The organism is Microbacterium atlanticum (assembly GCF_015277815.1).
In the GTDB taxonomy this organism is placed as follows: Bacteria; Actinomycetota; Actinomycetes; order Actinomycetales; family Microbacteriaceae; genus Microbacterium; species Microbacterium atlanticum.
In genome coordinates this window covers 1896284-2357656 of the sequence record NZ_CP063813.1, presented here as the reverse complement: position 1 = coordinate 2357656, position 461373 = coordinate 1896284, and the positions used below count along the sequence as shown (strand labels likewise).

436 protein-coding genes, 4 tRNA genes, 3 rRNA genes and 2 riboswitches (2 of these 445 only partly in view) are annotated in these 461373 nt (G+C 71.0%); of the genes, 279 read left to right on the top strand and 164 right to left on the bottom strand.

Annotated features, from left to right (window positions below; genetic code table 11):
- Both IR212_RS10755 and pntB read left to right on the top strand, forming a co-directional pair.
- On the top strand, positions 1-417 hold the final stretch of the coding sequence (locus IR212_RS10755) for a Re/Si-specific NAD(P)(+) transhydrogenase subunit alpha (RefSeq protein WP_194395919.1). 1131 nt of this gene lie to the left of the window's left edge; 417 of the gene's 1548 nt are visible here — the last part of the coding sequence; the start codon falls outside the window, past its left edge; its stop codon occupies positions 415-417.
- A complete protein-coding gene (pntB, locus tag IR212_RS10750) occupies positions 414-1829 on the top strand; it encodes a Re/Si-specific NAD(P)(+) transhydrogenase subunit beta (RefSeq protein WP_194395918.1) in 1416 nt (471 codons plus the stop codon). Before IR212_RS10755 ends, pntB begins: the two co-directional genes overlap by 4 nt.
- A gap of 43 nt (positions 1830-1872) precedes the next feature.
- On the opposite strand, the gene IR212_RS10745 is transcribed toward pntB, so the two are convergent.
- Positions 1873-2229, bottom strand: coding sequence for a histone-like nucleoid-structuring protein Lsr2 (locus IR212_RS10745; RefSeq protein WP_194395917.1), 357 nt, complete (start codon positions 2227-2229; stop codon positions 1873-1875).
- Positions 2230-2382: 153 nt separating this feature from the next.
- A complete protein-coding gene (locus IR212_RS10740) occupies positions 2383-3270 on the bottom strand; it encodes a LuxR C-terminal-related transcriptional regulator (protein ID WP_228479273.1) in 888 nt (295 codons plus the stop codon).
- Between the two features lie 167 nt (positions 3271-3437).
- Between IR212_RS10740 and IR212_RS10735 the strand changes: the two genes are divergently transcribed.
- Both IR212_RS10735 and IR212_RS10730 read left to right on the top strand, forming a co-directional pair.
- Positions 3438-3794, top strand: coding sequence for a DUF485 domain-containing protein (locus IR212_RS10735; protein ID WP_194395915.1), 357 nt, complete (start codon positions 3438-3440; stop codon positions 3792-3794).
- Positions 3791-5404, top strand: coding sequence for a solute symporter family protein (locus IR212_RS10730; protein WP_194395914.1), 1614 nt, complete (start codon positions 3791-3793; stop codon positions 5402-5404). The genes IR212_RS10735 and IR212_RS10730 overlap by 4 nt, the downstream gene beginning before the upstream one ends.
- Before the next feature lie 162 nt (positions 5405-5566).
- Here the strand turns inward: IR212_RS10730 and IR212_RS10725 are convergent, their stop codons facing one another.
- Positions 5567-6130 carry a methylated-DNA--[protein]-cysteine S-methyltransferase gene (locus IR212_RS10725; RefSeq protein WP_194395913.1) on the bottom strand — a complete coding sequence of 188 codons (564 nt, stop codon included), beginning with the start codon at positions 6128-6130 and terminating at the stop codon, positions 5567-5569.
- A gap of 200 nt (positions 6131-6330) precedes the next feature.
- Between IR212_RS10725 and IR212_RS10720 the strand changes: the two genes are divergently transcribed.
- Both IR212_RS10720 and IR212_RS10715 read left to right on the top strand, forming a co-directional pair.
- A complete protein-coding gene (locus IR212_RS10720; protein WP_194398642.1) occupies positions 6331-10080 on the top strand; it encodes an AAA family ATPase in 3750 nt (1249 codons plus the stop codon).
- Positions 10067-10267, top strand: coding sequence for a hypothetical protein (locus tag IR212_RS10715; RefSeq protein ID WP_194395912.1), 201 nt, complete (start codon positions 10067-10069; stop codon positions 10265-10267). Before IR212_RS10720 ends, IR212_RS10715 begins: the two co-directional genes overlap by 14 nt.
- 18 nt (positions 10268-10285) lie before the next feature.
- Here the strand turns inward: IR212_RS10715 and mscL are convergent, their stop codons facing one another.
- The 3 genes from mscL to IR212_RS10700 are packed head-to-tail and all read right to left on the bottom strand — an operon-like array spanning position 10286 to position 11650.
- Positions 10286-10708 carry a large conductance mechanosensitive channel protein MscL gene (mscL, locus tag IR212_RS10710; protein ID WP_194395911.1) on the bottom strand — a complete coding sequence of 141 codons (423 nt, stop codon included), beginning with the start codon at positions 10706-10708 and terminating at the stop codon, positions 10286-10288.
- Between the two features lie 44 nt (positions 10709-10752).
- Positions 10753-11034: an FmdB family zinc ribbon protein gene (locus IR212_RS10705; RefSeq protein WP_194395910.1), complete on the bottom strand. Its 282-nt coding sequence runs from the start codon at positions 11032-11034 to the stop codon at positions 10753-10755.
- Positions 11035-11053: 19 nt separating this feature from the next.
- Positions 11054-11650 carry a 5-formyltetrahydrofolate cyclo-ligase gene (locus IR212_RS10700; protein ID WP_194395909.1) on the bottom strand — a complete coding sequence of 199 codons (597 nt, stop codon included), beginning with the start codon at positions 11648-11650 and terminating at the stop codon, positions 11054-11056.
- An 81-nt stretch (positions 11651-11731) separates the two neighbouring features.
- On the opposite strand from IR212_RS10700, the gene galU reads away from it, so the two are divergent.
- The 4 genes from galU (at position 11732) to IR212_RS10680 (ending at position 14558) form a co-directional block, all read left to right on the top strand.
- On the top strand, positions 11732-12619 hold the full coding sequence (gene galU, locus IR212_RS10695; protein WP_194395908.1) for a UTP--glucose-1-phosphate uridylyltransferase GalU: 888 nt from the start codon (positions 11732-11734) through the stop codon (positions 12617-12619).
- A gap of 23 nt (positions 12620-12642) precedes the next feature.
- Positions 12643-13272, top strand: coding sequence for a GNAT family N-acetyltransferase (locus IR212_RS10690; protein WP_194395907.1), 630 nt, complete (start codon positions 12643-12645; stop codon positions 13270-13272).
- Positions 13273-13392: 120 nt separating this feature from the next.
- Complete coding sequence (locus IR212_RS10685; RefSeq protein ID WP_194395906.1) at positions 13393-14418, top strand: large exoprotein; 1026 nt, start codon at positions 13393-13395, stop codon at positions 14416-14418.
- Positions 14419-14485: 67 nt separating this feature from the next.
- Positions 14486-14558, top strand: a tRNA-Ala gene (locus IR212_RS10680).
- A 61-nt stretch (positions 14559-14619) separates the two neighbouring features.
- Here IR212_RS10680 and IR212_RS17280 read toward each other — a convergent pair.
- The 7 genes from IR212_RS17280 to hemE form a co-directional block, all read right to left on the bottom strand.
- Entirely contained in the window at positions 14620-15534 is a 915-nt protein-coding gene (locus IR212_RS17280; protein WP_194395905.1) for a macro domain-containing protein, read from the bottom strand.
- A 32-nt stretch (positions 15535-15566) separates the two neighbouring features.
- Positions 15567-16907, bottom strand: coding sequence for a glutamate-1-semialdehyde 2,1-aminomutase (hemL, locus tag IR212_RS10670; RefSeq protein WP_194395904.1), 1341 nt, complete (start codon positions 16905-16907; stop codon positions 15567-15569).
- A complete protein-coding gene (hemB, locus tag IR212_RS10665; protein ID WP_237684562.1) occupies positions 16904-17830 on the bottom strand; it encodes a porphobilinogen synthase in 927 nt (308 codons plus the stop codon). The genes hemL and hemB overlap by 4 nt, the downstream gene beginning before the upstream one ends.
- Positions 17831-17877: 47 nt before the next feature.
- Positions 17878-18795 (bottom strand): hydroxymethylbilane synthase, encoded by a 918-nt coding sequence (hemC, locus tag IR212_RS10660; protein WP_194395902.1) that lies wholly within the window; start codon positions 18793-18795, stop codon positions 17878-17880.
- Positions 18792-19475: a hydrogen peroxide-dependent heme synthase gene (gene hemQ, locus IR212_RS10655; protein WP_194395901.1), complete on the bottom strand. Its 684-nt coding sequence runs from the start codon at positions 19473-19475 to the stop codon at positions 18792-18794. The genes hemC and hemQ overlap by 4 nt, the downstream gene beginning before the upstream one ends.
- 75 nt (positions 19476-19550) lie before the next feature.
- Complete coding sequence (locus IR212_RS10650; protein ID WP_194395900.1) at positions 19551-20753, bottom strand: protoporphyrinogen/coproporphyrinogen oxidase; 1203 nt, start codon at positions 20751-20753, stop codon at positions 19551-19553.
- Entirely contained in the window at positions 20746-21804 is a 1059-nt protein-coding gene (gene hemE / locus IR212_RS10645) for a uroporphyrinogen decarboxylase (protein ID WP_194395899.1), read from the bottom strand. The genes IR212_RS10650 and hemE overlap by 8 nt, the downstream gene beginning before the upstream one ends.
- 59 nt (positions 21805-21863) lie before the next feature.
- Between hemE and IR212_RS10640 the strand changes: the two genes are divergently transcribed.
- Positions 21864-23114 (top strand): glutamyl-tRNA reductase, encoded by a 1251-nt coding sequence (locus IR212_RS10640; protein WP_194395898.1) that lies wholly within the window; start codon positions 21864-21866, stop codon positions 23112-23114.
- A gap of 256 nt (positions 23115-23370) precedes the next feature.
- Positions 23371-24672: an HNH endonuclease gene (locus tag IR212_RS10635; RefSeq protein ID WP_194395897.1), complete on the top strand. Its 1302-nt coding sequence runs from the start codon at positions 23371-23373 to the stop codon at positions 24670-24672.
- Between the two features lie 79 nt (positions 24673-24751).
- Here the strand turns inward: IR212_RS10635 and IR212_RS10630 are convergent, their stop codons facing one another.
- Together IR212_RS10630 and IR212_RS10625 are read right to left on the bottom strand one after the other, a co-directional pair.
- On the bottom strand, positions 24752-25588 hold the full coding sequence (locus IR212_RS10630; RefSeq protein ID WP_194395896.1) for a ZIP family metal transporter: 837 nt from the start codon (positions 25586-25588) through the stop codon (positions 24752-24754).
- Positions 25589-25665: 77 nt separating this feature from the next.
- A complete protein-coding gene (locus IR212_RS10625; protein WP_194395895.1) occupies positions 25666-26751 on the bottom strand; it encodes a Glu/Leu/Phe/Val dehydrogenase family protein in 1086 nt (361 codons plus the stop codon).
- Positions 26752-27025: 274 nt separating this feature from the next.
- Between IR212_RS10625 and IR212_RS10620 the strand changes: the two genes are divergently transcribed.
- Positions 27026-27502, top strand: coding sequence for a YbaK/EbsC family protein (locus IR212_RS10620; RefSeq protein WP_194398641.1), 477 nt, complete (start codon positions 27026-27028; stop codon positions 27500-27502).
- A 115-nt stretch (positions 27503-27617) separates the two neighbouring features.
- Here the strand turns inward: IR212_RS10620 and IR212_RS10615 are convergent, their stop codons facing one another.
- Positions 27618-28415, bottom strand: coding sequence for an IclR family transcriptional regulator (locus IR212_RS10615; RefSeq protein ID WP_228479271.1), 798 nt, complete (start codon positions 28413-28415; stop codon positions 27618-27620).
- A gap of 61 nt (positions 28416-28476) precedes the next feature.
- On the opposite strand from IR212_RS10615, the gene hutH reads away from it, so the two are divergent.
- The 3 genes from hutH to hutI are packed head-to-tail and all read left to right on the top strand — an operon-like array spanning position 28477 to position 32911.
- A complete protein-coding gene (hutH, locus tag IR212_RS10610; protein WP_194395893.1) occupies positions 28477-30030 on the top strand; it encodes a histidine ammonia-lyase in 1554 nt (517 codons plus the stop codon).
- Between the two features lies 1 nt (position 30031).
- A complete protein-coding gene (gene hutU, locus IR212_RS10605; protein WP_194395892.1) occupies positions 30032-31708 on the top strand; it encodes a urocanate hydratase in 1677 nt (558 codons plus the stop codon).
- 12 nt (positions 31709-31720) lie between these two features.
- A complete protein-coding gene (gene hutI / locus IR212_RS10600) occupies positions 31721-32911 on the top strand; it encodes an imidazolonepropionase (protein ID WP_194395891.1) in 1191 nt (396 codons plus the stop codon).
- Here hutI and IR212_RS10595 read toward each other — a convergent pair.
- From IR212_RS10595 to IR212_RS10560, 8 genes are all read right to left on the bottom strand, one after another.
- Complete coding sequence (locus IR212_RS10595) at positions 32900-33370, bottom strand: SixA phosphatase family protein (protein WP_194395890.1); 471 nt, start codon at positions 33368-33370, stop codon at positions 32900-32902. The genes hutI and IR212_RS10595 overlap by 12 nt on opposite strands.
- Positions 33367-34254: an arginase family protein gene (locus IR212_RS10590; RefSeq protein ID WP_194395889.1), complete on the bottom strand. Its 888-nt coding sequence runs from the start codon at positions 34252-34254 to the stop codon at positions 33367-33369. Before IR212_RS10590 ends, IR212_RS10595 begins: the two co-directional genes overlap by 4 nt.
- Before the next feature lie 76 nt (positions 34255-34330).
- Positions 34331-34681: a gamma-glutamylcyclotransferase family protein gene (locus IR212_RS10585; protein ID WP_228479270.1), complete on the bottom strand. Its 351-nt coding sequence runs from the start codon at positions 34679-34681 to the stop codon at positions 34331-34333.
- 91 nt (positions 34682-34772) lie between these two features.
- Complete coding sequence (locus IR212_RS10580; protein WP_194395887.1) at positions 34773-36044, bottom strand: DUF445 domain-containing protein; 1272 nt, start codon at positions 36042-36044, stop codon at positions 34773-34775.
- 119 nt (positions 36045-36163) lie between these two features.
- Positions 36164-37474, bottom strand: a complete 1311-nt coding sequence (locus IR212_RS10575; protein WP_194395886.1) for a hypothetical protein — start codon at positions 37472-37474, stop codon at positions 36164-36166.
- A 204-nt stretch (positions 37475-37678) separates the two neighbouring features.
- Positions 37679-38851, bottom strand: coding sequence for an acyl-CoA dehydrogenase family protein (locus IR212_RS10570; RefSeq protein ID WP_194395885.1), 1173 nt, complete (start codon positions 38849-38851; stop codon positions 37679-37681).
- Between the two features lie 78 nt (positions 38852-38929).
- Positions 38930-39685 carry an alpha/beta fold hydrolase gene (locus IR212_RS10565; protein ID WP_194395884.1) on the bottom strand — a complete coding sequence of 252 codons (756 nt, stop codon included), beginning with the start codon at positions 39683-39685 and terminating at the stop codon, positions 38930-38932.
- Positions 39686-39810: 125 nt separating this feature from the next.
- The gene (locus IR212_RS10560) at positions 39811-40035 is read right to left on the bottom strand and encodes a hypothetical protein (RefSeq protein ID WP_228479269.1); all 225 of its coding nucleotides are present in this window, start codon (positions 40033-40035) and stop codon (positions 39811-39813) included.
- A 131-nt stretch (positions 40036-40166) separates the two neighbouring features.
- Here IR212_RS10560 and IR212_RS10555 point away from each other — a divergent pair, with 131 nt between their 5' ends.
- Together IR212_RS10555 and IR212_RS10550 are read left to right on the top strand one after the other, a co-directional pair.
- Positions 40167-40532, top strand: coding sequence for a DUF7882 family protein (locus tag IR212_RS10555; RefSeq protein WP_228479268.1), 366 nt, complete (start codon positions 40167-40169; stop codon positions 40530-40532).
- Positions 40533-40557: 25 nt separating this feature from the next.
- Positions 40558-40962 carry a pilus assembly protein CpaE gene (locus tag IR212_RS10550; RefSeq protein ID WP_194395882.1) on the top strand — a complete coding sequence of 135 codons (405 nt, stop codon included), beginning with the start codon at positions 40558-40560 and terminating at the stop codon, positions 40960-40962.
- 323 nt (positions 40963-41285) lie between these two features.
- Here IR212_RS10550 and IR212_RS10545 read toward each other — a convergent pair whose 3' ends face one another.
- The gene (locus IR212_RS10545) at positions 41286-42281 is read right to left on the bottom strand and encodes an IS481 family transposase (RefSeq protein ID WP_194395881.1); all 996 of its coding nucleotides are present in this window, start codon (positions 42279-42281) and stop codon (positions 41286-41288) included.
- Between the two features lie 231 nt (positions 42282-42512).
- Positions 42513-43721 (bottom strand): MFS transporter, encoded by a 1209-nt coding sequence (locus tag IR212_RS10540; protein WP_194395880.1) that lies wholly within the window; start codon positions 43719-43721, stop codon positions 42513-42515.
- A gap of 397 nt (positions 43722-44118) precedes the next feature.
- Between IR212_RS10540 and nrdH the strand changes: the two genes are divergently transcribed.
- From nrdH to IR212_RS10505, 7 genes are all read left to right on the top strand, one after another.
- Positions 44119-44352 (top strand): glutaredoxin-like protein NrdH, encoded by a 234-nt coding sequence (gene nrdH / locus IR212_RS10535; RefSeq protein ID WP_116196298.1) that lies wholly within the window; start codon positions 44119-44121, stop codon positions 44350-44352.
- A 3-nt stretch (positions 44353-44355) separates the two neighbouring features.
- The gene (gene nrdI, locus IR212_RS10530; RefSeq protein ID WP_194395879.1) at positions 44356-44799 is read left to right on the top strand and encodes a class Ib ribonucleoside-diphosphate reductase assembly flavoprotein NrdI; all 444 of its coding nucleotides are present in this window, start codon (positions 44356-44358) and stop codon (positions 44797-44799) included.
- Positions 44784-46937, top strand: coding sequence for a class 1b ribonucleoside-diphosphate reductase subunit alpha (nrdE, locus tag IR212_RS10525; protein ID WP_194395878.1), 2154 nt, complete (start codon positions 44784-44786; stop codon positions 46935-46937). Before nrdI ends, nrdE begins: the two co-directional genes overlap by 16 nt.
- A 46-nt stretch (positions 46938-46983) precedes the next feature.
- On the top strand, positions 46984-47958 hold the full coding sequence (gene nrdF, locus IR212_RS10520) for a class 1b ribonucleoside-diphosphate reductase subunit beta (RefSeq protein WP_194395877.1): 975 nt from the start codon (positions 46984-46986) through the stop codon (positions 47956-47958).
- A 422-nt stretch (positions 47959-48380) separates the two neighbouring features.
- Positions 48381-49322, top strand: a complete 942-nt coding sequence (locus tag IR212_RS10515; RefSeq protein ID WP_194395876.1) for a VOC family protein — start codon at positions 48381-48383, stop codon at positions 49320-49322.
- Positions 49319-49951: an alpha/beta hydrolase gene (locus tag IR212_RS10510; protein ID WP_194395875.1), complete on the top strand. Its 633-nt coding sequence runs from the start codon at positions 49319-49321 to the stop codon at positions 49949-49951. The genes IR212_RS10515 and IR212_RS10510 overlap by 4 nt, the downstream gene beginning before the upstream one ends.
- Complete coding sequence (locus IR212_RS10505; protein WP_194395874.1) at positions 49948-51009, top strand: LLM class flavin-dependent oxidoreductase; 1062 nt, start codon at positions 49948-49950, stop codon at positions 51007-51009. Before IR212_RS10510 ends, IR212_RS10505 begins: the two co-directional genes overlap by 4 nt.
- Positions 51010-51520: 511 nt before the next feature.
- Here IR212_RS10505 and IR212_RS10500 read toward each other — a convergent pair.
- On the bottom strand, positions 51521-52021 hold the full coding sequence (locus IR212_RS10500) for a MarR family winged helix-turn-helix transcriptional regulator (RefSeq protein ID WP_228479267.1): 501 nt from the start codon (positions 52019-52021) through the stop codon (positions 51521-51523).
- A 921-nt stretch (positions 52022-52942) separates the two neighbouring features.
- Between IR212_RS10500 and IR212_RS10495 the strand changes: the two genes are divergently transcribed.
- Positions 52943-55006 (top strand): elongation factor G, encoded by a 2064-nt coding sequence (locus IR212_RS10495; RefSeq protein ID WP_194395873.1) that lies wholly within the window; start codon positions 52943-52945, stop codon positions 55004-55006.
- Between the two features lie 178 nt (positions 55007-55184).
- Positions 55185-55847 carry a collagen-like protein gene (locus IR212_RS10490; RefSeq protein ID WP_194395872.1) on the top strand — a complete coding sequence of 221 codons (663 nt, stop codon included), beginning with the start codon at positions 55185-55187 and terminating at the stop codon, positions 55845-55847.
- Between the two features lies 1 nt (position 55848).
- On the opposite strand, the gene IR212_RS10485 is transcribed toward IR212_RS10490, so the two are convergent.
- A complete protein-coding gene (locus tag IR212_RS10485) occupies positions 55849-56958 on the bottom strand; it encodes a class I SAM-dependent methyltransferase (protein ID WP_194395871.1) in 1110 nt (369 codons plus the stop codon).
- A 92-nt stretch (positions 56959-57050) separates the two neighbouring features.
- Between IR212_RS10485 and IR212_RS10480 the strand changes: the two genes are divergently transcribed.
- Together IR212_RS10480 and IR212_RS10475 are read left to right on the top strand one after the other, a co-directional pair.
- Entirely contained in the window at positions 57051-57488 is a 438-nt protein-coding gene (locus IR212_RS10480; protein ID WP_228479266.1) for a MarR family winged helix-turn-helix transcriptional regulator, read from the top strand.
- Between the two features lie 203 nt (positions 57489-57691).
- Positions 57692-60316 (top strand): ATP-dependent Clp protease ATP-binding subunit, encoded by a 2625-nt coding sequence (locus IR212_RS10475; protein WP_194395869.1) that lies wholly within the window; start codon positions 57692-57694, stop codon positions 60314-60316.
- A 56-nt stretch (positions 60317-60372) separates the two neighbouring features.
- Here IR212_RS10475 and IR212_RS10470 read toward each other — a convergent pair whose 3' ends face one another.
- Positions 60373-61092 carry a DUF72 domain-containing protein gene (locus IR212_RS10470; RefSeq protein ID WP_194395868.1) on the bottom strand — a complete coding sequence of 240 codons (720 nt, stop codon included), beginning with the start codon at positions 61090-61092 and terminating at the stop codon, positions 60373-60375.
- A 130-nt stretch (positions 61093-61222) separates the two neighbouring features.
- Between IR212_RS10470 and IR212_RS10465 the strand changes: the two genes are divergently transcribed.
- The 6 genes from IR212_RS10465 to IR212_RS10440 all read left to right on the top strand — a co-directional run bounded on the left by IR212_RS10465 (position 61223) and on the right by IR212_RS10440 (position 66243).
- Complete coding sequence (locus IR212_RS10465) at positions 61223-62098, top strand: LLM class flavin-dependent oxidoreductase (RefSeq protein ID WP_194395867.1); 876 nt, start codon at positions 61223-61225, stop codon at positions 62096-62098.
- Positions 62095-62859, top strand: coding sequence for an LLM class flavin-dependent oxidoreductase (locus tag IR212_RS10460; RefSeq protein WP_194395866.1), 765 nt, complete (start codon positions 62095-62097; stop codon positions 62857-62859). Before IR212_RS10465 ends, IR212_RS10460 begins: the two co-directional genes overlap by 4 nt.
- Positions 62856-63251: a DoxX family protein gene (locus IR212_RS10455; RefSeq protein WP_194395865.1), complete on the top strand. Its 396-nt coding sequence runs from the start codon at positions 62856-62858 to the stop codon at positions 63249-63251. The genes IR212_RS10460 and IR212_RS10455 overlap by 4 nt, the downstream gene beginning before the upstream one ends.
- A gap of 40 nt (positions 63252-63291) precedes the next feature.
- Positions 63292-64818 (top strand): ATP-dependent DNA ligase, encoded by a 1527-nt coding sequence (locus IR212_RS10450; protein ID WP_194395864.1) that lies wholly within the window; start codon positions 63292-63294, stop codon positions 64816-64818.
- 97 nt (positions 64819-64915) lie between these two features.
- Entirely contained in the window at positions 64916-65536 is a 621-nt protein-coding gene (locus IR212_RS10445) for an alpha/beta fold hydrolase (RefSeq protein ID WP_194395863.1), read from the top strand.
- Positions 65533-66243, top strand: a complete 711-nt coding sequence (locus tag IR212_RS10440; RefSeq protein ID WP_228479265.1) for an NAD-dependent deacylase — start codon at positions 65533-65535, stop codon at positions 66241-66243. The genes IR212_RS10445 and IR212_RS10440 overlap by 4 nt, the downstream gene beginning before the upstream one ends.
- A 54-nt stretch (positions 66244-66297) precedes the next feature.
- Here IR212_RS10440 and IR212_RS10435 read toward each other — a convergent pair whose 3' ends face one another.
- The 12 genes from IR212_RS10435 to hrpA all read right to left on the bottom strand — a co-directional run bounded on the left by IR212_RS10435 (position 66298) and on the right by hrpA (position 82702).
- Positions 66298-67566 carry a sugar ABC transporter permease gene (locus IR212_RS10435; protein ID WP_194395861.1) on the bottom strand — a complete coding sequence of 423 codons (1269 nt, stop codon included), beginning with the start codon at positions 67564-67566 and terminating at the stop codon, positions 66298-66300.
- Positions 67563-68372 (bottom strand): ATP-binding cassette domain-containing protein, encoded by an 810-nt coding sequence (locus tag IR212_RS10430; protein WP_194395860.1) that lies wholly within the window; start codon positions 68370-68372, stop codon positions 67563-67565. Before IR212_RS10430 ends, IR212_RS10435 begins: the two co-directional genes overlap by 4 nt.
- A 92-nt stretch (positions 68373-68464) precedes the next feature.
- Positions 68465-69553, bottom strand: a complete 1089-nt coding sequence (locus IR212_RS10425; protein ID WP_194395859.1) for a sugar ABC transporter substrate-binding protein — start codon at positions 69551-69553, stop codon at positions 68465-68467.
- 299 nt (positions 69554-69852) lie between these two features.
- On the bottom strand, positions 69853-71100 hold the full coding sequence (locus IR212_RS10420; RefSeq protein ID WP_194395858.1) for a sugar ABC transporter permease: 1248 nt from the start codon (positions 71098-71100) through the stop codon (positions 69853-69855).
- Positions 71097-72014 (bottom strand): ATP-binding cassette domain-containing protein, encoded by a 918-nt coding sequence (locus tag IR212_RS10415; RefSeq protein ID WP_194395857.1) that lies wholly within the window; start codon positions 72012-72014, stop codon positions 71097-71099. Before IR212_RS10415 ends, IR212_RS10420 begins: the two co-directional genes overlap by 4 nt.
- Positions 72015-72024: 10 nt before the next feature.
- The gene (locus IR212_RS10410) at positions 72025-73119 is read right to left on the bottom strand and encodes a sugar ABC transporter substrate-binding protein (protein WP_194395856.1); all 1095 of its coding nucleotides are present in this window, start codon (positions 73117-73119) and stop codon (positions 72025-72027) included.
- Positions 73120-73127: 8 nt separating this feature from the next.
- Positions 73128-74330 (bottom strand): ROK family transcriptional regulator, encoded by a 1203-nt coding sequence (locus tag IR212_RS10405; RefSeq protein ID WP_194395855.1) that lies wholly within the window; start codon positions 74328-74330, stop codon positions 73128-73130.
- A 74-nt stretch (positions 74331-74404) separates the two neighbouring features.
- Complete coding sequence (locus tag IR212_RS10400; RefSeq protein WP_194395854.1) at positions 74405-75265, bottom strand: NYN domain-containing protein; 861 nt, start codon at positions 75263-75265, stop codon at positions 74405-74407.
- Between the two features lies 1 nt (position 75266).
- On the bottom strand, positions 75267-76256 hold the full coding sequence (locus IR212_RS10395) for a Gfo/Idh/MocA family protein (protein WP_194395853.1): 990 nt from the start codon (positions 76254-76256) through the stop codon (positions 75267-75269).
- A 28-nt stretch (positions 76257-76284) separates the two neighbouring features.
- Positions 76285-77673, bottom strand: coding sequence for an O-acetylhomoserine aminocarboxypropyltransferase/cysteine synthase family protein (locus tag IR212_RS10390; RefSeq protein WP_194395852.1), 1389 nt, complete (start codon positions 77671-77673; stop codon positions 76285-76287).
- A 65-nt stretch (positions 77674-77738) separates the two neighbouring features.
- Entirely contained in the window at positions 77739-78680 is a 942-nt protein-coding gene (locus tag IR212_RS10385) for a quinone oxidoreductase family protein (RefSeq protein WP_194395851.1), read from the bottom strand.
- Between the two features lie 53 nt (positions 78681-78733).
- Positions 78734-82702 carry an ATP-dependent RNA helicase HrpA gene (gene hrpA / locus IR212_RS10380; protein ID WP_194395850.1) on the bottom strand — a complete coding sequence of 1323 codons (3969 nt, stop codon included), beginning with the start codon at positions 82700-82702 and terminating at the stop codon, positions 78734-78736.
- 512 nt (positions 82703-83214) lie between these two features.
- Between hrpA and IR212_RS10375 the strand changes: the two genes are divergently transcribed.
- From IR212_RS10375 to IR212_RS10365, 3 genes are read left to right on the top strand one after another with little or no spacing between them, the layout of a single operon-like run.
- Positions 83215-83727 carry an ArsR/SmtB family transcription factor gene (locus IR212_RS10375; RefSeq protein WP_194395849.1) on the top strand — a complete coding sequence of 171 codons (513 nt, stop codon included), beginning with the start codon at positions 83215-83217 and terminating at the stop codon, positions 83725-83727.
- Entirely contained in the window at positions 83724-84560 is an 837-nt protein-coding gene (locus IR212_RS10370; protein ID WP_194395848.1) for an aldo/keto reductase, read from the top strand. The genes IR212_RS10375 and IR212_RS10370 overlap by 4 nt, the downstream gene beginning before the upstream one ends.
- Before the next feature lie 26 nt (positions 84561-84586).
- Complete coding sequence (locus IR212_RS10365; protein WP_194395847.1) at positions 84587-86437, top strand: thioredoxin domain-containing protein; 1851 nt, start codon at positions 84587-84589, stop codon at positions 86435-86437.
- A gap of 9 nt (positions 86438-86446) precedes the next feature.
- Here the strand turns inward: IR212_RS10365 and IR212_RS10360 are convergent, their stop codons facing one another.
- Positions 86447-88030, bottom strand: a complete 1584-nt coding sequence (locus tag IR212_RS10360) for a dolichyl-phosphate-mannose--protein mannosyltransferase (RefSeq protein WP_194395846.1) — start codon at positions 88028-88030, stop codon at positions 86447-86449.
- Positions 88031-88053: 23 nt separating this feature from the next.
- Between IR212_RS10360 and rsmI the strand changes: the two genes are divergently transcribed.
- Entirely contained in the window at positions 88054-88872 is an 819-nt protein-coding gene (rsmI, locus tag IR212_RS10355; RefSeq protein ID WP_194395845.1) for a 16S rRNA (cytidine(1402)-2'-O)-methyltransferase, read from the top strand.
- A 20-nt stretch (positions 88873-88892) separates the two neighbouring features.
- On the opposite strand, the gene IR212_RS10350 is transcribed toward rsmI, so the two are convergent.
- The 5 genes from IR212_RS10350 to IR212_RS10330 all read right to left on the bottom strand — a co-directional run bounded on the left by IR212_RS10350 (position 88893) and on the right by IR212_RS10330 (position 97104).
- Positions 88893-91091: a glycosyl hydrolase 53 family protein gene (locus tag IR212_RS10350; protein WP_194395844.1), complete on the bottom strand. Its 2199-nt coding sequence runs from the start codon at positions 91089-91091 to the stop codon at positions 88893-88895.
- Positions 91092-91132: 41 nt separating this feature from the next.
- Entirely contained in the window at positions 91133-92047 is a 915-nt protein-coding gene (locus tag IR212_RS10345; RefSeq protein ID WP_194395843.1) for a sugar ABC transporter permease, read from the bottom strand.
- Positions 92047-93660, bottom strand: a complete 1614-nt coding sequence (locus IR212_RS10340; RefSeq protein WP_194395842.1) for an ABC transporter permease subunit — start codon at positions 93658-93660, stop codon at positions 92047-92049. The genes IR212_RS10345 and IR212_RS10340 overlap by 1 nt, the downstream gene beginning before the upstream one ends.
- Positions 93661-93802: 142 nt before the next feature.
- Positions 93803-95032 carry a sugar ABC transporter substrate-binding protein gene (locus tag IR212_RS10335; RefSeq protein WP_194395841.1) on the bottom strand — a complete coding sequence of 410 codons (1230 nt, stop codon included), beginning with the start codon at positions 95030-95032 and terminating at the stop codon, positions 93803-93805.
- 35 nt (positions 95033-95067) lie between these two features.
- Entirely contained in the window at positions 95068-97104 is a 2037-nt protein-coding gene (locus IR212_RS10330) for a beta-galactosidase (RefSeq protein ID WP_194395840.1), read from the bottom strand.
- A gap of 191 nt (positions 97105-97295) precedes the next feature.
- Here IR212_RS10330 and IR212_RS10325 point away from each other — a divergent pair, with 191 nt between their 5' ends.
- The 5 genes from IR212_RS10325 to IR212_RS10305 all read left to right on the top strand — a co-directional run bounded on the left by IR212_RS10325 (position 97296) and on the right by IR212_RS10305 (position 102780).
- Entirely contained in the window at positions 97296-98312 is a 1017-nt protein-coding gene (locus IR212_RS10325; protein ID WP_194395839.1) for a LacI family DNA-binding transcriptional regulator, read from the top strand.
- A gap of 121 nt (positions 98313-98433) precedes the next feature.
- On the top strand, positions 98434-100008 hold the full coding sequence (gene metG / locus IR212_RS10320) for a methionine--tRNA ligase (RefSeq protein ID WP_194395838.1): 1575 nt from the start codon (positions 98434-98436) through the stop codon (positions 100006-100008).
- Positions 100008-100931 carry a TatD family hydrolase gene (locus IR212_RS10315; RefSeq protein WP_194395837.1) on the top strand — a complete coding sequence of 308 codons (924 nt, stop codon included), beginning with the start codon at positions 100008-100010 and terminating at the stop codon, positions 100929-100931. Before metG ends, IR212_RS10315 begins: the two co-directional genes overlap by 1 nt.
- 98 nt (positions 100932-101029) lie before the next feature.
- Positions 101030-102385, top strand: coding sequence for an RNA polymerase sigma factor (locus tag IR212_RS10310; protein WP_194395836.1), 1356 nt, complete (start codon positions 101030-101032; stop codon positions 102383-102385).
- 35 nt (positions 102386-102420) lie between these two features.
- Positions 102421-102780, top strand: a complete 360-nt coding sequence (locus IR212_RS10305; RefSeq protein ID WP_194395835.1) for a YciI family protein — start codon at positions 102421-102423, stop codon at positions 102778-102780.
- A 27-nt stretch (positions 102781-102807) separates the two neighbouring features.
- Here IR212_RS10305 and IR212_RS10300 read toward each other — a convergent pair whose 3' ends face one another.
- Both IR212_RS10300 and IR212_RS10295 read right to left on the bottom strand, forming a co-directional pair.
- On the bottom strand, positions 102808-104112 hold the full coding sequence (locus IR212_RS10300; RefSeq protein ID WP_194395834.1) for an MFS transporter: 1305 nt from the start codon (positions 104110-104112) through the stop codon (positions 102808-102810).
- A gap of 60 nt (positions 104113-104172) precedes the next feature.
- Positions 104173-105606 (bottom strand): sugar porter family MFS transporter, encoded by a 1434-nt coding sequence (locus IR212_RS10295; protein WP_194395833.1) that lies wholly within the window; start codon positions 105604-105606, stop codon positions 104173-104175.
- Between the two features lie 142 nt (positions 105607-105748).
- Here IR212_RS10295 and rsmA point away from each other — a divergent pair, with 142 nt between their 5' ends.
- Together rsmA and IR212_RS10285 are read left to right on the top strand one after the other, a co-directional pair.
- Positions 105749-106609, top strand: coding sequence for a 16S rRNA (adenine(1518)-N(6)/adenine(1519)-N(6))-dimethyltransferase RsmA (rsmA, locus tag IR212_RS10290; protein ID WP_194395832.1), 861 nt, complete (start codon positions 105749-105751; stop codon positions 106607-106609).
- A gap of 120 nt (positions 106610-106729) precedes the next feature.
- Positions 106730-107650, top strand: a complete 921-nt coding sequence (locus tag IR212_RS10285; protein WP_194395831.1) for a phosphodiesterase — start codon at positions 106730-106732, stop codon at positions 107648-107650.
- On the opposite strand, the gene IR212_RS10280 is transcribed toward IR212_RS10285, so the two are convergent.
- Positions 107598-109184, bottom strand: a complete 1587-nt coding sequence (locus IR212_RS10280; RefSeq protein ID WP_194395830.1) for a stealth conserved region 3 domain-containing protein — start codon at positions 109182-109184, stop codon at positions 107598-107600. The genes IR212_RS10285 and IR212_RS10280 overlap by 53 nt on opposite strands.
- Before the next feature lie 183 nt (positions 109185-109367).
- Here IR212_RS10280 and IR212_RS10275 point away from each other — a divergent pair, with 183 nt between their 5' ends.
- From IR212_RS10275 to IR212_RS10265, 3 genes are read left to right on the top strand one after another with little or no spacing between them, the layout of a single operon-like run.
- Positions 109368-110435, top strand: coding sequence for an aldo/keto reductase (locus tag IR212_RS10275; protein ID WP_194395829.1), 1068 nt, complete (start codon positions 109368-109370; stop codon positions 110433-110435).
- Entirely contained in the window at positions 110432-111358 is a 927-nt protein-coding gene (locus IR212_RS10270) for a 4-(cytidine 5'-diphospho)-2-C-methyl-D-erythritol kinase (RefSeq protein WP_194395828.1), read from the top strand. The genes IR212_RS10275 and IR212_RS10270 overlap by 4 nt, the downstream gene beginning before the upstream one ends.
- Before the next feature lie 49 nt (positions 111359-111407).
- The gene (locus IR212_RS10265; protein ID WP_194395827.1) at positions 111408-112790 is read left to right on the top strand and encodes a GNAT family N-acetyltransferase; all 1383 of its coding nucleotides are present in this window, start codon (positions 111408-111410) and stop codon (positions 112788-112790) included.
- A gap of 63 nt (positions 112791-112853) precedes the next feature.
- Here the strand turns inward: IR212_RS10265 and IR212_RS10260 are convergent, their stop codons facing one another.
- From IR212_RS10260 to IR212_RS10250, 3 genes are read right to left on the bottom strand one after another with little or no spacing between them, the layout of a single operon-like run.
- Positions 112854-114296, bottom strand: a complete 1443-nt coding sequence (locus IR212_RS10260) for an MBL fold metallo-hydrolase (RefSeq protein ID WP_194395826.1) — start codon at positions 114294-114296, stop codon at positions 112854-112856.
- Between the two features lie 19 nt (positions 114297-114315).
- Entirely contained in the window at positions 114316-114696 is a 381-nt protein-coding gene (gene trxA / locus IR212_RS10255; RefSeq protein ID WP_194395825.1) for a thioredoxin, read from the bottom strand.
- Positions 114697-114707: 11 nt separating this feature from the next.
- Positions 114708-114893: a hypothetical protein gene (locus IR212_RS10250; RefSeq protein ID WP_194395824.1), complete on the bottom strand. Its 186-nt coding sequence runs from the start codon at positions 114891-114893 to the stop codon at positions 114708-114710.
- A 104-nt stretch (positions 114894-114997) separates the two neighbouring features.
- Here IR212_RS10250 and IR212_RS10245 point away from each other — a divergent pair, with 104 nt between their 5' ends.
- Together IR212_RS10245 and IR212_RS10240 are read left to right on the top strand one after the other, a co-directional pair.
- Positions 114998-115282: a metal-sensitive transcriptional regulator gene (locus IR212_RS10245; protein WP_194395823.1), complete on the top strand. Its 285-nt coding sequence runs from the start codon at positions 114998-115000 to the stop codon at positions 115280-115282.
- A 12-nt stretch (positions 115283-115294) separates the two neighbouring features.
- Positions 115295-117100, top strand: a complete 1806-nt coding sequence (locus tag IR212_RS10240) for an ABC-F family ATP-binding cassette domain-containing protein (protein WP_194395822.1) — start codon at positions 115295-115297, stop codon at positions 117098-117100.
- Positions 117101-117109: 9 nt separating this feature from the next.
- Here IR212_RS10240 and IR212_RS10235 read toward each other — a convergent pair whose 3' ends face one another.
- Positions 117110-117619: a MarR family winged helix-turn-helix transcriptional regulator gene (locus IR212_RS10235; RefSeq protein WP_194395821.1), complete on the bottom strand. Its 510-nt coding sequence runs from the start codon at positions 117617-117619 to the stop codon at positions 117110-117112.
- 78 nt (positions 117620-117697) lie between these two features.
- On the opposite strand from IR212_RS10235, the gene IR212_RS10230 reads away from it, so the two are divergent.
- The 8 genes from IR212_RS10230 (at position 117698) to IR212_RS10195 (ending at position 126237) form a co-directional block, all read left to right on the top strand.
- Positions 117698-117769: transfer RNA gene (locus IR212_RS10230), tRNA-Gln, on the top strand.
- Position 117770: 1 nt separating this feature from the next.
- Positions 117771-119243 carry a bifunctional UDP-N-acetylglucosamine diphosphorylase/glucosamine-1-phosphate N-acetyltransferase GlmU gene (gene glmU, locus IR212_RS10225; RefSeq protein WP_194395820.1) on the top strand — a complete coding sequence of 491 codons (1473 nt, stop codon included), beginning with the start codon at positions 117771-117773 and terminating at the stop codon, positions 119241-119243.
- Entirely contained in the window at positions 119218-120252 is a 1035-nt protein-coding gene (locus IR212_RS10220; RefSeq protein ID WP_194395819.1) for a ribose-phosphate diphosphokinase, read from the top strand. Before glmU ends, IR212_RS10220 begins: the two co-directional genes overlap by 26 nt.
- A 73-nt stretch (positions 120253-120325) precedes the next feature.
- Positions 120326-123088, top strand: coding sequence for an HAD-IC family P-type ATPase (locus IR212_RS10215; protein ID WP_194395818.1), 2763 nt, complete (start codon positions 120326-120328; stop codon positions 123086-123088).
- A 63-nt stretch (positions 123089-123151) separates the two neighbouring features.
- Complete coding sequence (locus tag IR212_RS10210; RefSeq protein ID WP_194395817.1) at positions 123152-123619, top strand: FMN-binding protein; 468 nt, start codon at positions 123152-123154, stop codon at positions 123617-123619.
- 2 nt (positions 123620-123621) lie between these two features.
- Positions 123622-124521 (top strand): FAD:protein FMN transferase, encoded by a 900-nt coding sequence (locus tag IR212_RS10205; RefSeq protein ID WP_194395816.1) that lies wholly within the window; start codon positions 123622-123624, stop codon positions 124519-124521.
- Complete coding sequence (locus IR212_RS10200) at positions 124518-124673, top strand: hypothetical protein (RefSeq protein ID WP_228479264.1); 156 nt, start codon at positions 124518-124520, stop codon at positions 124671-124673. The genes IR212_RS10205 and IR212_RS10200 overlap by 4 nt, the downstream gene beginning before the upstream one ends.
- A 1-nt stretch (position 124674) precedes the next feature.
- Positions 124675-126237 carry an FAD-dependent oxidoreductase gene (locus IR212_RS10195; protein ID WP_194395815.1) on the top strand — a complete coding sequence of 521 codons (1563 nt, stop codon included), beginning with the start codon at positions 124675-124677 and terminating at the stop codon, positions 126235-126237.
- Here the strand turns inward: IR212_RS10195 and IR212_RS10190 are convergent.
- The 3 genes from IR212_RS10190 to IR212_RS10180 form a co-directional block, all read right to left on the bottom strand.
- A complete protein-coding gene (locus IR212_RS10190; protein ID WP_194398639.1) occupies positions 126231-127832 on the bottom strand; it encodes a sensor histidine kinase in 1602 nt (533 codons plus the stop codon). The genes IR212_RS10195 and IR212_RS10190 overlap by 7 nt on opposite strands.
- 26 nt (positions 127833-127858) lie before the next feature.
- Positions 127859-128587, bottom strand: a complete 729-nt coding sequence (locus IR212_RS10185) for a response regulator transcription factor (RefSeq protein ID WP_194395814.1) — start codon at positions 128585-128587, stop codon at positions 127859-127861.
- 181 nt (positions 128588-128768) lie between these two features.
- Positions 128769-129758: an SDR family oxidoreductase gene (locus IR212_RS10180; protein WP_194395813.1), complete on the bottom strand. Its 990-nt coding sequence runs from the start codon at positions 129756-129758 to the stop codon at positions 128769-128771.
- Positions 129759-129853: 95 nt separating this feature from the next.
- Here IR212_RS10180 and IR212_RS10175 point away from each other — a divergent pair, with 95 nt between their 5' ends.
- Positions 129854-131203 (top strand): FAD-binding oxidoreductase, encoded by a 1350-nt coding sequence (locus tag IR212_RS10175; RefSeq protein ID WP_194395812.1) that lies wholly within the window; start codon positions 129854-129856, stop codon positions 131201-131203.
- 72 nt (positions 131204-131275) lie between these two features.
- Here the strand turns inward: IR212_RS10175 and gndA are convergent, their stop codons facing one another.
- Positions 131276-132883 carry an NADP-dependent phosphogluconate dehydrogenase gene (gndA, locus tag IR212_RS10170; RefSeq protein ID WP_194395811.1) on the bottom strand — a complete coding sequence of 536 codons (1608 nt, stop codon included), beginning with the start codon at positions 132881-132883 and terminating at the stop codon, positions 131276-131278.
- Between the two features lie 190 nt (positions 132884-133073).
- Here gndA and IR212_RS10165 point away from each other — a divergent pair, with 190 nt between their 5' ends.
- Positions 133074-133553, top strand: coding sequence for a gluconokinase (locus tag IR212_RS10165; protein ID WP_194398638.1), 480 nt, complete (start codon positions 133074-133076; stop codon positions 133551-133553).
- 22 nt (positions 133554-133575) lie between these two features.
- Here the strand turns inward: IR212_RS10165 and IR212_RS17240 are convergent, their stop codons facing one another.
- Positions 133576-133701, bottom strand: a complete 126-nt coding sequence (locus tag IR212_RS17240) for a hypothetical protein (protein ID WP_273542092.1) — start codon at positions 133699-133701, stop codon at positions 133576-133578.
- A gap of 256 nt (positions 133702-133957) precedes the next feature.
- On the opposite strand from IR212_RS17240, the gene IR212_RS10160 reads away from it, so the two are divergent.
- Positions 133958-134605: a 50S ribosomal protein L25/general stress protein Ctc gene (locus tag IR212_RS10160; RefSeq protein WP_194395810.1), complete on the top strand. Its 648-nt coding sequence runs from the start codon at positions 133958-133960 to the stop codon at positions 134603-134605.
- Between the two features lie 107 nt (positions 134606-134712).
- Positions 134713-135297 carry an aminoacyl-tRNA hydrolase gene (gene pth, locus IR212_RS10155; protein ID WP_194395809.1) on the top strand — a complete coding sequence of 195 codons (585 nt, stop codon included), beginning with the start codon at positions 134713-134715 and terminating at the stop codon, positions 135295-135297.
- A gap of 7 nt (positions 135298-135304) precedes the next feature.
- Here the strand turns inward: pth and IR212_RS10150 are convergent, their stop codons facing one another.
- A complete protein-coding gene (locus IR212_RS10150; protein WP_420488597.1) occupies positions 135305-135895 on the bottom strand; it encodes a hypothetical protein in 591 nt (196 codons plus the stop codon).
- A gap of 75 nt (positions 135896-135970) precedes the next feature.
- Between IR212_RS10150 and mfd the strand changes: the two genes are divergently transcribed.
- A complete protein-coding gene (gene mfd / locus IR212_RS10145; protein WP_194395807.1) occupies positions 135971-139609 on the top strand; it encodes a transcription-repair coupling factor in 3639 nt (1212 codons plus the stop codon).
- A gap of 28 nt (positions 139610-139637) precedes the next feature.
- Here the strand turns inward: mfd and gdhA are convergent, their stop codons facing one another.
- Positions 139638-141020, bottom strand: coding sequence for an NADP-specific glutamate dehydrogenase (gene gdhA, locus IR212_RS10140; protein WP_194395806.1), 1383 nt, complete (start codon positions 141018-141020; stop codon positions 139638-139640).
- A gap of 190 nt (positions 141021-141210) precedes the next feature.
- Here gdhA and IR212_RS10135 point away from each other — a divergent pair, with 190 nt between their 5' ends.
- The 3 genes from IR212_RS10135 (at position 141211) to IR212_RS10125 (ending at position 144310) form a co-directional block, all read left to right on the top strand.
- The gene (locus IR212_RS10135) at positions 141211-141810 is read left to right on the top strand and encodes a gamma carbonic anhydrase family protein (RefSeq protein WP_194398637.1); all 600 of its coding nucleotides are present in this window, start codon (positions 141211-141213) and stop codon (positions 141808-141810) included.
- 63 nt (positions 141811-141873) lie between these two features.
- Positions 141874-143574: an MFS transporter gene (locus IR212_RS10130; protein ID WP_194395805.1), complete on the top strand. Its 1701-nt coding sequence runs from the start codon at positions 141874-141876 to the stop codon at positions 143572-143574.
- Between the two features lie 28 nt (positions 143575-143602).
- Complete coding sequence (locus IR212_RS10125; RefSeq protein WP_194395804.1) at positions 143603-144310, top strand: DUF2652 domain-containing protein; 708 nt, start codon at positions 143603-143605, stop codon at positions 144308-144310.
- Positions 144311-144368: 58 nt separating this feature from the next.
- Here the strand turns inward: IR212_RS10125 and IR212_RS10120 are convergent, their stop codons facing one another.
- Together IR212_RS10120 and IR212_RS10115 are read right to left on the bottom strand one after the other, a co-directional pair.
- On the bottom strand, positions 144369-144539 hold the full coding sequence (locus IR212_RS10120; RefSeq protein ID WP_194395803.1) for a hypothetical protein: 171 nt from the start codon (positions 144537-144539) through the stop codon (positions 144369-144371).
- A 67-nt stretch (positions 144540-144606) separates the two neighbouring features.
- The gene (locus IR212_RS10115; protein ID WP_194395802.1) at positions 144607-147279 is read right to left on the bottom strand and encodes a phosphoenolpyruvate carboxylase; all 2673 of its coding nucleotides are present in this window, start codon (positions 147277-147279) and stop codon (positions 144607-144609) included.
- A gap of 162 nt (positions 147280-147441) precedes the next feature.
- On the opposite strand from IR212_RS10115, the gene nhaA reads away from it, so the two are divergent.
- Genes nhaA through hisS form a run of 3 tightly spaced genes read left to right on the top strand, consistent with a single transcriptional unit; the run spans position 147442 to position 150705 of the window.
- Positions 147442-148638 (top strand): Na+/H+ antiporter NhaA, encoded by a 1197-nt coding sequence (nhaA, locus tag IR212_RS10110; protein ID WP_194395801.1) that lies wholly within the window; start codon positions 147442-147444, stop codon positions 148636-148638.
- On the top strand, positions 148635-149393 hold the full coding sequence (locus IR212_RS10105) for a MazG nucleotide pyrophosphohydrolase domain-containing protein (RefSeq protein WP_194395800.1): 759 nt from the start codon (positions 148635-148637) through the stop codon (positions 149391-149393). Before nhaA ends, IR212_RS10105 begins: the two co-directional genes overlap by 4 nt.
- Positions 149394-149424: 31 nt before the next feature.
- Positions 149425-150705, top strand: coding sequence for a histidine--tRNA ligase (gene hisS / locus IR212_RS10100; RefSeq protein ID WP_228479561.1), 1281 nt, complete (start codon positions 149425-149427; stop codon positions 150703-150705).
- A 71-nt stretch (positions 150706-150776) separates the two neighbouring features.
- Here hisS and IR212_RS10095 read toward each other — a convergent pair whose 3' ends face one another.
- Positions 150777-152063, bottom strand: a complete 1287-nt coding sequence (locus IR212_RS10095) for an APC family permease (RefSeq protein WP_194395798.1) — start codon at positions 152061-152063, stop codon at positions 150777-150779.
- 181 nt (positions 152064-152244) lie between these two features.
- Between IR212_RS10095 and IR212_RS10090 the strand changes: the two genes are divergently transcribed.
- The 11 genes from IR212_RS10090 (at position 152245) to IR212_RS10040 (ending at position 162776) form a co-directional block, all read left to right on the top strand.
- Entirely contained in the window at positions 152245-152913 is a 669-nt protein-coding gene (locus IR212_RS10090) for an O-methyltransferase (protein WP_194395797.1), read from the top strand.
- Between the two features lie 95 nt (positions 152914-153008).
- Entirely contained in the window at positions 153009-154289 is a 1281-nt protein-coding gene (gene eno, locus IR212_RS10085; protein ID WP_194395796.1) for a phosphopyruvate hydratase, read from the top strand.
- 32 nt (positions 154290-154321) lie between these two features.
- The gene (locus IR212_RS10080) at positions 154322-154867 is read left to right on the top strand and encodes an FtsB family cell division protein (RefSeq protein ID WP_228479263.1); all 546 of its coding nucleotides are present in this window, start codon (positions 154322-154324) and stop codon (positions 154865-154867) included.
- A gap of 78 nt (positions 154868-154945) precedes the next feature.
- The gene (locus tag IR212_RS10075) at positions 154946-155464 is read left to right on the top strand and encodes a DUF501 domain-containing protein (protein WP_194395795.1); all 519 of its coding nucleotides are present in this window, start codon (positions 154946-154948) and stop codon (positions 155462-155464) included.
- Positions 155461-156726 (top strand): S8 family serine peptidase, encoded by a 1266-nt coding sequence (locus IR212_RS10070; RefSeq protein WP_194395794.1) that lies wholly within the window; start codon positions 155461-155463, stop codon positions 156724-156726. The genes IR212_RS10075 and IR212_RS10070 overlap by 4 nt, the downstream gene beginning before the upstream one ends.
- 21 nt (positions 156727-156747) lie before the next feature.
- Positions 156748-158193 carry an NAD(P)/FAD-dependent oxidoreductase gene (locus IR212_RS10065; RefSeq protein WP_420488596.1) on the top strand — a complete coding sequence of 482 codons (1446 nt, stop codon included), beginning with the start codon at positions 156748-156750 and terminating at the stop codon, positions 158191-158193.
- Positions 158194-158257: 64 nt separating this feature from the next.
- Positions 158258-158331 (top strand) — tRNA-Leu (locus tag IR212_RS10060).
- Between the two features lie 106 nt (positions 158332-158437).
- A complete protein-coding gene (locus tag IR212_RS10055) occupies positions 158438-159670 on the top strand; it encodes an alanine racemase (RefSeq protein ID WP_194395793.1) in 1233 nt (410 codons plus the stop codon).
- On the top strand, positions 159667-160980 hold the full coding sequence (locus IR212_RS10050; RefSeq protein WP_194395792.1) for a D-arabinono-1,4-lactone oxidase: 1314 nt from the start codon (positions 159667-159669) through the stop codon (positions 160978-160980). Before IR212_RS10055 ends, IR212_RS10050 begins: the two co-directional genes overlap by 4 nt.
- Positions 160981-161062: 82 nt before the next feature.
- Positions 161063-161629, top strand: coding sequence for a LemA family protein (locus IR212_RS10045; RefSeq protein ID WP_194395791.1), 567 nt, complete (start codon positions 161063-161065; stop codon positions 161627-161629).
- A 49-nt stretch (positions 161630-161678) separates the two neighbouring features.
- Positions 161679-162776, top strand: a complete 1098-nt coding sequence (locus IR212_RS10040) for a DNA glycosylase AlkZ-like family protein (protein ID WP_194395790.1) — start codon at positions 161679-161681, stop codon at positions 162774-162776.
- 49 nt (positions 162777-162825) lie between these two features.
- Here IR212_RS10040 and IR212_RS10035 read toward each other — a convergent pair whose 3' ends face one another.
- Positions 162826-164136 (bottom strand): winged helix-turn-helix domain-containing protein, encoded by a 1311-nt coding sequence (locus tag IR212_RS10035; protein WP_228479262.1) that lies wholly within the window; start codon positions 164134-164136, stop codon positions 162826-162828.
- 77 nt (positions 164137-164213) lie between these two features.
- On the opposite strand from IR212_RS10035, the gene IR212_RS10030 reads away from it, so the two are divergent.
- Positions 164214-165404 (top strand): AI-2E family transporter, encoded by a 1191-nt coding sequence (locus IR212_RS10030; protein WP_194395789.1) that lies wholly within the window; start codon positions 164214-164216, stop codon positions 165402-165404.
- An 83-nt stretch (positions 165405-165487) separates the two neighbouring features.
- Positions 165488-166699: a threonine ammonia-lyase gene (gene ilvA, locus IR212_RS10025; protein WP_194398633.1), complete on the top strand. Its 1212-nt coding sequence runs from the start codon at positions 165488-165490 to the stop codon at positions 166697-166699.
- A gap of 30 nt (positions 166700-166729) precedes the next feature.
- On the opposite strand, the gene greA is transcribed toward ilvA, so the two are convergent.
- Together greA and IR212_RS10015 are read right to left on the bottom strand one after the other, a co-directional pair.
- Positions 166730-167221, bottom strand: a complete 492-nt coding sequence (gene greA / locus IR212_RS10020; RefSeq protein ID WP_194395788.1) for a transcription elongation factor GreA — start codon at positions 167219-167221, stop codon at positions 166730-166732.
- A 117-nt stretch (positions 167222-167338) separates the two neighbouring features.
- Positions 167339-167734 carry a DUF4307 domain-containing protein gene (locus IR212_RS10015; RefSeq protein ID WP_194395787.1) on the bottom strand — a complete coding sequence of 132 codons (396 nt, stop codon included), beginning with the start codon at positions 167732-167734 and terminating at the stop codon, positions 167339-167341.
- A gap of 113 nt (positions 167735-167847) precedes the next feature.
- On the opposite strand from IR212_RS10015, the gene IR212_RS10010 reads away from it, so the two are divergent.
- Entirely contained in the window at positions 167848-168180 is a 333-nt protein-coding gene (locus IR212_RS10010) for a hypothetical protein (protein ID WP_194395786.1), read from the top strand.
- 56 nt (positions 168181-168236) lie between these two features.
- Here IR212_RS10010 and trhA read toward each other — a convergent pair whose 3' ends face one another.
- Positions 168237-168980: a PAQR family membrane homeostasis protein TrhA gene (gene trhA, locus IR212_RS10005; protein ID WP_228479261.1), complete on the bottom strand. Its 744-nt coding sequence runs from the start codon at positions 168978-168980 to the stop codon at positions 168237-168239.
- Between the two features lie 108 nt (positions 168981-169088).
- Between trhA and IR212_RS10000 the strand changes: the two genes are divergently transcribed.
- The 4 genes from IR212_RS10000 (at position 169089) to IR212_RS09985 (ending at position 173611) form a co-directional block, all read left to right on the top strand.
- Positions 169089-169874, top strand: a complete 786-nt coding sequence (locus IR212_RS10000) for an isoprenyl transferase (protein WP_194395785.1) — start codon at positions 169089-169091, stop codon at positions 169872-169874.
- A 79-nt stretch (positions 169875-169953) separates the two neighbouring features.
- Positions 169954-171075, top strand: coding sequence for an aminotransferase class V-fold PLP-dependent enzyme (locus tag IR212_RS09995; protein WP_420488595.1), 1122 nt, complete (start codon positions 169954-169956; stop codon positions 171073-171075).
- Between the two features lie 199 nt (positions 171076-171274).
- Positions 171275-172630 carry a PhoH family protein gene (locus tag IR212_RS09990; RefSeq protein WP_194395783.1) on the top strand — a complete coding sequence of 452 codons (1356 nt, stop codon included), beginning with the start codon at positions 171275-171277 and terminating at the stop codon, positions 172628-172630.
- A gap of 183 nt (positions 172631-172813) precedes the next feature.
- Positions 172814-173611, top strand: a complete 798-nt coding sequence (locus IR212_RS09985) for a hypothetical protein (protein ID WP_194395782.1) — start codon at positions 172814-172816, stop codon at positions 173609-173611.
- 84 nt (positions 173612-173695) lie between these two features.
- Here the strand turns inward: IR212_RS09985 and IR212_RS09980 are convergent, their stop codons facing one another.
- Genes IR212_RS09980 through xseA form a run of 7 tightly spaced genes read right to left on the bottom strand, consistent with a single transcriptional unit; the run spans position 173696 to position 180260 of the window.
- Positions 173696-174352, bottom strand: a complete 657-nt coding sequence (locus tag IR212_RS09980) for a response regulator transcription factor (RefSeq protein ID WP_194395781.1) — start codon at positions 174350-174352, stop codon at positions 173696-173698.
- Positions 174349-175857: a sensor histidine kinase gene (locus IR212_RS09975; RefSeq protein WP_194395780.1), complete on the bottom strand. Its 1509-nt coding sequence runs from the start codon at positions 175855-175857 to the stop codon at positions 174349-174351. Before IR212_RS09975 ends, IR212_RS09980 begins: the two co-directional genes overlap by 4 nt.
- A 47-nt stretch (positions 175858-175904) precedes the next feature.
- The gene (locus tag IR212_RS09970; protein ID WP_194395779.1) at positions 175905-177299 is read right to left on the bottom strand and encodes a class II fumarate hydratase; all 1395 of its coding nucleotides are present in this window, start codon (positions 177297-177299) and stop codon (positions 175905-175907) included.
- Positions 177300-177345: 46 nt separating this feature from the next.
- Positions 177346-177957 carry a carbonic anhydrase gene (locus IR212_RS09965; protein ID WP_194398631.1) on the bottom strand — a complete coding sequence of 204 codons (612 nt, stop codon included), beginning with the start codon at positions 177955-177957 and terminating at the stop codon, positions 177346-177348.
- Positions 177958-177992: 35 nt separating this feature from the next.
- On the bottom strand, positions 177993-178643 hold the full coding sequence (locus IR212_RS09960) for a DUF4245 family protein (RefSeq protein ID WP_228479260.1): 651 nt from the start codon (positions 178641-178643) through the stop codon (positions 177993-177995).
- On the bottom strand, positions 178640-178897 hold the full coding sequence (locus IR212_RS09955; protein WP_194395778.1) for an exodeoxyribonuclease VII small subunit: 258 nt from the start codon (positions 178895-178897) through the stop codon (positions 178640-178642). Before IR212_RS09955 ends, IR212_RS09960 begins: the two co-directional genes overlap by 4 nt.
- Before the next feature lie 10 nt (positions 178898-178907).
- Positions 178908-180260, bottom strand: coding sequence for an exodeoxyribonuclease VII large subunit (xseA, locus tag IR212_RS09950; RefSeq protein ID WP_194395777.1), 1353 nt, complete (start codon positions 180258-180260; stop codon positions 178908-178910).
- A 153-nt stretch (positions 180261-180413) separates the two neighbouring features.
- Between xseA and IR212_RS09945 the strand changes: the two genes are divergently transcribed.
- From IR212_RS09945 to IR212_RS09925, 5 genes are all read left to right on the top strand, one after another.
- A complete protein-coding gene (locus tag IR212_RS09945) occupies positions 180414-181454 on the top strand; it encodes a 4-hydroxy-3-methylbut-2-enyl diphosphate reductase (RefSeq protein WP_194398629.1) in 1041 nt (346 codons plus the stop codon).
- Complete coding sequence (locus tag IR212_RS09940) at positions 181451-182011, top strand: DUF6264 family protein (RefSeq protein WP_194395776.1); 561 nt, start codon at positions 181451-181453, stop codon at positions 182009-182011. The genes IR212_RS09945 and IR212_RS09940 overlap by 4 nt, the downstream gene beginning before the upstream one ends.
- A 132-nt stretch (positions 182012-182143) precedes the next feature.
- Positions 182144-182683: a sigma-70 family RNA polymerase sigma factor gene (locus tag IR212_RS09935; protein WP_194395775.1), complete on the top strand. Its 540-nt coding sequence runs from the start codon at positions 182144-182146 to the stop codon at positions 182681-182683.
- Complete coding sequence (locus tag IR212_RS09930) at positions 182680-183393, top strand: anti-sigma factor (RefSeq protein WP_194395774.1); 714 nt, start codon at positions 182680-182682, stop codon at positions 183391-183393. The genes IR212_RS09935 and IR212_RS09930 overlap by 4 nt, the downstream gene beginning before the upstream one ends.
- Before the next feature lie 41 nt (positions 183394-183434).
- Positions 183435-183986, top strand: coding sequence for an MOSC domain-containing protein (locus IR212_RS09925; protein ID WP_194395773.1), 552 nt, complete (start codon positions 183435-183437; stop codon positions 183984-183986).
- A 72-nt stretch (positions 183987-184058) separates the two neighbouring features.
- Here IR212_RS09925 and fbaA read toward each other — a convergent pair whose 3' ends face one another.
- Positions 184059-185090, bottom strand: coding sequence for a class II fructose-bisphosphate aldolase (fbaA, locus tag IR212_RS09920; protein WP_194395772.1), 1032 nt, complete (start codon positions 185088-185090; stop codon positions 184059-184061).
- 192 nt (positions 185091-185282) lie between these two features.
- On the opposite strand from fbaA, the gene glpX reads away from it, so the two are divergent.
- Together glpX and IR212_RS09910 are read left to right on the top strand one after the other, a co-directional pair.
- Positions 185283-186272: a class II fructose-bisphosphatase gene (gene glpX / locus IR212_RS09915; RefSeq protein ID WP_194395771.1), complete on the top strand. Its 990-nt coding sequence runs from the start codon at positions 185283-185285 to the stop codon at positions 186270-186272.
- Positions 186273-186418: 146 nt separating this feature from the next.
- Positions 186419-186634 (top strand): UDP-N-acetylmuramyl pentapeptide phosphotransferase, encoded by a 216-nt coding sequence (locus IR212_RS09910; RefSeq protein WP_194395770.1) that lies wholly within the window; start codon positions 186419-186421, stop codon positions 186632-186634.
- Between the two features lie 57 nt (positions 186635-186691).
- On the opposite strand, the gene IR212_RS09905 is transcribed toward IR212_RS09910, so the two are convergent.
- On the bottom strand, positions 186692-188011 hold the full coding sequence (locus tag IR212_RS09905; protein WP_194395769.1) for a DNA recombination protein RmuC: 1320 nt from the start codon (positions 188009-188011) through the stop codon (positions 186692-186694).
- Positions 188012-188067: 56 nt separating this feature from the next.
- Positions 188068-188670 carry a 3'-5' exonuclease gene (locus IR212_RS09900; protein ID WP_194395768.1) on the bottom strand — a complete coding sequence of 201 codons (603 nt, stop codon included), beginning with the start codon at positions 188668-188670 and terminating at the stop codon, positions 188068-188070.
- Between the two features lie 261 nt (positions 188671-188931).
- On the opposite strand from IR212_RS09900, the gene IR212_RS09895 reads away from it, so the two are divergent.
- A complete protein-coding gene (locus IR212_RS09895; protein ID WP_194395767.1) occupies positions 188932-189099 on the top strand; it encodes a hypothetical protein in 168 nt (55 codons plus the stop codon).
- Between the two features lie 30 nt (positions 189100-189129).
- On the opposite strand, the gene IR212_RS09890 is transcribed toward IR212_RS09895, so the two are convergent.
- On the bottom strand, positions 189130-189786 hold the full coding sequence (locus tag IR212_RS09890) for an SAM-dependent methyltransferase (RefSeq protein WP_194395766.1): 657 nt from the start codon (positions 189784-189786) through the stop codon (positions 189130-189132).
- 93 nt (positions 189787-189879) lie between these two features.
- On the opposite strand from IR212_RS09890, the gene ychF reads away from it, so the two are divergent.
- From ychF to IR212_RS09875, 3 genes are all read left to right on the top strand, one after another.
- Positions 189880-190953 (top strand): redox-regulated ATPase YchF, encoded by a 1074-nt coding sequence (gene ychF / locus IR212_RS09885; protein ID WP_194395765.1) that lies wholly within the window; start codon positions 189880-189882, stop codon positions 190951-190953.
- Positions 190954-191005: 52 nt separating this feature from the next.
- Positions 191006-191689 (top strand): alpha/beta fold hydrolase, encoded by a 684-nt coding sequence (locus IR212_RS09880; protein ID WP_194395764.1) that lies wholly within the window; start codon positions 191006-191008, stop codon positions 191687-191689.
- Between the two features lie 61 nt (positions 191690-191750).
- Positions 191751-192341 carry a class I SAM-dependent methyltransferase gene (locus IR212_RS09875; protein ID WP_194395763.1) on the top strand — a complete coding sequence of 197 codons (591 nt, stop codon included), beginning with the start codon at positions 191751-191753 and terminating at the stop codon, positions 192339-192341.
- 6 nt (positions 192342-192347) lie between these two features.
- On the opposite strand, the gene IR212_RS09870 is transcribed toward IR212_RS09875, so the two are convergent.
- Positions 192348-193718 carry an NAD(P)-binding protein gene (locus IR212_RS09870; protein ID WP_194395762.1) on the bottom strand — a complete coding sequence of 457 codons (1371 nt, stop codon included), beginning with the start codon at positions 193716-193718 and terminating at the stop codon, positions 192348-192350.
- A gap of 129 nt (positions 193719-193847) precedes the next feature.
- On the opposite strand from IR212_RS09870, the gene IR212_RS09865 reads away from it, so the two are divergent.
- From IR212_RS09865 to IR212_RS09855, 3 genes are all read left to right on the top strand, one after another.
- Positions 193848-194552, top strand: a complete 705-nt coding sequence (locus tag IR212_RS09865; protein ID WP_228479259.1) for a phosphatase PAP2 family protein — start codon at positions 193848-193850, stop codon at positions 194550-194552.
- Between the two features lie 61 nt (positions 194553-194613).
- Positions 194614-195414, top strand: a complete 801-nt coding sequence (locus IR212_RS09860; RefSeq protein ID WP_194395761.1) for a DUF1206 domain-containing protein — start codon at positions 194614-194616, stop codon at positions 195412-195414.
- Between the two features lie 296 nt (positions 195415-195710).
- The gene (locus IR212_RS09855; RefSeq protein ID WP_194395760.1) at positions 195711-196895 is read left to right on the top strand and encodes an aminotransferase class I/II-fold pyridoxal phosphate-dependent enzyme; all 1185 of its coding nucleotides are present in this window, start codon (positions 195711-195713) and stop codon (positions 196893-196895) included.
- 25 nt (positions 196896-196920) lie between these two features.
- Here IR212_RS09855 and IR212_RS09850 read toward each other — a convergent pair whose 3' ends face one another.
- Positions 196921-197685 carry an EI24 domain-containing protein gene (locus IR212_RS09850; RefSeq protein ID WP_194395759.1) on the bottom strand — a complete coding sequence of 255 codons (765 nt, stop codon included), beginning with the start codon at positions 197683-197685 and terminating at the stop codon, positions 196921-196923.
- A 142-nt stretch (positions 197686-197827) separates the two neighbouring features.
- Here IR212_RS09850 and IR212_RS09845 point away from each other — a divergent pair, with 142 nt between their 5' ends.
- A complete protein-coding gene (locus IR212_RS09845; RefSeq protein ID WP_194395758.1) occupies positions 197828-198022 on the top strand; it encodes a hypothetical protein in 195 nt (64 codons plus the stop codon).
- Positions 198023-198146: 124 nt separating this feature from the next.
- Positions 198147-198404, top strand: coding sequence for a hypothetical protein (locus IR212_RS09840; protein ID WP_194395757.1), 258 nt, complete (start codon positions 198147-198149; stop codon positions 198402-198404).
- A 6-nt stretch (positions 198405-198410) separates the two neighbouring features.
- Here the strand turns inward: IR212_RS09840 and IR212_RS09835 are convergent, their stop codons facing one another.
- On the bottom strand, positions 198411-198764 hold the full coding sequence (locus IR212_RS09835) for a MarR family winged helix-turn-helix transcriptional regulator (protein ID WP_194395756.1): 354 nt from the start codon (positions 198762-198764) through the stop codon (positions 198411-198413).
- Between the two features lie 232 nt (positions 198765-198996).
- On the opposite strand from IR212_RS09835, the gene IR212_RS09830 reads away from it, so the two are divergent.
- The gene (locus IR212_RS09830; RefSeq protein WP_194395755.1) at positions 198997-199377 is read left to right on the top strand and encodes a DUF7882 family protein; all 381 of its coding nucleotides are present in this window, start codon (positions 198997-198999) and stop codon (positions 199375-199377) included.
- 66 nt (positions 199378-199443) lie between these two features.
- On the opposite strand, the gene IR212_RS09825 is transcribed toward IR212_RS09830, so the two are convergent.
- Positions 199444-199857 carry a CBS domain-containing protein gene (locus IR212_RS09825; protein ID WP_194395754.1) on the bottom strand — a complete coding sequence of 138 codons (414 nt, stop codon included), beginning with the start codon at positions 199855-199857 and terminating at the stop codon, positions 199444-199446.
- Positions 199858-200049: 192 nt separating this feature from the next.
- Between IR212_RS09825 and IR212_RS09820 the strand changes: the two genes are divergently transcribed.
- The 4 genes from IR212_RS09820 to IR212_RS09810 are packed head-to-tail and all read left to right on the top strand — an operon-like array spanning position 200050 to position 202013.
- Positions 200050-200406 carry a hypothetical protein gene (locus IR212_RS09820; protein WP_228479258.1) on the top strand — a complete coding sequence of 119 codons (357 nt, stop codon included), beginning with the start codon at positions 200050-200052 and terminating at the stop codon, positions 200404-200406.
- 46 nt (positions 200407-200452) lie between these two features.
- Positions 200453-201286: an Fpg/Nei family DNA glycosylase gene (locus IR212_RS09815; protein ID WP_194395753.1), complete on the top strand. Its 834-nt coding sequence runs from the start codon at positions 200453-200455 to the stop codon at positions 201284-201286.
- A gap of 60 nt (positions 201287-201346) precedes the next feature.
- Positions 201347-201469: a hypothetical protein gene (locus IR212_RS17235; RefSeq protein ID WP_273542090.1), complete on the top strand. Its 123-nt coding sequence runs from the start codon at positions 201347-201349 to the stop codon at positions 201467-201469.
- A 34-nt stretch (positions 201470-201503) separates the two neighbouring features.
- Positions 201504-202013 (top strand): hypothetical protein, encoded by a 510-nt coding sequence (locus tag IR212_RS09810; RefSeq protein ID WP_194395752.1) that lies wholly within the window; start codon positions 201504-201506, stop codon positions 202011-202013.
- Here IR212_RS09810 and IR212_RS09805 read toward each other — a convergent pair.
- From IR212_RS09805 to IR212_RS09795, 3 genes are all read right to left on the bottom strand, one after another.
- Complete coding sequence (locus tag IR212_RS09805) at positions 202000-202596, bottom strand: carboxymuconolactone decarboxylase family protein (RefSeq protein WP_194395751.1); 597 nt, start codon at positions 202594-202596, stop codon at positions 202000-202002. The two genes, IR212_RS09810 and IR212_RS09805, sit on opposite strands and share 14 nt — an antisense overlap.
- Before the next feature lie 92 nt (positions 202597-202688).
- On the bottom strand, positions 202689-204218 hold the full coding sequence (locus tag IR212_RS09800) for a DHA2 family efflux MFS transporter permease subunit (RefSeq protein ID WP_194395750.1): 1530 nt from the start codon (positions 204216-204218) through the stop codon (positions 202689-202691).
- 119 nt (positions 204219-204337) lie between these two features.
- Positions 204338-204541, bottom strand: a complete 204-nt coding sequence (locus IR212_RS09795; RefSeq protein WP_194395749.1) for a hypothetical protein — start codon at positions 204539-204541, stop codon at positions 204338-204340.
- Positions 204542-204588: 47 nt separating this feature from the next.
- On the opposite strand from IR212_RS09795, the gene IR212_RS09790 reads away from it, so the two are divergent.
- Positions 204589-206607 carry an ABC transporter ATP-binding protein gene (locus tag IR212_RS09790; RefSeq protein WP_228479560.1) on the top strand — a complete coding sequence of 673 codons (2019 nt, stop codon included), beginning with the start codon at positions 204589-204591 and terminating at the stop codon, positions 206605-206607.
- Between the two features lie 15 nt (positions 206608-206622).
- On the opposite strand, the gene IR212_RS09785 is transcribed toward IR212_RS09790, so the two are convergent.
- The 6 genes from IR212_RS09785 to IR212_RS09760 form a co-directional block, all read right to left on the bottom strand.
- A complete protein-coding gene (locus tag IR212_RS09785; RefSeq protein ID WP_194395748.1) occupies positions 206623-207576 on the bottom strand; it encodes a glycosyltransferase family 2 protein in 954 nt (317 codons plus the stop codon).
- A 65-nt stretch (positions 207577-207641) separates the two neighbouring features.
- The gene (locus tag IR212_RS09780; RefSeq protein WP_194398626.1) at positions 207642-208796 is read right to left on the bottom strand and encodes a cysteine desulfurase family protein; all 1155 of its coding nucleotides are present in this window, start codon (positions 208794-208796) and stop codon (positions 207642-207644) included.
- 22 nt (positions 208797-208818) lie between these two features.
- The gene (gene nadC / locus IR212_RS09775; protein ID WP_194395747.1) at positions 208819-209676 is read right to left on the bottom strand and encodes a carboxylating nicotinate-nucleotide diphosphorylase; all 858 of its coding nucleotides are present in this window, start codon (positions 209674-209676) and stop codon (positions 208819-208821) included.
- Positions 209670-211487, bottom strand: a complete 1818-nt coding sequence (gene nadB / locus IR212_RS09770) for an L-aspartate oxidase (protein WP_194395746.1) — start codon at positions 211485-211487, stop codon at positions 209670-209672. The genes nadC and nadB overlap by 7 nt, the downstream gene beginning before the upstream one ends.
- Positions 211484-212836: a quinolinate synthase NadA gene (nadA, locus tag IR212_RS09765; protein ID WP_194395745.1), complete on the bottom strand. Its 1353-nt coding sequence runs from the start codon at positions 212834-212836 to the stop codon at positions 211484-211486. Before nadA ends, nadB begins: the two co-directional genes overlap by 4 nt.
- A 22-nt stretch (positions 212837-212858) precedes the next feature.
- Positions 212859-213578 carry an NUDIX hydrolase gene (locus tag IR212_RS09760; protein ID WP_194398625.1) on the bottom strand — a complete coding sequence of 240 codons (720 nt, stop codon included), beginning with the start codon at positions 213576-213578 and terminating at the stop codon, positions 212859-212861.
- 150 nt (positions 213579-213728) lie between these two features.
- Here IR212_RS09760 and IR212_RS09755 point away from each other — a divergent pair, with 150 nt between their 5' ends.
- The 4 genes from IR212_RS09755 (at position 213729) to gcvP (ending at position 219791) form a co-directional block, all read left to right on the top strand.
- Positions 213729-214901, top strand: a complete 1173-nt coding sequence (locus IR212_RS09755) for a MarP family serine protease (protein ID WP_194395744.1) — start codon at positions 213729-213731, stop codon at positions 214899-214901.
- Between the two features lie 81 nt (positions 214902-214982).
- Positions 214983-215079, top strand: a riboswitch (glycine riboswitch).
- Between the two features lie 65 nt (positions 215080-215144).
- Positions 215145-215266, top strand: a riboswitch (glycine riboswitch).
- Between the two features lie 45 nt (positions 215267-215311).
- Positions 215312-216523 (top strand): glycine cleavage system aminomethyltransferase GcvT, encoded by a 1212-nt coding sequence (locus tag IR212_RS09750; protein ID WP_194395743.1) that lies wholly within the window; start codon positions 215312-215314, stop codon positions 216521-216523.
- Entirely contained in the window at positions 216520-216903 is a 384-nt protein-coding gene (gene gcvH / locus IR212_RS09745) for a glycine cleavage system protein GcvH (protein ID WP_194395742.1), read from the top strand. Before IR212_RS09750 ends, gcvH begins: the two co-directional genes overlap by 4 nt.
- Positions 216900-219791 (top strand): aminomethyl-transferring glycine dehydrogenase, encoded by a 2892-nt coding sequence (gene gcvP / locus IR212_RS09740; protein ID WP_194395741.1) that lies wholly within the window; start codon positions 216900-216902, stop codon positions 219789-219791. Before gcvH ends, gcvP begins: the two co-directional genes overlap by 4 nt.
- A 126-nt stretch (positions 219792-219917) precedes the next feature.
- Here gcvP and IR212_RS09735 read toward each other — a convergent pair whose 3' ends face one another.
- Positions 219918-220907 (bottom strand): hypothetical protein, encoded by a 990-nt coding sequence (locus tag IR212_RS09735; RefSeq protein WP_194395740.1) that lies wholly within the window; start codon positions 220905-220907, stop codon positions 219918-219920.
- Between the two features lie 219 nt (positions 220908-221126).
- Entirely contained in the window at positions 221127-221990 is an 864-nt protein-coding gene (locus IR212_RS09730; protein ID WP_194395739.1) for a CPBP family intramembrane glutamic endopeptidase, read from the bottom strand.
- 160 nt (positions 221991-222150) lie between these two features.
- Here IR212_RS09730 and IR212_RS09725 point away from each other — a divergent pair, with 160 nt between their 5' ends.
- The 3 genes from IR212_RS09725 (at position 222151) to IR212_RS09715 (ending at position 226891) form a co-directional block, all read left to right on the top strand.
- Positions 222151-224004 (top strand): ABC transporter family substrate-binding protein, encoded by a 1854-nt coding sequence (locus IR212_RS09725; protein WP_228479256.1) that lies wholly within the window; start codon positions 222151-222153, stop codon positions 224002-224004.
- Positions 224005-224178: 174 nt separating this feature from the next.
- The gene (locus IR212_RS09720; RefSeq protein WP_194395738.1) at positions 224179-225696 is read left to right on the top strand and encodes an ABC transporter permease; all 1518 of its coding nucleotides are present in this window, start codon (positions 224179-224181) and stop codon (positions 225694-225696) included.
- 1 nt (position 225697) lies between these two features.
- Positions 225698-226891 carry an ABC transporter permease gene (locus IR212_RS09715; protein WP_194395737.1) on the top strand — a complete coding sequence of 398 codons (1194 nt, stop codon included), beginning with the start codon at positions 225698-225700 and terminating at the stop codon, positions 226889-226891.
- A 7-nt stretch (positions 226892-226898) separates the two neighbouring features.
- Here the strand turns inward: IR212_RS09715 and IR212_RS09710 are convergent, their stop codons facing one another.
- The gene (locus IR212_RS09710; RefSeq protein ID WP_194395736.1) at positions 226899-227507 is read right to left on the bottom strand and encodes a PH domain-containing protein; all 609 of its coding nucleotides are present in this window, start codon (positions 227505-227507) and stop codon (positions 226899-226901) included.
- A 32-nt stretch (positions 227508-227539) separates the two neighbouring features.
- Between IR212_RS09710 and IR212_RS09705 the strand changes: the two genes are divergently transcribed.
- From IR212_RS09705 to IR212_RS09670, 8 genes are all read left to right on the top strand, one after another.
- Positions 227540-229345 carry a dipeptide ABC transporter ATP-binding protein gene (locus IR212_RS09705; protein WP_194395735.1) on the top strand — a complete coding sequence of 602 codons (1806 nt, stop codon included), beginning with the start codon at positions 227540-227542 and terminating at the stop codon, positions 229343-229345.
- Positions 229346-229524: 179 nt separating this feature from the next.
- A complete protein-coding gene (gene typA, locus IR212_RS09700) occupies positions 229525-231438 on the top strand; it encodes a translational GTPase TypA (RefSeq protein ID WP_194395734.1) in 1914 nt (637 codons plus the stop codon).
- Positions 231439-231523: 85 nt separating this feature from the next.
- Entirely contained in the window at positions 231524-232288 is a 765-nt protein-coding gene (locus tag IR212_RS09695) for an AzlC family ABC transporter permease (protein ID WP_228479255.1), read from the top strand.
- Complete coding sequence (locus tag IR212_RS09690) at positions 232285-232599, top strand: AzlD domain-containing protein (protein WP_194395733.1); 315 nt, start codon at positions 232285-232287, stop codon at positions 232597-232599. The genes IR212_RS09695 and IR212_RS09690 overlap by 4 nt, the downstream gene beginning before the upstream one ends.
- Before the next feature lie 65 nt (positions 232600-232664).
- Complete coding sequence (locus tag IR212_RS09685; RefSeq protein WP_194395732.1) at positions 232665-233057, top strand: DUF6113 family protein; 393 nt, start codon at positions 232665-232667, stop codon at positions 233055-233057.
- Positions 233058-233103: 46 nt separating this feature from the next.
- Entirely contained in the window at positions 233104-233424 is a 321-nt protein-coding gene (gene fdxA, locus IR212_RS09680) for a ferredoxin (RefSeq protein WP_194395731.1), read from the top strand.
- Between the two features lies 1 nt (position 233425).
- The gene (dapC, locus tag IR212_RS09675) at positions 233426-234547 is read left to right on the top strand and encodes a succinyldiaminopimelate transaminase (RefSeq protein WP_194395730.1); all 1122 of its coding nucleotides are present in this window, start codon (positions 233426-233428) and stop codon (positions 234545-234547) included.
- Between the two features lie 187 nt (positions 234548-234734).
- A complete protein-coding gene (locus IR212_RS09670) occupies positions 234735-236033 on the top strand; it encodes a citrate synthase (RefSeq protein WP_194395729.1) in 1299 nt (432 codons plus the stop codon).
- 67 nt (positions 236034-236100) lie between these two features.
- On the opposite strand, the gene dapD is transcribed toward IR212_RS09670, so the two are convergent.
- Positions 236101-237057, bottom strand: a complete 957-nt coding sequence (gene dapD / locus IR212_RS09665; RefSeq protein WP_194395728.1) for a 2,3,4,5-tetrahydropyridine-2,6-dicarboxylate N-succinyltransferase — start codon at positions 237055-237057, stop codon at positions 236101-236103.
- 564 nt (positions 237058-237621) lie between these two features.
- Here dapD and IR212_RS09660 point away from each other — a divergent pair.
- The 20 genes from IR212_RS09660 (at position 237622) to der (ending at position 259942) form a co-directional block, all read left to right on the top strand.
- Positions 237622-239145: ribosomal RNA gene (locus IR212_RS09660) — 16S ribosomal RNA — on the top strand.
- A gap of 431 nt (positions 239146-239576) precedes the next feature.
- Positions 239577-242685: ribosomal RNA gene (locus IR212_RS09655) — 23S ribosomal RNA — on the top strand.
- A 110-nt stretch (positions 242686-242795) separates the two neighbouring features.
- Positions 242796-242912: ribosomal RNA gene (gene rrf / locus IR212_RS09650) — 5S ribosomal RNA — on the top strand.
- The 16S, 23S and 5S rRNA genes sit together here, the layout of an rRNA operon.
- Before the next feature lie 94 nt (positions 242913-243006).
- Complete coding sequence (locus IR212_RS17090; RefSeq protein WP_228479254.1) at positions 243007-244566, top strand: primosomal protein; 1560 nt, start codon at positions 243007-243009, stop codon at positions 244564-244566.
- Positions 244566-245603 (top strand): HAD-IIA family hydrolase, encoded by a 1038-nt coding sequence (locus IR212_RS09640; protein ID WP_194395727.1) that lies wholly within the window; start codon positions 244566-244568, stop codon positions 245601-245603. Before IR212_RS17090 ends, IR212_RS09640 begins: the two co-directional genes overlap by 1 nt.
- Positions 245604-245682: 79 nt before the next feature.
- Entirely contained in the window at positions 245683-245841 is a 159-nt protein-coding gene (locus IR212_RS09635) for a hypothetical protein (RefSeq protein WP_194395726.1), read from the top strand.
- Positions 245838-246638 carry a TlyA family RNA methyltransferase gene (locus tag IR212_RS09630; protein ID WP_194395725.1) on the top strand — a complete coding sequence of 267 codons (801 nt, stop codon included), beginning with the start codon at positions 245838-245840 and terminating at the stop codon, positions 246636-246638. Before IR212_RS09635 ends, IR212_RS09630 begins: the two co-directional genes overlap by 4 nt.
- Positions 246635-247633 (top strand): NAD kinase, encoded by a 999-nt coding sequence (locus tag IR212_RS09625; protein WP_194395724.1) that lies wholly within the window; start codon positions 246635-246637, stop codon positions 247631-247633. The genes IR212_RS09630 and IR212_RS09625 overlap by 4 nt, the downstream gene beginning before the upstream one ends.
- Positions 247630-249321: a DNA repair protein RecN gene (recN, locus tag IR212_RS09620; protein ID WP_194395723.1), complete on the top strand. Its 1692-nt coding sequence runs from the start codon at positions 247630-247632 to the stop codon at positions 249319-249321. The genes IR212_RS09625 and recN overlap by 4 nt, the downstream gene beginning before the upstream one ends.
- A gap of 17 nt (positions 249322-249338) precedes the next feature.
- Complete coding sequence (locus IR212_RS09615; protein ID WP_194395722.1) at positions 249339-251054, top strand: CTP synthase; 1716 nt, start codon at positions 249339-249341, stop codon at positions 251052-251054.
- Between the two features lies 1 nt (position 251055).
- Positions 251056-251682, top strand: a complete 627-nt coding sequence (locus IR212_RS09610) for an NUDIX domain-containing protein (protein ID WP_228479253.1) — start codon at positions 251056-251058, stop codon at positions 251680-251682.
- Between the two features lie 51 nt (positions 251683-251733).
- A complete protein-coding gene (gene xerD, locus IR212_RS09605; RefSeq protein WP_194395721.1) occupies positions 251734-252690 on the top strand; it encodes a site-specific tyrosine recombinase XerD in 957 nt (318 codons plus the stop codon).
- A gap of 88 nt (positions 252691-252778) precedes the next feature.
- On the top strand, positions 252779-253297 hold the full coding sequence (locus IR212_RS09600) for a septum formation family protein (protein ID WP_194395720.1): 519 nt from the start codon (positions 252779-252781) through the stop codon (positions 253295-253297).
- 126 nt (positions 253298-253423) lie between these two features.
- Entirely contained in the window at positions 253424-254314 is an 891-nt protein-coding gene (locus IR212_RS09595; protein ID WP_194395719.1) for a ParA family protein, read from the top strand.
- Positions 254298-255143, top strand: a complete 846-nt coding sequence (locus tag IR212_RS09590; protein ID WP_194395718.1) for a segregation and condensation protein A — start codon at positions 254298-254300, stop codon at positions 255141-255143. Before IR212_RS09595 ends, IR212_RS09590 begins: the two co-directional genes overlap by 17 nt.
- A complete protein-coding gene (gene scpB / locus IR212_RS09585) occupies positions 255133-255774 on the top strand; it encodes an SMC-Scp complex subunit ScpB (RefSeq protein ID WP_228479252.1) in 642 nt (213 codons plus the stop codon). Before IR212_RS09590 ends, scpB begins: the two co-directional genes overlap by 11 nt.
- Positions 255771-256538, top strand: coding sequence for a pseudouridine synthase (locus IR212_RS09580; protein ID WP_194395716.1), 768 nt, complete (start codon positions 255771-255773; stop codon positions 256536-256538). Before scpB ends, IR212_RS09580 begins: the two co-directional genes overlap by 4 nt.
- Positions 256539-257645, top strand: a complete 1107-nt coding sequence (locus IR212_RS09575; RefSeq protein WP_194395715.1) for a prephenate dehydrogenase — start codon at positions 256539-256541, stop codon at positions 257643-257645.
- The gene (cmk, locus tag IR212_RS09570) at positions 257638-258402 is read left to right on the top strand and encodes a (d)CMP kinase (RefSeq protein ID WP_194395714.1); all 765 of its coding nucleotides are present in this window, start codon (positions 257638-257640) and stop codon (positions 258400-258402) included. Before IR212_RS09575 ends, cmk begins: the two co-directional genes overlap by 8 nt.
- Before the next feature lies 1 nt (position 258403).
- On the top strand, positions 258404-259942 hold the full coding sequence (gene der, locus IR212_RS09565; protein ID WP_194395713.1) for a ribosome biogenesis GTPase Der: 1539 nt from the start codon (positions 258404-258406) through the stop codon (positions 259940-259942).
- Between the two features lie 6 nt (positions 259943-259948).
- On the opposite strand, the gene IR212_RS09560 is transcribed toward der, so the two are convergent.
- Entirely contained in the window at positions 259949-260374 is a 426-nt protein-coding gene (locus IR212_RS09560) for a GNAT family N-acetyltransferase (RefSeq protein WP_194395712.1), read from the bottom strand.
- Positions 260375-260448: 74 nt separating this feature from the next.
- Here IR212_RS09560 and IR212_RS09555 point away from each other — a divergent pair, with 74 nt between their 5' ends.
- The 3 genes from IR212_RS09555 (at position 260449) to IR212_RS09545 (ending at position 263642) form a co-directional block, all read left to right on the top strand.
- Positions 260449-261351 carry an NUDIX domain-containing protein gene (locus IR212_RS09555; RefSeq protein WP_194395711.1) on the top strand — a complete coding sequence of 301 codons (903 nt, stop codon included), beginning with the start codon at positions 260449-260451 and terminating at the stop codon, positions 261349-261351.
- Positions 261352-261501: 150 nt separating this feature from the next.
- Complete coding sequence (locus IR212_RS09550; protein ID WP_194395710.1) at positions 261502-263124, top strand: helix-turn-helix transcriptional regulator; 1623 nt, start codon at positions 261502-261504, stop codon at positions 263122-263124.
- A gap of 113 nt (positions 263125-263237) precedes the next feature.
- Positions 263238-263642 carry a hypothetical protein gene (locus tag IR212_RS09545; protein WP_194395709.1) on the top strand — a complete coding sequence of 135 codons (405 nt, stop codon included), beginning with the start codon at positions 263238-263240 and terminating at the stop codon, positions 263640-263642.
- Here IR212_RS09545 and IR212_RS09540 read toward each other — a convergent pair.
- The gene (locus IR212_RS09540; protein WP_194395708.1) at positions 263560-263928 is read right to left on the bottom strand and encodes an RNA-binding S4 domain-containing protein; all 369 of its coding nucleotides are present in this window, start codon (positions 263926-263928) and stop codon (positions 263560-263562) included. The genes IR212_RS09545 and IR212_RS09540 overlap by 83 nt on opposite strands.
- Positions 263925-264536, bottom strand: coding sequence for a GNAT family N-acetyltransferase (locus IR212_RS09535; RefSeq protein ID WP_194395707.1), 612 nt, complete (start codon positions 264534-264536; stop codon positions 263925-263927). The genes IR212_RS09540 and IR212_RS09535 overlap by 4 nt, the downstream gene beginning before the upstream one ends.
- A 127-nt stretch (positions 264537-264663) precedes the next feature.
- Here IR212_RS09535 and IR212_RS09530 point away from each other — a divergent pair.
- A tRNA-Pro gene (locus IR212_RS09530) sits at positions 264664-264737 on the top strand.
- A 196-nt stretch (positions 264738-264933) separates the two neighbouring features.
- On the top strand, positions 264934-265917 hold the full coding sequence (locus tag IR212_RS09525; protein WP_194395706.1) for a calcium/sodium antiporter: 984 nt from the start codon (positions 264934-264936) through the stop codon (positions 265915-265917).
- A gap of 23 nt (positions 265918-265940) precedes the next feature.
- Here the strand turns inward: IR212_RS09525 and IR212_RS09520 are convergent, their stop codons facing one another.
- Positions 265941-267266: a flavin monoamine oxidase family protein gene (locus tag IR212_RS09520; protein WP_194395705.1), complete on the bottom strand. Its 1326-nt coding sequence runs from the start codon at positions 267264-267266 to the stop codon at positions 265941-265943.
- Positions 267267-267363: 97 nt separating this feature from the next.
- Here IR212_RS09520 and IR212_RS09515 point away from each other — a divergent pair, with 97 nt between their 5' ends.
- The 4 genes from IR212_RS09515 to IR212_RS09500 all read left to right on the top strand — a co-directional run bounded on the left by IR212_RS09515 (position 267364) and on the right by IR212_RS09500 (position 269908).
- Positions 267364-268062 carry a hypothetical protein gene (locus IR212_RS09515; protein WP_194395704.1) on the top strand — a complete coding sequence of 233 codons (699 nt, stop codon included), beginning with the start codon at positions 267364-267366 and terminating at the stop codon, positions 268060-268062.
- 51 nt (positions 268063-268113) lie between these two features.
- The gene (locus IR212_RS09510) at positions 268114-268815 is read left to right on the top strand and encodes a lipoate--protein ligase family protein (protein ID WP_194395703.1); all 702 of its coding nucleotides are present in this window, start codon (positions 268114-268116) and stop codon (positions 268813-268815) included.
- A gap of 82 nt (positions 268816-268897) precedes the next feature.
- The gene (locus IR212_RS09505) at positions 268898-269290 is read left to right on the top strand and encodes a hypothetical protein (protein WP_228479251.1); all 393 of its coding nucleotides are present in this window, start codon (positions 268898-268900) and stop codon (positions 269288-269290) included.
- 48 nt (positions 269291-269338) lie between these two features.
- Positions 269339-269908 carry a mismatch-specific DNA-glycosylase gene (locus tag IR212_RS09500; RefSeq protein ID WP_194395702.1) on the top strand — a complete coding sequence of 190 codons (570 nt, stop codon included), beginning with the start codon at positions 269339-269341 and terminating at the stop codon, positions 269906-269908.
- A gap of 9 nt (positions 269909-269917) precedes the next feature.
- Here IR212_RS09500 and IR212_RS09495 read toward each other — a convergent pair whose 3' ends face one another.
- Entirely contained in the window at positions 269918-270658 is a 741-nt protein-coding gene (locus IR212_RS09495; protein WP_194395701.1) for an NADPH-dependent F420 reductase, read from the bottom strand.
- Between the two features lie 92 nt (positions 270659-270750).
- On the opposite strand from IR212_RS09495, the gene IR212_RS09490 reads away from it, so the two are divergent.
- Positions 270751-271689 (top strand): L,D-transpeptidase, encoded by a 939-nt coding sequence (locus IR212_RS09490; protein WP_194395700.1) that lies wholly within the window; start codon positions 270751-270753, stop codon positions 271687-271689.
- A gap of 48 nt (positions 271690-271737) precedes the next feature.
- Here the strand turns inward: IR212_RS09490 and IR212_RS09485 are convergent, their stop codons facing one another.
- Complete coding sequence (locus tag IR212_RS09485; protein WP_194398618.1) at positions 271738-272820, bottom strand: aromatic acid exporter family protein; 1083 nt, start codon at positions 272818-272820, stop codon at positions 271738-271740.
- Positions 272821-272989: 169 nt separating this feature from the next.
- Here IR212_RS09485 and IR212_RS09480 point away from each other — a divergent pair, with 169 nt between their 5' ends.
- Positions 272990-273982, top strand: coding sequence for an aldo/keto reductase (locus IR212_RS09480; protein WP_194395699.1), 993 nt, complete (start codon positions 272990-272992; stop codon positions 273980-273982).
- Positions 273983-274054: 72 nt separating this feature from the next.
- Here IR212_RS09480 and IR212_RS09475 read toward each other — a convergent pair whose 3' ends face one another.
- A complete protein-coding gene (locus IR212_RS09475; RefSeq protein ID WP_194395698.1) occupies positions 274055-274642 on the bottom strand; it encodes a GNAT family N-acetyltransferase in 588 nt (195 codons plus the stop codon).
- A gap of 75 nt (positions 274643-274717) precedes the next feature.
- Here IR212_RS09475 and IR212_RS09470 point away from each other — a divergent pair, with 75 nt between their 5' ends.
- Entirely contained in the window at positions 274718-275146 is a 429-nt protein-coding gene (locus tag IR212_RS09470) for an SRPBCC family protein (protein WP_194395697.1), read from the top strand.
- Positions 275147-275168: 22 nt separating this feature from the next.
- Here IR212_RS09470 and IR212_RS09465 read toward each other — a convergent pair whose 3' ends face one another.
- Positions 275169-275951, bottom strand: a complete 783-nt coding sequence (locus IR212_RS09465; RefSeq protein WP_194395696.1) for an alpha/beta fold hydrolase — start codon at positions 275949-275951, stop codon at positions 275169-275171.
- Between the two features lie 53 nt (positions 275952-276004).
- On the opposite strand from IR212_RS09465, the gene IR212_RS09460 reads away from it, so the two are divergent.
- A complete protein-coding gene (locus IR212_RS09460; RefSeq protein ID WP_194395695.1) occupies positions 276005-276304 on the top strand; it encodes a DUF1905 domain-containing protein in 300 nt (99 codons plus the stop codon).
- Positions 276305-276423: 119 nt separating this feature from the next.
- The gene (locus tag IR212_RS09455) at positions 276424-278130 is read left to right on the top strand and encodes a PxKF domain-containing protein (RefSeq protein WP_194395694.1); all 1707 of its coding nucleotides are present in this window, start codon (positions 276424-276426) and stop codon (positions 278128-278130) included.
- 190 nt (positions 278131-278320) lie between these two features.
- On the opposite strand, the gene IR212_RS09450 is transcribed toward IR212_RS09455, so the two are convergent.
- Positions 278321-279709, bottom strand: a complete 1389-nt coding sequence (locus tag IR212_RS09450; protein WP_194395693.1) for an HNH endonuclease signature motif containing protein — start codon at positions 279707-279709, stop codon at positions 278321-278323.
- A gap of 272 nt (positions 279710-279981) precedes the next feature.
- Between IR212_RS09450 and IR212_RS09445 the strand changes: the two genes are divergently transcribed.
- The 11 genes from IR212_RS09445 (at position 279982) to IR212_RS09395 (ending at position 289272) form a co-directional block, all read left to right on the top strand.
- Positions 279982-280422, top strand: a complete 441-nt coding sequence (locus tag IR212_RS09445; protein WP_194395692.1) for a hypothetical protein — start codon at positions 279982-279984, stop codon at positions 280420-280422.
- A 302-nt stretch (positions 280423-280724) separates the two neighbouring features.
- Positions 280725-281159, top strand: a complete 435-nt coding sequence (locus tag IR212_RS09440; protein WP_194395691.1) for a prepilin-type N-terminal cleavage/methylation domain-containing protein — start codon at positions 280725-280727, stop codon at positions 281157-281159.
- A gap of 36 nt (positions 281160-281195) precedes the next feature.
- Complete coding sequence (locus tag IR212_RS09435) at positions 281196-281570, top strand: type IV pilus modification PilV family protein (RefSeq protein WP_194395690.1); 375 nt, start codon at positions 281196-281198, stop codon at positions 281568-281570.
- On the top strand, positions 281567-282106 hold the full coding sequence (locus tag IR212_RS09430) for a PilW family protein (RefSeq protein ID WP_194395689.1): 540 nt from the start codon (positions 281567-281569) through the stop codon (positions 282104-282106). The genes IR212_RS09435 and IR212_RS09430 overlap by 4 nt, the downstream gene beginning before the upstream one ends.
- Positions 282094-283689 (top strand): bactofilin family protein, encoded by a 1596-nt coding sequence (locus IR212_RS09425; RefSeq protein ID WP_194395688.1) that lies wholly within the window; start codon positions 282094-282096, stop codon positions 283687-283689. Before IR212_RS09430 ends, IR212_RS09425 begins: the two co-directional genes overlap by 13 nt.
- A 3-nt stretch (positions 283690-283692) precedes the next feature.
- Positions 283693-284511, top strand: coding sequence for a prepilin peptidase (locus IR212_RS09420; RefSeq protein WP_194395687.1), 819 nt, complete (start codon positions 283693-283695; stop codon positions 284509-284511).
- A gap of 21 nt (positions 284512-284532) precedes the next feature.
- The gene (gene pilM / locus IR212_RS09415; RefSeq protein ID WP_194395686.1) at positions 284533-285576 is read left to right on the top strand and encodes a pilus assembly protein PilM; all 1044 of its coding nucleotides are present in this window, start codon (positions 284533-284535) and stop codon (positions 285574-285576) included.
- Entirely contained in the window at positions 285573-286217 is a 645-nt protein-coding gene (locus IR212_RS09410; protein WP_194395685.1) for a hypothetical protein, read from the top strand. Before pilM ends, IR212_RS09410 begins: the two co-directional genes overlap by 4 nt.
- Positions 286217-286894 carry a hypothetical protein gene (locus IR212_RS09405; RefSeq protein ID WP_194395684.1) on the top strand — a complete coding sequence of 226 codons (678 nt, stop codon included), beginning with the start codon at positions 286217-286219 and terminating at the stop codon, positions 286892-286894. The genes IR212_RS09410 and IR212_RS09405 overlap by 1 nt, the downstream gene beginning before the upstream one ends.
- Position 286895: 1 nt before the next feature.
- On the top strand, positions 286896-288035 hold the full coding sequence (locus tag IR212_RS09400) for a type IV pilus twitching motility protein PilT (RefSeq protein WP_194395683.1): 1140 nt from the start codon (positions 286896-286898) through the stop codon (positions 288033-288035).
- A gap of 1 nt (position 288036) precedes the next feature.
- Positions 288037-289272 carry a type II secretion system F family protein gene (locus IR212_RS09395; RefSeq protein WP_194395682.1) on the top strand — a complete coding sequence of 412 codons (1236 nt, stop codon included), beginning with the start codon at positions 288037-288039 and terminating at the stop codon, positions 289270-289272.
- 44 nt (positions 289273-289316) lie between these two features.
- On the opposite strand, the gene IR212_RS09390 is transcribed toward IR212_RS09395, so the two are convergent.
- Positions 289317-290984 (bottom strand): GspE/PulE family protein, encoded by a 1668-nt coding sequence (locus tag IR212_RS09390; protein WP_194395681.1) that lies wholly within the window; start codon positions 290982-290984, stop codon positions 289317-289319.
- Positions 290985-291222: 238 nt separating this feature from the next.
- On the opposite strand from IR212_RS09390, the gene IR212_RS09385 reads away from it, so the two are divergent.
- Both IR212_RS09385 and IR212_RS09380 read left to right on the top strand, forming a co-directional pair.
- Complete coding sequence (locus IR212_RS09385; RefSeq protein ID WP_194395680.1) at positions 291223-292392, top strand: YihY/virulence factor BrkB family protein; 1170 nt, start codon at positions 291223-291225, stop codon at positions 292390-292392.
- Entirely contained in the window at positions 292389-293156 is a 768-nt protein-coding gene (locus IR212_RS09380; protein ID WP_194395679.1) for an NAD(P)H-hydrate epimerase, read from the top strand. The genes IR212_RS09385 and IR212_RS09380 overlap by 4 nt, the downstream gene beginning before the upstream one ends.
- A gap of 26 nt (positions 293157-293182) precedes the next feature.
- Here the strand turns inward: IR212_RS09380 and IR212_RS09375 are convergent, their stop codons facing one another.
- From IR212_RS09375 to glgP, 3 genes are all read right to left on the bottom strand, one after another.
- A complete protein-coding gene (locus IR212_RS09375; RefSeq protein ID WP_194395678.1) occupies positions 293183-293914 on the bottom strand; it encodes a glutamine amidotransferase in 732 nt (243 codons plus the stop codon).
- 77 nt (positions 293915-293991) lie between these two features.
- A complete protein-coding gene (locus tag IR212_RS09370) occupies positions 293992-296514 on the bottom strand; it encodes a rhamnogalacturonan lyase (RefSeq protein ID WP_194395677.1) in 2523 nt (840 codons plus the stop codon).
- A gap of 204 nt (positions 296515-296718) precedes the next feature.
- Positions 296719-299274 (bottom strand): alpha-glucan family phosphorylase, encoded by a 2556-nt coding sequence (glgP, locus tag IR212_RS09365; RefSeq protein WP_194395676.1) that lies wholly within the window; start codon positions 299272-299274, stop codon positions 296719-296721.
- Positions 299275-299424: 150 nt separating this feature from the next.
- Here glgP and IR212_RS09360 point away from each other — a divergent pair, with 150 nt between their 5' ends.
- Positions 299425-299658, top strand: coding sequence for a response regulator (locus tag IR212_RS09360; protein WP_194395675.1), 234 nt, complete (start codon positions 299425-299427; stop codon positions 299656-299658).
- Positions 299645-300295, top strand: a complete 651-nt coding sequence (locus IR212_RS09355; RefSeq protein WP_194395674.1) for a CYTH domain-containing protein — start codon at positions 299645-299647, stop codon at positions 300293-300295. The genes IR212_RS09360 and IR212_RS09355 overlap by 14 nt, the downstream gene beginning before the upstream one ends.
- Positions 300296-300504: 209 nt before the next feature.
- Here the strand turns inward: IR212_RS09355 and lpdA are convergent, their stop codons facing one another.
- From lpdA to IR212_RS17085, 3 genes are read right to left on the bottom strand one after another with little or no spacing between them, the layout of a single operon-like run.
- Positions 300505-301905: a dihydrolipoyl dehydrogenase gene (gene lpdA, locus IR212_RS09350; RefSeq protein WP_194395673.1), complete on the bottom strand. Its 1401-nt coding sequence runs from the start codon at positions 301903-301905 to the stop codon at positions 300505-300507.
- A gap of 9 nt (positions 301906-301914) precedes the next feature.
- Positions 301915-302610, bottom strand: coding sequence for a copper resistance CopC family protein (locus tag IR212_RS09345; RefSeq protein ID WP_194395672.1), 696 nt, complete (start codon positions 302608-302610; stop codon positions 301915-301917).
- 46 nt (positions 302611-302656) lie between these two features.
- On the bottom strand, positions 302657-302920 hold the full coding sequence (locus tag IR212_RS17085) for a hypothetical protein (protein WP_228479250.1): 264 nt from the start codon (positions 302918-302920) through the stop codon (positions 302657-302659).
- Between IR212_RS17085 and IR212_RS17355 the strand changes: the two genes are divergently transcribed.
- On the top strand, positions 302805-303116 hold the full coding sequence (locus tag IR212_RS17355) for a four-helix bundle copper-binding protein (RefSeq protein WP_475591208.1): 312 nt from the start codon (positions 302805-302807) through the stop codon (positions 303114-303116). The genes IR212_RS17085 and IR212_RS17355 overlap by 116 nt on opposite strands.
- Positions 303117-303168: 52 nt before the next feature.
- On the opposite strand, the gene IR212_RS09335 is transcribed toward IR212_RS17355, so the two are convergent.
- On the bottom strand, positions 303169-303519 hold the full coding sequence (locus IR212_RS09335) for a hypothetical protein (protein ID WP_228479248.1): 351 nt from the start codon (positions 303517-303519) through the stop codon (positions 303169-303171).
- 205 nt (positions 303520-303724) lie between these two features.
- Here IR212_RS09335 and IR212_RS09330 point away from each other — a divergent pair, with 205 nt between their 5' ends.
- From IR212_RS09330 to IR212_RS09320, 3 genes are all read left to right on the top strand, one after another.
- Positions 303725-304228, top strand: a complete 504-nt coding sequence (locus IR212_RS09330; protein ID WP_194395670.1) for an FHA domain-containing protein — start codon at positions 303725-303727, stop codon at positions 304226-304228.
- Positions 304228-304920: a transcriptional regulator FtsR gene (gene ftsR, locus IR212_RS09325; protein ID WP_194395669.1), complete on the top strand. Its 693-nt coding sequence runs from the start codon at positions 304228-304230 to the stop codon at positions 304918-304920. The genes IR212_RS09330 and ftsR overlap by 1 nt, the downstream gene beginning before the upstream one ends.
- A gap of 156 nt (positions 304921-305076) precedes the next feature.
- Positions 305077-305619, top strand: coding sequence for a MerR family transcriptional regulator (locus IR212_RS09320; RefSeq protein ID WP_194395668.1), 543 nt, complete (start codon positions 305077-305079; stop codon positions 305617-305619).
- Between the two features lie 53 nt (positions 305620-305672).
- Here the strand turns inward: IR212_RS09320 and IR212_RS09315 are convergent, their stop codons facing one another.
- Both IR212_RS09315 and IR212_RS09310 read right to left on the bottom strand, forming a co-directional pair.
- Positions 305673-306902 (bottom strand): trans-sulfuration enzyme family protein, encoded by a 1230-nt coding sequence (locus tag IR212_RS09315; protein WP_420488594.1) that lies wholly within the window; start codon positions 306900-306902, stop codon positions 305673-305675.
- Positions 306903-307026: 124 nt separating this feature from the next.
- Positions 307027-307836: a ParA family protein gene (locus tag IR212_RS09310; protein WP_194395667.1), complete on the bottom strand. Its 810-nt coding sequence runs from the start codon at positions 307834-307836 to the stop codon at positions 307027-307029.
- An 85-nt stretch (positions 307837-307921) separates the two neighbouring features.
- On the opposite strand from IR212_RS09310, the gene IR212_RS09305 reads away from it, so the two are divergent.
- Genes IR212_RS09305 through IR212_RS09295 form a run of 3 tightly spaced genes read left to right on the top strand, consistent with a single transcriptional unit; the run spans position 307922 to position 314092 of the window.
- Positions 307922-311329, top strand: coding sequence for a pyruvate carboxylase (locus IR212_RS09305; protein ID WP_194395666.1), 3408 nt, complete (start codon positions 307922-307924; stop codon positions 311327-311329).
- A 60-nt stretch (positions 311330-311389) separates the two neighbouring features.
- A complete protein-coding gene (locus tag IR212_RS17275; RefSeq protein WP_337907593.1) occupies positions 311390-313594 on the top strand; it encodes a MinD/ParA family ATP-binding protein in 2205 nt (734 codons plus the stop codon).
- A 6-nt stretch (positions 313595-313600) separates the two neighbouring features.
- The gene (locus IR212_RS09295; protein WP_194395665.1) at positions 313601-314092 is read left to right on the top strand and encodes a peptide deformylase; all 492 of its coding nucleotides are present in this window, start codon (positions 313601-313603) and stop codon (positions 314090-314092) included.
- 58 nt (positions 314093-314150) lie between these two features.
- On the opposite strand, the gene IR212_RS09290 is transcribed toward IR212_RS09295, so the two are convergent.
- Positions 314151-315977, bottom strand: coding sequence for an AMP-dependent synthetase/ligase (locus IR212_RS09290; RefSeq protein WP_194395664.1), 1827 nt, complete (start codon positions 315975-315977; stop codon positions 314151-314153).
- Between the two features lie 153 nt (positions 315978-316130).
- On the opposite strand from IR212_RS09290, the gene IR212_RS09285 reads away from it, so the two are divergent.
- From IR212_RS09285 to IR212_RS09275, 3 genes are all read left to right on the top strand, one after another.
- Positions 316131-317066, top strand: a complete 936-nt coding sequence (locus tag IR212_RS09285) for an ROK family glucokinase (RefSeq protein WP_194395663.1) — start codon at positions 316131-316133, stop codon at positions 317064-317066.
- 7 nt (positions 317067-317073) lie between these two features.
- Entirely contained in the window at positions 317074-317763 is a 690-nt protein-coding gene (locus IR212_RS09280) for a lysophospholipid acyltransferase family protein (RefSeq protein WP_194395662.1), read from the top strand.
- 77 nt (positions 317764-317840) lie between these two features.
- The gene (locus IR212_RS09275) at positions 317841-319178 is read left to right on the top strand and encodes a class II 3-deoxy-7-phosphoheptulonate synthase (protein WP_194395661.1); all 1338 of its coding nucleotides are present in this window, start codon (positions 317841-317843) and stop codon (positions 319176-319178) included.
- Positions 319179-319279: 101 nt separating this feature from the next.
- Here the strand turns inward: IR212_RS09275 and pknB are convergent, their stop codons facing one another.
- A complete protein-coding gene (gene pknB, locus IR212_RS09270) occupies positions 319280-321235 on the bottom strand; it encodes a Stk1 family PASTA domain-containing Ser/Thr kinase (RefSeq protein WP_194395660.1) in 1956 nt (651 codons plus the stop codon).
- A gap of 96 nt (positions 321236-321331) precedes the next feature.
- A complete protein-coding gene (locus IR212_RS09265) occupies positions 321332-322513 on the bottom strand; it encodes a muramidase family protein (protein WP_228479247.1) in 1182 nt (393 codons plus the stop codon).
- A gap of 189 nt (positions 322514-322702) precedes the next feature.
- On the opposite strand from IR212_RS09265, the gene IR212_RS09260 reads away from it, so the two are divergent.
- Positions 322703-323050, top strand: a complete 348-nt coding sequence (locus tag IR212_RS09260; RefSeq protein WP_194395659.1) for an Rv2175c family DNA-binding protein — start codon at positions 322703-322705, stop codon at positions 323048-323050.
- 53 nt (positions 323051-323103) lie between these two features.
- On the opposite strand, the gene IR212_RS09255 is transcribed toward IR212_RS09260, so the two are convergent.
- Positions 323104-324198 carry a polyprenyl synthetase family protein gene (locus IR212_RS09255; protein ID WP_228479246.1) on the bottom strand — a complete coding sequence of 365 codons (1095 nt, stop codon included), beginning with the start codon at positions 324196-324198 and terminating at the stop codon, positions 323104-323106.
- Positions 324199-324261: 63 nt separating this feature from the next.
- Between IR212_RS09255 and IR212_RS09250 the strand changes: the two genes are divergently transcribed.
- From IR212_RS09250 to IR212_RS09160, 19 genes are all read left to right on the top strand, one after another.
- Positions 324262-324627, top strand: a complete 366-nt coding sequence (locus IR212_RS09250) for a DUF3040 domain-containing protein (protein WP_194395658.1) — start codon at positions 324262-324264, stop codon at positions 324625-324627.
- 176 nt (positions 324628-324803) lie between these two features.
- On the top strand, positions 324804-325235 hold the full coding sequence (gene mraZ / locus IR212_RS09245; RefSeq protein WP_194395657.1) for a division/cell wall cluster transcriptional repressor MraZ: 432 nt from the start codon (positions 324804-324806) through the stop codon (positions 325233-325235).
- Positions 325236-325356: 121 nt separating this feature from the next.
- A complete protein-coding gene (rsmH, locus tag IR212_RS09240) occupies positions 325357-326310 on the top strand; it encodes a 16S rRNA (cytosine(1402)-N(4))-methyltransferase RsmH (RefSeq protein ID WP_194395656.1) in 954 nt (317 codons plus the stop codon).
- Positions 326307-326912, top strand: coding sequence for a cell division protein FtsL (ftsL, locus tag IR212_RS09235; protein WP_194395655.1), 606 nt, complete (start codon positions 326307-326309; stop codon positions 326910-326912). The genes rsmH and ftsL overlap by 4 nt, the downstream gene beginning before the upstream one ends.
- 43 nt (positions 326913-326955) lie before the next feature.
- Complete coding sequence (locus IR212_RS09230) at positions 326956-328743, top strand: peptidoglycan D,D-transpeptidase FtsI family protein (RefSeq protein WP_194395654.1); 1788 nt, start codon at positions 326956-326958, stop codon at positions 328741-328743.
- Between the two features lie 40 nt (positions 328744-328783).
- Complete coding sequence (locus IR212_RS09225; RefSeq protein WP_194395653.1) at positions 328784-330199, top strand: UDP-N-acetylmuramoyl-tripeptide--D-alanyl-D-alanine ligase; 1416 nt, start codon at positions 328784-328786, stop codon at positions 330197-330199.
- Positions 330196-331308, top strand: coding sequence for a phospho-N-acetylmuramoyl-pentapeptide-transferase (mraY, locus tag IR212_RS09220; protein WP_194395652.1), 1113 nt, complete (start codon positions 330196-330198; stop codon positions 331306-331308). Before IR212_RS09225 ends, mraY begins: the two co-directional genes overlap by 4 nt.
- A complete protein-coding gene (gene murD, locus IR212_RS09215; protein WP_194395651.1) occupies positions 331305-332876 on the top strand; it encodes a UDP-N-acetylmuramoyl-L-alanine--D-glutamate ligase in 1572 nt (523 codons plus the stop codon). The genes mraY and murD overlap by 4 nt, the downstream gene beginning before the upstream one ends.
- Entirely contained in the window at positions 332809-334101 is a 1293-nt protein-coding gene (gene ftsW, locus IR212_RS09210; protein WP_194395650.1) for a putative lipid II flippase FtsW, read from the top strand. Before murD ends, ftsW begins: the two co-directional genes overlap by 68 nt.
- Before the next feature lie 60 nt (positions 334102-334161).
- Positions 334162-335247 (top strand): UDP-N-acetylglucosamine--N-acetylmuramyl-(pentapeptide) pyrophosphoryl-undecaprenol N-acetylglucosamine transferase, encoded by a 1086-nt coding sequence (locus tag IR212_RS09205; protein ID WP_194395649.1) that lies wholly within the window; start codon positions 334162-334164, stop codon positions 335245-335247.
- A 75-nt stretch (positions 335248-335322) separates the two neighbouring features.
- The gene (murC, locus tag IR212_RS09200; protein ID WP_194395648.1) at positions 335323-336729 is read left to right on the top strand and encodes a UDP-N-acetylmuramate--L-alanine ligase; all 1407 of its coding nucleotides are present in this window, start codon (positions 335323-335325) and stop codon (positions 336727-336729) included.
- A gap of 6 nt (positions 336730-336735) precedes the next feature.
- Positions 336736-337779 carry an FtsQ-type POTRA domain-containing protein gene (locus tag IR212_RS09195; protein ID WP_194395647.1) on the top strand — a complete coding sequence of 348 codons (1044 nt, stop codon included), beginning with the start codon at positions 336736-336738 and terminating at the stop codon, positions 337777-337779.
- A gap of 171 nt (positions 337780-337950) precedes the next feature.
- Complete coding sequence (gene ftsZ, locus IR212_RS09190; RefSeq protein ID WP_194395646.1) at positions 337951-339105, top strand: cell division protein FtsZ; 1155 nt, start codon at positions 337951-337953, stop codon at positions 339103-339105.
- 25 nt (positions 339106-339130) lie between these two features.
- Positions 339131-339817, top strand: coding sequence for a YggS family pyridoxal phosphate-dependent enzyme (locus tag IR212_RS09185; RefSeq protein ID WP_194395645.1), 687 nt, complete (start codon positions 339131-339133; stop codon positions 339815-339817).
- A gap of 32 nt (positions 339818-339849) precedes the next feature.
- Positions 339850-340314 (top strand): cell division protein SepF, encoded by a 465-nt coding sequence (locus tag IR212_RS09180; RefSeq protein ID WP_194398612.1) that lies wholly within the window; start codon positions 339850-339852, stop codon positions 340312-340314.
- Between the two features lie 9 nt (positions 340315-340323).
- The gene (locus IR212_RS09175; RefSeq protein ID WP_194395644.1) at positions 340324-340623 is read left to right on the top strand and encodes a YggT family protein; all 300 of its coding nucleotides are present in this window, start codon (positions 340324-340326) and stop codon (positions 340621-340623) included.
- A 131-nt stretch (positions 340624-340754) separates the two neighbouring features.
- On the top strand, positions 340755-341327 hold the full coding sequence (locus tag IR212_RS09170; protein WP_194395643.1) for a DivIVA domain-containing protein: 573 nt from the start codon (positions 340755-340757) through the stop codon (positions 341325-341327).
- Positions 341328-341336: 9 nt separating this feature from the next.
- Complete coding sequence (gene lspA, locus IR212_RS09165; RefSeq protein WP_194395642.1) at positions 341337-341939, top strand: signal peptidase II; 603 nt, start codon at positions 341337-341339, stop codon at positions 341937-341939.
- 1 nt (position 341940) lies between these two features.
- Complete coding sequence (locus tag IR212_RS09160; RefSeq protein ID WP_194395641.1) at positions 341941-342861, top strand: RluA family pseudouridine synthase; 921 nt, start codon at positions 341941-341943, stop codon at positions 342859-342861.
- Positions 342862-342886: 25 nt separating this feature from the next.
- Here IR212_RS09160 and IR212_RS09155 read toward each other — a convergent pair whose 3' ends face one another.
- Positions 342887-343363 carry an NUDIX hydrolase gene (locus IR212_RS09155; RefSeq protein WP_194395640.1) on the bottom strand — a complete coding sequence of 159 codons (477 nt, stop codon included), beginning with the start codon at positions 343361-343363 and terminating at the stop codon, positions 342887-342889.
- 48 nt (positions 343364-343411) lie between these two features.
- Between IR212_RS09155 and IR212_RS09150 the strand changes: the two genes are divergently transcribed.
- From IR212_RS09150 to IR212_RS09125, 6 genes are all read left to right on the top strand, one after another.
- Entirely contained in the window at positions 343412-343981 is a 570-nt protein-coding gene (locus tag IR212_RS09150; RefSeq protein ID WP_194395639.1) for a GNAT family N-acetyltransferase, read from the top strand.
- Positions 343982-344205: 224 nt separating this feature from the next.
- Positions 344206-347676, top strand: coding sequence for a DNA polymerase III subunit alpha (dnaE, locus tag IR212_RS09145; protein ID WP_237684560.1), 3471 nt, complete (start codon positions 344206-344208; stop codon positions 347674-347676).
- Positions 347677-347798: 122 nt separating this feature from the next.
- Positions 347799-348908, top strand: a complete 1110-nt coding sequence (locus IR212_RS17075) for a hypothetical protein (protein WP_228479245.1) — start codon at positions 347799-347801, stop codon at positions 348906-348908.
- Positions 348909-349019: 111 nt separating this feature from the next.
- Entirely contained in the window at positions 349020-350357 is a 1338-nt protein-coding gene (hisD, locus tag IR212_RS09135; protein ID WP_194395637.1) for a histidinol dehydrogenase, read from the top strand.
- A gap of 12 nt (positions 350358-350369) precedes the next feature.
- Positions 350370-350858: a transcriptional regulator NrdR gene (gene nrdR / locus IR212_RS09130; protein ID WP_194395636.1), complete on the top strand. Its 489-nt coding sequence runs from the start codon at positions 350370-350372 to the stop codon at positions 350856-350858.
- A gap of 97 nt (positions 350859-350955) precedes the next feature.
- The gene (locus IR212_RS09125) at positions 350956-351984 is read left to right on the top strand and encodes a quinone-dependent dihydroorotate dehydrogenase (protein WP_194395635.1); all 1029 of its coding nucleotides are present in this window, start codon (positions 350956-350958) and stop codon (positions 351982-351984) included.
- 9 nt (positions 351985-351993) lie between these two features.
- Here the strand turns inward: IR212_RS09125 and IR212_RS09120 are convergent, their stop codons facing one another.
- Positions 351994-352575: a DUF3043 domain-containing protein gene (locus IR212_RS09120; RefSeq protein ID WP_194395634.1), complete on the bottom strand. Its 582-nt coding sequence runs from the start codon at positions 352573-352575 to the stop codon at positions 351994-351996.
- 48 nt (positions 352576-352623) lie between these two features.
- Between IR212_RS09120 and IR212_RS09115 the strand changes: the two genes are divergently transcribed.
- The 5 genes from IR212_RS09115 to IR212_RS09095 all read left to right on the top strand — a co-directional run bounded on the left by IR212_RS09115 (position 352624) and on the right by IR212_RS09095 (position 357809).
- On the top strand, positions 352624-354027 hold the full coding sequence (locus IR212_RS09115) for a dipeptidase (RefSeq protein WP_194395633.1): 1404 nt from the start codon (positions 352624-352626) through the stop codon (positions 354025-354027).
- Between the two features lie 106 nt (positions 354028-354133).
- Complete coding sequence (gene erpA, locus IR212_RS09110) at positions 354134-354499, top strand: iron-sulfur cluster insertion protein ErpA (protein ID WP_194395632.1); 366 nt, start codon at positions 354134-354136, stop codon at positions 354497-354499.
- A 182-nt stretch (positions 354500-354681) separates the two neighbouring features.
- Positions 354682-355578 carry an aa3-type cytochrome oxidase subunit II gene (gene ctaC, locus IR212_RS09105; RefSeq protein ID WP_194395631.1) on the top strand — a complete coding sequence of 299 codons (897 nt, stop codon included), beginning with the start codon at positions 354682-354684 and terminating at the stop codon, positions 355576-355578.
- A gap of 2 nt (positions 355579-355580) precedes the next feature.
- A complete protein-coding gene (gene ctaD, locus IR212_RS09100; protein WP_194395630.1) occupies positions 355581-357344 on the top strand; it encodes an aa3-type cytochrome oxidase subunit I in 1764 nt (587 codons plus the stop codon).
- Complete coding sequence (locus IR212_RS09095) at positions 357345-357809, top strand: cytochrome c oxidase subunit 4 (RefSeq protein WP_194395629.1); 465 nt, start codon at positions 357345-357347, stop codon at positions 357807-357809.
- A gap of 91 nt (positions 357810-357900) precedes the next feature.
- On the opposite strand, the gene IR212_RS09090 is transcribed toward IR212_RS09095, so the two are convergent.
- The 5 genes from IR212_RS09090 to ctaE all read right to left on the bottom strand — a co-directional run bounded on the left by IR212_RS09090 (position 357901) and on the right by ctaE (position 362963).
- Positions 357901-358320, bottom strand: coding sequence for a rhodanese-like domain-containing protein (locus tag IR212_RS09090; protein WP_194395628.1), 420 nt, complete (start codon positions 358318-358320; stop codon positions 357901-357903).
- Positions 358321-358524: 204 nt separating this feature from the next.
- Positions 358525-360324 carry a cytochrome bc1 complex cytochrome b subunit gene (gene qcrB / locus IR212_RS09085; RefSeq protein ID WP_194398611.1) on the bottom strand — a complete coding sequence of 600 codons (1800 nt, stop codon included), beginning with the start codon at positions 360322-360324 and terminating at the stop codon, positions 358525-358527.
- A gap of 56 nt (positions 360325-360380) precedes the next feature.
- The gene (gene qcrA, locus IR212_RS09080) at positions 360381-361460 is read right to left on the bottom strand and encodes a cytochrome bc1 complex Rieske iron-sulfur subunit (RefSeq protein ID WP_194395627.1); all 1080 of its coding nucleotides are present in this window, start codon (positions 361458-361460) and stop codon (positions 360381-360383) included.
- A gap of 37 nt (positions 361461-361497) precedes the next feature.
- Positions 361498-362301 (bottom strand): cytochrome bc1 complex diheme cytochrome c subunit, encoded by an 804-nt coding sequence (qcrC, locus tag IR212_RS09075; RefSeq protein WP_194398610.1) that lies wholly within the window; start codon positions 362299-362301, stop codon positions 361498-361500.
- Positions 362302-362321: 20 nt separating this feature from the next.
- Positions 362322-362963: an aa3-type cytochrome oxidase subunit III gene (gene ctaE, locus IR212_RS09070; protein ID WP_194395626.1), complete on the bottom strand. Its 642-nt coding sequence runs from the start codon at positions 362961-362963 to the stop codon at positions 362322-362324.
- Between the two features lie 187 nt (positions 362964-363150).
- Here ctaE and trpD point away from each other — a divergent pair, with 187 nt between their 5' ends.
- From trpD to IR212_RS09055, 3 genes are all read left to right on the top strand, one after another.
- On the top strand, positions 363151-364212 hold the full coding sequence (trpD, locus tag IR212_RS09065) for an anthranilate phosphoribosyltransferase (RefSeq protein WP_194395625.1): 1062 nt from the start codon (positions 363151-363153) through the stop codon (positions 364210-364212).
- A gap of 96 nt (positions 364213-364308) precedes the next feature.
- Complete coding sequence (locus IR212_RS09060; RefSeq protein ID WP_194395624.1) at positions 364309-364797, top strand: aromatic ring-opening dioxygenase LigA; 489 nt, start codon at positions 364309-364311, stop codon at positions 364795-364797.
- Positions 364798-364812: 15 nt separating this feature from the next.
- On the top strand, positions 364813-365808 hold the full coding sequence (locus IR212_RS09055; RefSeq protein ID WP_194395623.1) for a PHP domain-containing protein: 996 nt from the start codon (positions 364813-364815) through the stop codon (positions 365806-365808).
- Here the strand turns inward: IR212_RS09055 and IR212_RS09050 are convergent, their stop codons facing one another.
- From IR212_RS09050 to IR212_RS09040, 3 genes are all read right to left on the bottom strand, one after another.
- Positions 365809-366732 carry a 5'-3' exonuclease gene (locus tag IR212_RS09050; protein WP_194395622.1) on the bottom strand — a complete coding sequence of 308 codons (924 nt, stop codon included), beginning with the start codon at positions 366730-366732 and terminating at the stop codon, positions 365809-365811. It lies immediately after the preceding gene.
- 50 nt (positions 366733-366782) lie between these two features.
- Positions 366783-367262, bottom strand: a complete 480-nt coding sequence (locus tag IR212_RS09045; RefSeq protein ID WP_194395621.1) for a PKD domain-containing protein — start codon at positions 367260-367262, stop codon at positions 366783-366785.
- Positions 367263-367534: 272 nt separating this feature from the next.
- Entirely contained in the window at positions 367535-368068 is a 534-nt protein-coding gene (locus IR212_RS09040; protein ID WP_194395620.1) for a hypothetical protein, read from the bottom strand.
- A 335-nt stretch (positions 368069-368403) separates the two neighbouring features.
- Here IR212_RS09040 and IR212_RS09035 point away from each other — a divergent pair, with 335 nt between their 5' ends.
- From IR212_RS09035 to IR212_RS09025, 3 genes are read left to right on the top strand one after another with little or no spacing between them, the layout of a single operon-like run.
- Positions 368404-368769: a TraR/DksA family transcriptional regulator gene (locus tag IR212_RS09035; RefSeq protein ID WP_194395619.1), complete on the top strand. Its 366-nt coding sequence runs from the start codon at positions 368404-368406 to the stop codon at positions 368767-368769.
- Position 368770: 1 nt separating this feature from the next.
- On the top strand, positions 368771-369187 hold the full coding sequence (locus IR212_RS09030; protein ID WP_228479244.1) for a YchJ family protein: 417 nt from the start codon (positions 368771-368773) through the stop codon (positions 369185-369187).
- A 40-nt stretch (positions 369188-369227) separates the two neighbouring features.
- A complete protein-coding gene (locus tag IR212_RS09025; protein ID WP_194395618.1) occupies positions 369228-370004 on the top strand; it encodes an isocitrate lyase/PEP mutase family protein in 777 nt (258 codons plus the stop codon).
- A 35-nt stretch (positions 370005-370039) separates the two neighbouring features.
- Here the strand turns inward: IR212_RS09025 and IR212_RS09020 are convergent, their stop codons facing one another.
- The 3 genes from IR212_RS09020 to IR212_RS09010 form a co-directional block, all read right to left on the bottom strand.
- Positions 370040-370213: a methionine/alanine import family NSS transporter small subunit gene (locus tag IR212_RS09020; RefSeq protein ID WP_194395617.1), complete on the bottom strand. Its 174-nt coding sequence runs from the start codon at positions 370211-370213 to the stop codon at positions 370040-370042.
- On the bottom strand, positions 370210-371817 hold the full coding sequence (locus IR212_RS09015) for a sodium-dependent transporter (protein WP_194395616.1): 1608 nt from the start codon (positions 371815-371817) through the stop codon (positions 370210-370212). Before IR212_RS09015 ends, IR212_RS09020 begins: the two co-directional genes overlap by 4 nt.
- A 102-nt stretch (positions 371818-371919) precedes the next feature.
- On the bottom strand, positions 371920-372501 hold the full coding sequence (locus IR212_RS09010; protein WP_194395615.1) for a TetR/AcrR family transcriptional regulator: 582 nt from the start codon (positions 372499-372501) through the stop codon (positions 371920-371922).
- Positions 372502-372569: 68 nt separating this feature from the next.
- On the opposite strand from IR212_RS09010, the gene IR212_RS09005 reads away from it, so the two are divergent.
- A complete protein-coding gene (locus tag IR212_RS09005) occupies positions 372570-372974 on the top strand; it encodes a VOC family protein (protein WP_194395614.1) in 405 nt (134 codons plus the stop codon).
- Between the two features lie 64 nt (positions 372975-373038).
- Complete coding sequence (locus tag IR212_RS09000) at positions 373039-374511, top strand: APC family permease (protein WP_194395613.1); 1473 nt, start codon at positions 373039-373041, stop codon at positions 374509-374511.
- Here the strand turns inward: IR212_RS09000 and IR212_RS08995 are convergent.
- Positions 374508-375503: an IS481 family transposase gene (locus tag IR212_RS08995; protein WP_194395612.1), complete on the bottom strand. Its 996-nt coding sequence runs from the start codon at positions 375501-375503 to the stop codon at positions 374508-374510. The two genes, IR212_RS09000 and IR212_RS08995, sit on opposite strands and share 4 nt — an antisense overlap.
- Before the next feature lie 183 nt (positions 375504-375686).
- Between IR212_RS08995 and IR212_RS08990 the strand changes: the two genes are divergently transcribed.
- Positions 375687-376331 (top strand): SDR family oxidoreductase, encoded by a 645-nt coding sequence (locus IR212_RS08990; RefSeq protein WP_194395611.1) that lies wholly within the window; start codon positions 375687-375689, stop codon positions 376329-376331.
- Between the two features lies 1 nt (position 376332).
- Here the strand turns inward: IR212_RS08990 and IR212_RS08985 are convergent, their stop codons facing one another.
- Positions 376333-376626 carry a DUF503 domain-containing protein gene (locus IR212_RS08985; protein WP_194395610.1) on the bottom strand — a complete coding sequence of 98 codons (294 nt, stop codon included), beginning with the start codon at positions 376624-376626 and terminating at the stop codon, positions 376333-376335.
- Between the two features lie 105 nt (positions 376627-376731).
- On the opposite strand from IR212_RS08985, the gene IR212_RS08980 reads away from it, so the two are divergent.
- From IR212_RS08980 to IR212_RS08945, 8 genes are all read left to right on the top strand, one after another.
- The gene (locus tag IR212_RS08980; RefSeq protein WP_194395609.1) at positions 376732-377781 is read left to right on the top strand and encodes a zinc-dependent alcohol dehydrogenase family protein; all 1050 of its coding nucleotides are present in this window, start codon (positions 376732-376734) and stop codon (positions 377779-377781) included.
- A gap of 114 nt (positions 377782-377895) precedes the next feature.
- A complete protein-coding gene (locus IR212_RS08975) occupies positions 377896-378063 on the top strand; it encodes a hypothetical protein (RefSeq protein ID WP_194395608.1) in 168 nt (55 codons plus the stop codon).
- 2 nt (positions 378064-378065) lie between these two features.
- On the top strand, positions 378066-378842 hold the full coding sequence (locus tag IR212_RS08970) for a PH domain-containing protein (protein WP_194395607.1): 777 nt from the start codon (positions 378066-378068) through the stop codon (positions 378840-378842).
- Positions 378843-379107: 265 nt separating this feature from the next.
- On the top strand, positions 379108-380556 hold the full coding sequence (rpsA, locus tag IR212_RS08965) for a 30S ribosomal protein S1 (RefSeq protein ID WP_194395606.1): 1449 nt from the start codon (positions 379108-379110) through the stop codon (positions 380554-380556).
- Between the two features lie 130 nt (positions 380557-380686).
- Positions 380687-381256 (top strand): GIY-YIG nuclease family protein, encoded by a 570-nt coding sequence (locus tag IR212_RS08960; protein ID WP_228479243.1) that lies wholly within the window; start codon positions 380687-380689, stop codon positions 381254-381256.
- Positions 381257-381352: 96 nt separating this feature from the next.
- Entirely contained in the window at positions 381353-382018 is a 666-nt protein-coding gene (locus IR212_RS08955; protein WP_194395605.1) for a hypothetical protein, read from the top strand.
- 93 nt (positions 382019-382111) lie between these two features.
- Positions 382112-383782 (top strand): sensor histidine kinase, encoded by a 1671-nt coding sequence (locus IR212_RS08950; RefSeq protein WP_228479242.1) that lies wholly within the window; start codon positions 382112-382114, stop codon positions 383780-383782.
- The gene (locus tag IR212_RS08945; RefSeq protein ID WP_194395604.1) at positions 383779-384945 is read left to right on the top strand and encodes a hypothetical protein; all 1167 of its coding nucleotides are present in this window, start codon (positions 383779-383781) and stop codon (positions 384943-384945) included. The genes IR212_RS08950 and IR212_RS08945 overlap by 4 nt, the downstream gene beginning before the upstream one ends.
- 22 nt (positions 384946-384967) lie before the next feature.
- Here IR212_RS08945 and IR212_RS08940 read toward each other — a convergent pair whose 3' ends face one another.
- On the bottom strand, positions 384968-385714 hold the full coding sequence (locus IR212_RS08940) for a response regulator transcription factor (protein WP_228479241.1): 747 nt from the start codon (positions 385712-385714) through the stop codon (positions 384968-384970).
- Between the two features lie 534 nt (positions 385715-386248).
- On the opposite strand from IR212_RS08940, the gene coaE reads away from it, so the two are divergent.
- On the top strand, positions 386249-386872 hold the full coding sequence (coaE, locus tag IR212_RS08935) for a dephospho-CoA kinase (protein WP_194395602.1): 624 nt from the start codon (positions 386249-386251) through the stop codon (positions 386870-386872).
- Here the strand turns inward: coaE and IR212_RS08930 are convergent.
- Positions 386869-387507, bottom strand: a complete 639-nt coding sequence (locus IR212_RS08930; RefSeq protein ID WP_194395601.1) for a DUF4126 domain-containing protein — start codon at positions 387505-387507, stop codon at positions 386869-386871. The two genes, coaE and IR212_RS08930, sit on opposite strands and share 4 nt — an antisense overlap.
- Positions 387508-387610: 103 nt before the next feature.
- Here IR212_RS08930 and IR212_RS08925 point away from each other — a divergent pair, with 103 nt between their 5' ends.
- Both IR212_RS08925 and uvrB read left to right on the top strand, forming a co-directional pair.
- A complete protein-coding gene (locus IR212_RS08925) occupies positions 387611-388267 on the top strand; it encodes a hypothetical protein (protein ID WP_194395600.1) in 657 nt (218 codons plus the stop codon).
- Positions 388268-388372: 105 nt separating this feature from the next.
- A complete protein-coding gene (uvrB, locus tag IR212_RS08920) occupies positions 388373-390454 on the top strand; it encodes an excinuclease ABC subunit UvrB (RefSeq protein WP_194395599.1) in 2082 nt (693 codons plus the stop codon).
- 84 nt (positions 390455-390538) lie between these two features.
- On the opposite strand, the gene IR212_RS08915 is transcribed toward uvrB, so the two are convergent.
- Positions 390539-390793, bottom strand: a complete 255-nt coding sequence (locus IR212_RS08915; protein ID WP_194395598.1) for a hypothetical protein — start codon at positions 390791-390793, stop codon at positions 390539-390541.
- A 40-nt stretch (positions 390794-390833) separates the two neighbouring features.
- On the opposite strand from IR212_RS08915, the gene IR212_RS08910 reads away from it, so the two are divergent.
- The 11 genes from IR212_RS08910 to IR212_RS08860 all read left to right on the top strand — a co-directional run bounded on the left by IR212_RS08910 (position 390834) and on the right by IR212_RS08860 (position 402907).
- A complete protein-coding gene (locus IR212_RS08910) occupies positions 390834-391307 on the top strand; it encodes a MarR family winged helix-turn-helix transcriptional regulator (protein WP_228479240.1) in 474 nt (157 codons plus the stop codon).
- 65 nt (positions 391308-391372) lie between these two features.
- On the top strand, positions 391373-394366 hold the full coding sequence (gene uvrA, locus IR212_RS08905; RefSeq protein ID WP_420488593.1) for an excinuclease ABC subunit UvrA: 2994 nt from the start codon (positions 391373-391375) through the stop codon (positions 394364-394366).
- A 5-nt stretch (positions 394367-394371) separates the two neighbouring features.
- Complete coding sequence (gene uvrC, locus IR212_RS08900; protein WP_228479239.1) at positions 394372-396354, top strand: excinuclease ABC subunit UvrC; 1983 nt, start codon at positions 394372-394374, stop codon at positions 396352-396354.
- A gap of 21 nt (positions 396355-396375) precedes the next feature.
- The gene (gene rapZ / locus IR212_RS08895; RefSeq protein WP_194395597.1) at positions 396376-397257 is read left to right on the top strand and encodes an RNase adapter RapZ; all 882 of its coding nucleotides are present in this window, start codon (positions 396376-396378) and stop codon (positions 397255-397257) included.
- A 71-nt stretch (positions 397258-397328) separates the two neighbouring features.
- On the top strand, positions 397329-398306 hold the full coding sequence (whiA, locus tag IR212_RS08890; RefSeq protein ID WP_194395596.1) for a DNA-binding protein WhiA: 978 nt from the start codon (positions 397329-397331) through the stop codon (positions 398304-398306).
- Between the two features lie 141 nt (positions 398307-398447).
- On the top strand, positions 398448-399074 hold the full coding sequence (locus IR212_RS08885) for a superoxide dismutase (protein WP_194395595.1): 627 nt from the start codon (positions 398448-398450) through the stop codon (positions 399072-399074).
- Between the two features lie 104 nt (positions 399075-399178).
- Positions 399179-400183 (top strand): type I glyceraldehyde-3-phosphate dehydrogenase, encoded by a 1005-nt coding sequence (gap, locus tag IR212_RS08880; RefSeq protein WP_194395594.1) that lies wholly within the window; start codon positions 399179-399181, stop codon positions 400181-400183.
- A gap of 4 nt (positions 400184-400187) precedes the next feature.
- Positions 400188-401402, top strand: a complete 1215-nt coding sequence (locus IR212_RS08875; protein ID WP_194395593.1) for a phosphoglycerate kinase — start codon at positions 400188-400190, stop codon at positions 401400-401402.
- A complete protein-coding gene (tpiA, locus tag IR212_RS08870; RefSeq protein ID WP_194395592.1) occupies positions 401393-402184 on the top strand; it encodes a triose-phosphate isomerase in 792 nt (263 codons plus the stop codon). Before IR212_RS08875 ends, tpiA begins: the two co-directional genes overlap by 10 nt.
- Positions 402185-402302: 118 nt before the next feature.
- Positions 402303-402551 (top strand): preprotein translocase subunit SecG, encoded by a 249-nt coding sequence (secG, locus tag IR212_RS08865; protein WP_194395591.1) that lies wholly within the window; start codon positions 402303-402305, stop codon positions 402549-402551.
- Positions 402551-402907 carry an RNA polymerase-binding protein RbpA gene (locus IR212_RS08860; protein WP_194395590.1) on the top strand — a complete coding sequence of 119 codons (357 nt, stop codon included), beginning with the start codon at positions 402551-402553 and terminating at the stop codon, positions 402905-402907. Before secG ends, IR212_RS08860 begins: the two co-directional genes overlap by 1 nt.
- A gap of 73 nt (positions 402908-402980) precedes the next feature.
- Here IR212_RS08860 and pgl read toward each other — a convergent pair whose 3' ends face one another.
- Genes pgl through tkt form a run of 6 tightly spaced genes read right to left on the bottom strand, consistent with a single transcriptional unit; the run spans position 402981 to position 411192 of the window.
- Positions 402981-403760, bottom strand: coding sequence for a 6-phosphogluconolactonase (pgl, locus tag IR212_RS08855; protein ID WP_194395589.1), 780 nt, complete (start codon positions 403758-403760; stop codon positions 402981-402983).
- A 30-nt stretch (positions 403761-403790) separates the two neighbouring features.
- Positions 403791-404750: a glucose-6-phosphate dehydrogenase assembly protein OpcA gene (locus IR212_RS08850; RefSeq protein WP_194395588.1), complete on the bottom strand. Its 960-nt coding sequence runs from the start codon at positions 404748-404750 to the stop codon at positions 403791-403793.
- The gene (gene zwf, locus IR212_RS08845; RefSeq protein WP_194395587.1) at positions 404747-406297 is read right to left on the bottom strand and encodes a glucose-6-phosphate dehydrogenase; all 1551 of its coding nucleotides are present in this window, start codon (positions 406295-406297) and stop codon (positions 404747-404749) included. The genes IR212_RS08850 and zwf overlap by 4 nt, the downstream gene beginning before the upstream one ends.
- 15 nt (positions 406298-406312) lie before the next feature.
- Positions 406313-407935 (bottom strand): glucose-6-phosphate isomerase, encoded by a 1623-nt coding sequence (locus tag IR212_RS08840; RefSeq protein ID WP_194395586.1) that lies wholly within the window; start codon positions 407933-407935, stop codon positions 406313-406315.
- Positions 407932-409053 (bottom strand): transaldolase, encoded by a 1122-nt coding sequence (tal, locus tag IR212_RS08835; RefSeq protein WP_194395585.1) that lies wholly within the window; start codon positions 409051-409053, stop codon positions 407932-407934. Before tal ends, IR212_RS08840 begins: the two co-directional genes overlap by 4 nt.
- Positions 409054-409071: 18 nt before the next feature.
- Positions 409072-411192 carry a transketolase gene (gene tkt / locus IR212_RS08830; protein ID WP_194395584.1) on the bottom strand — a complete coding sequence of 707 codons (2121 nt, stop codon included), beginning with the start codon at positions 411190-411192 and terminating at the stop codon, positions 409072-409074.
- A 337-nt stretch (positions 411193-411529) separates the two neighbouring features.
- Between tkt and IR212_RS08825 the strand changes: the two genes are divergently transcribed.
- Positions 411530-412471: a heme o synthase gene (locus IR212_RS08825; RefSeq protein WP_194395583.1), complete on the top strand. Its 942-nt coding sequence runs from the start codon at positions 411530-411532 to the stop codon at positions 412469-412471.
- Between the two features lie 904 nt (positions 412472-413375).
- Positions 413376-413588: a DUF559 domain-containing protein gene (locus IR212_RS17070; protein ID WP_228479238.1), complete on the top strand. Its 213-nt coding sequence runs from the start codon at positions 413376-413378 to the stop codon at positions 413586-413588.
- Between the two features lie 120 nt (positions 413589-413708).
- Here the strand turns inward: IR212_RS17070 and IR212_RS08815 are convergent, their stop codons facing one another.
- Positions 413709-414266 carry a dinucleotide-utilizing enzyme gene (locus IR212_RS08815; RefSeq protein WP_194395582.1) on the bottom strand — a complete coding sequence of 186 codons (558 nt, stop codon included), beginning with the start codon at positions 414264-414266 and terminating at the stop codon, positions 413709-413711.
- A gap of 94 nt (positions 414267-414360) precedes the next feature.
- Positions 414361-415332 carry a COX15/CtaA family protein gene (locus IR212_RS08810; RefSeq protein WP_194395581.1) on the bottom strand — a complete coding sequence of 324 codons (972 nt, stop codon included), beginning with the start codon at positions 415330-415332 and terminating at the stop codon, positions 414361-414363.
- A 255-nt stretch (positions 415333-415587) separates the two neighbouring features.
- Between IR212_RS08810 and sufB the strand changes: the two genes are divergently transcribed.
- From sufB to IR212_RS08750, 12 genes are all read left to right on the top strand, one after another.
- Entirely contained in the window at positions 415588-417006 is a 1419-nt protein-coding gene (gene sufB / locus IR212_RS08805; RefSeq protein ID WP_194395580.1) for a Fe-S cluster assembly protein SufB, read from the top strand.
- Positions 417007-418194, top strand: a complete 1188-nt coding sequence (sufD, locus tag IR212_RS08800; RefSeq protein ID WP_194395579.1) for a Fe-S cluster assembly protein SufD — start codon at positions 417007-417009, stop codon at positions 418192-418194.
- Positions 418191-418520: a non-heme iron oxygenase ferredoxin subunit gene (locus IR212_RS08795; protein ID WP_194395578.1), complete on the top strand. Its 330-nt coding sequence runs from the start codon at positions 418191-418193 to the stop codon at positions 418518-418520. Before sufD ends, IR212_RS08795 begins: the two co-directional genes overlap by 4 nt.
- A gap of 15 nt (positions 418521-418535) precedes the next feature.
- Positions 418536-419330 (top strand): Fe-S cluster assembly ATPase SufC, encoded by a 795-nt coding sequence (sufC, locus tag IR212_RS08790; RefSeq protein WP_194395577.1) that lies wholly within the window; start codon positions 418536-418538, stop codon positions 419328-419330.
- Positions 419331-419339: 9 nt separating this feature from the next.
- Positions 419340-419669 carry a metal-sulfur cluster assembly factor gene (locus tag IR212_RS08785; protein ID WP_194395576.1) on the top strand — a complete coding sequence of 110 codons (330 nt, stop codon included), beginning with the start codon at positions 419340-419342 and terminating at the stop codon, positions 419667-419669.
- A gap of 67 nt (positions 419670-419736) precedes the next feature.
- Positions 419737-420900: a MalY/PatB family protein gene (locus IR212_RS08780; protein ID WP_420488592.1), complete on the top strand. Its 1164-nt coding sequence runs from the start codon at positions 419737-419739 to the stop codon at positions 420898-420900.
- On the top strand, positions 420897-422255 hold the full coding sequence (locus IR212_RS08775) for an MFS transporter (protein ID WP_228479237.1): 1359 nt from the start codon (positions 420897-420899) through the stop codon (positions 422253-422255). Before IR212_RS08780 ends, IR212_RS08775 begins: the two co-directional genes overlap by 4 nt.
- 53 nt (positions 422256-422308) lie before the next feature.
- Complete coding sequence (locus IR212_RS08770; protein ID WP_228479236.1) at positions 422309-423253, top strand: siderophore-interacting protein; 945 nt, start codon at positions 422309-422311, stop codon at positions 423251-423253.
- The gene (locus IR212_RS08765; RefSeq protein ID WP_194395574.1) at positions 423250-424260 is read left to right on the top strand and encodes a FecCD family ABC transporter permease; all 1011 of its coding nucleotides are present in this window, start codon (positions 423250-423252) and stop codon (positions 424258-424260) included. Before IR212_RS08770 ends, IR212_RS08765 begins: the two co-directional genes overlap by 4 nt.
- Positions 424257-425273 (top strand): FecCD family ABC transporter permease, encoded by a 1017-nt coding sequence (locus IR212_RS08760; protein WP_194395573.1) that lies wholly within the window; start codon positions 424257-424259, stop codon positions 425271-425273. Before IR212_RS08765 ends, IR212_RS08760 begins: the two co-directional genes overlap by 4 nt.
- The gene (locus IR212_RS08755) at positions 425270-426094 is read left to right on the top strand and encodes an ABC transporter ATP-binding protein (RefSeq protein WP_194395572.1); all 825 of its coding nucleotides are present in this window, start codon (positions 425270-425272) and stop codon (positions 426092-426094) included. Before IR212_RS08760 ends, IR212_RS08755 begins: the two co-directional genes overlap by 4 nt.
- Positions 426095-426114: 20 nt before the next feature.
- Positions 426115-427146, top strand: coding sequence for an ABC transporter substrate-binding protein (locus IR212_RS08750; RefSeq protein ID WP_194395571.1), 1032 nt, complete (start codon positions 426115-426117; stop codon positions 427144-427146).
- Between the two features lie 80 nt (positions 427147-427226).
- Here the strand turns inward: IR212_RS08750 and IR212_RS08745 are convergent, their stop codons facing one another.
- On the bottom strand, positions 427227-427874 hold the full coding sequence (locus IR212_RS08745; protein WP_194395570.1) for a biotin transporter BioY: 648 nt from the start codon (positions 427872-427874) through the stop codon (positions 427227-427229).
- Between the two features lie 201 nt (positions 427875-428075).
- Here IR212_RS08745 and IR212_RS08740 point away from each other — a divergent pair, with 201 nt between their 5' ends.
- On the top strand, positions 428076-429674 hold the full coding sequence (locus tag IR212_RS08740) for an ABC-F family ATP-binding cassette domain-containing protein (RefSeq protein WP_194395569.1): 1599 nt from the start codon (positions 428076-428078) through the stop codon (positions 429672-429674).
- Positions 429675-429720: 46 nt separating this feature from the next.
- Here the strand turns inward: IR212_RS08740 and IR212_RS08735 are convergent, their stop codons facing one another.
- From IR212_RS08735 to IR212_RS08720, 4 genes are all read right to left on the bottom strand, one after another.
- Positions 429721-430608 carry an SURF1 family cytochrome oxidase biogenesis protein gene (locus tag IR212_RS08735; protein WP_194395568.1) on the bottom strand — a complete coding sequence of 296 codons (888 nt, stop codon included), beginning with the start codon at positions 430606-430608 and terminating at the stop codon, positions 429721-429723.
- Entirely contained in the window at positions 430605-430829 is a 225-nt protein-coding gene (locus IR212_RS08730; RefSeq protein WP_194395567.1) for a hypothetical protein, read from the bottom strand. The genes IR212_RS08735 and IR212_RS08730 overlap by 4 nt, the downstream gene beginning before the upstream one ends.
- Complete coding sequence (locus IR212_RS08725) at positions 430826-431194, bottom strand: DUF3099 domain-containing protein (protein ID WP_194395566.1); 369 nt, start codon at positions 431192-431194, stop codon at positions 430826-430828. The genes IR212_RS08730 and IR212_RS08725 overlap by 4 nt, the downstream gene beginning before the upstream one ends.
- A gap of 66 nt (positions 431195-431260) precedes the next feature.
- Complete coding sequence (locus IR212_RS08720) at positions 431261-431770, bottom strand: DUF4190 domain-containing protein (protein ID WP_194395565.1); 510 nt, start codon at positions 431768-431770, stop codon at positions 431261-431263.
- A gap of 130 nt (positions 431771-431900) precedes the next feature.
- On the opposite strand from IR212_RS08720, the gene fabG reads away from it, so the two are divergent.
- The gene (fabG, locus tag IR212_RS08715) at positions 431901-432611 is read left to right on the top strand and encodes a 3-oxoacyl-ACP reductase FabG (protein WP_194395564.1); all 711 of its coding nucleotides are present in this window, start codon (positions 431901-431903) and stop codon (positions 432609-432611) included.
- A gap of 54 nt (positions 432612-432665) precedes the next feature.
- On the opposite strand, the gene IR212_RS08710 is transcribed toward fabG, so the two are convergent.
- From IR212_RS08710 to IR212_RS08700, 3 genes are read right to left on the bottom strand one after another with little or no spacing between them, the layout of a single operon-like run.
- A complete protein-coding gene (locus IR212_RS08710) occupies positions 432666-433373 on the bottom strand; it encodes an alpha/beta fold hydrolase (protein ID WP_194395563.1) in 708 nt (235 codons plus the stop codon).
- 38 nt (positions 433374-433411) lie between these two features.
- Positions 433412-434053, bottom strand: coding sequence for a phosphoserine phosphatase SerB (serB, locus tag IR212_RS08705; protein ID WP_194395562.1), 642 nt, complete (start codon positions 434051-434053; stop codon positions 433412-433414).
- A 43-nt stretch (positions 434054-434096) separates the two neighbouring features.
- Positions 434097-435341 (bottom strand): glucose-1-phosphate adenylyltransferase, encoded by a 1245-nt coding sequence (locus IR212_RS08700; protein ID WP_194395561.1) that lies wholly within the window; start codon positions 435339-435341, stop codon positions 434097-434099.
- Between the two features lie 78 nt (positions 435342-435419).
- Here IR212_RS08700 and glgA point away from each other — a divergent pair, with 78 nt between their 5' ends.
- From glgA to IR212_RS08685, 3 genes are all read left to right on the top strand, one after another.
- A complete protein-coding gene (glgA, locus tag IR212_RS08695) occupies positions 435420-436613 on the top strand; it encodes a glycogen synthase (RefSeq protein WP_194395560.1) in 1194 nt (397 codons plus the stop codon).
- A gap of 9 nt (positions 436614-436622) precedes the next feature.
- Positions 436623-437408 (top strand): ABC transporter ATP-binding protein, encoded by a 786-nt coding sequence (locus IR212_RS08690; protein WP_194395559.1) that lies wholly within the window; start codon positions 436623-436625, stop codon positions 437406-437408.
- 139 nt (positions 437409-437547) lie between these two features.
- Positions 437548-437799 carry a type B 50S ribosomal protein L31 gene (locus IR212_RS08685; protein ID WP_106813808.1) on the top strand — a complete coding sequence of 84 codons (252 nt, stop codon included), beginning with the start codon at positions 437548-437550 and terminating at the stop codon, positions 437797-437799.
- A 72-nt stretch (positions 437800-437871) separates the two neighbouring features.
- Here IR212_RS08685 and IR212_RS08680 read toward each other — a convergent pair whose 3' ends face one another.
- Complete coding sequence (locus tag IR212_RS08680; RefSeq protein WP_228479235.1) at positions 437872-438603, bottom strand: exonuclease domain-containing protein; 732 nt, start codon at positions 438601-438603, stop codon at positions 437872-437874.
- A gap of 88 nt (positions 438604-438691) precedes the next feature.
- Between IR212_RS08680 and IR212_RS08675 the strand changes: the two genes are divergently transcribed.
- Complete coding sequence (locus tag IR212_RS08675) at positions 438692-439591, top strand: alpha/beta fold hydrolase (protein ID WP_194395557.1); 900 nt, start codon at positions 438692-438694, stop codon at positions 439589-439591.
- Here the strand turns inward: IR212_RS08675 and IR212_RS08670 are convergent.
- Positions 439551-440105: a CGNR zinc finger domain-containing protein gene (locus IR212_RS08670; protein ID WP_194395556.1), complete on the bottom strand. Its 555-nt coding sequence runs from the start codon at positions 440103-440105 to the stop codon at positions 439551-439553. The two genes, IR212_RS08675 and IR212_RS08670, sit on opposite strands and share 41 nt — an antisense overlap.
- 75 nt (positions 440106-440180) lie before the next feature.
- On the opposite strand from IR212_RS08670, the gene IR212_RS08665 reads away from it, so the two are divergent.
- A complete protein-coding gene (locus IR212_RS08665) occupies positions 440181-441176 on the top strand; it encodes an EamA family transporter (RefSeq protein ID WP_194395555.1) in 996 nt (331 codons plus the stop codon).
- A 14-nt stretch (positions 441177-441190) separates the two neighbouring features.
- Here the strand turns inward: IR212_RS08665 and IR212_RS08660 are convergent, their stop codons facing one another.
- Positions 441191-441661, bottom strand: coding sequence for an Lrp/AsnC family transcriptional regulator (locus IR212_RS08660; RefSeq protein ID WP_194395554.1), 471 nt, complete (start codon positions 441659-441661; stop codon positions 441191-441193).
- Positions 441662-441826: 165 nt separating this feature from the next.
- On the opposite strand from IR212_RS08660, the gene pdhA reads away from it, so the two are divergent.
- The 3 genes from pdhA to IR212_RS08645 are packed head-to-tail and all read left to right on the top strand — an operon-like array spanning position 441827 to position 445393.
- Positions 441827-442954: a pyruvate dehydrogenase (acetyl-transferring) E1 component subunit alpha gene (gene pdhA / locus IR212_RS08655; protein ID WP_194395553.1), complete on the top strand. Its 1128-nt coding sequence runs from the start codon at positions 441827-441829 to the stop codon at positions 442952-442954.
- A 1-nt stretch (position 442955) separates the two neighbouring features.
- Positions 442956-443966: an alpha-ketoacid dehydrogenase subunit beta gene (locus IR212_RS08650; protein WP_194395552.1), complete on the top strand. Its 1011-nt coding sequence runs from the start codon at positions 442956-442958 to the stop codon at positions 443964-443966.
- A complete protein-coding gene (locus tag IR212_RS08645; protein ID WP_194395551.1) occupies positions 443966-445393 on the top strand; it encodes a dihydrolipoamide acetyltransferase family protein in 1428 nt (475 codons plus the stop codon). Before IR212_RS08650 ends, IR212_RS08645 begins: the two co-directional genes overlap by 1 nt.
- 64 nt (positions 445394-445457) lie before the next feature.
- On the opposite strand, the gene IR212_RS08640 is transcribed toward IR212_RS08645, so the two are convergent.
- The 3 genes from IR212_RS08640 to IR212_RS08635 are packed head-to-tail and all read right to left on the bottom strand — an operon-like array spanning position 445458 to position 447521.
- The gene (locus IR212_RS08640; protein ID WP_228479234.1) at positions 445458-446591 is read right to left on the bottom strand and encodes an alkaline phosphatase family protein; all 1134 of its coding nucleotides are present in this window, start codon (positions 446589-446591) and stop codon (positions 445458-445460) included.
- Between the two features lie 50 nt (positions 446592-446641).
- Entirely contained in the window at positions 446642-446896 is a 255-nt protein-coding gene (locus IR212_RS17065) for a twin-arginine translocation signal domain-containing protein (RefSeq protein WP_228479233.1), read from the bottom strand.
- A gap of 28 nt (positions 446897-446924) precedes the next feature.
- Positions 446925-447521 carry an SACE_7040 family transcriptional regulator gene (locus tag IR212_RS08635; RefSeq protein ID WP_194398603.1) on the bottom strand — a complete coding sequence of 199 codons (597 nt, stop codon included), beginning with the start codon at positions 447519-447521 and terminating at the stop codon, positions 446925-446927.
- A 135-nt stretch (positions 447522-447656) separates the two neighbouring features.
- Here IR212_RS08635 and IR212_RS08630 point away from each other — a divergent pair, with 135 nt between their 5' ends.
- The 5 genes from IR212_RS08630 to IR212_RS08610 are packed head-to-tail and all read left to right on the top strand — an operon-like array spanning position 447657 to position 453942.
- On the top strand, positions 447657-449261 hold the full coding sequence (locus IR212_RS08630; protein WP_194395550.1) for a carboxyl transferase domain-containing protein: 1605 nt from the start codon (positions 447657-447659) through the stop codon (positions 449259-449261).
- A 5-nt stretch (positions 449262-449266) separates the two neighbouring features.
- On the top strand, positions 449267-451402 hold the full coding sequence (locus IR212_RS08625; RefSeq protein ID WP_194395549.1) for an acetyl/propionyl/methylcrotonyl-CoA carboxylase subunit alpha: 2136 nt from the start codon (positions 449267-449269) through the stop codon (positions 451400-451402).
- Between the two features lie 17 nt (positions 451403-451419).
- Positions 451420-452580 (top strand): acyl-CoA dehydrogenase family protein, encoded by a 1161-nt coding sequence (locus IR212_RS08620; RefSeq protein WP_194395548.1) that lies wholly within the window; start codon positions 451420-451422, stop codon positions 452578-452580.
- Between the two features lie 16 nt (positions 452581-452596).
- Positions 452597-453136 carry a MaoC family dehydratase gene (locus tag IR212_RS08615; RefSeq protein WP_194395547.1) on the top strand — a complete coding sequence of 180 codons (540 nt, stop codon included), beginning with the start codon at positions 452597-452599 and terminating at the stop codon, positions 453134-453136.
- Positions 453133-453942, top strand: coding sequence for an HpcH/HpaI aldolase/citrate lyase family protein (locus tag IR212_RS08610; protein ID WP_194395546.1), 810 nt, complete (start codon positions 453133-453135; stop codon positions 453940-453942). The genes IR212_RS08615 and IR212_RS08610 overlap by 4 nt, the downstream gene beginning before the upstream one ends.
- Positions 453943-453949: 7 nt before the next feature.
- Here IR212_RS08610 and IR212_RS08605 read toward each other — a convergent pair whose 3' ends face one another.
- Genes IR212_RS08605 through IR212_RS08595 form a run of 3 tightly spaced genes read right to left on the bottom strand, consistent with a single transcriptional unit; the run spans position 453950 to position 455824 of the window.
- Positions 453950-454330 carry an iron chaperone gene (locus IR212_RS08605; RefSeq protein WP_194395545.1) on the bottom strand — a complete coding sequence of 127 codons (381 nt, stop codon included), beginning with the start codon at positions 454328-454330 and terminating at the stop codon, positions 453950-453952.
- A gap of 10 nt (positions 454331-454340) precedes the next feature.
- Positions 454341-454946: a histidine phosphatase family protein gene (locus IR212_RS08600; protein ID WP_194395544.1), complete on the bottom strand. Its 606-nt coding sequence runs from the start codon at positions 454944-454946 to the stop codon at positions 454341-454343.
- Between the two features lie 23 nt (positions 454947-454969).
- Positions 454970-455824, bottom strand: coding sequence for a Sir2 family NAD-dependent protein deacetylase (locus IR212_RS08595; RefSeq protein WP_194395543.1), 855 nt, complete (start codon positions 455822-455824; stop codon positions 454970-454972).
- Between the two features lie 139 nt (positions 455825-455963).
- Between IR212_RS08595 and IR212_RS08590 the strand changes: the two genes are divergently transcribed.
- The gene (locus tag IR212_RS08590; protein WP_194395542.1) at positions 455964-456767 is read left to right on the top strand and encodes a TrmH family RNA methyltransferase; all 804 of its coding nucleotides are present in this window, start codon (positions 455964-455966) and stop codon (positions 456765-456767) included.
- Positions 456768-456802: 35 nt separating this feature from the next.
- Here the strand turns inward: IR212_RS08590 and IR212_RS08585 are convergent, their stop codons facing one another.
- Positions 456803-457492 (bottom strand): SDR family oxidoreductase, encoded by a 690-nt coding sequence (locus IR212_RS08585; protein WP_194395541.1) that lies wholly within the window; start codon positions 457490-457492, stop codon positions 456803-456805.
- 1 nt (position 457493) lies between these two features.
- Positions 457494-458375, bottom strand: coding sequence for an SGNH/GDSL hydrolase family protein (locus IR212_RS08580; RefSeq protein ID WP_194395540.1), 882 nt, complete (start codon positions 458373-458375; stop codon positions 457494-457496).
- A gap of 180 nt (positions 458376-458555) precedes the next feature.
- Here IR212_RS08580 and IR212_RS08575 point away from each other — a divergent pair, with 180 nt between their 5' ends.
- The 3 genes from IR212_RS08575 to IR212_RS08565 all read left to right on the top strand — a co-directional run.
- Entirely contained in the window at positions 458556-460442 is a 1887-nt protein-coding gene (locus tag IR212_RS08575; protein ID WP_194395539.1) for a DEAD/DEAH box helicase, read from the top strand.
- A 25-nt stretch (positions 460443-460467) separates the two neighbouring features.
- Entirely contained in the window at positions 460468-461001 is a 534-nt protein-coding gene (locus tag IR212_RS08570) for an SRPBCC family protein (RefSeq protein ID WP_194395538.1), read from the top strand.
- A 68-nt stretch (positions 461002-461069) separates the two neighbouring features.
- Positions 461070-461373: the beginning of a VIT1/CCC1 transporter family protein gene (locus tag IR212_RS08565; protein WP_194395537.1), read on the top strand. 785 nt of this gene lie beyond the right edge of the window; only the first 304 of its 1089 coding nucleotides appear in the window; the start codon lies at positions 461070-461072; its stop codon lies off the right edge, out of view.

Sequence of the window (461373 nt, the reverse complement as noted above, 5' to 3'; positions counted from 1 at the left end):
TCGGCGGCGCCCGCCGCCACGACCGACGCGGCCACCCCGGCTGTCGCACCGAAGCCGCCGATGTCGCGCGCGCGGCGGACGGGTCTCATCGCCGCGGGGATCGCGGCGCTGTTCGCCGTCTGCGCGATCGCGCCGCCGCCTCTGCCACAGCACTTCCTGGTGCTCACGCTCGCGGTCGTCGTCGGGTTCTACGTCATCGGCCACGTGGCGCACGCCCTGCACACGCCGCTCATGAGCGTGACGAACGCGATCTCGGGCATCATCGTCGTCGGCGCCATGGTGCAGATCACCGTCCCCGATCTCACCGTGCAGATCCTGGCCGCGGTGGCCGTGCTGCTGGCGAGCATCAACATCTTCGGCGGCTTCGCCGTGACCCGTCGCATGCTCGCGATGTTCCAGAAGGGTGAGGCCCGATGACCGTCGACGCCGGCCAGATCTCCGGCGCCGCCTACATCGTCGCCGCCCTGCTGTTCATCCTCAGCCTCGCCGGACTCAGCAAGCACGAGACCAGCCGCCGCGGCGTCACCTACGGCATCGCCGGAATGACGATCGCCCTCCTCGCGACGGTGTGGGCGGTCGCCGCCGACGCGTGGGCCGACCCGGCGGCGACCCTCGGACTGGTCCTGCTCGTCGTGGCTGTGCTCATCGGAGGCGCCATCGGACTGTGGCGGGCACGCATCGTCGAGATGACGGGGATGCCGGAGCTCATCGCGCTGCTGCACTCGTTCGTCGGCCTCGCGGCCGTCCTGGTCGGGTGGAACGGCGCGCTGTACGACACCGGCCTGGAGGGCGCGCTCGCCGACATCCATCACGCCGAGGTGTTCATCGGCGTCTTCATCGGCGGCGTGACCTTCACCGGCTCGATCGTCGCGTTCCTGAAGCTCTCGGCGCGCATCTCGTCGAAGCCGCTGATGCTCCCGGGCAAGAACATCCTCAACGTCGGGGCGCTCGTCCTCTTCATCGTGCTCACGGTCTGGTACGTCATCACACCGGAACTGTGGCTGCTCGTGGCCGTCACTGCACTCGCGCTGGCTCTGGGCTGGCACCTCGTGGCGTCGATCGGCGGCGGCGACATGCCCGTCGTCGTCTCGATGCTCAACAGCTACTCGGGCTGGGCGGCCGCCGCGGCCGGATTCCTGCTCAACAACGACCTGCTCATCGTGACCGGTGCGCTCGTCGGCTCGTCGGGTGCGTACCTCAGCTACATCATGTGCAAGGCGATGAACCGCTCGTTCCTGTCGGTCATCGCCGGCGGCTTCGGCATCGAGGCGCCGAGCGGCCCCGAGACCGAGTACGGCGATCACCGCGAGATCGACGCCGAGAGCGCAGCCGATCTCCTCGCGGGCGCGTCGTCGGTGGTCATCACGCCCGGCTACGGCATGGCCGTCGCGCAGGCGCAGCACGGCGTCGCCGACCTCGTGCACCGGCTGCGCGAGCGCGGCGTCGACGTGCGGTTCGGCATCCACCCCGTCGCCGGTCGCCTGCCGGGACACATGAACGTGCTGCTGGCGGAGGCGAAGGTGCCCTACGACATCGTGCTCGAAATGGACGAGATCAACGACGACCTCGCGCAGGTCGACGTCGTGCTCGTCATCGGCGCGAACGACACCGTGAACCCCGCCGCCGCAGAAGACCCGGGCAGCCCGATCGCCGGCATGCCGGTGCTCCGGGTCTGGGAGGCCGGGAACGTCATCGTCTTCAAACGTTCGATGGCATCCGGCTATGCGGGCGTGCAGAATCCGCTGTTCTATCGTGAGAACGCGCAGATGCTGTTCGGCGACGCGAAAGAGAAAGTCGACGAGATCCTCGTGCAGCTTTCTCGGTCGTGAAAGCGACGCAGATCAGACGGTGAATTCCGCTGTGTCGAATGCGTCAGTGCGCCGCTTCATACGCTTCGAGGACGGATGCCGGAACCCGGCCGCGATCCGAGACCTGATAGCCGTTCTTCTTGGCCCATTCCCGCACGTCGCTGTAGTCCTGCTGCCCGCTGCGGCGGCGCTTGCGCCCGCCCCCGGACGTCGCGCCGGACGCGCCGCGCGCCGAGGAGACGGTCCTTGCGGCATTGATATAGCGCTCGAGCGCGCCGCGCAATGCGGCGGCGTTCTCGTCGGTGAGGTCGATCTCATATGCGGTGCCGTCCAGCGAGAAAAGGACGGTCTCGCCTTCGCCGACTTCCAGAAGACTCCCGTCGATGTCGTCGACGAGCTGATGCACGATTCTGCGGGCCATGGGAAGGACAATACGCGCATTTCCGGGCGGCGACTATCGCGCGAGCGCATTGCGTGGATAAGCCGCTCTATTCACCTGTCACAATCCGCAATTCCGGACCGTTCTGCTGGTCTCGGGTGCGAACCCTGGACAAGGGGCGCGAGGATGGTCGCGTCAGGGAAGAAGTCCGGCGCGCCGCGCCGTCACGACCGCGGCGTGCCGCGTGGAGGCGTCCAGTTTCGCCATCGCCGACTGCAGGTACGACTTGACGGTGCCCTCCTTGAGCTCGAGGGTGTCGGCGATCTCGGCGTTCGTCGCGCCGAGCGCCGCGCACGCCAGCACATCGACCTCGCGCGGCGACAGGCGCACGTCGAGCTCGATCGCCGGCTCGGTCGCGTCGTGGGAGAGAGCAGCCAGGCGCTTCTCGAGGCGGGCGAGGCGATCGCGCAGCTGCGGATCGTCCACGACCGACGCGATGCTGCGCAGCTCGGCGTAGGTCTCGCGCAGCCCTTCACGGGTTGCTGCCGGCATGGCGACCGGTTCGGTGCGACCCGGTGACAGGGCGAGGCGTCGCTGAACCTCCTCGCGGATGCGCAGTTCGCTGGAGAGCTCCCCGGCGACGGCGAAGGCGGGGCGGGCGACGACATCACTGACGGGCGACTCGGCCCAGGAACCGCAGTAGATCACGCCCCGCGCGCGGTCGCCGACCATGACCGGCACGGCGAAGAGGGTGGCGATTCCCTCGCCGAGCACGGCGCGGTCGTAGTCGTGGGTGATGCTCCGCGAGGTGCCGTAGTCCAGCGCCAGCCGCGGGCGCTTCTCGACCAGGGCGCGCCCGCCGAGACCGCGCTCCGCCTGCACCACGAGGCCCTGCAGGCTCGACGTGCGTGCTCCGTGGATCGACGTGATGTGGATCGCATCTCCGACGGCCAGGCCGCCGAAAGCCACGGGGAAGCGAGTGCGGCGCACGAGCTCCGCGACGGCGTGGTCGAGGGCGGTCGCATCGCCGGCGGCCTCCTCGACGCGCGTACCGCGCAACCCCGTGCGCGAGCGATCGGGCACGGATGCGCGATGTGGAAGAGACGCGCCCACGACTACCTACTTCCGGGGGTGACGGCGTCCTCGCCGTTTTTCGTAGCGTCGACCCTACCACCCAGCACCCGCGCCCCCGTGGGGCGGTGATCCGGAACAGGCGCGACGCTGCGCGCATCATGAGGCAAGGAGGCCACATGTCAGAACCGACGACCGAGACCGCTCCGCCGGGCGGCATCGACTACGTCGCGGTGGAGGAGTCGCCGCGGTTCGTCGAGTTGAAGAGGCGCCAGCGGGGGTTCGTCTTCCCGCTCGCGATCGCCTTCCTCGTCTGGTACTTCGCGTACGTTCTGCTGTCGTCCTTCGCGCCGGAATTCATGGCGCAGCGCGTGTGGGGCGACATCACCGTCGGGCTGGTGTTCGGGCTCGGCCAGTTCGTGACGACGTTCGCCATCACCATGACCTACGTCTGGTACGCGAACCGCAAGCTCGACCCGATCGCCGAGGAGATCCGCGAGGACCTCGAGCGGCAGGAGCAGGGAGCCCGCGCATGAATCAGGTCTTCGGCGCCGTGCACGCCGCCGTCCAGACGGTGGAGAACAACCCCGTCCTCAACATCTCGATCTTCGGCGCGTTCGTCGCGGTGACGCTGTTCATCGTCATCCGCGCCAGCCGCAACAACCGCACGGCCGCGGACTACTATGCGGCCGGCCGCTCCTTCACGGGACCGCAGAACGGCTTCGCGATCTCGGGCGACTACCTCTCGGCGGCGTCGTTCCTCGGGATCTGCGGCGCGATCGCCATCAACGGCTACGACGGCTTCCTGTACTCCATCGGCTTCCTCGTGGCCTGGCTCGTGGCGCTGCTGCTCGTCGCCGAGCTGATGCGCAACACGGGCAAGTTCACGATGGCCGATGTGCTGTCGTTCCGGCTGAAGCAGGGTCCGGTGCGGATGGCGGCCGCGGTCACCACCCTGGCGGTGTGCTTCTTCTACCTGTTGGCCCAGATGGCCGGCGCCGGCGGCCTGGTCTCGCTGCTCCTGGGCATCACCGAGCAGCTCGGTCAATCCATCGTCGTCGCGGTCGTCGGTGTGCTCATGATCGTCTACGTGCTCGTGGGCGGCATGAAGGGCACGACGTGGGTGCAGATCGTCAAGGCGTTCCTGCTGATCGGCGGCGCGCTGGTCATGACCATCTGGGTACTGGCGATCAACGGCTTCAGCCTCAACGCGCTGTTGGAGAGCGCGGTCGCCGCGTCGCCCAAGGGGGAGGCGATCCTCGGACCGGGTCTGCAGTACGGCGCGAACCCGTGGGACTTCATCTCGCTCGCCATCGCGCTGGTGCTCGGCACCGCGGGGCTGCCGCACGTGCTGATGCGCTTCTACACCGTGCCGACGGCCAAGGAGGCACGTCGTTCCGTCGTCTGGGCGATCTGGCTGATCGGCCTGTTCTACCTGCTGACGCTCGTCCTCGGCTACGGCGCCGGTGCGCTGGTCGGTGCCGAGCAGATCGCCGCCGCACCGGGCGGTGTCAACTCGGCCGCCCCGCTGCTCGCTCTGCAGCTCGGAGGCCCGATCCTGCTCGGCTTCATCTCGGCGGTCGCCTTCGCGACGATCCTCGCGGTGGTCGCCGGCCTGACGATCACCGCCGCGGCGTCGTTCGCGCACGACATCTACGCCAACGTGGTGAAGAAGGGCAAGGTTCCTCCGGACGGCGAGGTGAAGGTGGCCCGTCGCACGGTGATCGTCATCGGCGTGCTCGCGATCCTCGGCGGCATCGGCGTGCAGGGGCAGAACGTGGCGTTCCTGGTGGCGCTCGCGTTCGCGGTCGCCGCATCGGCGAACCTGCCGACGATTCTGTACTCGCTGTTCTGGAGAGGCTTCACGACGCGGGGCGCGGTATGGAGCATGTACGGCGGCCTGGCCGCCGCCGTGATCCTCATCTTCCTGTCCCCAGTGTTCTGGGGCGGCGAGACCAGCGTCTTCAAGACGGGCACCCCCATCTGGCCGCTGAACAACCCGGGCATCGTGTCGATCCCGCTCGGATTCTTCCTCGGCTGGCTCGGCTCGGTCACCTCGCGGACGGCTGAGAGCCGCGAGAAGGCCGCCGAGATGGAGGTGCGTTCGCTGACCGGCTTCGGCGCGGAGAAAGCGACGCATCACTGACGGCGCGGTGTGACGCGAGGCCCGAGCGGATCCCGCTCGGGCCTCGCGGCGTGCGGGCGGCCTACACGCCCGCCGCCGGGGAGCGGCTCGGCTGCACGGGCAGCCGTTCTGCGCTCCCGTGCCGCCGCGCCGGAGGGGTGCCGGGCGCGGCGAGGCGTCGCCTCATCCCGCGTCGCCGGAATCGTCCGCCCCTGCGGGAGCGGCGGCGATCGTGAGACCCTGCTCGAGCTCGACGAGGTAGCGCTTGACCTCCGGGTGCCCGCCGTACTCGCCCAGCGAGCCGTCGGCGCGCACCACGCGGTGGACAGGGACCACGATCGAGAACGGCGTGGTCGCACACGCCGTTCCCACAGCCCTCGCTGCGCGCGCGACGCCGGCAGCGATCGCGACCTCGCCGTAGCTGGCCGTCTCGCCGTACGGGATGTCGCACACCGCCTGGAGCGCCGCCCGCGTGAAGCCGCGCACCAGCTGCCAGTCGAGCGCGAGGTCGAACTCCCGCCGCCGACCCTCGAAGTACTCGTCGAGCTGGAGTGCGGCGTCCTCCAGCACAGGACCCTCGTCGGGGACCGGAAGCGCTCGCAGCCCCAGCGCCACACGCTCGAGCTCAGCTCCCAGCGGACCGTCGAAGGGGTGGAGCGTGACGATGCCGTCGTCGGTGGCGACGATGAGGATGTCGCTGACGGGGGAGGGGTGGACACGGTAGCGCGGGGGGTCAGCCGGGGTCATGTCCTCATCCTGGCTCGGCTCGCGGACCCGGTCGCGAGGCGATCGCCCGAATGTGGGCAATCCGCGCCGGTCGAAACCCTGGGGAGGAGCCGCCGCAGACGTGTCCCGGTCCAATACCGCGAAACTCAGATCCATTGCAAGTGGCGCGGGAACCGCGCACTTAGGGTGGCCGTGTGTGGCGAGGAGAACGGAGCGCCGTGCTGGGCGCGGAAGACGCCGAGCACGGGTATGACGTGACCCCCGGCGACCTCGGCCTCGCCGAGCCGGGCGTCACGGTCGCCCATGTCGCCGACCCCGAGCGGGACCGCCTGCGCCTGCAGGCGGCGACCTTGGGGGGCAGATCCACCCTCCTGCACTTCACCGACGGGCACGACGCGGCGATCGAGATCACCAAAGCGCACCCCGGCAGCCTGCCCCAGTTCATCACCGGCCGCTCGACGCTGCTGTCGAACCTCTTCCGCGACGAGGTGGCCCTGCGCAACGCGCGCCTCGCGGCGGAGCGGATCACCGCGAAGGACCAGGAGCTGCGCACGACGCGCGGCCTGGACGCCGTGCGCCTGGCCGTCGGCCTCGCCCACTGGCGGATCGGCGGCCTCGCGTGCAGCGCGCCCGTGCTCGTGCGTCCCCTCGCCATCCGGCGCCACCACGGCGACTTCGAGCTCAAGCTGCACGGTTCGATCACGGTCAACCCCGAGCTCGTCCGCGCCCTCCGCACGCACTTCGGGATCACCGTCGACGCGGCCGGCCTCGCCGCGCTCGCGTACGACGGGGGCGTCTTCAAGCCGCAGCCCGTGATCGACCACCTCCGCGCGCTGACCGCGGGCATCGACAGCTACGCGGTGAAGCCGCGCCTGCTCGTGTCGACCTTCGCCGATGTGGGCGGGGCGATGGCCGCCGATGCCGCCGACCTCGACCATCGCGTCCTGAACGCCCTGGCCGGGCACGTCGCCGACCGCGAGGCGCTCACCGTGCGCCGGGCGGGCCCCGCACCGACGAACCCCGACGATCGTCCTCCCGCCGCCGACACCCTGCTCCTGGACGCCGACTCCGAGCAGGAGCGCGTGCTGGCGCGCATCGCCGACGGCCAATCGCTCGTGGTCCACACCCTGCCGGGCACCGGCGGCACGCAGACGGTGATCAACGCCGTCGGCGCGCTCGTCCGCGACGGCAAGCGCGTCCTCGTGGTGAGCGCCCGACGGTCGACGCTCGACGGCGTGCGCCACCGGCTCGCGGGGATCGGACTCACCGGGCTCGCCGTCTCGCCCGACCGGCTGCAGCGCGACCTCATCCGCGCGATCGGCCGCAATGAGAAGGCGCAGGCACCGAAGGTCTCTGACATCGACGACGCCCTCGTGCGGCTGCGGGGCGTGCTGCGCGACTACCGCGCGGCCGTGACCACGCCGCATCCGTCGTTCGGCGTGTCGGTCCTGGAGATCCTGCGCGAGCTGGCGGCCCTCGCCGCGCGCGGCGTCGCCCCGGCGACCGAGACCCGGTTCGACGCGGCAACGCTGGCGAACCTCGCGGACAAGCGAGCCGACGCCGCGGCGAAGCTGGCCACGGCAGCGCGACTCGGCGAGTTCCGGTTCGGGCCCGACGACTCGCCCTGGTACGGCGTGAGCTTCGAGACCGTGGAGCAGGCCAGGGCCACCCACGCCCTCGCCGGGAAGCTGCACCGCAGCGATGTGCCGACCCTGCTGGAGCGCGGCTACGAGATGATCGGCCAGACGCGCATGCGGCCGTTCCACACGATCGCCGAGCTGGGCGTGTACCTCCGGCTGCTCAGCGGCATCCGCGACTCCCTCGACAAGTTCAGCCTCACCGTGTTCGAGCGGCCGCTGGGCGAGCTGATCAAGGCCCATGCGCCCCGCCGCGACACCCCCGACATGAGCGGCGCCAACCGGCGTCGCCTGCGCCGGCTCTCGCGGGAGTACCTGCGCCCCGGGGTGCACGTCCCCGACATGTACGAGGCGCTGGTGCGCATCCAGCAGCAGCGCACCGAATGGCAGCGCTACGTCGATCCCGGCATCACCCCGGAGGTGCCGCTGGGTCTGGGCGACGTGCAGGTGGCGTGGCAGCGCGTCGACGCCGAGCTGGGCGAGCTCGACGCGGCCCTCGGCCGCGAGGGCGCCGACCGGCTCCCGACCATTCCGGTCACCCAGCTCGTCCGCACGCTCGCCGGCCTTGCCGCAGAGTCCGACGTCTTCGACAACCTCAAGGAGCGGGCGACGCTGCGCTCCGAGCTGGCCGCGCTCGGCCTGGAGCCGCTCCTGCTCGAGCTCTCGGTGCGCCACGTGCCGGAGGAGCAGGTGGCGGTTGAGCTCGAGTACGCCTGGTGGCAGTCGGCGCTGGAGGTGCTGCTGCGCACCGACAAGGCCGTCCTCGGCGCGAACACGGCCGTCGTGGACCGGCTGGAGCGGGACTTCCGGCTCGTCGACGAGGCCCACGCGGCGGCATCCGGCCCCCTCCTCGCCGCGCACCTCGCCAAGCAATGGCGCATCGGCATCGTGGACCACGCCGCCGAGGCAGATGCCCTGAAGCGAGCGCTGAAGCGCGGCGCGATCACGCCCGCCGAGCTCGTCAGCGTCGCGCCGTCGCTCTCGCGGACGCTCGCGCCGGTCTGGCTGGCCTCCCCGTACGAGGTCCCGCGGATCCCCGAGGCCGCCGGGTTCGACGTCGTGGTGGTCGCGGATGCCGCGGCCCTCTGTCTCGCCGAGGCCGCTCCCGCACTCCGCCGCGCGCGGCAGGTCGTCGCGTTCGGCGACCCGGTCACCCAGCGCCCCACGCCGTTCGCCGTCGCGTCGGTGTACGCCGGGCAGACCACCGCGGGCGCCCCGCCGATCACCGGTGCGGGGCCGCTGGTCGAGGCGATCGAGCCGGAGGACGTGCCCTTCGACCGCGCGAGCGTCTTCGAGCGCCTCGCAGAGCTCTTCCCGGTCGAGACGCTCACCCGCAGCTACCGCGCGGGCGGGGAGGATCTCGCCGCCCTCGTGAACGAGGCGTTCTACGGCGGCGAGCTCGTCTCGCTGCCGTGGGCGGGCTCGTACCTCGGCCGGGGGAGCATCGCCGTCGACTACGTCGAGGGGGGCAACGGCACGCCCGATCCGGTCACCGGAGCCGTCGAGAGTCCCGACGCCGAGGTTGCTCGCGTGGTCACGCTCGCCGTCGAGCATGCCGTGAACCGCGGCAGCGAGTCGCTCATGGTGGTGACCGCCAGCGTGCGGCACGCCGAGCGCATCCGCGCCGCCGTCGAAGCGGCCTTCGCCGGACGCTCCGACGTCGCGGACTTCGTGTCGCGCGACACCGCCGAGCCGTTCGCGGTGCTCACGCTCGAGGAATCGGTCGCCGAGAGCCGCGATCGCGTGATCTTCTCCCTGGGATTCGGCCTGACCAAGCACGGCCGCGTGCTGAGCGACTTCGGCGACCTGTCGACTCCCGACGGCGAGCGGCTGCTCACCGTCGGGATGACCCGCGCCCGCCGCTCGATGGTGATCGTGTCATCGATCCGCCCGTCGGCATTCGACGACGGACGCCTGGAGTACGGCGCCGCCACGCTCATGTCGATCCTGGGCGGACTGGCCGCCCGCTCGCGGGAAGCCCGTCTCGAGGATCTCGCCGATCCGCTCACCCGCGCCCTGGCCCGCGAGCTGCGGCGCACCGGGCTGTCCGTCGACGTGCATTACCGCGGCCTGCTGCCGCTGGTCGCCCAGTACGGCGGAAAGGCGGTCGTCGTCGAGAGCGACCCCGAGACGATCGGCGAGTCGCTGCGCGAGTCGCTGCGGCTGCGTCCGCAGATCCTCCGGCGCCTGGGCTGGCACTACGTGCGCGTGCACTCCTTCGACCTGTACCGCGATCCGGCCGACGTCGCTCAGCGGATCGCCGCCATGCTCGGCGTCCCGCCGGATGCGCCGCGGGTCGACAACGAGACCCAGCCGCTCGATGTCGTCGAATGAGCGTCAGCGGATCGAGCGCGTCGCCGGCGCACGTCGGGCGAAGCTGACGCCCGCCCCCGGCTCCACCGCCGAGCCCGTCCCCGCGGACGAGGAGACGGATGCCGCGCCCCGGCCGGACGCGGCATCCGAGAAGTCCTCAGGGCCCAACGACGAGCGACTGCGTCGGGACGTCCCGCCGCACTGGTGACGCGTCGCGCCGGCCCGGTCAGCGGCGCTGGGTCGGACCCTGGCTCTGCAGCAGGTCGCGGATCTGCGCCAGGAGCTCCTGCTCGGTCGGCAGCGGCTCGGCGTCGGGCTGGCCGGCGCCGGCCTTCGCGGCCTGCCTCTCCTTCCAGTGGTTCATCGGCATGACGAACACGAAGTAGACGATCACGGCGACGGCGAGGAAGTTGATGAGCGCGCCGATGATGGCGCCGATGGCGAAGGTCGAGGTGCCGCCGGAGAGCGTGGGCACCTCGAACACCCAGCTGCTCAGGTCGCCGACCTGGAAGATGACGCCGATCAGCGGATTGATGAAGCCCTCGACGAGCGCGTTGACGATCGCGGTGAACGCAGCGCCGATGACGACCGCGACAGCCAGGTCGATGACGTTGCCGCGGAGGATGAACTCCTTGAAGCCTTTGATCACGATGAAACCCCCGGGGTGTCGTTCCCGCGACGGGCTCCGCAGGCTCAGGCTCCGGACGACGCGGGCGAGGCCTTCGCCTCGGACTTCGATGATGTCTCAGTCGCCGACGACGCGCCACCCGCGGCATCCGAAGCGGAGGTCTTGGCCCCGGCGCGCGAGTCGGTGCGGTAGAAGCCCGAGCCGTTGAACGTGACGCCGATCGAGCCGTACTCCTTGCGCAGCGGCCCCCCGCACTCGGGGCACTCGGTGAGGGTGGGGTCGGCGAAGGACTGCACGGCGTCGAAGCGGTGGCCGCACTGCTTGCAGGCGTAGGCGTAGGTGGGCATGTGTCTCTCGGTGGTTCTGTCAGCGCCGGGTCGGCGCGAGGGTGATGGTGCGTGTGGGGGTCACCACGCCGGTGACCGGCTGGTCGTGGACGTCGCTGGGAAGCTCGTCGAGGACCTCGGTGTCGTAGACCACGGCGTACACCGGCGGGCACCGCTCCATCGAGCCGAGCGTCTTGTCGTAGAAGCCGCGCCCCCAGCCGAGCCGCATCCCCGCCCTGTCGACCGCGGCGGCCGGGATGATGAGCAGGTCGACGTGGTTGACGGCGATGGGGCCGAGCAGCTCGCCGACCGGCTCCGGCAGTCCGTACATGCCCTCGGTGATGTCGCCTTCGGTCGTGGCGACGGCCCAGTCGAGCAGGCCGTCGGCGCGGGTGACCGGAAGCAGGACGCGGATGCCGCGGGCCACGGCATCCGCCACGAAGGACCGGGTGCCGGGCTCGGCCATCGTCGACAGGAAGCAGGAGATCGACCGCGCTCCGTGTTCGGCGACGAGTGCGTCGAGCTGGGCGTGGATGCCGGCCTCGGCCGCCTCCCGGGCGTGCTCGGAGAGCAGCTGCCGGCGCTCTCGCAGTTCGGCGCGCAGTGCGCGCTTCGCATCGGCGATCGCGTCGGACATGCCGTCGATTCTACGGGGCGGTCATCGTAACGGGTCTCCCGGCGGCCGGGCTCGTGTCGGCTCGCCCCCTAGACTCGGGGCATGCCCCACACTCCGATCAAGGCCGTCATCCCGGCCGCCGGTCTCGGCACCCGATTCCTGCCCGCCACCAAGGCGATGCCGAAGGAGATGCTCCCGGTCGTCGACAAGCCGGCGATCCAGTACGTCGTCGAGGAGGCCGCGCAGGCGGGGATCGACGACATCCTCGTGATCATCGGGCGCAACAAGAACGCCATCTCCAACCACTTCGACTCAGTTCCCGAACTGGAGGAGAAGCTGAAGGACAAGGGCGACGTCGACCGCCTGCACCGCGTGCTGGAGTCGAGTGATCTCGCCGACATCCACTTCGTCCGGCAGGGCGAGCCGAAGGGGCTGGGCCACGCGGTGCTGCGGGCGAAGGCGCACGTCGGCGACGCGTCGTTCGCGGTCATGCTCGGCGACGACCTCATCGACGAGCGCGACGAGCTGCTGACGAAGATGATCGCCGAGCACGAGCGCACCGGGGCAGCGATCATCGCGCTCATGGAGGTCGACCCCGCGCACATCCACATGTACGGCGTCGCGTCCGTCGAGTCCACCGACGGCGACGGCGTCGTCAAGGTGAGCGGCCTCGTCGAGAAGCCGAAGGCCGAGGACGCCCCGTCGAACCTCGCGGTGATCGGGCGGTACGTGCTCTCGCCCGGCGTGTTCGAGATCCTCGAGCGCACCGAGCCCGGCAAGGGCGGCGAGATCCAGCTCACCGATGCGCTCCAGGAGCTCGCGGCCGACCCCGACGGGCCCGGCGTGTACGGCGTCGTCTTCCGTGGCCGCCGGTACGACACCGGCGATAGGGTGGACTACATCAAGGCCATCGTGCAGCTCGCGGCCGATCGAGACGACCTCGGTCCCGCACTGCGTCCCTGGTTCAAGGACTTCGCGGCGAACCTCTGACGCCGCCCGTACGAGGGGGTCACATGGATCTGACGGCTCCCCGCGGCTACGGGCCGGTGGCGATCCGGCTGGTCCGCCAGCGCGACGCCCGGGTGCTGCAGAACGAGCTGCTGTCGAACCGCGGCTGGCTGCGCCCGTGGGAGGCCACGAGTCCTGACGGCCCGGTGTCGTTCGACATGCGGGTGGGCGTGCGGCGGCTGCTGCAGCAGTACCGGGACGGCGCCGGGGTTCCGTTCGTCATGGAGTACGCCGGCGAGGTCGCCGGGCAGCTGAACGTGTGGGGCATCGCACGCGGCTCGCTCGCGTCCGCGACGATCGGCTACTGGGTCAGCGAGCGATTCGCAGGTCGCGGGATCACGCCGACCTCCGTGGCGCTGGCGACCGACGTGTGCTTCTCCGAGCTGCGCCTGCACCGCATGGAGATCTGCATCCGGCCCGAGAACCAGGCGAGCCTGCGGGTCGTCGAGAAGCTCGGCTTCCGTTACGAAGGGCTGCGGCGGCGGTACATCCACATCGACGGCGACTGGCGCGACCACTACGCGTTCGGCCTGGTGCGCGAAGAGGTGCCCGAGGGCGTGCTGCAGCGGTGGGTCTCCGGCCGCGCACCCCAGGACGCCGCGAGCATCCCGCCCGCCGACCGCCTGCACGCGTAGCACCGGCGGCCTCCGGCTGCCCGCGTCCGCGGATCCAGACCCTGACCCGGCGAAAACTGCTTGCGTGACACGCGACCGGATGCCGCGGTCATCGGCACTCGGTCCCTTACCGTGGTCAGCATGGATGGGCAGGTGCTGGGTGGGGGCGTCATCGTCCTCGTGGCGGCCGGCCTGTGGCTGATCTATCTGCTGCCGAGCTGGCACAGCCGGCGCCAGTACGACGCCGCGGAGCGCAACGCCGTGCGGCTCAATCAGGCGCTGCGCGTGCTCGCCGAGACCAGTGAGACGCCGGAAGAGGTGCGACTCGAGCTCACCGCGCGCACGGCCGCGGCGCAGCAGCGGCTGGCCAAGCGCGCCCTCGCCGAACGCGAGCAGGCGGCGCTCGAGTCGGCGCGCGTCGAGCTCGAGCGTGCCCGCGCGGAGCGCGAGGCCGCAGAGGTCGCGGCGCGGCTCGACCGCGAGCGCACCCGCGCAGAGCGTGTGGCCGCGGAGGCGGCCGCCCGCGTCCGTCTGGAGCAGGCCCGCGCCGAGCGCGAGGCGGCCGCGGCGGCCGCACGTGCGCAGGTCGCCGCCGCGCGTGCCCTGCCCGACGCTCGCCGGGCCCGTGCCCGGCGCCGCTTCCGTCTCGCTGCGACGCTCATCGGTCTGGCAGGCGTCGCCCTGGCAGTCTGGGGCGTGTACGAGACCCTGACCGTCGGCGCGCAGACCCTCCTGTGGACAGGCGTCGGGGTGACCACGGTCTGCGGGCTCACGCTGCAGCGCCTCGCTCGGGTGGCCGCGCGCGCGGAGTCGAGGTCGGCGGATGCCGAACCCCGTCGCCCTGCCGTGCTGCAGGACGTCGAGCTCGAACGGGCGCAGCGCGCGTGGGAGCCGCGCGACCTGCCTCGACCGCTCACCGCTTCTGTCGGCTCGCGCGCCGCCGCCGTCCTGGATGCCGAGGCCGCTCGCGCAGCGCTGCGGCAGGCGGCCCTGGAGGAGGCGATGGTGGCGCGTTCGGCGGCGCCTCAGCCGGCTGCCATCGAGGTCGCGCGCACGGCCCGCGCCGCCTCGGACGGCGAGGCGTACGGCCGTATGGGGTATGTCGACGACGCCGAGATCGAGGCGCACGTGCGGCAGCTGCTGACCCGTCGCGCGGCCGGCCAGTAGCCCGGTCGCGGAGGGCTCCGCGGGTTCGGAGCGGACGGTGAAGCGTGATAGTGTTTTCGAGGTTCACGGGCCTGTGGCGCAGTTGGTAGCGCGCTTCGTTCGCAATGAAGAGGTCAGGGGTTCGAATCCCCTCAGGTCCACCGATCGAACCCCCGGCGCAGCCGGGGGCTCTCGGCTTTCTGGACGCCCGACGCCATCCGCTCACGCCGGCGGCGCCGGGTACCGCACGCCGCTGCCCCAGCCGATCTCCCAGCCCTCGCTGTCGTCGAAGTAGTCGGCGAACGACACCGGGAGGCGGTGCTCCGGCTCGACGCGGGCCAGCAGGCCCTCGTACCACTGGGCGTAGCCCGGCGCATCTCCGGTGGGCGCGAGACCGGGCATGGCGCGCAGGATCAGCTCGGCGACGTCGTGCGCGGGCGTCGTGGCCTCGACTGCATCTCCGGCGAAGGCCGTCTCCGTGCCCGAGGTGTAGTGGATGCCGGACGCCGGGTCGGCGGCATCCCACAGCGACACCCGCCAGTACATCCCGGACGGCGCGACACCCGGTCGCACGCGCACCCCGTGGAACCCGCGGCGGTGCAGCTCGCGCACGCCCTGCAGGATCCGCAGCGACGTGGCCATGACCAGGGCCGAGGCGATCTCCTGGTGCGCTCCCCGGTCGACCGCGACGAGCGAGACCTCCTCCACCCGCGTCGACGCGGCGGCGATCGTGTCGATGGCGGCGGCGACCGCCTCGCGCCGCGGCCACGCGTAGACGCCGGCGCTGATGAGCGGGAACGCGACGGTGCGGGCGTCGAGCTCGTCGGCCACCTCGAGGGCGCGCCGGTAGCAGGATTCGAGCAGGGCGCGGTCGCGCTGCCCGGCGGCGTAATTCGGTCCCACGGTGTGCACCACCCAGCGCGCGGGAAGTGCGCCGGCCCGCGTCCATCCTGCGTCGCCGGTGGCCAGCCCGTAGGGAAAGCGCTCGACGCACTCGCGGAGGATCTCGGGGCCGCCGGCGCGGTGGATCGCGCCGTCGACGCCGCCGCCCCCGCGCATGGCGTTGTTGGCGGCGTTGACTATGGCGTCGGCCCTCTGGGCGGTGATGTCGCCATGCACGGCGACGAGCTTGGTCATGCTCCCATCATGCGCGCGCAGTGGCGCCCGCGTCAGGCGGGAGTCGCCTCCGCCGCGGCGCGCGCGGCCGCGGGAAGCGCGTCGATGATGCGGCCGACCGCGGCGTCGTCGTGGGCGGCCGAGACGAACCATGCCTCGAAGACCGATGGGGGGAGCGAGACCCCCTGCGCGAGCATGGACCGGAAGAACGGCGGATAGCGCAAGGCGTCCTGCGCCTTGACGGTGTCGTAGTCCGTGGGCGCGGTCTCGGCGAACTGGATCGAGAACAGGTTGCCCGAGCGCTGCACGACGTGCACCACGCCGGCGTCGGAGAGAGCGGATGCCGCGGCGTCGGCGATCCTCGTCGCCGCGGCGTCGATGCGGGCGTAGGCGTCGGCGTCGAGGTGGTCCAGCGTCGCGCGGCCCGCGGCGACGGCGAGCGGGTTGCCGCTGAGGGTGCCCGCCTGGTAGACCGGGCCGAGCGGAGCGAGAAGCTCGAGGAGCGCGGCCGGTCCGCCGAGTGCGGCGAGCGGGAGGCCGCCGCCGACGACCTTGCCGAACGTGATCAGGTCGGGGGAGAAGGGCACCGGGTCGACGCCGTACCAGCCGGCCGGCCCCACGCGGAAGCCGGTGAGCACCTCGTCGAGGATGAGCAGCGCACCGTGGGCGTGCGCGGTGTCGGCGAGTGCGGCGTTGAACCCGTGAGCCGGGGGAACGATGCCCATGTTCGCCGGCGCTGCTTCGACGATGACGGCTGCGATGTCGTCGCCGCGGGCGGCGAACACCTCGCGGACGGCGTCGAGGTCGTTGTAGGGGATCACGAGAGTCTGCGCGGCGATGGCGGCGGGGACCCCGGCCGAGCCGGGCAGTGCGAGCGTCGCGACGCCGGAGCCGGCATCGGCCAGCAGACCGTCGGAGTGCCCGTGGTAGTGCCCGGCGAACTTCACGACGAGGTCGCGTCCGGTCGCGCCGCGCGCGAGCCGGATCGCGGTCATCGTCGCCTCGGTGCCCGTCGACACCAGGCGCACGCGCTCGACCGGTGCTTCGACAGGCTCAGCAACCGAGGAAGGGCGCGTCACGCGCGCGGCGATGAGCTCGGCGAGCTCGGTCTCGCCGGGGGTGCTCGCACCGAAGCCGAGGCCCCGGGCCGCGGCATCCTGCACCGCCTTCACGACGGCGGGGTGGGCGTGCCCGAGGATCGCGGGGCCCCACGAGCCGACGAGGTCGACGTACTCGCGGCCCTCGACGTCGGTCACGTACGGTCCCGACGCCGACACGAAGAAGCGGGGCGTCTCGTGCACCGAGCCGAACGCACGCACGGGCGAGTTCACACCCCCGGGCATGACGCCGCGGGCGCGGGCGAACTCCTGCTCGTTGGTCGACAGCGCGTTCATCGGATCCACTCCGCAAGCTCCAGGGCCCAGTAGGTCAGCACGGCGTCGGCGCCGGCACGGCGGATGCCGATCACGGACTCCTCGATCGCGCGGCGCCGGTCGATCCAGCCGTGGGCGGCGGCCGCCTCGATCATGGCGTACTCGCCCGACACCTGGTACGCCCACACCGGCACCGGGCTCGTGGCGGCGGCGTCTGCCAGGACATCGAGGTAGCTCATGGCGGGCTTGACCATGACGATGTCGGCGCCCTCGGCGATGTCGAGGTCGAGCTCGCGCGCACCCTCGCGGCGATTGGCGGGATCCTGCTGGTACGTGCGGCGGTCGCCCTCGAGCGAGGACTGCACGGCCTCGCGGAACGGGCCGTAGAACGCCGACGCGTACTTCGCGGCGTACGCGAGGATCGGGGTGTTGCCGAAGCCGTTGTCGTCGAGCGCATCGCGCACGGCGGCGACCTGGCCGTCCATCATGCCGCTGAGCCCGAGGAGCTGCGAGCCGGCCTCGGCCTGCGCCACCCCCATCTCGCGGTAGCGCTCGAGGGTCGCGTCGTTGTCCACGTAGCCGCGGGCATCGAGCACGCCGCAGTGGCCGTGGTCGGTGAACTCGTCGAGGCACAGATCCGTCTGCACGACGAGCGCGTCACCCGCCTCGGCTGCCGCGATGCGCGTCGCGACGTTGAGGATGCCGTCCGGGTCGGTGGCACCGGAGCCGACCGCATCCTTGTGCTCGGGCACCCCGAACAGCATGATGCCGCCGATGCCCGCGGTGGCGGCATCCGTCACCGCCTTCTTGAGGCTCTCGGTCGTGTGCTGGACGACGCCGGGCATCGACGAGATCGGCACGGGCTCGCCGGCGCCCTCGCGCACGAACATCGGCAGGATGAGCTCGGCCGGATGCAGGCGGGTCTCGGCGACCAGGCGGCGCATGGCAGGGGACTGCCGCAGCCGGCGCGGGCGGTCTGCAGGCGTGTACGTCACGGGCGTTCTCCCGTCAGGCCGGCGGCGCCGGCGTCGAGCAGCTCACGGGCGACCGAAGCGGCGACCTCGCGCGACGGGTCGCCCTCGTCCTCGGGCCAGGTCGTGGCGTGCGACGACGTGAGCCGGGTGGCGCCGTCGAGGCTGTAGACGCTCGCCGACAGCAGCAGGAGGCCGGCGTCCACGACGGCGCGCGCGCCGAGCGGCGCGGAGCAGCCTGCCTCGAGCAGGGCGAGCACCTCGCGCTCGGCCTCGACGGCGGCGCGGGTCTCGCGGTGGTCCAGGGCGTCGACCAGGTGCTCCTGGCCGCGCCGCACCTCGATCGCGAGGGCACCTTGGCCCGGTGCGGTGGGCCAGGCGTCGGCGTCGAGGTACTCGGTCACGGCCTCGGTGCGGCCGACGCGCCGCAGGCCCGCGGCGGCGAGGACCACGGCATCCAGCTCGCCGCCGGCGACCTTGCCGAGGCGGGTGTCGACGTTGCCGCGGATGTCGACGACGACGAGGTCAGGGCGGCGCGCGCGCAGCTGCGCCATGCGCCGAGGGGAGCCGGTGCCGACCCGGGCGCCGGCGGGAAGCTTGTCGAGCGTGAGCCCGTCGCGGGCGCACAGCACGTCGCGCGGGTCCTCGCGCGCGGGGATCGCCGCGATGACGAGCTCGTCGTGCGGGGCCGTGGGAAGGTCCTTCAGCGAGTGGACGATGAGGTCGCACCGGTCGGCGAGCAGCGCGTCGCGCAGCGCCCCGGTGAAGAGGCCCGTGCCGCCCGCGCGTGAGAGCGGCTCGTTGGAGCGGTCACCGTCGGTCGTGATGCTGACGAGCTCGGTGGTGACGCCGGTCGCGTCGGCCAGGTCGTCGGCGACCATGCCGGTCTGGGCGAGCGCGAGCGCGCTGCCGCGCGTGCCGATCCGCAGGGTCGTCACGCCAGCACCTCGGCGACCTCGTGGGCGGCGATGCGGCGGCCGGTGTAGAACGGCACCTCTTCACGCACGTGGCGCCGCGCCTCGGTCTGCCGGAGGTCCCGCATCAGGTCGACCAGCTCGACGAGCTCGGGGGCCTCGAGCGCGAGGATCCACTCGTAGTCGCCCAACGCAAACGAGGCGACCGTGTTGCTCAGCACGGACCGGTGGGCGGCGCCCTTGCGGCCGTGGTCGGCGAGCATCTGCCGACGCTCGTCGTCGGGGAGGATGTACCAGTCGTACGAGCGCACGAACGGGTACACCGTCAGCCAGGCCTCGGGATCCTTGTCGCGCATGAACGCGGGCAGGTGGCTGGCGGTGAATTCCGCGTCGCGGTGCACCCCCATCGCGTTCCACACCGGCAGGAGCGATGCGAGCGGCTCGGCGCGGCGCAGGGTGCGCAGGGCCGACTGGAGGGTCTCGGGCGCCACCCCGACCCCGGTGAGCCAGATCATGATGTCGGCGTCGGCGCGCAGTCCCGAGACGTCGTAGAACCCGCGGACGGTGACTCCGGATGCCTCCACCGCGGCCACCGCGTCGGCGATGTCGCCGGCCGGGGCGGGGCGGGCGGGGTCCCGGCGCAGGACGGCCCAGAGGGTGTAGCCGAGGGTTTCCGTGGCGGGGTTCGCCGAGACATCCGTCATGTCCCTATCCTTTCATCCCGCGCGGGACGAGTTCCCGGTGCGGGGGTTTCCGCCGGGTCGGCTGTCTGCGCCCGGTCAGCGCGCGATCAGCTCGGCCGCGGTGCGCTCGGCGTGGGCGACGATGCCGGCCAGGCCGGAGCCCGCGACGGTCTCGCCGACGATCACCATGCCGGCGGGGACGGATGCCGCGGCCGGCCGCACCCACGAAACCTGCGCCGCGTCGACCGCGTCCGGCAGCGGCACGCTGAGGAGGAACGCGGCGTCGGCGCGGGCAGCATCGACCGGGTGGGCGGGCGTCTCGTCGTACGACAGGCGCAGCACGTGGCGACCGGCGGCGGCCTCTCGCAGCCACTCCCATTTCGCCGTCGCGTGGGTGAGCGCGCGGGCGGCGACCGGTGCCCCGGCGGCGACGAGGAGTCCGGTGCCGCGAGGGGCGGCATCCAGCTCCTCCTGCTCCACCACGAGCGTCACGAGGTCGATCCGGCGGCCCGGGTCCGCGGGGCCTGCCACACCGGGAGCGGCCACGACAACCGTGCCGCCGAGGGCGCCGAGGTCGTCGACGCGGGTTCCGAGGCGGATGCGGCCGCCATGGCGCTCCAGGTCGTCGGCGAGGGCGGGGACGAGCCGGTGCACCCCGCCACGGATCCCCGCGACGGCAGCACCCGGCGGTGCGTCCGCACGCAGCCGGGCAACGGCGACGGCGAGCGATCCGGCAGCGGCCACGGCCGCCGGGAGTGCGGGGTGGGCGCGGGCCACCGGAACGTCGTCGGGGTGCTGCGAGTGCACCCCGTGCACCACGGGCGCGACGAGCCGATCGAGGACCTCGTCGCCGAGGCGCTCCCGCACCAATGCGCCCAAGGTCTCGGGCACGGCGGCGAGCGGTTGCGCGTCGAGCTCGGCGGCGCGCTCCGCGGCGGAGCGTCCGACGACCCGCACGACGTCGGCGGCGAGCGGATCCGCCGGGATGCCGAGCAGCGCCGTCGCCGGGAGGGGCGCGGCGTCGCCGGTCGCCGGTTGCAGCCACGCCGGGCGCGGTGACGGCGCGACCACGTCGCCGGCGAGCCCGAGCTCATCGAGGAGGGACGTCACGGCACCGTCGCGGACGGCGAAGCTCTCGGCACCTGCGTCGAGGCCGATGCCCGCGACGTCGATGCGGGCGACGGTGCCGCCGAGTCGATCGGATGCCTCGAACACCGTGACGCTCGCCCCCGAGGACGCAAGGCGTCGGGCGACGACGAGGCCGGCGACGCCCCCGCCGACGACGGAGAAGTCAGTCATGCGCGTGGACGAACTCCACGATGCGCGTCAGCACGTCCGGGTCGGTGTCGGGCGGAACGCCGTGGCCGAGGTTCACGACGTGAGCGCGGGCGGACCGCCCCCGCTCCAGCACGTCGACGATGTGCGCCTCGAGCACCGGCCAGGGCGCCTGCAGCAGCGCGGGGTCGATGTTGCCCTGCACCGAGACGTCGGTGCCGAGCCGGCGCACGGCCTCATCGAGGGGCAGGCGCCAGTCGACGCCGACCGTGTCGACTCCGACGTCGCGCATCGCGGCGAGGAGTTCCCCGGTGCCGACGCCGAAGTGCACGAGCGGCACGTCGAGGCCCCGCACGGCGTCGAGGGCGCGGGCCGAGAACGGGGCGACATGCTGCGTGTAGTCGGCGAGGCTGAGCGATCCCGCCCACGAGTCGAACAGCTGCCCGGCCGAGGCGCCGGCTTCGATCTGCGCGGCGAGGAACGCGCCGGTGATCTGCGCGCACCAGCCGAGCAGCGCGGCCCAGGTCTCGGGGTCGGAGTGCATGAGGGCCCGGGTCTTCAGCTGCTCCTTGGAAGGGCCGCCCTCGACGAGGTACGACGCGAGCGTGTACGGAGCTCCGGCGAAGCCGATGAGCGGGGTCGCCCCGAGTTCGGCGACGGTCAGCGCGACGGCCTGGCGGATCGGTTCGAGGGCCGCAGGGTCGAGGGGCGGCAGGGCCGCGACATCCGCCGCCGTTCTGACCGGGGTCTCGAGCACCGGCCCGCGCCCGGGGACGATGCGCACGTCGACGCCCGCCAGGCGCACCGGGATGACGATGTCGCTGAAGAAGATGCCGGCGTCGACGCCGTGGCGGCGCACCGGTTGAAGCGTGATCTCACTGGCCAGCTCGGGGTGCAGGCACGCGTCGAGCATGTCGGTGCCGACCCGCAGCTCGCGATACTCGGGAAGCGACCGGCCCGCCTGCCGCATGAACCACACCGGCGGTCGGGCCGGCCGGTCGCCGCGATAGGCGCGGACGAGAGCGGGAGGAGTGTACCCAGCTGCCAGGGTCGGATGCGTCGGGTGAAGCGGCACGCGTCCAACCTTAGGCTCCCGCTTCGGAGATCATGAGGATCGTGCCTTAACATTGGACGGTGCTCCTCTGTCTGACCGCGAACCATCGGAACGCGAGCCTCGACGTGCTGGAGCGCCTTTCGGTGGGTGCGCCCACAGCCACGCGGGCACTGGTCGAGGACGGCTTCTTCGTGTCCGGCGCGGTCGTGCTCGCGACCTGCAACCGCTTCGAGGCGTACCTCGACATCGATGAGCCGCTCACCGGCGGCGAGGTGGTCGCCGTCGAATCGGTGGTCGAGGCCATGGCCGAGGCATCCGGTGTCTCCGCCGATGTGCTGCGGTCGTCGGTGGCCGTGCACCAGGGTGCGGATGCCGCCGCCCACCTGTTCGCGGTCACCAGCGGGCTCGAATCCGTCGTCGTCGGCGAAGATGAGATCTCCGGTCAGGTGCGCCGGGCGCTCGACGCCGCGCGAGCCGACGGACTGACCAGCGGCGAGCTCGAGCGTCTCTTCCAGAAGGCCACCCACACCAGCCGCGGTGTGCGCAACCGCACGCAGCTGCGCGGGGCTCATCGGTCGCTCGTGCGCCTGGCGCTCGACCTCGCCTCGAGCCGCATCGCCGACTGGGGGGCCGCCCGGGTCCTGCTCGTCGGCACCGGCCGGTACGCCGCCCGCACCGTCGACGCGCTGCGAGCCCGCGGCGCCGGCGACATCCACGTCTTCTCCCCGTCGGGGCGCGCGGAGTCCTTCGCCGCGCAGCGGGGCCTTGTTCCCGCGACCGACTTCGCGGCGGCGGTCGCTGAGGCCGACGTCGTCATCACGTGCACCGCCGACGCGGTCGTGCACGCGGACGCCTTCGTGCCCGGGCACCGCGTGCTCGTGATCGACCTGGGTCTTCCTCGCAACGTCGATCCCGCGGTCGGCGCCGTGCAGGCCGTCGAGCTGCTCGACCTCGAGACGATCCGCCTCCACGCGCCGCTCGAGCAGTTCACCGCGCACGCCGACGCCCGTGCGATCGTGGGCGATGCCGCGACCGAGTTCCATGCCGACCGCGAGGCGGGTCCCGCGATCACGGCCCTCCGCGGCGACGTGCTGAAGATCGTCGAGGACGAGATCGCCCGCGCCCGTGCCCGCGGAGCCGGCGACGACGTCGAGGCCGCGCTTCGGCATCTCGCCGGGGTGCTGCTGCACCGTCCGTCGGTGCGCATCAAGGAGCTCGCGGTCGAGGGCCGCATCGACGAGGCGCGCGCCGCGCTCGAGCTGCTGCACGGGCTGTCGGTCGACCCGCCCGCCGCGGTGGGCGACGCGGACGGCCTCTGGGCCACGGCCTGAGCGCCGGTCGCTGAGTGTTGCGGCTGTTCCGGCCGCTGCTGCATCGGCGGAGGGGCCGGCTGATGTCGGGTGAGAGCCGCGGGCGCCCGCCGACGGGACGGCACGGCCCCGCTCTCCGGCCGTGGGTCCCGATATGCGCGACGACAGCCCCGGGCGTGAGCGCGCTTCCCTCCCCGCGAGCGGTGACTGCCTGAGATCCGCCGAGCGGGATGCCCTGGCCATGGACAGCGTCGAACATATGTTCTACACTGGATGCATGATCGACGACGCGCCGCCCGACCCCACGGGTGCAGAGTGGGATGCCGTCGATCACGTGCCGCCAGTGCCCGACGCGGTCGACCTCGTACTCGAGACGGCCGCCATGATGGCCACCTTCGCCGCGGAGCGGCTCGTCCGCGTGGACGCGATGCGACGCGAGATGCTGACCGACGCCGCCGCTCGCGGTGTCGGTCTGCGTGAGGTCGTCGAGCGATCGATCCGACTGGAGCTCGCTGCGGGCATGCGGATCACAGAGTACGCCGCGGGGCGACTGATCCTTCAGGCCGAAGCGCTCGTGAACCGATATCCGACCGCGCTGGATGCGCTGTGGGGCGGGCGCATCACCGAGCGGCACGCCGAGATCCTGGTCGATCTGGTCGACCAGACCGATGGTGACCTGCGTCCTGTCGTCATCGAGAGGGCTGTCGCACTGGCCGAGGCCGAGCCCGTGGGCACGTTCCGGCGGGGCCTGCGCGACCTCATCGCACGGCTCGAGTCCCGGACGCTCGAGCAGCGTCACGCTGCCGCGGCGGCGGATCGGAGGATCAGCGTCGAAGCGGGCGCGGATGGGATGGGATCGCTGCTCCTCTACGCGCCGATCGTCGAGCTGCACGCGATCCATGGCCGTGTGACCGCTATGGCTAAGGCCATCACCGCGGGTGACGGCGAGACGCGGACGCTCGATCAGGTCCGGGCCGACATCGTCGCGGACCTCCTGATCGACGGTTCGACGGACCACACGCCGGCCTCGGCATCCGGGATTCGTGCGTCGGTCGTCGTGACCGTTCCGGTGCTGTCCCTCTTCGATGACGAAGCCGCGTCGCCCGGCGACCCGCCCGTCGTCGAAGGGGTGGGCCCGATTCCGCTCTCGCGTGCACGGGAGCTCTGCGGCGGCGATGCGAAGTGGATGCGGGTGCTGACCCACCCCGAGACGGGCATGGTGCTGTCGGTCGGTCGAGACCGGTACGAGCCACCCGCGGCGCTGCGTCGACTCGTGAGGTGGCGGGCCGACCGCTGCATGGGACCGGGTTGCGGCATGCCGGCGTCACGGTGCGAGGTCGATCACCAGATCCGCTGGGTCGATCAGGGCGAGACGGCTCTGGAGAACACTGCCCCCTTGTGCAAAGGGCATCACCTCGTCAAGGACAACGGCCAGTGGAAGGTCACCCAGATCCCGGGTTCGGGCGGTGCGCTGGAGTGGATCTCGCCGACCGGTCGAAGATACGTGGTGCAGCCGGAACGCAGGGTTCCGGTCTTCGCGAGTTCGAGGAGCTTCGACGGGAGCGACGCGCCGTTCTGAGTGTGGAGTCGGGCGTCGGGGCGTCCCGAAGCTCTCTGTCGCACGGCACGTCCGGCACGCAACAGCGGACCTGCTGTCGTCACCCGGCGAGTTCGTGCAGCAGGAACGCGCCGAGGAAGCCGATCGTCGCCCACAGCCCCGTGAGCGCGTGCTGCTGGTCGAACGCCTCGGGGATCATCGTGTTGCACACCATGGCGAGCAGGCCGCCCGCGGCGACCGTCGTGATGAGGGCGATGAGGCTGGGCGACGCGGACTGGAATGCCACATAGCCGAGCACCGAGGCCACGACGGTGACCAGGGCGATCCCGCTCCACAGCAGGGCGACGTACCGTCCGCTCGAACCGCCGCGCTTGAGCGCCGCGGTCGAGCCCAGACCCTCGGGGAAGTTGCTGATCGCGATCGCGGCGACGATGGGGATGCTGATCCCGCCCTGCAGCACCGACAGGCCCATCACGAGCGACTCCGGGATGCCGTCGATCAGCGCACCCACCGCGATCACGAGGCCGGCTCCGCTCACCGCCTGCGCGCCGGCGCGGCGGGCGACGATGTTCGCCGCACCCCCGGCCGGCGACGGCGAGAGCTGGGCAGCTCGCGGGAGCTGCCCGGACGGCGCCGCCGGGGCGGCCACCCGTTGCTCGTCCCGCTGCGTGCTCCGCCGAGAGATCAGCTGATCGGCGACGATGTAGATGATCGCACCGCCGAGGAACCCGACGGTCGTGGGGACGAGGCCGCCGTCCTCGGCCGCTTCCTCCACCAGCTCGAACGCGAGCGTCGAGATGAGGACGCCGGCGCCGGCCGCCATGATTCCGGCCACAACCAGCCGCGGGATGTCGACGAACCAGGCCACCGCGGCGCCGACCAGGAGGGTTCCGCCACCGATGAGTCCACTGAGCGCTGCGAGCCAGAGACCTTCCATGCGGTCAACCTAGTGGTCACGACGACGGATGCCTCGGCGAAACGCGTTCGCCGAGGCATCCGTCCGGCCGGCCTCGGTCAGTGAGCGAGCGCGGGCTGTCGGCCGCCGGAGGCGAGTCGTTCGGCGGCGAGGCCTTCGGCGGCCTCGAGCGGCGTCACGCCGCGCGCCTCGGCCTCGTCGAAGATGCGCCGCACGGTGTCGCCGATGTGGGCGACGCGCTCCATGATCTCGGTGCGGGTGCCCAGCTTCTTCGCCTCGAGGTCGAGGTAGATGACGCCGCCGGCGTTCACGACGAAGTCCGGGGCGTACAGGATGCCGCGCGCGGCGAGCCGGTCGGCGCCGCTGTGCTCGGCGAGCGGGTTGTTCGCGGGCCCGCAGACGGCCTTCGCGTCGAGGGCGTCGATGACCTCGTCGGTGAGGAGTCCGCCGATGCCGGCAGGGACGAAGACATCGGCGGGGATGAGGTGCTCCTCGCCCGCCGGCGTCCAGCGTGCGCCCAGCTCGGTCGCGAGGTCGCGCTTGGCGGGGTTCACGTCGGTCACGGTCAGGCGGGCGCCCTCGGCGGCGAGCCGCACGGCCAGGCGGCTGCCGACCTGGCCGAGGCCCGAGATCGTGAGGCGGCGTCCTTCGACGTCGGATGACCCGGTCACGCGCTCGAGGGTCGCGCGGATCGACTCGTAGACGCCCAGGCTGGTCGGGCCGGCGGGCTCGCCCGAACCCCCGACGGCGTCAGGCAGGCCGACCACGTGCTCGGTGCGCTCGCTGACGACCAGCATGTCGTCGGTCGTCGATCCGACGTCCTCGGCCGTGCGGTACAGGCCGTGCAGCGACTCCACGGCGTCGCCGAGGTCGAGGAACGCCGCCCGCCGCCGCTCGTCGTCGAGCGTCACGCCCGGCGGAAGGGCGAGCACGGACTTGCCGCCGCCCGCGTCGAGGCCCGCCGCGGCGTTCTTGAGGGTCATCGCCGCCGAAAGCCGCAGGGCGTCGCCGAGCGCGTCGCTCCAGTGCGGGTAGGACCACAGTCGCGCACCGCCCAGGGCCGAGCCGAGCACCGAGGAGTGCAGCGCCACGACGATGAACAGGCCGCTGCGCCGCCCGGTGATCACCTCCACCCGTTCGTGCGTGAAATCGGGCAGGGGCAGGGAGGGCAGGGTGTGCGTCATCGCGATACTTCCTTCGGCGGCCTTGTGGGCAGTGCGCTGCGGACGCCGCGGCGTTGCGGCATCCTTTCTCATTGCACACCGGTTCTGCGGATTGTTCAACCGTCTCAGCGGCGATTGGGCACAATGCGTCTCGTGACCGCCAGCCGGTGCGCGCCGGTGCGCAGACTGCGCGTTGCGGCCGGCCGATGACCGTCTCCCGCCGGCGGCCTGCGGCGTGCGGCGGGATCCGCGACCGCGGTCGGCGCCGGGCCCTGGATAAGCTGAGGCGGTGACCATCCCCGATTCCCTTCCCGCCCGGAGCCGTCTGGTCCACGAGTCGCTCCGCGCCGCGGGGATCCTGGGCGACATCGTGGTGCTTCCGGATGCCGCCTCCACCGCGGTCCTCGCCGCCGAGGCGCTCGGGGTCGAGGTCGGAGCGATCGCCAACAGTCTCGTGTTCTTCAGCGACGGTGCGCCGCTGCTGGTCATGACCAGCGGTGCCCACCGCGTCGACACGGCGGCGCTCGCCGAGCGGCTCGGCCGCACGAGCATCCGGCGTGCGGCGCCGGATCAGGTGCGCCAGGCGACCGGCCAGGTGATCGGGGGCGTCGCGCCCACCGGCCACCCGGCCCCGCTCCTGACCATCGTCGACGAGGATCTCGCCGCGTACCCCGAGATCTGGGCGGCCGGCGGCACACCGCACACGGTCTTCCCCCTGACCTTCGACGAGCTCGTGCGGCTCACCGACGGCACGGTGGCCAAGGTCGACTGAGCGCACGGCTCCTCACCGGACCGTCCCGTCCGGGGCCCGAGCTTCCGGCGATCAGCCGCCCGCGTGGCACCGCCTCATCGAGCCCGAGCTGATCGTGCGCCGCCCCGAGCATCCGTCATAGCGAGGGCGGCCTCGAGCCTCGCACGCGACGCTCCAGCTCTCGCGCCGCCGGAGCGAGCAGCGCCGCGACCCCCGCCGGATCGCGGGCGCCCTCGGTCGGATAGGTGACGGCGATCGCGGCGATCGGCCAGCCCACGTGGTCGCGGACGGCGACCCCCACCGATCCCAGCCCGAGCGTCACCTCGCCGTCCTCGAATGCCCACCCGCGCACCCGCGCCTCGCGCAGCAGCTCGCGCAGCTCGCCGGGTCGGGCAGGCCCCCGGCCCGTGCGGTCCGAGAACGACGCCGCGTCGGGGAACAGCGCGCGCACCTGCTCCCTGGGGAGCGCCGCGAGCATCGCGCGGCCGGTCGCCGTGAGGTGCGCGGGCAGCCGCACGCCGACATCCGTCACCAGGGCCGGCCTCCGGGCCGCCCGCTCCTCGACGATGTACAGGACGTCGCGCCCGTGCATCACCGCGAGATGCGCGCTTTCCCCTGCCCTGTCGACGAGATCGGCGAGCACGGGACGCCCGAGGCGTGCGAGGGGCTGCTGGCGCGAGTAGCCCCCGGCGAGCTCGAACGCGGCGATCCCGAGTCCCCAGCGCTGCTCCTCCGGCAGGTGCACGACGAACTGATGCTCCTGCAGCGTCGCGAGCAGGTGGTAGACGCTGGATCGGGGGATCCCGAGCCCCATGGCGATCGTGCGTGCGGGCACCGGTCCGCGCTGCCGCGCCAGGAACGACAGGATGCGAAGGGTCTGATCCGCCGCCGGCACCTGCGGACGGAGGGGCGAAGAGGCGGACGTGTCTGACATGACAGACACAGGATGCCACGGCTCGCCCTCGCCGGGAACACCGCGGGTGTGCAATCGAAGCATGACCGTATCGACCGAGCAGCTGGTCACCGTCGGCGCCGCACCGCTGGCCCCCGAACACGTGGTCGCCGTCGCGCGCCACGGTGCGCAGGTGCGGATCGATCCCGGAGCGCTGGAGCGCGTGACCGCGACGCGCGCGCTCGTCGAGGACCTCGCCGGCGATCCCGAGCCGCACTACGGCATCTCGACGGGATTCGGCGCGCTGGCGACGACCTTCATCGCGCCGGAGCGCCGCCGGCAGCTGCAGGCGAGCCTCATCCGCTCCCATGCGGCCGGCACCGGTCCCGAGGTCGAGCGCGAGGTCGTCCGGGCTCTCATGCTGCTGCGACTGCAGACGCTCGCGACAGGGCGGACCGGCGTGCGCCCCGAGGTGGTGGAGACCTACGCGGCCATGCTCAACGCCGGCATCACGCCGATCGTCCGCGAGTACGGCTCCCTCGGATGCTCGGGAGATCTCGCCCCGCTGTCGCACGTCGCGCTCGCGGCGATGGGCGAGGGGCGGGTGCGCACCGCCGACGGCGACGAGGTCGATGCCGCCGACGCGCTGGCCGCGGCATCCGTCCCCCCGCTCGTGCTGCGCGAGAAAGAGGGGCTGGCGCTCATCAACGGCACCGACGGCATGCTCGGGATGCTGCTGCTGGCGCTTCACGACCTCGCGGTGCTGCTCGACACCGCCGACATCGCCGCGGCGATGTCCGTCGAGTCCCAGCTCGGCACCGACGCGGTGCTCGCGGCGGACCTGCAGGCCCTGCGCCCGCAGACCGGCCAGGCGGTGTCGGCCGCGAACCTGCGCGCCGTGCTCGCCGAGTCGCCGATCGTCGCCTCGCACCGGGACCCCGCCGTGTGCACGCGCGTGCAGGACGCCTACTCGCTGCGCTGCGCACCCCAGGTGCACGGCGCCGCGCGCGACACGGCGGAGCACGCACGGCTGATCGCGTCGCGCGAGCTCGCCGCGGCCGTGGACAACCCCGTCATCACCCCCGACGGGCGCGTCGAGTCCAACGGGAACTTCCACGGCGCGCCGGTCGCGTACGTGCTCGACTTCCTGGCGATCGCCGTCGCCGATGTGGCGTCCATCTCCGAGCGGCGCATCGACCGCGCCCTCGACCCGGCGCGCAGCAACGGCCTCCCGCCGTTCCTCGCGCACGAGGTCGGGGTGGACTCCGGCCTCATGATCGCCCAGTATGCGGCGGCCGGGATCGTCTCCGAGCTCAAGCGACTGGCCGTCCCGGCATCCGTCGACTCCATTCCGTCGTCGGCGATGCAGGAGGACCATGTGTCCATGGGGTGGGCGGCGGGGCGCAAGCTGCGCCGCGCGATCGACGGACTGGCGCGCGTGCTGGCGGTGGAGGTGCTCACCGCATCCCGCGCGCTCGACCTGCGTGCGCCGCTCGAGCCGGCGCACGCGACTGCCGGGGTCCGCGACCTCGTGCGGACCGTCGCCGCCGGGCCCGGGCCCGACCGTTTCCTCAGCCCCGACATGGAGGCCGTCACCGCGCTCATCGCCTCGGGCGCCGTCGCGCGGACCGGCTTCGCCACCATCACGAAGGAGTGACATGACAACGCCCACTGAGACCCGCACCGTCCGGGCACCCCGCGAGCCCGAGCGCACCGCGAAGAGCTGGGGCGCCGAAGCGGCCAAGCGCATGCTCATGAACAACCTCGACCCCGAGGTGGCCGAGCACCCCGAGGACCTCGTGGTCTACGGCGGCACCGGCCGGGCGGCGCGCTCGTGGGAGGCGTTCGACGCGATCGTCCGCACCCTCGACGAGCTCGAACCCGACGAGACCCTGCTCGTGCAGTCGGGCAAGCCGGTCGGCGTCTTCCGCACCCACGAGTGGGCCCCGCGCGTGCTGATCGCGAACTCCAACCTCGTCGGCGACTGGGCGACGTGGCCCGAGTTCCGCCGCCTCGAGCAGCTCGGCCTCACGATGTACGGCCAGATGACGGCCGGCTCGTGGATCTACATCGGCACGCAGGGCATCCTGCAGGGCACCTATGAGACCTTCGCCGCGGTGGCGCGCTCGCTCGGGCGCGACGACCTGTCGGGCACGCTGACCCTCACCGGAGGGGCCGGCGGAATGGGCGGTGCCCAGCCGCTCGCCGTCACCCTCAACGGCGGCGCCGTGCTCATCGTCGACGTGGACGAGTCGCGGCTCGCCCGCCGCGTCGAGCACGGCTATCTGGACGAGTACACCACCGATCTCGAAGCCGCCGTGGCCCGGGTGGCGGCGGCCAAGGAGGAAGGCCGGGCCCTCTCGGTCGGCGTCGTCGGCAACGCCGCCGAGGTCTTCCCCGACATGCTGCGTCGCCACCGCGCCGGCGAGGTGATCGTCGACATCGTCACGGACCAGACCAGCGCCCACGACCCGCTGGCCTACCTGCCCGTGGGCGTCGCGTTCGAGGACTGGAAGGTTGAGGCGTCCCGCGACCCCGACGGGTTCACGGCCCAGGCGCGCCGCAGCATGGCCGCGCACGTGGCGGCGATGGTGGGATTCCAGGATGCCGGTGCCGAGGTCTTCGACTACGGCAACTCGATCCGCGCCGAGGCGCAGCTGGGCGGCTTCGACCGCGCCTTCGCCTTCCCCGGATTCGTGCCGGCATACATCCGTCCGCAGTTCGCCGAAGGACGCGGACCGTTCCGCTGGGTCGCCCTCTCCGGCGACCCGGACGACATCCGCAAGACGGATGAGGCGGTCAAGGCGCTGTTCCCCGACAACGCGGGGCTGGTGCGCTGGCTCGACAAGGCGGGCGACGCGGTGCACTTCGAGGGCCTGCCGGCCCGCATCTGCTGGCTGGGCTACCGGGAGCGGCATCTCGCCGGACTGAAGTTCAACGAGATGGTCGCGTCGGGCGAACTGTCCGGGCCGATCGTGATCGGCCGGGACCACCTGGACGCGGGCTCCGTAGCCTCTCCGTACCGCGAGACCGAGGCCATGGCCGACGGCTCCGACGCGATCGCCGACTGGCCGCTGCTCAACGCGCTGCTGAACACGGCGAGCGGTGCGGCGTGGGTGTCGATCCACCACGGCGGCGGGGTGGGCATCGGGCGCAGCATCCATGCCGGCCAGGTCACCGTCGCCGACGGCAGCGCGCTGGCCGCAGAGAAGCTCGAGCGCGTGCTCACGAACGACCCCGGCACCGGCGTCATGCGCCACGTCGACGCCGGGTACGACCGGGCCAAGGAGGTCGCCCGCGAGCGCGGCCTGCAGGTCCCGATGCTCGATGGATGACGGGCGGATGCCGTGACCACGACGCTCCTGACGAACATCGGCGAGCTGACGACCAACGTCGCCGCCGGCGGAGATCCCCTGGGCACCGTCCACGACGCGGCGCTGCTGATGGCGGACGGGCGCATCGCCTGGATCGGGCAGGCGGCGGACGCGCCGGCTCGAGGCCAGGACGCGACGATCGACGCCGGCGGCCGGGCGGTCATCCCGGGCTTCGTCGACAGCCACACCCACCTCGTGTTCGGCGGAGACCGTGCCGATGAGTTCGAGGCGCGCATGGCGGGCACGCCGTATGCCGCGGGCGGCATACGGCGCACGGTCGCGGCCACGCGCGCGGCGAGCGACGAGGAGCTGCGGCTGCGTCTGCAGCGCTTCACGACGGAGCTGCACGGGCAGGGCACCACGACGTTCGAGATCAAGACCGGGTACGGTCTCACGGTCGCCGACGAGGAGCGGCTCGCGCGACTCGCGGCCGAGGTCTCGGGCGAGGTGACGTTCCTGGGCGCCCACGTCGTCCCGGCCGAGTACGCCGAGCGGCGCGACGAGTACGTCGAGCTCGTGTGCGGCGAGATGCTGCGCGCGTGCGCGCCGCACGCCCGGTGGATCGACGTGTTCTGCGAGCGCGGCGCCTTCACGCCGGAGGAGGCCCGCCGGATCCTCGCCGCGGGCGCCGAGCGGGGCCTCGGCCTGCGGGTGCACGGCAACCAGCTCGGCCCGGGGGAGGGGGTGCGGCTGGCGGTCGCGGCGGGCGCGGCATCCGTCGACCACTGCACCTATCTCGACGATGCCGATGTGGCCGCGCTGGCAGGGTCGCAGACGGTCGCCACGCTGCTGCCCGGGGTCGAGTTCTCCACCCGCCAGCCGTACCCCGACGCCCGCCGCCTGATCGACGCGGGGGTCACCGTCGCGCTCGCGAGCGACTGCAACCCCGGCTCGAGCTTCACCAGCTCCCTGCCGCTCATGATCGCCCTGGCGGTGCGGGAGATGGGGATGACCCCGGCCGAGGCGGTGTGGGCTGCGACGGCAGGCGGTGCGCGTGCGCTGCGGCGCGACGACGTCGGCGCGCTGGCGCCCGGCATGCGCGCGGATGTGGTGATGCTCGACGCCCCGACGCGCGTGCACCTCGCCTACCGCCCCGGGGTGCCGATCGTGCAGACGGTGTGGGTCGGCGGCCGCGCCGTCACACCCGAGCCGTCAGCGCGGTGAGTCGAACGTCCACTCGTCCGGGTCGAGCGAGGTCGCGACGTCCCAGTCGTCCGCGTACCACCTGAACGTCGCGACGGCGCAGGTCGGCATGTGGCCGATCGCGTCGCCCGAGAGCCGTGCCGCCAGCACGCTCATCCCGGGGTCGTGCGCGACGACGAGCACCGACCTCCCGCGGCTGCCGGCCGCCCGGGTCAGCAGCACGCCGGCGGGCGCCCCGTAGAGCTCGGGGTCGACCGAGACCCGCACGTCGAGCGCCTCTGCGAACGCACGAGCTGTGCTGCGGGCGCGCACCGCGGAGCTGGAGAGGATGATCTCGGGGCGGAAGCCGGTGTCGGCGAGCGCGCGGGCCATGCGGGGCGCATCGCGCCGCCCGCGGTCGTTGAGCGGGCGCTCGTGGTCGTCGAGCTCCGGGTCGCCCCAGTCGGACTTGGCGTGTCGCACCAGCGCCAGCGTGATCATGCGAGAACCGCCTTCCCGGCGAGGAGCTCCAGGACGCATAGCGCCGCGAGTCTGACGGTCCTGCCGTCGGGCGCGTCGGCGGTCGCGTCGACCTCGGCGATGTCGGCGCTGTGCACGCGGGCGTCCGCCGCGATCGCCCGCACGAGCGCGCGGAGCTCCCACGCCGCGAGTCCACCGGGAACGGAGGCCGGGCACCCCGGCGCCACCGCCCGGTCGCACACGTCCACGTCGATGTCGAGGTGGACCGGCCCGTCGCCTGCGCCGGCGATCTCGAGCGCCTCGGCGACGACATCGGCCGCGCCGCGGCGGCGCAGATCGTCCATCGTCACCACGGTGATGCCGAGGTCGGCCGCCCGGCGGGCGTACGCGACCGAGTTGGCGAAGTCGGCGATCCCGAGCTGCACGATCCGCCGGGGGTCGAGGCCGTCCTCGATGAGGCGGCGCACCGGCGAGCCGTTGGAGACGCCGTCGCGGAGGTCGAAGTGCGCGTCGATCGTGACGAGACCCGTGGCGCCCGCACCCTGGGTGACGGCGTACGTGAGGGAGTTGTCGCCGCCGAGTGCGATCACGAGATCCGCGCGTCGGCGGAGGGCCGCGACGGCGGCGCGGACGGATGCCTCGCCGACGGGGCCGTCCGGCTCGTCGACGTCGCCGACGTCGGCGATGCGCAGCCGCTCGTTCAGATCCACCGGGGGCGGACCGAGGAGGGCGGGACTGTAACGCCGCAGCGCCTCGCGGATGGCGGCGGGCGTCGCATGCGCGCCGGTGGGGGACAGCGACGTGCGGAAGGCGGGCACGCCGAGGAGCGCGGCATCCCACTCGCCCTCGTCGATCGTGGGCCACGCACCCGCGCGCGGCCACAGGGCGTCATGCGGAAGCGTCACGATCCGACGCTACCGGGCGGCAGGGGGCGGGCACAGTCCCGAGGCGTTCCCGAGCTGAGGCGGTGTGCCCACGCGCTCAGATCCCCACGTACACCCACGCCCGCCGGCCGCTCGCGAGCACCACCGAGATGCGCCGGTACAGCGCGACCTCGTACTCGTCGGCCGCCTCGATCTCCTCGTCAGTGACCCGCAGCGCCCTGCCGACGACCTTGTCGAGGGGATTGCCCGTCTCGCGCACGACCGGGTGCACCGAGAGTCCCGACAGGTCCACGACGCGGCGGTCCTCGATCTCGGCGTAGTCGACGGTGTAACCAGGCAGCGCGTCGTCGTCGCCGTCGAGCAGCCTGCCGAAGGTGTCGAGCTGCACGTCGGGGTGCTGCAGGGTGCCGTAGGTGAAGAGGAGCTGGCTGCGCAGGTCGTCGGACACGACTCCAGTCAACCCGCTGCGCAGCGCCCCGCGCCGTTCTGTCATCGAGTGTTTACACGGCGACCGGATCACCCGGCGCCCCTCCCGCTCGTCAGCCCAGCAGCGCGTGGGCCACCGTGAAGATCGCCAGGCCGGCGAGTGAGCCCACGATCGTGCCGTTGAGCCGGATGTACTGCAGGTCGCGGCCGACCATGAGCTCGATCTTCTCCGTGGTCTCGACCGGGTCCCAGCGCTCGACGGTGTCGGTGATGATCGAGGCGATGTCGTGGCGGTAGCGGTCGACGAGGAACACCGCGGCGTCGGTCACCCAGCCGTCCACGCGACGCTGGAGGGCGGCATCCGTCGTCAATCGCCCGCCGATCTCGGCCAGCGCCTCCGCGGCCCGGCGGCGCAGTCCGCTTTCCGGGTCTGCGAGCGAGCTCAGCAGCCCGGCCTTCGCGGTGGTCCATGCTTCCGAGGCGAGCTCGCGCACGCGGGGACTGTCGAAGACGGCGAGCTTGGCGTCCTCGAAGCGCCCGATCGTCGCCGGATCGTGCTGCAGGTTCTCGGCGAGGCGAGTGAAATAGCCGTCGAGGGCGACGCGCGCGGGATGCTGCGGATCGGCGCGGATCGCCGCCACGAGCTTCACCGCCTCGTTGTAGACCGTGTCGTCGACGAAGCGATGCGCGACCGAGGGCACCCACGACGGCAGGCGCCGGGACACCAGGCCGCCGAACGCAGCCCGGTTGGCGGCGAGCCAGGCCGACACCGTGTCTGCGGCGAGGTCCACCGCGGCGTGGTGGCCGCCGGCGTCGATGATCCGCCCGAGCCACGCGCCCACCGGGGGACCCCACTCCGGAGCGATCAGATGCTCGCGGGCGAGCTCCTCCAGCAGGTCGCCGACCTCCTCGTCGCTGAGCGCCCGCACGACGCTGCCGGCCATGACCGATGCCTCCGCCGCCACGCGCTCGGCATGCTCGGGCTCGCTCAGCCACTCGCCGAGGCGCGCCGAGATCGCGGTCTGCTCGAGCTTGGCCCGCACCACGTCGCCCCGAAGGAACTCGGTCTCGACGAACTCGCCCAGGGTGTGGCCGATCTCGTCCTTGCGGCTCGGGATGATCGCGGTGTGGGGGATCGGGATCCCGAGCGGGTGCCGGAACAGCGCGGTCACCGCGAACCAGTCCGCCAGCGCCCCGACCATGCCTCCCTCGGCGGCCGCGCGGACGTAGGCGAGGGCCGGCACATCCTGCTGGAAGGCGAACGAGAACGCGAACAGCACGGCCATGAAGACGAGTGCTCCCAGCGCCACACCCTTCATCGTGCGCAGCCCCCGGCGCCGCTCCTGGTCGGCGGGGCTCAGCAGATGCGTCGGGGTCCTCGCCATGGGGTCATCCTCGCACGCGACCGGTCGCGCGGGGGAGGTGGGCCCAGGTGGTTGCGGCGGTGGCCGTCGCGAGGTAGGCGACGGGGAGCCGGCGCCCGCCGCCCATGCGTCGGGAGCCGTTACCGCACGGTGCGGGTGTGCGTCTCGATCACGTCTATGACCCCGTCTCCGTCCTGATCCGTCTCGGTGACGGAGGAGACCACCTCGCCGCGGTCGTCGTAGACCGTGGTCGCGCGGAGGAGGTAGTCGACGATGCCGTCCCCACCCTCGTCGTTCGCGTAGGTGAGCTCGACGACGCGCCCGTCGGAGATGACCCAGGTCCGTCGTTCGATGTTCTCCGGCACCCCGTCGATGAACCGGTCCAGCGTGATGGTCTCGTCCACGAGGAAGTCGCCGTCGTAGACGGACGTCGTGGTCTCCCGGTAGGGATCGCCGTTTCCGAAGGTGTCCACCTGGCGGACCACTGGTCGACCCTGATCGTCCGATTCGACGGTCTCGATGATCTCCTCGTCCACGACACCGTCACCGTTCCCGTCTGTGAGGCGCGTGGAGCCGGTGAAGACGCCCCTCGCGTCGAAGGAGAACGTCGTGACAATCGAGTACCCCGACGGCTCGAAGGTCTCCGTCACGCCGGTCAACTGACCCTTGCGGTCGTACGTGTACGTCGTGAGGGACGACGACGAGAAGGGACGGATCTCCTCGTCGAGCTCGCTGATCAGCGTGTTCTTGTCGAAGGTGCGCGTCACGCGCCGCTCGACCTCGATGGATCCGTCGGCGCGGTTGTCGGTGGTGCTCGTCTCCAGCACGGCGTTCCCCCGCTGATCGAACGTGGTCGTCTCGACAGTTCGCTCGTCGGGCACGCCGTCGCCGTCGTAGTCGGACTCCGTCGTCGAGGAGATCTCCGGCTTCTTGGCCGAGGTCACCGTGTATGTCGTCGTGAGGACATCGACGCCGTCCGCGCCGTTGTCGTACGTCTGAACGACCTGCACCAGCCGGCCCGAGCGGTCGTACGCGAAACGGACCTGCTGACGGGCATCGAGCACCTGGTCGCCCTCGTAGTCCGTGTCGGTCGTGTAGGCGAGCGTCTTCCCCTGGCGGTCGTACTCCCATGTGGTGGTCACCACCAGCGACACCGTTCCATCGGGGCGCCGATCCTCCGAGAGATGCGACAGCACGCGTCCCTTTCGGTCGAAGGTCTTCGTGACGGTCGTCGACTGATCGATGGTGCCGTCGTTGCCGAAGTCGACCTCGTTCACGTCCTCGACCGTGTACGTGCCGGCACCGGGGACCGGCGGCGGCGCTGCGCCGGCGGGGGCGGCCAGCAGTGCGGTCGCGGTCAACCCGACGATTGCGCCCACGGTGGCGGGCAGGGCGGTCAGCCGGCGGCGGCGCGACGCTCGTCGCTCGCTCGGATCAGCGGAGGTGGTCATCGCAGTCGGTCCTCTCGGAAGCCTCCGCGATTGCCCCGGGAGACGGGATCGGATGCACGAGCAACTCGGCACCGTCGAGAGCGGATGCCGACCTGCGGTCCACGTCATCGGGGACTCGCCGGGGCGAGGGTGGGTAGTTGATACCGGGCTGGTCCGGTTCGGGCGAACTCTATCGCCCCAGCCGCGTCGGCGGAAGCGGTGCGCTCACTCCTCGAGGGGCCCGAGCCACGCGGACGCGACGGCCGAGTGGGCCGATTCGGGGTCGGAGGGGTGGAAGAGGCCCGCGAGCACGTCGCGGTAGAGCCGGCTGAGCTCGTTCCGGTTGAAGTACGACGAGCCGCCCGCGACCAGGACCGCGTCGTCGACGATCGCCTTCGCCGCCGTCACCGCCCGGTGCTTGACGCCCGCCAGCAGCGAGAACCAGCGCGCGCCGTGGTCCGTGAGTCCGTCGACATCCCGCGCCAGCGATTCGAGCTGCGGCGGAAGGGCTTCGTACGCGAGCGCCATCTCGGCGATCCGCCATCGGATGTCGGGGTCCTGACTGTAGGCGCGGCCGGTCTTCTTCGATGTGCGGGACTGCGAGGCGGCGACCGCGAGGTCGAGGGCGCGACGGGCGATGCCGGTGTAGACCGAGGCGAGCAGCAGCTCGAAGGTGCTGAAGATGCCGAAGACGAGTGGATCGGGCTGGGGACCGGGAGGGAGCCGGCGCACCACCCGGTCGGCGGGTGCCACCGCGTCGCGGAGCACCGTCGTGCGGGACTGCGTGCCGCGCATGCCGAGCGTGTCCCAGTCGTCGCGCACCGTGACACGGCCCGCCTGCACCTCGGACCGGGGCACGAACGCGTAGACCAGCTGCGGCGCGTCCTCCGATGAGGTGTCCAGCCCGTGCAGGCCCAGCTGGGTCCAGACCGGGGCGAGCGAGGTGAAGATCTTCGTGCCGGTGAACGCGTAGCCGCCGTCCGGCAGGGGCGCGGCATCCGTGTCGCTGCCGAACAGCACCAGGTCGTTGCCTGCCTCGCTGATGCCGAAGGCGAACACGTCGCCCGCGACGGCGCCCTCGAGCACGAACCGCAGCGCATCGTCGCCGCGGTCAGCCAGCACCTTGGCGACACCGGTCCACACCAGGTGCATGTTGACCGCGAGCGCGGTGGCGGGCGCCGCGCCGGCGAGGCGCTGCTGGAGGACGGATGCCTCGGCCAGGCCCAGGCCGGCTCCACCGAGCTCACGCGGGGCGAGGATCGACAGGTAGCCGATGCGCTTCAGTTCGGCGAGGTCATCGCCGGGGAACGTGTTCTCCCGGTCGTGGACGGCAGCGCGGGTGCGGAAGCGCTCGAGCAGATCGTCGTCGAGGATCTCGCGCGGATCGAAGGAGGTCACCCCGCCATTCTTCCGCGAGGATGTGCCGATGGCGACGCCGTCCGAGGTTCTCGTCGCGCGGCCGATCCTGGGTGAGCTCTACCCGATCGCTGCCCGCAGCGCCGCCATCGTCTCCTCCGGACGGTCCCGGTGGGGCGAGTGCCCGGCGCCCGGCACGAAGGACACCGTGATGTGCGGGTTCGCCGCGACGGCGGACTCGGCGGGCTTCCCTCGGAAGATCGAGTACACATGCGGGTCGGAGGCGATCACGTGCGTCGGCACTCCGATGCACAGCGCCGCCTCGGTCACATCCCAGCGCGGGTTCTGCGCGCTGGTCTGCTCGACCGCCCATCGGCTCGCCTGCTGAGCTGAAAGCGCCTTCAGCTCGATGTCCTGCGGGTGCCAGTCCGGATGCTCCGCGCGCACCGCCGTCTGCGACGGGTCGTCGAAGGACCGGGTCTGGCTGTCGCGGACGATGTCCCGGTCGCGCTCGGTCAGCGAGATGGCCGGATCGATGAGCACGAGCCTTCGCGTCCAGTCCGGGTCGGCCGCGGTGGCGAGGACGGATGCCGCGCCGCCGAGCGAGTGCCCGATCACGAGGTCCCACGGGCCGCCGCCGGGGCGTGCGGCCAGCACGTCGGCACCGTAGGCCTCGAGACGGTAGTCCAGGACACGCGGTGCGGATCCGTGGCCGCGCAGGTCGACGGCATCCGCCCGCCATCCCGCGTCGGCCAGCGTGACGCCGTATCGCCACATGAGCGCGCCGTTCGAGCCCAGGCCGTGCACGAGGAGCGCGCGGCGCGGGGCTGCGGCCTCACCCCACGACAGGCGGGGCAGCGTCACGGGAGAAGGCATGCGCTCAGCCTAGGAGCGCGCGCCGCAGCGCGCGAAGTGGGAACCGGGACGTGCGCACGCCGATCGCGCGGATACTGCACGCGGGGGACGTCTCGCTCTGCGGCATTCGGCCTCCCCGGTGACGGCTACGGGTGTCGCGCGACGATGGCGTTCCGCGCGTGGCGCAGCCCGACGAACTCGCCCAGCGCTCGGCTGACCTCGTCGCGTGCGACGTATCGTGCCCGCCCCAGACGCTCGACGGACCCGACGAATTCGCCGGCGGCGCTCCCCACCCAGAAGCCGCTGTCGACCTCGTGCCAGGTGGTGATCGAGCGATCCTCCTGGTAGCGCGCTGCGACGCTCTGCGCCATCGTCATTTCGTCTCCGTGGGGGTACTGGGTCAAGGGGCATGACGTCAAGTGAATTACACAGCAGCAGTGATCATGTTCACTGGTATTGACAGACGGTGGCCCGATGTGCGCACCCCGGAGGAGGAGGAGAGATGGCACAGCTGTACTACGGAGCCGAGACTTGTCCGGCCGAGATCCCGGACCACGTGCTCGCACACGTCAAGGTCCTCGCGGCGACCAAGCTGCGTCGCGGCGAGTCGTTCATGCTGACGTGGCGGCACGGAGAGGACCCGGCGCGGGGCCGCACGTCGGTGTGGATTCAGCCGTCGATCCCGCTTCGATTCGTCTTCGACGGGCCCGAGCCCGAGACGCTCGACCGCGAGTACCTGCGCACGCTCGCGGAGGAGGCCTTGTCGAGCCGCGGCGTGGTCCTGGAATGGGACGACGAGACGGCGGGCGCCGCCGGCGTCGGGTCGCCGCCCGAGAAGGCGCGACCCGTGCCTTCCGTCGCCGCGTGACGCCCGGCGCGCGGAGAATGGTCTGGTGATCTCGACCGAACTGGCGATGGCCCTCCGCGACGCCGGCCTGATCTGGCACCCGCGGTCGGGCGATCGGTTCCAGCTCGACGAGCCCGAGTTCGAGGCCGATGTCTTCACGGTCAGCGAGATGACGATCGAGCCACGGGAGTACGCCACCGGCAAGCTGCTGGCCTTCAACGGCACCACCGAGTGGGCGCTGGATTCCGTCGCCCTCGAGGACGCACTGTGGCTGCCCCACGAGCACCAGCTGCGGGAGCTGCTGCGCGGAGCCTTCCGCGCCCTCAGGCGACTTCCCGACACCCATGAGGTCGAGATCGTGCTGGGCGGACAGCGGCGGGTCTTCGAGCATCCCGAGCCGGCCGACGCGTATGCGCTCGCCGTGCTGGAGCTCCTGCGCCGCCTGGCGTGACCTCGAGTCGCCGAACACGCTGGGCCCTGCGCCGGGGCGTTGCCTCGAGTCGCCAGGACACGCCGGCGGCGAGGCATCCGTTCGGCGTGTCTTGGCGAGTCGCGGGACCGTGACCCGGCCCAGGGGCGTTGCCTCGAGTAGCCAGAACACGCCGGGGGCGTTGATTCGAGTCGCCAGAACACGCCGGGGACGAGGCCTCCGTCCGGCGTGTATTGGCGAGTCGCGGGACCGTGCCCGGCGGTGTTACCTCGAGTCGCCAGAACACGCCGGCGGCGAGGCATCCGTTCGGCGTGTATTGGCGAGTCGCGGGACCGTGACCCGGCCTAGGTGTGATGTCCAGGCAGGTTGTTGAGTCTGCTGAAGGGTGGGGCTCCGATGGCGGAGTGGCGCCTGTGCTGATTGTAGAAGTGCAGCCAGCCGGGCAGCGCGGCGCGACGCTCGGTGTCTGAGGGGTAGAAGCGGGCATAGGCCCAGCCGTCGGCGAGGGTGCGATGGAAGCGTTCTATCTTCCCGTTCGTCTGCGGGCGGTAGGGGCGGGTCCGTTTGTGTCGGATGCCGAGCATGGCGCAGGCGTCTTTCCAGGCGTGGGAGCGATAGGCCGATCCGTTGTCGGACAAGACTCGCTCGACGGTGACGCCGCGGTCAGCGAACCATGCGACCGCGCGTTCGAGCACGCCGATCGCGGTGACGGCGCGCTCATCGCTGCAGATCTCGACGTAGGCGACGCGGGAGTGGTCGTCGATGACGGTGTGCAGGAACGCGGTGCCGATGTTGGGATGCCCTTTCTCGGTGTATCCGGCGCCGGCGCGGGCGGCGCGCTGCTTGTTCTTCTTGCCTTGCTGCTTGCCGACGTAGCGCCAGCCGCCGCCGTCGGGGATGTTGCCGAACTTGGTGACGTCGACGTGGATCAGGGATCCGGGATGGTCGTGTTCGTAGCGGCGGATCGGCTCGCCGGTGACCCGGTCGATGTGGCTGAGCCGGTTGATCCGGGCCCGCACCAGCACCGCATGCACCGTTGAGGCGGGAACGCCGAGCTCGCCGGCGATCTGCACCGGCCCCAGCCGCCGACGCCACCGCAACCGCACGATCCGTTTCACTGTCGCGGGCGGCGTCTTGGCCGGCATCGAGCGCGGCCGGCTGGACCGGTCAATCATTCCCGCGGGCCCTTCGGCCCGGAACCGGGCCGCCCACTTGCGCGCCGTCGGCGGTGAGGTCATGAACATCTTCGCCGCGACGGCGACCGGCCAATGCTCCTCGACGATGAGCTTGGCCAGCCGCAGACGAGCGCGCGGGGTCAGAGCAGCGTTAGCGTGGGACAACGAAGGCCTCCTGTGATGCGTGAGCGGTTCCTAGACAGCTCCACTCTCGCAACGGGAGGCCTTCGCCCGTCAGCAGATCACACGCGATTCACGCAACAACGTCCCTGGACATCACACCTAGGGGCGTTGCCTTGAGTAGCCAGAACACGCCGGGCGGGAGGCATCCGTTCGGCGTGTCTTGGCGAGTCGCGCGCGGGGACTGTTGTCGCGGGGACCGAAGGGCGCGAGGGGTCAGCCGATCGTCGGCACCGGCTCGGTGTCGGGGATCGGGCTCGCCCCCCGCGTCCGCAGATCCGGAAGGCCGCGGACGAAGGCGACGGCCACGACGAGCCCGAGACCGCAGAACGCCGCCGCTGCGACGTAGGCCGCGGTCACGCCGCCGGGGCCGTCGATGAGGAAGCCCGTGACCGCCGAGCCCACCGCCGCGCCGATGAGCTGGCCGGTGCCGACCCACCCGAAGGCCTCCGCCGTGTCGCTGAACTTGACGCTCGCCGTGGTCACCGCCGAGAGCACCGCGAGCGCCGGCGCGATGCCGATCCCCGCGACGAACAGCGTGGCGCCGATCCACCACACGTTGAGCCAGAGCGAGGTCAGCGCCAGCCCGAGGGCGACCACGCTCAGCCGGCGGGCCATCGCCCACGGACCCATCGGCAGGTGCCCGAACGCGAAGCCGCCGATGAGGCTGCCGACCGAGAAGACCGCCAGCACCAGCCCGGCCTCGAGCCCCCCGTGGTCGAAGGTCGCGACGACCGCGGCCTCCACCGCGGCGAACGACCCGATGAGGAGGAAGCCGATCACCGTCGCGATGAGGATCGCCGGGCGGGTGAGCACCGTGCCGAACGACCGCTTGCTGCGGGGGATACGGACCCGTCCCACCTCGGGCGACAGGATGAACCACGTCCCGCCCGACACCAGGATCAGCACCACCAGCACCAGCCCGGCCACCGTGCCCGCCTGCGTAGCGACGAAGGTGATGAGGACGGGGGCGAGGATCCAGATGACCTCCTGCAGCGACGCATCCAGCGAGTAGAGCGCGGTCAGCTGCATCGAGTTGACCATCTTCGCGTAGATCGTCCGCACGGCGGCCACGATCGGCGGCGTCGAGGCGCCGGCGAGGAACCCGAGCACGATGTAGACCGGGACGGGGACGATCAGGAAGGCGATGGCGGTGAGGGATGCCGCGCACACGGCCGTCGTCAGAGTCAGCACGCGCCGCATGCCCCAGCGGCCCATCCACCGGCTGGTGACGGGTCCGGCGAGGGCCTGGCCGATCGAGACGGCCGCCAGCACCACTCCCGCAGCACCGTACGAACCGGTGATCCCCTCGATGTGCAGGAGGATCACCAGGCTGATCATGCCGTTGGGGAAGCGGGCGGTCAGCTGGGCGGCGATGATGCGGGCGACGCCAGGGGTGCGCAGGAGTTCCCGGTAGCCGGCCACCTGTCAACGCTACGTCATGCGATGGTGTCCGGCGGAACCGCCGACGTCCTGCCCGGGGTGGGGCGGCGACACGCCGGCGACACGCCGAAGCGGCTCTCCACAGCCGAATCCGATGTCCGAGCCCGGCGATACGTTCGCGCTGTGGAGGAAGCCGGTCGCCGCAGCGCCGGACCGGCATGAATCAGGTGTTTTCCAGGCTTCGCCGGCTGTGGATGAATCGGTGGACAACCTGTGTTGTACGTGGGGAGAGCGGTGGAAAATCACACGGATGTAACTACTAGCCCTTGTGGTGCTATCGGATGTCGGTACCCATATGTAGTATTGGACTCCCGGCGGGGGGACTGCCGGAGAATCGCACCGGATGCCACCGGGGGAGCACTGAGGAGACGGAATCGACATGGCGATCACGGTTTACACCAAGCCCGCGTGCGTGCAGTGCACGGCGACCTATCGGGCGCTCGATTCCAAGGGGATCGAGTACGAGATCCACGACCTCTCGGAGGACCCCGCGGCCCTCGAGCAGGTCAAGGCGCTGGGCTATCTCCAGGCGCCGGTCGTCATCACCGATGAGGACCACTGGTCGGGCTTCCGTCCCGACAAGATCGACGAACTCGCGTCGCGACTGGCCTGATCGATGTCTGTCGTGACGCAGCGCGTCGCGACAGACGCGCCCCTGCTGGTCTACTTCTCGAGCGTGTCGGGGAACACCGCGCGTTTCATCGAGAAGCTGGGCGCCCGGGCGGTCCGGATCCCTCTTCTCACGTCGGATCCGCCGCTCGTGGTCGACGAGCCGTTCGTCCTCGTGACGCCCACCTATGGCGGAGGCCAGGGTCGGGGCGTCGAGAAGGGCGCCGTTCCGAAGCAGGTGATCCGGTTCCTCAACGATGAGCGGAACCGGCGCCTCATCCGCGGAGTCATCTCCGCGGGGAACACCAACTTCGGCGAGCACTTCTGCCTCGCCGGCGACATCATCAGCCGGAAGTGCCACGTGCCGCACTTGTACCGGCTGGAAGTATTCGGCACGCCTGAAGATGTGGAACGCGTGAACGCGGGATTGGAACGATGGTGGGAACTCTGACCGAGAGCGACTTCAAGACGCAGGCGCGGTTCGAGGGCATGGACTATCACGCCCTCAATGCGATGCTCAACCTGTACGACGCGGACGGGAAGATCCAGTTCGACGCGGACAAGCGCGCCGCGCGGGAGTACTTCCTGCAGCACGTGAACCAGAACACGGTGTTCTTCCACTCGCTCAAGGAGCGCCTGGACTACCTCGTCGAGAAGGAGTACTACGAGCCGGCCGTGCTCGAGAAGTACCCGTTCGAGTTCATCCAGCAGCTGAACGACTTCGCCTACGGCAAGAAGTTCCGTTTCGAGACGTTCCTCGGGGCGTTCAAGTACTACACCAGCTACACGCTGAAGACCTTCGACGGCAAGCGGTACCTCGAGCGCTTCGAAGACCGGGTCGTCATGACCGCGCTGGCGCTGGCCGACGGCGACCAGAAGCTCGCCACCGATCTCGTCGAGGAGATCATCTCCGGCCGCTTCCAGCCCGCCACCCCCACGTTCCTGAACGCCGGCAAGGCGCAGCGCGGCGAGCTCGTGTCGTGCTTCCTGCTGCGCATCGAAGACAACATGGAGTCGATCTCCCGCGGCATCAACTCCTCGCTGCAGCTGTCCAAGCGCGGCGGCGGCGTCGCCCTGCTCCTGTCGAACATCCGAGAGTCGGGTGCCCCGATCAAGCAGATCGAGAACCAGTCCTCGGGCATCATCCCGGTGATGAAGCTTCTCGAAGACAGCTTCAGCTACGCCAACCAGCTGGGCGCCCGTCAGGGCGCGGGGGCGGTGTACCTCAGCGCACACCACCCCGACATCATGCGGTTCCTCGACACCAAGCGTGAGAACGCCGACGAGAAGATCCGCATCAAGACCCTGTCGCTCGGGGTGGTGGTGCCCGACATCACCTTCGAGCTGGCCAAGAACGACGAGGACATGTACCTCTTCTCGCCGTACGACGTCGAGCGCGTCTACGGCGTGCCCTTCGGCGACATCTCGGTGACGGAGAAGTACCGCGAGATGGTCGATGACCCGCGCATCAAGAAGACGAAGATCAACGCGCGCGAGTTCTTCCAGACCCTCGCCGAGATCCAGTTCGAGTCGGGCTACCCGTACATCATGTTCGAGGACACGGTGAACCGGGCGAACCCGATCAAGGGCCGGATCAACATGTCCAACCTGTGCTCCGAGATCCTGCAGGTGAACACGCCGACGACGTTCCACGAAGACCTGTCATACGACCAGATCGGCAAAGACATCTCGTGCAACCTCGGCTCGCTCAACATCGCCCTGGCGATGGACGGCGGGAATCTCGCGCAGACTGTGGAGACCAGCATCCGTGCGCTCACCGCCGTGAGCGACCAGAGCCACATCCGCTCGGTCCGCTCGATCGAGGACGGCAACGACCGCTCCCACGCCATCGGTCTGGGGCAGATGAACCTCCACGGCTACCTCGCCCGTGAGCACGTCCACTACGGCTCCGAAGCGGGCGTCGACTTCACGAACATCTACTTCTACTCGGTGCTCTTCCACGCGCTGCGCGCCTCCAACCGGATCGCCATCGAGCGCGGCGAGGTGTTCGACGGGTTCTGGGACTCGAAGTACGCGTCGGGAGAGTTCTTCGACAAGTACATCGACCGAGCCTGGGTGCCCGAGACCGAGAAGGTCAAGGAGATGTTCGCCGGCCACCACATCCCCACGCAGGACGACTGGCGCGAGCTGAAGGCATCCATCCAGCAGCACGGCATCTACAACCAGAACCTGCAGGCGGTGCCGCCGACCGGCTCGATCTCGTACATCAACAACTCGACGTCGTCGATCCACCCGATCGCCGCCAAGATCGAGATCCGCAAGGAAGGCAAGCTCGGCCGCGTCTACTACCCGGCGGCGTTCATGACGAACGACAACCTCGAGTACTACCAGGACGCGTACGAGATCGGCTACGAGAAGGTCATCGACACCTACGCCGCCGCCACCCAGCACGTCGACCAGGGGCTGTCGCTGACGCTGTTCTTCAAGGACACCGCCACCACGCGCGACATCAACAAGGCGCAGATCTACGCCTGGCGCAAGGGCATCAAGACGATCTACTACATCCGTCTGCGGCAGATGGCGCTCGAGGGCACCGACATGTCCGAGTGCGTCTCCTGCACACTGTGACGCTCTGCCCTTCGACAAGCTCAGGGACCGAAAAGGACGAACGACGATGAGCGAGAAGCTCCAGCTCCTGGACCACGTCCAGGCCATCAACTGGAACCGGATCCAGGACGACAAGGACCTCGAGGTGTGGAACCGCCTCGTGAACAACTTCTGGCTGCCCGAGAAGGTGCCGCTCTCCAACGACATCCAGTCGTGGAACACGCTCACCCCCGAGGAGCAGACCCTCACCATGCGGGTGTTCACCGGGCTCACGCTCCTGGACACGATCCAGGGCACGGTCGGCGCGGTGTCGCTGATCCCCGACGCCCTCACCCCGCACGAGGAGGCCGTCTACACGAACATCGCGTTCATGGAGTCGGTGCACGCCAAGTCGTACTCATCGATCTTCTCCACGCTGTGCTCCACGAAGGAGATCGACGAGGCGTTCCGCTGGTCGGTCGAGAACGAGAACCTTCAGAAGAAGGCGCGGATCGTCATGGAGTACTATCGCGGCGACGAGCCCCTCAAGCGCAAGGTCGCCTCGACGCTGCTCGAGTCGTTCCTCTTCTACTCGGGCTTCTACCTGCCGATGCACTGGTCGAGCCGCGCGAAGCTCACCAACACCGCCGACCTCATCCGCCTCATCATCCGCGACGAGGCTGTGCACGGCTACTACATCGGCTACAAGTTCCAGCGCGGCCTCGAGACGGTCGACGAGGCCACCCGCAACGACCTCAAGGACTACACCTTCTCGCTGCTGTACGAGCTGTACGACAACGAGGTGCAGTACACGCAGGACCTCTACGACGAGGTCGGCCTGACCGAGGACGTCAAGAAGTTCCTGCACTACAACGCCAACAAGGCGCTCATGAACCTCGGTTACGAGGCGATGTTCCCTGCCACGGTGACGAATGTGAACCCGGCGATCCTGTCGGCCCTGTCGCCGAACGCCGACGAGAACCACGACTTCTTCTCGGGATCGGGCTCGTCGTACGTCATCGGCAAGGCGGAGGCGACCGAAGACGAGGACTGGGACTTCTAGGAGTTCCAGATCACGCTTCGCCCGCATAGGGCGGCTGAGAGGCCCGGACCCGCAGGATTCTGCGGGTCCGGGCCTCTTTCGTGCCTTCTCTCGACAGACAGAGGAGGACTCGGATGGACATCGATGGCCGTGGGTGAGTCCCATAGCGTGGTGTCACTTGGGCGTGACCGTCGCGATGCCGTCCACAGGAGCTCCTTTCGAGACGTTCCTGGACGCGAACATCACGGGCGAAGGCGGCGACGCGTCCGACGTGCAAGTCGTCATCGTGGCAGGCGCGGGGGTTCATTCCCAAATCCAGTGCCTTCACCGCCCCAGTTGTGCAGAACAACCCGAATCCAGTGGCGTCAGGATCGAGGCGGAATAGACCGCGAAGTGAGTTGGTTGTACATGCAACCGAATCCACTTCGCTCACCGGAGACATCATGAACCGCATCGAATCCTTCTCGCAGCCGGCGCCGGCTTCCGACCGGATCCTGAACCCGCAGACGGGGATGGATGCCGTCACCCTCCGCGTCGGAGACCTCGAGCTGATGTCGTCGTACTACGCCGGCGCCCTCGCTCTCGAGCCGCTCGAGGAGCGGACCCGAGGCCGGGAGGTGCACCGTGTGCTCGGCCGCGGCCGGACGCCGATGGTGCGTCTGATCGGCACGCCGGGACTGCCGGCGGTGGACCCGCGACAGGCGGGACTCTTCCACACCGCATTCCTCTTCGACGACCAGCCGTCGCTGGCAGCAACGGTGCTGCGGGCCGCGCAGGATCCGCGCAGCCGCTTCACCGGCTCCAGTGACCACCTGGTCAGCGAGGCGTTCTACTTCACCGACCCCGAGGGCAACGGGATCGAGCTGTACGTCGACCGGGACCGGTCGCAGTGGCGCTACGAGAACGGCGAGCTGCAGATGTCGACGCTGTACCTCGACCCCAACGCGTACTTGCAGCGCCACCTCCTCGACGAGGCCGCCGCCGGGTCGGTCGCGCAGACGGCCGGCAAGGTCGGGCACGTCCACCTGCAGGTGGGTGACATCGCCACGGCTCGCGCGTTCTACGTCGACGCGCTCGGCTTCGAGACCACGGTCGCCACGTATCCCGGTGCGCTCTTCGCCTCGGCCGGCGGCTATCACCACCACGTCGCCATGAACACGTGGAACAGCGGCGGCGCCGGCCCTCGTGGCGCGAGCCTCGGGCTCGGCGACGTCGCGATCACCGTGCCCAGCCGCGACGATCTCGACGCGCTCGCCGCCCGGCTGACCAACCGCAAGTTGCCGTTCGCTGACGACGGGCGTTCCATCGTCGTCGCGGACCCGTGGAACACGCAGGTCACCGTCGCCCTTCCCGGCGCCGACGTCGACGAGGTGCTCGCCCGATGACCCTCCACGCCGTCACCTCTCAGGATCTGCGAGCGGATGCTGCGCCCGCCGTCGCCGTCTTCCTCCACGGCTACGGCTCGAACGAGCACGACTTGGTCACGCTCGCGTCCGCGTTGCCGGAGGGCATGCCGTGGGCTTCGCTCCGCGGTCCGATCGCCCTCGCGCCGGCCACGCACGCGTGGTTCCGTATCGGAGAGCCGGGCAATCCCGACCCCATCGCTGTGGCAGCGGCCACCGCTGCGATCTGGACTTGGGCGGACGCGGCCCTTCCGGCGGACACACGCCTGGTGCCGATCGGCTTCTCACAGGGCGGGCTGATGGCGTCGCAGCTGCTCCGCACCGACCCGTCCCGGGTCCTCGCGCCTGTGATGCTGGGCGCATTCGTGCAGGCGGGGGAGCAGCCGGGCGATGCGCAGCTGCGCGAAACGCGTCCTGCCGCGTTCTCGGGGCGGGGCTCCGAGGACCGCGTCATCGCCGCCGCCGCGGTGGCACGGACCGACGCGTGGCTTCCCGCGCACACGTCCGCAGTCGCGCGAACCTATGCGGACCTTGCCCACGGCATCAACGCGCAGGAGCTGGCGGATGTGCATGCGTTCCTCGCGGCGGAGACGGCCATGGTGAACCTATGACCCGCAGTGTTGACGATCCCGCCACGCGGTTCGAGATCGGCATCTTCACGTTCGGTGAGCTGACCGCGGACGACACCGGCGCCCCGATCGCCCCACACGCTCGGCTCGCTCAGATCTTGGAGTGGGCCCGGGTGGCCGACGGGGCGGGCCTCGACGTGTTCGGCGTGGGCGAGCATCACCGAGCCGACTTCGCGGTGTCGTCACCGCAGATGGTGCTCGCCGCCGCCGCGACCCAGACCGAGCGGATCCGCCTGACAAGCGCGGTGAGCGTCCTGTCGAGCGCCGATCCGGTGCGGCTGTTCGAAGAGTTCGCGACCCTCGACCTGCTCAGCGGCGGACGTGCGGAGATCGCGGCCGGCCGCGGTGCGTACGTCGAGTCGTTCCCGCTGTTCGGGCAGGAGCTCGGGCGCTACGACGAGTACTTCGACGACCGACTCGGCCTCTTGCTGCAGGTGAGGGAGCGCGACCTCGTCACCTGGCAGGGCACGACGCGGACATCGCTGCGGGACGCCGGCGTCTGGCCACGTCCTCTCCAGGAGCGCCTGCCGGTGTGGATCGCCGTCGGCGGCACACCGGAATCAGCCGCTCGTGCGGGTTCCCTGGGACTGCCGATGTACCTTGCCATCCTCGGTGCACCCGCCCGCTTTCAGGCGCTCGCGGCGCTGCATCGGGATGCGGCGGCGCAGGCCGGGCACAGCATCCCTCGACTCGGGGTCACCTCTCACTTCCACGTCGCCGCGACCACCCAGGCTGCCCGCGACACGTTCTTCCCACATTACGCCCGCTACTTCGCGCAGAACATGCCGCGTGGTGGCCGATTGGACCGCGAGACGCTCGATGCCTGGGCGGGGCCGGGTGGCGCCCTCTTCGCAGGCAGTCCGGCCGAGATCGTCGACAAGATCCTGTGGGAGCACGAGATGCTCGGCCACACGCGATTCCTCGCTCAGGTCGGCCTCGGGGGGCTCAGCCAGCGAGACACGCTGCGCTCGATCGAACTCCTCGCGACCGAGGTGCTGCCGCAGGTGCGCGCCGCTACCGCGGGGCCGGCCGCCGCCTGACATGCGTTCGGAGCGGGCCACGGTTCTCGGTCTGGCCGTCGCTGTCTTCCGGGCCGAGTCGCGCGGGTCTGGTCAAGCGGCGACGCGCGCCGACTCGAGCCTTGCACGTGTCGCAGGGGAGATACGGTGCTCTTCGGTCGCGTCGAGGGTCAGCCGGCGCACCGTCTCTGCTCCGACGCCGCTGATGCGCGCGATGGCGCGGAGCGACATGCCTCGCGACTGCAGTTCGTCGACGATCTGAGCCGCCGCGTAGTCGGATCGACGTCGGGTCGCCGCCTCAACACAGGTCAGGTAATCCGCGGAGCCGGCGTGAGCACAACCCCCGCGTGAGCGGCACCCGGCGTCATGTCCCGCCATGCTCCCGTGCATCGGATCATCCGTCAGTGGGTGTCTTCGGCTTCGATCTCGGTCCGGTCCGCGGCGACCTGGCTGGCGACGCACGCGACCTTGCCCAACTGACTTCAGGGGGCGTCATCCTCAAGGGGCGGCGTCCCGCTGATCCCGTTCTGGGTCAGGGGACTGCGCGCTGCGCGGCGGCGAACCCCACCCGGCTCTGAGGGTCCAGCCGGCCGACGAGCGGCTCTAGGATTTCGACCAGGGCGTGGAGCTCCGCAGCCGATAGGCGATCGATGACGAGTTCCTTGACCAAGTCGATGTGCGCGGGCACCGCGCGGACCAGCTCCCGCCGGCCGGCTTTGGTGAGGCGGACGTTGACTACACGGGCGTCGTCCGCCCCACCGGCGCGCTCGACGAGCCCTCGCTCGGCGAGCTTTCCGACCACCCGGGACAGCCGCGGCATGGTGGCATTGACCGCTGCGGCGAGATCCTTTGTGCGCAGGGAGGACCTCTCCGCCTGCTGCAGGGTGCTCAGCACCATGAACTCGAAATGCGTCATGCCCGCATCGGATTGCAGCTGGGCATCCAAGGCTGCCGGCAGCAACTCCGCCGACCACACGAGGGCAAGCCAGGCTCGCGACTGGAGCTCATCCATGCGGGGAACCTGGTATGCCATGTCGCGGCGAGTCTATCGAGAGGACGAGCCGTATCCGCAGTGGCGACAGCCCGAGAGTCGATCGAAGTCGTGAATAGATGCAGCTACAACGAAGTTGGTGTAGTCAGTTGCAGATTCCGGGCCCGGAGACGTCCGCCGACGAGAACTGGGACTTCAAGGCCCCCACGGCCAGGCGCCCCCGCATCCCCCACCACTGGAAGGGGATGCCGGGGCGTTCGTCGTCACACCGTTGTCCGACGAATCGGGAACGGGGTAGCGTTGCGCTCGAGCTGGGGCGGGGTTCTGGGAACGGCCTCGCGCCAGCCGACTGGGGAATTCTGGGGCTACGCCACCGACCTTCCCCTCGCGCACCCCCCGGCGCAGTGGGGTCCCTCGGACGCTGCAGATAGCGCCTGTAGCGGCCGAGGGACCTGGGTCGCCCCGCAGCGGTGTCACACGCCCATTGGGGAGGGGCTCGGCACTGGGGATGCCTTCATGACGCGGCCGAACATGTGCGGGGGGAATCGACCCGGAGCCACAATACCGAGTCGGGGTCGGAATCGCCGGATCGGCGTGTGGGCGCGCCGCGCGGGGTGCCGCCCGTGGGTGGTGGCATCACGGTGAACTGGGCGTACTCGCGTAATAGATGCCGCCTCCCGCTGTCTCTACAGCGGGGGATGACGCCGGAGCCCCGGTCCGGCACCCCGGCCGCGAGTCCCGAGCCCGCGGCTACCGGGGGCGCCGACTTCTCGCGTCGGTCCCCCGGTCCTCACCCCGGTCGCTGCTCCGGCGCGTTCGCGGCATCCGTGTCACGATCGAGGTCACGACCGTCGGTCGGCTACCGGGTCGTGATGCTTCTCGGTTCCGCATCTGGCGCGTTCGCGGCATCACCGACACGATGGAGATCAGAACCGTCGATCCGCACCGTCGCGGGAGGTCTTCGTGAGTGCCGCGTCTGCTGTCACCCATCGCACCGTCGCGCTCATCGGAGGCAGCGGCGCCGGCAAGACCACCCTCGCCGAGGCCATGCTGCACCGCGCGGGGGCCATTCCGCGGATGGGGAGCGTCGAGAACGGGACGACGGTCTGCGACTTCGAGCCCGAGGAGACCGCCCGGAAGGTGTCGCTGGGACTGTCCCTGGCCTATCTCGAGTGGACGTCCGACGACGGGGTGATCACCGCGCTGACACTCGCCGACACACCCGGGCATCCCGATTTCGCCGGCGCGGTCGATGCGGCGCTGTCGATCGCCGATGTCGCGATGGTGGCGGTCAGCGCCGTGGACGGCGTGACCGCCGGTACCAAGGCGGCGTGGTCCGCCGCTTCGGCGGCCGGCGTTCCGTGCATCGTCGTCGTGACGCAGGAGGACCGCGCCCGCGCCGACTTCCGCCGCGTGCTGGCCGACCTGCGCAGCGCGTTCGACGCCAGACTGGTGCCGCTGGAGCTCCCGGTGGGCGAGGAGCAGGGTTTCCACGCCATCGCTGACGTGCTCGGCGAACACCTCCTGGTCTACGACGAGGTCGGGCGCCATCATGAGGAGCCGATCCCCGCCGACATGGCCGATGAGGAGCACCGGCTGCACCAGGACGCCACCGAGGAGATCGTCTCGCACGACGACGCCCAGCTCGAGGCCTACCTCGAGGGCGATGAGCCCTCTGCGCACGAGCTCGCACGCACCCTCGCAAGAGAGGTCGCCACCGGCGAGGCCGTGCCGGTGCTGCTGTGCTCCGCGGGCTCGGAGACGGGCGTCGATCGGGTCCTGGATCTGCTGTGCGCGCTGGCTCCGGCCCCGGGGACGAGAGACGGCTGGATCCGCATCGGCGTCGATCACGAGGGAGAGGGCGGAACCTCGCAGGCGGTGTCGATCGACGCCTCGGGCGAGCCGCTGGTGCACGTCTTCCGCACCCTCGCCGATCCGTTCGTCGGGCAGATCGCCATGCTCAAGGTGCTCTCCGGGGTGCTGCGCCCGGGAGATCGCCTGCACAACGCCACGACCGGCGCGGACGAGCGGATGCCGGCACTCTTCCGGCTCCGCGGAGCGGAGCACCTCCCCGCCGACGCCCTGCGGGCCGGTGAGGTCGGGGCGGTCGCCAAGCTCGCCGGAACACCCTCCGGCTCGCTGCTGTGGACCAGGCCGCGCACGGGCGCGCGGCCGGGGCGGCTGCCCGCCCGCCACCCGGTGTACGCGGTGAGCCTGCAACCGGTGTCGCAGTCCGACGATGCGAAGCTGACGACCGCGCTCGCGCGACTCGTGGCGGACGACCCGACGCTCGTGGTCGATCGCGCCGGCGGCGCCACGATCCTGCGCGGACTCGGCGACACCCACGTCGCCGTGGCCGTGGAGCGTCTGGCGCGGGTGCTGGGCGTGCATGTGACGACCTCGCCGGCGCCCGTCGCGTACCGCGAGACCATCGCGGGGACGGTGAGCGCCGAGGGAAAGCTGAAGAAGCAGTCCGGAGGTCATGGGCAGTTCGCCGTCGTGCAGCTGCGCGTCTCGCCTCTTGAGCCCGGGGGCGGGTTCGAGTTCCAGGACTCCGTCGTGGGCGGCTCGGTTCCCCGCTCCTACATCCCGGCGGTCGAGAAGGGGGCGCGCGACGCCCTGGCGACCGGTGGCCCGCAGGGCCATCCCGTCGTCGATGTGCGCGTCGAGCTGTACGACGGCAAAGCGCACTCGGTCGACTCGTCCGAGATGGCGTTTCGAACCGCCGCCTCGCTCGGGGTGAAGGCGGCGCTGGCGCAGGCGGGCACCGTGCTGCTGGAACCGGTGTCGAGCGTAACCGTCACCGTCCCCGCGACGCTGCAGGGCCCGGTTCTGACCGATCTCGCCAGTCGCCGGGCCCGCGTCGGATCGACCGAGCGCAGCGACGACGGCCGCGCGCGCATCCGGGCCACGGTGCCCGACGCCGAGCTGCATCGTTACGTGCTCGATCTGCGCTCGCTGACCGCGGGTCAGGGTGAGCTCGAAATCGTGCCGGACCGCTACGAGCCGACGAACGGCATGCGCTGAGCGAACCCCACCGCTGACCTCCTCCTCATCGTCCGATGGCGGGCACCGCCACGACGACACGACACGATCGGCCGAATGCGTGACAGCGGGCCGTCGGATTCCTACAGTGGTCACAGCGACGTCGACTGGGGGAGCGACGGGGCGAAGTCCCACGCGGTGGAAGGGGAGCGGGCCGGAGATGCACTCGGAGTCGAAGGGCGCCGCGACGACCGCCGCGCCGGTCACCCGCACCACGCTGATCTGGTTCGGCTTGGCGTTCGTGCTGCTGTCGTTCTTCGCCGCCTTCCTGGGGTCGTGGCTTGCGAGATCGGTCGACACCGCGGCGCCCGCGCCCACGCCCACCACGACCGCGACGGCAGTCACCCCCGATTACGAGGAGGTGATCGCCGACATTCTGCCTGCGGGGTCGGCGGTCCGTGCAGGATCCGGAGCCCCGGAGCCGGGGAAGGGGTATGAGGGGGATGTGTACATCGACATCCTCACCTCCGACCTCTACCTCTTTCAGGAGGACTGGACGCTGGTGGCGAACCTGCGCGCCGAAGCGGCGGAGAACCTCACCGGCGCCCAGGGGCCTCAGGGCGAGCAGGGCGCTCAGGGCGAGCAGGGCGCGCAGGGGGAGCAGGGAGCCCAGGGCGAGCAGGGAGCCCAGGGCGAGCAAGGGGCTCCCGGCGAGCCCGGAACCCAGGTGCTGCTGGGCACATCGGAGCCGGAGCCCGACACCTGCACGACGGACGGCGACGTCTTCATCGACACCGCGACGGTGCAGTTCTACCAGTGCACGGCGGGCGCGTGGGTGCTGTTCGGACCGACGCCGGCTCCCCAGGCATCGGAAGAGGGGTAGCTCAGCGCCTGGTCGACGCGGTGACGGTGAACTTGCTGTTCCGTGCGACCTGCGCCGTCGCGCCGACGATGCGCTCAAGGGCCGGACGGTAGCGCAGGCCGGAGTTCCAGACCGCCCACAGCTCCCCGCCCGGTTGGAGGACGCGCGCCGCCTCCGCGAACATCGCCGGGGCGATGCCCTCGTGCACGGCGGACCCGGAGTGGAAGGGCGGGTTCAGTGCGATGAACGTCGCACTCCGGTCCGGGCGTGAGCGGAGCATGTCGTCGCGGACCACCGCGACCCGCTCGGCGACGCCGTTGGCCGCCGCCGTGGCGGCGGCGGACGCCACCGCGACCGCCGACTGGTCGGTGGCGATGACGCGCAGTCCCGGGTTCCTCCGGGCGAGGGTCGCTGCCACGACACCGGTGCCGCAGGCGAAGTCGATGGCCTCGAGGAGGCTCGCTTCCACGCGCGGAAGGTGCGCGAGGAGGAGCCGGGTGCCGATGTCGATCGAGGCGCCGGCGAAGACGCCGCCGAAGGCGCAGACGACGAGGTCGTCGTGCACCTCCACGCGCGGCTGCGGGAGCCCGCCGGCCCTCGGCTCGCGCGCCGCGAGCACCCGGGACTTCTGGCGTGCCCGACTGACGTCGAGCCGGCCGAACCGCTCGCGCAGGACGTCGTTCATCGCGAGCGTCATGTGCTTCACGCGCCCACCCGCGAAGACCCCTACATCGGGTGCGGCGTACGCCGCGATGAGACCGGCGATGTCGCGCAGGGCGTCGAGCGAGCGCGGCAGGCGCAGCAGCACCACCCGCGCACCGCGCACGAGGCGCGGCTCCAGCGGGAGAGACGTGAACGCGTCCGTCCACCCCCATCGCGCGGCGTTGGCGGCGAGAGCCAGCTCTCCGGTGAGGGGATCCTGATGGACACGGATGCCACGCCCGCCCTGGTCGACCGCGCCGAGCGTGAGAGCGCCGTAGCCGTCGCCGATGACGACGATCTCGCCGTCTGCCGCCCGGCGGCGGGCGGCGGCGGACTCGTCGAGGATCAGCCGGTCTGCGGCATCCGCGGCCACGAGATCGGGCGCCTCGACGTCGGGCCAGCGTCGCAGGCCGTCGAGCGAGAACGTCACGGTCCCACGGTAGCGGTCGCTCGTCGAGCGGATCCGCCGCCCGGCCTGGGATGAGCGGCGGTCGGGCGGCGTCGCGGACTAGCATTCAACACGTGCCCGAGCGCCCGTTCAGCCCCGTCATCGCCCTGCTGACGGTGGCGGGCGTCTGGGACCATCACCTCGGCTCGCAGCTGCGCGACCTGGGGCTCACCACCAGGAAGTACGGGCTGCTCGCGCACATCGACGTGACGCCGGGGATCTCGTTCAGCGAGCTCGCCCGCCGCTCGCACATCACGGTGCAGTCCGCGCACACCGCGTTGCAGACGCTCGTCGACGCCGGCCTGGTCGCCGATGCCACCGCCCACGCCGGCGCCGCCTCCGATCTGCGCGTCACCGAGAGCGGCGCACGCGTGCTGCGAGCCGCGGAGGAGCGCCTGGCGGCCCTGGATGCAGGTCTCGCGGACGAGGCACCCGCGCTTGTTTCCGCGCTGCGCGGGCTGCATTCCGAGCCGCACGCCGCGGACCCGGCGTCCAACCTTCAGGAACGCTGAAGAACATTCAGCGGCGCTCATCGCGATCGCGGTGGTCGTGCTCCTCGGGTGCCGCTGATCCTCGGTCCGCCCGGCGGGCGGAGCTGAGCGCCCGCGGACCCGTTGCGCACCGGGGAATAGAGACCGGGCCTGCGCGTTGAACTTGACATTGCGCATATCAAGTTCGAAACTTGATGCCGCTTCGCTCAAGTTCAGGAGACGGAATGCCCGAAGACTTCACCCCACAGGCCGGCGACGACGGAAGCTCGTTCGACGAGTTCCTGGCGCGCTACCTCGCGGGGGAGCGCGCGCGTGCCGAGCGCTCGATCGACCTCAGCCGGTACCTCGGCGCCCGCACGCAGGAACTGCTCCAGCGCGCCGGGAGGTTCGCGCTCGCCCGCGGTCAGCATGAGCTCGATGCGCTCCACGTGCTGCGCGTCCTCGTCGCCGAGGCTCCCGCGCGCGACGCCGTCCGCCGCATCGGCGCGGACGCCGACGCGATCGTGCGCGCCACGGAGGAGCGACTTCCCGCCGCGACCGCCGCGGCGGACGTGGACGGTGCGGTGGTGACCTCGTCGGTGCAGCGTGCGCTCTTCCACGCCTTCCAGGTCGCGCGCTCGTCCGGCTCCACCTACGTCGATCCCGAGCACCTGTTCTTCGCGCTCGTGCTCGCCCACGACACCCCCGCGGGACAGGTGCTGGCGCGGGCCGGTGTGACGGCGGAGGCGCTCACCCAGGGCGCCCGCGAGACGGTGACGCCCGGCGCGGCGCCCACCACGGATCAGGAGACGGATGCCGCGGCATCCGGCACCCCGATGCTCGACACGTACGGCACCGACCTCACCGCTCGCGCGGTGGACGGCGAGCTCGACCCCGTGATCGGTCGCGCCGACGAGATCGAGCAGACCATCGAGATCCTCAGCCGCCGCACCAAGAACAACCCGGTGCTGGTCGGTGAGGCGGGCGTCGGCAAGACGGCGATCGTGGAGGGCCTGGCCCAGGCGATCGTCGCCGGGGACGTGCCCGAGCAGCTGCTCGGAAAGCGCGTCATCGCACTCGATCTCCCGGCGATGCTCGCCGGCACGCGCTACCGCGGCGACTTCGAGGAGCGGCTGACCAGGACCATGGACGAGATCGCCGCCCACCAGGGCGAGCTGATCGTCGTCATCGACGAGGTCCACACCGTGGTCGGCGCCGGCGGAGCCGGTGACGGCGGCATGGACGCGGGCAACATCCTCAAGCCGAGGCTCGCGCGCGGCGAGCTGCACCTCGTGGGCGCGACGACGCTGAAGGAGTACCGGGTCATCGAGAAAGACCCGGCGCTCGAGCGCCGTTTCCAGCCGGTGCGCGTGGGGGAGCCCTCGATCGAGGATGCCGTGCTGATCCTGCACGGCCTGAAGCCGGCGTACGAGGAGCACCACGGCATCGTCTACACCGACGAGGCGCTCCGCGCCGCCGTCGAGCTCAGCGACCGCTACCTCACCGAGCGCGTGCTGCCCGACAAGGCGATCGACCTCATCGACCAAGCCGGCGCGCGGCTGCGTCTGCGGCTCGGCGCGCAGATCGACGTGTCGGAACTCCTCGAGCGCCTCGCCGCCCTGGAGGCCGACAAGAACGCCGCGGTCTCGGCGGAGCGCTACGAGGAGGCATCCCGGATCCGCGATCAGATCGCCGAGGTGCAGGAGCGCCTCGAGCGCGCGACGGCACCGAACCAGGCCGTTTCGCGCGAGACCGAGGGCGAGGTCCCCGGTCTCGGCGTGAACGCTCGGTCTCGGGGCCTCGCGACCAGCGAGCCCCCCGTCGTCGATGAGGCACAGATCGCAGCGGTGATCAGCAGGGCCACCGGCATCCCGGTGAACCGTCTGACCGAGACCGAGCGCGAGCGCCTGGCCGCCCTCGAGGACGAGCTGCACGATCGCGTGATCGGTCAGGACGACGCGGTCACCGCCGTCGCCAAGGCCGTTCGCCGCAACCGCACCGGTATGGGAGACCCGCGACGGCCGGTCGGATCGTTCCTGTTCCTCGGCCCGACGGGCGTGGGCAAGACGGAGCTCGCCAAGGCGCTGGCCGCGAGCCTGTTCGACGATGAGCAAGCGGTGATCCGCTTCGACATGAGCGAGTTCGGGGAGCGGCACACGGTGTCGCGCCTCGTCGGCGCCCCTCCCGGCTACGTCGGGTACGACGAGGCCGGCCAGCTCACGGAGCGCGTGCGGCGCAACCCGTACTCGATCGTGCTGTTCGACGAGATCGAGAAGGCGCATCCCGACGTGTTCAACCTGCTGCTGCAGGTGCTCGACGACGGTCGCCTCACCGACGGCCAGGGTCGCACGGTGGACTTCCGCAACACGGTCGTCGTGATGACCTCCAACCTCGGCTCGGAGTTCCTGGCCTCGCGCGGCGGCGCCATCGGCTTCCTCGCCGACGGCGGCGGTGCGACCGGCTTCGGCTCGGAGAAGGACCTGCGCGACCGCGTGTTCGCCAAGCTCCGCGAGGCGATGCGGCCGGAGTTCCTCAACCGCATCGATGAGATCGTGCTGTTCCGCAAGCTCGAGAAGCCGCAGCTGCAGAGCATCGTGCGGCTGCTCCTCGCGGCATCCGACGCCCGCCTCGCCCGGCACGAGGTGAACCTCGTCGTCACCGACGGCGCCGTCGCCTGGCTCGCCGACAACGGGTACGAGCCCGAGTACGGCGCGCGGCCGCTGCGCCGCCTCATCCAGCGCGAGGTGGACGACCGCATCGCCGACCTGTTCGTCACGGGGGCGCTCGACGACGGCGGGACGGTGACGGTGGATGCCGCAGCCGGCGCGCTGTCGGTGGTCGCGGGCTCCCCGCTCGCAGCCGCCGCGTGAGCTGACCGCGCCGCACGAGGGGCGCCGTGCCGTCGGGCACGGCGCCCCTCGTCGACTCAGGTCTGCAGCATCCTCTTCAGGGTTCTCGCGTTGCGCACCGCATGGCCCTCGCCGTCGTTGTTGAAGTACGCCTGCACCTCGTGACCGGCGTCCTCCCATTCGCGGATCCTCTCCGCCCACCACGCGAGGTCGTCGTCGGAGTACGAGCCGCGGTAGAGGTGCTCGTGGTCGGGGCCGTGCAGGCGCACGTACACGAGGGGTGCGGTGGCGCGCAGGACGCACGGCAGGTGCGCGCCGCTCATCACGCAGTAGGCGGCACCGTGTCGTTGGAGGATGCCGAACACGGCGTCGTCCACCCAGGAGTCGTGGCGGAACTCCACCACGGGCCGCGTCCAGGCAGGAAGCGCGGAGAGGAAGTAGTCCAGCCGCGCGTCGTCGCGCTCCATGGCGGGGTGCAGCTGGACCAGCAGCGGACCGCGCCTGCCGGCGAGGGCATGGAGGCCTCGTTCGACACGTCCGATCCACACTTCGGGCTCCAGCAGCCGCCGGGCGTGCGTGAGGCCGCGCGGAGCCTTGACCGCCATCTCGAAGCCGTCCGGCAGACGGTCGCGCCAGGCCGCGAAACGCGCATCCGTGGGCCAGCGGTAGAAGCTGCCGTTGAGCTCGACGACGTCGAATTCGGCCGCGTACCGGTCCAGCCACCCCCGCTGGTCGCCGTGGTACAGCACGCCGCGCCAGTGGGGGTAGACCCAGCCCGATGTCCCGATCCGTGCCATGGGCTCAGCATGCGCAGGATGCGGCGGCCCTGGGAGCGGGGTTGCGGACCGGCGCCGTTGTCGGTATGCGCCGCGACCCGGCGCCGCCCGATGCTCGCGCAGTGTCGGCGGCGCCTGCCAGAGTGGGGGGATGCCCCGCATCGGCGCGATCTTCAACCCGTACACCCACAGCCCCGACGAGTTCCGCGGCGCCGTGCTGGCCGCCGAGGAGGCGGGCCTGCCCGAGCTGTGGGTGTGGGAGGACTGCTTCCGGCAGTCGGCGTTCGCGACGGTCGGCGCCGCCCTCGCGTGGACCGAGGCCGTGCGCATCGGGATCGGCATCGCGCCGATGCCGCTGCGCAACGTGGCCGCCACGGCGATGGAGATCGCGACGATCGAGCGGCTGTTCCCCGGGCGGCTGCTGCCGGGAGTCGGCCACGGGGTGCTCGACTGGATGGGGCAGGTCGGGGCACGCGTCGCGTCGCCGCTCACGCTGATGCGCGAGTACGTCCCCGCACTGCGGGGCCTCCTCGCCGGGGAGCAGGTCGAGGTCGACGGACGGTACGTCACACTCGACGCCGTGAGCCTGGACTATCCGCCGCAGACGCCGCCTCTCGTCTACGCCGCCGCCGAAGGGCCGAAGACGCTGCGCCTGAGCGGTGAGGTCGCCGACGGCACCGTGCTCGACAGCGGGCACACCGCCGCGGAGTACGCCGTCGCCACGACCGCCATCCGCGAGGGGCGCGCGGGCGCGGGCCGCGAGGGCGGGCACGATGTCGTCGCGTACGTCGTCACGGCGTTCGGCGCCGACGCCGAGGCGCGCGCCGTCGCCGACGTCGGCGACAAGCCCGACCCCGCACTGCGCGCGCTGTGGGGCGACGCGGCCCAGGTCGCCGCGGGCGCGGAACGGTTCTTCGACGCCGGGGTCGATGACGTGGTGCTGCTGCCCGCCTCGCGGGGCGACATCGGCGAGTTCTACCGAGAAGCCGGCGAGGTGGCCCGACGCGTCGCGAGTGCCACGCGATGACCGGCGCGCTCTCGCTCGGAATAGCTGCGGCTGGCGGCGCCGGGCTCGCCGCTCGTCTCGCACCGGCCGCCGAGGCGGCAGGGTTCCACGCGCTGTGGGTCAACGACACGCCGGGGCACGACGCGCTGAGGGTGCTCGAAGCCGCGGCCGGGGTCACCGGCGGCCTGGGCCTTGCCACGGGCGTGCTGCCGGTGGACCGCCGTTCGCCCGGCGAGATCCTCGCCGGGGCGGTCGCACTCCCGGCCGATCGCCTGACGCTGGGCATCGGGTCGGGTCAGCTGCGCACCGGCGCGGTGAAGCGCGTGACGGATGCCTCCGCCGCGCTGCGCGAGCGCACTCCGGCGCGCGTCGTGGTCGGCGCGCTCGGCCCGAGGATGCGGCGTGCCGGAGCGACGGCATCCGACGGCGTCCTCCTCAGCTGGCTGACCCCCGAGATCGCGGCGGCGCAGGCCCGCGACGCCCACCGGCTGGAAGTCACGGCGCACGTGGCGCTGTATGTGCGTACGGCGACCGACGCCGCCGCGACGTCGGTTCTCGACGAGGAGGCGCGGCGCTACGCCACGTACCCGGCGTACGCCGCGAACTTCTCGAGACTCGGGGTGGACGCCCGTGACACCGTGATCCGTCCGGGCGAGCTGCGCGACCGGATCGCCGCGTACCGCGAGGCCGTCGACGAAGTGGTCCTGCGCGCGATCACGCCCTCGGGAAGCGCCGACGAGCACCTCCGCTTCATTGACGCCGTCGCCGAGGCCGTCGCGTGACGCGGGTCGTCGCCCGCTGGGCGCTCGCCGCGCTGCTCGTGGCGGCCGGCGCGTCGCACCTGACGTGGGGCCGCCGCGGCTACCGCGTCGTGGTCCCGGATTGGGCGCCCCGCCTGCTCGGAACCGATGAGGACACGATCGTCGTCGGATCGGGCGTGGTCGAGCTGATGCTCGGAGGTGCGCTCGTCGCGTTTCCCCGGGAGCGGCGGCGCATCGGCTGGGCAGTGGCCGCGTTCTTCGTCGCGGTCTTCCCTGGGAACGTCCATCAGTGGCGGACAGGTCGCCCGGCACCGTTGCTGCGCACCGATCGCGCACGCTTCGTGCGGCTGCTGCTCCAGCCGGCGCTCGTCGCGTGGGCGCTGTGGAGCACCGGCGGCGGGCGCGGCGGCTGAGCGCGACGGCGGTGTCGGGGCCGGATGCGAGAATGCGGGCATGCTGCTCCACGAGCTCGTGACGGTGACGGATGCCGTGGCCTCGACGTCGTCCCGCCTGGCCAAGGTCGCCGCGCTCGCCGACGCGCTGCGTGTGCTCGAACCTGACGAGATCGGCCCGGCGATCGGGTTCCTGACCGCGAGCCCGCGGCAGGGACGCCTCGGGGTCGGGTGGCGGAGCCTGTCGAACCTGACGGCCGCGCATGCCGCCGAGCCGACGCTGTCCATCCGCGACGTGGACGAGGCGCTCGATCGCCTCGCGGGCGCCGACGGCGCCGGTTCCGTGGCGACGCGCTCGGCGATCCTCACCGCGCTGGCCGGTGCCGCGACCGCGGAGGAGTGGGACTTCCTCGCGCGCGTGATGCTGGGCGAGCTGCGCACCGGCGCGCTGGAGGGGGTGCTCCTCGACGCCGTCGCGAAGGCGTCCGGTCGTGAGGCCCCGACCGTCCGCCGCGCCGCGATGCTGTCGGGCGACCTGGGCACGACCGCGCTCATCGCGCTCACCGGCACCGGCGACGAGCTCGCCGCCGTCGGACTCGAGGTGGGCCGAGGCGTGCTCCCGATGCTCGCCTCGACCGCGTCCTCCACCACCGAGGCGCTCGCGACGCTCGGGGGAGCGGCATCGGTCGAGTACAAGCTCGACGGCGCGCGCATCCAGGTGCACCGCGACGGCGACGAGGTGCGCGTGTTCACCCGCAGCCTCGCCGACATCACGCACCGGGTGCCCGAGATCGTCGAGGCGGCGCGGGGCCTGCCGGCCCGACGGGTGATCCTCGACGGCGAGACGCTCTCCCTCGACGAGGACGGCGCTCCGCGTCCCTTCCAAGACACGATGGCGCGATTCGGGTCCGAGACGGCCCCCGAGGTGGCGCTGCGGCCGTGGTTCTTCGACATCCTCCATCTCGACGGACGCGATCTCATCGACGAGCCGCTCACCACGCGCCTCGACCTCCTCGACCGCGTCGCAGGCGACGCGCGCATGCCCGGCATCGTCACCGACGATCCGGTCCGCGCCGAGGAGTTCTCGCGCGAGGCGCTCGCCGCCGGGCACGAGGGCGTGATGGTCAAGGGCGTCGACGCGGTCTACGCCGCGGGGCGACGCGGCAAGAGCTGGCTGAAGGTGAAGCCGGTGCTGACCTACGACTTGGTGGTGCTCGCCGTCGAGTGGGGCTCGGGACGCCGAACCGGACAGCTGTCGAACCTGCACCTGGGGGCTCTCGACCCCGACGGCGCCTTCGGTGAACGTGGCGGGTTCGTGATGGTGGGGAAGACCTTCAAAGGCCTCACCGACGCGACGCTGCGATGGCAGACCGAGTTCTTCCCGACCATCCAGACGCACCGCACCGCCTCCGCGGTGCACGTGCGGCCCGAGACCGTCGTCGAGATCGCGATCGACGGCGTACAGCGCTCGCCGCGGTACCCGGGCGGCGTGGCCCTCCGCTTCGCGCGCGTGAAGGGCTACCGGGCCGACAAGCGCCCCCAGGACGCCGACACGATCCATGCGCTGCGGGCACTCCTGCGCGGGTGAGGCGCGGGCTCATCGCCTCACTCCGTGCGACGCCGTGCCGGTGCGGTCCGACCTCCGTGCCGCATCCTCCCCAGCTGCGCGCTCGTAGGATGCCGACATGACCAAGGGACCCGCGCCCAGCGCATCGTACGAGCACCGCAGCTTCGGCGCGCCGGGCGCGCAGCGCACCGTCTTCCTCCTCCGAGCGGGCATCTCCACGCTGTCCGACCCGCGGCCCGACGTCACCGCACGGCGGGACGCGCGCATCGTGGCGGTGGGCCTCACGGTCGACGACATCGACGATCCGGCCGCGTATCGCGGGGCGACCGCGGCAGAGATGACCGCCGCCACGCTCGCGCGGTTCGTCGCGCAGGAGCGCCATGACCGCTCCGTCGGCCTCGTCGGCGTCGGTGACGCCGGAGACCTCGCGATCCTCGTCGCCGCGCACCTCGGGGACGTGGTCGACCGCCTCGCGCTCGTCGCCGTGCCGCGACCCGATTCCGCGCTCGAGGGCAGCGAGGTCGCCGAGCTCCTCGCCCGCGTGACCGCCCGGACGCTGATCCTCAACGGACGGGATGATCCGGATGCCGCAGCCGCCGCCGCCCGCTGGTACCGCGAGCACCTCGCGGCGGCGCGGGTCGAGCTGGTGCCCGAGACGTCCGACCCCCAGTCGCGGCTCATCCTGGCGGACGTATGGGAGCGCGTGCTCTCGCACGTCGCACCCGGGAGCATCCGGTGACCCGCATCGTGGTGCTCACCGGCGCCGGCATCTCCGCCGAGAGCGGCGTGCCCACGTTCCGTGATGCCGACGGCCTGTGGGAGGGCCACGATGTCGAGGACGTCGCGACTCCCGAGGCGTTCGAGCGCGACCCCGACACCGTGCTCGCCTTCTACGACGAAAGGCGACGGGCGCTCGCATCCGTCGTCCCCCACGCCGCGCACCGCGCGCTCGCCCGGCTCGAGAAGGCGATCGGAGCGGACCTGCTGGTCGTGACGCAGAACGTCGACGACCTGCACGAGCGCGCCGGCAGTCGCCGCCTCGTGCACATGCACGGCGAGCTCCGCCGCGCGCTGTGCGTCGCGTGCGGTGCCCGCCCGGCGTGGAAGGGCGACCTCATCGACCGGCCCGCGTGCCCGGCGTGCGGCGAGCGGATGCTGCGGCCCGACGTGGTGTGGTTCGGCGAGATGCCGTACGAGCTGGATCGCATCGAGCAGTCCGTGGTGGCCTGCGACGTGTTCGTCTCGATCGGCACTTCGGGGGCGGTGTACCCGGCGGCGGGCTACGCCGCGCTGGCCTCGGCGTTCGGCGCGCGCACCGTCGAGCTGAACCTCGAGCCGAGCGACGCGCTCATCCCGTTCGACGATGCCCGGACCGGCCTGGCGAGCGAGCTGGTGCCGCAGTGGGTGGAGGAGATCATCGGGGCCGGCCTGAGCGCGGGGCGCTGACACGCGAAGGTGCCGGACGGCTGGACCGCCCGGCACCCTCGCGATGACGACTCGCTACGTTCTCGTCCCGCCCGAGCGCAGGCGCGAGAGCGCGTCGACGGTGGCGGCGAGGATCAGCACGCCGCCGGTGACGAGCAGGTTCACGCCCGCCGGCAGGTTGAGCAGGCCCAGGCCGTTGGTGATGGTCGCGATCACCAGCGCGCCGATCGCGGCGTGCATGAGACGCCCCTTGCCGCCGAACAGGCTGACGCCGCCGACGACCGCTGCCGCGACGCCGGAGAGGACGATGTCGCGGCCGACCGTCGCATCCACCGAGCCGACGCGCGCCACGCTGAGCAGCGCCGAGAACACGGCGAGGCTCGAGCAGATGACGAAGGCCCACCACTTGATCCACCGCACCTTCACGCCCGAGCGGCGCGCCGCCTCGGCGTTTCCGCCGATCGCATAGATGTAGCGGCCGAACTTCGTGCGGTCCAGGAGGAAGGTGCCGATCCAGAGGATGGCGAGCACCACCGGCACGACGATCGGGACGCCGGCGACCTCCACCACCGACTGCCCCCGGTTCTGGTTGAGCACGAACACGACGATGCCTCCGATGACGGCGATCGTGGCGAGCTTGACCCACACCAGCGACAGTGTGCGGTTGGGCACGCCGGCGCGGGTGCGGCGTGCGCGGTCCCAGAACGACGTGCCGGCCGAGATGAGCAGCATGATCGCCAGCATCGCCCAGCCGCCCCACACCGGCAGGTTGCCGTTCTGCAGCGCGATCAGTTCGGGCACCTGCAGCCGGAAGAGTCCTCCCGGGCCGATGATCACCAGTGCCAGCCCCTGGAATCCGAGGAACAGGCCCAGCGTCACGACGAAGGACGGGATGCCGACCCGGGCGACGAAGAAACCTATCAGCGCGCCGGTGAGGAAGCCGAAGCCGAACCCGATCAGCAGCGCGAGCGGCCACGGGACGCCCTGCGAAGCCAGCACGACGAACAGCGCCATGCCGACGCCGCCGGTGACGCCGGCCGACAGATCGATCTCGCCGAGCAGCAGCACGAACACCAGCGCCATGCCGAGGACGACGAGCGTCGCCGCCTGGTTCAGCAGGTTGGCGAAGTTGCGCTCGGTCAGGAAGAAGGGGCTGAGGGCCGAGAAGAGGATGAACAGGACGACCAGCCCGCCGATGGCCGGGAGGGCGCCCATGTCGCCGCCGCGCACGCGCTGCCACCAGGCGCGCACCTGGTCGCCGACGCCGCCCTCGACCCCGCTGCCGATGAGATCGCTCGCGAGGGGATCGGGCGCCGCCTCGGTCCGGGTCACGTTCGCGGTCATGCCACGCCTCCTTCGGTGCGGACGGTCGAGGTGTCGAGGATCGTGACGCCCTGGGGTGCCTTCGTGCCGGTGATGTAGCCGACGACGTCGTCGCGCGTGGTCTCGGAGGTCGGTATCTGCGCCACCATCTGCCCGAGGTACAGCACCGCGATGTCGTCGGCGACCTGGAAGACGTCGGCGAGGTTGTGGCTGATGAGGATCACGGCGACGCCCTGCTCGGACAGACGCGTGACCAGATTCAGCACCTGCTCCGTCTGCGCGACGCCGAGGGCAGCGGTCGGCTCGTCGAGGATGACGACCCGGGCCTTCTTGAGCACGGCGCGCGCGATGGCGACGGTCTGGCGCTGACCGCCGGAAAGGCTCGACACCTTCTGGCGCACGGACTTCACGGTGCGCACTGACAGCGAGCGCAGGGTGTCGGATGCCTCCTTCTCCATGCGGCCCTCGTCGAACGTGCCGAACGACAGCTCCTCGCGGCCGAGGAACATGTTCTGCACGATGTCGAGGTTGTCGCACAGTGCGAGGTCCTGGTACACGACCTCGATGCCGAGATTGGAGGCATCCCGGGGCGCGTGCAGATCGCGGTGCCGGCCGTCGATGAGGACCTCGCCCTCGTCGTACGGCTGCACGCCCGCAAGGCCCTTGATGAGCGTGGACTTGCCGGCGCCGTTGTCGCCGACGAGCGCCGTGACCTTGCCGGGGTGGACTTCGAGGTCGACGCCCTTGAGGACGCTGACGGGACCGAAGGATTTCTTGACGCCGACCAGCTTGATGATCGGCTCGGTGGCGGTGAGTGTGTCTGACATGCTCGCTTCCTTGCGATGACGGTTTGCGGCGAGAGGGGGCGTCGCGCCGAGCGGCGCGACGCCCCCTGCGGCTGAGCGCGCAGGCCCGCCGACTACTGGGCGGTGACTCCGTACTGCTCGCAGGCCGCCATCACGTCCGGGGTGCAGACGTCGTCGTACTCGGCGTCGCCGGCCGCGATGACGTCCTTGACCTCCTCCGGACCCACCAGGACCGGGGTGACCTGGATGTAGGGCGTGCCGTCATCGAGCTCGGCCTCGGTCGAGACCTCTTCGCCGTTGAGGAGCGCCACCGCGGTCTCGACCGCGGCGTCGGCCTCGTCCTTCACCGGCTTGTAGACCGTTGCGGTCTGCCAGCCGAGGAGGATGTTCTGCAGGCCCGCGACGTTCGCGTCCTGGCCCGACACCGCGACACCCTGCAGGTTGTTGTCCTGCAGCACCTTGATGACGCCCGCGGCGTTGGTGTCGTTGGCGACCCAGACGCCGTCGACCTGTCCGCCCAGCGAGGTGAGCGCCTGCTCGAAGTTCGTCTGCGACTTCGCCTGGTCCCACACCCCCGGAGGCTCCGCCGCCGGGGTGATGCCGGCGGCCTCCATCACCTCGACGGCGCCGTCCTTGAACATCTTGGCGTTGCCGTCGGTGGGGTCGCCGCCCATGTACACGACGGTCGCGTCAGCCGGCGCGACACCCTTCGCCTCGAGGCCGTCGAGGACCGTCTGGCCCTGCAGCCGGCCGACTTCCTCATTGTCGAACGACACGTAGTAGTCGGCACCCTCGAACGGGCGATCGTAGGCGATGACCGGGATTCCCTCGCCCTTCGCCTTGGCGGCCACGGCTTCGGCGGCTCCCTGGTAGTCGACGAGGAGCATCACGCCGCAGCCCTGCGTGAGCTGCTGGTCGGCGATCGTCGAGTACTTGTTGACGTCGCCCTGCGCGTTCTGGATGTCGACCTCGAAGCCGGCGCCCTCCAGACCTTCCTGGAGGTACTTGCGGTCGAAGTTCTCCCAGCGGGGGGAGGACGCCGCGTCGGGAAGGATCACACAGGCACGGCCCGCGGCGTCGCCGCCGCCGTCACCGGTGTCTCCGCCATCCCCGGTGCCGCCGTTGCCGCCGGCACAGCCGGACAGCACGACCGCGGCGGCGCCGGTGAGGGCGGCCACGGCCAGCAGTGAAGACTTCTTCATCTTTCGCCTTTCGTCATTGAAGCGGGCGAAGCCCCGGGCTGGAGTGCCGTGGCGTTCGCGCTGATAGCGATCATGGCGATGTTCGATTCTTGTCGTCAAGTCTTGAACATAACGCTTTGGCAACGCCGTACGTCAGGCTGGCACTGCGAGGTCTCCCTTGTGCAACCGACGTCCGATAGCGGGCAGATTGTTAGGCATGAGTGCGCTCGACGGGCACAATGCTCAGTTGGTTGCGGCCGGCGCACGATACGCCGGTACAGAGCGTTCGTCAAGTGAAGACAGTGCGGGTGTTCGCTGGGTCAGGCGCGGCCTGTGGCCGCCCGCGTGCGGCGCGAGATCGCGTCGACCATCACGGCGAGGACGAGGACGACTCCGGTGACCATGAACTGCACGGAGGAGTCGAGACTGAGCAACGTCAGACCCGACGAGATCGACTGGATCACCACGATGCCGATGAGGGCCGCGAAGGCCGATCCGCGTCCGCCGAACAGGCTCGTGCCGCCGATCACGGCCGCAGCGATCGCGTTGAGGTTGACGTCGCCGGTGCCGGAGCTCTGGTTCGCCGAGGCGAGCCGGGCAGCCGCCAGGATGCCGCCGACGGCGGCGAGGGTCGTGCACATCGCGAACACCGACAGGTAGATGCGGTCCACGCGGATCCCGGCGCGCCTCGCGGCTTCGACCGAGCCGCCCACGGCGTACACCGCGCGTCCCCACCGCGTGCGTGTGAGCAGGAAGTTCATCGCCACCACGAGCGCGAGGAAGAACAGGAACATCACGCCCACCCCGCGATCGAGGTTGAGATACCAGGTGGCCGCGAGGAGGAACGCCAGCAGGACGGCGCTGCGCACGGCGATGTCGGCATAGCTCTGGCTCACGAGGTCGGCGGCGGTGCGGCGGCGGGCCCGACGCAGCTTCGACCAGGCGAAGCCGGCAGCCGCCAGCACGGCCACGACGTACGAGGCCCACGGCGGGAGGAAGAGCTGCTGCGCGAAGTGCACGAGCCACGAGTCGAACGGGATCGCGATCGACCCCGTCTCTCCCAGCACCCACAGCTGCAGCCCCAGGAACCCCAGCAGACCGGCCAGCGTGATCACGAAGCTCGGAAGCCCGAACCTCGTGAAGAGGTAGCCGTACAGCAGGCCCACCAGCAGGCCGACGGCCATGGCCGCGACCACCGCGACGATCAGGGGCCACTGCGATTGGACGAAGGAGACCGCCAGCACCGCCGCGGCAAGACCCGACACCGAGCCGACCGACAGGTCGATCTCGCCGACGAGCAGCACCACCACGACGCCGAGCGCGATCGTTCCGATGGCCGCGCACTGCATCGTGAGATTGACGAGGTTCTCGCTGGAGAGGAAGACCGGGTTCAGCGCCTGGAAGACCGTCCAGATCACCGCGATCCCGAGCACCACCGGCAGCGCGCCCAGCTCGCCCTCGCGCACCCTCCCGGCGAACGCCTCCCAGGCGTGACGGAGGCCCGCTCCGCTCAGCAGGCTCTCCGAGGTGCGCGGCTCCATCAGCCGCTCCTCGCCCGGCGCGCTCATCCCGATCCCTTCCCGCGGGGCCGCGGCCGCCGCGGTCCGCCGCGCGGCATGCGGATGACGGTTCCGCCCGCGGTCTCGGGCGCCGACGCCGAGGGGTCGCGAGGCGACGGGTCCGCGGCATCCGCTCGATCCGGCGCCCGGCGCAGCGCCGAGTGGTCGGCGGCGCCGGTGATGGCCGCGATGAGGATCTCGGTGGTGACATCGGCGACGTTGTAGACGCCGTTGTTGCGCCCCAGCCGCAGCACCACGACGCGGTCGGCGACCGCCATCACGTCGGCCATGTTGTGGCTGATGAGGACGACGCCGTGGCCGCGCTCGCGCAGCCGCTCGATGAGGTTCAGCACCTCGGCTGTCTGCGCGACGCCGAGCGCGGCGGTCGGCTCGTCCAGGATCACCACGCGAGGCTCGCCGATCAGGGATCGCGCGATCGCGACGGTCTGCCGCTGACCTCCCGACAGCGAGGCCACCGGCACCCGCACCGACGGGATCTTCGCCGACAGCTCGCGCAGCAGCGTCCAGGTGCGCTGCTCCATCTGCACCTCGTCCAGCGTGGCGCCCTCGCGCAGCTCGCGGCCGAGCCAGAGGTTGGCCACGACGTCGAGGTTGTCGCACAGCGCCAGGTCCTGGAAGATCGTCTCGATGCCGAGCGCCTGTGCATCGGCGGGGGAGTGGATCTCGACGGGCTCGCCGTCGAACTCGATCGTCCCCGCATCCGGCGGATGCACCCCGGCGAGCACCTTGACCAGCGTCGACTTGCCTGCGCCGTTGTCGCCGACGAGGGCGACGACCTCGCCCTCGTTCACCCAGAAGTCCACATCGGTGAGCGCCTTGACGGCGCCGAAGTGCTTGGCGATCCCGCGCATGGTGAGCACGCGATCGCGCGGCCTTCCCGTCCTCGGGTGCGTCACCGGCATCCTCCGGACCTTACCCGATGCCCGCGGCTTCGCAGGCATCGGCGTAGGCCGGGGTGCAGATGTCCTCGACCGACCAGAAGCCGTCGGCCACCACCGTGGACATGATGTCGTCGACGGTGACCGCGACCGGGTCCAGCAGCGTGGCCGGCGTGCCCTCGATCTCCAGCGGCGCCGTCACCTCCTCGCCCTCCAGCAGCTGCACGGCGACCTCGGCGGCCAGCTCGGCCTGCGGCTTGATCGCCTTGTACACGGTCATGTGCTGGTCGCCGGTGAGGATCCGCTGGATCGCCGAGAGCTCGGCATCCTGTCCCGTGACGACGGGGAGGGGATCGACGCCGGCCACCCGGAGCGCCGCGATCGCGCCCCCCGCCGTGGCGTCGTTGGCGGCGTACACGCCCGCGATCGCGTCGCCGTGCTGGGCGATCTGGCCGGCGACCCACTCCTGGGCCTTCTCGGGATTCCAGCCCGGCGTGTCGTACTCCGCCAGCACTCGCAGCCCGCTCTCGTCGATGATGCTGTGCGCGCCCTCCTTGAACAGCGCGGCGTTGCTGTCGGTGGGGGAGCCGTTCACCATCAGGATGCCCCCCTCGCCCCGCCGGTCGCGCAGGGCCTTGACGAACGCCTCCGCCTGCAGCACCCCGACCTTCTCGTTGTCGAACGAGATGTAGTACGCCAGGTCGCCGCCCGCGACGAGGCGGTCGTACGAGATCACCGGCACCCCCTTCGCGTTCGCCGAGGTCACGATGCTGATCGCGGCATTCGCGTCGACCGGGTCGAGCACCAGCACGCCCGCGCCCGCGGTCATGGCCGACTCGGCCTGCTGCTGCTGCTTCGCGGCGTCCTGGTCGGCGTTGGCGTACAGCACCCGGTAGTCGCCGAGCTCGGCGATCCGCGCCTCGAACAGCGGGCGGTCGAACGTCTCGTACCGGGCGGTCTTCGCATCGGGGAGCAGCAGCGCGACCGTGTCGTCGGAGGGTGTGCGTCCGGCGGGCGGCGACGCCGCGCAACCCGCCAGCAGCAGAACGAGCAGGAGGAGGGCGGATGCCCCCACCGCCGTGCGGCGCCGGAGCGGCCGCCGCGGCCCGTGAGGGTGCGTGCCGGACATCGGTCTGCTCACGCGGTGATGGGCAGCGAGGGTGCGCTCGGCAGCTGTGCGTCGACGGTGACGTGGTCCAGCGCGATCGCGATCGCCCCCCGCGTCTCGGCCCACTCCCCGAACGACGCCCCGACGATCTCGGGCAGCCCCTCGGCGGAGGCCAGTGCGGTGCGCTCGAGGGCGTGCCGCATGGGCGCCATGAGGATCTCGCCGGCTTGGCCGAGCTCGCCGCCGACCACGATGAGTCCGGGATCGACGAGGTTGCAGAGGCTCGCCGCGGCGATGCCGATGTGGCGCCCGGCGTCGGCGATGACCCGCCGTGCCGCGCCGTCGCCCGCTTCGGCGGCGTGAAGCAGGTCGCCGAGACGGTGCATCCCCTCGCTCGGGGGGAAGAGCGAGAGGAGAGCAGGTCCGCCGGCGTAGGTCTCGAGGCAGCCGCGGTTGCTGCACCGGCAGATCGGGCCGTTCTCGTCGAGGGTCACGTGGCCGATCTGGCCGGCCTTGCCGTTGACTCCCCGGAAGAGGTCACCGTCGACGATCAGCCCCGCGCTGATGGTGTGACCCACGCGGAGGAAGACGCTCGAGGCGGCGGCGCGGCCGTTGCCCTCCCGTGCCTCGGCCAGCCCGCCCAGGTTGGCCTCGCTGTCGACGTAGACCGGGCGTCCGATGCGTACCGAGAGGCTCTCGGCCACATCGACCCCCTCCCAGCCGCGCAGCAGTCCGGGGGTCGAGACCATGCCGGTGCGGGAATCGATCGGCGCCGGCAGGGCCAGGCCCACCGCCAGCAGGTCGGTGGGGCTGCTGCCGAGCGACTCCATCATGTCGCCCAGCAGAAGCGCCAGCCGGTCCAGCTCGGCGTCGTGCCGGTGGTCCAGGGGCAGCGGAAGCGACGACTGCGTGACGATCGTGCGCGCGGTGTCGGCGATCGCGATGTGCAGGTGACGCGAGCTGTAGTGCACGCCGGCGACGAGCCCCAGTCGTCGGGCGAGCGACACCAGGGTGGCCCGCCGGCCGCTGCTGGTGGTGAAGGAGGTGTGGAGGAGGCCGGAGGCGGTCAGCTCCTTGACGATGTTGGACACGGTCGCCGGTGAGAGCCCGGTGCTGCCGGCGAGCTCGATCTGCGTGAGGCGGCCGTGGCGCTTGAGTGACTCGACGACACGCGCGCGGTTGGCCTCGCGGAGCGAGGTCTGCGAGCCCGGTGGGGCGTTACGGCGTGCCACAGCATCACTGTAGCGGACGGGTGATTCCGCAGATCGGACGGGAATCGTCTGCCCGCGACCCGTCGTGGGGGTCGTCAGCGGCGACCCTCGGCGAGGCGGATGAGGACGATGTTGCCGGACTCGTCGACCTCGGCGACATCGGCGTGCGCCTTGACGAACTCGGAGAAGCTCTTATGGCCGAGCGCCTTCTCGCTGAACGACGGGTCGAGCCTCTTGATCAGGCTCTTCACCGCCGACGCGTGCTGCCACTCCACGTCGTCCTTGTCGCTCTCGAGCCGGAGCGCCCGCTCCAGCAGTGACCCCGTCGGGTCGGCGGTCTTGCGGCTCCGGCGCCGCTGCGGGGCGGCATCCTTCTTCCCCTCCGGCGGAGCCGCGACTCCCGGGAGCGCGTCGTACGAGTCGAACTGGTCGCACGCGGCGGCCAGCGACTTGGCCGTCGAGCCGGCGACGCCGACGCCGATCACGAATCGACCCAGCCGCTTGCACCGCTGCGCGAGCGGCACGTAGTCGGAGTCGCCCGCGACGATGACCACGTGGGTCAGGTCGGGAAGGCGGAACATGTCCTCGACGGCGTCGACGGCGAGCCGGATGTCGGCACCGTTCTTGGCGTAGGCGGCGGCGGGGAAGAGCTGCACGAGGTCGACGGCGCGCGCGACGAGCTGGGAGCGGTACTCGGCGTTGACCGGTGCCGACCAGTCGGCGTAGGCGCGGGTGAGCACGAGCGTCCCGAACGACGTCGCGTAGTCGATGATCGCGCCCACGTCGATCGTGGCCGCCGTCAGGCGCTCGACGATCTCGGGGTCCGACCCGCCTGCGGAGATCTTCTGGCGGTCGCGCGAGTACGAGTTCTTGCCGTGCACGCGGTCGTACCACGACATCACGATGTTGTCGAAGTCGAGATAGACGGCTACGCGGGCGTTCTGCAGATCGGCCACGTCATTCCTCTCCGGGGTAGCGGACGCCGACGAGCTCGCGGATCTCGTCGAGGGTGCCCATGATCGCGACCGTCTCGTCGATCGGCAGGACATCTGAATCGGTGCGTCCCTCGCTGATGAGCCGCTCCGCCGCGAGGGCCTGATACTGCATGCCCCGCCCGTCGAGATCCGAGCGGTACTCCTCGCGGACCACGCCATCGGGGCCCACCACCCGGAACGAGGTGGGGGAGTACCAGACGCGATCGACCTCGACGCGGGCGTCGGTGCCGATCACGGTCGCCGTGTTGGGTCCGGCGGCGCGCGATGCCGACAGCGACGTCGAGAGCGCGCCCGAGGCGTGCGCCATGACGGTGGCGACCTCGGTGTCCGAGCCCGTGTCGCCCAGGCGCGCCGACGCCGCGATCGACAGCGGGGCGCCGAGGATGTCCCACGCGAACGAGATCGGGTAGATGCCCAGATCCAGTAGCGCGCCCCCGCCGAGTTCGAGCGCGTTGATCCGGTGCGCCGGGTCGGCGGGGAGGCGCTGCGTGTGGTCGGCCATGACGGCGCGCACCTCGCCGAGGGCGCCCGACGCCACGAGCTCCCGGATGCGCACCATGTGCGGCAGGTAGCGCGTCCACATCGCCTCCATCGCCAGCACCCCCCGCGCAGCGGCCGCGTCGCGGACGGCGGCCGCCTCGGCGGCGTTGAGCGTGAACGGTTTCTCGACGAGCACGTGCTTGCCGGCCTCGATCGCCAGCAGCGCATTCGCCGCGTGCATCGGATGGGGCGTGGCGACGTACACGATGTCGACGTCGGGATCGGCGACGAGCTCCTCGTAGGAGCCGTGCGCGCGGGGGATGCCGAAATCCGCCGCGAACGCATCGGCGGTCTGCTGCCGGCGCGACCCGACTGCCGTCACATCCAGCCCGGCGGTCCGGAGGTCGCTCGTGAAGGCACGGGCGATGCCGCCCGGGCCGAGGATGCCCCAGCGCGGGGACGACGAAGTCATGGGTCGAGGCTATCGCCCCGGCGACCGCCTACCGCGACCGGCTCTCGGCCAGCTCCTGCCGGACGGAGGCCTCGACGAGCGGGTCGAGCGCGCGCGCGAGGTCGTCGACGAGGTCGCGCGCGTCCTCGAGGCCGATCGACAGCCGCACCGTCGTGCTGCCGATGTGCGCGTCGGCCAGCTGCGTCGGGGTCATGTGGCTGTGCGTCATCGACGCCGGGTGAGCGACCAGGCTGCGCGCATCGCCGATGTTGGCGACGAGCTTGATCACCTGCAGGCGCGCGATGACGTCCTCGACGAGCCGGAAGTCGGCCTCGTCGTCGCCCGAGGAGGGCAGATCGAAGGCGAACACCGAGCCGGCGCCGTGCGGCAGATACGCCTGCGCGCGGCGATGCCACGGGCTCGACTCCAGTCCGGGGTGGTGGACACGGGCCACTGCGGGGTGCGACTCCAAGAACCGGGCGACGGTCAGCGCGCTGGCGGTGTGGCGCTGCACCCGCAGGTCGAGGGTCTCGATTCCCTGGAGCAGCTGGAACGCGTTGAAGGCCGAGAGCGACGGGCCGAGGTCGTGGACGTACTTGGTCTTGACCAGCGCGATGTAGGGCGACCCGGTGGCGCCGAATCGCTCCACGAGGCTGCCGTCCGGAACCCGCGCATAGGTGCGGGTGAGCTGCGGCCACCGATCCGGGTCGGCGGTGAAGTCGAAGGTGCCGAGGTCCACGACGACACCTCCCAGCGACGTGCCGTGACCGCCCAGGAACTTCGTCGCGGAGTGCACCACGATGTCGGCGCCGAAGTCCTTCGCGCGCTGGAGGTAGGGCGTCGCGACCGTGTTGTCGATGACCAGGGGCACGCCCGCGCGTCGCGCGACCGCCGCGACGGCGCCGAGATCGAGCACCTGGGCGATCGGGTTCGAGATCGACTCGGCGAACAGGGCCCGTGTGGTCGGCCGGACGGCGGCCTCCCAGGCTGCGAGGTCGTCCTGATCGACGAAGGTGACCTCGATGCCCCAGTCGGCGAAGGTGTCGCCCAGGAGGTCGATGGTGCCGCCGTACAGCTGGCGAGCGGCGACGATGTGCTCGCCCTGCTTGGCCAGCGCCAGCAGAGCGACGGCGACGGCCGCCTGGCCGGACGCCACGCCCGCCGCGGCGATGCCGCCCTCGAGCTCGGCCACGCGGCGCTCGAAGACGAGCACCGTCGGATTGGCCGCACGGCTGTAGATGTTGCCGTCCCGGCGGAGCGCGAAGAGGTCCCGGGCCTCGCTGAGCGAGCGGAACTCGAACGCGTTGGACTGGTGGATCGACGGCACGGCGGTGTTCTCCGCGAGACCGGGGACGAACCCCGCCTGCACCTGCGCCGTCGCGAACGAACGCGGGGCGCCGCGGTGGGGCGTGGCGGAGCCGTTGACCGATTCGGGCATACAGAGATTGTCGAGGCCGGGCGCCCGCGACGCGCGACGTGTGTCGAACTGTTGCGACCCCGCTGTCAGGGGACGAGCACGATCTTGCCGTCGACACCGGCCTCGACGGCCCGGTGCGCCTCGGCGGCGTCCGCCAGCGCAAAGGCGGGCCCGAGCTCGACCGAGAAGGAGCGGGCCGCCAGGAGTGCGAGCGTCACCGGGACCGCTTCGGTGCGCCACGCCTGCTGCTGCGCCGTGAGCGGGACGGGCGAGCCGCCCGAGAATGCGCGGATGCCGAGGGCCGAGGCATCCCGTCCCCGCACGAGCGTCGCGACCCGCTCGCGATCGGGCACCAGCTCGGTGGACGTGTGCAGCGCCTCGTCGGTCCCGGCGGCGTCGATCGCCGCGGTCACGCCCCGCGGCGCCGACGCCCGCACGCGGTCCGACAGTCCTTCGCCGTACGCGACGGGGATGCCGCCCAGCGCCCGGACGCGGTCGAACCGGCGCTCGGACGACGTGGCGATCACCATGGCCCCCCACAGCACCGCGTACTGGATGAGCGCCTGGCCGACCGCGCCCGATCCGCCGTGCACGAGCACCGTGTCGCCCGCGCCGATGCGGAGCGAGCGCAGCGTCTGGTACGCCGTGCCGACCGGAATGCCCAGCGCCGCTCCCTCTGCGGCGCTCACCTGCGACGGGCGGGGGAAGACGCGACCGGCGTCGACGACCACGTCGCTCGCGTAGGCGCCCGAGGCGCCGGCGAACACGACGGGGTCGCCGGCGCGGAAGCCGTCGACACCCTCTCCCACGGCCGTCACCACCCCGGCGCCGTCGATGCCCAGCCGGCGCGGTTCGGTGATCGGCGCGGACGAGCGTGCGCCGCTGCGGAGCTTGGCGTCGATCGGGTTGACGCCCGCCGCCGTCACCTGGACGGCGACCTCGCCCGGGCCGGGCACCGGGTCGGGGACCTCCATCGCGTGGAGGACGTCGGGGGCTCCGAACTCGGTGTAGACGATCGCGACGGTCATGTGGTGCGCAACTCCTGTCCTGCGGACGCCTATTCCCGGCTCGGTGCCCGGCGTCAGCCGCGCAGCGCCTTCTGGATGCGCTGCAGCGACACCGGCTCGGCGGTACCGAGCGTCTGGGCGAAGAGGCTCACCCGGTACTCCTCGAGCAGCCACCGCGCATGCACGAGGGGAGCCGGCGCGTCCTCCGCCGGCGGAATCGTGCCGCCGGCATCGGCGAACACCGCGGCCGCGCGCTCGAACTCCGTCATCCGCTGCCGGTCCCGCCCCGGGTTGTCGGACAGCGCGCGCAGCCGGTCGAGGGCGCCGCGCAGGTAGCGCGGCAGGTGCGCGAGGCGCTCGGTGCCCGTCCGCGCCACGAAGCCCGGGAAGACCAGTCCGGAGAGCTGGGACTTCACGTCGCCCAGCGCCCCCAGCAGCGTCAGCGAGTTCGCATCGCGGAGCGCCCGCTCCACCTCGCGGGTCGCAACGAGGATGCGGGCGGCCAGCGACACCGTCCGGAAGAGCTCGTCGACCACGACCATCGACAGTGCGTCGCGCACGGTCTCGAACCCCGCGCGGGTGCGCACCGCGCCGCCCGCTGCGGTCCGCGCGATCACCGCGTCGGCCACCGCCACTCGGCAGTCCTCGATGAGCGACTTGGCAGACGGATACGGGGATGCCGCCAGCGCGAGCTTCTCGGCGGACGTGAGGTGTTCGAGCACGTACGCCGCGGGGGACGGCACCGACAGCAGCACGAGCCGGCGCACTCCCTGCCGCGTGGCGCGGGCCGCCGCCTCGGGGGTCGCCTCGATGCGGAGCGCGACGGTCGAGCCCTCGTCGACGATGGCGGGATAGCCGCGGACCACGCCCCCGGCCACCCTGGTGTCGACGACGTCGGGAAGGTCGCCGAAGGTCCAGTCGGTGAGTCCGGCGCGCTCGGTGAAGCCCGTCGCCGCCCCGCTGCCCTCCCTCTCACCGGCCGTCGCACCCGCGGGGCCGCCAGACGCCGCGCCGGGGGACGGCGGACCGGGGCGCTTGCCCGCAGGTCGGGCCGTCAGCGACTTCGAGACGGACGCGCGCACCCGGTCGGAGAGGCGCTCCTGGAGCGCGCGGAGGTCGCGATCGGAGCCGACGGTGCGTCCGCGCTCGTCGACGGCCCGGAACGAGATCTGCAGATGCGCCGGGACGCGGTCGAGTTCGAAGTCCGCGCCCGTCACGGGCTGGTTCGCGACCCGCTGGATGCGTGCGGCGAGGGCGTCGCGGAGGCCGAGCGGAGGCATCCCGTCGTGGGCCTCCGGACCCTGTCCCTCGAGGTCGGCGGCGAAGGTCGCCGCCCAATCGGCAGCAGGCACGACGTGCCGCCGGATGGACTTCGGCAGCGCGCGCAGGAGCGCGGTGATGAGCTCGTCGCGCATGCCCGGCACCTGCCAGTCGAAGCCGTCCGGCCGCAGCTGAGCCAGCAGTGCGAGCGGCACCACGGCGGTGACGCCGTCATCGGGCGCACCGGGCTCGAACCGGTAGGCGAGCGAGAGCACCTGGTCGCCCTGGGACCAGCGCGCCGGGAAGTCCCTCTCGTCGCCGCGCGACGCCTCGTCGACCAGGTCGGCCTCCGTCATGTCGAGCAGGCGCGGCGTCCGGGTCGAGGCATCCTTCCACCACGCCTCGAACGACCGGGCGTCGAACACGTCGCGCGGGATGCGCGCATCGTAGAACCGGTAGACGGCCTCGTCGCCGACGAGGATGTCGCGCCGGCGCTCGCGCTCCTCGATCTTCTCGAGCCGCCGGCGCAGCTCGAGGTTGCGCCGCTCGAAGGCCGTCAGCCGCTTGTCGAGGTGGGTCGAGTCCCACTCGCCCTCGACGAGCGCATGGCGGAGGAAGAGCTCGCGGGCGAACGGCCGGTCGAAGCGGGCGAGCTGCACGCGGCGCTTCGGGATGATCTCGAGGCCGAAGAGCGTGACCTTCTCGTACGCGGATGCCGCGCCCGACGCCTTGGACCAGTGCGGCTCGCTCAGCGACCGCTTCGCGAGGTCGCCGGCGAGCGGCTCGGCCCACGCGGGGTCGATGGCCGCGACCGTGCGCGCGAAGAGGCGGCTGGTCTCGACCACTTCGGCGGCCATGACCGCGCTCGGGCGCTTCTTGCGCAGCGCCGAGCCGGGGAAGATCGCGAAGCGCGTGCCGCGCGAGCCGAGGTACTCGGCCCCACCCGGTCGGCCGCCGCCGGCAGGCCGCCGGTCTCGCGGGGGGCTCACCGTGCGCTCGTCGAGGATGCCGAGCTGAGACAGCAGGCCGGCGAGGATCGCCTTGTGGATCTCGTCGGGATCGGCGGTGCGTTGGCCATCGGTCCCGGGGCGCGTCGAGGGTCGGGGCGCCTTCACGAGCGAGCTCAGCTGCCGGTGCACGTCGGCCCACTCGCGGACGCGCACGTAGTTGAGATGCTCGGCGCGGCAGAGCCGCCGGAACGCGCTGGAGCCCAGTTCGGCCTGCTTCTCCTGCAGGTGGTTCCACAGATTCAGCAGGCTCAGGAAGTCGCTCGACGGATCGGTGAACCGCGCGTGCAGGCGGTCGGCCTCCTCCCGGCGGTCCTCGGGGCGCTCTCGGACGTCCTGGATCGACATCCCCGAAACGATCGCCAGCACGTCGCGCAGCACGCCGGTGCGACGGGCCTCGACGAGCATGCGCGCGAAGCGGGGGTCGATCGGAAGCCGCGAGATCTCCCGGCCCATCTCGGTGAGGGCGGGCTGGTCGCGGCCTCCTGACGCCGGGCGCACCGCGCCGAGCTCGATCAGCAGGTCGAGGGCGGCTTTGACGCCGCGGGAGTCCGGCGGGGTCAGGAACGGGAACGACGAGATGTCGCCGAACCCGAGCGCCAGCATCTGCAGGATGACCGAGGCGAGGCTCGTGCGCAGGATCTCAGGCTCGGTGAACTCCGGTCTGGCCTGGAAGTCCTCTTCGGCGTAGAGGCGGATGGCGACACCGGGACTCGTGCGCCCCGCGCGTCCGGAGCGCTGCTGGGCCGACGCCTGCGACACCGGCTCGATCGGCAGACGCTGCACCTTGCTGCGGTTGCTGTACCGCGAGATGCGCGCGGTTCCGGTGTCGACGACGTACCGGATCCCCGGCACCGTGAGGCTCGTCTCGGCCACGTTGGTGGCGAGGATCACGCGCCGGCGGACGCCGGCCACCCGCGACGGCTCGAAGACCCGGTGCTGCTCGGCCGCCGAGAGTCGCCCGTACAGCGGCAGCACCTCGGTCGGGGCGGCGTCCTTCGCGTACAGCCCGCGCACCGCGTCGGCGGCATCGCGGATCTCGGCCTCGCCGGGGAGGAACACCAGCACGTCGCCGGCCGGTTCCCGGTCGAGCTCGCGCAGCGCCGACGTGATGCCGTCGACGTCGTCGGACTCGTCCTCGCCGGATGCCGCCGGCGGGCGGTAGCGCACCTCCACCGGGTAGGTGCGGCCGGACACCTCGATGATCGGCGCCGGCTGCGGCTCCGTCGCCGCCGCTGTCGAACGGGTCGCGAAGTGCTTCGCGAAGCTCTCGGGGTCGATCGTCGCGCTGGTGATGATCACCTTCAGGTCGGGGCGCTTCGGCAGGATGCGGTGCAGGTAGCCGAGCAGGAAGTCGACGTTGAGGGAGCGCTCGTGGGCCTCGTCGATGATGATCGTGTCGTAGCGGCGCAGCAGCCGGTCGCGGTGGATCTCGTTGAGCAGGATGCCGTCGGTCATGAGGGCGATCCGGGTGTCCTCCGACACCTTGTCGGTGAAGCGCACCTTATAGCCGACGGTGGTGCCGAGCGCCACCCCCAGCTCCTCCGCGACGCGCTCGGCGATCGTCCGCGCCGCGAGGCGGCGGGGCTGGGTGTGCGCGATGCGCGTGCGGCCGAGCTCCAGCGCGATCTTGGGCAGCTGCGTGGTCTTCCCCGACCCGGTGGCCCCGGCGACGATCACCACCTGGTGGTCGCGGATCGCGCGCGCGATCTCGTCCCGCGCCGCGCTGACGGGCAGCTCGGGGGGATACGAGATGACGGGCGCGGGCGCAGACATAGCCTTCGATCGTAACCGGTCGGCGGGTCGCGGCCCTTCTCGGAACGCACCTTCTCGCCAACGCATTGAACTTCCTGCTCACACAACGATCTCAAGGTCCCGCGACGTGTGTGAGGAGGAGGTTGCGCGGGGTTCGGGAGCGGGGCTGTGTGAGGAGGAGGTTGCGCGGGGTTCGGAGCGGGGCTGTGTGAGGAGGAGGTTGCGCGGGAACCCTGGAGCGGCGCTGTGTGAGCGGGAGGTTGCGCGGGGTTCGGAGCGGGGCTGTGTGAGCGGGAGGTTGCGCGGGGTTCGGGAGCAGGGGTGTGTGAGGGGGCCGGGCGCGTCGGGGAGGGCGCGGAGAGCCGCACAGTCCGTGTGAACCGGAAGTTCAACGCCCTCTGCAGAACACCCTCGCCGGCAGAGCACGCTTCCCGGCGCCGGCGACTCCTCCACACCGCCGCGGTCTCCCCAGGAGTGCGCAGATGCAGCCCACAGCGACAGAGCCGCGCGCCCGTCCGCCTACATTCGAGCCCATGCACCCGTTCGAGGCTCTGGCCGACCCGGTCCGCCGTCGGATCGTCGACATCCTCGCGAGCGGCGAGCACACGGCCGGGCAGCTTGCGGACGTCGTCGGCCGCGAGTTCCGCATCAGCCGCACGGCGGTCTCAAAGCACGTCAGGCTCCTGCGCGACGCCGGCTACGTCGATGGCCGGGCGGAGGAGAACTGGCGTTGGTATCGCCTCACCGCCGAAGGCCTGGAAAGCCTCGAGCATGCGGTCTCGGACATCCGCGCGAAGTACGCGAGCGCCATCGGGTGGGATGCCGACGCCCGCCGGTTCCGCGATCCGCTCGCGCACCTGCCGCAGTACCCGTCTGTGCCGTTCCGTGGCCCGGGGCGACCGAGCCAGCGAGGACGACGGGGAATCCAGACGTCCTTCGTGGACCGGGGCTCGCCCGACGACGAGGCACCGGTCCCGCCGCCGATCTACGTCCCGTATTCGCCGCCCCGGCCGTGGCGCGCGGACGCACCTAGGCTGAATGCATGACAGTCCCCAGCGTGACCCTCAACGACGGCAACTCGATCCCCCAGCTGGGCTACGGCGTCTTCAAGGTGCCGCCCGCAGACACCGAGCGTGCCGTCGCCGAGGCGCTCGAGATCGGCTACCGCCACATCGACACGGCCGCGATCTACGGCAACGAAGAGGGCGTCGGCAAGGCGATCGCCGGCAGCGGCATCGACCGGGACGAGCTGTTCGTGACCACCAAGCTCTGGAACGACCGGCACCACGACGATGAGCCGCGCGCCGCCATCGGCGAGAGCCTCGACCGCCTCGGGCTCGAGCGGGTCGACCTCTACCTGGTGCACTGGCCGACCCCCGCCAAGGACGACTACGTCCACGCGTGGGAGAAGATGGTCGAGCTGCGCGACGCCGGCATGACGCGCAGCATCGGCGTATCCAACCACCTCGTCCCGCACCTGGAGCGGATCGTCGCCGCCACCGGCGTCGTCCCCGCTGTCAACCAGATCGAGCTGCACCCGGCATACCAGCAGCGTGAGATCACCGACTGGGCGGCGGCGCACGACGTCCTCATCGAGTCGTGGGGTCCGCTCGGCCAAGGCAAGTACGACCTCTTCGCCGCCGAGCCGGTCGCCGCGGCGGCCGCCGCGCACGGCAAGACGCCGGCACAGGCGGTGCTGCGCTGGCACCTGCAGAAGGGGTTCATCGTCTTCCCGAAGTCGGTGCGCCGGGAGCGCCTCGAAGAGAACCTCGACGTGTTCGACTTCGAGCTCAGTGCGGACGAGGTCGCGGCGATCGACGCCATGGATCCCGGCGACGGCTCCGGTCGCGTGAGCGCCCACCCCGACGAGGTCAACTGACCTCGCGCGACGAGGGAGCGGATGTCGTGAACCCGCGTCTCGCCGAGGCGACCAGCCCCTACCTGCGGGCACACGCCGGCAACCCTGTGCCGTGGTACCCGTGGGGCGAGGAGGCGTTCGCCGAGGCGCGACGGCGGGATGTCCCGGTGATGGTGTCGATCGGCTACTCGACCTGCCACTGGTGCCACGTCATGGCGCGGGAGTCGTTCGCCGACGAGCGAACCGCGGCCGACCTCGCCGCGGGCTTCGTGTCCGTCAAGGTCGACCGGGAGGAGCACCCGGAAGTGGACGCGGCCTACATGGCCGCAGCCGCCGCCTTCACGCGGAGTCTCGGCTGGCCCTTGACGGTGTTCACCACGCCGGAGGGGCGTCCGTTCTACGCCGGCACCTACTTCCCGCCCGAGCCGAGGGCGGGCATGCCGTCGTTCCGGCAGGTCCTGGCCGCGGTGCGTGAGGCCTGGACCGAGCGCCGGGATCAGATCGACTCCACCGCGGATGCCGTCGCCGACGCGCTAGCCGAGGTCCAGGTCGCCGCGCCCGCTTCCGGCGCCTCGCTGCCGACCTCCGAGGAGCTGGCGGCGGCCGCGAGGATCCTCGCGGCCCGTGAGGACCCGCGGCACGGCGGATTCGGCGACCCGACGACGCCCGCGCCGAAGTTCCCGGTCGCGACGGCCCTGCGGTTCCTGCAGACCCGCGTCGTCCGGGAGGGCGCGCCCGAGGCGTCGGCCGTCGCGGATCGCGCGCTGGACGCGATGGCGGCCTCCGAGCTGCGCGATGCGGTCGAGGGCGGCTTCTTCCGCTACGCCACCCGGCCCGACTGGACGGTGCCGCACTACGAGCGCATGCTCACCGACAACGCGCAGCTGCTGGACGTCGCGGTGGACGCGGCATCCGCCCGCTCCGACATCGTCCGCGGCGTCGCCGGGTTCCTCACCCAGGTGCTCCAGCAGCCCAGCGGGGGCTTCGGCGCGGCGCAGGATTCGGAGTCGTGGATCGACGGTGCGCGCAGCGAGGGCGGCTACTACCTCCTCGACGCGTCCGCGCGGGCAGGCCTGGAGCCGCCCGCCGTCGACGGCAAGGTCGTGACGGCGTGGAACGGCCTCGCGATCGGCGCGCTGGCCCGCGCCGGCGCGCGGCTCGGCGAGGCGGCGTGGATCGAGGCGGCGCGCTGGGCCGCCGATGCCGTGCTCGAGGCCAACGTGGACGCCGATGGGCGTCTCCTGCGCGCCTCCCTGGACGAGATCCCCTCCCGTGCCCACGCGACGCTCGCCGACCACGGCCAGCTGGCCGCCGGCCTCGTCGCTCTCGCCGTCGCGACCGGCGAAGTGGCCTACGCCGTCCGCGCGCGGGAGCTCGTGGACGCGTGCATGGGGGAGGACGGCGCCGTGTCGGTGCCGGGCGGCGGCGATCCGGTGCTGACCCGGCAGGGCATCGGGGCGCCGGACACGGCATCCGACGCCGACGAGCCGTCGGGCACCGCGTCGCTGGCAGAGGCGGCCGCCGCGCTCTGCACGCTCGGCGCGGGCGACGGCTACCGCGTCCTGGCCGAGCGGCTCGTCGGCACCCACGTCCGGGCCGCGCTCTCGCAGCCGCTCGCGTACGGGGCGCTCCTGCGGGTCGCGACGACCCTCGCGGCGCCGCCGCGCCAGGTGGTCGTCGTGACGGGCGACCCCGGCGCCGAGCTGGCGGACCGGGCCCGCGGCATCCGTGCCGAGGTCGTGGCAGTGGTGTCGCCGGGGCAGGCGGCGGCGTGGGCCGATGCCGGCTTCGCGCTGTTCGCCGACAAGGCGATGCGCGACGGGGTCCCGACCGCCTACGACTGCCGCGACTTCGCGTGCCGGCTGCCGCTCACCGAACCCCGCCGGCTCGACGGCTGACGGCAGGCCTCACACCCAGCTCGGCATCCACATGTGCAGGTGCCAGAAGTCGTAGGGCACGGTCATGGCCGAGATGATCGGGTACCAGAACGCCGACAGCGCCAGCGCGACGCCGAGGAAGACCAGCACGAGACGCTGACCGGTCAGACGTCGGTACGCGTCGGTCGACTGACCGCCTGCGATGTCGCGCAGGGCGAAGGTCAGCGCGAGGAGCACGAACGGCAGGATGGCCACCGTGTAGAAGTGGAACACCGTGCGCTCCGGCAGGAACAGCCACGGCACGTAGGTCACCGCGACCCCCGTGAGCACGAGCGCGTGACGCCAGTCGCGGGCCACCACGAACCGGTAGGCGAGGTACAGGACGGCGATGACGCCCGCGTACCAGACCAGCGGGTTCGGCATCGACGAGATCACCTCGGAGCACCCGTTCGCCGCCTGGCAGCCGTCGACGCCGAACGCATCCTGACGGTAGTAGATGCCGGTCGGACGCAGCAGCAGCGGCCACTGCCACGCGGGGCTCTCATACGCGTGGTGCGCGACGATCCCCGACGTCGACTCGTACATCGCGACGTGGTAGCGCCACAGGCTCTCCATCGCGCTGCCGCCCGACTGGCGGTCGTACCCGTTGTCGGTCACCAGCCACCCCGTCCAGGAGGCGACGTAGACGAGGACGGCGACCGGGACGAACAGCAGGAACGTCGCAAGGCCCTGGCGCACGGCATCCGTCGGCCAGAGCAGCACGCCGGCGCGGCGTCGTGCCAGCGCGTCGGTCACGACGAGGTAGACCCCCAGGCCGGCGAGCACCCAGGCGCCCGACCACTTCACGGCGCTCGCGGCACCGAGAGCGGCGCCCGCCGCGACGATCCACGGGCGGTTCCAGAGCACCGGGCCCCACGACGGCGGCACGTCCCCCTCGTGCCGTGCCGCGACGGTCCCTGCGATGCGCGTCATCGTCCGCTCGCGGTCGAGGAGGACGAAGAGGAACCCCAGCAGCACGAAGAAGGTGAGCGGCGTGTCCAGGAGCGCGACGCGGCTCATCGAGATCGCCAGGCCGTCGACGGCCATGAGGAGGCCGGCCACGACGGCGAAGGTGGTGGAGCGCGTGAGTCGCTTCGCGATCAGCATCAGCAGCAGCACCGCCGCTGTGCCCAGCAGGGCGACGGTGATGCGCCATCCCCACCCGGACCCCGGGCCGAGCGCCATCATGCCGAGCGCGATGATCCACTTTCCGAGCGGCGGGTGCACGACGAACGACGGCTCGTCGGTGAAGGCGTCGACATCGCCCGACAGGAATCGGTCGTTGGCGTCGGCCGGCCACGAGCCCTCGTAGCCCAGGTTCAGCAGGGTCCAGGCGTCCTTGACGTAGTACGTCTCGTCGAACTGGTTCATCAGGTCATGCGCGGCGGCGAGATTCCACAGGCGCAGGACGGCGGCGATGAGGAGGACGATGGCGGGGCCCAGCCAGGCGTAGAGGCGGGCCGCCCGTGGGTCCTCGCCGAGGCGGCGGGTGAACCGGTCGTAGAGGCTCGGCCGGGCCGGGGGGAGGAGCGGCGCGGCGGTCTCGTCGGTCTCGAGCCGCGGGGCATCCGTCACCCGGTCAAGTCTAGGCTGAGGGCGTGATCATCCTCGCGGCGACCCCGATCGGAAACCTCGGGGACGCCTCCCGCCGGCTGGTCGAGGCGCTGGAGAGCGCCACGGTCGTCGCCGCCGAGGACACCCGCACCACGCAGCGCCTGCTCGCCGCGCTCGGCGTCGGCAACCGCCCGCGCCTGATCGCCCTGCACGACCACAACGAGAAGGAGCGGGCGCCCGAGCTCGTCGCCCTCGCCCGCGACGGGGACGTGCTCGTCCTGAGCGACGCCGGCATGCCGACGGTGAGCGATCCCGGCTACGGGCTCGTCGCCGCGGCCGCCGCGGCGGGCGTGCAGGTCACGGCGATCCCCGGCCCGAGCGCCGTCCTGACCGCGCTCGCCGTGTCGGGCCTGCCGACAGACAGATTCACATTCGAGGGATTCGTCGGGCGCAAGCAGGGCGAGCGACTCGCGGCCTTCCGTGCCCTCGCCGGCGAACCTCGCACGATGGTGTTCTTCGAGGCGCCGTCGCGCGTGGCCGCGACCCTGGCCGACATGGCCGCCGAGTTCGGAGCGGATCGGCGGGCGGCCGTGTGCCGCGAGCTGACGAAGCTGCACGAGGAAGTCGCGCGGGGGACCCTCTCCGAGCTCGTCGAGTGGGCCGACGGCGGCGTGCGCGGCGAGGTGGTCATCGTGGTGGCGGGGGCCGCCGCGCGCGCCGTCGCCTTCCCGGATGCGGTCGCCCAAGTGGTCGCCCTCGTCGCCGGCGGCGTGCGGCGCAAGGACGCCGCGGCCGAAGTGTCCCAGGTGACGGGACACTCCAGCCGCGAGCTCTATCAGGCGTCTCTGTCCGCGCGGGACTGAGCGCCGCCGGTGGGCGGTCCCTACCGCTTGGCCTTCTTCAGGCGGTGGATCGCCTTGTCGACCTGCTTCGTGGCGGCCTTCACGTCCGCAGCGGTCGCCTTCGATCCGGCGAGGACGACCTCGCCGACGGCGATCGCGTCGTCGAGGACGGCGAGCGAGTCGACCGAGTAGCGGTCGCGGTCGACGGATGCCGCATCGGCGAGGGCCTGCTCGAGCGCCGTCGTGTCGGGCTGCGACCCGCCGCCCACCGATGCCGCGTCGACGAGTCGCACCTCGTCCAGAACGCCCCACGCTCCGGCCGACAGCGAGAACTCGGCCGAGATCGAGACGACGCCGTCCTCTCCCACCACGATGCCGGGCACCGTCGCCGTGTGGAAGTCGTTCCACACGGTGAACTCCAGCGGCGCGGTCCAGGTGCCCGCCGAGGTCGTCGCCTCGAGCGTCCGGGTGTCGGTGGCGGGGCTGTTGGTGCCCTGCGTCGTCGCCTGCAGCACGTACGTTCCGGCGGGCACGCCGGTGACGGTCTGCGACGCCGACGTCTCGTACGCGGACCCGTTCCAGAAGGTGACGGCGTAGTCGCCCGCGAAGCCGTCGGCCGTCTCCTGCCTGGCCGCCGGTCCGGTGAGCGTCCACGCGCTCATGTCGGCGCTCTCGAAGCCGGGGTTCACGACGAGGTTCGGCGCCTCGACCGTGACGTCCGCGGTCACGTCGAGCCCGGAGTCGGTCTTCCCTGGGATCGAGTACGCGCCGGGTCCGCGGATCCACGCGACGGCGTCGCTCCAGTGCACCGCGTGCTGCTCGGTGGTGCGGTCGTTGTAGGCGACCTCGACGGTGTCGGGCAGCGCGATCGGGGCGCCGTCGACGACGAGGAGCGACACCTCCTCGACCGACACGATCTCGCGCGGCGCGACGGCGCCGGTCCGCACGTAGGAGAAGGTGCGCAGCGACTCGAGCGGCGTGCCGTCCCACGCGAAGAGGGCCTGGTTGTCCCACGCCGAACCGCCGTAGTACTCGCCGACGTGGACGGGATCGTAGTCGCCGGCCGCGCTCGTCGCCCAGCCCGAGCCGAACTGCTCCCAGAGCAGTCGGTTCGCCTCGACCTCGGACGGCGGCCCGACCGGAAGCCACGCGGGCTCCCAGTAGTAGACGCCGATGCCGGCATCGCCGACCGCGGCGACCGCGGCGATCACGTCGCGCAGCTCCCACGCCTGCCCCTGCACGCTCACCGGGTACTGGCCGGTGATGCCGCCCGCCCCGATGACGTTCGGGTAGCCGTCGCCGTCCTCGAGCGTGTGCGCCCAGCTCGTCTCGGCGACGATGACCTGCTTGCCGTAGGTCGTGGCGACCTCCGTCAGCACGGCCGTGAGGTTGTCGATCGCGCCGTGCCAGTACGGGTAGTAGGAGCTCGCGAAGACGTCGTAGTCGACGTCGAAGGCGTCGAGCCCCGCCGCATAGGTCGCGTAGCGGCCCGGCGTCTCGGGGTTCGTGAAGTGCACGGCGACGAGGGCGTCGGGAAGCACCTCGCGCACGGCGGCGCTGCCCGCCGAGACGAGCGCCGCGAACTGCGCGTCGATCTCGCGCCCCGGACGCGTGTGCCCCGCGATGGCGTTGTTGGTCTCGTTGCCGACCTGCACCATCCGCACATCCACGCCCGCGTCCTCGAAGCGCTGCAGCGCATCGGCGGTGAAGTCGTGCAGCGCGGTGACCGTGTCGGCGTCGCTGAGCCCCTGCCACGCCTTCGGCGCCAGCTGGCGGGCGGGGTCGGCCCAGAAGTCGGAGTAGTGGAAGTCGACGAGCACGTCCAGGCCGGCGGCGGTCGCGCGCTGCCCGATCCGGACGGCCCGGTCCACGTCCACCGTGCCGCCGCCGTAGCCGCGGCCCGACGCGTCGTACGGGTCGTTCCAGACGCGGATGCGCACCGAGTTCACGCCGTTGTCGGCGAGCACCGCGAACAGGTCGGCCGGCTCGCCCGCGGCGTCGCGGAACACCACGCCGCTCTCCTCGAGCGACAGCACGGTCGACACGTCGACCCCCATCGCGAAGTCCTCGGCGAGGCCGTCGACCCTGTCGACGAAGACGCCGGCGTCGACCGGCCCGTCATCGACCGTTGCCGCCGAGGCGGTGGGCACGGCGAGCGCACCCGCGCAGACGACGGCGACGGATGCCGCGACCGCGCTGAGCACGGTCCGGATGCGGCGGGGGCGGGAGGGGTGGGACATGCGATTCTCCGATCGACGGTGATCAGTGTCAGGTGGAGGGGTCAGCCCTTGACGGACCCCGCGGTGAGGCCGCCGACGATGTAGCGCTGCAGCGACAGGAAGAGGACGAGCACGGGGACCGCCGCGATGACGGCGCCGGCCGCGAACAGCCCCCAGTTGGAGGCGAGCTGGTTGGACACCCACTGGTACATGCCCACCGCGAGGGTCCAGTTCTCCTCGGAGACGAGCACGATCTTGGCGATGATGTAGTCGCCGAACGCGGCGATGAACGCCAGCAGCGCGACCACGGCGAGAATCGGCGTCACGAGCGGCATGATGAGCCGCCAGAAGATCTGCGCGTGCGTCGCGCCGTCGATCTTCGCGGACTCGTCGATCTCGATCGGCACGGTGTTGAAGAAGCCGTACATCAGGAACGTGTTCACGCCGAGCGCGCCGCCGAGGTACACGCAGATGAGGGCGATCTTGGAGTTGAGCCCCAGCGCGGGCACGACCTCGCCCAGCGCGAGCAGCATCAGGAAGATGGCCACGAAGGCCAGTGCCTGCGGGAACATCTGGATGATGAGCAGGCCGGTGAGGCCGGGGCGCCGGCCGGCGAAGCGGAACCGCGAGAAGGCGTACGCGGCGGCGGCTCCCATGAGCACGGCGCCCACGGCGGCGATGCCGCCGATGAGCAGCGTGTTGCCCGCCCACGTCCAGAACCGCGTCTCGCCCAGGGCCGCGTAGTTCGACAGGTCGATCACGCTGAACAGGGCGTTGCTGGCGGCGAGCGTGCCGTTCGGGTTGAGGGATGCCGACAGCACGTACACGAGCGGGAACACCGCGTAGAAGATCACGACGACGGCGAGCAGGTACTTCCAGCCGACCTCGAGCAGCCAGCGGCGACGGCGCGCGGAGCGGCGGTCACCCGTGGCGCGCGCGGTCGTCGAGGCGGCGGGCGCAGCGGTTGTCGTGGACATCACTGGAACTCCTCGAGCTTGCGGGTCTGGCGGAAGGCGATCGCCGAGATGCCCCCGACGACGGCGAACACGAGGATCGACAGGGCGCTCGCGAGGCCGTAGTCGGCGGCGCCGCCGGACACCCCCGAGATGTCGTAGATGGCGGAGATCAGGATGTCGGTGGCGCCCAGCGCATAGGGCGCGCCGGGGATCGCCGGACCGCCGTTGTTGAACATGTAGATCACGGTGAAGTTGTTGAAGCTGAACGCGAACGACGAGATCAGCAGCGGGGCGGTCGCCACCAGCACGAGCGGCAGGATGATCGACCGCAGCTGGCGCGAGCGGCCGGCGCCGTCGATCGATGCCGCCTCCAGCGTGTCCTGCGGGAGCGCCTGCAGCGCGCCGGTGCACACCAGGAAGTAGTACGGGTAGGTGAGCCACAGGTTCACCCAGACCACCGCGGCACGGGCCAGCCACGGATCGCCCAGCCAGTTGATGTCGGCGCCGAAGAAGAACAGGTCGTTGATGACGCCGAACTCCGCGTTGAACATTCCGCGGAACAGCAGCGCCGACATGAACGCGGGGAAGGCGTAGGGGAGGATGTACAGCGTCCGCAGGAACCGCCGGCCCTTCAAGCGCGCGTCGTTGTAGATGAGCGCGAGCAGCAGGCCCAGCGCGAACGGCAGCACGACCGAGAGCGTCGCGAAGACGAAGGTCCACACCGTGACCATCGCGAGCGTCTGGGCGAGCGCGGGATCGGTGAACAGCCGCAGGAAGTTCTCGAATCCGACGTTCACGAACCAGCCGGCGGGGAGCGCCGAGCCGTCCCCGGCGACGAACGAGCCGCTGTCGGTGGCGCTGTAGACCGTGCCGGTCGTGGTGTCGGTGATCGTCTGGGCGTCGGCATCCCACACCAGCGTCGACTCGTAGACGGCGCCCGACGAGCCGTCGCGCGTGCGGACCGAGCCGTCGTTCGGATCCTCCGACACGGGCACGCGAAGGCTCGCGATCTGCTCCTGCAGGGCGGTATCGGTGATGACGGTCGCCCGCGGGACGACCTCCCAGCCGGGCACCTCGGCCGGGGTTCCGGCGCTGCCGATCTCGGCGTCCCGCGCGTCTTCCAGCGGCTGCGTCGCCGAGCCGACGAGCACGTCGCCGTCCTCGTCGACGATCGCGAAGCCGAGCTCACCGACACGCTCGACGACCGACAGCGGGTAGGTGGGGGAGTCCTCGACGCGACGCTCGCCCTGGATCAGGGCCGCCTCGACGGCCTGCTCCTGTGTGCCGGCGTGACCGGTGCCGTAGTTGGTGAAGGCGATGTAGGCGGTGTAGGCGAAGATGAAGATCTGGAAGACCAGCAGGAACACCAGCCCCGGCAGCAGGTACTTCAGCGGCAGCGCGCGCTTGGTGAAGTACACGATGTCGGCCGCCAGCAGCAGCACGAGCGTGGCCGAGAAGACGAGCCAGGACTCGGCGCGGAAGGCGCTCAGCAGGGTCATGACCCCGAACGCGTTGACGAGCGCCATCAGGGCGAGCTTCGCCAGGAAGCCCCAGCCGGGGCCGCGCCAGCGACGGCCGTGCGGCTCGCTCGGTCGCGGCGCGGCGGCCGTCGTCGTCTGAGGGGGTGCGTCCACCGTCGGCTCCTGTCGCGGGATGTGCTCCGGCGGCCTGTGCGCGGAGCGGGGTTGGGGTCCGGGAGGCGGGGAGAGGCACTCACCCGCCTCCCGGAGTCTGTCGGCCGCGATCGCCCGCGGCCTCGTCGTCAGGCGGCCGGGCTCAGCCCGCGACCGCCGCCTGGACGTCGGCGACCATGGTGTTCCACGTCGAGACGGGGTCGGCGCCGTTGATGATCTGCGACTGCGCGGCGTTCCAGAGGTCCCACACCGAGCCCATCTCGGGGATGCTCGGCATCGGCACGCCGTTCTGCGCCGAGGCGAGGAATCCGGCGATGATCGGGTCGGAGGCGACCTCGGCGGCGAGGGTCGACCAGGCCGGGATGCGCGGGTCGGCCTCGTAGAGCGCGCGCTGGGCCTCCTCGGTGCCGAGGTGGTTCACCAGGAACTCCTGCGCGAGCAGCGCGTTCTCGGACTGCGAGCTCAGGTAGAAGCCCTGCACGCCCACGAACGGCGCGGCCGTCTGGCCGCCCGCCGACGGGATCGGGTTCACCGTGATGTTCTCGACGTCGGTGTAGGCGCTGATCGCCCAGGGGCCCTGGATCGTGTAGGGAGCCTTGCCCGTGTTGAACAGCTCGTTGTTGATGTCGTAGTCCACGGTCGTCGAGATGTAGCCGGTGCCGGCCGAGCCGTTGGCGCCCAGCCAGGTTGCGAACGCCTCGCCCGCGGGACCGCCCATCCCGACCTCGGTCGTGTACGAGCCGGAGTCGTCCTGGACGAACACCGGGGCGCCGAAGGAGGTCTGGAACCCGTACATGGTGTAGCCGTCGCCGGTCTCGCCGTTGGTGTTGATGACGAAGGGACGCTCGGCGCCGGAGGCCAGGCCGCGCTGGATCATGTCATCCCACGTCGCCGGCGCCTCCTCGCCGACGAGGTCGGCGTTCTGCACGAGCGCGATGGTCTCGAGCGAATAGGGGAGGGCGTAGAGCTGGCCGTCGTAGGTCATCGCCTCGAGGGCGACGGGCTCGAACTCCGACGCCTTGTCGCCGAGGTCGATGGTGTCGACCACGCCGGCGGCGACGAGCGCCCCCAGCCAGTCGTGTGCGCCGACGGTGATGTCGGGGCCCTCGCCTGTCGGCACCTGGGCGATGAAGTCGTTGCGCAGGTCCTCGAAGTTCTTCTGCACGAGCGTGACCGTCGCGCCGGTCTCCTCTTCGAACGCCGCTGCGGCGTCGGAGATGGCCTGCTCGCGCTCCTCGTCGGTCCAGATGACGAGCTCGGCGCCGCTGCCTTCGGCCTCATCGCCGTCGTCGGACGAGCCGCCGCCGGCGCAGCCGGCGAGGACGACCGCTGCCGTGAGCGCCAGCGCTCCGAGTGCGATCTGCTTTCGCATGGTTTCCCTTTCGGTGGTGGATGGATCTTGCAGGGTCAGGACGATGCGGCCGTGCCGGCACGGTCGGTGCGGACGACCGCGACCCCTCCGGCCGGCACGACGAGCTCGCCGTCGACGGCGGCCTCGCTGAGCAGCTCGACGCCCGTGGCGGCGAACGCGGCGGGCTCGTCGCGATGGTTGATGGCGACCGCGAAGTCGGCGGCGTGGCCGCGCCGGACGACGACCTCCAGTCCTTCCGGGTGCGCCGCGGGGGCGACCCCCGCGTCGGCGTAGACGTCGGTCATCACCGTGCGCAGGCCGGCGGCGTCCAGTCGCGTGCTGATGTACCAGCCGTGTCCCGCTCCGTGCGCGTTGCGGGTGATGGCGGGCTTGCCGGCGCCGGGTCCGTCGACGTAGGTCCCCTTGACCTCGGCGGAGGCGATGACGAGATCCTCCTGCCACGCGTCGGCGGAGAGGGTCGTGGCCGATGCCGCCCCCGACCACTGCACGGCGTGCCGCGCGTCCTCTCGCAGCGGCAGGAACTCCTCGACGACCAGCCCGAGAGCGTCACGCAGCGGGGCCGCGAAGCCGCCGGGGTGGACCGCGTCGTTCTCGTCGACGATCGCCGAGAAGAACGAGACGACGAGGGTCCCGCCCGCCTCGACGTACCGCGTGAGGTTCGCGGCGTCGGCTGCGCCGAGCAGGTACTGCGCCGGGGCGACCACGAGCTTGTAGCGCGACAGGTCGTGGCCGGGCAGTGCGAAGTCGACCGTGATGCCGTCGCGCCACAGCCGCTCGTAGAAGGCGCGGACCCGCTCGGCGTGGGAGACGTCGACCGACGGGCGCCATTCGAGGTCCTGCGCCCAGAACGACTCGAAGTCCCACAGGATCGCGACGTCGGCGTCCACGCGGGAGCCGCGGACCTCGTCGAGGCGTCCGAGCGCGTCGCCGAGTCCAACGACCTCCCGCCACACCCGCGACGACGTGCCGGCGTGCGGGATCATCGCCGAGTGGAACTTCTCGGCCCCCGAGCGGGAGGCGCGCCACTGGAAGAAGAGGATCGCGTCGGCCCCGCGCGCGAGGTGGCTGAGCGAGTTGCGCGCCATCTCTCCGGGGCGCTTGGCGACGTTGCGGGGCTGCCAGTTGACCGCAGATGTCGAGTGCTCCATGAGGATCCACGGCTTTCCGCCGCCGACCGAGCGGGAGAGGTCGGCGGCGATCGCGAGGCCGATCTCGCCCTCGGGATCGGCTGCCCACAGGTAGTGGTCGTCCGAGACGATGTCGACCTCGCGCGCCCACGCCCACATGTCGGTGGTCCAGCTCTGGTTGGCCATGAAGTTGGTGGTGACCGGCTGCGAGGCGTGCGCCCGGATGGCGTCGCGCTCGGCGATGAAGCACGCGCGCAGCTGGTGGTCGGTGAACCGCGCGAAGTCCAGGCGCTGCGCCGGATTGACCACCGACGGTGCCGCGGCGGGGGCGCCGACGTGCTCCCACTCGCCGTAGCGCTGGCCCCAGAAGGCCGTGCCCCACGCCGCGTTGAGCGCGTCGAGCGAGCCGTACCTCTCACGCAGCCACTCGCGGAACGCGCGCACCGACTGGGCGGAGTAGTCCTCGCCGACCGGGACGCCGTACTCGTTGTGGACGTGCCACATCACGACCGCGGGGTGCGAGCCGTAGCGCTCTGCCAGGGCCGACGCGATGCGGACGATCGCCGCCAGGTACGCGGGTGAGGCGTGCGAGGCCATGCCGCGCGCGCCGAACCCCATCGTGACGCCGTCGCGGGAGACGACCCGCGCGTCGGGGTGCTCGGCGAAGAACCACGCCGGCGGCGACGCGGTGGGGGTTCCCAGATCGACGGAGATGCCGTTCTCGTGCAGCAGGTCCAGCAGCTCGTCGAGCCACCCGAAGTCGAAGACGCCCTCGCTCGTCTCGATGAGGGCCCACGCGAAGATCCCGACGCTGACGAGGTTTACCCCGGCCTCGCGCATGAGGGCGGCGTCCTCGCGCCACACCTCTCTCGGCCACTGCTCGGGGGTGTAATCGCCGCCGTAGGCGATGCCCCGGATCTCGGGCCAGCGGTCGGGCGAGGTCATGGACGCTCCATCGGGTCAGGTGTGGAATCGGCGGTCACGCGGCTGTGCCGACTGGGACCGGTCACAGTCTTACCCGCGCCGACGTCGTGCGGCAGGGGTGCGCCCGCAACCGTTACCGAACTGTGACCGGTCACAGGTTCTCTTCGTGTCGGCACCGGCGAAGCCTCCCGACGGGAGTAGAGTCGCTCGTCGTGGGGGAGTCGACGACCGTGCGGCGCAAGCCGACGATCCGGGATGTGGCCGCGGCGGCGGGCGTGTCGCGGGGCACGGTGTCGCGCGTCATCAACGGAGGTCATTGGGTCTCGCCCGACGCGCGCGCCGCGGTCGAGGAGGCCATCCGCCGCACGGGCTACACCGCCAATCACGCCGCGCGCAGCCTCGCGACCGGACGCGCCGGCTCGCTGGCGTTCCTGCTCACCGAGCCGCAGCACCTGCTGTTCGACGACCCGACGTTCGCGCTCCTGCTGCGCGGCGCGGCCGAGGCGCTGGCGCAGCGGTCGATGACCCTCGTCCTCCTCGTCGCCGGCACGCCCGCCGAGCGGGCCAACGTCGCCCACTTCGTCAGCGCCGGTCACGTCGACGGCGTGCTGCTCATCTCGTCGCACGAGGCCGACCCGCTCGTCGAGGAGCTGCTCGAGGCCGGCGTGCCCACCGTGTGCTGCGGCATCCCGCTGGGCCACGAGGCGCAGGTGCCCACCGTCTCGGTCGACGAGATCGGCTCGGCTCGCGAGATGACCCGCTACCTGCGAGGGCGCGGGCATCGCCGCATCGCGATGATCGCCGGCCCCCACGACACCCCCGGCGGACGCTTCCGGCTCGTGGGGTTCGAACAGGAGATGGGTGAGGACTTCGATCCCACCCTGGTCGAAGAGGGTGACTACAGCCAGGACTCCGGAGCCGCCGCCATGTCCCGGCTCCTCGAGCGCACGCGCGACATCGACGCCGTGTTCGCGGCCAGCGACCGCATGGCGGCAGGCGCCGTGACGGTCCTGCGCGCGGCGGGACTGCGCGTGCCCGATGACATCGCGGTCGCCGGCTTCGACGACTCGGGGCTCGCCGCCACGCACATGCCGCCGCTGACCACCATGCGCCAGCCGTGGGAGCGCCTGAGCAACGAGATGGTCTCGCTGCTCCTCGACGTCATCGCCGGCGGGGCGCCTGGGCCGATCACCCTGCCGACGACGCTCATCGTGCGCGAGAGCGCCTGACCCGCGGATGCGCGGAGGGCGCGCGGCGCGTGCGTGTTACGAGTGCCCCCGCTGCGGGCGGCCCACGACGCCGCCTTGTCACGACGGCGGGCGCGGCATCCGCTCGAACTAGACTCTCCTGGTGACTTCCGGCCGCCAGTCCTTCTACATCACGACGCCGATCTACTACCCGAGCGACGTGCCGCACATCGGCCACGGCTACACCACCGTGGCGGTCGACACCCTTGCCCGCTGGCACCGCCAGGCGGGCGACGACACCTGGATGCTGACGGGCACCGACGAGCACGGCCAGAAGATGCTCCGCGCGGCCAGCGCGAACGGCGTCACGCCGCAGCAGTGGGTCGACAAGCTCGTGACCGAGTCGTGGTTTCCGCTGCTGCAGACGCTCGACGTCGCCAATGACGACTTCATCCGCACCACGCAGGAGCGCCACGAGGAGCGCGTCAAGGCCTTCGTGCAGGCCATCTACGACCGCGGCTACATCTACGCCGGCGAGTACGAGGCGCTGTACTGCGTCGGCTGCGAGGAGTTCAAGCCGGAGTCCGAGATCGTCGACGGCACCGGCCCGTTCGAGGGCCTCAAGGTGTGCGCGATCCACTCCAAGCCGCTGGAGCTCCTGCAGGAGAAGAACTACTTCTTCAAGCTCAGCGAGTTCCAGGACCGCCTGCTCGAGCTGTACCAGTCCGACTTCGTGCAGCCCGAGAGCGCCCGCAACGAGGTGGTCTCGTTCGTGCGGTCGGGGCTGAAGGACCTGTCGATCTCGCGCTCGGCGTTCGACTGGGGCATCCCGCTGCCGTGGGACGAGTCGCACGTCATCTACGTGTGGGTGGACGCGCTGCTCAACTACGCCACCGCGGTGGGCTACGGCTCCGACCCCGAGCAGTTCGCGCGCCGCTGGCCGGCGTACCACGTGGTCGGCAAGGACATCCTGCGCTTCCACGCGGTGATCTGGCCGGCCATGCTGATGGCCGCGGGCGTCGACGTGCCCAAGGGCGTGTTCGCGCACGGCTGGCTGCTCGTCGGCGGCGAGAAGATGTCCAAGTCCAAGCTCACCGGCATCGCGCCCACCGAGATCACCGACGTCTTCGGCTCCGACGCGTACCGCTTCTACTTCCTCTCGGCGATCGCGTTCGGCCAGGACGGCTCGTTCTCGTGGGAGGACCTCTCGGCCCGCTACCAGGCCGAGCTCGCCAACGGCTTCGGCAACCTCGCCTCGCGGACGACCGCGATGGTCGAGCGCTACTTCGAGGGCATCGTGCCCCCGCCCGCCGCCTACACCGACGCCGACCTGCAGATCCAGCGGACGGTGGCGGATGCCGCGACCGCCGCCGACGCCGCGATCGAGCGCTTCCGCATCGACGAGGCCATCTCGTCGGTGTGGACGATCGTCGACGCGCTGAACCTCTACATCACCGAGAACGAGCCGTGGGCGCTCGCGAAGGACGAGACGCAGCGCGAGCGGCTGGGGACGGTGCTCTACACCGCCGCCGACGGCCTGCGCGCGCTCGCGGTGCTGCTGTCGCCGGTGATGCCGGCGTCGACCGAGAAGCTGTGGATCGCGCTCGGCGCCGCGGAGACGCTGGGCCGACTGCAGGACCAGCCGATCCGGGAGGCCGGCACGTGGGGCCTGCTGAAGCCGGGCACCTCGGTGAACGGCCTCGCGCCGCTGTTCCCCCGCGTCGAGCAGACGGTCTGATGACACCCGTCCCTGAGCCCCGGGTGCCGTACCCGGGCGCCGCGAGCGATCCGTCGCAGTACGTCCGCACGCGCGAGAAGGGTTCTCGCGACGTCACCTATCCCGCGTCCCCCGAGCCGCTCGCCGTTCCGGTGTACGACAACCACGCGCACCTCGAGATCGAAGACGGTGAGGCGGGACTGTCGCTGGACGAGCAGCTCGAGCGCGCCGGCGCGGTCGGCGTCGCCGGCGTCGTGCAGGCCGGTGGCGACATCGAGTCGAGCCGGTGGTCGGCCTGGGCCGCAGCAACCCACCCCCGTGTCCTCGCGGCGGTCGCGATCCACCCGAACGAGGCTCCCGCGTACGCCGCCGCCGGCCGCCTGGACGAGGCGATCGCCGCGATCGACGAGCTCGCCGCGCAGCCGCGGGTGCGGGCGATCGGCGAGTCGGGCCTGGACTTCTTCCGCACCGGCGCCGACGGCCTGCCCGCTCAGTTCGAGAGCTTCGAGGCGCACATCGCGCTGGCCAAGAAGCACGCGGTCGCGATGCAGATCCACGATCGCGACGCGCACGAGGCCGTGCTCGAGACGCTCGCACGCGTGGGCGCGCCCGAGCGCACGGTGTTCCACTGCTTCTCGGGCGACGCCGGCATGGCCCGGATCGCCGGGGAGCAGGGGTACTACCTCTCGTTCGCGGGCAATGTCACCTTCAAGAACGCGCAGAACCTCCGCGACGCGCTCGCGGTGATCCCGCGTGAGCTGATCCTGGTGGAGACGGATGCCCCGTTCCTGACGCCGGTTCCGCACCGCGGGCGGCCGAACGCGCCCTATCTCGTGCCGGTGACGGTGCGCTTCATGGCTGCCGAGCTCGGGGTGGACGTCGACGAGCTGTGCGCGCAGCTCGCCGCCAACACCGTCGAGGTCTACGGGGCGTTCGAAGACTGACCCGTGGATGGCGAGCTGCTCTGTCGAATCCAGGGGGCGCTGTTCGTAGCTGTCATGGAGGGAGTCGCACGGCGACCTCGGCAGAGGAAGGTGGGCCGATGGGTCACGACGTCGACGCGACGATCACCCGCGTTTACCGCGACGAGTGGTCGCGGGTGGTTGCGGGGCTCGCACGCCGATTCGGCGACCTCGACATCGCCGAGGAGTCGGCGGCCGAGGCTTTCGCAACGGCGATCGCGCGGTGGCCGGCCGACGGGATCCCGCCGAACCCCGGCGCTTGGATCACGACGACGGCGAACCGCAAGGCGATCGACCGGCTGCGGCGCGAGGCCCGGCGCGACGAGCTGCAGCAGGAGGCGCTCATGCTGACGGACGACTCGCCCGCCGAGCCCGTCGGTGCGGTCGACGACGATCGGCTGCGGCTGGTGTTCACGTGCTGCCACCCCGCCTTGTCGATGGAGGCGCGCGTGGCCCTCACGCTGCGAATCGTGGGCGGCCTCACGGTTGCGGAGATCGCGCACGCGTTCCTTGTGCAGGAGACCACGATGGGTCAGCGGATCACGCGCGCGAAGGCCAAGATCAAGGCCGCGAAGATCCCGTACCGCCTGCCCGAGGGCGAGGAGCTGCCGGCCCGCGTCGAGGGTGTGCTCGCCGTGCTGTACCTCGTCTTCAACGAGGGATACCTCGCATCCGGCGCGGCGGACGATCCGGTGCGGCGCGACCTCACCGGCGAGGCGATCCGGCTCACGCGGCTCGTGCGCGCCCTGCTGCGTGCGGGCTCGCCCGAGCACGGCGCGGCCACGGGACTGCTCGCGCTCATGCTGCTGACCGAGGCGCGCACCGACGCGCGGGTCTCGGGCGACGGCGAGCTCGTACGGCTCGACGAGCAGGATCGCGCCCGCTGGGACCGCGCGCTCATCGACGAAGGTCTCGCCCTGGTGGGCGAGCGAATCGATGCTCCCGATATGCCCCGTTCCCCGGCACTCGATCCGGCTGCGGCTCGCGGTGACGGCGCGCTCGGCAGGTACGAGATCCTGGCGCGGATCAATGCGGTGCATGTTCGTGCAGCACACGCGCGCGACACCGACTGGTCGCAGATCGTGGCGCTCTACGGGCTTCTGGAACGGGTCGAGCCCAGCCCGATCGTGACCCTCAACAAGGCCGTCGCGGTGTCCGAGTTCGACTCGCCCGAGGTGGCGCTCGCCATGGTCGAGCGCCTCGGCGATCCCCTCGACGGCTATCACGCGTTCCACGCGACGCGCGCCGAGCTGCTGCGCCGCGTCGGGCGACCCGGCGACGCCGCCGCTGCGTACGACCGGGCCATCGCGCTCGCCGGCAACACCGCCGAGGTCACGCACCTCACTCGCCGACGGGCCGAGGTCGCGGCCGCCGGATCGAGTGCCGAGCAACGAGACGTATCGAGATCATCCGTCTCGTCCCCATCCCATCCCTGAGTCTCGTCCCCATCCCATCCCTGAGGAGAACCATCGTGACCCAGCAGTACCTCGTGATCCACATGACCGACGCGTCGGGGTCGACCCTCGCGCAGGACGACGACCGGCGCATGCTCGAGTCGTGGGCGAAGGAGGGGGAGGATGCCGGCCGCCTGGGCTCTGGCGCGCCGGTCGCGGCCGCCGAGCACGCGAAGTCGGTCGTCGTGCGCGACGGCAGCGTGCTCGTCACGGACGGACCGTTCCCCGAGTTCAAGGAGTGGTTCGCCGGCTACGACCTCGTCGAGGCGGATTCCATCGACGAGGCGGCGGCCTACATGGCGAAGCACCCCAGCGCGGTGCTCGGGCGGATCCTGATCCTGCCCCTCGTCAGCCTCCCCTGGGACGAAGGCGCGTAGGCGTCGCGGGTCCAGCGGGCGGGGCGGTCAGTCGATCAGCGGAAGGCCGCCGGCCCCGGGCTCGTCCTCACGACGGGCCTGATCGGCTTCGTCGGCATCGAGCACCGGCTTCGCCGCCGCGATGTGCGAGATCGAGCGCCATACCAGCAGCAGCGTCACCGCCGAGCCGCCGAACGCGAACCACCACGGCGCGGTGAGCCCGAAGAGCTGGGCGAGAACACCGCCGAGGAACTGGCCGATGACGAGCCCGGCGAAGACGCCCACCATGTTCACCGACGCGATGCGGCCCTGCAGCTCCATGGGCACCAGGCGCTGGCGGACCGTCGTGGAGATCGTGCCCCACACGAAGGCGTACAGCCCGAAGCCGAACATGATCGCGAAGGCGACGATCGGCGACGTGGTGAGCGCGAAGCCCAGGTGCATCAGCACTTCCAGCGAGAGGCACACGCGCATCAGCGTGGAGAACGACACATGCTTCTCGAGCCAGCCGAAGCTGAAGATGGCGATGAAGCCGCCCAGCGCGGACGCGGTCGTGAGCGCGCCGTAGCCCACGGGTCCCATGCCGAGGTGTTCGGTGGCGTACAGCACGAGCACGCCCCAGGGGGCGGCCCAGGTGACGTTGAAGACCAGGATGATGATGACGAGGGTGCGTACCGGGGCATTGAAGCGCAGCCACCGCAGCCCTTCGCGGATGGCATGCGCCTTGGTGCCCGGAGCGGCCTCCGGGTGCTCGGGCACAGGGGTGCGCGCGATGCGCGAGACGAGCAGCACCGCCAGCGTCACGCACAGCACCTGGAGCAGGAACGGCCAGAAGGAGCCCAGCGCGAAGAGGAAGGCGCCCAGTGGCGGGCCGGCGAGCTGGTTGGCGACGAGGAAGCCGGCCTGCATGCGGGCGTTGCCGATGCCGAGGTCGGCGGGCTTCACGAGCATCGGCAGGAGGGTGCTTCCCGCCGAGTCGGCGAACACCTCCGCGGTGCCGTAGAGGAACGCCGTCGCGAGCACCAGCCACACCGTCGCCTGCCCGGTCACGAGGAACACGACGAGCACGAGCACGATCACCGCCCGGATGCCGTTGGCCAGCATCACCAGCCGCCGCCGGTCGTGGTGGTCGGCGACGGCGCCGGCGAGCAGGCCGAAGAGCAGCCAGGGCAGGAACTGCATCATGGCGCCCGCGGCAACCAGGATGGGCGATGAGGTGAGCGAGGCGATGAGCAGCGGGGCGGCGGCGAGGGCGATGCCGTCGCCGAGGTTGCTCGTCCAGGACGATGCCAGCAGCCACCGGAAGTCCCGTCCCAGCCGGCGGGGCGCGATCAGGTCGCCGAGGGAGGGCATCCCTCGATCCTAGGCCGGAACGAGGGGATCCGAGCCGCGGTTCCGGCCCGCAGCGACCTCCTAGCGCGGTGCGCGGGCGGGGGCATCCTGCATCGACTCGAGGGTCTGCCCCTTCGTCTCGCGGACGTACCGGATGACGAAGAAGATCGCGACGAACGCGAAGAAGGTGTAGACGCCGTACGCGAGGCCGAGCCCGACCGCGGCGAGGGCGGGGAAGGTCGTCGAGATGACGAAGTTGGCCGCCCACTGCGCGGCCGCCGCGACCGAGAGGGCCACCGCGCGGATCCGGTTGCTGAACATCTCGCCCAGCAGCACCCACACGACCGGGCCCCACGACGCGCCGAAGAACACGACGTAGAGATTCGCCGCGAGGAGCGCGATCGTGCCGGCGGCCCCCTCCAGCACCGGCTCGCCGTCGACGATCGGAGCCGAGGCGAACATCACCGTCAGCACGGCCAGGCAGGCGAACTGGCCCATCGCCCCGATGAGCAGCAGCGGCTTGCGCCCCACGCGGTCGATCAGCAGGATCGCGATGATCGTCGTGACGATGTTGGTCACCGAGGTGATCACCGTGATGGTGAGCGAGTCCTGCTCGGTGAACCCGACAGCCTGCCACAGCGTCGTGGAGTAGTAGAAGATGACGTTGATGCCCGTGAACTGCTGGAGCACCGACAGGCCGATGCCGATCCAGACGATGGGGAGCAGGCCGAAACTCCTGCCGCGCAGGATGCGGAACCGCGGCCGATCCTCCTTGCCCTCGACCGTCTTGAGGATGTCGGTCGAGGTCTTCTCGACGTCGCCGCCGACGTAGCGCGCGAGCACGTCCTTCGCCCGCGTCATCTCACCGCGTGCGATGAGGTAGCGGGGGGACTCGGGGATGGTGAGGGCCAGCACGCCGTAGATCACTGCGGGGATGAGCTCCGACAGGAACATCCAACGCCACGCCTCGAGGCCGAGCAGCCAGGGGGCGGTGGCCGTGCCCGCGGCGGCGACGATGCCGGCGTCCGTGAGGAGCGCGACGAAGATGCCCGTGACGATCGCCATCTGCTGGAGCGATCCCAGCCGGCCCCGGTAGGCGGGCGGTGACACCTCTGCGATGTAGGCGGGGGCGATGACGGATGCCGCCCCGACTCCGAGCCCGCCGACGATGCGCCAGAACGAGAGGTCCCACACGCTGAAGGCCAGGCCGCAGCCGAGGGCGCTCGCGACGAAGAGGATCGCGGCGATGATCATGACGCGGATGCGCCCGTACCGATCCGCGATGCGGCCGGCGAACCACGCGCCGATCGCGCAGCCGATGAGAGCTGAGGCGACCGCGAAGCCCAGCAGGAACGGCCCGGTCTGGAACTGCTCTCCGATCGCGCTCACCGCGCCGTTGATCACGGCGGTGTCGAAGCCGAACAGGAACCCGCCGAGGGCGGCGGTCGACGCGACGAGCACCACCCGCGCGAGGGGGACCGAGACGTCGTGGCCGGGTGTGTGCGCCGAGCTCATGGCTGGACCTCCTCGTTCGCCCCCGGCACGCGCCGTCGCCCGTACCCTGGGCTCACCCTGGCGCGCCGCCCCCGACGGTGTCAAGGAGTTGCGCGCGGTCGAGGGGACGGGACCGAGCACGGCACGCGGCTACAGTGAACGCATGCCCGTGACACTCCTCGGTGCGGCCGAAATCCGCGCGCTGGCCGCCGAGCTCGACGTGACGCCGACGAAGAAGCTCGGGCAGAACTTCGTCGTGGACGCCAACACGGTCCGCAAGATCGTGGCCGTGGCGGAGGTCGCCGCCGGCGACCGGGTGGTGGAGGTCGGGCCGGGGCTGGGGTCGCTGACCCTCGCGATCCTCGAGGCCGGGGCATCCGTCACCGCCGTCGAGATCGATCACCGTCTGGCCGCGCGGCTGCCGTCGACCGCGGCCGCCCACGGCGTCGGGGACGGCGCGCTCACCGTGGTGGACGCCGACGCGCTGCGCGTCACGGCGCTGCCGGGGGATCCCGCTGTGCTGGTGGCGAACCTGCCCTACAACGTCAGCGTGCCGGTCCTGCTGCACTTCCTCGAGACGTTCCCGGGTCTTCAGCGCGGTGTGGTGATGGTGCAGGCCGAGGTGGGTGAGCGTCTCGCGGCGGCGCCGGGATCGAAGGTGTACGGCGCGCCCAGCGCGAAGGCCGCGTGGTACGGGCCGTGGCGGCTGGCCGGCACGGTCTCGCGTCAGGTCTTCTGGCCGGTGCCCAACGTCGACTCGGTGCTCGTGGGCTTCCGCCGCGACCCCGAGCCGCGCGGCGACGAGCTGCTCCGCCGTCGCACCTTCGGCATCGTCGACGCGGCGTTCCAGCAGCGCCGCAAGATGCTGCGCCAGGCGCTCTCGCAGGTGCTCGGCGGATCGGCGGCCGCGGCATCCGGCGTCCTGGAATCGGCCGGGGTGGCGCCTACGGCGCGCGGCGAGGACCTCTCCATCGACGAGTACGTGCGCATCGCCCGCGCTGCCGCAGATCCGGGGGACAGCTGATATTCAGCGGATCTTCACCGCGTCGTCGGGGTCCTCCGGAAACAAGCCGGTAACATTCCGAGCGTCCGCCGTCCGGTTACACTGGCAGATCGCCATCCGGCGGACCGGAGTGAACCCGACATGCGCACCGCCGAGTACCCGGCCCCCGAACGCATCCTGCTGCACCTGAGCGACACCCACCTCCGGGATGCCGCCACCCCGCGCCTCTTCGACGCCGTCGACGGCGCCGAGCGCCTGGCGCAGACCATCGCCGCCATCGAGTCCAGCGCCGTCAGGCCCGACGCGATCGTCGTCACCGGCGATCTCGCCGATCTCGGCGAGCCCGGCGCGTACGCCACCCTGAGGGCGCTCATCGAGCCGTTCGCCGCGCGCCTGGGTGCGCGCGTGCTGTGGGTGATGGGCAACCACGACGACCGCGGCGCCTTCCGAGCGGGCCTCCTGGACGAGGCATCCGACGTGGATCCGGTGGACCGGGTCGACGAGCTCGACGGCCTGCGTGTCATCACGCTCGACACCACGGTCCCCGGCCGGCACCACGGCGAGGTGAGCGACGCACAGCTCGCGTGGCTGGCCGGCGTGCTCGCGACGCCGGCGCCGCTCGGAACCGTCCTCGCGATGCACCACCCCCCGGTCCCGAGCGTGCTGCCCCTCGCGGCCACCGTCGAGTTGCGCGACCAGCGGCGCCTGGGCCATGTGCTGCGGGGCACCGACGTGCGCGCGATCATCGCCGGGCACCTGCACTACTCGACCTTCGCGACGTTCGCGGGCATCCCCGTCTCGGTGGCCTCGTCGACCTGCTACGCGCAGGATCTCACCGTGCCGGCCGGCGGCACCCGGCCGCAGGACGGCGCCCAGGCGTTCAACATCGTGCACGTCTACGACGACACGGTGGTGCACTCGGTCGTGCCGGTCGACGCGCCCCGCGCGCTGGAGCACATCGACGCCGACGAGGCCGCGCGCCGGCTGTCGTCGGCGGGCGTGGCGCCCTTCAGCGCCGCGCGGCGGGATGCGCCGACCGAGCCGATTCCCGTGCTGCGCTGACGTCGTCCCGCTCCCACGGCGCGCGGACCGGGAACATGCGCTCGAGTGCGTCGCGGATCGCCCGCACGCGGATCTCCTCGGGCACCTCGGCCTCGCCGCCGTCGTTGAGGCAGAACATGTCGGCGTCCGCGCGCTCGGTGAGCCGCTCCATCCGGCGCAGTCCCGAGGCCACCGTCGTCTGCACGTAGCGCACGCGGGGGGCACGCGTCGCGATCGCCCGCCCCGTGAGCAGCGCGTAGTAGTGGTACAGGCTGTTGGTCACCGAGATGTCGGTGGCGGAGCGGAAGCGGGATGCCGCGGTCCGGGCGAAGTCCTCGGGGAACGCCGCCTCGAGCTCAGCCATCACGCTCTTGCGCAGCGGCGCCGCGCAGTGCTCGAGGTCGCGCACGATCGTGCGGCCGAACCGCTCCCGCAGGAGCGCGCGATTGACCCGCAGCCCGTTGTCGTGACCGCTGCGATGCGGTGCCGGGGCGCCGGGGCCGATGCGCACCTCGCACTCGACGAACTTCGTCACCCCGCCGGGCGTGAAGAACATCTCGGGCTCGACGGGCCGGCCGAAGAACATGTCGTCGTTCGAATACAGGAAGTGCTCGGCCAGCCCCGGGATGCGGTGCAGCTGCGCTTCGACCGCGTGGGAGTTGTGCGTCGGGAGCACCGACGGGTCGGCGAAGAACTCCTCGCTGCGCACGACGGTGACCTTCGGGTGGTCGGCCAGCCATGCGGGCACCGGGGAGTCGGTCGCGATGAAGATGCGCCGCACCCACGGCGCGTACATGTGCACGCTGCGCAGGGCGTAGCGCAGCTCGTCGACGTGCCGGTAGCGCGCCGGCCCGTCGTCGCCTTCGCCCACGACGTACTCGGCCATCTGGGCGGCCCGCTGTCGCTGGAACTCGCTGGCGGAGCCGTCCACCCACGAGAAGACGATGTCGATGTCGTCGGTCACTTCGAGCGGCTGCGGGTCGAACATGCCGGCGATCGTGCGCCACCGGCGGCCGTGGCGCTCGACGGTCTCGTAGGCGATGTCGCCTAAGGCGGTGGTGCGGCGGGTCAGCGCGTTGTCGCGCGGCGCATCGACGGTGTCGGCGCCGAAGCGCCAGAACTCCAGGTGCACACCCCAGGCCGCCCCGTAGCGGTGGTCGCCCGACCGGGTCAGGCGCGGCCGGTACACGCGCACGACCGACGGGGTCTCGGCGACGGCGGTCGCATCGCTCGCGAGCACCGGCGCGCGACCCTTGGCCTTGACGTACAGCGGCTCGCGGTCGCAGACGGCCGCGAGCGCCGCCTGCGCGGCGTCGCGGCGGCTCAGGTCGACGACCAGGGCGGGGAGGCGCCGGTCGTGGCGGACGAGGAGGACCTCGATGCCCGCCTCCTCGAGCGCGGACGCGACCAGCAGCAGGTCGGCCTCGCGCGCCTCGTGCGGTGCGAGATCGTCGTGGACGAGATGGAGGATGCCGCGGTCGACGACCACGTCGGGACGCTCGATGAGCGCGGTCGACGGGTCGGTGGCACGGGGCAGCGCAGACAGCATGGTCATGCGGTCCTCCTTCTGGGCGAGGCGGGTGGGCGGTGACGCGGGGGCGGGGCTCACGCCCGGTGACGTCACCATAGGCAGATTCCGTTACGAGGACGTTTCGGGGCGAGGCCCTTGACACGGGGTCCGATGATATGTCCTCGGCGGCCTCCTGCGCGCACCGGTCCACGCCGATAGCCTGGACCGGTGACCGAAGACGCGCGCTACCTCTCCCGTGGAGGAGACCTCCACCGCCCCTACACCGCCGCTGCCGACCGCTACTCGGGATCGGCCTACCGCCGCGTCGGCACCTCCGGGCTCACGCTGCCGCCGGTCTCGCTGGGGCTGTGGTGGAACTTCGGCGACAACATCCCCTTCGACAACCAGCGCGCGCTGCTGCGGCATGCGTTCGACCGCGGCATCACCCACTTCGATCTCGCGAACAACTACGGACCGCCGTACGGCACGGCCGAGACGAACTTCGGCCGGATGATTCGTGAGGACTTCGCGCCGTATCGCGACGAGCTGATCATCTCGTCCAAGGCCGGCTACGACATGTGGCACGGACCCTACGGGGACGGCGGGTCGCGCAAGTACATCATCGCCAGCGCCGAGCAGTCGCTGAAGCGGATGGGCATCGACTACGTCGACATCTTCTACTCGCACCGCGTCGATCCCGAGGTGCCGATCGAGGAGACCGTGGGCGCCCTCGACACGCTCGTGCGCCAGGGCAAGGCGCTCTACGTCGGCATCTCGTCGTACAGTGCCGAGCGCACGGCGGTCGCGGCATCCGTCGCCCGTTCCCTCGGCACCCCGCTGGTCATCCACCAGCCGGCGTATTCGATCCTGAACCGCTGGGTCGAGGACGGCCTGACCGGCGTGCTGAAGAAGGAGGGGATGGGTGCGATCGCGTTCACGCCTCTCGCGCAGGGCCTTCTCACCGACAAGTACCTCGCCGGCGGCACCGCCGACCGCGCGCAGCAGCGGGCATCGCTTCCCGGCGGCCCCCTCAGCGACAAGGGCCTGTCGACGCTGCGCTCGCTGGACGTCGTGGCCAGGGAGCGCGGGCAGACGCTCGCGCAGATGGCGATCCAGTGGGTGCTGCGGGACCCCGTGGTCGCCTCGGCGCTCATCGGCGCCTCCCGTCCCGCTCAGCTGGACGAGAACCTGAAGGCGCTGGAGGGCCCGGCCTTCACCATGGAGGAGGAGGAGCGCATCGACGCACTCTCGGACGGGATCGACGTCGACCTCTGGGCGGAATCGGCGAACCGGTGAGCCAGGCCCTCGCCGCCGACGGCGTCAGGGTCCGGGCGCCGGGCAAGCTCAACCTGTTCTTCCAGGTGGGCGGCGTGCAGCCGGACGGGTATCACGACGTCGCGTCGGCGTACCAGGCGGTCTCGCTGTATGAGGACGTGTGGGCCACGCCTTCCGACGAGTTCACGGTCGCCGTCACGGGCACCGTCGACGTCTCCGGAGTGCCCGCCGACGACCGCAACCTCGCCGTCCGGGCAGCCCGCCTCGTCGCGCAGCGGATCGACCACGCCGGCGGGGTGCACCTCGACATCGTCAAGCACGTGCCCGTCGCCGGGGGAATGGGCGGAGGGTCGGCGGATGCCGCCGCCGCCCTGGTCGCGTGCGATGCGCTGTGGGGCGCGGAGCTCGGCACGGCGGAGCTGCTGAAGCTCGCGTCGCGCCTCGGCGCCGATGTGCCCTTCGCCCTGCTGGGCGGCACCGCGATCGGAACCGGGAGAGGCGACCAGCTCAGTCCGGCTCTCGCCAAGGGCCGTTTCGACTGGGTCGTGGTCCCTTCGGACGCCGGGCTGTCGACGCCCGAGGTCTATGCGCACCTCGACGAGCTGCGCGATCGCCCCGACATCGCCGGCGGCCCCCGGGTGCCGGCGGTCGACCCGGGCGTGCTCCAGGCGCTGCGCGCCGGCGACCCGGTCGCGCTGGCCGAGCATGCCCGCAACGACCTGCAGATCGCCGCGCTGTCGCTGCGCCCCGACCTGCGCGCGGTGCTGGAGCTGGGCGAGGCGTCCGGCGCGCTGACCGGCATGGTCTCGGGATCCGGCCCGACGCTCGCCTTCCTCGCCGCCGACCCCGAGTCGGCGCTCGAGGTGCAGATCACGCTGTCAGCGGCGGGCTATGAGGCCCTCCACGTGCACGGGCCCGTCACCGGCGCCCGCGTGCTGCCGTAGGAACGACCGAATCGACCCAGCCGCGCACCGCGGCGGAGAGGGAAGACCCATGAACGCGTCCGATGCCCACGCCCTCGTCGGCGAGACCGACCGCGCCGCCTTCCGCGCGGGCGACGTCGACCCCCGGTCGCGCGAGCGGCTCGCCGAAAGCGGCCTGGTCTACCGCCGCGTCGCCGTCGACGGCGACGAGTTCGCGCCCTGGCAGCAGTCGGTCGCACGCGGGTTCCAGGACGGGGAGCGCAGCGACGAGCAGATCGCGGCGTCGCGCGAACGCAGCGCATACCGCCGGCTCACGGGTGTGTACGACGGCGCCACGCCGGTGCCGGAGGCTCCCGTGGCGACGATCGCGTCGTGGATCGGCGAGCTGACGGTCCCCGGCGGACGCGCCATCCCGTCGTGCGCGATCTCGGCCGTCACCGTCGCGCCGACGCACCGCCGGCGGGGCGTCGCGCGGGCGATGCTCGAGGGCGAGCTGCGCGCCGCCCGGGACGCCGGGCTTCCGATGGCGATGCTCACGGTGAGCGAGTCGACGCTGTACGGACGCTACGGGTTCTCGCCGGCCGCGGCAGGCGCCTCGTGGCGCATCGAGACCAAGCGGGCCGGGTGGGTGGGGCCACGCCCCGACGGGCGCATCGACTTCGTGAGCCGCGAGAGGGTGCGCGAGCTGATGCCGGTGCTGCATGACCGCGTGCGCCGGCGCACCGCGGGCGAGATCGATGTGCCCGGCAGCCACTGGGACAACTTCGCCGGCACCAACCCGACCGCCGAGAAGGCCACCGAGCGCCGCGCCGTGCAGTACGCCGACGCGGACGGAGAGGTGCGGGGCGCGGCGGTGTACACGGTGCGCGAGAACCACGACGACTTCACCAAGGCCACGGTCAACGTCCACTACCTGCTGGCGGAGACGGATGCCGCGTACGCCGCGCTGTGGCGGTTCCTGCTGGAGCTCGACCTGGTCAGCGAGGTGCACGCCGGCGAGCTGTCGGTCGACGAGCCGCTGCTGTGGATGATCGCCGACCAGCGGGCGGCGACGGTCACGGTGCGCGACCACCAGTACGTGCGGATCGTCGACGTGGTCGCGGCCCTCGACACCCGCCGCTACGGCGCCCCCGGTCGTCTCGTGCTCGAGGTCTCGGACGTGCTCGACCTCGCCGGCGGCCGCTACCTGCTCGAGGTCGACGACACGGGCGCCGGACGGGTCAGGGCACTGGCCGACGATGAGGCGCCGGCCGGTGCCGTCGTGGTGAGGCTGGGCATCGCCGAGCTGTCGGCGACGTACCTCGGCGGTGTCTCGCTCGCCACTCTCGCCGCGGCGGGCCGGGTGAGCGTGGCGGATGCCGCGGACGAGGCCGCCGACGGCACCGGACCGCTCGCGCTCGCGACGCGCGTGCTGTCGTGGCACGCCGCGCCGAGGCTCAGCATCTGGTACTGATCGCCGGTCAGCGTGGGGTCCACTGCGGATCTCCGGGTGGCGGTGGGCTGCGCTCAGGGCGCGTTATGCCGCGAGCGTGGTGCCGGACGCGGTCTCGTCGGTCACCGGCACATTGCCCGGGACGGCCAGCCAGCCGAGGTACGACCCGTCGAGCTCGACGACGTCGAACCCGCCGCGACGCAGGGCGCTGGCCGTGACGCTGTTGCGCACGCCGCTCTGGCAGTACGTGACGATCGTGCCCGCGCCCGCGAGCCGGGCCCGCTCCCACAGGGCGCGTCCGCCGCTGAGCTGCTGCGCGCCGGGCAGGTGCCCCGCCGCGTACTCCGTCCTGTTGCGCACGTCCAGCAGGAGCGAGTGCGGGAATCCTCCGAGGGCGTCCGGCGCCACCGTGGCGGGCGTGACGAGGTCGAGGCCCGCGAGAGACGTCGCGAAGCCGGCGACCGCGTCGATCCCGACGCGGACCAGATGATCACGCAGCTCGTCGGCGTGTTCGCGGTCCTCCCCCAGGACGACCAGCGGGCGGCTCTCGCGCTCGGGGTCGTACACCCACGCGCCGTAGGTGGCGGCCTTCGCCGCACCCGGGATGTTGAGCGAACGGGCGACCGTCCCCTCGTGCACCTGGCGGTGGTGGCGGGTGTCGACGAAGATCACCTCATCGGCGGACAGCGCCGCCCGCAGGCGGTCGGGTGCGTACTCGACCAGGGGGGGCCGGGGACCGAGAACGGCGGGGCCGCTCTTGTTCTGCGCCTTCATCCGCGCGAAGTACGCGTGGGCGTCGGGCTGGCCGCTGAGCAGTTCGTCGACGAAGCCCTGCTCGTCGTCGTCGCGGAGATAGCGGCTCCACCACGCGAAGGCGCGCTCGTAGCCGACGGTCGACGTGGGCACCGCGCCGAGCGCCTTGCCGCACGCGCTTCCCGAGCCGTGCGCGGGGAGCACCTGCACGTAGTCCGGCAGCGTGAGGAACTTCTCGCGCAGACTCGCGAAGAGGTCCCGGGCTCCGGAGAAACGTGTGCCGACGCCGCCCGCCGCTTCGTCGAGCAGATCGGGGCGCCCGATGTCGCCGACGAACACGAAGTCGCCGGTCAGCATGAAGCCGGGGGCGTCGGCATGGGCGCCGTCGGTGACGAGGAACGACAGATGCTCGGGGGTGTGGCCCGGGGTGTGCACCGCCGTGACGGTGATGTTGCCGATCCGGATCTCGTGACCGTCCTTCATCCTCACCGCGTCGGCGAAGCCGCTGCCGTACGTCCAGTCGGGGCCGCCCTCGTCGGAGACGTGCATCGTCGCGCCGGTCCTGGCCGCGAGCTCGCGCGTGCCGGACAGGTAGTCCGCGTGGATGTGGGTCTCGGTCACCGCAGTGATCGTCATCCCGTTCTTGCGGGCGATCTCGAGATAGACGTCGACGTCGCGGCGCGGGTCGACGACGATCGCCACGCCCTCGGCCTGACATCCGATCACGTAGCTCGCCTGGGCGAGGTCCTCGTCGTAGATGTGCTCGAGCAGCATGTCGGTCTCCGTCGTCTGGTCAGGCGGCGTCCGCGCCGCGGGGTTCGTGTGCGGCGATCTGTCGCCGGACGTCGTCCATGTCGAGGGCGCGGGCGCCCGCGACGAGCTGCTCGAGCTGGGGCGCGGCGAGGGCGCCCGGCTGCGAGAAGACGAGGATGCCGTCGCGGAAGACCATCAGGGTGGGGATGGAGGTGATGCGCATCGCCGCGGCGAGCTGCTGCTCCGCTTCGGTGTCGACCTTCGCGAACACGATGTCGGGGTGCCGGGCGGCGGCCTGCTCGAACACCGGTGCGAACGCCCGGCAGGGACCGCACCAGGCGGCCCAGAAGTCGACGAGGACGATGCCCTCGCCGGTCACGGTGGTCTCGAAGTCGGCGGCGGTGAGTGCTGTCGTAGTCATGGGTTCCGGTCCTATCGGCTGAAGAGGCGTGCGAAGAAGCCGCCGCGGGTCGCGGTCGCGGCGTCGCGCTGCACCGCGGTGTGGTTGCCGTCGCACCATTGCGAGGCCGGCACGGTCCGCTTCACGGACTGCACGTGCTCTCCGCACCCGGCCCACGTCGTCTTCCCGCAGATGCGGCATGTCGTTGCCCTGCACATGAATCCACTCGCTTCCGTTTGATCGCATCAATACTCTGGGGGGTATAACACCACTATACCCCACGGGGTATTATCGATGTCAAATCCGATCGGAAGGATCCGCCATGACGGACCGCAGTGGGGCCATCTCGGCCTACGACCCCGAGGCTCAGCGCAAGATCGCCAACCGGCTGCGACGGGCGCACGGCCAGCTCGCCGCCGTCATCGCGGCGGTGGAGGGCGACGCGCACTGCCGGGACGTCGTCCAGCAGCTCTCGGCCGTCTCCAAGGCCATCGACCGGGCGGGCTTCCTCGTCATCTCGACAGCGCTGAAGGGGTGCCTGTCGGACCCCGACGCCGACGGCACCCAGCCCGACGAACTGGAGAAGCTCTTCCTCTCCCTCGCCTAGCCTGGAAGGGACATGGCACATCTTCTGGGGGCCGAGGCCCTTCACCTGGAGTTCCCGACGAAAGTCGTCTTCGACGGCGTGTCGCTGGGCATCGACGAGGGCGACCGCATCGGCGTCGTCGGGCGCAACGGCGACGGCAAGTCGAGCCTGCTGGCGATGCTGGCCGGACGCCTGGAGCCCGACAGCGGGCGCGTGACGGTGCGCGGCGGCGTGCGCGTCGGCGTGCTCGACCAGGCCGATCACCTCGACGACGCCCTCACGGTGCGGCAGTCGGTCGTCGGCGAACGCCCCGACCACGAGTGGGCGGGGGACGCCCGGGTCCGCGACGTCATCGCGGGGCTCCTGGGGGACCTGGCGTGGGACGGGTCCGTCGCCGGGCTCTCCGGCGGCCAGCGGCGCCGGGTGTCGCTCGCGGCGCTCCTCGTCGGCGACCACGATGTGCTGTTCCTCGACGAGCCGACCAACCACCTCGACGTCGAGGCGATCGCCTGGCTCGCCGACCATGTGAAGCGCCGTTGGGCGGCGAACCAGGGCGGGCTCCTGGTCGTGACGCACGACCGCTGGTTCCTCGACGAGGTGTGCACGACGACCTGGGAGGTGCACGACCGCATCGTGGAGCCGTTCGAGGGCGGCTACGCGGCGTACATCCTGCAGCGCGTCGAACGCGACCGGCAGGCGGCGGTGATCGAGCAGCGACGACAGAATCTCGCCCGCAAGGAGCTGGCGTGGCTGCGTCGGGGGGCTCCCGCCCGCACGTCGAAGCCGAAGTTCCGCATCGACGCCGCGAACGAGCTCATCGCCGACGTGCCCGAGATCCGCGACGCCACCCAGCTGCGCTCGCTTGCCGTCTCGCGCCTGGGCAAGGACGTCGTCGACCTCCTCGACGCCGCCGTCTCGTACCACGGGCGAGAGGTGCTGCACCCCGTCGAATGGCGCATCGCCCCCGGAGAGCGCACCGGCATCCTCGGTGTCAACGGCGCCGGGAAGTCGACGCTCCTGGGTCTCGTCTCGGGCGACGTCGAGCCGACGACGGGACGGGTGAAGCGCGGAAAGACGGTCAAGGTCGCCACACTCACGCAGCGGCTGGACGAGCTCGAGGAGCACCTGGACGAACCGGTGCGCATCGTCATCTCGCGGCTGCGCACGACCTACACCTTCGGAAGCGGGTCCAAGGCGCAGGAGCTCACGCCTGGCCAGCTCCTCGAGCGCATGGGCTTCCAGAGCGCGCAGCTCTCGACGCCGGTGAAGGACCTGTCGGGTGGACAGAAGCGGCGGCTGCAGCTGCTGCTCATCCTGCTCGAACAGCCCAACGTGCTCATCCTCGACGAGCCGACGAACGACCTCGACACCGACATGCTCGCCGCGATCGAGGATCTCCTCGATTCGTGGCCCGGCACGCTCCTGGTCGTCTCCCACGACCGGTACTTCCTCGAGCGCGTCACCGACCAGCAGTACGCGATCCTCGGCGGCCGCCTCCGGCACCTTCCGGGCGGCGTGGACGAGTATCTGCGGCTGCGCGAGCGGGAGCGCGCTGCCGGTCCGGCGACGACGAAGGGGACGGATGCCGCGCCCGCCGCAGCCGCCGTGCCCGGGTTGTCGGGCCCCGAGCTGCGGGCCGCGCAGAAGGAGGTCGCGGCACTGGAGCGGCGGCTGGAGAAGCTCGAGGCGCAGATCCACGCCGCGCGAGCGGCGCTCGCCGACCACGACCAGTCCGACTACGTCGGTCTCGGCGCCGAGATGGCGCGCATCGGAGAGCTGGAGAAGGACCGGGACGGCGTCGAGGAGCGCTGGTTCGAGCTCACCGAGCAGATCGGCTGACCCGGGGCGCTACAGCCGGTCCGCCGCGTCGAATCCCAGGCTGAGCTTTCGCAGCAGTGCGGCCAGCCGGTCGCGGTCGGCGCGCGACAGACTCTCGAGCAGCAGCGCCTCCGCGTCGACGAGACGCGTGATCGCGGCATCCACCCGGATCCTGCCCTCGTCGGTCAGCGTCACCAGCACGCTGCGACCGTCGTCGGGATCGGACTCGCGGCGCACCAGGCGGCGGCCGACGAGCCGGTCGATGCGGTTGGTCATGGTGCCGCTGGAGACGAGGGTCTGCTGCAGCAGCTGCTTGGGGCTCAGCTGGAACGGCTCGCCGGCCCGCCGCAGCGCCGACAGCACGTCCCACTCCCAGGGCTCCAGCTCGCTGCGGCGGAAGGCGTCGCGTCGCGCGCGATCGAGATGGCGCGAGAGCCGGTCCACGCGCGACAGCACCCCCAGCGGCGAGAAGTCGAGGTCCGGCCGCTGCGTGACCCACGCCTCGACGATCCGGTCGACCTCGTCGCTCTGCGCCGTCATGCCCCCATTATCGCGGGACGGGGGAGCGGAACCGGTCTGGCAGACTTGACGGGCGGCTCCGCCCCACGGACGCCGCGGTCCGCCGTGGTGTAATGGCAGCACGACAGCCTTTGGAGCTGTGAGGTCCAGGTTCGAGTCCTGGCGGCGGAGCATGACCGACACCTCCCGTGACACCCCGCTGGCCGTCGTCGTCCTCGCCGCAGGGCAGGGCACGCGCATGAAGTCCTCGCTGCCGAAGGTGCTGCACCGCATCGGCGGCCGCCCGCTCGTCGGGCACGTGCTCGACACCGCCCTCGCGCTCCGGCCGGAGCGGGTCGTGGTGGTCGTCCGCCACGAGCGGGACCTGGTCGCCGAGGCGGTGGCCGGCGCCGCGCCCGACGTCGTCGTCGTCGACCAGGATGAGATCCCCGGCACGGGACGCGCCGTCGAGGTGGCCCTGGACGCGCTCGAGGACTTCGCCGGCGATGTGCTGGTGCTGAGCGGCGATGTGCCGCTCCTGGAGGTCGACACGCTCGCAGCGCTCGTGCGCACCCACCGCGACGGCGCCGTCGCCGCCACGGTCCTCAGCGCCACGGTGGGAGACGCCACCGGGTACGGACGCGTCATCCGCGATGCCGACGGCGCGGTGTCGCGGATCGTCGAGCAGAAGGACGCCACGGCGGACGAGGCATCCGTCACGGAGATCAACGCGGGCGTGTACGTCTTCCAGGCGACCGCGCTGCGCACCGAGCTCGCCCTCGTCGGCACCGCCAACGCGCAAGGCGAGAAGTACCTCACCGACGTCGTCGCCCTGCTGCGCGGCGACGGGTTCGCCGTGGCCGCCCAGCCGGCGCCCGACGCCGCCGCTGCGCTCGGCGTGAACGACCGCGTTCAGCTGGCCGAGGCCGCCCGCCTGCTGAACGCGCGCACGGTGCGGCGGTGGCAGCTGGAGGGGGCGACGATCCTCGACCCGGCGACGACGTGGATCGACGTGGACGCGAAGCTGGCCGCCGATGTGACGGTGCTGCCCAACACCCACATCCTGCGTGCGACCGTCATCGGAGAAGGCGCCACTGTCGGACCCGACACCAGTCTCGTGGACTGCGAGGTCGGCCAGAACGCGACCGTCACCCGCACCGACGCCACTCTCGCCGTCATCGGCGCCGGCGCGACGGTCGGACCGTTCGCGTATCTGCGACCGGGCACGTACCTCGGCGACAGGGGCAAGATCGGCACGTTCGTCGAGACGAAGAACTCGACCATCGGCGAGCGCAGCAAGGTGCCGCACCTGTCGTACATCGGCGACACCACCATCGGCACGGGCGTGAACCTCGGCGCCGGCGCCATCACCGCCAACTACGACGACATCGCCAAGCACCGCACCGAGATCGGCGACGAGGTGCACACCGGCTCGCACAACGTCTTCGTGGCGCCCGTTAGGATCGGAGACGGCGCGAAGACCGGGGCAGGGGCCGTCATCCGCAAGGATGTCCCCGCCGGTGCCCTCGCTTTGAGCGTCGCCCCCCAGCGCAACGTCGAGGGGTGGGTCGAGAAGAACAGACCGGGAACCGGTGCGGCGGATGTCGCCGCCAGGGCCCGCGGCGCACAGAAGGCGGACGATGGCGCGCAAGAAGAAGACCGTTGAGCTCGACCGGGCGAACGACATCGCCCCGGGCCTCGTGGCGAAGACCAAGAAGCGCCTCGTCATCGCTCGCGGCAGCTCGCACCCGGAGCTGGCCGAGAAGGTCGCGGAGCAGCTGAGCACCGAGCTCGTCCCCACCGAGTACCGCACCTTCGCGTCGGGGGAGATCCTCACCCGCTTCGAGGTGTCGATCCGCGGCTGCGACCTCTTCCTGATTCAGAGCTTCGGCCCGCCGGTCAACGAGTGGCTGATGGAGACGCTCATCATGCTCGACGCCGCCAAGCGCGCGTCGGCCAAGCGCATCACCGTGGTCGCGCCGTACTTCCCGTACTCGCGACAGGACAAGAAGGGCCGGGGCCGCGAGCCGATCAGCGCGCGGCTGGTCGCCGATCTCTTCAAGACCGCCGGCGCCGACCGGGTCATGAGCGTCGACCTCCACGCGGCGCAGATCCAGGGCTTCTTCGACGGGCCGGTCGACCACCTCTTCGCCAAGCCGGTGCTGCTGGAGTACTTCGAGAAGACGCTCGGCGACGGCGATCGCGAGCTGCTGACGGTGGTCTCGCCCGACACCGGTCGCGTGCGCGTCGCCGACACGTGGTCCGACAGCCTCGGGGCGCCGCTGGCGATCATCCACAAGCGCCGCGACCCCAACGTCGCGAACCAGGTCACGGTCAACGAGATCGTCGGCGAGGTGGACCGCCGGGTGTGCCTCCTCGTCGACGACATGATCGACACCGGCGGCACCATCGTGAAGGCAGCGGAGGCGCTCAAGGCCAACGGCGCCGTCAAGGTGATCGTCGCCGCGACCCACGCCATCTTCAGCGAACCCGCCGCCCAGCGCCTGCAGAGTCCCGCGATCGACCAGGTCGTCGTCACCGACACGGTGCCGATCCCCGACGAGAAGCGGTTTGCGAGCCTTACCATTCTGCCTATCGCGCCCCTGCTCGCACGCGCGATCCACGAAGTGTTCGAGGACGGCTCCGTCACCAGCATGTTCGACGGAGCGGCCTGACGCCGACGCCGAACGAGGCGGCCGGGGATCCCCGGTCCTTCCGGGGCGGCGGCACCGGAGGGACGGAGTGAGGATGCCGCAGCCGCTGACAGAGGCCCGCCTGACCGTGGCGCGGCCGTGGGCGCTGGCGGCCGACGCCGTTCTCGCCCATCTCGAGGCTGACGCCGCGGGGCTCAGCTCCGCCGACGCCGAGCGCCGGCTGGACATCGCGGGACCGAACCGCCTCCCGGAGCCCGCGCGCCGACCTGCAGTGCTGCGGTTCCTCTCGCACTTCAACGACACCCTGATCTACATCCTCCTCGGCGCGGCGGTCATCAAGGCGCTGATGGGGGACTGGCTGGACTTCTGGGTCATCATGGCGGTCGCGATCATCAACGCGGTGATCGGCTACATCCAGGAGGGCCGCGCCGAGAAGGCGCTCGCCGGGATCCGCGGGATGCTGTCGGCCGATGCGAGCGCCCGCCGCGACGGCGGGTGGGTGACCGTGCCGGCGGCCGATCTGGTTCCCGGTGACGTGGTGCAGCTGATGCCCGGCGACAAGGTTCCCGCCGATCTCCGGCTGCTCCAGGCGTTCCAGCTGCGGATCGACGAGGCCGCGCTCACGGGCGAGTCGGTGCCGTCCTCCAAGACCGACGACCCCGTCGCCCCCGACGCCGGCGTCGGCGACCGCCGCTCGATGGCCTTCTCGGGCACCATCGTGAGCGCAGGTCAAGGCCGAGGTGTCGTCACCGCGACCGGCGCGACCACCGAGCTCGGCCGCATCCAGACCCTCGCCGACGAGGCCGAGGCGCTCGCCACGCCGCTCACCCGCCAGCTCGACGGCTTCGGCCGGGTCCTCACTCTCGTCATCCTCGCGATGGCCGCGGTCATGATGATGATCGGCCGCTTCCTGCACGGGATGCCGTACCCCGAGCTGATCTCGGCGGCCATCGGCTTCGCCGTCGCGGCGATCCCGGAGGGGCTGCCCGCACTGGTCACCATCACCCTCGCGATCGGCGTGCAGCAGATGGCCCGCCACAACGCGATCACCCGCAAGCTTCCCGCCGTCGAGGCGCTGGGCTCGGTGACCACCGTCTGCTCCGACAAGACCGGCACTCTCACCCGGAACGAGATGACGGTCCGCCACATCGTGACCCCGCTCGGGCACTACGACGTGACGGGGCTCGGCTACCGCCCCGAGGGACGCATCACGCCGACCGGTGGCGCGAGCGGGGCGGAAGGCGACGTCCTGCCCGGCGACCTGTCCGCGATCCTCGCGATCGCCACGCTGTGCAACGACGCGCACGTCGTGCGCGACGACATCAGCGGCGCGTGGAACCTCGTCGGAGAGCCCACCGAGGGCGCGCTGAAGGTCGTGGCGATGAAGGGCGGGGTCGGCGGCGCGGGCGGCCGGCGCATCGCGGTGATTCCCTTCGACTCCGCCAACAAGCTCATGGCGACGCTCAACGAGGCGCCGCGCTCCGGAGGCGGCACCGGCGAGGTGTCGCGGGCGATCCTCGTCAAGGGCGCGCCCGACCGTCTGCTGGAGCGCTCGCTCACGCAGCGGGGCAGGCGCGGCTCCGAGCCGCTGGACCGTGCGCGCTGGGAGGAGGAGATCGCGGCGCTCAGCTCCCAGGGCCTGCGCGTGCTCGCCGCGGCGCGCAAGCCCGTGCGCGCGACCACCGACGCGTTCGGGCTCGACGATGTCATCGACCTCGAGTTCATCGGGCTGTGGGGAATCGTGGATCCGCCGCGTCCCGAGGCGGTCGCCGCGATCGCCGACTGCCACACCGCCGGCATCGCCGTGAAGATGATCACGGGCGACCATGCCGGCACCGCCCTCGCGATCGCGCGCGAGATGGGCCTGGCGGGCGCCGACGCCGAGGTGCTCACGGGCACCGAGCTCGAAGCGCTCAGTCAGGAGCAGCTGCGCGAAGTGGTGCGCGATGTGGACGTCTACGCGCGCACCAGTCCGGAGCACAAGATCCGCATCGTGCGAGCGCTCCAGTCCCACGGCGAGGTCGTCGCCATGACGGGCGACGGCGTCAACGACGCCCCTGCGCTCACGCGGGCCGATGTCGGCATCGCCATGGGCATCAAGGGCACCGAGGCGACCAAGGAGGCCGCCGAGTTCGTCCTGGCCGACGACAACTTCGCCACCATCCGCAGCGCGGTCGCAGAAGGCCGGCGCATCTACGACAACCTGCGCAAGTCCATCGTGTTCCTGCTGCCCACCAACGGCGCGCAGTCGCTCGTGATCCTCGTCGCGGTCGTGTTCGGCCTCGCCCTTCCCCTCACGTCGGTGCAGGTGCTGTGGGTCAACATGGTCACCGCGGTGACCCTCTCGCTCGCGCTGGCCTACGAGCCGGCCGAGCGCGGGATCATGAGGCGGCCGCCGCGCGCGACCGGCGGGCCGATCATCGACCGCGCGGAGCTCGGCTTCGTGCTGGTGGTCTCGCTCCTGATCGGCGGCGCGGCGATGGGCGTGTTCTACGGCGTGTCCGCGACGGGGGTGCCGATCGAGGTCGCCCGCACCGAGGCGGTGCTCATGCTGGCGCTCGGTCAGCTGGCGTACCTGTTCAACTGCCGCTTCCTGACCCGGTCCAGCTTCACCCTCGACGTGCTCCGGGGGAACAAGGCCATCTGGTGGTCGGCGCTCGCTCTCATCGTCCTGCAGCTCATCTACACCTACGTCCCCTTCATGAACGTGCTCTTCGCCTCCCGCCCGCTCGAGCCATCGGCATGGGTGCTGCCGCTCGTGCTGTCGATCGCGATCTTCCTCGCCGTCGAGGCGCTGAAGGCGCTGCTGCGCTCCCGGGCGCGGCGACCGGGAGGCGCACTCAAAGGTGGCTCATAGGAGGCGTTGCCAGGATCGACCGACGGCGCCCACGCGCCGACGACACCACCAGGAGGACCGCGCATGATCCGCATCGCCCTCGCACCCCGCAGCGCGCGGGTCGGCGCCGCACTGACCGCCGCCGCCGGGATCGCGCTCCTCGCCGGCTGCGCGCCCGCGGCATCCGAGGCCGAAGAGCCCGGCCCGGGTTCGGACGGAGGCTCGACCAACGGGTCGACCGGCGCCGCCTCAGGCTCGTACGCGGACGGAACCTACACCGCGGACGGCTCGTACACGACCCCGGAGTCGGTCGAGACCATCACCGTCACCGTGACGCTGCAGGACGACGTGATCACCGACGTCGAGGTGACCGGCGACCCGCAGAAGCGTGAGTCCGAGGAGTACCAGGGGCAGTTCATCGGCGGTATCGCCGACGTCGTGGTCGGGCAGGACATCGACGAGATCTCCGTCAGTCGCGTGGCCGGCTCGTCGCTGACGAGCGGCGGATTCAACCGGGCGATCGAGACCATCAAGTCCGAGGCGGCCGGGTAGGCATGAGCGGGGCGCCGTCCACCTGGCGCTTCGACGCCATCGGCACCGTGTGGGACGTCGTCACCGACCAGCCGCTGTCCCCGCCGGCACGTGACCGGGTGCGCTCGCGCATCGACGCGTTCGACCGCACGTGGTCGCGATTCCGCCCGGATTCGACGGTGACCCGTATCGGCCGCGGCGGGGGAGTTGTGGACCTGCCGCCCGATGCGCAGCCGATGCTCGACGCCCTCGCGGCCGTGTCGGAGGCGACGGGCGGCGCCGTGAACCCCCTGGTCGGGGCATCCCTCGACGCGCTCGGCTACGACCCGCAGTACTCGCTGGAGGATCGCGGACCGGTGGCCGCACCGGCCGACTGGCGCGCGGTGCTGGCGTGGGACGACGCCCGGCTCGCGCTCGCGGTGCCGGCGACGATCGACGTCGGCGCACTCGGCAAGGGCCGGCTCGTCGACCTCGTGCTCGACATGGTCCGCGACGAGGCGGCGGGCGACGTCATCGTCGACGCCGGCGGCGACCTCGCCGTGCGGGGGCGGCCGCAGCGCATCGGTCTGGAGCATCCCTTCGACCCGCGGCGTGCGATCGGCGTGTGGGAGGTGACGGATGCCGCGCTGTGCGCGTCCGCGGTCAACCGGCGCTCCTGGCTCTCGGCCACCGGCTCGTCGCTGCACCACGTGCTCGACGCGCGCACGGGCCTGCCGGTGCGCACGATCGCCGCGACGTGGGCCCTCGCGCCCGACGCCATGACGGCGGACGCGGTGGCGACCGCGCTGTTCTTCGACAGCGGGCCGCGCCTCGCGCACGCGTGGGACGTGGCGTGGGTGCGCATGACGACCGACGGCCGCGTCGAGTGGTCTCCCGGCTGCGACGCCGACCTGTTCGTGCGAACGGATAACGTGGAACGGTGACCGAGCCCCTCCCCGGACACGCCGTCGCGGTCGCCCGCGACGACGCGCATCGCTTCAGCAAGCCCATCCGCGAGAGCATCACCCTGATCGCCGGGATCGGCGCCCGGGTCCACCGGCCTCGCTCCCCGCTCACGTCTCTCGCGGTGGTGTGACATGGGCACCCTCACCGCCGTCTGGAACCGCGTCTTCGCGGTGCTCGGCCGCGTCTCGATGTACCGACTGGTCTACATCGCACTCGCCGCCCTCGCCGTGATCGCCCTGGTGCTGTCGCTGCTCGACCTCGTGGCACCCGGCCCGGTCGAGCTCATCGCGACCCTGCTGGTCCTGGCCGCCGTCTGCTCGGGGGTGGACGCCGCCGCCCAGCGGATGCTGGGGCTGCCGTGGCGCGTGGAGTCCTCGCTCATCACCGCGCACATCCTCCTGTTCGTGCTGCGCCCCACCCTGGAGCTCGCCGGCCTCGCCGGAATCGCCATCGCCGCCGCGGTCGCGTCACTCTCGAAGTACGTGCTCGCCTGGCGCGGGCGCCACATCTTCAATCCCGCCGCGGTGGGTGCCACCGCCCTCACGCTGCTGAGTCTCGCCTGGCCGCAGCTGGGGTCCTCGGCGTGGTGGGTGGGCACGCCGGCGCTCGCGGCCCCCGTCATCGTCCTCGGCTTCGCGGTGCTGCTGCGCACCGAGAAGCTGCGTGTCGTGGCGGTGTTCCTCGTGACGGCCGTCGCGGTCGCGGTCGTCCGCACGGCCGCGCAGTCCCAGGCTGCTGGTCTCGAGATGCAGATCCTCGACGTGCTGTGGCCGGTGCTGTGGTCCTCGCCGTTCCTCTTCCTCGGCGCCTTCATGCTGTCCGAGCCGCTCACGCTGCCGCCCCGCCGCTGGCAGCAGTTCACCGTCGCGGCGGTCGTCGGGGTGCTCGCCGGGTGGCCCATCCCGATCGGCGACATCACGCTCGGCCAGGAGCGCGCCCTCCTCATCGGCAACCTCGTCGCCTTCGCGTTCGCGCTGCGCACCGCCGTGCGGCTGACCCTCGTCGCCCGGTCCGAGCCCACGCCGACCGTCGAGGAGCTCACGTTCCGCGTCCACGACCGCCTGGCGTTCCTGCCCGGACAGTACCTCGAGCTCGAGGTGCCGCACCGCCACCCCGACGCGCGCGGCACGCGTCGCGAGTTCAGCATCGTCTCCGCACCCGAGGACCTGCCGCTGCTGAAGGTCGCGTTCAAGGACGGCAAGAGCACCAAGCCGCTGAGCTCCTACAAGAAGGCCCTCGCGCGGGTGCAGCCCGGCGACGACCTCGCGATCACCGGCGTGTGGGGCGACTTCCTGCTCCCCAAGCGCGACGCGGCGCCCATCCTGATGGTCGCCGCCGGCATCGGCGTGACGCCCTTCGTGTCGCAGCTGCGGCACCTGGGGGCTGCCGGCCGCGAGCGCGACATCGTGTTGGTCTACGTCGCGTCGGATGCCTCGGAGCTCGCGTTCCGCAGCGAGATCGAGGCATCCGGTGCCCGCGTGGTGGTCTTCACACGCGACCGCCCCGCCGATCTGCCTCGCCACTGGCAGTGGGCGCAGGGGGTGCGCCTCGATGCCGACGGACTGATTCGCGTGGTCCCCGACATCGCCTCGCGCCACGCCTACATCTCGGGGCCGGCCGGACTCATCGCCGAGCTCGCGCCCGCGCTCGAGCGCGCCCGCTCGATCACCACCGACGCGTTCAGCGGCTACTGAGCTGCGACGTCCACCGCCGCGGCGGCGGGGTCGAGCGGACGGGCGGGCAGGCGCACCTCGAACGTCGTGTCACCGGGCCGGCTGTCCACCGAGATCGAGCCGCCGTGCGCGTCGACGATCGCGCGCGCGATCGACAGGCCGAGGCCGGTGCCGCCGGTCTGGCGTGCGCGCGAGCGGTCGCCGCGCGAGAAGCGCTCGAACAGCTCGTCGGCCAGGCGGGGATCGACGCCGGGACCGTCATCGTGCACGCGGAGCACGGCCGTCCCGTCGTCGCGGGTCACCGTCACGGTCACCGTCGTCCCCGGGGGCGTGTGGGTGCGCGCGTTGGCGAGCAGGTTCGTGAGGACCTGCTGGAGGCGGCCGGCGTCGCCGGCGACCACCACGGGCTCGTCGCCGACCTCGAGCAGCCACTGATGATCGGGACCGGTCGGACGGGCGTCGCCCACGGCGTCGATCGCGAGGCGCGTGAGATCGACCGCGCCGTACACCAGCTCCTGACCCTCGTCGAGTCGGGCCAGCAGCAGCAGATCCTCCACGAGCGAGGTCATCCGCAGCGACTGCGCCTGGATGCGTTCGAGCGACGCCTCGGTCGTCTGGAGGGTGGCGGTGGCGGGGCCCGGCTCCGGCCGCGGCCCCAGCCCGAGCGCCTTGAGCGACAGCTCGGAGTAGCCGCGGATCGACGCCAGGGGCGTCCGCAGCTCGTGGCTCGCGTCGGCGACGAACGCCCGCATGCGCTTCTCATTGCGCTGACGCGCGGTGAGCGACTCGTCCACGTGGTCCAGCAGCGTGTTGAGCGCCTCACCGACCCGCCCCACCTCCGTGCGAGGGTCGGCCTGGCGAGCAGGGACCCGCTCGACGATCGACACCTCGCCGTGGTCCAGCTGCTGACCCGAGACGCGCTCGGCGGTGGCGGCGACGGCGCGCAGCGGCGCCAGCCCCGCCCGGATCGTCCACGCGGTGGCCACGGCCAGGAGCACGAGGCCGCCGGCGGTCAGGAGTCCGATCGTGGTGAGCATGCGGGCGATCGTCGCCGCCACCTCGTCGCGGGCGAGCCCGACGACGACGATGGACTGGCCCAGGACGTCGCGCGCCTCGATGCGGAAGGTGCCGATGTCGTCGATGGTGACCACCAGCGGCCCGCTCGCGCGGAGCCCGTCTGCGAGCTGGGCGATCTGCGCGTCGTCGAGCGCGGTCACCGTCCCGTCGGCTTCGGTGACCGCCGCTGTCGGTGCGGACAAGGGCGTCTCGATGGCGAGCAGGAACCCCGGCTGCTGCGGCTGCTGCTCCAGGATCTCCTGTGCGGTCAGCCCTGCCGCGATGGGTCCCCGGGTGAGCACGGCCGTGCGGTCGGCGGTCGAGCGCAGCTCGCTGCTCAGGCCCTCCTCCAGCACCGTGCCCAGGATGGCGCTGGTCGCCACGGCGACGAGCACCATGATGAACGACGTGATGCCGACGACCGTCACGATGAGTCTGCGCTGCAGCGTCCAGGGGGCGCGGCGGGGCAGCTCGCCGGCGCGGCGGTCGTGTCCGGCCGGGGCCGCGTCGTCGGCGGGCGGCGGCGCGGGGGCCGCAGCTGCGCCGGTCGCGGCATCCATCTCCGGGGTCGAGTGATCCCGATCGGTCACTGGGGCGCCTTGATCATGTAGCCGACCCCGCGCACGGTGTGGATGAGCGGCTCGCGGCCGGCGTCGATCTTCTTGCGGAGGTACGAGATGTACAGCTCGACGACGCTGGACCGGCCGCCGAAGTCGTAGTTCCACACCCGGTCGAGGATCTGCGCCTTCGACACGACGCGTCGCTGGTTGCGCATGAGGTACCGGAGCAGCTCGAACTCGGTCGCGGTCAGCTCGATCTGGTCACCCGCCCGCTCGACCTCGTGACTGTCCTCGTTGAGCGTCAGGTCGCCGACGCGGAGGATCGGCTCCGCTCCGGCCGCATGCGCCGTGCCGGCGCGGCGCATGAGCCCGCGGAGCCGCGCGACGACCTCCTCGAGGCTGAACGGCTTGGTGACGTAGTCGTCGCCGCCGGCGGTGAGGCCGGCGACCCGGTCGGCCACGGCGTCCTTCGCGGTGAGGAACAGCACAGGCACGTCGTCTCCGGACTGCCGCAGCCGCTGCAGCACCGCCATGCCGTCGAGGTCCGGCATCATGATGTCGAGCACCATCGCGTCCGGCTCGAACTCGCGTGCCGACTGCAGCGCCTCGAAGCCCGACCCGGCGGTGCGGACCTCCCAGCCCTCCATCCGCAGCGCCATCGACAGCAGGTCCGTGAGCATCTGCTCGTCGTCGACCACGAGGACGCGCAGGTTCGAACCGTCGGGGCGCAGGAGTGCGGGCGCGGGGGTGCTCATGCGTCCATTGTGGACCCCGACCTATGGGCTTCCTATGGAGCCCGCTATGCGCCGGCTGTGAACGCTTCACACCCTTCAGGTGGCGCAAGTGGCGGCCTTCGATGATCGCAGGACGCAGAGTGCGTCAGCCGAACGAGGATGCGATGGGCCGGAGGCCGGTGGCTGACGCGCGTGCTGCGGCTCAGCCCGCCGACCGGGCGTGGGCCGCGATGCGGTCGAACAGCGCGTCGAGGTCCTGGTCGGCCCGCTGCGCGTCGGGGTTCGCGTCGTAGTACCCGATGATCCGCCGCGCTCCCTCGTCGAAGGTGATCGTCGTGCGGAACTCCGGCACGAGCGCCGTGACCTTCGAGACGTCGAACACCATCGAGTGCGCCTTGTCGCCGATCAGGCCCGGCGCGACCTCGGGGGCGAACGTGGCGATCGTGTCGGAGGCGACGTGCACGATGTCGGGGGCCGCCACGCCGGCGGCGTCGGCCAGCCAGCCGTAGATCTGGTTCCAGGTCGGCGCGTGCGTCCCGGTGATCGTGAACGCCTCGCCGATCGCCTGGGGGTTCGCCAGCAGCCCGGTGAACGCCACGGCGAAGTCGTCGCTGTGCGTGATGGTCCACAGGCTCGTGCCGTCGCCGTGGACGATCACGGGGCGGCCCGCGCGCATGCGGGCGATGTCGGTCCAGCCGCCGATCGTGGGGAGCAGGCGCTCGTCGTACGTGTGCGAGGGGCGAATGATCGTCACCGGGAGCCCGCGCTCGCGGTGCGCGGCGACGAGCACGTCCTCGCAGGCGATCTTGTCGCGCGAGTACTGCCAGAAGGGGTTGCGCAGCGGCGTGGACTCGGTGACGGGCACCCGACGCGGCGGCTTCTCGTAGGCCGAGGCCGAGCTGATGAACACGTACTGCCCGGTACGCCCTTCGAAGAGGTCGAGATCGGTGGCGATGTGGTCCGGCGTGAAGGCGAGGAACTCCGCGACGACGTCGAAGCGGCGGTCGCCCAGCGCATCGCGCACCGCGGCGGGGTCGCGGATGTCTGCCTCGATCAGCTCCGCCTCCGCGGGGAGGGGGCGTCGGCCGCTGCCGCGGTTGAGGACCGCCACATCGTGCCCGAGGGCGACGGAGCGGCGCACGCACGCCGCGCTGATGGTTCCGGTACCGCCGATGTAGAGGATGCTCGTCACCCTCGCGAGCCTAGCCCCGGCCGCAGGGGACGAGGGCCGCAGCCCGCTGCCTCACCCGGTGCGCGATGTCGGTCCCGCGCCCTAGTCTGGCGCCCATGAGCATCGACGACCTCAGCGCCGGCTCCGTCGGCACCGTCATCCGTCCGGGCGACCCCGAGTGGGAGTCCGCGCGTCGCTTCCACTCCGGCATCGGCTCGCCCGCCGCCGTCATCCGCGCCTCCTCCGTCGACGACGTGAGGGGCGCGATCCGCTACGCCTCGGCCGAACGGCTCGAGGTCATGATCCGCGGCGGCGGCCACAGCGCGTGGGGCGAGGTGCCCGGTGGCCTCACCCTCGACATCTCCGCCCTCGACGACATCTCGGTCGACGGCACCCGGGTGCGGATCGGTGGCGGTGCGCGATGGGGCGCGGTCGCCCACGCGCTCGCCGAGCACGGCCTCGGGATCAGCTCCGGCGACACGGCATCGGTGGGTGTCGGCGGGCTCACGCTCGGCGGCGGCATCGGCTGGATGGTGCGGTCGTGGGGCCTCGCCTGCGACCAGCTGGTGGGCGCGCAGCTCGTCACGGCGCGCGGCGACGTGGTGGAGGTGACGGATGCCTCGCATCCCGAGCTGCTCTGGGCGCTGCGCGGGGGCGGCGGCAACTTCGGCGTCGTGACCCGCTTCGACTTCGAGGCGCACCGGCTGGACGGCGTGGTGCACGCGGTCTTCGCCATCGACGGCGATGCGCGCCCCGCCCTGCAGGTGATGCGCGACGTCCTCGCCGACGCCCCGCGTGAGCTCACCGTGACCTACATGGACATCCCGCCGATGGACCCGAACGCCCCCGCCGGGGCCACGGTGACGGCGGTGTGGATCGGCACCGACGAGGCCGCGGCGCGACGCGTACTCGCTCCGCTGGCGACCGCGCCCGGCGTGTCCGAGCGCGATTTCGGCATGCAGAGCTATCCGGATGTGCTGCTCGACGCCCCCGAGTTCGACCCGGAGCACCCCATGCCCGGCTTCCTCGGTGGCAACACGCTCGTGGCAGACCTCGACGACGACGCCATCGACCGGATCGCCTCGTTCCGCGAGGCGAGTCCGGCCTCCGTGGTACTGCTGCGATCGCTCGGCGGGGCGTTCGGCGACGTCGCGCAGGACGACTCGGCGTTCCCCGCACGGAGCGCGACGTGGTTCGCGATGGCCGGAGCCTTCGACATCCCCGGCATGGTCGACGACGACGCCCGCGCGCGGGCGCTTGCGGCATGGGATGCCATCGAGGCGCAGGGCTCGGGCGTGTACGGCAACTTCGCTGTGACGGTCGACCCCTCGTACGCGGCGCGGATGTATCCGCCGGCCACGATGGCGCGCCTGGCGGCGGTCAAGCGCGCGTGGGACCCCGGCAACGTCTTCTGCCGCAACCACAACGTGCAGCCGGGACCGGACGCCGAGGGGCACGGCGCCTGAGACGCCGAGGGCGGATCCCCGGGTGGGGATCCGCCCTCGGACGCGCACGCCCGAGCGGGCGCGCGCCGGTGGTCAGTGGGTGTCTTCGGCTTCGATCTCGGTGCGGTCGCCGGACCACAGGGTGTGGAAGGTGCCTTCCTTGTCGATGCGCTTGTAGGTGTGGGCGCCGAAGAAGTCGCGCTGTCCCTGGATGAGGGCGGCGGGCAGGCGTTCGGCGCGGAGGCCGTCGTAGTACGCCAGCGAGGAGGAGAACGCGGGGGCGGGGGTGCCGGCGCCGGCGGACGCCTGCACGATGCGGCGCCACGCGCCCTGTGCACGGCCGAGCGCGTCGGCGAAGTACGGTGCGGTCAGCAGCACCGGCAGGTCGGGCTCGGCCTGGTACGCGTCGGCGATGCGGTTGAGGAACTGGGCGCGGATGATGCAGCCGGCGCGCCAGATCTTCGCGACCGCGCCGAGGTCGATGGTCCAGTCGTACTCGGCGGCGCCGGCGCGGATCTCGTCGAAGCCCTGCGAGTAGGCCACGATCTTGGACGCGTACAGCGCGAGGCGCACGTCCTCGATGAACGCGTCGGCGTCGTCGACCTGCAGGCCCTCGGCGGGGCCGGGCAGGTCGCGGGAGACCTCGCGCTGCTCCGGGTGGGACGACAGCGACCGGGCGAAGGTGGCCTCGGCGATGCCGGAGACCGGCACGCCGAGCGACAGTGCGGTCTGCACCGTCCACGCGCCGGTGCCCTTCGCGCCGGCCTGGTCGACGATGACGTCCACCAGCGGCCGGCCGGTGGCCGCGTCCGTCTGGCGCAGCACCTCCGCGGTGATCTCGATGAGGTAGGACTCCAGCTCCCCGGTGTTCCACTCGGCGAACACGTCGGCGATCTCGGCGGGTGTCTTGCCGGTGCCGCGGCGGATCAGGTCGTACGCCTCGGCGATGAGCTGCATGTCGGCGTACTCGATGCCGTTGTGCACCATCTTCACGAAGTGCCCGGCGCCGTCGTGGCCGACATGGGTGACGCACGGCTCACCCTCGGCGACCGCCGCGATCGAGCGCAGGATCGGGCCGAGGGTGACCCAGGACTCGTCCGAGCCGCCGGGCATGATCGACGGACCGTTGAGAGCGCCCTCCTCGCCGCCGGAGATCCCGGCGCCGACGAAGTTGATGCCCGTCTCGCGGACCGCCTTCTCGCGGCGGATGGTGTCGGTGAACAGCGCGTTGCCGCCGTCGACGATGATGTCACCCGGCTCGAACACCTCCACCAGCGAGTCGATGACCGCATCGGTCGGGCGCCCCGCCTTGACCATGATGACCGCGGTGCGCGGCTTGGTCAGGCTCGCGGCGAACTCCTCGTAGGAGAATGCCGGCACGAACTGCGCCTCCGGGTGCGCCTCTGTCAGCTCGTCGGTCTTGGAGCGGCTGCGGTTGAACACCGCCACGGTGTTGCCCTCACGCGAGGCCAGATTGCGAGCCAGGTTCGAGCCCATCACCGCCAGGCCGACGACGCCGATGTTCGCCGTCGCCGCGACGACACCCTCGGGGCCCTCCGGTTGAGGGGTCGGACGGGCGACGTCCTCCGGCGCCGGCGCGGCCTCGTGCGCGGTGGCCGCCACATCAGGAGCCTGGTCCTGATCCGTCGAGATGTTGGTCTGGGCCTGCTCGCCGGTCAGCGAAGGATCGTTGGATGACACACGTGCTCCTGGGGTTGAGTCGTCGCTTTCAGCCTAGAGTCTGGCGGCTCCGTGTTACGCCGCAGCGGCCGGAGTCTCACGGGGGACCGCACGCGGTTGTGACCGCCGAGCACCCGTGGGCTAGCGTGGCGACGTGATCGCGCCGCGCACCGCAGAAACAGCCGTCGCCCCCGACTCGCGCATCGTCGTGATGGGCCCGAGCGGCTCGGGCAAGTCCGCGGTCGGCAGCGCGCTGGCCGAGCGCCTCGGCTTTCGGTTCATCGACGCCGACGACCTGCACCCCGCGGCGAATGTCGCGAAGATGGCCGCGGGGACGCCGCTGGACGACGCGGATCGCATGCCGTGGCTCGACATCGTGGCCGGGAAGCTGCACGAGACCGGGGGAGCGGTGGTGGCGTGCTCGGCGCTCGCCCGCCGCTATCGCGAGCGGATCCTCGACAGCGCGCCCGCAACCGTCTTCGTCGAGCTGCGCGTGTCCACCCGCGAGCTGGCGCGGCGCATGGCCACCCGAGAGCACTTCATGCCGTCGTCGCTGCTCGCCTCCCAGCTGCAGACGCTGGAGCACCTCGAACCCGACGAGCCCGGTGTGGTCGTGGCGGGCGACCCGCCGCTGGCGGAGGTCGTCGATGCCGCCGAGCAGGCGCTCCGCCGCTACGCGAGGGTGCGGTAGCCGGAGGCCCGGCTGCCGGAGCTCAGTCCTTGTTGCGGTACGCCTGACGCCCGAGGCCCCAGAACGCCAGCGCCGTCCCGATGGCGCCGACCGCGGCCATCGCGCCGATCAGCCAGAGCAGGGCGTGAGACCAGAAGCCGTATTCCATGGGGTCCTCCGTGTGAGCGGGACGTCGGTGCGTTCCTCATCGTAGCGGGGGCGCTGGTAGACTCATGTCGAACTTCGGCGAGGGATGCCTCGCGCCCGGCGGTCACGGCGGGCTGCGGCATCCGTGATCGACGCGGTGATGCGGGCCCCCGGGCTTTCCTCACGCGCGCGCGTTCGAGTCGAAGACACCCCCATACCCACGGTCCCGCCACCTCGCGGGCCGAGCACACAACGGGCCGATGCCCGCAAGGAGAACCATGTCCACTGAGGTCGACACCAAGGTCCAGGCCGAGCTTCGCGAGAACTTCGGCAAGGGCTTCGCCCGCCGCCTGCGCGCCGCCGGCAAGATCCCCGCCGTCATCTACGGCCACGGCACCGACCCCGTCCACGTCGCCCTGCCCGGCCACCAGGTCTCGCTGCTCGTCCGCCGCGCCAACGCCGTGCTCGAGCTCGACCTCGGCGGCAAGGAGCAGCTGACGCTGGTCAAGGACGTCCAGAAGGACCCGGTGCACCAGATCATCGAGCACATCGACCTCCTCGTCGTCAAGAAGGGCGAGAAGGTCCAGGTCGAGGTGCCCGTCATCGTCCACGGCGAGCCCTTCGCCGGCACGATCGCCAACCTCGACGCGCAGACCGTGACCCTCGAGGTCGAGGCGACCCACATCCCCGAGCACGTCGAGGTCGACGTCGAGGGCCTCGAGGACGGCACGCACATCACCGCCGCCGACCTCACGCTGCCCCGCGGCGCGACCCTCGCCGCCGACCCGGAGATGCTGGTCGTCGCCATCTCGGTGCCCGCTGCGACGCTGGCCGCCGAGGACGAGATCGCCGAGGCCGACGCCGAGGTCGCCGCCGAGCAGTCGGAGGCCGCCGAGACCCCGGCCGGCGAGAGCGAGTCCGAGTAATCCTCGGAGGGCTGTTCCGGCGAGGGGGTGCGGATGCCGCGCCCCCTCGTCGCACCTCCCGACGAGCGCGATCCCGACCGACCGACCGGTCGGGCAGGAGGGACGTCATGGCAGAGGCGTGGCTGATCGTGGGCCTGGGCAACCCCGGACCCCGGTACGAGCCGACCCGCCACAACGTCGGCCAGCTCGTCGTGGACGAACTCGCCGGGCGCCGCGGCGACTCCTTCAAGGCGCACAGGGCGAACGCGCGGGTGGCCGAGACGTGGCTGCGGCCCGGCGGCGCCAAGCTGGTGCTCGCCAAGCCGAACACGTTCATGAACGTGTCGGGAGGCCCCGTCGCGGGCCTGGCGAAGTTCTACGGCATCGAACCGGAGCGCGTCGTCGTCATCCACGACGAGCTGGACATCCCGTTCGACACCATCAAGCTGAAGGTCGGCGGTGGCCACGGCGGCCACAACGGCGTGCGCGACGTCGCCAGGGCGCTGGGCACCCCGGACTTCGCGCGGGTGCGCGTCGGCATCGGGCGCCCGGCTGGACGCCAGGACCCGGCCGATTGGGTGCTGGAGGCGTGGGGACCGGCCGAGCGCAAGAACCTCCCCGTCCTCGTGGGCGATGCCGCCGACGCCGTCGAGCAGCTGGTCGATGAAGGACTGCTCGCCGCGCAGCAGAAGCACCACGCGCCGCGGGCCTGACGCCGGCTCAGCCGCCGATCCCGCTCCCTGCGGTGAGGCCGGCTCCCAGCAGCGCCTGCACGGTGACGCCGAAGGCGACGGGTCCGAGGGCCGCGACGATCACGGCGGCGATGCCCGCGCCGCGGCCTCGTGAGGTCACCATGGCGACCGTCCCCTGGATGAGGGCCCAGAGCCCCAGGACGGTGCCCGCCCAGAAGGCGATCTCGCCCAGCAATACCCAGTCCCGTACCGGCGTGAGGATCGACCAGTCGAAGTCGGCGGTGACCGGCCGGCCGCTGATCTCGCGCCCCGCGCCGAGCCCGATGTTGAAGGCGGCCGCCGCTGCGAGCAGGCTCGCGCCGACAGCGGCGACCACGGCCAGGACGAGTGCGACGATCCCGAGCGCGCCGCTGCGACGCGGAGGGGCGGCCCCGGCCGGCGAGAACGGCGCTGCCCCGGACGGCGCCACGCCGAAGCCGGTGGGCGGCGCATAGCCGGGAGGCGGCGCGTACGCGGCCGCGGACGGAGGCCCGAACGGCGCGGTGCCGGGCGGGGACCAGTTCTGCGGCGGTCGGGACGGGGCCGACGCCGGTCGCGAGGGTTCGCTCACGCGACTCATCCTAGGAGCAGTGGCCCGGCCGTCGGCCGGTGACCTCGAGGCGCGGGTGTCCGGCGTGCACCGTAGACTCGTGCGGTGACAGTTCCCGGGATCGTGCGCGCCCTCGAACAGACTGAACCGTTCCGGGATGCCGTGGCTGCGGCATCCGTCGACGCCGACTTCTCGCTCGTCGAAGGGCTCGACGCCCCGCTCCTCGCCGCGCTGCTGGAGCGCCGACGCGCTGCGGGCCGGCCGCCCGCGGTGCTCGCGATCGCTCCGACCGGACGCCGGGCGGAATCCCTCGGGCCCGCTCTCGGGGCCCTTCTGCCCGGTGCCGAGGTGCTCCACTTCCCGGCCTGGGAGACGCTGCCGCACGAGCGACTCAGCCCGAGTGCCGAGACGGTCGGCGCCCGCCTCGACATCCTCCGGCGCATCGCGCGGTGGGACGCCGCCACGCCGCTGGTCGTGACCGCCTCGGTGCGCGGGGCGATCCAGCCCCTGGCGCCGGGACTGGCCGACGTGCAGCCGATCGAGCTCGTCGTCGGCGGCCGCGGCCATGACCTCGGCGACGTGTCGTCGCGGCTGGTGGAGCTGGCGTACCACCGCGTCGACATGGTCTCGCGCCGCGGCGAGTTCGCCGTGCGCGGCGGCATCCTGGACGTGTTCCCGCCGACGGCCGCCCACCCGTACCGCGTGGAGTTCTTCGGCGACGAGGTGGACCAGATCCGCGCGTTCTCGGTGGCCGACCAGCGGTCGCTCGCCGGCGACGTGCGCGAGGTCACGCTCCTGCCGAGCCGCGAGCTGCTGCTCACCGAGACCGTGCGCGGGCGCGCCCGGCAGCTGAAGGACGAGTTCCCGGGACTCGCCGGCATGCTCGAGAAGATGGCCGAGGGCATCCCCGTCGAGGGTATGGAGTCACTCCTTCCCGCGGTCGTCGACGACCTCGTGACCCTCGCCGACTACCTTCCCGAGCACTCGGCGATCGCCCTCGTCGACCCCGAGCGCGCCGTCACCCGGGCGATCACCCTCGGTGAGACCAACCGCGAGTTCCTGGAGGCCGCGTGGAGCGCGGCGACGGCCGGCGGGCGCACGCCGGTGGACCTCGGCGCGGGCGACTTCCTCACGCTCCCCGAGCTGCGCGACGCCGCCCACCGGCGAGGCGGTGTCTGGTGGCGGCTGAGCTCCTTCGACTCCGGAGAGGCGGATGCCGCGGCCGAAGGACTCCTCGACACCTCCGCCGACGATGACGTCGATGTCGCGCTCGAAGCGGCCGCCGCGATCCGCGTCCCCGGTACGGCGATTCCCTCGTTCCAGGGCAATGTCGAAGGCGCCACCGCGCACGTGGGCTCGCTGCTGTCCGAGGGCTGGCGCGTCGTCGTCGCGGCCTCGGGTGCGGGGCTCGTCGAGCGGGCTCGCGACGTCCTGGCCGAGCGCGGCATCGCCGCGCGCCGGGTGGACGAGGTGCTGCACGCCCCCGAGCCAGGCGTGGCGCATGTCGTGCTGAGCGTCCTGGAGCGAGGGTTCCAGTCGCCCGACGCCAAGCTCGCGGTGCTCACCGAGTCCGAGTTCTACGGCCGCACGATCGGCGGCGACAACCGGGTCGTGAAGAAGCTCGCATCGCGACGCAAGACCGTCGTCGACCCCCTGCAGCTCAAGACGGGCGACTACGTCGTGCACGCGACGCACGGGATCGGCAAGTTCGTCGAGCTCACGCAGCGCGAGGTCTCCAGCGGCGGGCGCAATGCGGTCAAGAGCGTGCGGGAGTACCTGGTGCTGGAGTACGCGCCCTCGAAGCGCGGCTACCCGGGCGACAAGCTGTTCGTGCCGACCGACCAGCTGGACCTCCTCTCGCGCTACGTCGGCGGGGAGGCGCCGTCGCTGTCGAAGATGGGCGGCAGCGACTGGGCGCAGGCCAAGAGCCGGGCCCGGCGGGCGGTGCGCGACATCGCGGTGGAGCTGGTGAAGCTGTACTCCGCGCGCATGGCGTCGAAGGGTCACGCGTTCGGACCCGACACGCCGTGGCAGCGCGAGCTGGAGGAGGCGTTCCCGTTCGCCGAGACGCCCGACCAGCTGCAGACGATCGATGAGATCAAGGCCGACATGGAGAAGCCGATCCCGATGGACCGGCTGCTCTCGGGCGATGTCGGCTTCGGCAAGACCGAGGTCGCGGTTCGTGCGGCCTTCAAGGCCATCCAGGACGGCAAGCAGGTGGCGATGCTCGTGCCGACGACGCTCCTGGTCAAGCAGCACCTCGACACGTTCACCGAGCGCTTCGCCGGCTTCCCCGTCAAGGTGCGGGCGCTCTCGCGGTTCCAGACCGACAAGCAGGCGCGCGAGGTGGTCGCGGGGCTGGCCGACGGCACCGTCGACATGGTCATCGGCACGCACCGCATCCTGACCGAGAAGGTGCTGTTCAAGGACCTGGGTCTGATGATCATCGATGAGGAGCAGCGCTTCGGGGTCGAGCACAAGGATCAGCTGAAGAAGCTCAAGACGAACGTCGACATCCTGGCGATGAGCGCGACGCCCATCCCGCGGACCCTCGAGATGGCGGTCACCGGGATCCGCGAGATGTCGACGCTGCAGACCCCTCCGGAGGACCGGCACCCGATCCTGTCGTACGTCGGTCCGCGCAACGACAAGCAGATCGCCGCCGCGATCCGGCGGGAGCTGCTGCGCGAGGGGCAGGTCTTCTACGTGCACAACCGCGTGCAGTCGATCCAGCGCGTGGCCGCGCAGCTCGCCGAGCTGGTGCCGGAGGCCCGCATCTCCGTCGCGCACGGGCAGATGGGCGAGCATCAGCTCGAGCAGGTGGTCGACGACTTCTGGGAGCGCAAGGCCGACGTGCTGGTCTCGACGACGATCATCGAGACCGGCCTCGACATCTCCAACGCCAACACCATCATCATCGACCGCGCCGACAAGTACGGCCTGAGCCAGCTGCACCAGCTGCGCGGTCGGGTCGGGCGCGCCCGTGAGCGGGCCTACGCCTACTTCCTCTACGACGACCAGAAGCCGTTGAGCGAGACCGCGGCCGATCGGCTCGAGACGATCGCGGTCAACAACGATCTCGGCTCCGGGATGCAGGTGGCGCTCAAGGACCTGGAGCTGCGCGGCGCCGGCAACCTCCTCGGCGCCGAGCAGGCCGGGCACATCGCCGGCGTCGGCTTCGATCTGTACCTCCGCATGATCGGCGAGGCCGTCTCCGCCTTCCGCGGCGACGAGACCGAGGGACCGACGGAGCTGCGGCTCGAACTGCCCGTCGAGGCCCGCATCCCCGAGTCGTACATCGACAGCGAGCGCCTGCGGCTGGAGGCGTACCAGAAGCTGTCGGCGGCGGCATCCGCCACCGCGGCGTCCGATGCGATCGACCACGTCGTCGAGGAGCTGACCGACCGCTACGGCGAGCCGCCGGCGGAGGTCGAGGGCCTGCTCGCGGTGGCACGGCTGCGGCGGCGCGCGGCGCAGGCGGGGCTCGCCGATGTCGTGGCGATGGGTCCCAACCTGCGCATCGCGCCGGCGAACCTGCCCGACTCGATGCGGGTGCGCCTGCAGCGGCTGCACCCGAAGGCGAAGCTCGTGGCGGGTGGCGAGGCGATGGTCGTGCCGCTGCCGAGCGCCGGCGGCGAGCCGCTCGGAGACGACGGGCTCATCGCGTGGGTGGCGCAGCTCATCGAGCAGCTGTGGCCCGAGAAGAAGACCGAGCCGGCAACCGGTGGAGACGCCCCGGTCTGACGGGGGGGCCGCATGCCGCCGGCGGGACTCAGATGACGCCCTGGGCGAGCATCGCGTGGGCGACGCGCTCGAACCCGGCGCAGTTCGCACCGACCACGTAGTCTCCCGGCCGGCCGAACTTCTCGGCCGCGGCGAACGCCGCCCCGTGCACGTCGGCCATGATCGACCGGAGCTTGGCCTCACTGTCGTCGAAGCTCCACCGCTGCCGGGCCGCGTTCTGGCTCATCTCGAGGGCGGAGGTCGCCACGCCGCCGGCGTTGGCCGCCTTGCCGGGGCCGAACAGCACGCCCGCCGCCTGGAACAGCTCGATCGCCTCGGGCGTGGTGGGCATGTTGGCGCCCTCGGCGACCGCGCGCACGCCGTTGCCGATGAGAGCCCGCGCGTCGTCGGCGTCGAGCTCGTTCTGCGTCGCGCTCGGGATCGCCAGGTCGACGGGCACCTCCCACGGGCGGGCGCCCTCGACATAGCGCGCGCCGGGTCGACGCGCCGCGTACTCCGAGATGCGCGCGCGCTCGACCTCCTTCACCCGGCGGAGCAGGTCCACGTCGATCCCGGCGTCGTCGACGACGAAGCCGGAGGAGTCGGATGCCGTCACCGGCGTCGCGCCGAGCTGCCGGGCCTTGTCGATGGCGTAGATCGCGACGTTGCCGGAGCCCGAGACGCCGACCCGCTTGCCCTGCAGCGACTCGCCGTGCACGGCCAGCATCTCGGCGGTGAAGAACACCGCGCCGTAGCCGGTGGCCTCGGTGCGCACCTCGGCGCCGCCCCACTGCACGCCCTTGCCCGTGAACATCCCGGACTCATGACGGTTGGTGACCTTGCGGTACTGGCCGAAGAGGTAGCCGATCTCGCGCGCGCCGACGCCGATGTCACCGGCGGGCACGTCGGTGTGCTCCCCGAGGTGGCGGTACAGCTCGTTCATGAACGACTGGCAGAACCGCATGATCTCGGCGTCCGACCTGCCGTGGGGGTCGAAGTCGCTGCCGCCTTTCGCGCCGCCGATGCCCTGGCCCGTGAGCGCGTTCTTGAAGATCTGCTCGAAGCCGAGGAACTTGATGATCGACAGGTTCACCGACGGGTGGAACCGCAGGCCGCCCTTGTACGGACCCAGGACGGACGAGAACTGCACGCGGAAGCCGCGATTGACCTGCAGGCGCCCGGCGTCGTCCACCCAGGGCACGCGGAACAGGATCTGTCGCTCCGGCTCCACGAGTCGCTCGAGGATGCCGCCGTCGACGAACTCCGGATGCGCGTCGAGCACCGGTGCGATGGATTCGAGGACCTCGTGCACCGCCTGCAGGAACTCGGGCTCGTGCGGGTTGCGCAGCTCCACCGTGTCGAGGACGAGACGGATGGACTCGGAGGCGGTCAGGGGTGTGGGGGCCGAGGTGGCGGGCAGCGCAGGAGACATGGGGAAGCTTTCGGGGGTGGAGCGATGTGCCGAAGCGGCGCCATTTCACCCTACCCACGCCCCGGCGGCAGGCGGCCCGTGTGACAGCGCTCGGGCCCCGGGCGGCACTCAGGGCCGCGGGGGGATCGCACTACGCTGTGAACCGAGCGGCTCCGGCGCGACGACGCGCCGGGGCAGGCGAGGAGGCATGATGCGATTCGAGCACCTCGGGGTCAGCCCCCGGATCCACCCCGACGCGGTCGTCGCTCCGACGGCGGTGATCAGCGGCGACGTCGTGATCGGCCCCGACTGCCAGATCCTCCACGGGGCGGTCGTGACCGCGGAGGGCGGCGCGATCACGCTCGGCACGAACGTCATCGTGATGGAGAACGCGCTCATCCGCGCCACCGCGACGAACCCGGCGCACATCGCCGACCACGTCCTGGTCGGGCCCATGGCCAGCATCTCGGGTGCGGTGGTGGAGGAGGAGGTCTTCCTCGCGACGGGGACGCGCGTGTTCAACGGCGCGTATCTCGGTGCCCGCAGCGAGGTGCGCATCAACGGCGTGGTGCACCTGCGGACCACGCTGCCCCCGGACTCGACCGTGCCGATCGGGTGGGTCGCCGTGGGGCATCCGGTGCAGATCCTCTCGCCGGACCGGCACGAGGAGATCTGGGCGGCGCAGCGCGAGCTCGACTTCCCCGGCTACGTCTTCGGCCTCGACCGCGAGACGCCCGACCTCATGGTGCAGCTCACCGAGCGCTACGGTCGGAGCCTCGCCCGCCACGTCCACGACCGCCGGGTCGACTGAGGCCACCCGGCGCGCACGCCACGGCACCTGGTCAGCGCGCGATCGAGGATCTATGGTCGGTCCATGGGCCGTCCGGGGACCCGATCGAAGCTCGAACAGGCTGCGGGAGCCTTCTCGAGCAACTGGCGCAACCCGAACCTGCGGCGCGCGCAGCTGAGCTTCCTGGGTGCGTGGACGGCCGAATGGGCCTTCACCGTCGCCCTCGGCATCGTCGCGTACAACGAGGGTGGGGCGGTCGCGCTGGGCCTGGTCGGCCTGCTGCGCATGCTCCCCTCGGCGGTGCTCGCGCCCGTCCTGTCACCCTTCGCGGACCGAGGCCGCCGAGAGCGCGTCCTGGTGACGGTCTCGCTGCTGCGAGGTGCCGCGACCGCGGTGGCCGCACTCGTGATCGCCGCCGCGGGACCGGTCATCGTGGTGTACGCGCTCGCCGTGCTCTCCACGATCGCCGCGACGCTGTTCCGCCCGGCGCACTCAGCGCTGCTGCCCACGTTGTCGCGGAGCGGATACGAACTGGCGAGCGCGAATGTGGTGCGTGGTCTGCTCGACTCGATCGCCACCCTCGTCGGTCCGCTGATCGCCGCCGTCCTGCTCGCGGTCGCCGACGTCTCCGTCGTCTTCGTCGTCGCGGCGGCGGCGTCCTTCTGGGCGGCGCTGCTGCTGTTCCGCGTCCGATACGATGCGCCCCCCAGACCGCCCGCTCCTCGACCGAACCTGCTGAAGGAGGCGGCCGACGGGCTCCGCGCGGTGGGGCGGAGTCCCGATCTTCAGCTCATCCTGGGTCTGGCCGCTGCCCAGTCGATGACTCGCGGTGCGCTCACGGTGTTCTCCGTGGTCGTCGCCATCGAGCTGCTGGGCATGGGGGAGTCGGGCGCCGGCGCGCTCATGGCCGCGGTCGGAGTGGGCGCGGTGGTCGGGTCGCTGGCAGCATCGCTGCTCGTGGGGACTGGGCGGCTGGGTGCGTGGTTCGCCGTCGGTGTGGGGCTGTGGGGGCTGCCGGTCGCGCTCGTCGGGGTGTTTCCCGAGCAGACGGCTGCGCTGTTGCTGCTCGCCTTCGTCGGCGTCGGCAATGCGCTGATCGACCTGGCGGGGTTCACCCTGCTCGGAAGGCTGGCGCCGGACGCGGTCATGGCCCGGATCTTCGGTGTGCTGGAGAGCCTCGTGGTCGTCTCCATCGGGCTGGGCTCCATCCTCGCGTCGGGCCTGATCGCATGGTTCGGCCTAGAGGCGGCGCTCATCGGCGTCGGGCTGGTCTGCCCCGTGCTGGCAGTGCTCTCGTGGGGGCGGCTGCGGCGACTGGATCGCGCTGTCGGAGCGCTGGACGACGACGTCGAGCTGCTGCGGCGGGTGCCGATGTTCCAGCCGTTGACGCTACCGGCGATCGAGCAGATCGCCCGGAGGCTCCAGCCGGTCCACGTGGCAGCGGGGCGTGCGGTGTTCGCGGCGGGAGATGTCGGCGAACGCTACTTCGTCATCTCGGAGGGCGAGGCGGATGTGATCGGCGACGGCCGGGTGGTGGCCACCCTGGGCGCGGGCGAGGGTTTCGGCGAGATCGCGCTGCTGCGCCGCACCCGGCGCACCGCGACCGTCGTCGCCCGCACCGACCTGCGGCTCGAGGCGCTGGACGGCGAGCGGTTTGTGGAGATCGTCATGGGGTATGGACCCAGCGCGCGCGCCGCATCCGAAGGAGTGGACCATCAGCTCGGGCGCTATGCGCCGCAGGGTGGGATCGGCGACCTGCCCGGCCAGGAGGGCGCCGAAACATGACAGCACGCGCAGCACGGGGGCACAGACGATGACGACGACACGGACAGCCTTGATCATCGCCGACATCGGCGGCTACACGCAGTACATGGGGTCCCATCGCATGAGCCTGGCGCACGCCGAGGTGAACACGTCCAGGATGCTGGAGAGCATCGTCCGGGCCGCACGCGGCTTCGACCTGGTAGAGATCGAGGGCGACGCGGCCTTCCTCTCGGCGCCCACCGGGTCTCGGGCGCCCGAGATCGTGCTGGGCGATATCGTGCGCGTGGCCGTCGCGATGCATCGCGCCTTCCATCTCGAGCGCGAGTACGTCGTGCAGAACCTGTGCCCGTGTGGCGGCTGCCGCGAAGCTCGCGATCTGAAGCTGAAGTTCGTCGCCCACGTCGGCGAGGTCGCCACGCAGAGCATCCGCGGCCGCTCCAAGCTGGTCGGCGTCGACGTCATCATCGTGCACCGCCTGCTGAAGAATCCGGTCGCGATTCCCGAGTACCTGCTGCTCACCGACGATCTCTGCACACCGCCGGCGGCAGCCCTCCCGGCCGCAGTGGACGAGATCTCTCCCGACATCGAGGGGATCGGCGGCGTCCATGCCTACGCCTTCGACGTCTCCGATCTCGACGGGGTCGCCCCCGTGGTGCGGGAGGCCACGTGGCGCGCGCGGCTCGGCAGCACGTTCTCGGCGGTGGGGCGGGGCATGCCCTACATGATCGGAGCGAAGAAGCCCCGCCGGAAGCGATAGCCGGGGCGGACGAGGCAGCGACGGATGCCGGAGGCCGCGGCATCCGACATCCTCCGGATCAGGACCAGATGATGCCGCAGTCGCGGCAGCAGAACTCCAGACGGTCGACCCAGCCTTCGTCGAGCGAGTGCCGGCGATCCCATTCGATCCGGAACCACCTCGGCTCGGTCACCCGCACATCGAGTGACCCGCAGTGAGGGCAGACTTCGGCGACCACGATCCGGGCCATGCGGCCACCGTACGCCGGCGGCGCGCCGATCCGCGGCTCACCGCGGGCGTGTCGCGCGCGCCGCGGCTCACCCGGTGTTCTGCAGGCCGGCGGCCACGCCCGACACCGACAGCAGCAGCAGGCGCTGCAGCTCCGGGTCCGCCGGCGCGCCCTCAGGCGTGGCGCGAAGCGCCCGCAGCGCGCGCAGCTGCAGCAGCGACAGCGCGTCGACATAGGGGCTGCGCATCTTGACCGCACGCTGGAGGACGGGCTTGTTGCCGAGCAGCTCGGTGCCGCCGGTGACCCGGATCACCCAGTCGCGCGTGAGCTGCATCTCGTCGCGCACCAGCGCGGCGAGGTCCTCCCGGTCGCCGAGCTCGAGGTAGTGGCGGGCGATGCGGTCGTCCGTCTTGGCCAGGCTCATGGCGACGTTGTCGATCAGCGTGCGCAGCAGCGGCCACTCCCGGTAGGCCCGCTGCAGCAGCTCCTCGTCACCGACCCGATCCAGGGCCGTGCCGAGCCCGAACCAGCCGGCCAGGTTGATGCGCGCCTGCGTCCACGCGAACACCCACGGGATGGCGCGGAGGTCTTCGAGCGACTCGACCGACAGCCCGCGCCGGGCGGGGCGCGAACCCAGCGCCAGGTGGCCGATCTCCTCCATCGGAGTGACGCGGGCGAACCACGGCGCGAAGCCGGGCGCCTTCACCAGCGAGAAGAAGCGCTCACGGGATGCGGCGTCCATCGTCGCCGCGACGCTCGCGAACCGGTCCGCCGCCGCGCGGTTGCGCTCCTCGTTCGACGGCGCGGATGCCAGCAGGATCGCCGCGGCCACCTGATCGACGTGGCGCATCGCGATGGCGGGGTCCCCGTAGCGCGCGAAGATGACCTCGCCCTGCTCGGTGAGCTTGAACCGTCCGTCCACCGAGTGCGGCGGCTGGGCGAGGATCGCGGAGTTGGCCGGCCCGCCGCCCCGGCCGAGGGCCCCGCCGCGACCGTGGAACAGCGTGAGCTCGATGCCGTTCTCGTCGGCCCACGCGGCGATCTTCGCCTGCGCCTCGTACAGCGCGAGGTTCGCCGCGACGGGACCGACGTCCTTCGACGAGTCCGAGTAGCCGAGCATGACCTCGAGCCGTCGGCCGGTGGCCTCCAGCCGTGCGGCGAACTCGGGGTGCTGGACGATCTCGGCCAGGATGGCGGGCGCCGCCTGGAGGTCCGCGAAGGTCTCGAACAGCGGGATGACGTCGAGCACCGGCGTCGTGCCGTCGGGACCGACGGCGAAGCGAGCCAGCCGGTGCACCGCCGCGAGGTCGTCGGCGGACCGCGTGAAAGACACGATGTACCGGCCGGCGGCGCGCGGACCGTAGCGCTCCTGAAGGAATCCGACGGTGCGGATGACGTCGAGCACCTCCTCGGCCAGCTCGCTGCGAGGACCGCCCGCCTCCAACTCGGCGAGGACCTTGGCGTGCACGGCCGAGTGCTGGCGCACCTCGAGTTCGGTCAGGTGGAACCCGTAGGTCTCGACCTGCCACAGCAGCTGCTGGAGGTGCCCGTACGCCTGGCGGGGCGCGCCCGCCTGCACGAGGGAGTCCTGAACCACCCGCAGGTCGGCGAGGAGCTGCTCGGGATCCCGGTAGGCCAGGTCGGCGTCGCGGAGACGAGTCGCCTCGATCTTGCGGGCGATGAGGAGCAGGATCCGACGGTGAGGCTCGTCGGGGGAGCGCTTGGCGATCTCCTTCGCCGCGTCCTCGTCGGCGGCCCTCAACCGCTGCCACAGGGCGACCAGAGCGTCGCTCGGAGGCGTGGTCGCGGCATCCAGCGTCAGCGTCCGGCCGATCCGGTTCGCCGTGCGCTCGAGTCCGAGGAGGACATGCTCGCTGGCGATCGCGGAGGCTTTGCGGGTGACGGATGCCGTCACGAACGGGTTCCCGTCACGGTCGCCGCCCACCCACGAGCCGACGCGCACGAACGGACGCACCACCGGCGCCCGGCCTCCCGCCGCGGGACCCTGCAGCGCGTCGTCCACACGGCGGTACACGTGCGGGACGGCGGTGTACAGCGTCTCGTCGAAGACCGCCATCACCGCGCGCACCTCGTCGGTGGGGGAGGGCTTCTCGGGCCGCAGCGGGGCGGTGCGCCACAGCGTGTCGATCTCCTCCAGCATGCGACGCTCGGCGCGGCGCTGATCGGCGCCGTTCCGCAGCGACTGGTCGTGCTCCTCGAGGAGTGCGGCGAGGCGGCGGATGCTCGACGACACCGCTCGGCGACGCGCCTCGGTCGGATGCGCCGTGAAAACGGGATGGAAGCGCATCGCCTGGAGGCGCTGCAGCGCGGTGTCGTCGCCGACCTCGGCCGCGAGGCGGACGAACGCCGCCGCGACGGAGTCGGTCGCCTCCTCGCGATCAGGGCGCCCGTCGCGCTCCCGCAGGATCCGCACCCGCTGATGCTCCTCGGCGAGGTTCACGAGGTGGAAGTAGGCGGTGAAGGCCCGCGCCACCTCGTCGGCGCGGGCGACCGTGAACGACTCGGCGATCGCGGCGGCGCGGGCGAAGGCCTCGGGAGTCTCGTCGGTGTACGCCTGAATCGTCGCGGTGCGCAGGCGCTCGACATCCTCGTACAGCCCGGCCGATCCGCTCTCGCGCAGCACCTGCCCGAGCAGCGTTCCCAGCATGCGCACGTCGCCGCGCATCTGCTCGGGAATCGCCTGCTCCGCCTCGTACCGCCCGACGAGGTCGATCGCTTCGGTGTGGGTCAGTTCGCGCATCCGTCCAGGCTAACGGCGCCCCGTTTCGGCCATGTCACGCGGGACGCTGTGTGACGGCGGCCGACGAGCCGCCCGTGGATAGACTGGGGCTCTGGTGTGCCGGGAAGTCTGGTCGGCGCGGTGCCTCGGCGCCGGAAACCGACGCTCGACGAAAGGACCCGTGTGTCGCTGCTGCGCTCCGCCCGCTTTCCGGCGATCATCCTCCTCGCGGCGGCGATCCTCGCGCTCGTGCTGGCGAACTCGCCCCTGGGGCCCGAGATCGCAGCCGTCAAGGACACGTATGTGGGCGTGCCCGGTGTCTTGGAGCTGTCGGTGGGGCACTGGGTGCAGGACGGACTCCTCGCCGTGTTCTTCTTCATCGTGGCGGTCGAGCTCCAGTACGAGCTGACCAACGGCGAGCTCAACTCCGCGCGCAAGGCGCTGCAGCCGGCCATCGCCGCCGCGGGCGGCGTCATCGTGCCGATCGGCGTCTTCCTCCTGTTCGCGGCCGGATCCGAGGCCGTCGACGGGTGGCCCATCCCGACCGCGACCGACATCGCCTTCGCGCTGGGCGTGCTCGCCGTCTTCGGCAGAGGGCTCCCCTCCGGCATCCGCATCTTTCTGCTCGCCCTGGCGATCCTCGACGACATCGTCGGCATCGTCTTCATCGCGGTGCTCTTCACGAACGACGTCGACATGGGCCTGCTCGCCGTCGCGGCGATCGTCGTGGTCGTGTTCGGCGTGCTGAGCCGTCAGCTCGACACGCGTGGGCGGGTGCCCATCGCGATCGTGCTCGGCGTGCTCGCGATCGCGACCTGGGTGCTCGTGTACAAGTCCGGCGTGCACGCCACGATCGCGGGCGTGGCGCTCGGCCTGGCGATGGCGCAGCGCCCGGCTCTGCGCACGCGCCATGAGCTCGAGCCGTGGGTCAACGGCATCGTGCTGCCGCTGTTCGCCTTCTCGGCGGCGCTCGTCGTCATCCCCTCGGTGTCTCCGGCACAGCTGTCGCCGGCGTTCTGGGGGATCCTCGTGGCGCTCCCGGTCGGCAAGATCATCGGCATCTCGGTCGCCGGCTGGATCTCGCTGCGCGTGGGCAACCGCGGGGCGACACCGCATCTGTCGCTGGCCGACCTGCTGGCGGCGGGCGCACTCGGAGGCATCGGCTTCACCGTGTCGCTGCTGCTGTCGGAGCTCGCCTTCGCGGGGGAGCCGCTCCTGCGCGATGAGGCGACGCTCGGGGTGCTGGGCGGCTCCGCCATCTCTATCGTGCTGGCGGCGGTCCTCGTCGCGCAGCGCGCCCGCCACTACCGCCGAGTGCGGCCGGCGTCCCGGGATGAGGAGCTGCCGCCGCAGGACGTCGCCGAGGGGCAGATCGCATGAGCGCCGGGGAGGCTGCCGAGCCGGACCCGCTGCGCGCCGCCGCCGACGTCATGCGCGCAGTGCGCGACCGCTGCGTGTGGACGCAGCAGATCGACCACCGCGCGCTCATCCCGTACCTGGTTGAGGAGAGCGCGGAGCTCATCGACGCCGTCGAGGACGGCACGCGCGACGAGCTGCGCGAGGAGCTCGGCGACCTGCTGTGGCAGGTGCTCTTCCACGCCGAGATCGCCTCGCGCGACGCGGCAGCGCCCTTCGACATCGACGATGTGGCCCGCGGGCTGACCGAGAAGATGGTGCGGCGGCATCCGCACGTCTTCGGCGACGCGGTGGCGACCACGCCCGAGGAGGTGCTCGTCCACTGGAACGCCGCCAAGGCCGCCGAGAAGCACCACCGGCGCTCGGTGCTGGAAGGCGTGAGCGAGCGGATGCCGAGCCTCGCCCTCGCCCAGAAGCTGCTGTCGAAGGCATCCCGTGTCGGGATCGGGGACGTCGGCGCACCTGCCGCGCCGTCGAGCCAGGGGGTTCCCGTCGAGACCGGGGGCGACGCCCCCGGTCTCGACGCGGATCCCTTGGCTCGGCAACCCGGCCGGGGCGTGCCGACGACGGAAGCCGAGCTCGGCGAGGCGCTGCTCGACCTCGTCGCCGCGGCCCGCGAGAACGGATGGGACGCCGAGCGCGCGCTGCGCGAGCGACTGCGGCGGCTGCAGCAGGACATCCGCGACGCCGAGGGGACCTCGGAGGACCTGGAAGGATAGGCGCGTGGCATCCGTCAATCCGCCGCGCGGCATGCGCGACTTCCTCCCCGCTGAGAAGGCCCGTCGCGAGCGCGTCCTCGCCGTGATCCGCGAGCGCTATCGCGCGCACGGGTTCGACGAGATCGAGACGCCCGTGATGGAGGAGTACGCGCGGCTGCACGCCGGGATCGGCGGCGACAACGAGAAGCTCGCCTACAACGTGCTGCGGCGCGGGCTGGACGCCGAGGCGATCCGTGCCGCCGCGGACGACCCCACCGCCCTCACCGACCTCGGCCTGCGCTACGACCTCACCGTCCCCCTGGCGCGCTTCTACGCGACCAACCGCGGACAGCTTCCCGCCGTGTTCCGCGCCGTCCAGATCGCACCGGTGTGGCGCGCCGAGCGGCCGCAGAAGGGGCGCTACCGCCAGTTCGTGCAGTGCGACATCGACATCATCGGCGACCCGACGCCGCGCGCCGAGGCCGAGCTCGTGGTCGCCACGCTCGACACTCTCGACGCGCTGGGGCTCGAGGGCGGCAGCGTGCGCATCAACGACCGCCGGCTGCTCGACTGGATGCTCGACAGCTTCGGCTTCGGCGTCGACGAGCGTCCGGGCGTCCTGATCACGATCGACAAGCTCGACAAGCTCGGGCCCGAGGGCGTCGTCGCCGAGCTGCGCGACCGCGGAGCGGACACGGCCGCCGTCGACGCGTTCGAGTCGTTCCTGCGTCGGCCGACGACCCTCGAACACCACCCGTTCGGAGACCGCCAGATCCGCAAGGCCCTCCCCGACGGCGCTCCCGACGACGTCGTGGCCGAGCTCGTGGGCATCGGGCAGGCGGTGGCTGCGGCCCGTGCGGCCGAGCCGGCCGCGCTCGGCGACCCCGGCGACATCCCCGTCGTCTTCGACCCGTTCCTGGTGCGCGGCATGGGCTACTACACCGGGACGATCTTCGAGCTGGCCCACCCTTCGGTGGAGTACTCGCTCGGCGGCGGCGGCCGCTACGACGGCATGATCGGCCGATTCCTCGGCCAGGATGCGCCCGCGGTCGGGTTCTCGATCGGTTTCGAGCGCATCGTCGACCTCGTCGCCGAGCGGACGGATGCCGCGGCTCCGGCCGTCGTCCTCGTCCACGACCGCGACGTGCCCGAGGGGGAGCTGCTCGCCCACAAGGCCGCGCTCGTGCGCCAGGGCTCGCGCGTCCGCCTCGAGCAGCGGACCAAGAACCTCAAGGCGCTGCTGGAGCGCGCCGCGGCGGACGGCTACACCGCCTTCGCCACGGTCGGCCCCGGGGCCGCGGCGGAGGCGATCGAGGTCAAGCCGCTCGGGTAGCGGCCGAGCAGCCTGCGAAACTCCACGCGATCGCGCGCTCGGCGGCAGATTCCCGCCGCGCCCGGGCCGGATCAGCCCGCATCCGTGGAGTTCTGCCGGCGACCAGGCCCCTCGGCGCCGGCCGCCAGGCGCGCGAACCGGTACGCGACTCCGCCGGCGACGACCAGCACGCCGGCCACGACGGACTGCCAGGGCAGCGTCACGGCCAGGACGAGGCATCCGAGCCCGCCGACGACCTGCAGCGCCGCGGGATACCGACGGGCGTCGCCGCGCTGGCGGAAGGCGGCGACGTTGGCGACGAAGTAGTACAGCAGCACGCCGAACGACGAGAAGCCGATCGCCCCGCGCAGGTCGACGAGCGCGACGAGCAGCACCACGACCGCGCCGGCGGCGAGCTCGGCCCGGTGCGGCACGTGCCAGCGGGGATGGACCGCGCCGAGGAGGCGGGGGAGGTCACGCTCGCGGGACATCGCGAAGGCCGTGCGGCTCACCCCGGCGATCAGCGCGAGCAGCGCGCCGAGCGACGCCGCAGCGGCGCCGATGCGCACGACCGGCTGGATCCAGGTCCATCCCGAGGTCGCGGCCGCAGCCGCGACGGGCTCGGTGGACGCGGCGACGCCGTCGGGGCCCAACGCGCTCAGCACGGCGACGGCGACGACGGCGTACACCGCGAACGCGATGAGGAATGCGACGACGATCGCCCGCGGGATCACGCGACGCGGGTCGCGCACCTCCTCGCCCATGGTGGCGATCCGCGCGTACCCCGCGAACGCGAAGAACAGCAGGCCCGCGGACTGCAGGATGCCGTAGCCGCCGCCCGACCACAGCTCGGCGGCCGTGAACCAGTCCGGCGTCGCGCCGGCCGAGAAGGCGGCGGTGACGGCGGCGGCGAGCGCACCGAGCGATACGACGACGATCACGCGGGCGACCCCGGCGGTGCGGGTCACGCCGAACCAGTTCACCCCGGTGAGCACGACGACGGCGGCGACGGCGACGGGTCGCTCCCACCCGCTCGGTGCGGCATAGGCGGCGAAGGTCAGCGCCATCGCGGCGCAGCTCGCGATCTTGCCGATCACGAACCCCCACCCGGCGACGAACCCCCACCACGGGCCGAGTTCCGCGCGTCCGTACGCGTACGTCCCGCCCGACGTCGGGTGCGCGGCGGCGAGCTGCGCCGACGAGGTCGCGTTGCCGAACGCCACGACGGCGGCGAGCGCGAGGCCGATGAGCAGGCCGGTGCCCGCCGCACCCGCCGCCGGTGCCCACACGGCGAAGACGCCCGCGCCGATCATCGAGCCGAGTCCGATGAACACGGCGTCGCCGAGTCCGAGCCGGCGCTGCAGGGAAGGGGATGTCACGGCCGAACCCTAGCGCGCCCGCGGGAACGCGGGGTTCCGGTCGCCGACCGCGTTCGACGCGCTGCGGCTTTCACGCCGGGGAACTCGCCCGGGGGACTGCGAAGGCCACGCCTCGCCGCGCCGACCCGGATGCGCTGCCCCGCCCTTGACGGCCCGGGGCGGGGACGGATTGAGTGTGGGCATGCCCGATCCCACACCCGACACCTGGCGCCGGGTCGACGCCTACCTGACCGAGCTGCTCGTCGGCCACGACGAGGGCCTCGAGCGGGCGGTGGCCGATCAGAACGAGGCCGGTCTCCCCGCGATCGAGGTCGCACCCGTCAACGGCAAGCTGCTGCACCTCATCGCACGGATGTCGGGGGCCCGGCGCGTGCTCGAGATCGGCACGCTCGGCGCATACTCGACCATCTGGCTCGCGCGCGCCGTCCCGGAGGGCGGCCTCGTGGTGACGATCGAGGCGGAGCCGCGCACTGCCGAGATCGCGCGCGCCAATCTCGACCGGGCGGGCGTCGGCGACAGGGTCGAGATCAAGCTGGGCCGCGGCGCCGAGGTGCTGCCCACGCTGGAGGGCGCCGAGCCGTTCGACCTCGTGTTCATCGACGCCGACAAGGAGTCCAACACGATCTACCTCGACTGGGCGGCGCGCCTCGGCCGGCCGGGCACGGTGGTGATGGTCGACAACACCGTGCGCGGCGGTGAGGTCGCGAACCCCGCGACCGAGAATCCCCAGGTCATCGGGGTGCAGCGCGGCCTCGAGATGCTCAGCCGGGACCCGCGCTTCGACGCCACAGCGATTCAGACCCTGGATGCGAAAGGCTACGACGGCATCGCCATTGCGCTGGTCGTGTGACGGATGCCCCTGGCCGGGGCATCCGTCATCACTAGACTCGGGTGCGGACCGACGACGCTCCGACGATTCACGCTCCACAAGCAAGGAGAGACCCTGTGGCACAGATCGAGGCTGTAGGCGCGCGCGAGATCCTCGACTCGCGCGGAAACCCGACCGTCGAGGTGGAGGTGCTGCTCGATGACGGCATCGTGCAGCGCGCGGCCGTCCCCTCCGGCGCGTCGACCGGCGCCTTCGAGGCGTACGAGCTGCGCGACGGCGACAAGAGCCGCTACAGCGGCAAGGGCGTGCTGAAGGCGGTCGCGGCCGTCATCGACGAGCTGGGCCCGGCCATCGAGGGCGTCGAGGCGAGCGAGCAGCGCGTCATCGATGAGATCCTCATCGCCACCGACGGCACCGAGAACAAGTCGCGCACCGGCGCCAACGCCATCCTCGGCGTGTCCCTCGCCGTCGCGAAGGCCGCCGCCGACTCGGCAGACCTGCCCCTGTTCCGCTACCTCGGCGGACCGAACGCGCACGTCCTCCCCGTGCCGCTGTTCAACGTGATCAACGGCGGCGAGCACGCCGACAACGGGATCGACTTCCAGGAGTTCTTCCTCGCGCCGATCGGCGCCGAGACCTACGCGGAGTCACTGCGCTGGGGTACGGAGGTCTACCACGTCCTCAAGGGCGAGCTGAAGGCAGCCGGGTTCGCGACGGGCCTCGGCGACGAGGGCGGCTTCGCACCCGACCTGCCCAGCAACCGCGAAGGCCTCGACTTCCTCATCCAGGCGATCGAGAAGGCCGGCTTCACGCCGGGCCGCGACATCGCGGTCGGCCTCGACGTCGCCGCCACGGAGTTCTTCAAGGACGGCGTGTACACCGTCGAAGGCAAGCCGTGGTCGGCCGAGCAGCTGACGGACTACTTCGCCGACCTGGTGGCCAACTACCCGATCGTCACGATCGAGGACGCCCTCGCCGAGGACGACTGGGACGCCTGGAAGGCGCTCAGCGACAAGATCGGCACGCAGGTGCAGCTCGTCGGCGACGACCTCTTCGTCACCAACCCCACGCGCCTGCAGAAGGGGATCGACCTCGGCGTGGCCAACGCGCTGCTGGTCAAGGTGAACCAGATCGGCACGCTGTCGGAGACGCTCGACGCGATCGCGCTGGCGACTCAGAACGGCTACCGCTCGATGCTGTCGCACCGTTCGGGTGAGACCGAGGACACCACGATCGCCGACCTGGCCGTCGCGGTGAACGCGGGTCAGATCAAGACCGGCGCGCCCGCTCGCAGCGAGCGCGTGGCGAAATACAATCAGCTTCTGCGGATCGAAGAGGAACTCGGCGAGGCCGCGGTGTTCGCGGGCCGCGGAGCATTCCCCCGTTTCCAGGGCTGATGCGCTGAGGACGACGTAGGGAAGGGGGAGCCGTGACCAGGACGACGGCTCCCCCTTCCCGTACCCGGCAGACGCCCGGTGCCCGTCGGCGTGCGGTCGGCGGCCGGGCGCCGGTGGATGTGCGGGCGTGGCTCGGCGGCATCCGCCTCTCCGGCTTCATGGTGATCATGATGGGGCTCGTGGTGCTCGCGGCCTTCGTGCTGGTTCCCACCATCGGCACGTACCTCGATCAGCGGCAGCAGATCGCCGCCCTCGAAGAGTCGGTCGAGGTCAGCCGGGACGAGGTGGCCGAGCTGGAGTCGCAGCGGGAGCGCTGGCAGGACCCCGCCTACATCACCACGCAGGCGCGTGAGCGGCTGTACTACGTGCGGCCCGGCGAGGTCGTCTACCTCGTCGACGACGATCTGCCGCCTGAGCTCGAACCGCAGGAGCAGGCCCCGGTGAGCGAGGAGCTGGAAGCGGCCCGCTCGGACTGGATGACGCAGCTCGTGCGGTCGCTGACCGAGGCGGGACTCGCCCGGACCGTCGCGCCGCTGACCGTCGGCGTCCCCGATCCCGAGCCGACGCCGACGCCGTAGCGGCAGCGGGATGAGGCATCCGCTCGTCTTCCGGGAGCAGTCCAGGACCCTGCCAGGCGCCGCCGCTAGCCTGGAATCGTGACGACCTCGCCGTTCCCCCCTGTCAGCGACGCCGATCTCACCGTTCTCCGCGAGCAGCTCGGGCGGCCCGCCCGCGGCGTCGTCGGGATCGCGGCGCGCTGCGTGTGCGGCAACCCCACGGTCGTCGCGACGTCGCCGCGCCTGCCCGACGGCACGCCCTTCCCGACGTTCTACTACCTCACCCATCCGGCGGCGACCGCGGCGATGTCGATGCTCGAAGCCGACCATGTCATGCGGGAGCTCTCGGACCTCCTCGCCGAGGACGAGGAGGTCGCCGCTGCCTATCGGCTGGCCCATGAGGCGTATCTCCGCGACCGCGCCGCGTACGGCACCGTCGCCGAGATCGAGGGAATCTCGGCCGGCGGCATGCCCACGCGGGTGAAGTGCCTCCACGCCCTCGCCGGCCACGCCCTCGCCGCCGGCCCCGGCGTCAATCCGATCGGCGACCGGGCCCTGACGATGTCGTCGTGGTCGCCCGAGCGCTGCGTCTGCGCCCACCCGGGATCCGGCGGATGATCCGTCGCCTCGTCGGCGCCGTCGCCTCGGCTGCGACCGCGCTCGCCCTCGTCGCGGCGGCTCCCGCCGCCGCGCCGGCCGCGGAGGATCCGGTGCGTGCCGCCGAGTACTGGCTCGACGACTACGGCATCGAGAAGGCGTGGCAGACGACCCGCGGCTCCGGCGTGCGGATCGCCGTGATCGACACCGGGATCGGGCGCGGTCCCATCGAGTTCACCGGCGCGGTGGCCGCCGGCACGGATGTCTCGGGCGCCGGCTCGCCCGACGGGCGGACGCCGGTCGGGGCCGTCGACGCCGACCACGGCAGCTGGGTCGCCTCGCTCGCCGCCGGCCGCGGCACGGGGCCGACCACCGGCATGATCGGCGTGGCACCGGAGGCGCAGCTGCTCTCGGTGTCGGTCGCCTTCGGCTCGTCGGCCAAGCGGCCGTTCGCCGACCAGATCGCCGAAGCCATCCGCTGGTCGGTCGACAACGGTGCCGATGTCATCAACATGTCGCTGACCACCAACGTGCCGGACTGGCCGGAGAGCTGGGACGACGCGTTCCTCTACGCGTTCGAGAACGACGTGGTCGTCGTGGTGGCCGCGGGCAACCGCGGGAGCGGCACGACCAAGGTGGGGGCGCCCGCGACGATCCCCGGCGTGCTGACGGTGGGCGGTGTCGACCGGTCCGGACGGGCGAGCGTCGACGCGTCGACCCAGGGCATCACCATCGGCGTCTCGGCCCCCAGCGAGGAGCTGATCGGCGTCTCCGCGGACTCGACGCTGGTGTCTTGGAACGGCACGAGCGGCGCCGCGCCGATCGTGGCCGGCATCGCGGCGCTGGTGCGCGCGGCTCACCCCGACCTGGACGCCGCCAACGTGATCAACCGGATCGTGAAGACGGCCAAGCCCGTCGGCGACACCGACGAGGTGCGGCTGCTCTACGGGGCGGGATTGGTGGATGCCGCGGCCGCCGTGTCGGCCGAGGTCGCCGTCGTCAGCGCCAATCCCATGGGCAGTCTCTCGGACTGGGTGCGGCTGTACCGGCGGGCTCCGGCAGCTCCCGCCACCGAGGAGCCGCAGGCGAGCGCCCCCGTCCCGGCGCTTCCGCAACCGGACGCGCCGACGCGTCTGACCTCGCCGCTGCTGCCCGACCGGAACACCGTGCTGTACGGCACCCTGCCGCTCACCATGCTCACGGCGACGGCTATACTGGTGGCGCTCGGCGTCACCGCAGCTGTCCGACGCATCCGATTGGCGTCCCGCGCGCCGAGCCGCTGACACAGGAGGAGTACTCCAAACGTGACCAAAACCGTGCCCAAGATCCTCATCGTCGGTGGCGGATACGCAGGCTTCTACACGGCCTGGAAGCTCGAGAAGCATCTGCGCAAGGGCGAGGCGGACGTGACGATCGTCGACCCGCTGCCCTACATGACCTACCAGCCGTTCCTCCCCGAGGTCGCGGCGGGCTCCATCGAAGCACGCCACTCGGTGGTGGCGCTGCGCCGTCACCTCAAGAAGACGAACGTCCTCGCCGCCAAGGTCACCGGCATCGACCACGCGAACAAGGTCGCCACGATCACCCCCATCGCGGGCGAGCCCTACGAGTTCGCGTACGACCAGATCGTCGTGACCGCCGGTGCCGTCTCGCGGACCTTCCCCATCCCCGGCATCGCCGACAACGCCATCGGGCTCAAGACGATCGAGGAGGCCGTCGCGATCCGCGACCGGCTGATGTCGAACTTCGACAAGGCGTCGACCCTCCCCCCGGGCCCCGAGCGGGACCGGCTGCTAACGGTGGTCGTGGTCGGCGGCGGTTTCGCCGGCATCGAGGTTTTCGCCGAGCTGCGCTCGCTGGCATCGGCACTGGTCAAGAGCTACCCGCAGCTGACGTTCGACGACACGCACTTCCATCTGATCGAGGCGATGGGGCGCATCATGCCCGAGGTCTCGCTCAAGACCAGCGAGTGGGTCCTCAAGAACCTCGCGCAGCGCGGTGCGTCGGTTCACCTCGACACGCAGGTCACCGGTGCCGTCGGCGGTGACATCGAGCTGTCGACCGGCGAGACCATCCCCAGCGACCTCATCATCTGGACCGCCGGCGTCATGGCGAATCCCACGGTGGTGCGCGGTGGCGACCTGCCCGTCGAGGAGCGCGGCCGCATCCGCACGCGCGCCGATCTGCGGGTGGGCACCGAGGACGAGGTCGTCGAAGGCGCGTGGGCCGCCGGTGACGTGTCGGCAGTTCCGGACCTCTCGGGCGGCGGAGTGGGCGGATACTGCGTCCCCAACGCCCAGCACGCGGTGCGGCAGGCCAAGCTCCTCGCGAAGAACCTGGTGGCGGTACTGCGGGGCGAGCTCCCGCGCGAGTACTACCACAAGAACCTCGGCGCCGTCGCGGGCCTCGGCCTGTGGGTGGGCGTCTTCCAGTCCGGCAACCTCGCGCTGAAGGGCCCGATCGCGTGGCTCGCCCACCGTGGCTACCACGGCCTGGCGATGCCGTCGTGGGAGCGCAAGTGGCGCGTGCTGTGGGGCTGGTGGAACAACTTCTGGCTGGGCCGCGACCTGGTGAACCTGTCGACGGTGCAGAACCCCCGCTACGTCTTCGAAGAGTTCGCCGCACGGCCGCGCCCGCCGCAGCCGGTCGAGGCCGCGCCCGCCGACAAGCCGGCACCGGCGCGCAAGGCGCCGGCGACCAAGGCCCCGGCCAAAGCTGCAGCCGACGCCGGCAAGGTCGCCGCCAACTGATGTGGAACGGGTGCCGCAGGCTCATCTGAGAGGATGACCCTGCGGCATCCGTGTCTCGGCGACCGCCCCCGTAGCCCAACCGGCAGAGGCAGGCGACTTAAACTCGCTCCAGTGTGGGTTCGAATCCCACCGGGGGTACCGGACCCACCGCGCGCTCACCGATGCGCCGCCCCGGCAGGTGTTTCTGCACACCGTGCCGCTGGCCGTAGTCTGGTGCGATGCGCGCGCACCCGAGGCGAGCCGGATGAGTCTCGACCTGCTGTCGTCCACCTCGCCGTCGACGAAGCCGTGGAGTCACCCCGCCGCGTACTGGGGTGAGATGAGCCGCGCCGTCGCCGATCTCAGCGGCCCCGTCGCCGTGATCCACGCCGGAGCGCTCCGTTACAACACGCTCGATCTCGCGGTGCGGTCGGGCGGTGTTCCCATCCGCGTCGCGACGAAGTCCGTGCGGGTGCGCGAGGTGATCGACGCGGTGCTCACGCTTCCCGGCTATCGCGGCCTGCTGGCGTTCACGCTGGCGGAGGCGCTCTGGCTCGCCGCCGACCACGACGACATCGTCATGGGCTATCCCACGGCGGATCGCAGCGCCATCGCGGCGCTCGCCGCAGACGACCGCGCGGCGCAGCGCGTCACGATCATGGTGGACGACCTGGCGCAGCTCGATCTCGTCGACGCCGTCCGGGCCCCGGCCATGCGGCCGGAGATCCGGGTCGCGATCGACGCCGACGCCTCCTGGCGCGCCCCGGGCCTCGGTCACATCGGCGTGCTCCGCTCGCCGGTCCACGAGGCCGCCGAGGTCAGCGCGCTGGCGCGGTCGATCGCGGCGCGGCCCGGGTTCCGGCTCGTCGGGCTGATGATGTACGAGGCCCAGATCGCCGGGCAGGGTGACAACACCGGCGCCGGCGATGCCGTGATCCGGTGGATGCAGCGACGCTCCGCCGCCGAGCTGCTCGAGCGTCGCGCCGCGATCGTGACCGGACTGCGGGACGTCGCTCCGCTCGAGTTCGTCAACGGCGGCGGCACGGGCTCGCTCGAGGTGACGGCATCCGATCAATCCGTCACCGAGGTCACCGCCGGCAGCGGCCTGCTCGCGGGGCACCTCTTCGACGGCTACCGCGCCTTCCACCCCGCGCCCGCGGCGGCGTTCGCGCTCGACGTGGTGCGGAAACCCGCCGCGGATGTCGCCACGGTGCTCGGCGGCGGGTGGATCGCCTCCGGTCCGGCGCTGTCGTCGCGGCAGCCACGGGCCGTCTGGCCGGAGGACCTGCGTACGGCCCCACGGGAGGGAGCCGGCGAGGTGCAGACACCGTTGCGCGGCGAGGCCGCGCGCGCTCTCGCGGTCGGGGACCGGGTGTGGTTCCGCCATGCGAAGAGCGGTGAGCTCGCCGAGCGCGTCGATCGCTATCACGTGGTCGGCGACGGCGCCGTCATCGCCGAGGCGGCGACGTACCGAGGCGAAGGGAAGGCGTTCCTGTGACGCGTCCGGGGGGAGTGTGGCGCAACTGGGCACGCACCGAGTCGGCCCGGCCGCAGCGGGTCGAGTATCCGCGCACGGTCGCGGCGGTGCAGCGCGCCGTCGTCGCGGCGGCCGCCCAGCGACTGCCGATCAAGGCGGTGGGCGCCGGTCACAGCTTCAGCGGGATCGCGGTCCCACCCGGGGTGCTGCTCGAACTGACGGATCTCAGCGGTCTCGTCTCGGTTGACGTCGAGCGCTCGCGCGTGACGCTGCTGGCGGGCACGCGCCTGCATCGCGTCCCGGGCCTGCTCGCGCGCTACGGCCTGGCGATGGAGAACCTCGGCGACATCGACCAGCAGTCGATCGCCGGCGCCATCTCGACGGGAACGCACGGCACCGGTGCGCGGTTCGGCGGCATCGCAGCCCAGGTGGTCGGGGCGACCCTCGTCACGGCGACGGGGGACCTGCTCCGCGTCGAAGACGAGGAGAACGCCGAGCTGCTCCCCGCGGTCGCGCTCGGGCTGGGTGCGCTGGGCATCCTGGTCGAGGTGACGCTGCAGTGCGTCCCCGCCTTCGTGCTGCAGGCGGTGGAACGGCCCGAGCCACTCGACGGGGTGCTCGGGGAACTCGCGGATCGCATCGCAGGCGACGACCACTTCGAGTTCTACTGGTTCCCCCACACCGAGCGTGCCATGACCAAGACCAACACGCGCCTGCCCGAGAGCGCGCCCCGGCAGCCGCTGTCGCCGGTGCGCCGGTGGGTGGACGAAACGCTCGTCGGGGGCGGCGTGCATGACCTGGCGTGCGCCGCCGGCACCGTCCTTCCCACGCTCGTCCCCCCGATCAACCGGCTGTCGACGCGGATCTGGGGCGACCGGGAGTTCACGGATGCCTCGGACCGGGTCTTCGCCACGCACCGATCGGTGCGGTTCCGCGAGATGGAGTACGCGGTCCCGATCGAGCATCTCCGCCCCGCCTTCGACGCGGTGCGTGCCGTGATCGACGAGCGCGGCTGGCGCATCGGCTGGCCGATCGAGGTCCGCGTCGCGGCCGCCGACGACCGCTGGCTGTCCACCGCGCACGGGCGGCACTCCGGCTACATCGCCGTGCACCGCTACTGGCGCCAGGACCCGGGGGAGTACTTCGAGGCGGTGGAGGAGATCATGCTGCGCCTGGATGGGCGGCCGCACTGGGGCAAGATGCACACCCTCGACGCCGCCGCTCTGCGATCGAGATACCCGCGCTTCGACGACTTCGTCGCCCTCCGCGATCGCCTCGACCCCGACCGGCTCTTCCGCAATCGGTACCTCGAGCGCGTACTCGGTGGGTAACGCCTGAGAGTCCCTGACCGGGCCCGGGATTCGGCGGACCCGCGTCGATAGTATGAGGGCACTACCGAACGGAGCCTCGGCAATGGAATGGCTGATCCCAGTCCTCATCGTGGTGGCGCTCGCCGTCATCGTCGGCATCTACCTGTGGGCGACGTACAACTCGCTGGTGCAGCTCAACGTCCGCGTCGACGAGGCGTGGAGCGACATCACGGTGCAGCTCAAGCGGCGGGCCGATCTGCTGCCGAACCTGATCGAGGCGGTCAAGGGCTACGCGACGCACGAGAAGGCGGTGTTCGAGCGGGTCACGCAGGCGCGCGCCGACACGCTCTCGGCGTCCGGTCCTGCCGAGGCGGGGGCCGCCGAGGGACGCATGCAGCAGGCGCTGAGATCGCTGTTCGCGGTCGCCGAGGCGTATCCGCAGCTGCAGGCGAGCCAGAACTTCCTCCAGCTGCAGCAGTCGATCGTCGACACCGAAGACAAGATCCAGGCCTCGCGCCGCTTCTACAACGGCGGCGTGCGTGAGCTCAACACCAAGATCAAGGTCTTCCCGAACAACATGTTCGCGCGCAACCTCGGCTTCCACGAGCGGGAGTTCTTCGAAGTGATCGACGGGGCAGCGATCTCCGAGCCGCCTCGCGTGCAGTTCTGACGCGCGCCGGATCGATGCGACTGCGGGCGAACAGCCGTCCTCTCGGGGCATGCCCCGCCGGCTGACGCGCGAACAGGCGCGGCGCATCGCCGTGCGCGCGCAGCTGCTCTCGGCGGAGCGGCCATCGGGAATCGTCGAGACCATCGACGCACTGACCGTGGTCAACATCGAGCCGACGGCGGCGATCGCGCCGAGTGCCGATCTGATCCTGTGGAGTCGGCTCGGGTGGCCGTACCAGCCGGCGGACCTCGTCCGGCTCGTCGAGGAGGATCGCGCCGTCTTCGAATGGGGCGGGTTCTATCGCGCAATGACCGACCTCGCGCTGCTGCTGCCCGAGATGCGGCGACGGCCCCAGTCGGCCCGGGCCCAGCAGTGGCTGGCCGCGAACGAGCGCTTCCGCCGTGACGTGCTCTCACGGCTCCGCGCGGAGGGGCCGCTGCGCGCGTCGGAGATCCCCGACACGGCCCAGGTGTCGTGGCGGTCCTCGGGATGGACCGACAACCGCAACTCGATGCAGCTTCTGGAGATGCTCGTGCTCTGCGGCGACGTGGCCGTGCACTCCCGGGACGCCGCGGGCCGGCGGTTCGACGTCGCCGACCGGGTCTATCCGTCCGACGTTCCGGAGCTGGGCGAGGCCGAGGCGGCGAGGGAGCGTGCCGAGCGACGGCTGGCGTCGCTGGGCATCGCGCGGGCCAAGAGCACGGCGCAGCCGTTCGAGCCGATCGACGTCGGAGTGATCGGCGACGAGGCGCTCATCGAAGGCGTCGCCGGTTCGTGGCGGGTCGACCCCGCCGCGCTCGATGCGGGGGATGAGATCGCGCCGCGCACCGCCCTGCTGTCGCCGTTCGACCGGCTGGTCTTCGACCGGCGGCGCCTGGAGGAGATCTTCGGGTATGAGTATCTGCTCGAGATGTACAAGCCCGCCGGGAAGCGGCGCTGGGGATACTTCGCGCTGCCGATCCTGCACGGCGACCGGTTCGTGGGCAAGCTCGACGCCAAGGCGGACCGCACGGCGGGCGTTCTGCGGGTGCACGCCGTGCACGAGGACGAGCCGTTCACCGATGCGGTGCGCGACGCCGTCGACGCGCACATCGGCGAGCTGGCGCGCTGGCTGGGGCTGGACGTGACGGTGTCGCCGGCCGCGTGACGCCGGCCGCCGCACAGCCGCCGCGGTCGCAAGCGCATCGGTGGCCGCGTCAGCCGCGCAGAGCGTCCGCGTCGGCCGCCTCCAGCCCGCCCGGCTCGTCGGGCGCGAGAGCGACGCGCTCGCGAGAGGTGGAATCGTGGCGCGCCGCCTCGGGCAGCGCGCCGGCGAGGTCGTCCGTCGCATCGCCCCACCTCGAGACCGAGATGGTCTCGAGGCCCTGCCACGCCGCGGCCAGCCGGACTTCGTCGGCCAGACGCCCGGTGGCGTCGGCGGGTCGCCCGTGCTCCCACCACGCCGACTGCACCAGAAGCCGCGAACCGGCACGATCCGCTTTCAGGTCGATGCGCCCGACGATGTCGTCTCCGACCAGCACCGGAAGCGAGTAGTACCCGTAACGCCGCTTGGGCGCGGGCGTGTAGATCTCGATCCGGTACTCGAAGTCGAACAGGCGCTCGGCGCGGTCGCGGAACCACACGACGGGATCGAAGGGCGTGAGCAGCGCCGTCGCATCGATGCGCCGCGGCACCGTGGCGTCGCGGTGCAGCCACGCGCGCGCGGGCCGGCCTGCCGTGGTCCACCCTTGTACGGACACCGGATGCAGCTCGCCGGCGTCGGTGAGATCGTCCAGCGCCGCGGTCACGGCCTTGCGGTCGGCGATGCGCCAGTAGTCGGCCACATCGGCGGCCGTCGAGACGCCGTACGCGCGGGCGGCGCGCCGCACGAGCTCGCGGACGGCCTCGTCCCGCGGCACCGGCGCGTCCAGCACGTCGTGAGGGATGACGTCCCTGGCGAGCGCGTATCGCCGCTCGAACCCCTTGCGCCCGGCGATCGCCACCTCGCCGAACAGCCACAGGTACTCCAGGGCGTTCTTCACGGCGTCCCAGTCCCACCACGGTCCGCGAGCGCCCTCCCGGGCGTCGTGCTCTATCTGCGCCGGCCGGAGCGGGCCGCGGTCGGCCAGCTCGGCGCGGACCCAGTCGACGAGATCGCGGTGCGTGTCGAGCCACCCCCCGGGCTTCGAGCCGTACTTCGCCCGCAGATCCTGCATGCGGAAGTGGAACAGGCCCCAGTCGACAGCGGGCACGAAGGCGGCGACGTGCGCCCAGTACTCGACGTACGGGGGACGGCGTGCGAAGAGGAGGCGGTCGAGGACGGCGGTGTCGTACCGGCCCAGCCGCGAGAACAGCGGCATGTAGTGGGAGCGGGCGAACACGTTCACCGAGTCGATCTGCAAGGTCGACATGCGCGCAAGCGCGAGGTTGAGCTGCCGTGTGCCGGCCGCAGCCGGACGCCCGCGATCGAACCCCTGGGCGGCGAGCGAGACCCGACGCGCCTCGGCGGCGCTCAGTGAGGACTTCACGCGCGTCAGCCTAGCCAGCGGCTCCGACAACCCTCCTCCATCACCGGCGCGGAATGCGACGCGCCTAGACTGGGCGGATGAGCGGCTCCGACGACAAGCCTCGCGGCTCGCTGTTCGATGCCGTGCGCGACCGCAGCCGCGTCGTCACCACCGAGACGTCCGCCGCCGTGCCGCGTGGCCTGCGCATCGCGACCGCCTACGCGTGGCGCCTGATCCTGGTGGCCGCGGCGACCGGCGTGGCGGTCTGGCTCGTCATCCAGCTGAAGCTGCTCGTCATCCCGCTGCTGGTGGCGATCCTGGTGACCGCGCTGCTGTGGCCCGCTTTCACCTGGATGCTGCGCCACCGGGTGCCGCGCTGGCTCGCGATCGTGATCTCCGTCATCGGCACGCTCGCCATCGTGACGGGCCTGCTGTGGCTGGTCGTCTGGCAGATCGTGCGGCAGTGGGAGTCCGTGCAGGAGAGCACCGTCGCCGCGATGGCCCAGTTCCGGCAGTACCTCATCGACGGGCCGCTGCACCTCAGCGCGGCGCAGATCGACGATCTGCTGGGGCAGGGCTGGGCTCTCGTGCAGGAGCAGGCAGGGCTGCTCTGGTCCGGCGCGCTCGCCATCGGCACGACGATCGGCCATGTCGCGACGGGCGCGATCCTCGCCCTGTTCATCCTGCTGACGCTGCTCGCCGACGGAGCGGGCATCTGGCGCTGGACGCTGCGGCTGTTCCCCAAGAAGGCCCGTCCGGCCGCGGACGGCGCCGGCCGCGCCGGGTGGGTCACCGTGGTCAACTACGCGCGCACGCAGCTCCTCGTCGCGACGATCGACGCGGTGGGGATCGGTCTCGGCGCCGCGCTGCTCGGCGTCCCGCTCGCGATCCCCGTGGCGGTCCTGGTCTTCCTCGGCGCGTTCGTGCCGATCGTCGGTGCGGTCGTCACCGGAGCGGTCGCCGTCTTCCTCGCGCTCGTCTACAACGGGCCCTGGATCGCGCTGTGGATGCTCGTCGTGGTGCTGGGCGTCCAGCAGCTCGAGGGCCACGTCCTGCAGCCGCTGCTCATGGGCTCGGCCGTCAAGGTCCACCCCCTCGCCGTCGTCCTGGTCGTCGCCGGCGGCGCGATGATCGCCGGGATCCCGGGCGCCCTGTTCGCCGTTCCGCTCGCGGCCTTCATCAACGTGGTCGCCGTCTATCTCGCCGAACGCGCCTGGGAGACCGGCGCCAAACCCACCGGAGACCTCATCTGGAGCACCGTCCCGCGGCCGAGGAGAGCACGTCCGTGACCACCGCCCATCACACCCGGCGTGTCGAGGAGACCGCCGCAGCACCGGTCGACCCGCCGGCGCGGCGATCGTCCGCACCGAGCCTGGAGGATTTCGCGCATGCCGCGGCCACCCTCGAGGGTGTCATCGCGCACACGCCGCTGGACGAGTCGCAGCACCTCTCCGAGCTGCTCGGCGTCCCCGTTCACCTGAAGCTGGAGAACCTGCAGCGCACCGGATCGTTCAAGATCCGCGGCGCGACGTACCGGCTGTCGCGACTGACGGCTGAGGAGCGCGCGCGCGGCGTCGTCGCGGCATCCGCGGGCAACCACGCGCAGGGCGTGGCGCTGGCAGCCAAGGCTCTCGGCATCCCGGCGACGATCTTCATGCCGCTGGGCGTCCCGGTGCCCAAGCTCCTGGCCACGCGGGGGTACGGCGCCGACGTGGTGCTCGAGGGCGCCACCGTCGAGACGCCCCTGCGGATGGCCGCCGAGTTCGCCGAGCGCACCGGCGCCGTCTTCATCCATCCGTTCGACCACCCCGATGTGATCACCGGGCAGGGCACGCTCGGTCTGGAGCTGATGGACGAGCTCCCCGAGCTGGACACCGTCGTGCTGGGCATCGGCGGGGGAGGGCTGATCGCCGGTGTCGCGGCGGCCGTGAAGGCCCGGGCGGCCGCCGAGGGGCGCACGATCCGGGTCATCGGCGTGCAGGCCGAGAACTCCGCGGCCTATCCGTCCTCGCTCCGGGCGGGGCATCCGGTCGAGGTCCCGACGTCCCCGACCATCGCCGACGGCATCGCGGTGGCACGCCCCGGCGACCTGCCGTTCGAGATCATCCGCGAGCACGTCGACGAGGTCGTGACCGTCTCGGAGGACGACATCGCCCGCGCGCTGCTGGTGCTGCTGGAGCGGGCCAAGCAGGTGGTGGAGCCGGCGGGCGCGGTGGGCGTGGCGGCGATCCTCGCCGGGAAGGTCGTCGCCCACGGGCCCACGGTGACAGTGCTCTCGGGCGGGAACATCGACCCGCTGCTGCTGCAGCGCGTCGTCGCGCATGGACTCTCGGCGTCCGGACGCTACATGACCCTGCGGATCCCGCTTCCCGATCGCCCCGGCCAACTGGCGCGCGTGTCGGAGCTCCTGGCGATCGCCGGGGCGAACGTGAACGAGGTGCTGCACACCCGTCACGGGCACGGTCTGCAGATCAGCGAGGTGATCCTGCAGCTGAGCGTCGAGACGCGCGGCGAGGAGCACCGCGCGCACGTGATCTCGGTGCTGGAGGACGCCGGCTACACGCCCACGGTCGTGCCGGACTGACGGCGGGTCCGGTGGCGGACCCGCGGTCTCTCACTGCCCGTTGTAGGTGTCGACCTTGACGATCTCGACGGCGATCTCGCGACCGTTGGGGGCGGTGTACGAGGTCTTCTCGCCCTCCTTGCGACCGAGGATGGCGGTGCCCAGCGGCGACGCCTCGCTGTAGACGTCCAGCTCGGAGCCGGCGGCGATCTCGCGGTTGCCGAGCAGGAAGACCTCCTCGCCGCCGGCGATGACGGCGGTGACGACGGTGCCTGGTTCGACGACGCCGTTGCTCTCGGGAGCCTCGCCGACCTTGGCCGTCTTCAGGAGCTGCTGGAGGGTGCGGATGCGCGCCTCCTGCTTGCCCTGCTCGTCCTTGGCGGCGTGGTAGCCGCCGTTCTCCTTGAGGTCGCCCTCCTCGCGCGCGGCCTCGATGCGCTTGGCGATCTCCTCGCGGCCGGTCGTCGAGAGGTGCTCGAGCTCGGCGGCCAGGCGGTCGTAGGCGTCCTGAGTGAGGAAGGTCACGGGTGCGTCGGTGGACACGGCTGACTCCTTCGTTGGGCACCGCCTCAACCAGGCCGGTGCGGACATAAACCGAACGCCCCGGCTCACGGCCAGGGCGCGGGATTGATCTCCCGTCAGACTACGTCACGCGCCGGGTCAGGACAAAACCCAGCACGAGTTGACGAATCCCGTCGTGGCCGGGGCGGTGGTGGGGATGACTTCGCGGAAGGCGCGGGCGTGGAGCTCGGATGCCGGCAGCTCGACGACCCGCCAGCCCACGACGCCGTGATCCTCGTCCTGGGCCTCGAGCGCGCAGGCGACCGCCGAACCCGGGGGAGCGGTGATCTGGAATCCCAGCGTCACGGAGTGCTCGTCCGCCACGTCGAACGATGTCGTGTCGGAGTCGACCGCGTTCATCGAGGCGCGGACCGTGGACCACCCGAGGAGGGCGACGAGCCCGAGCGCCAGGACGATGCCCGCGGCGACGATCCACCGGGCAGCGGGCGAGCGGCGCCGGCCGTAGCGATCGTCGAGCATGTCCTGCGTCGTCACGCCGCTCCTGAGGTCTCGTCGGGCCGCATCGGAAGATTAGGCTGGGAACTCCAGGCTATGCGCTCTCGCGCACCCCGACGACACCGCCCGCCCGCCGGGCAGCGAGGATCCCCATGCCCCACGCGCTCGCCGCCATCGTCAGCGCCGCGACGACGACGCCCGCCCCCACGCCGACGTCGGAGGTCGACCCGGACCTCGTGACCCCGGGGGTCGCGGGCTTCCTGATCACCGCGCTGGTGGCCCTGGCCGTCATCTTCCTCGTCTGGGACATGATGCGCCGCATCCGGAGGGGCCGGGTTCGCGCCGACATCCAGGAGGAGCTGGACGCCCAGGAGCAGGCCGAGCGCGCTGCCGGGGCGACGGCGTCCGACGCCGAGGATGCCGACGCGGCGGGGGACGGCCGCGCCGGGAACGCGCCGGGCGAGCCGGCATCTCCGGAGCGCTGACCCGCAGGACCAGGGATCAGCCGGATGCCGCGGGTCGCGGCATCCGTCATCGGCCGTCAGGCCGGCACGCCCAGCGACGGCGACAGCGGATCGAGGGCGATGAGCAGGGCGGCCGTCCAGTGGCACAGGAACGCCAGCACCGTGCAGACGTGGAAGATCTCGTGGAACCCGAAGTGCCCGGGCCAGGGATTCGGCCGCTTGGAGGCGTAGATCACCGCGCCGATCGTGTACAGGATGCCGCCCACGGCCACGAGGATCATCATCGCGGCGTTGGCCTGGAGCAGGTCCACGATGTACATCACCGCAGCCCAGCCGAGCACCAGGTAGAGCGCGACATAGAGCCAGCGGGGCGCGTGGAGCCAGAAGACCCGGAACAGGATGCCGAGGATCGCGCCGCTCCACACCAGGGTGAGCAGCAGGACCCCCTTCTCGGGCGGCAGCGCGAGAGTCGCGATCGGCGTGTACGTGCCGGCGATCAGGAGGAGGATGTTGGCGTGGTCGATCCGCTTGAGGATCGCCTTCGTCTTCGGCTTCCAATCGAAGCGGTGGTAGAGCGCCGAGTTGCCGAACAGCAGCAGCGAGGTGGCCATGAAGACGGCCGAGGCCCACTTGGCCGGCGCGCCCTGGGCGACGGCGATGAGCACGACCCCCGCCACGATCGCGACCGGGAAGGTCGCGGCATGGATCCAGCCTCGCCAGGTGGGGCGGATCTCGGGGGCGGCGGCATCGACCGCGGCCGCGTCCATGAGCGGCAGCACGGGAACGTCAGGGGCCTCGGCGAGGCGGCGGCGACGGCTCATCCTCCCAGCGTAGACGGGGCCGCATGCCGCGGTCGGCACATGCGGACAGCGGATGCCGCCACCTGCCGCGCGCTACGGCCGAACGTGGTCGCGGGGTAGCGTAGGCGTGTGGCGCGCGGTTCGACGAATGAAGGCAGAGGACCTCTCTACCGCCTCTACATCAACCGCCTGCGCCGGCGGCTCGACCCCGAAGCGGTGCCCCACCACCTCGCGATGATGATCGACGGCAACCGCCGGTGGGCGAAGCAGCTGGGCTACGACTCCGCCGCCCACGGTCACCGCGCCGGCGCGGCGAAGATGAAGGACTTCCTGCGCTGGTGTGACGACGTGGGGATCCGCGTGGTGTCGCTGTACCTCCTCTCCAACGACAATCTCCGCAAGCGCGACTCGCGCGAGCTGTCGGACCTGCTCCAGATCATCGCCGAGCTCGCCGACGAGGTCTCGCACGAGCGCGACTGGCGGGTGAAGCACGTCGGACGCGCGGACGCGCTGCCCGAGGAGCTCGCGCGCGTGCTGGCCGAGGTGGAGGCGCGCACGCGCGGGAACGGCGGCATGCACGTGAACCTCGCCGTCGGTTACGGCGGGCGGGGAGAGATCGTCGACGCGGTGCGCAGCATCATCGCCAAGCACCACCGGGAGGGCGGCTCGCTGGAGGAGCTGGCCGCCAGCCTGACCCCGGAGCAGATCGGCGAGCACCTGTACACCGGCGGCCAGCCTGATCCCGACCTGGTCATCCGCACCTCGGGTGAGCAGCGGCTGAGCGACTTCCTCCTCTGGCAGTCGGCTCATTCGGAGTTCTACTTCGTCGAGGCGCTCGGACCCGACCTGCGCGAGGTCGACTTCCTGCGGGCGATCCGCGATTTCAGCTCGCGGGATCGCCGCTACGGCGGCTGATGCCGGCGCCGTCGTCGGCCTCGCCTCGCGCCCATAGTCGCCGAACGACACCTCGCGGCGCTCTGCCAGAATGTTGCGCGTGACGGATCTGGACTCCTACCTGGCGTCGTTCGACGCCGAGCCCGGCTACCTGGACTGGGCGGCGTTCGGCCCGCTCTCCCCTGCGGTGCGCAGCGAGGCGCAGGCCGACACCGAGCTGCTCGGCACCGGCCGCCGCTCGGGCATCCAGCTCGTCGCCGAGCACACGCGGGAGGCGCGCGAACTGGTCGCCGAGCTCCTGGGGGCCGCCGCGGATCAGGTCGTGCTGCAGCCGTCGACCACAGACGGCCTCACGCAGGCCGTGTACGGCCTCGCGGGTGGCCTGATGCTCAACCGTGGCGAGTTCCCGAGCCTGACGGTGGCCGCGACGCGGGCCGCCGACGCGCTGGGCTCGGTGCAGCTGCAGTGGGTGGAGCCGGCAGACGGGGCCATGACCCCCGACGTCGTGCGCCGCGCTCTCACCGACGACACACGCGCCGTCGCGGTGAGCCTCGTCGACTTCCGCTCGGGCTACCGGGCCGACCTTACCGCCCTCCGGGAGGTGATCGGCGATCGGCTGCTGATCGTCGACGCGATCCAGGGCTTCGGCATGGTCGAGGCCGATTACGGCGCGGCTGATGTGGTGTGCGGCCACGGCTACAAGTGGCTCCGCGCCGGCCGCGGCACCGGCTTCGCCTGGTTCGGCGAGCGTGCCCTGGAGCGCATCGCCCCGGTGCTCTCCGGTTTCCGGGGAGTGGGCGACGAGCTCCCGGTCGACACCGTGCCCGCGCCGGCCGCGTCCGCCCAGGCCTTCACCGTCTCCGGTCCCGACCCGCTGGCCGCCGCACGGCTGGCGACGGCGCTGCGCGAGGTCGCCGCCGCCGGCGTCGCGAACATCGAGTCGGTGCTGGCGGCGCGCGCGTCCGACGTGATGTTCTTCGCGGACCGCTACGGCGTCCCCGTGGTCACGCCCCGCGACCCGGAGCGCCGGGCAGGCATCGTCACCCTGGCGCCGGAGCCACGGGATGCCGCGCCGCTTGCGGCATCCCTCGCCAACCACGGGCTGACGGTGACCGCGCGTGCGAGCCGGATCCGCGTCTCCCCGCACGTGGGGACCGGTGCCGACACGATGCGGCTGTTCGGTGACGCCCTGGCCGCTGTCGCGTCGGCCCGGGTCTGGTGAGCCTGCACGCGCGGTCGCGGCATCCGTTCACCCCTTCGTCATGGGATTCGGGCGTGTCGGGTCGGCACCGTGTCGCCGGGGGGTCGTAGTTTGATCGCATCGGGCAAGGAGCCCGGTCGAGTCGGCCTCACGGATCGCGACTCGTGACCCCTGGTCGACTCGTTACTGCCGGGTGAACCACCCGGGGCGGGAGTGGGTTGTGACCACACGAGCACCACACGAGCAGCGCCGTCAGGACCATGCGCAGGTCGTCGGATCCGACCAGGATCTGCGCACCTACGTCCTGGACACCTCCGTGCTGCTGAGCGACCCTCGGGCGTTCTTCCGGTTCGCCGAACACAGCGTCGTGATCCCCGTCGTGGTGGTCACCGAGCTCGAGGGCAAGCGGCACGACCCCGAGATCGGCTACTTCGCACGGCAGGCTCTGCGCCACCTCGACGAGCTGCGCGTCGAGCACGGGCGCCTCGACTTCCCGGTCCCGGTGGGCACCGGCGGGACCCTCCGCGTCGAGCTGAACAACACCGACGCCTCGGTGCTGCCGTCAGGCATGCGCCTCGGCGACAACGACAGCCGCATCCTCGCCGTCGCGATGAACCTGGCGCAGGACGGCCAGGAGGTCACCGTCGTCTCCAAGGACCTCCCGATGCGGGTCAAGGCCGCCTCCCTCGGCATCACCGCGGAGGAATACCTCGCCGAGCAGGCCGTCGACTCGGGCTGGACCGGCATCTGCGACCTCGACGTGTCGGGCGACGACATCTCCGACCTCTACGAGAGCGAGGTGGCCGCCAGCGACGAGGTGCGCGGTCTGCCCGTCAACACCGGGCTGATCATCCACTCCGAGCGAGGCTCTGCTCTCGGACGGGTGACGGGCGAGGGCGAGTACCGCCTCGTCCGCGGAGACCGCGAGGTGTTCGGTCTCCACGGTCGTTCGGCCGAGCAGCGGATCGCCGTCGACCTCCTCCTCGACCCCGAGGTCGGCATCGTGTCACTGGGCGGACGGGCGGGAACGGGCAAGTCGGCGCTCGCCCTGTGCGCCGCGCTCGAGGCGGTGCTCGAGCGCCAGCAGCAGCGCAGGATCATCGTGTTCCGACCGCTGTTCGCCGTGGGCGGGCAGGAGCTCGGCTACCTGCCGGGCGACCAGCAGGAGAAGATGAATCCCTGGGGGCAGGCGGTGTTCGACACCCTCGGGTCGGTGGTGTCGGCGAACGTGCTGAACGAGGTCATCGAGCGGGGACTGCTCGAGGTGCTGCCGCTCACGCACATCCGCGGACGCTCGCTGCACGACGCGTTCGTGATCGTCGACGAGGCGCAGTCGCTCGAGCGGAACGTGCTCCTCACCGTGCTGAGCCGCATCGGCCAGAACTCGCGCGTCGTGCTCACCCACGACGTCGGGCAGCGCGACAACCTCCGGGTCGGCCGCCACGACGGCGTCGCGTCGGTCATCGAGACCCTGAAGGGACACTCCCTGTTCGGGCACGTGACGCTGGTGCGCTCGGAGCGCTCGGCGATCGCCGCCCTGGTCACCGACCTGCTGGAGGCCGGCGAGCTGGCCTGAGCCCAGCGTGGGCCGGGGCGCCTGCGACCCCGGCCCGTGATCGTCGCGCTGAGGCTGCACGCACGGTCGACCCGCGTCGCACCATGAGAAGAGTCTCATGGCGTGCCGGCGTCGCGCGGTCGACCCGTCTGCGAACATGGACGGGGGGATCGACGCCGCACGCACGGAAGGCAGGACATCGACGTGGACGGACGCACGGGGCTCGTCGTCGGCGGGCTGACCGCCGTCGCGGCAAGCGTCGCCGTCGTCACTGCGGTCGCTCTCACCAACACCGCGGCGCTGCAGGATTCTCCGGGCGCGGCGGTCACCACGGGCAGGGTTCTCGTCCCCGCCGCCTCCCCTTCCACCACCACGCCGACGCCGGCGTCGCGGCCCACTGCGGTCGACGCGCCCACCCCGGCACCGGACGTCATCGCGCCGGACGCGATCGCACCACCGGCGGGGGTCGCCGAGGCTCCCGCGCCCGTCATCGTCCGACGGGCCGATGCCCCGCCCGCTGCCGGTCCCCTGGACGCCGGCACGGCACCCGATGTCCCCGCGGCCGCCGACCAGCTCGAGTCCGTCATCGCGACAGCGGCGGCCGCCGGATCGTGGGACGCCGTCCGCGCGTGGGCGAGCGCCCACGGCTGGTCGGCGGGACGAATCGAGGCGCTCGTCGCCCGTCTCGACCGCGAGCGGGCAGCCGAGGACGACGACGCCTCCGTGATGCCGGTCCCCGTCGACGTGACCACCGAGGAGCGGCGCCTCGCCGAAGCCGAGTCGCAGCGGCGCCTCGCCGCACCCGAGTCGTCGCCACAGGGCACGGCACCCGGCCTCTCGCGTTCCGCCGGTGACCTCCCCGGCGGCGAACGCGCGCAGCCGCAGAAACCCTTTCACCCCCCGCGTCCCGCACACGCGGGTGCGAACGTCGGGCACGGCAACGGCGCTGGTCCCGACGCGAAGAAAGACCAGTCGCGCGATTCCCCAGACAAGCGCGACTGATGATGGCCGGATCCCCCAGTCCGGCCCTTCACAGCCCCCGGTGTCCCCCAGCACCGGGGGCTTCTTCGCGCCGAGGCCGGAGGATCACTCCCAGCGGTAGCCGGCGCCGCGCACCGTGACGATGTGGTCGGGGCCGAGCTTGCCGCGGAGGTAGCGGACGTACACGTCGACCACGTTCGAACCGGGGTCGAAGTCCAGCCCCCACACCCGGCTGAGCAGCTGCTCGCGGCTGAGCACGCGACCCGGGTTGCGCAGGAACTGCTCGGCCAGTGCGAATTCGCGGGCGGACAGGTCCACCTCGCGACCGGACACGGTCGCGCGCCGCGCGAGGATGTCCAGCGTGACGTCGCCGTGCGAGATCGACACACCCGGCTGCGGGACGGTTTCGCGCAGGCGCGAGCGCACCCGGGCCAGCAGCTCCTCGAAGGTGAACGGCTTGGGCACGTAGTCATTGGCTCCGGCATCCAGACCGGCGACGGTGTCGCGCGTGCTGGACCGTGCCGTCAGCATGATCACCGGGACGATCGAGCCGCGCGCCCGCAGCTCGCGCAGCACCTCGAACCCGTCCATCGTGGGCAGGCCGACGTCCAGCAGCACGAGATCGCCGTCGCCGCGGAGCGCGGCCTCGAGACCTTCGGGGCCGTCCTCGACCACGACGGTCTCGTAGCCTGCGGACTCCAGACCGCGGCTGACGAACGCGGCGATCCGCGGCTCGTCCTCGATGATGAGGATCTTCGTCATCCGGACGCCTCCCGTTGCAGAACGACATCGCCTGCGCGCACCGGCGCCGGCAGATCGGCCTCGACCGGAGGCAGGTGAATCGTGAACGTGGCCCCGCCGCCGCTCGTGTCGGTCACCGAACAGTGCCCGCCGTGGCCCTTGGCGATCGCGTCGACGATCGCGAGACCGAGGCCCGATCCTCCCACGGCCCGCTTGATCTGCGCGCGATTGAAGCGCTGGAAGATGCGGCTGCGCGCGGCGGCCGGGATGCCGGGTCCGTGATCGCGGACCCACAGCTGTGCGCCGTTGGCGTCGCGCGCGCTCCCGATCTCGATGGGACTTCCGGCGGGGGTGTACTTCGCGGCGTTGTCGGCCAGCTGCAGCCACGCCTGAAGCAGCCGGTCCTGATCCCCGATGGTGACGCCCTCGGCGATCGCCTCGACGCGCCACGCGTGACCCGGGATGACGGCGACGAGCTCCCCGACGCGAGCGGTGAGCGCACCCAGCTCCACCTCGGCGAACGTGTACGACTCGGCCTCCGCGGTGGCCAGCACGTCGATGTCCTCCACCAGGCGGGCGAGGCGGTCCAGCTCGGCGATCCCGATGTCGCGCGCGGCGGCGACATCGGCGGAGTCCGACGGGTCCATGAGCTCCAGGTGTCCCCGCACGATGGTGATCGGCGTCTTCAGCTCGTGCCGGACGTCGTCCAGGAGTTGGCGCTGACCGTCCACCGAGCCCTCGAGGCGGTCGAGCATGGAGTTGACGGTGCGCGAGAGATCGGCGATGTCGTCGTTGCCCTGGGGCTCCAGTCGCAGCGAGAGGTCGCTGATGGAGATGGCGTCGGCGGTGTCGCGAAGGTGGCGGATGGGGGAGAGCAGCCGGCCCGTGACGAACCAGCCGACCACGCCGATCGCGGCGAGGACCGCGACGGCCGCGATGACGTAGGTCGCCATGGCGGTGGTCACCGGCTGCAGCTCGGATCCCAGGTTCACAGCCCGGACGTAGAGTCCCTTGCGCGGATCCCCCGGCATCGAGACCGGAATCGCGATGTAGCGCAGCGAGCCCTGGTCGGTGACCGCCGTGCCCCACCGCGTCGTGCCGTCCGCCGTCTCGTCGACGACCCGGTCGATCAGCTCCTGGTTCTCGGCGATGCTGAATCCGGAGTACGTCGACGGCACCCACCGCGGCGCGCCGTCAAGGAGGGCCAGCGACGCCTCGTTCCGCGCTGGAACGAGGCCCGCGACGATGGCGTAGAGGAAGTCGTCGACGGTCTCGTAGTCCGCCGGGTCGAGCTCTTCCTCGGCGGCCTCCACGCCGCCCCCGACGTCGGCCGGCCCACTGTCGTCGGCGAGCGCCTCCAGCGACTCGACCTGAGCGCGCAGCCGGTCGTTCACGCCGTTGATCGCCTGTTCGCGCTGCACCAGGAACGTCACGCTTCCCACGATCGCCAATCCGACGCACGCCACCGCGAGGATCGCTGCGAGGATCCTGACGCGCGCGGGGATCGGGCGAGGCGTGCCGGCCATTCCCTGATTATCGCCCCCCGGCGCCCCATCCGGCACGGGACGCCGGTTCAGCCCGGGTGCGTCATCGACAGCAGGTCGAGCTTCTCGTCGAGCTGCTCGAGGGTGAGCTCCCCGCGCTCCACGTAGCCGAGGTCGATCACCGCCTCGCGCACGGTGATCCCCTTCGCGACCGAGTGCTTCGCGATCTTCGCCGCAGCCTCGTAGCCGATCAACTTGTTCAGGGGCGTGACGATGGAGGGCGACATCCCCGCGTAGGCCGCGGCGCGCTCGACGTTGGCCTGCAGACCGGAGATCGTCCGGTCGGCGAGCAGGCGCGAGGCGTTCGCGAGCAGCTCGATGGACTCCAGCACGGCGGTTCCCATCACCGGGATGGCGACGTTGAGCTCGAACGCGCCCGAGGCGCCGGCCCACGCCACCGTCGCGTCGTTGCCGATCACCCGTGCGCACACCATGAGCGTCGCTTCGGGGACGACCGGATTGACCTTGCCCGGCATGATCGACGAGCCCGGCTGCAGGTCGGGGATATGCAGCTCGCCGAGACCGGTGTTCGGCCCGGAGCCCATCCACCGGAGGTCGTTGTTGATCTTCGTGAGCGACACCGCGATGGTGCGCAGGGCGCCGGATGCCTCCACGAGGCCGTCGCGGTTGGCTTGCGCTTCGAAGTGGTCCTTGGCCTCCGTGATGGGAAGCTCGGTGTCGGCGACGATCAGCTCGATGACCCGCTGCGGGAAGCCCAGCGGCGTGTTGATCCCCGTGCCGACGGCGGTGCCGCCCAGCGGCACCTCTGCGACGCGGGGGAGGACGGCCTGCACACGCTCGATCCCGAGGCGGATCTGCCGGGCGTAGCCGCCGAACTCCTGGCCCAGCGTGACCGGTGTGGCATCCATCAGGTGGGTGCGTCCCGCCTTGACGACGGTCTTCCACTCCTCGGCCTTCGCCTCCAGGGCGACGGCGAGGTGGTCCAGCGCGGGGATCAGATCGTCGATGAGCTCCTGTGTCACGGCGATGTGCACGGAGGTGGGGAAGACGTCGTTGGACGACTGCGAGGCGTTCACGTGGTCGTTCGGGTGCACCGTGGCGCCGAGCGCCTGCGTCGCAAGGGTCGCCAGCACCTCGTTCATGTTCATGTTCGAGGAGGTGCCGCTGCCGGTCTGGTACACGTCGATGGGGAACTGATCGGCGAACTCGCCCGCGATGATGCGGTCGGCGGCGCCGGCGATCGCGTCGGCGATGGCTGCGTCGAGCGTGCCCAGCTCCTTGTTGGCCAGTGCCGCGGCCTTCTTGATGCGCGCGAGAGCCACGATCTGCGCAGCCTCGAGCGGGTCGCCCGAGATCGGGAAGTTCTCGACCGCGCGCTGCGTCTGCGCCGCGTAGAGCGCGTTCTTCGGGACGCGCACCTCGCCCATGGTGTCGTGCTCGATGCGGTACTCGATGTCGGTCACGTCGTTGTTCCTCACGTGTCGGTACGGGGTGGGGGGATGAAGGGGATCAGGCCGGCTGGGTGATGCCGACCATGACGTCGGGCACCGCCGTGCCCTCGGCGAGGCGGTACTTCGCCCCGACGATCGCGAGCCTGCCCTCGGCGACGGCCTCGCTGATGAGCTCCGATGAGTGGAGCAGGTCTGCCACGGTGTCGCGGAGGTGCTCGCGCCCCACCTCGTCGGCGTCGATCTCCTCCGGCAGGACGCCGTCCACGGCGGTCTGCCGCTGCACGCGGCGCACGGCGGGGACGATCGGCGAGATGAGTCGCCAGATATGCGGCGGGAGGGGAGCGGCGTCGATGTCGGTGCTGTCGATCGCGGCGCGCACCGCGCCGCACGCGTCGTGGCCGAGCACGACGATGAGGGGCACCTTGAGGACGGCGACGGCGTATTCCAGGCTGCCGACGACGGAGTCGGAGATGACCTGCCCGGCGTTGCGCACCACGAACAGGTCGCCCAGGCCCTTGTCGAAGATGATCTCGGCCGCCAGGCGCGAGTCCGAGCATCCGAACAGCGCCGCTCGGGGACGCTGACCGTCAGCGAGGGTGTGGCGGGTGTCGACGTCCTGACGGGGGTGGCGGGGCTCGCCGGCGACGAATCGCGCGTTGCCCCGTTCCATCTCCTGCCAGGCCTTCGCGGGTGTGGGCTGGTCGGTCACTCGTCCTCCTCGCGCAGTGCGGTGATCTGATCGGTGACGGAGCGCGCCGCTTCTTCCAGCGCGCCGTCGGGGGCGGTGCCGTAGATGAGCACCGTGTCGGGCCCGGCGTCGGTGGCGATCGCGACCGAGATGTTGCCCGTGCGATCGGGGTCGAGCTCGTAGCGGTCCCACGAGATGCCGTCGATCGTCACCGTGGTCTGCGGCGCCGCACCGGCGAGCACACGGGTGGGCCACGACTCGTCGGCGTCGAAGCCCTGCGCGACGCGGAGGAAACCGCGGTCGTCCACGCCTGACGGGGCGTAGACCACGGTGAACGCGCGGGCCGCGCCGCTGCCCTCCACGCCGGCCCTGTTGACCACCCACCCCTCCGACAGCTCGGGAGCGATGACCGTTCTTCCCTCGGAGGCCGAGACGCGCTCGGCCACGACGGCGACATCGATCGGCTCGCGGGCGGGCGGTGTGCCGCGGGGGACGGCGAGCATGATCACCAGCACGACCCCGAGGGTCACCAGCAGTGCGGCGACCAGATTGCGGACGTTCTGGCTGGACCGGTAGATGCGCGAGGACTCGGCCTTGCGGGCCGCCGTCTCGTCTGGCGTCTCCGGGCGGCCCAGCTCTGCCACGATGCGCGGTTCACGCGCCATCATGCGCCGCCGTTCTCATCCGTGCGGCGCGCGGCGGGCTCCGCCGAGGCCCGGGCGGCCTCCAGGCGGCGCTTGGCGCCCAGCAGCCACTCCTCGCATCGCGCCGCGAGCGCCTCACCTCGTTCCCACAGTGCGAGGGAGTGTTCGAGGGTCGGTGCGCCCTGCTCCAGCTCGGCGACCACGCGCACGAGCTCGTCGCGCGCCTGCTCGAACGAGAGGGTCGCGACGTCGCCGGGGGCGCCGCTCGACTCGGTCATGGCCCCCAGTCTAGTTCGGCGCGGGGACGGCCCCGGACCCCGCGGCATCCGCTGCTCCTGCCGCGTCGACGGTGCCGCCGGCGGCCGCGCCGCCCTCGGCGACCTCGCCCTCTGAGCGCGCCGCGAACGACCCCCGTCCGACGGTCACGACGACGGAGGTGGACGGCGGAGCCTGCCCCGCGTCGCGCACGATGACGCCGTCGGCCAGATGCGCGATCGCGTAGCCGCGGGCGAGGGTCGACGCGGGGGAGAGCGCGCGCAGGGTCGCCTGCAGCTCCGCCGTGCGCCGCTCGTGCAGCTGCAGCGTCCGGTCGATCCGCTCCCGGCCGCGCGCGGCCAGCAGCTCCACCTCGTGCGCGCGCGTCGTCAGCAGCGACTCGGGCGAGCGCAGCGCCGGCCGCGACCGCAGCTGCTCCAGCTGTGCGATGTCATGGCCGAGACGCTGGGTGAGACGGGTCGTCAGGCGCGCGCGCAGCTGCGCGACGAGCGCTCGCTGCTCGGCGACGTCCGGCACGACCCGCTTCGCGGCGTCGGTCGGCGTCGACGCCCGCAGGTCGGCGACGTCGTCGAGGAGCGGATGGTCGTTCTCGTGGCCGATGGCGCTCACGACGGGGGTGGATGCCGCCGCCACGGCCCGCAGCAGGCGCTCGTCGCTGAACCCCAGGAGGGTCTGGGGATCGCCGCCGCCGCGCGCGATGATGATCACGTCGACGTCGGGGGCGGCATCCAGCGCCTTCAGCGCCGCGATGGTCTCGGGAACGCAGCGGTCCCCCTGAACCGCCGCGTACTTGGTGCGGAACCTCACGTGGGGCCAGCGCAGCTCGGCGTTGCGGTGGACGTCCTTCTCGGCGTCCGAGTTCTCGCCGGTGATCAGCCCCACGAGGTGAGGCAGGAACGGCAGTGCCTTCTTGCGGGAAGGGTCGAAGAGGCCCTCCTGGCGCAGCTGCACGCGGAGCCGCTCCAGCCGTTCCAGCTGATCTCCGAGCCCCACGTGCCGCATGGCCGAGACGCTGAAGCCGAAGTCGCCGCTCTTGACGAAGTAGTCGGCCTTGACGCACGCGATGACGTGGTCGCCGACCTTGAGGTCGCCGGGGAGGCGGTCCCGCGTGGACGACCACACCCGGAACGAGATCGTGGCGTCCGTCACGAGGTCCTTCAGGCGCCCGAAGACGTTGCCGCCGCGCTGATTCCACCCGGTGATCTCGCCCTCGACCCACACCGAGCCCCAGGTTTGCACGAAGCCGCGGATCGTGTCGTTCAGGCGGGCGACCGACGTGGGCGCCTGGGGGGTGGAGTCGCGAGGGCGCACCGAGTCGGCGGGCGGGGGCTCGCCGGGGACCACGGCGGGCTGGAAGGAGGTCATGCGGTCCTTTCGTCCCCGGCCGGAGGATCCGCCGGGATGACGGCGGGCGGCGCGGGCGCCGCGCCGAGGCCCCGCTCAGGAGGCCGCCCGTAGAATCGAGGGGTGAGCACCAGCACCGTGGGATCGACCCGTGTGAGCCATGCCCCTGTGAGCATGCCCGTCCCGCGCATCCCGCGCCGGCGCGAACCGCTCAAGGATATCGCCGTCGCCGGACAGAAGAAGGTGCTGCTGGCATCGCCGCGCGGCTACTGCGCCGGCGTCGACCGGGCGGTCATCGCCGTCGAGAAGGCACTGGAGCGCTTCGGGGCGCCGGTGTACGTGCGCAAGCAGATCGTGCACAACATCCACGTCGTGACCGAGCTCGAGCAGAAGGGCGCGGTCTTCGTCGAAGAGGTCGACGAGGTCCCCGAGGGCGCGCACGTGGTGTTCAGCGCCCATGGCGTGTCGCCGGCCGTCGTGAACGCGGCATCCGACCGGGGCCTGCGCGCGATCGACGCGACCTGCCCGCTGGTGACCAAGGTGCATCGCGAGGCGGTGCGCTTCGCGCGGGACGACTTCGAGATCCTCCTGATCGGCCACGTCGGCCACGAAGAGGTCGAGGGCACCGCCGGAGAGGCGCCCGACCACGTCACGATCGTGAACTCGCCCGACGAGGCCGACACCATCGAGGTGCGCGACCCGTCGAAGGTCGTGTGGCTGTCGCAGACGACGCTGTCGGTCGACGAGACCATGGAGACGGTGCGTCGCCTCCGCGCGCGCTTCCCGCAGCTGCAGGACCCGCCCTCGGACGACATCTGCTACGCCACGCAGAACCGCCAGGTCGCCATCAAGAAGGTCGCCAAGGACGCGGATCTCGTGATCGTCGTCGGTTCGGCGAACTCGTCCAACAGCGTGCGACTGGTCGAGGTGGCCCTGGAGTACGGTGCCAAGGCCGCCTACCGCGTGGACTACGCGGACGAGATCGAACAGGCGTGGCTCGAGGGCGTCGAAACCGTGGGCGTGACCAGCGGAGCCTCCGTCCCCGACGTTCTCGTGCAGGAGGTGCTGCGTGATCTCGCGGCCGCCGGGTACGGCGTCGTGGAAGAAGTCCGCACCGCCGAGGAGGACCTCATGTTCTCGCTGCCCAAGGAGCTGCGGCAGGATGCCTCGGGCAAGCGCGACGCGCGCGCCGTCGGCGGCCGCAGCCGCTCGTGACCGATCCGGCCGGAGCCTCCGACGTGCGGCCACGGCCGCAGTACGGCGAGTACGCGACGGTGGAGGAGCAGCGCGCCCGCATCCAGGAGCCCGCGCCCTGGCAGCTCGCGACGGCTGCGCCCGTCGTCGCCGACGCGGGAGCCCCGCCGGCGACGGCGCCCGTCGTCCCGTCGCCGCGCCCGCGCCGCGTCGACCGCGTGGTGACGTTCGCGCTCCTCGCCTACGGACTGGTGAGCGTCATCTCGGCGTTCCCGGCCTACCTGGACTACAACGAGTACGCCGGGATGGTGCTCGGCTTCATGGGGGTGGACGCGCAGCTCTCCGACCCGGCGGCCGGACGCCCCTGGGGGGTCGCTGCGGCGATCGTGCTCGCCGTCGGATGGATCCTGACGCTGCTCGTCTCGCTCTGGAACCTGCGCAGGGGCCGCCTCACGTGGTGGATCCCGCTGACCGCCGGCATCGTGTTCTCCTTCGCGGCGGGTGCGCTGATGATGGTGCCGATCGTGAACGACCCGGCGGTGTGGCAGGCGCTCCTCGACAGCACCGGCCGCCGCTGAGCAGCGCGGCGCACGAGCCCACGGGCGTCGCCCGCAGCGCCCCGCGGGGCCATACTCGGTGTGACGGACGCGGCGCGGGGTCCGGCTGAACCCGCCGGACGCGCGCTTCGTGTCTCCTGCGGGAGGTGATGGATGCCGCACGACAGCGCGGAACGCCGGTACAGCGCCGACAGCCGCGACGCGGAGCGCCTCGCCGCCCTCTACGACGCGCATGCGGCGCCGGTGTGGCGCTACGTCGTGCATCTCACCGGCGATCGCGCCGGAGCGGACGACATCGTGCAGGAGACACTGCTGAGGGCGTGGCGGACGCCGAGAATCCTCGAGGAGGACCCGTCGACGACGAGGTCGTGGATGTTCACCGTGGCACGCCACCTCGTGATCGACGAGGCCCGCAGCGCGCGCCGCCGTCGCGAGATCGGCGTCGCCGAGGTGCCCGAGCGGGTCGTCCCCGATGCCACCGATGCGCTGTTCGAGGCGATCCTCGTCGAAGAGGCGCTCGCCGCCCTCACCGTCGAGCACCGGTCGGTCGTGATCCGCGCCTACTACCGCGGGATGTCCGTCGCCGAGATGGCCCGCGAGCTGGAGGTGCCCGAGGGGACCGTGAAGTCCCGGCTGCACTACGGGTTGCGCGCGCTGCGGCTCGCGCTGCAGGAGAAGGGCGTGACGCGATGACGAGCGATCACGCCCGCTTCGCCGACTGGGACGCCGCGTACCTCGTCCGGGCGCTGACGTCCGACGACCGCGCGCGCTACGAGGCGCACCTGGAGGACTGCCCTCTCTGTCGTGCGGCGCTGTCGGAGCTCGCGCCCACGCTCGGGCTGCTGGCCCGCGTGCCGGCCGATCGCGCCGGCGCCCTCCTCGATCCGGTGGACGGCACCGGCCCGGATCCGGCCGCGCGGGCGCGGGTGGTCGCGCGGGGCGCCCGCGACGCCCGCCGCCGGCGCACGCGGGCGTGGGTCACCGGGCTGGCTGCGGCGGCGGCGGTGGCGATCGTGGCAGCGGTGGCGATCGGCACCGCGCTTCGTCCCGGACCGCGCCTCGATGAAGTCCTCGCGCTGGAACCGGTGGCCGACGTGTCGCTGTCGGCCACGGTCGAGCTCGCCGAGGTGGCCTGGGGCACGCGCATCGAGATGGTCTGCCACTACCCGCCGAGCCGGGATCCGTACGCCGAGGACCGGGAGTGGCCCTACGTGCTGGTCGTCACCGCCGCGGACGGCACCACGAGCGAGCTCTCGTCCTGGCGGGCCGCCCCCGGGACGACCGCGCGGCTGGAAGCGGGCACCGCGCTCGATCCCGACGAGATCGCCGCGATCGAGGTGCGCGCGGTTCCGGACGGCCGCGTGCTGCTGCGCGGGGAGCCTGCGGGGCCGTCCACCGAGTGAGGGTCGCCCCTCCGCGCCGCCGACTGGCTTACGATGAGCGGATGCCCCGCCTCCTCGCCGTCTGCGCCGTGCGGCAGCTTCGTCCCGACGCCGGCACCAACGGCGTCACCGCGATCGACAAGGGCGCCCTCGACGGGCCCGTGCGGGTGGGTCCCTACGGCGTCCGCGGCGACGTCCAGGCCAACCGCAAGCATCACGGCGGCCTCGACAAGGCGCTCTACGCCTACGCGCAGGAGGACGCCGCCTTCTGGGAGTCCGAGCTCGGCCGCGCGCTTGCGCCGGGGTGGTTCGGCGAGAACCTGCGGATCGAGGGCCTCGACGTGAACGCCGCGCTCATCGGCGAGCGCTGGCGGATCGGCGAGCGCGTCGACGTCGAGGTGACGATGCCCCGCACGCCGTGCCAGACCTTCGCGCGGTGGGTCGGCGGCCCGGAGGCGCGCGGCTGGGTCAAGCGGTTCTCGGCCGAGCGCCGGCTCGGCCCGTACCTGCGCGTGGTGCGGGGCGGCACCGTCCAGGCCGGCGACGAGGTCGTCGTGACGCACCGTCCGCACGGCGCGCCGGGACTGCTCGACGGCTACGTCGGTCCCTCGTAGACCCAGACGGCGGATGCCGCGACGCCGCGCCGATGAAGGGCGCGATGCCGCGGCATCCGCTGATCGTCTTCGTCAGGCCGCGAGGCTCTTGCCGTGCGAGCCGAGCTGCTTCGTGGCCTCCACGACGCGAGCGGCCATCGCCGATTCGGCGATCTTGCCCCAGGCCCGGGGGTCGTAGGCCTTCTTGTTGCCCACCTCGCCGTCGACCTTGAGCACGCCGTCGTAGTTCTGGAACATGAAGCCGGCGACGGAACGGGTGAAGGCGTACTGGGTGTCGGTGTCGATGTTCATCTTCACCACGCCGTTCGCCACGGCGAGGGCGATCTCCTCGTCGGTCGAGCCGCTGCCGCCGTGGAAGACCAGGTCCAGCGGCTTGGCGCCGGTGCCGAACTTCGCGGCGATGCCCTCCTGGATCTCGCCGAGGAGCTCGGGACGCAGCTTGACGTTGCCCGGCTTGTACACGCCGTGGACGTTGCCGAATGTGAGGGCCGAGATGTAGCGGCCGTTCTCGCCGAGGCCGAGCGCCTCGACGGCCTTGGTCACGTCGGCGACGGTGGTGTAGAGAGCCTCGTTGGAGCCCTCGTGCTGGACGCCGTCCTCCTCGCCGCCGACGACGCCGATCTCGACCTCGAGGATGGCGTTGATGTTCTTGAGGCGGGGGAGGAGGTCCTTGGCGATCTCGATGTTCTCGTCGAGCGGCACGGCCGAGCCGTCCCACATGTGGGACTGGAAGATCGGGTTGCGTCCGGCCTTGACCTCTTCCTCGGATGCCTCGATGAGCGGGAGCACGAAGTCGGCCAGTGCCGGCTTGGGGCAGTGGTCGGTGTGCAGCGCGACGGTGATCGGGTAGCTCTTGGCCACCTCGGTGGCGAACTTGGCGAACGCCAGCGCGCCGGCCGCGCGGTTCTTGACGGTGTGCCCGGCGAAGTAGTCCGCGCCGCCCGTGGTGACCTGGAGGATGCCGTCCGAGCCGGCCTCGGTGAGGCCCTGGAGGACCGCGTTGATCGACTGCGAGCTCGAGACGTTGATGGCGGGATACGCGAAGCCACCGGCCTTCGCGCGGTCCAGCATGTCGGCGTACTGCTCCGGGGTGGCGACGGGCATGAGTGCTCCCTGTAGATAGTGGCGGGCGTCACCGGAAACTCTATCGAAGGGGTCGGCCGGGTGACGGATGCCTCCTGCGAAGGAGGCCGGGGAAAGCCTCGTCTCTGCGATCGCGGAAAGAAACGCCCTTCCTTCGTCGCTGCGGGAGGGAAACCATCGGGATCGGCGCGGGATACTGGCTAGGCTGACCGCATGGTGAGCCTGACCGCGGACATGAGTCCCCTCCACCCCGATCGCAACCTCGCTCTGGAACTGGTGCGCGCGACGGAGGCCGCCGCGATCCGCGCGGTCCCGTTCATCGGCCGGGGCGCGAAGGAGGCGGCGGACGGCGCCGCGGTGGACGCCATGCGGGCCTTCTTCACGACGGTGAACTTCGACGGCACGATCGTGATCGGCGAGGGCGAGAAGGATGAGGCGCCGATGCTGTACAACGGGGAGCGGGTCGGCAACGGCCGCGGCCCCCGCGCGGACGTGGCCGTGGATCCCATCGACGGGACGTCGCTGACCGCAGCGGGGCGCAACAACGCTCTGTCGGTCATCGCCGTGTCCGATCACGGCACGATGCTCGACGCGTCCAGCGTCTTCTACATGGACAAGCTCGTCACGGGTCCCGCCGGCGTCGGGGTGGTCGACATCCGCCTCCCCATCGGCGAGAACATCCGCCGGCTCGCCAAGGCGCTGCACAAGCCCGTCGACGAGCTCGTCGTGTCGGTGCTGCACCGTCCGCGCCACGAGCAGCTCATCGACGAGATCCGCGAGGCGGGTGCCGGTACGCGGCTGATGAGCGACGGCGACGTGGCCGGGGGCATCAACGCCGCGCGCCACAACGCCCGCACCGACATGTGCGTCGGCATCGGCGGAAGCCCGGAGGGCATCGTGACCGCATGCGCCATCAAGGCCCTCGGCGGGCACATTCAGGGGCGGCTCTGGCCGCGCAGCGACGAGGAGAGGCAGCGCGGCATCGACGCCGGCCTCAAGCTCGACGACCACGTCTACGAGGCGGACGACCTCGTCAAGGGGAACAACACGATCTTCGTCGCGACCGGCGTCACCGACGGCGCACTGGTCGCCGGCGTCCGCCGCGAGGGCGGGTACGTCTACACCGAGAGCGTGGTGCTGCGGGGCGCGTCGGGCACGCTGCGTCGCATCAGCTCGGAGCACCTGGTCTCCAAGTGGCTGTGACCCGGTGAGCGTGTCCGCCTCGCCGCGGTGATGCGACCGCTGCTGTGCCTGTGATGCTTCCGTGACCCGGTGAAACCCGATCTCTGGCACAATCGAAGTGGTGTCGACGGAGACATGAACAGTGTTTCCACGCGAGGAGTGTGACGATGGCCACGCAGCAGACCGGAGAGACCTCGTCGCCCCAGACCGGCGCGCACGCGGTCGTCGCGAACGCGATCGATCCTGCTCGCCGCCCCGACGTGCTGCTGCGCGTGCGCCGCGACGAGGGACACGAGATCAGCGCGTGGTGGATGATCGGCGCGTTCGTCGGCGTCTCCGCCGCCGTCATCGGGCTGCTGAGCTTCGTCCCCGGTGGTCACTAGACCACGAGGTCTTTAGACGACGCGGTCGCCGAGGCCGGCCGCGGATGAGCGCCGGCGTCAATCTCGCGGCGAGTCGATGCGGGTGCGCACCTCGCCGAGCTCGGCGATCGCCGCCGGTACGCCGAGCGCCTCGTCGCTCTCCGGAGCGGCGAGGGTGCCGTCGAGCAGCTCGGGGGCGGTGAGGCGGCGAGGCGTCTTCTCGATCGTCGCCGGCCCGCTCACGGCGTCGAGCTTGGTGGCGTCGATGCCGGGGAATCTGCGGGCGCTCACCAGCACCCGCGTCTCGAGCGACCCGGCGAACCGGTTGTAGCTGTCGACCGTGCGCTCGATCGCCCGCCGCAGGTCATCGGCGTGCGACGCGAGGGAGCCCAGGCGCTCGTACAGCTGGTTGCCCAGGTCGAACAGGGCGCGGGCCTCCTGCGAGACGTCCTGCTGGGTCCACGTGTACGCCACCGTCTTGAGCACCGCCCACAGGTTCACCGGCGACGCCAGGGCCACCCGCTTCCCGAAGGCGTAGTCCAGAAGCGAGGGATCCTCCTCCAGCGCGGCCGCGAGCAGCGACTCGCTCGGCACGAAGCACACGACGAACTCGGGACTGGACGCCAACCCGGCCCAATAGGTCTTGCGCGCCAGCGCGTCCACGTGCGCGCGCACGGCCTTGACGTGCTTGTCGAGGAGTGAGCGCCGACGTGCCGCCTCCGCTCCCTGTGCCGTGAGCGGGATGGCGCTGGCCTCGAGGTAGGCGTCGAGCGGCACCTTCGCGTCGACGGCGATCGCCTTGTCGCCGGGGAGGCGGATCACCATGTCGGGGCGGCCGGCACCGGCATCCGTCGTGATCGAGGTCTGCACGTCGAAGTCGACGTGACGGGTGAGGCCGGCCGCCTCGACCACGCGGCGCAGCTGGGTCTCGCCCCAGACGCCCCGCGTGCTGCCCGAGCGCAGCGCGCTCGCCAGGGACTCTGTCGTCGCCCGCAGGGCCTCGTCGGCCTCGTGCGCGCGGCGGAGCTGCTCGGCGAGCGTGCCGAACTGCGTGTGGCGGTCGCGCTCGAGCTCGTCCACCTTGACGTGCATCGCGGCCAGTGTCTCTTGCACCGGAGCGAGCGCGCGGAGCACCGACTGCTCGCGACGCTCGCGCTCCTCGCGCGCCGCCTGGTCGTGCCGCGCCTGCGACGCCAGCTCGCGGTACAGGACCTGCTGATGGTCGAGCTGCGCCTGGACGCCCTGGCGGGCGGCCTCGGACGCCGCGAGGCGGGCGGTGAGCTCGGCGTGGTCACGCGCGGCGCGTGCCGCCCCGCGGGCGAGCCCCGCGGCCCACCCGGCCAGAGACCCGGCGACGATCGCGGCGACCACCACGGCACTGATCACGACTGCGTCCATGGCTTCAGCGTGCCGCACCCCTCCGACATGCCGCGACGGCGTGCCGCGGCATCCGCCTACGCGACGGCGAGGGAGACGGCCGGCACCTCGGCGACGGCGATCTGCGAGACCCGCACGCCGACGGTCGCTGCGAGGCCGTCGATGTCGGCCGCGCCCACCCGGGTCGCCGCATCGATCATGACGTGTGCGCAGGCGAGGGCGTCGGCGGTGGCGTTGTGGTGCGGGAAGTCCGCGAAGCCCGCCTCGGCGGCGACGAAGGGCAGCCGGTAGGACTCGAGGCGGTACACCTTGCGCGCCACCTGCAGGCTGCAGGCGTAGCGGAAGGGCGGACAGTCGTCTCCGGTGGCGTCGCAGGCCCGCTTGAGCACGGCCATATCGAACCCGGCGTTGTGCGCCACGAGGATGTCGTCGCCGGTGAACGCGGCGATGTCGGCGAGCTGCTCGCTCCACGACGCGGCGCCGACGACGTCCTCCGGGCGGATGCCGTGGATCCGCACGTTCAGCTCGAAGAAGACGTCGTGGCCGGCAGGCGGCCGGATCAGCCATCCGGCGGTCTCGACGACGCGGCCGTCGCGCACCCGCGCGAGCCCGACGGCGCAGGCGGAGGCGTTGCTGGAGTTCGCCGTCTCGAAGTCGATCGCGGTGAAATCCAGAGCCACGACCTCAGACTCACCCGGAGTCGCGGCGACCCGCGGGAGGCGCGCCGTGAGCCGGCGCGGGGCGGGCGGCGTCCTCGGGCCCATCTGAAACATCCGCGACGAGTCCGACCCGAGGGTCGCGCGCCTCACGGCCGCCCTGCGCGGCAGTCACGCCGAGGAGATGCTGACCGGCGACGGCCCGCAGGTGGCGGAGCCGTTCGCGGACTCGAGTCGCGGACCTGGAGGTGGACGCGACCGATCACCAGGTCGGCACTGCAGGACATGGCGGCCTCGCGGAGCTACGTCATCACCGCGGCGGAGGCGGAGCGCTCCGCCGTCCTCGCGGCGGTGTCGGCGCTGTTCGACGAGCGTCGGCTCACGGATGCCGCCGGCGCCGAGGTGGTCGACCTGCCGTACGTCACGCACGCGTTCCGCGGCACCCGTCCCTGACCTGCCGGGAGCCCGGTCGATGTCGGACCGCTACGTTCGCACGGCGCCGACGACGTGCCACGGCCCGCTGCGCTCGCGGTACCGCGGCGTGAACCCGTGCTGCACGAGCACGTCCTCCATCGCCCGCGCATCATGCGCGAAGGAGCGGTAGGGATTGCCCGTCAGCGTGTACAGCGCGTTGATGGCGCGGGAGGCGATCCGGGTCCACAGCGCGTTCCCCGGGTGACTGAAGACGACGGCACGTCGGCCGCGCCCCGCCGCGGCGCCGAGCAGCCGGCGGTAGTCCGGGTAGCAGCACACGACGCGGTGCAGCACGACCACATCCGCCGGGCCGACCGCCTCGGGAGTGGCGGCGAGGTCGACCCCGAGCATCCGCGTCGCCCGCTCCCGCAGCCCGGCCTCGTCGAGCAGCCGGACGGCCTCCGGCTCGTACGCCGAGGAGAGCTCGACGTTGGTGGCGTGCGCGGCCCCGCGCTTCAGCGCCTCGATCTGGATGTCGCCGATGCCGCCGCCGATCTCCAGCATGGTCGCACCTGCGAGGCCGATCGAGTCGGCGAAGTCCAGGACGAGCTGCGCGCTCGGCGTGAGACCGTCGCGGCGGTACTCCTTGGCCAGACGCCGGGCGAACCGGTCGTCGAACTCGCGCTCGTAGCCGTCGGGCGTGCGCGGCGGGCAGCACTCGTCCACGCGCTCAGTATCGCGCTGCGCCGGGCGCCGGGCAACGCCCGGGCGGAGGGAGCCGGGGGGAGCGGCATCCGTCCCCAACTAGACTGGATGCCCGTGGCTCTCACCATCGGAATCGTCGGACTCCCGAACGTCGGCAAGTCGACCCTCTTCAACGCCCTGACCAAGAACCAGGTCCTCGCGGCGAACTACCCGTTCGCGACGATCGAGCCCAACATCGGCGTGGTCAACCTGCCCGACCCGCGTTTGGACACGCTCGCCGAGATCTTCTCGTCGGAGCGGATCCTGCCCGCCGCCGTGTCGTTCGTCGACATCGCCGGCATCGTCCGCGGCGCGAGCGAGGGGGAGGGGCTCGGCAACAAGTTCCTCGCGAACATCCGCGAGGCGGACGCCATCGCGCAGGTGGTGCGGGGTTTCGCCGACGACGATGTCGTCCACGTCGACGGCGCGGTGAACCCGCAGAGCGACATGGAGACGATCAACGCGGAGCTGCAGCTGGCCGACCTCGAGACCCTCGAGAAGGCGATCGTGCGCTACGAGAAGGAGGTCAAGGGCCGCAAGCTCGACCCCTCGGTGCTCGCCACGGCGGTCGAGGCGAAGGAGGCGCTCGAGCGCGGAGTGCTGCTGTCCGCCTCCGGCATCGACCTGACGCCGATCAGGGAGCTGGGCCTGCTGACCGCCAAGCCTTTCATCTTCGTCTTCAACGTCGACGAGGCGGTGTTGACGGATGCCTCCCGCAAGGCCGAGCTCGAAGCGCTGGTGGCCCCGGCCAAGGCGGTGTTCCTGGACGCCAAGATCGAGTCCGAGCTCATCGACCTCGAGCCGCAGGACGCTGCGGAGCTGCTGGCATCCACCGGCCAGGAGGAGTCGGGGCTCGACCAGCTGGCCCGCATCGGGTTCGACACCCTCGGCCTGCAGACCTATCTGACGGCGGGGCCCAAGGAAGCGCGGGCGTGGACCATCGGCAAGGGATGGAAGGCCCCCCAGGCGGCCGGCGTCATCCACACCGACTTCGAGAAGGGCTTCATCAAGGCCGAGGTGATCTCCTTCGACGACCTCGTCGCGGCGGGGTCGGTCGTCGAGGCGCGCGCGAAGGGGAAGGCGCGCCTCGAGGGCAAGGACTACGTCATGCAGGACGGCGACGTCGTCGAGTTCCGCTTCAACGTCTGAACCCCCGGACTTCCCACCCCTGTCGCACAGCCCCACGAGAGGACGCACACCCGTGGCTGAAACCCAGATCTTCGAGCCCGATGGCCGGGCCATCCCGTATGCCGACGAGCCCCGCAACGGACCCGCGCTGGTGCTCCTGCCCGGGCAGGGCCTGAACATCAGCTACCTCGGACCCCTCGCGCACGCCCTGGCCGAGGAGGACTTCCACGTCGTCCGGATCGGTCCGCGCCACCCCGCCACTGCCGCGGACGCCGACGTGTCGCTGCACGACCTCGCGCAGGACGTGGTGGACGTCATGCAGCACGTCGGCCTCGCCGGCGCATGGGTCGGCGGTCACGCCTTCGGCGGCACCGTCGCCCGTACCGTGGCCTTCGATCACCCGGGGCGCGTCAACGGGGTGCTGCTGCTCGGCGTCGAAGGAGCCGTCGCGACCGACGAGCTCGCCGACTCCGACGTGCCGGCCCAGGCGCGCGATGCCGACGTGGTCGCGATGCAGCGCGCGGCACAGACGGCGACGCCCGACGTGCAGTGGTCCACGCTCCCGCCCGCCCTGCCGGTGCTCGTCATCCAGGGCACCGAGGACCGCCTCACGCCGCCGGCGAACGGCGAGGCGCTGCAGGCGTCCGCCCCGGACCGGGTGAGCGTGACGAGCGTCGAGGGCGGCGGGCACCTGTTCCCGGTGACCCACATCGGCGCGACGGCCTGGCCGATCGAGGACTACCTCGACTGGGACTGACCCGACCGCCCGCGCGTCGAAGGCGGCGGCGGGTGTCGGCGGCCACCGGCACAATGGGGCGATGTCCGACGCCGCGATGTGGGATGCCGAGGCCGAAGCGTTCGACGAGGCCGCCGACCACGGTCTGCGGGACCCGGCCGTCAGGGAGGCGTGGCGCGCGCTGCTGGTCTCGCTGATCGCGCCCCCGCCGCTGACAATCGTCGATCTCGGCTGCGGAACGGGGTCGCTGTCGGTGCTGCTCGCCGAGCTCGGTCACGATGTCACGGGCGTGGACTTCTCGCCCGCCATGATCGAGCGGGCACGCGACAAGGGCCGGAGTGCGGGCGTCGCCGTCCGCTTCCTGCGCGCCGACGCGTCGGCCCCGCCCCTCCCGGCCGGCCAGTTCGATGTGGTGGTCAGCCGCCACGTGCTGTGGGCGATGCGCGATCCCGCCGCCGCCCTGGGCGCGTGGGTGGATCTGCTGCGACCGGGTGGACGGATCGTGCTCATCGAGGGACGATGGCACACCGGTGCGGGGCTGCCCGCCGCCGGCGCGCGTCGGCTGGTCGCCGAAGCCGGCCTCCAGGGCACGGCCTTCCGGTTCCTCCCCGACCCGGAGCTCTGGGGCGGTCCGACCTCCGACGAGCGCTACGCACTCACGGCATGGCGGTGAAGCGGGTCAGCGGGCGGCGAACTCGGCCAGCCGGGCGCGTCCGGGGCCGATGAACTGCTTCAGCCGGGCGCGGGCGGCGAGCACCTCGGGGTCGTCGGCGCGCTCGGGCGGAATGCGCACCGGGTTGAGCGTCGTGGTGTTGGACCATTCGCGGAGGTCGGGCTCGCGGGTCATGGCCAGCGACGCGTCACCCCCGATGATCTGCATGGCCGCCCAGTCCGCGGGCGTGTCGGAATAGGGGGACGGCCGGCAGACGCGGTTCTTCTCCGCGTCGTCCTCGCGCGTGGCCTCCACATACCCGGTCAGCGCAGCGCCGAAGCACGGGAAGCCCACCCTGACCGGCTGGGGCGTGATCGTTTCGGGCGTCCAGATCGGGCGCAGCCCCGGATACTTCAGCCCCTCGGCCGCGCAGTGCACGATGACCGCGCCACGAGGGATCCGCACCTCTCCGTCGGTCAGCACCAGGCGCCCGGGCGCGACCGCGAGCAGGTGTCCGAGACGGATCACGTCGTCGATCTCGCGGAGGAGGTCGAGCTCCCACGTCGCGAGCGTCGGGGTCTTGGCCATCGTCGGGCCCACCGCGGGGTCTATCCGCAGCATGATCCCCGCGTCCTCCAGCCGGACGAAGACGTCGTAGGGATCGGATGCCTCCGCCGCGGCGCGCATGGTCTCGGCGGCCATGCGCAGGAAGACGGCCGGATCGGGCTGCACGACCGCCCGGTTCAGCATCCACGCGTCGCGCGGGCGCACCCACGTGATGGCGTCGGGTGACACGCCGTTCTGCAGCAGCCAGACGCACGCGTCGCACGCGGTCTTGCCCGCGCCGACGACGACATACCGTTCCGGGGCCTCCCCGAGGCGCGCGAGGTCGTTCACCGGGATGACCCTGGCGTCCTCGTCTACCGAGAAGGGCGGCCGCGTGAGGGCGGGGATGTCGGGCGCGAGATATCGTGCGTCCACGATCCGCGCACGAGGGGCGTGGAACCTCTCACCGCTGAGCAGGCTGACGAACCGGCCACCGCCGAGGTGCTCGCACCGTCCGTGGAAGCTCACCCGGCCTGTCTTCTGCAGCTGCGCGAGCACGCGCCCGTAGTAGGCGCACACCTCGGGCGCGGTGGCACGCTCGTGCAGGCCCTTCTCGGGGCCGTCGGTCTGGATAAGGCCGTTTCCCAGCGGCGCGGAGGCCACGCCGTAGAAGGCCGACGCCTGGTGCACGCGAACGAAGCCGTAGGCGTCCAGCCAGTGCCCTCCCGGACCGTGCCGGCGATCCACGATCGCGACCGAGGCGTCCGAGTGCGCGACGAGCGCGTCGGTGAACGCCATTCCCATGGCCCCGGCGCCGACGACGACGTAGTCGACCTCCACCATCGACTCCATGGGGCCATCAGAGCAGTGGCCGCGGCATCCGTCAATGCGTGTCGCGAGCTCTATACGCCCGCGCGCCGCCACGACGCAAGAGGGCCGGCGAACTTCGCCGGCGGCAGATTCCCGGTCGAGAATGATTCTGTGGCAGACCAGCACGATGAGCCGGGCACGCCGGCCGGGCTTGCTGCGGTGCCGCCGGTGGAGCTGCCCCATCCCGACCCGCACCGTGGCACCGTGCTGATCGTCGGCGTCTGTGCGGCCGTGGCCTTCGTGGTCCTCCGGTTCGTCGTCGCGCTGGGTGGCCACGAACCGCTCGCGGTCGACGTCTGGTGGCAGGCGCTGATGCTCGAGGCGATGACCGACGCCGGGCTGGTCCTGGCGTGGATCCCGGCCGTCGTGGGCGGCACCGTCGGCATGATCGTCATCGGGGTGCTCCTGGTCGCCGTGTTCCTGTGGCGCAGGCGCCCGTGGGATGCCGCGACCGTTGCGCTGGCGATCGTGACCGTCGTCGCGATCGGTGCGCCGATGGCGGCCGTCATCGCGCGTGTCCGCCCGGAGGACTCGCTGGCCGAAAGCGTGCCGACCTCCTTCCCCTCCGGGCACACCGCCGTGGCGACGACGGTCGCGGTGACGCTGGGCCTCCTGCTGAGGCGATGGTACGTCTGGGTGGCCGGGGTGTGCTGGATCGTCTACATGATGTGGAGCCGGACGTATCTGCACGCCCACTGGCTCAGCGATGTGGTCGCCGGCATGCTGGAGGGCGTCGCCGTGGCCTGTCTGGTGTGGTGCTTACTGCACGCGCTGCGCATCCGCCGCGCACGATCGTCGGCGCCACGTCACGCGTGAGTGGTCTCGGCGAGGATTTCAAGTCCCTTCCGCACTCCCCGCGTGTGGCTACGGTTCCTGCATGACCACTGCGAAGAATGCGGCGCGGGCCGCACAGGAATCACCCGTGTTCCGCACCATCGCCCGCATCGGCTACGTCGTGCTCGGCGTGCTCCACATCGTCATCGGCGTGATCGCGATCTCGGTCGCGATGGGCGGCGGCGGCCAGGCCGACCAGGGCGGCGCGATGCAGACCATCCGCGACACGCCGGCGGGTGTGTTCGCGCTGTGGGCGATCGCGGTCGGACTCGTGGCGCTCGCCGCGTGGCAGATCGCCGACGCCTTTCTCGAGCGCCAGCCCGACACCAAGAAGAAGTGGGGTCACCGCGCCAAGTACCTGGGCACGGCAGCCGCCTACCTGGCCATCGCGGCGACGGCGATCGTCTACGCGCTGGGCGGCAGCTCGAACTCGTCCGAGTCGTCGCAGACGTTCAGCGCCCAGCTGATGTCCACCCCGGGCGGACTGTTCCTCCTCGTGCTGGTGGGGCTCGTCGTCTTCGCGGTGGGCGTCGCGTTCATCATCCGGGGCGCCACGCGCGCCTTCGAGAAGCACCTCGAGCTCCCGGGCGGCACTGTCCGCAGGGGAATCGTCACCTTCGGCGTCGTCGGCTACATCGCCAAGGGCATCGCAGTCGCGGTGACCGGCGTCCTGTTCGTCGTCGCGGCGATCACCCACGATGCGCAGACCGCCGGCGGGCTGGATGCCGCTCTGCACGCGCTCGCGGAGCTGCCGTTCGGCCGCGTCATCCTGTGGGTCGTCGCGGCCGGTCTCATCATCTACGGCGTCTTCTGCTTCGCCCGCGCCCGCTACGCGCGGATGTGAGGATTCCGGCGGGCGGAGGCCACCCTCACCCGGGGACGCTCTCGGCGTCCGTGCCTCCGTCGTCGCGCTGCCGCACCGGGTGCTCCGGCAACGCGGCCAGCGCCGCACGGCGACCCTTGGTCGCCGCGCCGGACCGGCGGGAGGATCCCCGGCACGAGGGTCGAGCGCAGGGCGATGCTGAGCGGACCCCGGCGCGAGCTCTGAGCAGGCGCCGCGCCGTCCGCCATTGACGCGTCGGCGGCGGGTTGGGAAGCTGGGCGGAGCACAGACCGGCGCTGGGGAGCGGGGGTTCGACGATGGCACTGTCCACGCGTGCGATCGCGGCGAAGCGAGCGGTGGACGTCGTCACGACGTTCTTCTCCCGCATTCAGGCGATCGCCGCCGACGCCGACGCGCTCGACTTCACCTTCGGCAATCCACACGAGATGGCGCTGCCCGGGCTCTCGTCCGCGTTGCGCGCGCACGCCGAGCCGCGGTCGGTCGACTGGTTCGCCTACAAGAGCAGCGAGAGGCCCGCCCAGGAGACGGTGGCCTCGGGGCTGCGGGAAGAGCTGGGCCTCGACTTCGAACCCGACGACATCGCGATGACGCAGGGGGCTTTCGGTGCCATATCGCTGGCCCTCGCGCTGCTGGCCGACGCCGGCGACGAGGTCGTCATCCCGGTGCCCGGATGGTTCTGCTACGAGCCGATGCTGTACGCCGCCGACCTGGTGCCGGTGCGAGCGCCTCTGGATCCGGTGACCTTCGATCTGGATGTGGATGCCATAGCCCGGGCGATCTCGCCCCGGACGAGAATCGTCATCGTGAACTCGCCGGCCAACCCGACGGGCCGCGTCTACCCGAAGGCTTCGTGGGATGCCCTGGCGCAGGAGCTGGAGCGAGCTTCACGCATGCAGGGGCGCCGCATCTGGCTTCTGTCCGACGAGCCGTACCGTCGGATCCGGTTCGACGGCGTGGTCTTCTCCAGTCCGGCGGCCTCCTACCCGTGGACGCTCATCGACTACAGCTACGGCAAGGTGCTGCTCGCCCCGGGGCAGCGCCTGGGATACCTCGCGATCTCGCCCGAGGTGCCCGCGGCCGAGCGCGAAGAGCTGCGGGCAGCCCTCTTCCCGCTCGGCCTCGCGATCGGATGGGGATTCCCCGACGCGATCATGCAGTACTCGGTCCCGGAGCTGGAGTCGCTGTCGATCGACGTGGCCGAGCTGGCCCGCCGCCGCGACCGCCTCTGCGGCGTGCTCGCCGACTCCGGCCTGGACATCACCCGGCCCGAGGGCACGTTCTACCTGTGGGGGCGGGCGACCGGTGGTGACGGCGCCGTGTTCTGCGATGCGCTCGCCGCGCGAGGCGTTTACGTCATGCCCGGCGATCTCTTCGCGCAGCCGCAGCACTTCCGCATCTCGCTGACGGCGACCATGCCGATGATCGATCAGGCGATCCCTCACCTGGCCGACGTCGCCCGCGAGCTCTCGCGCCCCTCTTGAGCGAACGTCCGCCGCGGCGCGGAACTCACCGGGCGCCGCCGGACGGCCCGGCGGCCGCGCGGTCCGAGCCATCCAGGAGGGAGCGGGCGAGCACGGTGGATCCCGCGACGGCCGCGGGCATGGTGGCGACGGCGCCGAGCGGCACGAAGAAGCAGAGCTGGGTCGCCACGCCGAAGCCCAGGACGCGCGCCCGGTGGCGTCGGAGCAGGCTCCGACGCGTCGCGGGAGCCAGCCCCCGTGCGGTCAGTGCGCGGGAGGTCAGCTCGTCCGCCAGCAGCCAGCCGGTGAACGACACCGCGAACACTGTGCTCAGCACGCCGCCGACGACCGGCACCAAGGCCACGAGCGCCGCGAGGAGCGCGATCCCCATGCCGCGGCCGATCAGCGAGAGCCCGTCGCCGACGGCGCGCCAGAAGCCGTAGTCCGACTCGTTCACGGCACCGCCGAGGTCGGCTTCGACCGCCTTCCAGATCCGGTCGTAGAACGGTTCGCCGACGAGAAGCGTCAGCGCCGTGAACGTCACGGCCACGAGGACCAGCGAGGCACCGAGGAGAGCGGTTCCGACGGCGAGGCGGAACACGCTCGCCCACACCCCCGGCCAGCTGTCGGCGAAGGGCGTCATCGCCTCCGTGATCGTGGGCAGATAGGTGCCGAGCGCGATGAGTCCGCCCAGGAACAGCAGCGCGACGATGGCCGCGGGCACCAGGCCGAGAGCCATGAGCCCGGGACGCCGTCGCCAGTAGGCGAATCCGCGTCCGAGCAGGCCCACTCCCCGGACGAACTCGCGCATCCCGCTCACTCTATGTGCGGCGACGTCGTACGAGCCGAGCTCTTGACAGGAACGGTCTCTACACCCCGCCGCCGCGGTGTGCAACGGGAGAGGACATGCCGGGGCCGTTGCGGTGTACTGGCGGGAACGGAAGGAGGGCGTCATGAAGGAGAGTCCGATCCCGCGCCTGTCGCCCGAGGACGGGAACCCTGCCAGCGACCTCAAGACGGACATCATCAAGGACGTCGAGCGGGAGCACACGATCACCGGGGACGTCGTCGGCCCTCGAGCGGAGGAGATCCCGGACGAGGAGTCGGATCTGCCGGAGCAGTCGCGAGCATCCGACGAGTCGCGCTGAGTCGGGCGCGGTGAGAGCAGCCCCACAGATTCGCCGCCGAGTCAACCCCTTGTCTCCGGGTTTCGGATGCCACCAGGGTGGGCCCTGCGCTCGCTTGCCGGCGAGCCCGTCCGCAGGAGGCGCCATGCTCACCGTTCCGATCTCCGCCGACGCTGTACGCCGCCCCGAGCTGGTGTCGGTGGGATCCGGAGCGTGGGTCGCGTGCGACCCGGCGGCCGGCCCAGACGATCCCCGGCGCGCGGTGGCCTACCTCGAGTGCAAGGACGAACGCGTCTACCTGCTGTGGGTGAGGGACTCGGCCGGGGTCTGCGAGTTCGCGTCGATCCGTGCGGCGCTCGACGCGATCGCCGAGCGGCTGGCGGCCCGCGCTGCGCAGGGGTAGCGGGTATCAGGCGGACCGTGTCGTCGCGTCGGCGACCGTCGACAGCACATCCTCGAGGAATGCCGCCACGACGCGCGCGTCGTCGTCGGAGAGCCCAGATGCGATCGCCCGCAGCCGCATCGTGAGCGGGTCGACGTGGTCGGGATCGGTGTTGCGGTCGAACGGCCGCACCAGCTTCTTGCGGCGGTCGCGCGGATGGTTCTCCACCGCGATGAGGCCGCGGGCCACGAGGCGGTCGATCAGCGCCGTCCCGGACGCGGGGGACAGGTGGAGGGCTCGAGAGACCATACCGGCCGTCACTTCCTCGGTGTCCATCCCTTCCAGCAGGAAGCGCATCGCCGAGCGGTCGGTCTCGTTCATGCCGTTCTGCACTTCGCGCCGGCGGGCGAGGCGAGCCTCCGCCAGCCGCAGGCGCTCCAGGACGCCGGCTACGTCCGGCCGTCTCCCGCGTGCTGCGGTCGGAGATACTCGTTCACCCACGCGATCTATTCGACCACGAGCTGTTCGGTTTCGAAAAGTACCGTCACGAAATTCTCATCACCGAACAGTTCGGTATCGAACTATACTGGGTCGCCAGAAGGGAGGCCGCACCATGGCCGAACTCATCTACGGCGCAGCGGGCACCCCGATCCATATGCCGGATCACCTCATGGCTCACGTGAAGCTCCTCACGGCCACCAAACTGCGGCGCGGAGAGAGCTTCCTCCTGTCATGGCGATACCCGGACGGAAGCGGGCGCTCGTCGATCTGGATCCAGCCGTCCATCCCGCTGCGCTTCATCTTCGACTCGCCGGACGAGCCTGCCATCGATCACGCCCTGCTCGCATCGCTCGCGGCGTCCGCAAGTTCGAACGGCGGACTGGTGATCGACGTCACCGAGGACGCGAGCCCGACGGCGGCCGGTGGAAGCCCGGCATCGGCGTCTCCGCCCGCCGGCGTCCTGTCGCCGCAGCCGGCGCCCGTGGCCGCGTGAACCGCGACAGGGCGACGGCGACGCCCTTGGCGGACGCGCCGTCGCCCTCGCTTTGGTGAGCTGTGCTCACTCCGAGATCTCGGCCACCGTCTCACCGGCTTGCTGCGGGGCAAGTGACAGCGCCACATCGGCTTGGCTGATGATGCCCACGAGCTCGTGCCCGTCGATGACGGGAAGACGGCGCACCTGATGCTTCTTCATCATCTCCAGTGCCTCGGAGACGTCGTCGTCGGCTCCGATCGTGACCGGCTTGCCCTCGGCGAGGCTGCCCGCGGTCGTCGCTCCGGGATCACCGCCCTGGGCCACGCATTTCACGACGATGTCGCGGTCTGTCAGCATCCCCTTCAGCCGGTCGTCCTCACCGCAGATCGGCAGGGCGCCGACATCGAGCGACGCCATCAGGCGCGCCGCTTCGACGAGGGTCTCGTTCTCGCCCACGCAGCGCGGGGCGGGAGTCATGATGTCTCTGGCAGCAGTCATCGGTCCTCCTTCAGTTCCGGTCCGGCGACGGTAGGCGCGGCCGCGTGACCGCCGGAGGGGGTTGACAGCGGCGACCGCCCGGCGTACGCAACGGACTGCGCGCCACCATGCAATGGACTGTCGGGCTTCGGATGTCAACCCCCTCGGCGACCGCGCTGACCGGGGAGATGCTTCGTCGGCAGGAGGTTGACGATGACCGATCCGACCGGGGGTCCGCGAGCGGTGACGCCGGCCCGGGTTGCCGAGCGGGTGGCGGCGACGCATCGGCCCGACAGGCATGGACTGGTTCTCATCCCGCTGTGCGACCGGTCCTGGCGACTCTGCGACCGCGCCGTGCCCCCGAGCGACCCCGCCAGCCTCGTCGCGTACGTGGAGCAGCTCGCCGACGGATCGTACGAGGCGGTGTGGGTCTCGGTGGGACTCGGCTGCGCACGGTACCCGTCGCTCGAGCCACTGCTCGCTGAGGCGATCGACCGCCTGGATCAGGGCCGCAGCCTCGGCGCGCTGAAGCCGCACCACATCCCGCACCGGCCGCCCGCCCGCGTCTGACGTGCGAGCAAGCCACCCTGTCCGAGTCGAGTGGCAGGATGGCACCATGCCGGAGTCGCCGGAGGTGGAGGCGCTCTCCCGGTTCCTCGCGAGCGAGGCGGCCGGCCGAGAGGTGCGCGAGGTCGACGTGCTCGAGTATCGGGTCGTCAAGACCCGGGGGACGCCGCCCGCGAACATCGCGGGGCGCTCGATCACCGGTGCGGCGCGCCACGGCAAGCACGTCGAGCTGACGCTCGACGAAGGCGCCCTGGTCGTCTCTCTCGGGCGCCACGGCTGGATGAGGTGGCGCACCCATGACGCCGCGCCCGATTCGGCGGCCGCCGACGAGCCGCCTGCGCTGGCGGCGCTGGCGCTGTCGGGAGCAAGGACCCTGGAGGTGACGGACGCCGGCACCTGGGTGTCGATCGGGCTCTTCGTCGTCAGCACGGCGACGGACGTGCCGGCGATCGCGAAGCTCGGCCCTGACCCTGCCGATCCCGCGTTCACCAGAGCGCGCTTCGACGCGGCGTTCGGAAGGCGTCGCAAGCAGATCAAGGCGATCCTGCAGGAGCAGGAGTCGATGGCGGGGATCGGCAACGCGTACTCCGATGAGATCCTCCATCGCGCACGGCTGTCGCCACTCCGGCACGCCGCGGCGCTGAGCGCGGCCGAGTCGGATCGGCTGTTCGATGCCACCGTGTCCACCATGCGAGAAGCGATCGCCGCGCGGGCGGGCCTTCCCATCGACGGTCTCAAGGCCGCCAAAGTCGCCTCGATGCGCGTGCATGGTCGCACGGGAGAGGCGTGCCCCGTCTGCGGCGACACGGTGCGCGACCTTGCGTTCGCGAGCACCGTGGCGCAGTACTGCCCGACGTGTCAGAACGGCGGGGCGCCGCTGTGACGTGCCGGGGTGAGAGGGGAGCGGGAGCCTGTTCGCAGTGGCGTGGGTAGCATGGACGCCATGACGACTTCGCAGCAGCCCGCCCCGATCACCCTCTCGCCCGTCTCGGACGACAAGAACCTCCTCACCGTCACGGAGTCGGCCGGATCCTGCTGCGGCGGCAGCGCCTGCGGCATGGGCTGACCCCGGCGACCGCCGAACCTCTCCCCGCCCCTCGATGACCGACGAACAGCTGCACATCACCCCGCGCGTGGGGCGCATCCTCATGTCAGAGGAGGCGATCTACGGTCTGATCCTGGTGTCGGGCATGATCGTCGTCAGCGGCTCGTCCACGGGCACATCGCTCGATGCGTTCGTCACGGTGGCGGTCACCGTCGTCGTCTTCTTCGCGGCGCACGTCTTCGCAGGGACGCTCGGCCGACTCGCTGCCACCGACGGACATGCCGGTCTCCGCGCGAGCCTGAGGGCGTCCACGCGCCAGTCCGGCGGGATGCTCCTCGCGTCGGTGCCTCCGTTGGTGATCCTCCTGCTGGGCACCACTCGCGTGATCGAGGACGGCACCGCGCTGTGGCTGGCACTCATCGTGAACACCGTCATGCTGGGGGCGCTCGGCTGGATCGCGGTGGCACGCTGGAGCACACACTGGCTGCCCCGCATCCTCAGCGCCCTCACCACCGCAGCGTTCGGCGGTGTCCTCATCCTCCTGAAGGCCGTCATCCACCACTGATACGCGATGCCTCGCGAGGAGTGCGCAGCGCGGAGGCGAGGGACGGGCTCAGTCCAGGTACCTCCTCCACCGGCACGGCGAGCGCCTGGAGCGACCTGCTGAAGAAGTTGCGGGCACCGGCGGCCAGCGTGATGTCGACGATCTGCCGATCGGTGAACCCCGCGTCGCGCAGACGCTGCGCGTCGGCATCCGTCATGGCCGCGGCATCCGTCGACAGCCGCTCCGCGTACGCGACGACCGCCGCGTCGCCTTCGCTCAGTCCGGCATCGGTCCCGTCGCGGACGAGCCCGGCGAGGTCGTCCTCGTCGAGGATGCCCGCGCGCAGCGACTTGCGCCCGTGGGCGAGGAGGCAGTGCTCGGATCGCAGCGCACGCGCGGCACCGAGCGTGGCGAGCTCATAGGTGCGCAGGCCGATCGACGGCAGGAGGGCACGGATGAGCGCCTCGAAGGCCTGATGCGCCTCGGGGTTGACGGCCATCGCCCGGGTGTGGGCGTACACGAAGCCGTCCTCGCGCAGGTCCGCCTCGTACATCTCGGCGGCGTGCCCCGCCGCTTCCTCGACATCAGGTGTGCTGACGATCATGACGATGGCCTCCCGTCGGTCCTCGGGCGCAACCAGAATCGCCGATGCCCCACCCCTTGTCGAGGGGTGGGGGATACGCCTGATACGTCGGGTCAGTGAGCGGGCGGCGCACCCATGGGCTGGTCGGCCGGCTTGCGGATGAGGAACGCGCCCACCAGCAGCGGCAGCGAGAGGATCGCGGCGGTGAGGAACGCAGCGTGGGTGCCCGCCGCGCCGGCTGCCGTCTCGCCGGCGCCCGATGCGAGCGCCGTCGAGGTCGCCGCGGCCATCACGCCGAACATGAGGGCGATGCCCGCTGCGCCGGCGACCTGCTGCACGGTGCCGACGACGGCCGACCCGTACGAGTAGAACCGCGGCTGGAGCGAGGCGAGCGACGCGGTGAACAGCGGCGTGAACGAGAGCGCGAGCCCCAGCGAGAGCACGGTCTGCGAGATCGCGACGAGCCATACCGGAGTGTCGATGGTGAACGTGGTGTAGAACCACAGCAGCGAGCTCGTGATGACGGCTCCCGGCACCAGCAGCACGGTGGTGCCCCACCGGTCGTAGACGCGCCCGATGACGGGACCGGCCAGGCCCATCGCCAGGGCCCCCGGCAGCACCACGAGCCCCGCCGTCAGTGCATCGGCGCCCAGGACGTCCTGCAGGTACAGCGGCACGACGGTGATCGCCCCGAAGAACGCCATCGACATGATCGCCAACTGCGCGATCGACAGGGAGAAGTTCGCGCTGCGGAAGACGCGCAGGTCGAGCAGCGCGTCGTCCTCGCGCTGGAGGAGCACCTGGCGCCAGCCGAACAGGCCCAGGGCCACGGCCCCGATGCTCAGCGAGACGACGAGCGTGGTCGTCGACGCTGCGGCGGCGGCCGCGGCATCCGCTCCGCCTCCGTGACCACCGGCACCCAGCTGGCTGAGCCCGAACACGAGGCCGCCGAACCCCAGCGCCGACAGGATCACCGAGAGCACGTCGATCGGCGCACGGGTCGTCTCGCCGAGGTTGTGGATCCAGCGGGCGCCGACCACCAGCGCCACGAGCGCGATCGGCAGCACGACGCCGAAGATCCAGCGCCACTCGAAGCTGTTCAGGAGAGCGCCGGCCAGCGTCGGGCCGATCGCGGGGGCCAGCGAGATCACGATGCTGACGCGGCCCATCATGCGGCCGCGGATCGCGGGGGGCACGACCGTCATGAGCGTGGTCATGAGCAGGGGCATCATGATCGCCGTTCCCGAGGCCTGCACGACGCGGGCGCCGAGGAGCACCGGGAATCCCGGCGCAAGGAACGCGATGAGGGTGCCCGCCGAGAACAGCCCCATCGCCGCGACGAACATCGTGCGGGTGGTGAAGCGGCGCAGCAGGAAGCCGGTGATCGGGATGACCACCGCCATGGTCAGCATGAAGGACGTGGTGAGCCACTGGGCGGCGAGGGCCGTGATGCCGAGATCGACGATGAGGTGCGGGATCGCGACGCCCATCGTGGTCTCGTTGAGGATGGCCACGAATGCGGCAGCGAGCAGCAGCCAGATGACCCGGCTCTCGCGCGGGCCGAGCGTGGCGGCCCCACCGGGGGTGGAGCGGGAGACGTGCGGGATGCCGCCGGTGCCCGGGGTCGTTTCGATAGCGGCCATAGACGGTCTCCTCGGGGTCGGTCGGCCACCCGAGGATGGCAAGCCTCCAACTTAACCACAGGTTCCGACATCGCATTCCCGGCATCTCGACCGAGATGCCGGTGACCAGCCGCCGGCGGTCAGCGTCCGCCGCGCTCCTGATCGCCCCACTCCTCGGAGCCGATGGCGTCCGTCGGCTCGGGCTCGGGCTCGCGATCCTCGAGGCCGGTCGGGATCGGGTTGACGATCTCCTCGTGAGGGATCGCCTTGAGCGCGTCGATCTCCTCACGCAGCTCGGCGAGATCGCTGCCGTCGTGCTCGGGACGGTCGGGAGTCGAGGTCATGGAGCGAGCCTAGCGTCGGCGGGCGGAATTAGGCTGGCGGGGTGAGCATGCGCGGGGGCGGAGGCGGCGGGGGGCACCCCGGTTTCCGGCCGGTCGACACCGAGGCCCAGCGCAAGGCCAATGCCGAGGCGCCCCGCATCCCCAACCTGGGCCGCCGGGTGGTCGCGCTCTTCCGGCCGTACACGTTCTCGATCGTGATCACCGGCGTGCTCGTGGTGGCAGGGGCCGGGATCGCGGTGATCCCGCCGCTGCTCGTGCAGCGGGTCTTCGACGATGCGCTGTTCCCGGTCGACGGCTCCGCGCCCGACCTGACGCTGCTGTGGCAGCTGGTCCTGGCCATGATCGCCCTCTTCCTGCTGTCGGCGGCCGTCGGCGTCGTGCAGACCTGGCTGACGTCCACGGTCGGCAACCGCGTGACCGGTGACCTCAGGGTGACGCTGTTCGACCACCTCCAGTCGATGGAGCTCGGGTTCTTCACGCGCACCAAGACGGGCGTCATCCAGTCCCGTCTGCAGAACGACGTCGGCGGCGTGTCGGGCGTGCTCACCAATACGGTGACGAGCATCCTCGGCAACACCGTCACGGTCGTCGCGTCGCTGGTCGCCATGATCCTCATCGACTGGCGGCTCACGATCATCGCGGTCGTGCTGATGCCGTTCCTCATCATCGTGCAGCGTCGCGTCGGGCAGGTGCGCGCGCGCATCGCCGGCGAGACGCAGGAGTCGCTGTCGGAGCTGACGTCGATCACGCAGGAGACCCTGAGCGTCTCGGGCATCCTGCTGTCGAAGTCCTTCAACCGGCAGCGCACGGAATCGGCCCGCTACGCCGACGAGAACGTCAACCAGGTCCGCCTGCAGGTGCGCCGCGCCATGAGCGGGCAGGGCTTCTTCGCGGTGGTGCAGGTCATCATGGCCAGCGTCCCGGCGATCATCTACCTGGTGTCGGGCTATCTCATCGGCACCGGCACCGACGCGATCACTGCCGGCACGATCGTCGCCTTCACGACCGTCCAGGCACGCCTGCTCATGCCCCTGATGGGGCTGATGCGCGTCTCCCTGGACCTGCAGACCTCGGCGGCGCTGTTCGCCCGCATCTTCGAGTACCTCGACCTCGTGCCCGCGATCAAGGACGCGCCCGACGCGATCGACGTCTCGCAGGCGCCGGGGCCGGTCGGCCGCATCGAGTTCCGCGATGTGGTCTTCCGGTATCCGGATGCCGCGCCCGAGGCCCGCGCCACGCTCCAGGGCGTCTCGTTCGTGGCCGATCCGGGCCAGCATGTCGCGTTCGTCGGGCCGTCCGGCGCCGGCAAGACGACCGTGCTGTACCTGACGCCGCGGCTGTACGAGGCATCCGGGGGGTCCGTCCTCTTCGCGGGTGAGGACGTACGGCGCCTGCGGCAGGAGTCCATCGTCGACAACGTCGGCATCGTCTCCCAGGAGACCTACCTCTTCCACGCCACGATCCGCGAGAACCTGCGCTACGCCAAGCCCGACGCGACCGACGCCGAGCTGGAGGCCGCCTGCCGGGCGGCGAACATCCACCACGTGATCGAGCGGTTCGAGAACGGCTACGACACCGTGGTCGGCGAGCGCGGGTACCGGCTGTCGGGGGGCGAGAAGCAGCGGATCGCGATCGCCCGCGTGCTGCTGAAGGATCCCCCGGTGCTCCTGCTGGACGAGGCGACGTCCGCGCTCGACACGGTGTCCGAGCGAGTGGTGCAGGAGGCGCTGGATGCCGCCGCCCGCGGCCGCACGACCCTGTCGATCGCACACCGGCTGTCGACGGTGATCGATGCCGACGTGATCCACGTCGTCGAGGCGGGGCGCATCGTCGAGTCCGGCACGCACGCGTCGCTGCTGGCCGCCGGCGGCCTGTACGCCGAGCTCGCCGCGCAGCAGCTCGCGACCACCCGCATCCTCGAGGCGGAGGGCGCGGAGCCGCCGGCCGATCACCCGGAGCGACGCGCCGACACCGCGCCCGATGAACCTTTGACGCTGACCGCTGCCGAGCTCGAGGAGCGCGGCATCCGCCCGGCCGTCATCGGCGACCGGACCCCCGACCACTGAGCCGCTTCGTCCCGGTCACCACAGCGCCGCGGCGGCCAGCGCGATCCTGGCGCTGTCGGGCAGGGCCGCCGCGTCGGCGCGGGCGGCCAGCGTCCGCGCGAACGCCCCGAGCTCGCGGCGGTACAGCGGCTCGGGATGGTCACGCGCGATGTCCACGAGCGCGGGCAGGTCCATCCCCGCGATGAGACGGACGCGGGATGCCGCCGCCCGCTGCTCGCCCGCGGCGTCCAGGACCTCGATCCCGCCCGAGAGGGCCTCGAGATAGTCGCGCAGCACCGGCAGTGCGCTCTTGTGCTGGGTGATGGACGAGCCGTCGGCGCGCTCCCGCCACTCGACCACGACGTCCGGGATGACGTCGAAGGCGCGGGCGCGGGTGTACATGTGCTGAGCGACGACCTGGTCCTCGTACGCCTTGCCGACCGGGAAGCGCAAGCCGGTGCGCCGCCACAGGTCGACGCGGCTCACCTTCGACCAGGCGACGATGTTGCCCGAGGCGTCCGGGTGATCCGCGAGCGTCGCGCCCACGCGCGCGGGGTCGGTCGCGGCGGCGACCCACGGCTGCACGCTTCCCGCCTCGTATCCGCCCGCGGAGTCCGGCCGCAGGCGCACATAGGCGCCGAGCGCGAAGTCGCTGCCGCTGGCGTCGACGGTGCCGACCAGCAGCTCGAGCGCGCGCGGCGTGAGCCGGTCGTCGGCGTCGAGGAAGCCGACGAACGGCGTGCGCACGAGGTCCAGCCCGGTGTTGCGCGCCGCGCCCAGCCCTCGCTGCTCCCGGTGGTGGACCACCTGGAAGCGCTGATCCGTCACCGCGGCGGCTTCGAACAGCTTCCCGGTGTCGTCGTTCGAGGCGTCGTCGACGAGCACGGCGACCCAGTCGGTGCGCGTCTGCGCACGAAGGGAGTCCAATGCCTCGACGGCGTACGCCGCCACGTCGTAGCCCGGGACGATGACGGTCACGGCGGGGGTCACCGTCCGATCCTATGGGCGCGGCGGGGTGACCCTGCCCGCGGGGTGGCGGCCGGTCCGGGCGACCGTCAGCGTCCCGGCTCGGCGACGGCCGCGACGGAGGCGGCGACCGCGTCGGCGACGGCATCCAGCGAGGCGTTCAGCCATCGAGGGAAGGTGAAGCGCACCGCGGTCTGCGCGACCTCGGGGGCGACGCCCAAGGCGACCAGGACGTGCGACGGCTCGTCACTGCCCGCGGCGCAGGCCGATCCGCTGGATGACACCACCCCCCGTCGCTCCAGCTCGAGCAGCACCGCCTCGCCGCTGGTGCCGGCGAACGTGAAGCTGGCCGTGCCGGGGAGCCGGTGCACGGGGTCGCCGGTGAGGCGCGCCGACGGCACGGTCTCGAGCACGCGGGCGATGAACCGGTCCCGCAGCGCGCTCACGCGGGCGGATGCCTCGACCCGGTCGGATTCGGCCAGCTCCAGTGCGGTCGCGAGACCGACTGCGCCGGCGACGTCCTGCGTGCCGCTGCGGCGGCCGCGCTCCTGCCCCCCGCCGTGCAGCAGCGGCTCGAGCGGTATCCGGCCGCGGATCCCCAGGACGCCGGTTCCTTTGGGAGCGCCGAGCTTGTGGCCGGCGAGCGAGATCGCGTCGCAGCCCAGCTCGTCCGCCGACAGCGGCAGCCATCCGGCCGCCTGCACGGCGTCGAGGTGCAGCGGCACGCGCCGGTCGCGGAGGAGCTTCCCGAGGGCGACGGCATCCTGCACCGTGCCCACCTCGTTGTTGGCGTACCCCAGGGTGACCAGCGCCGTGTCGTCGCGCAGCGCATCGGCGACGGCATCCGGGTCCACTCGTCCGTGCGCGTCGACCGGCACCCGCGTCACCGCGCAGCCGTGCACGCGCTCCAGGTACGCGACCGATTCGAGCACCGACTCGTGCTCGATCGGCGTCGTGATGACGTGGACGCGTCCATCCTCACGGCGCTGCGCCGCCGCGATCGCGGTCCCCTTGATCGCGAGATTGTTCGCCTCGGTGCCGCCCGAGGTGAAGACGACGTCGGCCGGCCGCAGCCCGAGCACGCGAGCCACGCGGGCGCGGGCATCGGCGAGGGCCTCGGCGGCGGCCTCGCCGACGGTGTGGTGGCTCGACGGATTGCCGTACCAGCGGGTGAGGTACGGCATCATCGCCTCGAGCACCTCGGGTCGCACCGGGGTGGTGGCCGCGTTGTCGAGGTACAGCATGCTCAGCGTCGGTCCCGCCTGCTCACGGGGCGTCGATGCGAACATCGAGCCCGAGGTCGAGCGCGCGCGCAGAATGGGTGAGCGCGCCGACCGAGATCACGTCGACGCCGGTCTCGGCGATCGCCCGCACGGTCTCGAGCGAGACGCCGCCCGAGGCCTCCACCGTGGCTCGGCCCGCCACCTGCGCCACGCCGGTGCGGAGGTCCTCGAGCGAGAAGTTGTCGAGCATGATCGTGCCGATCCCGGCCGCCAGCACCGGCTCGATCTGGTCGAGGCGGTCGACCTCGACCTCGATGTGTGTCGTGTGCGGCAGGAGATCCTTCGCCGCACGCAGCGCGTCGGTCGTCGACGCGCCCTTCTGCGCGAGGACGGCGAGGTGGTTGTCCTTGGCCATCACGGCGTCCGAGAGGGAGTGGCGGTGGTTGCGGCCGCCGCCGTCGCGCACCGCCTTGCGCTCGAACGCGCGCAGCCCCGGCGTCGTCTTGCGCGTGTCGGCGATGCGGGCGCGGGTGTGCGCCACCTCAGCGACGTAGGCGCCGGTGAGCGTCGCGATGCCCGACATGCGCTGCACGAAGTTGAGTCCGATGCGCTCGGCCGTCAGGACGCCGCGCGCCGGGCCCGTCACGACCGCGAGCACGGCCCCGGGCTCGAACCACTCGCCGTCCTCGACGACGAGCTCGACGTCGATCGCCGGATCGGTGAGCCGGAAGGCCGCGGCGAACACCTCGCCTCCGGAGAAGACGCCCTGCTCGCGCGCGATGAGGTCGGCGCGCGCCACGGCGTTCTCGGGGATCAGCGCCTCGCTCGTGAGGTCGCCCCACGGTGCGTCCTCCTCGAGGGCGAGGCCGACGACGCGGTCGATGTGACTGCGGCTCAGCAAGCGACCGCCTCCTTCTCGGCGAGCGGGCCGGCAGAACTCCACGGATCCGGGCGGGTTTGCGGCGCTCCCGCGCCGGTGGCGCCCACACGCGTCCGGTTCTGTGGAGTTTCGTCCTCACCGGCGTCGGCGCGGAAGTGCGCGCCGACGGACTCCCGGCGGGCGAGGGCCGCGGCGACGAGGCGCTCGGCGACCAGGAGCAGATTCTCGTCCTCGACCTCGTGTTCGCGGACCGGGACGCGCTCCTGCGCGCGCCAGCCGGCGATGACGGATGCCGCATGCTCCAGGCCGGCCGCATCGCGCACGAGCCCGGCCTCGGCCCACAGCAGCTCCTGCAGCGCCGCGCGCGAGAAACCGGCGTGCGCCGCCGCGTGATTCTCCCTGGACAGACGCGCGACGGCGGAACCGGCGCGCACGCGCGGGGGGCGAACGGGGGAGTGCGGCCAGGACCCGGATGCCGCGTCGGCGGCGATCGCATCCCCGGCGCGCGCGCCGAACACGGCCCCCTCCAGCAGCGAGTTGGACGCGAGGCGGTTGGCGCCGTGCACGCCGGTGCGTGCGACCTCGCCCACCGCGTACAGACCCGGCAGCGTGGTGCGTCCGACGAGGTCGGTGACCACGCCGCCCATCAGGTAGTGCGCGGCCGGCGTCACCGGGATGGGCTCACGCGCCCAGTCGAACCCTCGCTCGCGGACAGCGCGGTCGATCGTCGGGAACCGGCGCGCGAGGAAGGCCGCCCGCTCCTCGAGGTCGTCCGAGTGCAGCGAGGTCGCGTCGAGGAACACCGGGCGTCCGTCCTGGGCCGCCATCCGATGCGCGATCGCGCGCGCCACGACGTCCCGTGGAGCCAGCTCGCCGTCGGGGTGGTCGTCGAAGACGAACCGGCGGCCGAGCTCGTCCACAAGCGTCGCCCCCTCACCGCGCACGGCCTCCGACACGAGGAACGAACCGGCGATCCGCCCGTCGGCGTCGGCACTGCCCTCGAGCACCGTCGGATGGAACTGGAAGAACTCGAGGTCGGCGACCGCCGCGCCCGCGCGGATCGCGGCCGCGATGCCGTCGGCCGTCGCGACCTCCGGATTCGTCGAATGGGCGTACAGCTCGCCCGCACCGCCGGTGGCGAGCACGACCGCGTCGGCCTCGAGTGCGAGGCGGCGGCCGGGCGAGGCATCCGTCTCCCCGATCAGGAGTTCGACGCCCGTGACGCGCTCTCGGCTCCGCGGGGCATCGCGAGACAGGGGATTCCCGCCGAGACCGGGGACCTCGCCCCCTGTCTCGAGCGAAACGCCTCGGCTCGACGCGTCGGGGGAGGGCTCCACGACCAGATCGATGAGGAAGGCGTGCTCGATCACCGCGACGTCGCTCATCCGCAGCCGCGCGACCAGCGCCTTCTCGATCGCGGTGCCGGTGGCGTCGCCGCCGGCGTGCAGGATCCGCGGGTAGGAGTGCGCGGCCTCGAGTCCCTTCACGAACCCGCCGCTCGGGTCGCGGTCGAAGGCCACCCCGAGGGCGATGAGCTCGCGGATGCGCGCCGGACCCTCGTCCACCAGGACGCGCACGGCATCGGGATCGCCGAGGCCGGCCCCGGCGGCGAGCGTGTCGCGCGCATGGTCCTCGGCGCGGTCGTCGTCGAACATGACGCCCGCGATGCCGCCCTGCGCATAGCGGGTGTTGGCGTGCTCGAGGACGTCCTTGGTGACCAGTGTGACGCGGCATCCGCCCTCGACGGCATGAAGAGCGGTGAGGAGGCCGGCGATGCCGGACCCCACGACGACGGCGTGCACCGGCGCGTCCGCGCGCTGCGGGGCCGTCATGACGCCTGCTCCCAGGCGGCGGCCGGGGCGGCCGGCGGCTTGGCGGCGAGCATCCGCTCGAGGGCCACCCGGGCGGGCTGGGCCACATCGGCCGGAACGGTGATGCGGTTGCGCACCTCGCCGGCGACGAGGCCCTCGAGGACCCACGCGAGGTACCCGGGGTGGATGCGGTACATCGTGGAGCACGGGCACACCACGGGGTCCAGGCAGAGGATCTCGTGCTGGGGGTGCTGGGCGGCCAGTCGTTGGACGAGGTTCACCTCGGTGCCGATCGCGAAGGTCGCCGGCTCGGTCGCCGCTTCGATCGCCTTGCGGATGTAGTCGGTGGAGCCCGACTCGTCCGCGGCGTCGACGACGTCCATGGGGCACTCCGGGTGGACGATGACCCGCACGCCCGGGTGGTCGGCGCGGGCCTTCTCGATCTGATCGACCGTGAACCGGCGGTGCACCGAGCAGAAGCCGTGCCACAGGATCACGCGCGCGTCGGCGAGCTGGTCGACGGATGCCCCGCCCAGCGGCTTGCGCGGATTCCACATCGGCATCTGCTCGAGCGGCACCCCCATGGCCTTGGCGGTGTTGCGTCCGAGGTGCTGGTCGGGGAAGAAGAGCACGCGGCGGCCGCGCTGGAAGGCCCACTCCAGCACGGTGCGCGCGTTCGAGGAGGTGCAGACGATGCCGCCGTGGCGTCCGACGAACCCCTTGATCGCCGCGGAGGAGTTCATGTACGTCACCGGGATCACGGGCACGAGGCCGTCGGCGTCGACCGCGTCCATGTCGCCGTAGACCTCGGCGAGCTGCTCCCAGCACTCCTCGACCTGGTCGATGTCGGCCATGTCGGCCATCGAGCAGCCGGCGGCGAGGTTCGGGAGGATGACGGCCTGCTCGGGTCGCGACAGCAGGTCGGCGGTCTCGGCCATGAAGTGCACGCCGCAGAACACGATGGCCTCGGCGTCCGGGTGCTCGAGCGCGGCATTGGCCAGTTGGAAGGAGTCGCCCACGTAGTCGGCGTGCACGACGACCTCTTCGCGCTGGTAGAAGTGGCCCAGCACGACGACGCGCTCGCCGAGGGTCTCCTTGGCGGCGCGGATGCGCTCGGCGAGCTCCGCTTCGGACGCCTCCCGGTAGTCGCGAGGAAGCTCGCCCTGGCGCGGTGCTCCGGTGGGGATGACGTCGCCCATCGAGGAGCCGGGACCGTACCCGGGCCGGATGTCGAAGTCCCAGGGCCCTGCGGCCAGGTCGGTGCTGCACGTCTCGGCGGCCGACGCTCCCCGGATGATCGCCTGGATGGCGTGGTCGACCGACGCGTCCACGTCGGGGCGGGGCTGGAGGGTGATGTTGACGGCGGGCATGGCAGGCGCTTTCGTTCGGGTGTCAGTCGCGGCTGCCGAGCGGGCCGCGGTCGGCCAGCTCGACGTCCTGGTTGTACCGGTACAGCCGCGCCGGGCGATGGCTGCCGGTGCGGAAGCGGTCGGTCGGGATGAGGGTGCCGGAGTGCTCCACCTGCCGGCGGAAGTTCGCCGGGTCCAGGCGCCGGCCGAGGATCACCTCGTACACCTCGCGCAGCTCTGCGAGGGTGAACTCGTCGGCCAGGAGGCCGTGGGCGATGCGGCTGTACCCGACCTTGTTGCGCAGGCGCCACAGGGCGTACTCGACGATGTCGTTGTGGTCGAACGCCAGTTGCGGCAGCCGCGTGGCGTCGAACCACTCGACGTTCTCGACCGACCCGTCGGCGATCTCATCGGCTCGCAGCAGCGCCCAGTACACGATGGAGACGACCCGCGTGGGGGAGCGGTCGACGGCGCCGAAGGCGTACAGCTGCTCGAGGTAGCTGGGCGAGAGTCCCGTGGTCTCGGCGAGCGTGCGCGAGGCGGCGGCATCCAGGCTCTCCACCTCGTCGAGCCAGCCGCCCGGCAGCGCCCACAGGCCCTCGTGCGGATCGCGGGTGCGGCGGACCAGCGGAAGCACCACGTGGACAGCCTCGCTGTCGGGGACGCGCCGCAGCGTGAAGATCACCGTCGACACGGCGACGCGGATGGCGTCGGCCTGTGCCGGCGTGCGGGGGAACGGGGGTGCGGGTGCTGTTCTTGTCATCATGACTCTAACTCTCTGTCAACGATAATAGTGTCACTTTGACCAGAAGCAAAACCCGTCCGTCACATGCGGCGCGGCCCAGCCGTCGCGGCGCCCTCCCAGACTCGATGCGTAGCCTGGCCGAAGGGATCCGGCGGAGAAGGAGTGGCGATGATCGTCGTCGACGTGCTCGTCGTCCTCCTCCTGATCGCAGCCCTCGTCAGCGGCGTGCGGCGCGGCTTCTTCGCGAGCATCGGCACGCTGGCGGGTCTGGCCGCAGGCGCCGTGGCCGCCTTCTGGCTGACGCCGCTGGTCGGCACCTGGGTCCCCTCGCCGGCCTGGCGAGGACCGGCCGTCCTCCTCACGGCGATCGGCCTGGTGTTCGTCGGCGCCGCGCTCGGCGCCGCGATCGGCTCGGCGCTGCGCTCGGGCGCCGATCGGCTGAGGCTCCGCGGGGTCGAGCGGTTCCTGGGCGGTGTGACGGCCGTGCTCGCCGCCGTCCTCGCACTGGCGCTCGTGGCTCCGGCGGTGGCCGTCGCCGGCATCCCGGCGGTCTCATCGGCGGTCGCGTCGTCGAACATCCTCCGCGGCATCGAGGCGGCCACACCCGATCCCGTCGCGGCCGCCCTCGCGCAGCTGCGCGGTGCGGTCCTCGACGACGGATTGCCCGGCCTCGGCCGGCTGCTCGGTCCGGGCACCGCTGAGCCGGCACCGCCGGTGGCGCTTGATGATCCGGAGCTGCAGCGCGCTGCGGCATCCGTCGCCCGCATCACCGGCAACGCGTACGCGTGCGGGCGCGGATCCGCCGGCACCGGGTTCGTCATCGCGCCCGATCGCGTCGCCACCAACGCGCACGTCGTCGCGGGCGTGGACACCCCGATCGTCGAGCTTCCGGGCGTCGCAGCGCGCGAGGGACGCGTGGTGTACTTCGATCCCGTCGACGACCTCGCCGTCATCGCCGTCGACGACCTCGGCGCCGCGGCGCTGCCGTTCGCGCCGACGCTGGCCGCGGGGGATGCCGCCGTGGTGCAGGGCTATCCCTTCGGCGGACCCTTCGCGATGATCCAGGCGAGCGTGCAGTCGGTCGGAACGGCGACGGTGCCCGACGTGTACGACGAGTCGTGGAATCCGCGCGAGATCTACGCGCTCCAGTCGATCGTGCGCCCGGGCAACTCCGGCGGGCCGGTCCTCACCGCCGACGGCGCCGTCGCGGGCGTGGTCTTCGCGAGGGCGGAGAACGCGGAGGACCTCGGCTACGCCATGACGATGGCCGAGCTCACCCCGGTCGTCGCCCGGGCGCCGTCGCTGACCGACGCCGTGTCCTCCGGTTCCTGCGTCGCCTGATCGGCGGAACGCGCGCCGGGCCGGCACTGCGTGGAATCGACGGGCGACCGGTATGCTGGCCCCGCAAGTCAACAACGGCCCTTGACCCGGGCGGGAGAGCCTCGGCAGCACCATCGCCGAGCACCGAAGGAGCAAGCCTCCCCGCCAATCTCTCAGGTACGCGTACCGTTCGGGCAGGCCGACTCTGAAAAGTGATTCGAGCGAAGCGAGAATCAGGTTGAGTAAGGCGCTCCAGCGCCGCATCGAAACCACTCTCGTGAGATGAGCGCGCCGCGTCTCCATCTCCTCGCTCCCAATCCGCCGACGGTGAAAGCAGGATGCCTCGCATCCGGCGAAGCTCTCAGGCCCATGACAGAGGGGGAGTTCACAGGCGTCGCCCGTCGCCTGCCCGCCCACGACCGGGAGAACTCATGACCGACCAGAGCGACGCCCCGCCTCGCACCACCGTCCTGCACGCGCGCCACGAGGCGCTCAGCGCCTCCTTCACCGACTTCGGCGGCTGGCTGATGCCGGTGCGCTACACCTCGGACCTCGCCGAGCACCACGCCGTCCGCACCGCCGCCGGCCTGTTCGACATCTCGCACATGGCCGAGTTCCTCGTCACCGGGCACGATGCCGCAGCCTTCCTGGACTACGCGCTGGCGGGAGCCATCTCGCCGATGCGGACGGGGAAGGCGAAGTACTCGCTCGTGCTGTCCGAGGACGGCGGGATCATCGACGACGTCATCGTCTACCGCATCGCCGAGGACCGATTCCTCGTGATCGCGAACGCCGGCAACAGGGACGCCGTCGCCGCCGCCTTCGCGGAGCGGGCGCGACGCGCGCCGGTCGCGGCCTCCTTCGTCGCCGAGCGTCCCGCCGACGCGGGGATCGAGGCGTTCGGGCACCTCGAGGGCGTCAGCGGCGTCGCGACCGTCGAGGACATCACCGATCAGGTTGCGCTCATCGCGGTGCAGGGCCCCGCCGCCCGTGCCGTGCTGGAGGCATCGCCCCTCGAGGGGACCGACCCGTCGCTGGACGCACTGGGCTACTACGCGTGGGCATCGGCCCGCTTCCAGGGCGAGCACGTGTTCGTCGGCCGCACCGGCTACACCGGCGAGGACGGCTTCGAGCTTCTGGTCCCCAATCGCGCCGCCGGCGCGCTGTGGGACGCGCTCCTTGACGCAGGCAAGCCGCACGGCCTCGTGCCGGCCGGTCTCGCCGCGCGCGACACGCTGCGCCTGGAGGCCGGGATGCCGCTGTACGGCCACGAGCTCACGCTCGACATCGTCCCGGCGCAGGCGGGCCTCGGCCGCGTCGTCGCCCTCGGCAAGGACGACTTCATCGGGAAGGCGGGGATCGCCGCCGCGCCGCCGTCGGACGCTCCCGTGCTCGTCGGCCTGGTCGCGGACGGACGCCGTGCCGGACGCGCCGGATATGCCGTGTTCGACAGCCCGGATGCCGGCACGCCGGTCGGCGAGATCACGAGCGGCGCGCTCAGCCCGACGCTGGGGCATCCGATCGCCATGGCGTTCGTCGCGCCCGCGGCCGCCGAGCCAGGAACCGACCTCTTCATCGACGTGCGGGGGACGCGCATCCCCGCGATCGTGACCACCCTGCCCTTCTACAGGAGGAACTCATGACCGACCTCACCGCCCTGAAGTACACCGCCGAGCACGAGTGGATCGCTCTCGACGGCGACGTGGCCACCGTGGGCATCACCTCGTACGCGGCCGACAAGCTCGGCGACGTGGTGTTCGTCGAGCTTCCCGCCGTGGGGAGCGCCGTCACCGCTGCCACGGTCGTCGGCGAGATCGAGTCGACGAAGTCGGTCGGCGAACTGTACGCGCCGCTCACGGGCGAGGTTGTGGCCGTCAACGACGCCGTCGTCGACGATCCCGGGCTCGTCAACGCCGACCCGTTCGGCGCCGGGTGGCTCGTCAAGATCTCGGTGGACCCCGCCGCCGTCGACGGGCTGCTGGACCGCGACGCCTACATCTCCCTCACGGGCGGCGCCGAATGACGGGTGTGTTCGCCGACCGGCACATCGGGACGGATGCCGCGGCTCAGCGGCTCATGCTCGACGCCCTCGGCTACGACAGCGTCGACGCCCTCGTCGCGGCGGCGGTGCCGGCATCCATCCACGCCACCCCGAGGTCTACGAGCGACATCCCGCCGGCGGCGACGGAGGCGGAGGCGCTCGCCGAGCTGCGGGTGCTGGCCTCGCAGAACCGCACCGCGCGCCCGATGATCGGGCTGGGCTACGCCGATACCCTCACGCCGTCGGTCATCGCGCGCAACGTGCTCGAGAACCCGTCGTGGTACACCGCCTACACGCCGTATCAGCCGGAGATCTCGCAGGGGCGGCTCGAAGCGCTCATCAACTTCCAGACCATGGTGACCGACCTCACCGGGCTCGCGACGGCGAATGCATCGATGCTCGACGAGTCGACTGCGGTCGTGGAGGGCATGCTCGTCGCCCGCCGCGGGTCGAAGTCGGCGTCGAACGTGTTCGTGGTCGACGCCGACGCCCTGCCCCAGACGAAGGCGCTGCTCGCGCACCGCGCGGCCGCCGTCGGCATCGAGCTGCTCGAGCTCGACCTGGCACGGGGTGCCACGCTGCCCGACGAGCTCTTCGGGGTCCTGGTGCAGTACCCGGGAGCGTCGGGCAACGTGTGGGATCCGTCGGGTGTGGTGGACGCGGCGCACGTCGCGGGTGGCCTGGTCGTGGTCGCCGCCGACATCCTGGCGCTGACGCTGCTGCGCTCGCCGGGATCGTTCGGTGCCGATGTCGCCGTGGGCACCACGCAGCGCTTCGGGGTCCCGTTGGGATTCGGCGGCCCGCACGCCGGCTACATGGCGGTGCGGCAGGGCCTGGAGCGCCAGCTGCCCGGCCGCCTGGTCGGAGTGTCGCAGGATGCGGCCGGCCACCCGGCCTACCGCCTCGCGCTGCAGACGCGCGAGCAGCACATCCGGCGCGAGAAGGCCACGTCGAACATCTGCACGTCGCAGGTGCTGCTGGCCGTCATGGCGTCGATGTATGCGGTGTACCACGGGCCCGACGGGCTCCGCGCGATCGCGACCGACGTCGCCAAGAAGGCCGAGGCTCTCGCCGCGCGGCTGCGCGAGTACGGTCTGTCGCTGCGCTCGGACTCGTTCTTCGACACCATCCGGGTCACCACCCCCGGCGCCTCGCGCCGCGTGATCGAGCGCGCCCGCGAGCGCGGGTACCAGCTCTTCTGGGCGGATGACGCGACGGTGGGAGTATCGGTCGACGAGACCACCACGGCCGACGACCTCGCCGCCGTGGCCTGGGCCTTCGGACTCCCCGAGGGCGAGTTCCTGGGGGCGGGCGAGCAGGGGGAGCGCGTCCTTCCCTTCGGCGACGCCGAGCCGCTGGCGGGGGTGCCCGTCGCGCTGCGGCGTGAAGAGGAGTTCCTCACCCACCCGGTGTTCAACACGCACCGCTCCGAGACGGCGATGATGCGCTACCTCAAGCAGCTCTCGGACCGGGACTACGCGCTGGACCGCGGGATGATCCCGCTCGGCTCGTGCACCATGAAGCTGAACGCGGCGACCGAGATGGCGGCGGTGTCGTGGCCCGAGTTCTCGCGCGTGCACCCGTTCGCGCCCGAGGCGGACGTCCACGGCTACCTCGCCATGATCGAGCAGCTCGAGGTGTGGCTGGCCGAGGTGACCGGCTACGACGCCGTCTCGCTGCAGCCGAACGCCGGCTCGCAGGGCGAGCTGGCGGGGCTCATGGCGATCCGCGGCTACCACCGCGCGAACGGGGAGCCGGGCCGCACCGTGTGCCTCATCCCGTCGTCGGCGCACGGCACGAACGCGGCATCCGCGGTGCTGGCCGGCATGCGGGTCGTGGTCGTCGCGTGCGACGACCAGGGCAACGTCGACCTCGAGGACCTGCGGTCCAAGGTCGCCGCGCACGCCGACGAGCTGGCCGCGCTGATGATCACCTACCCGTCGACGCACGGGGTGTACGAGCACGACGTGCTCGAGATCACGCAGGCCGTGCACGACGCCGGCGGACAGGTGTACGTCGACGGCGCCAACCTCAACGCGCTGCTCGGTTACGCGCGCTTCGGCGACCTCGGCGGCGACGTCTCGCACCTCAACCTGCACAAGACCTTCGCGATCCCGCACGGGGGCGGCGGCCCGGGGGTCGGCCCCGTGGCGGCCAAGGCGCACCTCGCGCCGTACCTGCCGAGCCACCCGTTCTCGCAGCGCAAGGACCACGCGGGCGGCGTCTTCGACGGCGGGCCGATCTCGGCGGCGCCGCACGGATCGGCGAGCATCCTGCCGATCTCGTGGGCGTACGTGCGCATGATGGGCGCCGAGGGGCTCCGGGCGGCCACCGCGTCGGCCGTGCTCGCGGCGAACTACATCGCGTTCCGGCTCCGGGAGCACTTCCCGGTGCTCTACACCGGCGAGGCCGGCCTCGTCGCGCACGAGTGCATCCTGGATCTGCGCCCGCTGCGCGAGGCGACCGGCGTCACGGTCGACGACGTGGCCAAACGGCTCATCGACTACGGCTTCCACGCCCCGACGATGTCGTTCCCGGTCGCCGGCACGCTGATGGTCGAGCCCACCGAGTCGGAGGACCTCGGCGAGATCGAGCGCTTCATCGAGGCGATGATCGCGATCAAGGCCGAGGCCGACCGCGTCGCGGCGGGAGAGTGGCCCGCCGCCGACAACCCCCTGGTCAACGCCCCCCACACCGCCGAGTCCGTCGTCGCGGGCGAGTGGACGCATCCCTACTCCCGCGAGACCGCGGTCTACCCGGTCCACGCGCTGGTGCGCTCGAAGTACTGGCCGCCGGTCCGCCGCATCGACCAGGCCTACGGCGATCGCAACCTGGTGTGCGCCTGCCCGCCGATCGAGGCCTTCGCCTGACGGCCGCTTCTGCCCGTCCGCCGACCGATTTCTCGTGAGACAGCAGATGCCGGACGAGACCCTGGGGAATCCCCCAGGTCTCGTCCGGCAGCTGTCCTCTCACCCGAGGGCGCGCGAAGACCCCGGTCAGCCGGCCGCGGCCGGGTGAGGTGCTCGTGAAGCGAGCGCCTGACGCATCGACGTGAGGGCGGCGATGTTCTGCGGGGCGATCGATCTGAGACCGGCTCCCCGAAGGAGGGTCGCGAGCGGAGAGAAGGTCGTCGCATCGTGCCAGCCCCAGTGCGCGACCGCGCGGACGTGCTGCCGGAGCCGGGCGTCTCTGACCCGTTGCCGCCGCAGAAGCGCGCCGGCGTCGCCGAATCGGCCGTCGAACTTGAGGTCGCCGTCGGCCTCACCCGCGAGCGCGTCGGACTCCCAGACGAAGTCGCTGCGATCGACCTCTCCGCTCGAGGCGACGAACGACCGCTGCAGTTCCGGTGCCGGAAACCCCAGCCACTCGATGACGGCGCGGCTCACCGACTCGAACGCCGTCTCGGGGCGCGGGTCGAGGGGCCCGAGCGCCCAGCGTGCGATTCGTCGACCGCGCTTGGTCGCCCGTGTCTCGTTGAGCACCTGCAGGTGCTCGCGTGACAAGGTGTCGTCAAGTCGCAGCATCGCGTCACCGACGGCAAGCCCGATCGCCGGATGACGCGCTCGCGCGATGTCGACCGCGGTTTCTGCGGGTGCCGCGATGGTGATCCCGTCGGCGACGATGAGCGCGCGATCGTCGCTGGTCGTGTGCGTACGGATCCCCGATGCGAGCCGGGAGGCGCCGACGTCGGGCGCGAGCACATGGACGATGCCCGGGTTTCCGAACACCGGCCCGCCCATGAGCGCGACAGCGGACTCGTGGGAGAAGACGAACCCGGGATGCTGCAGCAGCACGGCGTGCACTTCGGCAAGGTACCTCGTCCAAGGCGCCAGCCCCATCCAGGTCTGAGCCGGGGCGTAGACCCCGCGTCGGACTTTGACAAGCTCTCGTCGGGCGACCGCTCGCTCGGGATGCGGGACGTCCTCGGCCCGCAGCAGCGGAGCCGGCGACGGTGCGATCGTGAGCGCGGACGTGGGCTGCGGCATCCCTCGATGATCGTCGGGCATCTGCTGCCGGGAGCGCTCAGCCCGCACATCGGTGGACTTCGCGCCTGCCCCTCGGCGTGGGGAGGAGCCGATGAACCTCCCTCAGCCCGCCCCCGCTGCACCGGTGAGACGACACCCGCGGGACGAGACCCTGGGATTCGCCCGGGGTCTCGTCGCGCCAGTGGTCTCTCACGCGGGGTGGTGGCGGGGGGAGGGGGGTCAGGCCGACGGCGACGGGGACGGCGTGGGGGAGGGAGACGGCGTCGGCACGGGCGCGAAGACGCCCGGCCACAGCGCGGCGGCCAGCGGGTAGCCCACGAACGCGACGATGTCCAGCAGCGTGTGGGCGATGACGAGCGGCATCACCCGCCCCCACCGCCGGTAGCACCAGCCGAACACGACGCCCATCACGACGTTGCCCACGATCGCGCCGATGCCCTGATAAGCGTGGTAGGCGCCCCGCAGGGCGGCCGCGGTGAGGATGATCGACCAGTCCCCCCACCCCAGGCGCCGCAGGCGGTCGAAGAGGTAGGCGATGAAGATGACCTCCTCGGTCAGCCCGGCGCGCAGCGCGGACAGCACGAGCAGGGGCACCGTCCACCACGCGGCGTCCAGCGGCGCGGCCACCACCGCGACCGTGACACCCAGCATCCGTCCGATCGCGTACAGAGCCAGTCCCGGCACTCCGATGACGGCGGCGAGCAGGATGCCGCGGCCGACGTCGCCGCCGAACCTCGTGAAGTCCAGTCCGATGCGTCGGAGCGCGTTGCCGCCCGGCTCCCAGAGGAGGTAGACGACGAGGGCCACGAGCGCCAAGGCGAAGAAGACCGACAGCAGCTGATAGACCACGTCCCAGACCGCCTGGGTATCGCGGGGCGGATTCACCTGCGTCTGCTGCGAGCCCAGCGGAACGGGCGCCAGGAGCTTCCGCACCAGCGAGAGGATGGAGTACACCGCGGACTGCCCGACGGTGATGGCCAGGACGATCCAGACCTCCCAGCGCAGCCGCCGGCGACCGTAGCGGTCCAGTTGAGGGAGGGTAGTGGACTTCCTCCCGCTGCGGGGCCGGTCAGACGGCGTCATCTTGTCAGATTGTCACACTTGGCGGCAGTTGAGTTAAGGCTCTGTAACGTTTTCGACGATCGTTTTGACCATCTCACAGCCGGTGCTTATCGTGTTCCCATCCGCGCACCCGTCTGGTCTCCGGCCGAACGTGTGCGCATTACCCTGCACAGGAGGAACAGTGAGAATTAAGCGCATCTCGACTGCGGTGGCGCTCACCGCAGTCGGCGCACTGGTGATCTCGGGCTGCGCCGCCGGTGGTGGCGGCGACGACAACGCCGACGACTCCGGTCTCGTCGAAGGCTCGTCCATCACGGCTGCGTGGAACCAGGCGTTCTACTCGATGAACGGCAACACGTCGTTCGGCAACGCGACCGCGAACAACAACATCAACTACTTGGTGCTGGACGGCTTCAACTACTACAACAACACCCCGGAGCTGGTGCAGAACGAGTCGTTCGGGTCGTACGAGCTGGTCAGCGAGGACCCGCTGACGGTCACGTACACGATCGCCGAGGGCAAGAAGTGGTCCGACGGCACCGCGATCGACGCGGCCGACCTGATGCTTCACTGGGCGGCGCTGTCGCGCGGCCTGGACACGCCTGACTTCGACCCGGCCGAGTTCACCGACCCGGAGACGGGCGAGTTCACCGACGCGTTCCCCACGGACGTCGTCTACTTCGACTCCGGCGCCACCGCCGGCTCGCAGTTCGGCCTGGCCTCCCAGACCCCCGAGGTCGGCGAGGACGGCCGCTCGATCACGGTCGTCTACGACTCCCCGTACGTCGACTGGGAGACCGCTTTCGGGACGATGGGTGAGATTCTTCCGGCTCACATCGTCGGCAAGAAGGCGCTCGAGCTCGATGACAACGAGGAGGCCAAGCAGGCCGTGCTCGACGCCATCGAGGGCGACGACGCGTCGACGCTCGCGCCGATCTCGGCGTTCTGGAACAACGGCTTCAACTTCACCGAGATGCCTTCGGACCTCGAGCTCGTCACCTCGAGCGGCCCGTACATGATCAGCGACTTCCAGGCGGACCAGTTCGTCACGCTGACGGCCAACCCGGAGTACACCGGTGACAACACGCCGAACATCGAAGAGGTCACCATCCGCTTCATCCCCGACCCGCTCGCTGCCGTGCAGGCACTCGAGAACGGCGAGGTGGACGTGATCCAGCCGCAGGCGACCGCGGACATCACCACGGCGCTCGAGGGCATCGACGGCATCACGGTGAACACCGGCGTCGGCGGCACCTACGAGCACGTCGACCTGCAGTTCCAGAACGCCCGCAACCCGGAGAACATCTTCTCCAACCCGCAGGTCCGTGAGGCGTTCATCAAGACGATCCCGCGCCAGGAGATCGTCGACACCCTGATCAAGCCGATCATCGGTGACGACGCGATCCTGCGCAGCTCGTACATCTTCGTCCCGGGTGCCGAAGGCTACGACGAGTCCGTCGCAGACAACGGCTCCGACGCCTACGCCGAGGTCGACATCGAGGGCGCCAAGCAGCTGCTGGCCGAGTCGGGCGTCACCAACACCGAGGTGTGCATCCTGTACGCATCGAACAACCCCCGTCGCGTCAACGAGTTCGCGCTCATCCAGGCGTCGGCCAACCAGGCCGGCTTCAACGTGACCGACTGCGGGTCCACGGAGTGGGGCGGCCTGCTCGGCACGCCCGGCGCCTACGACGCCTCGCTGTTCGGCTGGCAGTCGACCGGCCTCACGGTCACCGACTGGACGGCCAACTTCAAGACCGGCGGCATCAACAACCTGAGCTTCTACTCGAACCCCGAGATCGACCGGATCTCCGACGAGATCTCCGGTGAGTTCGACGAGGCGGCTCAGAAGGAGCTGATGATGGAGGCGGACCGTATCCTCTGGGAGGACTTCTTCGGCCCCACCATCTACCAGTTCCCTGAGGTCACCGCGGTCAGCGACCGTGTGGAGGGTATCGACCCGTCGATCCTCGCTCCCACGATCTTCTGGAACACGTGGGACTGGGCTGTGACGGACGGCGGCTCCGAGGAGTAATCGTCGTCAAGGTCATCGCCGGATCTCGGTCCGGCTGATACCGAGGCGGGGTGCAGGTCACCGAAGTGGCCTGCACCCCGCCGCGTTAGACTCCTCTCAGCGGCGGACTTCGGGGCCGGCATCGTCGCCGCCCTCGCGTCTGCGCTGATTGATCGATTGGCAGGCGGCCACGACATGGCTTCATTCATCATCCGGCGATTGATCGCATCGATCTTCGTGCTCTTCGCCGCGACCTTCCTGATGTATCTCCTGGTGTCCTTCTCGGGTGATCCCCTCCAGGACCTCCGCGAGAGCAACGCGCCCAACAAGGCAGAGCTGATCGAAGCTCGCACCAAGCTCCTCAACCTCGACGTCCCGCCCCCGCTGCGTTACTTCCTGTGGCTCGGCGCCCTGTTCCGCGGGGACTTCGGCGTCAGCATCCAGAACCAGGCCGTGAACGCGCTTCTGGCCAATGCGATCACGGCGACGCTCACGCTGGTGACGACCGCCACGATCGTGGCCATCGTCCTGGGCATCACGGTCGGCATCGTGTCGGCGCTGCGCCAGTACACCGGCTTCGACTACAGCGTGACCCTGCTGTCGTTCCTCTTCTTCTCGCTTCCGATCTTCTGGGTCGCGGTGCTCCTCAAGCAGTACGGCGCGATCCAGCTCAACAACTGGCTCGGGGATCCGACGATCTCCGTGCCGGTGATCATCGGCATATCCGTCATCGCCGGCCTCGTCTGGATGTCGCTCATCGGCGGACGCTGGCGGCGCCGCCTGATCGTGTTCGGCATCTCGGCCGTCGCGACCGGTGCCGTGCTGGCGTTCCTCTCGGCGACGGAGTGGTTCGCCGACCCGAGCATCGGGATCGTGGTGTACGCCTTCCTCGCCGTCGGGGTGGCTGTCGCGGTGACCGCCATCTCGACGGGCCTGCGCAACCGCAAGGCGCTCTATGCGTCGCTCATCGTCGCCGCGATCGGCATCGCGCTGTACGCGCCGATGATGAACTACATCCTCAACGGCATGACGCTGTGGGTGTTCCTCCTGCTCGCCGTCGGTGCCGTGGTGGTCTCGGGCGCGATCGGCTGGTTCATGGGCGCGCCCGACCGCGGGCCGGTGGCGCGCACGACGGCGATCGTCGGCTTCCTCGTGGCCGGCTTCATCGCGCTGGACAAGTACATGTCGTACTGGCAGGCGTACTCCAACTCCAGCCGCGTGCGCGGCCGGCCCATCGCCACTGTCGGCGCCTCCACTCCGGGTCTCGGCGGCAACTTCTGGGTGCAGGGCATCGACCTGTTCACGCACCTGCTCCTGCCGACGATCGCGATCATCCTCATCTCCTTCGCGAGCTACACGCGGTACTCGCGCGCCAGCCTGCTCGAGGTGATGAACCAGGACTACATCCGCACCGCTCGCGCGAAGGGCCTGACGCAGCGCACGGTGATCGTCCGGCACGCCTTCCGCAACGCGCTGATCCCCATCACGACGATCATCGCGTTCGATGTGGGAGCGATCATCGGCGGCGCCGTCGTGACCGAGACCGTCTTCGGCTGGACAGGCATGGGCCGCCTCTTCGTCGACGCGCTCGACGTGGGCGACCCGAATCCGGTCATGGCGTTCTTCGTCGTGACCGGCACGCTGGCGGTCCTGTTCAACCTCATCGCGGACCTCGTCTACGCGGCCCTCGACCCGAGAATCAAGGTGGGCTGACATGAACACCACAACCACGAACGAGCCCGACCTTCGCGAGAACGAGGCGAAGGCGGAGGTCTCCATCGAGCAGAAGGAGACCGAGGGTCTCAGCCAGGGGCAGATCGTCCGCCGCCGGTTCTTCCGGCACCGCGCGGCGCTCACCTCGATCATCGTGCTGACGTTCATCGTCATCCTCGCCTTCACCTCGGTGGGCGTGAACCTGTGGGGGCTGCGCATCCCCGGGTGGTGGCAGTTCTCGTGGGAGCAGATCCCGCCGAAGGTCAACAACGGCGTCCCGACCTTGAGCCTGTGGCCGCTGCAGATCGGAGAGCACCCGTTCGGGCAGGACGAGGTCGGACGTGACATCTTCGCCGTCGTCATGCGCGGGACGCAGCAGTCCATCATGGTGATGTTCATCGCCGGAGTCGTCGCGACCATCATCGGCGTCGTCATCGGGGCTCTCGCCGGCTTCTACGGCAAGGTCACCGACTCGGTGCTCATGCGCTTCACCGACATCATCATCACGATCCCCCTGATCGTCATCGGCTCCGTGCTGGGCAACATCTTCGGCAGCCTCGGCGCCGCGGTGCTGGGTGTCGTGATCGGCCTGTTCGCGTGGACCACCATGGCGCGACTGGTGCGAGGCGAGTTCCTGTCGCTGCGCGAGCGTGAGTTCGTGGACGCCGCGCGCGTCTCCGGGGCGCGCGACCGCCGCATCATCTTCCGGCACATCCTCCCGAACTCCGTGGGCGTCATCGTCGTGAACGCGACGCTGCTGATGGCCGGTGCGATCCTGCTCGAGTCGTCGCTGAGCTTCCTCGGCTTCGGTGTGCAGTCGCCCGACACCTCGCTCGGCAAGATCATCTCCGAGAACCAGGCGGCCTTCTCCACTCGTCCGTGGCTCTTCTGGTGGCCGGGCATCTTCATCATCGTCATCGCGCTCTGCGTCAACTTCATCGGCGACGGTCTGCGCGACGCGTTCGACCCGCGCCAGAAGAAGATGCCGAGCGAGCGTGCGATGGCGCGCGCCGGTCGCGCGAAGGGACCGGTCGCCCCGGGCGTCGACACCACGCCGGCGACGACCGGCGACACGCACATGGTCGACGTCGGGATCCAGACCGCCTACACGGGGGACGACATCGTGAACTTCAACGATCCGCGCCCCGAGGAGCCCGGCGACGTGCAGCACAAGCCGCTCGACCCGGAGCGGTGACGTGCTGCTAGACCAGCAGTCCGATCACGGTGGCCGCGGCCAGCGCCGCGACCACCGTGATGGTCGCCCAGTGCCACGTCTGCGTGGCGGCGTCGGGGTCCACGCCGCTGGCGAAGGCTCCCGCGTCGCGCAGACGCTCCCAGCGCCCTCTTATGAGCTGCGCCAGGTTGCCGCTGGGGGTGGTGAGAGCGTCCGCCGGGCGCAGCTCGCCGACCTCGCCGCGAGCGGTCTCGCCGACTCCGTCGAAGTCCTTGGGAGCCATTCCCAAGGTGCGGTGGCGACCAGGCGCCGGCGCCGCCCACACCGGCACACGCCCGCTGGTCGTGTGCAGGGTGAGGGAGTAGCGGGTGTCGATCGCGGTGATCGAGGGCCACGGCACGAACCGCGTGCGCAGCACGTTCTCGACGGTGATGCCGTGCTCGGCGATGACCAGGCTCGGGCGCCAGAACAGCGCCCACGCCAGCACGGCGACCAGCAGGATCGGCCAGACGTAGCGAACGGCGGACGCCGGGTCGGACACCAGCAGCGCGATCACGCCGAGCGCGCACACCCCGATGGTCGCGGCGGCGAGGGTGCGGCCGAACGCCGGCCGATAGCGGACCTCCTGGAACGACATGACTTCAAGCTTTGCAGATGGGACACCACGGAATGACTGACACGACGGGCACCGACGCCGCGATCGCGGCCTCGCACGAAGCCCTTCCGGAGACGATCCTCGAGGTTCAGAACCTCGGAGTGGAGTTCTGGGTGGAGGGGCAGTTCTACCCCGCCGCCATCGACATGAACTACCAGGTGCGCCGCGGCGAGGTCCTGGCCATCGTCGGCGAGTCGGGCTCGGGCAAGAGCACCAGCTCGATGGCGCTTCTCGGGCTCCTGCCGGAGAACTCCCGTGTGACCGGATCGATCAAGCTGCTCGGGCGGGAGCTGCGCGGCGTCGACGACGCGACGCTGCGGTCGCTGCGCGGCAACGAGATCGCGGTGATCTTCCAAGAGCCGATGACCGCGCTCAACCCCGTCTACACCGTCGGCTTCCAGATCGTGGAGTCGCTGCGCTCGCACGACCGCAACCTCGCTCCCGCCGAGGCCAAGGAACGCGCCGTGGAGCTGCTGCGCATGGTGGAGATGCCCAACCCGGAGCAGTCGTTCCACAAGTACCCGCACCAGCTCTCCGGCGGTCAGCGTCAGCGCGCCATGATCGCGCAGTCGATCTCGTGCGACCCGCTGCTGCTGATCGCGGACGAGCCGACCACCGCGCTGGATGTCACCGTGCAGGCGGAGGTGCTGGACCTCCTGCGCAACCTCCATAAGCGGCTCGACTCGGCGATCATCCTCATCACCCATGACATGGGCGTGGTGGCCGACCTCGCCGATCGCATCATGGTGATGAAGAACGGCGTCGTGGTGGAGGCGGGAACGGTCGACAAGATCTTCCACGCGCCGGAGCACCCCTACACCCAGCAGCTTCTCGCGTCTGTTCCGCACCTCGGTCTCGGCGTGCTGGAGGAGGCGGAGCCGGGGCCGGCGGAGGTCGCCACCGAGACCTCGACCGTGCCGTCGGTCTCGTCGATCCGCGAGCGGGCGAGCGAGGCGGCCGAGGTCGCCATCGAGACCCGCACGCCCGTCCTCGCCTTCGAGGACGTCGCCATCGACTACCCCAAGCGCGGCCGCATCCCCGCCTTCCGTGCTGCCGAGCACATCGATCTCGCCATCTATCCCGGTGAAATCGTGGGTCTCGTGGGAGAGTCGGGCTCCGGCAAGACGACGCTGGGCCGTGCCGCCATCGGCCTCCTCCCCATCGCCGAGGGCAAGCTCACCACCGTCGGCACCGACATCTCCAACGCGTCGCAGAAGGACCTGTTCGCGATCCGCCGGCGCACCGGCATCGTGTTCCAGGACCCCGCCTCGTCGCTGAACCCGCGCATGCCGATCGGCCAGTCGATCGGAGAGCCGATCCTGTTGGCCGGTGAGGCCAAGGGCAAGGATCTCGACCGCCGGGTCGAGGAGCTGCTCAGCCAGGTGGAGCTTCCCGCGTCGTACCGCAACCGCTTCCCGCACGAGCTCTCCGGCGGTCAGCGCCAGCGCGTCGGCATCGCCCGCGCGCTCGCCCTCGCACCCGAGCTGCTCGTCGCCGATGAGCCCACGTCGGCGCTGGACGTGTCGGTGCAGGCCCGGTTCCTGGATCTGCTGCAGGAGCTCCAGCGGGAGCTCCAGTTCGCGTGCCTGTTCATCAGCCACGACCTCGCGGTGGTCGACATCCTCGCGCACCGCATCGCGGTGATGCACCACGGCAAGCTCGTGGAGGCGGGAACGCGCGATCAGATCCTGCGCGGGGCGCAGGATCCGTACACGCAGCGCCTCATCGCCGCCGTCCCGGTCCCGAACCCCGAGGAGCAGCGCGTGCGCCGCGAGGCGCGAGCCGCGCTGCTGCAGCGCAGCGGCTCGGGAGCCGCCTGACCGACCGCGCTCCTGTCGCGGAGGCATCCGTTCGCACCACGCCGTCCCGGTCCGCCGGGGCGGCGTGGTCGGCGTGCGCGGGGGACGTGCAGATCGTCCCGGTAGAATGACGGATGCCGGGACCTTCGACACGCTCAGGGACCGACCTCGATCTTCCCCTCACCTCCAAGGACTCCCTCATGGCGCGCGCCCTCCGTCCGGACCTCCGCAACGTGGCGATCGTCGCCCACGTCGACCACGGCAAGACGACTCTCGTCGACGCGATGCTGCGTCAGACCGGCTCCTTCGGCGAGCACGCCCACGTCGAGGAGCGGGCGATGGACTCGAACGACCTGGAGCGTGAGAAGGGCATCACGATCCTCGCCAAGAACACGGCGATCACCTACAACGGCGCGCACACCGACGTGCCGGTGACCATCAACGTCATCGACACTCCCGGCCACGCCGACTTCGGCGGGGAGGTCGAGCGCGGCCTGTCGATGGTCGACGGCGTCGTGCTGCTCGTGGACGCGAGCGAGGGCCCGCTGCCGCAGACGCGCTTCGTGCTCCGCAAGGCCCTCGAGGCCAAGCTCCCGGTCATCCTCCTGGTCAACAAGACCGACCGTCCCGACGCGCGCATCGCCGAGGTCGAGGAGGAGGCGCACGACCTGCTGCTGGGTCTGGCCTCCGACCTGCACGAGGACGTGCCCGACCTCGACGTCGACGCCCTGCTCGACGTGCCGGTGGTCTATGCGTCGGGGCGCGCCGGAGCGGCATCCCGCACCCGTCCCGCCAACGGCGAACTGCCCGACAACGCCGACCTCGAGCCGCTGTTCGAGGCGATCCTCGAGCACGTGCCGGCACCGTCGTACGACGACGAGGCGCCGCTGCAGGCCTGGGTCACCAACCTCGACTCCAGCCCCTTCCTCGGTCGTCTCGCACTGCTGCGGGTGTTCAACGGCACGCTGCGCAAGGGCCAGACCGTCGCGTGGGTGCGTCACGACGGCTCGCACTCCAACGCCCGCATCACCGAGCTCCTCAAGACGCGCGCGCTCGAGCGCTACCCGGCCGAGGAGGCCGGGCCCGGCGACATCGTCGCGATCGCGGGCATCGAGGAGATCACGATCGGCGAGACGATCGCCGACCCCGAAGACGTCCGGCCGCTCCCCGCGATCACGGTCGACGACCCGGCGATCTCGATGACGATCGGCACGAACACCTCGCCGCTGGTCGGCAAGGTGAAGGGCCACAAGGTCACCGCGCGCATGGTCAAGGACCGCCTGGACCGCGAGCTCATCGGCAACGTGTCGCTCAAGGTCGTCGACATCGGCCGGCCCGACGCGTGGGAGGTGCAGGGCCGCGGTGAGCTGGCTCTGGCGATCCTCGTCGAGAACATGCGCCGCGAGGGCTTCGAGCTCACGGTCGGCAAGCCGCAGGTGGTGACGAGGAAGGGCGAGGACGGCAAGGTCCAGGAGCCCTTCGAGCACCTCACCATCGACGCGCCCGAGGAGTACCTCGGCGCCATCACGCAGCTGATGGCGGCGCGCAAGGGCCGTATGGAGACCATGGTCAACCACGGCACCGGCTGGGTGCGGATGGAGTTCATCGTCCCCTCGCGCGGGCTCATCGGCTTCCGCACCGAGTTCCTGTCGATCACGCGCGGGACGGGCATCGCCAATGCGATCTCGCACGGGTACGACGACTGGGCGGGACACATCCAGGCACGTCAGAACGGCTCGATCGTCGCCGACCGCGCCGGCGTGGTGACGCCGTTCGCGATGATGGCGCTGCAGGAGCGCATGAGCTTCTTCGTCCAGCCCACCGAAGAGGTGTACGAGGGCATGGTCGTCGGCGAGAACACCCGCGCCGACGACATGGACGTCAACATCACCAAGGAGAAGAAGCTCACCAACATGCGCTCGTCGACCGCCGACGAGCTCGAGCGCCTCACCCCGCCGCGCCAGCTCTCGCTCGAGGAGAGCCTCGAGTTCGCGCGCGAGGACGAATGCGTCGAGGTGACCCCCGAGAAGGTGCGCATCCGCAAGGTGATCCTCGACGCCACCGAGCGCGGCCGCGCCGCCTCGCGCCTCAAGCGCCAGGACGCGAACGCCTGACGGGCGGATGCCGCCGCCGCCGTGCGGGCCACTCGTGGCAGGGCGGACCGGCGGGACGTCGGAGGGCGCTGGGTAGCATGACGAAGTGACCCACGAGCTCCACTTCGACGACGTGCACAGCGCCGGCGAGGCGAAGCGGGCGGTGCGCGAGGCGCTCGGGGTGGCGCTGGCCACCAGTGCGTACGGGATCTCGTTCGGCGCGCTGGCGGTCGCCTCGGGTCTGGACGTGTGGCAGACCTGCGTGCTCAGTCTCGTGATGTTCACCGGGGGATCCCAGTTCGCGTTCGCCGGCATCGTCGGCGCCGGGGGACTGGCTGCCGCGCCGGCCGCGATCGCCTCCGCCGCCCTGCTCGGCGTGCGCAACGTCGCCTACGGCATCCGCATGTCCCCGGTCATCGGGGCGGGATTCTGGCGGCGCGCCGCGGCCGCCCTGTTCACGATCGACGAGTCCACTGCGGTGTCGCTCGCGCAGTCGTCGCACCGTGCACGGACCCTCGGCTTCTGGGTCACCGGAATCGGCATCTACATCGGCTGGAACCTCTCCACACTCGCCGGCGCGCTGCTGGGCGATGTGCTCGGCGACCCGCGCGCGTACGGGCTGGACGCGGCCGCGGCAGCCGCCTTCCTCGCGCTGCTGTGGCCGCGGCTGAGGGCGCGCCAGCCCATCGTCGTCGGGGTGGCCGCGGCGGTCGTCGCGACGGTGCTGACGCCCGTGCTGATGCCGGGGCTGCCGGTCATCATCGCCGCCGCGGTGGCGATCGCGGTCGGCTTCACGAACTGGCTCGGCCGCGACGACGAGGGGCTCACCGCAGAGCCCGACGACGTCGCCGAACGGGAGGGCCTGCCGTGACGATGTGGACCGCTGTGCTGACGGCAGCCATCATCTGCGTGGCGCTGAAGACGGTCGGCTACCTCATCCCGCCGAAGTGGGTGCAGGCGCCCAGGCCGATGCGGATCGCCGATCTGCTGACCGTGGCCCTCCTCGCCGCGCTCGTCGCGGTGCAGACGCTCGGCGCCGGGCAGGCGGTGGTCGTCGACGCACGGGTCCCCGCCGTGCTCGTCGCCGCGGGACTGCTGATGCTCAGGGCGCCGTTCCTGGTCGTCGTGATCGCCGCCGCGCTGGTGGCGGCAGTCCTGCGGCTGTGGGGGTGGGCTGCGTGACGAGGCGAGAGTCGGCAGGCACCCGCACTCCGGCCAGGGAGGACGTGCCCGCCTAGACTGAGGCGGTGGGGTTCTCGTGGACGCGCCTGGGCGCGTGGCTGGTGGCGTTCGTCATCGGCGCCTTCTACGGAGTCGCAGGCACGGTGGCCCAGGGCTTCCGGCTCGGCTGGTTCCCGCTCGGCCTCGTGCTGGCCGTCGTCGGTGTGACGGCGCTGCTGGTGGCCGTCCGCCTCCTCACCGGGGACCGCTGGGCGACCCTCGCGACCGCACTCGGCGCCATGATCGCGACCCTGGTCTTCTCCGGAGCGGGGCCGGGCGGCTCCGTGGTCGTGCCCCAGGCCGCCGACGGCGCGATCAACCCCGGCGTGCTGTGGACGATCCTCGTCCCGCTCGTCTCGGCCATCGTCATCGCCTGGCCGCAGACGCGCGCGGATGCGGCATCCGATCGCACCGTCTGATCCGCACCCGCCGCTGCGGCCCGAGGGCCGCGGCTAGACTGGCACCGTGACGTACGTGATCGCCCTTCCCTGCGTGGACGTCAAGGACCGCGCCTGCATCGACGAGTGTCCCGTGGACTGCATCTACGAGGGTGAGCGGTCGCTGTACATCCATCCCGACGAGTGCGTGGACTGCGGCGCCTGCGAACCTGTCTGCCCCGTCGAGGCGATCTACTACGAGGACGACCTGCCCGACGAATGGCAGGACTACTACAAGGCCAACGTCGAGTTCTTCGACGACGTCGGCTCGCCGGGCGGCGCCGCGAAGGTCGGCGTGATCCACAAGGACCACCCCATCATCGAGGCACTCCCGCCGCAGGAACACTGACGTGGGGGTCGCCGACCTCGCCGACTACCCCTGGGACGCGGTGGCACCGTACGCCGCGCGTGCCCGCGTCCACCCCGACGGCATCGTCGACCTCTCGATCGGCTCGCCCGTCGACCCCACCCCCGCCGTGGTGGCCGACGCGCTGCGCGCGGCGACCGATGCCCATGCGTATCCGCAGACGGTGGGCACGCCCGCCCTCCGCGCGGCCATCGCCCGGTGGTACGAGCGGCGGCGGCGGGTGGTGGGACTGACGCCCGACCACGTGCTGCCGACCGTGGGCTCGAAGGAGCTGGTCGCCCTCCTGCCGCTCCTGCTGGGTCTCGGTCCTGCAGACACGGTCGTGCATCCCCGCGCGGCCTACCCGACGTACGAGGTGGGAGCACGGCTCGTCGGGGCGACCCCGCTCGCATCCGACGACCCGGCCGAGTGGCCCGAGGGCACGCGGCTCGTGTGGGTGAACTCGCCGGGGAACCCCGACGGCCGCGTCCTCGATGTCGAGGCTCTCCGCGCCGCGGTCGCGCGCGCGCGGGATCTCGGTGCCGTGCTGGCCTCGGACGAGTGCTACGCCGAGCTGGGGTGGGAGGCGCCGTGGGACGCCGAGCCGGTCCCGTCGGTGCTCGACCCCCGGGTCTCGGATGGCGACATCGACGGTCTCCTGTCGGTGTACTCCCTCAGCAAGCAGTCCAACCTCGCGGGCTACCGCGCAGCGTTCCTCGCCGGTGACCCGTCCTTCGTGGCGCGCCTGCTCACCGCGCGCAAGCACCTGGGGCTCATGCTCCCGCTTCCCGTGCAGGCCGCGATGATCGCGGCGCTCGAGGACGACGAGCACGTCGCGGCGCAGCGGGAGACGTACCGGCGACGGCGCGACGTGCTGCGCCCCGCCCTGCAGGCCGCCGGCTTCCGCATCGATGCGAGCGAGGCAGGGCTGTACCTGTGGGCGACGGAGGGTCGCGACGCGTGGGAGAGCCTGGCCCGGCTCGCCGATCTCGGCATCCTCGCCGGGCCCGGCCATTTCTACGGTGCGCACTTCCCGCAGCACGTCCGCCTGTCGCTCACCGCCACCGACGACCGCATCGCCGCCGCCGCCCAGCGCCTCCGCGCGGCATCACCGTTGTCGATCTGAGGATTCCTCTACCGGATGCCGCGACCCTTTGGTCGTGGCAACAGTAGGCGCGGAGGCGCACTAGGCTGTAGTGACGCGGCGACGCGGCATCCGGCGTCCCGCTCTTGAAGTCCTCGAGCAGACGACGTCGCGACGTCGCGCCGGAGTGGACGACACCCCCGTACGACGACAATCGCGAGGAGGCGCCGTGAGCGAAGCGGGCACCCAGCAGGAGAAGGCCACTCTCACGATCGGTGACAAGACCGCCGAATTCCCGCTGCTGCGGGGCACCGACGGCACGCCGAGCGTGGATGTCTCGACCCTCACCCGCCAGACCGGCTACACGGCGCTCGACTACGGCTTCGTCAACACCGCTGCCACCAAGTCGGCCATCACCTACATCGACGGCGACCAGGGGGTGCTGCGCTACCGCGGCTACCCGATCGAGCAGCTGGCGAAGAACAGCACCTATCTCGAGGTCGCGTGGCTGCTCATCTACGGAGAGCTGCCGACCGCCGACGAGCTCGGCGAGTTCGACGAGAAGATCCGCCGGCACACGCTGCTGCACGAAGACCTCAAGCGGTTCTTCTCGGCGCTGCCGCACACCGCCCACCCGATGTCGGTCCTGTCGTCGGCGGTCTCGGCGCTGTCGACGTACTACGAGCACCAGTCCGACCCGAACAACCCCGAGCACGTGGAGCTCAACACCATCCGCATGCTCGCGAAGCTGCCGGTGATCGCGGCGTACGCGCACAAGAAGAGCGTCGGGCAGGCCTTCCTGTATCCCGACAACTCGCTCGGCTTCGTCGACAACTTCCTCAAGCTCAACTTCGGGGTGCTCTCGGAGCTCTACCACGTCGACCCCGTGATGTCGCGGGCGCTGGAGCGCCTGCTGATCCTCCACGAGGACCACGAGCAGAACGCCTCGACGTCGACCGTTCGCCTGGTCGGCTCGACCGGCGCGAACCAGTTCTCGTCGATCTCGGCCGGCATCAACGCGCTGTACGGGCCGCTGCACGGCGGCGCGAACGAGGCCGTCCTCGACATGCTGGCGCGCATCCGCGACTCGGGCGAGAGCGTGCAGCGCTTCGTCGAGCGGGTGAAGAACAAGGAGGACGGCGTCAAGCTGATGGGCTTCGGGCACCGGGTCTACAAGAACTACGACCCGCGCGCCAAGCTGGTCAAGGAGTCCGCTGACGAGGTGCTCTCGGCCCTCGGCGTCAGCGACCCGCTGCTCGACCTCGCCAAGGAGCTGGAGGAGATCGCCCTCAACGACGCGTACTTCCAGGACCGCCGCCTGTACCCCAACGTCGACTTCTACACCGGCGTGATCTACAAGGCGATGGGCTTCCCGACGCGCATGTTCACGGTGCTGTTCGCCATCGGGCGCCTCCCCGGGTGGCTCGCGCAGTGGCGCGAGGCATCCGGTGATCCGCAGACGAAGATCGGCCGCCCGCAGCAGCTCTACGTCGGAGCGTCCGAGCGCAACTACCCCGGCCTGTCCTGAACTCCTCGGCGGGCAGCCCTTCGCGTGTCATCGGCCGAGGACGGATGCGGCGTCCCGTCGTGAGAACTCAGGCGTGCAGCGCCTCGTTGAGGGTCACTCCGACCCCCGCTCGCCGCACGGCCTCGACGGCGCCGCTGAGCGAATTGCGGCGGAAGAGCAGACCTGCGCGACCCGAGAGCTCCGCGCCCTTCGCGGTCGGCAGGGAACCGTCGGCGCGAGGGCGCTCGTCGGCGAGCACCACCTTCGTGCCGGCGGTCACGTAGAGGCCGGCCTCGACGACGCAGTCGTCTCCGAGCGAGATGCCGATGCCGGCGTTCGCGCCCAGCAGGCAGCGCGCGCCGACCGCCACCTTGTGTGAGCCCCCGCCCGACAGGGTGCCCATGATGGACGCGCCCCCGCCGATGTCGCTGCCGTCGCCGACGACCACCCCCTGGGATATGCGCCCCTCGACCATGCTCTGGCCGAGCGTGCCGGCGTTGAAGTTCACGAACCCCTCGTGCATCACGGTCGTGCCGGGTGACAGATAGGCGCCCAGGCGCACGCGGGACGCGTCGGCGATCCGGACGCCCACAGGCGTGACGTAGTCGAGGAGCCGCGGGAACTTGTCGAGGCCCTGCACCTGGATGCCGTCGCGCGCGAGGAACGGGCGCAGCCGGGCGAGGGTGTCGGGATGCATCGGTCCCGCGTTGGTCCACGCCACATTCGGCAGGTGCGCGAAGATGCCGTCGAGATTCACCTCGTTGGGACGGACGAGCCGGTGTGAGAGTGCGTGAAGCCGCAGGTAGGCGTCGGAAGTCGAGGCGGGCGCGGCGTCCAGGTCGGCCTCCACGGCGACGACGTCGACGGCGACCGCGCGTCGGGAGTCGGCGACCGCTAGCCGGTCGAGCTCGTCCGGCGCGAGCTGCGGATCGAAACCGAGCGGAATGCGCCCGGCGGCGGGGGACGGGAACCACGTGTCCAGCACGGTTCCGTCTTCGGCGGTCGTCGCGAGGCCGGCGCCCCACACCCATCGTTCGTCGCTCATGAGGACAACGCTACGCGGTCCACAGGCACCCGATCCCCCGCGTTTCCGCGGCGCGCGCCCGCGACACGCCCGGGATGCGGGCTCGATTCGACGCTGCCGCGGCGACCGCGTAATGTTCTTGTTGTTCGCCCCAAAGGGTAGAGCGGAGGCCGGAAGGCCTGGCTCCCCTCAAGCAGCGGACCACCCCATCCGATCTGCTCCTGGCGAGCGGGCCGGCTTCCGGTTTAGGATGGGTTTCTTCCACTCTCGTGCCGGCTCTCTGCGGCTGCGGTGAGGTCTTGCGCCTCGCTTCGGTCCGTTTGACAGGCGGAGTGAGATGTGTAAGATAGAGAAGTTGCCCTGCGGTGACGGCTGAGAGGCCTGAGCGTAGGTGCGTCCGATCTTTGAGAACTCAACAGCGTGCACTTGTCAAATGCCAATTTTTTTCTCTGTCGACCGGTTTTTTCGGTTGGTGGGGGTCTTTTTTGGATCAATTCATGGATGTCAGTTTGATATTCGTTTTTGGTCATGGTTGAACTCGTCTGCTGGTGAACTGTTTTCCCGGTTTCTGGTGGGCATCATTTTTTTATGGAGAGTTTGATCCTGGCTCAGGATGAACGCTGGCGGCGTGCTTAACACATGCAAGTCGAACGGTGAAGCTCAGCTTGCTGGGTGGATCAGTGGCGAACGGGTGAGTAACACGTGAGCAACCTGCCCTGGACTCTGGGATAAGCGCTGGAAACGGCGTCTAATACTGGATATGAATCGCGGCCGCATGGTCAGTGGTTGGAAAGATTTTTCGGTCTGGGATGGGCTCGCGGCCTATCAGCTTGTTGGTGAGGTAATGGCTCACCAAGGCGTCGACGGGTAGCCGGCCTGAGAGGGTGACCGGCCACACTGGGACTGAGACACGGCCCAGACTCCTACGGGAGGCAGCAGTGGGGAATATTGCACAATGGGCGGAAGCCTGATGCAGCAACGCCGCGTGAGGGATGACGGCCTTCGGGTTGTAAACCTCTTTTAGCAAGGAAGAAGCTTTTTGTGACGGTACTTGCAGAAAAAGCGCCGGCTAACTACGTGCCAGCAGCCGCGGTAATACGTAGGGCGCAAGCGTTATCCGGAATTATTGGGCGTAAAGAGCTCGTAGGCGGTTTGTCGCGTCTGCTGTGAAATCCCGAGGCTCAACCTCGGGCCTGCAGTGGGTACGGGCAGACTAGAGTGCGGTAGGGGAGATTGGAATTCCTGGTGTAGCGGTGGAATGCGCAGATATCAGGAGGAACACCGATGGCGAAGGCAGATCTCTGGGCCGTAACTGACGCTGAGGAGCGAAAGGGTGGGGAGCAAACAGGCTTAGATACCCTGGTAGTCCACCCCGTAAACGTTGGGAACTAGTTGTGGGGTCCTTTCCACGGATTCCGTGACGCAGCTAACGCATTAAGTTCCCCGCCTGGGGAGTACGGCCGCAAGGCTAAAACTCAAAGGAATTGACGGGGACCCGCACAAGCGGCGGAGCATGCGGATTAATTCGATGCAACGCGAAGAACCTTACCAAGGCTTGACATACACGAGAACACCCTAGAAATAGGGGACTCTTTGGACACTCGTGAACAGGTGGTGCATGGTTGTCGTCAGCTCGTGTCGTGAGATGTTGGGTTAAGTCCCGCAACGAGCGCAACCCTCGTTCTATGTTGCCAGCACGTAATGGTGGGAACTCATGGGATACTGCCGGGGTCAACTCGGAGGAAGGTGGGGATGACGTCAAATCATCATGCCCCTTATGTCTTGGGCTTCACGCATGCTACAATGGCCGGTACAAAGGGCTGCAATACCGTGAGGTGGAGCGAATCCCAAAAAGCCGGTCCCAGTTCGGATTGAGGTCTGCAACTCGACCTCATGAAGTCGGAGTCGCTAGTAATCGCAGATCAGCAACGCTGCGGTGAATACGTTCCCGGGTCTTGTACACACCGCCCGTCAAGTCATGAAAGTCGGTAACACCTGAAGCCGGTGGCCCAACCCTTGTGGGGGGAGCCGTCGAAGGTGGGATCGGTAATTAGGACTAAGTCGTAACAAGGTAGCCGTACCGGAAGGTGCGGCTGGATCACCTCCTTTCTAAGGAGCACCTCGGTCTTCGGATCGTAGGACCCAGATCAGGACGGATGTTCCTGGTTGGGGCTCGTGGGTGGAACATTTGACATGGCATCAGCGCAGCTGGTTCCTACTAGTACGCCGGGTCTTCGGGCCGGGTTGGAGGGTGGGGGTTGGTGAGCGGGGTGCCTGCACGCTGTTGGGTCCTGAGGGACCGGACGCCTGCCCCGTTTTGGTGGGGTGGTGTTGCGACTCTCTGGGCCTCCTGTGCTGCCGGTTCGTGCTGGTGGGTGTGGGGGGTGCCGCCCGTACTTTGAGAACTACACAGTGGACGCGAGCATCTTAAAGATGCGGCCCCGGTTTCGGGGTCGCGTTTCGAGATGATCTTTTTAGATCATTAGTCAATTTCTGGTCGCATTCCTTTTGGGGTGTGGCCCGAGTTTTGATTCTCATGTTTTCAAGTCTTTAAGAGCAAACGGTGGATGCCTTGGCATCTGGAGCCGAAGAAGGACGTAGCAATCTGCGATAAGCCTCGGGGAACTGATAAGCAAGTTTTGATCCGAGGGTGTCCGAATGGGGAAACCCCGCTGGGCGGCGTGCCGACCCAGTGACTCCCGCCTGAATATATAGGGCGGGTAGAGGGAACGTGGGGAAGTGAAACATCTCAGTACCCACAGGAAGAGAAAACAACCGTGATTCCGTGAGTAGTGGCGAGCGAAATCGGATGAGGCTAAACCTCATGTGTGTGAGAGCCGGCAGGCGTTGCATGTGGGGGGTTGCGGGACTTTCCTGACCATTCTGCCGAGTGGTCGACGTGACAGAAGCGTATAGACGAACCGTCTTGAAAGGCGGGCCAGAGTGGGTGCCAGCCCCGTAGTCGAAATGCGTGTTCTGACGTGGAGAGTATCCCAAGTAGCACGGGGCCCGAGAAATCCCGTGTGAATCTGTCAGGACCACCTGATAAGCCTAAATACTCCCAGATGACCGATAGCGGACAAGTACCGTGAGGGAAAGGTGAAAAGTACCCCGGGAGGGGAGTGAAATAGTACCTGAAACCGTTTGCTTACAAACCGTTGGAGCACCCCTGGTAGGTGTGACAGCGTGCCTTTTGAAGAATGAGCCTGCGAGTTAGCGATATGTGGCGAGGTTAACCCGGGTGGGGTAGCCGTAGCGAAAGCGAGTCTGAATAGGGCGATTCAGTCGCATGTCCTAGACCCGAAGCGAAGTGATCTATCCATGGCCAGGCTGAAGCGACGGTAAGACGTCGTGGAGGGCCGAACCCACTTAGGTTGAAAACTGAGGGGATGAGCTGTGGATAGGGGTGAAAGGCCAATCAAACTTCGTGATAGCTGGTTCTCTCCGAAATGCATTTAGGTGCAGCGTTGCGTGTTTCTTGCCGGAGGTAGAGCTACTGGATGGCCGATGGGCCCTACAAGGTTACTGACGTCAGCCAAACTCCGAATGCCGGTAAGTGAGAGCGCAGCAGTGAGACTGTGGGGGATAAGCTTCATAGTCGAGAGGGAAACAACCCAGACCACCATCTAAGGTCCCTAAGCGCGTGCTAAGTGGGAAAGGATGTGGAGTTGCTCAGACAACCAGGAGGTTGGCTTAGAAGCAGCCACCCTTGAAAGAGTGCGTAATAGCTCACTGGTCAAGTGATTCCGCGCCGACAATGTAACGGGGCTCAAGCACGCCACCGAAGTTGTGGCATTGACATTATTGGTAGGCCTTCGTGGTCCAGCCGTGTTGATGGGTAGGAGAGCGTCGTGTGGCGAGTGAAGCGGCGGGGTGACCCAGCCGTGGACGCCACACGAGTGAGAATGCAGGCATGAGTAGCGAAAGACGTGTGAGAAACACGTCCTCCGAAAGACCAAGGGTTCCAGGGTCAAGCTAATCTTCCCTGGGTAAGTCGGGACCTAAGGCGAGGCCGACAGGCGTAGTCGATGGACAACGGGTTGATATTCCCGTACCGGCGAAGAACCGCCCCAACCAATCCAGTAGTGCTAAGTGTCTGAATCCCACTGACGGATCCCTTCGGGGTGATGCGGTGGGCCTAGCGCACGACCCCATGCTGAGGCGGTTAGCGTATTAACAGGTGTGACGCAGGAAGGTAGCCCATCCCGGGCGATGGTTGTCCCGGGGCAAGTGCGTAGGCCGAGTCATAGGCAAATCCGTGACTCGTACAGGCTGAGACACGATGCGGATGAAAAGTGGGTGATCCTATGCTGCCGAGAAAAGCATCGACGCGAGGTTCTAGCCGCCCGTACCCCAAACCGACTCAGGTGGTCAGGTAGAGAATACCGAGGAGATCGAGAGAATCGTGGTTAAGGAACTCGGCAAAATGCCCCCGTAACTTCGGGAGAAGGGGGGCCATCCGCTTATACCCACTTGCTGGGAAAAGGGCGTGGTGGCCGCAGAGACTAGTGGGTAGCGACTGTTTACTAAAAACACAGGTCCGTGCCAAGTCGCAAGACGATGTATACGGACTGACGCCTGCCCGGTGCTGGAAGGTTAAGAGGACCGGTCAGCTCTTCGGAGCGAAGCTGAGAATTTAAGCCCCAGTAAACGGCGGTGGTAACTATAACCATCCTAAGGTAGCGAAATTCCTTGTCGGGTAAGTTCCGACCTGCACGAATGGCGTAACGACTTCCCAACTGTCTCAACCGCGAACTCGGCGAAATTGCATTACGAGTAAAGATGCTCGTTACGCGCAGCAGGACGGAAAGACCCCGTGACCTTTACTACAGCTTGGTATTGGTGTTCGGTGTGGCTTGTGTAGGATAGGTGGGAGACTGTGAAGCGGATACGCCAGTATTCGTGGAGTCGTTGTTGAAATACCACTCTGGTCACTCTGGATGTCTAACTTCGAACCGTGATCCGGTTCAGGGACAGTGCCTGGTGGGTAGTTTAACTGGGGCGGTTGCCTCCCAAAAAGTAACGGAGGCGCCCAAAGGTTCCCTCAACCTGGTTGGCAATCAGGTGGCGAGTGTAAGTGCACAAGGGAGCTTGACTGTGAGACTGACAGGTCGAGCAGGGACGAAAGTCGGGACTAGTGATCCGGCAGTGGCTTGTGGAAGCGCTGTCGCTCAACGGATAAAAGGTACCTCGGGGATAACAGGCTGATCTTGCCCAAGAGTCCATATCGACGGCATGGTTTGGCACCTCGATGTCGGCTCGTCGCATCCTGGGGCTGGAGTAGGTCCCAAGGGTTGGGCTGTTCGCCCATTAAAGCGGTACGCGAGCTGGGTTTAGAACGTCGTGAGACAGTTCGGTCCCTATCCGCTGCGCGCGTAGGAAGTTTGAGAGGATCTGACCCTAGTACGAGAGGACCGGGTTGGACGAACCTCTGGTGTGCCAGTTGTACTGCCAAGTGCACCGCTGGTTAGCTACGTTCGGGATGGATAACCGCTGAAAGCATCTAAGCGGGAAGCCGGCCTCAAGATGAGACTTCCATACCCTTCGGGGTGAGAGGCTCCCAGCCAGACTACTGGGTTGATAGGCCAGATGTGGAAGCGCAGCAATGCGTGCAGCTGACTGGTACTAATAAGCCGATGACTTGATAACACCCTCGCTGGTGCCCGCGTCCACTGAGTGGTTCCCGATGTACGGTCGGAAACCAAACAACAACAAAACAGCAGACTTGTCGTTGTGCATGACTGAAACATCAACAGAGTTTCGGCGGCCATAGCGAGAGGGAAACGCCCGGTCCCATTCCGAACCCGGAAGCTAAGCCTCTCAGCGCCGATGGTACTGCAGGGGGGACCCTGTGGGAGAGTAGGACACCGCCGGACACCCATTACACGGAATGGCCACCCAACGCAGGGTGGCCATTCCGCGTTAACAGGGTGGATTGCCGACGCAGAACGCATCCGGGAGGATCGAAGAATGGCACAGCAGGAGCCGCGTGACGATCGACGCGCGCCGCGCGACCGACCCAGCAGCGGCCGGAAGCCATCGTCGAGCTCAGACCGGAAGCCGTACGCCAAGCGCGACGGCGACCGGAAGCCGTACGAGAAGCGTGACGGCGAGCGAAAGCCGTACGCCAAGCGTGACGGCGACCGTCCGTATGCCAAGCGTGACGGCGACCGTCCGTATGCCAAGCGTGACGGCGACCGTAGACCGTATGAGAAGCGTGACGGCGACCGGAGACCGTACGAGAAGCGCGACGGGGACCGGAAGCCGTACGAGAAGCGTGACGGCGACCGTCCCTACGTGAAGCGCGACGGGGACCGGAAGCCGTACGAGAAGCGGGACGGCGACCGTCCGTACGCCAAGCGCGACGGGGACCGGAAGCCGTACGAGAAGCGGGACGGCGACCGTCCGTACGCCAAGCGCGACGGTGACCGGAAGCCCTATGCGAAGCGTGACGGCGACCGTCCGTACGCCAAGCGCGACGGCGACCGGAAGCCGTACGAGAAGCGCGACGGCCGCCCGTCCGAGCGCGGTCCGCGCCCGACGCGCGGAGGTGCGGATCGCCCCGACCGAGCCATGCGCGACGGGGAGATCCGGCCTGTCCGCCCGCGCCACGATGACCCCGTCATCCCCGAGGACGTCACTGGGCGCGACCTGCCGCCGGCGGCGCGCAATGAGCTGAAGACCCTGAGCAAGGAGAATGCGGAGCAGGTCGCCCGCCATCTCGTCATGGCCTCGCAGCTGATCGACGAGGATCCTGAGCTCGCGCACCAGCACGCGCTGTCGGCGTCGCGTCGCGCGGGCCGGATCGCGGTCGTCCGAGAGACCCTCGCGATCACCGCCTACGCGACCGGCGACTTCGCCCTCGCGCTGCGCGAGCTGCGCACGTACCGGCGCATCTCCGGCAACGACGACCAGATCGCGCTCATCGTCGACAGCGAGCGCGGCGTCGGACGCCCCGATCGCGCGCTCGAGGTCGGTCGCTCCGTCGACCGTTCCACCCTGGACACCCCGGTGCGCGTCGAGCTGGCGATCACCATGTCAGGGGCGCGACTCGACCTCGGCGAGCCGGAGCGCGCCCTGCAGGAGCTCGACATTCCCGAGCTGGATCCCGATCGCGCCTTCGAATGGAGCCCCGCCCTCTTCGCTGCGCGTGCCGCCGTGCTCGAAGAGCTCGGTCGCGCCGAGGAAGCACAGCAGTGGGCCAGACGCGCGGTGGTCGCCGGCGAGGCGCTCGACGCGGCGTCCGGACTCGGCGATCTCGAGACGGTGTTCGTCGAGGAGGTCGAGGAGGAGCCCGATCACGACGACGCCGGGGCCGTCCCCGCCGTCGAAGAGCCCGCCGCCGAAGAGCCCGCCGTCGAAGAGACGCCCGGCGCGGAGAACGACGGTGACGCGGCATCCGCCACCGTCGCCGACGCCGAGCCGGACGACGCGGCATCTGCCGACGAGCCCTCGGTCGCCGACGAGGTGGCCGAAATCCTCGTGGAGGCCGGCGTGGACGAGCCGGCGCACGACGAGGCCGAGCGCTGATGGCGCTGTTCGGGCGTCGGGCCGCGACGCCCGCCCCGCTCGACGGGGTCGACGTCGTGCTGGCCGATCTGGACGGAGTGGTGTACGCCGGCGCCGGTGCGCTGCCGCACGCCGTCGAAAGCTTGAACCGGGCGCGCGACGGCCGGGTGCTCGCGTACATCACCAACAACGCGTCGCGCACGGATGCCTCGGTCGCGGCGCACCTGAGCGAGCTCGGCCTCGCGACGGCTCCGGGTGACGTGGTGACCAGCCCGCAGGCCGCGATGCGGCTCCTCGCCGAACGGATCGCTCCGGGCTCGACGGTGCTGGTGGTCGGTGGCGACGGTCTCGTCGTCGAGGTGGAGAAGGCCGGCTTCGTCGTGACGCGCAGCGCCGACGATGACCCCGCCGCTGTCGTGCAGGGCTTCGCTCCCGAGGTGGGGTGGCTGCAGCTCGCCGAGGCGGCGTTCGCGCTGAAGACTCCCGAGGACGAGGGCGGCATCCCGTGGGTGGCGACCAACACCGACTGGACGATTCCCCAGTCGCGCGGTGTCGCGCCCGGCAACGGCACGCTCGTGTCGGCCGTCCACACCGCGGTCGGGCGGCTCGCGACGGTCGCCGGCAAGCCGGAGGCGCCGATCTTTCACGAGGCGGTCGCGCGGTTCGGAGCGCGGCATCCGCTCTTCCTCGGCGATCGCCTGGACACCGACATCCTCGGAGCCAACCGGGCCGGCATCGCGTCGGCTCTCGTCCTGACGGGCATCGACCGGCCCAAGCACGTCCTCGCGGCGCCGGAGGGCTCCCGGCCGACGTACATCCTGGGCGACCTGCGTGAGCTGCACCAGCCGTACCCCGAGGTCGACGTGAAGGACGGCATCGCGAAGGTCCGCGACGCCCGCGTCGCGATCGACGGGGCCGACGTTCGGATCATCAGCGCGGGCGACCGCCCGATCGACCTCGTGCGCGCGGGCGCCGCGGCGATCTGGTCGACCGGCCGGGCGATCTTCGGATTCCGCGTGCCCGAGCAGCTCTACGCCGACCCGTTCCACCGCCCCTGAGCGCGACCACGGCAGGCGTCGGCGGACGAGGGCGACGTGGTTCGCGGGACGGCGGTGCCACCGCCGTATTCTGGGGAGCATGGACGAGCCCCGTGAGCGTGAGGACGAGACCGGAGACCTGCTGTCGACGCTCGAGGTGATCGAGGCGCAGCCGCTGGAGTCCCGTGCGGCGGCGTACGACACGCTGCACGACACGCTCGCCCGCCGCCTCGAGGCGAGCCCCGGCTCTCCGTCATGACGAGCCGCCTCGACGCCGCTCTCGCCGCTCGAGGACTCGCGCGCTCGCGGACGCACGCCGCGTCCCTGATCACGGGGGGTCTCGTCAGCGTCGACGGCCGGCCTGTCGTCAAGGCCTCCACTCCTGTCGGAGACGACAGCGTGCTCGAGGTGGCAGGGTCGGATCATTACGTCAGCCGCGCCGCGCACAAGCTCATCGCCGGCTTGGAGGCATTCGGGGTGGAGGTCGCCCGCCGGGTGGCGCTGGACATGGGCGCGTCCACCGGCGGATTCACCCAGGTGCTGCGCGAGCGCGGCGCCGAGCCCGTGATCGCCGTCGACGTCGGGCACGGCCAGCTCGCGGCATCCGTCGCCGCCGACCGGGCCGTCGTCTCGGTCGAGGGATTCAACGTCCGCTACATGACGCCCGAGTCGCTCGCCGAGGCGAGCGGCGTTCAGCAGGCGCCGTCGGTGATCACCGGAGACCTCTCGTTCATCTCGCTGAGCCATGTGCTGCCCGCGGCACGGGGGGTGGCGGCATCCGATGCCGATCTCATGCTGCTCATCAAGCCGCAGTTCGAGGTGGGACGCACGGCCGTGAAGGGCGGGCTGGTCACCAATCCGGTGCTGCGCGCGGATGCCGTCGCGGGCGTGCTGTGGGCGGCGTGGGATGCCGGGCTCGGCACGTGCGGGCTGATCGCGTCGCCGATCGCCGGCACGCATGGCAACGCGGAGTACATCGTGCACCTCGCGCCGGGTCGCGGAAGCAATCCGACAGAATGGTTGAGCACTGTGAACCGACTGGCGGGGAGCCGATGAACAACGCCGACGCACGCGCCGAGCGCAGCATCCTGGTGGTAGCGCACGCGCATCGCGCCGACACCGTCGCCTCTGCCGAACGCGTCGTGACCGCGCTGCGCACCGCCGGCGCGCGGCCGGTGCTCGCGCCCGACGACAAGCTGGAGCTCGTCGAGGCCGGGTCCCCTCTCGGCGATGTGGCCGTCCTCGGCGTCGATGTGCCCGTTTCCCAGATCGAGCTGGCCATCGTGCTGGGCGGTGACGGCACCATCCTGCGTGCGGCGGAGCTCGTCCGCGACGGCGTCGCGCCCGTGCTCGGCATCAACATGGGCCACGTGGGCTTCCTCGCCGAGACGGAGCGCGACGACATGGACGAGGCGGTGCGCCGCGTCATCGCCCGCGAGTACGAGGTCGAGGAGCGCATGGCGCTCCAGGTGCGCGTGAAGGACACCGGCGACTCCGTCATCTACGAGACGTGGGCGCTCAACGAGGCGACGGTCGAGAAGGCCAGCCGCGAGCGCATGCTGGAGGTCGTCGTCGAAATCGATGGGCGTCCGCTGTCGACGTTCGGCTGCGACGGCATGGTGGTCTCCACGCCGACGGGGTCGACGGCCTACAACTTCTCCGCCGGCGGTCCGGTCATCTGGCCGACCGTCGAGGCCATCTCGGTCGTGCCGCTCTCGGCCCACGCGCTCTTCGCCAAGCCGTTGGTCGTCGGCCCCGAGCACGCGGTCGCGATCGAGGTGCTCGAGCGCACCAACGGCACCGGCATCCTCTGGTGCGACGGACGCCGCTCGCACGACCTGCCCCCCGGTGCCCGCGTCGTCATGCGGCGCTCCGATCGCCCGGTGCGTCTCGCCCGTCTGCACCCGGCGCAGTTCACCGACCGCCTGGTGCGCAAGTTCCGGCTTCCGGTGGAGGGCTGGCGCGGCCCCGCCGCGATCACGGGCGTGCTGCCGGTCCGCACCGCCGGGACGGATGCCGCGCCCTCCGGCGGCCCGGAGGAGTCCCTGTGATCGAAGAGATGCGACTGCGCGACCTCGGCGTGATCGCCGAGGCGACGCTGCCCATCGGGCCCGGGTTCACGGCCATCACGGGGGAGACCGGCGCGGGCAAGACGATGGTCGTGACGGGCCTCGGGCTGCTGCTCGGGCAGCGCGCCGACTCCGGCGCCGTGCGCGCCGGCGCTTCGCAGGCCACGGTCGACGGCGTGTGGATCGTTCCCGAGGACGGCGCCGTGGTCTCCCGGGTGCGGGAGGCCGGAGGCGACGTCGAGCCGATCGGCGGTGGGCGAGCTGAGCTGTACGTCGGGCGCTCGATCTCCAGCGAGGGCAGGGGGCGGGCCTCCGTCGGCGGGCGCGCGGCGCCGGCCGGGGTGCTGGCCGACCTCGCCGAGCAGCTCGTGGTCGTGCACGGGCAGTCCGACCAGCTGCGGCTCCGCTCCGCGGCCGCCCAGCGCGACGCCCTGGACCGGTTCGGGGGTGAGGCCGTCCACACCGCGCGCGACGCCTACCGCCGTGCGTACGAGCACTGGCGCGCGGTGGATCGGGAGCTCACGCAGCTCACCGACGACCGCGACGCGCGCGCTCGCGAGGCGGACGACCTGCGGGTCCAGCTCGCCGAGATCGAGCAGGCGGCGCCGGTGCCGGGCGAGGATGCCGACCTCGCCGCCCGTGCCGAGCGCCTGGCCAACGCCGAGGAGCTGCGGCTGGCCGCCGCGTCGGCGCACGACGGGCTCTCGGGAGATGGGGACGTGCCCGATGCCGGCGCGCTGCTCGCCGAGGCCCGGCGCGCGCTCGAGCGCGTCCACGACCCGGTCCTGGAAGAGCTCGCGGGCCAGCTGGCCGACATCGGGTACCGCGTGGCCGACATCGCCGCCGCGCTCGCCGGCTACCTGGCCGACCTCGACGAGTCGGGGCCGCACGAGCTGGCAGCCGTCGAGGAGCGCCGCGCCGTCCTGGCGGGACTCGTCCGCACCCACGGCTCCCTCGACGCCGCGATCGAGCTGCTCGACACCGGCTCGGCGCGCCTCGGCGAGCTCGACGACGACGGCGACCGCATCGAGCGGCTGACCGCGGAGCGCGCGGCCGCGGCATCCGTCCTCGATGACGCCGCGACAGCACTCACCGCCGCGCGCACCGAAGCCGCCGCGCGGCTGGGCGCCGCGGTCACCGACGAACTCCGGGCGCTGGCGATGCCCGATGCGCGGCTCGAGGTCGCGGTCACCCCCGGCGTCGACTCGACGCACGGCCGCGACGACGTGGCGATCCTCCTCGCGCCGCACCCCGGAGCGGAGCCCCGTGCCGTGTCGCGGGGGGCATCCGGCGGCGAGCTCAGCCGCGTCATGCTCGCCATCGAGGTGGTGATCGCCGCGGTCGACCCGGTCCCGACCTTCGTGTTCGACGAGGTCGACGCCGGCATCGGCGGCGCGGCGGCGATCGAGGTCGGCAGGCGCCTGGCGCGACTCGCGCAGTCGTCGCAGGTGATCGCCGTCACCCACCTCGCGCAGGTCGCGGCGTTCGCGGCCAATCACCTCACCGTCGTGAAGGCGAACGACGGCTCGGTGACGGCATCCGACGTCCGGCGCCTCGACGGCGCCGACCGCGAGGCCGAGATGGCGCGCCTGCTGTCGGGCATGCCCGACTCGGACGCGGCCCTCACCCACGCCCGCGAGTTGCTCAGCCTCCGCTCGGAAGCCGACTGATAGGATAAAAGCCCGTGATGCAGACTTCTGATTCTTTCCGCGGCGACACTTCGGACGACACCACCAAGCACATCTTCGTTACCGGTGGTGTCGTCTCCTCGTTGGGGAAGGGGCTCACCGCGGCCAGCCTCGGAAACCTGCTCACCGCGCGGGGGCTGCGTGTCGTGATGCAGAAGCTCGACCCCTACCTGAACGTCGATCCGGGCACGATGAACCCGTTCCAGCACGGCGAGGTCTTCGTCACCGACGACGGCGCCGAGACGGACCTCGACATCGGGCACTACGAGCGGTTCCTCGACATCGAGCTGAGTCAGGCCGCGAACGTCACGACGGGTCAGATCTACTCGCAGGTCATCGCCAAGGAGCGCCGCGGCGAGTACCTCGGCGACACCGTGCAGGTGATCCCGCACATCACCGACGAGATCAAGCGCCGCATGCGCCTTCAGGCGACCGAGGAGCCGCGGCCCGACGTCATCATCACCGAGATCGGCGGCACGGTCGGCGACATCGAGTCGCAGCCTTTCATCGAGTCCGCCCGCCAGATCCGCCACGAGCTCGGCCGCAACAACGTCTTCTTCGTGCACGTGTCGCTGGTGCCGTTCATGGGCGCCTCGGGCGAGCAGAAGACCAAGCCCACGCAGCACTCGGTCGCCACGCTCCGCTCCATCGGCATCCAGCCCGACGCCCTGGTGCTGCGCAGCGACCGGCCCGTCACCGAGGCGAACAAGCGCAAGATCGCGCTCATGTGCGACGTCGACGAGGGCGCGGTCGTCAACGCCGTCGACGTGCCGAGCATCTACGACATCCCGACGATGCTCAATGAGCAGGGACTCGACGAGTACATCGTGCGGGCGCTGGGGCTCTCCCAGGCCGCCGACGTGGACTGGTCTCGCTGGCAGCGGGTGCTCAACGCGGTGCACAACCCCAAGCACGAGGTCACCATCGGGCTCGTGGGCAAGTACATCGACCTTCCCGACGCCTACCTGTCGGTGACCGAGGCGCTGAAGGCGGGCGGCTTCGCCCAGGAGACCCACGTCAACATCCGGTGGATCCCGTCCGACGAGTGCGAGACGCCCGAGGGTGCGGCCAAGGCGCTGGGCACCCTTGACGGCATCGTGATCCCGGGCGGCTTCGGCATCCGGGGCATCGAAGGCAAGATCGGCGCGCTGAAGTTCGCGCGCGAGCAGGGCATCCCGACGCTCGGCATCTGCCTCGGGCTCCAGTGCATCGTCATCGAGTACGCCCGCCACGTCGCCGGCATCGAAGACGCCTCGTCGAGCGAGTTCGACCCCGACACACAGCATCCCGTCATCGCCACCATGGAGGAGCAGGTCGACATCCTGGACCGCGGCGACATGGGCGGCACGATGCGTCTGGGGCTGTATCCCGCCCAGCTCGCGGAGGGCTCCATCGCCGCCGAGGTCTACGGCGCCGCCCGGGCCTCCGAGCGCCACCGCCACCGCTACGAGGTCAACAACCGGTACCGCGACCGGATCGCCGATGCGGGACTGGTGTTCTCCGGCATCAACCCCGACCTTGATCTGGTCGAGTACGTCGAGCTGCCGCGTGACGTGCACCCGTACTACATCGCCACGCAGGCGCACCCCGAGCTGCGGTCGCGTCCGACGAACGCCAACCCGCTCTTCCGCGGGCTCGTGGGTGCCGCGCTGGAGCGTCACCGCTCGAGCGAGCTGTTCGAGGTCGAGCCCTTCGAAGTCGTCGCGGAACGCTGACGTGACGGACGAGCGGATGCCGCACCCCGCCGCGCCGTCGCCGCCGGTGCTCCTCGCCGACGAGCCCGTCGAGGCGACGGTCCTCGAGAGCGAGCGCGTGTACGAGGGCCGGGTGTGGGACGTGCGCAGCGACACGATCGGCTACGGCGACGCCCGGATCGTGCGCCAGTACGTCGAGCACCCCGGGGCCGCCGCGATCGTGGCGGTCGACGACGAGGGCCGGGTGCTGCTGATCCAGCAGTACCGGCATCCGATCCGCCGCCGCGATTGGGAGGTGCCCGCCGGTCTGCTCGACATCGCGGGGGAGACGCCCCTCGAGACCGCACAGCGGGAGCTCGCCGAGGAGGCGGACCTCGTCGCGGAGTCGTGGGAGCCGCTGCTCAGCATCTTCACCACCCCCGGTGGCAACGACGAGGTGGTGCACCTGTTCCTCGCGCGCGGTCTTTCGCCCGCCGGCGAGGTGCACGCGCGTGAGGACGAGGAGGCCGACATCCGCCTGGAGTGGGTGCCGCTCGCCGACGTCGTCGCCGGGATCTTCGCGGGACGCCTGCGCAATGGCATCATGACGGTGGGCGTGCTCGCGGCGGCCGAGCGGCTGCGCGCGGCACAGGGGGTTCCGACGCCCTGACCTGCGCCGCAGGCCATGGGTGTCGATCGCCCGGGACGAGGGCGGACGGACATGCGGATCGATCGGGCGGTGGACGCGTACCTGCGGCACATCGCGGTCGAGCGCGGGCTGTCGGAGAACACCGTTGCCGCCTACCGGCGCGATCTGTCGGGCTACGCCGGGTGGCTTCGCCAGCAGGGCGTGGAGGAGACGGGCGAGGTCACGGCGGTGATGCTCGGCAGCTTCATCGCCGACCGGGCTGCGGCTCAGCCGCCGATGGCCGCCTCGTCCCTGGCGCGGCTCCAGTCGTCGGTGCGGGGGCTGCACCGCTTCCTGGCGCGGGAGGGCATCGAGCAGGCCGACCCCTCGGCCAATCTCCGCCCGCCGAAGCAGCCCCGACGACTCCCCAAGGCGCTCACCATCGACCAGGTGGAGAGACTGCTGGATGCCGCGGGCCCGCCGCCCGCGGCCGGCCCGGCCTCCGACGGGGCCGACGTCGCTCCGGCGGTGATCGGCGACCTGGTCGGGCTGCGTGACCGAGCGCTCCTCGAGCTGCTGTACGCGACCGGCGCCCGCGTGTCGGAGATCGTGCAGCTGGATGTGGACGACCTCGCGCACGGGGATGTCCTCAGGGTGCGCGGCAAGGGCTCGAAGGAGCGCATCGTCCCGGTCGGCTCGTACGCGCGTGCCGCCGTCGACGCCTACCTGACCCGGTCACGACCCGAACTGTCGCGCCGCGGCCGTGCGACGCCGCGGCTCTTCCTGGGGGCCCGTGGCGCGCCGCTGTCGCGACAGAGCGCGTGGCTCGTGATCCACTCGGCCGCACAGCGCGCGCAGCTGACCGCCCACGTCTCGCCGCACACCCTGCGGCACTCCTTCGCCACGCACCTGCTCCAGGGAGGGGCGGATGTGCGCGTCGTGCAGGAGCTGCTCGGGCACGCATCCGTGGCCACCACGCAGATCTACACCTACGTGTCGGTCGACGCCCTGCGCGACGTCTACGCCACCTCCCACCCCCGGGCGCGCTGACGATTCGCGTCCGAGTCGATCCATCCGACAGACTGAGCCGCTGGGGGTGCGCCGCCGGGGCGGACCGCCTGACTCACTGGGGACTTGAATGAACCGCACTCGCGCCCGCCTCTCCCTCGCCGCTCTGGGCGTCACCGGCGCCGTCGCCCTGAGCGGCTGCTCGATCCTCGACCAGTTCGCGCCGGCGTCGGTGCCCGCGCGCGACGCCGCAACCGGCGAGGTCACCGAGCAGACCGACAACGCCGACGTCTTCCAGGTCCGCGTCGGCGACTGCCTCAACACCGGCGCCCTGGACGCATCGACCGAGATCACCGACGTCCCGGTCGTGCCCTGCGCCGAGCCGCACGACGACGAGGTCTACCACGCGTTCGAGCTCGCAGACGGCGAGTTCCCCGGCGAGGACGCGATCCTGGCGGAGGCCGACGCGACGTGCGTCGCACAGTTCGCGGAGTTCATCGGCCTGGCGTACGAGCAGTCGACGCTGGACTATTGGCCGATGTACCCGACGGAGGGGTCGTGGGAAAACGGCGACCGAGAGGTGCTGTGCATCGCGTGGGACCCGGCCGGCGGGAAGGTGACCGGTACGCTCGCCGGGGCGGCGCGCTGACCGGACCCGCGGCGCCGGTCGCACCGGGTGGTGCGAGCCGCGTCATGTGCGGCGGCACGGCGCTTCACCCGGGGATTCTCCCGGGTCCCGACTAGGATCGAGCGAGCACGAGGAAGCGGGAGCACGGTGGCTGACAGCACGGCGAAGACCAGATCGGGGAAGGCCTCGAGATCCGAGGTCCCCATCGGGCCGACCGGTCGTCCGTACCAGGGCTTTCCCACGCCGCCCAAGCTGGACGGGCACGGCCCCGCCCGCATCATCGCGCTGTGCAACCAGAAGGGCGGCGTCGGCAAGACCACGACGACGATCAACCTCGCGGCTGCGCTGGCCGGCTACGGCCGCAAGGTGCTCGCCGTGGACTTCGACCCGCAGGGCGCGCTGTCGGCGGGTCTCGGCATCCAGACCCATGAGATCCCGACCATCTACGACCTGCTGCTGGACGGCAAGCGCGACCCGCAGGACGTCATCGTGCACACGCGGGTCGAGAACCTCGACGTCGTCCCCGCCAACATCGACCTGTCGGCGGCGGAGGTGCACCTGGTCAACGAGGTGGCGCGCGAGCAGACGCTGTCGCGCGTGCTGCGGAAGGTCTCCGGCGACTACGACGCGATCCTCGTCGACTGCCAGCCTTCGCTCGGCCTCCTGACGGTGAACGCGCTGACCGCCAGTCACGGCGTGATCATCCCGCTCGAGTGCGAGTTCTTCGCGCTGCGCGGCGTCGCGATGCTCATCGAGACGATCGACAAGGTGCGGGACCGCCTGAATCCCACCATCCGCCTCGACGGCGTGCTGGCCACTATGTACGACGCGCGGACCCTCCACTCCCGCGAAGTGCTCGAGCGCGTAGTGGACGCTTTCGGCGACGACGTGCTCGAGACCGTCATCGGCCGTACCGTCAAGTTCCCGGATGCCTCGGTCTCGGGCATGCCGATCACCCAGTTCGCGCCCGAGCACGCTGCGGCGCAGGCCTACCTGCGACTGGCGCGGGAGCTGGTCGCCCGTGGTGCCGTCGCCTGACGCTTCGGCAGGCTCAGCGACCGCGGGAGACGGTGCCGCGACCGGCGCTGACGGGTTCCGCGTCGCGCTGTCGAACTTCGACGGGCCGTTCGATCTGCTGCTGAGCCTCATCTCCAAGCACGAGCTGGACATCACCGAGGTGTCGCTGTCGCTCGTGACGAACGACTTCATCGCCTATCTGCGCGAGCTCGGGCCCGAGGAGGAGCTCGAAGAGGCGTCGGAGTTCCTCGTGGTGGCCGCGACCCTTCTCGACATGAAGGTGGCCGGGCTCCTGCCCCAGGGCGAGCTGGTGGACGCCGAGTCGGTCGCGCTGCTGGAGGCGCGCGACCTGCTCTTCGCCCGCCTGCTGCAGTACCGCGCCTTCAAGGAGGTCTCGGCCTGGTTCGAGCGGTGCCTGCGCCGGGAGAGCGTGCGCCATGCGCGGTCCGTGCGACTCGACGAGAAGTACCGGCAGGCGGTTCCCGAGCTGGTGTGGTCGCTGAGCCCCGACGACTTCGCCGCGCTCGCGATGCTCGCCATGACGCCGAAGGAGATCCCGCGCGTCGGCCTCGACCACCTGCATGCGCCGCTCGTCAGCATCCGCGAGCAGGCCGCGATCGTGGTGACGCTGCTGCGGGGGGCCGGCTCCCTCAGCTTCCGGGAGCTCATCGCGGGCGTCTCGCAGCCCGGGATCGTGGTGGCCCGGTTCCTCTCCGTGCTGGAGCTCTACCGCCACGCCGCCCTCTCTTTCGAACAGCTGGAACCGCTCGGCGAACTGACGCTCCGCTGGAGTGCGCAGCGCTGGAGCGATGAGAACCTCGCCACACTGGGAGCCGACTATGACCGATGATGCTTCGACAGGCTCAGCAACCGGAGGTGGGAGCACCGCAACCCCGGACGCACCGGTGGTGAACACTGCGGACGTGGCGCGGCGGCTGGAGGCGATCCTCCTGATCGTCGAGGAGCCGCAGAGCCTGGTGAGCCTCGCTGCCGCCGTCGGCGCGCCGGTGCCCGCCGTCCGCCAGGCGATCGAGGCGCTCGTCGACGACTACGACGGCCGCAGCGGCGGGCCCGTGCGGGGCTTCGAGCTGCGCGAGGTCGGCGGCGGGTGGCGGCTCTACGTCCGCGAGGAGCTCGACCAGCTGGTGAGCGATTTCGTCGGCGGCCAGGCGCCGTCGCGGCTATCGCAGGCGGCGCTCGAGACCCTCGCCGTGATCGCCTACAAGCAGCCGGTGACCCGGAGCCAGGTCGCCTCCATCCGCGCCGTGAACGTCGACTCGGTAGTCCGCACGCTGCTGGCCCGCGGGCTGATCACCGAGCTCTTCGCCGACGCCGAGACCGGCGCGATCAACTACGGCACGACCGATGCCCTGCTGGTTCACCTGGGCATCAACTCGCTGGACGAGCTGCCGCACATCTCGCCGCTGCTGGACGGCGCGGACGACGTCGGCGACGCCATGGAGGAGGGAGTGCGCCGATGACCGGCGGATCGGAGGAAGGGAAGGTCCGGCTGCAGAAGGTGCTCGCGAACGCGGGCGTCGCCTCGCGCCGCGTGGCCGAGCAGCTCATCGTCGAGGGCCGGGTGCGCGTCAACGGCCAGGTGGTCAATGAGCTCGGCTCGCGCATCGACCCCGAGAGCGACCTCGTCGACGTCGACGGCACGGCGGTGCAGCTGGACCAGTCCAAGCGCTATGTCATGCTCAACAAGCCGACGGGCGTCGTCAGCTCGATGAAGGACGACCGCGGGCGCCCCGATCTGCGTCGCTTCACGAAGGAGTGGTCCGAGCGGCTGTACAACGTGGGGCGGTTGGATGCCGACACCAGCGGCCTTCTCGTGCTCACCAACGACGGCGAGCTCGCGCACGTGCTGGCCCACCCGTCGTTCGGAGTGACCAAGGTCTACATCGCCAAGGTCGAGGGCAAGGTGACGCCGCAGACGATCCAGCGGCTGCTGCGCGGCGTCGACCTCGAGGACGGATCCATCGCCGCCGACAAGGCGCGGCTGCTGTCGGCGTCGGCCGAAGGCGGCGGCTCGCTCGTCGAGCTCACCCTCCACTCGGGACGCAACCGCATCGTGCGGCGGATGATGGCCGAGGTGGGGCATCCGGTCATCGAACTCGTCCGCAGGCAGTTCGGGCCGCTGCACCTGGGAACCCTGCCAGCCGGGCGCACCCGCGAGTTGACTAAAGTGGAGCGCGGCGCTCTGCTGACTCTCGCGCGCCGTGCTGCCCCTCAGGAGGACTAAGTGACACACGCCGTCCTTGCGCCGCGCGTGCAGGGAACGGTGCGCATCGTCGGCGCCGGCCTGCTCGGAGCCAGCATCGGACACGCGCTGCGTGCGCGCGGCGTCGACGTCGTCCTCGACGACACGTCGCCGTCGCAGCTTCGTCTGGCGATCGACTACGGCGCCGGCCGGGCGGCCGAGGGGCATGACGAGCCGTCGCTCGTCGTCGTGGCGGTGCCGCCCGACGTGACCGCCGACGTCGTCCAGCGCGAGCTCGCGCGCTTTCCGCACGCCGTCGTGACGGATGTCGCCAGCGTCAAGCTCGAGCCGCTGCGCACGCTGCGCGAGCGGGGCGTGGACCTCACGCACTACATCGGCTCGCACCCGCTCGCCGGGCGCGAGCGCGGGGGAGCGATCTCGGCCCGCGCCGACATCTTCGTGGGGAGGCCGTGGGTCGTCTGCCGCGACGAGGAGACCTCGTCGTCCGACCTGGCGCTGGTCGAGGGGCTGGCGCTCGATCTCGGCGCGACGCCTATCGAGATGAGCCCCGAAGACCACGACCGCGCCGTCGCGCTCGTCTCGCATGTGCCGCAGCTCGTGGCCAGCCTGCTGGCGGGACGCTTCGTCGACGCGCCGGACGGCTCGCTGCGCCTTGCCGGTCAGGGCGTCCGCGACACGACGCGGATCGCGGCATCCGCTCCCGAGCTGTGGGTGCAGATCCTCGGCGCCAACGCCGAGCCCGTCGTCGACGTGCTCGATCAGCTCGCGACCGACCTCGGCGCGGTCGCGGATGCCCTCCGCCGACCCGATGCGCCCGGTGCGCGGCGCGCGGTCGCCGACACCATCCGGCGCGGCAACGACGGCGTCGAGCGGCTCCCCGGCAAGCACGGGCAGAACCGCCGCTTCGAGCAGGTCGTGGTGATGGTCGACGACACCCCCGGGCAGCTGGGACGGCTCTTCGGCGAGCTCGGCGACCTCGACGTCAACGTCGAAGACCTCCGCCTGGAGCACTCTCCGGGCGCCCAGTTCGGCCTCGCCGAGATCAGCGTCGTCCCCAGCGCCGTGCGCCGGGCCGTCGACGGACTCGAGTCGCGCGGCTGGAAGATTGCGAGCACCACCAATGACTGACTCCCTGACCCGCCCGCCCGCCGGCGCGCCGGCGCCCACCGTCGTCGCGATCGACGGCCCGGCCGGCAGCGGCAAGTCCAGTGTTTCGAAGCAGGTCGCGCGCCGGCTCGGCTTCGGCTACCTCGACACCGGCGCGGCGTACCGCGCGCTGGCCTGGCATGCGCTCGAGCGCGGGTTCGACACCTCGGACGCGGCATCCGTCCTCGACGCGAGCGGCGACTTCGACTACGCGATCTCGCTGGACCCCGACGAGTACTGGGTCCGGGTGGGCGAGGCCGATGTGACCGAGGCGATCCGCGAGCCCCGGGTGACCGAGGCGGTGAGCGGGGTCGCCCGCGTGCCCGCGGTGCGCGAATCGGTGAACGCGCTGTTCCGCTCCCTCGTCGCGCGGTCGGGCCGCCCCGGCGTCGTGGTCGAGGGACGGGACATCACGACCGTCGTCGCGCCGGACGCCCCGGTGCGCATCCTCCTCACCGCTTCGCCCGAGGTGCGCGCCGCACGTCGCAGCGCCGAGCTCACGAGCCACGACCCGGCGGCGGTCGCCGCCGCGCTGCACCGGCGCGACGCGAAGGACTCGGCCGTCGTCGACTTCCTCACCGCCGCGCCGGGCGTCGACGTCGTCGACTCGAGCGACCTCGACTTCGAACAGACCGTGGACGCCGTGCTGGCCGTCATCCGCGCGGTCGACCCCGCCGCCGGAGAGGCGCCGTCGGCGTCGCCGCACGGCACCACGACTCACACCCGGACGGGAGCCTGAGATGGCCGCTGACACCACCGACGATTTCGACGAGTTCGAGGCCGGCGATGACCACCTCGCCGAGAACCTCGCAGGGCTCGACGACGACCTCGCCGAGCAGCGTGCCGCCGCGCTCCGGGCAGGCCTGGAGGACTACGACCTCGACGCCGAGGACGCCGAGCTGCTCCAGGGGCTCGTCGGCGGCGAGGGCGGCGTCGAGTTCATGCCGGCCCTGCCCGTGGTCGCGATCGTCGGCCGCCCGAATGTGGGCAAGTCGGCGCTCGTGAACCGCATCCTCGGCCGCCGAGAAGCCGTCGTCGAGGACACGCCGGGCGTCACGCGGGACCGGGTGACCTACAAGGCCGAGTGGATGGACCGCCGCTTCACGCTGGTCGACACCGGCGGGTGGGAGCCGGACGCCCGGGGCATCGACCGCTCCGTCGCCGCGCAGGCGGAGGTCGCCATCGACCTCTCGGACGTCGTGCTCTTCGTCGTGGACGCGATGGTCGGCGCCACGTCGACCGACGAGCACGTCGTGCGTCTGCTGCGGAAGGCGAACAAGCCGGTCTTCCTCGTCGCCAACAAGGTGGACGACGCCCGCCAGGAGCCCGAGGCCGCCGCGCTGTGGAACCTCGGCCTCGGAGAACCGCACCCGGTGTCGGCCATCCACGGCCGCGGCGTCGCAGACCTCCTCGACGAGGTCGTCAAGGTGATGCCGGACGTCTCGGCGGTCGCGAAGGCCGAGATCGGGGGCCCGCGCCGGGTCGCGATCCTCGGGCGCCCGAACGTCGGCAAGTCGTCGCTGCTCAACAAGGCGGCCGGCGAGGAGCGCGTCGTCGTGAACGAGCTCGCCGGCACGACGCGCGACCCGGTCGACGAGATCGTCGAGCTCGGCGGCCGGCTCTGGCGCTTCGTCGACACCGCCGGCATCCGTCGCCGCGTTCACCTGCAGCAGGGCGCCGACTTCTACGCCTCGCTGCGGACCTCCGCCGCGCTCGAGAAGGCCGAGGTCGCCATCGTCGTCATCGACGTGACGCAGCCCATCAGCGTGCAGGACCTCAACATCATCGATCTCGTGCTGGAGTCGGGGCGGGCGCTGGTGATCGCCTACAACAAGTGGGACCGCCTCAACGACGACGACATGGACGGGCAGGACCGCCGTCGCTATCTCGAGCGCGAGATCGAGCAGGACCTCGCGCACGTCGCCTGGGCGCCGCGCGTCAACATCTCCGCCCGCACCGGACGCCACCTCGACAAGCTGGTGCCGGCCCTGGAGACGGCGCTGGAGTCGTGGGATCAGCGCATCCCCACCGGCAAGTTCAACGCCTTCCTCACCGAGCTCATCGCCGAGCACCCGCACCCGGTGCGCGGCGGGAAGCAGCCCCGCATCCTGTTCGGCACGCAGGCGTCGACGCGCCCGCCGACCTTCGTGCTGTTCACGACCGGCTTCCTCGACCCGGGCTACCGCCGCTTCATCCAGCGGCGCCTGCGCGAGCTGTACGGCTTCGAGGGCTCGCCGATCGTGATCAACATGCGCGTGCGGGAGCGCCGCCAGCGCTGACCGGACTCAGGTGCCCTGGCGGGCCGGGCGCACCATCGCGGTCACGTCCGGCTCGTGGAACCCGAACTGACGGTAGAGGCCGTGGGCGTCGCCGGTGAACAGCGTCCAGCGCATGTCGGCACCGGGTCCGTCGTCGATCATGAGGCGCAGCAGGCGCTTGCCGAGGCTCTGCCCGCGGTGATCGTCGAGCACGAAGACGTCGGCGAGATAGGCGAATCCGATGCCGTCGGACACCGCGCGGGCGAATGCGACCTGCTCCCCGGTGTCGCGCCGGTAGGCGCCCACGACCCGCCAGGCGCCGTCGATCTGCGTCTCGAGCTGTTCCCGTGTGCGCCAGCGCCCCCAGTACGCCCGGGTCGACAGGAAGCCCCACACCACGTCGCGCTGGATCCGGGCGGGGTCGTCGTCGAGGTCGTAGTCCACGGGGTCCATTGTGGCGAGCTGTGGCGTGACGGCGGGCGGGCCGCCCGAGACCCTGTGGCCCGGTGGTGTGACAGGCTGGCAGGGTGACGATCGAGCCGCCCGCCCCCGGTGAGCCGCGGCGTCCGCACGGGCCTCGCGACGCCGGTGACGCCTGGGTGGTCGCGCCGACGGGGGAGCGGTACTGGGGCCGGTTCGGGGCCGCCGGGCTCCTCGCCGTCGATCCCGGACGCGGCGTGCTGCTGCAGCATCGCGTCTCGTGGAGCCACTTCGGCGACACCTGGGCGCTGCCCGGCGGGGCGCGGCACGAGGGCGAGACCGCCTGCGACGGCGCCCTGCGCGAGTCGGCCGAGGAGGCGGGCGTGCCGGATGCCGCGGTGCGGCCGCGCGTGCTGAGCGTGCTCGATCTCGGCTACTGGACCTATACGACGGTCGTCGGGGATGTCGTCGTGCCCTTCGAGCCCGTCATCAGCGACCCCGAGAGCCGCGAGCTCGCGTGGGTCCCGGTCGACGAGGTCACCCGGTACCCGCTGCACCCCGGGTTCGCCGACTCCTGGGGACGGCTGCGGCAGCTGCTCGACGTGCGCCCAGCGGTGGTCGTCGACATCGCGAACGTCATGGGGTCGGTGCCCGACGGGTGGTGGCGCGACCGATCCGGCGCCGCCGGTCGCTTGCTCGCGCGTCTCGCCGAGCTGGCGGCGCGGGGCGTCGCGGCATCCGCCCTCGACCTCCCCGAGCACACCTGGTATCCGGAGTGGACGGCCGTCGTCGAGGGTCAGGCTCGCAGTGCCGCCGGCGCTGCGGGTGTCGAGGTCGTCCGAGCCGAGGCATCCGGCGACGACGCGATCCTCGCCGCCGCCGAGCGCGCCGTCGCCGCGGGGCGCACGGTGACCGTCGTCACGAGCGATCGCGGCCTGGCGGAGCGGGTGACGGATGCCGGAGCCGCCGTCCGCGGCGCCCGCTGGGTGCTGGAGCTGCTCGACACCTGACGGGGCCGTGGGTTCACTGGCCCTGCCGGGCGGAGGGCCTGCCGACGCGGCGCGCCTTGTGGGGCCGTCTCGGCGGCGGTACGTTTCGCGCAGGATCCGAGGGGAGCCGGCGCCGACCCGAGGCCGGCACGGGACCGACGGGGGAGCGACATGATCATCTCCAGCGACCTGGACGCCGGCCGAACGGCCGCGGCGGACCGGCGCTGGGCGGACGCGCTCGAGCTGCTCGCCCGCGTCGATGCGCGCGCCGGGCTCGCGGCATCCGATCTGGAGGTCCTCGCGACGGCCGCCCTGCTCCGCGGTGAGCCGCGCGCCTCCCTCGACGCGCTGTCGCGGGCCTACTCGGCGCACCTCGGCGTGCAGGACACCGCGGGCGCGGCGCGCTCGGCGGGCTGGCTGGCGCTGAACTTCATCGAGCAGGGCGACTTCACCAACAGCGTGCTGTGGGCCGCCCGGGCGATGCGGATCGTGCACGCGATGGCCGAGCCCGGCGCGCTGGCGGGCTTCGTCCGGCTGGCGCCGGCCGTCGGGCAGCTCGGCAGCGGGAACGCCGCCGAGGCGATCCATTCGTTCGAGGAGATCCTCGACGTCGCCGAGCGGGAGGGCGATCGCGAGGTCGCCGCGATCACGAGACTCGGCCTCGGCAAATCGCTGATCGAGGACGGGTCTCCGGCCGACGGCTTCGCCTGCCTCGACCAGGCGATGGCCGCCGTCGCGGCCGGCGACGTCCCGCCCCTGCCGAGCGGCGTGATCGCCTGCGCCTCGATCTCGGACGCCCTGCTGGCCTTCGACCTGGAGCGTGCGGACGCGTGGACGGCCGTGCTCAAGCGGTGGTGCGGCGAGCAGCCGCAGCTGATCGCCTTCAGCGGGCAGTGCCACGCGCTGGAGGCGGCGCTCCTGCTCGTCCGGGGCGCGTGGGCCGAGGCGTCGACGGCCGTCGATCTCGCCCTCTCGCGCTTCCGGGCGGGGGACTACCGGGCGATCTGGGGCGCGCCCTACCAGCTGGGAGAGCTCGCACGGCTGCGCGGAGCGTTCCACTCCGCCGAGGAGTCGTACCGCCGCGCGGCCGAGTCCGGGTGGGAGGCGCAGCCCGGCCTCTCGCTCCTCCACCTCGCGCTGGGGCGCACGGCGCGGGCGCAGGAGGAGATCCGCCGGAGCGCGGCCGGCGCCGACCCGGTCACCCGTCGGTTCCTGCTGCCCGCGCTCATCGAGATCGAGGTCGCGGCGGGCGATCCCGTGGCCGCACGTCGCGCGCTGGAGGAGTTTCGCGGCGCGAGCCTCGACACGGCCAGCCCGATGCGCGACGCCGCCGTCGCCACGGCGGACGCAAGGGTGCTGCTCGCGGAGGGACGCGCGGCGGACGCGCTCGAGGCGGCGCGAGCCGCCGCGCACGCGTGGGATGCGGTGGGGGCGCGGTACGAGGCCGCCCGCAGCCGGGTGCTGGCGGGGCTCGCCCTCCGCTCGCTGGGCCACGCCGAGGACGCGAGGGCGGACGTCGAGGCCGCGCGCGCGGTGTTCCTCGACCTCGGCGCGGAGCCCGCCCTCGCCGACCTCGCCGCGCTGACGGGCGATCGGCGCGTCGGCGCCCTCACCCCGCGCGAGCTCGAGGTGCTGCGGCTCGTGTCGACGGGTCTCACGAACCGCGGGATCGGCGCGAGGCTGTCGCTGAGCGAGAAGACGGTCGCCCGGCACGTGGCCAACATCTTCGGCAAGCTCGGCATCTCGAGCCGGGCTGCGGCGACCGCGTACGCGTACGAGAACGGGCTGGTCTGACCAATCGCCCGCCGGGCAGCCGGGCCTACACACAATGACCCATTCGCGGCGCCCGCCCAAGATGGGCTCTTCGCCCGACGCGGTGCGCGGCGCCCTGCACCTACCGTGGCGATATGGACATCCCGCTGATCGCAGGCACGGTGGCGACCGTCGTCTTCGCGATCAGCAACCTGCCCATGCTCACCAAGGCGCTGCGCACCCGCGACGTCTCGTCGTACAGCCTCGTGAGCCTCGGGATGATCAATGCGGCCAATGCGGTCTACTCGCTCTACGTGTTCACGCTGCCGGTCGGTCCGATCTGGGCGCTGCACACGTTCTACGTCGTGTCGTGCGCCATCATGCTGGTGCTGTGCGTCGCGCAGCGCCGCGCGGCAACGCGGAGCGAGGTGGGGCACCGCGTGCCGGCGATCACCGTTACGGATGCGCTGGAACAGGTCACTCTCGCCCCCGCAGGCGATCGATCTCCCGACGCTCGCGCTTGGTCGGGCGCCCCGCGCCGCGATCCCGCTGCGCGATGACGGGGGTGGGGTCGCGTGGCGGCGTGCGGTCGTCCATGGCCTCGGCCGCGGGGGCAGCGCCGACCCGCTTGGAGATCGGCTGCTTCACGATCAGGATGCGGTCGAAGCCGCTCACCCGCACGCGGAGCTCGTCGCCCGGCCGCACGGGCTGTGCCGCCTTCGCGCGCTCGCCGTTGACCCGGACATGCCCGGCGCGGCATGCCGTCGTCGCGGCGGACCGGGTCTTGTAGACGCGCACCGCCCACAGCCACGCGTCGACGCGGACCGAGTCGCCGGCTGTGCTCACGGGACCACCGCAGATCGGGGCCGTGCCGCGAGGTCGAGCGCGACGATCGCCAGATGCGGCTTGGGCCGCGCCACCTCGGTGAACCCGGCCTCGAGGAAGGTCGACAGGACGCCGTGGTAGAGGTCGTTGACGGGGATCTTCGTGCCGGCGTCGGGATCGAGCGGATAGGCCTCGATCACGCGGGCGCCGCCCGAGCGGGCGTACTCGACGGCCGCGTCGAGCAGGCGAGCGTTCAGACCCTGCCTGCGGAACTCCTTGCGGACGACGAAGCAGCTCACCGCCCACACCGTCTCGTCGTCCCATGGCTCGGTCGAATGTTCCGTGAAGGCACGCGTGCGTCCGAGCCGCACCTGGCGGGTGCGGGGTCCGACCCGCACCCAGCCCGCGGCCTCGTCGTCGACGTAGACGATGAGGGCGGGCGGCGGTCCTGCCGCCATCTCGTCGCGCAGCATCGCCTTGCGCTCGTCTGGCGGCTTGCGCTGGAACTCGGCGTTCGTGATCATCCACCACTGGCATTGGCAGCTGCGCCCGTCGCCGCCGCCGGTGAGTGCGTGCTGGGCGTCGTCGAAGCGGTCGGCGGTGGCCGGCTGGACGGTGATGTTCGCCATTCCGCGACGCTAGTGCGGCCCACCGACACGGGCAAGCAGCGGATGCCACGCCCGGGCTCGCCTCGGTTCGCGGCGCCCTCGCCGACCGGGTAGGATGGGGGAGTTGTCCGCGCGCGAGCGGGGGCATCGGGATGTGGCGCAGCTTGGTAGCGCACTTGACTGGGGGTCAAGGGGTCGCAGGTTCAAATCCTGTCATCCCGACAGAGAAGCCCTGGTGAGACGGTTCGATCTCACCAGGGCTCTGTCGTGTCACAGAGGGCCGAGGCCAGGGCGCTGCGAGGGAGAGTTGTCGGCGCCGTCCGGCCGAGGAGCCGCCGCACCACGGCGTCTCAGCTCGGCGCCGGCCGCCGGCGGAGAGCGCGGCCGGCCGCGCTGGGCGGCTCGCTAGAGTCACCGTATGGCGGCGTGGCTGGGAGTCCTGGTCGGCCTCGTCGCGCTGATCATCGGTGCCGAGCTGGTGGTGCGCTACGGCGCCAGGCTGGCCCGGCGACTGGGTGTGCCGCCCATCGTGGTCGGCCTCACGATCGTCTCGCTCGGCACGAGCGCGCCCGAGCTTGCGGTCGGGATCGATGCGGTGATGCGCGGGGTCGGTTCGCTCGCCGTCGGCAACATCGTCGGCACGAACATCGTCAATCTGCTGCTGATCCTGGGGCTCTCCGCACTCCTTCGGCCCATCGCCTTCGGCATGCAGACCCTCCGCCTCGACCTTCCCGCGATGGCCGCGGCATCCATTCTCCTGCTGATCCTCACCCTCACCGGCGCTGCCTCCGACACCGGCTCCCTCTCGCGCGTCGACGGTGTGGCTCTGCTGATGCTCGCCGTCATCTACACGGTCGCGCTCGTCCGGGCGACCCGCCGCGAGAGCGTCTCGGTGCAGCGAGAGTTCGCCGAGGAGTATCCGTCGACCCGCCGCGGACCCCTCGCGACCCTCGGACAGGCTGGACTGCTGCTGGTCGGCATCGCGGTCATCGTCCTCGGCGCCTCGTGGCTCGTCGACGGCGCTGTCGAACTCGCCGAAGCGCTCGGCGTGTCGGACGCCATCATCGCGCTCACGATCGTCGCGGTCGGCACCTCGGCGCCCGAGCTGGCGACCACGATCGTCTCGACCATCCGCGGCGACCGCGATATCGCGATCGGCAACCTGATCGGGTCGAGCACCTACAACCTCACCGCGATCCTCGGCGCCTCGCTGCTGTTCGCCGACCAGCCGCTGCCGCTCGACCCGGACTTGGTCTTCGTGGACCTGCCGATCATGACGCTCGTCGCGCTCGTGTGCATCCCGGTCTTCCTCACCGGCCGGCGCGTCACGCGCGTCGAGGGCGGTTTCTTCGTCGCGGCCTACGTCTGCTACCTCGCCTACCTGCTCATCGCGCGCACGTAAGAGCGGCTGGGAAGCCCCGGGCGTCAGTCCGCCCACAGGCTCTCGATCGGCACGGCCTGGCCGAGCACCCGTTCCGCCGCCCGGTGCCCCGAGAGCATCGCGGCGGTGACGGTCGCCGGGTCGTCGGTCCAGGTGGCTTCGCCGGCGAGGTGCATCACCCCGCCGATAGGCGTTGCCAGGTCGTCGTGGTCTGACGTCGTCGAGCCCACCGTCATGTAGGCGTACGAGCCGTGCGACCACGGGTCATCCTGCCAGTCGGTCACGTGCACCGAGGTCGGCTTCTCCACCCGCTCGCCGTAGAGGCGCCGCAGCTGCGTGAGGACGGAGTCGACGATCTCGTCCTCGCTCCAGTCCCGCGTCTCGATCGCCGCGGGACCGGCGGCGAAGGTGAGGAGCGTCGGCGTGCCGTGCAGCGGGGTGAGGTCGTACCAGGAGTGCCACCACCGCCCTTCCGGGCCCTGCTGCCGGATGGCGTAGACGCCGTCGTCCCAGAACTTCGACCGGAAGCGCAGGAACACCTTCTCGAACGCGTTCATCCGCAGCCGCCCGAGGGCTCCGGCGACAGGCTCGGGGAGGGCGGGCTCGATCTGGACATCGCCGGCCTGCAGCACGCCGACCGGGACCGTGACGATCGCGCTGTCCGCCGCGAACACCCCGTGGTCGGTCGTCACGACGACGCCCTCGGCCGTCCATTGCACGCGCGACACGACGTGGATGAGCCGGATGTCGAGGCCCTCCGCGAGTCGCCGCGGCAGCCGGTCGTAGCCGTCGGGGAAGACCACCTCGTCGCCCTCGATGAGGTCGTCGTCCAGGCCGTGGGCGGCGAGCTCCTCGATCCACGCGCCGTACTGCTCCTCCGACCGGTGCTCCAGATACTCGCGGACGCGCTGGGTGCGCTCGGCATCCCAGCCCTGCCCCGCGAGCGCCTCCTCGGTGACGTCCCGGTACGACGCGTCGGGAGCGGATGCCGCGATCACGTCGACGAGCGCTGCGTCGACGGCGTGGATGTCGGCGATGTACGCCCGGGTGGCGGCATCCGTCAACCGCGCTCCATCCGGACCGTAGTAGGCGATCGGACGGCTGTCGGCCTGATACCCGCCGACGGTGAACTCGACCATCGGCATGCCGAAGGCTTCGGCGGCCGCGGCGACGGGGGAGTCGGTGATGCCGTGGATCCACGACGCGCCCACATCGGTGGTGAGCTCGTAGCGGCGGTCGGTCGAGATGCGGCCGCCCACACGGTCGCGCGCCTCGAGCACCACGACGTCGCGACCGGCCTCGACCAGCAGACGGGCGGCGGTGAGCCCCGCGACGCCCGCGCCCACCACGATCGTCTCGACGTGCTCCATGTCGACCTCACCCTCCGCGCGACGGTGCGCGTTCCGACGCTACCGCGTCGCGCACCCGGGACTTTCCTGACGGCTGACTCCGGTGGGACGATGAACCATGGCGACGGGGGCCGACGGGGACGAAGCCGAGAGCGACGCCGTGCTCTCGCGGCGGCTGCAGATCCTCGCGACCGAGCACTGGGGACTGCTCGCGGCACGCAGCACCGCGCAGAGCGAGGTGCTCACCCGGATCAGCATCTACCTGACGCTCGTCTCGGCCGGTCTCGTGACGATCGGTCTGCTGGGTCAGGCGACGGGATTCCGGTCGTGGTTCCCGACGGCCTCCCTCAGCATCCTCGGCTTCCTCACGATGGTGGGTCTGCTCACCCTCATCCGGGTGCTCCTGGTCGCTGAGGAGGACATGATGTACGTCGTCGCGATGAACCGCATCCGCGGGGCCTACCGCGAGATCGACCCGGTGGCGGCGGGCAACTTCCTCGCCGCGACGGGCGACGACCAGCTCGGCATGTCGGTCACCTACTCCTTCCTGCGCCGCAGAGCGGGGCCGGAGCAGCTGCTCGGATCCTCCATGATCCTCAGCATCCTGGTCACGGCGTCCGTGAGCGGCATGTTCGTCGGGGGACTCTCGGCGGTGCTCGGCCTGCCGACGGCCGCCGCCGTCACGGTCGGCGTCGTCGTGGGGATCGGAGTGGTCGCCGGGGGCGTCCTGTATGGCGGGTATCACTTCACGTCGACGTGGCGGGAGTACCGGCCGTTGCGTCGCAGCGACGGGCCGCCGTCGCACTGGACAAGCTGACTGCGCGGTAGGCCGAGGGCGGACGCAGCCGTCTCGTGAGAGGGTGGGCGCATGCCGCCGCCCGACCCGTCGTCGTCGCCCGGACCGGCGCTGATCATCCGGCAGGAGGAGCGGGCGGATGCTGCGACCGACCTCGAGCGGTCCGTCGAGCTGCTGCGGGGTGTGGCGACGGGAACGATCGCCGAGCCCCGCGTGGTCCGCGTGTACACGCCGGTGCCCACGGTCGCGCTCAGCCGCCGGGAGAGCCGGCTGCCCGGCTTCGAGACCGCACGCCGCGCGGCTCTCGAGCGCGGATTCACGCCGGTGGTCCGGCCGACCGGCGGGCGCGCGGTCGCCTACGACGAGACGTGCATCGTCTTCGACGTGATCAGCCGAGAGCAGGACGGCGCCATCGATCAGGCGCGCTTCTTCCGCGACATCGGCGAGGCGCTCGCCGCGGCCCTGCGAGGTCTCGGCGTCGACGCGCGTGTCGGCGACGTGCCGGGGGAGTACTGCCCGGGCGAGTTCAGCATCAACGCGCGTGGTGCGGTGAAACTCATCGGCACGTCCCAGCGCGCGATGCGCGGTGCACGACTGCTGAGCGGCATGCTGCCGCTGGCGGGGGTCGCGCGGTTCGTGGAGGTCCTCGTCGCCGTCAACGCCGCGCTCGAGCTGGAATGGGATCCCCAGACCTTCGGCACCCTTGCGAGCGAGGGGGGCGACGTGGCGAGGACGACGGCGGAGAACGCCGTGATCCGGGCCCTCGCCGGTTAGCGTGCCGGCGGCGCGCTGACAAGCCCCTCCCCGCCCCGATCCCTCCCCGGCCAGGCTGGAGCCGATGCAGAGGAGGTCTGTCATGAACAGCAACGCAGACGACATGGGCGCCGTCGACCCCGGCATGCGTGACGCCGAACGCAGCATCGACGCTGTGAACGAGGGCGAGTACGACGCGTCGCGCAACGCGACGATGAGCGCGACCACCGACCACGACGTGATCCGCCGGTGGGCAGAGGACCGTCACGCGACGCCGGCGACTATCGGCGGTGCGGGCGACGGTGGAGCGGTCGGCGACCTGCGCCTCGACTTCGACTTCGGTCAGGAGCTCGAAGATCTGCGGCCGGTCAGCTGGGACGAGTGGTTCGCCGCCTTCGACGAACGAGGGCTCGAATTCCACCACCACCAGGATCTGCGCGCCGACGGATCGGTGTCGTACGACTTCTCCCTCGAGCCGCGCCGCACGGGCGTCTGACCGATCTGGCGCAGCCGGTCCTCGGGTCGGCTGCCCCAGACTGAGGGCATGGGTTTCACGCGCGCAGAGCTGGAGTCCTTCCGCGGGCGCAGCGTCGAGGACCTGATGCCGCAGCACCCGCGTCTCGTCTTCGTGGGCATCAACCCCGGCCTGTGGACCGCTGCGACCGGGGTGCACTTCGCGTATCCCGGCAATCGGTTCTACCCGGCGCTCGTCCAGGCCGGGATCATTCCGCGGATGCCGCGCATCACCGACGACGGGATGCCCGAGGCCGACCGCCGCATGTTCCTGGACGCGGGGATCGGGATCTCGAATCTCGTGCACCGCGCCACCGCGCGCGCGGACGAGCTCACACGGGCCGAGCTGCGGGAGGGCGCGGCACGCCTGGAACGGGACCTCCTCGGCTGGGGCGCTCGTGTCGCCGCGGTGCTGGGTTTGACGGCGTATCGTCAGGGCTTCGGTCGCCCGCGCGCGCTCGCCGGGCGGCAGGCGGAGAGTCTCGGTGGCGCGGAACTGTGGGTCGTCCCCAATCCGAGCGGGCTCAACGCGCACGACACCGTCGCCTCGCTGGCGCGGGCCTATGCCGACGCGGCGCGCGCCGCCGGGGTGCTCGCGTGACCGTACCGGTCAGGGCGCGGCATCCGTTCCCGCATCGCGGCGCGCCCGGGCAACGATGAGTCCGCGCTGCGAGGTGGCGAATCGGTCGAGCATCGCCTGCAGTTCGGTCGCGTCGACGTCGGCACCGAACGCCTCGGCGCCCGGCTCGAGCTTGATGCCCTCGCGCAGCGCCCCGGCCAGCACGGGGTCGAACCCCAGCGCGTCGACGAGCCGCATCACCGCGCGGACGGCTTCGTCGTCGTCACCGGCGACGGCGATCGCTTTGCGCCCGGGCGCGCCCGGGGGCCGCGCCTCCTCGTCGAGGTCGCGGTAGCCCATGTGGTTGAAGGCCTTGACGATCCGTGACTGCGGGAGGAACCGCTGCACCGTCTCGCTCGTGGTGGTGCGCAGGTCGGCAAGGTCGGAGCGCAGCCCGTCGACCTCCCACCAGTAGTTCATCGCGTCGATGACGACCTTGCCGCGCAATGCGTCGACGGGAAGCTCGCGGTAGCGGGGCAGCGGCAGCGCCAGCACGATGGCATCGGACTCGCGGGCGACGACGGATGCCTCGGCCGCCGTCGCGCCCGGAGCCACGGCCGCGACCGTCGCGGCGATTCGGGCCGGGTCGGCCGAGCCCGCGACCAGCACGCGGTACCCGGCCTCACGGGCGAGCCGCGCGAGCACCTTCCCGACGCGGCCGGCGCCGATGATGCCGAGCGTCCGGACCGGTTCGAGGTCGTCCGTGCCGCTCTGCTCGCGGTGTGCTGCCATCGAGCCAGGCTAGCGAGGGTCGCACCGCGGGCATCCGCCGAGCCTTGTGCCCGCGGCTTGCAGCATTGGGCCCGGCCACGGACGATGGGGAGATGGCCGACGTCGAGACGACCCCGCCCGCGCGGGAGCGTAGCGAGTCTTCGCGGTCCCGCGTCCCGGCCGTCGTCTGGTTCCTCGTCGGGCTCGCCGCGACCATGGCGCTGCTGATGGGGGTCGGCGTGTGGCTGGCGCGACCGGCCGCGCCCGAGGCATCCGTCCCCGTTCCCGTGGCCTCCCCGGTCACGGCGTCGCCCGCCCCGGTCGAGACGGCGGCGCAATACCCGGCGAACACGACCGCCTACGAGGCGGGGATGCTGCCCGAGGTCAACGTCTTCGCGGTCATCCCGGCCCTGCCGGTCGACGACGATCCGTTCGGTGTCGTGCTGCCCGAGCAGGCGGTGGCCCGCGGAACCGGTGCCCCGGTGTGGGCCGACCCCGCCGGCGAGCCGGTGGCGTACCTGCCGCGCGAGTATCTGCACGACGGCACGACGGTGCCGGTCGTGCAGAAGCAGGAGCACTGGGTGAAGGTGCTGCTGACGGGTCGCCAGGCCGTGCCGTCGCGGGGCAACCCGGCGCAGGTGACGGGGTGGCTGCGCACGGCCGACGTCGAACTGGCGCCGACCGACGCCTCGGTCGTCGTGAGCCTGTCGGCCCGCACCATCGACATCGTGCGCGGCGGCGTCGTCGAGCGGATCGCGACCGACTTCGCCTCGGGGACGCCCGACACGCCCACGCCGCTCGGGCGCACGTTCATCATGACGACCGCGGTCGTGCCCGAGTACGGCTACACGCGCGGCCATCCGATCGTGTACTGGGCGTCGCAGTCGCCGACACTGGACGGCTTCGGGGGAGCCGACGTCGCCGTCTCGGCGTTCCACTACCACGACGACCGGTCAGGCGACATCTCGAACGGATGCCTCCGGGTCGACGCGGACGCCATCGCCCGGCTCGCCGAGCTCCCGCTCGGGACGCCGGTGAGCGTCAACCCCTGAACCCGCGGCGCCCTCGACCGCCGTGGCCGCCGGCTGCCCCGCGGGTCGTCAGACGAACGGGCGGGAGACGTCGATGATGCGCCGCAGGCACAGCTCCACCGCCGCGCCGGTCGCGATGCCGGCGCGCCGGGAGGGATGCGGCGTGCCGAGCGCCTGCTGATACTCCGTGAGCGCGTCACTGGCGGCACGGAACCTCGCGGGTGCGCGCTCGTCGCCGATCGGTGTGGCGACGAGGTCCGCGGCGGCGCGGATGGCTCGCGCGAGTTCTGGGCGCACCGCGTCGGTGATCGCCGCGTCGTCGCCGGCCTGCAGCTCGACGAGCAGGTCGACGAGGTCGCGGGTGAGGAACGCCGAGCGCTCGAGTGCCGCCATGCGCTTCGCGTTCTCCTCCCGTTCGTCACCGTGCCGACGACGCCGGGGATTGGCGCGGGCGCTCTCGTCCGCCTCGTCGACATCCGCCGTGACCGCGGTGCGCGTCTCGTCGAGCGCCGCGAGAGCGGCGGTGAAGCGGTCCGGCTCGATGCGGTCCTCGGCCACCGCGGCGGCGGCATCCTCCAGCAGATCCGTGACGGTCTCGCGGAGGGCCGTCAGCCGTTCTCCCGCCTGCCGCAGGTACAGCGGCGGCACGACGATGAGGTTGACGGCGATGCCGACGATCACGCCGAACGCCACGGTGCCCAGGTACGAGATCGAGAACGTCTCGGGGTCGGCGCCGCCGGTCAGCAGCACGAACAGCGCGGCCAGGGCGGCCCAGTCGCCACCCGCCCCGAGCAGCCGCAGACCTCCCAGCAGCACGCCCACGCCGATCACCACGCTGAGCACGAGCCCGCCCGGCAGCCCCAGGCGCAGCCCCGCGACGCCGCAGAGGCCGAGGCCGATGCCGACTGCGAGGCCGAGCAGCACCTGCACGCCCACGGTCGCCGAGCGGGCGATCGTCGGGTGCATCGTGACGAGCGCCCCGAGCGGGGCGTAGTACGAGTACTGGTCGTCGGCGAACGGGATCAGCGGCGCGAGATACCACGCGAACACCGCCGCGAGCGACGTCTTCACCGCCAGCAGCAAGCGCGGCTGCTGCGCCAGACGCGCCGTGTACGAGACCGCGCGCTTCAGCGGCTCGGCACGCTCGATCATCACGACGTCCCTCCCTTCGGTCGCAGGGCCAACCTAGCCGTCAGGGCGGTGCGCCGTCTGCGATTGCGTCTGCAGGGTGCAGCGCTGATGACCTGCCGGTGTCCCGGCCCGCGGGCATCAGGAGGTGGGATGCTGGAAGCCGCTCATCTCTCGATCGCGGAGGATCCCCATGCAGCAGCGCGCACTCGGCCGTACCGGACGCTCGATCTCGGCGATCGGCCTCGGCACCTGGCAGCTCGGAGCCGACTGGGGGGATGTCAGCGAGGAGGACGCGACGGCCGTGCTCGCGGCATCCGCCGATCAGGGCGTGACCCTCTTCGACACCGCCGACGTGTACGGCGACGGGCGGAGCGAGTCGCTCATCGGGCGCTTCCTGGCCGGGCGTTCCGGCCACGGCATCACCGTGGCGACCAAGATGGGCCGGCGCATGGCGCAGGAGCCCGAGAACTACACGCCCGAGAACTTCCGGGCGTGGACCGAGCGGTCGCGCCGCAACCTCGGGGTCGACACGCTCGACCTGGTGCAGCTGCACTGCCCGCCCACCGCGGTGATCGAGGACGACGCGACGTACGACGCCCTCGACGAGCTCGTCGCCGACGGGGCGATCGCGGCGTACGGGGTGTCGGTCGAGACGACCGCGCAGGCGCTGGCGGCGATCGCCCGCCCGAACGTGACGAACGTGCAGATCATCTTCAACCCGTTCCGGCTCAAGCCCCTGGACGAGGTGCTGCCGGCGGCCGAGGCCGCCGGCGTCGCGATCTTCGCCCGCGTGCCGCTCGCGTCCGGTCTGCTGTCGGGCAGGTACACCGCCCAGACGACCTTCGCCGCCGACGACCATCGCACGTACAACCGGCACGGCGAGGCGTTCGACCGCGGGGAGACCTTCTCGGGCGTCGAGTTCGAGACGGGCATCAGGGCGGCCGACGAGCTCGCCGCCGCGCTGCCGGAGGGCGTGTCACTTCCGGCCGCGACGCTCGCGTGGATCGCCGCACAGCGCGGCGTGACGAGCGTCATCCCCGGTGCCCGCAACGTCCGTCAGGCCGAGGCGAACGCCGCCGCCGGGGCGCTCCTCGACGGAGGCTTCGACGTCGCCGCGTTCGACCGGGTCGTCCACGACGTGTACGACCGCGACCTCCGCGAGGCGATCCACCCGCTGTGGTGATCACCGTCGTGGTGGTCCCTCCGCTGCGGTGATCTACCGCCGTGGTGATCACCGCCCTCGCCGTCGCGGTGCTCAGAAGTCGAGGCGCATGACCAGCCGACGCTTGGTGGGATGGGTGACCTCGCGGAACCCCGCCGCGAGGAACGGTCCCACGGCGCCGACGCTCATCTCGTCCCAGATGACCTTCTTGCCCTCCGTGAGCAGGGGATAGCCCTCGACGGCCGCCGCGCCGCGGGCCCGCGCGTGCTCGGCCGCTGCGGCGACGAGCGGGTAGGTGAGCCCCTGGCCGCGGTGGCCCTTGCGCACCACCGTGCAGGGGATCGCCCACACGGTGTCGTCGTCCGGATCTTCGGTGCGCCCCTGCCAGGGCACGGGCGATCCCCGCACGCGCCCGTAGACGCCGCGCCGGTCGACCGCAGCCCATGCGACGGGCTCGTCGTCGTCGTACGCGACGATGCCGATCGTCTCGGTCGCGCGCGGATCGCCGCAGTGGGTCTCGGCCTCGAGGATGGCGGCGCGCTCGCCCTGGGGCAGGTACCACCAGTCGCGGTCGCCGAGGCGCTGGCGCTGGCACTGGCAGCGGCCGGCGGCGCCGGTGAGGATCGCCTGCAGGTCGTCCCACGACGCCTCGTTCGCCGGCACGAAGCGGAGTGCACCCATGGCGGGAGCGTAGACCGACCCGCCGACGTCCGCGACGGCCACTCGCGTGTCGCCGCGCAGGCGTACGGTGTGGGGATGCATGAGCTCACCGAAGAGGCGCTGGTTGCGGCATCCGTCGACGTGGTCTGGGCGGAATTCACGCTCGCCGACCTGCTCGTCGGCTGGATCTGGCCGCCGCGGTTCGAGACGACAGCGGTCGTCGAAGTACGCGAGCTCGGGCCGTGGCAGGTGCGCTCCGAGGTGGCCGACCTCGCCGTGGAGGCGACCGTGCTGGCCTTCGAAGCCCCGCATCGGCTGCGGCTGGCGTGGCGGTGGGCGGGGGAGGAGCACACCACCGACGTCGAGATCGCGCTGGAAGAGGCGGCGGATGCCGCGACCCGCGTCATCGTGCGGCACTCCGGTTTCGCGACCGCCGACGAGCGGGCGCAGCACGTCGAGGGGTGGTCGAACTGCCTGCAGCGGCTCGTCGACCGGCACGGCGGTGCGCCGGGCGAGCACCTCTGACGGACGTGCCGCTCGGGCGTCGTCAGTGCGCGGTCGTCGCGAGGGCGTCGAGCATCACCGCATCGAGTTCAGGTCCGGTGCAGTCGTGGCCGAGACGGGGGATCTCGGTGAATCGCGCGCGTGGCAGTCGGCGCACGACGTCGAGTGCTGCTTCCCGCGAACTGCGCACGTCGTCGGCCCCGCGGACGACGACGGTCGGCGTCCGGATCGCGGGCAGCGCGGCGCGCAGATCCATCGACGCCACGTCGAGGAGGGCAGCGGTGGTCGACGGCCGCCAGTCGTCGAGCAGCGCTCGGGCCTGTGCGCGGCGGCCGGGATCGGCATCGCCGGCGAACACGGTGTCGAGGAAGCCGTCGGCCCACTCGGCGACCGGGTGCTCCATCGTGAATCGTGCCGCTTGGAGCCGCTCGGCGAGGGCGTCGGGGGTGAGTGAGCCGCCCCACCCGGCGTACGCGCCCACGAGGACAAGGCTGCCGATCGCGTCAGGATGATCGCGGGCGAGGAGGAGGGCGAGCATCGACCCCAGCGAGAACCCGGCGACACACGGTTTGACAACGCCGAGTTCACGCAGGAAGGCGGCGGCCGCGTCGGCCCAGTCATGGTCGGTCCAGCCTTCGGGCACGTCGCCGGAGCCGCCGCACCCCGGAGCGTCCCACGCGATCACGTCGGCGTGCGGGCTGAGCCGCTGGAGCGTGTCGGTCCACACGCGGGAGTCCTCGAAGGCTCCGTGAAATAGCACGAGCGGTGAGCCATGCCCCCGCCGCTGGTACGCGATGCGGACTCCGCCCGCCAGGACGTCGGCCATGGCGGCATCGTACGCTCGTGCCCACGTCGGCGCCGCTGGGTAGCCTCGTGATCGTGATCATCGAGTTCGACGGCGAGGTGTGGCGCTGGGACGCCCGGGACGACGCGTCGTGGTACTTCACGTCGGTGCCGCCAGAGCTGAGCGCCGACATCCGCGAGATCCCGCGGCCGTCTCGCGGCTTCGGGTCCGTCCGGGTGCGAGCGCGTGTGGGCGGCACGGAGTGGGCGACGTCGATCTTCCCCGACTCCGGGACGGGTTCGTACGTGCTGCCGCTGAAGAAGGCGGTGCGCGACGCCGAGGGGCTGGCCGAGGGCGGCCCGGTGACGGTGCGGCTCGAGGTGCTGGACGGCTGAAAGCCGGGTCGCGCCGCCGTGGTCTTGACACGCCCGGTGGCGGCGAGGAGCATCTGCGACAACGGCGGTCGTGGGACCGTCGGCGAACGTCTCGCCGCGCGGGACGAATCGGGGTTCGCATGATGGGGAAGAGGGCGCGGGCGCTGTGGGGTGCGTCCGCTGTGCTGGTCATGATTGCGGGCGGCGTGGGCGTCGCTCCGGCATTCGCCGAGGATCCGCCGCCGGTGGACTGGACGATGATGCCGGGCTTCCCGGTCGTCACCGCCGACGGCGACTTCACCGTGTCGTTCGAGACGGGGGTGATGGCGACGCCGGACTTCGGTGATGTCGCGCTGCTGAACGATCTGCCGCTTCAGCGCATCAACGTGGTGAACCACACCGACGAAGTGCGCTACATCGACTTCGGGGTCGACGTCGACGTCGAGGGGGTGATCGAGCCGCTGTGGCGGGGCGAGACGTACGGCGACTACTGGGGCTCGACGGCAGGTGCGTTCGGTGTCCGACTGGAGCCCGGCCAATCGATCGCCGATACCGGAGCGTTCGTCTACTCCGGCTTCGCCGGTCTGTTCGAGGGCGTCCCGCGCTACGGCGGTCGCACCGTCGTGGTCTACGAGTTGGCGGAGGACCCGGCCGTGGACCCCGACACCGCAGCGACCGAGATCGCCCGCGCGCCGCGCGTGCCCGGCGACTTCGTGCCTGTGCACTTCGACGGCCCGACGACACCGGAGGGCACGGTCCCGGTGGGGCAGGAGCTGTCGGTCGTCGGCCCGGGCGCACCGGACGAGGTGCAGCTCTCGCCGGGCGTGACGGCGAGCGTGACGGCGTCGGGGCTGCCCGCGAACCGCGAGCTCGAGCTTTGGCTCGCGCCGGGCGTCGACTACTTCTACATGACGCTGCTGGGCGGCATCCTGCCCGAGACCGCGTTCTCGGTGGGGACGACGATGACGGATGCCTCGGGCGAGCTGGCCGCCACCTTCACCGTGCCGGCGACCGCCGAGTTCGGCACCGCCTATCGGCTCTTCGCGGGGACGCTCGCCGAGAACTACTGGCCGGCGGGCACGTACCGGTCGTTCACGATCACGCAGGCGGTGAGCAGCGCGTCGGACGAAGTTGAGGCGACGGAGACCGAGGCGTCGTTGGTGCTCGGCTCGACGACTGTCGACTTCTCCTTCCCGGCAGGGACGACCGGCATGTTCACCGCGGCGACCTCGACGACCGGCCCGCTGGTGGATCAGTTCTCGCTGGCCGGGGACCCGCCGCTGTACTACCACCTGGACTACTCGGGGTCGTTCGACGGCGGCGCCGTCGAGGTGTGCATTCAGTACGACACCGAGAACATCCCCGGCACCCCGCCGCGGCTGTGGCACCACGCTCCCGAGCCGGGTGCGGCCTTCCGCTGGGTCGACATCACGACCAGCGCCGTGCCCGGCCGTGTCTGCGGAGTGACGACGAGCTTCTCGCCGTTCGCGCTCGGCTACCGCGACACGTTCGACTTCGCAGGGTTCTTCGACCCGGTATCGATGACCGAACCCAACGTCGCCAAGGCGGGCCAGTCCATTCCCGTCAGGTTCTCGTTGACCGGTGATCAGGGTCTCGGCGTGGTGACGTCGGCGCGCTTCGTCGTCGCGGGCACCGTGCTGAATCCGGCGGGGGAGATGTTGGATGCCGCGACCCCCGGCGCAAGCGGACTCACGTACGACCCGGCGACCGACCGCTACACGTTCGTGTGGAAGACGCAGAAAGCGTGGGCACAGAAGACGGGCGCGTTCGTCCTGGAGCTCTCAGACGGCACCACGCACCAATTCGCCGTGAGCTTCAAGAGATGATCTGCGACGCGCAGCGATGGGAGGCATCGGGCGGGCGCCTGTGACGCCGCGGCGCGCCGGAGGGCGCGACGAGCCAGACAGCGTGGCGTGTTGGCGTGCGGAGTGCATTGGCGTGCGTGACGCGGCGTTGGGCGAGCGCGAGCGGGCTCTCGTCGGAGTGCGTCGGCGTGCGTGACCCGTCCGGGCGGTGTCACCAGGGCGGTGGCTCGGGGTCGACCCGCTGCGCCATCGGCGTGATCCACCACGTCGCGCCGGTGATCTCGTCGCGGTAGAGCCGCCACAGGCTCTCGGTCTTGAGCACATGGTGCGGCTTGCACAGTGGACTGAGGTTCGTGTCGGTCGTTGTGCCGCCGTACTGCCATTCCACGCGGTGGTCCATGTCGCAGTCGCGCGCGGGGCGCACGCACCCGGGGGCGATGCAGGCGGGGTCGCGCACTCCCAGCCAACGGCGGAGGGCGCGAGGAACCCGGTAGGTGCGCCGATCGACGTCCAGCACGGTGCCCGTGACGGGATGGGTGAGGATGCGGACCCAGCTGCGGGCTCGCCCTGCAAGGCGGCGTGCGATGTCGGCGTCGATGGGACCGTAGCCGTCGAGGGTCGCGGGCGCGTCGTCGTGGCCGAGGAGCGTCATCACCGGCACGGTGATCGCAACGGCGGCATGCTCGGGAGCCGGACCAGTCTGCGGCGTCTCTCCGTGCGCGAGCAGATCGAGAAGGACGTCGGCGCGCAGCTGCGCGAGCGTGCGCTCTTCGCCCGGCTGGGCACGCAGATGCCGGGCGTGCGCATCGGCGCGGCGATGCGCGGCGAGCACATCGGCAGCCGGTCCGAAGATGCTCAGCGTCGCCATGCCGTCAGGCTCCGCCGTGAACCACTCCCGGCGGTCCTCGGCAGCCCGGCGATGGCGTTGATCGACGGACTCGGGGTGCACCCGTTCGCGGACCAGGCGAGCGCGGAGGCGGAACTTCGGTGGCGGCATCCGTCGCGATCCGTCCAGCACCTGCGCGTCGTAGTCCGCCCACGAATCGGGCGCCGTGTCGGGTAGCGAGGCGGCGTGCTGGGCGACGACATTCGCGTTGTGCTCGGAGACCTGACCGGACGCGAACGCCGTCCACACACGGGGGCACCGCTGACGCAGCGTCTCGACGCGAAAGGCGAGTGTGCGCACGGTCGCCTCTGACAGACCCGCGCACACCGCGAGCTCAGCGGCGGCCGCGCGTTTCGCGATCTCGCGGCGCTCAGCGCGCACGGCTGCGACGGTGCGACCCCGCGGGTCTCGCCACTCCAGATCGAGAGTCGGATCGGGGCCCGTCCACGGGTCAGGACGTTCCCCAGCATCGCGCAGCACGTCGGCGATGCCGGCGTACTGCTCGGCAAGCAGGGCGCGGCTGCGGACTGTCGCGTACTCGATGGCCTTGATCGACTGCCTGTGCAGTTCGCCGGTCGCCTGCAGGGCGTCGACGTCGAGGTCTGGACGCAGCTCGTCATCGGGCGCCGGCTCATCCCACGGGTCGGGCGGGAGCGCGAGACCGTCATCGAAGATCGCCGGCCACGTGCTCAGGGTCCTCGATGAAAGCTCCATAGTCAGAGGTTAGAGGGGGCCTCCGACATTCGGAGATCGCACCGAAGTAAGGGTGATTCGTCTCCTGGCCAAATTGCGCTTTCCTTGCGGTCGCCTCGCGGTCGAAGCGGTACTTTGACACCGAGGAGGCGCTCGTGGGAAGCGCCGCTCGAGGGATCTCACTGGGGGAGATGGCGATGGATGCTTCGCTGTTCGCGCCTGCGCAGCCGATGCTGCGGATGGATCGGAACGCATCGAACGATTCGACGCCGCACCGAAGTGCCGGCGCTCCCATGCCTGACAACGTCGTCGTGCCGGGATTCGTGCCGCCGTCGCGGGACCCGCTCGCGCAGCAGCTGCCCCCGACGCGACCGGGGTGGTCCGGCGCCGAGAGTTCTGGCGAGCGGATGCCGCCGGTCCCCGCCTCGCGCCGCAACCGGCTCGCGCGCGCATCGTTCGTGTTCACAGGCGTCGGAGTGTTCGCCGCAGGAGCGGCTCTGCTCCGCCTCGACGCGGGCGACGCCACGCTCGCCGGGGTTGCGTCGGCGCTCGCGGTCGTGCTGCTCGTGCTCTCGTGCGCCCTCGCCATCGGTGGGGTGGTCCTCGCGGTCCGCCGTCGGCTCGCGTGGTGGCCGGCGGTGCTCGCCCTCGTGCTTGGGGTGTGCGCGCTCGCCGGCGCGCTGTATCTCGCCGCAGGGCAGGTGCTCGACCTCAGCCTGCCCCTCGTCGCGTAGATCTCCACCACCGGCAACGACTGTCACTCGGGCACCAGTGGTCACAAGCATCCGTCAACGTTCGCACAGGGATTTGCTGAGTCATTCCTTGCGGAAAGCGACAGGACCTTTCGTTGACGCCACGAGAGGGCAAGCTCCAGGATCATCAGTGGGGGAAGGAACATCGCACTTGTGCGCGCCTCTCCCGAGCACTGGGCCGACCGGCTCGGGCGGGTAGTTCCATGGATCGCTGGGGATCCATCCCGTCCGAGACGAGACGCTCGATGCTGCTTCGTTCCGTCCGACAGGGGAGTACTGCGCTCATGCGTGCATTCATCAAGAACTACATCGCGGCCGAGAAGGCCCGTCGCGAGGAGGAGGGCCGCGAGGCCGGCTTCTCCCTCATCGAGCTCATCGTCGTGGTGGTGATCCTCGGCATCCTGGTGGCGATCGCCATTCCGGTGTTTGGAGCGATTCAGGCGCAGGCCGAGCAGAACGCCATCTCGGCCGCCGCCGGCAACGGTGCGACGGCAGTCGCGGCCGCGGTGGGAGACAGTGACACGAACTCCACGGTGGCGAAGGCCATTGCCGCGGGCACCAATTCGGAAGTCACCCTGACCACGACTAACACGGACACGTCTGACGTTGATGATATCTGCGTCACCGCGACGAAGACTGGTGCGAGCGCACCCTGGGCGAAGGCCGGACCGGGCTGCACAGGCGCAGCGAACAGCTGGACCGGAGCAACGACCCCGTAGTTGCCGCAAAGCCACGGCACTCGGTTCAAGGACGAAGTGAACGGGCTCGAGCGAAACCAGGTCGGCCTCAGCCTCGTCGAGGTCGTCATCGCGATGCTCCTCCTCGGGCTCATTGCGGTGGCCATCCTTCCCGCTCTGTGGCAGGGGATCCAGCTCTCGTCCCAGCAGTCGTCGACGGCGACCGCGACCCGCTTCCTCAACTCACTGGTCGAGGAGGCGAGGGAGCTCGAGGATTGCAGCACCATCCCGTCGGTGATCGGACGAACGATCACCGACGGGAAGGGCGCGGCCATGACGAGCACCGGCAGCCTGAGCGGCTGCGCTTCGGAGGCGGCTGCCACGCTGTCTCTCTCGGTCACCCAGAATGGCGAAACCCTGGCCACGACCACCGCACGGATCTACATTCCATGACCGTTCCAGCAGACGAACGCGACGATGGGCTCGGACTGATCGAGCTCATCGTCGCGATCGTCGTGTCGGGGATCGTCCTGGCGGGAATCGCGACGATCTTCGTGCGGTCTTGGCAGACCCAGGAGCAGGTGATCTCGGTGTCGGAGGCCACCAACCGCGGTCAGCTCGTCGCGTCGGGCATCGAGCGCGCCGTCCGCAACTCGCTGTTCTCGCAGGTCTCGGACAGTGGCAGGGTGCTGCGGGTCAGCACGTCGCTGCCCGGCGGGCTCAAGTGCCAGGGGTTCCGGCTCTCGAGCGACTCGGGCGGAACCGCGCGGTTCTCGGCGTCGGCGACCGCCCTCGGCGCCGACACGGCGTGGGCGGAGTGGGAGACCGGTGTGCTGCCGCAGGGTACGACACCGTTCTTCAGCAAGTCCATCGACGGCGTCGTCACGTACACATTCCAGATCGAGACCGAATCGGCGCCGGTGCGCTTCACCGGCACGGTCGCATCCCGATCGGTGCAGGAGGGGGACAACGACTCATGCTGGCTCTGAACCACGTGATCCGTCGTGCGCGCCGGACTGAGGCCGGTGACGGCGGAGCCGTGCTCGTCACCGTCGTCGTCGTCATGTTCGTGGGCTTTCTCGTGGCCGCCACCATCGCCGCATCCGTGGTCGCCACCGTCAGCGCCAACAGCACCAACAAGAGCAATACGTCGTCGTTCATCTCGGCGGAGTCGGGGCGCGATGCCGCGCTGTCGAACCTCGCATCGGCCATCGATGACGGCACCGTCGACTGCGCGGCGGTCAAGCTCAGCGACAGCATGTCCACGACCGACCTCACCTACACGTACGGGATCCGCGTGACCGATGTCGCCTCGCCGATGCCCACCGACTACGACGCCCTCGGCGCGTCGGCCGAGGTATGTCCGACGCTGTCGACGAAGCACGTCGTCATCCGGTCGACCGGCACCGTCGGCGACGCGACCACCACCATCGACTCCGTCTACCCGTGGAACGTCGTGCCCGAAACTCAGCCCGCCGGCACGGTCGCCTACTTCGACGGTCAGTTCAAGGCGACCAAGACCACATACGAGGGCGACCTCGTCATTCGCGACTCAGGCGACTACGAGTGCAACAACTCCGCCGGTGACAGCATCGACGGTGACCTCTGGGTGCTCCGCGGGTCGGTCCGTGTCACGGGTCCGTGTGAGGTGACCGGCAGCATCTACGCCTACGGTCTCGTCGAAGTGAAGAACAAGGACCTCGTGGTGGGGGGTGACATCATCACTGAGACCGGTGACATCGACCTGACCCCCAACAGTGCCACCATCGGCGGGTCGCTCTACTCCGGCCGCAACGTCATCCTCACCAAGGACGGAACGGTCGGCGTCGACATCAAGGCACGGGGGACGATCACCTCACCGTTCCCCGCCGGGTGGAAGAAGCCCGACGGAACGGCGATCCCGAGAACCGCGGGTGCGCCGGTCCCCACGTTCACACCCACGCTCACCCAGGTGTTCGACGCGACGGCATGGATCGAGCTCGGCGACTGGAGCAGCTGGGCGACCGACGCGGAGTACAAGACGGGACTGTGCTCAGCCGGCGACCAGAAGCCCTTCATCGAGAGCACGGGCACGCGCGTCGTCTTCGACCTGACGGGGTGCGGCTCGTCGGTGAAGGTCGCGCCCGGCTCGGTGTCGGTCAAGCGCGACGTGCTCTATCTCGTGCCGGCGGCCAGCCAGATGGACCTCGAGCTCACCGGGTCGCTCACCAAGGGAGCCGGCGACCCGCAGGTGTTCGTCGTGCACAAGGATGTCGCACAGGATTCACCGACGCGGCCGAGCACCTGCCCGAAGGGCGCCGACAAGCTCGCCATCGGCACCGGCATCGCTGTGCGGACGATGATCTACAGCCCGTGCGGCATCAGCAACACCATGTCGCTGACGATGACGGGGCAGCTGTACATGGGCGGCGTCGGACTGCACCTGAACGGCGGCACCTTCACCTGCACGCCGATGCAGTGGAAGCCCGCGATCCCCTCGCTCAGCTGCGGGGTGAAGGGCGCGGGCGGCATCTTCGACCCGAGCCGCAAGGACATCTCGCTCGGCGACCTGCTCTACCAGACTGAGCGCTAGCCCGTGACGCCCCTCGACATCTTCCTCATCGTCGTCGCCGGAGTCTTCGGACTCCTGATCGGGTCGTTCCTCAACGTCGTCGCCTATCGCGTGCCCGCGGGCATCCCGCTCACCCGCGAGAGCCGGTGCCCCCACTGCGACCAGCCGGTGCGGCCGTGGCAGAACGTGCCGGTGCTGTCGTGGCTCTTCCTGCGCGGCCGGTGCGTCTCGTGCGGGGCGAGCATCTCGCCGCGGTATCCGGTCGTCGAAGCGGTGACCGCGGTCGCCTTCGCGGCCGTGACCTGGTGGGTGCTCGCCGCCCCGTCCACGGCCGGCGCCGCCGGCACCGCCGTGCTCGTGGTCGCCTACCTCTACCTCGGCGCGATCAGCGTCGTACTGACGCTCATCGACCTCGACACGCACCGGCTGCCGAACGCCATCGTGCTGCCGAGCTACGTCGTGGGCGGCATCCTGCTCACACTCGCCAGCGCGCTCACCGGCGACTGGGCGGCCCTCCTGCGCGGCGCGATCGGCCTGGCGGCCCTCTACCTCTTCTACTTCGTGCTGCGCCTCGTCCGGCCCGACGGCATGGGCGGCGGCGACGTCAAGCTCGCCGGCGTGCTCGGCCTCTACCTCGGGTACGTCGGCTGGGGCGCGCTGATCGTGGGCGCCTTCGCCGCCTTCGTCATCGGCGGCGTCTACGGCGTGGCGCTCATGGCATTGCGGCGGGCGGGGCGGAAGACCGCCATACCGTTCGGGCCGTGGATGATCCTGGGGGCCTGGGTGGGGCTCATCGCCGGCGAGCCCATCGCGCGCTGGTACGTCGGACTGTTCACGCAATGAGAAAGCACAGGGGGATGCTCGGTGGCTAAGTCGCTCGTGGGGCTCGAGATCACGGAGGAGAGCGTGCGCGCGGTCGAACTGACCGTCGGGCGGACGCCCGCCCTCGTGGCCGTCGGGGAGGTGCCCCTGCCGCGCGAGAGCGCGCGGGACTCGGAGGTGCTCGATCCGGATGCCGTCGCCCTGGCGCTCCGCCAGTTGTGGACGTCTGCCGGCATCAAGGCGAACCGGGTCGCCCTCGGCGTGGGCAGTCGCCGCATCCTCGTGCGCGAGCACTCCACCCAGGCGATGCCGCCGCAGCTGCTCAAGCAGGCTCTGCCGTACCAGGTGCAGGACCTCCTCCCCGTCCCGGTGTCGCAGGCGGTGCTCGACTTCTACCCGACCGCTCAGGTCGGCGACCAGGTGTCGGGACTGCTCGTCGCCGCCGTCGCCGAGAACATCGAGCAGCTGATCGCCACGCTCGGCAAGGCGAAGCTCAAGGTCGACCGGGTCGACCTCGTGCCCTTCGGACTCGCCCGGATCGCGAAGGGGCTGGGAGCCGCGAACGAGACGGTCGCGATGGTCCATCTCGGCGATCACACGTCGTTCGTCACGGTGGCGACCAACGGGATTCCCCACTTCGTCCGCATCCTCCCCGTCGAGATCGCCACCGCGGCGGCCCTGCGCGCGGATCCCGGAGAACTGCTCCGCGAGGGCGTCGAGGAGGAGGAGTTCGAGGCGATCGGGGCAAGCGGCATCATCCCGCGACGCAGCGGGAGCCGCGCCGCCCTGCGGTCGGGGGCGCCCGCCGTCGCTCCCGCGGTCTCGGACCTTGTCGCGCGGCTGCGAAGCACCCTGTCGTTCTTCCAGAACAGAGACGGCGCCCCGCGCATCGGCCGCGTGTTCGTGAGCGGCGCGGGTTTCCTCGCCGCCGGCGTCGGCGACGCCCTGGACCGGTCCCTCGACATCCCCGTCGTGCCGGTGCGGCTCGAGCAGGTCGTCGACACGCGGAAGCAGGCGCTTCCGGACGATCTGGCCTTCAACACGGTCGCCACCGCCGGCGTGCTGCTCGGGGAGGGAGCCCGATGAGCGCCGTGCCCACCTTCGGGGGCGTGCCCCGGGTCAATCTCATTCCGCGCTCCGAGCTCGATCGCCGCGAACGGGCGGCGACCGCGCGCGGCTGGGTGTGGGGCGTGCTCGGCGCCCTGCTCGCCGCCCTCGCCCTCATCGCCGGCGCGATGGCCATCAGCTGGGCGGCCGATCAGCGGCTCGCCGCCGAACAGGCGCGCACGAACACCCTCCTCACCGAGCTGGCCGCGCTGTCGGACGTCAGCGGTGCGCTCGCGGCCGAGCGCGAGCTGACCGACTTCCGCACCCAGGCGATGGGCTCGGACTTCGCGTGGGCACCCGTCATCGACGAGGTGCGGGCGGCACTTCCGGTCGGCGTCGAGCTCGTGGGGTTCGCCCTCACCACCGGCGGCGTGCCGCAGGGCGAGGATCCTGCGCTCGAGGTGGGGCTCACCGGCAGTCTCACCCTCAGCAGCCCCAACGCGATCGACATCGCGCAGACGGTCCGCGCGCTGCGGGACCGCGCGGGCATCGCCGAGGCCGATGGCCGGCTGGTCTCGACCAGCCAGCAGTCCGTCGGCGCCTACACCTACGAGCTCTCGGTGACGTTCGACCAGTCGATCTACTCGGGCCGCTTCGCCGCGGCGGAAGGCGGTGAGTGATGCCCAAGCAGCTCATCAACGTCATCGGCATCGTCGTCTGCGTCGGCATCCTGGGCCTGGCGCTGGCGCTGGTCGCGGTGCCGATCTTCTTCCAGTCCCTCGCCACGGGCGCGCAGACCGCCCAGGTCGACCAGACCAACGACGTCTACCAGGTGCAGATCGACGCCCTCCGAGCCGAGGAGGAGCGCATGGGCGAGATCGAGGCGTCCGTCGCGGGCCTGCGCACCGAGATCCCGCTCGCGAACGAGCTCGATGACGTGTTCGAACTCGTCGCGCGCGCGGCATCCGACTCTAACGTCCAGGTGCAGACGATCACCGCGGGCGAGAACGCCGCCTTCGCGGTGCGCACGGCTCCGCTCGCCATCGGCGAGGAGCCGGAGGTCGCGCCCGCCGACCCCGCAACGGGCGACGCGACGGGGGAGACGTCGGACCCGGCCGCGACCCCCGCGCCCGAAACGCCCCCGACCGGCACGGAGGGAGCGCCCATCGACGGGAGGCAGCAGGTCGACTTCACCATCACCGTCTCGGCGCCGCTGCTGCAGGACGCCGTCGCCTTCCTCGACCGCCTGCGCGGCGGACCGCGCTTGTTGAGCGCGATCGACTCCACCGTCACGCCGACCGGCACCGGGTTCGACGTCTCGGTCTCGGCCCTCACCTTCGTCCTCCCGGAGAACTGACATGACCGCCAACATGCTCGACGCCCTGCTCGAGGCCGCCGCCCGCGCGCGCGCATCGGACGTCCACCTCACCGCCGACGCACCGGCGCTGATGCGGGTCGACGGCGACCTCGCTCCGATCCCCGGCTTCCCCGACGTCATCGCGGCGTCGTGGCTCGAGGCCGCCGCCTACGAGCTGATGTCGGAGTCGCAGCGCGAGGAGTTCCGCACCCACCACGAAGTCGACCTCGCCCACTCGATCGACGGTCTCGGGCGCCTGCGCATCAACGTCTACCGGCAGCTCGGCGCCGTCGCGGTCGCCCTGCGATTCATCCCGAACAAGGTGTACACGCTCGAGCAGCTGGGCGCGCCCGCCATCGCCCGCGAGCTGGCGCTCAAGCCGCGCGGCCTGGTGCTGCTGACCGGCCCCACCGGGTCGGGCAAGTCCACGACGCTGACGGCGATGGTGGACATCATCAACAACACCGTCCCCGCGCACGTCATCACCATCGAGGACCCGATCGAGTTCCAGCACGAGAGCAAGCGCGCGCTGATCCACCAGCGCGAGATCGGCTCCGACACCAACTCGTTCGCCGAGGCCCTGCGCCGCGTGCTGCGTCAGGACCCCGACGTCATCCTCGTCGGCGAGCTCCGTGACCCCGAGTCGATCCGCACGGCGCTGTCCGCCGCCGAGACCGGCCACCTCGTGCTCTCGACGCTGCACACGCAGGGTGCGTCCAAGAGCGTGAACCGCATCATCGACGTCTTCCCCGCCGACCAGCAGCATCAGATCCGCGCCCAGCTCGGCGACACGCTGCAGGGCGTCATCAGCCAGACCCTCATGCCGCTGTCGCAGACCGAGGGGCGCACGATCGCCACCGAGGTGCTCGTGAACACGCCGGCCGTGGCGAACATGATCCGCGAGGGGCAGGTGGCCCAGCTCTACTCCGCCATGCAGGCCGGGCAGGCCGTCGGCATGCACACCCTCGACCAGGACCTCAAGCGCCTCGTGTCAGAGGGTGTCATCTCGCTCACCGTGGCCAAGTCGTACGCCGTCGACCCGTCGACCCTCGACAACGTCTACGTGCGGCCGCGCGACCTCGACGCCGACGAGTGGAGTCACCGCGCCAGCGAGTGGCACCACCAGGACGCCGGAGTCTGACATGGCCGTCGTGCAGGAGTTCCGCTACCGCGCGATCGACCCGCGCGGGGGAGCCGTGGTCAAGGGCACGCTCGAGGCCGCGACCGAGGCGGCGGTGACGAACAAGCTCAAGGCGCAGGGCCTGACGCCCCTCGAGGTCATCGAGGTGTCGAAGACCGGGCTCAACATGGAGATCAAGATCCCGGGTCTCACGAAGCACGTGAAGGCGAAGTCGCTCGCGATCTTCGCGAAGCAGATGGCCGGGCTCATCAACGCGGGACTCCCGCTCATGCGGACGCTGTCGATCCTCATCGAGCAGAGCGACGACAAGCGGCTCCAGCCGGCTCTCGTGGCGGTGCACGCCGATGTCGAGAGCGGCTCGTCGCTGTCGGGCGCCATGGCCCGGCATCCGGATGTCTTCCCGCCGCTGCTGCTCAGCATCGTGCGGGTCGGCGAGGCCGGCGGCTTCCTCGGTGCGGCGCTGGAGTCGATCGCCGAGAACTACCGCAAAGAGGCGGAGCTGCAGAACAAGATCCGCTCGGCGACGACGTACCCGACGATCGTGCTGATCGTCGCGGTGCTCGGCGTGCTCGCCATGATCACCTTCATCGTGCCGGTGTTCGAGAACATGTTCGCCGGCCTCGGGTCGTCGCTGCCGCTGCCGACGATGATCCTGGTCGCCCTCTCGAAGAACATGGTGTGGATCCTGCCCGTCGTCGCGCTGCTCGGCGTGATCGCGTGGGTGTGGTGGATGCGCAACAAGCACACCGAGCGCGTGCGCAAGGTCGTCGACCCGCTCAAGCTCAAGATGCCGATCTTCGGCAAGCTCGCGACCAAGATGGCCGTCGCCCGGTTCAGCCGCAATCTGTCGATGATGCTCGAAGCGGGCGTGCCGATCATGCAGGCGCTCGCGATCGTCGCCCAGGCGTCGAACAACTACAAGGTCGAGCAGGCGATCCACGAGGTGCAGGAGTCGATCCGCCACGGCAAGTCGTTCGCGGTGCCGCTGGCGAAGTCGGGCGTCTTCCCGCCGATGGTGCCGCAGATGGTCTCGGTCGGCGAGGAGTCCGGAACGCTCAGCGAGATGCTGGCGTCGATCGCGGACTTCTACGAGGACGAGGTCGAGACGGCGACCGAGCAGCTCTCGGCGACGATCGAGCCGATCCTCATCGTCGGGCTCGGCATCATCATCGGCGGCATGGTGATCTCGCTCTACCTGCCGATCTTCTCGCTGTACGGCGAGCTGGGGCAGCAGTAGCCAGCCGGGGCTGAGCCGGGCGGTGGCGCCGCGCAGCCGCCGGGTCAGATCGAGACCCGGAGGACTTCCTCGATGGTCGTCAGCCCCTGCGCCACCTTCGCCCAGCCGTCCTCGCGCAGCGAGACCATGCCCTGCGCGATGGCGACCTGCCGCATCTCGGTGCCGGTGGCGCGCGTCACGACCAGCTGCTCGAGCTCGTCGGTCATCGTCATGACCTCGTGCAAACCGAGGCGGCCGCGGTATCCCGTTCCCGAGCAGGCCTCGCAGCCGACGGCGCGGTAGATCTCGGGCACGTCGTTCGGATCGTGCGGGAAGCCGAGCGAGGCGAGCACCTCGGTGGGCTCGGTGTACGGCGCGCGGCACTTCAGGCACAGCCGCCGGGCGAGGCGCTGCGCGATGACGGCCGAGAGGGCCGTGGCGACCAGGAACGGCTCGGTGCCGATCTCGGTGAGTCGCGTCAGCGCTGACGGTGCGTCATTGGTGTGCAGCGTCGACAGCACGAGGTGGCCGGTGAGGGCCGCCTCGATGGAGATGACGGCCGTCTCCTTGTCGCGGATCTCGCCGACGAGCACCACGTCGGGGTCGCTGCGGAGAATCGACCGCAGGGCCGATGCGAACGTGAGGCCGGCGCGGTTGTTCACCTGCACCTGGTTGATGCCGCCGATGCGGTACTCGACCGGATCCTCGACGGTGATGACGTTGATCTTGGGGTTCGCCACCTCGCGCAGCGCGGTGTAGAGCGTGGTCGACTTGCCGGACCCCGTGGGGCCGGTGGCGAGGATCATGCCGTGCGGGCGGGTGATCGCCTCGCGGAACCGCTTCTCGTTGATCTTCGAGAACATCAGGTCGCGCATCGCCATCGTCTGGCCGGTGTTGTCGAGGATGCGCATGACGATCTTCTCGCCCCACACCGTCGGCAGCGTCGCCACGCGCAGGTCGACGGTGCGCCCGTCGTGCGACACCGACAGGCGGCCGTCCTGTGGCTTGCGCTTCTCGGCGATGTCGATCGACGACATGATCTTCAGCCGCGAGATGATGCCGTCCTGGATGGCGCGGTCGGCTTTCTGCATCTCATGAAGCACGCCGTCGATGCGGAACCGCACGGTGAGCTGGCGTTCGCCCGGCTCGACGTGGATGTCGCTCGCACGGTCGTTGATGGCCTGCGCGATGAGCAGGTTGACGAATCGCACGACCGGGGCGTCGCTGTCCTGCTCCTCGAGCGCTTCGGTGAAGGATGCCTCGGACGTCGACGATGTCTCTTCGATCGACGCCGAGAGCTCGCTCAGCTCCTCGTCCGAGCGCAGGAACCGCTCGAACATCTGCGCCAGCGCGTCGCGCGCGACGACGACGGGCTCGACGAAGAGGTCGGTGACCGAGGCCACGTCGTCCAGCGCCACGATGTCATTCGGATCGAGCGTGCCCACGATGAGCCGGTCGCCGCGCTTGTCGATCGGGATGAGCCCGTATTTGCGGCACACCGCGGTCGGCACCAGCGCCACGACGCTCGGGTCCAGCGGCATCTCGGAGAGGTCGACGAACCGGTGCCCGGTGTTGAGCGCGATCGCCTCGGCGATCTGCGACGGCGACACCAGCGACTGGCCCGTCAGGTACTCGATCAGATCCTGCGTGTCGCCGAATCGGCTGAGCGCCGCCGACATGTCGGCGGCCCGTATCGCCCCGGTCAATACGAGTGTCTGCGCCAGACCCCTCATCGCGTCCCCCGTCGCTTCCCCGATCGGTATGGCCAAGGATGCCTGAGAGGGAGGGGTCACCGCACCTGCCCGAGCCTCGCGACGCGTTCGGAACGGTGCACTCATTCCGCCATTATCGCGAAGACCGACGCCCACTGGCGATTCTCCCCAGTCCCCAGGGATCCCCAGTCCCTGGGGACATCCTACGCACCACGTCAAGCCTGGGGCGCGGAGAATCCGCACTGACTACTCTGGCGCCATGGCCACGTCGACAGACTCAGTGACCGAGGGCACGGACGCCGTACGGGCGGGCGAGGACTCCGCCGGTGCCGCGGGGGCTTCCGGTCGAGAGGCCGGGCCAGCAGGCGCGCCGCCCGGGGGAGCGGTGCCGGCGCAGGGGTTCATCCCGAAGGCGACCGCCTGGGCGCTGTCGCTCAAGCCCGTGCGGGTGTGGCTGCACTACGCCGAGCGCCGCGGTCCGATGCTCTCGGACAGCGTCACCTACCGCGCGCTGTTCTCGGTGTTCGCCGGCGTGCTGCTCGGCTTCTCGTTCGCGGCGATCTGGCTGAGCGACAACCCGGAGGCGTGGCGGTCGCTGGTGGCGGCGGTGGATGCCGCGATCCCGGGCCTCGTCGGCGAGGACGGTCTTGTCGACGTCGCCGACATCCAGGCGCCGGCGGGCCTCACCGTCGCCGGCGTCATCGCCCTCGTCGGCCTGCTCGGCGCCGCCATCGGCGCCATCGGGTCCCTCCGCGTGGCCCTGCGCACGCTGGCCGACAGGGTGCACGACGACGTGCTGTTCATCTGGGTGCTGCTGCGCAACCTGCTGCTTGCGATCGCGATCGGCGGCGGCTTCGTGCTGTCGGCAGGCGCCACCTTCGTCGGCACGTCGTTCGTCGGCGTCGTGCTCGACTGGCTCGGACTGAGCCAGAGCGCGCTGGCGGAGCTCGCCACCCGGACGGTGTCCATCGTCGTGGTGTTCCTGCTCGACATGGCGCTCGTCGCCCTCGCCTTCCGCACGCTCAGCGGGGTGCGCCCGCGCGCCCGCTCGCTGTGGACGGGCGCCTTCCTCGGTGCGGTGGGCCTCATCGTGCTGCAGCAGCTGTCCAGCCTGTTCGTGCGGGGCGCCGGATCCAACCCGCTCCTGGCCTCGTTCGCCGCGCTCATCGCACTGCTGCTGTGGCTCAACCTGTCGGCCCAGGTGATCCTCCTCGCCGGCACCTGGATCATCGTGGGCGAGCGCGACCGCGTCGACCGGGTGCGCGAGCGGTTCGGGTCGCCGACGTTCGCGCTGCGTCGCGTGAGGCAGGCCGAGGACGCCGTCCGCGTCGCCACCGAGGAGCTCGCGCACGCCCGCATCGCCGCCGACGACGAACGGGAGGCGGCGCGCAAGAAGCAGGCCGAGCACGACGCAGGGGAGAAGTCATGAGCATCGAGGTGCCCACCTACACCGCCGACCAGGTGCGCGACGCCGAGCGGCCGCTCCTCGACGCGGGCGTGCCGCTCATGCAGCGCGCCGCGGGCGCCCTCTCGGAGGTCGTCCGCGCCGAGCTCGGCACCATGGCCTCCGGCGGCGCCGCCCCCTCCTGGCGCGCGCTGGAGCCGACCGTCCCCGGCGCCCCGCACGAGCAGCGCCCCCGCATCCTCGTGCTCGCGGGGGGCGGCGACAACGGCGGCGACGCCCTGTATGCCGCGGCCGGTCTCACCGACGTCGCCGACGTCGATGTCGTGCTCATCGGCGACCGGTTCCACGAGGCGGCCTTCACCGCCGCGATCGGGGCCGGCGCCCGACGCATCGAGCTCGTCGAGGCCGAGCACGGCGGCGACGCGTACGCCGTGGTCGTCGACGGCGTCGTCGGCATCGGGGCTTCGCGCGACGCCCGCCTGCGCGGCGCCGCCCGAGACGCGGTGTCGAGCTTCCTCGCCGACGCGGAGGAAGCAGAGCGGATGCCGCGCATCGTCGCCGTCGACATCCCCAGCGGCCTGCACCCCGACACCGGAGCGGCCGACGACGCCGTGCTCGCGGCATCCGTCACCGTCACCTTCGGCGCGGTCAAGGCCGGCCTCGTCACCGGCCGGGGTCCCGACCTCGCCGGCGAGATCGTGCTCGTCGACATCGGGCTCACGGACGCCCTGGCGTCGGCCGAGCCCGTGGGCACGGCGACGGTCTCGCGCGTCGTGACCCGCCGCTGAGCCGGACCGCCGCGGAGGCCGCCGGGTCAGCGGGCGTAACGCTCGACGAACGTGCGCAGCATCCGGCTCGGCTCGGACACCGCCGCCCGGCGCACGGCGGAGAGCGTCAGCTCGAGTTCGTCAGCGCCGAAGTAGCCGTACCCGGCGTAAGCGTGGATGCGCGTGGTGATGCCGTCGACGTCGAGCTCGGGGTGGAACTGCGTCGCATACACGTTCCGGCCCACCCGGAACATCTGCACCGGGCAGTCCGGCGACGACCCGAGCAGCACCGCGGACGACGGCAGGCTGGTGATCGCCTCCTTGTGGCCGACGAACGCGTTGAACGTCTGGGGCATGCCGGCCAGAAGCGGGTCGGCTGCTCCCGCCTCCGTCAGCGTCACCGGGACGACGCCGATGCGCTCGCCGTACGTGCGGTCGATGCCGGCGCCGAGGTAGGCGCCCAGCGTGCCGACGCCGTAGCAGGCGCCGAGGAACGGGAAGTCGCGAGCGACGACGTCGTCGAGGAGCGTCTGGAACTCCGCCTCGACCCGGCGCTGCACCGGCGACTTCGTCTCGGCGGCGTCGGAGGCGTTGAACGGTCCGCCGCCGACGAAGATGCCCGACAACCCGCCGAGGTCGAGCGCCGGCATGGGTTCCGCCTCGAGCCGCACGCGGATGAGCCGGGCGGGGGTGAGGCCGGTGTAGCGCAGGAAGAGCGCGTACTCCTCGTCGGCCGGCACATCCTCGGCACGGGTGGCGAGGAGGACGAACGGCTTCACGACACCACTTTACGGCGGGAACGACGGATGCCCCGCCCCGCGCTCACGCGTCGGGACGAGGCATCCGTGCTCCGGTGTCAGCGCTTCGTCTGGAACTGGTGCGTCCAGGTCGACACCGCGCCGGCGTCGACCGCGAAGCCGGCCTTCGGCACGGCCGTCACGGTGACCTCGCTGCCGTCGGCGACCGGGTGGGGTCCATGCGCGGCGAGCTCGCCGTCGAGGTAGACGTCGAACGCCGCATCGGGCTTGACGACGACGAGGTCGGTCGACGCGCCGCGACGCTCGACGAACGTGGGCTCCTTCGGCGTGGCCGCCTGCGTCAGCACCGGCACGTGGGCGAAGTCCATGTCGCTCGCGAGGTAGTAGCTCGTGTACGACGGCTGGTTGTAGGTGGTGTTCTGACGGGCCACCTCGGCGCGGTACTGCACGTCGTGCAGCAGCGTCGGCAGCTTGTGCGTCGTCACCCCGGTGCTGGTGAAGATGCGCAGCGCGCTCGAGTCGGCGGTGCGCACGAGCAGCTCCTCGCGCCAGTCGCCGAGCACGTCGGCCACGAGCGACGGGTTGCCCTTGGTGCCGTTGTTCGTGCGGGTGCCCTCGGCGGTGAGCACGCGGCCGCGGGTCCAGTCGTCGATCGTGACGTTCTGGTCGCCGCTGCCGTTCACGATCTGCGTCGTGAGGTCGGCCGCCCAGCGGATGGACTGGTTGGTGCCGGGGATCGCGCTGCCGAGGATGTCGCCCGTCGCGCTCAGCAGACCCGATGCCTCGGTCCCGCCCGGCATGCTCGCCCACGCCTCGATCCCGGTGACGTCGGCGCGGACGTCGCCGATCATGCTGCGGCCGGTGTCGCGGCCGGAATACGCGCCGAAGATCACCTCGCCGGTCGCGGCGTCGCGCATCGCCGACCCGTACGGGGCGTACGCGCCGCCCTCGTGGGCCGTCCAGATCTCCAGGCCGGGGCGGTTCGGGTCGATGTCGGTGACGTGCATGGCATCGCCGTGGCCGAGCCGCACGGTCTCGCCGGGCGTCGCGCTGCCCGCGGGCATCACGTCGAAGGAGCTGTAGAGCAGACCGCCGTCGTCGTCGATCGTCGCCGCGCCGTACACGATCTCGTGCTTGCCGTCGCCGTCGACATCGGCGGCGCTCAGCGAGTGGAAGCCCTGCGTGGTGATCGTGCCGTACACCGGGTCGGTGCCGTCGCGCCCGTGGGGCCCGTCGTTGAACGGGTTCGTCATCGGGACGTGGCCGCTGTCGACGAACCAGCGCTTCGTGAGGCTCTCGCCGTCCCAGTCGTACGCCGCGATGGTCGAACGCGTGTAGTAGCCGCGGGCGAACACCGCCGACGGGTGCGTCCCGTCGAGGTACGCCACGCCCGCGAGGAAGCGGTCGACACGGTTGCCCGGCTCGATGCGCGACATCGCGTAGTCGCCCCACAGCAGGCCGTCGTCGCCGCGGCCCGGCTCGTACCGCACCGTCTCGAGCTCTTCGCCGGTTGCCGAGTCGAAGACCGTGAGGTACTCCGGCCCGTCGACGATGAAGCCCTCGAAGGTGGTGAGGTCGTTGCGGCCGCTGCGCGCCGGCGCGTAGGTGGTGATGAAGTGGTCGACGAGTTCGGTCGCGGAGGCCTCGGACAGCGGATACTCGTGGGCGACGGGGATCCCGAACGCCTCCTCGAGCGTCGCGGGCCAGTTGCCGGCGACGACCTCGGGGTGCTCGGACCAGGCCTGGAACACCTCGACGAGGTGCGCGCGGTAGTCGGCGGCGCTCAGGCGGTAGTCGTCGGTGTGCGCGTAGCCCGCCGCGACGTCTTCGGCGAGCATGGTGATGTGCTGCGGCGCCTGGGCGGCGCCGTCCGCGTCGTACCGCGTCGACGACGTGCCGGGTGCGGTCTTGAGCATGGTCTCGGAGCGGCCGTCGCCGTCGAAGTCGTAGACCATGAACTGCGTGTAGTGCGCGCCGGCACGGATGTTGACGCCGAGGTCGATGCGGTTGAGCAGCGTGCCGTCGAGCTCGTAGGTGTCGACGTACACCGATCCGGTGTACCCCTTCTGCGAGACGTCCTTCGAGTTGGACGGATCCCACTTCACGACGAACTCGAGGGCGCCGTCGCCGTCGACGTCGGCGACCGAGGCGTCGTTGGCCGAGTAGGTGTACGCCTCGCCGGCGGGCGTGACCCCGTCGGCCGGCTTGGTCAGCGGCAGATCGTAGAAGCCGTCGCCCCAGACCGACACGGGTGCCGACTGCTCGCCGGTGACGTCGTGCCACGCCGGTGCGACCGTGTACTGCGAATCGGCCGTGCCCTCAGGATCGGCGTAGTTGGTGCTGTCGCCGACCGTCGCGATGCGCTCGCCGTCGCGGAACACCGCGAACGACGGGCCGCTCACGCCGGTGTCGGTGGCGGGCCCCGCCTCGGTGGCCAGCAGCCGCCAGCTGAGGAAGACGCCCTCGCCCGTCGATACCGCGACGAGGCCGCGGTCGAGCGCCTCGAGCTGTGGAGAGCCGGGTGCGGGGTCGGCCAGCGCGGGGTGCGCAAGGCCGAGGGTGAGTGCGCACGCGGCAGTGGATGCCACGAGCGCGCGGACGGATGTTCTGCGGAGATTCATCGTCGAATCGGTCTCCCGAGTCAGGGCCCGTGTGGGGTGCGGGCGGTTCACCGGTCGAAGACGCGGGGAATGCGTTTTCCCGAGCGACGATAGACGACGGGCCGGAGCCGGTCAATGGGAAGCGCGGGTGGATTGGAACGATTTAATGTGACGGATGCCTCGCCCCGGCCCGATCGGCCGGGTCGAGGCATCCGTCATGCCGCGCTATGAGGCGTACGTCACCAGGCCCAGCTCGACCGGCGACACCAGCTGCGGGTGGGCCGGACGGACGCGGACGGTGTAGCCGAAGGTGCCCGTCACCGTGAGGGGGAGCGTGGCCGTGAACGTCGTGACGCCGTCGACGCCGGCACCCGGCGTGAGGCGGTACACGGAGTGCTCGCGGTCGAGCGCGTCGTCCTCGTCGGTGCGGCCGTAGATGAGCTCGACGGCGACGTCCTCGGGGGAGAGGCCGTCCAGGCGCACGTCGGCGCGCACCTCGAGGGTGTCGCCGGCCTGTGCCTGCTGCGGGATGCCGGAGCTGTCGACGCTCGCGATCGAGACGCGGCTCCACGCCTGCGTGACGCGGGCGATGAACGCCGCCACCGCGCGGGCCTCGGCGAAGTCGTCGGCACGGAGGGCGACGTCGTTCCGGGCGGCCGGCACGTACAGGCGCTCGACGTAGTCGCGCACCATGCGGTCGCTCGTCGCCTTCTTTCCGAGGTCGGTCATCGTGTGGCGGACCATGCGCAGCCACGCCGTCGGGATGCCGCCGTCGCGGTCGTAGAACCGCGGCACCAGCTGGTGCTCGATGAGGTCGTACAGCGCGGCCGCTTCGGCGTCGTCGCGCTCCTCGTCGTTCGAGGCGGTGTCGGCCGACGGGATCGCCCAGCCGTTCTGGCCGTCGAACCACTCGTCCCACCACCCGTCGAGGATGGACAGGTTCAGCGCCCCGTTCAGCGCGGCCTTCATGCCGCTCGTCCCGCACGCCTCGAGCGGGCGCAGCGGGTTGTTGAGCCACACGTCGCACCCGGGGTACAGGTCCTTGGCGAGGGTGATGTCGTAGTCGGGAAGGAACACGATGCGTCCGCGCACCTTCGGGTCGCGGCTGAAGCGCACCAGCTGCTGGATGAGGATCTTGCCCGAGTCGTCCGCCGGGTGCGACTTGCCGCCGATCACGATCTGCACGGGACGCTCGGGGTCGGTGAGGAGCTTCGTGAGGCGCTCGGGGTCGCGCAGCATGAGAGTGAGGCGCTTGTACGTCGGCACGCGGCGCGCGAAGCCGATGGTGAGCACCTCGGGGTCGAGCAGGTCCTCGACCCACGACGGCGCCCGGCTGCTGCCGTTGGTGACGGATGCCGCCACCCGCCGCCGCGCCTCCGCGACGAGTTCGCCCTTCATCTGCTGGCGGACGCCCCACAGCTCGGCGTCCGTGACGACCGAGTGGTCGGTCCAGTCGTGGGTGTCGGTGTGCGCGTCGCCCCATGCCCGCTCGCTCACGGCCTTCAGTGCGGGGTGCACCCACGTGGGGGCGTGCACGCCGTTCGTGATGGAGGTGATCGGCACCTCGTCGCTGTCGACGCCGGGCCACAACATCCCGAACATGCCCCGGCTGACCTCGCCGTGGAGCATCGAGACGCCGTTGGCGTGCTGGCCGAGGTGCAGGCCGAGCACGGCCATGTTGAAGACGCCCTGGTCGCCCCCCTGCCACGTCTCGAGGCCGAGCGCGATGGCGCGCGCGGCGTCGAGGTTCTGGAAGAGGCCGCTGGCGAGGTAGTCCGCGATGAGCTCGCGCGGGAAGCGGTCGATGCCCGCGGGCACCGGCGTGTGGGTGGTGAAGACGGTGCCCGCGCGCACCTGCGCCAGAGCCACGTCGAAGTCGAGGCCGTCGTGGGTGATCAGCTCCGACATCCGCTCCAGGCCCTGGAACCCGGCGTGCCCCTCGTTGGTGTGGTAGACGTCGGGCGCGGGGCGGCCGGTGAGCTCCGACCACGCGCGCACGGCCCGCACGCCGCCGACGCCGAGCAGCAGCTCCTGCAGCAGGCGGTGCTCGCCGCCCCCGCCGTAGAGCCGGTCGGTGACCCGGCGCATCTCGTCGGTGTTCGACGGCGTCTCGGAGTCGAGGAGGAGCAGCGGGATGCGCCCGATGTCGGCGACCCACACCCGCGCGTGCAGCCGGCGGTCGGCCGGAAGGTCGAGGGCGATCTCGACCGGTGCGCCCTCGCGGTCGCGCAGGAGCGTCAGGCCGAGCCCGTAGGGATCGAGCAGCGGATACGCCTCGCGCTGCCAGCCGTCGTCGCCGATGGACTGACGGAAGTAGCCGGCGCGGTAGAAGAGGCCGACGCCGGTGAGCGGCACACCCAGGTCGGAGGCGCTCTTCAGGTGATCGCCGGCGAGGATGCCCAGACCGCCGGAGTACTGCGGCAGCGAGCCGTCGACGCCGAACTCGGGGGAGAAGTAGGCGATGTGCGCCGGCTTGTCGCCCTCAAGGCGCTGGAACCAGCGGTCCCCGGTGAGGTAGGCGGTGAGGCGCTCGTCCTCGTCGCGCACGCGGGCGACGAACTCCTCGTCGCGGGCGAGCTCGTCGAGGCGGTCCTGCCCGAGGGCGCCGAGCATGCGGGCCGGGTTGGCGCCGATCTCGTCCCAGAGCCGTGGATCCATCGAGGCGAACAGCGCGTGGGTCGCGCGGCTCCACGACCAGCGCCAGTTCGACGCGAGGCGGTCGAGCGGGGCGAGGGAGTCGGCGAGGACAGGGCGGACCGTGAACGTTCGGATGGCCTTCACGCGAGCGATTCTAGGGGGAGAACCTGGAAGCGCTTGCACCGAATGTCCCTCGCGGACCTCAGGATTGCGTCAGCCGTGCGCCCCTGACACGTCAAGCGGCGAATCGCAAGGGAGCCGGTCGGGGCCGCGCACCGGGTCTACGCTGACGGTATGGCCATCGCACGACTGCACGGAGGCCCGCTCGACGGGCAGCTCCTCCCGCTCGAAGATCCCGATCTCGACCGCATGATCGTCCCCTACAGCGAGACGCAGGTCGTCTACGAACGCCGCGGCGACCTCGAGCGCACCGGCGACCACGACGGCCCGACCGAGGCGGAGTTCTGGTTCGTCGAGGCCGAGAACGACATCGACCCCGACAGCGACCAGCCGCGTGAGCGCCGCTGACAGCGCCTCCAGCCGCGACGACCCGACGCGCTCGGTCGAGGTCGAGCTGAAGTTCGACGTCGACGAGGACACTCCGCTGCCCGACTGGGCGGCACTGCCGGGCGTCGACTCGGTCGCCCAGCCCGAGGTCCGCGAGCTCGACGCGGTCTACTACGACAGCGACGACCTCGCTCTCGCCCACGCCGGCTACGCGGTGCGCCGGCGATCGGGCGGCCCCGACGCGGGCTGGCACATCAAGGGTCCGCGCTCGACCGACGGCGGGCGGGTCGAGCTGCAGTGGCCGCTCGGACCGAAAGGACGGATTCCGGATGCCGTCGCCGACGCCGTCTCATCCGTGACCTCTCGCGCCTCCCTCACCCCGATCGCGCGCATCCGCAACCACCGCACCGCCTATGCGCTGCGGGACGCCGACGGCGGTGTGGTCGCCGAATTCGTGGACGATCGCGTGCACGCCGTCGACGAGCGCGCCGGCGTGGAGCGCGACTGGCGCGAGTGGGAGTTCGAGCTCGGAGCGGCCGCCCCGACGGCGCCCGCCGACCGCGACGCCCTCTTCGCCGCGGCCCGGCACGCGGTGGAGGCCGCAGGCGGCCGGGAAGCGGCATCCGCTTCTAAGCTCGCCCGCACTCTCGGTCACTGAGCGTCCGCGCCCGGCCTGTGCCCGGGTCCCGCGGTTTGCGGGGATCCCGCGTGCGCCGTGCATGGCCGGTCACCGCGACACGCCGGCGAGCGGATGCCGAGCCCGGCGTGTCGCGCGACCGGGAGGCATCCGGCACCGGTCGGAGCGGAACAGGGCGAACGGCGGCGGCCCTGAGAGGACTCAGGGCCGCCGCCGTTCGGGTCAGATCGTCAAAGGTTGATCATGTGGCCGGCGAGGCCGTGGAAGGCCTCCTGCACGGCCTCGGAGAGGGTCGGGTGCGTGTGGACGTTGCGCGCCGCCTCGAGGGCGGTGAGGTCCCACTTCTGCGCGAGGGTGAGCTCGGGCAGCAGCTCCGACACGTCGGGCCCGATGAGGTGGCCGCCGAGCAGCTCGAGGTGCTCGCCGTCGGCGATGAGCTTCACGAACCCGATGGGCTCGCCCAGGCCGTTGGCCTTGCCGTTGGCCGAGAACGGGAACTTCGCCACCTTGACGTCGTAGCCTGCGTCGCGGGCCTGCTGCTCGGTGAGGCCGAACGAGGCGACCTGGGGAGAGCAGAACGTGGCGCGCGGCATCATGCGGTAGTCGCCGAGGGTCATCGTCTCGGCCTTGCCGATCGTCTCGGCGGCGACGACCGCCTGCGCCTCGGCCACGTGCGCCAGCTGCAGCTTCGCGGTGACGTCGCCGATCGCGTAGATGTGCGGCACGCTGGTGCGCATGTGGTCGTCGATGTCGATCGCGCCGCGGTCGGTGAGCTTGACGCCGGTGTTCTCCAGGCCGAAGCCCTCGACGTTCGGCGCGAATCCGATCGACATCATCACCTTGTCGGCGTCGATGGACTGCGTCTCGCCGCCGGCGGCCGGGGTGTACGTGACGGTGACCCGGTCGCCGTGGTCGGTCACGGTCTCGACCTTGGTCGAAGTGAGGATGTCGACGCCGTACTTCTTGTACTGCTTGGCGATCTCCTTCGACACGTCGGCGTCCTCGTTGGGGAGGGCGCGGTCGAGGAACTCGATGATCGTGACCTTCACGCCGTAGTTCACCATCACGAAGGCGAACTCCATGCCGATGGCGCCGGCGCCGACGATGACGATCGACTGCGGCAGATCGCGGGCGAGGATCTGCTCCTCGTACGTGACGACGTTGCCGCCCAGCTGCACGCCCGGGAGCAGGCGCACCTTCGAGCCGGTCGAGATGATCGCGTTGTCGAAGGTGACGTCGTCGGTCGACCCGTCGGCCTTGGTCACGCGGATCGCGTTGGGGCCGGTGAAGGAGCCGCGGCCCTCGTACTCGGTGACCTTGTTCTTCTTCATCAGGTAGTGGATGCCCTTGACGTGGGTCTCCGCCACCTTGCGGCTGCGATCCCACGCGACCCCGAAGTCGAACTGCACGTCGCCCGAGATGCCGAAGAGGTCCGCCTTGTGGTGGAACTGGTGGGCCAGGTCGGCGTTCTTCAGCAGCGCCTTGGAGGGGATGCAGCCGACGTTGAGGCACACACCGCCCCAGTACTTCTCTTCGATGATCGCGACCGTGAGGCCGAGCTGAGCAGCACGGACGGCCGCGACGTACCCGCCGGGACCCGCGCCGAGGATGGCGACGTCGTAGTGAGGCATGCTCCCAGCCTACTGGTCGGCAGGGGGCTCGGAACCGGGCCGTGACGCCGTCCCCGCCGCGCCACGACGGGCTTCGTCGAGGTCCCGGTCGCGGCGGGCGCGGGAGAGCACGAGGTAGAGCACGGCACCCGCGACCCCCGCGGCGAGGAGGCCGAAGAGCACCCATGGCCACACGTCGCCGAAGGTCGAATCCGCCTCATCGGGGGCGATCGCCGTCGGTGTGGCCGTCGGCGTCTCGGTCTCCACCGGAGCGGCCGTCTCGGTGGGCGTCGGGGTGGTCGTCTCGGTCGGAGTCGGCGCGGGGGCGCCCGCGACCGTGAACGAGAACTCGCCCGAGATGGGGTGTCCGTCGCTGGAGACGACCTTCCACAGCACCGTGACGGCACCGGATGCCTCGCCCGCGAGCGGCTGCGTGAGCACGTTGTCGCGGACGACGGGCGGGTCGTCGGTCAGCGCCGTGCCCGCGGCATCCGTCACCTCCACGACCGAGGCGCCCTCGTCGTCGGCGATCTCGGCGCTGAAGGTCAGCGTGAGCTGCGCGGGGAGCGCGTCGAGGGACGTGTCGGCGGCGGGATCGCTGCCCACGAGCTCGTCGTGGGCCTGGGCGGGGGAGGCCGCGCCCAGGACGAGGCCGAGGGCGGCGAGGAGTGCGGCCAGGAGGATCCCGGCACGGGCGGCGAGGGGTTTGTGAAGAGTGTGTGACATCACCCGATCGACCCTATCCGGCTCTTTGATCCGGTCGCTGTGAGGTCTAGCCTGGCGACAGGCGGGGAACCTGCCCGCCCGAGCCCCCGGTGACGGAAGGATGGCGGCAGATGGACCAGATGATGATGGGCGCCATGTCGAAGGCGTCCATGCCCGGCATGGAGAACATGGACATGTCGGTCATGCAGGCCTGTATGGACGCCTGCTCGGCCTGCGAGCAGGCGTGCACGGTGTGCTCCACGCAGATGATGTCGTGCGCCCCGGCGTGCATGAACTGCGCCGACATGTGCAACACGATGATGCGCGCCATGATGCGCATGCAGGGCATGAACCAGGCGACGATGATGGCGATGCTCGACGCGTGCATCGCGATGTGCCAGCTCTGCATGGACGAGTGCATGAAGCACGCCGACCACAGCGAGGTCTGCAAGATGTGCGCTCAGTCGTGCCAGGCGTGCATGGACGCCTGCATGGCGATGAAGAACTCGATGATGGCGATGAGCTGAGGCTCGTCGCCTCACTCCTGCCCGGCGGGCCGCCGTCCCGGTGTCGGTTGCGTCAGCCCCGCAGGACGTTGAACCGCGCGCCGCCCACGGCGAGCACGTGGTAGCGCTCGTGGAGCGCCACGGGCGTGCCCACGGTCGCGGCGGCAGCGGCTCCCGTGCCGTTCCACAGCGCGACGGCCGAGTCGTCGGCCACGGTGCGGACGATCACGAAGCCCGAGCGGGCGTCGGAAGCCTCGACGATCGCGTCGGCCCACTCGGACGGCGTGGCCGATGCGAGCCTCGCCTGGATCAGGTGCAGCGCGTGGCCGGGCGCGAACGAGGAGCAGGAGTCGCCGTGGTCGCACATGCACGCCGCACGCTCACGCACCTCGAGGGGCGGAATGTGGCGGTGCGGACTGGACACGGTCGACTCCTTGCGGTCGCTGATCGGCTGGGGTTCTGCCAGGCTAGGCGGGCGTGTCGTCCGAGGCATCCCGCGTGACACGCGACGAAACATTGCCCGGGGGCGAGAGCTCGCACCCTGCGGGGCGACATCGCGAGGCGAACCCGAAACGGCCCTTCCGCGGGTGGGGCGATCGGATAGGCTGAAAAGACAAGAGGAGGAAACCGTGGAGCACGACCGCCGACCCGATGAGGGCGACATCCGCCGCGCAGCCGGGGCCGACGCACGGGGTTCCGACCGCGCCGCCGACACGACGCAGACCTTCGGCCACGATTCCGACCTCTCGTTCGTCCCGTTCGGGAGCGAACTGGGTGAGGCCGAGCTCGATGCGATCGACGCCCTCCCCTCCGGGGCCGCCCTGCTGCTGGTCCGCTCCGGACCGACCGCGGGCGCCCGCTACCTGCTCGACTCCGACGTCACCACGGTCGGGCGTCACCCCGAGGCCGACATCTTCTTCGACGACGTCACCGTGTCGCGTCGGCACGCCGAGATCACGCGCACCGGCACGTCGTTCGAGCTCGTCGACCAGCGCTCGCTCAACGGCACGTACGTCAACGGGGAGCGAGTCGACCGCGCCACGCTGACCAACGGCGCCGAGGTGCGCGTGGGCAAGTTCCGCCTCAACTTCTTCGTCTCTCCCGCCGACCTCCCGCAGGCAGCGGAAGCCTGATGCCCGCGGCATCCGCTCGCGAAAGGGCGTCGTCCGCAGGTCTTCTCAGCATCGGGCAGGTGCTCGCGCGACTGTCGCCGGAGTTCCCGTCGCTGACGTCGAGCAAGCTGCGCTTCCTCGAGGTGCAGGGCATCGTCACGCCGCTTCGCACCGAGTCGGGCTACCGCAAGTTCTCGCAGGACGACCTCGAGCGGCTGCGGCTCGCGCTCACACTGCAGCGTGACCACTACCTGCCGCTGTCGGTCATCCGCGACTACCTCGAAGACATCGACGCGGGCCGCGATCCGGCGACTCCGACCGCCGTGCCGCCGCCGTCGATCGTCCCCGCCCCGCGCCGCTACCGCCGCGACGAGCTGCTCGCCGCGGCCGGCGCGGCGCCGCAGCTGCTCAACGACGCCGTCAGCACGGGCATCTTCGCCGCTGCGGAGACCTACACCGAGCAGTCCGTCACCCTGCTGCGCGCGCTCGTCGCGCTCGACCGGCACGGCATCGAGCCGCGCCACGTGCGTGCCCTGCGTCAGAGCGCGGAGCGCGACGTCGCGCTGGTGGAATCGGCGCTCGCGCCGCTGCTGCGCAGGACGGACGCGTCGTCCCGCGGGCGCGCGGGCGAGCTCGCGCCCGAGCTCGTCCGCCGGCTCGACGACGTGCGGGCGATCTTCGTCCGCAGCGCGCTCGACCGCCTTCTCTCCTGAGGGCCTGGCGGTGCGCATGGGCGGTGTCTCGGCCGCCGTCCCGACGGCTGTGCAGGGTGCGCGCCGCGACACGCCGACCCGTGAACACCGGATGTCGTTGCCGCGAGGGTGAGGCTGATCTAGCGTTGAGGTATTCGATCCGGAGGGGGGACGAGCATGGCCGGAGATGCCACTGACGGCGAACGGTTCGAAGCCGACCTCCTCTTCACGGACGGACTCCCGGCGATGGACGACGAGGTCGGCTATCGCGGCGCCGTCGCCGCGCGTGCCGCCGGCATCACCTACCGTCAGCTCGACTACTGGGCGCGCACCGAGCTGGTCGAGCCGACCGTTCGCGGCGCGAGCGGCTCCGGATCGCAGCGGCTGTACGGATTCCGCGACATCCTCGTGCTCAAGCTCGTCAAGCGCCTCCTCGACACCGGCATCTCGCTGCAGCAGATCCGCACCGCCGTCGAGCAGTTGCGGGCGGCCGGCATCCGCGACCTCGCGGGTACGACGCTCATGAGCGACGGGGCGTCCGTCTACCTCTGCACGTCCAACGACGAGGTCATCGACCTCGTCAGTCGCGGCCAGGGCGTGTTCGGCATCGCCGTGGGCAAGGTCCTGCGCGAGGTCGAGTCCGAGCTCGTCGAGTTCGAGGTCGAGAAGCCCGACCCCATGGACGAGCTCGCCGTGCGCCGCGCGGCTCGCTCGGCCTGACGCGCTGCCGGCCGGCGGGCCTGGTTCGCCGCTCGCCGGCCCGGCTGCGGGATTCAGCCCCGTGCGGCTGCGACGTTCGCGTGCGCCTCGTCCGCGCGAGCCCCGGTCGCAGCGGTGAGCGCCTGGTCGAGGTCGGCGATGAGGTCGGACGGATCCTCGAGCCCGATCGAGAGGCGCACGAGCGCGTCCGACGGCTTCGCCTCCGACGCGACGGGCCGGTGGGTGAGCGCCGCGGGGTGCTGGATGAGGGAGTCGACGCTGCCGAGTGACACCGCGTGGGTGAACAGGCGAACGGATGCCGTCAGCGCGGCGGCCGCGTCGAAGCCGTCGGCCAGCTCGATCGCGATCATCGCGCCCGGACCGTCCTGCTGTGTTCCGATCAGGCCCTGCGGGTCGCTGGAGGCGAATCCGGGGAAGTGGACGCGTGCCACCTCGGGCCGCGTCGTGAGCCAGTCGGCCACCACCCGGGCTCCCGCCTGCTGGGCCCGCATGCGCACCGGCAGCGTCGCGAGGCCGCGGTGCAGGAGGTAGGCGGCGAGGGGGTGCATGATCGCGCCCGTGATCGCCCGCGTGCGGCGCAGTGCGGCGGCGAGCCGGGCGTCGCACGCCACGACGCCGCCGACGACGTCGCCGTGCCCGCCGAGGTACTTCGTCGCGCTGTGCAGCGACAGGGAGGCTCCGAGGTCCAGCGGCCGTTGCAGCACCGGCGTCGCGAAGGTGTTGTCGACGAGCACCGGCACCGAGCCCGCGGCGGCGACCACCGCGGCGATGTCGACGAGGTCCAGCGTCGGGTTGGCCGGCGTCTCGAGCACGACGAGTGCCGTGTCGTCGCGAACCGCCGAGGCGACGGCATCCGGCGCGCAGAACGTCGCCTGGACATCGAGCAGCCCCGAAGCCAGCAGATGATCGGTGCCGCCGTAGAGCGGGCGCACCCCGACGATGTGGCGGCGCTTCGACTCGTGCGCGAGCGCGAGGATCACTGCGGTGACCGCCGCCATCCCCGACGAGAACGCCACGGCCTCCTCGGCGTGCTCGAGCCGGGCGAGGGCCTCTTCGAAACGGGCGACCGTGGGGTTCCACAGCCGGGCGTAGACGTGGGAGCCGCCCTCGAACGGATGCCCCCCGGTGGCGAGCACCTCGTACGACATGCCGCCCAGCTCGATGCCGGGCAGCGGGTTCGTCGACGAGAGGTCGAGGGGGAGGGCGTGGACGCCGAGACCCGCGAGGTCTTCGCGGCCGGCATGCACGGCAAGGCTGTCGGGGTGCAACGTCATCGGTGCCATGGCGATATGGTCAACGACGCCGCGAGGAAACGCAAATCCTGGTCAGCCGGTCGAGCACAAAGCGTGCACACTGTTCATCCGCTGAGCATTGTGGTCACCGGGCAGGGGCGCGGGACCGGGCGCGTCAGGAGCGGGTGTCCTCGGGGACCGGGATGCGGCCGGTGCGCACGATGCGGTCCAGCAGCGAGTCGAAATCGGCCGCGAGCTCCTGGGCGGAGTCACCGGGCCAGATGTGCAGCGGCTTGGCGGCGCCTTGCGCCTGCTGCAGCGACGTGCGCTCGGGCAGCTGGGGCGAGAGGACGAGCGGGCCGAACATGTCGCGCAGCTCCTTGATGCGGAACTGGTGCTCGATCGACTGCGGGCGCACCCGGTTCACCACGATGCCGAGCGGCTGGAGGCGAGGGGAGAGGCCGCGGCGGATCTCCTCGATCGCCCGCAGCGCGCGATCGGCGGCCGCCACCGAGAACAGGCCCGGCTCGGTCACGACGATGACCCGGTCGGAGGCAGCCCATGCGGTGCGGGTCAGCGCGTTCAGCGACGGAGCGCAGTCGACCAGCACGAGGTCGTAGTCGGCCTCGATCGTGGCGAGCGCCTCTTCGAGCTTCCAGACGTCGCGCACGCTGGGGTGCGGGCCGTCGAAGTTGATCGCGGAGGGGCTGCCGATGAGAACGTCGATCGTGCCGGGATGTACCTTGGCCCAGCCGCTGGAGGTGATGGCCTGGCGGACCGTCTTCTCCTTGGGGTTGGCCAGGACGTCAGCGACGTTGAGCCGCCCGGCGACCTGGATGTCCATGCCCGTCGATACGTCGGACTGCGGGTCGAGGTCGACGACGAGCGTGCGGACTCCGCGGGCGAAAGCCGCCGACGCGAGTCCGAGAGTCACGGTCGTCTTGCCGACGCCACCCTTGAGCGAGCTGACGGATAGGACGTGCACAAGGCACCACGTTACCGTCCCCTAGGCTGAGAGCACACTCAGCCCGCCCCGCGGGTCCGCCTGCGCCGCCGCATACGGAGGTCGAATGTTCCGCAAGATTCTGGTCGCGAACCGAGGCGAGATCGCCATCCGGGCATTCCGTGCGGCATATGAGCTCGGAGCTCGCACCGTTGCCGTGTTCCCCTTCGAGGATCGCGGATCGCTGCACCGGCAGAAGGCCGACGAGTCGTACGAGATCGGCGAGAAGGGGCATCCGGTCCGCGCCTATCTCGATGTCGACGAGATCGTGCGGGTCGCCAAGGAGGCCGGTGCGGACGCCATCTACCCCGGGTACGGCTTCCTCTCCGAGAACCCCGAGCTCGCCGAGAAGGCAGCGGCCAACGGCATCGCCTTCATCGGGCCGCCCGCGCGCGTGCTCGAGATGGCGGGGAACAAGGTCACCGCGAAGCAGCACGCCATCGCCGCCGGCGTGCCGGTGCTGCGCTCGACCGAGGCATCCGACGACGTCGACGAGCTGCTGGGGCAGGCCGACGACATCGGATTCCCCATCTTCGTCAAGGCGGTCGCCGGCGGCGGAGGCCGCGGCATGCGCCGCGTCGAGCGGCGCGAAGAGCTCGCCCCGGCCCTCGCCGAGGCCATGCGCGAAGCGGGGAGCGCGTTCGGCGACGCCCGCGTCTTCCTCGAGCAGGCGGTGCAGCGGCCGCGTCACGTCGAGGTGCAGGTGCTCGCCGACGGCACCGGCGAGACCGTGCACCTCTTCGAGCGCGACTGCTCGGTGCAGCGCCGCCACCAGAAGGTCATCGAGATCGCGCCGGCGCCGAACCTCGACCCGGCGGTGCGCGATGCGCTGCACGGCTACGCGGTCGCCTTCGCGCGGTCGATCGGCTACCAGAACGCGGGGACCGTCGAGTTCCTGCTCGAGACCGCCGGACCCCGCACCGGCGAGGTCGTCTTCATCGAGATGAACCCGCGCATCCAGGTGGAGCACACGGTCACCGAAGAGGTCACCGACGTCGACCTCGTGCAGTCGCAGATCCGCATCGCGGCGGGGGAGACCCTCGCCGACCTCGGCCTCACGCAGGACCGCATCCAGCTGCGCGGCGCGGCGCTGCAGTGCCGCATCACGACCGAGGATCCCGCCCAGGGCTTCCGGCCCGACACCGGCCGGATCACGACGTACCGCTCACCCGGCGGCGCGGGCATCCGCCTGGACGGCGGCACCACTGCCGCAGGCTCGCAGATCAGCCCGCACTTCGACTCGATGCTCGCCAAGCTCACCTGCCGGGGCCGCGACTTCCCGGCTGCCGTGGCCCGCGCGCGCCGCGCCCTGGCGGAGTTCCGCATCCGCGGCGTCGCGACCAACATCCCGTTCCTGCGCGCGGTGCTCGACGACCCCGCGTTCGTCGCCGGAGACGTCAGCACCTCGTTCATCGACGAGCGGCCGTCGCTGCTGACGAGCAACCCCTCGCGCGACCGCGCCACCAAGCTCCTCAACTGGCTGGGTGACGTCACCGTCAACCGTCCCTACGGTGAGAAGCCGCTGGCGGTCTCGCCGGGCAGCAAGCTGCCCGAGATCGACCTCGCGTCGCCGCCGCCCGCGGGCACCCTCGACCGGCTGCGCGAGCTCGGGCCCGAAGGCTTCGCCAAGGCCCTGCGCGCGCAGACGGCGCTGGCGGTCACCGAGACCACGTTCCGCGACGCGCACCAGTCGCTGCTGGCAACGCGCGTGCGCACGCGCGACCTGGTGCGCGTCGGCCCGCACGTCTCGCGCATGACCCCGCAGCTGCTGTCGGTGGAGGCGTGGGGCGGCGCCACCTACGACGTCGCACTGCGCTTCCTCGCGGAAGATCCGTGGGAGCGTCTCGAAGCGCTGCGCACCGCCATGCCGAACATCCCGATCCAGATGCTGCTGCGGGGCCGCAACACCGTCGGCTACACCCCGCGGCCGGTGGCGGTGACGGATGCCTTCGTCCGCGAGGCAGCCGCCACCGGCGTCGACATCTTCCGCATCTTCGACGCGCTCAACGACGTGTCGCAGATGCGTCCGGCGATCGATGCGGTACGCGCCACGGGCACGGCGGTCGCGGAGGTGGCGCTGTGCTACACCTCGGATCTGCTCGACCCGTCGGAGAAGCTCTACACCCTCGACTACTACCTGCGCCTGGCGGAGCAGATCGTGGAATCCGGGGCCCACATCCTCGCGATCAAGGACATGGCAGGGCTCGTCCGCCCGGCCGCCGCGGCGAAGCTCGTCACGGCGCTGCGCGAGAACTTCGACCTGCCCGTGCACCTGCACACGCACGACACCGCCGGCGGGCAGCTCGCGACGCTGCTGGCGGCCAGTGCCGCGGGAGTGGACGCGGTGGATGCCGCGGCCGCGCCGATGTCGGGAACCACCAGCCAGCCCTCCCTCTCGGCACTGGTCGCCGCGCTCGCGCACACCGACCGCGACACCGGACTGGACCTCCAGGCCGTGAGCGACCTCGAGCCGTACTGGGAGGCGGTCCGCCACCTCTACCGGCCCTTCGAGTCGGGACTGCCGTCGCCCACGGGCCGCGTGTACCACCACGAGATCCCCGGCGGTCAGCTGTCGAACCTCCGCCAGCAGGCGATCGCGCTGGGCCTGGCCGACGACTTCGAGCTCATCGAGGACATGTACGCGGCCGCCGACCGCATCCTGGGGCGTATCCCCAAGGTCACCCCATCCTCGAAGGTGGTGGGCGACCTCGCCCTCGCCCTGGTCGCCGTGCGCGCCGATCCCGCCGACTTCGAGGCGAACCCGCAGAACTACGACATCCCGGACTCGGTCGTCGGATTCATGGCCGGCGAGCTGGGCGACCTGCCCGGCGGCTGGCCCGAGCCGTTCCGTACGAAGGTGCTCGAGGGTCGCACGATCTCGATCGACGTGCCGCCGCTCACCGAGGAGGAGCAGGACGGACTGGGCGGGGATGCCGCGACACGGCGCCGCACGCTGAACCGCCTGCTCTTCCCGGGGCCGGCGCGCGAGTTCGAGAAGAACCGGGAGACGTACGGCGACCTCACCGCCCTCGGGACGCCCGACTACCTCTACGGGCTCAAGCCCGGCGAGGAGCACGTCGCCGAGATCGACCCGGGCGTGCAGCTGTACGTCGGGCTCGAGGCGATCGGCGAGGCCGACGACAAGGGCATCCGCACCGTCATGACCACCCTCAACGGTCAGCTGCGCCCGGTGTTCGTGCGCGATCGCAGCATCAAGGTCGAGACGCGTCAGGCCGAGAAGGCCGACACGTCCAAGCCGGGACAGGTGGCGGCGCCCTTCTCGGGAGTGGTGACCCTGAAGGCGGCGATCGGCGACAAGGTCTCGACCGGTCAGCCGGTCGCGTCGATCGAGGCGATGAAGATGGAGGCGGCCATCACCGCACCCGTCGACGGCGTGGTCGAAAGGCTCGCGATCGCCGAGACGGCGCAGGTCGACGCGGGCGACCTTTTGGTCGTGATCCGTCCGGCGCAGTAGCCTGGAAGGCGGCTTACGCCCGATACCGCCGCCTCGCCCTGCCCTCAGGAGAACCACCCCGTGACGCCCGACCGCAACGACCACACGCACGACGAGCCCGAGAACGGCGTGCTCTCCGACACGGGGAGTCTCGACACGACGGGTCTCGGCATCCTCGGTGGTGGGACGGCGCAGGTCAACGTCGAGCTTCCGACAGAGGCCGACGACGATCTCGACGATGACGGCGTCATCGACGGCGAAGTGCCCTTCATCATCGAGATCCCGGCCGACGCCGACCTGCCGGTCGACGCGCCCGTGGAGTCTCACGACTTCGGCACGCACACCACAGAGGCCGAGATCGTGGACGATTCGAACGACTCCCTCGGGTGGACGATCGAGCGGGGCGACTACGCGCCCGACCCCGCGGCGGAGGACGTCACGGACGGCCACGTCATGGAGTACGAGGCATCCGTCGTCTCACCCGACGACGAGGCCGGGAACGACGAGGCGGGCTCGGACGCCGCGTGGGCCGGGCACGAGGGCGAGAGTGCCGAGGCGGCGGACGGCTCCGCGTGGAACCACGACCCCGCTGCCGGATCCGTGGCGGGGGACGAGGCGGAGACCTTCGCCGGAGCCGCGTCTGAGACCTTCGCCGGAGGGGTGCCGGTCACCGCCGAGGTCGTGGAGATCGCTCCCGACTCGGGGAGCGCGGCGGAGGCGCACGTCGATGCGGGGTCTGCGCCCGAGACCCACGAGCCGGAGGTCTTCGCCGACGCGACGCCCGGGCCGGCCAGCGACAACGTCTCGGAGCCTGCGACGCCGGCAGGCGAGTCGGCGGCCGAGGCCGATTCGGCCGACCCCGCGGCGGCCGAATCGCACTTCCCGGACGACTTCTCCGACGTCGAGTTCGCAGCCGGCGACTTCGACGGCGACTTCGATCCCGCCGAGTTCGATCTGGCTCTGGAGGACGACGGCGCCGAGCACGTGGCGCCCCTGGCGCTGACTCCCGAGTCGGGAGACGATGTCATCGCGACCGACGACACCGCGGAGGAACCCATGACTTCGACGACTCCGGCCGACGACGCGGACGATGCGGCGCCCGACGCGGTGCCGGCCCCGCCGACGCCCCCGGTGGCGCACCCGATCGCCCCTGCTGCCCCGCCGCTCCCCGCCCCGGCCGCGACCGCCGCGACAGGGCCCGTGCCCAGCCGGCGTCGCTCGCACGGCACCGGTGCGCAGCCGGTCGTGACGGGCTCCGCCGCGCGCGCGGTCGAGCGGTCCCAGCCGCGTGCGGACGTGGCGCTGACATCGAAGCGACTCGGCGAGCTCGAGTCCGGCCGCGAGACCGCCGACCTCCTCACCGCCGACCGGCTGCTCGACCCGCACCAGGTGGTGCGCCCCGAGCCCGAGGGTGCCTGGCAGCACTTCGTGTACTCGATCTCAGGCCGGCGCATCAACCTCGGCGACAGCAAGCGGGCCCGGGCGCGCAAGGAGCTCGACCGTCGCATCGCGGCCCCGCTGCCCGGCGGCGCCCGCTTCGTGCCGGTGCTCTCGCGCAAGGGCGGCGTGGGCAAGACGACCGTCACGACGCTTCTCGGCATGGCCCTGGCCGACGCGCGTGACGACCGGGTCATCGCGGTCGACGCGAATCCCGACCGCGGCACCCTCGCCGAGCGGATCACCCGCGAGAGCGGCAAGACGGTGCGCGACCTGGTGCGCGTCCGCGGCGAGGTCGTCGGGTTCAACGACCTGTCGAACATGGTGGCCCGCGACGAGACGCGGCTCGACGTGGTTGCGTCCGATGCCGACCCCCGCGTCTCCGAGGCGTTCAGCGATGCCGACTACCGTGACGTGGCGAGCCTGGCCGCGCACTACTACTCGGTGGTGCTCACCGACACCGGCACCGGGATCGTCCACTCGGTCATGGAGGCGACCCTCGATCTCGCCGACCAGCTCGTCATCGTCGCCGGCCTCAGCGTCGACGAGGCGCGGCTGGCGTCCGAGACGCTCACGTGGCTGGAGACCAACGGACACTCCGAGAAGGTGCGCAACGCCGTCGTCGTGCTCAACAGCGCACGTCCGGGGCATCCGCTCGTCCAGCTCGACGAACTCGAGACGCACTTCCGCACGCGGGTGAGGGAGGTCGTGCGCATCCCCTACGACGCGCACATCGCCGCCGGCAGCGCCATCGTGTTCCGCGAACTGCAGCCCGCGACGCGCCTGGCCGCTCGCCGGCTCGCGGCGACCGTGGTCGAGGGCCTCCGCTCGCTGGCATCGGCGGCCTGAGCGCAGATGGCCGTCCGCACCATCCGTCTCTTCGGCGATCCTGTCCTCACGTCCGTCAGCGCACCGATCGACGACATCGACGACGGCGTGCGCGCCCTCGTCCGCGATCTCCTCGACACCGTCGAGCTGCCCGGTCGCGCCGGCGTCGCGGCGCCCCAGATCGGCGTCGGCCTGCGCGCCTTCAGCTACAACATCGACGGCGACATCGGCTATGTGCTCAACCCGGTGCTCGTCGAGGTCGCGGGGGAGCCCGAGGCGATCGGCGAAGGATGCCTGTCGGTGCCGGGTCTCTGGCACGACGCCGTGCGCCGCCCCTGGGCGAAGGTCGTCGGCATCGACCTCGACGGCAACGAGGTCGTGCTCGAGGGCGAGGGCCTGCTCGCCCAGGCGCTGCAGCACGAGACCGACCACCTCGACGGCACGCTCTACATCCAGCGGCTCACGCCCGAGCAGCGCCGCGTCGCCATGCGCGAGATCCGCGAGTCCGACTGGTTCTGACCAAGAGGCGGATGCCGGCTTCCCCGGCATCCGCCTCTCGTGCGCCTTCCGCCGGTCGTCAGCTCAGCGAGACGTTCGACGTGTTGACCGGCACCGCGTAGAGCTGCTCGATGTCGCCGGCGAAGTCGGTGAGGATCACGTTGCGCTTGATGCTCATCTTCGGCGTGAGGTGTCCGCTCGCCTCGGTCCACTCGGTGGGGAGGATCGTGAACTTGCGGATCGACTCGGCGCGCGAGACGTGCTTGTTGGCGATGTCGATCGCCCGCTGCACCTCGGCGCGGACGGCGTCGTTCTTCGCGGCGTCGGCGAGCGACATGTCGCCCGGCAGGTTGTTGTTCGCGAGCCACGTCGGCAGCATCTCGGGGTCGAGGGTGACCAGAGCCGCGATGAACGGCTTCTGATCGCCCACGACGACGACCTGGCCGACGATCGGGTTGGCGCGGATCGGGTCTTCGAGCGCGGCGGGGGCGACGTTCTTGCCGCCGGCCGTGACGATGATCTCCTTCTTGCGCCCGGTGATGGTGAGGAAGCCCTCGTCGTCGAACGAGCCCAGGTCGCCGGTCTTGAACCAGTCGCCGTCGAACGCCGCCGCGGTCGCCTCGGGGTTGCGCCAGTACTCCTTGAAGACGTTGATGCCGCGCACCTCCACCTCGCCGTCCTCGGCCAGGCGGATGCCGACGCCGGGGAGCACCGGGCCCACCGTGCCGATCTTCGACTTGCTGGCGAGGTTCACCGTCGCGGGTGCCGTCGTCTCGGTGAGGCCGTAGCCCTCGAGGATCGTCACGCCCAGGCTGTGGAAGAAGTGCCCGAGGCGCGGGCCGAGCGGTGCGGACCCTGACACGGCGTAGACGACGCGACCGCCCATCGCCGCCCGCAGCTTGCTGTAGACCAGCCGGTCGAACAGCGCGAACTTGATCCTGGTGCCGAGCGGGATCTTCTTGCCCTCCTGCTCGAGGCGGGAGTGCTCGATCGCGGTGTGCGCGGCGGCGCGGAAGATCTTGCCCTTTCCGCCCGCTTCGGCCTTCTGCTCGGCGGAGTTGTACACCTTCTCGAAGACGCGCGGGACGGCGAGGAGGAAGGTCGGCTTGAACGATCCGAGAGCGGGAAGCAGCTGCTTCGTGTCGGGCTGGTGGCCGGTCTTCACGCCGGCGTGGATATCGAGGACCGAGATGAACCGCGCGAAGATGTGGGCCGTCGTGATGAACAGCAGGGTCGACGCTCCGGGAACCTCGACGACCTCGTGCAGGGACTTCGCCGAGTTGCGGACGAGTTCGACGAAGTTGCTGTGCGTGAGGACGCAGCCCTTCGGGCGGCCGGTCGAGCCGGACGTGTAGATGAGCGTGGCGATGTCGGCGCCGTTGGCGAGGTTGCGACGGCGCTCGATCTCCTCGTCGGTCACCGAGGCGCCCTCGGCGATGAGCTTGTCGAGGTCGCCCGCGTGCATCTCCCACGAGGAGCGGATCAGGGGAAGCTCAGGCTTGACCTCGGCGAACCGGGCGGTGTGCTCGGGGCTCTCGGCGATGAGGGCGATCGCACCCGAGTCGGTGAGGATCCAGGCGATCTGGGCGGGCGAGCTCGTCTCGTAGATCGGCACCATGACCGCGCCGGCGTAGAAGAGCGCGAAGTCGACGAGCGTCCACTCGTACGTGGTGCGCGCGATGAAGCCGACCTTGTCGCCGGGCTGGATGCCGCCGGCGGCGAAGCCCTTGGCGAGGGCGATGACCTGCTTCTCGAACTCGGCGGCGGTGATGTCGCGCCAGCCCTCGCCGTCGGGGACGGCGAAGAGGGCGAGGTTCGGTGTCGCCTTCACCCGCTCGGCGAGGAGGTCGGTGACGTTCGCCTGCGGGTCGGCGGGCACGATGGCGGGGACTTCGAATTGGACCACGGCAGCTCCTTCGGTACCGGATTGCGGGAATCTCGGGTGGGTCTCATCAGAGTCTAATCAGGTGTCACATCCCGCCGAGCGGCGGATGTGGAGCGTGCCTCCTGGATAGACTGCAAGGCGCCGTCGCGGGCGCGGCGGTCGGAGAGGGAGACTGTGCTCAAAGTCGGCATCGACATCGGCGGGACCAAGATCGCTGGAGGCGTCGTCGACCCCGACGGGCACATCGTCGAGAAGGTCCGCGTCGACACCCCCGCCGACACCGCCGCGCTGGCTCAGGCCGTCGTCGACATGGCCCGTCACTTCCGCGCCGGCCACGACATCGCCGCCGTCGGCGTCGCCGCGGCGGGCTTCATCGACCGCGATCGCGCGACGGTCATCCACGCGCCGAACATCGCGTGGCGCAACGAGCCGCTCAAGTCCACGCTCGAGGCGGGCATCGGGCTGCCCGTCGCCATCGAGAACGACGCGAACGCGGCCGGGTGGGCGGAGTACCGCTTCGGCGCCGGCCGCGACGTCGAGCACATGGTGATGCTCACGATGGGGACCGGCGTCGGCGGCGCGATCGTCCTCGACGGCGAGCTGTTCCGCGGCGGTCACGGCATCGCCGCCGAGCTCGGCCACATGCGCTTCATCCGCGGCGGGATCCTCTGCGGTTGCGGACAGAGCGGATGCCTCGAGCAGTACGCGTCCGGACGCGCGCTGCAGCGCGAGGCCAACGACATCGCAGATGCCGGCGGCATCGGGGAGGCCCTCGCGCAGCTGAGATCGGAGAAGGGCTCGATCTCGGGCCCGGCCGTCTCGCGCCTCGTGCTGGCCGGCGACCCGGGCGCCCTCGAGGCGCTGCGCCGCGTGGCCACCGCACTGGGGGAGGCGTGCGGCGGGTTCCAGGCCGTGCTCGATCCCGAGCTGTTCGTCATCGGCGGGGGCGTGGCGCAGCTCGGCGAGGACCTCCTCGCGCCGGTGCGCCTCGCCTACGAGACGTCGCTGCCCGGCTACGGCGACCGCCCGGTCGCGCGCTTCGCGATCGCGCAGCTCGTGAACGATGCGGGTCTCATCGGCGCCGCCGACCTGGCCACGCCGGAGGGGTGACCCCGCGATGTTCTACTGGCTGATGAAGTACGTGGTGATCGGACCGATCGTCAAGGCGATCTGGCGCCCGTGGATCGTCGGCCGCCGGAACGTCCCCGCCGAGGGCGCGGCGATCCTCGCCAGCAACCACCTGTCGTTCGTCGACTCGATCTTCCTGCCGCTCATGATCGACCGGCCGGTCGCCTTCCTGGCCAAGAGCGACTACTTCACCGGCAAGGGCCTCAAGGGGTGGGCCACCCGGATGTTCTTCAAGGGCACCGGCCAGCTGCCGATCGACAGGTCGGGCGGCAAGGCGTCCGAGGCATCCCTCAACACCGGTCTCCAGGTGCTCGGACGCGGCGACCTGCTCGGGATCTATCCGGAGGGCACCCGCAGCCCCGACGGCAAGCTGTACCGGGGCCGCACCGGCATCGCCCGCATGGCGCTGGAGGCGCACGTCCCGGTGGTGCCCGTGGTGATGGTCGACACCGACACCATGATGCCCATCGGCACCACCGTCCCGCGCATCGTGCGCGTGGGGATCGTCATCGGCGAGCCGCTGGACTTCTCGCGGTTCGAGGGCATGGAGGGCGACCGCTACATCCTCCGCTCGATCACCGACGAGATCATGGTGGCGCTGCAGCGGCTGGGGGAGCAGGAGTACGAGGACGTGTACGCCTCGACGGTGAAGGACCGCCTGAAGAAGAAATCCCGGTGAGCGACCGCCCGCGCGGGCCCGCACCGACCGGCGTCACGCGGCACCGGCGGCATCCGTCCCACGGCTAGAATCGGGGGATGCTCCAGCACCTCGACGCACTCGACCACTGGCGGACCCTGCCCATCAAGCAGCAGCCGCAGTGGTATGACGTCGAGGCGGTGGCCGCGGCATCCGCAGAACTCGCGACCCTGCCCCCGCTGGTCTTCGCGGGCGAGGTCGACAACCTCCGCGACCGGCTGGCGGGTGCAGCCTCGGGCAAAGCGTTCCTGCTGCAGGGCGGAGACTGCGCCGAGACGTTCGCCGGCGCGACGGCGGAGCAGATCCGCAACCGCATCAAGACGGTGCTGCAGATGGCGGTCGTGCTGACGTACGGCGCGTCGATGCCGGTCGTGAAGATGGGCCGCATGGCCGGCCAGTTCGCCAAGCCCCGCTCCAGCGACACCGAGACGCGCGGCGATGTGACGCTGCCGGCCTACCGCGGCGACATCGTCAACGGCTACGACTTCACCGAGAACTCGCGCAAGGCCGACCCCGGGCGTCTGCTGAAGGGCTACCACACGGCGGCGTCGACCATCAATCTGATCCGCGCGTTCACCACGGGCGGCTTCGCCGACCTCCGCGAGGTGCACTCGTGGAACAAGGGCTTCGCCCAGAACCCCGCGAACCAGCAGTACGAGCGCCTGGCGACCGAGATCGACCGCGCGATCAAGTTCATGGAGGCCGCCGGCGCAGACTTCGACGAGCTCAAGCGCGTCGAGTTCTACACCGGCCACGAGGGGCTGCTCATGGACTACGAGCGGCCGATGACGCGCATCGACTCGCGCACCGGCACGCCGTACAACACCTCGGCCCACTTCCTGTGGATCGGCGAGCGCACCCGCGACCTCGACGGTGCGCACGTCGACTACTTCTCGAAGATCCGCAACCCGATCGGCGTGAAGCTCGGCCCGACCACGGCGCCCGAGACCGCGCTCGCGCTCATCGACAAGCTCGACCCCCACCGCGAGCCCGGCCGCCTGACGTTCATCACCCGCATGGGCGCCGGCAGGATCCGCGATGCGCTGCCGCCGCTGCTGGAGGCCGTCAAGGACTCCGGTGCCACGCCGCTGTGGGTGACCGACCCGATGCACGGAAACGGGATCACGACGCCCACCGGCTACAAGACGCGGCGCTTCGACGACGTGGTCGACGAGGTGCGCGGCTTCTTCGAGGCGCACCGCGCCGTGGGCACATTCCCCGGTGGCATCCACGTCGAGCTCACGGGCGACGACGTGACAGAGTGCCTGGGCGGCTCGGAGCAGATCGACGAGGCGACGCTCGCCACGCGGTACGAGTCGCTGTGCGACCCGCGCCTGAACCACATGCAGTCCCTCGAGCTCGCCTTCCTGGTGGCCGAGGAGCTCGAGAAGCGCTGACGTCGCGTCGCTGACACGACCAGGATCCCGGATGCCTCGCCCCGAGGCATCCGGGATCCTCGTCTGTGCGCGTGGCGTCGGTCCGGCGGGGCCCGCTGGGATCAGCCGGTGACGGTGAGCTGGATGTAGACGCGGGTGCCGCGCACCCGGAACTCGCCGGCGGCCGGATCGGACGCCGTCACCTCGGTGATGTCGTTCGGCACGACGCCGAAGAAGGCGGCGTAGTCGACCTGGAAGCCGGCGCCCTCGAGTTCGGCGATGGCCTCGTCGCGGCTGTCGCCGACGACGTCGGGCACCTCGAACAGCGGGGGACCGCTGGACAGCACAAGGGTCACGGCGTCGCCCGGCTGCCAGGCCCGGCCTTCGGGGCCGTTCACGCGGATGACCCGATCCTTCTCGATCGTGTCGCTGGCCTCGGTGACGCTCTCTTCCGCGACGACGAGCCCGACGCCCTCGAGCTCGCTGCGCGCGCCGCCCTCGCTGCGGTTCACGACATCGGGGACCGGCCCCACCGAGACCGAGAGGCGCGCGGTGTCGCCCTGGTGCACGACGCACCCCTCGAAGCAGGCGACGTCCTGCGAGCCGTCCTCCGGGGCGCCGGCGGGCCGGATCGAGACATTCACCACCGTGCCTGGGGCGTCCTCGGTGAAGAACTCGGCGTTGTCGTCGACGGTGTCGACGGACTGCTCGCCCAGCACCGTCCGGGCGTCGGTCTCGGACATGCCGGCGAAGGAGGTGAACGTCGCCTCCGCAGGGCCGAGCGAGACGAAGACGTTGACCGACGCCTCGCGGTCGACACGCGAGCCCTGCGGCGGGTCCGTGCGGATCACGAGCCCGGCGGCGACCTCCAGGCTGCTCTCGCCCTGCTGCACCGGCACGAGCGAATCCTGCTGCAGGCGGGCGGATGCCTCTTCATAGGTCAGCCCGGACACATCGGCCACGGCGACCAGCGACCCCGGCCCCGACCCGAAGTACCAGCCCAGCCCGCCGGCGAGGGCGGCGAGCAGCAGCACGAGGATCAGGAGCCACGCGCCGCGCGTTCGTCGCCGCCTGGTCGCCTGGCGCAGGCGCCCGGCGTTGTCGACGGCGTCCATCGCGGTGGTCGGCCCGGTCGGTGCGGCGCCGGGCAGGACCGCCGTGAGCTCGCCGGTCGAGGCGACATCGTCGCGCACGATCCCGATGGGACCGGTGCGGGCGACGACGGGCGCCACGCCGAGCTCGCGCTCGATCTCGCGCAGCCGCTGCAGCATCTCGCGGGCATCGAGCGGGCGATCGTCGGGCGAACGCTCGGTCGCCCACAGCACCAGCTCGTCGAGGGGCTCGGGCACCCCCGGGTTCTTGACGCTCGGGCGCGGAACCGAGTCGGTCGCGTGCTGGAACGCGATCTGCATCGGCTGCTCGCCCTTGTAGGGCTGCTCGCCGGTGAGCATCTCGTACAGCATGATCCCGATGGCATAGATGTCGCTGCGTGCGTCGGCCGTGCCGCGTGTGACGAGCTCGGGGGCGAGGTAGGCGATCGTGCCGAGCAGCTGGGCGCCGGAGGCCGTGTTCGCGGTCGTCGCCCGGGCCAGCCCGAAGTCGCCGATCTTGATGCGGCCGTCCTCGGCGAGCAGGACGTTCTCGGGCTTCACATCCCGATGGACGATGCCGGCCTTGTGCGCCGCAGCCAGCCCCGACAGCACGGCGTCGAGGATCGAGATCGCCTGCGGGACGGTCAGCCGGCGCTGCTCGCGCAGCAGCTCGCGCAGGGTGATCCCGGGCAGGTACTCCATGACGAGGTACGCCATGTCGCCGTCCTGGCCCTGGTCGAAGACGTTGACCACGTTCGGATCGGCCAGTCGCGCAGCCGCACGGGCCTCCTGGATGAACCGGCTCTGGAAGACCGTGTCGTCGCTGAGGTGGCCGTGCATGACCTTGAGGGCGACGCGGCGCTCCAGCCTGAGGTCGGTCGCGACGTACACGGTGGCCATGCCGCCCCGCGCGATGCGAGCACGCACCCGATACCGGCCGTCGACGAGACGGCCGATCAGCGGGTCCGTCTGCTGACTCGTGCTCACGCTCAGAGTCTACGGACGCACACCTGCGACCCGGCGGAGCGCCTCACCCTGCGACCGTACCGTTACCGAGGGTGGTTCAAGGCGACGCTGTTCGCATCACCCGAGTGCGGCGAGCCACTCGTAGGCGGGGGCCTCCCACTTGGCATACGCGTCGGGATACGCCGAGATCTGCACGGCCTGCGCGGCCTGAGCGAACGACATGCTCTCCCAGCCGGAGATGTCCAGCAGACCGCGGGTACGGCCCCCGTTCGGGTCGCCGGCGCCGCCGAAGAACACACGCGTCGCGCGTTCGGCATCCTGCACCTCGGTCTCGCTGCCCCAGCCGTGGCTCGGGCGCTGCTGGAAGAGACCCAGCGAGTCCCGGTCGCCCCAGCCCAGGTTGCGCAGCGAGGACTCCTGCATCGCCGTGCCGAGTGCGATCGCGATGGCACGGTCCGGGAGGCCGAGCTGGCGGCCCACCCGCGCGATGAGCTGCGCGTTCGCGGTCTGCTCGGCCGTGAGTCCGGAGAGGGAGGGGGCGGATCCGGGGATGCGCAGCGTCTGGCCCGGGTAGATGATCGAGGAGCGATCCAGCCCATTGGCCGCCAGCACCGCGTCGACCGAGACGCCGTGGCGCCCGGCGATTCCGCTCACGGTGTCGCCGGCGGCGACCGTGTACGAGCCGGCGCTGCTGCCGGGGGCGGGCTGCGGCGCCGCCGCAGGCGGGGGAGCGGATGCCGCCGGAGCCGCCGCGCCGGGGATGGCGAGGGTCTGCCCGGGGTAGATGATCGACGACCGCGCCAGGCCGTTGGCGGAGAGCACCGCGTCGACCGTCGTACCGTGCTGCCGGGCGATGGAGCTGACGGTGTCTCCGGCCAGGACGGTGTAGGAGGCCGCGGCGGGCGCAGGCGCCGGCGTGGGCGCGGGTGCCGGCGCCGCTGCGCCGGTGAGAGTCAGCACCTGACCCGGCTGGATGATCGACGACCAGCCGAGTCCGTTGACGGCGAGCACGTCGGCCGTGCGCAGACCGAAGCGCGCGGCGATGCCGCTCACGGTGTCGCCGGCTTGGACGGTATAGGTCGGCGGTGCGGCCTCGGCCGCCCGCGCCGCGAACGAGGCCGGGGTCGGGAGCGCGCTGACCGTCCTGAGTGCCGCTGCCCCGCCGGGCCCGTGCAGCGCACCGGGGATGGGGCCGCGAGTGGCGGCATCCACCCCATGCGCGTGGGCGGGAGCCGCCGACAGCGACAGGGCGATCGACCCGACGACGGCTGCCGAGATGCCCGCCGGGCGGCATCGCACAGCGGCGGCCCCGCGGTGGTCACGATTGGTCGTACTCCGGACTGATAGCACGAGCTGCCCCCTCCGTCGACTTCGGAAACGCTGTCACGGATGTGTACTGCTGTCAACGGGTGTGACTTCTGTGACTGAAGTTCCTCGCGCCCGTGGACGTGCTCTGCTCCGGGACGATCTGGAATAGTTGGATCCGTGATGGCTGACGACGCTTCGCGCTTCGAGACCGACTGGCTGACGCTTCCCGAGCTGGTGGAGCTGCTCGGGGAACCCCTCGGGCGGGTACGCCGGCTGATCGACGAGTCGCACCTGGTGGGCTCGCGGCGGGACGGCGTGCTCAAGGTGCCGTCCGTCTTCGTGGTCGACGGACACCCGCTGTCGTCGCTGCACGGCACCATCATCGTGCTGCACGACGCCGGCTTCTCGGACGACGAGGCGATCGACTGGCTGCTGACTCCCGAGGACACGATCGGCGTCGCGCCGATCGAGGCTCTCCTCGCCGGCCGCAAGAGCGAGGTCCGCCGGGTCGCTCGCACGCTGGCCTGAGCCCCGCGCGCTCCGTCGAATCAGATCGTGGGGCGCGGGCGGGCGCAGCGGGCTCAGGTCGTCCGCACCGTCGCCGCGCGCGCGAGGTCTCGGAGCGCGGCGACGGCGGCATCGCCCAGGCGGGCGCCGGAGAGCGCACCGTCCGCCTCGTGGGCGTACTGCGCGATGAGCTGCTCGACCCGGCCGAGAGCGCCCGTGTCGACGATCGTCTGCTGCAGCGAACCGATCTGCTCGGCGGTGAGGGATGGGTCGCCGATGCTCTCGTCGAGGATCCGTCGCGCGGAGGGCGCCAGCGCCTCGCGGGCGTAGGCGATGAGCACGGTGCGCTTGCCTTCCCGCAGGTCGTCGCCGGACGGTTTTCCGGTCGCCGACTCGTCGCCGAAGACGCCGAGCACGTCGTCGCGCAGCTGGAACGCCATGCCGAGAGGGTGCCCGAACGCGGCCAGTGCGGCCGCCTGCGCGGCATCCGCACCGGCCAGGGCCGCACCGATCGCCAGCGGCTGCTGCACGCTGTACCGGGCTGACTTGTAGGAGGCGACCCGCAGGGCGCGCTGGGCGTGGCGGTCGTCGGATTCGGTGGCGAACGCCGACTCCTCGGCGATGTCGAGGAACTGGCCGAGGGTGACCTCCCGCCGCATCAGCCCGTACTCGCGGCGCGCGGCCGCCGCCCGGTCGGGCGACGTCCCGGCGAGGCCGTCCTCGAGCAGGTCGTCGCTCCACGCGACGAGGAGGTCGCCCACCAGGATCGCGGCGGACCGGCCGAAGTCGTCCGCGTCTCCGATCCATCCGGCGGCGCGGTGGCTCTGCGCGAGCGCGCGATGCGTCGACGGGCGGCCGCGACGCGTGTCCGAGTTGTCGATGAGGTCGTCGTGCACGAGCGCTGCGGCGTGGAAGACCTCCAGCGCGGCCGCGGCGACGAGCACCGGTTCGGATGCCTCGCCCCTGGGCGCGGAGGCCTCCTCCACAGCCCTCCACCCCGCGATGCAGAATCGGCCGCGCAGCCGCTTGCCACCGGTCACGGCATCGGCGGCGGCGTCGACGAAACGGGCGGCTTCGGCGCCGGCGTCGACGACATCCTGCCGCCTGGCCGAGACGAACATGTCCACTCGCTGGGAAATGGCTTCGATCGGCTCTGCGAGGGCGGACACGGGCCTAGCCTAGTGACGAACGGCACGCGTACAATCGAGCCACCGAAGTACAGAGGGGGATGCATGCCACTCTCCGAACAGGAGCAGCGCCTGCTGGACGAGATGGAACGCCATCTCATGCGCAACGACGCAGACGTCGTCAGCGCGCCCCGTGGGGGACGCACTCTGAGCTATCGCAACATCGTCTACGGCACCATCCTCGTGCTGCTCGGCCTCGGCGGGCTCATCGTGGGCGTGTCGCAGCAGCTGATCGTCGTCGGCGTCATCGGCTTCGTCGTGATGCTGGGCGGCGTGATCCTCGCGATCACCCCCGGCCGCGGCCCCGGCAAGACGCGCGTCGAACCGGATCGGCCGGCCAAAGCACAATCGAACTCCTCGTTCATGGATCGCATGAACGATCGCTGGGACAGGAGGCAGGGGGAGCGCTGAGCGTCCCCACCGCCTGAGCAGCAGCAGAAAGCACCGACCCTCGGGTCGGTGCTTTTTTGTTGCCCTCGCGCGGTCCCGGGGAGAGTGGTGGCCGCGAAATGGTAGCGAAGTGGAGGGCAGTGGAGTAAAGTGGTGAGCATCCTGGGGGGCCGGAACGAAGGGGGTGTGATGTACCGATGCTGTTGGGAACCCACACACCCAAGCTCGACGACAAAGGTCGCGTCATCCTCCCGGCCAAATTCCGCGACGACCTGGGCGGCGGCGTCGTGGTGACCCGCGGACAGGACCGCTGCCTGTACGTGTTCAGCGAGAAGGAGTTCGAGCGGGTGCACGACCGCATCCGCGAGGCGCCGCTGGCGAACAAGCAGGCTCGCGACTTCCTGCGCATGTTCCTCTCGGGGGCGAGCGCCGAGAAGCCCGACGGCCAGAACCGCATCACCATCCCCCCGCCGCTGCGGGCCTATGCCGGACTCGAGCGCGACCTGGTCGTCACCGGCGTCGGTGCGCACGCCGAGATCTGGGATGCCGCTTCCTGGAACGCCTACGCCGAGGCCAACGAAGAGAGCTACGCCGAACTGGAGCAGGAGGTGATTCCGGGCCTGTTCTGACGACGCGTCGCCTGCAGTCCGACTCCCAGCCGCTCCCGCCCTGTCGCCACTTCCCCGGTGCCAGGTCAGAGCGGATGGGGATCAGGCTCCAGGGGACGGGAGACCGGATGCCCCGCCGATCATGAACCTCCGCGACATCCACACCCCGGTGCTCCTCGATCGCTGCATCGAGCTGCTCGCCCCGGCCCTCGAGCGCCGGGGCGCCGTCCTGGTCGATGCCACTCTCGGCATGGGCGGGCACTCCGAGGCGTTCCTCGAGCGATTCCCCGGCCTGCAGCTGGTCGGCCTGGATCGCGACACCGACGCACTGCGCATCGCGGGGGAGCGGCTGGCCCGCTTCGGCGACCGGGTGCACCTGGTGCACACCGTCTACGACGGCATCGCGGATGCCGTCGGCTCGGCAGGTTTCGCCGCCGCCGACGGCGTCCTGTTCGACCTCGGAGTGTCATCGCTGCAGCTCGACGTGGCCGACCGCGGCTTCGCCTACGCCCAGGATGCCCCGCTCGACATGCGCATGGACCAGTCCGCCGGCACGACCGCGGCCGACATCCTCGCCACCTACGGCGAGGGCGACCTGCGCCGGATCTTCGAGCGGTACGGCGAGGAGAAGCTCGCCGGACGCTACGCGCGCGCCATCATCGCCGCCCGGGCCGAGGCGCCGATCGAGCGCTCGGGTCGCCTCGTCGAGATCCTCCAGGCCGCGACACCGGCGGCGGCCCAGCGCGCGGGGCATCCCGCCAAGCGGGTGTTCCAGGCGCTGCGCATCGAGGTCAACCGCGAGCTGTCGGTGCTCGAGCGGGCGATCCCATCGGCTCTGGCCACCCTGCCGGTCGGCGGCCGCATCGTCGTGCTGTCGTACCAGTCGCTCGAGGACCGGCTCGTCAAGCGGGCCCTCGCCGATGCTTCCGCGTCCACCGCCCCGGCAGGTCTGCCGGTGGAGCTTGCGGAGCACGCACCGAGGTTCCGGCTGCTGGTCAAGGGCGCCGAACTGGCCACCGACGAGGAGCGTGCCGTGAACCCCCGCGCGACCCCCGTCCGTCTCCGCGCCGCCGAGCGAGTGAAAGAGGACTCATGAGCGCCACCGCGAACGCCCTCGCTGCGCCCGGGCGGACCAGGGGCGGCGGGTCGCCGGAACGCATCCGGGACCCGCGACGGGGTCTGCGCGTCCTGGAGACACCCGCGCGCCGGCGCCGGCCCCGCCTGCTGTACGGCGTCATCGCCGTGCTGGGCGCGTTCGTCATCGCGGGCGCGCAGATGGCCCTGTCGATCATGACGACGCAGGGGACGTATGAGATCGCTGCGCTCACCAGCCAGCAGCGGGACCTCACGTACGAGCGGCAGATCCTGTACGACGACGTCGCGGGACTCAGCTCGCCCCAGTACCTCGCGGCCAACGCGGCGGCGCTGGGCATGGTGATCAACGAGGCGCCGAGCTACCTCCGGCTGAGCGACGGCGCGATCCTCGGCCCGTCCGAAGTCGCACTGGGAGCGTCATCGGTCGACGCGATCGGCCGCGGCGCAGTGCCCAACGCCCTCATCGCCGACACGCCGCTGGTCACCGTCCCGGACGCCACGATGGACGGCGTCCCGATCGAGACGGCCGATCCCGGCGACGCCGGTGTGGGCAACACACCGCCCCCGATCACCGACGGACTGCCCACCCCGAGCACACACTGAAGCAGGACACACCGACGGCGAGCGAGACCGAGACGACGACCAGATGACGACACGAAGCACGCGCAGCCCCCGTCGGCGCACCGTCGTGGCCCTGGCCGTCGTCCTCGCCGTGCTCGCCGGGTTCATCGTCCGCCTCGTGGACATCCAGGTGGTCAACGCCGACGAGCACATCCAGGACTCCCTGGACACCGCGTTCGCGAGCACCCAGACCCTGTACGGCACGCGCGGCCAGATCGTCGACGAGGGCGGGCAGACGCTGGCCGGCAGCATCCTGCGCTATGACTGCCAGCTCGATCCGCTGCTCATCACGCAGATCGATGCCCAGGTGCTGGCAGACGAGTCCGACGCGCCGCTGTGGGAGGACCTGTCCAGCGACGTCGCCCGCATCACCGGGCAGACCCCCGCAGAGGTGCGGTCGATCGTCGGCACCGCCCTCGCCGCCGACCAGTACTCCCGCTACGCGCAGCTGAAGAAGGGCGTCTCGACCGAACAGTTCCGCGCGCTCGCGGATCTGAAGGCCCCGTACATCACCTGCATCTCGCACCCCGCACGCGCCTACCCGGACGGCGCGGTGGCGGGGAACCTCGTGGGGTTCATGGGCACCGACGGCGAAGCGCTCGAGGGGCTGGAGAAGTCGCAGAACGACTGCCTCGCGGCCGAGAACGGCAGTCGCAGCTATGAGAAGGGCAAGGACGGCGTCGTCATCCCCGGCACCCAGACCGAGACCCCTGCCACGAACGGCGGCACGCTGCAGCTGACCATCAACCGCGACCTGCAGTGGTACCTGCAGCAGCTCATCGCCGAGCAGACCCAGAACATGGCCGCACGGCACGGATCCGTGCTCGTCTACGAGGTCAAGACGGGCAAGGTCCGGGCGGCAGCCGAGTACCCCACGGTGGATCCCAACGACGTCGACGCGACCGATGCCGAGGACCGCAGCAGTGAGATCTTCCGGGGCTCGTTCGAGCCGGGGTCGACGTTCAAGGCGCTGACCGCGGCGACCGTGCTCGACGCCGGCGGCCAGACGCCGCTGTCGACCGTCACCGCGTCCGGGCTCGAGACGTTCCCCAACGGCGCCCGCGTGCGCGACGCGTTCCAGCACCCCGCCAACCTGTACACGCTGACCGGCGTCCTGATCGACTCGTCCAACGTTGGCATCTCGAAGTTCAGCGAGCGGGTCGACAACCAGACGCGCTTCGACTACCTCACGCGCTTCGGGATCGGGGCCGGCACGGGCTCGACCTACCCGCTGGAGGGCAGCGGGCTCATCCACCCCGTCTCCGAATGGGGGGCGCAGACGGCGTACAACACCTCATTCGGTCAGGGTGTCACCACCACGATGCCCGAGCTCGCCCGCGCGTACGGCGCGATCGTCAACGGCGGCGTGATGATGCCGCTGTCGATCATCGAGTCGTGCACCATGCCCGACGGCACCGTCGTGGCCCCGGAGCTCCCCGAGCCTGAGCGGGTGATCAGCGAGAACACGTCGGCGCACATGCGCGACATGCTCGAGAACGTCTTCCTGCAGGCGCCGTACGCCAAGACGGTGGCGATCCCCGGCTACCGTCTCGGAGGGAAGACCGGAACGGGCGAGAAGCCGGACCTCGTCAACGGCGGCTACAAGGCGGGCGTCTACTACACCACGATGGTCGGCTTCGCTCCTGCCGACGACCCCGAGTACGTGGTCGTCGTCACCCTCGACGAGCCGACGAAGGTAACATCGTCTGCGGCCAACGCAACCGCGTTCCAGAAGGCCATGACCCAGGTTCTGAAGACGTATCGCGTCATGCCCTCGACGACGTCGCCGGAGCTGCTGCCCAAGTTCGGGTAGTCCCCGTGCCGCATTCCCGCAGAGGGTCGGAGTAACCCCCATGATCCCGCTCACCATCGCCCAGATCGTCCACGCCGTCTCGGGCGAGCCCCGCCTCACTGCCGGCGACACGCCGGACACCGTCATCTCGGGCGGCGTCGACACCGACTCCCGGCTCATCGGGCCCGGCGGCGTCTTCGTCGCCAAGCCGGGGGAGGAGACCGACGGCCACCTGTTCGTCGAGGCCGCGGTGCAGCAGGGCGCGGCGCTGGCGATCGTGGAGCGGCCGGTCCCGGCTCCGGTGAGCCAAATCGTCGTGGCCGACGCCGTCCAGGCACTCGCCGACCTCGCGCGCGAGGTGGTGGCGCGGGTGAAGCAGGACGGCGACCTGCGGGTCGTCGGGATCACCGGGTCCAACGGCAAGACGACGACCAAGAATCTCCTCGCGCGCATCCTGGAGGGCGAGGGTGAGACGGTCTCGCCGAAGGCGTCGTTCAACAATGAGGTCGGCGCGCCGCTGACCATGCTGCGCGTCACCGGATCGACGCGCTACCTCGTGAGCGAGTTCGGCGCGAGCGGTCCGGGCGCCATCGCCCGCCTCGCGGGACTGGTCGATCCGGACGTCGCGGTCGTGCTCATGGTCGGCATGGCCCACGCGGGCGGCTTCGGCGGCATCGAGGGGACGTTCCGCGCGAAGTCCGAGCTCGTCACGTCGCTGCGTCCGGGCGGCGTCGCCGTCCTCAACGCCGACGACGCCCGCGTCGCCGCGATGGCGCCCATCGCCGCCGAGGCAGGCGCCGCGGTGCGCTGGTTCGGCCGCGGGCCGGGAGCGACGGACGTGCGCGCCGACGACGTGCTGGTGACGGCATCCGGAACCTCCTGCACCGTCACCGCCGACGGGGTCTCGCTCGGGCTCCGCCTGCGCGTCCTCGGGGAGCACCACGTGATGAACGCCCTCGCCGCGATCGCCGCCGCCACGACGCTGGGCGTGTCGCTCGCCGACGCCGTCGCGCGGCTCGAGACGGTGGAGATCGCCGAGCGCTGGCGGATGCAGCCGCTGGGCTCGGATCGCGTCCGTATCATCAACGACGCGTACAACGCCAGCCCTGACTCGATGGCGGCCGCGCTGCGCACGCTCGCGCAGATCACCGCCCCCGGCGAGCGCACCGTCGCGGTGCTCGGCGCGATGAGCGAGCTGGGCGAGTACTCCGAGGAGGAGCACGACCGTGTCGGGCTTCTCGCGGTGCGCCTGGGCATCCAGCGCATCGTGGTCGTGGGCGACGCGGCGCGCCGCATGTACCTCGAGGCGGTCGCACAAGGCTCCTGGGACAACGAGGCGGTCTTCTTCTCGACGGCCGACGAGGCCTTCGACTACCTCCGTGGTGAGCTGCGCGACGGCGACCGCGTGCTGGTCAAGTCCTCCAACTCGGCGGGGCTCCGGTTCCTCGGTGATCGTCTGGGAGAATCGTTCTCGTGAGATCACTCCTGACCGCGGCGGCGATCTCGCTGGCATTCACGCTCTTCCTCACCCCCGTCTTCCTGCGGCTGTTCCGCAGGTGGGGCTGGGGACAGGTGATCCGCACGCCGGAGGACATCCGCAACCCCAACCACCAGACCAAGCGCGGCACGCCCACGATGGGCGGCACGATCTTCATCGTCGGGACGATCGTGGGCTACCTCGTCGGCGGCTTCGCGGGCAACAACCCGCCGACCATCTCGGGTCTGCTCGTGCTGTGGATGATGGTCGGCCTCGGTGCGGTCGGATTCATCGACGACTACATGAAGGTGCGTCAGCAGAAGTTCATGGGCCTGAGCGGGTGGCGCAAGATCCTCGGCCAGGTGATCGTGACGGTGCCGTTCGGCATCGTGGCGCTGAACTTCCCGAACCAGTACGGACAGACGCCGGCGTCGCCATACGTCTCGTTCTTCCGCGACGTGCCCGTGCTGTCGTTCATGGCGCTCGGACTCGTCATCGGCTGGGTCGTGTACCTGGCCTGGGTGTCGTTCATCGGGGTGGCCTTCTCGAACAGCACCAACGTCACCGACGGGCTCGACGGGCTCGCGGCCGGATCCGCGATCTTCGTCGCCGGCGCGTACAGTCTCATCGCCTTCTGGCAGTTCAATCAGGCGTGCTGGGGGAGCGAGGCCCTCTCGGCCGCCGCGAAGGCGGCGTGCTACCCCACCCGCGACCCCTTCGACCTGGCCATCGTCTCGGCGTCGTTCGTCGGGGCTCTGGTCGGCTTCCTGTGGTGGAACGCCCCCAAGGCCCAGGTGTTCATGGGCGACGTCGGCTCGATGGCGATCGGCGGCGTCCTGGCCGCGATGGCGATCCTCACCCGCACGGAGCTGCTCGCCGTCCTCGTGGCGGGCGTCTTCGTCATCGCCCCCGGCTCGGTGATCCTGCAGCGCCTGTACTTCAAGGTCACCCGCGGCAAGCGGCTCTTCCTCATGAGCCCGTTCCACCATCACCTCGAGATGCGCGGCTGGTCCGAGGTCACCATCGTGGTGCGCATGTGGATCATCGCCGGCCTGCTCGCGGTCTCCGGTGTCGGATTCTTCTACGTCGAATGGCTCTCCCGCACATGACCTCCGACCGCCTCGCCGCGCTCACCAGCTGGAACGCCGACTGGAAGGGGCTGCGGGTCGCCGTGCTGGGCCTGTCGGTCACCGGGTTCTCGGCGGCCGACACGCTCGCCGAGCTCGGCGCCGACGTGCTGGTCGTGACAGAGAAGGCCGACGAGGAGTACGAGCGTCTGCTGCCCGTCATCGGCGCCCGGCTGTGGACCGGACCGCTGGAGTCCGTGCCGGCCGAGCTGGCCGGCTTCGAGCCCGAGGTCGTCGTGGCCTCGCCGGGGTTCTCGCCGCGGCATCCGGTGATCGCGTGGGCGCGCGAGCGCGGCGTCGCGCTCTGGGGCGACATCGAGCTGGCGTGGCGCGTCCGCGACAAGGTGCTGCGCGCCGACGGCACGCCGGCCGACTGGGTCCTCATCACCGGCACCAACGGCAAGACGACCACCACGCGCCTGACGGCCACCATGCTCGTCGCCGGAGGGCTCCGGGCGGCGCCCGTCGGCAACATCGGGACGCCGGTCCTCGACGCCGTGCGCGATCCCTCCGGGTTCGATGCGCTCGTGGTCGAGGTCTCCAGCCATCAGCTCTGGTACCTGGGCCTGCAGGAGGGCCCCGAGCCGGTCTCGCCGCACGCGGCGGTGTGCCTCAACCTCGCCGACGACCACCTCGAGTGGCACGGCTCGGCCGACGAGTACCGCGACGCGAAGGCGCACGTCTACGACAACACCCGCGTGGCCTGCGTGTACAACAAGGCGGATGCCGCGACCCGGCGCATGGTGGAGGACGCCGATGTCGTCGAGGGCGCGCGCGCCATCGGCTTCGACCTGGGGGTGCCCGGCCCGAGCGACCTGGGCGTCGTCGACGGCATCCTGGTGGATCGCGCCTTCCTCGAGGACCGGCGGACGAGCGCCCTCGAGCTGTCGACGGTCGACGAGCTCGCCGAACGGGGTCTCGCCGCCCCGCACGTGGTCGCCAACATCCTCGCAGCGGCGGCTCTGGCGCGCTCGCTCGGCGTCGCCCCGCTCGCCATCCGCGACGCGCTGCGCGGCTTCCGCCTCGACCCGCACCGCATCGAGGTCGTCGCCCGGCACGCCGGCGTCACGTGGGTCGACGACTCGAAGGCCACCAACCCGCACGCGGCGGCCTCGTCGCTGGCCGCCTACCCCGGCGCGGTGTGGGTGGTCGGCGGGCTGCTGAAGGGCGTCGACATCTCTGCGCTGGTGGCCGGGCGGGGGTCCGGCGCCAAGGCGGCGATCGTGATCGGCCTCGAGCGCGCCGAGGTGGTGGCGGCGTTCGAGCGACACGCCCCGGCGGTGCCCGTGTTCGAGGTCGACGCCGTTGAGACTGAAGAGGTCATGGCGCAGGTCGTGGAACTGGCGGCAGGCGTGGCGCGTGACGGGGACGTGGTTCTCCTCGCTCCCGCCGCGGCATCCTTCGACCAGTTCGCGTCCTACGCAGACCGCGGCCGCAGGTTCGCAGCGGCGGTGCGGGATCGGATCGGAACGGGGGAGACGGGTGACCACGACGCAGCCGCCGCGGACCCGGTCCACCCGGACGAACCCGGCGACGGCGGCGGAGTCTGACACCGGGTCCTCGCGGGGGCTCGCCGCGCGGGTCTCACTGGGCCGCATCTTCGCGCCGGTTCCGAGCGAGTTCCTTCTCATCGCCTCGACGACGCTGCTTCTGACCGTCTTCGGACTGGTGATGGTCCTCTCCGCGACGTCGGCGATCGCGACCGCTCGCGGGGTGGCGCCGTGGGAGGACGTCATCAAGCAGGTGGCGTTCGCCGCGATCGGCATCCCGCTGATGTTCATCGCGAGCCGCCTGCCGCTGATCTTCTGGAAGCGGATCGCGTGGCCCGCGCTCATCGTCGCGATCGCCTTCCAGCTGCTCGTGTTCACGCCGCTCGGCATCGACATGGACGGCAACCGCAACTGGATCAACGTCGGCGGCGTGCAGGCGCAGCCGTCCGAGTTCCTCAAGCTCGCCCTGGCCATCTGGGTCGCGTTCGTGCTCTTCCGCAAGCGGACGCTTTTGGCGGACTGGCGCCACGTGTACATCCCGCTCGTCCCGGTCGCGGGGCTCGCCATCGCGACCGTCATCGCGGGCCGCGACCTCGGCACGGCGATGATCCTGGTGCTCGTGGTCCTCGGCGGTCTTTTCTTCTCCGGGGTGAAGCTGCGGGTGTTCATCCTTCCCCTGGTCGCGGCCGTGGGCTTCGTGGCGTTCTACTTCGTCACCAGCCCCGACCGCATGCGGCGGTTCATGAGCTTCCTCAACCCGAACTGCCTCGACGACTATTTCAACGACTGCTACCAGCCCCTCCACGGCATCTGGGGGCTGGCCAGCGGCGGCATCTTCGGCCTCGGGCTCGGCAACTCGCGTGAGAAGTACGACTGGCTGCCGGCAGCGGCCAACGACTACATCTTCGCCATCGTGGGGGAGGAGCTCGGCCTCATCGGATGCGCGGTCGTGCTCACGCTGTTCGCGCTGTTCGCGGTCGGAGCGTTCCACATCATCCGCAAGACCGACGATCCGTTCGTGCGCATCGCCGCCGGCGGCATCACGGTGTGGATCGTCGGCCAGGCCCTGATCAACATCGGCGTCGTCCTGCGTGTGTTCCCGGTGCTGGGCGTGCCGCTGCCCTTCATGTCGCAGGGCGGCACGTCGCTGCTCTCGGTGCTCGCCGCCTCGGGGGTGCTGCTGGCGTTCGCGCGCACGCTCCCGGCCTCGATCGCCCGCCGCGAGGCGCGCATCGCCGACGCGCGCGCCGCGCGCGAGCGCGCGAAGCTCCGCGCCGTCCGCTGACCCGGATCCCGGCCCACGGGGGTCGCCGGCCGAGGGGGCGCCGCCGGGTAGGCTCGGAAAGTGACGACGTACCTCCTTGCCGGCGGCGGCACCGCCGGACACGTCAATCCGCTGCTGGCGGTCGCCGATGCCCTCCGGGCGCGCGATCCCGAGGCCGAGGTGCTCGTGCTCGGCACGCGAGAGGGCCTGGAGGCCCGGCTCGTGCCCGACCGCGGATACGAGCTGCTCTTCGTCGACAAGGTGCCGTTCCCGCGCCGGCCCGACGCGGCCGCTGCCACGTTCCCCGCGCGGTTCCGTCGCGCCATCGCCCAGGTGCGAGAGCACATCGCCTCGCGCGAGGTGGACGTCGTCGTGGGCTTCGGCGGCTATGCGTCAGCGCCCGCATACGTCGCCGCCCGCCGCGCGCGGGTGCCGTTCGTCGTGCATGAGGCCAACGCCCGACCGGGGCTTGCCAACGTGCTCGGAGCGCGCTGGGCAGCCGGTGTCGGCGTCGCCTTCCCGGGCACGCCGCTGAAGCGGTCGCGTGTGGTCGGCATGCCGCTGCGGCGCGAGATCGTCACGCTCGACCGCGCTGCGCTCCGCCGCGAGGCGGCGGCCCACTTCGGGCTCGACCCGGACCGGCCGGTGCTGCTGGTCTTCGGCGGGTCCCTCGGCGCCCAGCGACTGAACGCGGCGTTCGGCGAAGGACACGGCGGCGCGTGGCGCGACGTGGTGGAGGCCGGCTGGCAGCTGCTGCATGTCACCGGGGAGCGCTCGGAGCTCGCCGATCCCGGGGTGCCCGGCTACGCGCTCCGCCGCTACGTCGACCGCATGGACCTCGCGTTCGCCCTCGCCGATGCGATCGTGTCGCGTGCGGGGGCGGCGACGGTCAGCGAGATCAGCGCCCTCGGCATCCCCACGGTCTACGTGCCGTACGCGGTGGGCAACGGTGAGCAGGCGCTGAACGCGTCGGCCGCCGTCCGCGCGGGGGCGGCCGTGCTGATTCCGGATGCCGAGTTCACGGGCGACCGCGTGAGGACCGACGTGCTCCCCCTCCTGGCCGACGACGCCCGGCGCTCCGCGATGACGGCGGCCGCGGCATCCGTCGGCACCCGCTCCGGAACCGAGAACGTCGTCGCGATGATCGACGCGGCGCTCCCGGGCTGACGCACCCGGTCGAGCCGGCGAAGGCCAGCGCGCCGGGGCCGGCGGACCGGCCGCCCAACTTAGGATTGGACGGTCATGATCAGACCCGATCTCAGCCTCCCCATCCCCGACGACATCGCCGCTGCCCACTTCATCGGCATCGGCGGCTCCGGCATGTCCGGCCTTGCCCGCATGTTCCTCGAGCGCGGCATCCGCGTGTCGGGCTCCGACCGCGCCGACAGTGCGGCGCTGCGCGAGCTGGCCGCCCTGGGTGCGACGGTGCACGTCGGACACGACGCGGCCAACCTCGCCGACGACGTCGACACCGTCGTGCACACCGGGGCGATCTGGCCCGAGAATCCCGAGTTCGTGCTGGCGAAGGAGCGCGGGCTCCACGTCATCCACCGCTCTCAGGCGCTGCACTGGCTCATCGGCGGCCGGCGCCTCGTGTCGGTCGCCGGCGCACACGGCAAGACGACCTCGACCGGCATGATCGTCACCGCCCTCCGCGACCTCGGCGTCCAGCCGACGTTCGTCAACGGCGGCGTGATCGCCCAGCTCGGGGTGTCCAGCGGCACCGGATCGGACGACCTCTTCGTCATCGAGGCCGACGAGTCCGACGGCACGTTCCTGCTCTACGACACCTCCGTCGCGCTCATCACCAACGTCGACCCCGATCACCTCGATCACTGGGGCACGCGCGAGGCCTTCTACGAGGCGTTCGCACGGTTCGCGAACGAGGCGCGCGAAGCCGTCGTGATCTCGGCCGACGATCCGGGTGCGCGGCAGGTCGCCGCGCAGCTCGCGCACCCGAACGTCGTGACGTTCGGCGAGGCGGCCGAGGCGACCGTGCGTCTGCACGGCGTCGTCACGGACGGGCCCGTGGCCTTCCGCCTCACCCACGACGGCGACACCGTCGACGTGCAGCTCCCGGTGCCGGGGGCCCACAACGCCGTCAACGCCGCGGGCGCGGTCGCGGTGCTGCTGACGCTCGGGCACGGGCTCCAGGCGGCGGCCCGCGCCGTGGAGGGGTTCGCCGGAACGGTGCGCCGCTTCGAGCTGCACGGCGTCGAGCGGGGCGTCAGCGTCTTCGACGACTACGCCCACCACCCGACCGAGGTGGCAGCGGCCCTCGCCGCGGCCCGCACAGTGGTCGGTGACGGGCGGATCATCGCGATCCAGCAGCCGCACACCTACTCGCGGACGCAGGAGATGTACCGCGAATTCGCCGACGTGCTCGAGCGGTACGCCGACCACACCGTCATGCTCGACGTCTACGGTGCGCGCGAGGACCCGGTGCCGGGCGTCACCGGCGAGCTCGTCAGCGGCGCGTTCGCCGATCCGTCGCACGTGCACTTCGTCCCCGACTGGCAGCAGGCGGCGGACTACACCGCATCGGTGGCCCGCGAGGGCGACTACGTCATCACCCTCGGCTGCGGGAACGTGTACCAGATCATCCCGCAGGTGCTCGAAGCCCTCGGCCGCACCCGCACGGGGCAGTAGCAGCCGATGCGCCGCCCGACGCCGTTGCCGCAGCCGCCGGTCGCCTCGCGCGCCGCCGGCGAGCCGGCGTCGCGGTCGCGTCCGGCGCGCGGACGCACGGAGGCCGGCCGCGGCGCGGTCGCTGCGGAAGGCCGCCCCGTCGCCGACGCCGAGACCGAGGTCGAGGTCGACACCGGCGCCACGGCGACGGTCATCCCGCTCGACGGACCGCAACCCCTTCCGCCCGCGACCGGTGCGCCCGGAGGCACGGACCGCCCTCCCGCCGCGGCGGACGCACGAAGCGAGGACGTCGGCTTCCGCGAGGTGTGGAAGGCGGCGCGAGCGCGGCGCAGGGCGTTGCGCGCCGAGATCCGCCGCTTCACGGCGCGCGAGCGTCGCCGGCGGGCGATGTGGGCCGGGGCCGCGGCATCCGTTCTCCTGCTGGCGCTGGGCACCCTCGGCGCGGCGTACAGCCCGCTGTTCGCGGTCGAGCAGATCACCGTCGTCGGCGCCGAGCAGCTCGACGCCCGCGCGGTCGAGACGGCGCTGGAGGGCCAGCTCGGCACGCCGCTCCCGCTCGTTGATGAGAGCGCCGTCAAGGCCGAGCTCGTCTCCTACCCGCTGATCGAGACGTACGCCCTCGAGGCCCGCCCGCCCCACGAGCTCGTGGTGCGCATCGTCGAGCGCACACCGATCGGCCTCTTCGAGACCCGGGCGGGGTACACGCTCGTCGATGCGGCCGGCGTCGCGCTGTCCACGACGGCCACCCCGGCGGCGGGGACGCCGCTGCTGTCGATCAGGGGCGGCGCCGACTCCGACGCGTTCGCGGCCGCCGGTCAGGTGATGCGCTCGCTCCCCGCGGACATCCGCGCCCAGGTGACCGAGGTCTCGGCGACCACGCCCGACGATGTGACGCTCACCCTGGGCGGGTCCAACGCGCAGATCGTGTGGGGGAGCGCCGAGGACTCCGCCGAGAAGGCGCTGAACCTGGCCAAGATGATGGCCGCGCGGCCGCCGGCCGAGGTGTCGACGTACGACGTCTCCTCGCCCGACGTCGTCGTGGTGCGCTGACGCGGGGGCGCTGCGGAAAACTTCGGCACCGGATGCCGCGACACGCCGACCCGCTCCCCGCGTCCAGCCGGGGCCCGCCTACTTTCGGACTCGAGGAATTGCATACCGGGCAATTCTTTATACCTCTACTAGAGGTTGAAGGTTACAGGGTCCAGGGCTACGGAGGCCGGCATGAGCCAGAACCAGAACTACCTCGCCGTGATCAAGGTCGTCGGCGTCGGCGGCGGCGGTGTCAACGCGGTCAACCGCATGATCGAGCTCGGCCTGCGAGGCGTCGAGTTCATCGCCATCAACACCGACGCCCAGGCGCTCCTGATGAGCGACGCCGACGTCAAGCTCGACGTCGGACGTGAGCTCACCCGCGGCCTCGGCGCCGGCGCCGATCCCGAAGTGGGTCGCCGCGCGGCGGAGGACCACGCCGAGGAGATCGAGGAAGCCCTGCGCGGGGCCGACATGGTGTTCGTCACCGCGGGCGAGGGCGGCGGCACGGGCACCGGAGGCGCCCCGGTCGTCGCGAAGATCGCGAAGTCGATCGGAGCACTCACGATCGGTGTCGTGACCAAGCCCTTCTCCTTCGAGGGTCGCCGCCGCCAGCAGCAGGCCGAGTCTGGCGTCGCCCGCCTGAAGGAAGAGGTCGACACCCTCATCGTGGTGCCGAACGACCGCCTCCTCGAGATCAGCGACCGCGGCATCTCCATGATCGAGGCGTTCGCCACCGCCGACCAGGTGCTCCTCGCCGGTGTGCAGGGCATCACCGACCTCATCACCACTCCGGGCCTCATCAACCTCGACTTCGCCGACGTCAAGTCGGTCATGCAGGGAGCAGGCTCCGCCCTCATGGGAATCGGCTCGGCACGGGGGGCGGACCGCGCCATCAAGGCCGCCGAGCTCGCCGTCGAATCGCCGCTGCTCGAGGCCTCGATCGAGGGCGCGCACGGCGTGCTGCTGTCGATCCAGGGTGGATCCAACCTCGGCATCTTCGAGATCAACGACGCCGCGCAGCTGGTGAAGGAGGCCGCGCACCCCGAGGCCAACATCATCTTCGGCACGGTGATCGACGACACCCTGGGCGACGAGGTGCGGGTCACCGTCATCGCCGCCGGCTTCGACGGCGGCGAGCCCCAGGCCCGGATCGAGCCGATCACGGCGGCGCGCGTCGTCTCGACGCCCGCGGTGCCCGTCACCCCCGCCGAGGAGGCGGCGAAGGACCACCGCGAGCCCGTCGAGCAGCCGCAGGTGCCGGTGTCGGTCGGCGCGGTGACCGAGTCGTCCTACGACACGGCGTTCGGCGACGACGACCTCGACATCCCCGACTTCCTGAAGTAGCCACTTCCACACACCCGGGGACGCAATGGGAGATCTCTGCTCGCGTCTCGCGGCGGTCGACGAGCGGATCGCGGATGCCGCGCGCGCGGCCGGTCGCGACCCGTCCGAGATCACCCGCATCGTCGTGACGAAGTTCCACCCCGCGTCGCTGGTCGCCGAGCTGCACCGGCTCGGCGTCCGGGACGTGGGGGAGAACCGCCAGCAGGAGTTCAGCCGCAAGGTCGCTGAGGTCGGCCGCCTCGACGGGCTCCGATGGCACTTCATCGGGCAGGCGCAGACCAACAAGGCACGGGCGATCAGGGCGGCGGCATCCGTCGTCCACTCCGTCGACCGCCTGCGCCTCGCCGACGCGCTGCACGCGGCAGCGGAGCCCGGCCAGCCGGTGCTCGACGTGCTGCTGCAGGTCAATCTCACCGAGGATCCGGCGCGCGGCGGCGTCGCCCCGGCGGAGCTGGAAGCGCTGGCCGCCCACACCGCCGCGCTCTCCTCGCTGCGCGTTCGCGGCGTCATGGCGGTCGCCCCGCTGGAAGAGCCGCCCACGTCGGCGTTCGAGCGGCTCCGGGGCCTCGCCGACACCGTGCGCACCGTCGTGCCCGCTGCAGAGTGGATCTCGGCCGGGATGACCGCCGACTTCGCCGAAGCCATCGCGGCCGGCGCGACACACCTACGGATCGGCTCGGCAATCACGGGCCCCAGACCACAACGCGGCTAGCCTCGGAACAGATGAGCACTACGGAGGATCAGATGTCGAACCCGCTCAAGAAGACCATGGTGTACCTCGGCCTCGCGGACGAGGAAGAGGTCTACGAAGAGCCGGCCCCCCAGCCGCGTGCTCGCACGTCCGAGAAGGCCGTCGAGAAGCCCGCGGCTCCGGTCACGCCGATCCACCGACCCGCCGTGGTGCGGCAGCCGGCGCCGACGGCGATCAACGAGATCCTCACCGTGCACCCGAAGCAGTACCGCGACGCGCAGATCATCGCGGAGAACTTCCGCGACGGCATCCCGGTCATCATCAACCTCTCGCAGATGAGCGACGCCGACGCGCGCCGCCTCATCGACTTCGCGAGCGGGCTCTCCCTCGGCCTCTACGGGCGGATCGAGCGCGTGACGAGCAAGGTCTTCCTGCTGTCGCCCGAGAACGTCGCGGTGTCGGGTGACGGCGCGGTCGCCCAGGCCGACCCGGAGTCCGTCCCCTTCACGCAGCCGTAGTCTGGCTACGTGGCCGTCGTCCAAACCATCGCAGCGATCCTCAACCTCGCGCTGCTGCTCTATGTCTTCGTGTTGCTCGCCCGGCTGATCCTGGACTGGATCCCGTTCTTCAACCGCGAATGGCGTCCGCGCGGCGCCGGCCTGGTCGCGGCCGAGCTCGTCTACACCGTCACGGACCCGCCCATCAAGCTGTTCCGGCGCTTCATCCCGCCGCTGCGCGTCGGTGCGATCGCGATCGACTTCGGCTTCGCGCTGACCATGCTGCTGGTGTTCATCCTGCTCAGCGTCACGCGCACGCTCGCGGGCTGACGCGACGGCGACCCCGCTGTCCTTCGACACTCCCCGACCCGGTGGCTATGCTTGGCTGATACGCACCGCCGTCACCGGCGGTCCGGCCCCGACATCGGCCAGCGACCAGAGCGCTCGAAAGAGGAATCACCATGGCATTGTCCCCCGATGACGTCGTCACCAAGCAGTTCCAGCACGTCCGCTTCAAGGAGGGCTTCGACCCGGATGAGGTCGACGACTTCCTCGACGAGATCGTCGTCGAGTGGCGCAAGGCTCTGGCTGAGAACGAGGAGCTGAAGGCCAAGCTGGCCGCGTACGAGTCCGGCGCCGCCCCGGCCCCCGCCGCAGCTGCAGCCCCCGCTCCCGCCGAGACCCCTGCTCCGGCCGCCGCCGGCGGGCCGGCCGCGAGCGCCGGCATCATCGAGCTCGCGCAGCGCCTTCACGACGAGCACGTCGCCGAGGGCATCGCGCAGCGCGACCAGCTCATCGCCGACGCGAAGGCGCAGGCGGCCTCGATCATCTCCGAGGCCGAGACGCGCGGTCGCGAGGAGGTCGCCCGCCTGGAGCGCGAGCGCACCAACCTCGAGGGCCGCATCTCGGAGCTGCGCAACTTCGAGCGCGACTACCGTGCGCAGCTGCGCAGCTACATCGAGGGCAAGCTGCGCGACCTCGAGACCACGGCGACCACGTCCGGCGCACAGCCGGTCACGGCCGTCGGTCTCTAGGCCCGGTCCTTGACGGGCCGACCACCCCTTCGTCAGGCGGCGGCCGGCACCATCATCGCGACTCTCGCGGTGCTGGTGCTGGCCGCCGACCAGTTGGCGAAGCATTTCGCGCTGCAGAACCTGCCGTACCAGGAGCCGGTGCACGTCATCGGCGACTTCCTGATCTTCTACCTCACGCGAAACCCCGGCGCCGCGTTCTCGCTCGGCGCCGAGGTCACGTGGATCTTCACCATCGCCCTCGCCGCAGTGGCTGTGGTGATCGGGTGGCTCGCCGCCAGGCGCGTGCGCTCGCGCCTCTGGGCGGTCGTCCTCGGCCTGCTGCTCGGCGGCGTTCTGGGCAACCTGACCGACCGTCTGCTGCGGGAGCCCGGCTTCGCCGTCGGGCACGTCATCGACTTCATCAACACCCCCTGGCTCTGGTTCCTGCCTGGCATGTCGCCCGCGATCTACAACATCGCGGACATCTTCATCGTCTCGATGATGATCGGCGTCGCGATCCTCGTGCTGGTCGGGCTGCATCTCGACGGCACGCGCGAGCTGCGACGCGAGGCCGCCCGGCCGGTGGATGACGAGCAGGCGGATGCCGCGGCATCCGACACTCCGAAGGACTGACGTGGAGTCACGCAGCCTTCCCGTGCCCGACGGCCTCGACGGGACAAGGGTCGACGCCGCGCTGGCCAAGATGCTCGGCTTCTCGCGGACCTTCGCCGCCGAGGTCGCCGAGCGCGGCGGCGTGGCGATGGACGGCCGCACGCTTGCGAAGTCCGACAAGCTGCGCGGCGGCGCCTGGCTCGAGGTGTCGTGGGCGCCGAAGGAGGAGCCGCGCGTGGTGCCGGTCGAGGTGCCCGACCTCGGCATCGCCCACGACGACGACGACATCGTGGTGGTGGACAAGCCCGCCGGGGTCGCCGCCCATCCCTCCCTGGGTTGGGAGGGCCCGACCGTGCTCGGCGCTCTCGCTGCCGGCGGATTCCGCATCGCCACGACCGGCGCAGCCGAGCGACAGGGCGTCGTGCACCGCCTGGACGTCGGCACGAGCGGCCTGATGGTGGTGGCCAAGACCGAGCGCGCGTACACCGCCCTCAAGCGGGCGTTCAAGGAGCGCGACGTCGAGAAGATCTATCACACGGTCGTGCAGGGGCACCCCGACCCGCTCGTCGGCACCATCGACGCCCCGATCGGGCGGCATCCGTCGCACTCGTGGAAGTTCGCCGTCATTCCCGACGGCAAGGACTCGGTCACGCACTACGAGACGATCGAGGCGTTCCCCGGCGCGTCGCTGCTCGAGATCCACCTGGAGACCGGGCGCACCCACCAGATCCGCGTGCACATGGCCGCGCACCGGCATCCGTGCGTCGGCGATCCGCTGTACGGCGGCGACCCGACGGTCTCGGCCCGGCTGGGGCTGACGCGCCAGTGGCTGCACGCGCACGAGCTGTCGTTCGTCCACCCGGCGACGGGGGAGTGGAGCACCTTCACGTCGGAGTACCCGGCCGACCTCGCGCACGCCCTGGAGCTGCTGCGCGGCGACTGAGCGGGTGGCGGCGCGGGGTCGGGGTTCAGCGACCACCCTCGAACCGGGCGGCAGGATGCTCGCGGAGGGCGGCGTCGATGCGCCGCCGCATGTCGGACTGCTCGAACTCCGGCAGTCCCTGGATGTCGTACCAGCCCACCTCGGTCATCTCGCCGTCTGCGGGATACGGCTCGCCCGACACCCACGTGCACCGGAACGTCAGGTCGAGGTAGTCGCTCTGGTCGCCGTTCTCATACGTGATCCGGGGGATCTGGTGCACCCAGACGAGGCGCTCGACGCGGCACACCACGCCTGCCTCCTCGAGCGTCTCGCGCACGGCCGCGTCGGCCGGCTCCTCGCCGGGGTCGACGATGCCGGTGACCGGCGTCAGGTGGCCGTTGTCGCTGCGGCGGCCGAGCAGGACCTGCCCGCCGCGGGTGACGACGGCCGTCACCCCGACGAGGGGCAGCGGGTCGGTGCCGATCTTGCGGCGCAGCTCGAGGACGAAGTCGGGGGTGGGCATGCTTCCAGGCTAGGGGCGGATGTCGGAGCCGCCGTCCACACTGGACCCATGGCGATCGAGGTGCGACCGGCGACGGTGTTCGAAGACGTCGCGACGCTGGTGGGGCCGAAGAAACCCACCTCCAGCGTCTGCTTCTGCCTCAGCTACCGCATCCCGAGCAAGGAGAACGTCGCGCTGAAGGGTCCCGAGCGCGGCGAGCGGGTGCGTCGGCTCATGGACGAGGAGGGCCCGATCGGGGTGGTGGCCTACGACGACGGCGAGCCCGTCGGCTGGGCCGCCGTCGCTCCGCGCTCGCGCACCCACTTCGCGACCTTCCGGAAGATCCCGCACGTCGACGACCTCGACGTCTGGAGCGTGTGGTGCATCCGGGTGCGACCCGGCCATCGCGGCGCAGGCATCTCGCACGCGCTGCTCGCCGGTGCCGTCGACTTCGCCCGCGCGCAGGGCGCCCCTGCCATCGAGGGATACCCGGTCGACAACGCCGGCGAGAAGGTCGACCTCACAATGGCCTACGTCGGGACCCGCGGGCTGTTCGAGAAGGCCGGGTTCACCAAAGCCGCCGACACCCAGTCCGTCCTGGCGGGATTCCCGCGGGTGCTGATGCGGCGGCAGCTCTAGCGGCACGACAGTGCGATGAACGGCGGCATCGCGGGCGGGGCCATCTCGACGACCGGGTCGCTGAGCAGCCGCCGACCCTCACCCTGAGGTCGAGGGTGAGGCGACCTCCCCGCCGGCGCGCGCGACTCACGAGCGCCGCCGAGGGCCGTGTCGGCGGCCCGACCTAGACTCGGTGCGTGGCATCCGACTCCTTCGTTCATCTGCACGTCCACAGCGAGTACTCGATGCTCGACGGAGCCGCCAAGATCGGCGCGATGACGCAGGCCGCGGCCGAGTACGGCATGCCCGCGATCGCGGTGACCGACCACGGCAACACGTTCGCGGCGTTCGAGTTCTACAACGCGGCGAAGGCGGCGGGGGTCAAGCCGATCATCGGCCTCGAGGCGTACGTCACACCGGGAACGCACCGCAGCGACAAGTCGCGCGTGGCGTGGGGTTCGCCCGAGCAGAAGAGCGACGACGTCTCGGGCTCGGGGGCCTACACCCACATGACGATGTGGAGCCAGAGCACCGAGGGCATGCACAACCTCTTCCGTCTCAGCTCGCTGTCGAGCATGGAGGGGTACTACTTCAAGCCCCGCATGGACCGGGAGCTGCTCGAGACGTACGGGAAGGGTCTGATCGCGACGACGGGGTGTCCCTCGGGCGAGGTCCAGACGCGTCTGCGGCTCGGGCAGTACGACGCCGCGCGGGCGGCCGCCGCGGAGTTCCAGGACATCTTCGGCAAGGAGAACTACTTCGCCGAGATCATGGACCACGGGCTGTCCATCGAGCGGCGGGTCATGACCGACCTGCTGCGGCTGGCCAAGGACCTCGACATCCCGCTCGTGGCGACCAACGACTCCCACTACACGCACCAGCACGAGGCGGACGCGCACGCGGCGCTGCTGTGCGTGCAGTCCGGCTCCACGCTCGACGACCCGAACCGCTTCAAGTTCGACGGTGACGGCTACTACGTCAAGACCGCGCAGGAGATGCGGCAGATCTTCCGCGACCACCCCGAGGCGTGCGACAACACGCTCCTCATCGCGGAGCGGTGCGAGGTCGAGTTCAACACCTCGGCGAACTACATGCCGCGCTTCCCGGTTCCCGACGGCGAGACCGAGGACAGCTGGCTCGTCAAGGAGGTCGAGGCGGGTCTGCACTACCGCTACCCCCACGGGATCCCCGATCGCGTGCGCAAGCAGGCCGAGTACGAGACCGGGATCATCCTGCAGATGGGCTTCCCCGGCTACTTCCTCGTCGTGGCCGACTTCATCAACTGGGCCAAGGACAACGGCATCCGCGTCGGTCCCGGCCGCGGCTCCGGCGCCGGCTCGATGGTGGCGTACGCGATGCGCATCACCGATCTCGATCCGCTCGAGCACGGCCTGATCTTCGAGCGCTTCCTCAACCCCGACCGCGTCTCGATGCCGGACTTCGACGTCGACTTCGACGACCGTCGACGCGGCGAGGTCATCGACTACGTCACCGAGAAGTACGGTTCCGAGCGCGTCGCGCAGATCGTCACGTACGGCACCATCAAGTCCAAGCAGGCGCTGAAGGACGCCGGGCGGGTGCTCGGCTTCCCCTTCAGCATGGGCGAGCGGCTCACAAAGGCGATGCCTCCGGCGGTCATGGGCAAAGACATGCCGCTGAGCGGGATGTTCGACCCCCAGCATCCGCGATACAAGGAGGCCAGCGAGTTCCGCGCCCTCATCGACACCGACCCCGAGGCCAAGACGGTGTTCGACCGGGCGCTCGGGCTGGAGGGGCTGAAGCGCCAATGGGGCGTGCACGCCGCGGGCGTGATCATGTCCAGCGAGCCGCTGCTCGACATCATCCCCATCATGCGCCGCGAGCAGGACGGCCAGATCGTCACGCAGTTCGACTACCCGTCGTGCGAGACGCTCGGCCTCATCAAGATGGACTTCCTGGGGCTTCGAAACCTCACGATCATCTCCGACGCTCTCGACAACATCCGCATGAACCGCGGGGAGGAGCTCGACCTCGAGCACCTCGCGCTCGACGACCGGGCCGCCTACGACCTCCTCACCCGTGGCGACACGCTGGGCGTGTTCCAGCTCGACGGCGGGCCGATGCGGTCGCTGCTGCGCCTCATGAAGCCCGACAACTTCGAAGACGTCTCGGCCGTCATCGCGCTGTACCGGCCGGGCCCCATGGGTGCCAACTCGCACATCAACTACGCCCTCCGCAAGAACGGCCAGCAGGAGGTGACGCCCATCCACCCTGAGCTCGAGGAGCCGCTGAAGGAGATCCTCGACATCAGCTACGGCCTGATCATCTATCAGGAGCAGGTCATGGCCATCGCCCAGAAGGTGGCGGGGTTCTCCCTCGGGCAGGCGGACATCCTCCGCCGCGCGATGGGCAAGAAGAAGAAGTCGGAGCTCGACAAGCAGTACGAGGGCTTCTCGGGCGGCATGAGAGAGCGCGGCTTCGGCGACGCCGCGATCCAGGCGCTGTGGGACATCCTGCTCCCGTTCTCGGACTACGCATTCAACAAAGCGCACTCCGCCGCCTACGGCCTGGTCTCGTACTGGACGGCGTACCTCAAGGCGCACTACCCAGCCGAGTACATGGCGGCGCTGCTGACCAGCGTCGGCGACTCCAAAGACAAGATGGCCGTCTACCTGAACGAGTGCCGCCGCATGGGGATCAAGGTGCTGCCACCTGATGTGGGCGAGTCGATCCGGTACTTCGCGGCCGTCGGCGAAGACATCCGCTTCGGGCTCGGTGCCGTCCGCAACGTCGGCACCAACGTCGTCGACGCGATCGTGGAGTCCCGGGTCGAAGCGCCGTTCGCGTCCTTCCACGACTTCCTCGCGAAGGTGCCCGTGCATGTCGCCAACAAGCGCACCGTGGAATCGCTCATCAAGGCCGGAGCATTCGACTCGCTCGGCTCGACGCGGCGCGCGCTCATGGAGATCCACGAGGACGCGACCGAGGCGGCGGTGCTCGACAAGCGACGCGAGGCCAACGGCGAGGTCGGCTTCGACTTCGACTCGCTGTGGGGCGACGACGAGCCCCAGCAGGCGGTGAAGGTCCCCGAGCGTCCGGAGTGGACCAAGAAGGACAAGCTGGCCTTCGAACGCGAGATGCTCGGCCTGTACGTGTCGGACCACCCGCTGGCGGGCCTGGAGATCCCGCTCGCTAAGCACGCGTCCACCAGCATCCACGACCTCCTCGCATCGGAGGACGTCGGCGACGGCGACCAGGTCACGATCGCCGGTCTGGTCACCAGCGTCCAGCATCGCGTCGCGAAGCAGAGCGGCAATCCGTACGGCATGATCACCGTCGAGGATTTCGACGGCGAGATCACGGTCATGTTCATGGGCAAGACCTACACCGAGTTCCAGCACATGCTGCAGGGCGATTCGATCCTGGTGGTGCGGGGGCGCGTGTCGCGGCGCGACGACGGCATGAACCTGCACGCCCAGTCGGCCTTCGTCCCCGACCTGGGATCGCTGGACGAGTCCAGCTCGCTGGTGCTCGTCATGCCGGAGCGGCGGGCGAACGAGGACGTCATCGGGGAGCTGCTCCAGACTCTGCAGCGGCACGCCGGCGACACCGAGGTGTCGCTCAAGCTGCACAGCGGCAGTGTCGCGAAGGTCTTCGAGGTGCCGCACACGGTGCGGATCACCCCCGATCTCTACGGAGAGTTGAAGGGGCTTCTCGGTCCCCAGTGCCTGGGGTGAGCCGCAGGCGGGTTCGGACGTTCCGGATGCCGCCGCAGCCGGGGTGGTCTCATGACCGTCTCATACGCGCTGAGTAAAATCGGCTGGACGCGGGCCCGAGCCCGCCGGAAGGAACAGACATCGTGACGGATGAGATCCACAACGCCCAGGCCGATGAGACAGCCGCCGACGACCCGCAGTACGGCGTCGGGCCGTTCTCGATCCGTGAGGTCGCCCTCGTCGGCACCTGGCTCGTGGCGTTCGTCGTCTCGTTCTTCCCCTTCATCGGCGACCTGGGTGAAGGTCCTTCGGTCTGGACGCACGGCATCGACTGGGTGCTCGCGATCGGACTGCCCACGGTGGCTGTCTTCCTCATCGTGCTGCGCCGTCTCTCCCCGCAGGGCATCCGCCGGGTGGGCTCGCTCGGCATCGACCAGTTCGCGTCCGTGGCCTTCTCGATCGCAGCCGTGACGTGGCTCAATGTCCTCTGGCACTCCTTCATCAGCCTGGCGGAAGTCCGTTTCTTCGCGGCGACCTGGGTCGCGTGGGTGGAGTTCTTCCTGATGCTCGCCGGCGTGGTGCTGACCGTCGTCGCGCCGTTCATCGCCCCGTTCGCGCAGGACTTCCGCGGCCGGCCCGAAGCTCCGGCACATCGCAACGCGCGGCAGGTTCGTCCCGTCACGCCTCGCCCCCTCGTCGAGCGCCCCGTCCGCGCGGAGGAGCCCGCGCCCCACGACGCGGCGGCGGCGGGACCCTACGCCGGCCCCACGCCCTACGCCGGCACCGTCGCGACGGAGCCCGCCGAGACGCGGCCGTCGGCTGCCGCTCACGCCGAGCCGGCGGTGTACGCCCCCGGTGGCGACGAGGAGGTCGACGGGCTGTCGGACCGCGGCCGCTTCGACGAGTCCACGACCACGGTGATCCCGCTCGAGCCGGAGACGGAGGCCGCGGCCGGCGCGCACGCGACGCCCACCGTGGTCGAGCCGGCGCAGTCGCGCGAGTCCTTCGAGCACGTCGAGAACCCGTCCTCGACGGTGGAGCCTGCCACCACGACCACCCCGCAGAGCCAGGCGTTCTGGGCGCTCGTGCCGGAGGAGCGCGACGTCGTCGACGAGATCGGCATCCCGGTGTTCCGCATCGGGCCGACCGCATGGGCGCTCGTGATCGAGGACCGCGGCGACGCCTTCGTGGTCCGTCACGAGGACGGCCGCATCGGCTACCTGCACGACGTCTCCGGCGTCACGCGGGGCTGACCGGGGGCGCGAGGGTGCGGCGTGGCGACCCGCGCCACACCAGCGCCGGTGGCGCGAAACCGGGCGCCGCCGGCGCGAAACCGGGCGCCGGCGGCGCGATACCGTAGAAGGATGCTCCGGACGATCGACCTGCGGGGACGCGCGCTGTCTCCCGCGGAACTCCTCGCCACCGTCCCCCGTGCGGCTGCCGCGCGCGAGGAGGCGCTCACCATCGCTGCGCGCATCGTGGACGACGTCGCCGCGCGCGGCGAAGCCGCTCTCCGCGAGCAGGCCGAGCGCTTCGACGGCGTCACCGGCCACGATTTGCGGGTACCCGACGAGCACCTGGATGAGGCACTCGAGGCGCTCCCGGCCGCCGTGCGGGCGGCGCTGGAGGAGGCCATCCAGCGCGTGCGCGAGGCATCCCGCGCTCAGGTGCCCGCACCGTCGGTCACCCGGCTGGGTCCGGGAGCCCGGGTGACGCAGCGCTGGCAGCCCGTCCGCCGCGTCGGCCTGTACGTCCCCGGCGGAAAAGCCGTCTACCCGTCGAGCGTCGTGATGAACGTGGTGCCCGCGCAGGTCGCGGGCGTCGCCGAGATCGCCCTCGCCTCGCCGCCGCAGCGCGCGTTCGGCGGACGCGTCCACCCCGTCATCCTCGGAGCCGCACGCCTGCTCGGCGTGACGGAGGTGTACGCGATGGGCGGTGCCGGGGCCATCGGCGCCCTGGCGCACGGCGTCCCCGTCCTCGGGCTCGAGCCGGTCGACGTCGTCACCGGCCCCGGCAACAACTTCGTCGCCGCGGCCAAGCGCGCCGTCGCGGGCCTGGTGGGAACGGATGCCGAGGCCGGCGCCACCGAGATCCTCATCGTCGCCGACGACAGCGCCGACGCCGACCTGGTCGCGGTGGACCTCATCAGCCAGGCCGAGCACGACGAGCAGGCGTCCGCCGTGCTCGTGACGACGTCGGAGCGCCTCGCCCTCGACGTCGCCGCCTCGATCGTGCCGCGGGCAGGGGCCACCCGGCACGCGGAGCGCGTCGCAGCCGCCCTCGCCGGTCCGCAGTCCGCCATCGTCCTGGTCGACGACGTCGCCGCCGCCACCGCCTTCAGCAACGCGTACGCGCCCGAGCACCTCGAGCTGCACCTGGCCGATCCGCGGCCGGAGGACTTCGTGCACGCGGGTGCGGTGTTCGTGGGTGCCGATTCACCGGTGAGCCTCGGCGACTATCTCGCCGGCAGCAACCACGTGCTGCCCACCGGCGGGCAGGCACGCTACTCGGCGGGTCTCTCCGCCGCGACCTTCCTGCGCCCCCAGCAGGTGATCCAGTACGACCGGGACGCGCTGGCGGCCGTCCGCGACGCGATCGTCACGCTCGCCGAGGCCGAGGCGCTTCCGGCCCACGGCGAGGCGATCACGGCGAGGTTCACCGCGCCGCCTGCTGCGGGGTCCGCCGCCGGTCGCCCGGCGTAGGCTGTCTGCACCATGCACTGCCCCTTCTGCCGTCACGCCGACTCGCGGGTGATCGACTCGCGTACCAGCGACGACGGGCTCAGCATCCGTCGCCGCCGGCAGTGTCCGCAGTGCGGCGGCCGATTCACCACGGTCGAGACGGCGAGCCTGAACGTGATCAAGCGCTCGGGCGTGATCGAACCGTTCAGTCGCGAAAAGGTCATGTCGGGGGTGCGGAAGGCATGTCAGGGGCGTCCGGTGACGGAGGCCGACCTCGCGGTGCTCGCTCAGACGGTTGAGGAGAGCATCCGCCAGACCGGCGCGTCGCAGCTGGACGCGAACGAGATCGGGCTGGCCATCCTCGGACCCCTGCGCGACCTCGACGAGGTGGCGTACCTGCGCTTCGCGAGCGTCTACCAGGCGTTCGACTCGCTCGAGGACTTCGAGGCGGCGATCGAGCAGCTCCGCGTCGACCACGGTCGAGCTCACGCGCCGGACGAAGGCGCCGCCGCGCAGCACTGACCGCCGCCGACGACAGCCGTCGCGGGTCGACCATCGCGGTGGTGACCGCGCTCCGTCCCGCCGAGGCCGACCCGGTCCAGCCGATACCCTGAAGGGGATGTATCCCCTCCTCTTCCGCACCGTGCTGTCGCGCATGGATCCCGAGACCGCCCACCACGCCGCGATGCGCGTCATCCGGGTCATGGGTGTGCCGCCCTTCTCCTGGGCGGCGCGCGCGCTGACGCGCCCCGCACCGCAGCTGGCGACCGGCGCGCTCGGCCTGCCGTTCGCCTCGCCGTTCGGCGTCGCGGCCGGGTTCGACAAGGACGCCACCGGCGTCGCGGGACTGCTCGCGCTGGGCTTCGGGCACGTCGAGGTGGGCACGGTCACCGCCATCCCGCAGGAGGGCAACCCGCGACCGCGGCTGTTCAGGCTGATCCCGGACCGCGCCGTCGTCAACCGCATGGGCTTCAACAACCGCGGGGCGGAGGCCGCCGCAGGCCGCCTCCGCCGGATCCGCGCTCGTCGGCGCCGCGGCGTGATCGGTGTCAACATCGGCAAGAGCCGCGTCGTGGACGTCGCGGATGCCACCGCCGACTACGTGCGCAGCGCGACGCTGCTGGCCCCGCTGGCGGATTACCTCGTGGTCAACGTCTCATCGCCGAACACGCCCGGGCTGCGCGGTCTGCAGGCCGTCGAGACGCTGCGGCCGCTGCTGGAGGCCGTGCGCGCGGCGGCCGGCGCGACGCCGCTGCTGGTGAAGATCGCCCCCGACCTCCCCGACGACGAGATCGTGGCGATCGCCCGCCTCGCGGTCGACGCGGGGCTCTCCGGGATCATCGCCACCAACACGACCGTCTCGCGGGACGGCCTCCTGACGGACCCGGAGACGATCGTGGCGGCGGGTGACGGGGGACTTTCGGGCGCCCCGCTCAAGGTGCGGTCGCTCGAGGTGCTGAAGCTGCTGCGTTCCGCGGTGCCGGCGGACTTCTGCGTCGTCTCCGTCGGCGGGGTCGAGACCGCCGCCGATGTGAGGGAGCGGTTGGATGCCGGCGCCACGCTCGTGCAGGGCTACACCGCGTTCCTCTACCGGGGTCCGCTCTGGGCGCGGCAGATCAACCGCGGGCTGGCGGGCGCGCAGCGCTGACCGGGCAGGTCAGGCGGGCTTCTGACCGCGCTTCACCTGCGGCTTGGGGAGGCGCAGGAACCGCATCTGCACGGTGCGCATCGCGGCATACCAGCCGAGACCCTTCTCCATCCGGTCGGCTCCGAACTTCCTCCTGACGGCGCGCTTGACCGAGATGGCGGTGATCACCATGTCGCCGATGACGAAGAAGATGAAGATCCACAGCCCGACGAATGCGTAGTACTGGAGCGCGGGGATGGGGAGGAACGTCGCGAGGATGACGAGCACCATCGCCGGCATCACCGCCTCACCGAGGTGCCACCCGGCGTCGACCCAGTCGCGGACGAACTTGCGCTGCGGACCCTGGTCGCGAGCCGGAAGGTAGCGGGGGTCGCCGGCGGCCATGCCGAGGCGGGCCTTCTCGCGCTGCGCGGCGAGATCGGCGCGCGCCCGCGCCTTCGCCTCCTTCGTGTCGGGCACGAGCGGCCGCTTGCGCGCCGCCTCCCGCTCGGCGCGGGACGGCGTGGCGCGGCCCTTGCCGGCGGGCGTGCCGTTCAGGACGGTTCCCTCGGAGGGAGCGTCGTTCGGCACGGGTGCAGAGTTCTTGGCCACGGATCATCCTCGAAGTGCGTCAGAAGGGGTGCACTTAAGATTACCCGCATGACCTCTGAGCTCTCCCGACAGGATGCTGTGCGCGACGCCGCGGCCTCCGGCATCCCCACCGCCCTCGCCGATCTCGGGGCACTGGTGCGCATCCCCTCCATCGCGTTCCCCGGATTCGACCCGGCCACCGTGCGGCGCAGCGCTGAAGCCGTGGCCGATCTGGTGCACGGCACCGGGCTGTTCGAGACCGTCGAGATCCGCACGGCAGTCGTCCCGGAAACGGGGGAGCAGGGGAACCCCGCCGTGCTCGCGACGCGCCCGGCGCGCAACGGCCGTCCGACGATCCTGCTCTACGCGCACCACGACGTGCAGCCGGTCGGTGACGAATCGCTGTGGGAGTCCAGCCCGTTCGAGCCGACGGTGCGCGGCGGCCGCCTGTACGGCCGCGGCGCCGCCGACGACAAGGCGGGCGTGATGGCGCACATCGCGGCGCTGCGCGCCCTGAAGGCGGCCGTCGGGGAGGACTTCGACCTCGGGGTCGTCCTCTTCTTCGAGGGCGAGGAGGAGGCGGGCTCGCGCTCGTTCGCGCAGTTCCTTGCCGACAACGCCGACGCCCTCCGCGCGGATGTGATCGTCGTGGCGGACTCCGGCAACTGGGACGACAGGACGCCCGCCCTCACGGTCTCGCTGCGCGGCAACACCCGCTTCACGCTGCGCGTGCGCACGCTCGAGCACGCCTCCCACTCCGGCATGTTCGGGGGAGCGGTGCCCGACGCGATGATGGCCACGGTGAAGCTGCTGGCGAGCCTGTGGGACGCCGACGGCGCTGTCGCGGTGGAGGGCCTTGAGGAGCGGGATGCCGACACCCCGCCGTACAGCGAGGAGACGCTGCGCGACGAGGCGGGCCTTCCCGACGGCGTCTCTCCCGTCGGCCGCGGGACAATCCTCGGCCGCATCTGGAACAAGCCGTCGATTACGGTGACGGGCATCGATGCGCCCAGCGTCGTGAACGCATCGAACACGCTCGCCCCGGAAGTGTCGGTGGTCATCAGCGCGCGCGTCGCGCCTGGCCAGCCCGCGCGCGAGGCATACGCGGCCATCGAGGCGCACCTGCGCGCGCACGCGCCCTTCGGCGCGCAGCTGGAGTTCAACGACCAGGACTTCGGGGACCCGTTCCTGGTCGACACGAGCGGCTGGGCCGTGGCGGCGGCGCGCGAGGCGCTGCACGAGGGCTACGGCGTCGAGCCGGTCGACATCGGCGTGGGCGGCTCGATCCCGTTCATCGCAGACCTCGTGCGCGAGTTCCCCGGCGCCCAGATCCTCGTCACCGGTGTGGAGGACCCGCATTCCAAGGCGCACAGCCCGAACGAGTCGCTGCACCTCGAGACGTTCCGCAACGCCGTGCTCGCCGAGGCGCTGCTGCTGGAGAAGCTCGACGCCCGTGGCGGGCAGGACGGGTGACGGCACCGAGCCGAGCGCCGGGTCTCGGAGCCTTCTCTCTGCGGGCACGCGTACAATCGAGGCATCCCGCCGCCGATCGCCTCGGCGGCCCGTCCGGAGGAGTGCCATGACCGACACCGCACTGACGACCGAGCAGACCGCCCGCGACCACGGTGTGCTCCTGACCGACGCCGCGGCAGGCAAGGTGAAGAGCCTGCTCGAGCAGGAAGGACGCGACGACCTGCGCCTGCGCGTCGCCGTGCAGCCGGGCGGATGCAGCGGCCTGATCTACCAGCTCTACTTCGACGAGCGCTACCTCGACGGCGACAAGACGGTCGACTTCGACGGAGTCGAGGTCATCGTCGACGACATGAGTGTCCCGTACCTCGACGGAGCCACCATCGACTTCAAAGACACCATCTCGGAGCAGGGCTTCACCATCGACAACCCCAACGCCGCGGGGTCGTGCGCGTGCGGCGACAGCTTCCACTGAGATCGGCCGATCGATCCTCTGATCGTCGAAGCTGGACCCGGCGGGTCCGGTGCGCCTGTTATGGCGCCCGGGCCCGCCTTTTTCGTCTCCGGACGCCGATTCAGCCTGAGCGAATGGCCGGAATGGCCTGGGTGCTTGCCCTAGACTTGCAGGAGTCCTGTTCGTGATCGGAAAGGTGCAACGTGCCTTCGAAACGCCGTATCCGCTGGGCCGTTCTCCCGCTCGGGATCGCGGCGGCTGCAGTCCTCGCCGGATGCACCCCGACCGAGCTCAACGGCTTCCTCCCCGGGTTCACCGAAGACGGGCAGGCGGCCACGAACCGCACCGACATGGTGAGCGGCCTGTGGGTCAACTCGTGGATCGTGCTGCTCGTCGTGGGCGTCATCACGTGGGGACTCATGGGATGGGCCGCGATCGCGTACCGGCGCCGCAAGGGGCAGATGGGACTTCCCGTCCAGCTGCGGTACAACATGCCGATCGAGATCTTCTACACGGTCGTCCCCCTCATCCTCGTGATCGGGTTCTTCGCCTTCACCGCGCGCGACCAGACGATCCTCGAGACGCAGTACGACGACCCCGACGTCGAGATCACGGCGATCGGCAAGCAGTGGTCGTGGGACTTCCAGTACGACGGCGAGTCCGAGGACGACACCGTGTGGACGATGGGCGTCCAGGCCGAAACCGATGAGCGCGGCGACATCATCAGCGACCTTCCCACGCTGGTCCTGCCCGTCGACCAGACGGTGAAGATCAAGCTCCAGTCGCGCGACGTGATCCACTCGTTCTGGATCATCGACTTCCTGTACAAGAAGGACATGTACATCGGCAAGGACAACTACTGGTCCTTCACCCCCACTCGCGAGGGGACCTACGCGGGCAAGTGCGCCGAGCTCTGCGGCGAGTACCACTCCATGATGCTGTTCAACGTGGAGGTCGTGAGCGGGGCCGAGTACGACGAGTACCTCGCGACGCTTCGCGACGCCGGCCAGACCGGTGACATCAACGACGCCTACGATCGCCTCCAGAACCTCCCGGGCACGGGAGCGGGCGAGGCATCCGAGGAAGAGGGAGACAACTGATCATGGCGACCACGCTTCCACTCCAGGAGAAGACGCAGGGTCGCCCGACCACCCTGCCGCCGCGTCAGGCCGCTCTGCTCAGCGCCACCCGCGTCGAGGACAAGGGCAACATCATCGTCAAGTGGATCACCTCCACCGACCACAAGACGATCGGCTACCTCTACCTCATCTCGTCGGTGCTGTTCTTCCTCCTCGGCGGCGTGATGGCCCTCCTCATCCGCGCCGAGCTCTTCGAGCCCGGGATGCAGATCATCCCGACGAAGGAGCAGTACAACCAGCTGTTCACCATGCACGGCACGATCATGCTGCTGATGTTCGCGACGCCGCTGTTCGCCGGCTTCGCCAACGCGATCCTGCCGCTGCAGATCGGCGCCCCCGACGTGGCGTTCCCCCGCCTGAACGCCTTCGCGTTCTGGCTGTTCCTCTTCGGCTCGACCATCGCCGTCGCCGGCTTCCTGACCCCCCAGGGCGCCGCGTCGTTCGGCTGGTTCGCCTACCAGCCGCTCGCGAACGCGTCGTTCTCACCCGGCGCGGGCGGCAACCTGTGGATGCTGGGCCTGGGCATGAGCGGCTTCGGGACCATCCTCGGCGCGGTGAACTTCATCACGACGATCATCACGATGCGGGCACCCGGCATGACCATGTGGCGGATGCCGATCTTCTCGTGGAACACGCTGGTCACCAGCATCCTGATCCTGATGGCGTTCCCGGTGCTCGCCGCGGCGATCCTCGCCGCCGCGGCCGACCGCGTCCTCGGCGCCCACATCTACGACCCGCAGAACGGCGGTGTGCTGCTCTGGCAGCACCTGTTCTGGTTCTTCGGTCACCCGGAGGTGTACATCATCGCGCTGCCGTTCTTCGGCATCGTCTCGGAGATCTTCCCGGTCTTCAGCCGCAAGCCGATCTTCGGCTACAAGACGCTGGTGTACGCCACGATCGCGATCGCAGCGCTGTCGGTGGCGGTGTGGGCCCACCACATGTACGTCACGGGTGGCGTGCTGCTGCCGTTCTTCGCGCTCATGACGATGCTCATCGCGGTGCCGACAGGCGTGAAGATCTTCAACTGGATCGGCACGATGTGGCGCGGCTCGGTGACCTTCGAGACGCCGATGGTGTTCGCGCTCGGCTTCCTGGTGTCGTTCGTGTTCGGCGGCCTCACCGGCGTCATCCTCGCCTCGCCGCCGCTGGACTTCCACCTGTCCGACTCGTACTTCGTCGTGGCGCACTTCCACTACGTGGTCTTCGGCACGGTCGTGTTCGCGATGTTCGCCGGGTTCTACTTCTGGTGGCCGAAGTGGACGGGCAAGATGCTGAACGAGCGCCTCGGCTACGTTCACTTCTGGCTGCTGTTCATCGGCTTCCACATGACCTTCCTCATCCAGCACTGGCTGGGCGTGGACGGCATGGTGCGCCGCTACGCCGACTACTCGGACGCGGACGGCTGGACGTGGCAGAACCAGGTCTCGACGATCGGCGCCATCATCCTCGGCGCCTCGATGATCCCGTTCCTGTTCAACGTGTGGATCACCGCCCGCAAGGCGCCGAAGGTCACCGTCAATGACCCGTGGGGCTATGGGGCGTCGCTCGAGTGGGCCACCTCGTGCCCGCCGCCGCGTCACAACTTCACGTCGATCCCGCGCATCCGCAGCGAGCGTCCCGCGTTCGACCTCAACCACCCCGAAGCCGGCATCCCGGTGGGTGTCGGTCCGGCGAAGGACGCTCCCGAAGCCCCGACCGTCGACCTCGCCGAGGGAGAGGTGAAGTAAGTGCGTACCAACGCCGGACTCTGGTGGCTGCTGGCTGCCTTCTTCTTCGTCGTCGCGGTGATGTACACCGTCTGGAACCTGCTGTCGCACTGGGACACCAATGCGACCGGCGGGCAGCAGATGTGGGAGACGATCACCCTCTCGATCGAGTGGGTCGGCAGCGTCGCGCTGCTGTTCACGGCCTTCATGGCCGCGCTCATCGCCTTCTACGTGGGCAAGGTGCACAAGGCGCAGGGCGGCGAGCTGCCCGAAGACATCCTGACGGCCGACATCGACGACGGCGACCCGGAGCTGGGCGAGTTCAGCCCGTGGTCGTGGTGGCCGATCGTGCTGGCCTTCTCGGCGGCGCTCGGCATGATCGGCCTCGCCGTGGGTGCGTGGCTGATGCCGATCGGCATCGCGGTCTTCGTCGTCGCCATCGTCGGCTGGGTGTACGAGTACTACCGCGGCTACTTCGCGCGCTGACGCGTCGCGGCGGCGTCGTCGCCGGGCGCACGAACGGAGAGGGCCCCGTCTCAGACGGGGCCCTCTCTGTTCGCATTCAGCGCGTCGCCGGTCACCCCGCGACCGGTGCGCGGACGACCATGACCTGGGAGTCGAAGACCCGGGGGAGCGGTCCCTCCGCGTTCTCGACGGGCTGGCCTTCGCGCACCCAGTACTCGTAGCCGCCGATCATCTCCTTGACGCTGTAGCCGAGCTTCGCGAACTCGACCGCGCCCTTGGCGCCGGCGTTGCACCCGGGGCTCCAGCAGTAGACCACGACCGGAGTCGCCGGGTCGATCTCGCGCGGAGCACGCTCGGCGATCTGCCGGTAGGGCACGTGGACAGCGCCGGGGATGCGTCCCTGCTTCCAGGCCTCGTCACCGCGCACGTCGACGAGCGTGAACCGCTCGCCGGCCTTCTGGGCGGCGTACACGTCGGAGGCGTCGGTCTCGAGGGCGAGCTTGGCGGAGAAATACGAGAGGGCGTCGATCATGGCTCCACGCTAGGCCAGGGTCGGCGGCGCGACCGGACGGGCAGCGGTCAGAGGACATGCGATTCCTGCCGTTCCCGGCCCGGCATCTTTCGATACCCTCGGACGGCCGACGCCGGCAGCCCGCACGACGCGCGGGGAAACGACGGATGCCTCGGCACGAACTGCAGTTCGTGCCGAGGCATCCGATGGTCGACGCGTCGAGCTCTACGAGTCGCGCTCCTTCTCGCGGTTGCGCGGCGGCTTCGTGCCGGCCTCCGGTTCGGGGACGATCACGTTCGAGGGGCGCACAGCCGTCTCGGAGTTGCGCCCATCGTCGATCGGCTTGTGCGGGGCGTCCGGCACACCGGCGCGCTCGTGCGCTCCCTGCAACTCGAGGTCCTCTTCGGCGGCGATGTGCTCGAGGTTGTGCTGCTGGTGGGCGACCGCCGCGTCGAGCTCGCTCTGCGTGACGGGCGTGAGGCGGTCCTCGAAGAACCAGCGCGAGATGGACGCGCGGAGGTTCTCGTGCCACGGGATGCGCCCCTTGGCATTCGGGCGCACGACCAGCGGCTCGTACGAGTCGACGTCGGCGAGCCGGAAGCGCTCGTACTCGTCGACCGGCTGGTGCACCTCGATGTACTCGCCGCCCGGGAGGCGCACGATGCGACCCGACTCGTAGCCGTGCAGCAGGATCTCGCGGTCCTTCTTCTGCAGCGCGATGCAGATGCGCTTGGTGACGAAGTAGGCGATGATCGGGCCGATGATCAGCAGCACCTGGAGGGTGTGGATGACGCCCTCCATGGTCAGCCAGAAGTGCGTGGCGATGATGTCGGACGACGCCGCCGCCCACATGACCGCGTAGAACGTCACACCGGCGGCGCCGATGGCGGTGCGGGTGGCCGCGTTGCGCGGGCGCTGGGCGATGTGGTGCTCGCGCTTGTCGCCGGTCACCCATGCCTCGATGAAGGGGTAGATGATGACGAGCAGCAGGAAGACGCCGATGACGCCCAGCGGAACGAGGATGTTGAACGACCAGGTGCGGTCGAGGAACACGACCTCCCATCCCGGCGGGATGAGGCGCAGCATGCCGTCCGCGAATCCGATGTACCAGTCGGGCTGGGTGCCGGCCGACACCGGGGACGGGTCGTACGGGCCGTAGTTCCAGATCGGGTTGATCGTGAACAGCGAGGCGATGAGCACGATGACGCCGAACGTGATGAACAGGAAGCCGCCCATCTTCGACATGTAGACCGGCATCATCGGGTAGCCGACGACGTTGCTGTTCGTGCGCGCGGGGCCGGCGAACTGCGTGTGCTTGTTGATGACCATCAGCATGAGATGGACCACCAGCAGGGCGACGAGGATCGCGGGCAGCAGCAGGATGTGCAGCGTGTAGAGACGGCCGACGATGGCGGTGCCCGGGAACTCGCCGCCGAACAGCAGGAACGAGGTCCACGTGCCGATCAGCGGGATGCCCTTGATCATGCCGTCGATGATGCGCAGGCCGTTGCCCGAGAGCACGTCGTCGGGGAGCGAGTAGCCGGTGAAGCCCTCGCCCATCGCGAGGACGAACATGACGAAGCCGATGACCCAGTTGAGCTCACGCGGCTTGCGGAACGCGCCGGTGAAGAACACGCGCAGCATGTGCACGCCGATGCCGGCGATGAACACCAGCGCGGCCCAGTGGTGGATCTGCCGCACGAGCAGGCCGCCACGCAGGTCGAAGGAGATCTCGAGCGTCGAGGCCATCGCCGCCGACATCTCGATGCCGCGCATCGGGAGGTAGGCGCCGTTGTAGTGCGTCTCGGTCATCGACGCCTGGAAGAAGAACGTCAGGAACGTGCCCGACAGGAGCACGACGACGAAGGCCCACATCGCGATCTCGCCCAGCATGAACGACCAGTGGTCGGGGAAGATCTTGCGGCCGAGCTCCTTGACGAAACCGGAAAGGCTCGTGCGCTCGTCGATGTAGTTGGCGGTCGCGCCGATGAAGCGGCCGCCCAGCGGCTTGTCACGCGGCGGCAGCGGCCCGGGTGAGACCGCCGGCTCCCGAGTGACGTTCTCGGTGGGGTGAGTGGTACTCAATGACGCTCCCAGAAGCTCGGACCGACGGGCTCGGTGAAGTCGCTCCGCGCGACGAGGTAGCCCTCGTCATCGACGGTGATGGGCAGCTGAGGCAGCGGACGCGCGGCCGGGCCGAAGATGACCTTGGCCTGGTCGGTGACGTCGAACTGCGACTGGTGGCAGGGGCACAGCAGGTGGTGCGTCTGCTGCTCGTACAGAGCGACAGGGCAGCCGACGTGCGTGCAGACCTTGGAGTACGCGACGATGCCGTTGTACGACCAGTCCTTGCGCTCGTCGGTCTCGATGAGCTGCTCGGGGAGCAGACGGACCAGCAGCACGAGAGCCTTGGCCTTCTCCTCGAGGTAGCCCTCCTCGTGCGAGAGCTCGGCGAGAGGCTCGGGGATCACGTGGACGGCGGAGCCGAGCGTGAGGTCCGCGGCACGGATGGGCTCTCCGGTCGGGTCGTGCGCGAGGCGCATGCCCTCTTCCCACATGGTGTGCTCGAGGAGGAAGACCGGATCGCCCGCGTGCGGGTTCTCGGGGGTGTTGAAGGGCGCCAGACCGCGGAACAGGACCACGCCGGGCACGATCGAGGCCGCGAGCGCCGCGAAGAGACCGTTCCGGATCATCGTGCGACGGCCGAACCCGGACTCCTCGTTCGCGTCGGCGAAGGCCTTGATCGCCGCCTGACGCGTCGTGTCGCGTCCGCGGGTCGCGTGGCGGGGCTCGATGAACTCCTTGTCGGACATCACGGCCTTCGACCAGTGGATGACCGCGATGCCGATCGCGAGAAGCGCGAGGCCGATGCCGAGACCGATGAAGAGGTTGTTGGCGCGGATGTCGGCCATCCGGCCGCTCTCGATCGGGAAGAGCATGTAGGCGGCGATGGCCCAGATGCTGCCGGCGATCGACAGGTAGAAGAGCGTGTAGACCGTGCGCACGGCCCGCCGCATCGCGACGGGGTCCTTGTCGGTCATCCGCTCGCGATGCGGAGGGAGCTCCGGGTTGCGCACCGGGTCGGTGACCGCCACGGCGAGCCCGGGGGAGGGCTTCCAGGAAGCCCTCTCGTGCTCGAGCGGGTCGTCCTCGTGGGCCATGCTGCTCCTCGTCAGTATTGCGTCTTGCGTTCGACTATCAGTTGGACTTCGCCGTGATCCACACGGTGAGGGCGATCAGCGAGCCGATGCCGAAGATCCAGATGAACAGGCCCTCGGATACGGGACCGAGTGAGCCGAGCGTGAAGCCCCCGGGCGACGGCTCGTCCTGCAGGTAGAGCAGGTACGTGATGATGTCGCGCTTCTCTTCGGTGGTCAGCGTCATGTCGTTGAACACCGGCATGTTCTGCGGACCGGTGACCATGGCCGCGTACATGTTGAGGGGGGTCGTGGTGTGCAGGGCGGGGGCGTACTTGCCCTCCGTCAGCGCGCCGCCCGCGCCGGCGACGTTGTGGCACATCGCGCAGTTGATGCGGAAGAGCTCGCCGCCCTCGCTCACGTCGCCCTGGCCATCCAGGACCTCTTCGTCGGGGTAGGTGGGGCCGGGGGCGATCGACTGGACGTACGCGCCGATCGCCGCGATCTGCTCGTCGGTGAACTGCACCGGCTTCTGCGGAGCCTGCGGCCCCTGCATCTGCAGCGGCATGCGGCCGGTGCTCATCTGGAAGTGCACCGCGAGCTCGCCGACGCCGTAGAGCGACGGGCCGTCCTCGGTGCCCTGCACGTCGAGCCCGTGGCACGTGGCGCAGTTGGCCTGGAACAGCCGCTCGCCGTCCTCGACGGTCAGTGCGGAGTTCACCGCCGTCTCGGGGGTCGTGGCAGCCATCGCGGCGGACGCGCCGGCGTAGACGCCTCCGGTGATGAGCAGGCCGATGCCGATCAGTGCGGCGGCGGCCCAGGGGCTGCGGCGGCCTTTCGAGCGGCGCGTGGTCTCTCGTGCCATGTCGGGGTTCAGCTCCGCTCTCACTTGAGGAAGTAGATGACGAGGAAGAGGGCGATCCAGACGACGTCGACGAAGTGCCAGTAGTACGACACCACGATCGAGGACGTCATCTCCTTGCGCCCGAAGTTCTTGACCGCGTAGGCGCGGCCGATCACCAGCAGGAACGCGATCAGCCCGCCGGTGACGTGCAGCGCGTGGAAGCCGGTGGTCAGGTAGAAGGCCGACGCGTAGGCGTTGGCGGTGATCGGCATGCCCTCGGCGACGAGCTGGGCGTACTCCCACACCTGGCCCGAGACGAAGATCGCGCCGAGCGCGAACGTCAGCCAGAACCACTCGACCATGCCCCAGCCGAGCCACCCGCGCTTCTTCGTCGAGTACGGCTGGAACCGCTCGGCGGCGAACACACCCATCTGGCACGTGACCGACGACAGCACGAGGATGATCGTGTTGACAGTCGCGTACGGGATGTTCAGCAGCTGCGTCTCCTCGGCCCACAGATCGGGCGAGGTGCTGCGGAGGGTGAAGTAGATCGCGAACAGTCCCGCGAAGAACATCACCTCGCTGCCGAGCCACACGATCGTGCCGACAGCGACCGGATCCGGCCGCTTGACGGACCGCATGGCCTGGGAGTAGGTCGCTGTGGAGGTCGTCACGCTCCCCATTATGGCCGATCCAGAGGGGAGAGTTTCGCACCGCGGGGCATCTCTTTCGACGGAGATGAACTAAGGAGAACCTAAGAGTTCGGTGACAGGTCGCCGGGAATGCGAGGTGAAGACCCCGATTCACCGTGGACGGGACGCCGTGTCACGAAAGGGTTGCGATCTGCGGCCCCGGCTAGGCTTCTTCGCTATGGCGGAGTTGTACACCTGGCCGGCGATCCTGACGTCCCTGCTCGAGCGACGCGACCTGAGCGTCTCGGAGTCCACGTGGGCGATGAGGCAGATCATGTCGGGAAGCGCCACGCCCTCGCAGCTGGCCGGATTCCTCGTCGCGCTCCGGGCCAAGGGCGAGACCGTCGATGAGATCGTCGGCTTCCGCGACGCGATCCTGGAGGCAGCCTTGCCGCTGCCCGTCGACGCCGCGGTGCTCGACATCGTCGGCACCGGCGGCGACCGGTTCGGCACCGTCAACGTCTCGACCATGTCTGCGCTGGTGGCCGCGGCATCCGGTATCCCCGTCGTCAAGCACGGCAACAAGGCGGCCAGCTCGTCGTCGGGATCGTCGGACGTGCTCGGCGCGCTCGGCGTCGACCTCACCCTCTCGCCGGACGCCGTCGCCGAGACGCTGTCGCGCGCCGGCATCACGTTCGCCTTCGCGGCGGCCTTTCACCCCGGCTTCCGGCATGCCGGCGCGACGCGCGCCGAGCTCGGCGTGCCGACGGTGTTCAACTTCCTCGGTCCGCTGTGCAACCCGGCACGCGCCGAGGCCAACGCGGTCGGCGTCGCACACCTGGATCGCGTGCCCCTCATCACCGGCGTGTTCCGCACGCGTGGCGCGACGGCGCTGGTCTTCCGCGGCGACGACGGGCTGGACGAGCTCACCACGACCGGTCACAGCCGGCTGTGGGAGGTCAGCCGCGGCGACATCCACGAGCACGACCTCGACCCCCGCGATCTCGGCATCCCGTTGGCAGACATCGACGACCTGCTCGGCGGCGACCCGGTGCACAACGCGGGTGTGGTGCGGCGCGTGCTCGACGGCGAGGAGGGCGCGGTGCGCGACATCGTGCTTCTCAATGCCGCAGCGGGGATGGTGGCGTACCGGCTCTTCCGCGACGCCACTCAGGTGCAGCGCCCCATCCTGGAACGTCTCGCCGAGGCGCGCGACGACGCCGCGCTGGCCATCGACACCGGCGCGGCGGCAGCGACCCTCGACCGCTGGGTCGAGGCGACGCGGTCGTTCGCGGCCTGATCTCTGACCCCCGCCGCTGCCCGGCGTGTGGTCTTCCGCGGTCCGCGCCGTCGGCGCTACCGTGTGGCTCACGATGTGCCGTTCCGAGGAGGCAGCATGAGTCAGGAAGAGCCCCGCACCGCCGACGTGATCGAACCCCCGGAGAAGAAGGTCGGGCTGGTGAAGGCGGTCGGCATCCTCGGGATCGTCGGAGGCATCCTTCTGATCGTGGTCGCGATCATCGCCTGGATCGCCGTCACCAGCCAGCTGACGGCGGAGAACATCACGATCCCCGACGACGCGGTGGCGTTCCAGGGGCAGCAGGTCACGGGACCCTTCACCGCCTACGTGCAGGCCGACATCATCAACAAGCACGCGCTCGAAGCCTCCGGCGGCCAGACGTACGCCGAGCTCGATCAGGACGACCCGGTGCGGGCGACGGTCATGCAGGCATCGTTCCTGCGGGCATCGCTGTTCACCTCCGTCGTCGCGTACGGCGTCGCGCTCTTCGCGGCCGGCATGGGCGTGCTCGCCATCCTCTTCGGGTGGGCCATCCATCGCCTCGCGAGCGTGCCGGTCGTCATCCGGCGCGCGAATGTCGTCTGACGCTCGCCACCGCGCGTGAATCCGCACGACGCGCTCGTCGAGATCGCCACGCTCCTCGAGCGGGAGCGTTCGTCGCGGTACAAGTCGAAGGCGTTCCGGGCCGCGGCCGATGCGATCGCAGGGCTCAGCGACGCGGAGCTGCGGGATGCCGCGACGCTGCGCCGGCGCAAGGGCATCGGTGACTCCACCTTCGCGGTCATCCAGCAGGCGCTCTCGGGCGAGGTGCCGGGCTACCTCGTCGACCTGCGTGAACGGGCGGGTGTGCAGCGGACCTCGACGCTGCGGCCGCTGCTGCGCGGCGACCTCCACTCGCACAGCGACTGGTCGGACGGCCTGACCTCGATCGACCTCATGGTGGACGCCGCGCGCGCGCTCGGACACGAGTACCTCGCGCTGACCGACCATTCACCCCGCCTCCGCGTCGCGAACGGGCTTTCGCCCGAGCGGCTGCGGGCGCAGCTCGAGGTCGTCGCGGGCATGAGCGGCGACGGATTCACGCTGCTGTCAGGCATCGAGGTCGACATCCTCGAGGACGGTGCGCTCGATCAGCAGCCGGAGCTGCTCGACGAACTCGATGTCGTGGTCGCGTCGGCCCACTCCAAGCTGCGCATGGAGCGCGGACCCATGACGCGCCGGCTGGTCGCTGCGGCGCGCACCCGGCACGTCGATGTGCTCGGGCATGTGACCGGGCGGCTCGTCGAAGGGTCCCGCGGCACGCGGCCGCCGTCGACGTTCGACGCGCGCGCGGTGTTCGAGGCGTGCGCCGAGCACGGCGTCGCGGTGGAGATCAACTCGCGTCCCGAGCGGCAGGACCCGCCCGACGAGCTCATGACGCTGGCGCTGGAGATCGGATGCCTCTTCTCCATCGACTCCGACGCGCATGCGCCCGGACAGCTCTCGCTGCTGGACTACGGCGCCGAGCGGGCGGAGCGCCTGGGGGTGCCGGCCGAGCGCATCGTCACGACGTGGCCGCTGGACAAGCTGCAGGCGTGGACGCGCCGCGCGCGCTGACTACAGCGCGTCGAGCGCATCGACGATGCGGGTCATCGCGCTCGAGAGCGCCCACCGCTCCGCCAGCGCCGCGGCATCCGCCTTCGCATCCTCGTCGAGTGGTCGCAGCCGGTGGTCGGGCACCTGGAGCGGCAGGTCGCGGACGACAGCGACGACCTGCGGTGCGACCGTCAGATAGGGGAGTCCGGACAGCACCTTGGACCGGACGCCCGCCGACATGCCGTCGCCGGCCTGCGCCGCCGCGATGATGCCGACGAGATCGCCGTGGGTCGCGAGCAGCCCGGCCGCCGTCTTCTCCCCGATTCCGGCGACGCCCGGCAGCCCGTCCGACGAGTCGCCCCGCAGCGTCGCGTAGTCGGCGTACTGCGAGGGCAGGACGCCGTACTTCGCGACGACCGACGCGTCGGTCAGCACTTCGAGGTTGCTCATGCCCCGGGCGGTGTAGATCACCCGCACGCCGCGCGCGTCGTCGACGAGCTGGAACAGGTCGCGGTCGCCGGTGACGATGTCGACGGGCATGGTGGCGGTCGTCGCCAGCGTGCCGATCACGTCGTCGGCCTCGTGCTCAGTCGCGCCGACGATCCGGATGCCGAGGGTGTCGAGCGCCTCGCGGATGACCGGCACCTGCACCTCGAGCGGGTCGGGCACGACCTCGACGTCGGGGCCGTGCGCGACGACCTCCGCGACCCGGTGGGTCTTGTACGTCGGGATCAGGTCGACCCGCCACTGCGGTCGCCAGTCGTCGTCCCAGCACGCGACGAGATGGGAGGGACGGTACGTGGTGACGAGCCGCGTGATGATGTCGAGGAAGCCTCGCACCGCGTTCACCGGAGTCCCGTCGGGGGCCCGCACGGTGTCGGGGACGCCGTAGAACGCTCGGAAGTACAGCGAAGCGGAGTCCAGCAGCATCAGGCGTTCGGTCACGCGTTCATCCTGGCACGCGGCGCCGACGCGCACCTTCGGTCTGCCGGTGTTCAGCAGCCTGGGCCCGACGGGTCCTCCGCGCACGTGCGATCGACCAGTGCGGTGCGCACCTCCACCACGCGGACGCCGTAGCCCGGCCCCTCGGCCCGGACGACCCCCGGCACACTGCGCCACGCGCCGTTGCCGAAGTCGACGGATGCCGCGTACTCGACCGTCACCGACACCGCATACGTGCCCCGCTCGCGGTACACGTGGCTCGTCGGGGTGGGCGTGAACTGCCCCTGACCGAGCGCCGCCCACGTCGTGCCGCCGGTGGAGGTGCGGCTGCTGGTGCCGTCGCCGTGGTCGAAGATGTAGGCCGTCGGCACGAACCGCACCGTCACGTCCCAGCCGAGCACCGTCCCCGGGATGCGCTCCTCGGATGCCGTCGCCACCAGGTTCGTCGGCATGCCGACGACGCCGAAGCCGGCCGGCTCGCCGCCGAGCGTCGGCGACGCCGGACGGAAGGAGGCGATGTCGGCGAGGGTCACGTCGGGGAACCCGACGACGGTGTACTCGATGCACCGGTTGAGCGGCCCGCAGTCCTCGGGGGGAGCGGGGGCGGGGGCGGACCCCTCCCCACCGGAGTTTGGTCTGCTGCGGTCCGCCGGACGCGACCCCGGTTCAACCCGCCCGCTAGCAACGTCGAGCTGGGAGCCGCCTTCGGCAACATAGGCAGTTTGCCAGCCACCTGCCCCTCCAGACGGGGGCGGGGTCTCCCCGGAGGGAGCGGCCAACAACGCGAAGGCGAGAAGTGTCGTCGTCAACTGCATGGAGGCCCGTCCTGCCGGGCGCTGATGTCTTCGATAAGCAAGCTGCGGGGTGCGTTGGGCTCATGGACTAGCGACACCGTTGTGCGCTGCATGTCTGGCCGAGTGCTGTCGACTATAGATTGACCGCTCGCGTCCAGCAGATCGACCGACGACACGTCCACACATACGTCCAGGGACACCTCGCTCTTCATTGGCTCATACGCTGCGAGTTCCAACCGGGTGACGACAGACTCACCAACAACGGTGACTCCGTCAGCGTGAAAGCTCGACAGGCTCTTTCGATCGGAGGCGTTCGCCTCGCCCGTCGTCCACTCGTAAACGCCCTCGAACGTCTCGGGGTCGCTCAGGTCGACCGCGTTCAGTGCGTCGACGTACGCGCGGTACGTCGCCTCCGCGGCGGCGAACGCCTCTTCCTCACTCGCGAAGGCTGCGGTGGGAGTCGGAGCGGGAGGCTCGGGCGTCGAGCACCCCGAGAGGGCGAGCACGAGCGCGATCCCGATGGCTGCGACCCCGCGGTTCCTCACGACACCCACGCTAATCGCGGCGCCCGGTGAGGCTCGGGAGTTATCCACACCCGCAGGCGGAGGAAGCCGGCGATCTCGACGGGGGCTCGGATCGCCGGCTTCGGGCGGGTCCACGGGAGTCCGTGCTGGGGGGTACAGGGCTCCCGTACGAAGGACGCATCGCCGTTCGGTGCACCGGACAGGACTGAACAGTCCCTTCCGGCGTACTGATCAATCATCGCAACCCCGCCTGTGAGCCGGCCATGGCTGCGCCGTGCAATCACCGCACGATGTGGCCGCGATGCCACACGGCATGCCGCCACAGCTGCCGCGGCATCCGGGCGTATCCTCGTGCGATGACGACCGCCGCGAGCCGGCTCGAGTTGCGAGCGCTGCTGGACGAGCTGCATGACGCGGCGACGACGCGTCTGGCGATGCTGGACGACACGCTCGCCGGGCTGCGCGCCGACCGCGGCACCGACGTCGCCGACGACGAGCACGACCCAGACGGCGTCACACTGTCGGGGGAGTGGGCCCGCACGGTGGGGCTCGCCGAGGGTGCCCGCCGTGAGATCGCCGAGATCGACGAGGCGGTCAGGCGCTGGGAGGCGGGCACCTACGGCGTGTGCTCCGACTGCGGGCGAGGCATCCCGATCGCCCGCCTGCGTGCGCGGCCCTTCGCGACCCGGTGCGTCTCGTGCGCCCAGAAGGCCGGAGCGTGACGTGTCGCCGGACTCCGGCTTCCCCCGCGTGGCCGATGCGGACCGCTGCCCGTGCGGCAGCGGCGAGCGGTTCGGCGGATGCTGCGCCCCGCTGCTGCGCGGAACTCCGGCGCCGACCGCCGAGCGGCTGATGCGCTCCCGCTACACCGCCTTCGTCGTCGGCGACGAGCGGTACCTCGCCGGCACGTGGCATCCGGGAACCTGCCCGGCGGATCTGACCCTCGATCCGGCGCAGCGTTGGACGGGCCTGGAGATCCTCGAGGTGGACGCGGGAGGCGAGGAGGACGCGCGCGGCATCGTGGAGTTCCGCGCCGGCTGGCGATCCGGCCGGGAGCGCGGCGTGCTGCACGAGCGGAGCCGCTTCGTCAGGCAGAGCGGGCGGTGGTGGTACCTGGACGGCCGCATCGATCCGCCCTGAGAGGCCCGGCCCGTGCGCGGGCGCCGATAGCGTGAGTTGCATGACCACTCAGGCCGAGAAGGCACAGATCCTTGCCCACCTGCACGCCGCGCCCGAGATCCTGCGCGTCGTGAACGTGTGGGACGCCGTGTCGACCCGCGCCGTCGCGGCCCTCCCCGAGACCCGGGCGATCGCCACCGCCGGGCACTCGATCGCCGCGACCTTCGGCTATGCCGACGGCACCATCCCGCTGGACCTGTCGCTGGACATGCTCGCCCGCATCGTCGAGGCAGCCGGTGATCTGCCGGTCAGCGCCGACCTGGACGCCGGCTACGACGATGCAGGCGAGACCGTCCGCCGCGCGATCGGCGCCGGCGTCGTCGGCGCGAATGTGGAGGACCGCTTGCGGCCGCTCGACGAAGCCGTCGCAGCGGTCAGGGCGATCGTCAAGGCGGGCGAGTCCGAAGGCGTCCCGTTCGTTCTCAACGCCCGCACCGACGCTCTCGTGCGGGCCAAGGACCGGCCCGTCGGGGAGTCGATCGCCGACGCCATCGAGCGCGGACGGGCGTACCTCGACGCGGGCGCCGACCTCGTGTTCGTGCCCGGCGTTCTGAACGCCGAGATGACGGGCGAACTGGTGGCGGGCATCGGCGAGCGTCGCATCAGTGTGATCGGCCTGCCCGGCGCCCTGTCGTCCACCGAGTACGGGGCGCTCGGGGTCGCCCGTATCTCGTACGGCCCGATGACGCAGCGCGTCGCGCTGACGGCGCTGCAGGACACCGCAGCCGAGCTCTACCGCGGCGGCGTCATCCCGGCCTCGACGCGCGCCCTGAACTGACCTGTCGTGACCTGACGGCGGCGCCCGCGCCGCCGTCAGGTGTCGTGCTCGAGCGGAGCGCGGTCTTCGCGGTGGTCGTCCGGCGCGCCCGCGGGGTAGTCGCTGTCGCTGAGCTCGGGTCGACGGCGCAGGTAGAGGGCGCTCGCGACGAGGCCGCCCCACACCACCACGATGGCCAGGACGAGGAAGGTGATCGCCACCGGTGTCATGACGACTCCTTCTCGGTGCGCACCGCGCCGCCTGCGCGCGGCGTCGGATAGTCGGGCCAGGCGGTGAAGTCATCCGGCGACTGCCGCCACCGCAGCGCCGTCACCGCGATCGCCGCCACGACGATGAACAGGATCGTTCCCCAGCCGAAGACGAGGAGATACCACTCGGGCAGATCCGCGTACCCCTCCACCCCGAGCGTGACGATGCGTGAGATGAGCATGTAGCCCAGCACGACGGGTGCGAGCACGCCCACCAGCGCGATCCAAACCTTGCCCACCTTGAACGTCGAGACGGCGTTGAGGTGGAACCGCAGCTCGGGACCGCGGCGGAGCACCCAGATCACGAGGATGGTGGTGAGGACGGCGGATGCCACGATCCCGATGTTGTTCGCCCACTGGTCGGTGACGTCCAGGGCGAGCAGCCCGGTCGTCGTCGAGAAGAAGAGGATGGACAGCACGGCCGACAGGACGCCCACACCGATAGCGGCGGCGCGCGTCGACAGGCCGAACTTCTCCTGGATCGCGGCCGAGACCACCTGCAGCACCGAGATCAGCGATGTGAAGCCCGCGAGCGTCAGCGATCCGAAGAAGAGGCAGCCGAACAGCGGGCCGCCGGGCATCTGAGACACGATCGCGGGGAAGGTGATGAACGAGAGTCCGACTCCCGTCAGGCCCTCGAGCTCCGACACCGCGACGTTCTGCTGAAACGCGAAGAACCCGAGGGTGGCGAAGACGCCGATGCCGGCCAGCACCTCGAAGGACGAGTTGGCGAACGCCACCACAAGACCCGGCCCCGTCAGGTTGGCCTTGCGCCGGCGATACGAGGCGTAGGTGATCATGATGCCGAAGGCGATCGACAGCGAGAAGAAGATCTGGCTGTACGCCGCGATCCACACGTCGGGATCCGCCAACGCCGCCCAGTTCGGCGTGAAGAGGGCGTTGAGTCCTTCCGCCGCGCCGTCGAGGAACAGCGCGCGCACGACGAGGACGAGGAACGCGACCACCAGGAGCGGCAGGAAGACGACGTTCACCCGCTGCAGACCCTTGGCCACGCCCGCGGCGAGCACGGCGATCGCCGCGATCCAGACGATCGCGAGGGGGATCAGGACGCCCGGCACGAACTCGAGGCTGAGCCCCGGCTCGCCCACCTTGAGGTACTCGCCGGTCAGGAAGCCCGCCGGGTCATCGCCCCAGCGCAGGTCGAACGAGAAGACGAAGTAGCTGAGCGCCCACGCGATGACGGCCGTGTAGTAGAGGCCGATGACGAAGGCGATCGCGACCTGGAACCAGCCGAGCGACTCCGTCCATCGTCCCACCGTGCGCCCGACGCGCCGGAAGGCGGTCGGCGCGGCGCCCCGGAAGCGGTGACCGAGCGCGTAGTCCAGGAACAGGATCGGGATGCCCGCGGTCAGCAGGGCGACGAGGTAGGGGATCAGGAACGCCCCGCCGCCGTTCTCGTACGCGACGCCCGGGAAGCGCCAGATGTTGCCGAGACCGACCGCCGAGCCGATGGCGGAGAGGATGAAGCCGACCTGGCCGGTCCATTCCTCGCGTCTGGGCGGGGTCGTCGTGGCGCCTGTGGGGCCGGTGTTCGCTGCGGTCACGTCGTCGTCCCTCCGTCGGTTCTGCACCGTACCAGCCCGGTGCCGCTCCGGCCAGGGCGGCGCGCGCGGACCGGTGATCGGCCGGAGCGCGACGCGCGCAGGTCAGCGCGGCGCCACGGCGTCCAGCAGCAGGTCGAGAGCCCGGTGGGCGCAGTCCCGCGCGGCGACGTCGTCGGGCCGGTCGGCGAGGCGCAGCGCGGCCTCGTTCATGGCGCCGCTCAGCTGCTGCGAGACCGCGTCGACGAGGTCGGGCGGCACCGTGCCCAGCGCCTCGACGGCCTCGCGCAGCTCGCGCCCCGAGGCGGCGGCATCCAGCTCTCGCCACTGCGCCCAGCCGAGGACCGCGGGTGCGTCGACGAGGAGCACCCGCGCGGCGCGGTCGTCGGTGATCGCGTCGAGGAAGGCGTGACTTCCGGCGCGAAGCTGAGCCGCGGCATCCGTCTCCTGCTCCGCGGTCGCGACGACGCGAGCCGCGATCTCGCTCTGCAGCTGCGCGGCGACGGCACGGAACAGTGCCGGCTTGCCGTCGTAGTGGTGGTACACGGCACCGCGCGTGACACCCGCCCGGCGAGCGATGTCGTCGACGGATGCCGCGGCGAAGCCCTCCGCCGAGAACCTCTCGCGGGCGATGTCCAGCACTCGTCGTGCGGTCTCGGCGGCGTCGGCAGCGCTTGCGCGAGGCATGGGTTCCTTTACGTACGTCGAGTATGTATCGTTCAGCTTACCGACACAGTGTACGTAAAGGAGAGACCATGGAGACGATGACCAGCTTCTATCCGGTCGTGATGACGACGGATGCCCCCGCTGCCGCCCGCTTCTTCGAAGAGCACTTGGGGTTCGCGCCCACGTTCGCCGCGGACTGGTACGTCAGCCTGCGGCGCGACGCGGCGGAGCTGGCGTTCCTCGCCAGCGACCACGACACGATCCCGGCGGGGTTCGGCGTTCCCGCGCGAGGAGTGCTGCTGAACGTGGAAGTCGACGACGCCCGGGCGGCGTACGAGCGTCTGGTAGCCGACGCTGGGCTGCCGTGCGTGCTCGCCCTCCGAGACGAGCCCTTCGGCCAGCGTCACTTCATCCTCGTCGCACCCGGCGACGTGCTCGTGGATGTGATCGAGCCCATCGAGCCCTCCGACGACTTCCGGGCGGCGTTCTCCTGACCCTGCATATCCGCCCTCCGGGCCCGCCTAGACTCATGCAGTCGCGTCGGAGGAGGACACATCGATGAGCCGGGCCCAGGAGCTGTTCCGTCGCAAGCCCGTGGCCCCGCCGGCGGCTGCGCCCGGCGGTCTTACCCGCGGCATCGGCACCTTCCAGCTCGCGATGCTCGGCGTCGGGTCGACCGTCGGCACGGGCGTGTTCTTCGTCATGCACGAAGCCGTGCCGCTCGCGGGACCCGCGGTCATGCTCGCCTTCGTCGTGGCGGCTGTCGCCGCGGGGCTCTCGGCCGTCTGCTACGCCGAGATGGCGTCCGCCGTGCCGGTGTCGGGCTCCACCTACTCGTACGCCTACGCCACGCTCGGCGAGATCGTGGCGATGGGCGTGGCCGCATGCCTGATGCTGGAGTACGGCGTGTCGACCGCCGCCGTCGCCTCGGGCTGGAGCGGCTACCTCGACCGGCTCGTCGGCGACCTGCTCGGATGGGACATCCCGGCCGCCCTCACGGTCGGCCCGCTCGAAGGCGGGGTCATCAACCTGCCGGCCGTCGTCCTGGTGGGACTGTGTGCGCTGCTGCTCATCCGCGGCACGCGCGAGTCGGCGATCGTCAATGTGGTGATGGTCGTCATCAAGCTCGCGGTGCTCGTGATGTTCGGGGCGATCGCGATCACCGCGTTCCAGGCCGACAACTTCGCGGACTTCGCACCCTACGGTGCGGCCGGCGTCACCGCGGCCGCGGGCACTATCTTCTTCACCTTCATCGGCCTGGACGCCGTGTCGACGGCGGGCGACGAGGTGCGCGATCCCCAGCGCTCGCTGCCGCGCGCCATCCTCATCGCGCTGGGCACGGTCGTCGCCGTCTACCTGTTCGTCGCGGTCGCCGCGGTGGGCGCGCAGCCGTGGACGCGGTTCGAGGACCCCGACCAGCAGAGCGCAGGTCTCTCGGTGATCCTCAGCGATGTGCTCGGCGCGCAGTGGCCCGCGACCGTGCTGGCGGCGGGTGCGGTCATCTCCATCTTCTCCGTCACGCTGGTCACGCTGTTCGGCCAGACGCGCATCCTCTATGCGATCGGCCGCGACGGGCTGATCCCCCGCGCGTTCGCGCGTGTCGATCCCCGCACGCACACCCCGGTGTTCGCCACCGTCGTGGTCGCGATCGCTGTCGCCGCGCTCGCGGGCTTCATCCCCCTGTCGAGCCTGTGGGATCTCGTGTCGATGGGCACGCTGGTGGCGTTCATCGTCGTCTCGGTCGGAGTCATCGTCCTGCGGCGGACCCGTCCCGACCTGCCGCGGGCGTTCCGCGTTCCGGGCTACCCGGTGACGCCCGTGCTGTCGATCCTCGCGTGCGTGTACCTCATCACCGGACTCGGCTGGTCGACCTATGCGTGGTTCGGCGTCTGGGTGGCCGTCGTGCTCGCCTTCTACCTCTTGTGGGGCCGGCGGCACAGTCTTCTCGCACGTGGGGACGTGGTGACGGATGCCGCGACCGGCGCGCCCGGCGGCGACCGCCGTGCTGACGCCGACCACCGGGACTCCTAGGTGTGATGTCCAGGCAGGTTGTTGAGTCTGCTGAAGGGTGGGGCTCCGATGGCGGAGTGGCGCCTGTGCTGATTGTAGAAGTGCAGCCAGCCGGGCAGCGCGGCGCGACGCTCGGTGTCTGAGGGGTAGAAGCGGGCATAGGCCCAGCCGTCGGCGAGGGTGCGATGGAAGCGTTCTATCTTCCCGTTCGTCTGCGGGCGGTAGGGGCGGGTCCGTTTGTGTCGGATGCCGAGCATGGCGCAGGCGTCTTTCCAGGCGTGGGAGCGATAGGCCGATCCGTTGTCGGACAAGACTCGCTCGACGGTGACGCCGCGGTCAGCGAACCATGCGACCGCGCGTTCGAGCACGCCGATCGCGGTGACGGCGCGCTCATCGCTGCAGATCTCGACGTAGGCGACGCGGGAGTGGTCGTCGATGACGGTGTGCAGGAACGCGGTGCCGATGTTGGGATGCCCTTTCTCGGTGTATCCGGCGCCGGCGCGGGCGGCGCGCTGCTTGTTCTTCTTGCCTTGCTGCTTGCCGACGTAGCGCCAGCCGCCGCCGTCGGGGATGTTGCCGAACTTGGTGACGTCGACGTGGATCAGGGATCCGGGATGGTCGTGTTCGTAGCGGCGGATCGGCTCGCCGGTGACCCGGTCGATGTGGCTGAGCCGGTTGATCCGGGCCCGCACCAGCACCGCATGCACCGTTGAGGCGGGAACGCCGAGCTCGCCGGCGATCTGCACCGGCCCCAGCCGCCGACGCCACCGCAACCGCACGATCCGTTTCACTGTCGCGGGCGGCGTCTTGGTCGGCATCGAGCGCGGCCGGCTGGACCGGTCAATCATTCCCGCGGGCCCTTCGGCCCGGAACCGGGCCGCCCACTTGCGCGCCGTCGGCGGTGAGGTCATGAACATCTTCGCCGCGACGGCGACCGGCCAATGCTCCTCGACGATGAGCTTGGCCAGCCGCAGACGAGCGCGCGGGGTCAGAGCAGCGTTAGCGTGGGACAACGAAGGCCTCCTGTGATGCGTGAGCGGTTCCTAGACAGCTCCACTCTCGCAACGGGAGGCCTTCGCCCGTCAGCAGATCACACGCGATTCACGCAACAACGTCCCTGGACATCACACCTAGGCGGGGGCCGCCTCCGCCGACGCGCGCAGGCGTAGCCTGGGTGGTCCGACGGAGGGAGTCCCATGGCCCGCATCCTGATCATCGGCGGTCACGGCAAGGTCGCGCTGCTGCTCGAGCCCCTGCTGGTGTCGCGCGGCCACACCGTGACGGCCGTGATCCGCCACGCCGACCAGGCGGACGACGTCGCGGCGACCGGCGCCCAGGCGCTCGTGGCCGACGTCGAGTCGTTCGACCTCGGCCAGCTCACCAACCTGATCGCCGGGAACGACGTCGTCGTCTGGTCCGCCGGCGCCGGAGGCGGCGATCCCGCGCGCACCTACGCCGTCGACCGCGACGCGGCGATCCGATCGATGGACGCGGCAGCGGCCGCGGGTGTGCTGCGCTATGTGATGGTGTCGTGGATCGGCTCGCGCGAGGACCACGGCGTCGATCGCGACAGCTCCTTCTTCCCCTACGCGGATGCGAAGTGGGCCGCCGACGCGCATCTCGCACAGAGCGAGCTCGACTGGACCATCCTCGCTCCGGGGACGCTCACGCTCGATGCACCGACAGGGCGGATCGCGATCGACCCCCCAAGCCCCGGCGAGGTGCCGCGGGCGGACGTCGCGGCCGTGATCGCGGCATCCATCGCCGACGACTCGACGATCGGACGCACCATCCGCTTCGGCAGCGGCGACGAGGTCATCGGCCACGCGGTGGCCGGCTGAGTCAGTCCTCGCTCGAATGCAGCCCGCGGTGGGCGGAGAGCAGAGTCACCTCCGGCCGGTCGGCGACCAACCGCTCGGCGTGGTCGAGGACATCCCGCACATGCGACGACCCGGACGCCACCACCGATACGCCGATCCTCGCGCGCCGGTGCAGGTCGTGCTCGCCCACTTCGGCGGCAGCGGCCTCGGTGCGGCGGCTGAGCTCGGCGACCAGCGGCCTCAGCACGCTGCGCTTCTCCTTCAGCGACCGGACCTCGCCCAGCAGCAGGTCGAATTCGATCCACCCGATCCACATGCGTCCATGCTGGCAGGGCGCGGGGGACTGGGCATCCGCACGCCGGGCGCGCACCCGGCCGGCGTCGCCGCGCCCGCCCCGCCGCCGGCCCGTAGGCTGGGGTGCATGCTCGCCACCGTGATCCATGCCGCCCGCGACATCCGCGTGGAGTCCGTTCCCGATCCGGTGCTGTCGACCGGCGCCGATGCGATCGTGCGCGTCGCGGCCGCGTGCGTGTGCGGTTCCGACCTGTGGCCCTACCGCGGGGTGACCCCGACGAAGGAGCCCCACCGCATCGGGCACGAGTTCGTCGGCGTCGTCGAGGAGGTCGGACCCGACGTCGCGGTGGTGCGGCGCGGCGACTTCGTGATCGCGCCGTTCTACGTCTGCGACGGCACGTGCGCGAACTGCCGCAACGGCGTCAGCACGTCGTGCCTGGCGGGCGGATGGTGGGGCAGCGACGACCGCTTCGGCGGCTTCGCGGACGGCGGCCAGGGCGAGCGGGTGCGGGTGCCGCTGGCCGACGGCACGCTCGCCGTCGTGCCGGGACCGGTGGCAGACGACGAGATCCCCGGCCTGCTCACCTTGAGCGACGTCATGGGCACCGGCCATCACGCCGCCGTCTCGGCAGGCGTGCGCCGCGGCGACAGCGTCGCGGTGGTGGGAGACGGCGCGGTCGGACTCTGCGCGATCATCGCGGCCAAGCGGCTGGGCGCCGGCACGATCATCGCGATGTCGCGGCATCCGCAGCGTGAGGCGCTCGCGCGCGAGTTCGGCGCGACCCACATCGTGCAGGAGCGCGGGGATGCCGGCGTCGAGGCCGTGCGTGAACTCACCGACGGGATCGGCGCCGACCGCGTGCTGGAGTGCGTCGGCACCAAGGAGTCGATGGATCAGGCGCTGCGCTCGGCTCGCCCGGGCGGGATGGTCGGCTACGTCGGCGTCCCCAACGGGGGTCCCGAGCTCCCGGTGCGCCAGATGTTCGACCGCAACGTCGGCGTGAACGGCGGGGTCGCCCCGGTGCGGGGCTACATCGACGAACTGCTGCCGGACGTGCGGTCGGGTGCGATCAGGCCGGGGCGGGTCTTCGACCTCGAGCTCCCGTTGTCCGAGGCCGCGGAGGCCTACGCCGCCATGGATGAGCGGCGCGCGATCAAGGTGCTGCTGAGGCCCTGAGGCGTCGCCCGGCGCGCCACGTGCCGGATTCGCGATCCGCGACGCGCCCGCGAGCCTGCGGCCGCGCGCCGCGGCGTGCGGTAGAACAGCAGAAGTCGAAGGGACATCCGAACCGTGAAGCTCGTCAAGCGCATCGTGCTGGTGCTCGTCATCGCGTTCGCGGCGTTCTACCTGATCACGCGGCCGCAGGACGCGGCGAACGCCGTGCAGGGCGCCATCGGCGCCGTGTGGGGCGCCGGCGTCGCCGTGACCGATTTCTTCGTGGCCCTCGCCCAGGGCTGACGATGTTCGATCCGCGGATCGACAAGCACCTGATCACCGATCAGGGCGAGCGGATCGTCGACGAGGTGCGCAAGCACTGGGCCGCCAGCGTCTCGGCGGCGCTCGAGCTCTTCGCCGGCGTGGTGGTGCTCCTCCTGACCTTCTCGGTCCCGGCGCAGGCGTGGTGGGTCCCCGCCCTCCTCGGCGGGGCCGTCGCGGTCCACGCCGTGTGGCGCCTCTTCGAGCAGCACACCGACCGGTTCGTGATCACCAACATGCGGGTGTTCCGGGTGCACGGCATCGTGTCGCAGCGCATCGCCACCATGCCGCTCACGCGCATCCTCGACATCTCCGTCCACAAGCCCGTCATCGGGCGCATCGTCGGATACGGCCACTTCGTGTTCGAGTCCGCCGCCCAGGAGCAGGGGCTCCGCGATATCCGCTACGTCGGGGATCCCGACGGCCGCGGCCTGACGATCCAGCGCGTCATCCAGCAGGCGGGCCTCCGCGGAGCGGCCGGTCGTCCGGAGTTCGCCGGTGCAGCGATCGCCCCCGCCCTCCCGCCGGCGACGACCCCCGCCATGCCGTCCGCCACCGTGGACCTCGGACGCGAGCGGCCGTCGACCGCGCCGGTTCCCGAGGCGCGGGCATCGGGCCCCGCCTCGGGCTGGGACTGGCTCGCCGAGGCGCAGCGGCGCGAGGACGAGCGGCTCGCGCAGCTGCGCGGCGAGCCGGCGTCCAGAAGCGAGGTCTTCGACCCCGATCGCACCAGCACCGCGCCGATCGATCTGCCGCGCTGAGGCACCCTCCGCGCGTCTCGCGCCGCGATGCCGGGGAACATCGCGGATGACCCGCGCGTTCTGATACCCTGGAGCGTCACTCGTGTGGCTGCTTCGCCACGCCTGAGTACCGGCTTGCGCCGGTGCCGGGATCCCGGCTGGGCCGGGTGGCATCGCTTTACACAATCCGCCTCGCCTCGGCTGGAGGCATCCGTTCGCGTCCGCGCGGCCGGCTGCCGCTGAAAGCCGCGGCCCGACTCCCAACCCAACAAGGACAACCCACTACATGACTAGCGCAACGACCGCCACGGCCACCAAGCAGGTCGCGATCAACGACATCGGCTCTGCTGAGGACTTCCTGGCCGCGGTCGAGAAGACCCTGAAGTTCTTCAACGACGGCGACCTGATCGAAGGCACCGTGGTGAAGATCGACCGCGACGAGGTGCTCCTCGACGTCGGCTACAAGACCGAGGGTGTCATCCCCTCGCGCGAGCTCTCCATCAAGCACGACGTCGACCCGAACGAGGTCGTCAAGGTCGGCGACGAGGTCGAAGCCCTCGTTCTCCAGAAGGAGGACAAGGAAGGCCGCCTCATCCTCTCCAAGAAGCGCGCCCAGTACGAGCGCGCCTGGGGCGACGTCGAGAAGATCAAGGAGAACGACGGTGTCGTCACCGGCTCCGTGATCGAGGTCGTCAAGGGCGGTCTGATCGTCGACATCGGCCTGCGCGGCTTCCTGCCGGCGTCGCTCATCGAGCTCCGCCGCGTGCGCGATCTCACGCCGTACCTCGGCCAGGAGATCGAGGCCAAGATCCTCGAGCTCGACAAGAACCGCAACAACGTCGTGCTCTCGCGCCGTGCGCTGCTCGAGCAGACGCAGTCCGAGTCGCGCACCACGTTCCTCAACAACCTCCACAAGGGCCAGGTCCGCAAGGGCACGGTCTCGTCGATCGTCAACTTCGGTGCGTTCGTCGACCTCGGTGGCGTCGACGGTCTCGTCCACGTCTCGGAGCTGTCGTGGAAGCACATCGAGCACGCGTCCGAGGTCGTCGAGGTCGGCCAGGAGGTCACCGTCGAGATCCTCGAGGTCGACCTCGACCGCGAGCGCGTCTCGCTGTCGCTCAAGGCGACGCAGGAGGACCCGTGGCAGGTCTTCGCCCGCACGCACGCGATCGGACAGGTCGCGCCGGGCAAGGTCACCAAGCTCGTGCCGTTCGGTGCCTTCGTCCGCGTCGCGGACGGCATCGAGGGCCTCGTGCACATCTCCGAGCTGTCGGGCAAGCACGTCGAGCTGGCCGAGCAGGTCGTCTCGGTCGGTGAAGAGGTCTTCGTCAAGATCATCGACATCGACCTCGAGCGTCGCCGCATCTCGCTCTCGCTCAAGCAGGCGAACGAGTCGGTCGACCCCAACGGCACCGAGTTCGACCCGGCGCTCTACGGCATGGTCACGGAGTACGACGAGCACGGCGAGTACAAGTACCCCGAGGGCTTCGACCCCGAGACCAACGCCTGGCTCGAAGGCTTCGATGAGCAGCGTGAGAAGTGGGAGCAGGAGTACGCCGCCGCCCACGCGCGCTGGGAGGCTCACAAGGCTGCCGTCACCAAGGCCCTCGAGGCCGAGGCGGCCGCTCCGGTCGAGACCGGCGCGTCGTCGTTCTCGTCCGACAGCGGCCCTGCGGGCACGCTGGCTGACGACGAGGCCCTCGCGGCTCTGCGTGAGAAGCTCTCGGGTCGCTGATCCCGAGCTGAGTCGCCGGGTTCGCTGAACCCCGGTCCGAGAAGGCCGTCACCCGCCGGTGGCGGCCTTCTCGCATACCTGCTGCGACCCGCCTCGGGCGGGCGTCGGTGGCCGGGGGTACCGTCGCGGTGTGCCTGACACGCCCACGACCTCACGCTGCGCTGTCGACGACGGCGGATGCCGCGGCCCGGTGCCCAGCGGTTCCCCGCTGCCCCTGTGCGAACGGCATCTCGCCATCGCGGGGGAGTGGGTGGCGGCGGAGTACGGCCTCACCGATGTGCTGCCCGCGCCCTGCCTGGCCTGCGGGTCGCGGCTGGGGGTGCGGTATCCGTCCGGATGGCTCTGCGCGGTGTGCGAATGGCGCCACGGCGATGTCCCCGATGCCGAGCTGGCGCCGCCGCGCGTCGAGGTCGTCTACTACCTGGGCTATGCCGACCGCGTCAAGATCGGCACCAGCGCCAACCCGCGGCAGCGCCTGTCGGCGATCTGGCACGACGAGCTGCTCGCCTTCGAGCGGGGCGGACGCGCGCTCGAGCAGCGCCGGCACCGCCAGTTCGCAGCCGACCGCCACCCGCGCACTGAGTGGTTCCGGCGCTCCGAGACGCTCGCGGCGCACATCGCCGCGCTCGCCGCCGGTGTGGATGACCCGTGGCAGCAGCATGCGCGATGGGTGAGCGAGGCGCTGGCCGCGCACGGGTGAGGACCTCGGGCGCGGGGGCGGCGGGCGACCGGCCCTCCAGCAGGTTCCTAGGAAGCGCCCCTACCGTGTGAAGGACCCCGCAGGACGGAGCAGACCATGGGACTATTCGATCGACTCTTCGGCGGCTCGGATGACGCGCGTCAGGCGCCGCCCGTGCCGCAGAACGCCTACGGCGGACAGCCGCCGCGGACCCAGCCCGGCATGCAGCCCCCGCGGAGCGAGGACGAGATCGCCATCGAGCGGTACCGCTACCTGCTGCGCACGGCGCCGCCCGAGACGATCGAGCAGGTGCATGCCGAGGCCTTCGCGAGGCTGACCGAGCCGCAGCGGCAGCAGGTGCTCGCGGAGCTCTCGGCCAGCCTGCCGCCGTACGAGCAGCCCCGCTCGACCGACCCCCAGACCATGGCGCGCGCGGCGACGCGAGCGGAGTACCAGAATCCGGGTTTCATTGAGCGCACGCTGGGCCCGCAGCGACAGGGCGGCGGCCCGTCGTTCGGGTCGATGCTGGGTTCGTCGATCCTCGGCACCGTCGTCGGCTACGTCATCGGCTCGGCGCTGGTCAGCTCGTTCATGGCACCGGCCTTCGCGGACGGGCAGGGCTATGAGGACGGCTCATCGGCCGGTGACGGCTCCGGGGACGTCGGGGCGGACGCGGGCGGCGGCGCGGACGCCGGGTGGGGAGACCCGGGCTCGGGATGGGGCGGGGACGCCGCCGGCGACATGGGCGGTTTCGGAGACTTCGGCGGCGACTTCGGCTTCTGACGCGAAAGGTCCGCCGCGGTCGCCGCCGGCGGGCGGTGAGCGCCGCGCGCGCCCCTCGCACACGGGAGGGCCGGCATCCGTTAGCGTCGCGTTATGACCGCCGCGAGACCGCGCGAATCCAGCGTGCTCATGGGCCGCCCGCGGCCGGGAGTCACGGCGCCCGAAGCAGCCGACGGCACGCGGGGTCGTACCGCGACGCTCAACCAGCTGCTGCTGGCAGGTGTCGTCTTCGTGCTCGGCGTGCTCGTGGCGATCGGGCCCTTCACCGGCGACCCGCTGCTGTTCTTCCTCGGCGTGGTGATCGTGATCGTCGTCGCCGCGGCCACGCTGGTCATCCCGTGGGGGCGCATCAGCTACGGCTGGGTCGCCCTGGTCCCGGCCGTCGACATCCTCGCCATCACCCTGATGCAGATCGCAGCGCCCGACACCGTGCTCGGTCTGCTGTGGATCTTCCCCACCACCTGGCTGGCCGGGGGATTCGGGCTGCTCGGATTGTCGGGGGTGATCGTGGCGATCGCCGGCATCGCCAGCGTGCTGGCCGCACTGAGCGCGACCGAGGTCACCTACCGCACGTTCCTGCTCCCGCTCGTGCTGATCGCCGTGGCGGCGACCAGCCATCTCAACGCACGCCGCTCGGATGCCCAGCGGATGCTGCTGGCGAAGCAGTCCGAGCTGCTGCGCAGCGTGCTGGCACGCACCCGCCGTCAGGAGCAGGTCGTCACGGAGGTGCTCGACGCCGTCGACTTCGGCGTCGTGCGCCTGCGCCCGGACGGGCGCGTCACCATCAACAACGAGGCGCATGGCCGCCTGCAGCTCGGACTGGAGCCGGGCGAGGCGTCCAAGGTCCCGGCCTTCCGAGACGACGGCACCTCCCGCCTCCCGCCGGACGAGCTTCCGCTGGAGCGCGCCCGCCGCGGCGAGGCGTTCGACGATCAGGTGGTGTGGTTCGGTGAGGAGCCCGGACCGCGTCGCGCGTTGAACATCACCGCGCGACGCATCATCGACCCCGACGGCCAGGACGCCGGCGCCGTGGTCGTCTCGCGCGACGTCACGGCCGAGCTGACCGCGCTCCGCGCCCGTGACGACCTCGTGGCGTCCGTCTCGCACGAGCTGCGGACACCGCTGACGTCGATCCTCGGCTATCTGGACCTGGCGATCGAAGACCCCGACACGCCGGAGGCCGTGCGCGCCGGGCTGGACGTCGCCGAGCGCAACGCCGAGCGGCTGCTGCGGATTGTCGCCGACATCCTCGCCGCGTCGAGCTCGTCGCCCTCCTCCGTCGAGGCCTCCCTCGTTCCCCAGCTGCTGGACCTGCGCGAGCTGATCGGTGCGGCCGCCGCCGACGCGGCGCCCCGCGCTGCCGCGCGGGCGATCACGATCGACCAGACCGGGCTCGAGCCGGCGAGCGCCTGGGCCGACCCGCTGCGTCTGCGGCAGGTGGTCGACAATCTCGTGTCGAATGCCATCGCCTACAACAAGGACGGTGGCACCGTGTTCGTCGGCACGACCAGCGACGGTACCTCGAGCTGGATCCTGGTCCGCGACACCGGGGTCGGCATCTCCGATGCGGACCGCTCCCGGCTGTTCCAGCGCTACTACAAGGCCGGTGGCGAGCGGCGCGCGGGGACCGGGCTGGGGCTCGCCATCACCCGGGACATCGTGCGCGCTCACGGCGGGGAGCTCGCCCTGCACACCGCGCCCGGCGTGGGATCGACCTTCATCGTGAAGCTCCCCGCCCAGCCCCCGGAAGGAGAGGGATCATGACGCTCGATCTGGCCAGCATCCACCTGATCACCGCTCTCGTGGTCAACGTGAGCGGCGTGGTGTTCATCATCGAGACCATCCTCCGCCGCGACGAGGGCGCCGGCCGGATCTGGTCCATCGCGTTCCTCGCGGGCATGCTGACGACCCTCGCGTACACGGTGTGGGTGCTCGCCGACGGCGCCTGGTGGGCGATCGCCGTCGGAAACGCCGCCTTCGTGGTCGGAACCGGGTGCATGTGGCTCGGATGCCGCCGCTTCAACGGGCGCCGCATCCGGTGGGCGTCGCTCGTCGTCGCCGCCGCGGCCCTCGGCGCAGTCGCTGCCGTCGCTGTCGAAGGCGAGAGCGGCGGGGACTGGGCAGGGGCCCTGTGGATGTTCGTGCCGCTCCTCGCCTTCGCCGCCGCCGGTGCCGCGGAGTGCTTCCAAGGCGACATGCGCGAGTCCCGCACGGCGTGGGTCCTGGGCGCGGTCCTCGGATTCCAGTCGCTGTACTACGTCTCGCGCACCTCGGCGTTCGTGACGTCGGGACCCGACAGCGCCCTGTTCCAGACGGCGTTCGGGACCATCCCGACCAGCTTCCTCACCGTGACCCTCACGATCGTCGCGGTCGTCGTGACCTCGGTGCTGCGCGCGAGCCGTGCTCCGATGCGCGGGTACCTGGCGCGCGCGTCGCCGGGGGAGGCCGACTCGGGCATCGTCGACGCGCACTCCTTCCAGGGGGTCCTGGACGGTCTGTGCGATCGGGCGTGGCGACGCGGGGAACTGGTCGCGGTGACCTCGGTGCGCCTGGACGACCTCGACCAGATCTCCACCGCGTTCGGCAGCGAGGTCGCCGGCGCGGTGTCGGAGACGTGGCGCGCCGGGGTGCGTCGGCACGCACCCACCAACGCGGTCGTGGCCGAGGACGGCCCGACCGGCCTGGTGGTGGCGCTCGGCGTCTCGTCCGGGGCAGAGGCCAGGCGGCAGGCCGGCGCGATCTACCGCGCGCTCTTCGACGACCTCGCCAAGGTGGGCGAAGGCGTGATACCGGTGGTGGGCGTAGGGGTCGCGCTGAGCGACACGGCGGGATACGAGCCCGTCCACCTCATCGGCGTCGCGCGTGACGCCGCCAGCAGGGCGGCGGCGAACGTCGAGACGTCCGTGCTCGTCGACGAGGGGGAGTGAGCGGCCGACGCGGTCGCGGCGTTCAGGCGGTGAGGCGGTAGCCGACGCCGCGGACCGTCTCGATCCACCGCGGCTGGGACGGCGACTCGCCGAGCTTGCGCCGCAGGTTGGCCATGTGCACCTCGATCGCGCGCGCGTCGCTGTCGCTGACGAAGTCGCTCACGGTGTACTGATCCCCGCGCAGCATGATCGCGAGGTCGGCCTTCGCGCGCACCCGCCTGCCTGCGACCAGCAGGTCGGCGAGGATGTCGAACTCGCTGCGCGTGAGCTCGATGTCGTTCCCGTCAACGCAGACGATGTGCGTCTCGGCGTTGAGCCGGAGGCCGCGGTGCTCGAGCCACGCGCCGTCGTCCGTCGCCGGGGGAGCGCTGTCGGCTGTCTGCTCGGCGGGGGCGACGTGACGCGGGCGGCGCAGCATCGCATCGATCCGCGCGCGCAGCTCCCGAGGCCGGAACGGCTTGGCGACGTAGTCGTCGGCACCCGCCTCCAGCCCCTGGAGCGCGTCGATCTCCTCCGTGCGTGCGCTCAGCATCACGATGTAGGTCGAGCTGATGGCGCGGATGCGCTTGGCCGTCTCGAAGCCGTCCATCCCGGGCATGTTGACGTCGAGGGTGGTCACCAGCGGTCGGCGCTCGCGGACGAGCTCGACGCCGTCTGCGCCGTTGGCGGCGTCGTGAACCTCGAATCCGGCTTGTCCGAGGACCGTGGACAGCAGCGACCGGATATCTGCCTCGTCTTCGATGACGACGGCGACCCGAGATTCCTCCACCGTTGCACCTTCCCCGCGCGGGGTTGCGGACGACCGTTCGCGGACGTCCGAAATGATATCCCAGAAAACGCTCTGGAATCCGCGGGGTCGATCGTGCATCACCGGAGGGGGTGAGGATGGAGGGAGGCGGTGGTGTGTGAGCGGCGGCTCGTGGTGTGCGAACGACAGGGCGCGCGAAGGGCGGGAGATGCCCCCACACCCCGCCCCACGCGCGTCCTCGGCGTGCGGAGCCTGGCCGCTTTCGTCCCCACGCGAGCGGCCGGCCCGCACTCCCGGACGACCCCACCGCTCCTGCCGTCCAGCGGACGGGAGATGCGGCGTGTGCGGAGGGGCGAATCGGCGTCGTGCGCAACGTGGTCGCGTCCGACGGTCATCTTCCGCCCTCCCCAGCTCCGCACCTGCGGATCTGTCCTTCGGGTGTCCCCGACGCTACTCCCGGCCCCTCAACTCCCGCTCAGCGCAGCCTCAAGAAGTCCGCAGGCTTGCCGGAGTCCCCGCGCGCCGAAGCGACAGGCCGCATGGCATCCTCGAGAGATGCCGCTCGTCGCCCTCACCGGAGGCATCGCCTCGGGGAAGTCCACCGTCGCCCGCCGCCTCGCCGGACACGGCGCCGTCGTCGTCGACGCCGACCAGATCGTCCGCGAGGTGCAGTCGCCGGGCTCAGCCGTGCTCGCTGCCATCGCGAGGGAGTTCGGCGCCGGGATGCTGCGCCCCGACGGATCGCTCGACCGTGCGGCGCTCGGAAGCCGCGTGTTCGGCGACGACGCCGCGATCGCACGCCTGAACGCGATCGTGCACCCGGCCGTGCGCACGGAGTCGGCGCGCCGCTTCGCCGAGGCCTTCGCGGCCGACCCCTCGGCGGTCGTCGTCTACGACGTTCCGCTTCTCGTGGAAGCGCGCGTCGACGACCCCTGGGAGCTCGTCGTGGTGGCGCACGCGCCCGCTGCCGTCAGGGCGCGGCGGCTCGTCGAGCTGCGCGGGCTCACCCAGGCGGAGGCCGAGGCGCGGATCGGCTCGCAGGTTCCCGACGAGGCGCGTCTGCGCGTCGCCGACGTGGTCATCGACACCGGCGGCGCTCTCGACGAGACGCTGCGTCAGACGGACGAGCTGTGGCGGCGCCTGCCCGAGCACGTGGCCCGGCGCGCGTCGGCGCGCTAGTCCCGGCCGCTCGGGGGATCCGAAGGCGCCGGGGGCGAAGCATCCGTCGTCTTCGCGTCGCGGCGCCGACGACCTCGGGCGCGCAGGGCCATCGTCACCGCCACGACGAAGGCGACCATGATGGCCAGCGCCACGAGCGGCAGGGCGAGCGCGGACACGGACAGGCCCAGTGATGTCGCGTCCTCAGCCGTGCTGAGGGCGGGGGCGGCCATGCCGGCGGTGGCGACGTTCGCCGCCGGTCGCACCGCCGTCTTGGCCACGTGGACGGCCAGGGCGATCACGACGCCGACGACGATCGGGATCCAGGCCGTGCCGGTGAAGAGGTCGGGATCGTCGACGCGGACGGTCTCGGCGCTCGACCCCGCGCCGAACGCGATCCCGCCCGCCACCGGTCGCACCGCGGTCTGGATGACGTCGTTGACCGAGTCGACCGCCGGGATCTTGTCGGCCACGATCTCGACGACCAGCAGGATCCCCACGACCCAGAGGGCGACGTCCGACGAGAGCCACGCCCATCCGGCGGGGAGCTCGACGGCCGGGACGAGGCGATCGGCGATCCCGAGCACGAACAGCGGCATCCAGGCGTTCAAGCCCGCGGCCGTCGCGAGCCCCGACCCGACGATGAACTCCAGCACGCGTCCACTCTAGGATCCCGCGACTGCCGCGGCGGGACCGCCGTCCGCGATACCCGACGGGCGCCGTGCGGCGTAGCCTGGAAGCGGAGCGAGGAGGTGTCACATGGGCGTGTTCTCGAGATTCCGGCGGCGTCGCACCCCGTATCAGTCGACGACCGAGGAGGAGCGCATCGCGCGCTACGTGTACCTGCTGAACAGCCTGCCCGCATCGGTCATCGAGAGCGCGCACGCGTCGGCCTTCAAGGACGTGCCGCCCGAGCGCCGCCGCGAGATGTTCGAGCAGCTCCGGCCCTTCCTGGCCGACTCCGAGCGCGACGCCGCGGCGGAGGATCCCACGGTGATCGCACGGCTCGTCCGCCGCGCGGAGGAGCACCGCGCGCGCCGCTCTCATGAGGCGGGGACGGATGCCGCGACCCATGCCCCTGCGGAGACGGCGCGCACGGCGGTCGGCGTCGTCGACGGCGATCCCCGCGACGGGGTCGACCCCCGCGCCATGCTGATGAACGTCGGCGTGATGGCCCTCGTCGCGAACCAGTTCCTGCTGTCGAGCTCGGTCGCCGCGTACTACACGGTCGGTGCCGGCTCGCTGCAGCTCGCCTCCGAGCCGGGTTGGGTCGCCGAGACGTTCGACCCCGGATCGAGCGGGTTCGACGGCGGCGCGGGCGGGTTCGACGGCGGCTCCGGCATGGACGGCGGCGGGTTCGCGGGCTTCGACGGCGGGGGGTTCGGCGGGTTCGACGGCGGCGGCGGCTTCGGCTGACCGGCCAGGCGCGCAGTCGCGTGCCCCGGTGCGGCGCGGGGACGGAGGCATCCGCTCGCGGCGAACGCGACCCCGGTGTCGGTGGTGCGGCCTACGCTGGATCGGGTGCAGACCACACGATCCGTGCGGCCCTTCGAGGTCATCAGCGAGTTCGCGCCATCGGGCGATCAGCCTCAGGCGATCGCCGAGCTCGCTGCGCGCATCAACGCCGGTGAGACCGATGTCGTTCTGCTCGGCGCGACGGGCACCGGCAAGTCCGCCACGACCGCGTGGCTCGTCGAGGCCGTGCAGCGGCCGACGCTCGTCCTCGCCCACAACAAGACGCTGGCCGCGCAGCTCGCCAACGAGTTCCGCGAGCTGATGCCGAACAACGCCGTCGAGTACTTCGTCAGCTACTACGACTACTACCAGCCCGAGGCCTACGTCCCGCAGACCGACACCTTCATCGAGAAGGACTCCTCGATCAACGCGGAGGTCGAGCGCCTGCGGCACTCCACGACCAACTCGCTGCTCAGCCGCCGCGACGTCGTCGTCGTCAGCACCGTCTCGTGCATCTACGGCCTCGGCTCGCCCGAGGAGTACCTGCGCGCGATGGTGGCACTGCAGGTGGGGGAGCGCTACGACCGCGACGCGCTGATCCGCAAGTTCATCGCGATGCAGTACAACCGCAACGACGTCGACTTCTCACGCGGCAACTTCCGCGTGCGCGGCGACACCATCGAGATCATCCCCGTGTACGAGGAGTACGCCATCCGCGTCGAGATGTTCGGCGACGAGATCGAGGCGCTCTTCATGCTCCATCCGCTCACCGGCGACGTCGTGCAGCGGCTGGACTCCGTGCCGATCTTCCCCGCGACCCACTACGCGGCCGGCACCGAGACCGTGCAGCGCGCGATCGGCACGATCGAGCACGAGCTCGAGGAGCGCCTGAAAGAGCTCGAGTCGCAGAACAAGCTCCTCGAGGCCCAGCGACTGCGGATGCGAACGACGTTCGACCTCGAGATGCTCCAGCAGCTCGGCTTCTGCTCGGGCATCGAGAACTACTCGCGTCACCTCGACGGCCGTATGCCCGGTGAGCCCCCGCACACGCTGCTGGACTTCTTCCCCGACGACTTCCTGATGGTCATCGACGAGTCGCACGTCACCGTGCCTCAGATCGGCGCCATGTACGAGGGCGACGCGTCCCGCAAGCGCACGCTCGTCGAGCACGGGTTCCGCCTGCCGAGCGCCCTCGACAACCGCCCGCTGCGGTGGGACGAGTTCAAGGACCGCGTCGGGCAGACGGTGTACCTGTCGGCCACGCCCGGGCGGTACGAGATGGGCATCGCCGACGGCGTGGTCGAGCAGATCATCCGGCCCACGGGCCTGGTCGACCCCGAGATCATCGTCAAGCCGTCCAAGGGCCAGATCGACGACCTCCTCGAAGAGATCCGGGTGCGCGTCGAGCGCGACGAGCGCGTGCTGGTGACGACGCTGACCAAGAAGATGGCGGAGGAGCTCACCGACTTCCTCGGTGAGCACGGCGTGCGGGTCCGCTACCTGCACTCCGACGTCGACACGCTCCGCCGGGTGGAGCTGCTGAGCGAGCTGCGGGCGGGCGTCTACGACGTGCTGGTCGGCATCAACCTGCTCCGGGAGGGTCTCGATCTGCCCGAGGTGTCGCTCGTGTCAATCCTCGACGCCGACAAGGAGGGGTTCCTGCGAAGCGGCACCTCTCTCATCCAGACGATCGGTCGTGCGGCGCGCAACGTGTCGGGCCAGGTGCACATGTATGCCGACACGGTGACCGACTCGATGCGCAATGCGATCGAAGAGACCGACCGGCGCCGCGAGAAGCAGATCGCCTACAACACCGCCAACGGCATCGACCCGCAGCCGCTGCGCAAGCGCATCGCCGATATCACCGAGGTGCTGGCACGGGAGGCATCGGACACCGATCGGATGCTGCGCGGCAAGGCGGCGTCCAAGACCAAATCCGGCGTCGGCAAGAGCCCGACTCCGCAGCTGCGCCGAGAGGGCATCGCCGCCGAGGGGGCGGAGCAGCTGGAGGCCACGATCGCCGATCTCAGCCAGCAGATGCTCGCCGCGGCGGGCGAGCTGAAGTTCGAGCTCGCCGCCCGTCTGCGCGACGAGGTGCAGGAGATGAAGAAGGAGCTGCGCGCGATGGAGCGAGCGGGGCACGCCTGAGGCGTGAGCCGCCGCGCGGGGGCCTCGACACACGCCGATCGCGCAGCTGGCCGACTCGTGTCGAGGAGGGACGCCGCGCCCCCACTATGGGCAGTGCATGAGCGGCTTGGGACCCGACCGGTCGAAGGTGTGCTGCGCGATCGGCGCGCCGCACAGCGGGCACCCCCGTTCCGCGCGCTCGGCCGCGGTGGGCGCAGGAGCGGTCTCGTAGGGTCCGACCTGAGCCGGACCTGCGAGGCGGATCAGGTTCGCGTTCAGGTAGGCGTACCAGCCGCCGGCGTCACGGACGCGCTCTCGGAGCGGGCGACGGTCGGGAGCGGCGGCATCCGGATTCGGCATGTCTTTAGTGTACTAACGATTCGCGAACTAGACTTCCGCCGTGACCACCGATCGCCCGACGCCCGATGATCTGCTGAAGCTCGACAACCAGTTGTGCTTCGCGCTGGTGACCGCGGCGCGCAACGTCGTGGGGTTGTACCGCCCGCTCCTCGAGCCGCTCGGTCTCACCCATCCGCAGTACCTGGTGATGCTCGCCCTCTGGGAACGCTCGCCGCAGTCGCTGGGCGAGATCGCGCGCGAGCTGGCGCTCGAGCCGGCGACCGCGTCCCCCCTGGTCAAGCGCCTGGAGGCGCAGGGACTGGTGTCGCGCGCGCGTCGCGACGGCGACGAGCGGGTGCTCGACATCGGACTCACCGCGGCGGGGAGGGCGCTCCGGCGCCAGGCGCTGCAGGTGCCGGAGCAGGTGATGGCGCGCACCGGCATGAGCGTGGCAGAGGTGGCGGCGCTGCGGGACGCGCTCCAGGACTTCGCCGGCGCGGCGTCGCACGCGGAACCGGCGCGGGCCGAGCGCTGACGGCTCTTCGCCCCCGGCGAACGGCTCACGGGCCCCATGTCGGAGGCCCCGCCTACACTTGTCTGGTGCCCATCGTCCCTGTCGCCCTGCCCGGAAACACCCCCGGAAGCGCCTCCGCGCACCTCTCGACCGCCCTCGGCGGCGGCAGCGGAAAGCTGAGCGTCCGCGGAGCCCGCGTGCACAACCTCAAGGACGTCGACCTCGACATCCCGCGGGACTCCCTCGTTGTGTTCACCGGCCTGTCGGGCTCGGGCAAGTCGAGCCTGGCATTCGACACGATCTTCGCCGAGGGGCAGCGCCGGTACGTCGAGTCGCTCAGTGCCTACGCCCGGCAGTTCCTCGGCCAAGTCGACCGTCCCGACGTCGACTTCATCGAGGGGCTGAGCCCCGCCGTCTCGATCGACCAGAAGTCGACCAACCGAAATCCCCGCTCCACGGTCGGCACGATCACCGAGATCCACGACTACATGCGTCTGCTGTGGGCGCGCATCGGCGTGCCCCACTGCCCGGAGTGCGGCGAGGTCATCCAGCGGCAGACCGTGCAGCAGATCGCGGACCAGCTCATAGAGCTGCCCGAGCGCACGCGATACCAGATCGTCGCGCCGGTCGTCACCCAGAAGAAGGGCGAGTTCGTCGACCTCTTCAAGGAGCTCGGCGCGAAGGGCTACGCCCGCGCGATCGTCGACGGCGAGCTGATCCAGCTGGCGGAGCCGCCGACGCTCAAGAAGAGCTACAAGCACGACATCGCCGTGGTCGTCGACCGACTCGTGGCAGCGCCCGGCATCCTGGACCGGGTGACCGACTCGGTCGAGACGGCGCTGTCGCTCGCCGGCGGCGTGCTGCAGATCAACTTCGTCGACGAAGAGGGCGATGCGGCGTGGCAGTCGTTCTCCGAGAAGCTCGCCTGCCCGAACGGCCACCCGCTCCAGCTGACCGAGATCGAGCCGCGCACGTTCTCGTTCAACGCCCCGTTCGGCGCCTGCCCCGCCTGCTCCGGGCTCGGCACGCGCATGTCGGTCGACGTCGAGCTGATGCTCGGCGACGAGGACCTGTCGATCCGCGACGGCGTCCTGATCCCGTGGACGACGCAGGGCAAGGGGCTCTTCCAGTACTACGAGCGCCTGCTCGAGGGGCTCGCGAGCGACCTGGGCTTCTCGCTCGACACGCCGTGGAAGCGCCTCCCGTCGGCAGTCCGCGAGGCGGTGCTGCGCGGTGAGAACTACAAGGTCACGGTGAAGTGGAAGAACCGCTACGGTCGCGAGATGCGGTACTCCTCGGGGTTCGAGGGCGTCGTCCCCTACATCGAGCGCCAGTACACGCAGGCGGAATCCGACACGCAGCGCCAGCGCTGGGCGGAGTACCTGCGTGAGGTGCCGTGCCCCGTGTGCAACGGCGACCGGCTGAAGCCGGAGGTGCTGGCGGTCCTCGTCCACGGCCATTCGATCGCGGATGCCTCGCACCTGAGCCTCGGTGAGGCGCGCGAGTATTTCGCCCAGCTGACCCTGACCGAGCGCGAGGCGACGATCGCCGCGCAGGTGCTGCGCGAGATCCGCGTGCGCCTGGACTTCCTCATACGCGTCGGCCTCGACTACCTCAGCCTCAGTCGCGCGGCCGGCACCCTCTCCGGGGGTGAGGCGCAGCGCATCCGCCTCGCGACGCAGATCGGCTCCGGCCTGACGGGCGTGCTGTACGTCCTCGACGAGCCGTCGATCGGGCTCCACCAGCGCGACAACCGGCGACTCATCGAGACGCTGGTGGCGCTGCGCGATCTCGGCAACACGCTCATCGTCGTCGAGCACGACGAGGAGACCATCCATGCCGCCGACTGGATCGTCGACATCGGTCCCGGCGCGGGTGTGAACGGCGGCGAGGTCGTGCACTCCGGCCCCATCGACGTGCTGCTCACCGACTCCGGCTCGATCACCGGCGACTACCTCGCAGGCCGGCGCGCGATCACGACGCCGAAGAAGCGCCGCAAGATCGACAAGAGCCGTCAGGTCAGCGTCGTCGGCGCGCGCGAGAACAACCTCAAGAACGTCACCGTCGACTTCCCGCTGGGCGTGCTGACCGCTGTCACGGGGGTGAGCGGCTCGGGCAAGTCGTCGCTGGTCAACGGCATCCTGTACCAAGTGCTGGCGACGCGGCTCAACGGCGCCCGGCGGGTGGCGGGCAAGCACACCCGGGTCACCGGGCTGGACAACCTCGACAAGGTGGTGCACGTCGACCAGGCGCCGATCGGCCGCACGCCGCGATCGAATCCGGCGACCTACACCGGCGTGTTCGACCGCATCCGCACCCTGTTCAGCGAGACGCCCGAGGCCAAGGTCCGCGGCTACCAGCCGGGCCGGTTCAGCTTCAACGTCAAGGGCGGCCGGTGCGAGGCGTGCTCGGGCGACGGCACGATCAAGATCGAGATGAACTTCCTGCCCGATGTGTACGTCGACTGCGAGGTGTGCCACGGCAAGCGGTACAACCGCGACACGCTCGCGGTGCACTACAAGGGCAAGAACATCGCCGAGGTGCTGGAGATGCCGATCGCCGAAGCGGCGGAGTTCTTCGAGCCGATCCAGGCGATCCACCGCTACCTCAAGACGCTCGTCGACGTCGGCCTCGGGTACGTGAGGCTCGGCCAGTCGGCCACCACGCTGTCCGGCGGCGAGGCGCAGCGCGTGAAGCTCGCGACCGAGCTGCAGCGGCGCACGAACGGCCGCTCGATCTACGTGCTCGACGAGCCGACGACCGGTTTGCACTTCGAAGACGTCCGCAAGCTCCTCGAGGTGCTCAACGGACTCGTCGACAAGGGCAACACCGTCATCGTCATCGAGCACAACCTCGACGTCATCAAGTCGTCCGACTGGGTCATCGACCTGGGGCCGGAGGGCGGAGCCGGCGGCGGGCAGGTCATCGCGACCGGCACGCCGGAGCAGGTCGCCCGTGTCACCGGCAGCCACACCGGTGCCTTCCTCGCGGAGGTGCTCGGGGTCCGCGCGCCGGCAGGCCCGGTCGCCGAGCCCGCTTCCCAGGTCGCCGAGCCCGTCGAAGTGCGCAGGGCCGGCTGAGCGGTATGGCGCGATCGGCTCCCACGGTCCCCTACAAGCCGAGGCCCGGAGAGATCCCCACCAACCCGGGCGTCTACCGCTTCCGCGACGGCGACGGCCGCGTGCTGTACGTCGGCAAGGCGAAGAACCTCCGCGCACGCCTTTCGAACTACTTCGCGCCGTTGCACACGCTGCACGAGCGCACGCGGCGCATGGTCACCACAGCGGCCTCGGTGGAGTGGACGGTCGTGGCCACCGACGTCGACTCGCTGCAGCTGGAGTACCAGTGGATCAAGGAGTTCGACCCGCCCTTCAACGTGCGGTACCGCGACGACAAGTCCTACCCCTTCATGGCGATCACGCTGGCCGATGAGGCGCCGCGGGTGATCGTGACGCGCAACCGCCGCATCTCAGGGGCGAAGTACTTCGGGCCGTACCCGAAGGTGTGGGCGGTGCACGACACCATCGACCTGATGATCAAGGTGTTCCCGATCCGCACCTGCAGCGACTCGTCGTACAAGAAGGCGATGTCCACCGGGCGGCCGTGCTTCCCCGGCCAGATCGGCCGCTGCGGCGGGCCCTGCTCGATGAAGGTCACGATCGAGGAGCACCGCGCGATCGTCGAGGACTTCATCGCCTTCATGTCCGGCGGCGACCAGCGGTTCACCAAGGAGCTCACGGCCCGCATGCGCGAGGCATCCGCCGCCATGGACTACGAGGCCGCCGCTCGGTACCGCGACCGACTGCAGGCGATCGACGCCGTGCTCAACAAGAGCGCCCTCGTGCTGGCGGCCGACACCGACGCCGACCTCTTCGGCATCGCCGAGGACGAGCTCGCCGCGACCGTGCAGCACTTCGTCGTGCGCGGGGGTCGCGTGCGCGGCGTCCGGGCCACCACGATCGAGAAGGAGATCGACATCTCCGGGGGAGACCTCGTCGACCAGGTGCTGCAGCGCACCTACGGCAATGCGGCGAGCGCCGACATCCCGCGGCAGGTGCTCGTCCCCGCCATGCCCGAGGACGCCGCCGACCTCGAGGAGTGGCTGCGCACCCGGCGGGGGAAGGCCGTGACGATCCAGGTGGCCCAGCGCGGGCGCAAGGCCGACCTCATGCGCACCGCCACCCTCAACGCGCAGCAGGCGCTGATGCTGCACAAGACGCGGCGCACCAGCGACTATGTCGCCCGGACACAGGCGCTCACCGACCTGCAGGAGGCGCTGGACCTCGCCGAAGCGCCGCTGCGCATCGAATGCTTCGACGTCTCGCACCTCAGCGGCACGAACGTCGTCGCGTCGATGGTGGTGTTCGAGGACGGCCTGCCCCGCAAAGACCAGTACCGCTCGTTCGGCGTGGGGGAGACGACCGACGACACCGACTCGCTCTATCAGGTGCTCACCCGGCGACTGGCACACCTCGACCGTCCGGAAGAGCAGGACCAGGCGACGGATGCCGCCGCCGCGGCGCCAGCCGAAAGAGACGAGCCCGTGGTGACCACGCGCAAGCGTCCCCGGTTCGCGTACCGTCCGCAGCTGCTCGTCGTCGACGGCGGGAAGCCGCAGGTGGAGGCGGCCGCTCGTGCGCTCCGGGACGCCGGGCACGAGGAGATCGCCCTGTGCGGGATCGCGAAGCGCCTCGAGGAGGTCTGGCTGCCGGGGGAGGACTTCCCGGTGATCCTCCCACGCACCTCCGAGGCCCTCTACCTCCTGCAGCGGCTTCGCGATGAGGCGCACCGCTTCGCCATCACCCATCAGCGCAAGCGTCGGCGGCGCGACATCCAGAGCGTGCTCGCCGAGGTGCCGGGACTCGGGGAGGCCCGGATCAAGGCGCTGCTGCGGCACTTCGGCTCCGTCAGCGCCCTGAAGAACGCGACCGCGGACGAGATCACCGAGCTTCCCGGGGTCGGCCCCAAACTCGCGGCCGCGATCCAGGCCCACCTCGCACAGTCGCCGGCACTGCCGGACGGACAGGAGGCGCCCGCGCGGGAGCACGCCGCCGCCGCCAGTGACTAGGCTGGTCGGGCGGGGGTGGTCATGGTCGAGGCGACGCGTCACGACATCGGGGAAGTGCTGATCGTCACGGGCATGTCCGGTGCCGGGCGATCGACCGCGGCCAACGCCCTCGAGGATCTCGATTGGTACGTGGTCGACAACCTGCCGCCGCAGATGCTCAAGCCGCTGCTGGATCTCACCGAGCTCGCCGCGGGAGTGCTGCCGCGCGTGGCGGTGGTCGTCGACGTACGGGGTCGAGACCTCTTCTTCGACCTGCCTGATGCGATGCGGGCGCTCCGCGACCGCCGCCCGATCCGGCTGATGTTCCTGGACGCCTCCGACGAAGTGCTGGTGCGGCGGTTCGAGGCCGTCCGCCGCCCCCACCCGCTGCAGGGCGACGGGACCCTGCTGAACGGCATCCGCCGTGAACGCGCCAGGCTGGCGGCCGTCCGCGAGAGCGCCGACGTCATCATCGACACCTCCGCCTTCAACATCCACCAGCTCGCCACGAAGATCGCCGATCTGTTCACCGAGGAGGGCGCCGCCCGGCATACCGTGACGCTGCAGAGCTTCGGGTTCAAGTACGGCCTGCCCGCCGACGCCGACATGGTGGTCGACATGCGGTTCCTGCCGAACCCGTTCTGGGACGAGCGGCTGCGGCCGTTCACCGGCGAGGATGCCGAAGTGCGCGACTACGTGCTCGCACAGGAGGGGGCGAAGGAGTTCCTCGACGCCTACAGCGCGGCGCTGCGCCCCGTGCTGGAGGGCTATCAGCGTGAGAACAAGAGTCACTCCGTGATCGCCGTCGGCTGCACGGGCGGCAAGCACCGCTCGGTCGCCATGGTCCGAGAGCTCGCCGGCCGTCTCGGAGCGGTGCCGGGCGTCGCGGTGCGCATGACCCATCGGGACCTCGGCCGGGAGTGATGCCCGCCTCCGCGACGGGCCCGGCCGGGTAGGCTTGGCGGTCGTTCCCGAAAGACCTCAGAAGGAGAGCCGTGTCGCTGACCGCTGACGTGAAGGCCGAGCTGATCACCGTGCGAGACCCGCGCCCCACCGCGCGGGTGGCCGAGCTCACGTCGCTGCTGCGCTTCTCGGGAGGCCTGCACTCGATCGCCAACCGCGTGGCGGTCGAGGCGGAGCTGGACTCCGACATCCTCGCGCGCCGCACCGCGCGCGACCTCGTCGAGCTGTACGGCGTGCGCCCCGAGCTCGTGCACGTGCAGGGATCCGGTGCCCGCGGGGGCAGCCACTACGCCGTCCGCGTCATCGAAGGCGGTGAGACTCTCGCCCGGCAGACCGGGCTTCTCGATCAGCGCCGTCGGCCGGTCCGCGGCCTTCCCAACAAGCTCACCACCGGCTCGCGCGGCGACCTGGCCGCCATCTGGCGGGGCGCTTTCCTCGCCGCCGGGAGCCTCAGCGACCCCGGCCGCTCGGCGGCGCTCGAGATCACCTGCCCGTCGTCCGAGGCGGCGATGGCGCTCGTCGGCGCCGCGCACCGCCTCGGCATCGCGGGCAAGGCGCGCGAGGTGCGCGGGATCCCGCGTGTGGTCGTGCGAGAGGGTGAGGCGATCCGCGCAGCCCTCGCCGCGATGGGCGCCGTCCGCGCCGCCGCCGAGTGGGATCAGATGCGGCAGCGCCGCGAGGTGCGCGCCGGGGTCAACCGGCTCGTGAACTTCGACGACGCGAACCTGCGGCGTTCCGCTCAGGCCGCCGTCGCCGCCTGCGCGCGCGTGGAGCGCGCGCTCGAGATCCTCGGCGACGACGTGCCCGAGCACCTCCGCCAGGCGGGCGACCTGCGCCTGGCGCATCGCGATGCGAGCCTGGACGAGCTCGGCCACCACGCCGATCCGCCCCTGACGAAGGACGCCGTCGCCGGCCGCATCCGCCGGCTGCTGGCCATGGCCGACAAGAAGGCCGAAGCCGAGGGCCTCCCCGGCACCGAGTCGGCCGTCCCCGCCGGCATCGAGGACTGACCGGCGGCGGGTGGAGGCATCCGTCTTCCACACGTCACGCAGCGAAGCAACCCCGGCGCGGCCGCGTCGCCCCTCAGTAGGATGAGTGCGTCACCCTCGCTGCGCCGGGGATTCGGCGCGCGCCGACAGGAAGAAGAGAACATGGCGACCTACTCCTTGCCCGACCTCCCTTACGACTACGCCGCGCTCGAGCCGCACATCAGCGGCAAGATCATGGAGCTGCACCACAGCAAGCACCACCAGGCGTACGTGACCGGTGCCAACACCGCGCTCGAGCAGCTCGCCGAGGCCCGCGAGTCCGGCAACCTGGCGAACGTGAACAAGCTCGAGAAGGACCTCGCGTTCAACCTCGGCGGCCACGTGAACCACTCCATCTTCTGGACCAATCTGTCGCCGGAGGGCGGCGGCGAGCCCGAGGGCGAGCTGCGTGCCGCCATCGACGAGTTCTTCGGCGGCTTCGACAAGTTCCAGGCGCACTTCACCGCGGCCGCCACCGGCATCCAGGGCTCCGGCTGGGCCGTGCTCAGCTGGGACCCGATCGGTCAGCAGCTCATCATCCAGCAGCTCTTCGACCAGCAGAGCAACACCGCGCAGGGCACCATCCCGGTGTTCCAGCTGGACATGTGGGAGCACGCCTTCTACCTCGACTACCTGAACGTCAAGGCCGACTACGTCAAGGCGGTCTGGAACATCGCGAACTGGCAGAACGTGGCGCAGCGCCTCGACGCCGCCCGTCAGAAGACCTCGGGCCTGCTGGTACTGTCCTAGTAGGCGCGGCCGTCCCGGCGGGATGACGCCCGCCGGGACGCCGTTGTCCACGTTCGAATCGCAACAACCGCGCACTCGCGCACGACACACTCAGGAGAAACTCCGTGGCTGTCAAGATCGGCATCAACGGCTTCGGCCGAATCGGACGCAATTACCTCCGCGCGGCGCTCGCGCAGGGCGCGGACCTCGACATCGTGGCGGTGAACGACCTCACCGACAACAAGACCCTGGCTCACCTCCTCAAGTACGACTCGATCCTCGGTCGCCTCGACCAGGAGGTCTCGTACACCGAGGACTCGATCACGGTCGGCGGCAAGACCATCAAGGTCTTCGAAGAGCGCGACCCCGCCAACCTGCCCTGGGGCGAGCTCGGCGTCGACATCGTCATCGAGTCGACCGGCCGCTTCACCAAGGCCGCCGACGCCGGCAAGCACATCGCGGGCGGCGCCAAGAAGGTGCTCATCTCCGCCCCCGCGAGCGGCGAGGACGGCACGTTCGTCATCGGGGCGAACGCCGACACGTACGACCCCGCGACGCAGCACATCATCTCCAACGCGTCGTGCACCACCAACTGCCTCGCGCCGCTCGCGAAGGTGCTCAACGACGAGTTCGGCATCGTCAAGGGCCTCATGACGACGGTCCATGCGTACACCGCCGACCAGAACCTGCAGGACGGCCCGCACAGCGACCTGCGCCGTGCCCGCGCCGCTGCGCTCAACATCGTCCCCACCTCGACCGGTGCCGCCAAGGCCATCGGCCTGGTGCTGCCGGAGCTGAAGGGCAAGCTCGACGGGTTCGCCCTGCGCGTGCCGGTCCCCACCGGATCGGCCACCGACCTCACGGTCGAGCTCGAGCGCGAGGTCACTGTCGACGAGATCAAGGCCGCCTACAAGGCCGCCGCCGAGGGCTCCCTCAAGGGCATCCTCAAGTACACCGAGGACGAGATCGTCTCCAGCGACATCGTCACCGACGACCACTCCTGCATCTTCGACGCGGGTCTGACCCGTGTCATCGGCAACCAGGTCAAGGTCGTCGGCTGGTACGACAACGAGTGGGGATACTCCAACCGCCTCGTCGACCTCACCGAGATCGTCGCCTCGAAGCTCTGATCCCATGGCTCTGCGCACCCTCGACTCGCTGGGTTCGCTGGCCGGCAAGCGCGTCATCGTCCGTGCTGACCTCAACGTCCCCCTCAAGGACGCGGTCATCACGGACGATGGCCGTGTGCGGGCCACGCTCCCCACGCTGAACGCCCTCATCAATCAGGGCGCCCGCGTCATCGTCTGCTCCCACCTGGGCCGCCCGGACGGCGCGCCCGACCCGAAGTACAGCCTCGCCCCGGTGGCGCAGCGTCTGTCGGAACTCCTCGGCAAGCCGGTCGCGTTCGCGCGTGACACCGTCGGCGAGTCGGCTCGCGAGGCCGCCGCGGCGCTCGAGGACGGCGACGTCGCGGTCATCGAGAACCTGCGGTTCAACGCGGCGGAGACCTCGAAGGACGACGCCGAGCGTCGCTCCTTCGCCGAGGAGCTCGCCGTCCTCGGCGACGTGCTGGTCTCGGACGGCTTCGGCGTCGTCCACCGCAAGCAGGCGTCGGTGTTCGATCTGGCCCAGATCCTCCCGTCGGCCGCCGGGTTCCTCATCGAGAAGGAGGTCGACGTCCTCGACCGCCTCACCGAGAACCCGGAGCGTCCCTACACGGTCGTGCTCGGCGGGTCGAAGGTCAGCGACAAGCTGGGCGTCATCGAGCACCTGCTGCCGCGCGTCGACCGCCTCCTCGTCGGTGGCGGCATGATGTTCACGTTCCTCGCCGCGCAGGGGCACAAGGTCGGATCCAGCCTGCTGGAGCAGGACCAGCTCGACACCGTGAAGCGCTACGTCGCGACGGCCGAGGAGCGCGGCGTCGAGCTGGTGCTCCCCGTCGACGCGGTCGTCGCCGCATCGTTCTCGGCCGACGCCGAGCACGTCGTCGCCCCGGCGTCGGCCCTGGAGGACACCGCGTTCGGCGCCTCCGGGCTCGGGCTCGACATCGGTCCCGAGACCGCGGCGGTCTTCGCCGACAAGGTGCGCGACTCGCGGACGGTGTTCTGGAACGGCCCGATGGGCGTGTTCGAGATGCCCGCGTTCGCCGCGGGCACGAAGGCGGTCGCGAAGGCCCTCACCGAGGTCGACGGTCTCTCGGTCGTCGGCGGCGGCGACTCCGCCGCCGCGGTGCGTCAGCTCGGTTTCGCCGACGACGCCTTCGGCCACATCTCCACGGGCGGGGGCGCGAGCCTCGAGTTCCTGGAAGGCAAGAAGCTCCCCGGACTGGAGGTCCTCGGATGGCAGTAGCAGGCCGCACCCCGCTCATCGCGGGGAACTGGAAGATGAACCTCGACCACCTGCAGGCGGTCGCGTTCGTGCAGAAGCTGCACTGGACGCTCAAGGACGCCAAGCACGAGGACGGCTCGGTCGAGGTCGCGGTGTTCCCGCCGTTCACCGACCTCCGCACCGTGCAGACCCTCCTGGACGCCGACAAGATCCCGTTCGCCCTCGGCGCGCAGGACGTGTCGGTGCATGACAGCGGTGCCTACACCGGAGAGGTGTCGGGCGCCTTCCTGGCGAAGCTCGACGCGCGCTACGTCATCATCGGGCACTCCGAGCGCCGCCAGTACCACGCCGAGACCGACGAGGTCGTGGCAGCCAAGGTGAAGGCGGCGATCAAGCACGGGCTCGTCCCGGTGATCTGCGTGGGTGAGACCAGCGAGGACCTCGAGAAGTTCGGTGCGAGCGCCGTTCCGGTCAGCCAGCTGTCAGCCGCGCTCGAGGGTATCAAGCCCGACGCCGACATCGTGGTCGCCTACGAGCCGGTGTGGGCCATCGGATCCGGTCAGGCGGCGACGCCCGAGCAGGCGCAGGACGTCTGCGCGAAGCTCCGTGAGGTCATCGCCGACAAGCTGGGCGCGGATGCCGCCGCCCGCACGCGCGTGCTGTACGGCGGCTCGGTGAAGGCCGCGAACATCGCGAGCTTCATGCGTGAGCCCGATGTCGACGGCGCCCTCGTCGGAGGCGCGAGTCTCGTCGTGGACGAGTTCGCCGCGATCATCCGCTACCAGAAGCACGTCGGCGTCTGACGTCCCTCCGACAGGCTCGGCGCACGGTCGCCGAGCCTGTCGAAGCGTGCGGAACCCGGTGGCTATACTTGGTCCTTGTGCGATCGGCGATCGATCGCCGCGAAAGGCTTCAACGACTGTGCTGATCCTCGAGTTCGTCCTGCAGGTGCTTCTCGGCATCACGAGCCTCCTGCTGACTCTCCTCATCCTGCTCCACAAGGGGCGCGGCGGCGGCCTGTCCGACATGTTCGGCGGCGGCATGACCTCGGCCCTCGGCTCGTCCGGCCTCGCCGAGCGCAACCTCAACCGGTTCACGGTGATCCTCGCGCTGGTCTGGTTCGCGTCCATCGTCGCGCTCGGCCTGATCACGAAGTTCGCGGCCCTCTGATGGCCACCGGAGGCAACGCGATCCGCGGCACCCGCGTCGGCGCGGGCCCGATGGGCGAACAGGACCACGGCTTCCACGCCGAGCGCATCGCGATCTCGTACTGGGACGCCCTCGGCAACGAGACGGTCCGCTACTTCGCGGCCGGAATTCCGGACGAGGAGATCCCCGACACCATCGACTCCCCCCACTCCGGTCTGCCCGCCGGACGCGACAAGGAGAACCCGCCGGCGGTCGCCAAGACCGAGCCGTACAAGACGCACCTCGCCTACGTGAAGGAGCGCCGTACCGAGGAAGAGGCCGAGAGCCTCCTCGAGGACGCGCTGAAGCAGCTGCGCGAGCGTCGCGGCCAGGACTGATACCTGCCGATTCGACAAGAGCGGATGCCGCGGCATCCGCTCTTGTCGTTCGCACAGGTCTGCCGCCGGCCCGTCAGTACTCCTGGTCGATGAGCTCCGGCGGGACCTGGGCCGCGGCCGCCTGGTCCACGAAGAACGTCGTGCGCTTGCGGCCTTTCGCGCCCGCCGCGGGGACGGTGGCATAGCTCGCGCCGGCGAGAGCGAGCCCGAGCGCGGACGCCTTGTCGGCGCCCGCGAGCACGAGCCAGACGCGCTTGGAGCTGTTGATCACCGGACGCGTCATCGAGATGCGCTCCGACGGCGGCTTGGGGGAGTCCCGCACCGGCACGACGGAACGGTCGGTGACCTGGATCTCGGTGCGGTCCGGGAAGAGCGACGCGATGTGGCCGTCAGGGCCGACGCCGAGGAAGCACACGTCGAACGACGGCCACGCGCCCTCCTTGCCGGGAAACGCCGCCAGCTCTGCGGCGTAGGCGGCGGCAGCTGCGTCGAGGTCGGCGCTCTCGTCGCTGCCGAGCGCGGCGTGGACGTTGGCGGCGGGGATGTCCAGCGCGTCGAGGAACGCCGCGCGCGCCTGGCCGTCGTTGCGGTCGGCGTGACCGCGCGGCACGAAACGTTCGTCGCTCCACCAGAAGTGCACGCGCGACCAGTCGATCTCACCCACACGCGGGCTGCGGGCGGCGGCTGCCAGGACCGCGGACCCCATCGAGCCGCCGGTGAGCGACACATGGGCGAGCCTGCCTTCGCCGACCCGCTTGGCCACGCGGCTCAGGAAGCGCGGGGCGACCGACTCGGCGAGAGCCACGGGATCAGGACTGATGACGACGCGCTTCTCGGCCCAGCCTTCAGGCATCCGCAACCCCGTCCGTCACCCGCGCTTGGCTCATGTGGCGTGCGTCTCCTTCGTCGCGGGAGAGTCCAGCAGCTCCCAGCCCTCCGTGATCACTCGACCATACAGGAGGTCCGGGTCCAGGCGACGGAGCTCCTCGGCGAGGCACTCCCGCAGGGTGCGGCGCGGGAACGCCAGCTCGTGGCTGGGCTGCCCGGGCTGCGTGAGGATCGCGACACCCGGGGTCGGGCGCTCCAGCAGCACCTCGCCGCTCGGGCGCACGAGGGCCACCGACTTGATGCCGTGCGGCCACTCCTCCGGGTCGAGGTACGCCCAGTCCACCGGCACGTCGAGCGCGAGCCGCAGCCATGCCGCGAGGAGCGCGGTGGACGGCGAGTCGGACGCACCGCGCACCCGCACGCTGAGCACCGGCTCGTAGGGCGGTTGATCGAGGATGGCCGCGAGCTGCTCGCGCCACCGCGTCAGGCGGGTCCACGCGAGGTCGGTGTCACCCGGCGCGTACTGCGCGCCGAGTCCCGCGACCCAGGCGGACGGGTCGCCCTGTGCAGCGGCATCCGTGATCCGGCGCTGCGCGATGCGGCCGATCGAGGTCTTCGAGATGTTCGCGGGGGTGCGGTTCGGCCACCACACCACGACCGGCGCATCTGGCAGCAGGAGGCCGGTGATGAGGCTCTCGAGGTTCGATCGCCCGGCATCGCCGAGGGCGCGGAGCGTGACGACCTCGCTCGCGCCCGCGTCGCCGCCGACGCGGATCTGCGCATCCAGGCGCGACTCCTCGTCGTACCCGTCGGCGATCATCAGCACGATGACCCGCATCGGATGCTCGCGCGAGGCGTCGTTCGCCGCCTCGATCACCTCTTCGACGGCGCCCTCACGGGTCAGGATCACGAGCGTCAGCACGCGGCCGAGCGCCACCGCGCCGCCCTCTTCTCGCACGTTGACCAGTGCGCGCGAGATCTTGCTGACGGTGGTGTCGGGAAGATCGACGATCACGGGCGCCTCCAGCTCCGTCCGTCGCGGGCGAGCATCTCGTCCGCGGATGCCGGGCCCCACGACCCGGGCGAGTACTGTTCGAGCGGACCGCCCTGCGAGTCCCAGAACCGCTCGATCGGGTCGAGGATCTGCCACGAGAGCTCGACCTCTTCGTGCCGCGGGAACAGCGGCGGGTCGCCGAGGAGCACATCCAGGATCAGGCGCTCGTAGGCCTCCGGACTCGCCTCGGTGAACGCGTGGCCATAGCCGAAGTCCATCGTGACGTCGCGCACCTGAGCGCCCGCGCCGGGCACCTTCGACCCGAAGCGGATCGTCACGCCCTCGTCGGGCTGCACGCGGATCACCAGGGCGTTCTGACCCTGGCCCGAGGTCTGGCTGCGCGAGAACAGCAGCTCGGGAGCGCGCTTGAACACCACCGCGATCTCGGTGACCCTTCGGCCGAGCCGCTTGCCGGTGCGGAGGTAGAACGGCACCCCCGCCCAGCGGCGGGTATTCACCTCGAGGGTCACCGCGGCGTACGTCTCGGTGGTCGACTGCGGGTTCATGCCGTCCTCCTCGAGGAAGCCCAGCACCTTCTCGCCGCCCTGCCAGCCGCCCGCGTACTGCCCGCGCGCGGTCGAACGGGCGAGGTCCTCGGGGAGCGTGACCGCCGCGAGCACCTTCTCCTTCTCGGCGCGGAGGTGCGCCGCGTCGAACGAGATCGGCTCCTCCATCGCCGTCAGCGCCATGAGCTGCAGCAGGTGGTTCTGGATCACGTCGCGCGCGGCGCCGACACCGTCGTAGTACCCGGCGCGGCCGCCGACGCCGATGTCCTCCGCCATCGTGATCTGCACGTGGTCGACGTAGTTGCGGTTCCAGATCGGCTCGTACAGCTCGTTGGCGAAGCGCAGCGCCAGGATGTTCTGGACCGTCTCCTTGCCGAGGTAGTGGTCGATGCGGAAGATCGAGTCCGTCGGGAAGGCCGAGCGCAGCACGTCGTTGAGTGCCCGCGCGGACTCCTGGTCGTGACCGAAGGGCTTCTCGATGACCACGCGCCGCCAGCGGTCCGGGCTGTCGGCCGTGTCGTCGACCAGGCCCGAGGCCTTGAGCTGCTCGGCGACCAGCGGGAACGCCTTCGGCGGGATCGACAGGTAGAACGCGTGGTTGCCCATCGTGCCGCGCTCGGTGTCGAGCTTGTCCACGGTCTCACGCAGGCGGCGGAACGCGTCGGGGTCGTCGAACTCGCCCGACACGAACCGGATGCCCTGCAGCAGCTGCTGCCAGGTCTCTTCGCGGAACTCGGTGCGCGCATGCTGGCGCACCGCATCGTAGACGACCTTGGCGAAGTCCTGGTCCTCCCAATCCCGGCGGGCGAAGCCCACGAGGGCGAACCCGGGGGGCAGCAGTCCGCGGTTGGCGAGGTCGTAGACGGCGGGCATGAGCTTCTTGCGGGAGAGGTCTCCCGTCACACCGAAGATGACGAGCGCGCTCGGGCCCGCGATGCGGTTCAGGCGACGGTCTTCGGGGTCGCGCAGCGGGTTGTGCCCGCGCGAAATCTCGACGGTCATGGGGGAGTGGGGCTCCTACTGGGCCGCTTCGAAGAGCGACAGCACTTCGATCTGGGGGTCGGTCAGGGTGATGGTGACGACAGGCCGGCCGTGTCCGTCGGCGAGCACGCTCGCGTCGCCGGCGGCCTGAGCCTGGATGAGCTGGCCGAACGTGAACGGCCGGCCCGGGATCTCGAGGTCGACGTCGGTCTGCTCGAGGATCTGCAGGAAGACGCCGTTCGCCGGACCGCCCTTGTGGTACTGGCCGGTCGAATGCAGGAACCGGGGGCCCCACCCGAACGTGGTGGGACGCCCGGAGTCGGCGGCCACGAGCTCGCGGAGGCCGGCGAGCTGCGGGAGGTCGAGGCGGTTCACATACGCGTGGATGGCGACGTAGCCGTCGGCCGGGAGCCGCGTCCACAGCGCGTCGAGCACGCCGGCGACGGTTCCGGATGCCGCGAGCGCGGGGTCCGACACGCGAACCTCCACGCCCTCGGCCGTGAAGGCGGGGGCGGTGGGTTCGGGGCGCGCGTCGAGCAGACCCCGAGCGGCCACCTTGGCGGACTCGACGTCGGGCTGGTCGAAGGGGTTGATGCCCAGCATCCGTCCCACGATCGCCGTCGCGTACTCCCACACCACGAACTGAGCCCCCAGCGACCCGCTGACGAGGACTTCGCCCTCGTGGTGCTCGAAGAGGTGGAACTGCTTCGCCTCGTCGACGAAGCGCACCACCTGCAGGTCGGCGGGTTTGGCTTCGACTTCCGGCGAGACCGGCAGGAGGACGACGGGCAGGATGCCGGTGCCGTCCTTGCCCGTGGACTCGGCGACCAGCTGCTCGATCCAGTCGGGCAGCCCCTCGATGTGGGTGCCGTCGGTGACGAGTCCCAGCTTGTCGCGGCGCGGCTCGTCGCCGGCGATCGCGGCGGCGAGCACCAGCGCCGGGTTGTCGGGACTGTCGATGGCGACCTCGAGCAGGGAGGCCTCGGCCTCGTCGAGGAGCTCGGTGATGTCGGCCCCCGCCAGGCCGGCCGGCACGAGGCCGAACGCCGTGAGCGCGGAGTACCGCCCGCCGACTGTGGGGTCGGCGTTGAAGACGGTGTAGCCGTCTGAGCGGGCGGACTCGTCCAGCGGCGATCCGGGATCGGTGACGACGACGATGCGCTCCGCGGGGTCGATCCCCAGGTCGCGGAACGCGGCCTCGAACGCGCGCTTGGCGGAGTCGGTCTCGACGGTGGACCCCGACTTGGACGACACCACCAGGACGGTGCGCGTGAGGTCGCCGCTCTCGGCGTCGCCGTCGATCGCGGCGAGCACCTGGCCGGGGGCGGTGGAGTCGAGGATCACCAGCGGAACCCCGGACGTCTGCGCGATGACCTCGGGAGCGAGCGACGAGCCGCCCATGCCCGCGAGAACGACCCGTGTGACGCCGCGCGCGCGGAGGCGCTCGCGCAGGGCGAGGATCTCGGGCACCAGCGGGCGCGACACGCTGACCGCCTCGACCCAGCCCAGCCGCCGGGAGGCCTCGTCCTCGGAGGCCGGCCCCCACAGGGAGGCGTCGCCGGCCGTGAGGCCCGACGCGACCAGGCTCGAGACGAGCCCCGGCAGCGTGGCCTCGACGACCGACTTGACGCGTCCCGAGAGGTGGATGTCGAAGCTCATCGGGTGCCCTGGAGCGCGTCCTCGAGGGCCGTCTTCACGGTGCCCTGGAGGTCGTGCCAGGAGGCGATGAACTTGCTCACGCCCTCGTCCTCGAGCACCTGGGTGACGTCGGCGAAGTCGACGCCGACCGCCGCGAGGTCGGCGAACACCTTGTGCGCGGCCTCGTAGGTGGCGGTCACGGCGTCGCCGGCGATCTGGCCGTGGTCGAACGTGGCCTGGAGGGTCTTCTCGGGCATCGTGTTGACGGTGCCCGGCGCCACAAGCTCGGTCACGTAGAGGGTGTCGGGAAGCGACGGGTCCTTGACGCCGGTGGAGGCCCACAGTGGGCGCTGAACGTGCGCGCCGGCCGCGGTGAGCGCGGTGGCGCGGTCGGTGGCGAACTCCTTCTCGAACAGCTCGTATGCGAGGCGCGCGTTCGCGACACCGGCCAGGGACTTCAGCCCCAGGGCCTCGTCGGTGCCGATCTCGACGAGGCGCTTGTCGACCTCGGTGTCCACGCGCGAGACGAAGAACGACGCGACGGAGTGGATCTTCGAGATGTCGTGGCCGTTCGCCTGCGCCTGCTCGAGGCCCGCGAGGAACGCCTCGATGACTTCGGCGTAGCGCTCGAGGCTGAAGATCAGGGTGACGTTGACCGAGATGCCCTCCGCGAGCACCGCCGTGATGGCGGGCAGGCCGGCCTTGGTGGCAGGGATCTTGATGTGCACGTTCGGACGGTCGACGCTGGCCCACAGCTCCTTGGCCTGCGCGATGGTGCCCTCGGTATCGTGCGCGAGGTCGGGGGAGACCTCGATCGACACGCGGCCGTCGACACCGTCGGTGGCGTCGTAGACCGGCCGGAAGATGTCGGCCGCGTCGCGCACGTCATCGGTGGTGGCGGCGAAGATCGCGTCGTCCACCGACGCGCCGGCCTTGGCGAGCTCGGCGATCTGGTCGGCGTACGAGTGTCCGCCGCCGCCGATCGCGCCCTGGAAGATCGTCGGGTTCGTGGTGACGCCGCTGACGTTGCGCGTCGAGATGAGCTCGGTCAGGTTGCCCGTCGTGATGCGCTCGCGCGACAGGTCGTCGAGCCAGATGCTCACGCCGTGCTGGACCAGCTGCTCGGTGGGGGTGCTCATGCTGCCTTCTCCTCGTGCTTACTTCGCTGCCGCAAGGTCGAGCTTCGCCGCGGCCGCGATGGTCTCGCGGGCGGCGTCGACGACGGCGTCGGCGGTGATGCCGAACTTCTCGAACAGGGTCTTGTAGTCGGCGGACGCGCCGAAGTGGTCGATTGCGACGGAGCGGCCGGCGTCCCCGACGATGCTGCGCCAGGTGAGGGCGGAGCCTGCCTCGACCGACACGCGTGCCTTGATCGCGGCGGGCAGCACCTTCTCGCGGTACGCCTCGTCCTGCTCGTCGAACCACTCCAGCGACGGCGCCGACACCACTCGGGCGTTGATGCCGTCGGCGGCGAGGGTCTCGCGCGCGGCGACCGCCAGCTGCACCTCGGAGCCGGTGGCGATGAGGATCACGTCGGGTTCGCCGCCGGGAGCCTCGGCGAGGATGTAGGCGCCCTTGGCGACGCCGTCGGTCGAGGCGAACTCGTCGCCGGATGCCTCGCCCTCACCGCGCGCGAACACCGGGATGTTCTGGCGGGTCAGTGCGATGCCCGCCGGTCCGCCCTGGCGGCGCAGGATCTCGAGCCACGCCGCGGAGGTCTCGTTCGCGTCGGCGGGGCGCACCACGGTGAAGTTCGGGATGGCGCGCAGGGTGGCGAGCTGCTCGACCGGCTGGTGGGTCGGGCCGTCTTCGCCGAGGGCGACGGAGTCGTGGGTCCACACGAAGATCGACGGGATGTCCATCAGCGCGGCCAGACGCACCGCGGGGCGCATGTAGTCGCTGAAGATGAGGAAGGTGCCGCCGAACGGACGCGTCGGCCCGTGCAGCTTGATGCCGTTGACGATCGCACCCATCGCGTGCTCGCGGATGCCGAAGTGCAGCACGCGGCCGTACCGGTCGCCCGACCACTCGTGCGTGGACCACTCCGACGGGATGAAGGACTTCGCGTCTTTGATGGTCGTGAGGTTCGACTCCGCGAGGTCGGCCGAGCCGCCCCACAGCTCCGGCAGCTCGGCGGCCAGCGCGTTGATGACCACACCGGACGCGGCACGGGTGGAGACGTCCTTGCCGGCCTCGAACGAGGGCAGCGCAGCGGTGATGTCTTCGGGCAGCTCACCGGCCTCCAGCCGGTCCAGCAGCGCCTTGCGCTCGGGGTTCGCCGCGGCCCACGCGTCGAAGGACTCCTGCCACGCGGCGCGCGCCTCGGCAGCGCGGTCGGCGAGGGCGCGGGTGTGGGCCAGCACGTCGTCCGCGACCACGAACGACTGCTCGGGGTCGAAGCCGAGCACCTCCTTCGTCGCGGCCAGCTCGTCGGCGCCCAGAGCGGAGCCGTGGATCTTGCCGGTGTTCTGCTTTCCGGGCGAGGGCCAGCCGATGATGGTGCGCAGGATGATGAGCGACGGCTTGTCGGTCTCACCCTTGGCAGCCTCGATCGCCGCGTGGAGCTCGGCGACGTCCTCGACGTACTCGCCCGTCTTCTTCCAGTCCACCGTCTGCACGTGCCATCCGTAGGACTCGTAGCGCTTGGCCACATCCTCCGTGAAGGCGACGTTGGTGTCGTCCTCGATCGAGATCTGGTTGGAGTCGTAGATCGCGATCAGGTTGCCCAGCTGCTGGTGACCTGCCAGCGACGACGCCTCACTGGTCACCCCCTCCTGCAGGTCGCCGTCACCGGCGATCACGTACACGAAGTGATCGAACGGCGACTCGCCCGCGGCGGCCTCCGGGTCGAACAGCCCGCGCTCGTAGCGCGCGGCGTACGCGAAGCCGACGGCCGACGCCAGGCCCTGGCCCAGCGGGCCGGTGGTGATCTCGACGCCCCGGGTGTGGCCGTACTCGGGGTGTCCCGGAGTCTTCGAGCCCCACGTGCGCAGCGCCTTCAGGTCGTCGAGCTCCAGCCCGAACCCGCCCAGGTACAGCTGCACGTACTGCGTCAGCGACGAGTGGCCGGCCGAGAGGATGAACCGGTCGCGGCCCAGCCAGTCGGTGTCGGCGGGGTCGTGCCGCAGCACCCGCTGGTACAGCAGGTACGCCGCCGGCGCGAGGCTCATCGCGGTGCCCGGGTGGCCGTTGCCCACCTTCTCGACCGCATCCGCAGCCAGCACGCGTGCGGTGTCCACCGCGCGCCGATCGATCTCATCCCAACGCAGTTCCGACACCGGGCCGCCTTTCTCGTGGAGCTTGCGCCCAGAAACCGGCCGGCTCGCGGCCCTTGTCCGGACGGAGAAGGGGGAATCGGCGACGGGCGCGCGTGGTCTCAGCATAGCGAAGCGGGGTGCCGCCGAGGCCATGCAGGAGGTCTATGTGACGCAGTCTTGCGAAGCGACCGGCGCCGCCGGTGACATCCCGGTGTCCTGCAGGTCACGTTCTGCTCACGCACCGCGGAGCGCTCCTGTGATCCGCTGCGTGAGGCCCAGGCGTCCGCCGCCGCGGCGGGCTGCGACACGCCGATGCCATAGACTTGGAAGGATTCTGCGGGCGGCGATTGCGGGGGCCATGGACATCACGAAGACGGCCGGGGCCGGGGCGCTCGTCGACGGTTCGCGCCGGTCGCGCCAGAGCTTCGGCCGCACCGTCCGGGCCTACATCGCCCTGATGAAGCCGCGCGTCCTCGAGCTGCTGCTGGTCACCACCGTGCCCGTCATGATCCTCGCAGCGGGAGGACTTCCCGACCTCTGGCTCGTCATCGCGACCGTCATCGGCGGCACGGCGAGCGCCGGGTCGGCCGCCGCCTTCAACATGTACCTCGACCGCGACATCGATGCTCACATGCAGCGCACGGTCAATCGCCCGCTGGTCACCGGCGAGGTCTCGCCCCGCGGTGCGCTGACCTTCGCCTGGACGCTCGCGGTGTTCTCGACGGTGTGGCTGTGGCTCACCACCAACTGGCTCGCGGCGGCCCTGTCGGCCGGTGCCATCTTCTTCTACGTCGTCATCTACACGATGATCCTCAAGCGCCGCACCGAGCAGAACATCGTGTGGGGCGGCATCGCGGGCTGCTTCCCCGTGCTCATCGGGTGGTCCGCGGTGACCGGTTCGCTGGCGTGGCCGCCGATCATCCTCTTCGCGCTGGTGTTCCTGTGGACGCCGCCGCACTACTGGCCGCTCTCGATGAAGTACAAGGACCAGTACGAGGAGGTCGACGTGCCGATGCTGGGCGCCACCCGCGCCGGCTCGCAGGTCGGGCTACAGGTGATCCTCTACGCGTGGGCCACCGTGGTGTGCTCGCTGCTGCTCATCCCGGTGGCGGGCATGGGCGTGGTGTACACCGTATCGGCGCTCGTGTTCGGCGGCTGGTTCATCTACGAGTCGCACCTGCTGTACAACCGCGCGGTGCGCGGCACCGAGCCGCGGCCCATGCGCGTCTTCCACGCGTCGATCACGTACCTCACGCTGCTCTTCGTCGCCATCGCGGTCGACCCGCTGCTGCCCTTCTGACGCGCGGTCTCGGAGCTCGCTGACGCGCGCTGACGCGCTGACGCGCCCCGCTGACGCGCCGACGCGCCACGACGTCGGAGATCGACGCCGAGTCGGGCGCTCTTGTGCTTGACCCTCCGACGTCGTGCAGATCTCCGACCGTGTGGCGCATACGGTGAGGCTCCTCCACAGGGTGCACGCAGCGGAGATTCCCCACCTCGAGCAGCGAGAACCCGCCGCGCCCCCGCGTGGCCGACCATGCTGGGGTCGTGTCGGACCGGAGCAGAGGAGCAGCCCAGCGCGGGGAGCGTTCCGCGCGCGAGGTCACTTCGGCGGTGCGAGCGCGCGGTGGCGTGGCGCGAGCATCGACGCTGCAGCGCGACGGGCATTCCCGTCACTACCTGCGGCGCGCCCTCGAGCGGGGATCCCTCCTGCGGGTGGCGCGCGACTGGGTGGCGGTTCCGGATGCCGATGCCGAACTCGTCGCGGCCGCCCGGGGCGGAGTCGTGCTCACGTGCGTGACGGCGGCGCGGCGCGCGGGGCTGTGGGTCCTCGCCGAGGACCGCCCCCACGTGGCGGTCAGTCCCCACGCGCGTGGTGGTCGGCCGGCCACCGCGACCGTGCACTGGGCCGAACCGCTCGTGCCGCGGCATCCGGATGCCCTCATCGACCCGATCGAGAACGTCCTCTCGTTGGCCGCAGCGTGCCAGTCGCGGGAGGCGGCTCTTGCGATCTGGGAGTCGGCGCTGCGGAAGGGGCTGATCGACCGGGCCCAGCTCGAGCGCATGCCGTTGGGTCCGGCGGGACGGGCGCTGCGCGAGGAAGCCGGTTCGTTCGCGGATTCGGGCCTCGAGACGATCTTCGCCCACCGGCTGCGCTGGCTCGGCGTGCGGATCCTCCCCAGGTCTGGATCCTCGGGAGACGCGTGGATCATCTCATCGGCGAACGGCTCGTGGTGCAGATCGACGGTGGGCACCACGTCGACTCCCAGCGCGAATCGGACATCGCCCACGATGCGCTGCTGCGTCTGCGCGGCTACACGGTGTTCCGCTTCGGCTATCACCAGCTGCTGTCGGAGTGGCCGTTCGTGCAATCCGTCATCATGCAGGCGGTCGCTCAGGGCCTGCACCGCGCGTGATGTCGGGCGATGCGCGGTGCCCGCGCGCCACGAAGTCGGAGATCTGCACACCGTCGGTGCGCACAGGCTGACGCGCTCCGATCGCGGGGAGATCTCCGACTTCGTGGTGGTGGCGGGTGGTCAGCGCGCGGGGTCGGGGCGCTCGCTCGAAGCGGCGACCGGAGCGGGGGTGTCGCTGGCCACCTCGATGTCGGGGCTCTCGGACGACACGGGGGCGGCGGCGTCGGCAGCGGCGGGCGTCGGCGCGACGGCGGGCTCGGCGGCGGCGTCGGCAGCGGCGGGCGTCGGCGCGACGGCGGGCTCGGCGGCGGGGGAGGCGACGGCGGGCTCAGCCGTGGCGGGGGCTGCGACGGCGGGGGCTGCGGCGTCGCGCTCGTCGGCGGTCCACGCCGGCTGCTCGGCGCCCTCGACCGGGCGCGGGCGGAGCGTGGACAGGGCGGCGACGGTGAGCGCGAGGAGCACGCCGACGACTCCGGCGCCGATGAGGACGGCGCCCAACTGGGCGATCGACTGGCCGACGTAGACGTCGACACCGGTCGCGGTGCCGTCGGTCAGGGTCGTCGTCATCGAGCCGAGCGTGCGGTTCGTGAGGAACCAGCCACCGGCGATCGTCGCGAGGGAGACCAGGAGAAGGCCCCAGAACGGGATGCTGCGGGCGAGACGGGGACGGGTGGGCATAGGGTCGATCACTCCTCCGGATGCGCGACCCGGGTGGCCGCAGCATCCCACCATGGCAAACGCTCCCGTGCGGCGCCAATCGTGGCGCTATGAATCAGCTGTGGACGACCTGGCGCACCTCGGTGCGGATCGGCTGCTTCAGCTGCAGCACCACGACCGTCATGGTGGCTGCGGCGAGCGCCGCGAGCACCATGTGAATGCCGACGGCCAGCTCGGGCAGGCCGTTGCGGGCCTGGTACAGGCCCACCGCGATCTGCACGAACTCCACCGCCAGCAGAACCACCGTCCAGCGCAGCAGCCTCGGCGCCGCCTCCCGGCTGCGCCACCCCGCGACCAGCAGCGCGAGCGTCAGGGCGAACAGCGCGTAACCCGGCCACGCGTGGACGTGCTCGAGCACCTCGGCGTTGAAGCCGTTGCGGCCGGCGTCGGCATCGCCCGAGTGGGGACCGGCGCCGGTGGTCAGCACGCCGAACACGATGGTCAGCGCCATCGCGAGCGAGGTCGCGTGAGCGAGGACGGCGTGCCCGCGCGGCACCACCAGGGCGCGCGGACCGGCCGGCTGCGACATCCGCACGAGGAAGGCGGCCGTCACGCACACCAGCGCGAGCGACGAGACGTAGTGGAAGCCGACGATGAACGGGTTGAGGCCGGTGAGCACCGTGATCCCGCCGACCAGGGCCTGCGCGGCGACACCGCCCACCACCACCACCGAGAGCACGTACAGGTCCCGGCGCTCGGTGCGCAGCTTCAGCAGGAGGATCCAGACCGCGAGGGCGATGAGCCCGACGACGCCTGTCATGAGCCGGTTGCCGAACTCGATGAGCGAGTGGATGCCCTCGTCGATCCCCGGCGTGGGCACGAGCGACTCGGCGGTGCACAGCGGCCACGTGGGGCAGCCGAGTCCCGACCCGGTGAGCCGCACGGCACCCCCGGTGCCGATGATGGTCACCTCGGCGAGGAAGGAGAGCCACGCGAGCACGCGGATCCGCTTGTCGACGTGGTCGGGCAGCCAGCGCCAGAAGCGCTGCCACACGCCGGCGGTCTGGGTGCTCTGCTGCGCGGACATGCCGGTCTTGCCTCCAGGAGAGGGCTCCCCGCTCGCCATGTGACGGACGCCGCGCGTCCGGGCGGGGGTGGAACCTGTAGAATCGAGGGGTCGGTCGCGCGTGCCTTCGGCGCAGCGCACCACTGACAGTCTAGGCGCGATGGTCGGCGCCGCTTGAGAGGGCCCGAGAAGCGGCATCCCCCCTCCGGTATCTCCACCGGAGATCACGGATGCCGGGACGGATGACACCGCCAGGGCCCGGAGGAGAACGTGACGATGACTGATGTGCTGATCGATCGCCCGGAGCTGGAAGGCCTGGGTGTCTACGAGTTCGGCTGGCACGATGCCGATGCCGCGGGAGCCGTGGCCAAGCGGGGTATCGACGAGTCCGTCGTGCGCGGCATCTCGACGCTCAAGAACGAACCCGAGTGGATGCTCAAGACCAGGCTCAAGGGCTATCAGCTCTTCGGCCGCAAGCCGATGCCGACGTGGGGAGCCGATCTCAGCGAGATCGACTTCGACAACATCAAGTACTTCGTGCGCTCCACCGAGAAGCAGGCGGGCTCCTGGGAGGAGCTCCCCGAAGACATCCGCAACACCTACGAGAAGCTCGGCATCCCCGAGGCGGAGCGCCAGCGTCTCGTCGCCGGCGTCGCCGCGCAGTACGAGTCCGAGGTGGTGTACCACCAGATCCGCGAAGACCTCGAGGCCCAGGGCGTCATCTTCATGGACACCGACACCGCGCTGCGCGAGCACCCCGAGTTCTTCGAGGAGTACTTCGGCACCGTCATTCCGGCGGGCGACAACAAGTTCGCCGCGCTGAACACCGCGGTCTGGTCCGGCGGGTCGTTCGTCTACGTGCCCCCGGGGGTGCACGTCGAGATTCCGCTGCAGGCGTACTTCCGGATCAACACCGAGAACATGGGCCAGTTCGAGCGGACGCTGATCATCGCCGACGAGGGCTCGTACGTGCACTACATCGAGGGCTGCACCGCCCCGATCTACAAGAGCGACTCGCTGCACTCCGCCGTGGTGGAGATCATCGTGAAGAAGAACGCCCGCGTGCGCTACACGACGATCCAGAACTGGTCGAACAACGTCTACAACCTCGTGACCAAGCGGGCCGTCGCCCACGAGGGCGCGACGATGGAGTGGATCGACGGCAACATCGGCTCCAAGGTGACGATGAAGTACCCGTCGATCTTCCTGATGGGCGAGCACGCGAAGGGCGAGACCCTGTCGGTCGCGTTCGCCGGCCCCGGTCAGCACCAGGACGCCGGCGCCAAGATGATCCACATGGCCCCGTACACGCAGTCGTCGATCGTGTCGAAGTCGATCGCGCGCGGGGGCGGGCGCGCCGGCTACCGCGGCGAGGTGCGGGTGGATGCCAACGCCCACCACTCGGCCAACACGGTGCGCTGCGACGCGCTGCTGGTCGACACGATCTCGCGGTCGGACACCTATCCCGCGATCGACATCCGCGTCGATGACGTGCAGCTCGGCCACGAGGCGACCGTGTCCAAGGTGAGCGAGGAGCAGCTGTTCTACCTCATGAGCCGCGGCCTGCCCGAAGACGAGGCCATGGCGATGATCGTGCGCGGCTTCATCGAGCCGATCGCCCGCGAGCTGCCCATGGAGTACGCGCTCGAACTCAACAAGCTCATCGAGATGGGCATGGAAGGATCCGTCGGCTAGATGAGCCCCGTCACCTCGGCCCCCGCCGTTCCCGGCGCGAAGGGCCACTCCGATGGCGCCGGTGCGTTCGTACCGGTTCAGACCCGCTCCGAGCGTCCCCGTTCCTACGATCCCGCCGCCTTCGAGGCCCCCACCGGTCGGGAGGTGAACTGGAAGCACACCCCGACGGCCCGCCTCGCGCCGCTCTTCGCCGACCACGCCGCTCCGCGCGGCGTCATCGAGGTCGACGTCCAGGCGCCCGCCGAGCTGGTCCAGGAGCGACTCGGACACGGTGCTGCGCCGCGCGGGGAGGTGTTCCAGCCGGAAGACCTGCCGGCCGCCATCGCCTGGAAGCAGGAGACCGAGGCTCCGCTGCTGCGGATCCCCGCGGGGGTGGAGCTCTCCGAGCCGGTCGTGGTGACCCTGCGGGGGACCGGCGGTCTGGCCCACGCGCACGTCGTCGTCGAGGCCCTGCCGAACTCGCACGCCACCGTGGTGTTCCGTCACACCGGCACCGCGCAGCACGCGCAGAACGTCGAGATCATCGTGCGCGACGGCGCCCACCTCACGCTGGTGTCGGTGCAGGAGTGGGATGACGACGCCGTGCACGCGGCATCCCACCAGGCCCGTGTCGAGAGGGACGCGACGCTGCGCCACGTGGTCGTCAGCTTCGGCGGCGGCGTCGTACGGGTGAACCCCAGCGTCGAGCTTTCCGGCACCGGCTCGCGCGGTGAGCTGTACGGCCTCAGCTACTCCGACTCCGGGCAGCACCTGGAGAGCCAGGTGTACCTGCACCACAAGGGTGCCGAGACCAGCGGCGACGTCCTGTACAAGGGCGCGCTGCAGGGCGAGGGCGCGCGCAGCGTGTGGATCGGCGATGTGCTGATCGGGCCGGATGCCGTCGGCACCGACTCGTACGAGGCCAACCGCAACCTCGTCCTCACCGACGGCGCGCGAGCCGAGTCGATCCCGAATCTCGAGATCGAGACCGGCGACATCCGGGGCGCGGGGCACGCCAGTGCGACCGGGCGCTTCGACGACGAGCAGCTGTTCTACCTCCAGGCGCGGGGCATCCGCGAAGACGAGGCGCGACGCCTGGTGGTGCTCGGCTTCCTGGCCGAGATCGTGCAGAAGATCGGTGTCGAGGAGCTCGAGGCGGAGCTCTTCGCCGCCATCGAGAAGGAACTTGCGATGGAGGTCGCCCGATGACTGCGCAGCGCGTGTGCGCCCTCAGTGAGCTCGTCCAGGACGAGGCCCGCCGCGTGGAGGTGGACGGCGTCGCCATCGCCGTCGTCCTCGACTCCAGCGGCGAGGTGCACGCCATCGGCGATGTGTGCACCCACGGCGACATCTCGCTGTCGGAGGGCTTCGTCGACGGTGAGACGCTGGAGTGCTGGGCGCACGGCTCGGCCTTCTCGCTGCGCACCGGCAAGCCCCTCAACCTCCCCGCGTACGAGCCGGTCCCGGTCTTCGCGGTCACCGTCGACGGCGATGACGTGCTCATCGATCCGACCGTCAAGCTCGAAGTGAACTGAAGAAGGTACTGAACAATGTCTGTCCTCGAGATCCGCGACCTGCACGTGACGGTCGAGACGGATGCCGGCACCACCCCGATCCTCAACGGCGTCACGCTCACCATCCGCACCGGTGAGACGCACGCGATCATGGGGCCGAACGGCTCCGGCAAGTCCACCCTCGCCTACACGATCGCCGGCCACCCCAAGTACGCCGTCACCAGCGGCACCATCACGCTCGACGGCGAGGACGTCCTGGCGATGTCCGTCGACGAGCGGGCGCGCGCGGGCCTGTTCCTGGCCATGCAGTACCCGGTGGAGATCCCCGGCGTCACCGTGACGAACTTCCTGCGCACGGCGAAGACGGCCATCGACGGGGAGGCGCCGTCGATCCGCACGTGGACCAAGGACGTCAAGTCGTCCATGAAGAACCTCCGGATGGACCCGAAGTTCGCTCAGCGCAACGTCAACGAGGGCTTCTCGGGCGGCGAGAAGAAGCGCCACGAGATCCTGCAGCTCGAGCTGCTCAAGCCGCAGATCGCGGTGCTCGACGAGACCGACTCGGGCCTGGACGTCGACGCGCTGAAGGTCGTGTCGGAGGGCGTGAACCGCGCCAAGGCCGAGACCGACCTCGGTGTGCTGCTCATCACGCACTACACCCGCATCCTGCGCTACATCCACCCCGACTTCGTGCACGTCATGGTCGGCGGGCGCATCGTCGAGGAGGGCGGGCCGGAGCTCGCCGACCGTCTCGAGGACGAGGGCTACGACCGCTTCCTGCCCGCGGGCGAAGAGGAGCCGGCCGATGCCCCCGTGGGCAGCGAAGCGTAGGATCGTGACATGACGGCGACGCTCACGCCCGAGAAGTACGACGAGGTCACCGAGGCCCTCAAGGACGTCATGGATCCCGAGCTCGGGATCAACGTCGTGGACCTCGGCCTCATCTACGATCTCGGCTGGGATGACGAGAACGACGCGCTGGTCATCCACATGACCCTGACATCTGCGGGATGCCCGTTGACCGACGTGCTCGAGGAGCAGACGGCGCAGGCCCTCGACGAGGTCGTGGAGCGCTTCCGCATCAACTGGGTGTGGATGCCGCCGTGGGGCCCGGAGCGGATCACCGATGACGGGCGCGACATGATGCGCGCCCTCGGTTTCGCGATCTGACAGCCCGCCGTTTCGCACGGTGACGCCGCCGGCTCGTCTGCCCGGCTCTGCTCGCTAGGCTCGAACGGTGAGCGTCATCGCCCCCCTTCAGGCACTTCCCGTCGATCAGCTGCGGCTGCGCACGAGCACCAAGTGGCGCCGCTATCCGCAGGACGTGCTGCCGATGTTCGTCGCCGAGACGGACTTCGTGCCGGCGCCCGCGATCACGGCGGCTCTCGCGCGGGCGGTGCAGCTCGGCGACACGGGGTACACGCCCCCGGACCCCGGCATCCGCGCCGCGTACGCCGGCTTCGCGGAGCGCCGGTTCGGGTGGACGGTCGACCCCTCACGGATTCGCACCACGTGCGACGTCATGATGGGCGTCGTCGAGATCCTGCGGAGAGTCGTCGCGCCGGGGGACCGCGTCGTCGTGACGCCGCCGGTGTATCCGCCGTTCTTCGACTGCGTGCCCGAGGCCGGTGCCCTCGTCGAGCGCGTGCCGCTGCGGGACACGGGCGAGGCCTGGGAACTGGATCTCGCCGGCATCGAAGCGGCGTTCGCGGGCGGCGCTCGGGCGATCCTGCTGTGCAACCCCCACAACCCGACGGGCACCGTGCACTCGCGTGCCTCCCTCGCCGCCCTCGCCGACCTGGCGGCGACGTACGGCGCGGTCGTCGTCAGCGACGAGATCCACGCGCCGCTCACGGGTCGCGGCGCGACCTTCACACCGTTCCTGGACGCGTCGCCCACGGCCGCGCGCGTCGGCTACGCCGTCGTCAGTGCCAGCAAGGCGTTCAATCTCGCAGGCCTGAAATGTGCGCTGATGGTGACCGCCGACGATGCCACCACGGCGGTCGTGCGCTCCCTGCCCGATGAGGTCGAGTGGCGAACCGGGCTGTTCGGCGCACTCGCCGCCGTCGCGGCCTTCTCCGGTGAGAGCGACGACTGGCTCGACGCCCAGCTGGCGGCCCTCGACGTGAACAGAGTCCTGCTGGCCGAGCTGCTCGCCGAGCACCTCCCCGCTGCCCGGTACCGGATCCCGGATGCCGGATTCCTGGCGTGGATCGACCTCACGGCCCTTGCCTGGGGCGATAATCCCGCGGTGAAGGTGCTGCGCGACGCCAAGGTCGCCCTGCACTTCGGACCCCTGTTCGGGCAGGAGGGCGCAGGGCATGTCCGACTGAACTTCGGATGCTCGCCCGAGGTGCTGCGCGAAGCGGTGGAGCGCCTGGGCGCCCTGGCGCGCTCGTGACGGTCGAGCCGCACACCGGGATCTGGCAGGCGCGCTACGTCTGGGTGACCGTCGGCGCCGTCGCGCTGATCTTCCTGGCGGCCATGCAGTCGCTCGCGATCACGACGGTGATGCCCGTCGTGAGCGCGGACCTCGACGGCGAGAGGCTGTACGCCGTCGCGTTCGCGGGCACCCTGGCCACGAGCGTGGTCGGCATGGTCGCGGTCGGCGCCTGGTGCGACCGCGGCGGGGTGCTGGCGCCGCTGACCACCGCGGTCGGGCTGTTCGTGGTCGGCCTGGTGCTCGCGGGCCTCGCCCTCAGCATGCCCGTGCTCGTGGCGGGGCGTCTGGTGCAGGGCCTCGGGACCGGCGGGCAGACCGTCGCCCTGTACGTCGTGGTGGCCCGGGTCTACCCGGGCACCGTGCACGGACGGGTGTTCGCCGCGTTCTCGGCGGCATGGGTGGTGCCCTCGCTCATCGGGCCGTTCCTCGCCGGGGCGGTCACCGAACTGCTCCACTGGCGCTGGGTGTTCCTCGGTGTCGCCGCGCTCACGGTGGTGGCGTTCCTCATGGTGGTGGCGCGCCTGCACGGGCTTCCGCTGCACACCGATCAGCCCGCGACGGAGCGCGTCGGCCCGCGCCTGGCCTGCGCGGTCGCCGTCGCGCTGGGAGCCCTGGGTCTCAGCCTCGCCGGCGAGCTCGGGGCCTGGGCGTGGGCGGCGGTTGCGGCATCCGTCGCCGTCATCGGTCTGGCATCGCGCCCGTTGCTGCCGCCGGGGACGCTGCGCGCCGCTCGCGGCCTGCCGAGCGTGGTCCTCATGCGCGGGCTGATCGCGGGCGCGCTGTTCGGCGCCGAGATCTACGTGCCGTACCTGCTCATCGATGACTACGGATTCTCGCCGACCTGGGCAGGACTCGGGCTCACCGCCGCGGCGCTCGCGTGGGCGGCCGCCGCCGACGTGCAGGGGCGGTTCGGCGACCGGATCGGCAACGCCCGGATCACGCTGATCGGCTCGGGCCTGCTCGTCGCGTCGCTCACGATCGCGGCGGCCACCGCCCTCCTCGCGCTCCCTCCCGCTGTCCTCATCGCCGGATGGGGGCTGGCAGGCGCCGGGATGGGACTGATGTATCCGCGGCTGACCGTGCTGACGCTGGCGTATTCGCAGCCTCAGAACCAGGGCTTCAACTCCTCGGCGCTGTCCATCTCGGACGCCGTGGGATCGGCGTCGTCCATCGCCGTGATGGGACTCGTGTTCACGGCGCTGGCGACGACGGATGCCGGGTTCCCTGCCGTCTTCGCGGTCGGCATCGCACTTGCCCTCGCTGCCCTGGTGCCGGGGCTCCGCCTGGGGCACGCGCATGAGGTCGGGAAGTGACGCGGGCGAGATCCGGTTTTGGCGATCGGCAGAGGTAAGGCTAGCCTAACCATGTGAGCACTTCGATCGAGACCGGCACTCGACCGGCCTACCGCCCGTACCGGACGAGTGTCGTCGCGGTGGAACGGCTCGCGCCCCACTTCGTGCGCGTGACCTTCACCGGCCCCGACCTCGACGTCTTCGGAACAGCAGGCCTCGACCAGCGCATCAAGCTCATCCTGCCGCTCTCCGACGGCACCCTCAGCGACATCGGGCAGGACGACGCCGAGGCGGTCGACGACGGGAGCTGGTATCTCCGCTGGCGGTCGCTGCCGAATGCGGACCGTGGCGCGCTCCGCACCTACACGGTGCGGCGCATCGACCCTGCCGCGCGCCGGCTCGCCGTCGACTTCGTCGTCCACCACGACGCCGGCCCGGCGGGATCGTGGGCGGAGGCCGCCGCGGTCGGCCAGGAGCTCGTCATCGTCGGACCCGACGAGCGCAGCGAGGACCGCCGCTCCGGCCTGGACTGGCATCCCGGCACCGCCCAGCGCGTGCTGCTCGCCGGCGATGAGACGGCGGCGCCGGCGATCTGCGCCATCCTGGAGTCGCTGGACGCGTCGTACGAGGTGGACGCGTTCCTGGAGGTCCCGACCGCGGCGGACCGCCTCCAGCTGGACGTGCCCGAGCACTTCCGCGTGACCTGGCTCTCTCGAGACGACCGGCCGCACGGCGAGGTCCTCGCCCACGCGGTGCGGGCATGGAGCGAGGTCTCGGCGGAGATCCTCGCCAAGGCCGCCGCACCGCGCGCCCAGGACCTCGTCGACGTCGACGTCGACCGCGATCTGCTGTGGGACAGCCCCGCCGATGCGGAGGGCGACTTCTACGCGTGGATCGCCGGCGAGGCGGCCATGGTCAAGGGGCTGCGTCGCCACCTCGTCCAGGGGTGCGGTGTGGATCGCAAGCGCGTCGCGTTCATGGGGTACTGGCGCCTGGGCCAGTCCGAGCGACAGGAATGAGCGACGCGCGCACGCGGCGCGCTCGGGTGGTCCTGGCCGCGGCGCTCACCGTGCTCGCCGTCGCCGTCGTGCTGAGCCTGGGCGTCGGCGCCCGGGCGATCCCCCCCTGGGTCGTGTGGGAGGCCCTCACCTCGCCGGACCTGTCGGATGCGGACCACACGGTCGTGCTCACGCAGCGGATTCCCCGGACCGTGATCGGCCTCCTCGCGGGCGCCGCGCTCGCGGTGGCCGGCGCAGTGATGCAGGGTCTGACGCGCAATCCCCTCGCGGATCCCGGACTGCTCGGAGTGAACGCGGGCGCATCCCTCGCCGTCCTGACGGCGATCACCCTGCTCGGGATCACCGCTCCCGCCGGATTCGTGTGGTTCGCCTTCGGAGGAGCGGCGATCGCGGCGGTCGTGGTGGCAGCGATCGGCTCGCGGGGCCCGGACGGGGCGAACCCGGCCAAGCTCGCCCTCACCGGCGCCGCCGTCACCGCAGGCCTGACGTCGGTGTCGATCCTCATCCTGACCACCGACATCGTCGCGCTCGAGGTGTACCGCTACTGGTCGGTCGGGGCGCTCACCGCACGCGGCCTGGACGCCGTCGGCGCGGTGGCCGGTCCCATCCTCGTCGGCGTGGTGCTCGCGATCGCCAGCATCCGCGGACTGGATCTCATCGCGCTCGGCGAGGACACGGCCAGAGGGCTCGGCCACGACGTGACGCGCACCCGGGCGATCGGCATCCTCGCCACCGTGCTGCTGTGCGGCGGGGCGACCGCGATCGCAGGACCGATCGTGTTCCTCGGCCTGCTCGTCCCGCACGCGCTGCGCGCCTTCGTGGGAGACAGCTACCGCGACCTGGTCCTGCTCGGCATGCCGCTCGGTGCCGCCGTGCTCGTGCTCGCCGATGTGGTGGGTCGCGTCATCGCGGCGCCGGGCGAGGTGCAGGCGGGAATCGTCATCGCCTTCCTCGGCGCGCCGGTGCTCATCAGCCTCGTCCTGCGCCGGAAGCAGGTCACGCTGTGAGCGTCGTCGAGGCGGTGCGTGCCCGGACGCGCGTACGCCGGCGCTGGGTCGTGCTGGCTCTGACCGCCGTCACTCTGCTCATCGCCGCGTGCTTCCTCTCGCTGGGCGACTATCCGCTCACGCCGGACCAGGTGTGGCGCACGCTGTGGGGCGGCGGAGAGCGCGTCGAGGCGTACGTGGTGCTCCAGGTGCGGGCGCCGCGCCTGGCGATGGCCCTCACGGCCGGCGCTGCGCTCGGCACCGCCGGCGCGCTCCTCCAGGCGCTGCTGCGCAACCCGCTCGCGAGCCCCGACCTGCTCGGAATCTCAGGGGGAAGCGGTGTGGCGGCGGTCTTCGCCCTGCTCGTGCTCGGAACGACGGGGCCGGTGCTGACGGTGTTCGCTTTCGCCGGCGGTCTCACCGTCGCCGCGCTGCTGCTGTTCGCGGGGCGCGGGCAGCGCGCCGGCGGCTATCGGCTCATCCTCGCGGGGATCGGGGTGGCCTTCCTGTGCACCGCGATCACGAACTTCCTCATGGTGCGCGCGCAGGTCGAGCAGACGCAGGCGGCACTCGTGTGGCTCACCGGGAGCCTCTCGTCCACGCCCTGGTGGCAGGTCGTCACGCTTGTGCTCATCGGGATCGCCTGCATCCCGGCTGTCATCGCCTCCGCCCGCTGGCTTCCCATCAACCAGATGGGCCCCGCGACGGCCGCCGGCCTCGGCATCCGTACCTCCCGCGTTCAGCTGGTCGCGGTCGGCGCCGCCGTGCTTCTCACAGCGGCGACCTGCGCCTTCATCGGTCCGGTCGGCTTCATCGCCCTCTGCGCTCCGGCCATCGCCCGGCCGCTGCTCGGTCGCGGCGCCGTCGGCGTGGGTGCCAGCGCTCTGGTCGGCGCGACGCTGCTCGCCGCCGCCGACCTCGTCGCCCAGTTCGCCATCCCCGGTCTGCAGCTGCCTGTCGGGGTCGTGACCGGCGCGCTCGGCGCCGTGTTCCTGCTGTGGCTGCTCAGCACGTCGAAGGGACGCAACCTGTGAGCACAGACACCCCCACTCCGCGGCTCGTCGCGCGCGGACTCTCGGCCGGCTACCAGGACCGGCGTGTCATCGAAGGGCTGGACCTCGCCATCGCCCCGGGACGCATCACGATGATCATCGGGGCGAACGCGTGCGGCAAGTCGACCCTGCTCGGAGTGCTCGCCCGGCTCCGTCCGCCGACCTCGGGGACCGTGGAACTCGACGGCGTCGACGTCGGCACGCTGTCACGTCGGCGGTTCGCCCGCACGGTGGGCCTGCTGCCGCAGCAGCCGTCTGCGCCGGACGGGCTCACCGTCGCAGAGCTCGTCTCGCGCGGCCGCCATCCGCACCGCGGGGTGTTCCAGCGCTGGAGCACCGAGGACTCAGCGATCGTGGACACCGCCCTTGCCCGCACGGGGATGACGCAGCTCGCCGACCGGCCGGTGGGCGACCTCTCCGGCGGGCAGCGCCAGCGCGCCTGGATCGCGATGGCCCTCGCCCAGGACCCGCGGATCCTCCTCCTGGACGAGCCGACCACGTTCCTCGATCTCAGTCACCAGATCGAGGTGCTCGACCTGCTGCGCGAGCTGAACCGCACACAGGGAACCACCATCGTGGTGGTGCTGCACGAGCTGAACCTCGCCGCGCGGTACGCGGACGAGCTGGTCATCATGTCGCACGGCCGGGTCGTCGCCCACGGCGCACCCGCCGACGTGCTGACAGCGCAGACGGTCGCCGAGGCCTTCTCGCTCGACGCTCTGGTGATGCCCGATCCCCTCACCGGGACACCCCTCGTGCTCCCCGTTCCCGGCGGCGCTCACAGCGCCGCCGACCACGCCTGACCTCACCGAAAGGAAATCACATGTCACGCAAGCTCATCCGAAGCTCCGTCGGCGCGGCAGCGGTCGCCACCGTCGCGCTCGCGCTCACCGCGTGCGCGGGCTCGCCCGCTGCAGAGACGTCGACCGACGGGGGGACAGCCTCCGGGGCCTACCCGCTCACGATCACGAGTGCGCTGGGCGACGCGGTCATCGAGTCCGAGCCGACCCGGATCGCCACGTGGGGATGGGGTGCCACCGACGCCGTGCTCGCGCTGGGGGTCGTTCCGGTCGCCATCCCGTCCGACGACTACTCCGGCGGCGAGGACCGGATGGCGCCGTGGGTGGCGGAGGAGCTGGAGGAGCTCGGCGGCGAGGCCCCGACGATCCTCGACAACTCGACCTACGAGCTCTCCGTCGAGCAGCTGCTCGCCACCGACCCCGACGTGCTCCTGGCGCCCTACTCCGGTCTCACCCAGGACGAGTTCGACGCCGTGACCGAGGCCGGGGTCCCGGTCGTCGGATACCCCGACGGGCCCTGGACGACGCCGTGGCGTGACGTCGTCACGATCGTCGGGGAGGCGCTGGGCAAGGAGGACGAGGCCGAGCAGGTGCTGGCGGACCTCGATGCGATGGTCGCCGACGCGGCTGCGGCGCACCCCGAGTTCGCCGATTCCACGATCGCCGTGCCCACCGAGTCGGCCGGCACCTACTACCTGTACCTGGCGTCGGACCCGCGCGTGGAGATCCTCGAGGACCTGGGGTTCCAGACCCCCGCGAGCGTCGCCGACCTCGACACCGGCGAGAGCACGTTCTACACCACGGTCAGCCCGGAGAACCTCGACAAGATCGACTCCGACGTGATCCTCACCTTCGCCGAGACGCAGGACGCGCTGGACGCGTTCCTCGGGTCGGACGCAGGCAGACTCATCCCCGCAGTGCAGAGCGGCGCGGTCGCCGCCCTCGTCGGCAGCGAGGACGTCTCGGCGCTCTCGCCGACGCCGTTGACCCTGCCGTGGGGCCTGGACGCCCTGGTGGAGAAGCTCGCGGAGGCGACCGCCACCGCGCAGGGCTGACATCCTGGCCGTACCGCGACCCTGACAGCACGAGAGCCCCGGCCGCCCGGCCGGGGCTCTCGTGCGTACGTGGTCCGTCGTCACTTCTTCGCGGCGTCGGCCTTCCGCACGAGCGCCCACGCGCCCGGGATGATCGCGGCGGCGAGCGCGGCCTTGATGAGGCCGCCGACGATGAACGGCAGCAGCCCCACTTCGAGCAGTCCCGCGAAGGAGTAGTCCAGACCCATCACGACGTTGAGGATGAACGCCATGTAGGGGATGCCGAAGAGGAAGGGGACGACGCTGGCTGCGGCGAATCCGAGGAAGGCGAGGGCCGGACGGCGATCCCAGGCGCGTTCGGCGAACCAGCCCGCGAGGAACGCCGAGAAGATGAAGCCGATGACGAATCCGAAGCTCGGCTTGCCGACCGCGGCCAGCGTGCCGGTGAAGCCCGCGAACACGGGGAGCCCCGCGAGACCCACGAGCAGGTACGTCGTCAGCGCGGCCGCGCCGCGCCACGCGCCGAGCGCGGCGCCGACGACGATGACTCCGAGCGTCTGACCGGTGATCGGCACCGGCCACAGCGGGATCTCGACCTGGGCGAGGAGGGCGACGACCGCCGCGCCGGCGACGACGAGGCCGGCGTCGAGGGCGAAGGCACGGGCGCGGGAGGACGGGCGGGCGATGACGTCCGCGAGCACGCGGCGTGAGCCGGCGGCGGCGGTCGGAGCGGCGGCGATGGATGACATGGGACTCAGCCTAGAGGGCGGCGGATGCCTCCACTTGGACGCAGTCCACCAATGATCTGCCGTTCCGCTGTCCGGCGCGCACAGCCGCGTGCCCGCGTCGGCGGGCAGACGGACCGACGAGGGCTCCGGACGCGAGGCCCGTATACTGGATGGCTGGCCACTCGGCCGCACCACCACCCACCGACGGAACGGACATCCGCTGTGCTCGCCGTGCACGACCTCGAGATCCGCGTGGGCGCGCGCGTGCTCATGTCGGACGTCTCCTTCCGCGTCTCCGACGGCGACAAGATCGGCCTGGTCGGCCGCAACGGCGCCGGAAAGACCACCCTCACCAAGGTGCTCGCGGGAGACGTGCTGCCCTCGGAGGGAAGGGTCGAGCGCTCCGGCGACCTCGGCTACCTGCCGCAGGACCCGCGCTCGGGCGACCCTGAGATGCTGGCGCGCACGCGCATCCTCGACGCCCGCGGTCTCGGCACCCTGGCGATCGGCATGCACGAGGCATCCGTCGCCATGGCCTCGGACGACGTGGACGCCGCTGCCCGCGCGATGCGCAAGTACGGAAACCTCACCGAGCGCTTCGAGGCACTCGGCGGATACGCCGCCGAGGCCGAGGCGGCATCGATCGCGCACAACCTGTCTCTGCCGGACCGGATCCTCGATCAGCCGCTGAAGACGCTGTCGGGCGGTCAGCGCCGGCGGATCGAGCTGGCCCGCATCCTGTTCTCCGATGCGCAGACGATGATCCTCGACGAGCCGACGAACCACCTCGACGCCGACAGCGTCGTGTGGCTGCGCGAGTTCCTCCAGGGCTACAAGGGCGGGCTCATCGTCATCAGCCACGACGTCGAACTCGTCGGCGAGACGGTGAACCGCGTGTTCTACCTCGACGCGAACCGCCAGGTCATCGACGTCTACAACATGAACTGGAAGAACTACCTGCGCCAGCGGGTGGCCGACGAGGAGCGCCGCAAGAAGGAGCGCGCCAACGTCGAGAAGAAGGCGAGCGTCCTGCAGCAGCAGGCCGCACGGTTCGGTGCGAAGGCGTCCAAGGCCGCGGCCGCGCATCAGATGGTGGCCCGCGCCGAGAAGATGCTCGCGGGGCTGGAGGAGGTCCGTCAGGAGGACCGGGTCGCGAAGCTGCGGTTCCCCAAGCCGGCGCCGTGCGGCAAGACCCCGATCACCGCGACCGGACTGTCGAAGTCGTACGGGTCGCTGGAGATCTTCACCGACGTCGATCTCGCCATCGACCGCGGCTCCAAGGTCGTCGTACTGGGCCTGAACGGGGCCGGCAAGACGACGCTCCTGCGCATCCTCGCGGGCGTCGACCAGGCCGACACCGGCGTCGTCGAGCCCGGGCACGGGCTCAAGATCGGCTACTACGCGCAGGAGCACGAGAACCTCGACGTGTCGCGCTCGGTCCTGGAGAACATGATGTCCGCGGCGCCCGACATCAACGCGACCGATGCCCGCAAAGTGCTCGGCTCGTTCCTGTTCACCGGCGACGATGTGCTCAAGCCCGCTGGAGTCCTCTCGGGTGGCGAGAAGACGCGGCTGTCGCTCGCGACGCTCGTCGTCTCCAGCGCCAACGTGCTGCTGCTCGACGAGCCGACCAACAACCTCGACCCGGCGTCGCGCGAGGAGATCCTCGGCGCCCTCGCGCACTACGAGGGCGCTGTGATCCTCGTCTCGCACGACGAGGGAGCCGTCGAGGCGCTCAACCCGGAGCGCGTGCTGATCCTTCCGGACGGCGTCGAGGACATCTGGGGCCGCGATTACGCCGACCTGGTCGCGTTGGCGTAGCGGTCGACCGGATGCGCGGCCGGGGCGTCCACCGGCGGGGCCGGCGTCACCGGTTGGCGGCGTCGAGCAGCGCGTCCTCGTCCTCCGCGTCGCGGTCCCGCTTGCGGCGTGCTGCCGGCGGGCGCGCGGCATCCGCCGGCTCCCCGGTGGCAGCGGTGTCCTCCGCCTCTTCCCGGCGATGGCGCCGCTCGGTCCGGATGACGTAGCCGATGAAGATGAAGCCCATGATCGCGAACAGGATCCACTGGATCGCGTACGACAGATGCGGGCCGGGATCCTCCGACGGCGCGGGAAGCGCGTTCGGGGTCTCCGCCGGCACCGGATCCTCCGACACCATCACGCCGTACGCGCTGCGCTCCAACGCATCAGCTGTCGCGGGGGAGAGGGTTTCGGCGACGAGGTCGAGGCTGATGGTCGGCACCTGCCCGTCCGGTGCGCCGCGGCCGGACGCCGGGATCGGCTCGCCGGGGCGGAGTCGGACGATCACTGTCGTCACGCCTTCGGGCGGAGCGGGCACGGCGTCCGGCACCGGCTGATCCTGCCCGGGCGGCACCCAGCCACGGTTCACCAGCACCACGCGGCCGTTGACCACCTCGAACGGAACGAGCACCTCGAACGCCGACGTGCCGCCGTGCGGGCGGTTGCGCACGAGCACGCCCTCGTCGGAGAGGTAGGTCCCGGTGAGGACGACCGGGCGCCACTCGTCGGCCGCGTCGAGTTCGGCGCCCGCGGCGATGACCTGTTCCAGCGGCACGGGCGCGGCGTCGTAGTTGCGCTCGACGAGCTCGAGCTGCGCCGACCGCTCCTGGTTGCGCGAGAACTGCCAGTTCGACAGGAACGCGCACGCGATGGCGAAGACGACGGCCAGCGCGACGTAGATGGCCCACCGCCCGGCGCGCGGGAGGTCCTGCATGCTCACGGACCGCCTGCTCATGCCGACGCTCCGCCCGCGACGAGCGCGTCCACCGAGAGCGGGAAGTCGCGCGCCGCGAGGAACTCGCGCAGATAGCCCACGTGCTCGTCGCACGCGACCCAGGTCTTCCGCCGATCGGCCCCGTGGATGCGCGGGTTACGCCAGTCGATCCGCCAGCTCGCGGGGGCTCGGCATCCCGCCCGCGAGCAGACCGCGTCGGCGGCGGGGTCGTGAGCGCTCATGCGCTCCGGTCCGTCGACTCGCCGGATGCCGGACGAGCCTCCTCGATCCGGATCACGAGCGGCGCTGCCGCCGCGGCGGCCGGGGCGACGGGCGGCGCGGGGAGCGCCCGCTCGGGGTCCTCCCGCCGGTTGCCGCGGCTATCCTGCCCGACGTTGGCCGAGACCACTGCGATGTAGGGCAGGAAGATCGCGCCGGTGGCGAACACCCAGGTGTACCAGCCGTACGGCGTGATCACGACCATCAGGATGAAGCATGCGACGCGGATGCCCATCATCACCAGGTACCGCACCGAGCGCGCGCCGACCTCGTCGCGCGGTGCGCGCGGCAGGGATGTCGCAGACGGGGCGGGGCCTGAGCTCTTCACGGTACTTCCAGGGTACGCCGGTTGCACCGTGTGGGCTCCCGCCCGGAGGGTCGAATCGAGCCGCCGTCAGACGTTCCCGCCGGACTGCTGATACACCGCCACGAAGAACGAGAAGAAGAGGATCGCCGCGATGATGCCGAGGATGGTGAGCCCCAGCCCGACCCAGCCGACGATCGTGCCCGCCAGCGCCATCCCGCGTCCCTGCTCGCCGCTGGTCTTGAGCTGGTTGAGCGACATGTGGCCGGTGATCACGCCGACGATCGATCCGATGACCGGGAGGATGACGAAGCTGGCGATCGACGAGATCAGTGAGACGATCGCCAGCGTGTTGGTCTTCGCGGGCGCGCCGTAGCCATACGCCGGAGCCGCGCCGTACGCGGGGGAGCCGTAGGCGGGCTCCGCCGGCGCGGAGCCGTACGCCGGCGCCGAGCCGTACGCGGGCGCGGAGCCGTAGGCGGGCGGGGCAGCCGAGCCCGGGGCGGGCGGCGGGTAGGCCGCCGGCTGTCCGGCGCTCGGCGCGGGCGGGACCGGCGGGTACGAGCCCGGCTCGGGGTTCTGGGGAGTGCTGTCGCTCACGGCGAGGCCTTTCTCGATGTCTCCTCCCAGCGTCCCAGCGGCGGTCGGGGAGTGTCAAACGCGATGGGTAACGACCGCGGGCCGCCGCTAGGCTGGTGCGGATCCGCCCCCTCACCTCCGGGAGTCCAGCATGTCCAGCGATCGCGTCGTCCTCGTCACCGGAGGCAACCGCGGCATCGGCCGCGCCATCGCCGAGCGCTTCGTCGCGGCGGGCTACCGGGTCGCCGTCACGGCGCGCTCCGGCGAGGGTCCGGAGGGCACGCTCACCGTCCGAGCGGATGTGACGGATGCCGCAGCCGTCGACGCCGCGTTCACCGAGGTCGAGAAGGCGCTCGGCCCCGTGGAGATCGTCGTCGCGAACGCCGGTATCACGCGGGACATGCTGCTGCTGCGCATGACCGAGGAGGACTTCGACAGCGTCGTGGCCACCAATCTGGGCGGTGCGTTCCGCGTGGTGAAGCGGGCGTCCAAGGGGATGCTCCGTGCCCGGTGGGGACGCGTCGTGCTCATCTCGAGCGTCGTGGGCCTCTACGGCTCGGCCGGGCAGATCAACTACGCCGCATCAAAGAGCGCCCTGGTGGGATTCGCACGGTCGCTCACTCGCGAACTCGGAGCCCGGGGGATCACCGCCAACGTGGTGGCGCCCGGCTTCATCGAGACCGACATGACGGCCGAGCTCTCCGACGAGACGCAGGCCGAGTACAAGAAGAGCATCCCAGCGGGCCGGTTCGCTTCCGCGGAGGAGGTTGCCGGGGTGGTGGCGTGGATCGCGTCGGACGACGCCGCCTACATCTCCGGTGCCGTCATCCCCGTCGACGGCGGCCTCGGCATGGGCCACTGACCCCGCCCACGACGACCGCGCAGAGCTGCCGCCGCTGAGCGCAGCGCCCGCAGCTCAGCCGATGGCCCGCAGGATCGCCTCGGCGACGGCGCCGGGACGCGAGAACTGCGGCCAGTGGCCGGTGGGGTCGCCCTCGAGGCCGAGCTGGATGATCTCGAGCTGCGCGAGGGCGGCGAGCTCCGCGGCCCACGGCGGGGCCGCTTCGATGATGGCGCGGATCTCGGCCGCGCTGACCGTCCCGGTGATGATCGTCGCCGGGATCGCGTGCCGCCGCTCGTCCGAGAGCCGGATCGGATCGGTGGGGACCCGCGCGGGCACCGGGTGCGCGCGGGCTGCGGCATCCGCTCTCGTCCGCGGATCGAGGTCGGCGACGTCGGGCTCGTCGAAGAAGTCCCACCCGGGGAAGGGCACGACGCCGTCGACGACGGGGAACTCCGAGATCGATCCGCCGTCCGAAGGCGGGAAGGTGTCGAGGAACACCGTGTGCGCGACACGATCGGGCCGGGCGTCGGCCGCCCCGTAGACGACGTTGCCGCCGCCGGAGTGCCCGACGAGCACGACGTCGCCGTCGAGCCGGTCGATCTGGCACACCGTCGCGTCGACCCAGTCCGCGATGCCGATATCGGCCGATTCCGCCGCCGAGGCGCCGACCCCGGGCATCGTGAGCGGGTGCGTGCGGTGCCCTGCCGACTCGAGGGCCGGGAGGACGTCGCCCCACGAGGCGGCGTCGAGCCAGAGTCCGGGTACCAGGATGATGTGCATGCCCCGACGCTACGCCCGACCGCCGACATGCGCCTGTCTCACGGCAGCAGGGGGATGACCTCGGCGAGGTCCACCGGACCGACGACCAGGTCGGCGCGCGCGCGCACCGCCGGCTTGGCGTTGAACGCGACCCCGAGCCCCGCCTCCGCCATCATCTCGAGGTCGTTCGCCCCGTCGCCGATCGCTATGGTGCGCTCCGGCGGGACGCCGCGCTCGGCAGCCCATTCCCGCAGGGCTGCGGCCTTGCCCGCGGCGTCCACGATCGCGCCGTCCACGACGCCGCTGAGCACGCCGTCGCGCGTCGCCAGGCGGTTCGCACGCCACACGTCGACGCCCAGCCGGGGCGCCACGGTGTCGAGGATCTCGTGGAAACCGCCCGAGACCACCCCGACGGTGCCGCCCCGCTCGTGCGCGGCGCCGATCAGCTCGCGAACGCCCGGCGTCGGCTCGATGCGCGCGAGCACCCGCGCGAACGCCGACACGGGGACCCCCTCGAGCTGGGTCACCCGGGAGCGCAGGCTCGTGGCGAAGTCGACCTCGCCGCGCATCGCGGCCTCCGTCGCCGCAGCCACCTCGGCGCCGCGTCCCGCCTCATCGGCGATCAGCTCGATGACCTCGTTGCGGATCAGCGTCGAGTCGGCGTCGAGGACGACCAGGAAGCGGGCGGGCGCAGCGGGCATGCGTCAACGCTAGCGGGGCGCCGGTGCCGCGCCCGACCATCCGTCACCGTTCGACGCGCACGCCCTTTCCGACGACCGTGATGCCGCTGTCGGTCACCGTGAAGCCGCGGGACAGGTCCTTCTCGCGGTCGACGCCCACCGTCGCGCCGTCCTCGAGCCACACGTTCTTGTCGAGGATGGCGCGGTGCACGCGGGCCCCGGCGCCGACGTGGACGTGGTCGAAGAGGACGGAGTCGGTGATCGTGGAGCCGCCGCCGGCGAGGGTCCACGGTCCCACCACGCTTCGCTCCAGGTGCGTGCCCGACAGGACGGATCCGAGCGAGACGATCGAATCGATGGCGTTGCCGATCCTGCCGACCGAGTCCCGGACGAACTTCGCAGGCGGGGAGTTGACCGCCTGCGAGTGGATCGGCCAGTCGGTGTTGTAGAGGTTGAACACCGGGAGCGTCGAGATGAGGTCCCGGTGCGCGTCGTAGAACGAATCGATCGTGCCGACGTCGCGCCAGTAGTACCGGTCGCGGTCCGTCGAGCCGGGAACGTCGTTGCGCTTCATGTCGTAGACGCCGGCTTCGCCGCTCCCGACGAAGTAGGGGACGATGTCGCCCCCCATGTCGTGGTTCGAGGTCGGCAGCTCGCCGTCGTACTCGACCGCCTCGATCAGGGCCTCGCTGTTGAAGATGTAGTTGCCCATCGAGGCGAGCACCTCGTGGGGCGCGTCGGCCAGGCCGACCGCGTTCTGCGGCTTCTCGAGGAACTCGCGGATGCGCGCCGGATCGTCGGGGTCGACGTCGATGACGCCGAACTGGTTCGCCAGCGAGATCGGCTGCCGGATGCCGGCGACCGTCGCCCGCGCGCCGGACTCGATGTGGGCGGCGAGCATCTGGCGGAAGTCCATCCGGTACACGTGATCGGCGCCGATCACGACGACGATGTCGGGCTGCTCGTCGTTGATGAGGTTGAGACTCTGCAGGATCGCGTCGGCCGAGCCCGAGAACCAGCGCTTGCCCAGGCGCTGCTGCGCGGGGACCGAGGCGACGTACGAGTCCAGGAGCGCCGACATGCGCCAGGTCTGGGAGATGTGACGGTCCAGGCTGTGCGACTTGTACTGCGTGAGCACGACGACCTGCCGCAGCCCCGAGTTGATGAGGTTCGAGATCGCGAAGTCGATGAGCCGGTACTGGCCGCCGAACGGGACCGCCGGCTTCGCGCGATCGCCCGTCAACGGCATCAGCCGCTTCCCTTCGCCGCCGGCGAGGATGATTCCGAAGACCTTGGGCGCTGCTGGCATGGCACCCACCCTAGGCCCGGCGGGTGATTCCGGGGTACCCGTTACACCCGGGCACGCCGGTGTAATAGGTTTCGTGCCATGCGCGTCGACATCGTGACCAAGGAGTATCCGCCGGAGATCTATGGAGGAGCCGGTGTCCACGCCACCGAGCTGGTGAAGGCCCTGCGTGACATGATCGACGTGCGCGTGCGCGCCTTCGGTGCCGATCGCGCCGAGGAGGGCACCAGCTCGTACGGCGTCCCGGCCGAGCTCGCCGCCGCCAACGCCGCCGTGCAGACGCTCGGGACCGACCTCGAGATCGTGACGGATGTCGCCGGAGCCGACGTGGTGCACAGTCACACCTGGTACGCCAACTTCGCGGGCCACCTCGCCTCGCTGCTCCACGGCATCCCGCACATCGTCACCGCGCACAGCCTCGAGCCGCTGCGCCCCTGGAAGGCCGAGCAGCTGGGCGGGGGATACGCGGTGTCGAGCTGGATCGAGAAGACCGCGTACGAGGGCGCCGCCGCCGTCATCGCCGTGAGCGGCGGCATGCGCGCCGACATCCTGCGCAGCTACCCGGCGCTGGACCCCGACCGCGTGCGCGTCATCTACAACGGCATCGACGTCGAGGCGTGGCATCCGGTCGAGGATCCGGCTCTGCTGGCCGAGCTCGGGATCGATCCGTCCCGGCCGTCGGTGGTCTTCGTGGGCCGGATCACCCGGCAGAAGGGACTGCCGTACTTCCTCCGCGCCGCGGAGCGCCTCCCCGCCGACGTGCAGGTGATCCTCGCGGCCGGGGCGCCGGACACGCCGCAGATCATGGCCGAGGTCGAGAATCTGGTGCGCGGTCTGCAGCAGAGCCGCGACGGCGTGGTGTGGCTGGACCGCATGCTGTCCCGCCACGAGCTGTGCACCATCCTGAGCGCGGCGACCACCTTCGTCTGCCCGTCGGTGTACGAGCCGCTCGGGATCGTGAACCTCGAGGCGATGGCCTGCGGCGCAGCGGTCGTCGGAACCGCGACCGGCGGCATCCCGGAGGTCGTCGTCGACGGTGTGACCGGGCGCCTGGTGCCCATCGAGCAGGTGCAGGACGGGACGGGGACCCCCACCGATCCGGAGCGCTTCGTGTCGGACCTCGCGCGCGTGCTCACCGAGGTCGTCAGCGACCCCGAGCGCGCCCGCGAGTACGGCGCGGCGGGACGGCGGAGGGCGACCGAGGACTTCAGCTGGGGGCGGATCGCCGAGCAGACCGCGGCGCTCTACGCGGAGGTCGCCGGCCGCGGCCGATAGGCTGTCGGCATGCCAGAGGTGCTCGAGTTCTCCGACGTCGTCGTCCGCCGAAACGCCCGGAACATCGTCGATCACCTGAACTGGACCGTCTCCGACGACGAACGCTGGGTGATCCTCGGGCCCAACGGCGCGGGCAAGACGACGCTGCTGCAGATGGCGGACACCCTGCTGCACCCGACCTCGGGCGCCGTGACCATCCTGGAGGAGCGACTGGGTCGAACCGACGTCTTCGAGCTGCGCCCCCGCATCGGCTTCGCGTCCTCGGCGATGGCCCGCCGGGTCCCGCCGGAGGAGACGGTGCTGAACGTGGTGCTGACAGCCGCGTACTCGGTGCTCGGGCGCTGGCGCGAAGACTACGAGGACATCGACGAGCGCCGTGCGCTGCGCGTGCTGGCCGAGTGGAAGCTCGACCACCTCGCCGACCGCACGTTCGGCACGCTCAGCGACGGCGAGCAGAAGCGCGTGCAGATCGCGCGGGCCGTCATGACCGATCCCGAGCTGCTGCTCCTGGACGAGCCGACCGCGAGCCTCGACCTCGGCGCCCGCGAGGAGCTTCTCATCCTGCTGGGAGGATACGCGCAGGCGCCCACCACCCCGGCGATGATCATGGTCACGCACCACGTCGAGGAGATCCCGGTCGGATTCACCCACGTGCTGCTGCTGCGCGACGGCAGGGCGGTGGCTGCAGGCCCTGTCGCCGAGACGCTCACCGCGGACGCGCTCACCGAGACGTTCGGAGTGCCCATCCGCCTGAGCGAGGACGGCGGTCGCTACGCGGCGCGTGCCGCCCACTGAGGCTCCCCGTCCGGTGAGCCCCGCCGCGGACGGGTTCGGCGTCTCGGCCCGGGGCTGATAGACTCTCTCTTTGGTGCGTTCGCACCGCAGACTTTGACCGCCCTGGCAAAATCCAGGGCACCATCCTCAAAGGACCATCATGAAGACTGACATCCACCCGGACTACCAGGCCGTCGTGTTCCGTGACCTCGGCTCGGGCGAGACCTTCCTCACCCGCTCGACGGTGACCAGCGACAAGACGATCGAGCTGGACGGTGTCGAGTACCCCGTCATCGACGTCGAGATCTCGTCGGCGTCGCACCCGTTCTACACGGGCAAGCAGCGCATCATGGACTCGGCCGGTCGCGTCGAGAAGTTCAACCAGCGCTTCAAGAACTTCGGCTCCAAGTAAGCCGCGCACGGGCCAGCCGGCCCGCCGCCTCGGAAGACCCCGCCTGGTGCGGGGTCTTCTGCGTGTGCGGGGTCAGCGGATCGGCCAGCGGCCGTCGAGACGGTCATCGGGCTCGAGGCGCCCGATGCGGATGAAGTAGTCGGTGAGGCTCTCGGCCTGCGCCCGCGCCCACGCGATCTGACTCGTGTGCAGCTCGTGGGCGGTCGCCGGGAGCCACGGCGCGTAGCGGCCGGCGAGCGCTTGCGCGACCCGGCCCGCCGCGACGGCGTCCGCAGACGCCTCGTGGGCCGCGTCGAGCCGCACCGCGTAGTGCGCGGCCACGACTGCGAGGGTGCGCTTGCCGCGGCGCCAGCGATCGCAGGCCTTGTCGACGACGAGGGGATCGATCACGGGAGACGGATCCTCGATGGGCGGCACCCCGTGGCGCAGCGACTCGTACTTCAGCATCGAGAAGTCGAAGGGCGCGTTGTAGGCGACGACGGGGATGCCGGCGTCGAGCACGGCGCGCACGGCCGTGACCACCTCCGCCACGACCTCGCGCGCGGGACGCCCGTGGGTGCGAGCGTGCGATGTGGTGATGCCGTGGATGCCGCTCGCCGCTTCGGGGATCGCGACGCCGGGATCGGCGAGCCAGTCGCGGGCACGGACGACGCCGCCGTCGGCGTCCAGCAGCCCGACGTGCGCGGTGACGATCCGATCGACCGCGACATCGACCCCCGTCGTCTCGAGGTCGAAGACGCCCACGACGCGCATCCAGTCCGGCACCTCCCGCAGTGGCGGCCGATCGGACGGGCGGTGACTCATGCCGCTCACGGTATGCGTCGGCTCCGACATCGCGGTTCCGGCGCTTCGCGGTCCGACGTCGCGCCGCTCGCCCTCGTAGACTCGACGGGTGACCGCCCTCAACCCCTACGCGCGCCTCCTCGACGAGATCCCCGTCGACAGGCGCGAGGCGACCGTGCTGGGCGGGGTGACCGCGTACTGGGTGTACGGGCCGGCGGATGCGGACACGACGATCATCGCGGTGCACGGGTTCCGCGGCGAGCACCACGGGCTGGAACCTGTCGTGGCGCACCTCCCGGGCGCGCGGATCATCTCGCCGGACCTGCCCGGTTTCGGTGAGACGCCGCCGGTGCCGGGGCGCGCGCACGACCTGAACCTCTACGCGCAGTGGCTGGCGGAGTTCTCGCGCGCGGCCGCGCCCGGCGCGGTCATCCTCGGCCACTCCTTCGGCTCGATCGTGGTGGCGGCAGCCGTGGCCGGCGGCATGGAGGCGCCGCGCGTCATCCTCGTCAACCCGATCGGGGCCCCTGCGCTCGAGGGCCCGCGCGGCCTGCTGACCCGGCTCGCCGTGTTCTACTACTGGGCGGGAGCACGGCTTCCCCGTCGCCTCGGCGAAGCGCTGCTGCGCAACGGCCTCATCGTGCGGGTCATGAGCGAGTCCATGGCCAAGACCAAGGACCCCGGCATCCGGCGCTTCGTCCACGACCAGCACGACACCTACTTCTCGCGCTTCGCGGACCGCGACGTGCTCCACGACGCGTTCGTCGCGTCGGTCTCGCACGATGTGCGGGAGTACGCCCCGCGCATCGCGCAGCCGACGCTGCTCGTCGCGGCGCAACGCGACGACATCACTCCCATCGAGGCGGAGCGGCGCCTGGCTAGGATGTTCCCCGCCGCGGAGCTGGTCGAGATCCCCGACGTGGGACATCTCATCCACTACGAGACGCCGGCGGCCGCAGCCGGCGCGATCACGCGCTTTCTCGCGCCTTCCGACGACGGTACGCGTTGACGTTCATGCGGTTGCCGCAGTTGCCGGTGTCGCAATAGCGCTTGGAGCCGTTCTTGGAGTAGTCGACGTACACGTCGTCGCAGTCATCCGCCGAGCAGATGCGCACGCGGTCGTACTCGTCCGCGCGGATGACGTCCACGAACGCCATCGCCGCCTCGACGAGCACACGGGTGGCCAGCGGCGCATCGTCGCTGGTGGCGTGGATGTGCCAGTCGAAGCCGTCGTGGATCACGAGGCGGGGGAGGGCGTGCCCGTCACGGAGCATCTCGTTCACGAGCGGCACCGCCGCGTCGCGATCCACCTCCCACAGTCGCCGAAGGCGCGGGCGGATGGCGCGGAGCGCCGCGAGCTCGGTCTCGTCGCGGCGTATCGCGCCGGTATACGGGTTCACCCGCAGGTATTCCTCGAAGTCCGCGGCGGTCGAGAGGGTGTCCTCGCCGTCACGCCCGGGCATCGTGTTCACGAGGTGCGCCGCGGCACGCAGGCTCTGTCGCGTGTCATGGATGAAAACCATGTTGACTCCTGACATCGAGTGCGCGTATCGTCACCAGTGTAAGCACGTTTCGCTCCTGACAGCCGGATGCCGCCCATGACCGCCTCGACCGCGCCCCTTCCCGTCATCACGTCCAGCGCGGCCGTCGTCTCGAGCGCACGCCTGCGCACCACCGGTCTCCTTCTCGGCATCGCGTCGGCGCTGGCGTTCTCCTCGAGCGGCCCGTTCGTCAAGCCGCTGCTCGAAGCCGGCTGGTCGCTCGGCGCGGCGCTTCTCGTGCGGATGGGGGTCGCGGGCCTCATCCTCTCGCCGGCGCTGCTGCTCGCGATGACGCGGCAGCCGGGGTTCCTCCGGCGCCACTGGCGACTCATCCTGGGATTCGGGTTGATGCCCGTGCTCGGCTGCCAGCTCTTCTTCTTCTCCGCCATGCAGCGGATGCCGGTCGCCGTGGCACTGCTCATCCAGTACCTCGCACCCGTCATGCTCGTGGCCGCGGTGTGGCTGCGCACCCGCAAGCGGCCCTCCGCCCTGGTGCTGTGGGGCTCCGTGGTCGCGATCGCAGGTCTTGTGCTCGTGGTGGACGTCTCCGGGGCATCCTTCGACCTCATCGGAACCCTGTTCGCGCTGGCCGCGGCGGTCTGCGTGTGTGCATACTTCGTGATCTCGGAGCGGGCGGGGGACGACCTCCCGCCCCTCGCCCTCGCGGCAAGCGGTCTGCTGACCGGTGCCCTGGTGATGGGCGTACTCTGTCTCACCGGCATCATGCCGTTCCATGCCCCCGCGGTGGACGTGCAGCTGGGCGGCGTGGCGGTGCCGTGGTGGATGCCGCTCCTCTGGGTCGCCGCCGTCGCCACAACGCTCGGTTACGCGTTCGGCGTGATGGCTGTCCCCCGCATCGGGTCGCGGGTCGCGTCGTTCGTGGGGCTCTCGGAGGTGCTTTTCGCGCTCGGGTTCGCCTGGCTCTTCCTGGCCGAGGTGCCCGCGCCCATCCAGTTCGTCGGGGGAGCGCTCATCCTGGTGGGTGTGATCCTGGTGCGAGCCGATGCCGCGTCGACGGGAAGCCCGAAGAGCGAGGCCGCCGTGATCTCCTGAGAGGCCCGCCGGCCTCAGTCGCGACGGGCGAGCTCCATGAGGGGCGTCACCCGATGGGGGATGACCTCGCCCATCACCAGCGAGGTCTCGGTGCGCTCGACCCCCTCGATCGCGAGGATGCGGGCGTCGGTGTCGAAGAGGTGCTGCGTGTCGCGGCATGCGACGCGCACCAGCAGATCCACCTGGCCTGAGAGGCCGTGTGCCTGCACGACTTCCGGGACGCGCGCGAGCTCCACCGCGATGCGCGGCAGCTCAGCCTGGCGCACGATGACGCTGATGAAGGCCTCGATGGGAAACCCGAGCGAGGCCGAGGAGATGGCGCGCTCATACGAGAGGAAGACTCCCGCGCGCTCGAGGCGCGCCATGCGCGCCTGGACGGTGTTGCGCGAGAGGCCGAGTCTCTCGGCGAGGGCGACGACGGTCGCGCGCGGGTCCGCGGAGAGTGCTGCCAGAAGCTCCAGGTCGACGTGATCAAGGGCGCCCATAGTGCGAAACGTTAGCACGCCATTCCGCGGCGTTGGTTGTCAACATGCTCAAGCTGATCCCAGATGCTTGAGCGAGGTGCCTCGCCGACGTAGCCTCGAATCAGCCGGCGACGCCGCCGGCGCACGCCACGCGGCCCCTCACGAGGGGGCCGGCATGAAGGAGTGATGACGATGACGCACACCCTGACCCCCACAGCCGACCTCGCCACCGACATCGATGATGTCGCGCGACTGCTGACCCCCGACGGCGAGCGCATCGCCGACCCCGAGCTGGACCGGTGGGTGGCCGACGTCGACGCGGCGACGCTGCGCGGCCTGTACCGAGACATGGTGCTGCTGCGCCGTATCGACACCGAGGGCGTCGCCCTGCAGCGGCAGGGTCAGCTCGCCCTCTGGCCGCCGTGCCAGGGGCAGGAGGCCACGCAGATCGGAACGGCCCGCGCCCTGCGCGCCGACGACTTCGCGTTCCCGAGCTACCGCGAGACCGGAGTGGTCTACGCGCGCGGTGGGAAGCCCTCCGACTTCGTCCTCGCCTGGCGCGGCGAGGAGCACTCGACCTACAACCCCTACGACCTCAACACGGCGACGCAGCAGATCATCATCGGCGCCCAGTCGCTGCACGCCGTCGGGTACGCGATGGGCATCCAGCGTGACGGCACCGACCAGGTCGCGGTGGCGTACTTCGGCGACGGCGCCTCCAGTCAGGGCGACGTCAACGAGGCGATGGTGTTCGCCTCGTCCTACGGCGCTCCGGTCGTCTTCGTGTGCACCAACAACCAGTGGGCGATCTCCGAGCCCGTCACCGTGCAGGCGAAGTTCCCGATCGCCGGCCGCGCCCCGGGCTTCGGCATCCCGAGCATGCGCGTCGACGGCAACGACGTGCTCGCCTGCCTCGCGGCCATGCGCTGGGCGATCGACAACGCGCGCCGTGGGAACGGCCCCGCGTTCATCGAAGCCGTCACGTACCGCATGGGACCGCACACCACCTCCGACGACCCGACCCGCTACCGCGACAAGGAGGAGGTCGAGAGCTGGCGGCGGCGCGACCCGATCGCGCGCGTCGAGGCGCTGCTTCGTTCCCAGAACGAGTTCGACGAGGCGTTCGTCGCGAGCGTGGACGCCGACGCCGATGCGCTGGCCGCCGCGGTGCGCCACGCCGCGATGTCCGCCACGACCCGCCCGCCGCTGACGATCCTCGACGACGTCTACGCCGAGCCGCACTCCGGCATCGACGAGCAGCGCGAGTGGTTCGGTGCGTACCTGAACGGGTTCGCCCCGGCCGAGGAGGCGTGACATGGTGCAGCTGACGATGGCCAAGGCCATCAACGAAGGCCTCCGCCGCGCGATGGCCGACGACCCGAAGGTCCTCGTCATGGGCGAGGACATCGGCAAGCTGGGCGGGGTGTTCCGCATCACCGACGGCCTGCAGTCCGAGTTCGGGGCGCAGCGCGTGGTCGACACGCCGCTGGCCGAGGCGGGCATCATGGGAACCGCCGTGGGCCTGGCGTTCCGCGGCTATCGCCCCGTCGTCGAGATCCAGTTCGACGGGTTCGTGTACCCCGCGTTCGACCAGATCGTGTGCCAGGTGGCCAAGCTCCACTACCGCACGCGGGGCAACGTGACGATGCCCATCACCATCCGCATCCCGTGGGCGGGGGGAGTCGGCGCTGCCGAGCACCACTCCGAGTCGCCCGAGGCGTACTTCGTCCACACGTCCGGCCTGCGCGTGATCGCGGTCTCCAATCCGCAGGACGCATACGTCATGCTGCGGCAGGCGATCGCGTCGAACGACCCGGTGGTCTACTTCGAGCCCAAGCGCCTCTACCACACCAAGGGCGAGGTCGACCTCGACGTGCAGCTCGCCGACGCACCGCCCATGGGCCTCGCGCGCATCGCCCGGGAGGGTGAGGACGTGACGCTGCTCACGTACGGCTCGCAGGTGGCGACCGCGCTCGATGCGGCGACCGCGGCCGAGGACGACGGCGTCTCCATCGAGGTCATCGACCTGCGGTCGATCTCGCCGGTGGACTACCGCACGGTGACGGCATCCGTCCGCAAGACCGGTCGGGTCGTCGTCACGCACGAGGCCGCGCGCGAGGCGGGCGTGGGCGCCGAGCTCATCGCGAGCGTGACCGAGCGCTGCTTCAACTACCTCGAGGCGGCGCCGCAGCGCGTCACCGGGCACGACATCCCGTACCCGCCCGCCAAGCTCGAGAAGCACCACCTGCCCGACCTGGACCGCATCCTCGACGCCGTCGACCGCGTGATGGATCGCCCCAACAGCCTCTCGGGGGTGCTGGACTGATGCCGCAGGACTTCCGACTCCCCGACCTGGGCGAGGGTCTCCCCGAGGCCGAGCTCGTGCAGTGGATGGTCGCGGTGGGCGACACCGTGGCGCTGAACCAGACGATCGCCGAGGTCGAGACGGCCAAGGCCGTCGTCGAGCTGCCGTCCCCGCACGCCGGCACCGTCACCGCGCTTCACGCCGAGCCGGGCGATGTCGTCGCCGTGGGCTCGGTGCTCATCTCCTTCGACACCGCAGCGACGGATGCCGCGCCGCCGGCGCCGGTGCAGGCGACCTCCGCAGCACCGGCTGAGCCCGCTGCGCCCGCAAGCGAGGCAGGGCAGCAGGCCGAGCAGAGCGGCGCGAACGAGAAGGCCCAGCCGAACCTCGTGGGGTACGGCGCGGCGCCGCGTGCGTCCGCGCGTCCGCAGCGGCGGGCCCGCGTGGCCGCCTCCGCCGCCGCCGCGTCGGACACCGCCGTGCTCGAGGCGGCGCCGCACGATGCGATCCAGCTCGGCGATGTCGTCGAGCGCCCCGTGGAGCGGCCGCGGTCGACGCCTCCCGTGCGCAGGTACGCCAAGCAGCTCGGCGTGGACCTCGCCCTCGTCGAGGCGACCGGCGCCTCGGGCGTCATCACGCGCGCCGACGTCGACGCCTATGCGTCGCGGGTGGGGGTCGTCGCCGCCGAGCCCGCCGTGGCGGAGCCGGTCGAGACGTTCGAACCGCCGCGTCCCGCAGCCGGCGGCGGGCGCACGACGCGCACCCCCATCCGCGGAGTGCGCCGGCTGACCGCCGACGCGATGGTCCGCAGCGCGTTCACCGCGCCGCACGTCACCACGTTCCTGACCGTCGACGTCACGGCGACCAGCGAGCTCATCGCGTCGTTCAAGGGCGACCGCGCCCTGCAGGAGCACCGGATCGGCATCATGGCGGTCGCGGCGAAGGCCGTGTGCCTCGCGCTCGCCCGTCACCCCGGCCTGAACTCGCGGTGGGATGAGGAAGCCGGAGAGATCGTCGAGCACCACTACGTCAATCTCGGTATCGCCGCCGCCACCGGCCGTGGGCTCGTGGTGCCGAACATCCGGGATGCTCAGGAGCTGAACCTCGCGGAACTCGCCGACGCGATCCGCGCGCTGGCCGAGACGGCCCGTGCCGGCAAGACGGCGCCCGCAGACATGATGGGCGGCACGTTCTCCATCACGAACGTCGGCGTGTTCGGGGTGGACGCCGGCACCCCGATCATCAACCCGGGCGAGGCGGGCATCCTGGCTCTCGGCGCGGTGCGGCGCCAGCCGTGGGAGCACCGGGGCGAGATCGCGCTGCGTGACGTCATGACGCTGGCGCTGTCCTTCGACCACCGGCTCGTCGACGGCGAGCAGGGATCGCGGTTCCTGGTGGAGGTCGCCGACATCCTCCGCGAGCCGGGAAGGGCGATGCTGCTGCGGTGACCGACGCCGCCGCCGTGGCGGTCGCGCGCGATTCGCGGCGCGGTCGCCCGGCGGCGGCATCCGTTCACGACGTCTTCGGGTAGAACAGCCCCAGGCCGTGCGTCTGCAGGATGTCGAACGCCTCGGCGTACGTCTGCGGCTCGGGCGCGCCGGGCGGACCGTACTTCGCGAGCAGCAGGCCCAGCAGGCCCCGGCCCGGCGGGCTGAGCGGCTTGTGCTTGTGGGGCCCGTCCTTCAGATCGGATGCCTCGTCCTCGTGCGGGTTCGGCGGAACGTACATCGGATGCACCACCGGCCACGTCGCCGGGTCGCGCGGCGTCTCGAGGTTGACGACCGAGAAGAGGTCGTTCGCATCGGCGTCGCGTCGGGTGAGCGGACGCAGGCCGTGCAGCCTCGCGAGCGTGGCCATGACGGCGGCGTGATGCATTTCGTCGTGCACGATGGTCCCCGCGCGCGTGTACGCCGAGACCGCGATCGCGGGGACCCGCACGCCGAGCCGGTCGAACGCGAACCCCATCTCGCCCGGCGCGTCGTCGGCGAGCGGCGGCGTCGCCGGGGGAGGGGGGACGTGGTCGTAGGTTCCGCCGTGCTCGTCGAACGTGATGAGCAGCAGTGTGTTCATCGCGTTCGACCCGTCCGGCGTCGCCGCGGACTTCACGGCGTTGTAGACGTCGGCGACGAGCTTCTCGCCGTTGCGCACATCGGATACGGCGGAGTCTACGACGTCTTCGCCGTCGACGTCGCTCTGCCGCAGCGCGCCGAAGGGCGGGTGGAAGTCGTTGTGGTTGTACACCAGCCGCGGCTCGATGAACGAGTACGCCGCGAGGCGGCCGGCGGCGGCGTCGTCGTAGAACTCCGACATGTGCCCGAATCGTCCCGTGCGCCAGTACTGCTCGAGCACCGGCGCGTGGAGGATGCCGGTGAGCGAGACGAGCTGCATCTCGTCGAAATAGACCTTCCACGAGATGCCCGCCTCCTCGAGCCGGTTGAAGATCGTGGGCGCCGGGGCGGCGTCGAGCCACTTGTCGTAGCCGCCGCCGTGCTTGTTGGTGACGAAGCCGTGCGATGTGGAGGCGTGGAAGAACGACCGGTTGCAGTACGTCTGCGAGGGCACTGCGGCGAACCACGCGTCGAAGACGGCGAAGCCTTTGGCGAGGGTCGAGAGCACCGGCAGCTGCTCGGGCGAGAAGCCGCCCATGATGTGAGACGCCTCGTCAAGGGTGGGCGGTCTGCCGCCGCGCAGTCTCGTCAGATTGTTCCAACGCCGAGATCGGCGGAGCCCTCCCGGTATCCGAGCGCGTGTCCGACGGCCGCTCCCGCGCCCGCCCCGACCCCGCCGCCGACCACGAGCCCGGCCGCCGCGATCCCGCCGAGCTTGAGGAAGTCGCGCCGGGAGCTCTGGTCGGCCGCTGCGAGCGGCTCCGGTGCATGCCGGCCCGCGTGCGTCTCGGAGGCGCCGACGCGACCCGCCTCGCCGTCGTCGTCGTGCCCATGCCCCGCCATGGTGGGTCCAGAATAGGGCCTCGGCGGATCAGGCGGTGAGCGAAGCCTCGGCCATCGAGCGGAGGATGCCGCGCACGTCGCGCGAGCCGGCCCGCGACCGCGCTGCCCGAACGGTGTGGGGCGTCGAGTTGATGAGCCCGAAGCAGGCGTGCGCCCGCACCCGCAGGTCGTCTTCATCGCGGTCGGGATGCACGGCGGAGAGGATGCCGATCCACAGTTCGACGTACTCGCGCTGCAGCCGTCGCACGGTGTGGCGGTCGGACTCGCTGAGGCTGGCGAGGTCGCGGTCCTGGACGCGGATCACGTCCGCGTCGCGGAGGGCGAACTCGACGTGGAAGTCGATGATCGCCGCCAGCTGGGCGAGCGGGTCGTCGTGTGCGGCCAGGACGGCGCGTCCGCCCGCGAGCAGTCGCTCACTCACCTCGACCAGGATGGCGCCCAGCAGCGCCTGCTTGTTGGCGAAGTGCCGGTAGAGCGCCGGGCCGCTCACACCGACCGCGCCGCCGATGTCCTCCAGGCTGACGCCGCTGAATCCGCGCTCGGCGAACAGCGCCGCCGCCTCATGGAGGATCGTCGCGTGCCGGTCCGCCTTGGCGCGCCCGCGGTCGGTGCCACCGCTCGTCATCGTCACTCCGCTTGTCAATTCAGTTAAGGATCGCTAACCTGAAGCTCAGTTAGTGAACACTAACCAATCCGATCGCGCGCGGACAACCGGCGTGATCCGATCGTGACGTCGAAGCGGATGACACGGGAGGGCGAGATGAGCGTGCTGACCACCGCCGCGGTCCACGACGAGACCTTCGCGCGCACGCGGGACGCGCAGCACGGCCTCGCGGAGCGTCTGCGCGAGCGGCTCGCGGCGGCATCCCTGGGCGGACCGGCCGCCTCGCGCGAGCGCCATGTCGCCAGGGGCAAGCTGCTGCCCCGCGATCGGGTGACTCGCCTCCTCGACGAGGGGAGTCCGTTCGTCGAGATCGCGCCGCTGGCGGCCGAAGGCCTCTACGGCGGCGACGCGCCCGCCGCCGGAGTGATCGCCGGCATCGGGCTCGTGCACGGGCGCCATGTCATGGTGGTCTGCAACGACGCGACTGTGAAGGGCGGCACCTACTACCCGCTCACCGTCAAGAAGCACCTGCGCGCGCAGGAAATCGCCTTCGAGAACCGGCTGCCGTGCGTCTACCTCGTGGACTCCGGTGGCGCGTACCTTCCGATGCAGGACGAGGTCTTCCCCGACCGCGACCACTTCGGACGCATCTTCTTCAACCAGGCCCGCCTCTCGGCTGCCGGGATCCCGCAGATCGCCGCCGTGCTGGGCTCGTGCACAGCCGGCGGTGCGTATGTGCCCGCGATGAGCGACGAGACGGTGATCGTGCGCAACCAGGGCACCATCTTCCTCGGCGGGCCGCCCCTGGTGAAGGCGGCGATCGGCGAGATCGTGACGGCAGAAGAGCTGGGCGGGGGAGAGCTCCACGCCCGCCGCTCCGGCGTCGTGGACCATCTGGCAGAAGACGACGAGCACGCGCTGGAGATCGTGCGCGGCATCGTCGCGACGCTTCCCCCGCCTGCCGAGCCCGCATGGGAGGTCGCGCCGACGCGCGAGCCCGCGGTGGCGGCATCCGACCTGTACGGCGTCGTGCCGGTGGACGTCAACCAGCCCTACGATGTGCGCGAGGTGATCGCCCGCCTCGTCGACGGCAGCGAGCTGCACGAGTTCAAGCGCGAGTACGGCGACACGCTGGTGACCGGCTTCGCGCGCATCCACGGGCATCCCGTCGGAGTCGTGGCGAACAACGGCGTGCTCTTCAGCGAGTCGGCGCAGAAGGGCGCGCACTTCATCGAGTTGTGCGACCAGCGGGGGATCCCGCTGTTGTTCCTGCAGAACATCTCCGGTTTCATGGTCGGGCGCGATGCCGAGGCCGGCGGGATCGCGAAGGACGGCGCCAAGATGGTCACCGCCGTCGCCACGACGCGCGTGCCCAAGCTCACCGTCGTCATCGGCGGGTCGTTCGGCGCCGGCAACTACTCGATGTGCGGGCGTGCGTACTCGCCGCGATTCCTGTGGACGTGGCCGGCCAGCCGCATCTCGGTGATGGGCGGCAACCAGGCCGCCTCGGTCCTGGCCACCGTCAAGCGCGACCAGCTCGAGGCGCGCGGCCAGGAGTGGCCGGCCGACGAGCAGGCGGCGTTCGAGGCCCCCATCCGCGCGCAGTACGAGGAGCAGGGGGATCCGTACTACGCCACCGCCCGGCTGTGGGACGACGGCGTGGTCGATCCGCTCGACACGCGCGACCTCCTCGGGCTCGCCCTGGACGTGGTGTCGCGCACACCGCTTCCCGAACCGCGCTTCGGCGTCTTCCGGATGTGACGATCATGCATCACAGTGAGCCCGACCTGTTCGAGGCGGTCCTCGTCGCCAACCGCGGCGAGATCGCCCGCCGCGTGATCCGCACGCTGCGCCGCCTGGGCATCCGCTCGGTCGCGGTCTACAGCGACGCCGATGCCGGCGCGCCCCACGTGCACGAGGCGGATGCCGCCGTGCGCATCGGTCCGGCCGCGGCCGCGCGCTCGTACCTCGACGTCGACGCGGTGGTGCAGGCGGCGGTCGAGAACGGCGTGCAGGCCGTGCACCCCGGATACGGGTTCCTGTCGGAGAACGTCGCGTTCGCACGAGCCTGCACGGCCGCGGGCGTCGTCTTCATCGGCCCCGACGAGCGCGCGCTGGAGGTCATGGGCGACAAGATCCGCGCGAAGGAGCACGTCGCCGCCCACACCGTCCCGACGGTGCCCGGCTTCAGCGCGGCGGAAATGACGGATGCCGCGATCGCGGCGGCTGCCGATCGCACCGGCTATCCGCTGCTGGTGAAACCCTCCGCGGGCGGCGGCGGCAAGGGCATGCAGATCGTGCGCTCGGCCGGGGACCTCCACGACGCGCTGGCGACCGCCAGGCGGGTCGCGCGCGCCGCGTTCGGCGACGACACGCTGCTGCTGGAGCGACTGATCGAGCGTCCGCGCCACATCGAGGTGCAGGTGCTGGCCGACCGCCACGGCAACGTCGTGCACCTCGGCGAGCGCGAGTGCACACTCCAGCGTCGGCATCAGAAGGTCGTCGAAGAGGCGCCGTCGCCCGTGGTGGACGCCGCGACGCGGGCGCGCCTGGGCGCGGCGGCCTGCGCGGCGGCGGCATCCGTCGACTATGTCGGCGCGGGAACCGTGGAGTTCCTCGTCGCGGCCGACCGTCCCGACGAGTTCTTCTTCATCGAGATGAACACGCGGCTGCAGGTCGAGCACCCGGTCACCGAGCTGGTCACCGGGTTCGACCTGGTCGAGCAGCAGCTGCGCATCGCCGCCGGTCAGCCGCTCGCGTTCGCCCAGGACGACGTGCGCCTGAGCGGACACGCGATCGAGGCCCGCGTCTACGCCGAGTCCCCCGAGCGCGGCTTCCTTCCCGCGACCGGCGAGGTGCTCGCGTGGCGTCCCGCGCCGGACGCGAGGACGGATGCCGCGGTCGAGTCCGGCACCGTCGTCACGGCCGACTACGACCCGATGATCGCCAAGGTCATCGCGCACGGCGACGACCGCGCCACGGCGCTCGACCGGCTGGACGCCGCGCTCTCCGAGACGGTCGTGCTGGGCCTCGACACCAACATCGGCTTCCTCCGCGCGCTGCTCGCCGAGGACGAGGTGCGAAGCGGCGACATGGACACCGGACTCATCGACCGGATGCCGCCTCACACCGTCGCCGCTCCCTCCGGGACGGCACTCCGGGCCGCGGCATCCGTCGCGGCGTCCCCCTCGCCGGATCTCTCCGCCGCCGAGGATCCGCGGTCCCGCCCAGAGCCCCTGTCACCTGCGGCGACGGCGTGGTCGCTCGGCGATGACGGGCGTGCTCGGCATGCCGGGGCCGCGTGGCGCACCCTGGCCGGCTGGCGGGCCGGCGCGCCTGCGGCGCCGCAGGTGTGGCGCTTCGTCGACGACGCCGACGTGCTGCACGAGGTCGCCGCCGAGGGATATGGCGCTTCTGGCCGCTTCCGGCCGGGCGAAGCGGCCACTTCTGCCACATCCGTGGCGGCAGAGCCGGCTGTGGCGACGGCGGTGGACGCCGGCGGCGCCATCTGGGTGCACGCCGAGGGCGTCACGCACCGCCTGTGCCCGCTGACCCGCCGCGGGGCGATGGAGCGACGCCTGGCGGCCCGCGAGCGGGAGGCCGCGGCCGCCGATCCCGAGCTGCGCGCCCCGATGCCGGGCGCCGTCGTCGCCCTGCACGTCACCGAAGGCGCGACCGTCGCGGCGGGCGAGCGCATCGTCACGATCGAGGCCATGAAGATGGAGCACCCGGTCCTCGCACCCCACGACGGCGTCGTCCGACTCGACGTCGCCGTCGGCGAGCAGGTGCGCCGCGACCAGGTGCTCGCGCACGTGAGCGTCGCCGCGGCGGCGGACGCGGCATCCGACGACCCCCCACAGACCGACGCGGCCGCTCACCCGGCGACCGCGACCGCCTCCTGACACACCGAGGAGCAGCAATGGACGGCTACGACAACTACGACCTCAGCGACGACGAGCGCGAGCTCGCCGCGATGGCCCGCGAGTTCGCCGACGAGGTCGTCGCGCCGCGCTCGTACGAGGCGGACCGCACGCACACGCTTCCGATGGACGTCGTCGCGCAGATGGGGGAGCTGGGACTGTTCGGCCTGCCGTTCCCCGAGGAGTACGGCGGACAGGGCGGCGACTACTTCGCGCTGTGCCTGGCGATCGAGGCACTGGGCCGGGTCGACCAGTCGCTCGCCATCACGCTGGAGGCGGGCGTGAGCCTCGGCGCCATGCCGGTGTTCCGCTTCGGCACCGAGGAGCAGAAGCGCGAGCTCCTTCCCGACCTGCTCGCCGGGCGTGCCCTGGCGGGCTTCGGTCTCACCGAGCCGGAGGCGGGATCCGACGCCGGCGCCACCCGCACCACCGCGCGCCTGGAGGGCGGCGAGTGGGTGATCAACGGGTCGAAGCAGTTCATCACGAACTCCGGCACCGACATCACGCGCTTCGTCACGGTCACCGCCGTCACGGGGGAGGCCGACGGTCGCAAGGAGATCTCGACCATCATCGTCCCCAACGGCACGCCGGGGTTCACCGTCGAGCCGGGGTACGACAAGGTGGGCTGGCGCGCCTCCGACACCCACCCGCTCACCTTCCAGGACGCGCGGGTGCCCGAGGCCAACCTCCTCGGCGAGCGCGGACGCGGCTTCGCGAACTTCCTGCACATCCTGGACGAGGGCCGCATCGCCATCGCCGCGCTCTCGACGGGTGCCGCAGAGGGATGCCTGGAAGCAGCGATCGACTACGCCCGGAAGCGCACGGTGTTCGGCGAAGCCCTCGCGACGCGGCAGGGGATCCAGTTCCTCCTCGCACGCATGCAGCAGCGGGTGCACCTCGCCCGCCTCGCGTGGCATCACGCAGCCCGGCTGCGCGACGCCGGCAAGCCGTTCAAGACGCAGGCGGCGATCGCCAAGCTGACCGCGAGCGACGCCGCCATGGACAACGCGCGGGATGCCACCCAGGTCTTCGGCGGCAACGGGTTCATGAACGAGTACCCGGTGGCCCGGCACTACCGGGACTCCAAGATCCTCGAGATCGGCGAGGGCACCAACGAGGTGCAGCTCCTCGTGATAGCCCGGGCGCTGGGCGTCGCGTGACGGTAGCGTGGCACAGGTGACCTCCGACACGCACCCCGAGGGCGCGGCTCGGGCGATCGAGCAGCGCGGGCTGTACTACGACGAGCTCGAGGTCGGCGCCCGCTATCTGCATCGCCCCGGCCGCACCGCGACAGAGGCGGACAACGTGCTGTTCTCGTCGCTGACGATGAACACCCAGGCGCTGCACCTGGATGCCGCGTACGCGGGCGCGCAGCCGTTCGGTCAGCGGCTGATGAACTCGATGTGGACCCTGGCGACGATGGTGGGGGCATCCGTCTCCCAGATCACGCAGGGCACGCTGGTGGCCCAGCTCGGGCTGACGGACATCCGCTTCCCGGCGGCCCTCTTCCACGGCGACACGCTGTACACCGAGACCGAGGTGGTCCAGAAGCGGCCGTCGGCGTCGCGCCCCGGCCAGGGGATCGTGACCCTGCGTCACACCGGCCGCAACCAGCGCGGCGAGGTCGTCGCCGTGGCCACCCGGACCGCGCTGATGTGGTGCGCCCCCGCCGGCGGAGCGCCGACGGCCGGGGGACCGGCGGAGGAGGCGTCATGACGTTCGACCTGGGACCAGCGCTTCTGTTCTGCCCCGCCGACCGGCCCGAGCGGTACGAGAAGGCGATGCAGCGCGCGGACGCGGTCATCCTCGACCTCGAGGACGCCGTGGCACCCGCCGACAAGACGGCGGCGCGCGGGCACCTCATCGAATCCGAGCTCGATCCCGCCCGCGTCATCGTGCGGGTGAACCCGCCCGAGACGGCGGACTTCGCCGCAGACCTCGCGACGCTGTCGCAGACCGACTACCGCCGGATCATGGTCGCCAAGGCCGAGTCGCCCAAGCGCATCGGCAAGATCGACGCCCGATTCGACGTCGTCGCGCTCTGCGAGACCGCCAAGGGGGTCGCGCAGGCCGATCGCCTCGCGGCACTGGCCAACGTCTCGGCGCTCATGTGGGGCGCCGAGGACCTCGTGGCGAGCATCGGCGGCACCTCCAGCCGCAAGCCGAACGGCCGGTACCGGGACATCGCCCGCTACGCGCGGTCCCGTGTGCTCCTCGCGGCGGGTGCACGGGGCAAGGCTGCGATCGACGCTGTGCACCTCGACATCGACGGCATGAAGCGCCTCAGGATCGAAGCGACGGATGCCGCGGCATCCGGATTCCGCGCCACCGCCTGCATCCACCCGAGCCAGGTGGCGGTCATCCGCGAGGCCTACCGCCCCGACGAGCAGGCCGTGGCGTGGGCACGGGCCGTGCTGGACGCGGCCGCGGGCGAGCGGGGCGTGTTCTCGCACGAGGGGCGCATGGTGGACGAACCCGTGCTCCGCCACGCGCGCAGCGTCCTGGCGCGCGCGGGGGCGTGAGCGGGCCTCAGCCCGCCGGCTGCTGACGCCCGCGCTCGTCGGCGATCTCGCGGGCGATGCGCGCGACCAGGTCGTAGGGGAGGTCCTTCGAGTGCGGGAAGACGACCGAGTCCTTCTCGGCTCGGAAGGGCTGGATCTCGGCCTCCAGTGAAGCCGGCAGCGGCGGCACGGGATACAGCCCGATGTGCTTCTTCCAGCCCGCGAAGTGCAGCGCGTACCGGCCGCCCAGCATGACGGCGGCGATGCCGTAGCGCATCTTCTCCTCCGGCCTGGTGCCCGAGGATGCCGCGACCGCTTCCACGATCTCGCTTCGGATGCGGGTCAGCCGGGCGGCGACCTCCGGCGGGAAGCCTGCGATGTACTCGTCGACGGTGGCGGGAGGGGCCATGGCGCCGAGCCTAGGCCACCAGGCCCGCGTATGCGACGAGCCGCAGATGATCGCGCTCGTAGACGAAGTCGTGTGCCGAACCGTTCAGCAGCCGCTCGCCCTCAGGCGGCAGCTCGCCTGCGGTGGCGTGTCGGATCATCTCGCGGATGAGTGCGCCGTGACTGACGACGATGAGGGATGACCCCGCCGGCGCCGTCGCACGACGATGATCGCGCACCGCCCTGCCGAGGGCCTCGATGCCGCGCGCGCGCAGATCGGCCCACGGCTCGGCACCCGGGACCTCGGCGGTGTACCAGTCGCCCCACCGCCGGCGGAACTCGTCGATGCCCACGCCCTCCGCCTGACCGTACGCACGCTCTCGCAGCCCGGGGTAGGTCCGGGGCGCGGCGAGGCCGAGTTCGCCGGCGATGATCTCGGCCGTCTCGCGTGCCCGCAGGAGGTCGCTCGACACGACGGCCGGCGGCGTCGTGAGCGGGAGGCGCTCGCGGAGCAGGGCGGCGGTCGCGCGAGCCTGCGCGCGGCCGTCGTCGTTGAGGGGGATGTCGGTCGACCCCTGGATGCGCCGGTCCCGGTTCCAATCGGTCTCGCCGTGGCGGATGAGGATCAGCGCGGTCACGGTCCGAGCCTACCTTCGCGGCATCAGGCCAGGGCCGGGAGGCCGTCCGCGAGGAGGCGCAGCACTTCGCTGGTGCCTCCGTCGACCTTGACCGTGGCGCGCCCGTCGGCGCGCGTCTGCCCGCGGTTCACGATCACCACCGGGAGGCGCCGACGGCGTGCGCGCTCCAGGAGCCGGATGCCTGAGTTCACCACGAGTGAGGAGCCGGCGATGATGAGGGCTTCGCTGGTGTGCACGAGCTGCTCGGCCTCGCGGAACTTCTCCGCGGGGATGAACTCGCCGAAGAACACCACGTCGGGTTTGAGCATGCCGCCGCACACCGTGCACTCGGGCACGCGGAAGCCGTCGGTGCTGGCGGGCAGCACATCGCCGTCCGGGCCGAGCGGAACGTTCTCGGGCACACGGATCCAGGGGTTGTCGTCCTCGACGCGCGCCGCGAGGTCACGCCGGTCGAAGACCTGGCCGCAGTGGGTGCAGAACACCCGGCGCATCGTGCCGTGCAGCTCCACGACGCGCCGGCTGCCCGCGCGGACGTGGAGACCGTCGACGTTCTGCGTGATGACGCCGGTGGCCAGTCCCCGGTTCTCGAGGTCGGCGATGGCGCGATGCCCCGCGTTGGGCTCGGCAGCCGCGAACGCCTTCCAGCCGAGGTGGCTGCCGACCCAGTAGCGGCGCCGGGATGAGTCGCTGGCCAAGAACTGGTCCACCGTCATCGGCGTGCGTACGGGCGCACCCGCGCCGCGGTAGTCGGGGATGCCGGAGTCGGTCGAGACGCCCGCGCCGGTGAGCACCGCGATGCGGCGCCCGGAGAGCGTCGCGATCGCCTCGGCGACGGCATCCGTCGCGCGTGCGTCCAAACCGATCGCCGTCGAGGTCACGGGTCCCCCCTTCGCGGTCGAGTGTACGGCCCGGGCTTTACCGGGATGTTACGGGCCCGGAGGCGACCCGGCGCGGGCTGCTGCGCGCCCTCCGGCTCAGCGCGGGCCGACCGCGCCCGCCGTGGGACGATGGGATGCGATGGCTGCGACCTGGATCTCCGACGCCGCCGACGACCGGCTCGCCGACTACCGCGATCTCACCGACGTCGCGCTGCGGCGCGTCATCGAACCCGAGGGCGGCCTCTACATCGCCGAGTCCGCCAAGGTGCTGGCGCGGGCGCTCGCGGCGGGCCACCGCCCGCGATCCGTCCTCGTGCAGGAGAAGTGGCTTCCTGACGCCGAGGCGCTGCTCGACGACGAGGCGGTCCCCGTCTACGTCGTCACCGCGGAGATCGCGCAATCGCTGACCGGATACGCCGTGCACCGCGGGGTGCTCGCGTCGATGCACCGTCCGGCGCTGCCCGCGGTGGCCGACGTCCTCGCCGGGGCGCGGCTGGTCGTCGTTCTCGACGACATCGTCGACCACACCAACGTGGGCGCGATCTTCCGCGCCGCCGCGGGCCTCGGCGCCGACGGCGTGCTCATCGGTCCCCGCTGCGCCGACCCGCTGTACCGGCGCAGCGTGCGCGTGAGCATGGGCACGGTCTTCCAGGTTCCGTGGACCCGCCTGCCGGAGTGGGGACAGGCGCGCGAAGCGCTGCACGGCGCCGGCTTCGAGCTGGCCGCGCTCGCCCTCACCGACGACGCGGTGTCGCTGGACGAGTTCCGTCGCCGACGGCCGGAGCGGGTCGCGCTCATGCTCGGCGCCGAGGGCGACGGCCTGTCCCGCACCGCTCTGGAGGCGGCCGACACGGTGGTCACGATTCCCATGTCCGGCGGTGTCGACTCGCTCAACGTCGCCGCGGCCAGTGCCGTGGCGCTGTGGGAGCTGCGCCGACGCTGAGCTTCGACCGACGCCGGTGACGGACCCGGTGGGGCTCAGGCGCCAGGACGGACGGTGAGCTCGGTGAGGTCGGCGTCGCGGGGCAGATCCAGCGCGGCGAGGATCGTCGTGGCGACCGACGCGGGATGGATCCACTTGGCCGCGTCGTAGTCCGCGCCCTCCTGCTGATGCACCTTCTCCTGCATCGGGGTCGCCGTGCGGCCCGGGTACACCGTCGTCACCCGGATCCCGTTCGCGCGCTCCTCGTCGCGCAGCGCGTCCGCCACCGCGCGGACCGCGAACTTGCTCGCCGCGTAGGAGCCCCACTCCGGGTTCACCCGCAGACCGGCGCCGGAGTTGACGAAGACGACGTGCCCGCGAGCGATGCGCAGCGCGGGGAGCAGCAGTCGCGTGAGCTCGGCCGGTGCGACGGTGTTCACGTTGAGCTGGTGCTGCCAGGTGGCCACCGGCGTTTCGGCCACCGCACCGAGTTCGACCACTCCCGCGACGTGCAGGAGCGAATCCAGACGGGCCGGCATGCTCTGGTGCCCGAACGCCCACGACAGCCGCGCCGGGTCGGCGAGGTCGCCGACGAGCGTCTGCGCGCCCGGGAAGCGGCCGCGCAGCTGCGACGCGCGACCCGCGTCGCGCGCGAGCAGCCACAGTTCGTCGCCGCGCTCGGCGAGTCGCTCGGCGAGCGCCGCTCCGATGCCCGAGCCGGCGCCGGTGAGGAGATGCGTGGCCACGTCAGCCCTCCTCGTCCGGTGCGACGGCGGGATCGCCGACCGGCGGAGCCTCGCGCTGCGGCGGCGAGAACGCGATCACCGGCCGCGGGTCGGGGCGCTTGGCGGTGACCTCGTCGCCGGAGGACTGGTGGCGCAGGCGCCGAAGCACCCAGGGCACGAAGTACTCGCGGGCCCACACGAGGTCGACAGCGCGGGCTTCGCGCCACGTGCGGAGGGGAACGGGATCCGGCTGCATCGGCTGCAGGTCGTTGGGCACGTTGAGGGCGCGCAGCACCATGCGGGCCACCTCGTGGTGGCCCAGGGCGTTGTAGTGCAGGCGGTCGTCGTCGAAGAACCGCATGTCCTGCACCTCCTTCAGCGCCCACTGGTCGGCGACGATGCAGTCGTACTTGTCGGCGATCGCACGGATGTTCTCGTTGTAGATCGCCACCTTGCCCCGGATGCCGCGGAACACCGGTGTGAACGCCGTGTCGATGCCCGTGAACACCACGACGGTCGCGCCGTCGCGCGAAAGGCGCACCACGGCGTCCTCGAAGAGCTGCGCGATGGCGTCGGGGTCGCCGTTGGGGCGGATGACGTCGTTCCCGCCGGCCGAGAAGGTCACCAGGTCCGGCTTGAGCGCGATCGCCGGCTCGACCTGCTCGGCCACGATCTGGCCGATGAGACGGCCGCGGATAGCGAGGTTGGCGTAGGCGAAGTCCTCGACCTGATCCGAGAGCACCTCGGCGACCCGGTCGGCCCACCCGCGGAAGCCGTTCGGCGCGGACGGCTCGGGGTCGCCGACGCCCTCGGTGAACGAGTCCCCGATCGCGACGTAGCGGCGCCAGGGGTGCGGCCCGGCGTTCGCCAAGTACGGGGTGCGGGGATCTTCTCTCGTGGACATCGGTGTTCCGTTTCCTCGGCTCGTGACCGACACACAGGCTACCGCGCACTCCGGACGGCCCGCGGACGGGGCGTCGGCAGCCAGGAGGCGAGCAGCGGCGGCGACGATGTCGCGCGGGTCGTCTATGGTGGTGACTCGTCGTCTGCGGGGGAGGTGCATCGGGTGACGGAGGAGACGACGATGGCATCGCCGCCCGAGCTCGCCGAGCCGCACCGGGAACACCGCGCGGCGCGCGACGGGGAGCCGCACATCGGCAGCTTCGCGGCCGAGCACCTCTCGCCGACCTACCCGCAGCGTGCGCCCTGGGGAACGGCGCAGCGCCTGCGGGCGTGGCAGGCCGAGGCGCTCGACCTGTACTTCGGGCTGGACGGTCCTGACGGCCCGGGCAGTGGTCCCCGCGACTTCCTCGCCGCGGCGACCCCGGGCGCCGGCAAGACGACCTTCGCGCTCCGGCTCGCGAGCGAGCTGCTTCGCCGGCGCGTCGTGAACCGGATCGTCGTCGTGGCACCGACCGAGCACCTGAAGACCCAGTGGGCGGATGCCGCGGCCCGCGTCGGGATCCGGCTCGACCCCGCCTTCAGCAACCGGCACTCCGCGCCCGCCCGCCAATACCACGGGGTCGCGGTCACGTACGCCCAGGTCGCGGTGAAGGCATCCGTCCACCAGCGTCTGACGATGGATGCGCGCACGCTGGTGATCCTCGACGAGGTCCACCACGGCGGCGACGCCCTGAGCTGGGGCGATGCGCTGCGTGAGGCGTACAGTCGCGCCACGCGACGGCTGCTGCTGTCGGGCACGCCCTTCCGCAGCGACACCGCACCCATCCCGTTCGTGGAGTATCACCCCGACGCGAAGGGCATCCGCGTCTCGCGCACCGACTACGCCTACGGCTACCGGCGCGCGCTCGAGGACGGCGTCGTCCGCCCCGTCATGTTCCTGGTCTACGCCGGACACATGCGCTGGCGCACCAAGACCGGTGACGAGATGGAGGCGCACCTCGGGCAGGACAACACGAAGGACATCACCTCCCAGGCGTGGCGCACCGCCCTCGACCCCGAGGGCGACTGGATCCCGGCTGTCCTGCGCTCCGCCGACCGTCGCCTGACCGAGGTGCGGGAGCACGTTCCCGACGCCGGCGGCCTGGTCATCGCGACCGATCAGACGGCGGCACGCGCCTACGCCGCGATCCTGCAGCAGCTGACGGGGGAGCCGCCGACAGTGGTCCTCTCGGACGAGGCGGAGGCGTCCGGGCGCATCGAGAAGTTCTCGAAGAGCACCAGTCGCTGGATGGTCGCGGTGCGGATGGTGTCGGAGGGCGTCGACGTGCCGCGCCTCGCCGTCGGCGTCTACGCCACCAGCGCCTCCACCCCGCTCTTCTTCGCCCAGGCCATCGGGCGCTTCGTGCGTGCGCGCCGCCGCGGCGAGACCGCGAGCGTGTTCCTGCCGAACGTGCCGCAGCTGCTGGCCCTCGCGGGCGAGATGGAGCGGCAGCGCGACCACGCGCTGGACCGCGACGCCGACGGCGACGACGAGTGGAACGCCGAAGAAGACCTCATGAACGCGGCGGAGCGCGAAGACAAGGCCTCCGATGCGCTCGAAGAGGAGTTCACCTATCAGGCGCTGGGCTCGCTCGCGCACTTCGACCGCGTGCTCTTCGACGGCAAGGAGTTCGGACAGCTGGCCGTCCCCGGCACGCCCGAGGAGGAGGAGTTCCTGGGCATCCCGGGGCTGCTCGAGCCCGATCAGGTGCATGAGGTGCTGATGTCGCGCGTCTCGCGCCAGTCCCGTCACCGCGCCGCCCGGGAGGCGCGCGCCCTCCGACAGGAATCCGGTCAGGAGGCCCCGGAGGCGGATGCGGCGCCGCCGCAGGCGCTGCACCGCACGCTGAAGGAGCAGCGTCAGCTGCTCAACAGCCTCGTCGGTCTCTACGCGCGGCAGTCCGGCGAGGCGCACGGCCTCGTGCACGCGGAGCTCCGGCGCATCTGCGGTGGTCCGGCGGTCTCGCACGCCACGGTGGCGCAGCTGCAGGCGCGCATCGACGTGCTGCGCACGCGCGTCCGCTCCTGAGCGTCTGCGGACCTAGACTCCCGGCATGCCCGCGAGGTACTCGTTCACGTCGCGCTGGCTCGTGCCCGCTCCTGCCGACCGCGTCTGGACGGAGGTGGAGCGGATGCTGCGCCCCGGCGCGGATCGCCGGTGGTGGCCCGGTCTGACGCTGCCGATGGCCCCTCGCCGCCTGGTGCCGGGCGAGCGGATGGTGCTCGCAGTCCGCAGCCCCCTGGGATACGTCCTCCGGATGCGATTGCAGCTCACCGAGATCGCGCAGGGGCGTTCGGTGAACGCCGCGAGCGACGGCGACCTGCGGGGCGGGGGGCGTGTCGTGGTGGACGAGGACGGAGCCGAGGCATCCGTCGTCACCTTCCAGTGGGATGTCGAGACCCGGCGGCGATGGATGAACGCCACCGCGTGGGCGTTGCGCCCGGCGTTCGAGCGGGCGCATGCGCACGTCATGCGCCGCGGCGAGCAGGGCATGGGCGCGCTGCTCGCGGGCGCCCGTTCGGAGCCCCGAAATACTGGCAATCCTCGGTTTTCGCACGGGCGGCGCGGGGCCGCTGGCTACCGTTGACGGGTAGACCCGTGCACGCGCCGAGCGCGTATTCGATCCGGCGCCCGCATCGCCGACTGGAGGCCAGAGTGAGCGCGCCCGCCGCACCGACCGATCGCGATCGACGGCGCTGGGCGAGGTACCTCGTCAACGAGCGCGCCGAGGCGCGGGTGTATCGCGAGCTTGCGGACCGGCGCACCGGCGAGGAGCGGGAGATCCTCCTCGCCCTGGCCGAGGCGGAAGGCCGTCACGAGGACCACTGGCTGCAGCTGCTGGGTGCCGAACCCGCGCGACTGCCGCGGCCGGATGCCCGCACCCGCCTGCTCGGCTGGATGGCCCGCAGCTTCGGGTCGATCTTCGTGCTCGCGCTCGCGCAGAACGCCGAGGCGCGCT

Coding starts and splice junctions, on each gene's coding strand:
- IR212_RS10450 (WP_194395864.1), top strand. CDS start 63,292: ATGCTGCTCCACGAGCTCGTGACGGTGACGGATGCCGTGGCCTCGACG.
- IR212_RS09630 (WP_194395725.1), top strand. CDS start 245,838: ATGACGAGCCGCCTCGACGCCGCTCTCGCCGCTCGAGGACTCGCGCGC.
- nrdI (WP_194395879.1), top strand. CDS start 44,356: ATGTCTGTCGTGACGCAGCGCGTCGCGACAGACGCGCCCCTGCTGGTC.
- IR212_RS10120 (WP_194395803.1), bottom strand. CDS start 144,539: ATGGCCCGGATCGTGGTCGCCGAAGTCTGCCCTCACTGCGGGTCACTC.
- IR212_RS08570 (WP_194395538.1), top strand. CDS start 460,468: ATGCCCGCGAGGTACTCGTTCACGTCGCGCTGGCTCGTGCCCGCTCCT.
- IR212_RS10010 (WP_194395786.1), top strand. CDS start 167,848: ATGCCCCACGCGCTCGCCGCCATCGTCAGCGCCGCGACGACGACGCCC.
- IR212_RS10630 (WP_194395896.1), bottom strand. CDS start 25,588: ATGGAAGGTCTCTGGCTCGCAGCGCTCAGTGGACTCATCGGTGGCGGA.
- IR212_RS10055 (WP_194395793.1), top strand. CDS start 158,438: ATGAGTCTCGACCTGCTGTCGTCCACCTCGCCGTCGACGAAGCCGTGG.
- pdhA (WP_194395553.1), top strand. CDS start 441,827: ATGACGATGACGCACACCCTGACCCCCACAGCCGACCTCGCCACCGAC.
- IR212_RS10300 (WP_194395834.1), bottom strand. CDS start 104,112: ATGCCCTCCCTCGGCGACCTGATCGCGCCCCGCCGGCTGGGACGGGAC.
- IR212_RS09385 (WP_194395680.1), top strand. CDS start 291,223: ATGGCCACGTCGACAGACTCAGTGACCGAGGGCACGGACGCCGTACGG.
- IR212_RS09835 (WP_194395756.1), bottom strand. CDS start 198,764: ATGAACGAGACCGACCGCTCGGCGATGCGCTTCCTGCTGGAAGGGATG.
- IR212_RS09945 (WP_194398629.1), top strand. CDS start 180,414: ATGCCCGTCCCGCGCATCCCGCGCCGGCGCGAACCGCTCAAGGATATC.
- IR212_RS10395 (WP_194395853.1), bottom strand. CDS start 76,256: ATGACTTCGTCGTCCCCGCGCTGGGGCATCCTCGGCCCGGGCGGCATC.
- nadB (WP_194395746.1), bottom strand. CDS start 211,487: ATGACGGCCCCGCAGCGCGCGGACGCGCCGGTGCACGCCGTCGTCGTG.
- IR212_RS10285 (WP_194395831.1), top strand. CDS start 106,730: ATGCGCACCGCCGAGTACCCGGCCCCCGAACGCATCCTGCTGCACCTG.
- IR212_RS09795 (WP_194395749.1), bottom strand. CDS start 204,541: ATGACCTCGACTCCCGACCGTCCCGAGCACGACGGCAGCGATCTCGCC.
- IR212_RS09010 (WP_194395615.1), bottom strand. CDS start 372,501: ATGCCTCGCGCAAGCGCTGCCGACGCCGCCGAGACCGCACGACGAGTG.
- IR212_RS08665 (WP_194395555.1), top strand. CDS start 440,181: ATGACCGCCTCGACCGCGCCCCTTCCCGTCATCACGTCCAGCGCGGCC.
- IR212_RS09720 (WP_194395738.1), top strand. CDS start 224,179: ATGGCTTCATTCATCATCCGGCGATTGATCGCATCGATCTTCGTGCTC.
- nrdE (WP_194395878.1), top strand. CDS start 44,784: ATGGTGGGAACTCTGACCGAGAGCGACTTCAAGACGCAGGCGCGGTTC.
- IR212_RS10280 (WP_194395830.1), bottom strand. CDS start 109,184: ATGACCATGCTGTCTGCGCTGCCCCGTGCCACCGACCCGTCGACCGCG.
- IR212_RS09600 (WP_194395720.1), top strand. CDS start 252,779: ATGAACCGCACTCGCGCCCGCCTCTCCCTCGCCGCTCTGGGCGTCACC.
- murC (WP_194395648.1), top strand. CDS start 335,323: ATGATCAGACCCGATCTCAGCCTCCCCATCCCCGACGACATCGCCGCT.
- IR212_RS09485 (WP_194398618.1), bottom strand. CDS start 272,820: ATGATCGAGCGTGCCGAGCCGCTGAAGCGCGCGGTCTCGTACACGGCG.
- IR212_RS10260 (WP_194395826.1), bottom strand. CDS start 114,296: ATGCTGCTCGAGCACATCTACGACGAGGACCTCGCCCAGGCGAGCTAC.
- IR212_RS09525 (WP_194395706.1), top strand. CDS start 264,934: ATGGCGGCGTGGCTGGGAGTCCTGGTCGGCCTCGTCGCGCTGATCATC.
- hutU (WP_194395892.1), top strand. CDS start 30,032: ATGACAACGCCCACTGAGACCCGCACCGTCCGGGCACCCCGCGAGCCC.
- galU (WP_194395908.1), top strand. CDS start 11,732: ATGCCCCACACTCCGATCAAGGCCGTCATCCCGGCCGCCGGTCTCGGC.
- IR212_RS08630 (WP_194395550.1), top strand. CDS start 447,657: ATGAGCGTGCTGACCACCGCCGCGGTCCACGACGAGACCTTCGCGCGC.
- IR212_RS09405 (WP_194395684.1), top strand. CDS start 286,217: ATGCCCAAGCAGCTCATCAACGTCATCGGCATCGTCGTCTGCGTCGGC.
- pntB (WP_194395918.1), top strand. CDS start 414: ATGACCGTCGACGCCGGCCAGATCTCCGGCGCCGCCTACATCGTCGCC.
- zwf (WP_194395587.1), bottom strand. CDS start 406,297: ATGACCGTCGAGATTTCGCGCGGGCACAACCCGCTGCGCGACCCCGAA.
- IR212_RS10150 (WP_420488597.1), bottom strand. CDS start 135,895: ATGAGTCGCGTGAGCGAACCCTCGCGACCGGCGTCGGCCCCGTCCCGA.
- IR212_RS09800 (WP_194395750.1), bottom strand. CDS start 204,218: ATGGCCGCTATCGAAACGACCCCGGGCACCGGCGGCATCCCGCACGTC.
- ftsZ (WP_194395646.1), top strand. CDS start 337,951: ATGAGCCAGAACCAGAACTACCTCGCCGTGATCAAGGTCGTCGGCGTC.
- hemQ (WP_194395901.1), bottom strand. CDS start 19,475: ATGACGGATGTCTCGGCGAACCCCGCCACGGAAACCCTCGGCTACACC.
- glpX (WP_194395771.1), top strand. CDS start 185,283: ATGGTGAGCCTGACCGCGGACATGAGTCCCCTCCACCCCGATCGCAAC.
- IR212_RS09730 (WP_194395739.1), bottom strand. CDS start 221,990: ATGACGCCGTCTGACCGGCCCCGCAGCGGGAGGAAGTCCACTACCCTC.
- der (WP_194395713.1), top strand. CDS start 258,404: ATGGCCGCTGACACCACCGACGATTTCGACGAGTTCGAGGCCGGCGAT.
- IR212_RS09975 (WP_194395780.1), bottom strand. CDS start 175,857: ATGGCCGGCACGCCTCGCCCGATCCCCGCGCGCGTCAGGATCCTCGCA.
- IR212_RS10515 (WP_194395876.1), top strand. CDS start 48,381: ATGAACCGCATCGAATCCTTCTCGCAGCCGGCGCCGGCTTCCGACCGG.
- IR212_RS08745 (WP_194395570.1), bottom strand. CDS start 427,874: ATGTCATCCATCGCCGCCGCTCCGACCGCCGCCGCCGGCTCACGCCGC.
- IR212_RS17090 (WP_228479254.1), top strand. CDS start 243,007: ATGGCACAGCAGGAGCCGCGTGACGATCGACGCGCGCCGCGCGACCGA.
- IR212_RS08815 (WP_194395582.1), bottom strand. CDS start 414,266: ATGCCCACCCGTCCCCGTCTCGCCCGCAGCATCCCGTTCTGGGGCCTT.
- IR212_RS09425 (WP_194395688.1), top strand. CDS start 282,094: ATGCTGGCTCTGAACCACGTGATCCGTCGTGCGCGCCGGACTGAGGCC.
- IR212_RS09025 (WP_194395618.1), top strand. CDS start 369,228: ATGACCACTCAGGCCGAGAAGGCACAGATCCTTGCCCACCTGCACGCC.
- pth (WP_194395809.1), top strand. CDS start 134,713: ATGGCAGAGGCGTGGCTGATCGTGGGCCTGGGCAACCCCGGACCCCGG.
- IR212_RS09580 (WP_194395716.1), top strand. CDS start 255,771: ATGACCGGCGGATCGGAGGAAGGGAAGGTCCGGCTGCAGAAGGTGCTC.
- IR212_RS09020 (WP_194395617.1), bottom strand. CDS start 370,213: ATGACACCGGTGGCGATCACCTTCCTCGTCCTGGCCATCGTGGTGGTG.
- IR212_RS08885 (WP_194395595.1), top strand. CDS start 398,448: ATGGCGACCTACTCCTTGCCCGACCTCCCTTACGACTACGCCGCGCTC.
- dnaE (WP_237684560.1), top strand. CDS start 344,206: ATGCTCGACGGAGCCGCCAAGATCGGCGCGATGACGCAGGCCGCGGCC.
- IR212_RS10715 (WP_194395912.1), top strand. CDS start 10,067: ATGTCGTCGAATGAGCGTCAGCGGATCGAGCGCGTCGCCGGCGCACGT.
- IR212_RS09115 (WP_194395633.1), top strand. CDS start 352,624: ATGACCTCTGAGCTCTCCCGACAGGATGCTGTGCGCGACGCCGCGGCC.
- IR212_RS10505 (WP_194395874.1), top strand. CDS start 49,948: ATGACCCGCAGTGTTGACGATCCCGCCACGCGGTTCGAGATCGGCATC.
- IR212_RS10595 (WP_194395890.1), bottom strand. CDS start 33,370: ATGATCACGCTGGCGCTGGTGCGACACGCCAAGTCCGACTGGGGCGAC.
- IR212_RS08700 (WP_194395561.1), bottom strand. CDS start 435,341: ATGCCAGCAGCGCCCAAGGTCTTCGGAATCATCCTCGCCGGCGGCGAA.
- nrdH (WP_116196298.1), top strand. CDS start 44,119: ATGGCGATCACGGTTTACACCAAGCCCGCGTGCGTGCAGTGCACGGCG.
- trxA (WP_194395825.1), bottom strand. CDS start 114,696: ATGACTACGACAGCACTCACCGCCGCCGACTTCGAGACCACCGTGACC.
- IR212_RS10175 (WP_194395812.1), top strand. CDS start 129,854: ATGAGCATCGACGACCTCAGCGCCGGCTCCGTCGGCACCGTCATCCGT.
- IR212_RS09710 (WP_194395736.1), bottom strand. CDS start 227,507: ATGTCGTTCCAGGAGGTCCGCTATCGGCCGGCGTTCGGCCGCACCCTC.
- IR212_RS09850 (WP_194395759.1), bottom strand. CDS start 197,685: ATGCGCGAGTTCGTCCGGGGAGTGGGCCTGCTCGGACGCGGATTCGCC.
- ctaE (WP_194395626.1), bottom strand. CDS start 362,963: ATGGGGAGCGTGACGACCTCCACAGCGACCTACTCCCAGGCCATGCGG.
- IR212_RS10410 (WP_194395856.1), bottom strand. CDS start 73,119: ATGTCCGGCACGCACCCTCACGGGCCGCGGCGGCCGCTCCGGCGCCGC.
- IR212_RS08645 (WP_194395551.1), top strand. CDS start 443,966: ATGCCGCAGGACTTCCGACTCCCCGACCTGGGCGAGGGTCTCCCCGAG.
- IR212_RS10430 (WP_194395860.1), bottom strand. CDS start 68,372: ATGTCAGACACACTCACCGCCACCGAGCCGATCATCAAGCTGGTCGGC.
- IR212_RS08980 (WP_194395609.1), top strand. CDS start 376,732: ATGCTCGCCACCGTGATCCATGCCGCCCGCGACATCCGCGTGGAGTCC.
- hemL (WP_194395904.1), bottom strand. CDS start 16,907: ATGAACGCGCTGTCGACCAACGAGCAGGAGTTCGCCCGCGCCCGCGGC.
- IR212_RS10315 (WP_194395837.1), top strand. CDS start 100,008: ATGACACCCGTCCCTGAGCCCCGGGTGCCGTACCCGGGCGCCGCGAGC.
- IR212_RS09470 (WP_194395697.1), top strand. CDS start 274,718: ATGCATGAGCTCACCGAAGAGGCGCTGGTTGCGGCATCCGTCGACGTG.
- IR212_RS08990 (WP_194395611.1), top strand. CDS start 375,687: ATGGCCCGCATCCTGATCATCGGCGGTCACGGCAAGGTCGCGCTGCTG.
- IR212_RS09455 (WP_194395694.1), top strand. CDS start 276,424: ATGATGGGGAAGAGGGCGCGGGCGCTGTGGGGTGCGTCCGCTGTGCTG.
- sufB (WP_194395580.1), top strand. CDS start 415,588: ATGACTGATGTGCTGATCGATCGCCCGGAGCTGGAAGGCCTGGGTGTC.
- murD (WP_194395651.1), top strand. CDS start 331,305: ATGACCTCCGACCGCCTCGCCGCGCTCACCAGCTGGAACGCCGACTGG.
- IR212_RS09445 (WP_194395692.1), top strand. CDS start 279,982: ATGCCTGACAACGTCGTCGTGCCGGGATTCGTGCCGCCGTCGCGGGAC.
- hisS (WP_228479561.1), top strand. CDS start 149,425: ATGCGCGACTTCCTCCCCGCTGAGAAGGCCCGTCGCGAGCGCGTCCTC.
- IR212_RS10190 (WP_194398639.1), bottom strand. CDS start 127,832: ATGGATGCCGCGACCGGCGCAGCTGCGGCCCCCGCGCCGCCGCCCGCC.
- IR212_RS09825 (WP_194395754.1), bottom strand. CDS start 199,857: ATGACTGCTGCCAGAGACATCATGACTCCCGCCCCGCGCTGCGTGGGC.
- IR212_RS10735 (WP_194395915.1), top strand. CDS start 3,438: ATGTCAGAACCGACGACCGAGACCGCTCCGCCGGGCGGCATCGACTAC.
- IR212_RS10250 (WP_194395824.1), bottom strand. CDS start 114,893: ATGTGCAGGGCAACGACATGCCGCATCTGCGGGAAGACGACGTGGGCC.
- IR212_RS10635 (WP_194395897.1), top strand. CDS start 23,371: ATGATCGACGACGCGCCGCCCGACCCCACGGGTGCAGAGTGGGATGCC.
- hisD (WP_194395637.1), top strand. CDS start 349,020: ATGCTCCGGACGATCGACCTGCGGGGACGCGCGCTGTCTCCCGCGGAA.
- IR212_RS08710 (WP_194395563.1), bottom strand. CDS start 433,373: ATGCACATCATCCTGGTACCCGGACTCTGGCTCGACGCCGCCTCGTGG.
- IR212_RS10625 (WP_194395895.1), bottom strand. CDS start 26,751: ATGACGCACACCCTGCCCTCCCTGCCCCTGCCCGATTTCACGCACGAA.
- IR212_RS09930 (WP_194395774.1), top strand. CDS start 182,680: ATGACGAGCGATCACGCCCGCTTCGCCGACTGGGACGCCGCGTACCTC.
- IR212_RS10575 (WP_194395886.1), bottom strand. CDS start 37,474: ATGACCACCTCCGCTGATCCGAGCGAGCGACGAGCGTCGCGCCGCCGC.
- IR212_RS08840 (WP_194395586.1), bottom strand. CDS start 407,935: ATGAGCTTCGACATCCACCTCTCGGGACGCGTCAAGTCGGTCGTCGAG.
- hemB (WP_237684562.1), bottom strand. CDS start 17,830: ATGCGCCGCCTGGTCGCCGAGACCCGCCTGCATCCGGCCGAGCTCATC.
- mraZ (WP_194395657.1), top strand. CDS start 324,804: ATGCTGTTGGGAACCCACACACCCAAGCTCGACGACAAAGGTCGCGTC.
- IR212_RS10245 (WP_194395823.1), top strand. CDS start 114,998: ATGACGGACCGCAGTGGGGCCATCTCGGCCTACGACCCCGAGGCTCAG.
- IR212_RS08730 (WP_194395567.1), bottom strand. CDS start 430,829: ATGAGCGCTCACGACCCCGCCGCCGACGCGGTCTGCTCGCGGGCGGGA.
- IR212_RS09965 (WP_194398631.1), bottom strand. CDS start 177,957: ATGGAACGGGGCAACGCGCGATTCGTCGCCGGCGAGCCCCGCCACCCC.
- IR212_RS09810 (WP_194395752.1), top strand. CDS start 201,504: ATGACCGACGAACAGCTGCACATCACCCCGCGCGTGGGGCGCATCCTC.
- IR212_RS09550 (WP_194395710.1), top strand. CDS start 261,502: ATGATCATCTCCAGCGACCTGGACGCCGGCCGAACGGCCGCGGCGGAC.
- ctaD (WP_194395630.1), top strand. CDS start 355,581: ATGGCGACCACGCTTCCACTCCAGGAGAAGACGCAGGGTCGCCCGACC.
- rsmH (WP_194395656.1), top strand. CDS start 325,357: ATGAACCTCCGCGACATCCACACCCCGGTGCTCCTCGATCGCTGCATC.
- IR212_RS08670 (WP_194395556.1), bottom strand. CDS start 440,105: ATGGTTTTCATCCATGACACGCGACAGAGCCTGCGTGCCGCGGCGCAC.
- IR212_RS09510 (WP_194395703.1), top strand. CDS start 268,114: ATGCCGCCGCCCGACCCGTCGTCGTCGCCCGGACCGGCGCTGATCATC.
- IR212_RS09250 (WP_194395658.1), top strand. CDS start 324,262: ATGCCACTCTCCGAACAGGAGCAGCGCCTGCTGGACGAGATGGAACGC.
- IR212_RS08970 (WP_194395607.1), top strand. CDS start 378,066: ATGTTCGATCCGCGGATCGACAAGCACCTGATCACCGATCAGGGCGAG.
- IR212_RS08955 (WP_194395605.1), top strand. CDS start 381,353: ATGGGACTATTCGATCGACTCTTCGGCGGCTCGGATGACGCGCGTCAG.
- uvrC (WP_228479239.1), top strand. CDS start 394,372: ATGGCGCGATCGGCTCCCACGGTCCCCTACAAGCCGAGGCCCGGAGAG.
- IR212_RS10220 (WP_194395819.1), top strand. CDS start 119,218: ATGGCGCGCAAGAAGAAGACCGTTGAGCTCGACCGGGCGAACGACATC.
- IR212_RS09185 (WP_194395645.1), top strand. CDS start 339,131: ATGGGAGATCTCTGCTCGCGTCTCGCGGCGGTCGACGAGCGGATCGCG.
- IR212_RS10045 (WP_194395791.1), top strand. CDS start 161,063: ATGGAATGGCTGATCCCAGTCCTCATCGTGGTGGCGCTCGCCGTCATC.
- IR212_RS10555 (WP_228479268.1), top strand. CDS start 40,167: ATGGCACAGCTGTACTACGGAGCCGAGACTTGTCCGGCCGAGATCCCG.
- IR212_RS09750 (WP_194395743.1), top strand. CDS start 215,312: ATGACCGACCAGAGCGACGCCCCGCCTCGCACCACCGTCCTGCACGCG.
- IR212_RS08860 (WP_194395590.1), top strand. CDS start 402,551: ATGGCCACCGGAGGCAACGCGATCCGCGGCACCCGCGTCGGCGCGGGC.
- IR212_RS17085 (WP_228479250.1), bottom strand. CDS start 302,920: ATGGCGCGCATCATCGTGTTGCACATGTCGGCGCAGTTCATGCACGCC.
- nrdF (WP_194395877.1), top strand. CDS start 46,984: ATGAGCGAGAAGCTCCAGCTCCTGGACCACGTCCAGGCCATCAACTGG.
- IR212_RS08925 (WP_194395600.1), top strand. CDS start 387,611: ATGGGCGTGTTCTCGAGATTCCGGCGGCGTCGCACCCCGTATCAGTCG.
- IR212_RS09430 (WP_194395689.1), top strand. CDS start 281,567: ATGACCGTTCCAGCAGACGAACGCGACGATGGGCTCGGACTGATCGAG.
- IR212_RS10445 (WP_194395863.1), top strand. CDS start 64,916: ATGACCAAGGGACCCGCGCCCAGCGCATCGTACGAGCACCGCAGCTTC.
- IR212_RS09060 (WP_194395624.1), top strand. CDS start 364,309: ATGAGTCAGGAAGAGCCCCGCACCGCCGACGTGATCGAACCCCCGGAG.
- IR212_RS10615 (WP_228479271.1), bottom strand. CDS start 28,415: ATGTCAGACACGTCCGCCTCTTCGCCCCTCCGTCCGCAGGTGCCGGCG.
- IR212_RS09475 (WP_194395698.1), bottom strand. CDS start 274,642: ATGGGTGCACTCCGCTTCGTGCCGGCGAACGAGGCGTCGTGGGACGAC.
- IR212_RS09150 (WP_194395639.1), top strand. CDS start 343,412: ATGGCGATCGAGGTGCGACCGGCGACGGTGTTCGAAGACGTCGCGACG.
- IR212_RS10745 (WP_194395917.1), bottom strand. CDS start 2,229: ATGGCCCGCAGAATCGTGCATCAGCTCGTCGACGACATCGACGGGAGT.
- hutH (WP_194395893.1), top strand. CDS start 28,477: ATGACCGTATCGACCGAGCAGCTGGTCACCGTCGGCGCCGCACCGCTG.
- IR212_RS10195 (WP_194395815.1), top strand. CDS start 124,675: ATGGGCACCCTCACCGCCGTCTGGAACCGCGTCTTCGCGGTGCTCGGC.
- IR212_RS08825 (WP_194395583.1), top strand. CDS start 411,530: ATGGACATCACGAAGACGGCCGGGGCCGGGGCGCTCGTCGACGGTTCG.
- IR212_RS09535 (WP_194395707.1), bottom strand. CDS start 264,536: ATGGCGAACATCACCGTCCAGCCGGCCACCGCCGACCGCTTCGACGAC.
- IR212_RS08765 (WP_194395574.1), top strand. CDS start 423,250: ATGAGCGACGCGCGCACGCGGCGCGCTCGGGTGGTCCTGGCCGCGGCG.
- IR212_RS10070 (WP_194395794.1), top strand. CDS start 155,461: ATGATCCGTCGCCTCGTCGGCGCCGTCGCCTCGGCTGCGACCGCGCTC.
- IR212_RS08690 (WP_194395559.1), top strand. CDS start 436,623: ATGCCAGAGGTGCTCGAGTTCTCCGACGTCGTCGTCCGCCGAAACGCC.
- pgl (WP_194395589.1), bottom strand. CDS start 403,760: ATGCCTGAAGGCTGGGCCGAGAAGCGCGTCGTCATCAGTCCTGATCCC.
- IR212_RS09180 (WP_194398612.1), top strand. CDS start 339,850: ATGTCGAACCCGCTCAAGAAGACCATGGTGTACCTCGGCCTCGCGGAC.
- IR212_RS10580 (WP_194395887.1), bottom strand. CDS start 36,044: ATGGCGAGGACCCCGACGCATCTGCTGAGCCCCGCCGACCAGGAGCGG.
- IR212_RS08605 (WP_194395545.1), bottom strand. CDS start 454,330: ATGGCCCCTCCCGCCACCGTCGACGAGTACATCGCAGGCTTCCCGCCG.
- IR212_RS09195 (WP_194395647.1), top strand. CDS start 336,736: ATGCGCCGCCCGACGCCGTTGCCGCAGCCGCCGGTCGCCTCGCGCGCC.
- IR212_RS09870 (WP_194395762.1), bottom strand. CDS start 193,718: ATGGAGTCGATGGTGGAGGTCGACTACGTCGTCGTCGGCGCCGGGGCC.
- IR212_RS08795 (WP_194395578.1), top strand. CDS start 418,191: ATGACTGCGCAGCGCGTGTGCGCCCTCAGTGAGCTCGTCCAGGACGAG.
- IR212_RS09280 (WP_194395662.1), top strand. CDS start 317,074: ATGTTCTACTGGCTGATGAAGTACGTGGTGATCGGACCGATCGTCAAG.
- IR212_RS08685 (WP_106813808.1), top strand. CDS start 437,548: ATGAAGACTGACATCCACCCGGACTACCAGGCCGTCGTGTTCCGTGAC.
- IR212_RS08650 (WP_194395552.1), top strand. CDS start 442,956: ATGGTGCAGCTGACGATGGCCAAGGCCATCAACGAAGGCCTCCGCCGC.
- IR212_RS09295 (WP_194395665.1), top strand. CDS start 313,601: ATGGCCGTCCGCACCATCCGTCTCTTCGGCGATCCTGTCCTCACGTCC.
- sufD (WP_194395579.1), top strand. CDS start 417,007: ATGAGCCCCGTCACCTCGGCCCCCGCCGTTCCCGGCGCGAAGGGCCAC.
- IR212_RS09225 (WP_194395653.1), top strand. CDS start 328,784: ATGATCCCGCTCACCATCGCCCAGATCGTCCACGCCGTCTCGGGCGAG.
- IR212_RS10415 (WP_194395857.1), bottom strand. CDS start 72,014: ATGCCGGTGACGCACCCGAGGACGGGAAGGCCGCGCGATCGCGTGCTC.
- IR212_RS08680 (WP_228479235.1), bottom strand. CDS start 438,603: ATGAGTCACCGCCCGTCCGATCGGCCGCCACTGCGGGAGGTGCCGGAC.
- IR212_RS09515 (WP_194395704.1), top strand. CDS start 267,364: ATGGCGACGGGGGCCGACGGGGACGAAGCCGAGAGCGACGCCGTGCTC.
- IR212_RS09925 (WP_194395773.1), top strand. CDS start 183,435: ATGCCCCGCCTCCTCGCCGTCTGCGCCGTGCGGCAGCTTCGTCCCGAC.
- IR212_RS10310 (WP_194395836.1), top strand. CDS start 101,030: ATGGGTCACGACGTCGACGCGACGATCACCCGCGTTTACCGCGACGAG.
- IR212_RS09815 (WP_194395753.1), top strand. CDS start 200,453: ATGCCGGAGTCGCCGGAGGTGGAGGCGCTCTCCCGGTTCCTCGCGAGC.
- IR212_RS08810 (WP_194395581.1), bottom strand. CDS start 415,332: ATGTCCGCGCAGCAGAGCACCCAGACCGCCGGCGTGTGGCAGCGCTTC.
- IR212_RS10420 (WP_194395858.1), bottom strand. CDS start 71,100: ATGAGCGCGCCGGGCGAGGAGCGGCTGATGGAGCCGCGCACCTCGGAG.
- IR212_RS09910 (WP_194395770.1), top strand. CDS start 186,419: ATGGCCACGCAGCAGACCGGAGAGACCTCGTCGCCCCAGACCGGCGCG.
- IR212_RS08945 (WP_194395604.1), top strand. CDS start 383,779: ATGACGCTCGATCTGGCCAGCATCCACCTGATCACCGCTCTCGTGGTC.
- IR212_RS09545 (WP_194395709.1), top strand. CDS start 263,238: ATGGACATCCCGCTGATCGCAGGCACGGTGGCGACCGTCGTCTTCGCG.
- IR212_RS10185 (WP_194395814.1), bottom strand. CDS start 128,587: ATGAGCACCCCCGCGCCCGCACTCCTGCGCCCCGACGGTTCGAACCTG.
- IR212_RS09320 (WP_194395668.1), top strand. CDS start 305,077: ATGGCCGGAGATGCCACTGACGGCGAACGGTTCGAAGCCGACCTCCTC.
- IR212_RS09500 (WP_194395702.1), top strand. CDS start 269,339: ATGGGTTTCACGCGCGCAGAGCTGGAGTCCTTCCGCGGGCGCAGCGTC.
- IR212_RS08750 (WP_194395571.1), top strand. CDS start 426,115: ATGTCACGCAAGCTCATCCGAAGCTCCGTCGGCGCGGCAGCGGTCGCC.
- gcvH (WP_194395742.1), top strand. CDS start 216,520: ATGACCGACCTCACCGCCCTGAAGTACACCGCCGAGCACGAGTGGATC.
- IR212_RS09380 (WP_194395679.1), top strand. CDS start 292,389: ATGAGCATCGAGGTGCCCACCTACACCGCCGACCAGGTGCGCGACGCC.
- IR212_RS10375 (WP_194395849.1), top strand. CDS start 83,215: ATGCACCCGTTCGAGGCTCTGGCCGACCCGGTCCGCCGTCGGATCGTC.
- IR212_RS10345 (WP_194395843.1), bottom strand. CDS start 92,047: ATGTCCACGACAACCGCTGCGCCCGCCGCCTCGACGACCGCGCGCGCC.
- IR212_RS10475 (WP_194395869.1), top strand. CDS start 57,692: ATGCCCGAAGACTTCACCCCACAGGCCGGCGACGACGGAAGCTCGTTC.
- IR212_RS10335 (WP_194395841.1), bottom strand. CDS start 95,032: ATGCGAAAGCAGATCGCACTCGGAGCGCTGGCGCTCACGGCAGCGGTC.
- IR212_RS10465 (WP_194395867.1), top strand. CDS start 61,223: ATGCCCCGCATCGGCGCGATCTTCAACCCGTACACCCACAGCCCCGAC.
- IR212_RS17235 (WP_273542090.1), top strand. CDS start 201,347: ATGACGACTTCGCAGCAGCCCGCCCCGATCACCCTCTCGCCCGTCTCG.
- IR212_RS08625 (WP_194395549.1), top strand. CDS start 449,267: ATGCATCACAGTGAGCCCGACCTGTTCGAGGCGGTCCTCGTCGCCAAC.
- coaE (WP_194395602.1), top strand. CDS start 386,249: ATGCCGCTCGTCGCCCTCACCGGAGGCATCGCCTCGGGGAAGTCCACC.
- IR212_RS10705 (WP_194395910.1), bottom strand. CDS start 11,034: ATGCCCACCTACGCCTACGCCTGCAAGCAGTGCGGCCACCGCTTCGAC.
- IR212_RS10030 (WP_194395789.1), top strand. CDS start 164,214: ATGAGCGGCTCCGACGACAAGCCTCGCGGCTCGCTGTTCGATGCCGTG.
- IR212_RS08915 (WP_194395598.1), bottom strand. CDS start 390,793: ATGCCGAATCCGGATGCCGCCGCTCCCGACCGTCGCCCGCTCCGAGAG.
- IR212_RS09520 (WP_194395705.1), bottom strand. CDS start 267,266: ATGGAGCACGTCGAGACGATCGTGGTGGGCGCGGGCGTCGCGGGGCTC.
- IR212_RS10350 (WP_194395844.1), bottom strand. CDS start 91,091: ATGTCCCACCCCTCCCGCCCCCGCCGCATCCGGACCGTGCTCAGCGCG.
- IR212_RS09615 (WP_194395722.1), top strand. CDS start 249,339: ATGCAGACTTCTGATTCTTTCCGCGGCGACACTTCGGACGACACCACC.
- IR212_RS10115 (WP_194395802.1), bottom strand. CDS start 147,279: ATGCGCGAACTGACCCACACCGAAGCGATCGACCTCGTCGGGCGGTAC.
- IR212_RS09390 (WP_194395681.1), bottom strand. CDS start 290,984: ATGAGGGGTCTGGCGCAGACACTCGTATTGACCGGGGCGATACGGGCC.
- IR212_RS09305 (WP_194395666.1), top strand. CDS start 307,922: ATGTTCCGCAAGATTCTGGTCGCGAACCGAGGCGAGATCGCCATCCGG.
- IR212_RS10090 (WP_194395797.1), top strand. CDS start 152,245: ATGCCCGATCCCACACCCGACACCTGGCGCCGGGTCGACGCCTACCTG.
- rapZ (WP_194395597.1), top strand. CDS start 396,376: ATGGTCGAGGCGACGCGTCACGACATCGGGGAAGTGCTGATCGTCACG.
- gdhA (WP_194395806.1), bottom strand. CDS start 141,020: ATGTCTCCTGCGCTGCCCGCCACCTCGGCCCCCACACCCCTGACCGCC.
- IR212_RS10330 (WP_194395840.1), bottom strand. CDS start 97,104: ATGACCTCGCCCGACCGCTGGCCCGAGATCCGGGGCATCGCCTACGGC.
- IR212_RS09735 (WP_194395740.1), bottom strand. CDS start 220,907: ATGCCGCAGCCCACGTCCGCGCTCACGATCGCACCGTCGCCGGCTCCG.
- IR212_RS10700 (WP_194395909.1), bottom strand. CDS start 11,650: ATGTCCGACGCGATCGCCGATGCGAAGCGCGCACTGCGCGCCGAACTG.
- IR212_RS09635 (WP_194395726.1), top strand. CDS start 245,683: ATGGACGAGCCCCGTGAGCGTGAGGACGAGACCGGAGACCTGCTGTCG.
- IR212_RS09755 (WP_194395744.1), top strand. CDS start 213,729: ATGATCGTCGTCGACGTGCTCGTCGTCCTCCTCCTGATCGCAGCCCTC.
- IR212_RS09155 (WP_194395640.1), bottom strand. CDS start 343,363: ATGCCCACCCCCGACTTCGTCCTCGAGCTGCGCCGCAAGATCGGCACC.
- IR212_RS09395 (WP_194395682.1), top strand. CDS start 288,037: ATGGCCGTCGTGCAGGAGTTCCGCTACCGCGCGATCGACCCGCGCGGG.
- IR212_RS08985 (WP_194395610.1), bottom strand. CDS start 376,626: ATGTGGATCGGGTGGATCGAATTCGACCTGCTGCTGGGCGAGGTCCGG.
- IR212_RS10560 (WP_228479269.1), bottom strand. CDS start 40,035: ATGGCGCAGAGCGTCGCAGCGCGCTACCAGGAGGATCGCTCGATCACC.
- IR212_RS10725 (WP_194395913.1), bottom strand. CDS start 6,130: ATGACCCCGGCTGACCCCCCGCGCTACCGTGTCCACCCCTCCCCCGTC.
- fabG (WP_194395564.1), top strand. CDS start 431,901: ATGTCCAGCGATCGCGTCGTCCTCGTCACCGGAGGCAACCGCGGCATC.
- IR212_RS09860 (WP_194395761.1), top strand. CDS start 194,614: ATGACCACTGCGAAGAATGCGGCGCGGGCCGCACAGGAATCACCCGTG.
- IR212_RS17355 (WP_475591208.1), top strand. CDS start 302,805: ATGGACGCCTGCTCGGCCTGCGAGCAGGCGTGCACGGTGTGCTCCACG.
- IR212_RS09820 (WP_228479258.1), top strand. CDS start 200,050: ATGACCGATCCGACCGGGGGTCCGCGAGCGGTGACGCCGGCCCGGGTT.
- IR212_RS09505 (WP_228479251.1), top strand. CDS start 268,898: ATGAACAGCAACGCAGACGACATGGGCGCCGTCGACCCCGGCATGCGT.
- IR212_RS10565 (WP_194395884.1), bottom strand. CDS start 39,685: ATGCCTTCTCCCGTGACGCTGCCCCGCCTGTCGTGGGGTGAGGCCGCA.
- IR212_RS09275 (WP_194395661.1), top strand. CDS start 317,841: ATGCTCCAGCACCTCGACGCACTCGACCACTGGCGGACCCTGCCCATC.
- IR212_RS08610 (WP_194395546.1), top strand. CDS start 453,133: ATGACGTTCGACCTGGGACCAGCGCTTCTGTTCTGCCCCGCCGACCGG.
- IR212_RS10385 (WP_194395851.1), bottom strand. CDS start 78,680: ATGACCGTCGCGATCGTCTACACCGAGTTCGGAGCCCCCGACGTCCTC.
- IR212_RS09845 (WP_194395758.1), top strand. CDS start 197,828: ATGAAGGAGAGTCCGATCCCGCGCCTGTCGCCCGAGGACGGGAACCCT.
- IR212_RS09000 (WP_194395613.1), top strand. CDS start 373,039: ATGAGCCGGGCCCAGGAGCTGTTCCGTCGCAAGCCCGTGGCCCCGCCG.
- tpiA (WP_194395592.1), top strand. CDS start 401,393: ATGGCAGTAGCAGGCCGCACCCCGCTCATCGCGGGGAACTGGAAGATG.
- IR212_RS09370 (WP_194395677.1), bottom strand. CDS start 296,514: ATGAATCTCCGCAGAACATCCGTCCGCGCGCTCGTGGCATCCACTGCC.
- IR212_RS10685 (WP_194395906.1), top strand. CDS start 13,393: ATGGATGGGCAGGTGCTGGGTGGGGGCGTCATCGTCCTCGTGGCGGCC.
- IR212_RS10235 (WP_194395821.1), bottom strand. CDS start 117,619: ATGACGGCGCAGAGCGACGAGGTCGACCGGATCGTCGAGGCGTGGGTC.
- IR212_RS17065 (WP_228479233.1), bottom strand. CDS start 446,896: ATGGCGGGGCATGGGCACGACGACGACGGCGAGGCGGGTCGCGTCGGC.
- IR212_RS10135 (WP_194398637.1), top strand. CDS start 141,211: ATGCGATTCGAGCACCTCGGGGTCAGCCCCCGGATCCACCCCGACGCG.
- typA (WP_194395734.1), top strand. CDS start 229,525: ATGGCGCGCGCCCTCCGTCCGGACCTCCGCAACGTGGCGATCGTCGCC.
- erpA (WP_194395632.1), top strand. CDS start 354,134: ATGACCGACACCGCACTGACGACCGAGCAGACCGCCCGCGACCACGGT.
- IR212_RS10040 (WP_194395790.1), top strand. CDS start 161,679: ATGCCCCGCCGGCTGACGCGCGAACAGGCGCGGCGCATCGCCGTGCGC.
- IR212_RS10125 (WP_194395804.1), top strand. CDS start 143,603: ATGACGACGACACGGACAGCCTTGATCATCGCCGACATCGGCGGCTAC.
- IR212_RS10510 (WP_194395875.1), top strand. CDS start 49,319: ATGACCCTCCACGCCGTCACCTCTCAGGATCTGCGAGCGGATGCTGCG.
- serB (WP_194395562.1), bottom strand. CDS start 434,053: ATGCCCGCTGCGCCCGCCCGCTTCCTGGTCGTCCTCGACGCCGACTCG.
- IR212_RS09315 (WP_420488594.1), bottom strand. CDS start 306,902: ATGGCACCGATGACGTTGCACCCCGACAGCCTTGCCGTGCATGCCGGC.
- IR212_RS09400 (WP_194395683.1), top strand. CDS start 286,896: ATGACCGCCAACATGCTCGACGCCCTGCTCGAGGCCGCCGCCCGCGCG.
- IR212_RS10210 (WP_194395817.1), top strand. CDS start 123,152: ATGATCCGCATCGCCCTCGCACCCCGCAGCGCGCGGGTCGGCGCCGCA.
- nadA (WP_194395745.1), bottom strand. CDS start 212,836: ATGCCCGCCGTCAACATCACCCTCCAGCCCCGCCCCGACGTGGACGCG.
- IR212_RS09005 (WP_194395614.1), top strand. CDS start 372,570: ATGGAGACGATGACCAGCTTCTATCCGGTCGTGATGACGACGGATGCC.
- qcrC (WP_194398610.1), bottom strand. CDS start 362,301: ATGGCACGAGAGACCACGCGCCGCTCGAAAGGCCGCCGCAGCCCCTGG.
- IR212_RS09260 (WP_194395659.1), top strand. CDS start 322,703: ATGGCTGACGACGCTTCGCGCTTCGAGACCGACTGGCTGACGCTTCCC.
- IR212_RS09805 (WP_194395751.1), bottom strand. CDS start 202,596: ATGATCGTCAGCACACCTGATGTCGAGGAAGCGGCGGGGCACGCCGCC.
- IR212_RS10240 (WP_194395822.1), top strand. CDS start 115,295: ATGGCACATCTTCTGGGGGCCGAGGCCCTTCACCTGGAGTTCCCGACG.
- IR212_RS17280 (WP_194395905.1), bottom strand. CDS start 15,534: ATGACCAAGCTCGTCGCCGTGCATGGCGACATCACCGCCCAGAGGGCC.
- IR212_RS09780 (WP_194398626.1), bottom strand. CDS start 208,796: ATGCTGTACCTCGACAACGCGGCCACCACCCCGGTGCGACCCGAGGTG.
- IR212_RS09170 (WP_194395643.1), top strand. CDS start 340,755: ATGGCATTGTCCCCCGATGACGTCGTCACCAAGCAGTTCCAGCACGTC.
- IR212_RS09895 (WP_194395767.1), top strand. CDS start 188,932: ATGGCGGCCTCGCGGAGCTACGTCATCACCGCGGCGGAGGCGGAGCGC.
- IR212_RS09640 (WP_194395727.1), top strand. CDS start 244,566: ATGGCGCTGTTCGGGCGTCGGGCCGCGACGCCCGCCCCGCTCGACGGG.
- IR212_RS09955 (WP_194395778.1), bottom strand. CDS start 178,897: ATGACCGAGTCGAGCGGCGCCCCCGGCGACGTCGCGACCCTCTCGTTC.
- IR212_RS09875 (WP_194395763.1), top strand. CDS start 191,751: ATGTCCGACGCCGCGATGTGGGATGCCGAGGCCGAAGCGTTCGACGAG.
- gcvP (WP_194395741.1), top strand. CDS start 216,900: ATGACGGGTGTGTTCGCCGACCGGCACATCGGGACGGATGCCGCGGCT.
- ftsR (WP_194395669.1), top strand. CDS start 304,228: ATGCCCGCGGCATCCGCTCGCGAAAGGGCGTCGTCCGCAGGTCTTCTC.
- IR212_RS09790 (WP_228479560.1), top strand. CDS start 204,589: ATGCGCGGGGGCGGAGGCGGCGGGGGGCACCCCGGTTTCCGGCCGGTC.
- IR212_RS09410 (WP_194395685.1), top strand. CDS start 285,573: ATGAGCGCCGTGCCCACCTTCGGGGGCGTGCCCCGGGTCAATCTCATT.
- IR212_RS10470 (WP_194395868.1), bottom strand. CDS start 61,092: ATGGCACGGATCGGGACATCGGGCTGGGTCTACCCCCACTGGCGCGGC.
- qcrA (WP_194395627.1), bottom strand. CDS start 361,460: ATGGCCCACGAGGACGACCCGCTCGAGCACGAGAGGGCTTCCTGGAAG.
- scpB (WP_228479252.1), top strand. CDS start 255,133: ATGACCGATGATGCTTCGACAGGCTCAGCAACCGGAGGTGGGAGCACC.
- IR212_RS17240 (WP_273542092.1), bottom strand. CDS start 133,701: ATGGAATACGGCTTCTGGTCTCACGCCCTGCTCTGGCTGATCGGCGCG.
- glmU (WP_194395820.1), top strand. CDS start 117,771: ATGACCGACACCTCCCGTGACACCCCGCTGGCCGTCGTCGTCCTCGCC.
- xerD (WP_194395721.1), top strand. CDS start 251,734: ATGCGGATCGATCGGGCGGTGGACGCGTACCTGCGGCACATCGCGGTC.
- IR212_RS10650 (WP_194395900.1), bottom strand. CDS start 20,753: ATGACTGACTTCTCCGTCGTCGGCGGGGGCGTCGCCGGCCTCGTCGTC.
- IR212_RS09450 (WP_194395693.1), bottom strand. CDS start 279,709: ATGGAGCTTTCATCGAGGACCCTGAGCACGTGGCCGGCGATCTTCGAT.
- IR212_RS09465 (WP_194395696.1), bottom strand. CDS start 275,951: ATGGCCGACGTCCTGGCGGGCGGAGTCCGCATCGCGTACCAGCGGCGG.
- IR212_RS10160 (WP_194395810.1), top strand. CDS start 133,958: ATGTCCACTGAGGTCGACACCAAGGTCCAGGCCGAGCTTCGCGAGAAC.
- xseA (WP_194395777.1), bottom strand. CDS start 180,260: ATGACCTCCTTCCAGCCCGCCGTGGTCCCCGGCGAGCCCCCGCCCGCC.
- IR212_RS09035 (WP_194395619.1), top strand. CDS start 368,404: ATGACGACCGCCGCGAGCCGGCTCGAGTTGCGAGCGCTGCTGGACGAG.
- cmk (WP_194395714.1), top strand. CDS start 257,638: ATGACTGACTCCCTGACCCGCCCGCCCGCCGGCGCGCCGGCGCCCACC.
- IR212_RS09960 (WP_228479260.1), bottom strand. CDS start 178,643: ATGATGGCGCGTGAACCGCGCATCGTGGCAGAGCTGGGCCGCCCGGAG.
- IR212_RS09760 (WP_194398625.1), bottom strand. CDS start 213,578: ATGACAAGAACAGCACCCGCACCCCCGTTCCCCCGCACGCCGGCACAG.
- IR212_RS08575 (WP_194395539.1), top strand. CDS start 458,556: ATGGCATCGCCGCCCGAGCTCGCCGAGCCGCACCGGGAACACCGCGCG.
- IR212_RS10215 (WP_194395818.1), top strand. CDS start 120,326: ATGCCGCAGCCGCTGACAGAGGCCCGCCTGACCGTGGCGCGGCCGTGG.
- IR212_RS09360 (WP_194395675.1), top strand. CDS start 299,425: ATGGCCATCGCACGACTGCACGGAGGCCCGCTCGACGGGCAGCTCCTC.
- IR212_RS09980 (WP_194395781.1), bottom strand. CDS start 174,352: ATGACGAAGATCCTCATCATCGAGGACGAGCCGCGGATCGCCGCGTTC.
- IR212_RS08590 (WP_194395542.1), top strand. CDS start 455,964: ATGGCTGCGACCTGGATCTCCGACGCCGCCGACGACCGGCTCGCCGAC.
- IR212_RS10500 (WP_228479267.1), bottom strand. CDS start 52,021: ATGGCATACCAGGTTCCCCGCATGGATGAGCTCCAGTCGCGAGCCTGG.
- lpdA (WP_194395673.1), bottom strand. CDS start 301,905: ATGCCTCACTACGACGTCGCCATCCTCGGCGCGGGTCCCGGCGGGTAC.
- IR212_RS10690 (WP_194395907.1), top strand. CDS start 12,643: ATGGATCTGACGGCTCCCCGCGGCTACGGGCCGGTGGCGATCCGGCTG.
- IR212_RS09705 (WP_194395735.1), top strand. CDS start 227,540: ATGACTGACACGACGGGCACCGACGCCGCGATCGCGGCCTCGCACGAA.
- IR212_RS09840 (WP_194395757.1), top strand. CDS start 198,147: ATGCTCACCGTTCCGATCTCCGCCGACGCTGTACGCCGCCCCGAGCTG.
- IR212_RS08580 (WP_194395540.1), bottom strand. CDS start 458,375: ATGTCCACGAGAGAAGATCCCCGCACCCCGTACTTGGCGAACGCCGGG.
- IR212_RS09855 (WP_194395760.1), top strand. CDS start 195,711: ATGGCACTGTCCACGCGTGCGATCGCGGCGAAGCGAGCGGTGGACGTC.
- IR212_RS10390 (WP_194395852.1), bottom strand. CDS start 77,673: ATGCCCGAATCGGTCAACGGCTCCGCCACGCCCCACCGCGGCGCCCCG.
- ftsL (WP_194395655.1), top strand. CDS start 326,307: ATGAGCGCCACCGCGAACGCCCTCGCTGCGCCCGGGCGGACCAGGGGC.
- IR212_RS08875 (WP_194395593.1), top strand. CDS start 400,188: ATGGCTCTGCGCACCCTCGACTCGCTGGGTTCGCTGGCCGGCAAGCGC.
- trpD (WP_194395625.1), top strand. CDS start 363,151: ATGGCGGAGTTGTACACCTGGCCGGCGATCCTGACGTCCCTGCTCGAG.
- IR212_RS09715 (WP_194395737.1), top strand. CDS start 225,698: ATGAACACCACAACCACGAACGAGCCCGACCTTCGCGAGAACGAGGCG.
- IR212_RS10295 (WP_194395833.1), bottom strand. CDS start 105,606: ATGAGCTCGGCGCACACACCCGGCCACGACGTCTCGGTCCCCCTCGCG.
- IR212_RS10490 (WP_194395872.1), top strand. CDS start 55,185: ATGCACTCGGAGTCGAAGGGCGCCGCGACGACCGCCGCGCCGGTCACC.
- IR212_RS08735 (WP_194395568.1), bottom strand. CDS start 430,608: ATGAGCAGGCGGTCCGTGAGCATGCAGGACCTCCCGCGCGCCGGGCGG.
- fbaA (WP_194395772.1), bottom strand. CDS start 185,090: ATGCCCGTCGCCACCCCGGAGCAGTACGCCGACATGCTGGACCGCGCG.
- IR212_RS09345 (WP_194395672.1), bottom strand. CDS start 302,610: ATGTCACACACTCTTCACAAACCCCTCGCCGCCCGTGCCGGGATCCTC.
- IR212_RS08785 (WP_194395576.1), top strand. CDS start 419,340: ATGACGGCGACGCTCACGCCCGAGAAGTACGACGAGGTCACCGAGGCC.
- IR212_RS09480 (WP_194395699.1), top strand. CDS start 272,990: ATGCAGCAGCGCGCACTCGGCCGTACCGGACGCTCGATCTCGGCGATC.
- IR212_RS08640 (WP_228479234.1), bottom strand. CDS start 446,591: ATGGGCGGCTTCTCGCCCGAGCAGCTGCCGGTGCTCTCGACCCTCGCC.
- IR212_RS09125 (WP_194395635.1), top strand. CDS start 350,956: ATGTATCCCCTCCTCTTCCGCACCGTGCTGTCGCGCATGGATCCCGAG.
- IR212_RS10205 (WP_194395816.1), top strand. CDS start 123,622: ATGAGCGGGGCGCCGTCCACCTGGCGCTTCGACGCCATCGGCACCGTG.
- dapD (WP_194395728.1), bottom strand. CDS start 237,057: ATGAGCGACGAACGATGGGTGTGGGGCGCCGGCCTCGCGACGACCGCC.
- IR212_RS10730 (WP_194395914.1), top strand. CDS start 3,791: ATGAATCAGGTCTTCGGCGCCGTGCACGCCGCCGTCCAGACGGTGGAG.
- IR212_RS08950 (WP_228479242.1), top strand. CDS start 382,112: ATGACCGCCGCGAGACCGCGCGAATCCAGCGTGCTCATGGGCCGCCCG.
- glgA (WP_194395560.1), top strand. CDS start 435,420: ATGCGCGTCGACATCGTGACCAAGGAGTATCCGCCGGAGATCTATGGA.
- IR212_RS10435 (WP_194395861.1), bottom strand. CDS start 67,566: ATGACCGCGAACGTGACCCGGACCGAGGCGGCGCCCGATCCCCTCGCG.
- IR212_RS09230 (WP_194395654.1), top strand. CDS start 326,956: ATGACGACACGAAGCACGCGCAGCCCCCGTCGGCGCACCGTCGTGGCC.
- IR212_RS09625 (WP_194395724.1), top strand. CDS start 246,635: ATGAACAACGCCGACGCACGCGCCGAGCGCAGCATCCTGGTGGTAGCG.
- rsmA (WP_194395832.1), top strand. CDS start 105,749: ATGCCCGTGACACTCCTCGGTGCGGCCGAAATCCGCGCGCTGGCCGCC.
- IR212_RS08660 (WP_194395554.1), bottom strand. CDS start 441,661: ATGGGCGCCCTTGATCACGTCGACCTGGAGCTTCTGGCAGCACTCTCC.
- IR212_RS10370 (WP_194395848.1), top strand. CDS start 83,724: ATGACAGTCCCCAGCGTGACCCTCAACGACGGCAACTCGATCCCCCAG.
- rpsA (WP_194395606.1), top strand. CDS start 379,108: ATGACTAGCGCAACGACCGCCACGGCCACCAAGCAGGTCGCGATCAAC.
- IR212_RS09440 (WP_194395691.1), top strand. CDS start 280,725: ATGCGTGCATTCATCAAGAACTACATCGCGGCCGAGAAGGCCCGTCGC.
- hrpA (WP_194395850.1), bottom strand. CDS start 82,702: ATGTCTGCGCCCGCGCCCGTCATCTCGTATCCCCCCGAGCTGCCCGTC.
- trhA (WP_228479261.1), bottom strand. CDS start 168,980: ATGAGCCGTCGCCGCCGCCTCGCCGAGGCCCCTGACGTTCCCGTGCTG.
- IR212_RS09090 (WP_194395628.1), bottom strand. CDS start 358,320: ATGATCGACGCCCTCTCGTATTTCTCCGCCAAGCTCGCCCTCGAGACC.
- IR212_RS09935 (WP_194395775.1), top strand. CDS start 182,144: ATGCCGCACGACAGCGCGGAACGCCGGTACAGCGCCGACAGCCGCGAC.
- IR212_RS10130 (WP_194395805.1), top strand. CDS start 141,874: ATGGGCCGTCCGGGGACCCGATCGAAGCTCGAACAGGCTGCGGGAGCC.
- IR212_RS09490 (WP_194395700.1), top strand. CDS start 270,751: ATGGCCGACGTCGAGACGACCCCGCCCGCGCGGGAGCGTAGCGAGTCT.
- IR212_RS08620 (WP_194395548.1), top strand. CDS start 451,420: ATGGACGGCTACGACAACTACGACCTCAGCGACGACGAGCGCGAGCTC.
- IR212_RS08635 (WP_194398603.1), bottom strand. CDS start 447,521: ATGACGAGCGGTGGCACCGACCGCGGGCGCGCCAAGGCGGACCGGCAC.
- IR212_RS10105 (WP_194395800.1), top strand. CDS start 148,635: ATGAGCGCCGGGGAGGCTGCCGAGCCGGACCCGCTGCGCGCCGCCGCC.
- IR212_RS09560 (WP_194395712.1), bottom strand. CDS start 260,374: ATGGACCCCGTGGACTACGACCTCGACGACGACCCCGCCCGGATCCAG.
- IR212_RS10265 (WP_194395827.1), top strand. CDS start 111,408: ATGAACGCGTCCGATGCCCACGCCCTCGTCGGCGAGACCGACCGCGCC.
- IR212_RS10460 (WP_194395866.1), top strand. CDS start 62,095: ATGACCGGCGCGCTCTCGCTCGGAATAGCTGCGGCTGGCGGCGCCGGG.
- IR212_RS10425 (WP_194395859.1), bottom strand. CDS start 69,553: ATGAAGAAGTCTTCACTGCTGGCCGTGGCCGCCCTCACCGGCGCCGCC.
- IR212_RS09905 (WP_194395769.1), bottom strand. CDS start 188,011: ATGGACGCAGTCGTGATCAGTGCCGTGGTGGTCGCCGCGATCGTCGCC.
- tal (WP_194395585.1), bottom strand. CDS start 409,053: ATGAGCACCCCCACCGAGCAGCTGGTCCAGCACGGCGTGAGCATCTGG.
- IR212_RS09830 (WP_194395755.1), top strand. CDS start 198,997: ATGGCCGAACTCATCTACGGCGCAGCGGGCACCCCGATCCATATGCCG.
- sufC (WP_194395577.1), top strand. CDS start 418,536: ATGTCTGTCCTCGAGATCCGCGACCTGCACGTGACGGTCGAGACGGAT.
- IR212_RS09495 (WP_194395701.1), bottom strand. CDS start 270,658: ATGGCAGCACACCGCGAGCAGAGCGGCACGGACGACCTCGAACCGGTC.
- nrdR (WP_194395636.1), top strand. CDS start 350,370: ATGCACTGCCCCTTCTGCCGTCACGCCGACTCGCGGGTGATCGACTCG.
- IR212_RS10165 (WP_194398638.1), top strand. CDS start 133,074: ATGGGCCCGAGCGGCTCGGGCAAGTCCGCGGTCGGCAGCGCGCTGGCC.